Source organism: Pseudomonas monteilii (assembly GCA_001534745.1).
Taxonomy (GTDB): domain Bacteria; phylum Pseudomonadota; class Gammaproteobacteria; order Pseudomonadales; family Pseudomonadaceae; genus Aquipseudomonas; species Aquipseudomonas alabamensis.
The window spans coordinates 1,725,309-2,186,681 of sequence record CP013997.1; the positions used below are offsets into that span (position 1 = coordinate 1,725,309).

Genomic DNA, 461,373 nt, shown 5'->3' on the forward strand with positions numbered 1-461,373 from the left:
AAGGTATACAGCGAGGTCATGAAGGCGCCCACCAGGCCGGCGTACAGCAAGCCGCTGTGACCGCTGGCGAAGGCTTCCCAGAGGATCTCGTCCTTGGAATAGAAACCGGCGGTCAGGATCGGCAGGGCCGACAGGGCCGCGCCGCCCACCACGAAGCTGGCGTAGGCCAGGGGCAGTTTCTTCCACAGGCCGCCCATCTTGAAGATGTTCTGCTCGTGGTGGCAGGCGACGATCACCGCACCGGAGGCCAGGAACAGCAGCGCCTTGAAGAACGCGTGGGTCATCAGGTGGAAGATCGCGCCTTCCCAGGCACCGACGCCCAGGGCCAGGAACATGTAGCCGATCTGGCTCATGGTCGAGTAGGCGAGAATCCGCTTGATGTCGGTCTGCACCAGCGCGGCGAAGCCGGCCAGTACCAGGGTCACGCCACCGATCACGCCGACCAGGTGCAGGATGTCCGGCGCCAGGGCGAACAGGCCGTGGGTACGGGCGATCAGGTAGACACCCGCCGTCACCATGGTCGCGGCGTGGATCAGCGCAGAGACCGGGGTCGGGCCCGCCATGGCGTCGGCCAACCAGGTCTGCAGCGGCAGCTGCGCCGACTTGCCGACCGCACCGCCGAGCAGCATCAGGGTGGCCAGCACCATCCAGGTGTCGCCCGCCTGGAATTTCTGCGGCGCCAGCACCAGCAGCTGTTGCACCTCGAGGGTGCCGAGCTGGACGAACAGGATGAACAGGCCGATGGCCATGAACACGTCGCCGATGCGGGTCACGATGAAGGCCTTGAGGGCGGCGTTACCGTTGTTGCGGTTGCTGTAGTAGAAACCGATCAACAGGTACGAGCACAGGCCGACGCCTTCCCAACCGAAGTAGATGAACAGCAGGTTGTCGCCCAGGATCAGGAACAGCATGCTGGCGATGAACAGGTTGGTGTAGGAGAAGAACCGCGAGTAGCCGGTTTCGCCGCGCATGTACCAGGAGGCGAACAGGTGGATCAGGAAGCCTACACCGGTGACCACGCCCAGCATGGTGACCGACAGGCCATCCAGGTACAGGGTGAAGTTCGGTGCGAAGCCGTCCACCGACATCCACTGCCACAGCAGTTGGGTGTACGCGCCACCCGGCGGCGGCGCGACGTTGAACTGCCAGATCACGTAGGCAGCGACGGCGGCCGACAGACCGACCGAACCGACGCCGATCAGCGCCGAGAGGTTTTCCGAAAAGCGCCCGCGGGAGAACGACAGCAGCAGGAAGCCGATCAGGGGGAAGACGAAGGTCAGGAAGAGTAGGTTCATCCGCGCATCTCACTGGCAGCATCGATGTCGAGGGTGTGGAAGCGGCGATACAGCTGCAGCAGGATCGCCAGGCCGATGCTGGCCTCGGCGGCGGCCAGGCTGATCACCAGGATGAACATCACCTGGCCATCGGGCTGGACCCAGCGGCTGCCCGCGACGATGAACGCCAGGGCCGAGGCGTTCATCATCACTTCCAGACTCATCAGCACGAAGAGAATGTTGCGACGGACCATCAGGCCCACCAGGCCCAGGCAGAAGAGCACGCCGGCCACTGCCAGGCCATGCTCGAGAGGGATTGCAGGCATGAATTACTCCTTCGCCTCGTTGCGTCCGAGGTGGAATGCCGTGACCGCCGCAGCGAGCAGCAGCATCGACGCCAGTTCGACCACCAGCAGGTAAGGCCCGAACAGGCTGATGCCGACCGCCTTGGCGTCGACCGTGGTGCCACTGATGGCGGCATTGCTCGGGTTGACGAACAGCACGTAGAGCAGCTCGATCAGCAGCAGGGCGCCCAGCAGTACCGGCCCGGCCCAGATGCCCGGCGTGAGCCAGCCACGTTCCTGGGCCACCGACGCCGGCCCCAGGTTGAGCATCATCACCACGAACACGAACAGCACCATGATGGCGCCAGCATAGGCGATCACTTCCAGGGCGCCGGCGAACGGCGCCCCCAGCGAGAAGAAGATCATCGCCACGGAGATCAACGAAATGATCAGGTAGAGCAGGGCGTGCACGGGGTTGGTGCCGGTCACCACCCGAAGGGTGGAGACCACGGCGATCCCGGATGCGAAGTAGAACGCGAATTCCATCTGTCTGTCCTTATGGGAGCAAGCTCTTCACGTTGATCGGCTCGGCTTCGTCCTGCGCGGCGCCTTTCGGCTTGCCGGCGATCGCCATGCCCGCGACGCGGTAGAAGTTGTAGTCAGGGTTCTTGCCAGGGCCGGAGATCAGCAGATCTTCCTTTTCGTAGACCAGATCCTGACGCTTGAACTCGGCCATTTCGAAGTCCGGGGTGAGCTGGATCGCGGTGGTCGGGCACGCTTCCTCGCACAGGCCGCAGAAGATGCAGCGCGAGAAGTTGATGCGGAAGAACTCCGGGTACCAACGACCATCATCGGTCTCGGCCTTCTGCAACGAGATGCAGCCGACCGGGCAGGCCACCGCACAGAGGTTGCAGGCCACGCAGCGCTCTTCGCCGTCGGGGTCGCGGGTCAGCACGATGCGGCCACGGTAGCGCGGTGGCAGGTACACGGGCTCTTCGGGGTATTGCAGGGTGTCACGCTTGCGGAAACCGTGGGAGAACACCATGGCCAGGCTGCGCAGCTGGGTACCGGTGCCTTTTACGACGTCGCCGATATATTTGAACATGGTCGACTCCTTACTGGGCCGCGACGGCTGGCGCGTTGTACAGCACGAGCGCAGCGGTCACCAGCAAATTGATCAGGGTCAGCGGAAGGCAGAACTTCCAGCTGAAGTCCATCACCTGGTCATAGCGTGGACGCGGGATCGACGCTCGCAGCAGGATGAACAGCATGATGAAGAACGCGGTCTTGAGCGCGAACCACAGGAACGGCACTTGCGGCAGCAGATCGAACGGACCGTGCCAGCCGCCGAAGAACAGCGTCACCAGCAGTGCCGAAATGAGGATGATGCCGATGTACTCACCGACGAAGAACATGCCCCATTTCATGCCCGCGTATTCGATGTGATAACCGTCGGCCAGCTCTTGCTCGGCTTCGGGCTGGTCGAACGGGTGACGGTGGGTCACGGCGACGCCGGCGATGAAGAAGGTGCAGAAGCCGAAGAACTGCGGAATGATGAACCACAGGTTCTGCGCCTGGTACTCGACGATGTCGCGCATGTTGAACGAGCCCACCTGCACCACCACACCCATCAGCGCCAGGCCCAGGAACACCTCGTACGAGACGGTCTGCGCCGACGCCCGCAGGCTGCCGAGCAGCGCGTACTTGTTGTTCGACGACCAGCCGGCGAACAGTACGGCGTACACCGACAGACCGGCCATGGCGAAGAAGAACAGCAAGCCGATGTTCAGGTCGGCCACGCCCCAGGTCGGGGTAATCGGGATCACCGCGAAGGCGATCAGCAGGGCGCTCATCGCCACCACCGGGGCCAGGGTGAAGATCATCCGGTCGACGAAGGGTGGGTTCCAGTCTTCCTTGAAGAACATCTTCAGCATGTCGGCGGCGATCTGGAACATGCCGAACGGGCCGACCCGGTTCGGGCCGTAACGATCCTGCCACCAGCCCAGCAGACGGCGCTCGACGAAGCTGAGCAGCGCGCCGCAGACCACCACGGCCAGCAGGACCACGATGGCGCGTACGACGGTGAGGATCACATCGATCACTTCGGGGGTGAACCAGCTCATCGTGCTGCCTCCTGCAGGCCTTCGACGGTGGCGCCGAAGATGGCCGGTGGAATGCCCTCCAGCCCTTTCGGCAAGGCGACCAGGCCAGCGCCCAGTTGCTCGTTGATGCGCAGCGGCAGGCGCAGCGACTGGCCAGCGACCTGCAGACTGAGCAGGGCACCTTCGTTGACGCCCAGGCGCTCGGCTTCGGACGGTGCCAGGGCCACGTAAGGCGCCGGGATGCGCGTCTGCACCGGTGCTGCGCGCGAGGAGGTCTCTTCGCTGCCGAACAGGTGGAAGAACGGTACGGCGGTCCAGGTGCCACGCGCCGGGTTGAACGCGCTCGGGATGGCGTCGAACCAGCCCAGGCGATCGCCTTGCGATTCGATCAGGCGAACGCCCGGGTCGCCGGCACGCAGGTGGCCGCCGACTTCATCCTGAAACTTGTTCCAGGCCTGGGGCGAGTTCCAGCCCGGCGACCAGGCGAACGGCACCTGCTGGCGCGGTTCGGCCGAGCCCGAGTAGCCTTCCATGGAGAAGGCGAAGGCGGTGTCCTTGTCCTGCGGAATGCGCGGCTCGTGCACGCTGATGTTGGCGCGCATGGAGGTCCGCCCGGAGTAGCGCAGCGGTTCGCGCGCCAGCTTCAGGCCCTTGATGCGGAAGGCGGCGGACGGCGCGGCATCGACGATGCCGGCCAGTTGCGGGGCGGCGTCGGCGCAGGCACGGGTGACGTGGTCGAGCTGGGTCCAGTCCACCGGTTTTTCCAGCAGCGTGGCGCGCAGGGCATGCAGCCAGCGCCAGCCTTCGTGGACCAGGTTGCCACTGTCGAGGAAGCTCGGGTCGAAGACCTGGAAGAAGCGCTGGGCACGGCCTTCCTGGCTGACCAGGGTGCCATCGCCTTCGGCGAAGCTGGCAGCCGGCAGCACCAGATCGGCACGTTCGACGGTACGGGTACGCGAATGGTCGGCGACGATCACCACCTTGGCGGCGTTCAGCGCGGCGTCGACCTTGGCGGCCGGCAGACGGGCGTACAGGTCGTTCTCCAGGACCACGATGGCGTCGGCCTTGCCTTCGATCACTGCGTCCAGCGCAGCATCGACGGATTCGCCACCGAGCATGGCCAGGCCCAGGCTGTTGGCTTCCGGCACCACCAGGCTCAGGGAACCGTTCTTCTCGCGCTGCTTGAGCGCCTTGGCGATGTTGGCGGCGGCCTCGATCAGCGCGGGCTCGGCCAGCGACGTACCGGCGATCACCAGGGGGCGCTGGGCGGCGATCAGGTTCTGGGCGATGCGCTCGGCCAGGGCCTTGGCTTCGTCGTCGAGGCCGGCCACGGCCGGGGCGCTCGGGTCGATGGCATGGGCTACGGCAAAGCCCAGGCGCGCCAGGTCGGCGGGAGCGGCGTGCACGCACTCCTCGGCGACGTCGTCGAGCTTGGTCTCGGCCAGGCTGGCGATGAACAGCGGGTACAGCGCATGCTGGCCGATGTTCTTCACGGCGGCGTCGAGCCACGGCTGCACTTTCATGCCTTCGGCCATGGCCACGGCCTTGCCCTTGGTGGCCTGACGGACGGCCAGGGCGACACGGGCGGCGGTCTGGGTCAGGTCCTCACCCAGCACGAACACCGCGTCGTGCGACTCGATGTCGCGCAGGGTCGGCACCGGCAGGGGGCTGTCGTTGAGCACGCGCAGCGCCAGGCGCACGCGGGCCAGCTCGCCGGCTTCCATGCCGCTGTGGAAGTACTCGGCGCCGACCAGTTCGCGCAGGCCGTAGTTGCTTTCCAGGCTGGCGCGCGGCGAGCCGATGCCGACGATGGTGCGGCCGCGCAGCAGGGCAGCGGCCTTGTCCAGTGCCGCATCGACCGTCAGGATCGAGCCGTCGGCCAGCGCAGGCTGACGTGGGCGGTCCTTGCGGTTGACGTAGCCGTAGCCGAAGCGACCGCGGTCACACAGGAAGTACTGGTTGACCGAGCCGTTGAAGCGGTTCTCGATCCGGCGCAGTTCGCCGTAACGCTCGCCGGGGCTGATGTTGCAGCCGCTCGAGCAGCCATGGCAGATGCTCGGGGCGAACTGCATGTCCCACTTGCGGTTATAGCGCTCGGAGTGGGTCTTGTCGGTGAACACGCCGGTGGGGCAGACCTCGGTGAGGTTGCCGGAGAACTCGCTTTCCAGCACGCCGTCCTCGACGCGACCGAAGTACACGTTGTCGTGGGCGCCGTAGACGCCCAGGTCGGTGCCGCCTGCGTAGTCCTTGTAGTAGCGCACGCAGCGGTAGCAGGCGATGCAGCGGTTCATCTCGTGAGCGATGAACGGGCCGAGGTCCTGGTTCTGGTGGGTGCGTTTGGTGAAGCGGTACCGGCGCTCGTTGTGGCCGGTCATCACGGTCATGTCCTGCAGGTGGCAGTGACCGCCTTCCTCGCACACGGGGCAGTCGTGCGGGTGGTTGGTCATCAGCCATTCGACGACACTGGCGCGGAACGCCTTGGATTCGTCATCGTCGATGGAGATCCAGGTGCCATCGGTCGCGGGGGTCATGCAGGACATGACGATACGACCACGGGTGTCGTTCTCGTCGGTGTACTGCTTGACCGCGCACTGTCGGCAGGCGCCGACGCTGCCGAGCGCCGGATGCCAGCAGAAATAGGGAATGTCGAGGCCGAGCGACAGACAGGCCTGTAACAGGTTGTCTGCGCCGTTGACTTCGAGCGCTTTGCCGTCTACGTGGATAGTGGCCATGGTTCAAAGTTCTTCGTTGGCCCGCGTGAGCAGGCGTGGCTAATGGAAAACGGTGGGCCAGCGGCCGACGCCGGACGAATCGACGGGCCTGCGTGGCCGACAGGTGGCACGGACCACCTGCCAGTCATCTTGTTATGCGCCGACCACAATGGGTCGGGCCAGATTCGGGCGCAGGGCGTCGCTGCCTACGGGGGCGACGCCGGCCTCGAACTCGGAACGGAAGTACTTGATGGCACTGCCCAGCGGCTCGACCGCGCCCGGTGCGTGGGCGCAGAAGGTGCGGCCTGGGCCGAGGAAGTTCACCAGCCCGAGCAGGGTCTCGATGTCCTCCGCCTTGCCCTGGCCTTTTTCCAGGGAGCGCAGCATCTTCACGCTCCAGGGCAGGCCATCACGGCAAGGGGTACACCAGCCGCACGACTCACGGGCGAAGAACTCCTCCATGTTGCGCAGCAGCGAGACCATGTTGACGCTGTCGTCGACCGCCATGGCAAGGCCCGTCCCCATGCGCGTGCCGACCTTGGCGATACCGCCGGCGTACATCTGCGCGTCCAGGTGCTCGGGCAGCAGGAAGCCGGTCCCGGCGCCGCCTGGCTGCCAGCACTTGAGGGTGAAGCCATCGCGCATGCCGCCGGCATAGTCTTCGAACAGCTCACGGGCGGTGACGCCGAAGGGCAGTTCCCACAGGCCTGGGTTCTTGACCTTGCCGGAGAAGCCCATCAGCTTGGTGCCGTGGTCTTCGCTGCCTTCGCGAGCCAGCGACTTGTACCAGTCCACGCCATTGCCGACGATGGCCGGCACGTTGCACAGGGTCTCGACGTTGTTCACGCACGTCGGCTTGCCCCAGACGCCGACGGCGGCGGGGAAGGGCGGCTTGGAGCGCGGGTTGGCCCGGCGCCCTTCGAGCGAGTTGATCAGGGCGGTTTCTTCACCGCAGATGTAGCGGCCGGCCCCGGTGTGCACGAACAGCTCGAAGTCGAAGCCGCTGCCCAGGATGTTGCGGCCCAGCAGGCCGGCGGCCTTGGCCTCGTCGATGGCGCGGTTGAGGTTGCGCGCCGCCGTGGTGTACTCGCCGCGCAGGAAGATGTAGCCGCGGTAGGCCTTCAGCGCCCGGGCGCTGATCAGCATGCCTTCGATCAGCAGGTGCGGCTGCTGCTCCATGAGCATGCGGTCTTTCCAGGTGTTGGGCTCCATTTCGTCGGCATTGCACAGCAGGTAGCGGATGTTCAAGGACTCGTCCTTGGGCATCAGGCCCCACTTCACGCCGGTAGGGAAGCCCGCGCCACCACGGCCCTTGAGGCCGGCGTCCTTGACCGTCTGGACGATCTCGTCCTGGGACAGCTGCGCCAGCGCCTTGCGGGCGGCGGCGTAGCCGTTCTTGGCCTGGTACTCCTCGAGCCAGATCGGCTCGCCGTCGTCACGCAGGCGCCAGGTCAGCGGATGGGTCTCGGCGGCGCGCGCGATGCGGTTGGCCGGGCCGAAGGAAGTGATGGTCATGCGTAACCCTCCAGCAGCTTGGCCACGCCAGCGGGCTGCACGTCGCCAAAGGTGTCGTCGTCGATCATCAGCGCCGGCGCCTTGTCACAGTTGCCCAGGCAGCATACGGGCAGCAGGGTGAAGCGCCCGTCGGCGGTGGTCTGGCCCAGGCCGATGCCCAGCTCGCTCTGGATCTGGTCGACGACCGATTCATGGCCGCCGATGTAGCAGACCATGCTGTCGCAGACGCGAATGATGTGGCGGCCGACCGGCTGGCGGAAGATCTGGCTGTAGAACGTGGCCACGCCTTCGACGTCGCTGGCCGGGATGCCCAGCACCTCGCCAATGGCGTGGATGGCGCCGTCCGGCACCCAGCCGCGCTGCTTCTGGACGATCTTCAGGGCTTCGATGGACGCCGCGCGCGGGTCCTCGTAGTGGTGCATCTCGTGCTCGATGGCCGAGCGCTCGGTCTCGCTCAGGGCGAAACGGTCGGTTTGGATCAGCGTGCTGTTCATGCTTAGCGGTCCACGTCAGCCATAACGAAGTCGATACTGCCCAGGTACGCAATGAGGTCGGCGACCATGCTGCCCTTGATCACCGAAGGGATCTGCTGCAGGTGAGGGTAGCTCGGGGTGCGGATCCGGGTGCGGTAGCTCATCGTGCCGCCATCGCTCGTCAGGTAGTAACTGTTGATGCCCTTGGTCGCCTCGATCATCTGGAACGACTCGTTGGCCGGCATCACCGGGCCCCACGAGACTTGCAGGAAGTGGGTGATCAGGGTCTCGATGTGCTGCAGCGTGCGCTCTTTCGGCGGCGGCGTGGTCAGCGGGTGGTCCGCCTTGTACGGGCCGGCCGGCATGTTGCGCATGCACTGGTCGATGATGCGGATGCTCTGACGCATCTCCTCCACACGGACCATGCAGCGGTCGTAGGCATCGCCGTTATGCGCCAGGGGCACTTCGAACTCGAAGTTCTCGTAGCCCGAGTAGGGGCGTGCCTTGCGCAGGTCGAAGTCCAGGCCGGTGGAGCGCAGGCCGGCGCCGGTGACGCCCCATTCCAGCGCTTCCTGGGTGTTGTAGGCCGCCACGCCGATGGTACGGCCCTTGAGGATGCTGTTCTGCAGGGCCGCCTTGGTGTACTCGTCGAGGCGCTTGGGCAGCCAGTCGACGAAGTCCTTGACCAGTTTCTCCCAGCCACGCGGCAGGTCGTGGGCCACGCCACCGATCCGGTACCAGGCCGGGTGCAGGCGGAAACCGGTGATCGCTTCGATCACGGTGTAGGCCCGCTGACGGTCGGTGAAGGTGAAGAACACCGGGGTCATGGCGCCCACGTCCTGGATGTAGGTGCCCAGGAACAGCAGGTGGCTGGTGATGCGGAAGAACTCGGCCATCATGATGCGGATGGTGTCGACGCGGTCCGGCACCTTGATGCCGGCGAGCTTCTCGACCGCCAGGACATACGGCAGGTTGTTCATCACCCCGCCCAGGTAGTCGATACGGTCGGTGTACGGGATGTAGCTGTGCCAGGACTGGCGCTCGGCCATCTTCTCGGCGCCACGGTGGTGGTAGCCGATGTCGGGCACGCAGTCGACGATCTCTTCGCCGTCCAGCTGCAGGACGATGCGGAAGGCACCGTGCGCGGAAGGGTGGTTGGGGCCGAGGTTGAGGAACATGTAGTCCTCGTTGGCGCCCTGACGCTTCATGCCCCAGGCTTCGGGGTTGAAGCGTGCCGACTCTTCCTCAAGCTGTTGCTTGGCCAGGTTCAGGCTGTAGGGGTCGAACTCGGTGGCGCGCGCCGGGAAGTCCTTGCGCAGCGGATGGCCTTCCCAGGTCGGCGGCATCAGGATGCGCGACAGGTGCGGATGGCCGGCGAAATCGATGCCGAACATGTCCCAGACTTCGCGCTCGTACCAGTTGGCGTTCGGCCAGATGCTGGTGATCGAGGGCAGGTTCAGATCCTGCTCGGTGAGCGCGACCTTGATCATCACGTCGCTGTTACGCTCGATCGACATCAGGTGGTAGAACACGCTGAAATCGGCCGCCGGCAAGCCACGGCGGTGGGTGCGCAGGCGTTCGTCCACGCCATGGAGGTCGTAGAGCAGGCTGTAGGGCTTGGCGACGTTGCGCAGGAAGACGAGCACGTCCTTGAGCTTGGCACGATCGACCCACAGGACCGGCATGCCGGTACGGGTCTCTTGGGCGACGAAGGCGTCGGCGCCGAAGCGCGTGTGCAATTCGACGACCACATCCTGGTCGTCAGCCTTGTAAGGCGGAATGTAAATAGCGGTGTCCGCTGTCATGGTCTCGGTCGCTTTCGGTCAACGTAGAGAATGAAGCCAGGCCGCCGGTTCGCAGGAACGGGCGGCAGGTCGCTGGATCAGACTTCGTCGGGGCTGCGCAGGTTGGTGACCTGAATGCGCTGTTCACGTCGCAGGTCTTTCTGGGCGGGCATCTCGGCACGGTAGATGCCTTGATCGCCGACGACCCAGGACAGCGGACGACGCTCCTGCCCGATCGATTCCTGCAACAGCATCAGCCCCTGCAGGAAGGCTTCGGGGCGTGGCGGGCAGCCCGGCACGTACACGTCCACCGGGAGGAACTTGTCCACCCCCTGGACGACCGAGTAGATGTCGTACATCCCGCCGGAGTTGGCGCAGGCGCCCATGGAGATCACCCACTTCGGTTCCAGCATCTGCTCGTACAGGCGCTGGATGATCGGGGCCATCTTCAGGAACGGCGTGCCGGCAATGACCATGAAGTCGGCCTGACGGGGCGATGCCCGGATGACCTCGGCGCCGAAGCGGGCGATGTCATGGGGCGCCGTGAAGGCCGTGGTCATTTCCACGTAGCAGCAGGAGAGGCCGAAGTTGTACGGCCACAGCGAGTTCTTGCGTCCCCAGTTGACCGCACCGCTGAGCACATCCTCGAGCTTGCCCATGAAGATGTTCTTGTGGACCTGATCCTCGAGCATCTGGTCGGTGACGGTGCCGCGCTCACCGACAGGGTATTGCTCGTTGGGCGCGTCCGGGTCGATTCGGGTGAGATTGTATTGCATGCCAAAGCCTCATTGTTTCAGCTTCGCTTGCCGCTTGCGACGACTCTCGGGTGCCCAATCGAGCGCCCCGACCCGCCAAAGGTAGACAAGACCTGCCAACAGAATTGCTATGAAAACGAGTGCTTCGACGAATCCGGTCCAGCCGCTTTCGCGGACGGACACAGACCAGGCAAAGAGAAAGAGGGCTTCGATGTCGAAGATCACGAACAGCATCGCGACCAGATAGAATTTGGCGGACAGGCGCAGGCGAGCGCTGCCGGTCGGCAGCATGCCGGATTCGAACGGCTCGTTCTTGGCGCGGCCCCAGGCCTTGCTGCCAAGCAGGCTGGACAGGCCCAGCATGAAGGCGCACAAACCGATGACGCCCAGAAGGAAGATGGCGAAGCCCCAGTTGTGGGCGATCAGTCCTGCCGAATCGGACATGCTGAAAATCCTTATATAGAGGCCGAGCTCTACAGTCTGAAATAAGTAGCGCAGTGACGACGTGTCGCGGAAGCAGTGACGAAATGTCGCAGCGGGATCAATGGCGGCGATTTTATGGGTAAACCCCGCGCAAGTAAAACCGCCAGGGTAAATTTATTCGTAAGGTTAAGAACAAAAACCTTTCGCACCGGGCTGCAGGCCACGGAACACGGGGATTGGTGGGTACGCCTGCAAGGCAGTTTCTTGTCGATCGCATTAATGAGCGACACGTGTAATGATAATTACTATCATTCTCACGAGTTGCAACTTTGATCGTCGGATCCGGTGATTCAAAGTTCATGCGGCCACCTCGCCATGTGCGCCAGAGACAACCAAGCGTTCTACCCGAGTTGCCAGGCGTCCATGTCGACCTGGATCAATGCTTGTACGATTGTCGGCTGACCTGACGCGTTCCATCGAAAGCATAGACCGCAATGACGAACGGTGCATCGGCGAGGTGATCTGCGGCGGGAAGGGGCAGGGTGAAAGCAGGGCCCGCGAGGCGAGCCCTGGGTGAACGCGTAGAAAGGAGCGATCAGTGGAACTGCTCTTCCTCCGTGGAGCCGGTCAGCGCCGTGACCGACGAAGCGCCGCCCTGGATCACCGTGGTCATGTCGTCGAAGTACCCGGTGCCCACCTCCTGCTGATGGGCCACGAAGGTGTAGCCCTTGCTCGCATCGGCGAACTCCTGCTCCTGCAGCTTGACGTAGGCGGTCATGTCGTTGCGCGCATAGTCGTGCGCCAGGTTGAACATACCGTGCCACATGTTGTGGATGCCGGCCAAGGTGATGAACTGGTGCTTGTAGCCCATGGCCGACAGCTCGCGCTGGAATTTGGCGATGGTGGCGTCGTCCAGGTTCTTCTTCCAGTTGAAGGATGGCGAGCAGTTGTAGGACAGCAGCTGGTCGGGGTACTCCTTCTTGATCGCTTCGGCGAAGCGGCGGGCCTCGTCCAGGTCGGGCTTGGCGGTCTCGCACCAGATCAGGTCGGCGTACGGTGCATAGGCCAGGCCGCGGGCGATGGCCTGGTCCAGGCCGGCGCGCACCTTGTAGAAGCCCTCGCGGGTACGTTCGCCGATCACGAACGGCTGGTCGTACGGATCGCAATCGCTGGTCAGCAAGTCCGCCGCGTTGGCGTCGGTGCGTGCCAGGATGATCGTCGGCACGCCGGCCACGTCGGCAGCCAGGCGTGCCGCCACCAGTTTCTGCACGGCTTCCTGGGTCGGCACCAGCACCTTGCCGCCCATGTGCCCGCATTTTTTCACCGACGCCAACTGATCCTCGAAATGCACGCCTGCCGCGCCGGCCTCGATCATGTTCTTCATCAGTTCGTAGGCGTTGAGCACGCCGCCGAACCCGGCCTCGGCATCGGCGACGATCGGAGCGAAGTAGTCGATGTAGCCGTCGTCACCAGGCTGCTTGCCGGCTTTCCACTGGATCTGATCGGCGCGGCGGAAGGCGTTGTTGATGCGCTTGACCACGGTCGGCACGGAATCGACCGGGTACAGCGACTGGTCGGGGTACATCGACTCGGCCGAGTTGTTGTCGGCCGCCACCTGCCAGCCGGACAGGTAGATGGCCTGGATGCCCGCCTTGACCTGCTGCACGGCCTGGCCGCCGGTCAGGGCGCCCATGCAGTTGACGAAGTCCTTGTCGGGACGGAAGGACGGGCGCGCGCCTTCGGTGACCAGTTTCCAGAGTTTCTCGGCGCCCAGCCGAGCGAAGGTGTGCTCCGGTTGGACGGAGCCGCGCAGGCGGACGACATCGGCGGCGGTGTAGGTACGGGTCACGCCAGTCCAGCGCCGGTTCTCGGCCCAGTCTTTCTCGAGGGCTGCAATTTGCTGTTCGCGTGTCAGTGCCATGGGATCAACCTCGTCGCATCAGTCTTGGAGTTATGTACCGAGGCTCGACGTACTGATCGGCTGACGCAGTTCGAGGGCAGTGGCAACGCAGGAAGGTGTTCTGAAGGGCAGGGCATGATCGGAGGGCGAGCGCGTCCCGGGCAGGCGAACGTGAGACGTCCTGCGGGCGGTGTGACGCGATTGCCGGTTACTGCTCGATCCGCTTTCGTTCCTTGAGACAACGTTCTCTGTGCAGCCGCAATCCGATCGAACCGCCTCGTGGGCCGTATGGGCGAGCATCCTTGCGGTGGAAGGTGCCTGCCCCAGGGCTTTTAAACCCGTGATCAGCGTGAGCAAGGCCATCATGCCCAAGGGGAAATTCGCCTGTCAACGATTTTGTAGTGGAAAATTACATGCACTACATCTTTGGTCGTAGACGACTTGGTGGTCACGTTCAGAAGCCCAAGTCGAGCCTGTTCAGGGGATCAGGTCCACTTTGACGCGAAGGGAAACGTCCCGATTACGTTGTGTGCTGTAGGTGTAGGCGGAATCGCTGGAGCGATACTGCGATTGTCCGCTGCTGCCGCCCAGATACAGCCATTCGCCCAGCGGTCCGCTCAAGGTGGTGTCGCTGCTCTGAGCATCCACTACATCCTGACGTTCACGGCTGATGTGATCATGATTGGTGCTGATCTTCAGGTGAACCGTGTTTCCCGAGACGGTAGGCGTCACGTAGAAGCCCTGGGTCACGTTGCGGTATTCGGTGTTCGTCTGCGCCCCGTAGGGTGTCGCCGTACCAGTGGTGATGGGCACGCTCTGGCCTACCTGGATCAAGGCCGTCTGACCGTCGCTGGTCTGGACCTGCTGAAAGCCGCCCTCACGGTTGCTGGTACCGTACTCGATGATCTGCGCCGACCCACGACGATCCTGGCTCTGGACGTCGTCCGTGTCGACACTGATCAGCAGGCGCCCGGCGCGGGTGTCGAGCTGGCGCAACAGGGCACGCACGTCTTCGATGCGCTCCGGGCTGGCGTTGACGATCAGCTTGTCTTCGAAGACGCTCACCGTTCCCTCGCGCCCCAAGGCGGCTTGAGCGGCCGGCAGCAGCTCGGCGCCTGCGCGATGGTGCAATGCGATGACTTCGGAGGCGGCCTGGGTGTTCAGGCTGGCAAGGGCCGACAGGCAGGCCAGAAGGAGGCGTCGTTTCATGTCCAGTACCTCGGCGGTAGAAGAGGGCACATCATGGCAAATTCATGGCCTGTTGTATCGCTCAAGAACAGGGTGAGCCGCAGGGCTGGCGATGGTAGACGGTCTCTGGGCCCGGATTTACCCTCGGCGTGAGGGGTTCGCTTCACGGGGCAGTGGTTCAGCCAAGACAAATTCCGTAACATTCGCAGTCTTGCCACAGCGCTCCGGGACGACTGGAGCGTGCGTTCTATGCCCGCGCTCGCTGTCTTCCCCAGCCGTCGACCTGTCAAAGGGTTTGCCCTGGCGTGTGGCTGACTCGGCCTGTCCGTGTCCCGACAGCGTAGATCGCTCATCACAGGAAGCCCATGAAACCCACCCGTATCCGCGCCGACGTGCTCGCCGGCCTGACCACGTCGTTCGCCCTGGTGCCCGAGTGCATCGCCTTTGCCCTGGTCGCTCACCTCAATCCGCTGATGGGCCTCTACGGCGCCGTCATCATCTGCACGCTGACCGCACTGTTCGGCGGACGTCCTGGCATGATCTCCGGCGCCGCCGGCTCGATGGCGGTCGTCATCGTCGCCCTGGTCGTCCAGCACGGCGCCCAGTACCTGTTGGCCACTGTCGTCCTGGGCGGGGTGGTCATGCTGCTATTTGGCCTGCTGCGCCTGGGCAAACTGGTCCGGCTGGTGCCTTACCCGGTCATGCTCGGCTTCGTCAACGGCCTGGCGATCGTGATCGCCATGGCCCAGCTCGAGCACTTCAAGCAAGGTGAGCACTGGCTCAGCGGCACGCCGCTGAACCTGATGATCGGGCTGGTCGCGTTGACCATGCTGGTGGTGTATGCCTTGCCCAAGCTGACCCGGGCCGTGCCGCCTGCCCTGGTGGCGATCCTCGGCGTAGGCCTGCTGGTCTACCTGCTCGACCTGCCGACGCGCACCTTGGGCGACATGGCGCACATCGCCGGCGGCCTGCCGACGCTGGCCTGGCCTGACGTGCCCTGGAACCTGGACACCCTGCGCATCATCGCCCCCTACGCCGTGCTCATGGCCATGGTCGGCCTGCTGGAAACCCTGCTCACCCTCAACCTGACCGACGAGATCACCGAAAGCCGCGGCTACCCGGACCGCGAATGCATGGCCTTGGGCGCGGCCAACATGGTCTCCGGCCTGTTCGGTGGCATGGGCGGGTGTGCGATGATCGGCCAGACCGTCATCAACCTCAGCTCCGGTGGCCGTGGACGGGTCTCGGGGGTCGTGGCCGGCGTGATGATCCTGCTGTTCATCCTGCTGCTGTCGCCGCTGATCGAACGCATCCCGCTGGCGGCCCTGGTCGGGGTGATGTTCGTGGTGGCGCAGCAGACCTTCGCCTGGGCGTCACTGCGGGTGCTGCACAAGGTGCCGGTCAACGACGTTCTGGCGATCATCGCCGTGACCGTGGTGACGGTGCTCACCGACCTGGCGACTGCGGTGCTGTTCGGTATCGTCATCGCTGCGATCAGCTTTGCCTGGCAGCATGCCCGCGAGCTGTACGCGAGCGGCCACCTCGAGGCGGATGGCAGCAAGCTGTACACGGCGCATGGCACCCTGTTCTTCGCGTCCACCACGCCGTTTCTCGATCAGTTCGATCCGGCCGGGGATCCCGAGCGGGTCACCCTGGACTGCCAGCACCTGACCTTCGTCGATTATTCCGCGATCGCTGCATTGAAGACCCTGCGCGAGCGCTACGCCAAGGCTGGCAAGCACCTGCGCGTGGTGCACCTGTCGGAGCGCTGCAAGAAGCTGCTCAAGCGCGCCGGGGAGCATTGAGCCACACGCACCTGCAGGGCGTTGGCGTCAGTCGCCGACGGCCTGCAGGTGCCAGGTGCCGGCGTCCTCGCGTGCCAGTCCGCTGGCTGGCAGCAGGGCCAGCAGGCGTTCGTGCAGGCTGGCGTCGGTGAAGCCTTTTACGGTCTCCATCTCAAGCTCGCCACGGGCATTGAGGTCGGTCTTGGTGTAGGACAGCCACGCTTTCTTTAAGGCCTGCAGCACGTCGCTGCCCGCGGTCATGGCGAAGCGCCGATGCACCGGTTGGCCTTGCATCATGAAGGTGTGCCGATAGGCGTAGCCGCTTTCATCGCCTTGCAGCTCCAAGCAGCGGTGGCAGCGGCACGGGCCTTCGCCGAAGGCATTGCGCAGGTAGGTGTTGAAGTCGACCACCGGCTTGAGGGTCAGGCGTTTGTCGGTCTCGAACAGGTCGGCGATCAGGGGTTGCTCGGCGCTCATGGGCGATCCTCAGGGTGGTGGGTGGGCTTCGGCGCGCACCCTAGCAGATCGCGCCAGGGGAGGCCATGACGGCGGCACCACAGTCCAGGCTCGCCTATCGACGCGCGCTGGCATACCCTACGCACCTTCCGGCACCGCCGTGCCGTCCACTGCACCCCATGAGGTAGATCGCTTGAGCCAGTTCCCGTACACCGCCACCGTGACCATCAGCGCAGAATCCCACGGGGGCGAGGTCGAGGCCGTCGAGAACACGGCCATGCGCATCGGGCTGGAAGCCGTGACCGAAACCCTGAAGAAAGCCCACTTCGTCGGTACGCTGGCCGCGCCGGACGGCGCGACCCACATCTGCGTCACCCTGGAGAACGGGCTGAGCTACTACGGCCCGATCGTCAACGGGCATGCCGAGCTCGAAGGCGGATGGATCGCCTTCGAGTCGGACATGCTGACCCCGCAGGAGCTGGGGCTCTAAGCGCTCTACAGGTCGGCCAGGCACTGCTCGAAGATGTCCAGGCCTTCCTCGAGCACCGCAGGCTCGATCGTCAGCGGCGCCAGCAGGCGCACGATGTGCCGGGCCTTGCCGCTGGGCATCAGCAACAGGCCTCGCTCCCGGGCCAGGGTCAGCAGTCGCGTCAGTTGCGCCGGCGCCGGCTTGCCCTCGGCATCGACGATCTCCATTCCACGCATGGCGCCCACGCCGGTCAGTCGGCCCAGTGCGGGCGTCAGGCCCGTCGCGATCCAGCGTTCATGGCGCGTGGCGATGGCCTGGGCCTGGCGCTCGCCCCAGGTCGCCAGGTGCTCGTCGCTCATCTGCGCCAGGCTCGCCAGTGCCGCGGCGCAGGCGATCGGGTTGCCCGAATAGGTGCCGCCGAGCCCACCCTTGGGCAGTGCGCCCAGCAGCGTCCGGCGGCCCAGCACCGCACCGAGGGGCATGCCGCCGGCGATGCTCTTGGCCAGTAACAGCACATCCGGTTCGATCCCCAGACGCGGGAAGTCGAAGCGCTGGCCCGTGCGCCCGAAGCCCGACTGGATTTCATCGACGATGATCAAGATCCCGTGGTCGTCGCAGAAACGCCGCAAGGCTTGGGCGAAGGCCGGCTCTAGCGCCAGGAAGCCACCTTCGCCCTGCACCGGCTCCAGGATGAACGCGGCCACGTCCTCCACCGCCAGTTCCACGCTGAACAGCCGTTCCAGCGCTGCCCAGGCCTGGGCGCAGGTCACGCCAGTGTCCACGCTGGGGTAGGGCAGGTGATAGACCGGTCCGGGCAGCTCTCCGACACGCTGCTTGTAGGGCGCGACCTTGCCGTTGAGGTTGAGCGTGGCCAGGGTGCGCCCGTGAAAGGCGCCATCGAAAGCGATGACCGCGCGCTTGCCCGTGGCGCCGCGCACGATCTTCAAGGCGTTCTCGGCAGCCTCCGCGCCGCTGTTGGTCAGCATGCCGGCGACCGGGTAAGAGACCGGCACGAATGCGGTCAGGCGTTCCATCAGCGTCAGGTACAGCTGGTGGGGTGCGGCATTGAACGCCGAATGCGTCAGGCGTGCCGCCTGGTCCTGGATGGCCGCGACCACCGCCGGGTTGCAGTGGCCGAGGTTGAGCACGCCGATGCCGCCGATGAAGTCGATGTAGCGCTTACCCGTCGTATCCCAGACTTCGGCGTTGAGTCCATGGGAGAGCGTGATGGGGTGCACGATGGCGATGGACGAGCTGATGCTTTCCGGATGCATGGGTGCCTGGGCCTGGGTCGGTTGGGACGCTCATCGAACCTTGGCCCGGCGTGTCGTGCAAACGAATAATTGGACTGCGTTCATTCCGCTGATTCGTGAAACGGTTGGCTGCTTCTTTCCTGGTCAATGTGCCTCGCGGAAATGGGTTGGATGTATTCCCAAGAGGAATCATAAGCATCCAAAAGGTCGTTTGTTGGCCTGTGTAGCGTGACGGGATACTGATCTGCATCAACGATAAGAATCCGCCAGCGATGCAGGAGTGAAAACAAGATGGTTGTTGATGCGCTTACCCGTCCGGATGGACTCGCCAGGCCCGGTGCCTCGGCCACCGTCGATCGACCTTGTGCGCCGCCTGCACGCCAGATGCGATCGTCGCGTCGCTGAGCAGCCGGTCCCGTCTTTCGTCGATCCACCGCCGCTCCGGGCGGCTGCCCACTCGAGGGTTTCCCATGGCTTCACACCCACAAAAAAAGCAACGTACCCTGCAGCACGGCCTCACCGGCCGCCAGGTGTCGATGATCTCCATCGCCGGCATCATTGGCGCGGGTCTGTTCATCGGCTCCTCCAACGCCATTGCCACCGCAGGCCCTGCCATTCTGATCTCCTATGCCATGACCGGGCTGCTGGTCCTGCTGGTGATGCGCATGCTCGGCGAAATGGCCATCGCCAATCCCAACAGCGGCTCGTTTTCCACCTACGCCAGCGAGGCCATCGGCCCGTGGGCCGGGTTCACCATCGGTTGGCTGTACTGGTGGTTCTGGGTGCTGATCATTCCGGTCGAGGCCATCGCCGGCGCCGACATCCTGCACGCCTGGTTCCCGGCCGTGCCTTCCTGGGCCTTCGCCTTTCTGATCATGTGCGTGCTGTCGGGGAGCAACCTGGTCAGCGTGAAGAACTTCGGCGAATTCGAATACTGGTTCGCGCTGGTCAAGGTGATCGCCATCGTCGCTTTCATCATCGTCTGTAGCCTCGCGGTGATGGGCTTCTGGCCGCTGGCGCCCGTGTCCGGGGTCAGCCAGCTCTGGGCCAACGGCGGGTTCATGCCCAATGGCTTCGGCACGGTGCTGGGGGGCGTGCTGATCACGATCTTCTCGTTCTTCGGCGCCGAGATCGTCACCATCGCGGCGGATGAAACCGCCAATCCCCAGGAGAAGATTCGCCGTGCCACCAACCTGGTGGTCTACCGGATCGCCATCTTCTACCTGGCTTCGATCTTTCTGGTGGTGTCGCTGGTGGCGTGGAACGATCCGGCCTTGAAGTCGGTAGGGTCGTTCCAGCGCGCGCTGGAGGTGCTGAACGTGCCAGGTGCCAAGCTGATGGTCGACCTGGTGGTGCTGGTGGCGGTGACCAGTTGCATGAACTCGGGGCTGTACACCGCCTCGCGCATGCTCTACTCGCTGAGCGCCCGGGGCGAGGCGCCGTCTGGTGTGCGGCGCATCTCGGGGAGCGGTGTGCCCACGGTGGCCGTGCTGCTGTCGACCCTGGCCGGGTTCGTCGGGTGCCTGGTCAACTACGCGTTCCCGGGCAAGGTCTTCGGTTTCTTGCTCTCGACCACCGGCGCCATCGCCTTGCTGGTGTACCTGGTGATCGCCGTCTCGCAACTGCGCATGCGCGCCCGGGCCGAGCGCGACGGCACGGTATTGACGCTGAAGATGTGGCTGTTCCCCTGGCTGACCTGGCTGGTGATCGGGCTGATCGTTCTGGTTCTGGGCTACATGCTGTTCAGCGATGCCTACCGCTATGAAACCCTGATGACGGTCGGCGTGGCGACTGCGATCCTCGGCCTCTATGCCGTGCGTCGTCGATCGGCGACAGCAGGGCCAGCGACGCAAGGGGCAGAACAGGGCAGGGCATGAGTGTCGCCTGAGTGCCAACCCCTGCGCAGCGCCTCGACAGCGCGCAGGGGTTGCTTTTGCAGCCCTGAAACGCCCATAAAGGCCGTCAAACCGACTTTCGCGCACACCGAGACTGCCGTCATGGACCCATGTCCTGCCGTCGACCTGCTGCCGGCCACCGAGGCCGACCTGCCGTTCGCCCGCGACCTCACCCACCAGGCCATGCAGCCGTACTACCAGCGCTTCGACCTGCACTGGACCGACGCGGCCTTCGACCAGGCCTGGGGCTGGCGGGAGCAGTGGCAGATCCTGCACGACGGTCAGCGGGCAGGGTATTGCAGCCTCAGCCAGGACCGTCAGGCCTTGTTCATCCGCGAGCTGCACCTGTTGCCGGAGCACCGGGGCAAAGGAGTAGGCGGGCGCGTCCTGGAACGTCTTGCCCGCTGGGCCGTCGAGCGGCGCCTGCCGGCCTTGCGCCTGATGGTGTTTCGCGGCAATCCGGCCCGTCATCTGTACCTGCGCCATGGCTTCGTCGAGGTGGGCGAGGACGCGTGTTTCCTGCGCCTGCAGCGCGACCTCGTGCCCAGGACCGTCACCCCTGACACGCCTGCGGCAAAACTGCAATTGGACGATGGGATGCGCTAGGTGAGCCATGCAAAATTTTGTTAAGGTACGCGGATCCAATCGCTCCATGCCGAGGTGTCTGCTTGATTAGGGTCCTTGTGGTCGACGATCACGATCTGGTGCGTTCCGGTATCACCCGCATGTTGGCCGACATCGAAGGCCTGGAGGTGATCGGCGAAGCGGATTCCGGCGAGGCGGCGCTCAAGGCCGTACGCGAATCCAAGCCAGACGTCGTGCTCATGGACGTGAAAATGCCAGGGATCGGCGGGCTCGAGGCGACGCGCAAACTGCTGCGCAGTCACCCGGACATCAAGGTCGTGGCGGTGACCGCCTGCGAGGAAGACCCGTTCCCGACGCGCCTGCTCCAGGCCGGTGCCGCAGGCTACCTGACCAAGGGCGCCGGGCTCGAGGAGATGGTCCAGGCCATTCGCCTGGCCTTCGCCGGGCAGCGCTACATCAGCCCGCAGATCGCCCAGCAGCTGGCGCTCAAGCCCTACCAGTCCCAGACCTCGCCCTTCGACGCGCTGTCGGAGCGCGAAATCCAGATCGCCCTGATGATCGTCGGCTGTCAGAAGGTGCAGATCATCTCCGACAAGCTGTGCCTGTCGCCCAAGACGGTCAACACGTACCGCTACCGCATTTATGAAAAACTCTCGGTCAGCAGCGATGTCGAACTCACATTGCTGGCCGTCCGCCACGGTATGGTAGACGCCAGCCTCTAACGGCGAATTGTTCAGGTACCCATGTCGCAGACTTTCGATGCCAGCGCGTTCCTGGCGACCTGTAGTGGTCGCCCGGGCGTGTATCAGATGTTCGATGCCGAGGCGCGGCTGCTCTATGTGGGCAAGGCCAAGAACCTCAAGAAACGCCTGGCCAGCTATTTCCGCAAGACCGGCCTGGCGCCCAAGACCGCCGCGCTGGTCGGCCGCATCGCCCAGATCGACACCACCATCACCGCCAACGAGACCTCGGCGCTGCTGCTCGAGCAGACGCTGATCAAGGAGTGGCGGCCGCCCTACAACATCCTGCTGCGCGACGATAAATCCTACCCTTACGTGTTCCTGTCCGACGGGCAGTTTCCACGGCTGGGCATTCATCGGGGCCCCAAGAAGGCCAAGGGCCGCTACTTCGGGCCTTACCCCAGTGCAGGTGCGATCCGTGAAAGCCTGAGCCTGTTGCAGAAGACTTTCTTCGTGCGCCAGTGCGAGGACAGCTACTACGCCAACCGCACCCGACCCTGCCTGCAATACCAGATCAAGCGCTGCAAGGCGCCGTGCGTGGGGCTGGTCAGCGATGAAGAGTACGCTGAAGACGTGCGTCACTCGGTGATGTTCCTCGAAGGCCGCAGCCAGCAGTTACACAACGAACTCAACGGCGAGATGGAGCGCGCCGCGATGGCCCTGGACTTCGAGAAGGCCGCGGCCTTGCGCGACCAGATCGGCCTGCTGCGCCGTGTCCAGGACCAGCAGCACATGGAAGGCGGCTCCGGCGACGTGGACGTGGTCGCCGCGTTCGTCAACCCAGGCGGCGCCTGCGTGCACCTGATCAGCGTGCGTGGCGGACGCGTGCTGGGCAGCAAGAACTTCTTCCCGCAAGTGGGCATCGAGGAAGACACCGCCGACGTGATGGCGGCGTTCCTGTCCCAGTACTACCTGGGCAACGCCGAGCGTGAGCTGCCGAGCGAACTGATCGTCAACGTGGTCCACGACGACTTCGCTGTCATCAGCGAAGCGGTGCAGACCTTGCGCGGCCGTGACCTGGACATCACCCACCGCGTCCGTGGAACCCGTGCCCGCTGGCAGCATCTGGCCGTGACCAACGCCGAACAGGCCCTTGGCGCACGACTGGCCAACCGGCAGCACATGGCCTCGCGCTTCGAAGCCCTGGCCCAGGTGCTGGAACTGGACGAGGTGCCCCAGCGCCTGGAGTGCTACGACATCAGCCACTCCAGCGGCGAGGCCACCGTGGCCTCCTGCGTGGTCTTCGGCCCTGAAGGCCCGATCAAGTCCGACTACCGCCGCTTCAACATCGAAGGCGTGACCGCGGGCGACGACTACGCCGCCATGCACCAGGCCCTGACCCGGCGCTTCCGTCGCATCAAGGACGGGGAGGGCAAGCTGCCAGACGTCCTGCTGGTGGACGGCGGCAAGGGTCAGTTGAACATGGCCCGCGAGATGATGCAGGAACTGGGTCTGACCGACCTGACCCTGCTCGGCGTGGCCAAGGGCGTGACCCGCAAGGCCGGCTTCGAAACCCTGTACCTCAACGACGTGGCCCACGAGTTCACCCTCAAGGGCGACTCCCCGGCACTGCACCTGATCCAACAGATCCGTGACGAAGCCCACCGCTTCGCCATTAGCGGCCACCGCGCGCGCCGTGGCAAGGCCCGGCGCACCTCGAGCCTGGAAGACGTCGCCGGCGTCGGCCCGAAGCGTCGCCGCGAACTGCTCAAGCACTTCGGCGGTCTACAAGAGCTCAATCGCGCCAGCGTCGACGAAATCGCCAAGGCGCCTGGCATCAGCAAAAAGCTCGCGGAGTCGATTTATGCCAACTTGCATAGCGAGTAGAATGCCGTACTCACCTCGTGGCCAGTCGTATCGATGAATATTCCAAACCTGCTCACCGTTCTGCGCGTACTGCTCATCCCGATCTTCATTCTGTTGTTCTACATGCCGTACCACTGGAGCTATGCCGCCGCCAGCAGCGTGTTCGCCGTCGCTGCCGCCACCGACTGGCTCGATGGCTACCTGGCCCGGAGGTTGAAGCAGAGCACGCCCTTCGGCGCCTTTCTCGACCCGGTCGCCGACAAGCTGATGGTGGCCGTGGCGCTGGTGCTGCTGGTGCAGACCCACGCCAACCTCTGGCTGACCCTGCCGGCGGCGGTGATCATCGGCCGCGAGATCGTGGTGTCGGCCTTGCGCGAGTGGATGGCCGAACTGGGCGCCCGGGCGCACGTGGCCGTGTCCAACCTGGGCAAATGGAAGACTGCCGCGCAGATGCTGGCGCTGGTGATCCTGCTGGCCAACCCGCCGGTGCTGAGCGTCTGGGTGGTCGCGGGCTACCTGCTGCTGGTGGTCTCGGCAGGGCTGACCCTGTGGTCGATGGTGCATTACCTGCATGCCGCCTGGCCGCACCTGCGCGAAGGTGCGGAACAGAAATAAAGTTTTTTTGAATCAAGGGGTTGACGTGATTGGCCAGATCGCTAGAATGGCCCCATCACGACGCGGGAATAGCTCAGTTGGTAGAGCACGACCTTGCCAAGGTCGGGGTCGCGAGTTCGAGTCTCGTTTCCCGCTCCAGTTATTAGTCTACAGCCTCTAGTGGGGTGTAGATGTTCGAAAAAAGGGCCTTCGGGCCCTTTTTTTGTGCCTGCAGAAAAGTTATGCGGCCCCAGTGGCTTGATGGGGTTCAGCTTCAGGGCAGGCGGGGGTCTCCTTCGAAAACTGTCAGCGCTAAGAGGGCCCGATCATCCGCAGGGCCGGTGATCGGGTGAGCCAGATGTACGTGTGCTAACTGAAAGAGAGTGAAGCGCCTCGGCAGACGCAAAGGGTCTCAGGTAACTCGCTGGCCAGTCTGGACTACCCTCGATAGCCTCTCACGGCAGCTTGCACTACGACCTTTTCCCCTGATCTGCACTCTGCCGCCCTTCGATCAAGGCATGCATTACCTCTGCCTGGATCGACTGACACAGCACTCATTTCAAATAAACATCATTGAATTTGAGCGCTTGTGTCGTATTGTCGCGTGTCGAAAAAAACAGTTTGATCGAAGGTGCATGTTCCACTTTACGATCCGTTTCTTGAAAGACAAGGCTCACGCTCGTCGGTACGTTACGCAAGAGTTGAAACTCACGCCAGTGCGACATCGATGTCTGGCCCATCCTCTGTTCTTTAATCGGCACCGGTGCGCCGGCTTCATCAAAAAAACGACTCTCGCTTTCGAAACGGAAGTCGCGATCTATATCCAGATTGGTCAACGTAAATGTGCAGGTGGGAAAGCGGCCAATGTTTTCACAATTCACCAACTCCACGCGTATACCGTCTACCACCTCGATACGCTTGCCTAGTAGATTGTTACCATCGTTTTCAATGATCGTCGATTGAACCTTGGCGAACTCGAACGTGGGCTTGGCGTATTCAGTACCCAGGATGAAAAAGACGAACGACAGGCCGGCGATCAATAAAGTCAGGGCAGCGCCATGCAGCAGGGGCGGGGCATTGCGTATCTGCCAACAGATGGAAAGCGCCCCCAGGACTGTGAATAGACTGACCAAGAGCACAATGTTGCGCCAGTTGATGAATCCAAAACCAAATACGCTAGGATCAGGCACCAAGTAGGTGATCATGGCCCACATGCCACCTAGCACGACGCCCAGGCCGGTCATGATCTTGGCGACCAGCGATGTGATGTGATGGCGGCGGGGGGAAGCGTGCTGTACTTGCATGTGGGTCATGTGAACTCCATTTCACGTGCACAAGGCACCTAGCCTGAGCAAAGAGCGCTATTATCTCGATGAACATGGCGCGGGTAAAGCTGGATGTCCGTTCCCCCCTCGACGCGCAGCCGCTGACGCCGACTCGAATCATGACACCCGTGCTTCGATCTTCGATGCCCTGTTGTTTATTCTTGTTCTCGTACGTTCTGCATCGAACGGGCCTTGGGTCTTGATCGTACATGTCCACGACAGGCTAGACCGGTGTCTCCCGATCTTTACCTGCTTCGCAGCTGTTCGGCTTGGCGGTTTTGACTTTCGGTTTTAGGAAGGCGGGCGGCCGCGCTAATCGCTTATACATTAAGTCCTTCCGCTCCTATCCGGTGCGCGTCGTGAACAACACAATGTACCGTCGTTGCAGTGTCGCCACGCCGGCTAAAAACCACGCGCCACCGCCACAGGGCTTCCGATATCGAACAATGATCAGGTGCAGGGCTTCACACTGGTGGGGGCGGGGTTGCTGTGGGTCGGCTGGTTCGGTTTCAACGTCGGTTCTGGCCTGGCAGCCAACCAGGGGGCAGGGGTGGTGATGCTGGCGACCATGGTCGCGGCGTGTGCCGGTATCGTCGGTTGGCTGCTGACCGAAACCCGCTACCACGGCCGGCCGACGGCACTGGGGGCGGCATCCGGCGCGCTCGCTGGCCTGATCGGCATCACTCCGGCGTGCGCTTTCGTTGGACCGCTGGGAGCGATGGCGATCGGGTTGCTGACAGGTGCCGTCTGCTTCTTCGCCGTGACCCGGCTCAAGCAGGCGCTGGGTTATGACGACAGCCTGGATGTGTTCGGGCTGCATGGCGTGGGTGGCATCGTCGGCGCACTGCTGACGGGCATCTTCGCCGCGCCTTTACTGGGCGGGTATGTCGATGGGGTGCGCCCGCTCGAGCAGTTGTTGGTGCAGTGCAAGGGGGTGGCGTTCACCTTCGTCTACTGCTTCGTGGTCAGCGGGGCGATTCTGGGCGTGATCAAGCTGACCCTCGGGTTGCGCGCCAGCCGGGAAGAGGAAGAGCAGGGGCTGGATCTGGCGGAGCATAATGAGCGGGCCTATAACCTTTGAAGCGTGAGGGTACGGCCGTGAGGCGCTGAGCGACGTTCAGGGTTGAATGAGTGCTGCGACGACAAGACGACCCAGAACCTCTGTCAGGACTTGCCGCCGCTTGAACTCGAGCGCTCAGCCTGTCAAAGGCGCTGTTGCGTGACGGTCGAAACGGGCGCGGCACGTGCGCGCCTTTTGCAGTAGATGGCCAAGGCCGCAATCATCACGGGGACGGTCAATAGGGTGAAGATATCCGTTATCGTCCACCCCCATGTCGTGATGAGTGCGCCTGAACCGGCGCCCAGCATGGCCCCCACCCGACCAATCCCGAATACCCAACTGACCCCGGTAGCCCGGATCTGCGTGGGGTAATGGGCCGCCCCCAGGGCGAAGCAGCCCGCGTTCGCGGACATCAGTACGTACCCCAGCAAGAAGACAAGTGTGCCTACGCGTGCGAACGAGTCGCTGAACAGTGCGATCAGCAGAGTGAACACGGCGCAGCCAGCGAACATCAGGCCCACGATGCGGTTCGGCTCGAAACGGTCCATTTTCAGCCCGACCGTAAAGTTGCCGAGGGCGCCTCCCACCTGCAGGATCACCCCCAATGCAACCGCCTGCGAATAGGTCATCCCGGCGGCGCTGGCGGTGAGCGGCAGCCAGTTGCTCAGGAAGTACAGGTGGAAGAAGCCCATGAACATCGCGAGCCAGATCGTGAGGGTGCCGACTCTATAAGTACGGTTCAACAGGGCGACCGGGCCCCGTACCGTTTGCGTGTCGACGCTGTGCTCACTGTTGATGAACCGGGTCTCGCCGTCGGCGCTGCCAGGCACCAGTTGGTTGGCTGCCGCCACGAGGCGTTCATGAGGATGATGACGTTGCAGCCGGAACCTGAGCGATTCCGGCAGCCAGAAGATGAGTGCCAGCACCAGGACAAGTGGCAGGACCCCGCCGGTGACGAATATCGAGCGCCAGCTGTAGAGCTGGATCAGGTGCTCGCTGACCAGGCCGCATAGCGCCCCGCCCAGACCGAAGCCACACCATGCCGAAGTGACGAGGAGCGAGCGCCGACGCAAGGGGGCGCACTCGGCGAGCAACGTGGTGATGTTGGGCATCGTCGCGCCGAGGGCCACCCCGGTGAGAAAGCGTGCAGCGGTGAGGCTATGCAGGCTGTCCATGAAGGCGCAGGTCAGGCAGAAAAGGCCCACCGCGCACACGGCGGCAATGATGATCCAGCGTCTGCCGAAACGGTCAGCCAGGGGGCCAGCGAGCAAGGAGCCGATCGAAAGACCGACGATGCCGCTCATCATCAAGGGGCCCAGGTCCCCCCGGTCGATGCCCCAGTCCTGAAGCAGGACGGGGGCGATGAAGCCCATCATCATCGTGTCGAAACCATCGAGCATCAGAATCAGAAGCCCCAGGAAGATCACGGTTTTTTGTTGCCTTCCGATGGGACGGTCGTCCAGGAAGGTATGCACGTCTAGCACGTTCTTATTCATCTTGTTGTACTCGCGCGGCGTATTGACGGGAAGTGGGGCTTGCGCCCCACTGTCAGTTGGCCATGGCCCGTAGCTCAGCAGTGGCGATCGGGTCGACTCGGCCCGAGTCAGGGTCGACGACCGCCTGATAGTGCGTGCGTGCAAAGGCCGCGGTCATCTTGTGGTTCCAGACGTCCTGCTCGATGTCCTCCAAGGGGCGAACAAGGGGATCGCCGAAGCCGCCGCCGCCGGGTTGGGTATGCGACACCACGTCGTTGCGGGCGATGGTGATGCCAACCTTGCTCGGCAGCAGGCGGGTCTCGCTGCCGTGTTGCAGTGCATTGATCGCAGGGCATGCAGGCAAGCCACCTTGCAGGCCGTAAGGGCGGAATTTCATACGGTCGGCGCGCAATTGCAGCAGGACGTCGTCAGCCAGTACGCGGTAGCTGCGCAGGATGCCCAGCCCGCCGCGATAGCGACCGGCGCCAAAACTGTCGGCCACCAGCTCGTAAGCCTCGACACGTACCGGATGTTGCGCTTCTAGCGTTTCCACTGGCGTGTTGGAGAGGTTCTGGGACGCGTTGGTGATGGCCTCGACACCATCGGCGTGGGGGCGCGCACCCCAGGCACCGCAAACCATGTCGACGATGATGTAGCTTTCCCCATTGTCCTTCTTGCCGGACAGACAGACGACGGTATTACCGCCTTCACCCGCTGCCGGAATGCGGTCTGGGACTACCTGGGACAGGGCGCCCAGCATGGTGTCGAAGACCCGGTAGCCCGTGAGTGCGCGGGCGGCCACCGCGGCAGGCTCCAGTGGGTTGAGGACGGTCCCCTCCGGCACGTGCACGTCGACGCAGCGGAACAGCCCTTCGTTGTTCGGCACGTCGCCCTTGAGTGCGCAGCGCACGCTCAGGTAAGTGCAGGACTTGGTGTAGGACAACGTCGAGTTGATCGCGGCGCGCACCTGGGGAGCGCTGCCGGTGTAGTCCACGCTGACCCGGTCCTCCTGAACCGTGACCGCCACACGCAGGGGAATCGGCTCTTCCGACAGACCATCGTCATCGATGAAGTCTTCGAAGACGAAGGTGCCTTTTGGCCATGTGCGGATCTCTTCGCGCGTGAGTCGCTCGGCGTAGTCGAGCAGCTCGGCGAAATAGCGACGGCTGTCATCGCGGCCATAGCGGTCCAGCAGGCGGGTCAGCTCGCGGCTGCCGACCTGGCAAGCGGCGTACTGGGCACGCAGGTCGCCCAGCACGCGGTCGGGTACCCGCACGTTCTGGGTGATGATGCGCTCCATGATGTCGTTGATCTTGCCTGCTTCGTAGAGCTTGACCACCGGAATGCGCAGCCCTTCCTGGTAGATCTCGGTGGAGTCACTGGCATTGGAGCCCGGCACCCGCCCGCCCACGTCGGTGTGGTGGCAGATGACCACGCTGTAGCCTTCGATTTCGCCTTTATAGAAGAAGGGCGCGAACATGAAGATGTCCGGCAGGTGCATTCCCCCTTGATAAGGATCGTTGACGATTACCGCATCGCCTGGCTGCAGGTCGTCGCCATAGCGGAGCTTGACCTGGGCCATCGCTTCCGGGATCGCTCCCAGGTGCAGGGCGATGGTTTTTGCCTGTGCGATCATCTGCCCGTGGCGGTCGCAGATGGCTGCCGAGTAATCCATGACGTCTTTGACGATCTCCGAGCGCGCAGTGCGCAGGACCGTGTAAGCCACCTCGTCCACGATAGCGTCCATGGCGTTCTTGACGACAGCGAAGGTAATGGGGTCGATGGCCTGGCTCATGCGTGGCACTCCTGAATGTCGATGGTGATGTTGCCGATGCTGTCTGCATGGGCACTACAGCCTGGCGGCACCACGATCGTGGTGTCATAGGACTCGATGATCAGGGGGCCCTGTATCGGCGTGAGGCTAATGCTCGCCCTTGGCACCACCGGCGTGGCGTGCAGTGGGACCTCGGGATCGAAGCTGACCAGGCGCTCGCCCTGGGAGCCTTCCAGCGCCGTCGCGTCGACCTTGCATTCGGCGAACTCCAGGCGATGCGCACTACGTCCGCGCGCGCTGACGCGCAGGTTGACCAGCTCCAGCGGTTCGTCGCTAGAGTAGCCAAAGGTTTGCAGGTACTGGGCGTTGAAGTCTTCGGCCAATTGCGCCAGCACCTGATGGTCCATCTGCGCGGTACTCAGGGGCACGGTCAGTTCAGAGCTTTGACCCAGGTAACGGACATCTGCCGAATAGGCGACGTGCGCCGCGTCGGCGGCATACCCTTCGCTCGCCAATACCGTGAAGCCCTGGTCGCTCAGGGCAACCGCTTCGGCCGACAGAGACTGCAGGTCGCACGTGGCCAAGGGCTGCAGAATCGCTTTCACGAAGTTGTGTTCAGCGTCGGCGGTGAGCATGCCAGCGGAGCAGAACACGCCGGCCATGATCGGCGCCACGACCCGCCGAATGCCCAGCAGTCGCGCCACGGCAACGGCATGCAGGGGGCCGCCGCCGCCAAAGGCCATCATCGACATTTCACGAGGGTCCAGGCCGCGCTCGACCGTCACGGCGCGGATGGCGCGTGCCATGTTCACGTTGGCCAGATGGCGAATGCCGTGGGCTGCCTTGAGCAGGTCCAGTTGCAGAGGCTGCCCCACGTAGTGTTCGATGGCCTGGGCGGAGCGCGCCGGGACTACCGGCAGGCTGCCGCCTGCCAATGCCGTGGGGTTGAGGTAGCCCAGTACCATGTTGGCATCGGTAACGGTGGGTTGATCATTGCCTTTGTCGTAGCAGGCAGGGCCTGGGTAGGCGCCGGCTGATTCCGGGCCTACGCAGAGCAGTCCGCCTGCATCGATCCAGGCGATCGATCCGCCACCTGCACCGACCTCGGCGATGTCGATGGCGGGCACCTTCAACACGTAGCCGCCCCCTTTGACAAAACGGCTAGGGGCGCTGATGCCATCGCGGAATTCGTACTCGTTGGTCAGCGAAGGCTGGCCGTCGACCACGAGCGCAGCCTTGGCCGTGGTGCCGCCCATGTCGAAGACGATCTGATTGTCGTCGCCGGCCAGGGCGCCGATCCGTGCGGCACCGGTGACGCCGCCCGCGGGGCCGGAAGCCACGGCAAAGACGGGCTTCTCGCTCGCCGAGGCGATGCCCATCATGCCGCCGTTGGAGGCCATCACCTGCAGCGAGGCGCGCACGCCCATCGCTTCGAGGTCCTGGCGCAGGCGCGCCAGGTAGGTGCGCATGGCGGGAAGAATGTAAGCGTTCACCACGGTCGTGCTGGTGCGTTCGTACTCTTTGATTTCCGGCAGTACCTCGAACGATGCGCTGACCAGTACCTGCGGGAAGTGCTGCTGGAGCAGCTGCTTGGCGCGGCGCTCGTGTGCCGGGTTGATGTAGCTGTTGATGAAGGCGATCGCGATGGCGGTGACCCCTTCATCGACCAGCGAGGCGGCTTCGCGCAGCAGATGAGCTTCGTCCAGCGCGGTAACCACCTCACCCGTAGCGCTCATGCGTTCTTGAATCCCGCGCCTCCAACGGCGAGTGGCCAGGGGTTCGGGCTTGCTCCAGGACAGGTCGAACATGGTGGGGGTTCGGATCCGACCGATTTCGAGCACATCCTTGAAGCCTGCCGTAGTCAGGACACCCGTTTTCGCACCGACCTTTTGCAGGATCGTATTGGAGGCGGTCGTGGTGCCGTGCACGATCTCAGTGATGTCACCTGGCTCGACGCCCGCCTGTTGGAGGAGGGCGTTCAAGCCCTGCACGATGGCTTTGCCCAGGTCTTCAGGCGTCGTCGACGTCTTGTTCACGAACAGGCGACCGTCTGGCATCGCCAGCACAACGTCTGTGAACGTGCCTCCGATGTCGCAGCCTACCCTGACGCCCCTGCTGATTGTTGTTGTTGATGCAGTGCTCATGATTGCTCCATTTGCTGGGTGATCATATGTGCTAACTAACTGGACGTTCAGTTAGTAACTGGTAAGCTAGAATCAAATACAGCCCATGTCAAATGGCTGGGCAAGGAGCGCTGTAGGGCGGCCACGCCGCTGATACACTCGCCAGGCAGGGCTAGACGGAGGATTTTCCCAGCATGAAAGACGACGCTCAGACGGCTCCCAAGCCAAAGACTCGAAACGCCGCGCTAACGAAAGAAAACATCCTGAACGTGGCCACACGGGAATTCGCCGAACGCGGGTATGAGGGCGCGAGCATCGAAGCGATCGTGCTCCGGTGCAAGATCAGCAAGAACCTGGTCTATCACTATTTTGACAGCAAGGAAGGTTTGTTCATCGAGGTGATGGAGCGGGCATACGGGGCCATGCGTGGCCGACAGAACGAGCTGTCGTTGTCGGGTGATCCGGTGCGGGACATGCGTGAGCTGGTGCGAAAAACGATACAGCACTTCATCGACCAGCCCGATTTTCATCTGCTGTTGTCCATCGAGAACCTTCACAAAGCGGCTCATATCCGCAAGTCGACCGTGATCGCACAGATGTTCAACCCGTTGCGGGCTGCGCTTTCGCAGATTCTCGAACAGGGCAAGCAGCAAGGCGTCTTTCGCCAGGACGCCGAGTGGGTAGACCTGTACGTGTCCATATCGGGGCTGGGCGCGTACGCCATCACCAATCGTTATACGCTTTCCTACGTGTTGGATGTCGATCTGGACTCACCCGAGCGCAAGGCGTCCCGGCTCAACCATGCCTGCGAAGTGGTGATGAGCTACCTCTGTGACCTAGGGCCCTCTGCCTGATCCTTCATTGATGCTTGCCTAATCCCTCGCGAACTGCGCAGCCATCACGACCTTGTCGTGATGCGCATTTCCGTGCGTCCGATAGGCCTCGACAAGGGGGTGCGGAGGTGGCCTGGCCGGAGGGGCCACCTTGCAGTGCGAAACAAATAGAAATATCTGCACTCAGAAAGGCGCTCATATTTGTGTGCGATGTTGTATGCATGCGACAATTTGTCCTTTGGTAACCTATGAAGGACTTCAACGTGGTGGAAGATGTCATTCCGAACCGCCTGGGGCGCGTCTGGCTCGCGACCCTCGGCACTATAATTTTGCTGGCAGGCCTCTACTTCATCGGCGGGGGCGGGTGGCTGGCCTGGTTGGGGGGGAGTTGGTACTTCCTGATCGCAGGCTTGCTGCTCGTGCCTGCTGGCGGGCTCATCATCCTTCGGCGGACGCTGGGCTTGCTGCTGATCGCCGTCGCCGTGGCGTACACCGTGGTGTGGGCGCTGTGGGATGTGGGTCTGCAGTTCTGGCCACTGCTGTCTCGCGTACTCGCATTCGCCATGATCGGTGCAGCCGTGGCGTTTTCCGTGCCGCTGTTCACTCGATCGCGTAAGGCGCGGGTGACGGGGGTCGCGTTGGGCGCCGTGGCGTGCGTGGGCGTCGTGATCACCGCAGTCAGCGCGTTCGAACCCAAGAACGTCATCCGTGATGCCGAGTCCGTTGCCGCCGCACAAGACGTACCTGTCGAAAAGGGCGATAAAGAGCCAGGTGACTGGAAAGCCTGGGCCGGTGACACCCATGGTTCGCGCTTTTCGCGCGTTGGCGACATCACGCCTGCGAACGTGAAGGACCTGAAGGTTGCCTGGACGGCGCATACCGGCGAAGCCGTGGTGCCGGGTGCAGGCGATGCCGAAGACCAGAATACCCCGCTGCAAGTCGGTGACAGCCTGTATGTCTGCACCACGTACAGCACCGTAATCTCCTACGACATCGATACGGGCAAGGAAAACTGGCGTTTCGCCGCAGGCAAAGGCAACTCGACCTACCAGCGCTGCCGCGGCATGGCGTACTTCGACGCGACCACAGCGAAGAAAGTCGCCGATGTTCCCGGTATCGCGGCCGATGCTGCCCTGGACGCGTCGGTCAGCCCCCAACGTCTGATCTTCCCGACCGGTGACGGTCGCCTGATGGCCATCGATGCTCACACCGGCAAGCCCGTGGCCAACTTCGGAGTCGATGGCGCAGTCGACCTCAAGGCCGGTATGGGCGAGGTCAAGCCTGGTTACTACCAGCAGTCCTCTACGCCGCTGCTGGCCGGCAACTTGGTGATCGTCGGGGGTCGTGTGATCGACAACTTCGAAACCGACGAGCCACCGGGGGTCGTGCGTGCCTTCGACGCTGTCACCGGCACACTGGTCTGGGCCTGGGATCCGGGCAATCCTGCGGTCACCCGTGAGCCGCTGTCGCCAGCCGGTTATACCCGCGGCACCCCGAACGTCTGGGTGGCCGCGTCCTACGATGCCGAGCTGGGCATGGTGTACCTGCCGACCGGCAACGCGACCCCCGATTTCTGGGCCGGCTTCCGTACCGAAGCCGACGACAAGTACGGCTCGTCGATCGTGGCGGTCAACGTGGCGACGGGGCGTCCCGTGTGGTCCTTCCAGACCGTGCACCACGACATCTGGGACTTCGACGTCACCGGGCAGCCGCTGATCTACGACATCCCCAATGACGATGGTTCAGTGTCCAAGGCCGTTTCGGTCACCTCGAAAACCGGCATGATCTACCTGCTGGACCGTACCAACGGCAAGCCGTTGGCCGACATCGAAGAGCGTCCGGTACCGCAGGGCGATTTGCCGGGCGAGCGTTATTCGCCGACCCAGCCGTATTCCGTGGGCATGCCCAACATCGGCAACGATGTCCTCAAGGAGTCGGACATGTGGGGTGCCACACCGTTCGACCAGTTGATGTGCCGCATCATCTTCAAGTCGAGCCGTTATGACGGCGTGTTCACCCCACCTGGCAAGGACTGGGCGATCCAGTATCCGGGGTCGCTCGGTGGCATGAACTGGGGCGGTGCATCGGTCGATCCGACCACCCACCTGATGTTCGTCAACGACCTGCGCCTTGGCCTTCACTACAACATGGTACCGGCGAAGGACATTCCGCCTGGCACCGGCAGCAGTGAAGGCATGGGGATCATCGTGCAGAAGGGCACGCCATTCGGCACTTGGCGCGAGCGTTTCATGTCGCCCCTGGGCGTGCCGTGCCAGGCGCCGCCGTTCGGCACCTTGTCGGCCATCAACCTGAAGACCAAGAAGCTGGTGTGGCAAGTGCCGGTCGGCACCGTACAGGACACCGGCCCGTTGAACATCCCGACCGGCCTGAAACTGCCCTTGGGCATGCCGACCCTCGGTCCGTCGCTGGCGACCAAATCGGGGCTGCTGTTCTTTGCCGGCACCCAGGACTTCTACCTGCGTGCCTTCAACAGCCGCACGGGTGAGGAAGTATGGAAATCACGCCTGCCAGCCGGCAGCCAGAGCGGTCCGATCACGTACCGTTCGCAGAAAACCGGCAAGCAGTATGTGGTGATCTTCGCAGGCGGCTCGCCGCACTCCGATACGCGCAGTGACAGCGTGATTGCCTATACGCTGCCCTGAACGATCGCTGAGTAAGCTGAAAACGGCCCGATCATGGTGAACCTTGATCCGGGCCGTTTTCGTGTTCGCTCACCGCCTTACGCTACGGCCTGAGCGCCGGTGATCTCGACCAGCGAACCACACATGAAGGCCGCTTCGTCCGACGCCAGGAAGGCCACGAGCGCGGCGACTTCCTCAGGTTTGCCGATTCTGCCGAGCGGCACCATCCGGTCGAGATCGGCGATGGTCCGCCCCGAACGCAGCACACCCGCTTCCAGCATCGGCGTATGGATCTCCCCCGGGCACACGGCGTTGACACGGATGTTGTGGGGCGCGTAATCCCGGGCAAGGTTCTGGGTGAAAGCGGCCACGGCAGCCTTGGTGACGTTGTAGGCGATATGCCCCGGCGCCGGATGCAGCCCCCACTGGGAGGCGGTATTCACGATCGCGCCCGAACCTGCCTCGATCATCGAGGGCAGCACGGCTCGGCAGAGGTGGAACATTGAATCCACGTTGACCGCGAAGCTGTTGTGCCAATCGTCCTCGCTCAGTGCGAGCAGCGCGCCTCGGCGGTTGATCCCGGCATTGTTGACCAGCACATCGATTTTTCCCAACTGCCGAATCACCTCGGCGACCAGCAGGCGACAGGCATCGCCTCGAGCGATGTCGGCTGCGAGGGCGATCGCCCGATGACCTTCGGCACACAGCGCTTGTGCCACGGCGTGCGCTGCTTCCAGATTCACGTCGCTGACCACTACCGAGGCACCTTCATGGGCGAAACGCCTGGCGATGGCTGAACCTATGCCCCCGGCGGCACCTGTAACGATGACGACTTGATGATCGAACCTTTTCATATGGACGCCTGACCTCATCGAGTGTTGTTGTGGTGACAAGGTGAAATGCAGATGTAATAGCATGCATGCAAGCCTGCATGCAATTGATCGTCGGCCCGTTCAGCGTTCGTGCACGCACGCAGCCTTCAACGGGGGCGTGAGCCAGGCCGCTTGTGAGCAAGGTGGGAATGATGAAGCGGCGCTGCGGCCTGAAACCCCGATCGGGCACGGCCGCAGTCTCTGCGCTGGGGGCGTTATGCGATGGACATGCGCGCAGTCAGGTTCTGCTGCATATAGTCGAGGAAGCGACGCTGGAACAACATGGTGTGTTCGTGGGCCGCCGCTTCGGCTGCTTCGGCATCCCGGGCAGCGATCGCGTCGATGATCTGGTCATGGTCGCGCCCCAGGCGATGGGTGCTGGCAGAACTCACGACATGGTCGAAGTGCAGGTGCAGCAAGCGCTGCCCCTCGCCGAGCAGACGCTCGTAGTAGGTGATGAAATAAGGGTTGCGGCCGGCATGGGCGATCGCCATGTGGAACGCCTTGTTGAGCTCCGACATGGCCTGGAAATCGCCCGTCGTCACCGCCCTGAGGTAAGCGGCATCCGCATCCCGAATCGCCTGCAGGTCTTCCGAGCGATGCTGGGTGGCCGCCAGGCGCGTGACGGCACGTTGGATCAGGTCCAGGGCGGAAATGTAGTTCGGGAATTCCTCGATCTCGAACGGTGTGACCAGCGTCGTACGATTGGGCAGAATGATGACCAGGCCTTCGGTGATGAGCCGCGCCAGCGCATCACGCACGGGCGATCGGGAAAGCCCGAACTGCGCGGCCAATGACACTTCATCCAGTTGTACACCCGGCTTGAGCTTGAGCGTCAGAATCTGCTTGCGAAGTTCTTCATAGATATAGCGCCCACCATGCCGACGGGGGCCGCTTTCGATATCGTTATCTTTTGCCATCATCAGGTCTCGATTGGTCTTGCCCCTATCATACAGGTCCGACCTTATTAAATTTCAGTTCTGCTGACTATATCCCCCGCGGAGCGCGAGCTGCACACGGTAGCGACGTGACAGACGTGCTCAAGTCATGGACGGTGCAGCCAGGGCGGCTGCCGGTGGGGGCGTGAATGAAGATGACACTGGCTGCAATCGGCGCCTGAACAGACACTCGTGCAAGCCTCAGGTCAAAGGCGCTGTGCCCGGTATCGTCCGAGCACAGTCGCCACGATCACCGGCTCAGACCGGCGCCCCAGGTATCGCTGAGCATGAAGCCACCGGCCAGGGGATCGTCGGGGTCTACGCCCATCTGCTGCAGGCCGTAAAGCCAGGCCCGGCCGGTGACCCTCGGCAGCACGGCAGGCTTGCCCGCGACCTCGGTATGGCCGAGCAGGGCGATCTGGAATTGCCCACCGATGGTCGAGCGCGACACCAGGCCGTCACCTGGCTGCACCAGACCGCGCGCTGCCAAGGTGGCGAGGTTGGCCGAACTGCCCGTGCCACAAGGTGAGCGATCGACCCGGCCGGGCGGCAAGGTGGTGCAGGTCTGATAGGTGCGCTCATCGAGTCTGTTGCGGAACATCACATACGCCACTTCGTTGACCGAAGGCAGCAAAGGGTGCTGGAGGTTCACCTGCCGATTGATCACCTCTTTCAAGGCCACGCCTGCATCGGCCAGCGCGCGGGCATTCTGTGGTGCGATGGACAGCCCGATCTGCTCGACGTCGATCAGGGCGTAGTACACGCCGCCGAAGGCGACATCGATGCTGAGGGTGCCGAAGGCCTCGGTCTCGATGGCCAGGTCGAGGTGTTCGACGAATGCCGGCACCATGTCCAGCGATACGCTCAGGCAACGCCCGTCCGCGCACTGGGCGCGGGCAGTCACCAGCCCTGCAGGCGTGTCGAGCACCACGGTGGTTTCCGGCTGTTGCATCGGCACCATGCCCAGTTCCAGCAGCGCAGTAACCACGCAGATGCAGTTGCTGCCGGACATCGGGTGAGCCTTGTCGGCCTGCAGCACGATGAAGCCTGCGTGAGCCTCGGGGCATGTCGGTGGCAACAACAAGTTCACCGACATTTGCAGGCAACCGCGTGGCTCCAGCGTGACCAGGCGCCGCAGGCTGTCATCGACGTCGTTGATGTAGTTCATCTTGTCCAGCATGGTGGCGCCCGGGATCCCCAGGACGCCGCCGGTGATGACCTTGCCGATCTCGCCTTCGCAGTGCACTTCAGCCAGTTGAAGCGTCTGTTTCCAACGCATGGGTGTTACCTCACTTGATGTACCAGCCCCAAGGCTGCTCGCTGTCGTAGCGGGTGATCTGCTTGGTTTCCAGGTAGTTGTTCAGGCCCCATTCACCCAGCTCGCGGCCAATGCCGCTTTGCTTGTAGCCGCCCCAGGGCGCTTCGGTGAAGGTGGGCTGCGAGCAGTTGATCCAGACGATGCCGGCGCGGAACAGCCGCGCCACGCGCTCGCAACGGGCCAGGTCCTTGGACATCACCGCAGCCCCCAGGCCGAAGCGCGAGTTATTGGCCGAAGCCACGGCCTCGTCTTCGGTATCGAACGGACGAATGCAGACCACCGGGCCGAAGATTTCTTCGTTCCAGATCCAGCTGTCTTCCGGCACGTCGGCAAACACGGTTGGCTGCAGGTAGAACCCTTTGTCCAGGTGAGCCGGGCGCTCTCCGCCACAGACCAGTCGAGCCCCTTCTTCCAGCCCGCGGGCGATGGCTTTCAGGGTGCCATCATACTGGTTGCGGTTGACCAGGGGGCCAAGCAGCACGCCTTCTTCCATGCCGTTGCCGATCTTGATCTTGCGTGTTTCCTCGGCAAGACGCGCCAGCAGCGGTTCGTAGGCCGAACGCTCGACCAGCACGCGCGAGGTCGCCGAACAGACTTCGCCCTTGTTCCAGAAGATGCCGAACATGATCCATTCGACCGCCTTTTCCAAGTCACTGTCGGCAAAGATCACGAACGGCGACTTGCCGCCCAGTTCCAGGGTCACATTCTTGATGTCCTGGGCGGCGGCTTGCATGATGCGGCTGCCGACCGGCACGCTGCCGGTGAAGGCGAGCTTGTCCACGCCGGGGTGAGCGGTCAGCGCGGCGCCCACCTTGGCGCCTGGCCCGGTGACGATGTTCAGCACGCCGGCGGGCAGGCCCGCTTCGTCGGCGATCCGCGCCAGCTCGAGCGCCGTCAGCGAGGTCTGCTCGGCGGGCTTCAGGATGATGCTGCACCCTGCCGCCAGGGCCGGGGCGATCTTCCACGAAGCCATGAGCATCGGGAAGTTCCAGGGCACGATGGCGCCGGCGACACCGATGGGCTCCTTGCGGGCAACCGACGTGAAGCGGTCGTCGGACAGCGCGACGTCCTTTTCGCGGCGCTGGTCCAGCTCTTCGGCCATGTCGGCATAGAAATCGAAGCAGCCGGCAGTGTCCCCGATGTCCCACATGGCTTCAGGGAAGGGCTTTCCGTTGTCACGTACTTCCAGCGTGGCCAGTTCCTCCTGGCGGGCACGGATACCCTCGGCGATCTTGCGCAGGTAGGCGCCCCGTTCGGCGCCACTCAGCCGCGGCCAGGGGCCGTCATCGAAGGCCGCGCGGGCCGCTTTCACCGCCACGTCGATGTCCTCGGCGCAGCCGGAGGCCACCGTGGCGATCAGGCTTTCATCGCTGGGGTCGAACGCCTCGAAGCTGCCGCCGTTGATCGGGCTGACCCATTGGCCATTGATGTAGAACTGGTCGTAGCGGTTCATGCTGTACCTCCAATAAGGGCAAAGCGCCGGGCGCTGAATGCGGACAGGTCCTGTCCGGGTGTACGGTGGGCGACCAGGTCGGCGACCAGGCGGCCGGTGGTCGCGCCCAGGGTGAGGCCGAGCTGGCCATGACCGAAGGCCATGATCACGTTGTTCAGTCGGGGCGAGCGGTCGATGACGGGCTTGGTATCGGGCAGGAAAGGCCGGTAGCCCACGCCGAACGTCATGCCTTGGGTGTTCAGGTCCGGCAGGACCGTGCGTGCCTTTTCCATGATGATGTCGGCGCGCTTGAAGTTCGGCTCCGCGCCTTCTGCGGCGAACTCGATGGTGCCGCCGATCTGCAGGCCACGGGTCATGGGCGCGAAGCAGAAGCCGCCGTCTGCGTAGATCACCGAATGGCGAATGTCGACGCCCGGCGTTGGCAGAACGGCCTGGTAGCCGGCGATGCCCGCCAGCGGAATGTTCACCCCGAGGGCGTTGAAGAAGGGGCGCGCACCGGTACCGGCGGCGATCACCACATGATCGGCTGGCACGCGCGTGCCGTCGGCCAAGGTCACGCCGGTGGCACGGTCGTTGTGCTCATCGAGTTTCGTGGCTTTCTGACGCACGCGCACACCGCCCTGGGCGATGAAGCTGTCGGTCAGCGCCGCGATGAAGCCTTCGGTATCGCTGACGGCGCGCCAGTCCGGGAACAGCAGGCCCTGCTGGAATTTACCGGCCAGGGCAGGCTCGAGGTCGCCAATGGCAGCCCCGTCGAGCTCTTCGGACGTGAAGCCCAGTTGCTTGCGCAGCGCCAGGTGAGGGCGCTCGTGAGCAAGGCCAGCCGGCGAATCGAACACTGCCAGGATGGGGCGATCGCCCAGCAGGGCTTTGTTCGGGCAGGCGTCGAGCAACGGGGCGTAATCGGGATAGACGTGGGCTGTCAGGCGGGCCATGTCCTGGGCGATCTCGTGGATCTTCGAGGGGCGCGCGCAGGCCAGGAAACGCAGGAACCAGGGCAGGATCCCGGGCAGCGCGCTCGGGCGCAGCGCCAGGGGGCCTTTCTGGTCGAGCAGCCAGCCCGGGATCTTCATCAGGATGCCGGGCTTGGACAAGGGAATGACTTCACTGACCGCCATCTGACCGCAACTCCACTTGGCGGTACTGTCGCCCGGTGCGGCAGGGTCGATGAGCGTGACCCTGTGGCCTTCGCGCTGCAGGTACAACGCGCAGCAGACACCGACGATACCGCCGCCGATGACCACGGCGTTCTGCGATGACGATTGTGGGGTGTTCATGAGTCTGTCTCGTATCAAGAGAGGGGTGCGAGGGGGCCGAGCACCGGCCCCGTGGAACATTACTGCTGAGAAGCTTCGAACACCTTGCGGAATTCGGTCTTCTCTTCATCGGTCAGTGGCAGCAGCGGGGCGCGGGCATTGCCGACCTTGAAGCCGGCCAGCTCGGCGCCGTACTTGACCTTCTGCACGAACTTGCCGCTTTCCAGGTTGGCCATGGCCGGGAACAGGCTGCGCATGACCTGCTGGGCACCGCGGATATCGCCGCGGGTGAAGGCCTTGTGGAAGGCCACGACTTTCTCCGGGAAGATGTTGGCCGGGCCGCAGATCCAGCTGTCGGCGCCCCACAGGTAGAAGTCCAGCGCCTGGTCGTCCGAACCGCAGGACAGCTGAAGGCCTTTGTATTTCTCGCCGATCTCGATGGCGCGCAACAGGTTGCCGCTGCTTTCCTTGATACCGATCACGCGCGGGTGTTCATGGAGCGCGGCGATCACGTCTAGGCCCACTTCGACGTTGGTGCGGATCGGGTAGTTGTACAGCACGACGTTGATGTCAGGGAACGTTTCGAGAATGGTAGTGTAATGGGCCAGCAGCTCTTCCTGGGAGGGCAGCGCATAGTAGGGCGGTGCGATGAGCAGGTTGGTGTAGCCGGCATCGACGGTTTGCTTGATCTGCTCCAGCACCTCGCGGGTGCACGAGCCGTTGGCGCCGGCGATCAGGGTGCCGCGGTCGCCGACGACTTCCTTCACGGTTGCCAGGACCTGGCGGCGCTCGTCATTGGCCAGCGCGTAGTATTCGCCCGTCGACCCCAGCGGTACGAAACCGCTGACGCCAGCCTTGAGCTGATGCTCCAGGATCGCAGCCAGGGTGTCATGGTCGACGTTGCCAGCGGCGTTGAACGGGGTGACCAGGGCAGGCAGGATGCCATTGAGTTTCATGATGAATCTCCGAGTGGTGAGTTGAGGTCAGTCAGACCGGTCAGGTCGGGTCAATAGGCGTAGCGGCGCAGCAGGCGCCCTTCGACCACGCCGACCAGACGGGTCAGCGGGAAGGCCACGAGGAAATAGATCACCGCGACCGCCGAGAGAAACTCGACGGGTCGGGCGGTGCTGTTGGAGATGTTCTGGCCGACGAACATCAGGTCGGCGACACCTACCGAAGAGATCAGCGCGCTTTCCTTGAACAGGCTGACCACGTTCGAGAGCAGCGGCGGCACGGCGCGCAGCAGGGCCTGGGGGAAGATCACGTACAGCACCTTGACCTTCGAGGTCAGGCCAAGCGCGGTGCAGGCGTCGTGCTGCTCGCTGGCGATCGACTTGAGCGCACCCCGGAAGGTCTCGCTGGTGATGGCGCCCATGAACAGCGTCAGCGCGATCAGCACCGACACGTAGGGCGGTATGTCCAGGCCGAACACCACCGGGAAGCAGAAGAACACCCAGAACAGCTGGATCAGCAGCGGTGTGCCACGAAAAAATTCGACATACAGCGTGAGCGGCAGCCGCAGCAGCGGCGTTTTCACCTGGCGCAGCAGGCTGACGACGAAGCCCAGCAGACTGCCCAGCAAGGCGCAGGCCCCAGTAAACGCCAAGGTCAGCAGCAGGCCTTTGAGCAGCACTGGCCAATACGCCAGAACAACCGAGAAATCGAGTGGCATGGCTATCTCCTTAGCGTTGGCCGGCCAATTCCTGGCGCCGCTCGAACCACTGCACCAGCTGCGCGATCGGCAGCGACAGGGCGAAGTAGATGAGGGCGATCAAGGTGTAGGTTTCCAGTGGGCGATAGGCCTCGGTCGCAAGGCTCTTGCCCACGTACATCAGGTCGGCGACGGCCACGATGGCCACCAGCGCACTCTGTTGCAGAGTGCCGATGCCATTGGTGATCAGCACCGGCAGCGCGCTGCGCAGGGACTGCGGCAGGATCACGTACACCGTGCGCTGCCAGTCCTTGAGACCCAGGGCGATCGAGGCGTCCAGGTGTTCGCGAGGCACCGCCTGCACGCCGGCCCGGTAGGCCTCGGCGTTGAATGCCGTGAGGTTCAGCCCCAGCGCCAGGAAGCCCATGACGATCGGGTCGATGAAGACGTCGAACAGCATCGGCACGCAGTAGAAGAACCAGACGATCTGCAGCAGGGCCGGGGTGCAGCGGAAGAACTCGATGAACAGTTGTGCCGGCCAGCGGATGAAGAACCAGCGGCTCAACGTCATCAGGCACAGCAGGAACCCACAGGTCAGGCCGATCAGGTTCGAGACCAGGGCCAGCTCAAGGGTCACTTTCAGCCCATCCAGCAATACCGGCAGGCTTCCGTTCAAAAAATGAAAGTCGAACTGATAGTTCATGGCAGGGCCCTCACTCGAAATGCACGACCTTTTCCAGGAACTCGCGGGTGCGCGCTTCCCTGGGTTGGGTGAAGATCTGTTCGGGATGACCCTGCTCGACGACTTTGCCGTTGGCGCAGAACACCACGCGGGTGGCGATGTGCCGGGCGAAGTGCATGTCGTGGGTGACGATGATCATCGCCATTTTCTGCTCGGCCAGCTGCATCATGACGTTCTGCACTTCGATGACCATTTCGGGGTCGAGGGCGGAGGTGACTTCATCGAAGAGCATCAGCCGAGGTTCGAGCATCAGCGCGCGGGCGATCGCCACCCGTTGCTTCTGGCCGCCGGACAGTTGGCTCGGATAGGCATGCAGCTTGCTTTCGAGTCCCAGGCGGGCGAGGTAGGCGCGGGCCTTTTCGGTTGCCTCGGCCTTGCTCAGGCCATGGACCTTGACCGGTGCCAGGATCAGGTTGCCGAGCACCGAAAGATGCGGAAACAGCGTGTAGTGCTGGAACACCATGCCGATCTGCTTGTGCAGCGTCACGTCCAGAGGCTTGCCGTGTTTGCGGCTGCCGTCGATATAGGGCTTGCCCTGAAACTGGATGCTCCCGCCCTGGATGCTCTCCAGGCCCATCAACACCCGCAGCAGCGAACTCTTGCCGCTGCCGGACGGGCCGATGATCACCAGGCGATCATCGGCGCGCATGTCCAGGTTCATCCCGTCCATGACCACCAGCTGTTCGGAGTAGGCCTTGCGCACGCCTTGAAGCTGGATGAACGAACCGCCCTGAGCGAAATTCGAGTTGAACGAAGCCTGTGGCTGCGAGGCCACCACATGAGGACTGGTCATCAGTGTCGTCTCCGCGAGGGTGCCCTTGGCCGGGCCCCTCGGCATGTCAGCGGGAGTTACTGGGCTTTTTTGCCCGCAAGGATCTCGGCGGAGGCTTGGTCCACCAGGGTGTCGATCTCACCCGCTTCGCGGCGCTGGGTCAGGTAGGCATCGAGTGTGGCCATGTCCTCGGGAGGCGTCTGAAGGGCCAGGGCGAAGGAGACGCCCTGCTTGGCCAGGGCTGGGACTGGAAGCACTTCACGGGTCCAGTCGTTGGCCAGGGCGAAGAGGTGGTTCGTGTCGTTGGCGTCGGCCAGTATGTCCGCGCGCCTCGACATCAAGGCCATGCGGGTTTCATCCGAGCCTGGAAGGCGCATCAGCGTGGCGTGCTTGACCGCCGAAGAGACGGCCTTGTCGGCCGCGGTGCCAGAGATCACGGCAATCGTCACGCCGGGCTTGTCGTACTCGGCCAGGCTGTTGCCGGCACCGGCGAACTTCGGGTTCTTCTCGTTGATCAGCAGCGAGATCTGGTAGTCGGTGGCCGGTACCGAAAACGCAACCGCCTTGGCACGCTCCGGGGTCTTGTTGAGGGCCATGGCCATGTCCCACTTGCCGCTCTGCAAACCAGCCACCTGGTTGTCCCAGCTGGTGTCCACGAACTGTGCCTTCACGTGGAGCACGTTTTCGGCGAAGTCGCGGCAGAGCGCCACGAAGTAACCGCTGTACTGACCTGAAGCGGGGTCGCGCATCACATAGGGTGCGGCGACCGCTGCACCGCAGCGCAGCACCCCTGCCTTGCGCACGTTCTGCCACGTGGCGTCTTCAGCGTGCGCAATGGGTTGGACCAGAAACGTGAGCGCCGTGGCGAGGCAGGCGAGGCTGCCCCCGACCGTGCGTGAAAGTGACCGTGCCATGTCGAGTCTCTCCGGTAAGTTGTTCTTGTAGGCAGAAGAGTAAGCAAGCAAATCGTCATTTTTCTGAGTACTGCGTTGTGTGCAGCAGTGCATTCAGGCTATTGCGGTTGTGCGCGGCCTGTCAACACGTGGCAATTGTTTTTTTTTGGCGCACAGCGACCCGCTCACCCTCCGGTGTGAGCGGGGCAAGGTTCGAGGGGGCGGGGCGGCTTTGTCGGTCAGGCGAGGGCGGGGGTGAGCTGCAACGTGTCGAGAAAGTGCTCGAGGATGAGGTTGGGTCTGCGCCCTTTGCGGGTCGCGATGGCGAGCTTGGAGTCGAAGTACAGCCTGCCAGGGTCGAGAGGTGCCATCAGGCCTTTCTCGACCCAGGTCGCGGCGTAGTGATCCGGGAGAAACCCGATGTAGCTGCCCGTCAGGATCAGGAAGGCGATGCCTTCCCGGTCGGTCGCCGATGCCGCAACGTTGAGCAGCTGGTGCAGGCCGATCGCTTCAGCCGTCATGCGGTAGGTGGGCACCACGGCATCGGCCAGGGACAGTGCGTCGTCGCTGACGTCGGCCGCCTGGGCGAAGAGCGGGTGCTCATGGCTGCAGTACAGCTGGGAGCGCTCCTCGTACAGCAGGCTGTAGTCAAGCCCCGACAGCGGCGAAATCAGCGGCACGACCCCCACGTGGAGGTGGCCGTCCAGCAGGCCGCGCTCGATTTCTCCCGGGGTACTCATGCTCAGGTTGATCCGCACGCCACGGCCTTCGGCGCGTACCGCTTTCAGGGCATGGGTGATGCGCATCTTGGGCTGGGTCACCAGGTTGTTCACGATCGCCAGATTGAGGTCGCCGCGCAGGTGCTGATGCATCTGGTTCACTTCACTGCGAAACCCTTCGATGGCGACCAGGACGGTTTCACTGGCGCGCAACACTTCACGCCCCTGATCGGTCAGCGCGAAGCCGGCGCGGCCGCGCTGGCAGAGCCGCATGCCCAGGCGTTTCTCCAGGTCGCCCATGTGCAGGCTGATGGCCGAACGCGTGATCCCCAAGGCGCTTTCGGCGCCCGAAAAACTGCCGCACTCTGCCACGGTCTTGAAGACCCGCAGGAGCCTCAAGTCAAAATCGCTGATCTGCTGTAGCGGTATTTTTTTTGTCATGCGTGAGCGATCCGATAACTGAGCGAAAGAGAATATAGATTTAACGCATGTGATGTTCCGGCACAAGCTAGGCCCATTCTCCACGCTCAGGATCCCGGTCATGAACCAGGCCTTGCACACCCCGTCATCGTCGGCCAGTGGTCTCCAGTTCGAATCGCACTGGATCGTCCATTCGACGCCGTGGGTGAAGCCCTGCACGGTATCGACTGATCAGCACACTTTCGCGCGACGGGCGCTTACTCACTACAACAACTAGACAGCTTGGCATCAAGCTCGAGGAAAGAAGATGGCAACGATCAAGCACTTGATCCACGGTGAGCACATCGCGGACGACGCCCGCACCACGGAGGTGTTCAATCCATCCACTGGCCAGGCTATCCACACGTTGGGCCTTGCGAATCGCGCCATGGTGCAAAAGGCCATCGACTCGGCCCAGGCTGCCTTTCCGGCCTGGCGCAACACGCCACCGGCCAAGCGTGCGCAAGTCATGTTCCGTTTCAAGCAACTGCTGGAGACGAACGAGCAGCGTATTGCCCAGTTGATCAGCGAGGAACACGGCAAAACCCTCGAAGATGCCGTGGGGGAACTCAAGCGTGGTATCGAGAACGTCGAATTCGCCAGTGCCGCCCCCGAAATCCTCAAGGGCGAGTACAGCCGCAACGTCGGTCCCAACATCGATGCCTGGAGCGACTTGCAGCCCATCGGCGTGGTGGCCGGTATCACGCCGTTCAACTTCCCGGCCATGGTGCCACTGTGGATGTACCCACTGGCCATTGCCTGCGGCAACTGCTTCATTCTCAAGCCCTCCGAGCGCGACCCCAGTTCGACGCTGCTGATCGCCGAGCTGCTGCACGAAGCTGGCCTGCCAAAAGGCGTGCTGAACGTGGTACACGGCGACAAGGAAGCAGTGGACGCGCTGATCGAAGCCCCTGAAGTGAAGGCTCTGAGCTTCGTCGGTTCGACCCCGATTGCCGAATACATCTATGCCGAAGGCACCAAGCGCGGCAAGCGTGTCCAGGCCCTGGGCGGCGCCAAGAACCACGCGGTGCTGATGCCGGACGCCGAGTTGGACAATGCCGTCAGCGCGTTGATGGGCGCCGCCTATGGTTCGTGCGGCGAGCGCTGCATGGCGATCTCTGTGGCGGTGTGCGTTGGTGACCAGGTGGCGGACGCCCTGATTGCCAAGCTTGAACCGCAGATCAAAGCGCTGAAGATCGGTGCTGGCACTTCCTGCGGCCTGGACATGGGCCCCCTGGTCACCGCCGCTGCACGTGACAAGGTCCTGGGTTATATCGATGACGGGGTTGCTGCCGGTGCCAAGGTCGTTGTAGACGGTCGTGGCTTCAAAGTGGCGGGCAACGAAGACGGCTATTTCGTGGGCGGTACGCTGTTCGACCGCGTGACGCCGGAAATGCGCATCTATAAGGAAGAGATCTTCGGCCCGGTACTGTGCGTGGTCCGCGTGAACAGCCTGGAAGAGGCCATCAAGCTGATCAATGACCACGAGTACGGCAACGGCACCTGCATCTTCACCCGCGACGGTGAATCAGCGCGTCTGTTCTGCGACGAGATCGAGGTGGGCATGGTCGGGGTCAACGTACCCCTGCCGGTCCCGGTCAGTTATCACAGCTTCGGTGGCTGGAAGCGTTCGCTGTTCGGCGACCTGCACGCATACGGCCCGGACGGCGTGCGCTTCTACACCCGCAAGAAGGCCATCACCCAGCGTTGGCCCAAGCGCACCAGCCACGAAGCGGCGCAGTTCGCGTTCCCGAGCAACAGCTAAGCGCGCATCAGTTCGGGTGGCAGCGCCATCGGCCGTTCTGACGGAGACCAGCCGATGGCGCTGCTACTCACCCCGTACCGTGACTGGGCGGGCCTTACCTTCTCACCCTTCGTCAAAAGCCTTGGCTGGAGACCTTGCCGCCACCACGCTGGCGGCTTTTCTTTGCCGGGCCGAACCCTCAAGAGGTCGCTGAGCATCATGGCAATCACCAACGCATACGTTAAAGGTCTGGATCGCGACTACGTATTTCATTCGTGGTCGACTCAAGGGGCACTCGATCCACTGGTCATCGCCGGTGGCGAAGGCTGTACCGCCTGGGACTTCGACGGCAAGCGCTACCTGGACTTTTCCAGCCAGCTGGTCAACACCAATCTGGGCCACCAGCACCCTGCGGTCGTCGTGGCGATCCAGGAGCAGGCCGCTACGCTGACCACCGTCGCCCCGGCCACGGCCAACCTGGCACGCGGTGAAGCCGCCAAGCGCATCATCGAGCAGGCGCCCGCCGGCTTCAAGAAGGTGTTCTTCACCAACGGCGGCGCCGACGCCAACGAGAACGCCATCCGCATGGCCCGGCTCTTCACCGGTCGCGACAAGGTACTGTCGGCCTACCGCTCCTATCACGGCAACACCGGCTCGGCCATCGTGGCCACCGGTGACCCGCGTCGCGTACCGAACGAATATGCCCGCGCGCATGTGCATTTCTTCACCCCGTACCTGTACCGAAGCGAGTTCAGCGCGCAGACCGAGGCCGAAGAGACCGAGCGCGCCCTGCGTCACCTGCGTCGGGTGATCGAGAGCGAAGGTGCGGCCTCGATCGCGGCCATCCTGCTCGAAAGCCTTCCGGGCACCGCTGGCATCCTGATGCCGTCCGCCGCCTACATGCAGGGGGTGCGTGAGCTGGCCACCGAGTTCGGCATCCTGCTGATCCTGGACGAGGTGATGTCAGGGTTCGGTCGCACCGGCAAGTGGTTCGCCCTGGAGCACTACGGCGTGGTACCGGACCTGATCACCTTCGCCAAAGGCGTCAACTCCGGCTATGTCCCTGTCGGCGGTGTGGTGATCTCCGAGTCGATCTCCCGTTATTTCGACACCCATTTCTTCCCCGGCGGCCTGACCTATTCCGGGCACCCGCTGGCGATGGCGTCGATCATCGCCTCGATCGATGCGATGCGCGAAGAACAGGTGGTCGAGCACGCGCTGACGATCGGCAGCCAGGTATTGGGGCCACGTCTGCGCGAGCTGCAGCAGCGTCATGCGGTCATCGGCGAAGTGCGCGGTGCCGGCGTGTTCTGGGCGATCGAGCTGGTCAGCGATCGGCAAAGCCGTGCGCCGCTGGCGGCCGACAAGATGCAGGCGATCAAGGCCATGCTGCTGGAACGCGGGTTGTTGCCGTTCGTGGTCGAGAACCGCATTCACGTCGTACCCCCGTGCGTGGTCAGCGCCGCTGAAGTCGAGGCAGGCGTTGCCATTCTGGATGAGGTGATCGGTGCGGTCATGGACTGACTGGCCATAGAGCCCGCTACCTGTCTTGGGTAGCGGGTCCCGGAGGCGCCTTTGCTCAGCGCTGTCGCTGCCAGGTTTTCCAGGACACGAAGTGGAAACGCCCCGTTCCGGCATCAGGCCGGAACGGGGCGTTTGAGGTTCTGCCTAGCGCTGAGTGTCAGCCAGGAACAGCCAGGTTTCGATCACCGAGTCCGGGTTCAGCGACACACTGTCGATACCCTGTTCCATCAGCCACTTGGCCAGGTCCGGATGATCCGAAGGCCCCTGGCCGCAGATGCCGATGTACTTGCCGGCCTTGTTGCACGCGGCGATGGCATTGGCCAGCAGCTTCTTCACCGCAGGATTTCGCTCGTCGAACAGGTGCGCAATGATACCCGAATCGCGGTCCAGGCCCAGGGTCAGCTGGGTCAGGTCGTTGGAGCCGATGGAGAAGCCGTCGAAGTACTCGAGGAACTCATCGGCCAGCAGCGCGTTGGACGGCAGCTCGCACATCATGATCACGCGCAGGCCGTTGTCACCACGGGCCAGGCCGTTCTCGGCGAGCAGGTCGACCACCTGGCTGGCCTCGCCCAGGGTGCGCACGAACGGCACCATGATCTCGACGTTGGTCAGGCCCATCTCGTTGCGCACGCGCTTGAGCGCCCGGCATTCGAGCTCGAAGCAGTCGCGGAACGCCTCGCTGATGTAGCGCGAGGCGCCGCGGAAGCCCAGCATCGGGTTTTCTTCTTCCGGCTCGTAGAGCTTGCCGCCGATTAGGTTGGCGTACTCGTTGGACTTGAAGTCCGACAGGCGCACGATGACCTTCTTCGGGTAGAAGGCCGCGGCCAGGGTGCTGATGCCCTCGACCAGTTTCTCGACGTAGAAGCCCACCGGGTCGTCGTAGCCGGCGATGCGCTTGTCGACGCTGTCCTTGAGCTCCGGCGGCAGACCGGCGTAGTTCAGCAGCGCCTTGGGGTGCACGCCGATCATGCGGTTGATGATGAACTCCAGGCGCGCCAGGCCGACTCCGGCGTTGGGCAGCTGGGCGAAGTCGAAGGCCCGGTCGGGGTTGCCGACGTTCATCATGATCTTGAACGGCAGCTCGGGCATGGCATCGACCGAGTTCTGCTTGATGTCGAAGCCCAACTCGCCTTCGAAGATGTAGCCGGTGTCGCCTTCGGCGCAGGACACGGTCACGCCCTGGCCGTCCTTGAGCAGCTGGGTGGCGTTGCCGCAGCCCACCACCGCCGGGATGCCCAGCTCGCGGGCGATGATCGCCGCGTGGCAGGTGCGCCCGCCGCGGTTGGTGACGATGGCGCTGGCGCGCTTCATCACCGGTTCCCAGTCCGGGTCGGTCATGTCCGAGACCAGCACGTCGCCTGGCTGGACCTTGTCCATCTCGGAAACGTCCTTGATCACCCGCACCTTGCCGGCGCCGATGCGCTGGCCGATGGCCCGGCCTTCGACCAGCACGGTGCCCTTCTCTTTGAGCAGGTAGCGTTCCATGACGTTGGCGCTGGAGCGGCTCTTCACCGTCTCAGGACGCGCCTGGACGATGTACAGCTGGCCGTCGTCACCGTCCTTGGCCCACTCGATGTCCATCGGCCGCTGGTAGTGCTGCTCGATGATCATCGCTTGCTTGGCCAGCTCCGCGACTTCGGCGTCGCTCAGGCAGAAGCGCGCGCGCTCGGCGCGGTCGACGTCGACGGTCTTGACCGAGCGACCGGCCTTGGCTTCGTCGCCGTAGATCATCTTGATCGCCTTGCTGCCCAGGTTGCGGCGCAGGATCGCCGGACGCCCGGCCTGCAGGGTGGCCTTGTGCACGTAGAATTCGTCCGGGTTGACCGCGCCCTGGACCACGGTTTCGCCCAGGCCGTAGGCGCCGGTGATGAACACCACGTCACGGAAGCCCGACTCGGTGTCGAGGGTGAACATCACCCCGGCGGTGCCGGTTTCCGAGCGGACCATGCGCTGCACGCCGGCGGACAGGGCCACCAGCTTGTGGTCGAAGCCCTGGTGCACGCGGTAGGCGATGGCGCGGTCGTTGAACAGCGAGGCGAAGACTTCCTTGGCGGCGCGGATCACGTTGTCCACGCCACGGATGTTGAGGAAGGTCTCCTGCTGCCCTGCGAACGAGGCGTCCGGCAGGTCTTCGGCGGTGGCCGAGGAGCGCACGGCGACGGCCATGTTGTCGTTGCCGCCGGCCATCTCGGCGAAGGCGCTGCGGATCTCGGCGTCCAGGCGAGGCGGGAACTCGGCGTCCATGACCCACTGGCGGATCTGCGCGCCGGTCTGAGTCAGCGCGGCGATGTCGTCGACGTCCAGGGCATCCAGGGCAGCGTGGATACGGTCGTTCAGGCCACTCTGCTCGAGAAAGTCGCGGTAGGCTTGAGCCGTAGTGGCGAAGCCGCCCGGCACCGAGACGCCGGCGCCGGCGAGGTTGCTGATCATCTCGCCGAGGGATGCGTTCTTGCCCCCTACGTGCTCCACATCATGGACGCCGAGCGTCTCGAGGGACACCACGTATTCCGTCCTAGTCGATTCTCCGGTACGTGTTACAGATCGCATCATCAGATCGTTCATGGTCATTCTGCTACGGGAGCCTTGTGTTGTACGCGTTCAAGGGGAAGGTGCGACGCCTTGCGGGTGTTCATCAGGCCCAGGCAGACGATCACGATGGCCAGCAGGCCCGTGGCGGTGATTTCCGAACGGTAGGCGTCGATGAAGAACATGCTGATCAAGGCGCCGCCGATGAACAGGATCACTGCCCAGGTCAGCCACGGGAACAACCACATCCGAAAGCCCAGCGCGTCTCCGGCGGCAAGCACCTTTTTGCGCAGGCGCAACTGCGAGATGGCGATCACCAGGTACACCAGCAGTGCCACGGCGCCCGATGTGGAGAGCAGGAACTTGAACACGTGTTCAGGGGCGAAGTAATTGATGAAGGTGGCCAATACCCCCAGCACGGTGGTGCAGGCCACCGCCGCAACGGGCACCTTGGCGAGGTTGACGCGCGTCAGAACGCGCGGTGCATCACCGCGCCTGGCCAGCGAGTAGAGCATTCGGGAGCCGGTATAGACCTGGGAGTTCATGCAACTGGCGACCGCCAGCAGTACTACGATGTCCATCAACAGCTTGGCATTGGGGATGTGCATGATTTCCAGGGCGCGCTGGAACGAGCCCACTTGCGGCAGGCGCGGGTCGTTCCACGGCACGATGGACAGAATCATGACGATCGACAGCAGGTAGAACACGCAGATTCGCCAGACGACCGAACGGGTGGCGCGAGTGATCTGCCGGGCCGGGTTCCTCGACTCGGCAGCGGCGATGGTGACCACTTCGGCGCCGATGAAACTGAACATCGTCGTGAGCATGGCGCCGACGATCGCACCCGCCCCATTGGGCGCGAAACCGCCATGCAGCGCCATCAGTTGCCCGAGGCCACTGACCTCGCGGTCCGGCAACACCCCCAGCAGTGCAGCCGCGCACAAGGCGATGAAGGCGAGGATGGCGACGATCTTCACTAGGCCGAACCAGAACTCGAATTCGCCATAGCGCGCCACGCTGAAGAAATTGGAGCCGGTCAACAGCAGAATCACCGCCGAGGCAATCACCCAGGTCGGTATGCCCGGTACCCAGGCGTTGATGATGTTCGCCGCGGCAATGGCTTCCAGGGGGATCGCCAGTACCCAGAACCACCAGTACAGCCAGCCGATGCTGAATCCTGCCCACGGCCCGATGGCGCGGTCGGCATAGGTGGAGAATGAGCCGGTGTCAGGAGAGGCCACCGCCATTTCGCCCAGCATGCGCATCACCAGCACCACCAGGGCGCCGGTGAAGAGGTAGGCCAGCAGTGCCGCCGGCCCTGCCTGGGCGATCGCATGACCAGAAAAGACGAATAACCCGGCGCCGATCACGCCAGCGATCGACAACATGGTGACATGGCGCTGTTTCAGGCCCGGTGCAAGTGAGTTGTTGGACATGGATAGACTCATTAATTGTTTTTGGAGCGTTCTGATCCGTACATCGCGCGGCGCCGCGGCCGAATCGCTTGCTCGGCACGCGAAGGCCTGCCGCGTAGCCTTAAAAGGGCGATTCGGTGTCGAGCGAGAGCCCCGTGGGGTCCTGGTCGAGCAGTGTGCAGAGCGCCTCGACCACGATCTGATGATCCTGTCTGTCCGGAAGGCCGGATACGGTGACCGCGCCGATGACGCCGGCACCACGTACGGTGATCGGAAACCCACCCCCTGCGCTGGTGTAGTCGACCGGTGAGAGCGCGTAGCGTTGCGTCATGTCGTCAGCATCGAGCGCCAGCTGATAGCGCAGACGATAGGAACTGCGCAGGAAACGCTGCACGGTATTGGCCTTGCGTCTGATCCACGCGTGATTGTCCGAGGTCACGCCCGGACGGGCAGCGACGAACAAGGGGCGGTCGAAACGCCGTATGTCGATCGCCAAGGGCCACGCGTGTGCGCTCGCCCGGTCGTAGAGAAGGCTGCCAAGCTGCCAGGCATGCGCTTCATCGAACGCTGGAAATTGAAGGATTTCTTCCTGGCGAATCAAGCGCGCCAACTCGTCTTTCAAGTGCATACCCATCTCCTTCTCACTGGCTCACCGCAGGCCAGTGTGCTGTCGATCACTACAGAATGGGCGCAACATTGGGTGAGTTAAATGCATATTTTCTTACGTTTATGTGCAAATCGACTTTCCCATTCAGTGGACTTTCAGCACAAAGCGTCTTGAGCCAGGAATGACAGTTGAAGAGCTTCCAATACGCGCTGAAGTCTGTTGACAGGTTCTAGCATAATTTTTATCTTGAGTGCAGCGATGCACACAAAATCGCATGCACGCAACCGTCGTACCTTCCTGCCAAGAACAATCATTTTCAGTGAGGTCCAACCATGTCTCGTCCAACGCTGTTGTCCTTCAAAGCCTTTATCGTCAGTGCCAGCCTGTGTGGCGCGCTGCTCACTCAGGCGGCTGCTCAAGCCGCTGAAACTTCTCTATGGCAGGACGTGCAGAAAGCAGGCGTGCTTCGCTGCGGCGCAGCGGTGGCTGCGCCCTATGTCATGCGTGATGTGAAAACGGGTGACTACAGCGGTTATTTCGTGGACCTCTGCCGCGACTTCGGCGAGAAGGTGCTGAAGGTCAAGGTCGCCTTCGTGGACACGAACTGGGACAACCTGGTGGCCGGGCTGCAGAGCAACAAATGGGATTTGGCAATGGCCCTCAACCAGACCCCCGAACGCGCGCTGGCCGTGGGTTTCACGGTACCGGCCACCGATTATCAGGTGTCTCTGCTGGTGAACAAGGCCAACCCCAAAGTGGCGCAAGCAACGGACGACATCGCCACACTGGACAAGCCGGACGTCACCTTTGCGGTCATGTCCGGCACCGCCCAGGACAAGGCCATCTCTTCCGTGGTGCGCAACGCAAAGATCATGCGCTTGCCTGGCATGGACGAGGCGCGTCTCGCCGTGATGTCCAAGCGCGCCGACGTGCTGGTCGATGCCAGCGACACGAATCACTTGTTCGCACTGGCCAACCCTGACTGGACCCGCGAAATCCTTCCGAAACCGGCATTGGCCAAGCAGGGCGTCTCGTTTGGCGTGCGCCGCGACATCTCGGCTGCGGATCTTGAAGTGCTCAACATCTACCTGCGCCAGCGCCGCGACACCGGGGAGATCCAGCAACTGGTCGACAAGGCGTCGACGCAGGCGAACGCCGCCAAATAAAGGTACCGAAAGCCGCTTGCCCACCCAGGCGCGAGCGGCTTCTCTTGATTTCGACAATGGAAGGTGAACGCTCATGAGTGACACGAAAGGCCCGCTCGCGGGGCAGACCGTCTTGGTGACCGGGGCATCGGGAGGCATCGGCGCTGCCATCGTCGAGCAGTTGGCAGCCGAAGGCGCTCGTCCCGTCATCCACTACAGCCGTGACGCACAAGGTGCCCAGTACCTGTTGGACCGAATCGGAGGCAATGGCTGGATCGTGCAAGGCGACCTCAGCGATGCCTACGGCCCTGAGCGCTTGTGGAGCGCTGCCCTCGAGGTGAGCGGCGGGCGGATTCACGGGCTCATCAACAACGCCGGCATCCGCACGGAGATACCGCTCGAGGCACCGTCTACCGAATGGCGTGACGCGTGGCGTCGCGAGTTCCAGGTCAATTTCTTCGCCGCGGCCGATCTCTGCCGTGAGGCGGTTGCCCACTACCGTGACCAAGGAGGCGGGCGCATCATCAATATGGCCAGTCGCGCGGCTCAACGGGGTTACACCGCTGGCGCGCTGCCCTACGGTTCGAGCAAGGCCGCGCTGATCAACCTGACCAAGTCCCTCGCGCGCAGTGTCGCCGGTGACGGTATCGTGGCGGTAGCGATTGCGCCTGGGTGGGTGCGCACGGACATGGCCGAACAGTTCATCGCCCAGCATGGGGAAGCGGCGGCCGTTGCCGATATTCCCGTAGGGCGCATGGCGAGTCCTGCCGAGATCGCTGAGTTGGTCGCATTCACGCTGCGCCCCTCCCAGGCGTCGCTGAACGGCGCCACGCTGGATGTCAATGGAGGGAGTTATATCCGTTGACTTGCATTGGGGGCGATCTTTCATGAGGGAGTAGCGTGCCTGGGGTGGGGAGGCCTCATGCACGCTTTGTCCTTTTCGGACGTGGAGGCGCCTCTTCGAATGCTTCAGGTGGAGGCGGTGCAGCCTTGACATTGAAGAGGCGGCAGATGACGTACCAACACAGGGCAACGGTGAGGTTGTAAGGGAACAGCAGGGCCCAGAAGGGCAGTTGCCAGTTCTTCTTGCCCTGCATCTCGCCCGGTTCGCCGGTCCGCCAGGGGGCGTAGTGACGCCAGGCTTCGGTAGGGGTCAGGCAGATGGCGTGGAGGGGACGGTGCCACCAGTTGGGTTCGCTGGGCGGGGGGAGTTTGTCGAGGCCGTGGTCCATGAAGTGACGTAGGTATTCCCAGACTTCGGCGACGTATTGGATGTCGGGTTCGGTGGGTTCGTTGCTGTCGATCCAGAGGCAATCACCTTCATGTAGCGTTCCATCTGCTCGACGAGCTGAAAAAGCAAGCGCATAGCTAGTATTGAAAGCGTGACCGTTGAATTCTCTTTTTTTGAGTAGGCCTCCTTCAGTGGCTGTCCAGTTGAAGCAGATGAGTGTTCGATTACATTGATATAAAATTTTCTTGGTGCTTCGGTTTAAGAAAATGTCCGAAAGTTTTGTTATGTGGAATATCCGATAGGCCAAAAAAGGTGTGAAGATAAAGGGTGTTAGTAAGAATTTTAGTAGCGAATGCGTGTCCTTAAGGGCTAAGAGTCTATAGTCGAGTTCAAATATATCGGGATAGCAGTAGAGCATTAACCCTATTGTCATGGCTGTGTAGAGCTTGGCCATGAAGACAGAATCTGCGATCCACGGGTTGTACAGGCGTAGTGTATGTTCGGAGAGGTCCGAGAGTTGCCCTTTAATGGCAGGGCTATGGCCCGAGCAAGTGGTTGTGGTGAATAGCCAGTGGGTTGTCATGTTAGTGCTTGATATTCAAATTCGGGTCAACGTTTTTCGAGCGTGCAGGCGCTTCTTCGAACGCTTCAGGCGGAGGCGGTGCTGCCTTGACATTGAAGAGGCAGCAGATGGCGTACCAGCACAGGGCGACGGTGAGGTTGTAAGGGAACAGCACGGCCCAGAAGGGCAGTTGCCAGTTCTTCTTGCCCTGCATCTCACCCGGTTCGCCGGTTCGCCAGGGGGCGTAGTGACGCCAGGCTTCGGCAGGGGTCAGGCACATGGCGTGGAGGGGACGGTGCCACCAGTTGGGTTCGCTGGGTGGGGGGAGTTTGTCGAGGCCGTGGTCCATGAAGTGTCGCAGGTATTCCCAGACTTCGGCGACGTATTGGATGTCAGGTTCGGTAGGTTCGTTGCTATCGATCCAGAGGCAGTCTTTTTGATGGAGGGTGCCGTCTGCGCGAGGTGGGGCGAAGGCAAGAGCGTAAACAGTGCTGAAAGATGAGCCGCTGTTTTCGATACGCCTGAATAGACCCCCTCTTGTGCGAGGCCATTCGAATACAAGTGTTTTGCTTATGCGTCTGTAATAGATTTTTTTAGTCGATCGATTCAAGCAAAAGCAAGACAATTTTTTGATGAAATATATGCGATACAGTAGGAGAGGGAGGAAAATGAAAGGGGCGATCAGGGTGATAATAATGAGTACGATATTAGGGTCTCGAGGGTTTTGAATTATTTCAGGTAGGAAAGCTGGGTAAATCATTACTAAGAGCGCAATGGTCATTGCGCAATAAAGTTTGGCCATGAATACAGAATCTGTTACCCAGGGGTTTCTCAGCTGCAAGGTTGTGTTGGATGCCTGTATTAGCTGTCCGTTGATAGCGGGAGTATGGCCCGATTTTGAATTAGGATAAAATGTCCAAAGAACTGCCATTTTAACGCTCAAGTTTAAATGTTGAATGATTTTCGGTTTTGCTGTCTAATTCCTGATTGGTCATGTAAGGGAGTGTCAGCCTCGCAGAGTGCTGAGCGGTCAGCGTTTTCTTATAGTGAACAATTAGGCCGGCAGCGGTTAGGTAAACGGTAGCTGGCTCAGTATGGGCTTCAGGTCCATTGCTCCTGCTGAAGGTCTCCATGTGCCCTGACCATGTACTTACGCCCAATAAGAAACCTGGTAAAAAGACCGAGAACTCGACGGTAGGTGTTTGAGTATTCTTCTGACCAGCAGGGAGCCAGTCATTCGCAGGTATCCAGTGGGGACGGTTACGCCATGACGTATCAATATTTTCTACGCCGAGTGAGCGTGCTTGTTTGGCTGACAACGGTTTGGTGGAGTAATAGATAGCATGCTGCAAGGAAGGGATGTCCTGCTGCATCGCGACGTCTGCCTCGATACAACGAAAGCTCACCATGCTTTTTGGACACAGGATCATGGCATAGCGTACGAGTAGTACAGGGATGCGTGCATTGCAGGCAGGGTTGGACGTGGCACGGCTGATGTAGGAACCACTCATACACGCTTCCTCTTTTTCGGGCGTGCAGGCGCCTCTTCGAATGCTTCAGGCGGAGGCGATGCTGCCTTGACATTGAAGAGGCGGCAGATGACGTACCAACACAGGGCAACGGTGAGGTTGTAAGGGAACAGCACGGCCCAGAAGGGCAGTTGCCAGTTCTTCTTGCCCTGCATCTCACCCGGTTCGCCAGTTCGCCATGGGGCATAGTGACGCCAAGCTTCGGCAGGGGTCAGGCAGATGACATGGAGGGGGCGGTGCCACCAGTTGGGTTCACTGGGAGGGGGGAGGTTGTCGAGGCCGTGGTCCATGAAGTGGCGTAGGTACTCCCAAACTTCGGCGACGTACTGGATGTCGGGTTCGGTGGGTTCGTTGCTGTCGATCCAGAGGCAGTCTATTTGGTGAAGAGTGCCGTCTGCGCGGCGTGGTGCGAAGGCGAGGGCGTACATAATGGTAAATGAAGATCCGCTAAATTCTGTACGGCGAAGTAAGCCGCCCCTGATATCCTTCCACTCGAAAGTCAATGCTTTTCCAAAGCGTTGGTAATAGATTCTTTTGGTTTTCCTATTAAGGTAAAATGAAGAAAGTTTTTTTATGAAAAAAATTCGATACACTAAGAAAGGTGTAAAAAGAAGAGGTGAAAGTAGAATTGTAATTGCAAGTGTGTAGTCGCCGTCGTAGTTAATGTTGTATAGAAAAGCGATGGGTGCTGTGAAAAAGGCTTGAGCTAGCATCATTGCAGTATAAATTTTCCCCATGAAAACCGAGTCGCTAACCCATGGGTTTCGCAAGCATAAATAAGTGTCTGTAATGAAAGATAATTGTCCCGATATTTTAGGTGTTGCTTCTTGTTTTATATGAGGTGTGAAAATCCAAGCGACCGACATATCAGTTTCCTAGTGTAAAGCTTGCTTTGATTGAGGGGTTTGTGATTAGTCCCTGGTTAGGTTGATATGTGATGTCAAATGTAATGCTTGTTTTTTCATTTACTGGGCGCCTAAAGTTAATAACTATGCCTGCTTCAGTAATGTAGCAAGAAACTCTAATGGCTTGTCTGTTTTCAGGAGTTTCTTTTGGGTGGGTTTCGTACGTGGCTGACCATGTACTTTGTCCTATAATAAAATATTTTAAGAGTACCGAAAGCTCTACTGAGTTTTCAAGGGTGTTTGCCTTGTGGTAAATGATGGAATTCCAGTCAGGAAGACGTCCTATATCGTTGTTGATCCAGATGCTATCAAGGTCTTTTAAGCCAAGTGTGCTTGTGTCCTTTTTTGATAGCATCATGGGTGAGTAGAAATGGGCATACCATTCTTCAATCTCCTCACGAATACTTGAGTATCTGAAAAGTTTATTATCATGGTCGAGAAGCACGCCCTCCCTTGATTCCCCATCATTTTGACGCGTGCCATAAATGCTTCTTGCGGCCCACAGCTCTCTAGGTGTGTGGATGCGTTCATATGCTTTAGCGTGAAAATAAAGACCGACGCCAATCAAAGCTGTGCCTGTCAGCAGAACTGCCGCAATTATCCAGCCCGCAAAAGGAATGATGGAAGCTAAGCCTGACATGGCCAAGCTGCTTTCCAATATAAAAATAGAACCGATGCCGATAGCTGTGCCGCCTTGCATCGTAAACTGTGAGGCGATTTCGTCGCCATTCTCCTTTTGGCGTGCTGCTTTGTTAGAGTCTGAGGACCATCCTAAGAAAATGCCTGGGTAGCTTGAAAATCTAGCAAATAAGTTGCTTCCCAAAAACCTTATAAGTCCATTTCCAAACGCCATTCCCGGTGCCGTCGATCCTAATTTAAGCATTACGAGTTTCTGCGTTGCTCTCGCGCTTATCAACGTTGCCGATGCCGCACTCAGTACGCCAAAAATCGACGCCGCAAACCCCAATTGATACTCTGCCGCATCGCTTGCCTGCAGACTGTTATACGCCCCCTGCAACGAGATCAGATTGAACACCAGCATCCCTGCGTTCAGCACGCCGCCGCCGCCCGACGTCAACATTCCCAGCAACTTGGGCTTGACGCGTAAGGTAGTCGTCAACTCAACTCGGACAGTCCGGCTCCCCGAGATACGTAGCTCATTCATCTCTTCGACGTGCGCCATCCCACTTTTCAGATACCTCTGTACCTCTTTGCTAAACGCACTCTCCTGAATCGATTGCTCGGTCACCCCATACCTTGCGGTCAATAACCCCAACGCTTTTTCGAGATTGGCGACACGCGCCGCCGCCTGCACCTGCTGATGCAACGAGCGGCTGGCATCCCAGCGCGTCTTGCCTCGCAACCGTTTGAGCGACACCGTGTGCACCGTCTGCGCAGTCAGGTCGGTGATGTTGGCCATGGCCGGGAAACGGCCGAACAGGCCTTCGATCACGTTGTCGCTGGCACCGAGCAGGCTGCCGACCGCATCGGCCTTGTCCTTGAACGGATTGAACGGCGCCAGGGCGGTGTAGAGCGGGCTCTCGTGCTGATCCAGCCACCGCTCCAGGCGCTGGAAGCGTCGGTCCTGCTCTTCGGTGCCGAGCGCAGGCTGGCCCATGGGCAGGATCATCAGCGCCAGGGCGATTTCCAACCCACGGGCCGAAGTCAGGTCATCACGGTCATAGCAGGCCAACGCCGCTGCCAGGCTGTAAGGGTCGTCCACATGCTGCGCCTCGGCCGTGGCCAGCCACGTGTCGTGGTCGTCACTCGCTTGCAGCGCCAGTTTGCGCAGCGCGTCCAGACGACGCTCCATACTATCGCGCTCGGCGAGAAAGCTCAGGTACTTGGGGGTATCCAGGCGCAACCGCAGACGCGCCCCGTCGGGCGAGTACTCTTCATGGGTGAGTGCATGAAACCGTGCGAGGGCGAGCGAGTCGCACGCATCGGGCCCTCTGCCCATCTCCCTCATTACCGCTTCCAGTGAAGGCGAATCCGCCGGATACAGGCTTTCCAGGGTCTTGTTCAGCAGCAGCGCAATGAGGTTGCGGTGATGGAAATCGCGGCTTTTGGCGCTCAGCCTTTCGACATCCAACTGATAACACCCCGGTACGCACGCCTGCTCCGAACCTTGCGCCGGCTGGGTATGTTCCAGTTGCTCGGAAGGCATGAGGTCGCGCAGCTGATGCTGATAGGCCGAGACCGACAGGCTCAGGTCCAGCGTCAGGCCTTCGGCATCGGGCAGGGCGATCACCACGGGTACTTTAGGCTGGCTCCATGGATAGGCCCGCGCCATGGCGCTGAGGTTGCCGATGGGCAGGCTTTCGGTGATCGGGTGGCTGCTCCAGGTCAGGGACATGCGTCGATGGGCCGGCTTGAAGTCCTCGACCCAATGTTGCACGGCGTCCAGGGGCAGGACGTGCGCTTGCGTGGAAGGCTGCTTGTCGCCCGCGATGAGCTCGGCCATGTCCAGGCGGCGCATATGGCGCATGCGCAGGGCGACCGACCCGGTGATGCGGGCGGTCATGGCGTTGGTCCAGAGATGGGGGCTGTAGCCGATCCACACCTCCTGGGCCGTGTCCTGGCATGTGTCGGCCCACACCCAACCCAGGCTCCGACTGGTGCGGTAGCGGTCACGCCGGTGGTAGTGGTCCAGTCCTTGGTAGCGCAATTCCTTGTAGTGGCCGTCGCCATCGTATTCGTGGATGACCAGCTTCTCGCCCAGCGTGCCCTTCATGAACACATAGACATAGCCAGGCCGCAGGGCGCGTAGGGTATAGGCCGCATGCTGCAGGGCGGGCAGGCCTTGTTCCAGCGCGAAGCCTGCCTCGGCGTAGCGAAAAGCGGGCGCGCCTTCCATGCGCGGGACCACGGCATAGCGCACGGGCAGGATCGGGATGCGTGCACTGCAGGCAGGGCTGGACGTGGCGCGGCTGACGGAGGCTTCAGTCATGGTTGCGTGCCCTCTCGGCGATCAACGCATGCAGTTCCCGGAGGCGACCCTGTGGCGACTCTATGAGGTTGGTGTAGATCGCGACTGCTGCTTCATCGTCCATCAGCCACAGGTGTTCGGCGATCAGGTGCACGAACGGCCTCACGGTGTCCTCTTCGAGGAAGTTGATGGCTTTCAGCTGTGGCAACAAGGTGTCTATCCAGGCCCGCAGATCAGCCAAGGCATGACCTGCATGAGTCGGCATGGCCGAGACCTCATGTGTCAGCGACAAGACGAAGTGCTCGTGCACACCCTGGTCCAGTCGAGCCAGCTCAGAAGCGTCCAGTGTCAGGACCGAAGCGTCACGGGAGCGCGAGGGCGTAGGGCTGCGCTCGAGCGCGTACCACTGCTGGGCAGGGCCCCAGCAGGTACACCAGGCCAGTCGCGACAGCGGCCCGAGCCACGCGGTGTGATTGTCATCGCTCAGGGCCTCGAGCCAGGCCGGAAGATGATCGGGCCTGAACTCGAAAAGACCGGTGCTCTGGTCGGGAAGCGTGATCTGCACGAGGCTGGTCAAGTGATCGGCCAAGGCCTCGAGGCCGATGTCGGCGTCGAGCGCGATGGCTGCACCGATCGGCATCCAGGTGGTGATTGCATGGGTCAGCAGCTCGGGTGCCCGGGACGCATCGACCAGAAGAGGGCCGAACTCATGGCGCTCGTCCAGCGCGCTGCGTTTCCATATCCAGGCATAGCGTGCCTGACGGCTGACCGCATTGAGCAGCTCGAGGACCGAAGGCGCATAGGGCGAGATCAATGGGCCCTGCCGCGGAATGGGCCGGTACGCCCAGTACTCCAACGTATGGGTCAGCAACAGCAGGAAGCGGCAGTCATGGCGTATGCGTTCGTCTGGCTGGTATCGGCGGTAGGCGGTCATAGGGTCGCTCCTTTGAGGCAGCGGCAATCGGGCAGGCTGCACTGACCGTTCTCCAGGCGTCCGCACGGGCGCTCGAGCGGCGTGCCGGTCGTGGGCGTACTGTCGAGAGAGAAGGGGTTCTTCACACCTCCGGCCGACTGAATCACCTGGCCGTTGAGGCGTATCGTCGGGCTGTCCAGCGTGATGCCGTTCTCGTCGATGCGAATGGCACCGCCCGGCCCCTGGATCACGACGGTTTCCGCCGTTCGCAGCAGATAGCGTTTGGTCTGTCGGCGAATCTCCATGCCTGCATCGAGTTCGGCATGGCCCTCGACCTGCTGCTGCAGGTTGCCGCCGATGCGCACGTGGTGATTGGCGGTGATCTGGTCGTGGCGATGATTGCCGATGGTTTCCAGACGGTCCTTGCCAATGGTGATGTTCTGGGTGCGCCCGATATTGAGCGTGGCATCCTGTCCGATGGTGACGCGCTCGTCGTGGCCGACCGTTTCGTCACGGTCATGGCCGATCAGGATCGACTCGTCGTTCTGGACCGTTTCCCTGCGGTCATGGCCGACTTCGGTGGTTTCATCGTGCCTGACCACGATGTTCTGATCGCGCTGGGCATGGATGAACACTTCTTCCTGCCCCAACTCATCCTCGAAGCGCAGCTCGTTGAAGCCTTCACCCTTGTGGGTCTGGCTCTTGATGGTCATGCGCGTCTTGTGCGCGGGCAGGTCGTAGGGCGGTAGCTGATTGCCGCAGTAGGTGCGACCGATGATCATCGGTTGATCCGGGTCGCCGTTGACGTAGTGAATGACCACATCCTGGCCGATCCGCGGAATGGCCATCGCGCCCCAGCTGCCGCCGGCCCAGCTCTGGGCGACACGTACCCAGCAGGAGCTGAATTCGTTGTCCTGGCTCTCGCGATCCCAAGGAAAGCTGACCTTGACCCGGCCCCACTCGTCGCAATAGATCTCCTCGCCAGGTGGGCCGACCACGGTGGCCATGTGCGGCCCGTCGATGCGTGGCTTGTCCAGGGGAGCAGGGCGCCATTCGATCCTGCCGGGCACCAGTTCGGCGGTCTGGGTATAGCGCGTACTCTGGTCGAGGTTCGCGGCTTCTTCCTGAAGACAGCTGAACTGGCTGCCTTCGTGCACGACCGTGATCGTGCGCCAGTGTGTGTTGAAGTCATCGCGCGGATGGCCTTCGAGGGTAAAGCTCAGACCAGGCTGCAAGCGGACATCGTCGCCCTCGACCTGGGCGACACGCACGTCATGGCGCAGCGCCGTGATGCGGGTCTCGGTGAACGGCTTGCCCACGGCATCGCGCTTGTAGCGGCCGGGATAGTCGAAGCGCTCGTAGTCGCTGGACTGGTGTTCGAGGTACGGACCACAGGCGCTGTGCTCCTGCCGATAGGTGGGGTGCAGGAAGGTATGATCGCGCTGCACCTGGCAGGCCGTGCGTACCTGCTCGCTGTAGCGCAAGCGCCGCAAGCACGGGGTAGCCTGGTCACCCCCGCGATTGGCGTGATACAGCACGCTGCAGGCGTCAGGCTGTTCGTCGTCGTCAACGTCGTGCTGGCTTTCATGCGCACCGTCGGTGGCTTCCTGGCTGATCGTGCCCAGCGCCAACAACCGATCTGTGATGATCAATGTGTGACCGTCGACACTGTGTGCAAAGCGATACACGAAGCCTTCTTCGGCTGCCAGGCGTTCCAGGAAGTCCAGGTCCGTCTCGCCGGCCTGCACGCAGAATTCGCGAACGCCGTGTTCTCGGCCGGACTGTATCTGAAATTGCGTGATGCCTTGCCGCTTGAGCATGAGCTCGAGGATGTGCGGCACCGTTTTCTGCTGGAAGATGCGCCAGTTCGAGCGAAGGCGCGCGCGCGCCAGTCGCGGCTCGATGAGTGCCTGGTAATAGGTACGGTGAAAGCCGCTTTCCAACTGACTGAGACGGCTGACCACGCCGTGCACATGACGCCTCGGGCGACCGCTTTCCCATATGGTGAAGAGCGCAGGCTTGTCGAGCAGGGTGCCGAAATCGATGTCGCTTTGATGACTGACCAGTTGCAGTTCCAGCGCGAACGTCTGGCTGATCGCTTCCTTCAACGAGAACGACACCACATCGAGCACGACATTGCCCACACTCGGTTGGAAGCTGTAACGAAGGTCGGATTGGCGAGGCATGGTGGGGTCCTAGTTCACTGACCGAAGCTCGGAAGTCCGGGCGCTATCGCCCGGACGGTCTTGTTTCTTCAGCCTGCCGCCGCGGGCTGAAGCGTGGCTGCACCTGCCTCTTTCGGTTTACGCCAGTCGTCCGAGCCGGAGGTATTGGCAATGAGGTGCTCCCAGGTGATGCCGCGGTAGGTCATGGACACCTTGAGGAACTGCGTGAAGTCCTTGTTGTTCTTGTCTTGGGCGTGAGGCATGACCAGATCGATATCGACGATGATGGCGTTGGTCAGGATGGTGGTGAAGAACCGTTCCTGCTTGCCCTCGATGGAGGTTCGATACCAGCTGAGCTCCACGGTCGGAAGCATTTCGCCGCTGGTTAGCGCGTTGTACAGCAGGGGTGTTGCCTTGTTGAGGGCGCAGGTGAATGTCAGGGGGCCATGCACGCGTTGTCCGGCAGGCTGACCGCTCTGGGGGTCGGTGGGTACGCTGATGTGATGGCTGATCTCTTGAACCAATATCTCGTCTTCGTGACCCTCCACGAAGATGTTGCCGACAGATTCGGCTGTGAATGCACCTTGAGTGATGTGGCCCTGAGTCTCTCCTCGGATGGAAATGTAGGCGGGTGTTGGCATGGCTTTCTCTCCTGCGCCAGGTGGATAAAACGCGCTCCCAAGAGGGGGCGTGGCCATCGCGATGGATGGCATGTCAGCGAGGCTATGCCTCGCCAGGTTCATCGAGTGTTGATCGGTCACTGCAAGAGGATGCTGCTCAGCGATGCCAACACTTCGGTGGTGATCAGGTGCAGCCGGTAGCTGTAGAACCCGTAGGCCGCGCCCAGGGCCACGCCACACAGCGCCAACGGACTCCACCAGGGCCATTGCCGATCCAGGCGCATGTTGCGCGCAGCGACGTGGGTATAGGGGTCACAGACAGCTTGCGGCGCGGGGCCCCGCAGTTCGCGAATCAGGTCGTGAAGCTGATGGATCAAGCCGTTCAGGGTTTCCTCGCCTTTGGGCGCGATGGCGTACTTGCCCTTCAGGCCCAGGCACAACGCGAAGTACATGAACTCCAGAACGTCCTGATAGCGCCGAGGCTCGCGCATCAGCCGGGAAAGCACGGTGAATACCTTCTCGCCACCCCAGGTTTCATCGTGGAAGATGCTGAGCAGAGGTGTCTGGCTCCAGCAGCTGTTCATGCCCCAGGGCCGCTCCATCACGGCTTCATCGATGTACAGGCACAGGCCGTACGAATAGGCGAGCCAATGGGCAGGCTCATAACCGTGCTGGCGCATCTCTGCTTGCACGTTGTCGATCTGGGCGCGCACCTGCCGATGGACCGCGTCGATGTGGGGGAGCGCATCCAGGGTCCGCAAGCGCATGACCAGCCCGAACAGCGGCATGGCAGCGTCCAACATCCGGTTCTCATAGGCGCCTCTGAGCTGAAAATCCGGATCGGCTGCATAGCGTTCGTGATCGAGCGCTGATGATGGGACGCGCGCGTTTGACGCGGACAAGCTGGGCTCGTGCCGGCTGTCGGCGGTGGGCCTTGCCAGTGTGGAAGGCAGTTGCGAGCCTGCTGCGCCATTGGAGGCAGAGTGCATCCTGTTCGATGGCTCCATGTCATTCACTCCTGATCGCCCAGAGCTGCAGCTCGAGTCCTGGGAACTCCCCGGCGACATGAATCCCGAAGCCATGAGCGGTGCTCATGCACGCCCATGCCGGATCGCGTCGGTCCAGTTCGAAGTAGCTGAAGCCGGCATGGAAGGGCAGGTCGCGCGGCGCCACGGGCAGCGGTAGCAGCGGGATGCCCGGCAATTGCAGAGGGACGAGGGCATTCAACGACTCCAGGGAGGTCACCTTGGCCTTCTGCACGAAGGTCTGGCGCAGGACAGGAGGTGGCAGGTCGGCGCGTACGGCCAGGATGAATTCGGCGTCTTCGATGAGGCGGCGATCGTCCAGGGTAGTGGTCAGGACGCCATAGCCCAGTGTCTCCAGGGGCAGAGAAACGGCACGTGGACGCAGGACGGTACTCAAGGCCCGGCGTAAGGTCTCCTGCAGCGGCTTGAACGAGGTGCGCAGGGCATCGTGTTGATACGCCGGATAGGCGTTCGGCAGTCGGCTGTCATCAGTGAAGGTCACCAGTTCGCCACAGACCTGGCTCATGTACAGGTACAGCTGCTCGGGATGGGTCTGACGGTGTCGGGTCATGTGCTGGAAGCAGGGCCACCACCGATTCAGGGCTTGCAGCAGATTGAAGTCGCGGATGTCGGCAATACCGGACTGGCCCGATTCACCGAGCCGGATTGCCAGGTTGCGTGCGCGCTCACGCAGGGTGTGGGTGATTTCCTCGAGAAAGCGATACAGCGCCGGCGCCGCGCGTACCGACACGCACGTGGGGTAGAAGTCCTCGTCCAATCGCAAGCTGCCATCCTGGCGACGCTCCAGAATGCGGGCCAGGGCCAGGCGGGTGCAGGCGCTGCTGTCTTCGGTCGTGCGCTTGAGTTGCAGATTGGGCACCGCCACGTCGATGGACGCCAGGTCGCCATCGGCACTGTGCGTGTCCTTGATATCCTGTGCCTGAGCGACGTAACGCACGTCTGCAGCGTCCTCGGGCCAGCTCACTTCGCGGCCACCCTCGTTGCGCAGGGGCAGGCACAGGTAGACCTCGCTGTCCTTGGCGCCGTCATCACGAATGTCCAGCGGCGGTGGTGGCGGCAGATCGCCGGGTATGTCGAAGACCGTGCCATCCGGCATGATGCCTCGTGCACGGGTGATGGCGATCTTGCCCAGACTCAGGTACTCGTCGTTCAGCTGCAGCTCGCTGAAGCCATAGAAGTCTGCATCGAGACTGCACAGGCGCTGATGCAGGGCAGCTTCACTGGCCCGAGCGGCCTGCTGAAAGTGTTGCGGCCTGACGAACAGGCCTTCGGGCCAGAGAACGGGATTGCGAGAGCTCATGGGCGCTCCGTATCGACATGAGTGAGCGGAAGGAAAGGGCGCATCCGTGTCATCGGTCTTCTTCCTTGAGCAGGAGTTGCGTGTCGTTGACCAGCACCGAGAGCACGATCTGGTGGCCGCGTGGCGGGACACGCAGCACTTGGCGCCAGGTGGCGTTCTCCTGGTTGCGGTAATCGCCGATCACCGCGATGAAGCGGGTGTCCGGCTCCAAGGGAGCAAAAGGCACGAACTTGAACTGGCCTGGCCGCAGCAGATAATCGTCACCGCGAACGTAGCTGCTGCGCAGGGTCTTGGCCGGGTCTTCATCCAGGGGCTGATACAGGCTGTTGCGCAGCAGTGAGTCATCGCGCAGCTGCAGGATCTTGATGGCCATCGGTGTCGCGACCGGCTCGCTCGCGACAGCTGCCGTATGTGGCAACGTCAAAAGCACCGCCGTGTCCGCGTAGCTGCCAAGCGCTCCTGTCGCGGACAGCGCATGGGCGGGGAGGGCAGATGGGGCGTCGTCCGATATGCCAGGCGGTAGCGCAGGGAGTTGATCCCGCTGGCAATCGAGCGATGGCTGGATGTCGGCCAAGTCGTGGGGATCGCCTGCGCTCAGGCTGACGGCATACGGATCCGACTCGACCGCATGCTCCCACGCAGGCGAAGGCTCGAGGCTGTGCGGGTTGCTGTTGAGGGTCGGGCTGGCGTTGATGCTGAACGCCACCTGGGTCGGGTGATCCCCAGGTGGGCCGATGGGCAGCGAAGGGTCCAAGGCCACTTGGCTCATCCTGCCCAGCGTGGTGCATCCTGTAATGCCCAGCGCAATGACCAGCAGGGGGATCGTCGGCAGCAAACGCATCATGCACATTCTCCCGGCAGCACCCAGTGGTGCGCAGTCTGCGACAACGGCTTCGACGGGGACGACCGTTCGAGCATGACCAGAGGGTCGTTCACGAGGTCGGCCCCGAAGGTCGAGCAGATGTCGGCCCTGATCTCAGTGGGCGCAGAGGCGGGTTGCCAGTCGCCGACCGGCGCATCGTCCAGCCAGGTATCGAACAGCGACCGTTCATGCCCCAGGACCTGCTCCAGCGATCGGGCATCGGTGTGGGAAAGCTGAACCTGCAGTCGGTAGGGTCCGATGCGAATCTGGTCACCTTCGAGCAGGCGCCTGATGCACCCTGCTCCCAGGCTGACACGTTCTTCGTTCAGGAACGTGCGGTGACAGCGGTCGACCACACAGAAGCTGCCCTCCAGCCAGCGAATTTCGCAATGGATGGGGGCGATGGTCTGCTCAGGGTCATCGAGCAGCCAGTCAGCACCTGCGCTGCCCAGCGTGCCGCCTGTGCAGTCGAACAGGCACCGGCTGACGCAGGTGCGCTGCAAGGGATCGAGATCGACGATGCTCAAGCTCAAGGTCTTCATGCGCGCCCCCGGAATCGTACGGTCGGGCCGGTTTCCGTCTGGGCCTTCTCGAGGAAGCTGGTCCAGCCCAGGTAGGCACCTTGATGGCGGTGCAGGCAAAAAGATGGCAATGCATGGCGTTTCAGGCGCAGCTCAAGGTCGTAGGCCAGGCCATCGCGCAGCAGAAAATCGATCAGCGCGCGCAACCGCCCGAACTGGGCACCGCGAGGAAGAAAATCATGCAACTGCGCATGATCGAGTTCGCTGATCACCAGCGTGAACTTGCTGCTGCGCGTGCGTGTGCGGCTGCCCACCAGGAATGTCGTGCCCAGTTCGCCGTTGCGACGGCCCAGGCTCACCCGTTGGGGGATGGCCGTGGTGACCCTGCGCGTTTCGAATTCCCGTATCCGGACATGCTTCAGGTCGAAGCAGTGCGCGATGATCCCCGCGACGCTGCCCGGGGCACGGCTTCTGCTGGCGATCACGCCTGCGAAGCTGAGCAATCGACTCCACGGCAGCGCTGTCTCATCGTGCAGCTGGGTATCGTTCAGGCCCGTCAGGGCGAAGAGATAGCGCGAGAATCCATCACCGGCACCCGGTTGAAAACGGATGTAATAGCGGTACTTGCGCCAGATGCGGTGCAGCAGGCTGAGCAGGTAGTGGTTGAAGAAATCGAAGAACGCTGGGCGCAGGCCAAGCCCGTGGGCATGCTCGTAGGCCACCTGTTCCAGGTAATAGACCGGCAAGGGCGAATCCGTACCGTGCAGCCCCATGAAGGTCGCGCAGACACGGTAACGGTCGGATTGCGCAGGCATGCGCTCGGCCTTGTAGACATCCGCGGCAGGAAAGACCAGACGCGGGTCGTTGGTGAGCCGCACACGCCGCCTCGTGGCCTCATTCGGCCAACGCGCCTCGAGATCGTCGCCATGCAGCCCGTGCAGGCGCTCGAGCAACTGGAAGAAGTTGTATCGATGCGCAGTGGCCAGCAGTGTGTCGGCTAGATCAGCGGTTGCTTGCCGGTCTGGATGGGCCATGTGTAATGCTCATTGTTGGTGATGTTGATCACTTCCAGTCGATGGAAGGAATTGATGCTGGCGTACAAGGCGAAGAAGTGGGCGAGCACGCAGCCGAACAGGTACAGATCGCCTTCGCAGAGAAACGCGGTCTGGTCCAGCTTCAGGCGCGTGCACAGGCCGCGCACGGGCTGCCCTTTGATCAGCCAGTCCAACGGTGCGGTATGCACCTCACGAATGCCGTCGAGACGCTTCTGCGTGGCCCGTGCGTGCTGGACGTCATGCAGCGCGGCGAAGTCGTAGGTGCGGATGATGGCCTTGAGGGACTCGACCGAGAGCAGCGACAGGTAGTTGAGCGACAGGTTGGAGATCAGCGCCCAGTGCGCCTGACCATCCAGTACAGGACGGTAGGGACGGGTCGGTGCACACAGGTTGGTGTAGGTGGTCAAGGGGGGCGTGGATTCGGTAAGGACGTCGATGTCGCCGATCCCCAGGGCCAAGGGCAGGTCGCGATTGGTGCATGTCAGGTCGATGGAGACTGTCTCCAGCTGGCCGATGTACGCATTGGCATCGGCACGCACGAAGGCGATGCGATGGGTCACGCCATCGCCGCGCAGGGACGCGTCGAGTGTGCAGCGGTAATAGAGCGACGTGCGCCCCTGAAGGTGTTCGATCTCGTGCGCGAACGACTCGAACGCTCGGAAGGTGCGCAACTGCTCGCCCGCCTCTGAACCCGCGCTCGTACGCGTGCTGACCACATGATCGACGCTGAAGATTTCATACGCGTGCTGCTGGGTGCCTCGAGGCCTGAGTTCGACTTCGGTGGTCTCGCCAGACAGGTCGATGGGTTCGGCGCTGTGGGAAAACAGATTGACCGCTGGGGTGCAGAACAGACTGAAGTCCGTCTTGCCGATGCGTAGCGTCTCGGGCAGAGGCCGTGTGAAATGAAAGTCGATGGTCACGCAACGGCTGGATTCGTCAGGCCAGGCGGTGTCCAGGCCGATTAAGGCGAAAAAGTGGAAGCGCTGCGCGAAGATGAAGTACTCCTGCAAGATCCGATAACCATCGAAGACGTTCTGTGGGTAGGGCAGCAACGCCTCGTCGGGGCTGAATCCGGGAAAGGCGAGGTTGGTGGCAGGCAGCCGACGGACAGTGCCATTGATCGTGATGTCGATACGGTCGAGGTAGTGGGAAAGCCACAGGTACAGGGTCCGCGCCGTGCCAGTGTCACCGCTCAGGTGAAGATCCAGGCGCTTACAGTCCAGGCTGCTCAAGGGCCGCTCGACCAGGGTGTGCAGGTCGATGCGGACCCTCGGGCTGCCGGGCGTTCGAATGGCTTCGGCAGTGTCGAGCCTGAACGGGTGAAGGTTTACCGGCATGCAGGTGCGAAACTCGCAGGGCATCCCGTCCACGGGCCTGGAAAACAGTCGTGAGCCTTTGGGGATGTGCCGTGATTGACTGAGCGATTGCTTGGAGGGCGTGAACTGAATGACCGTGGCGCTCGGAAGCGGGCGCAGATAGTTGGGCCACAGCAGTTGCAGCATGGGGTGGGTCAGCTCAGGCAGATCATCTTCCAGCTTGAGCCGCAGCTTGGCCGTCAAGAAGGCGAAGGCTTCCAGCAACCGATTCACGTCTGGGTCGCTGCCTTCCTGCCCCAGCAGGCGGGCAAGCTGAGGGTTGTCGTGCGCGAAGTCGCTCCCCAGCTCATGCAGGTAGCGCAGTTCTTCGCTGAATCGATCCTTGAGCGACATGGTTCACCTCACACGCATGTAGCGATCGTGCCCGCTGACGAGCAGCTCCAGCTGAAAGGCTTCGAGCTGGTGATTCACCCGCACGTGACAATCGAGCCTGAAATGCAAGTCCAGTGGGGCATGGGCGTCGGGCAGTGCCTTGAGCGCCTGTACATGAATGCGCGGTTCGAAACGTTGCAGCATGCGACGGATGTCGGCACCCACCTGCAAGAGCAGCTCGCCACGATTCACGTCATGCCCGTTGAAATCGCGCAGGCCCAACTCAGGGCTGCTCTGTGAGCAACCCTGGCGTGCATTGAGCACGGTCTCGAGATGGCGCTTGATGGCCATGAGCTTGCGGTCTGGATGCTCTTGCCTCGACAGCGTTCGAGGGGTGTCTGGAGCCAGGCGCAGGCGTTCGAAAAGTCCCGTCATTGCGTGTCTAGCCGCCCGACCAGAGCGATCTCGAAATGCGCGCCCATGTATTTGAAGTGCGGACGTACGGCCAGGGAGACCTGGTACCAGCCTGGATCGCCTGCCACATCGGACACCTCGATTCTGGCGGCCCGAAGGGGGCGGCGGCTGCGCACATCGGCAGAGGGGTTCTCCTGGTCCGCTACGTACTGACGGATCCACCTGTTCAGTTCCGACTCCAGATCGCGACGCTCTTTCCAGCTGCCGATCTGCTCGCGCTGCATCACCTTGATGTAATGGGCCAGCCGGTTGACGATGAACAGATAGGGGAGCTGCGTTCCCAGTTTGTAATTGACCTGCGCTTTCAGCCCTTCCGGGGTCTTCGGAAAGGTCTTGGGTTTCTGCACGGAGTTGGCAGAGAAGAAGGCGGCATTGTCACTGCCCTTGCGCATCGTCAAGGCGATAAAGCCTTGTTCGGCCAGCTCGAACTCCTTGCGATCGGAGATCAGCACCTCGGTAGGAATCTTGGCCTGCAATTGACCGAGCGCTTCGTACACATGCACCGGCAGGTCCTCGACGGCACCGCCCGATTGAGGCCCGATGATGTTCGGACACCAGCGATAGCGGGCGAAGCTGTCATTGATGCAGCTGGCCAGCAGGAATGCCGAGTTGCCCCACAGGTAGCGGTCATGGCACCCGTCGATGTCTTCTTCGTAATGGAACGACTCGATCGACTGCTCTTGAGGATGGTAGGCGGAGCGAAGCATGAAACGAGGCCCGGTGAGCGCTACGTAGCGCGCATCCTCGCTTTCGCGGAAGGCACGCCACTTGGCATGTCGAGGGCCAGCGAACAGATCGCCGATCTCCTTGAGATTGGGCAATCCCTCGAAGCTGGTGAGGTTGAAGAACTCGGGGGAGGGCGCTGCAATGAAGGGTGCATGCGACATGGCCCCTACGGACGCCACGTAGCTCAGCAGCTTGATGTCCGGGGAGGAGGGGCCGAAGGTGTAGTTGCCGACCATGGCCGCCACCGGCTCGCCACCGAATTGGCCGTAACCTGTGGTGTAGACATGCTTGTAGAGGCCACTGCAGGTGATGTCGGCTGCATTGTCGAAGTCATCCAGCAAATCGGCTTTGCTGACATGCAAGACCTCCATCTGTATGTTTTCACGAAAATCTGTACGGTCGACCAGAAGTTTCAAGCTGCGCCAGGCGGCTTCAAGTGCCTGGAACGCTGGTTGATGCAGAATGGCATCCATTTGCCGGCTGAGAAGACGGTCCAGCTCGGCGATCATTTGATCGGCGCGATGTTTATTGATCAGTTGATCTGGGTCATGACTTTTGAGCAGGTGAGTGATAAAGGCAACGACACCCTGGCGAGCGATGGAGTAGCCCTCTTGCGCAGGGGATAGTTGCGTCTGCGCCATGATCTGGTCGAGCAAGTTTGGCGTGCTCGTAACAGCGTCTCGTGTATCAATGGCAGGTGTCGTGTTCGTCGACGTTGGCATGGGACACTCCGTTGTCAGCGTGGGGCAGGCGCTTCAAGCGCCACGTCAAGTTCCAGGGCGAGTTGTTTGCGCGTGTGTTCGTCACTCAATAAATGGTGCAGTTGCTGACGAAACTTCGGTACGTTGCCCAAGGGGCCTTTCAAGGCGACCAGGGCTTCGCGCAGTTCCAGGAGCGCGTTGAGCTCCGGCACCTGCCGGGCGATCCTGTCGGGGCTGAAATCATCGATCGAGGTGAACCGAAGCTGCACCGCCAGCTCGGCCTCAGAGGGCGCGCCCAGCAGGGAGGGCACGGCCATGCACAGGTTGACACCTGCATCGTTCAACACGCTGTTGAAGGTGTGTTTGTCGATGCGCATTGCCGTGCGATCTTCGAGCGGTCGGTCATCGTCCATGCCGAAGTCACCCAGGACCAGCATCTTGTGCGGCAGCTCTATTTCAGCGTTCTCATTACCTGTCGCAGGAACGTACCTGATGTTGATGCGTTCTTTGGGCGCGACGGAACCTGTGCTTTTTGCCATGGCAGGGCCTTAGTAGTGTGTGGGAAATTTCTACTAACTTTTGCGCACTGTTTGTAGGAAGTTTCCGTGCATTAAGCGTGTGCTCTGATCGAGCGGTGTGGGGTTGGCGTGTTTCTTTAAAACCATGCCGCTGGTGTTGCGCGTTAGTCGAGCGGAAGAATGTAAGTAAATATTTATTTGTGGTCTTCGGTGTTTGTGGCTAGGCTTTCGATCGTTTTCAAAGTTGGACGAGGCCGATGCGCCAAGTGCGTGCCGTAGGTTGTGGAGAAAGTAGGAAGTTACAAGTAGGAAATTACTTACAATGGTGCCCCGATATCTTTTTGGCGCATGTTTTGCGCTGCTGCTCTACTGCTTGTCTGTCTCTGCGTATTCCAATCAGGAGTGTTCGCAAGTCGTGTCGAACCTCGAGCGCCTGGCCTGCTTCGACCGATCAGCAGGAACGCCGGCTCGGCTCGGCACCGCACAGTGGTCGGCGTCCGAGCAGCATGCACCGACCTTGCGCCGTGTATTGGTCCAGGAGGCCGATCGAGCGCCCGATGACCTGACTTTTCGCCTGGGCAAGGCAGGCGAAGGGTTGATGGCGTCCGCACCTGCAATCGCATCGGGCCCACCCCACGCTTACCTGGCCATCAGCTGCGTGCAGAACATTTCCAGGCTGCAACTGGTGACGGCGCAGCCCATCGACGCAGGGCGAGTGAGCGTGCGATTGCAAGGCGAGTCGCGTGCGACCTCCGCCACACCGTGGCAGGTGATGGAAAACGGACAGGTGATCGATGCGGGGCGAGGGTTGCCGGGCATCGAGCAGATCAAGCAACTGATCGGCGCCCACCGCATTCATGTCGAAAGCGATCACCCGGCCGTGAACGGGCTGACATTCGACGCCCATGGGCTGGATGCTTTGATCGACAAGGTCCGTACTGCATGTCGCTGGTAACGAGAACACCTGAACGCACGCTCGCCGAGCTGCTCGCACCGATCGACCCCCAGGTGCCGGCAGGCCTGTTCGACCTCGAGGATGAACTCTACCAGGCCATCGACCAGGAGATGGTCAAGCTGGGTGGGTTGCACGAGGCATCGATCGACTGGACCTACATCGAAGAGGCGTCCTGTCAGTACCTGGAGCGTCAGTGCAAGCACCTGCGGATCGTGGCTCACCTGAGCGTTGCCTGGCTGCGCAGCGGCTGCTGGGTGCGCTGGGCAACGGTCCTGGCGTTGTGGGTGGGGCTGCTCGATCGCTACTGGGAGACGGCCCACCCCAAGCCCGGACCCAAAGGCTTCCTGGGCAAGCGCAAGCTGATCAGCCTGGCGCTGGGCCGGATGGTCGACACGCTACCGCGGCTGGACCGCGCCACCTATAGCCAAGCGTGTGCCGACCAGGCACGGCATGCGCTGTCACGTCTGCACCACCTGCAGGGCACGTTGCAGCTGGACGCAGCGCTGCTGGGTGATCTGGAGCGTCTGCTGGACCGACACAGCACACTCGCCATCGCCGAAGCTGACGCCACGCCCGCGATGGCCACCGCGCCAACTGCCCCTCACCTTGCAGCAGCGCCACTGCCCGAGGTCATCGCTGCACCGCTGCCATCTCCACTGCCAGGTCATGAAAGGGAAACACGCCGAACGCTGCTGACGCTCGCTGAACGCATCAACCAGCAAGACCCCTACGACCCGACGGGTTATCAGCTCCGACGGTTCGGCCTGTGGGCTCACATTCAGGCTGCGCCTTACGCCGCGCAGGACGATCGCACGGAGTTGATGGCCATCCCGCCCGACATCGCCAATGGCCATGAAGAAGCCCTGGCGCAGACCACGATCGACGCCGCCTTGCTCCAGCGCATCGAGAAAAGCGTGACAGCGAGCCCCTACTGGATTCGCGGCAGTTTCCTGGCCGCCTCCGCGGCGACGCGGCTGGCGATGGGCGAGGTGGCCGAAGCCATCCGTGCCACCACTGCCCGCTTCATACAGCGTCTGCCTGCCTTGCAACGTCTGTGCTTCAGCGACGGCACCGTGTTCGTCGACGATCAGTGCCTGGCGTGGCTGCGTGGCATGCCAGGGTCATCCGACTCCGGTGCAGCCTCCCCTGCGTTCGCCAGTCTGCGAGAAGAGCTGGCCAGCCAGATGGAAACCGGCGGGGTGGAGCCGGTCCTGCTCAAGTTGCAGGGCATGCAGAGCGCCCTCGGCAGCCCCCGCGAACGTTGCCACACCACCGTGATCGCGGCCGACCTACTGGCGGCGCGCGGAGTTTCCTGGCTGGCGCAGGACCTGTGCGCCAGTGTCGCCAGGACCATGCAGCAGACGACCGCCAGCGCCTGGGAGCCAGAAGTCTTTCAGCGGCTGCAGCAGTACGGGGCATCCCAGGTGCCTGACAACCATGTGAAAAGGGAGTCCTGATGAATCGACTATGGACGCAGCTCGCGGCGGGGAGCAGGGCGCTGGTGAACCGTGCGAACGGCATGGTGCCCACGCTGCTCGGGCTCGGTGTCGTGCTGACATTGGTTGCAGTCTGGTGGCTGGGCCCGCAATGGACATGGCGTGGACACCAGCCCTTGGCCAGCGTCACCCAACGTGGCCTGGCAAGCCTGGTGCTCATCGTGGTGCCCTTGCTGGCATGGCTCATGGTCTTGCGCCGCCGTGTTCGTCATCTACAGACAGAACGCGCCCGGACCGCTGCCGTTGAGCAGGATCGCACGCTACCGTTCGTTGACGCGCAAGAGAAAGCGTTGAACCTGGCGCTCGGGCGGTATCTCGACCATGCCGGCGGACGGCGTGCCCTGTACCGGCTGCCCTGGTATCTGGTCGTGGGCGATGAATGCGCGGGCAAGACCAGCGTCATCGAACACAGTGACCAGCGTTTCACATTGACCCGCATCGAGCAGGTGCAATCGCGCGGCCGATCGACCCAGGCGCTTGCCTACCCGATCGGCTGGTGGATCAGTGACGACGCCGTCATCATCGATCCGCCGGGCGCATTTATCCGTCAGCCGCCCGGTGAAGCGCCGCCGGCCACGTCCGAGCCTGCCGTACCTCACGGGGGCGCAGCCGCCTTGTGGCATCACCTGTTGAAGTGGTTGCTGCGCCATCGGAGCCAGAAGTCGCTCAACGGCGTCCTGCTGGTCGTCGATCTGCCTGCGTTGCTGCATGGCACGCCTGGCCAGCGTATCGCCCTGGCACACCTGCTTCGCACGCGTCTGCACGAACTGAACAGCCAGTTGAGCACGCGCCTTCCTGTCTATGTCGTGTTCAGCAAGGTCGACCTGATAGAGGGGTTCGACGCGTTCTATGCCGACATGCCCGCCTCGTTGCGCGAGCATCTGCTGGGTTTCACGTTCAAGCTGGAGGAGCGCAGTACGATCGATGCCTGGCTGGATGAGTACAGCGAGCATTACCAGCGACTGGTGCGTCACCTGTTCGAGCAGGTCGTGGACCGAATCGAGCAGTCAGGCAGTGCCGAAACACGAGCGCGTCTGCTGTCGTTGCACGCACAACTGGCCGGGCTGCGGCCGATCATGCTGGGCTTTTTGCGCGAGACACTGGCAGGCGATCGTTTCACCACGCCTGCCCTGGTACGGGGCGTGTATTGGTCGTCCGTCACGCAACAGGGCGACGTGCTCAACGCCTTCGTGCGCGAAGCGGCGCAGCCCTACGGAACGGCGCCCCCGCTGCGCGAAGGCAAGCCCCAGGGCAAGTCACGGGTCTATTTCATTCCCCACCTGTTCAAGCGTGTCGTCTATCAGGAGTCAGGCCTTGCCGGCGACAACGTCAAGGTGGCACGTCACAAGCGTCGACTGTTATGGGCGAGTTCCGGTATCGGGCTGCTGGTCCTGTGCGGCTTCATCGCAGGCTGGCAGCGCTATTTCGAACTCAATGGCGCCAAGGCCGCCAACGTGCTTGCCAAAAGCAGAGCGTTCAGTCATCACGAGGTCGATGCGCGCCTGGATCCGACCGGACGCAACCTGCTCGAGCCGTTGGACCAGATCCGTGACGCTGTCTCGGTGTTCGGTGACTACCGTGCCGCCTGGCCAGGTGTCGCCGATCTCGGGCTGTACCAGGGGCGCGCCATCGGGCCCCGTGTCGATGAGGCCTACCTGACGTTGCTGTCCAGGCGTTTTCTGCCGGCGCTGGCCAGCGGCGTGGTCGAGGCCATGGAAGCCGCTCCTCCTGGCAGCGCACAGCAGCTGGCGGCGCTCAGGGTCTATCGAATGCTGGAGGACCGTCAGAATCGGCGGCCCGAATGGGTCGAGGCGTGGATGGCGCAGCAGTGGCAACAGGCGTTTCCCGGGCAGGGGCAGTTGCAACGAAGCCTCATGGGGCATTTGAGCTATGCCTTGGCCTATGCCGACACCGACCTGTCGCCGTATCGAGAACGCGTCGTGCAGGTGCAGCAAACACTACGCGAGGTACCGCTCGCACAACGGGTCTACGCAAGCCTCAAACAGCAGGCCCAGGCACAGGTGCAGGCCGGTTTGAACCTGCGTCATAAAGTGGGCCCCGTCTTCGACACGGTGTTTCAGTCATCGGGCAGCCACCCATCGCTCGACCAGGCGATCGTGCTGGCGCCCATCCTCACCGCCAAGGGCTTCAACGAGTATTTCGAGCCGCGCAGTCGGTACTTCACCGACATGGCCATGATCGACCAATGGGCGCTGGGCGAACGCGATCGGCTCGATTACTCGACGGCCGACCGCGAAGCGCTGACCGAACGGCTACGCTCGCTCTACAGTGCCGACTACATCGACAGCTGGCGGCAGGCCCTGCAGGCGTTCACGGTGACCGATTTCCGCGATCTGCCCCACGGCCTCACGATTCTGCAGCAGTTGACGGGACCCACGGCGCCCCTGCACCGGTTGCTGGAAACCGTAAGAGACAACACCGTCCTTTCATCGAAGGTCTCTGTCGAGCCTGCAACCGATGTGGCGATACAACCTGTCCATGACGAGGCCGAGAAGCAGCATGCCTGGGCCATCCAGAGAGCCTTTGCCGGGTTGAGCGGCTTGCTGAAATCCAGCGGTGAGCAGCCCAGCTATTACGACGAGACCTTGCAGGCCCTGACTGCCGTACATGACTACGCCAAGGCGGTCCAGGACAGCCCTGATCGAGGCAAGGCAGCGCTTCACGCAGTCCATCAACGCTTGTCGATGACCGGGCATGATCCGATCAGCGCGTTGCAACGCATGGCCACGGGCTTGCCTGCACCCCTCGATCGGCACGTCAAGAAAGTCGCCGACCAGACGGCCCAGGTCTTGAACATCGAGGCGCTACGCGAACTGGAGCGACGCTGGGATGCCGACGTCTATGGGTTCTTCCAGCAGCGTCTGGCAGGGCGCTATCCATTCTCTGCCCAGGCGCCCGACGCCTCCCTGGAGGACTTCGAAGCGTTCTTCGGTCCCAAGGGGCGTCTGCAGCGGTTTCATGACCAGTACCTGAAGGTCTTCCTGAAGGACAATCTCGAGGCCTTCCATACCGGCCAGCCGGGGCAGTCATTGATTCGCCGCGATGTGATCGAGCAACTGGAACGGGCAGAGCGCATCCGCGAGACCTTCTTCGATCAACGCGGCAACCTGAATGTGCAATTCAGCATCGAGCCGTTGGGGTTGAGCGCCAACCAACGCACCAGCTTGCTGGACCTCGATGGGCAACTGATCGCCTATACCCATGGCCCCAGCCAGATCGCCGGGGTCGTCTGGCCCAATACTCTGGGCCGACAGGTGCGCAGCAACCTGACCTTGCTCAGGCAGAACGGCAACAGCAGCAGCCTGGAGTACCGTGGGCCCTGGTCCATGTTCCGCCTGCTCAGCCGCGGCGCGCTCAATGGCCGGACCGCCACCAGCGTGGACCTGAGCTTCAAGGCCGGCGATGGTGTGATGCGTTATCGCCTCAATGCTGAAAAGGCGTTCAACCCCATCACCCAGCAGCCGTTCAAGGACTTCCAGTTGCCGCGTGGGTTGTTGCAGCTACCTGAGCACGTGGCGCGCGTGGCGTTGTGAGAGGGCAGGCCGAAAAACAGGCTGCCCGCGCCAGGGACACCTTCACGTGACGATCGATTCTGCGTTGCTCCTGCTGGGCCTCTTCGCTTTCTGCGGCGGTCTCATCGACGCCGCCGTCGGCGGAGGAGGGCTCATCCAGCTGCCAGCCCTCATGCACGCCTTGCCTGGCACCAGCCTGGCGACGGTCTTCGGCACCAACAAGCTGGCGGTCTGGATGGGCAGCGTGGCCGCACTGCCGCGTTACCTGAAACGGGTGACGTTGGTCTGGTGGCTGCTGCTGCCCATGTTCGTGGCCGCGTTCCTGTTCGCCTACCTGGGCGCGCTGTCCGTTGCACTGATTCCCAAGGCCCTCATGCAGTACGCCGTTTTCGTTCTGCTGGTGGTCATGGCGATCTACACCTTCATCAAGAAGGACCTGGGACGCCTGCACGCCCAGCCTCGCTACGGCATCGGCAGGCTATGGGCCGGTATCGGCTTTGGCGCCGCGATCGGGTTCTACGACGGTGTCTTCGGCCCAGGCAGCGGCAGCCTGCTGCTGTTCGTGTTCGTCCGCGTCTTCGGCTTCGACTTCCTCAACGCCTCGGCCTCGGCGAAGCTCATCAACCTGGGCACCTTCAGCGCCGCGCTGCTGTTCTTCGCGCCGTCCGGTCATGTGCTGTGGCTGATCGGCGGGCTGGTGGGGGTGTGCAACATGGCCGGGGCCGTGGTGGGTGCCTTCATTGCGTTACGCTATGGCAGTGGCGTGATTCGCATACTGTTTCTGGTGCTGCTGGTGGCGCTGATCGTGCGCATGGGTGTTTCGCTGTTTTGGGCGTGAAGTCATCCTTTCGTCTCGCCACGCCGATTGCGCAGTCGCTTGGCAAGAGGCGAGGCTACTCGAGTGCCGGTTCAAGCGTACCGATACGATCCGTAGAATGAGCTGACCGCAAAGCGCGGGTGCTGAATGCGAAGTGAAGACAGAGGTGGATATGAAGGTCTTTAACGCTACCCATATAAAGTGCTACGAAGAAGATGACGTCCTGATCGTTGCAGTGGGTGATGATGCAGCTGATCCCCACAACTTCATCATCATGACCCGTTTGGATGACGAAGACACCCCTTTCACCGACGGCGACGTTGGCCTTCAGACCGAGAGCACAGAGTACGAAATGGCAGGCGCCATACAAAAGATAGGGCTTTCGGAGAGCAGGCTGAAGGTGGAGATAAAATCGAACTTTCAAGAGCATTTCAATGGCGAGGCCATCGTTGCCGAATTTCAAGGAACGGCAGTCGATGGAGAAAGTATCGATCTCTTGAGAAAGTCATTGCACACCCTAGTGGAGGGAAGCGGTATCGAAATGGACTTCTAGTTTCTCGTATTCAATCCACGTCTTCGACGTCAATGCTTGCTGTTCACAGTTGCGAAGCATTACCATTCACGTTCCGGTTGTTGCCCCCTTATCCAGGACCCACCCGATGGCCTCTCGCTTTCCGTCACGCCCGACCCTGCTCGCATTCTGCTGTTCCGCCACCTTCATGACCCAAGCCGCCGAGCCCCTGGAGCTGGAAGCGACCGACGTCAACGCAGAGACCTTCAGGCGCACCCCCAGCACGCCCCTCGAAGCATTCGCGGGCGGCTAGGTGGCCCGCGGCGGTCAACTGGGCGTGCTTGGCAACCAGGACAACATGGACGTGCCGTTCTCGCTCACCAGCTACACCGCGAAGGTGATCGAGGACCAACAGGCCGAGGACATCGGTGACGTCCTGGCCAACGACCCTTCGGTGCGCGAGTCCTTCGGCTTTGGCAACCAGGCCAAGGTGTTCGTGATCCGCGGTCTGCCATTGGCAGGGGATGACATTGCGTTCAACGGGCTGTACGGCATCCTGCCGCGGCAGATCATGTCCACCGACGGCGTCGAGCGGGTCGAGGTGTTCAAGGGGCCGAACGCCTTTCTCAACGGCGTCAGCCCGACCGGCAGCGGCCTGGGTGGCAACGTCAACCTGCAGCCCAAGCGCGCCGATGATGTGCCCACGCGCCGCTACACCCAGGACATCAGCACCGATGGCCGCATCGGCGAGCACCTGGACATCGGCCAGCGCTTCGGCGAGGACAACCGCTTCGGCGCGCGCCTGAACCTCAGCCAACGCGAGGGCGAGACGGCGATCGACGACCAGGATCAACGCACCAAGCTGTTCGTCGCCGGGCTCGATTACCGGGGCGACGACGTGCGGGTGTCCACCGACTTCGGCTACCAGAAGCAGCGCATCAACCACCTGCGCAACTCGGTGCGTCCCGGCAACGCCACCCAGGTGCCGACCGCGCCGGATGCCAGCCACAACTACGGGCAGGCCTGGAGCTACAGCGAGTCGGAAGACACCTTCGGCATGCTGCGCGGCGAGTGGGACCTGAACGACAGCTGGACCGCCTACCTGGCCGGTGGCGCGCGGCATACGCGGGAGCAAGGTACTTACGGGACGCCGGTGCTGACCAGCAACAGTGGCGCGGCGACCATCGCCGCTTCCGATATCGTTCATGGTGAAGACAACACCAGTTTCAGTGCAGGCCTCAATGGGCGTCTGCAAACGGGTGCGGTAAGCCATCAGATCGCCCTCGGCGCCAGCATGCTCTGGACCCAGGCCGAAAACGCCTACGTGTTCTACGGCGCACGCCCGACCAACATTTACGACGGCCTTGCGTTCGCCAAGCCCACGACGCCGACCAGTACCGGCGGCGACATGGGGGATCCTGGCGTCACCGCCAAGACGCGCAACCGCAGCATCGCGCTGTCCGACACGGTTGGCCTGTTCGACGACCGTCTGCTGCTGACCTACGGCATTCGCCGTCAACAACTGCGTGTCGAGAACTACTACTACGACGGCACCTTCCCGGTAACGGCTTCGCGCCCTTATCGCGACGGCAGCCGCAATGGCGAACCCTACGACGAAGGCATCACCACGCCGGTCTACGGCCTGGTCTTCAAACCCACCGACAGCGTCTCCCTCTACGCCAACCGTATCGAAGGCCTGGCCCAGGGGCCGACCGCGCCTGCCAACGTCGTCAATGTCGGCGAAATGTTCCCCCCAGGCCGCACCAAGCAGCTCGAGGCGGGCATCAAGTTCGACCGGCAGACCTACGGCGCCAGCCTTGCCGTGTTCCGTATCGAGAAACCATCCGACGGCTATACCTCGGGTGACCGTTACATCCGCGACGGCGAGCAGATCAACAAAGGCCTCGAACTCAGCCTCTTCGGCGAGCCCCTCGAAGGCCTTCGCGTGATGGCCGGCGGCACCCGCATGACCTCGGAGCAGAAGAACACCGCCAACGGGACCAACGACGGCAACCATGCCATCGGCGTGCCGACCTTCCAGCTCAACGCCAGCGTCGACTGGGACGTGCCCGGCGTCCCCGGCCTGGCGCTCAATGCGCGCATGCTGCGCACCAGTGGCCAGTTCGTCGATGCCGCCAACACCCTCAGCCTGCCGACCTGGAACCGCTTCGACGCCGGGGCTCGCTACAGGATGCGCGTGGCCGAGAAGGACCTCACCTTGCGGGTGAACGTCGAAAACCTTACGAACAAGAACTACTGGGCTTCGGCCAACGGCGGCTACCTGACCCAGGGCGACCCGCGGCTGGTGAAATTCTCCGGCACGATCGACTTCTGATCGAGCGCCTTCACGCGCGCAGGACCTCAAGGTTCTACGCGTGTCGCACGGGGCATGGACGACGTGCGCGGTACTAATTAGAATCACTCTCATTTACCGCTACCCTGATCCAAGGCCCCTGACATGACCCCAGCAGAGACACTGGCGCCGCAGACGGTGCAGACGCTCTACCGCGACCACCACAGTTGGCTGGAAGGCTGGTTGCGCCGGCGCCTGGGCAATGCCTGGGATGCTGCCGACCTGAGCCAGGACACCTTCGTGAAGGTACTGTGCAGCACGCAATCGCTGGCCGACCTGCGCGAGCCGCGTGCCTATCTGGTCACGGTGGGCAAGCGCCTGCTCAGCAATTTCCATCAGCGCCGCAGCCTCGAACAGGCGTACCTGGACGCACTGGCACGGCTGCCGGAAGACAGCGTGCCGTCGCCTGAACAACGTTGGCTGCTGCTCGAAACACTGCATGCGCTCGATGCGCTGCTCGAAGGCTTGCCGTCGGCCGTGCGCCGGGCGTTTCTCTGGAGCCAGCTCGATGGCCTGGGTTATCGTGACATCGCCGAGCGCCTGGCCGTCTCCGAACGGACCGTCAAACGCTACATGGCCCAGGCCTACGAACACTGCCTGCTGGCGGACCTGTGAGCCGAGCGACCACATCGGACGCAGCGCGCGACGTCATCCGCAGCGCCGCACGCTGGCTGGCATTGCTCGAGTCCGGCCAGGCCAGCGAGCAGGATCATGAGCGTCTGCGGCAATGGCGCGAGCACGACGTTGCCCATGAGCAGGCATGGCAGAAGGCCCAGCACTTGCGTCAGCGCTTCGCCGCACTGCCCAGCGGCTTGGCCATGGCCACCCTCGACCGTCCCGGCGCGACCCGACGTCAGGTGCTCAAAGGCGCCTTGGGCGCTCTGGTACTGCTGCCCACTGCCTGGCTGGCGAACAGGCAGTGGCCGCTGGAAACCTGGGGCACCGACCTGCGCACCGCCGTCGGGGAGCAGACCCGACGGGTCCTGGCCGACGGCAGCGTGCTGCAGCTGAACACCGACAGCGCGGCGAACCTCGATCAGGCCGCTCGACAGGTCAGGCTGATCCGCGGCGAGCTGGCCCTGCGCGTACCCGCCGGTGCCACGTGGCATGTCGAAACCGACTACGGTCGCCTCGAGGTCAGTCAAGCCGACGTCTGCGTTCGACTAGCGCACGACCAGTGCCAGGTCTCGGTGGTCGCCGGCAGTGTCCAGGTATCCCCCCTGACAGGATCGGGGCTGACGCTGCGCGCCGGTCAGCAGGTCGACCTGGGTCGTGAAGGGGCAGGGCAGCTCCGTACGTTCGATGCCGCCTTGCCGGGCTGGCGCGAGGCCGTACTGAGCGTGCAGGACCAGCCCCTGGGTGAGCTGTTGCGGGAACTGTCGCGCTATCGGCCCGGGCTGTTGCGTTGGGACCCGGCCCTCGAACGCCTGCGGGTGACGGGCAGTTTCAGGCTCGACGACACCGACCGCGTCCTGGCGCTGCTGGCCGCGACCTTGCCGTTGGAAGTGCAGGCGCGCACGCGCTATTGGGTCACCCTCGTGCCCAAGGGGCAGGGCGCCGCAAAAAAGATGACGTGAGGCTGTCCCCTTTTTTCGTCTCGTCGGTCATTCCAGGCAAGAGCAAAACAACGAGAGCCCCCCGCCATGCCCGCCGTTCGTGTCCCGTCCTTGCATCCTCTGTTGCGCGCCAGCCTGCTGCTGACGCTCAGTGCCAGCCCCTTGTTGATGACCGATGCCTGGGCCGAGCCCGCGGCACGGCGCGCCTATGTCGTGCCGGCAGGCACCCTCGGCATGGCCCTGACCCGTTTCGCTGGCCAGGCCGGTGTCGACATTTCCGTCGACCCTTCGCTGGTCGAGGGGCGGCAAAGCGTCGGCCTGTCGGGCGAGTTCGCGGTCGAGGAGGGCTTCGCCCGGCTGTTGCAGGGTTCGGGATTGCAACTGGTCCCGCTCGGCGCCCAGGCCTACACGCTGGCCCCGGCACCCGAAGGCACCGGCCTGGAACTGGCGCCGATCTCGATCCTGGGCGCAGGTGCCACCACCGAAGGCCAGGCCTATGCAGGCGGCCAGGTGGCGCGCAAGAGCAGCCAAGGGTTGCTGGGGTCGCGGGACTTCATGGACACGCCGTTCAGCGTGATCACCTACACCCAGCAGGCCGTGCAGAACCAACAGGCCCGCACCCTGGGCGACCTGATCGCCAGCGATCCGTCGGTGCGCGCCACCAACCCGGCGGGCGGACGCTTCGAACAGTTCACCATCCGCGGCTTGAGCCTGTACAACAGCGACGTGTCCTACAACGGCCTGTACGGCATCCTGCCGACCTACACCATCGACATGGCGATGGCCGAGCGCGTGGACATCATCAAGGGGCCGAGCCAGCTGATCAACGGCATCTCGCCCCGTGGCAGCGTCGGCGGGGGCATCAACGTGGTGCCCAAACGTGCCACCGACACCCCGATCACCGAGTTCACCACCAGTTATGCCTCCGAAGGGCAGGTGGGTGCTGCGGTGGATGTAGGGCGGCGCTTTGGTGAAAGCGATCAGTTCGGCGTTCGCTTCAACGGCGTCAAGCAGTCGGGCGACACCGAATGGGATCACCAGAGCGTGAATCGCGAAATGGCCGTGCTCGGGCTGGACTTTCGTGGCGAGCGCCTGCGCCTGTCGACCGACATCGGCCATACGGAGCGTGACACCGACGCCCCCCAGGAGCGCGTACTGATCGGCGCCAATGCCAAAGTGCCCAAGGCCGACGATGTCCGTCACAACTACGCCCAGCCCTGGAGCAAGGCGCGCACCGAAGACACCTTCGCTACCCTGCAGGGCGAATACGACCTCAGCGATTCAGTCATGCTCTACGGCGGTGTAGGCGCCCGCAAGAGCGACCACGATTTCCTGCGCCATGCCGTGTCGGTCATCAACGATGCCGGCGATTTCAATGTCCAGCCACGGGATTTCACCCGCGACGAGCGCGTGCGTACGGCCACCTTGGGCGTGCGCAACTGGTTCCAGACCGGGTCGGTGAGCCATGAGGTGAACCTGTCGGCCACGCATTTCTACATGGACTTCACCAACGGTGGGGGCCGCTACGCCACGGCGCGCAGCAACTTATACCACCCCATCGAAACAGCTACGCCGGCCATCCCCACCCGACTCGATTCCAAGGTCTACACGGAAAACCGCTTCAGCGGCGTGGCGCTGAGCGACACCCTGGGCTTCTTCGAGGACCGCCTGCAACTGACCCTGGGCGCGCGTTGGCAGCGGGTCAAGGTCGATGACTGGGAGGACGGCATCAAAGGCGACACGGCCTATGACGAGGAGAAGGTTTCACCCTCCGGTGGCGTGCTGTACAAAGTCAGCGATCAGCTGTCGGTCTATGCCAACTACATGGAAGGCCTGAGCCAAGGCAAGATCGCGCCGTCGGTGTCGATCAACGAGGACGAGATCTTCCCACCGTTCGTGAGCCGCCAGGTCGAGGTCGGCGCCAAGTACGACCTGGGCGACATGGCCGTCACCGCCAGTGTGTTTCGCATCAAGCAGCCGGCCTACGAGACCAACGCCACCTCGCGGGTGTTCGGTCCCAATGGCAAGCGGCGCAATGACGGCGTCGAGCTGACCGTGTTCGGCGAACCGGTCAGCGGCGTGCGCGTGCTGGGCGGGGTGATGTACATCGACAGCCAGCTCACCGGGACCGTCAACGGCACCTTCGACGGCAACCGCGCACCGGCCACACCCGAATACAACGTCAACCTCAGCGCCGAGTGGGACGTACCCGGTGTCACCGGCTTAACCCTGACCGGACGCGGCATCTACACCGGCTCGCAGTACCTGGACCAGGCCAACGGCAAGGAGATCGACGCCTCGAAGCGCTTCGACCTGGGCGCCCGGTATGCCTTCAAGATCGACCACAAGGACGTCACGCTGCGTGCGAGCGTCGAGAACGTGTTGGACGATTATTACTGGAGCTCGGCAGGCGCGCCGGATGACAGCGAACCAGGGCTGACCCTGTCGACACCCCGGACGTACCTGCTGTCGGCGACGGTAGGCTTCTGATCCATCAGCGCTGCGGTCCAGCACGGACCTTCAGCGCTTTCATACAGCCTGTGTGGGAGCGGGCTTGCCCGCGATAGCATTCGGCCCGGCACCGCCTGCATCGCGGGCAAGCCCGCTCCCACAAGGGGATGCGCCGGTCTTCCAGATCAGTGATGCAGCCCAACCACCCACGACCACGCCGCGAAGAGACCGGCCGCCACGGTCTGTGTGGATGTGCTGGTCTGCCAGACAGTGATGCAGCCTAAACACCACCCACGACCACGCCGCGATGAAACCGGCCGCCACGGGCCTGTGGGAGCGGGCTTGCCCGCGATGGCGTCCGACCCGTCACCGCCTGCATCACAGGCAAGCCCCCTTATAGGCACGGCCCTGGTCTGCCAGACCTACCATGGTGTCCAAACTATACGGCCTTGCCGGGCTGCGACAGGACCAGCGGTTTTACAGGAGCGCAGGGCAGCACCCTTCACGCCTCCCGCTTGAACCTCACGCGCCACGCATGCAACAACGGCTCGGTATACCCGCTAGGCTGCTCGCGCCCCTTGAACACCAGGTCGCACGCCGCCCGAAACGCATGAGAGCGCTCGCCGTCGGCTGCCATCGGTCGATAGCTGGGGTCACCGGCATTCTGGCCATCCACCACCCGCGCCATGCGCGTCAATGTGGCGCGCACCTGTTCGGCACTGACCACGCCGTGGTGCAGCCAATTGGCGATGTGCTGCGCCGAAATGCGCAGGGTGGCGCGGTCTTCCATCAGGCCCACGTCATGGATGTCCGGCACCTTCGAGCAGCCCACGCCATGCTCGACCCAGCGCACCACATACCCCAGGATGCCTTGGCAGTTGTTGTCCAGCTCGGCCTGGATCTCCTCGGCGCTCCAGCGTGGCGAGGGGCTGACGGGCACCTTCAACAGGTCACGCCACAGGTCATCGTGCTGCGCGTCCGGCGCTTCGCGTTCCAGCGCGACCTGCACCTGGCGCACGTCCACCTGATGGTAATGCAAGGCGTGCAACGTGGCGGCCGTGGGCGAGGGCACCCAGGCGGTGGTGGCGCCTGCCTGGGGATGGGCGATCTTCTGTTCGAGCATGGCCGCCATCAGGTCCGGCATCGCCCACATGCCCTTGCCGATCTGTCCCTGTCCGCGCAGCCCGCAGCTCAGGCCTACCCGCACGTTGTTGCGCTCGTAGGCCTGGATCCACGGCGTGCCCTTCATGTCGCCCTTGCGCAGCATCGCGCCGGCTTCCATGGCCGTGTGCATCTCGTCACCGGTGCGGTCGAGAAAGCCGGTGTTGATGAACACCACGCGGTCGACGGCCTCGGCGATGCAGGCCTTGAGGTTGACGCTGGTGCGTCGCTCCTCGTCCATGATGCCCATCTTCAAGGTGTAGCGGGGCAGCCCCAGCAGGTCCTCGACCTGGCCGAACAGCTCGGCAGCGAAGGCCACCTCGGCCGGCCCATGCATCTTCGGTTTGACGATGTAGACGCTGCCAGTACGCGAGTTGCCCCGGCGTTGCAAGTCGTGCAGCGCCGCCAGGCTGGTAACCACGGTGTCGAGCAGGCCTTCCGGAATCGGCTGGCCCTGCTCGTCGACGACGGCCGACGTGGTCATCAGATGGCCGACGTTGCGCACGAACAGCAGCGAGCGTCCTGGCAAGGTGAGCGGCGTACCATCATGGCCCTGATAGTGCCGGTCGGCCGCCAGGGTACGGGTGAACGACTGTCCTCCCTTACTGATCGCCTCGGACAGGTCGCCCTTCATCAGCCCCAGCCAGTTGCGGTAGACGAGCACCTTGTCCTCGGCATCGACCGCCGCCACCGAATCCTCGCAGTCCATGATGGTGGTCAGCGCCGCTTCCAGCAGCAGGTCCTTGACGCCAGCCGGGTCGCTGGCGCCGATGGGGCTGGTACGGTCGATCTGGATCTCCACGTGCAGGTCGTGATGAACAAGCAGTACGGCGTGAGGCGCCGTGGCCTCGCCCTGATGACCGACGAACTGTGTTGGATCGCTGAGCCCGACCTGCCGACCATCGCCCAGGGTGACCTGCAAGTGTCCCTTCACGACGGTGTAGGCCGTGGCCTCGACATGGGACGCCGCCTCGAGCGGGAAGGTACGGTCGAGAAACGCGCGGGCAAACGCGATCACCCGGGCGCCGCGGGCCGGGTCGTAGCCGCGCGTGGCGTCGGCCTGCGGGTCGCGGGGGATCACATCGGTTCCGTACAGGGCATCGTACAGCGAGCCCCAGCGGGCATTGGCGGCATTGAGCGCGTAGCGGGCGTTCATCACCGGCACCACCAGCTGCGGGCCGGCCTGCACGGTGATCTCGCGGTCCACGTTGGCCGTGCGCACGCGTACCGAGTCGGGCACCGGCAACAGATAGCCGATATCCTGCAGGTGACGCCGATAGGCGTCCAGGTCTGCTACCGGGCCGGGGTGGGCACGGTGCCAGGCGTCCAGCTCGGCTTGCAGGCGGTCGCGTTCGACCAGCAGCGCACGGTTGCGCGGTGCCAGGTCATGCACCAGCGCGTCGAGGCCAAGCCAGAAGGCCGAAGAGTCGAGGCCGGTGCCAGGCAGCACTTCGGTGTCGATGAATCGCTTGAGAGGGCTGGCCACACCCAGGCGGTGGCAGGTGACGCGTTCGCTCATGGGAAATCTCCGTTCGTTCACATTCCATTCAGGTCGGTACCGCTCACAGGGCCGCGAGGGCCGCTGCCGCGACCTGGGCATCCTGTTCGGCCTTGACGCCGGACACGCCGACCGCTGCGATCACCTGACCATCCACGCGCACCGGCAACCCACCTTCCAGCGAGGTCAGCAGCGGGGCGCTGACGAACGCGGTACGGCCGCCATTGACCATGTCTTCGTAGCCTTTGGTGTCACGCCGGCCCAACGCCGCGCTGCGGGCTTTCTCGGTGGAGATGTAGGCGGCGATGGGGGCGCAGCCGTCGAGCCGTTCCAGGGCCAGCGGGTGCCCGCCATCGTCGACCACGGCGATGCTCACGGCCCAGCCGTGCCGCTGCGCCTCCTCGCGGGCGGCGGCCAGCAGGCGGGTGATGTCGGTGTACTCGAGTACGGCTTTGCGTTGCATGACAAGCTCCTAGGTGAGGGCATCTTCCACGTGTTCGATCCAGTGACGCACGGGCGTACGCCCGGCGCCGTCGAGGTGAACCTGGCAACCGATGTTGGCGGTGACAATCAGGTCGGGTTGGCCGCTTTCCAGCGCATCGAGTCGGTGGTCGCGCAGTTGCCGCGACAGCGCCGGTTGGGTCAGCGAGTAGGTCCCGGCCGAGCCGCAGCACAGGTGGCCGTCGGGCACCGGCGTGAGGCTGAAGCCGAGGCGGGTCAACAAGGCCTCGACGGCGCCGCCGAGTTTCTGGGCATGCTGCAGGGTGCACGGGCAATGCACGGCGAGTCGACCTTCGGCCCGCACCGCGAGGGTCTCCAGCGGCTCCTGGCCCAGCACTTCCACCAGGTCCCGGGTCAGGGCGCTGACCCGTGCCGCCTTGACGGCATACGCCGGGTCGTCCTTGAGCAGGTGGCCATAGTCACGCACGAAGGCGCCGCAGCCACTGGCGGTCTGCACGATGGCCTCGGCGCCGGCCTCCAACGCGGGCCACCAGGCGTCGATGTTGCGTCGGGCCCGTGCCAGCCCGGTGGCCTGGGCATTGAGGTGGTAGTCCACGGCGCCGCAGCAGCCGGCTTCGCGCACGGGCGTGACGCCGATGCCCAGGCGATCGAGCACGCGCGTCGCCGCGGCGTTGGTATTGGGTGACAGGGTCGGCTGCACGCAGCCCTCGAGCAGCAGCACCTGACGACGGTGCAGGCGCTGGGGGCGCGGCTTGGCGGCCTGGGGTGCGCGCGGCAGTTTTTCGCGCAACGGTGCCGGCAGCAGGGGGCGAAAGACCTTGGCCGTACGGGTCAGTGCCTCGAACAGCGCCGGACGCGGCACGACCTGGCGCAAGCCTTCGCGCAGCAGGCGCTCGCCGAGCGGGCGCGGCACCTGCCGCTCGACCTCGGCCCGGCCAATGTCCAGCAGGTCGTGGTAGCGCACCCCGGACGGGCAGGTGGTCTCGCAGTTGCGACAGGTCAGGCAACGGTCTAGGTGCTCCTGGGTCTTGGCGGTGACCGGTTCGCCCTCCAGCACCTGCTTGATCAGGTAGATACGCCCGCGCGGCCCGTCCAGCTCGTCGCCGAGCAGCTGGTAGGTCGGGCAGGTCGCCGTGCAGAACCCGCAGTGCACGCACGAACGCAGGATGCGCTCGGCTTCGTCCGCACGGGGCAGGCACTTGGCCTCGTCGCTCAGGTTGGTTTGCATGGTGGCCTCACCACTCGGCGTAGAGCCGGCCTGGGTTGAAGATCCCTTGGGGGTCCAGTTGCTGCTTGAGGCTGAGGTGATAGCGCCGCAGCGGCTCGGGCAGGGGATGAAACCCCGCTGGCCCCTGACGATACCGAGTGGCATGCCCGCCAAGCCGAGTCACCGCCTGACGGATGTCCTCGGCTGCGGCATCGGAGGTGAGCCAACGCTGGCCACCGCCCCAGTCGATCAACTGCTGGCCGGGGAGGTCGAGTTCACCGCTGCCGCTCGGCAAGGCCAGCCGCCAGAGGGTCGCCGGACTGGCGAAGAAACTCAGGCGTTGCTCGCGCAGGTCGGCCCAATAGCCGTCCTCGAGAGGCTCACCCCCCAGACGATCCGCCGCCGAGGCCACCGAACCTTCACCCCCTTCCAGGCGCAGGTACAGGGCCTGGCCGTCGTGACACGCGGCACTGATCGGCAAGGGCTGCTGACCCCATGCGGTCAACTGCGCAAGCGCTTCGGCTCGGCCCAAAGGCAGGCGCAAACTGCGGCAGGCGCGGGGCACGGGCAGCACCTTCAGCGAGACCTCGGTAAGCACGCCCAGGCACCCGAAGCTGCCGGTCAACAGCCGCGACAGGTCGTAGCCGGCGACGTTCTTCATCACTTCACCGCCAAAGCGCAGCAGCGTGCCGTGACCGCTGATCATCCGAGTCCCCAGGACATGATCGCGCACCGAGCCGGCCCAGGGACGGCGTGGCCCGGACAGGCCCGCGGCGACCATGCCGCCGACGGTGGCGCCTTCACCCAGATGCGGCGGCTCGAACGGCAACCGCTGGCCGGCGGCCGCCAGCACCGCTTCGACCTCTGCCAGCGGCGTACCGGCGCGCGCGGTCAGCACCAGTTCGGTCGGGTCATAGCTGACGATGCCGCGGTGCTCACGGGTGTCGAGCACCTGGCCCGGCACCGCCTCGCCCAGCATGGCCTTGCTGCCGCTGCCCTGGATGCGCAAGGGCGTGCCCTCGGCCAGGGCCTGTTCGACCTGCGCCCGCAACGCGGCGCTGGCATCGCGGTCGACGCTCATCAGAAGCGCTCCAGGTCAGGGAAGGGCAACTGCCCGTGGTGCACGTGCATCGCGCCGAACTCGGCGCAGCGGTGCAGGGTCGGGACGTTCTTGCCGGGGTTGAGCAGGCCGTGCGCGTCGAAGGCCTGCTTGACCGCATGGAACAGGGTCAGCTCGTCGCCGTTGAACTGCACGCACATCTGGTTGATCTTCTCGCGGCCCACGCCATGCTCGCCGGTGATGCTGCCCCCGACCGCCACGCACAGCTCGAGGATCCGGCTGCCCAGGGCTTCGGCGCGCGCCAGTTCACCTGGCTGGTTGGCGTCGAACAGGATCAACGGGTGCATGTTGCCGTCGCCAGCATGGAACACGTTGGCCACCCGCAGCCCGTGTTCGCGCGACAGCGCGGCGATGGCGTCGAGCACACCGGGCAAGGCGCGTCGCGGAATGGTGCCGTCCATGCAGTAGTAGTCCGGCGACAGCCGCCCGACCGCCGGGAAGGCGTTCTTGCGCCCGGCCCAGAAGCGCGCCCGCTCGGCGGCATCCCGTGCCAGCCGCACCTGCGTGGCGCCGGCCGCGCGCAGCACCGCCTCGACCCGCTGGCAATCCTCGTGCACATCGGACTCCACGCCATCGAGTTCGCACAGCAGGATCGCCGCGGCCTCGACCGGGTACCCGGCGTGGATGAAATCTTCCGCCGCGCGAATCGACAGGTTGTCCATCATTTCCAGGCCCGCCGGGATGATCCCGGCGCTGATGATGTCGGCCACGGCGCGCCCAGCCTGTTCTACGGTGTCGAAGCTGGCCAGCAGTACCCGGGCGACCTGGGGCAGCGGCAGCAGCTTGACGGTCACTTCGGTGACGATGCCCAGCAGGCCCTCGGAGCCGGTGAACAGGGCCAGCAGGTCGAAGCCCGGCGCGTCCAGCGCGTCGCTGCCGAGGGTCATGCAGTCGCCTTCGATGGTCATGACCTCCACCTTCAGCAGGTTGTGCACGGTCAGCCCGTATTTGAGGCAATGCACGCCCCCGGCGTTCTCGGCCACATTGCCGCCGATGGAGCAGGCGATCTGCGAGGACGGGTCCGGCGCGTAGTACAGACCATGGGGCGCGGCGGCCTGGGAGATGGCCAGGTTACGCACGCCGGGTTGCACACGCGCGAAGCGCCCGGCGGGGTTGACCTCCAGAATTCGGTTGAAGCGCGCCATCACCAGCAGCACCCCTTGCTCCAGCGGCAAGGCGCCACCGGACAGCCCCGTGCCGGCGCCACGGGCTACCACGGGCACACGCAACGCATGGCACACCCGGAGCAGGGCCTGGACCTGATCGAGCCGTACAGGCAGGGCCACCAGCAGCGGTACCACGCGGTAGGCGGACAGCCCGTCGCATTCGTAGGGGCGCAGGTCTTCCAGGCTGTGCAGAAGGTCGAGGTCCGGCACCGCAGCGCGCAGGCGCCGGAGCACTTCGGCCTGGTCCACATGGGTCAGGGCACCGTCGATGCACTCGTCGTAGAGAAGGTTCATGGCGCTTCCTTGTTCTTGTTATCACGACAGCCTTCTGCCGTGTGCCTGGGCGGCACAGGGCGGATCGGTTTCGATGCCCTGAGGGTGCTGGAGGCGATGGCTGCTGTCGACGCCACCGGCGACTGGTCGGACCAGTTCGTGTCGGCACAGGACCGCCATGCCCTGCGAAACCACGGTTCCTGCGCTACGCTGTGTCCGAACAGCCTGGGGTAACCTGCCACTGGTCCTACCAGTTCACGAGGGTCCGCAATGCTCATTTCGCCTCAGCCAGCACCTGCCAAGACCCAAGTCGCCGAGCAGGTCGCCGCGCGCCTCGAGAAGCTGATCGTCGACGGCGTGCTCAAGGTCGGCCAGGCGTTGCCTTCCGAGCGGCGCCTGGTGGACAAGCTCGGTTGTTCGCGCTCGGCCCTGCGCGAAGGCCTGCGCATCCTGCGTGGTCGCGGCATCGTCGAAACCGAGCATGGGCGCGGCTCTTACGTCGCCGATCTCGACCGGGCGGACCACACCACGCCCCTGATGCACCTGTTCAGCTCCCAGCCGCGGACCTTGTTCGACCTGCTCGAAGTCCGTGCCCTGCTCGAAGGCGAATCGGCGCGGCTTGCGGCCCTGCGTGCCACCGAGGTGGATCGCCTGCTGATCACGCGCCGGTTCGAAGAGATGGTCGCCGCCCATGAAGGCCCGCAGCGTCACGACGCCCGTGAGCAGGCGCGCCTGGATCACGCCTTTCACCGGGCGATCAGCGAGGCGTCGCACAACCCGGTGCTGGTGCACACCTTGCAGACCCTGAGCGACCTGACCTTGAGCACGGTGTTCGCCTGTGTGAACAACCTGTACTGCCGCCCGACCCACAAGCGTCAGATCGACCGTCAGCACACCCGGCTCTACCACGCCGTGATGGCGCAATTGCCCGACCAGGCGCTGCGCGCAGCCCGGGATCACATCCACAGCGTGCGCGACCATCTGCGCGAGATCGAACAGGAGGAACAGCGCCTGGTCCGGGCCACCATGCGCCTGGAAGGCTGGGGCTGAACCACCGGTCGGATGCCCGTGTTTTCAAGCCCGGACGGGCGCGATCCGACCGTCAGCACTTGCATAGGATCGTCTCTGCAAATACTGTATGAATATTCAGTCCAGAGAGTGCGCCAATGCAGCTGATCGCCAAGCTCGGCATCCTCGCCGACGCCGCCAAGTACGATGCCTCCTGTGCCAGCAGCGGTGCGCCCAAGCGCAGTTCGCGTGGGCGCGACGGCATCGGCTCGACCAATGGCATGGGCATCTGTCACAGCTTCACGCCTGACGGGCGCTGTGTGTCCCTGCTCAAGATCCTGCTCACCAACTTCTGCCTGTACGACTGCCAGTACTGCATCAACCGTCGCTCCAGCAATGTGCCCCGTGCCCGCTTCACGCCCGAGGAAGTGGTGCGCCTGACGCTGGACTTCTACCGCCGCAACTGCATCAGCGGGCTGTTCCTCAGCTCGGGCATCATCCGCTCGGCCGACTACACCATGGAGCAGATGGTGGAGGTGGCGCGTCTGCTGCGCGAAGAGCACAACTTCCGCGGCTACATCCACCTCAAGACCATCCCGGATGCCGATCCTTTACTGATCGAAGAGGCCGGGCGCCTGGCCGACCGCCTGAGCGTCAACATCGAGCTGCCGACCGACGAAAGCCTCACGCGGCTGGCCCCGGAAAAGCAGGCCAGCATCATCCGCCAGGCCATGGGCACCATCCAGCGCGGGCAGCTGAACGTGGCGGGCGAGGCGCGGGCACCACGCTTTGCGCCCTCGGGGCAGAGCACTCAGATGATCGTCGGCGCCGACACCACCGACGACCGGACCATCCTGCGCAACGCCGAGTCGCTGTACACCGGCTTCGGCCTCAAGCGCGTCTACTACTCGGCGTTCAGCCCGATCCCGGACAGCCCCAACAGCGTGCCCCTGGCCGCACCGCCCCTGTTGCGCGAGCACCGCCTGTACCAGGCGGACTTTCTCATGCGCGGCTACGGCTACAAGGCCGGAGAGCTGCTGGGCAAGGCCGGCAACCTGGACCTGGACATCGACCCCAAGCTGGCCTGGGCGCTGTCCAACCGCGAGGTGTTCCCGGTGGACGTGAACCGCGCCGAGCCGGCCGTGCTGGCGCGCATCCCGGGCGTGGGCATGCGCAGCGTGCAGCGTCTGCTGGCCCTGCGCCGCGAACGGCGCATTCGCTACGACGACCTCATCCAGTTGCGCTGCGTACTGGAAAAGGCCAGGCCGTTCATCGTCACCAGCGACTACCGGCCACCGGAAGCGGATGTGCGCAGCAGCCTGTTGCGCGCGCGGCTGCGGGAGCCCCAGGCCCCGGTGCAGATGGGGTTGTGGGGTTGATCGCACTCGACTGCGAGGAACGCTTCGCCTGCTGGCGCGACCAGGCGCGCACCTTGCTCAGCCACGGCATCGACCCGTCCCAGGTCAACTGGGCCCACGGGCCGATGGACGACCTGCTGGCCGTGCCGCGCCCGCTGCCCGACGGGCTCGGGCCGTTTCGCGCCCGCATTCCCAGTACCTTGCTGGGTCAGTTGGAACAGGCTTCGCGGTACTGCGGCGAGCAGCGCTGGAACCTGCTCTACGAAGTGCTCTGGCGGGTCGCCCATGGCGACCGCACCGCCATGCTGCCGGGCGATCGCCTGGGCAGCGAGCTGCACCGGCGCATCAAGCAGGTCAACCGCGAGGCTCACCACCTGCACGCGTTCTTGCGTTTCGTGCCCTTGCCCGAGGCCGTTGCCGAACGGCTGCAACTGGACCTGATCGCCTACCACGAGCCGGCGCATGACATCCTCGAAAGCGCCAGCGGGCATTTTGCCGAGCGCCTGGGCCGCCAGCGCTGGCTGATCGCGACACCCCTCGACGGTATCCGCTACGACGGCGCGGCCTTCGATTACCAACGGGTCTGCCCACCGCACTGGCAGGCCTGGGCCCGCCATGCCGAAGATCCAGGCGCCGAGCTGTGGCGCGTCTACTACCGGCATATCTTCAACCCGGCACGGCTTAATCCGGATGCCATGCGCATGCACATGCCCGGACGCTTCTGGCGTCACCTGCCCGAAGGCGACCTGATTCCTCGCTTGGTGGGGCAGGCGCGGCAGGGCAAACAGCGTGACGGGCAAGCCGTGGAGGTCGGGCAGCAGGCGGGCAAGCGAATCCCGTATGGTCCAGCAGGGCGGGAGGGGCAGGCAAAAGCGGAAGAGGGCGAGGCGGAAACGTAACCTGCAGAAAAACGTAACCTGCAGAAAAAAGAAAACCCGCCAGGGCAGCGGGTCAAGAACGTTTCGAAGCCAGGTCAGTGTGCCCAGGTAGATGTCGGAAAAACGTGAAAGGGGTGTTCAGGGTTTGTTGGAGAAGTGAGCTTGCAGCTTATAGCTCACCCGATCGCGAACGGCGCCAGCTGAAACCCCTGTTCGTCCACCTGCAACGCCCAGCCCTGGCGGTCCCAGTCGCCCAGCACGATGCGCCGTGCCGGCTCGCCGTCGACCATCAGCTTGTGGATGGCCGGGCGGTGGGTGTGCCCATGGATCAGTGTGCGCACGCCATGGGCCGCCATCACCTGAGGAATTTCCTCGGGGGTGACGTCGATGATCTCCGTCGCTTTCATTTGCGTCTGCGCCTTGCTTTCGCTGCGCAGCTTGCGGGCCAGGCGCTGCCGGTTGGCCAGCGACAGGTGACGCAGGATCCACAGGGTCAGCGGATTGCGTAACACCCGACGCAGCTTCAGGTAGCCCACATCCCGTGTGCACAGGCTGTCGCCGTGCATCAGCAAGACACGCTCGCCGCCAAGGTCCACCACGCTGGGGTCGCTGAGCAGCGTACAGCCCGCGGCTTCGCAGAACGCCTGGCCGATCAGGAAATCCCGGTTGCCGTGCATCAGGTACACGGCCGTGCCCCGGTCGCTCACCACGCGCAACGCCTGGCAGATCGACTGCTGGAACGGCGACATGCCGTCGTCACCGATCCAGGCTTCGAAGAAGTCGCCCAGGATGTACAGCGCGCTGGCGCTCCGGGCTCGGCCGTCGAGCAACGCGAGAAACGCCCGGGTGATGTCCGGGCGCTCTTCTTGCAAATGAAGATCAGAGATCAGCAGGATCACTCAATGATCTCGGCTTTCTCGATGACCACGTCGTCTTTCGGCACGTCCTGGTGGCCGGCTTTGGAGCCCGTGGCGACCTTCTCGATGGCATCGACCACCTCACGGCCTTCGATCACTTCGCCGAATACCGCGTAACCCCAACCCTGGGTGTTCTTGCCGCTGTGGTTGAGGAAGTCGTTGTCCGAGGCGTTGATGAAGAACTGCGCCGAGGCCGAGTGCGGGTCCATGGTACGGGCCATGGCGATGCTGTACTTGGTGTTCTTCAGGCCGTTGTCGGCTTCGTTCTGGATCGAGGCGCGGGTTTTCTTCTGGCTCATGCCGGCTTCGAAACCGCCACCCTGGATCATGAAGCCCTTGATCACGCGGTGGAACACGGTGCCATCGTAGTGGCCTTCCTTGACGTACTGAACGAAGTTCTCGGTGGTCTGTGGCGCTTTCTCGGCGTTCAGTTGCAGGACGATGTCGCCGTGATTGGTGCTCAGTTTGACTTTGGACATGCTGGAACTCGCTTTTTCAAGACGTTCATGAATAGGGTTCGCCAACGGGCGTACGCAAGACCTGACGCACGTTTCCAGAACCAGGGCACACTTCGCGTCATGCGAGCGGCGTCGGCCTGGCGATAAAACACGGCAGATTCTCGGCGTCCGGCTGTCGGCGACTTGACTGCTTCGGCTATGATAAGCCCTTTGTTTCAGTCGGCCTACCCGATGGCCGTTTACCCGTCTTCAAAGGATCCACATGAGCAAGCCCACTGCCGACAACGCTCCGAATGCCGCTGCCAAAGGGGCGCCTGCCGTCCCTGCGAACTTCCTGCGGCCGATCATCCAGGCCGACCTGGACGCTGGCAAGCACAGCCGCATCGTCACGCGTTTCCCGCCTGAGCCCAATGGTTACCTGCACATCGGCCACGCCAAGTCGATCTGCGTGAACTTCGGCCTGGCCAAGGAGTTCGGCGGCGCCTGTCACCTGCGATTCGACGACACCAACCCGGCCAAGGAAGACCAGGAATACATCGACGCCATTCAGCGCGACGTCACGTGGCTGGGCTTCGAGTGGGCTGGCGAAGTGCGCTACGCCTCGAACTACTTCGACCAGCTGCACGCCTGGGCGGTGGAGCTGATCAAGCGGGGCAAGGCCTACGTCTGCGACCTGACCCCGGACGAGGCCCGCGCCTACCGCGGCAGCCTGACCGAGCCTGGCAAGGACAGCCCGTACCGCGAGCGCAGCGTCGAGGAGAACCTGGACCTGTTCGCGCGCATGAAGGCCGGCGAGTTCAAGGATGGCGAGCGCGTCCTGCGCGCCAAGATCGACATGGCGTCGCCGAACATGAACCTGCGCGACCCGATCCTCTACCGGATCCGTCACGCCCATCACCACCAGACGGGCGATGCCTGGTGCATCTACCCCAACTACGACTTCACCCACGGCCAGTCCGACGCCATCGAAGGCATCACCCACTCGATCTGCACCCTCGAGTTCGAAGGCCATCGCCCGCTGTACGAATGGTTCCTGGACAACCTGCCGGTGCCGGCCCACCCGCGCCAGTACGAGTTCAGCCGACTGAACCTGAACTACACCATCACCTCCAAGCGCAAGCTCAAGCAGCTGGTGGACGAGCACCACGTCGAATCCTGGGACGATCCGCGCATGTCGACCCTGTCGGGCTTCCGTCGTCGTGGCTACACCCCGGCCTCGATCCGCAACTTCTGCGAGATGATCGGCACCAACCGTTCCGACGGCGTGGTCGACATGTCGATGCTCGAGTTCTGCATCCGTGACGACCTGGACCGCACCGCGCCACGCGCCATGTGCGTGCTGCGCCCGCTGAAGGTGGTCATCACCAACTACCCCGAAGGCCAGGTCGAGCAGCTCGAACTGCCACGTCACCCCAAGGAAGACATGGGCGTTCGCGTGCTGCCGTTCGCCCGCGAGCTGTACATCGACCGCGACGACTACATGGAAACCCCGCCCAAGGGCTACAAGCGCCTGGAGCCCAACGGTGAGGTCCGCCTGCGCGGCAGCTACGTGATCCGCGCCGACGAGGCGATCAAGGACGCCGACGGCAACGTCGTCGAGCTGCGCTGCTCCTACGATCCGGACACCCTGGGCAAGAACCCCGAAGGCCGCAAGGTCAAGGGCGTGATCCACTGGGTGCCGGCCGAAGGCAGCCTGGAATGCGAAGTGCGTCTGTACGACCGCCTGTTCCGTTCGCCGAACCCGGAGAAGACCGAGGACGGCGGCAGCTTCCTGGACAACATCAACCCCGACTCGCTGCAGGTGCTGACCGGTTGCCGCGCCGAGCCGTCGCTGGCCCAGGCCGCGCCGGAAGACCGCTTCCAGTTCGAGCGCGAAGGCTACTTCTGCGCCGACCTGAAGGACAGCCAGCCGGGTCGCCCGGTGTTCAACCGCACCGTCACCCTGCGTGACTCCTGGGGCAGCTGAGGACTTTTCGTGCTAACCATCTACAACACCCTGACCAAGGCCAAGGAAGTCTTCACCCCGCTCGATGGCAACAAGGTGCGCATGTACGTCTGCGGCATGACCGTGTACGACTACTGCCACCTGGGCCACGGGCGCAGCATGGTGGCCTTCGACCTGGCCACCCGTTGGCTGCGCAAGAGTGGGTACGACCTGACCTACGTGCGCAACATCACCGACATCGACGACAAGATCATCCACCGTGCCAATGCCAACGGCGAGCGCTTCGACGTGCTCACCGCGCGCATGATCGACGCCATGCACGAGGACGAGCGTCGCCTGAACATCCTGCCGCCGGATCAGGAGCCTCGCGCCACTGACCACATCCCGGGCATGCACGCGATGATCCAGACCCTGATCGACAAGGGCTACGCCTACGCACCGGGCAATGGCGACGTGTACTACCGTGTCGGCAAGTTCGTCGGCTACGGCAAGCTCTCGCGACGCAAGATCGAAGACCTGCGCATCGGCGCGCGCATCGAGGTCGGCGAGGCCAAGCAGGATCCGCTGGACTTCGTGCTGTGGAAGGCCGCCAAGCCGGGTGAGCCGAGCTGGGAATCGCCCTGGGGCGCTGGCCGTCCGGGCTGGCACATCGAGTGCTCGGTGATGTCCACCTGCTGCCTGGGCGAGAGCTTCGACATCCATGGCGGTGGCAGCGACCTGGAGTTCCCGCACCACGAGAACGAGATCGCCCAGAGCGAGGCGGCCACCGGCAAGCCGTACGCCAAGGCCTGGATGCACTGCGGCATGATCCGCATCAACGGCGAGAAGATGTCCAAGTCGCTGAACAACTTCTTCACGATCCGCGACGTGCTCGCCAAGTACCACCCCGAGGTGGTGCGCTACCTGCTGGTGGCCAGCCACTACCGCAGCGCCATCAACTACTCCGAGGACAGCCTGCGCGATGCCAAGGGCGCCCTGGAGCGTTTCTACCACGCCCTGCGGGGCCTGCCTCGGGTGCCGGCGGCAGGCGGTGAAGCCTTCGCCGAACGCTTCGCCGTGGCGATGAACGACGACTTCGGCACGCCCGAAGCCTGCGCGGTGCTGTTCGACCTGGTGCGCGAGATCAACCGCCTGCGCGACAGCGATCCTCAGGCGGCGGCCGGTCTGGCCGGTCGCCTGCGCGAGCTGGGTGACGTGCTCGGCGTGCTGCAGCTGGACGCCGATGATTTCCTGCGCGCCGGTGCCGAAGGCAAGGTCGATGCAGCCGAAGTCGAAGCGCTGATCCAGGCACGCCTGGCGGCGCGCGCGGAGAAGAACTGGGCCGAGTCCGATCGCGTGCGCGACCAGTTGACCGCGATGGGCGTGGTGCTGGAAGACGGGAAGGGCGGCACCACCTGGCGGTTGGCGGAGTGAGGCGGCGTCAGGGTCTACGGGGGTCCTGACAGCACGCGGGGTCGCAATGCGGCCCCGCGGAGTGGGTCTGGCGTTCTGGTAGAACCTGCGTTAACGCAGCGACTGCGGTGTGGGCCCTGCGGGCCCAATCGCGGCCGGTCCGGCGCCCCGGCAGGGGCCGCTCCTACACCCGTAGCCCCACCGCGGGGCTGTAGGCTATCGCGGTCACCTGTGGGAGCGGCCCCTGCCGGGGTGCCGGACCGGCCGCGATTGGGCCCGCTAGGGCCCACAAGCTATCGAAGACAGCTCATCACCCCAACGGGCAGCGCAACACCAACCGTGCCCCACCCAACGCGCCAGCCCCCACCTCCAGCTGGAACCCGTGCAGGTCCACGATCGCCGCGACGATCGACAATCCCAGCCCGAACCCCGCATGCCGATGGCCTTCCTCGCTTCGGTAGAAGCGTTTCAACACCGCCTGGCGTTCGCTTTCCGGAATCCCCGGCCCACTGTCCTCCACCGCGATGCTCAGCACCTTGCCATCGACCGCGGCGTCGATCCGCACCTGGCCACCCTCGGGCGTGAACTTGATGGCGTTGCCGACCAGGTTGGCCAATGCCTCGAACAGCAGCTCCCGGTCGCCATGCACGGCGGGCAGTCGGCTCGGCTGTACCAGGCTCAGGCTGATACCGCCGTCTTCGGCCAGCGGCAGGTAGAAGTCGTGCAGCTCCACCAGCAACTCGGTGGGGTCGATGTCGACGAACCCGGCACGACGCCGTCGGTCCTCCAGTTCGCTGATGCGCAGCAGGCCGCGAAAGCGCGCCATCAGGGTGTCGGTGTCGCTGATGGCCTGGTCCAGAGCCGGTGCGTCGGCCCAGTCATCGCCGTTCTGCTGGCGGATCCGGTACAGCTGCGCCCGCAAGCGCGTGAGCGGTGTGCGCAGGTCGTGGGCGATGTTGTCGCAGACCCCTTTGACCTCGTGCATGAGCCGCTCGATCCGGTCGAGCATGGCATTGACGATGGCCGCCAGCATGTCCAGCTCGTCACGGCGGCTGGAGAGCGGCAAGCGGTGGGTCAGATCACCCGCGACGATCAGCTCGGCGCTGGCCTGCACCGCGCGGATGCGCTTGAGCGGCCTGCGGCGCAGCAGGTACCAGCCGGCGAAGCCCGGAATCAGGGTCAGCGAGATGCCCCAGAGCAGGGCGTGCAGGATGATGCGCGTGACCACGAACAGCGAGCCATTGTCGCGCACCAGCACCAGCCAGCGCCCGTCCTGGACCTTGATCGCCACCGCATCGCAGCTGTCGCGCGGAACATGGGGGTCGTCGGCATCCAGGCAGCGGTCGAGTTCGTGCACGCGACCATCGAGCGGCAGCTCCTCGGGAATGGCGCGGATCCGCCCACCGACCGGTCGCAGTTGCGCATCGAACAGGCCATAGGCGTCGAAGCTGCGTTCTTCGAACGCCTGGCTGGCGATCAGCGCATCGTCCAGCTGCTTGCCGCTCATGTGGGTGAACAGGTGCTGACGCTGCAGCATGGAATGCCGGGTCAGCTTGTTCAGGTAGTCAGAGACCTCGTAGTACAGCACCCCCATGAGGATGCAGCTCCAGGTCACGAACAGAAAGCTGTACAGCGCCAGCAGTCGGCTGGTGGACGAACTCCAGCCTTTAGACGGGTTCGGCAATTGCATAGCCGGAGCCTCGTACGGTGCGGATCAGGGGCGTCTGGCCGGGGGAGTCGATCTTCTTGCGTAGGCGTCCGATGTGTACGTCGATCAGGTTGGTGCCGGGGTCGAAGTGATAGCCCCACACTTCCTCGAAGATCATCATGCGCGTGATCACCTGGCCCGCGTGGCGCATCAGGTACTCCAGCAGCTTGTATTCGGTCGGCAGCAGGTTCAGGGTCTGCTCGCCGCGGCGCGCCTCGTGGCTGATCAAGTCCAGCTCCAGGTCGGCGACCTGCAGGCGGGTCTGGGTCATCGGCACGCTGTTGCGGCGCAGCAGCACTTCGACCCGTGCGGCCATCTCGTCGGACGCGAAGGGCTTGGTCAGGTAGTCGTCGCCGCCGGCGCGCAGGCCTCGCACGCGCTCGTCGACGTCCGACAGCGCGCTGATCATCAGGATCGGGGTGGCGATCTTCAGGCCACGCAGGGTGGTGACGATAGTCAGGCCATCGACCTCGGGCAGCATGCGGTCCACGGTAATGAGGTCGTAACCACCGCCGATGGCCTTGGCCAGGCCTTCACGGCCATTGTCCGCCCAGTCCACGTCCAGACCATGGGTGGACAGTTCGGCGACGATTTCCTGCGCCGTAACGGCGTCGTCTTCGATGGTCAGTACACGAGGCATGCGAATTCCTGGGCAGCGAGGGAAAGCACGATTGTGCCAAACAATGGACAGCGCCCAGTTTAAGAAAAATTCATCTGTGTGCGCAGGCTCGATCGGGTCTCGGGTGACGACCCGACCGAGGGCAGGGCAGGTCAGGCGACCTTGACGATCCAGCCGGCAGGCGCTTCGACGTCACCGCTCTGGATGCCGGTCAGCTCGGCATACAGCTTCTGGGTGACCGGGCCGACCTTTTCCAGGTCATGGAAGACGTGCAGCGAACCGTTGTACTCGATCCCGCCGATGGGCGTGATCACGGCGGCGGTGCCGCAGGCGCCGGCTTCGATGAAGCGGCCCAGGTTGTCGATTTCCACGTCACCTTCGATCACTTTCAGGCCCAGGCGCGAGGCGGCCAGTTCCATCAGCGACAGGCGGGTGATGCCAGGCAGCACCGAGGCCGATTTGGGGGTGACGAACTCGTTGTCGGCGGTGATGCCGAAGAAGTTGGCCGAGCCGACCTCCTCGATCTTGCTGTGGGTCAGCGGGTCCAGGTAGATCGCGTCGGCGAAGCTGCGTTGCTTGGCTTCGGCACCCGGTTGCAGGCTGGCCGCGTAGTTGCCGCCGACCTTGGCCGCGCCGGTGCCTTGTGGGGCGGCACGGTCGAAGTTGGAGATCATGAAGTTGTGCGGCTTCATGCCGCCCTTGAAGTACGAACCGACCGGGATGGCGAAGATCGAGAAGATGAACTCGGGAGCGGTCCGCACACCGATGTTGTCACCCACGCCGATGACGAACGGACGCAGGTACAGCGCACCCTTGCCGTGCGGTGGAATGAACCGGTCGTTGGCCTTGACCACCTGCTTGCACGCCTCGATGAACACCTCGGTCGGCACATGCGGCATCAGCAGGCGGGCGCAGCTGCGCTGCATGCGCGCGGCGTTCTGGTCCGGGCGGAACAGGTTCACCGAGCCGTCCTTGCAGCGGTAGGCCTTCAGGCCCTCGAAGCACTGCTGGCCGTAGTGCAGGGCCGTGGAGCCTTCGCTGATGTGCAGGACGTTATCGTCGGTCAGGGTGCCTTGATCCCATTGGCCATCGCGCCAGACGGACAGGTAGCGCTTGTCGGTCTTGATGTAGTCGAAGCCCAGCTTGTCCCAATTAATGCTTTCGTTGCTCATGACACCCTCGATTGTCTTGCAGCTGCCTGAACGGTCAGGTCGCCTCGGTTTGCGCACTGGGCAACGATAATACATCCCGGGGGGATCGGAAACGCTTGGTCGTGAATTGAGAGGAGGGCGCGCACCGTTTATAGGCGGGAGGAGGGGCTGGGGAGGATGACCATGCGGCGCAGGGGCGGCGAGTGGAGGTTCACAGGGAAACTGCGACAGCGTGCATGACTTGCGCTTAACACCTGTTCAAGGGCCTTTGGTGCCCAGGCCCATGGAAGGTGGGAGCTGGCTTGCCAGCGATCGCAAGGGTGCAGGCACCCTTGCTTTCACCGTCATACCAGCCCCATCAGGCACCGTTACAGAATCGGCTTGCCCCCGGTGATGCCATAGCGGCTGCCGGTGATGTAGCTGCTCTCGTCCGACGCCAGCAGCACATAGATCGGCGCGACTTCCACCGGCTGCCCGGCACGCCCCAGCGGCGTCTGTTCGCCGAAGTGGCTGGCCTGCTCCGGCGGCATGGTGGACACGATCAGCGGCGTCCAGATCGGCCCTGGTGCCACGCTGTTCACCCGGATGCCCTTGGGCCCGAGCATTTGCGCCAGGCCTGCGGTGAAGTTGGCGATGGCACCCTTGGTCGCTGCATAGGCCAGCAAGGTCGGGGTGGGCGAGTCGGAGTTGACCGACGTGGTGTTGATGATCGAGCCGCCTTTCTGCATGTGCGGCAAGGCTGCCTTGCACAGGCGGAACATGGCCGTCATGTTGATATCGAAGGTCTTGACCCATTCCTCGTCGGAGATCTCTTCGATCGATTCATGGCTCATCTGGAACGCGGCGTTGTTGACCAGCACGTCGATGCGGCCGAACTGCGCGACGGTCTTGTCGATCAGCTCGTCGCAGGTGGCCTTCTGGGCGATGTCGCCCGGCAGCAGGATGCAGGTACGGCCCGCGTCACGCACCCACTTCGCGGTCTCTTCGGCATCCTGGTGCTCATCCAGGTACGCCACCGCGACATCCGCCCCTTCACGGGCGAAGGCGATCGCCACGGCACGGCCGATGCCGCTGTCGCCGCCGGTGATCAAGGCGACCTTGCCCTTGAGGCGATCATGACCGACGTAGGTCTTTTCGCCACAGTCGGGCAGTGGGTCCATCTGGTGTTGATGACCGGGTACTTTCTGCGGCTGTTCTGGGAAAGGGGGGCGGGGATAGTCGCGCATGGTTGCGTTCCTCGTAACGAATGAACTGGACCTAATGTGTGAATGCACCTGATGGCCGGGGTTGTATCGCAGCGGCGGTACACGCGACGAATGGCACACGCGCTCGCTGGCAGCTCGAACAAGGCACAGGTGCTCTACGTGTATGTAAATATGTCTGCCGGGAATCTGTCTGTTGGAGGTACTGTCCGATGCGGCAAGTGGGCCGCGCGTGCAGCCGAAGACGCAGTCCAACGTTCATCCATGGAGACGATGCTATGAAAGCAGTGCTACTGACCGCCTTGCTGGCCACCACCGGCCTGGCCCAGGCCGCCGAGACCGTCGAACTCAAGCTGGCCGGCCCGGAAGGCGCCGGCAAGTCGATCGGCACCATCACCATCGAGCAGAGCAAGTACGGTGCCGTATTGACGCCGAAGCTGAGCGACCTGCCGCCGGGCGTTCACGGCTTCCACCTGCACGAGAAGCCCGACTGCGGTGTCACCCAGGACAATGGCAAGGCCGTGCCGGCCGGGGCGGCGGGCGGGCATTGGGATCCGGACGCCACCGGCGCCCACAAGGGCCCCTATGATGACAGCGGTCATCGCGGCGACCTGCCTGCGCTCTACGTCGGTGCCGACGGCAAGGCGACCTATCCGGTATTGGCGCCTCGCCTGAAGGCAGACGACTTCAAAGGGCATGCCCTGATGGTGCACGTGGGAGGCGACAACCACAGCGATCATCCTGAAAAACTGGGCGGCGGCGGTGCGCGCATGGCGTGTGGCGTCGTGAAATAAAGCGCGTTCGGCAGATCACGGCACAACGCCTGATCCGTAAATCGTCAATTTAGTGACGAAAATCGCGTCGTTTACCTGGCGCGATTTGAGCAGGCAATGAATTTGTCGGTGAGTTGACGCCGGGCCCTCAGGCTTGCGTTACCCTTGAGCCACATGTCCACGACATGCCTGTCTCGAGGATGCTCACCGCCATGCAACGCACCGCCTACCGCCCCGACATCGACGGCCTGCGCGCCGTCGCCGTGATCGCCGTTCTGCTGCATCACCTCAACGCCGCCTGGATACCTGGCGGCTTCGTCGGGGTGGACATCTTCTTCGTCATTTCCGGCTACCTGATTACCGCCCACGTGTTTCAGCAGGCTCGCGCCGGGACTTTCTCGCTGCGCCAGTTCTATCAACGTCGGATCAACCGTATCGTACCTGCCCTGGTCACTGTGCTACTGGCCACCCTGGGGCTGGGCGCCGTGCTGTTGTCGCCGGTCGATCTGGAACGCTTGAGCGCCAATGCCCTGTATGCGCTGCTGGGCGTGTCCAACCTGTTCATCTGGCTCAAGTACGGCAACTATTTCGCTGCCGATGCCAGTGAAGCGCCGTTGCTGCACACCTGGTCGCTCGGGATCGAGGAGCAGTTCTACATGATCTGGCCCTTGCTCCTGCTGGCCGTCCTGCGCCTGGCTCCACGGCGCTGGCCATGGCTGCTCGGTATGGGCCTGGCGGCGGCGGTCGGGCTGTCGCAGTACGGCACTGGCCTGTTCGTCACGGCGTCCTACTACCTGTTGCCGACGCGATTCTTCGAGCTGATGCTCGGCGGTTGCCTGGGGATCTGGCATGTCCTGCGGCCGCTGCCCGTCGACCGACGCCAGGCCTGGATCAGCCGCGGGCTGGGCGTCGTGCTGATCGCCGGGTCCCTGGCGCTGATCGGGCCAGGCGTTGCGTTTCCCGGGTTGACGGCGCTGGTGCCCTGCCTGGGGGCGGCCCTGTTGATCCATGCCGGGCACGGCGGGCAACGTGCCTGGCTGTTGGGCAGTCGGCCGCTGGTGTTCGTCGGATTGATCTCCTACTCCCTGTACCTGTGGCACTGGCCGTTGATCGCCTACCTCAACTACCTGGCCGTCCCCATCGACCTGATGACAGGCCTGGGCGTGGTGCTGGTGGCCACGCTGCTGGCCTGGCTGACCTGGCGCTGGGTCGAGCAGCCCATGCGGCAAAGCGGCGCGCGGATCGGATTTGCCAGGGTATTCGCTCGGCGCTTCGCGATGCCGGTGGCAGCGTTGGCATTGCTGATGGGGCTGGTTCAGTGGCAGGGCGGGTTCCCGACGCGCTTCGGACCCACGGTCGAGACTCTCGAGGCCATGACCCTCGAGCGCCCCGCCGACAATCGACGTGGCTGCCATGTGCCGAATGCCTTGTACCGCACGGCCCCCGATGCGCAATGCCGACTGGGCGCACCCAAGGCGCAGCTCGACGGCATTCTGGTGGGGGACTCGTTCGCCAACCACTTCACCGGCATGGTCGACCTGCTGGCACGCCCCGATGGCATCAGCCTCATGGACTACACCATGGATGGCTGTGCGCCGATCCTGGGCTACAACGTCGACATGTCCAGCGTCTACGCCGAGCACTGCGCGCAACGCAATGCCAAGGTCTACGCGCTGATCGAAGCCCAACGCTACCCCTACGTGGTGCTGGCGGGCAGCTGGCCGTCGGACGAGGCGGCGGGTGAGCCGATCGCGGCCAGCCTGGAGCGGGTGGTCAAGAGCACCGGCCAGGTGATCGTGATCCTGAACAACCAGGCGATCGTGGATGCGGCGACCTGCCCGGTACGTCAGTTGATGTTCGCCACCCAGCGGACGTGCGACGCCGCCCAGGCCGCGCGGCCGCATTACTGGGCTGAGTTGCGCGCACGTTTCCCGCAGGTGCGGTTCATCGATCCGAACCAAGTCATCTGTGCCGAGGGGCGTTGCCGCTCGCTGATCGACGGCAAGCTGCTGTACCTGGACAACGCCCACTTGAACGAGATCGGCTCGCGGTACATCGGCAAGACGCTGCTGGAGCGCGGTTATTCGCTGCTGAGCGACCCACCGGCGCGGTCCTGAAGCGACAGGTGCACGGTGCGCGCTTGGCGAAGGCGAACCCCTCAATGAAAAGGGCAGCCCATAGGCTGCCCAGTCACGGTCGGAGCAAAGGGGTCAGACGCGATCCGCCCACACGGTCTGCACGTTGCAGAACTCGCGCACACCGAAGTGCGACAGCTCGCGGCCGAACCCGCTCTTCTTCACGCCACCGAAGGCCACGCGGGGGTCCGAGGCGCAGTAGCCGTTGATGAACACCGCACCGGTGTCCAGGGCCGCGGTCATGCGCTCGGCCAGGGCCAGGTCGGCGGTGTAGATCGTCGAGGCCAGGCCGAAATCGCTGTCGTTGGCCAGCTCCACGGCATGATCGGCGTCACGTGCCGCAGTGATCGCCGCCACGGGGCCGAACAGTTCCTGACGGAACGCAGTCATCGAGGGGGTGACGTCGCCCAGCACGGTCGGCGCGTAGTAATTGCCCACGCCGTCCTGCTTGTGCCCGCCCAGCAGCAAGGTCGCGCCTTCGGCGAGCGACGCCTGCACCTGCCCGTCGAGCTCGTCGCGCAGGTCGAAACGCGCCATGGGGCCGACATAGGTGTCATCCTCCAGCGGGTTGCCGACCTTCAATCGACGCGTGGCCTCGACGAACCGTTGGGTGAATTCCTCGAGCACGCTCTGCTCGACGATCATGCGCTTGGCCGCCGCGCACACCTGGCCGGTGTTCTGGTAGCGACCGATGACCGCGGCCTGCACGGCGGCGTCGAGGTCTGCGTCAGCCAGGACGATGAACGGGTCGGAACCGCCCAGCTCCAGCACGCACTTCTTCAAGGCGGCACCGGCCTGGGCACCGATGGCCATGCCGGCGCGCACGCTGCCAGTCAGAGTGACGGCGGCGATGCGTGGGTCGTTGATCGCACGGGTCACGCCGTCAGCGGTGACGTTGATCACTTCCAGCACGCCTTCCGGCAGGCCGGCCGCCTGGCAGGCATCACGCAGCAGGTAGGCGCTGCCCATCACGTTGGGCGCATGCTTGAGTACGTAGGTGTTGCCGGCCAGCACGGCCGGGACGGCACCGCGCAGCACTTGCCACAGCGGGAAGTTCCACGGCATTACCGCCAGGATCGGGCCGAGCGGACGGTATTCGATGCGGGCTTTTTCCACCTGGGTCGCTTCTGGCGCGAGCATCGCCGGGCCGTGTTCGGCGTACCACTGGCACAGGTTGACGCACTTGGCCACCTCGCCACGCGCCTGGGCGATCGGCTTGCCGATCTCGCGACTGATCATGACCGCAAACGCTTCGGCGTTGGCCTGAATCGCCGCGGACAGGCGCACGAGGTGTTCGCTTCGCTCGGCCAGCGAGGTGCGCCGCCAGGTGTCATAGCCGACCTTGGCCCGTTGCAGCGCCGCGTCCAGTGCAGCGTCGTTCTCGAAAGCGTAGTGCCCGATCTGTTCGCCCGTGTGCGGGTCGACGGAAATGGCATGGGTCTGGCTGGTGATCTGGCTCATGACAGGTGGCTCATCGTAGTGGGCGATGGGTTCAGCGTACGGGGCTATCGCGTTGATGAAAACTGAATAATAATGATTGAAACGTTCACGATTGGAGAATGGCGATGGACTTGGTGCAACTGGAGATCTTCAAGGCCGTGGCCGAGCACGGCAGCATCAGCGCAGCCGCGCAGCAGATCCACCGCGTGCCCTCCAACCTGACCACGCGGATCAAGCAGCTGGAGCAGGACCTGGGCGTCGAGCTGTTCATCCGGGAAAAGCACCGGCTGCGCCTGTCCCCGGCGGGTTGGAATTTCCTGGAGTACACACGGCGCATTCTCGACCTCGTGCATGAAGCGCGATCGACGGTCGCCGGTGAAGACCCGCAAGGCACCTTCGCGCTCGGGTCGCTGGAGAGCACGGCGGCGGTGCGTATTCCAGGCTTGCTGGCGGCCTACAACCAGCGTTACCCCAAGGTCGACCTGGACCTGTCCACCGGGCCGTCGGGCACCATGCTCGAAGGGGTGCTGGCCGGGCGCCTGGTCGCGGCGTTCGTCGATGGGCCGGTGTTGCACCCGACGCTCGAGGGCATGGCGGTGTTCGAAGAAGAGATGGTCATCATCGCACCGCTCAACCACCCCCAGGTCACCCGCGCCCAGGACGTCAATGGCCAGAGCATCTATGCGTTCCGTGCCAACTGCTCCTACCGCCATCATTTCGAACGGTGGTTCGTCTGTGACGAGGCGGTACCGGGCAAGATCCACGAGATGGAGTCCTACCATGGCATGCTCGCCTGTGTCAGCGCAGGCGCCGGGCTGGCGCTGATGCCACGAAGCATGCTCGACAGCATGCCAGGGTGCAGCACCGTCAGTGTCTGGCCCTTGTCGGAAGACTTTCGTCTGCTCAAGACCTGGCTGGTGTGGCGCCGCGGCACGGTCTCGCGCAGCCTGAGCACCTTCGTGGCCTTGCTGGAGACCTGGCGCGACGGTCAGGTGGGGTGACGAGGAGACGGGTAGGGTAGCGGGGACACAGGTGCCGGTGCGACCGTCATCGCGGGCAAGCCCGCTCCCACAGGATGCTGAGCGATCACGCTGCTGCCTGTTTGAAAAAAGTACCTGCTGAGTGATCACGTCACTGCCTGCTTGAAACAGACACCTTTGGGAGCTGGCTTGCCAGCGATGACGTCCGGTTCGTTATCGCCAGCATCGCAGGCAAGCCCGTTCCACACAGGATGCCGAGCAATCACACTACTGCCTGCTTGAAACAGATACCTGTGGGAGCTGGCTTGCCAGCGATGGCGGCTGCACCGACACCGCCCAAGGATCAGCTCACCATGGGCCTGCCCGCCTCAAGCCACATCCACCAGCACCACCTCGCTGTCTTCCAGCGCCTGCACCCGGATGACGCTTTCCTCTTCGATGGCCACGCCGTCACGGGCCTGGGCCAGCAGGTCGTTGACCCTGATCTGACCCTTGGCCGGTACCAGGTAGCCGCGACGTCCCGCCTCGAAGCGGTACTCGATCGTCTCGCCCGCGCGTACGGTAGCCGCCACCAGCCGGGCATCGGCGCGAATGCGCAGGCTGTCGACGTCCTCGGCACGGCCACTGGCCAGGGTCACGAACCCCTCGCCACGCGCGCCCTTGGGGAACGGGCGGGTCCCCCAGGAAGGCGTTTCGCCGGTCCGGTCCGGCATGATCCAGATCTGGAACAACCGCGTGTCGACCGTTTCCTGGTTAAATTCGCTGTGCACGATACCGGTCCCGGCACTCATCACCTGCACGTCGCCTGCTTCCGTGCGACCGTGGTTGCCCAGGCTGTCACGGTGGCTGATGGCGCCTTCGCGCACGTAGGTGATGATCTCCATGTCCCGGTGAGGATGGGACGGAAACCCGCTGCCCGCCGCGATCAGGTCATCGTTCCAGACCCGCAGGTTGCCCCAGTGCATGCGCTGCGGGTCGTAATACTCGGCGAAGGAGAAATGGTGACGGGCGTCCAGCCACCCATGGTCGGCATGCCCAAGACTGTCGAACGGACGAAGATGCAGCATGATGGTGCTCCAGGCAATGAAGGAATAGGTCTAGCGTGCGCGGATTCATCATCTAAAAAAAGCGTAAATAATGGCTCGTTATCATCCATTAAATCGATATGGAGAACGAAGCTTTCGGGTTGTGGTGACCCTAACCCTCTGATCTTTCGGCAAACACTGGCCATTTCACCCGCTTGCCGCCACCATGCAGCCTGATTCGTTTCTTGCTCCGGAGTGACCGTGTCCCTCGACCCTGCCCAGACCCCGCCCGATCTTCTGCCTGTGGCGCAGCTGCCCTGGTTGCGTCGTCTTGCCGCGCGGCTGTTCGGTGGAGGGCTCTCCCGGTTGCGCGCCCAGCACCTCGAGTCCTGGCATCTCGGGCACCACGCCGGGCGGCACGAGGGCCAGGCCGAAGGGCAACGACAGGGATTCGAACACGGCCATCGCGAAGGACTTGAGGCCGGTCGCCAGGTGCTAGTGATCCACGATCACCGCCACCAGGCCCCTGCACGCCCTGGCCAGGACGACCACCTGTTCGACGACTGGCGCCTGCCGATCACCAACGAGCTGAAGAAGCGCTTCAAGGCGGACGTGGCCACGCGCCTGGCAGGTCAGGCGCAGCCCAGTGCCGCCCAATGGAAGATGATCTTCAGCGACACGCCCTCCACCTGCGTGGTGGCCGGGGCAGGGGCCGGCAAATCGACCTCGCTGGTGTTGCGGATCCTGCTGCTGCAGCACTACCTGGGCTATGAGGCCGACGCGATGACCGTGGTCACCTTCACCCGTGAATCGCGCAAGGACTTCATTCAGCGCCTGCGCCAGGTGTTCGCCTGCTGGGACGTGGCGCCAACGCCGGCCCAGGCCCGTGACCTGGTGCGCACCTTTCACTCACGCATCTTGCCCCTGGTGCGCAGCCTGCCTGGGTTCGAGCGCCTGAGCGCGTTCGAGATGCTCGGTAGCCCGACATCGGACACGGAAGCGGCCGACGTCGAGAGCAACCCGTTCGATCTGCGCCTGAACGATGTCCAGCGCCAGCACCTCAATCGCTGCTATGGCCAACTGCTGCACAGCAGCCCGCGGTTCGCCGAACTGGTCGCGTCGCTGCGCCAGGAGGCACTGCAGCTCAAGCCCCTGGATCCCCAGCACCCGGACGTGCAGAAGCGCGTGCAGGTGACGCAGTTGGCAGCCGAGCGTGATGAAGAGCTGTGCGACCTGATCGAAGATTTGTGGTACGCCGCCGGTGCCTGGCCCATTCAGGGCATCGAGCCCTGCCGCGACGTGGTGCGCATCCGCGGCTGTGAGTTTCGTGTGCAGGGGCGTCTGGTCGACTCCGGCGCCTGGGTGATGCTCGGCTTCGATCCGCGCGAGTCGGCCCAGCGCCAGCGCCCCGGCGCACGCCTGTCCGCGCGCGCCGAGTGGGCCGTCAAGCGCACGCTGTTCCAGGCCTTCTGCGACCAGCCCCTGATCTGGCTGGACACCTATGACGCCGCCAAAGGCTTCGAACGCGCCCAGGCAAATGAGGCCGTGGCCGGGCCGGGCTTCGACGTCAGGGTCAAGGGCGAGCTGGCGCCTGCGCCTTTGCTGGATGCATTCGTCGCGGCGGCCGGTTTCATCGAGAACCTGGGGCTGGAAGTCAATGCGGCGGTGGCCGACATGACGTTCCCGGCCGGTGACAGCGATGCGACCTTCTTCGAAGCGTTGGCGCTGTTCTGGACGGCGTTCGAAGACCACCTGCTCGACCAGTCACCGCCGGTGATGACCTACAACCGCATGTTCGCCCTGTTCAGCGAGCGCAATGCGAGCAACCTGCGCCTGCTGCCCGACGCGCTGTTGCGCCCGTTGTCGCACCTGATGATCGACGAGTTCCAGGACGTCTCGCCGCAGATCGTCAGCTGGCTGCGCGCCTGCCTGGTCGAGATCCGCCGCCGAGGGCCGACGCTGCAGATCGGGCGCACCGCGCAGCACAGCTCATTGTTGTGCGTGGGGGACGACTGGCAGTCGATCTACGGCTGGCGTGGCAGCTCGCCGACCTATTTCATGCAGTTTGCCGAACACTTCCGCTCGCCGTCCATGACGCGGGTGATGCTGGTGGAAAACTACCGCAGCCAGCAGCAGGTGATCGACGCCGCTCAGCATCTGGTCAAGGGCGCGCCCGCCGTGCCCGGCAAGAAGGCGCGGGCCAGCGGCGCGGCGGCCGATCTGCCACAGGCACCGGTGCAGGTGCTGGACCGGGACGATGCCGCGCTGGCCGCGTGCCTGACCGAGCACTACCGGCGCGGTGAGAGCATTCTGATGCTGTGTCGAAAAGGCAGTGACAAGGCGGCACTCGAGCCCTACCTGAGCGAGGTGATCGATCAGGAGAACCGCCTGCCGGCGGCCCAGCGCCGCCTGCGCCGCTTGACCTACCACAGCGCCAAGGGCCTGCAGGCCGATGCCGTGTTTCTTCTGGGCGATTGCCAGTACCTGACGAGTTCACCGTACAAGAACCAGGTCTATCGCCTGGCGGGGCTGGGGGAAGCAGGCGATCCGCACGCGTTCGACACCGCGCAGCAGCACGAGGTGCAGCGCCTGGCCTACGTCGCGGTGACGCGGGCAGTCAGGCACTGCTACTGGTTCGTCGAACCGGCCACGGGCGAGGCGGGGCCGCTGGCACGCGCCTCGACCCGGGTCGACGGCACGCAGGCGTGTTTCCAGGACGTGCGTGCCGGGGTGGGGGTCAAGGGTTTGGATCCTGCTCGGCGGTGAGCTGCCCGATCAACGCTTCCACCGCTGCCTGACGCGCGGCGCCGATCCGCTCGACGGCCTGGCGGTAGACCTGCTCGGTGAGCGTCAGACGTCGAAGTTGCCCGGCCGCGTCGAGCGGCGAGTCAGGCAGGACGGCGCGCAACGTCTCGATCACGGGTACCTCCAGCGCGCCCACGGCTGGCACATCGGCGTCCAGGCAGCTTTCCAGGTACTCCAGGGCGGCGTACCAGCGGGCATCCACCGCCTCGAACCGAGCCGCCTCGCGCTGGCGCAGGAAACGTTGCCAGGCCGGCTGGGCGGCGATCCAGCGGCGACGCAGCCGTGCCGTGTCATCTCGGACACGTACCGCTTCTTCGACGTTGAACTGCGTGGTCAGCGATACCTGCGCGGTCTCCCGGTACAGCATGTCCTGACTCGGTTCAGGAAACTCCAGCGTTTCGGCCAGGGCCTGACGCAGCGCCAGCCGAATCTCGATATCGTCCACGCCGCCTTCGAGCAGGTGTGCATCATCGATGTCATCCAGCACATCGAGCGGCGGGAGCGCGCCATCCGCCGGTCCGCCCTCGGCACGTGCGATCAAGGCAGCCTGGCGCTCCAGGCGCGCGGCATGCAGACGGGCGGCCAGTGCGTTCACCTGGTCGCGGCGGAACAGCCGGCGGTAGAAATTGAACAGGTAAGGCCCCGGCAGTTCGCTCGTCGCACTTTCATCGTAGGCCATCACCTCGATCTGCAAGGCACTGAATGCATCGGCCCCGGCATCGCCGCAGGTGGCCGGAAAGTCGCCGGCTATTTCGTTCAGGCGTTCGCGCAGGGTGGTGTCGTCGGCAGCGCGCTGCAACACGTCCCAGACCTGGCGGCGTAGCGACCGCAGGTTGTCGCGCGCCTGTGCCGAGCGCCCGACACGTTCGATGACCTCGCGCAGGTCACGGTGGGCATCGTTCTCGAACAGGTCGTGCCACAGCTGTCGCTGCGAGACGTCGGCATCCTCCAGCCAGTTCACGTGCTCGGTGGGTTCGGCGAACGCTCCGTGCTCGAAGACCGTCACGCCCAGCGCACTCAGCCGTCGTGCCGTCTGCGGCGCCAGGTCGTTGAAGTTGAAGCGCCAGTAGTGTTCGACCGGATCGTGTCGCAGGCGCTGCAGATAAGGCGCCTGGATCAACGTGTCCAGATCCGGTACCTGGCGGATGCGGTTGCCGCTCAGCTCGACCTGTTGCAGTGCAGCATCGGGCCGCTGCATCAGGCTGGACAAGCCTGGCGGCCAGGCGCTCAGCTCGCAGTCGTGCAGCTGCAGAGAGGTCAAATGCGTCAGGGCAGTCAGGTCCGGGGCCAGTTGCAACGGGTTGACCGACAAGTCGAGCGTATGAAGGCTGACCATCTGGCCGATGCTCGCCGCCATGGCAGGCGTCAGCGTGATGCGGTTCAGGCGCAGGTCCAGTACGGTCAAGGGCAAGCGTGCCAGGACCTGCCAGTTGTGTTCGGTCAAGACCAGCAGGTTGCGCCGCAACGACAGTTCGGTCAACGAACGCATGCCGGCCAGCGCTGCCTCGGCCTGCGCCGACAGGTGAACGAGGTTGCTCTCCACCACGCTCAAGGCCCGCAACTGAGGTGCACTGCCCAGGGCCTGGAACAGCGTTTCAGGATCCAGATTGCGGTTGAACGCCACGTGCAGGCGTTCCAGTCGCGCGAAGCTCTGCAGAAAATTCGCCGGTATCGTGTGCAGGTCCAGGCTGCGCAGGCTAAGGCTGCGGATATGGTCGAAGCGCGCGGGCAGGGAAGGCAGCGTGCCGACATTCAGGTCGTCCAGCACCAGGTCGGCGCCGCCTTCTCGACGCCAGGCGCTGTTCAGGCGCTGGCTGAACAGGCGACGGGACTCGCGTGCCTCGCCTTCGGCCGCTTCGGTCCAGCGCAGCAGATCCACCGCTAGCGCATCCTGCTCGTGCTGCAGCGCGACCAACTGATCGCTGACGTTTCCCCGGGTACGCAGGTAGGCCAGTATCGCCTCGCGTTCTGTCGCCGTCAGGCTGGGATAGAGGTCTTGCAGACGGGTACGTTCGTTGCGCCGCCAGCGCATCAGGCGTGGGCGGCCGCTGAGCGGGTAGCCAAGGCGGCCATCGCTCAGGCGCAGGGGGGAGCGAAAGCCAGGCTTGATCGGCTGTTGGCCGAGGAGGCGCGCGGCCCAGGTACGGCGGCTACACGCCATGTCGAACACCTGGTCGACCGTCATACCCGGTTCGGCCTCGCGCAAGGCGGTGGCGAGCGTGTGGGTATCGGCAGTGGCCAATGTGGGTCGATGCAGGCCGAGCAGGGCACGCTCCAGCCGATGACGGGCTTGCAGCCGTCGCGCTTCCTCGGCGATGCGCAGCGGGACGCGTCCTGCCTCGAGCTGCCCCCGCTCGGCCTGACTGGCGGCGTCTGCCAGGGCACGCAGGACGTTGTTCGGCAGGCCCGTGAAGTGTCGGCCTATGGACTGGGCGATCGGGCTTGGCACAGGATGGCGCGCCTCATAGAAGCTGTCGAACAAGGCTTGCCGTTGCGCAGTCAGCGCATCGGCCAAGACCGCTTGCAGGGCCGTCACGCGGTCCGTCGCTGCGGTACCTGCTGGCAGCAGGGCGTCCAGTATCGGGTCGTCAAGCTGTTCGACCACCACCCTCGCCAGGGCGCCACTGGCCAGCTCTTCACGTGTCATCTGTATCCTTGCATCGCCCAGTTGGGGCGCTCGTCCGTACACCACCGACGCCCCCCAGCGCTCGCTGCCCTCGAACAGTTCCAGCACATGGTCCTGCGGCCAGCCGGGCAACTGTGGCAGCAGAGCGGCGGCATGGTTCTTGTGCGTCGGTAGAGGCAGGCCGGCGCGCACCCGCCTGATCAGGTCCTCGACCTCATCGTCGACGCTCAGGCACGTGACCGCGTCGATCAGCAAGGCAGGAGGCGGCTCGGAGGCTATATGGCAGCGGCGCAAATGCGCCTCGTCGGTCTCGCTGACGCGCAGGGCCGCCTGCACATCCTCCTGCGCAAGCGTCCGTACCATCGGATCCAGGCGCCGCGCCAGGGTCATCGGCTCCCAGTCCAGGGGCGTCTCGTGGGCCAGGCGCCAGCCGCGCACGCCGTCATGGACGAATGCCGGTGCGTAGGCGTCGGGATCGCTGGGGTGACGCAGGCGCCAGCGCCCCTGCTGGTCCAGGGTCTGCTCGTACCAGCCATCGTCCAGGTGGACATAGTGGCGAGTGTCGCGCACGTACTGGCCGGCTGCATTGAGCCGTGCATCAGGCGGCACCACCAGGTCGCTGCGATAGGCGCTGACGTCCGGATGCCACAGGCGCGGTTGTTCGTCGATGAACACGCTGTCCATGGCGTCGATGAACCCCGAGGCCTTGATGGCCACCGACACACCGCCTATGGCAGCCATGCCAAGGGCGTTGAGCAGCAAGGACTTCACCTGGCCCAGGGCCTCGGCACGCTGGTCAGCTTCCCACGCCTGCAGGCCGTGAAAGAGGCCATCGAGTACCTGGGCCGCGCTGACCGTCAGCATCACCTGGCCAAGGCCGGGCACCAGCATGGCCGCCACGTTGAGCACATCCAGCCCGCGCTCGAGCCAATGCTCGATCAGCGCTTGACGCGCCTGGGCATCCACCTCGGCAGTGGGCACCACCAGGGTTCTGGCGTCGGCCTTGAGCTTGCGTGTGTAGGCCTTGTACAGCGTCTGCCAGGGCGCGGCGGGCAAGTCGTGCAACTCGGCCCTGACCACCGGGGTGGGTTTCGGCATCCAGACCGTGCCACCCAAATGCTCGCGAGGCTCGAACACGGCCGTTTGCAGGTGCGCCGCCAGCGAGGGCTGTTGCGACAGCGGCGCACAGGCCAGCACGCGATGGCGATAATGCGTTCCTTGCAGATGCTGGGCCAGGTACCGGCCCAGCGCCTGGGCCGACACGAACTCGCGCAGCGGCTCGTCGGTGTTCCCCGGCATGTACAGGATGCAGGGGTTGATCTGGCCAGGCGCTGCACGGCTGAAGACCAGGACCTCGTGCAGCGCAATGCCGAACAGCTCCAGGCGGCTGCAGGTGAGCGGGTGTCCCGCATAGAGCACCGAGGGGGCCTGGTCGCACCAGTGCAACAGCGCCTGCCGCGCCGCCTGGCCGATGCGCTCGCTCAGCGCCGCGGTGTAGAGATCGAGCCGCAGCTGATCGAGGCTGGCCTGGATCCACGCCGTTTCGATCCGGGAGGCGCGTGCTCCGTCGTACACCTCGGCGAGGTGATCCTGGTAGCGCCGCCCCAGATCGAGGTGGCGGCAGACGTCGACGAAACGCCCCAGGCTCAACCCAGGCAGTGGTGTTGCCTCGTGTGGTCCGGCATGCAGCATGCTCAGCGGACCGACTGCCGCCATGCCGCTGAAGTTGTGCAGGGCAGCCTCCAGCAGGCTGCTCGAGCGCGCAGGCCCGTCAGCGGTGACCACCGAGGCGGGCGGCAGGGGAATGCTCGAGGGCGGCAAGGTGGGATCGAGCGGATCGACCACCCAGTCGCTTTCCACCTTGAAGGGCTGGAACACGTACTGCGCGGTATCGACTGGAGTCTCGATGGCAAGGGCATGCTGCAGCAGAGGGGTACAGAACGTCACAGGGTCACGCTTGTCGCCCAGTGCGTCGGCCAAGGCCCGGGCACTGGCATCACGGATGCGCAGTGCGGCGCCGATCAGCCGTCGATCATCCTCCGATGCAATGGCATACCAGCTGTAAGGGGCGCCATGCTCATCCAGGTAAGGGGGATGGGCGGCATCGATCAGGCGCGACGCATCCTGTGGATGCAACCGTCTGGACCAGTCGGGAAAGGCACGTGAGATGCGTGAGGCGTGGAACGCGGAAGGAGAGGTGGGCATGGGGTCGGCTCCGACGAGAGAAACCGGCATTCCATCCCATGGTGTATCTGGATACGTGGTGAATAATCACCACGAGCCATGCCTGCTGACGCGCAAGGCCGCAGGGCAGCTTGCGGTGGGTCGTCGCGCAATGGGCAGGCCAGGGCAGGCCTGCCCATCCCGCGTCATGCTCAAGGCTGGGTGGTGGTGGAGCCGTCGCCGGTGCGAGCGCCATCCAGGTCGCTGTTGCGCTCCGAGCCCGTGCCTTTCTGACCTGGCAAGCCGGGGTTATCGTGCTCCTGGCGAGCCGGTGGGGAATCGGGGCCGTTGCCTTGAATGCGCGAGTCCGGGTTGGTCGGCATGGTGTCCTGGGTCGGGTTCAGGGTGCTGTCCACGCCTGGGGTCGGAGCGCCTTTGTGGGGATCGTCCGGATGGGTCGGGCCGGTGCCGACGGCCATGGCCAGCGGCGAGGCGAGCAGGGCGGCCAGCAGGCAGGTACGGGTCAGGGATCGCTTCATGGTCAAGCTCCTTCGAAGACGCATCGCGTACGACGCACGAATCGATGGCCAGGGTGTCCGGCCGGTTACATGATCATTGGTCTCCAGGCACACGGCACGGGTGCCTTCGGTACGACAGGCGGTCATCGGGCACTGTGGTAGGTGGCCTGCGGAGCGGACTTGAGGGTCAGCCAGGCGTCGACCTGATCGGCCAGGGTCGCGGCAGGCTGCAGGGCATCCAGCACCAGGGTCAGGGGCTCGCCGATTGGCGGCTCGAGCGTGGCGAACTGGCTGTCGATCAGGCTCGGTGCCATGAAGTGGCCCAGCCGCAAGGTCACCCGTTCGCGCGCGGCGGCCCGGCTCAGCTCGAGAAATACGAAGCCCAAGCCTGGCATCGCCTGGCGCAACGTGTCGCGGTAACGACGCTTGAGCGCGGAGCAGGCCAGTATGGGCCGTTCGCCGTTGCGTACTGACACCTGCAGCGCCTCGCCTAGGCGTTCCAGCCAGCCGGCCCGGTCGGCATCCTCGAGCGCGATGCCGGCCTCCATCTTGGCGATGCTCTCGGGGCTGTGATACGCATCGCCTTCGATCATGTGGCCCCCGCTGCGCACCGCAATGGCGGTGCCCACGCTGCTCTTGCCGCATCCTGAAACGCCCATCACCACGATCGCCGTCAGCGAATCCATCCTGCCTCCTGTGAAGGTCGCGTGCCTGTGCGTGCGACAACGGGTGCAGGGCGCGCGTTCCTTGTCAGCGGGCCCCCGTACGCTCAGGTAACCCGTTCGGCTGCCAGCCGCTCCAGGTCTTGCTGCAGGCTGCGTACTCGCGCTTGCAGTCCCTTCAGCGCCACGATGTCCCACGGCAGGGGGCTCTGTTCGAGGGCTTCGCAGTCAGCCACCACGCCACGTGCCCGGATCATCTTGGCCCCCCTTTGATCCGATGGACCAGCGCACGCGCCGCCTCGGGGTCCGGCGTGTCGCCCAGTCCCAGCAGGGCCTCCAGGTCCTGGGCGTTGCTCTGGGCCAGTTGCTGGACCAGGCGCAATTCCAGGTGACGATCACCCTGGGTCAGGTGGCGCAACTCGTTCAGGTCAAAGCCGCTGGGCCTGGCGTCGGTGGGGGCTGAGGTGCCAGGCTCGAGGGGCGCGTCTGTCGCTGCGACCGTCGGCAGATGCAGACGCAGCGTTTGCAGACCGACAGGCTTGAACAGGCAGTCGTCCATGCCACTGTCGAGACAGCGCTGGCGCTCTTCGGCCTGGGCATTGGCGGTGATGCCCAGGATCCGGCAGGGCGCACGGCCCTGTTCACGCTCCAGCGCCCGCAGGCGTCGCGTCAAGGCATGACCATCGAGCGCCGGCATGGCGACGTCGGTCAGGACCACGTCGAACAGCTCGGACTGCCAGCGCGCCAGGCCTGCCTGGCCATTCTCGGCCACGGCCACACGGTGACCCAGGCTGGTCAGTTGCTTTTCCAGCAGCATGAGGTTGGCCGGGTAGTCATCGATCACCAGGACGTGCAGCGCCCGCGCGTCCGCAGGGCCCGGTGCCGCCTCCATCGCAGGTGCAGGCACGACCGGGGAGGCCGGTTCCAGCACCAGCCGCACGTCGATCTGGGTACCCTCGCCTGGCGCACTGCGCAAGTCCAGGCTGCCGCCCATCAGCTCGCACAAGGTACGACTGATCACCAGGCCCAGCCCGGCGCCTTGATGCGCCCCGGGCTGCTCGACCTGGGCGAACACCGCGAACAGACGTGCCTGGTCAGCCTGGCTGATGCCGATACCGGTGTCGCGCACCTGAAGATGAACCCTCAACGCCTGGCCCTCCAGCGCGTCCTGCACATCGAGGTACACCTGCACCTGGCCCTGAGGCGTGAACTTGATCGCATTGCTCAGCAGGTTGGACAGCACCTGGCGCACGCGCAGCGGGTCGACCATCACCCACGCCGCCAGCGGTGGCCGGTTGACGGTCAACTGCAGGCCTTTGGCCCGCGCACTGACGGTAAAGACCTGGGCGGTCGACTCGACCAGCTTGACCAGATCGGTCGGCACCGGGTGCAGGTCCATGTGCCCGGCCTCGATCCGTGAAATGTCGAGGATGTCGCCGATCAACCCCAACAGACCCATGGCCGAGTCGTGCGCGGTCTGCAGGGCGCGTCGATCGGTGCGGCCTTGTTCGTGCTCCTGCAATGCCATCTCCAGCAGGCCGATGACCGCGTTCATCGGCGTGCGGATCTCATGGCTCATGATCGCCAGGAAGCTGCTCTTGGCGCGATTGGCCTGTTCGGCGCTGTTCTTGGCCTGCCGCAATTGCTCGAGCAGGTCCCGGCTCAGCGACAGCTGGTTCTGCAACGCGTGTTCGGCCGCCGTGCGCTGCTGGATCAACGTGCGCAACCAGGTGTTCCACAGCAGCACGCCGATCAGCAGCAGGCCTGACAGGACCAGCACCCACAAGGCCAGCGTGCGGTAATCGTGCCAGGGGTTGGCATTGACCAGGGCCGTGCTGCGCCAGGGGCCGAACAGGGCATCGAGCTCTTCAGGGGACGTGCCAAGCAGCGTCTTGTCCAGGATCGAACGCAGGGTCGGCTGTGTCGGCCCCACGGCGAAGGCCGCAGTGGCCGGCTCGTCGCCATACAGCGAGGCGATCTGCAGGCGTCCCTTGAACAGGCGACCGATGAGGTAGCTGGCATTGACCTGCGAACTCAAGGTCGCATCTGCCTTGCCAGTGGCCACCGCCTCGAACATGCGCAACGGGTTTTCCACCTCCACGACACGGGCGCTAGGGTGACGGGCCAGCAGCGCGTCCTTGAGCGGTGAGCCACGCAGGAGCGCCACCCGTTGTCCGGCCAGTGTCGTCTCGGACAGGGCCGTGCCGGTCCGGGTGACCACCACGCGCGGGCTGACCAGGTAAGGGCGTGTGTACAGCAGGCGCGAGGCCCGATCATCGCCATAGCCCAGTGCACCGATCACCTCGGCCTCGCCGCGGGCCACCTGCTCGACCATGGTTTGCACCGAGTCGCGTGCCTCGATCTCGAAACGCAGGCCTGTACGACGACCGATGTGCGCCAGCAAGTCGACGGTCATGCCGTTCAGGCGTCGATCTTCGTCTTCCAGGGCCAGCGGCGGCAGCGTGGGGGTCATCAGGACCTTGACCGTCGGGTGCGCGGCGATCCAGCGGCGTTCCTGTTCGGTCAGCGTGGCCGCGTGCTGCTCGAGCAGGGTACGCGTGGTACCACTGGTCCAGCGTCGCAGGATGTTGAGGCGTTCGCTGTCACCGATGGCCTGCAGCGCCTGGTCGAGCAGCCGAAGCAAGGTCGCCTCGCGGCGGTCCACGGCAAAGGCGAAGGACTCGCGAGGCGTCTGCACGAAGTGGTCGATGCGCAATTGGCCCAGGTAGTTCTTGGTGATCATGAAATCGCTGCTGATGACATCGCCCAGGTAGGCATCGGCCTGCCCGAACAGCACGGCCGACAGCCCGGCAAGGGTCGAGCTGACCGGCATCAAGCTCGCCTCGGGGTAGAGCGCACGCACCCGTTCCTGGGGCAGGTAGTGGTCGACCATCGCCAGGCGCAGTCCAGCCAGCGTGTGCCCTGTGCCCAGGGGGCGAGCGGGGGTGCTGACGATCACGGGCAGGTCATCGGCATAGGCCTGGCTCAGGGCCAGATCGGCATCCGCGGCCTCGAAACCGTTGGAGCTGCCCAGCAGGTCGATCTGGCCGGCGTGCAAGGCCGCAAGCGCCTGTCGGCGGTCATCGAAGCGCCGCACCTGGATCGGGATGCCGAGCAGTTGGCTGACCAGGCCGGCGTAGTCGGCGCTGATGCCTTCGTAGTCGAGGGGGCTGACATTGATGTCGAAGGGCGGGTAATCGGGTCTTGAGCTACCCAGGATCAAGGCTTTGCGCTGCGTCAGCCACTGCCGGTCGGCTTCGCGGATCGACAGCGGTTGGCTGACGCTGAGTGAACGTGACAGCAATTGACGTGGTTCGGATGCATGGGCCCCGGTGGCGTATCCGCCCATGAGCACGCACGTGATCAACAGGATCAGGGCGTTCAAGGCTCAGGCGACCTGGTTGCGCTTGGCCAGGTCGACCATTTCCACCAGCGATTCGGTCTTGAGCTTTTCCATGATGCGCCCGCGATAGGTGCTGATGGTCTTGGCACTCAGGTTCATGCTTTCGCCGATGCTCTTGTTGTTCTCACCGCGTGACAGGCGTCGCAGGACTTCCATCTCGCGGTTCGACAGATAGCCCAGGCGCACGGTCTCGCTTTCCAGCGTGTGGCTGTTGACCGACAGTTGCGGGAAGGTCGAATAGCCCTTGACCATGGCCTTGAGCGCGAAGATCACCGAGTCGAGGTCTTCGTTCTTGTTGACGAACGCCGCGATGCCGGCATCCAGGCAGCGTCGCACGAACAGGTCGGCCGGTTGCCCGCTGAGCACCATGATGCGCGGCGGTGCGTCGAACAGTTTCAGGCGCTTGATCACCTCCATCCCATCCAGGCCTGGCATGCCGATGTCCAGGATCACCACGTCCGGGGCGAGGCGACGCGCCATCTGCACGGCGTCAGTGCCATTTTCCGCCTCGCCCACCACGATGAAGCGTTCACGTTCGAGCAACATGCGCAAGGCCAGACGTACCGTAGGATGGTCGTCCACTATCAATACAGTTGTCATCAGAAACTCCTGCTAGAAATGGGTCCGATTTCCTACAGCCGTAGGAACCGTTCTGTCAGCAAAAGCCGACAGCGGCGGCACAATACGTGGAACATCAGGGGGTTCGTAATAGGCAGTATAGGGGTGTGGAAAAAAGCAGACAGAGTTGTTGAGAATTCCTACATCGCCTTTTGAAGTGGGCGATGTGAACGGGGCATTCAGGCCATGGGCGCTTCGGACCGAAGGGTCAAGGTCTGTACAGATGCGCATGCCCGGCCCGGTACAGCGCCGACTCGGCAAACGGCGCATCCCCCAGCACATGCCCCACCAGAATCAAGGCCGTGCGCCGGAAGCCCTTGGCGTCCACCTGCGCCACGATATCTGCCAAGGTGCCGCGCACCCAGTCCTGGTCGGGCCAGGTGGCGCGGTGCACCACGGCCACCGGGCAGTCGGCCCCGTACGCCGGCAGCAGCTCGTCGACGATGCGCGGCAGGTTGCGTACGCCCAGGTGAATGGCCAGGGTGCTGCGGTGCCGGGCCAGGTCGGCCAGAGCTTCGCCTTCAGGCATGGGCGACGTATCGCCGTAGCGGGTGAGGATGACCGTCTGGGCGATGTCCGGCAGGGTCAGCTCGCAGCCCAGCAACGCCGCGCTGGCGGCGGTGGCGGTCACGCCGGGGATGATCTGGTAGTCGATGCCCAGGGCACGCAGGTGCCGGATCTGTTCGCCGATGGCACCATACAGGCTGGGGTCGCCGCTGTGCACCCGCGCCACGTCCAGGCCTCGGGCATGGGCGTCGGCGATGGCGTCGATGATCTGCGTCAGGTGCAGCTCGGCGCTGTTGATCACCTGCGTGGCCCGGTGACCGTCGAGTACGCCAGGCGGCACCAGCGAGCCGGCGTAGATGATCACCGGGCACTGGCGAATGAGGCGCTGGCCCTTGACCGTGATCAGCTCGGGGTCGCCTGGGCCGGCGCCAATGAAATACACCGTCATGCGGGATCCTTGCGAAAAACGCCGATTATCCCGCAAAGATGGGGTGGCACGCCATGGCCAAGGTCGCCTGGGCACTGCTCACGCGTGGCACGATCAACCGGGCGCTGCCGCTGTGGTGGTGGGCCAGGGCCAGGGCCGCGCTTTCGGCGACGCCCCAGCAGCCGGTCGCACGCCAGGCAGCCGGTGAGCGATGCGTGAGCTGAGGTTCGAAGGCGTGCAGCGCGTGAGGCTCGAAGCAGCGCAAGGGCAGGGCAAGCCGTTCGGCGAGGGCGCGCAGTCCCGGCTCGTCGGCCTTGAGGGTGAGGCTGGCGAGCCCTGCCAGTCGGGCGACCGGCCAGCCCCGGGCCTGCAAGGTCTGCATCAGCAGCAGGGCCAGCTCATCGACCGAACAGCCCCGTCGGCAACCCAGGCCGACGAACAGCGGCGGGGCTGTTCGGTCGTGCGTCATCCGCGCTGACGACCGCGGTACAGCCAGGCGCTGAGCAGGCCGAGGGCTGCCCAGAACAGCGCGTTGGTGGCCCAGGAGGCCAGCTTGAACTGCTGCGCCAGCGCCTCGGGTGCCAGGCTTTCATGCACGTCGGGCTGCGGAGCGCCGATGACGTGAGGCAGCACCAGCAGGGCGAGCGCGATCGGCTTGAAGAGCCAGTGCCGCGTGAATGCCAGCAGTGCCAGGCCCACGGCGGTCGCGGCGGCGGTGCCGATCCACCAGGCCTGGCGCTGGGCCAGGTCTGCGGCAGCGGTACCGGGCAGTTCGGGGGGCAGGCCCAGGGTGGGCGCCAGGCAGAACACCGCAAAGCCCGCCAGGCCCCAGGCCAGGCCGGTGCGGACCCGGGCTGGCTCGCGCAGGCTGTAGAGCCCGGCCAGCAGCAGCGCGAAGCCGACGGCGACCACCAGGTTGCCGCCAGTGGTCGACAGCACACGCTGCCAGCCATCCTCGGGCGACCAGGCTTCGTCGTCATGCGTGTGCGCCGCCACGGCGCCCTCGGCGGTATGCACGTGGGGCTCGGCGTGCTCGTAGGTTTCTGCCTCGAGGATCAAGGGCGTGACCATCAGGCTTTGCAGCGCCGTCAGCAACAGGGCGGCGAGCAGGCCGCTGAAGGCGGCGGTGCGGGCGATACGCGTGATCATGCGAAAGGCCTCAGTGGCAGGGGAAGGCCGCGCTGTGGCGCGTATCGTGGGCGGCATTGTGGACCGCGTCGATGTGCGAGAAGCCGGCGAACCAGACCAGCGCCAGGCCAAGCAGGCCGGCACCGGTGGCGATGACCAGGCGCTGGGTGAGGCTGGCTGGCCGCACGAGGCTGGAAGGGGTGAGAGTCGAAGCCATGGACGCGTTCCTCTGCTACGGATGAGGGCGAACAGGCACGCGTCATGGGCCCTTCGAGCCCGTCGGCCGGTGCGCGAGCGCCAAGCGGCGCCCGAGGTCAGGCTCGGGGCGAATCCGGGATCATGCGACAGCGCCCGCCCACCGCGGGGTGTTTTCAGGCGTGAGGCCGGTCTCCGGGCTGACGAGCGAGAGCAGGCTCTCCTGGCACGCATCGCCTTCCCAGGCCTGAAGGGCCCAGTGGCACATGACGCATGGCTCGCATACCGTTGCGGGGGCAGCACCGGCCTTGTCGTGGCCCCGTGAAGAGCCCGCGACGCACCGGTTTCCCGTTTCACCCCGAGTGGGGCACCTTACGCAGACTCGTAGGAAAGCATGCGCGATCAGGAGCGTCAATGACCGCCTGAAGTGCCGACGCATCGACGAGGGGTGTCGGCGTTCGGCACGGTGGCGGTTGACCGCTTGCCAGGCACTGCGTAGCCTTGCCGGTTCGAGGTTCCTCGACTGCCACTTCAGCGTTGGCGTGCATGCGTCGCTCCAGGCCATTGGTCGTTCGACGCTGCATCCTTCGTCCGGCCGGATCGGGGCTAAGACGGGAACGCGGTCAAAGGCCGCGGCTGCCCCCGCAACTGTAGACACCCCAAGGACGACACGGCCACTGCGCGCGACGCGGGAAGGCGTCGTCCGGCCAGCTTCGGGCTGGCAGGGTGCAAGCCAGGAGACCTGCCTCGAGACGTTTGCGACTTCAACCGGGCGGGGTGTCCCGGTGGCGAGCCAGCCTGGCCAGAGGCCCGTGCTGTCGTCCCGCATGCCCGCCATCCTGCCAAGGGCATTGACATGAAAACACTGGCCAAGCTCCCCGTCACCATCGTCACCGGCTTTCTCGGCTCGGGCAAGACCACCTTGCTGCGGCACATGCTGGACAACGCCCAGGGCCGCCGCATCGCGGTCATCGTCAACGAGTTCGGCGAACTGGGCATCGACGGCGAGATCCTCAAGCAGTGCAGCATCGGCTGCACCGAAGAGGAAGCCATGGGCCGGGTCTTCGAGCTGGCCAACGGCTGCCTGTGCTGCACGGTGCAGGAAGAGTTCTTCCCGGTGATGCGCGAACTGGTGGCCCGCCGTGGCGACCTGGACCACATCCTCATCGAAACCAGTGGCCTGGCGCTGCCCAAGCCGCTGGTGCAGGCCTTCCAATGGCCGGAAATCCGCAACGCCTGCACGGTCGACGCCGTGATCACCGTGGTCGACAGCCCCGCCGTGGCCGCCGGCACCTTCGCCGCCTACCCCGATCAGGTGGATGCCCAGCGCAAGCTCGACCCGAACCTGGACCACGAGTCGCCGCTGCACGAACTGTTCGCCGACCAACTGGCCAGCGCCGACCTGGTGGTGCTGAACAAGGCCGATCTGATCGCGGCCGACGACCTGGCCAAGGTCCGCGCCGCGGTGATGGAAGAACTGCCGCCTGCGGTGAAGGTGATCGAGGCCAGCAGCGGTCGTCTGCCGCTCGAGGTGCTGCTGGGCCTGGGCGCCGAGTCCGAGGTGCACATCGACGGGCGTCGCACCCACCACGACAGCCATCATGACGGCGAAGGCGAGGACGACCACGATCACGATGCGTTCGACTCGATTTCCATCGACCTGCCCGAAGCGGACGAGCACCGCCTGCTCGATGCACTCACCACCTTGGTGGTCGAGTTCGGCATCCTGCGCGCCAAAGGGTTCGCGGCCATCCCGGGCAAGCCGATGCGCCTGCTGATCCAGGGGGTCGGCACGCGGTTCGACAAGCACTTCGACCGCGCCTGGCGTGCCGACGAACCGCGCCTCACGCGCCTGGTGCTGATCGGCCAGGACCTCGATGCGGCGCTGCTCGAAACGCGCCTGCGCCAGGCCCTGGGCGCCTGACCCATGCACCTGCTCAGGACCCAGCCCGGCGGCTTCGTGCCGGACGACAGCATCGCCGACCTCGGGCAGACGCCGGCCGAGCTGGTGATCCTGTGCAGCGGCGATTCGCACCTGGCGCTGTTGGCCGAGACCGCCGAACAACTGCCCGACGATTTCCCGTCACTGCGCCTGGCCAACCCCATGCAGGTGCAGAACCACGCCTCGGTCGACCTGTACATCGACCAGGTCCTGCGCCATGCCAAGGTGGTGCTGGTCTCGCTGCACGGTGGGGTCGGCTACTGGCGCTACGGTGTCGAACAGCTGGTCGAGCTGTCGCGTCGCGGCCTGACGCTCATTCTGGTGCCGGGCGACGATCGTCCCGACCCTGAGCTGACCGACCTGGGCACCGTGCGCGGCGCCGAGGCCGAGCGGTTGTGGCACTACCTGCGCCAGGGCGGTCGGCAGAATGCCCTGAACCTGTTCAAGTGCCTGGCCAGCACCTGGCTCGGGCGCGAGGACGCCTGGGCCGAACCCGAGACGCTGCCCCGTACCACGGTCTATCACCCTGCCCATGGCAGCACGCGCCTGGACACCTGGTTCGCCCACTGGCAACCGGAATGGCCGGTGGCGCCGATCCTGTTCTACCGCTCGCACCTGCAGGCGGCCAACACCGCCTTCATCGACCGCTTCTGCGAGCGCCTCCAGGCCGCGGGCCTGAACCCGCTGCCGATCGCCGTGGCCAGCCTCAAGGAGCCGGCCTGCCTGACGCAGGTCGAAGCCTGGCTGGACGAGGCGGGCGCCGAGGTGGTGCTCAATACCACCGGCTTTGCGCTGTCCAGCCCGGAGCGGCCGAGCCTGCGCCCACTGCGCCGCGACGTTCCGGTGCTGCAGGCGATCTGCGCCCAGGACAACCAGCCGGCCTGGGAGGCCAGCGAGCAGGGCCTCGGCGCGCGGGACCTGGCCATGCACATCGCGCTGCCGGAACTGGACGGGCGCATCATCACCCGTCCGGTCAGCTTCAAGGACCTGGCCTGGCGCAGCGAGCGCAGCCAGTCGGACGTGGTCTGCTACCGCGCCCACCCCGAGCGCATGGACTTCGTCGCCGAGCTGGCGCGGCGCTGGGTCGAGCTGGCACGCCTGCCCAACGCACAGAAACGTGTGGCGCTGATCCTGGCCAACTACCCGACCCGTGACGGGCGCATCGGCAACGGCGTCGGCCTCGATACCCCAGGGGCGGCGCTCAACATCCTTCAGGCGCTGCAGCAGCAGGGCTACCCGGTCGAGGGCCTGCCCGACAGTGGCACGGCGCTGGTCCAGGCCTTGCTCGGCGGCGTCACCAACGACCTCGAACACCTCGATCAGCGGCCCTGTGCCCAGAGCCTGGCCCTGGACGAGTACGCCCAGGCCTTCGCCGCGCTGCCCGAGGCCAACCAGCAGGCCGTGCTGGAGCGCTGGGGGCCGCCCGAGCAGGACCCGATGTACCGCGACGGTCGGCTGATGGTCGCCGGCCTGCGCTGGGGCCTGACCTTCGTCGGCATCCAGCCGGCCCGCGGTTACCAGGTCGACCCCAGCGCGGTGTACCACGACCCGGACCTGGTGCCGCCCCACGGCTACCTGGCCTTTCATTTCTGGCTGCGTCATGCCTACGGCGCCGATGCGGTCATTCACGTCGGCAAGCACGGCAACCTGGAATGGCTGCCCGGCAAGGGCGTCGGTCTCTCGGCACAGTGCTGGCCAGATGCGCTGCTCGGCCCGTTGCCGAACATCTACCCGTTCATCGTCAACGACCCCGGCGAGGGTGCCCAGGCCAAGCGCCGCACCCAGGCGGTGATCATCGACCACCTGATGCCGCCGCTGACCCGTGCCGAGACCTACGGCCCGCTGCGCGAGCTGGAACAGCTGGCCGACGAATACTACGAGGCGCAACTGCTCGACCCGCGTCGCGCCCGCGAGCTGCAGCGCGACATCCTGGCGCTGGTCAAGGCTAACCACATCGACCGCGAATTGCAGATCGAAGGCGCGCTCGACGACGCCGGCGTGTGGCTACCGCGCCTGGACACCTACCTGTGCGACCTCAAGGAGTCGCAGATCCGCGACGGGCTGCACGTGTTCGGCCAATCGCCTGAGGGGCGTCTGCGCCTGGACACGCTGTTGTCGCTGCTGAGGGTGGCGCGCGGCGATGGCAAGGGCGGCAACGCCAGCCTGTTGCGCGCGCTGGGTACCTGCCTGGCGCCGGGCTTCGATCCGCTGGACTGCGACCTCGGCCAACCCTGGGACGGTGTGCGCGACCCTTGGCTGCAGGCGCAGAGCGACGAACCCTGGCGCACCTGCGGCGACACCCGTGAGCGGCTCGAATGCCTGGCGTCGACCTTGATCGAGCAGACCCTGGCCGGTGGGCTCGACCTGCCGGCCACGTCGAACTGGCAACCCGTGCGCGACGTGCTCGACGCGCTGGCGAACGAAATCGCCCCGCGTCTCGATGCCTGCGGCGCGGCGGAGATGCAAGGCCTGCTGGCCGCCCTGGAGGGACGCTTCGTGCCGGCCGGCCCGAGTGGCGCCCCCAGTCGCGGGCGCCTGGACGTGCTGCCGACCGGTCGCAACTTCTACACGGTGGACGTGCGCAATCTGCCGACCACCACCGCCTGGCGGCTGGGGTTCGCCTCGGCCAACCTGATCCTCGAACGGCACCTGCAGGACCACGGCGATCACTTGCGTCGCCTGGGACTGTCTGTCTGGGGCACCGCGACCATGCGCACCGGCGGTGACGACATCGCCCAGGCCATGGCGTTGATGGGGGTCCGGCCGGTCTGGGCCAATGGCAGTCAGCGCGTCGACGATTTCGAGATCCTGCCGTTGAGCCTGCTCGACCGGCCACGGGTGGACGTCACCCTGCGCGTGTCGGGGTTCTTCCGCGATGCCTTCGGCGGCCTGATTCGCCTGTTCGATGCTGCTGTGCAAGCGGTGGCGGCGCTGGACGAACCGGATGACCTCAACCCGCTGGCGGCCAAGGTCCGTGCCGAACGCCAGGCGTTGCAGGCCACTGGGCTGGACGCCGAACAGGCCACACGTCAGGCCGGCTGGCGGGTCTTCGGCGCCAAGCCCGGCGCCTACGGGGCCGGCGTGCAGAACGCGATCGACGGGCGGCTGTGGAATGACCGCGCCGACCTGGCCGAGGTCTACCTCAACCATGGCAGCTACGCCTACGGTGCCCAGGATGAGGGCACGCCTGCACGCGCTTCCTTTACCCAGCGCCTGGGCCAGTTGCAGGCCGTGGTGCAGAACCAGGACAACCACGAGCACGACCTGCTCGATTCCAACGACTATTACCAGTTCCAGGGCGGCATGCTGGCAGCAGCGCAGACCCTGGGCGAAGGCGCGGTCAGCGCCTACCACGGCGACCACAGCCAGGCCGACCGCCCACGCATACGCACGTTGAAGGAAGAGCTCAATCGGGTGATCCGTGCCCGTGCACTCAATCCCAAGTGGATCGCTGGCACCAAGCGACACGGCTACAAAGGCGCCTTCGAGATGGCGGCCACGGTCGACAACCTGTTTGCCTTCGATGCCACCACCGGGTTGATCGACGATCACCACTACCAGGGGGTGGCCGATGCCTACGTGCTCGACCCCGCGACCCGTGAGTTCCTGCGCGAACACAACCCGCAGGCGCTGCACGACATGACCGAGCGGCTGATCGAAGCCCAGCAGCGCGGCCTCTGGGCCTCGCCAGGCGCGTACCGCGAAGCGCTGGAAGAGCAGTTGATCGCCGGTGAAGAAGAGAACTGAGATGACCGAACCCGTGCAGTTTCCATTGGCGGCAGTGGTCGGCGCGCAGGCGCTGAAGCTGGCGCTGTGCCTGACCGCCATCGACCCGAAGATCGGTGGCGTGCTGATCGAGGGGCCGCGTGGCATGGCCAAGAGTACCTTGGCCCGTGGCCTGGCCGATTTGCTCGGTGACGGCCCCTTCGTGACCCTGCCGCTGGGCGCCAGCGAAGACCGGCTGGTCGGCACGCTCGACCTGGATGCGGCGCTGGGTGAGGGCAAGGTCCGTTTCTCTCCCGGTGTGCTGGCCCAGGCCGATGGCGGGGTGCTCTACGTGGACGAGGTCAACCTGCTGCCCGACGGCCTGGTCGACCTGCTGCTGGACGTCGCCGCCAGTGGCACCAATCGGGTAGAGCGCGATGGTCTGTCCCATCGCCATTCGGCGCGTTTCGTGCTGATCGGCACCATGAACCCGGAAGAGGGGGAGCTGCGCCCGCAGTTGCTCGACCGCTTCGGGCTGAACGTTGTCCTGGATGCCCAGCCGCAGCCAGAAGCGCGTCAGCAGATCATCCGTCGGCGCCTGGCCTTCGACAGCGACCCACAGGGTTTTCTTGCCGAATGGGCCGCTGCCCAGGCTGAACTGCGCGCCCGCTGCCAGGCGGCACGACTGCGGCTCGACGCCATCGCGTTGGACGACGCTGCGCTCGCCGACATTACCGAACGCTGCTTCGCGGCCGGTGTGGATGGCCTGCGTGGCGACCTGGTCTGGCTGCGTGCCGCGCGCGCGCATGCCGCCTGGCGCAACGCAGCACGTATCGAGGAGGAGGACATCGAGGCTGTGGCGGACTTCGCCTTGCGTCATCGCCGCCGGGTCGCCTCGCCACCCGCGCCCGACGCGGCCTCGTCGCCGCCTCCGCAGAACGAGGCCGGACACGATTCGCGCGAGCCGGAAAGCGAGCCTTCACCGGGGCAGGGCACCTGGGGCGCATTGCCGCCTCGACCTGTGGCCAGCGGCCCGCGGCGCGAGGTGCCGACCTGGGCAAAAAAGCCCTGAGCGTCCGCGTCCGGACTGATCGGCCGGACGCGCACCAGGGCGCAGGCACGCTACAGGGCGCACCCCGTGGGCGGGCGCGGCAGGCCAGCGAAGGGCAGGTGGCCTGGGCCGCGACCCTGAGCCAGGGCAGGCCGCGTGTTCGCGAAGACCTGCGCTGGCAGCAACGGCAGGCGCGACCGGTCGAACTCTGGGTGGTGATCGTCGACAGCTCGGCCTCGACGCGTCGGCATGGCGCGCTCGCCCAGGCCAAGGGGTTGCTGGCCGAGTGTTTCGACCACGCGTATCGGCAACGCGCGCGCGTGGCCTTGTTGACCGCCAGTGGTGATGCACCCCGTTGGCAATGCCACGGCCTGAAAGCCTCACACGCGCTGCAAGGCTGGCTGGACGAGCTGGGCGCAGGAGGCGGTACGCCCTTGCTGGCCGCACTGGCGCAGGCGCGGCATTGGCTGCTGGCCCGCCAGAAGCGCCTGCCTGAGGAGCGTCAGCGCTGCCTGGTGCTCACCGATGGCCGTCTACCGCAATGGGCGCCCTTGCAGCCGTTGCCCTGTGCCAGCCTGGTGGTGGACATGGAGCGCTCGCCGGTTCGTGTAGGGCGCGCTCGCCTGCTGGCCGAGCAGTTGGAAGCCGAATACCGCCCCCTGGACGCCTTCACGGCACGCTGACGCCGGCTGGGCTCCCTGGCCCGGCCACCTGGCGCAATGGCCTTACTTCGGCATCACCCACGGCTGCAACGCGTAGCCTTGCTCGCGCAACTCGCTTCTGACCTGTTCGATCAGCCCCAGCCACTGCTGGGCGTCGGTGTACACGCGCGAGGGGACCTGCTTGCTGCCGATGCGGGTGTTGGTCCGGTCGATCACGGCAAGGCTCAGTTCACCGGTCCCGTTAGGCGCATCCCAGGCAACGCACTGGAAGGGTTCGAAGGCATGGTCGGCGATCAGCAACGCATCGTTGACACGGAGCGGGGCGTTCATGGTTTGGCTCTCTATGGTCCTGAACAGCGGAAAAGGTCGACGAAAACCATGGGGTGTGTCGTCGTCGGGTTCTGGGTAGTGATGCACGCACGGCACTACCAAGTCACACCGACGGCGAAAAAATTTCAACATCACCGCGCGCTTTCAAAGTTCCTCAGGATCATGCAAGGCCGACGAACGGTATTCGTTTTTTGACGTTTCATTGCTACTTTTCATTCAGGCGCTGCAACCTACTGTTTAAGAAAGAAAAACCACTCTTTGGCGCCAAGGAAACGTCCATGTCCGACGCTGTAGCCCATCGTCATCTATTGATCATCGACCCCTGCGACGCGTGTCATGCGCTTCTGCCCAGCCTGCGCAGTGCCGGGTGGGCGGTCGATATCAGCGATTTCTCCAGCGCCAGCAGCTTCACGGCAGGCGTTGGCGTGTTACGTCTGCGTGCCGAGCACCTGCAGGAGCCAGACGCCGTCAAGGCACTGATCAAGCACAGCACAGTCGAGTGGATTGCCGTGCTCAGCGCCGAGGAGCTGCGCCTGCAGAACGTCGGTGATTTCGTGTGCGAGTGGTTCTTCGACTTTCACACGGTGCCTTTCGACCCTGCGCGTGTGCAGGCCACACTGACCCGTGCCCATGGCAGCTCACGCTCGCGCGGCAAGGGGGCGGTCAAGGCCGATGAGCCTTCGCACGAGCTGCTGGGCGACAGCCGGTCGATGCGGGAGCTGCGAAAAGGGTTGATCAAGCTGGCGCCCACAGCGTTCCCGGTGCTCATCCAGGGCGAGCCCGGCACGGGCAAGGAGCTGGTCGCACGCACACTGCATCGCCTCTCGCCACGCCGTGACCGTCCTTTCCTGACGCTGCATTGCAGCCGATTGTCGGCGCAGGCCTCCGGGTATGCACCGCCTGCCGCCTCGAGCGAGGTGGGGGAAGTGCCGCCACCGTCGTTGCCTTCGCTGATCCAGGCGGCGTCAGGCGGCACGCTGTTCTTCGACGAGGTCGCCGACCTTTCGCCTGCAGCGCAAGCCGCGCTGGTGTCAGTGATCGATGCCCAGGGTGCTCGTCAGGTCGAGGGCAAGCCCACCGCACACGCCGAGCCACGTATCCTGGCCGCCACCCGGATCGATCTGGAGGCCGCCGTGCAGGCGGGGCGCTTCAACGAAGCGCTGTACCGCCATCTCGCCGACACGCGCATCGTCACCACCGCGCTGCGCGAGCGTCATGCCGACCTGCCGATTCTGGCGGAGCATTTCGCCCGCTTCTACGGGCTGGAAACCGGCCGTACACCGCGCGCCTTCAGCGAGGCGGCCCTGTCCGCCATGGGGCGCCATGACTGGCCTGGCAACGTCCGGGAGTTGGCCAACCGCATACGGCGCGGCCTGGTGCTCGCCGCAGGCCGACAGGTGGAAGCCCGGGACCTGGGCCTTCGCACGCTGGACGGCGAGGAAGCCCCCCTCGCCACGCTGGAGGACTACAAGCACCGTGCCGAGCGCCAGGCGCTCAGCGACGTGTTGCATCGGCACGGTGACAACATGACCCTGGCTGCCAAGGTGTTGGGGGTATCGCGTCCCACGTTCTATCGCCTGTTGCACAAGCACCAGATCCGTTAGTCAGGCCCGCGCCCTTACGCAGGCGGGTGCTCCTCGTCGCTGTACGGGTCGTCGTCCCCCGGCAGGGCCGTGATCACGCTGAAGTCACTGATTTCCACCGCGCCTGTGCCATAGCCGAGCAAGTGAAAGGAAAAGGCCTTGCGCGCCGTCGGGTTGTCGAAGTCGAACTCCATGACCAACGGCTGCTCGGCGCTCACGGTCATCGCTTCAGGCAGACCCAGCGCCACGTCCTGCTCGAACTCCTTGGCCTTGAGCAGGATCTGCGCCGGTGTGTCCGAGGCCAGCGAGCGGATCTTCAGGCGCACGCGGGTGCGCGAACCTTCTGGCATTTCCAGGTATTGGGCGCCGATCAGGTTGTCGACCCAGTCATCGCGCACGCTTGGATTCAAGGACACAGGCGCCGCGCTGCCGAATTGGTAGCGCACGTTCAAGGGTGTACTCACCAACGAGCGATCCAGGGCCGTTGCCATGGCCGTGACCTGTTGCGCGCTGCTGCGATCACCCTGGCCCAGGTAGCGCGCTGCGCTGGCGATGAAGCCTTCGCTGGCATAGCGGCGACAACGCTGCTGGAAGTCGCATTCGGTCAACGTGCCATGGCCGTCGTGGTGGCGCAGTCGACCATTGGTGAACGAGAGCATGGGACGGCCGTTGGCGTAGTCGCGCAGCAACGAGCGCCCATTGAGTTCGGCCGGGACGGGCAGGGCGAAGTAGTCCAGCAGCGAGGCCGTCAGGTCGACATGACCATAGGTGCCTGACTTGAGGTGGGGCAGCGCAGCCTGGTCCGGCGCCAGCATGAGGTTGAATCCCCAGGCCGATGCCAGGCGTACGCCGTCGATACCGTGGGATTCGTCCGAGGTCACGATCACCAGCGTGTCCTTGAGCACGCCCTGGCGCTCCAAGGTCTCGAGAAAGTCGCCAAGGGCGTCATCCAGGTAGGCGACCGCTGCCTGCTTGGCGCTGGGGTAGCGCGCCAGGTAGGCCTCGGGTGCCGAGTAGGGCTGGTGCGTCCCGACCGTCAGCAGCGTCAGCATCCACGGTTCGCGTTGCTGACGCAGCTGGTCGACATAGTGCGCGGCACCCTCGAAGAAGGCCTTGTCGTCCTTGCCCCAGGGGAAGGTGAGGTAGTTGTCGTTGGCGAACCATTCCATGCCGTGCACGGCCTCGAAGCCGATGTGCGGCATGATGCGGTCCTTGGCCATGAACCGCAGGCCGGCGCCTTGCAGATAATGGGTGGTGAAGCCGTGTTGACGCAGCTGGGCCGGGAGGCAGGCCTGGTTGCGCGTCTGCTGGTTGAGCAGCTCGACGCCCTTGGGCGTGCCATTGTCGAACTTGTCGTAGTCGCCGCACAGCATCGCGTAGAGGCCGCGGATGGTCTGGTGGGTGTGCAGCACGTAGTCCGGGGTGTTCATGCCGCGCTCGGCCCAGCGGCTGAGCCGGGGCATGAGGTCCTCGTCGTACGGGCTGTCCAGGGCCTGCCGATTGGCGCGCACATAGGCCCCGGGGATGCCTTCCAGGGTGACGATCAGCAGGTTGCGTGCCTGGCCGGGGCCGTTCAGCAGGCGCTGGCCGTCGAGATCGACGCCCACCAGCCCGGTCATCGACGGTGGGGCCGCCTGTGGTTCGAGTCCGGTCCACCGTTCGACGCGCTGCTGCAACGCACCGGTGCCGGCTGCCAGCAGCTGGTGCGGCAGGTTGAACTGGCGCCAGGGGTCGGCCTCGGAGGGCGCCAGGTGTTGCCCCGCCCAATGGGCGACCAGCAACAGCGCCGGTACGCTCCAGGCGAGGCGCGGCAGGCGCACCGGTGCCTGTGGGCGGCTCAGGCGGCAGGTCAGCAGCCACAGCACGATGCCGAAGGCCAGGGCCCACGGCAGCGCTGGATGCGCCAGCCCGCCGCCCGTGGAATTCGCGACGAACTGCGTATCGAACACATAGGCCAGGTCGCTGCTGGCAGGTAGCCGCCCCACGGCACTGACCAGCTCGACAGCCGCCACGTTCAGGAGGGCCCAGATCACCAGCGCGCCCAGTGCCAGCCAAGGCCGCTGGCGCTGCAGCAACAGGATCAGCGCGCTGCCGATGGCCAGGTCCGACACGTAGCCGAAGGGATCGAACCACCCCAGCAGGCTGCGCGCCACCAGCGGGATCACGATCACCACCAGGGCAAGCGCGATCAAGCGGGCGGCAGGATGGCGCAAGGGGTCGAACCAGTGCTTCACAAAAATGTCCTTATTGTCATCAAACGGTCACGGGTATGTGATCAATGATAACAGGCCTGCCCTGTGAGCCCGGCCGACGACAAGCCTGGTAACGAATGCACGGCACGTTGGCGTCCGAACGCGCCGATGGTGCGTGCGCGGAGGCTGTGTTCACCGTTCGTGAGACGTCTGTGGTCTGTCCATGTGGCAGAGCACCCATGGCGCAACTATGTTCAGTCGTCCAGGTACGTTATCCTGCTGACAGGCTGCATGCCATGAGCCTCCGTGCCGTGTCGATCCGGATTCACTGGCTTTCGCTTTCCCCATCCATTGCGCACGAGATCGCCCATGACCCTGCAGCAACGCCACAATGTCCACCTCTTCGGGAATGGCCCGACGACGATGATCTTTTCGCACGGTTTCGGCTGCGACCAGACCATGTGGCGTTACATGGTCGAGCCGTTCATGGACCGTTTCACGGTGGTCCTGCACGACCTGATCGGGTCGGGGCGATCCGACTTGAACGCCTACGATCCGGCTCGCTACGAAACCTTGGCAGGCTATGCCGATGACCTGTCGCAGCTCATCGATGCCTATGGCAATGGGCCGGTGGTACTGGTCGGGCATTCGGTCAGCGCCATGATCGGCGTGCTGAGCGACCTGGCGGCACCGGGTCGGGTCGCGGCACACGTCATGGTCGGGCCATCGCCTTGCTACATCGATGGTGAAGGGTACGTGGGTGGGTTCTCGCAGGATGACATCCATGCCCTGCTCGATACCCTGGACAGCAACTACCTGGGCTGGGCCAGCAGCATGGCCCCGGCGATCATGGGCGCACCGGGCCAACCGGCCCTGGCCGAGGAGCTGACCCAGAGCTTCTGCAGCACCCGACCGGACATCGCCAAGCAGTTTGCCCGTGTCACCTTCCTGTCCGACAACCGTGAAGAGGTCGCGCGCCTGACCACCTCCACCTTGATCCTGCAGGCCAGTGATGACCTGATCGCGCCGATTCAGGTGGGCGAATACCTCAACCGCACCATCGTCGGGAGTACGCTGTGCGTGGTCGACAACATCGGCCATTGCCCGCACATGAGCGCACCCAGCGCCTGTGTCGCGGCGATGGAGGACTTCCTCGCCCGGCTCGGTAGTCGTGATGACGGTTGACGCCTCCCTGTTGCCCGCCCCGCGGACCCTGTTCGACCAGGCCCCCTGTGGCCTGTTGACCACCCACGAGAACGGCACGCTGCTCCAGGTCAACCGCACCTTCGCCGAATGGTTGGGCCATACCTGCGAAGCCCTCTGCGGTCAGCGCTTCCAGGACCTGCTGACCATGGGGGGACGGATTTTCTACCAGACCCACTGGGCGCCGCTGATGCACATGCAAGGTTCGGTCGGCGAGGTCAAGCTGCAGCTGCTGCACCGCGATGGCAGCGCCGTCACCATGTTGCTCAACGGGGTGCGGCAGGTGCACGAGGGCGTGGCCTATTACCAGTTGGCGGTGTTCACCACCACCGAGCGCGATCGTTACGAGCGTGAGCTGCTCCATGCCCGCAACCTGGCGGAAAACCTGCTGCGGGAAAAGACCTTGGCCCAGGCCAGCCTGCACGAAGCGCAGGCCCAGCTGAACGAGGCGTTCCAGAGCGCCCAGCGCCGCGCGACCTACGCCGAGCAGATGGTCGGCATCGTCAGCCATGACCTGAGAACGCCCCTGGCCGCGATTCAGATGGCGTCCGAAATGCTCGCCCGCGCCGAACGTTCCCCCCGCGAGGCGCGCATGCTGGCGCACATCGGCCAGTCGGCGAGCCGCGCCGAGCGCATGATCGCCGACCTGCTGGACTTCACCCTGGAACGCATCGGCCATGGCATTGCCATTTCACCGGCCCCGCTCGACCTGCACGAGGTGGTCCGCCAGAGCCTGGACGAGCTGCGCGTGGCGTTTCCGGGGGTCATGCTGCTGCATCAAGCCATCGCCCACGGGCGCGCGTCCATGGACGCGGATCGGGTACAGCAGCTGATCGGCAATCTGGTGGGCAATGCGGTCGCCTATGGCGATCCTGCCCAGCCGATCCATGTGATCTCCGATTTTTCCGAAGGACATCCTCAGGTCACCGTCCTCAACTACGGGCAGCCGATTCCCCAGGCCACGCTGGACGTGCTGTTCGAGCCCATGGTGCGCGGCAGCGAGCAGAGCGTGGGGCGCAGCGTGGGCCTGGGCCTGTTCATCGTCAAGGCCATCGCCGAGGCCCACGGCGGTAATGTCAGCGTCAGCTCCGATGCGACCGAGGGCACGCGTTTCACCGTGTGCCTGGCGCAGGTCGAGGACGGTCGGCAGACGGCCTCTCTGCCTCTGACCGACTCTCAGGCGGGCTGAACCCGACCTGCGTCCCCAAGGCTTCAAGGCATCGACCGCCTCGGCACCCGGGTCAGGAGGCCGTGGGCTCCGAGCCCGCCAGCAGACGCTCCACCGCCTCGAAGGCCGCGGCCCGTCGCTGTGCCCAGCTACCCTCGAGCACCTGCACCGACTGCCGGTGGGCCAGCAGCCATTGGCGACTCTGCTCGAAGAAGACAAGCCGTTGCGCCAGTTCAGGCTGACAGCGTTGACCGTCGCCGACCCAGTCCACGCCGCGTGGGTCGAGCAGCAGGTGCAGGTCGTAGTGGCGCGCCAGCAAGGCCTGCTCCAGCCAGGCCGGGCAGTCGTCGAACAGCGTCTGGCTCCAGAGCAGGTTGCTCAGCAGGTGCGTGTCGAGGATCAGCAGGGCAGGCGCCTGCTGACGGGCTTCGTCTTCCCAGGCCAGTTGCCCACGGGCGATGTCCGGGATGTCGGCCAGGCAGGTGTCGCGCTGGTGGTGATCGATGAAATGGCGCACGTACTCCCCGACCAGGCGGCCGCCGAAATGCGCCTGCAGTTCGCCACCCAGCCAGCTCTTGCCGCTCGATTCGGGGCCGCACAGCACCAGGACCTTCATGCGCAGGCCACGCTCGCTGCGCGCCGCCACTCGATCCAGCCGCGCACCGCCAACCAGGTGAACAAGGCGTACAGCGCCGCAGTCAGGTAGAGCCCCTTGTACAGGAACAGGCCGACGAAGACCGTATCCAGCAGCGCCCACAGCGGCCAGCATTGCAAGCGCTTCTGCGCCATCCAGACCTGCGCCACCAGGCTGAAGCCTGTCAGGGCGGCATCCAGCCAGGGTTGCGCGGCATCGGTCCAATGGGCCATCACCGAGCCAAGCGCCAGACTGATCGACACGCCCGCGGCCAAGCTCAGGCCCAGGGCAGGCATGGACAGGCGGCTGACCTGACGGGCACGTTCGACATGCCCAGGGCGGGTCCACTGCCACCAGCCGTACAGCTGCAGCACGGCGTAGACCAGCTGCAGCAGCATGTCGGAGTACAGCCGCACGTCATAGAAGATCCAGCTGTAGACCAGCACCATGACCAGGCCGATCGGCCAGCACCATGGGTTCTGCTTGACGGTCAGCCATACGGCGAGCACGCCGAGTACGGCGGCGAACAGTTCGAGGCCGGACATGGATGATCCTCGGTCAGTGAAGAGGGGCGCGATTGTACGCCAAGTCCTTCGGACACAGGGTATCGCCGTGCGTGTCAAATTCCCGGCATGCGGCAAGACCCTCTGCTAACATGCTGTTCGGATTCAGATGAAACTTTCGCCACTGCTGAACTTTTCGACTGGCTTTACTCCAATCTTCGCTGTAAAACGGCGCGCCGCTCGCGGTAGACACACCACTCAACGTACAGCGGGCCTGGCATGCACCAGCGCCCCGTGGGGGAACGATGGATTTTTGGAGCGCCTTGCAGGCAATCATTCTGGGTATCGTCGAAGGGCTCACCGAGTTCCTGCCCATTTCCAGCACCGGACACCAGATCATCGTCGCCGACCTGATCGACTTCGGCGGCGAGCGGGCCATGGCCTTCAACATCATCATCCAGCTCGGGGCGATCCTGGCCGTGGTCTGGGCGTTTCGCCGCAAGATCCTCGACATCGTCGTCGGCCTGCCGAGCCAGCCCCAGGCGCGTCGCTTCACCGGCAACCTGCTGTTGGCCTTCCTGCCGGCGGTGGTGCTCGGCGTGCTGTTCGCCGACCTGATCCACGAATACCTGTTCAACCCCATCACCGTGGCGGCTGCACTGGTGATCGGCGGGCTGATCATGCTCTGGGCCGAACGACGTGAGCATCAGGTGACGGTCGAGCACGTCGACCAGATGAGCTGGCACCAGGCGCTGAAGATCGGCCTGGTGCAATGCGTGGCGATGATTCCTGGCACCTCGCGCTCCGGCTCGACCATCATTGGCGGGCTGCTGTTCGGCTTGTCGCGCACGGCGGCCACTGAGTTCTCGTTCTTCCTGGCCATGCCGACCATGGTCGGCGCGGCGGTGTACTCGGGCTACAAGTACCGTGACCTGTTCCAGCCCGCCGACCTGCCGGTGTTCGCCCTGGGCTTCGTGGTGTCCTTCCTGTTCGCCATGATCGCGGTGCGAGGGCTGCTCAAGTTCATCGCCCACCACAGCTACGCGGTGTTCGCCTGGTACCGCATCGGTTTCGGCCTGTTGATCCTGGCGACCTGGCTGTTCGGCTGGATCGACTGGACCACGGCGCAGGGCTGACATGCGACGTGAACGCGCTGCGCCGGCGGCGCCTCGGGGGAGGGCGGTCGAGGATCGTCGGCGCGGGCCCAAGGTGGCGCTCCTGCTGGCGCTGTGCGCACTCCCCGCGCTGGGCGTGGTGCAGGCGGTCCTGGCCGGAGCAAGCCCGCTGTGGCTGGCGCTCTATCCGTTGGCCAGCCTGATCGCTTTCGGCTTGTACTGGCACGACAAGCGCCGCGCCCGGACCCAGGGCTGGCGCGTACCGGAAAAATACCTGCACCTGAGCGAACTGCTCGGTGGCTGGCCTGGCGCGCTGGTCGCCCAGCAAGTGTGCCGGCACAAGACCCGCAAGGTGCCGTTCCAGGGGGTCTTCTGGGCGATCGTGCTGCTGCACCAAATCATCTGGTGCGACCGTGTGGTCTTTGCCGGGCAGGGCCTGGCCCATCTGCTTGGCCCATGACTGAGATCGCGACTGACCGTTGGCGCTGACCTGCGCCACCGCGCTGCTCACTGTCTGAAAAACGCAACGCATCCCCGTTGACACGCGTCCTCGGCTGAGCGACCGTGCGCGCCCCGTTTCGCACAGCCATGGCTTCGACGTTCACGTCGATGGCATTCCTGTCGGCATGGCGGTGTCCTAGCCAGACAGGCTTGCCAGACGGCAGGGACTGTGTGGGTGGCAGGTCGCAGTCCGGGACCTGCCTGGATCGAACGCCCGGCCAACGACCGAGCGCCCGCACGGCCACCTTGCAAGCGTTTCCTCAGAACCCCCCAGCCTGGATGTGTGGATTGCCCAGATACAAGAAAAAGCGACTGTCGAGCTTCATCAGGAAGTGGTTCGTCTACATCACCGTGGTCAGCCTGACCGGCGGCTCCAACCGCATCGTCGAGCACCTGTCGAACGGCAAGCTCTGGCAATGGGTGAACTGGCCGGCGATCAAGCGGGTGCTGGTGCACCTCCTCAATCCCTGAGCGCGCGCACCTTGGAGAGACCGGCTGTCGCGCACCTCTGGGCGTGGGCTCGTCCGCGATAGCGTCCGGTCCATCGTCGCCTGCATCGCGGGCAAGCCCGCTCCCACAAGCTGCTTGCGCAGCCATGCCTACACCGACGGCTGCAGAGGTCTGGGTGGGAGCTGGCTTGCCAGCGATAGGGCCCTGTCAGGCGCCGCATGCGTCGCGGGTAGGCCCACACATCAGCCCATTCGGCCGGGCATGACCCAGTAGAAAAAGACAGTTGCCCCACAAGGGGATGTGTCGGTCTGCCAGATCAGTGATGCAGCCCAGACACCCATGACTACACCGCGATGAGCCCGGCCGCTACGGACCTGTGGGAGCGGGCTTGCCCGCGATAGCGTCCGGTCCGTCGCCGCCTGCATCACGGGCAAGCCCACTCCCACCAAGGAGTGAGCCCTCACGCCCCCCTCAAAGCCGGAAGCGGCGCACCAGCTCGTTGAAGGACACCGCCAGGCGCGAGAGGTCCTGCGCCGAGGCGCTGGTCTGTTGCGCGCCCGTCGCGGTCTGGGTCGACAGGTCCTGGATGTTGAGCAGGTTGCGGTCCACCTCGCGGGCCACGTTGGCCTGCTCTTCGCACGCACTGGCGATCACCAGGTTGCGGTCGTTGATCTGGCCGATGCCGACCGCGATCTGCTCCAGCGCATCGCCCGTGGCACGGGCCAGGGTCTGGGTGGTGGCCACCAAAGTCTGGCTCTTGCCCATGGCCACCACGGCCTGGTCGGAGCTGGCCTGGACCGCGTTGATCATGCTTTCGATCTCGCCAGTCGAGGCCTGGGTACGCGCCGCCAGGGCGCGTACTTCATCGGCCACCACTGCGAAGCCCCGACCTTGCTCCCCCGCACGGGCCGCTTCGATGGCGGCGTTGAGCGCCAGCAGGTTGGTCTGTTCGGCGATGCCGCGGATCACGTCCAGCACCTTGCCGATGTCACGCAATTGCGTGGCCAACTGCTCGACGATGGTGGTGGAGGTGCCGATCTCGCGGGTGGCGTCATCCACCGCCGACACCGCATGGCGCGCCTGGCCCAGGCCTTCGCCGGCTTGGGTGCTGGCACCGCGCGAGGCTTCGGAGGTGGACATGGCGTTACGGGCCACTTCCTCGACCGCCGAGGTCATCTCGGTCACTGCCGTGGCCGCCTGCTGGATCTCGTCGTTCTGGCGCAGCAAGCCGCGGCTGCTGTCCTCGGTCACCGCGTTGAGCTCTTCGGCCGCCGAAGCCAGTTGATTGGAGGCGTCGGCGATCTGCTGGATGGTGGTCTTCAGGCTCTGCTGCATGTCGCCCAGCGCGTTGAGCAACTGGCCGGTCTCATCGGCGGCCTCGCTGCGCACCTGTTGCGTCAGGTCACCGCGGGCGATGGCCTGGGCGCTGACCACGGCCTGGGCGATGGGACGGCTGATCAGGCGGCTGATGAACAGGCCGAGCAGCAGTGCAGCGATGAAGGCCAGGGCGACGCCGGTGTACAGCACGATGGTCGCCGAGCGCTCGGTGGCGCTGGCCTGCTGTGCGCCCTCGACGATCTGCCGGTTGTTCGACTCGACCATCACGGTGAGCTCATCGAGGATGGTCCGGTAGTTCTGCTGCAGGTCGGTGCTGATGATGTTTCGGGCGGCGTCGGCATCGCCTGCCTGCAGCGCCGCGAGCACGCGCTGGATCTGCGCCTGGTAGGCAGGCCAGTCACGCTCCATGCGATCACCGGCCGCACGCTCATCGTCCGCCAGGGGCGTTGCGCGGTACAGGGCGAATGCCTTTTCACTGTCGGCCCGATTGTTTTCCAGGCTCTGACGAATCTGGTCGCGGCTGGCCTGCGGCGCGTTGGACGCCGTGGCGCCGATCAGTGCATACAGATCCCTCTGCTGCGCGATGGCCTTGCTCTTGGCTTCGGCGGTCTTGGACACCGACACCAGGTTGTTGGCAAAGACCGACCGCAGGCTGTCCGACAATTGAGAAATGCCCCGACTGCCCAGCACGCCTACCCCGAGGGTGATGAGCGCGCAAAGGCCAAAGGCGGCAATCAGTTTGGTGGAGAGTTTTGCATCACGTAGCCAGTGCATGGAAGCATCCAGGAGAAGAGGACCGATCAGGAAGGGAGCACGCAACGCATGAAATGCATGGGTACTTGTCCCGTTATCGGTCGCCCACCTCGGCGCTTGAGCACCCTGAGTGACTATTTTGCTGGGATGACGAATCTTTCATCGCGCCGAGGCGACACGCCAGCCTCGACCGCTCCGTCAGCGCGTCATGCCTGCGGGCGTGAACGCTCGGCCGTCGAGCGCGAAGGCTCGACCCGGCCTGGCCACATCGCCCGCATCACCCCGTCACGCCGCACCAGTGCGTGCATCAGCGCGGCGCCCACGTGCACCAGGATCGTGGCGAACAGCAGGTAGCCGGCCCAGCCATGGGCCTGGCGCAACACGGCATACAGCCGCAGGTCGTGCGGGGCGATCGCCGGCAGCCCCAGGGGTCGTGGGTAATCGCCTGCCGACAGCATCGCCCAGCCCAGCAGCGGCATGCCCAGCATCAACCCGTACAGGGCCAGGTGCGAGGCTCCGGCTGCCCAGCGCTGCAGCGGCGGCAGGTCGCGCGGCAAGGGCGGGTGCGGCAGGCTCAGGCGCAGTACGATGCGCAGGATCACCAGCACCAGCAGTGCCAGCCCGGTGGCCTTGTGCAGCGTGACCAAGGTCGGGTGCCAGGGCGACAGGTTGCCGACCATGTTCACGCCGATGAACAGCATCGCCAGGATCAGCACCGCCATCAGCCAGTGCAGCGCTCGGCTCAGCGGATGAAAGGTGGTGGGGGTCATGGGTGTGCTCCTGTCTCGAGGCGTTCGCGGCTGCGACGGTTGAAGGATTCGGCATAGGCGGCCGAGCGGGCCGCAAGGATCGGGTCGTCGGACGGTGCGATGCCGGTCGGCAGGATCAACGGGTCGAAGTTGAGGTCGCGGCAGGCGCCTTGTTCGGCTGCCTCGACCCGGTCGATGACCACGGTGCCGGCCTCCACCGTGCGCCGCTGCGCCGGCCAGGCCTGGGCCGGGTCGTCGATGGCATCGCCGGGCTCGGCCAGGGTCAGGCGCAACGTCCAGCGCAAGGGGCCCTGCTTCACGCGGGCCTGAAGGTCATGTTGCAGGTAGTCCGGATCGGCGATGCCCGTGGGCAGGGCCTGAAACGGCGTGTGCGGCTCGAGGCGCCAGCGCACCGGCTGCACCGCGCCCTGATCGTTGATCAGGCGAAACGCATTGATGCTGTTGTAGGCGGTGCTGGCGAAACTGTCGCTGGGCCGGTACTGGGCCGCCCATTGGCGAAACGCGGCGCCTTCCGGGTGCGCCTCGGCGAAGGCCTTCTGCCGCGCTGGGTCGGGTTTGCCGGTCTTGGGGTCGGGGGTGCTCGCCAGCACCTGGTCATAGAAGCCTTCCACGCTGTTGACGGCCAGCACCGGCGGGTTGTTCATGCCGGTGCGCCAGCGCTGCCCGTCATCGGTGCTCAACTGCAGGGCCAGGCTGCGTGTCGGCACTGCGGCATCGGCGACATGCGGGTTGGCGCCACCCAGGGCGAAGCGTCCGATGACCGGCACGCGCGGCTGACTGAAGACGCGGGCGCTCGACAGCGGCGCGGCGAGCCCGGTGCTTTCGAAGTACCCGCTGACGCACAGGCCCTTGGCGTGGTTCTTGCGATACCCGGGGTGATGCCCGGCCTGGGCTTCAAAGGTGTCGATGATGCGCTGCGGGGTCAGCGCCGGGGCGCCGATCCAGCCGGCGGCATAGGCGAAGCCGGCACCGGCCGAGGCCAGTATCGCGCCGATGCCGAGCAGACGCAGGGCCTTGCGGCGCCCGTGCAGGGGAGGGGTCATGGGCAGGTTCTCGTGAGGGGACAGCAGATACGACGTGCGAGAGAAAATTCTATTCCCGAGGGAATGCTTTCGTTCGCCAGGCGTCTGTTGTCAGTCTCTTCTGTCCGAGCTTTGAACCTGAACATGCATGACCTGGATGAACGTCAATGGCGCGACTTGCTCAACAGCCTGCGTCGCTTCGCGCTGTGGCTGGCCCGCGATGCCACCAGCGCCGACGATTTGGTGCAGGCGACCCTGGAACGCGCGTTGAGCCGAGGCGCACAGCAGCGGGAGCGCGAGGGCCTGCGTCCGTGGTTGTTCACCATCCTGTATCGCCTGTTCCTGGACGGCAAACGCCGGGAGAAACGGCACGCCCGCTGGCTGGGCTGGATCGGCCTGGGCACCGCCAGCGAGGCCTCGCGCATGGATGCGACCGAGTCGAGCGTCTTCGCCCAGGCCGACCTGCAGGCCTTCGCCCGCCTGCCGGAGCAGCAGCGCGCCTTGCTGCTGCTGGTCAGCGTCGAAGGATTGAGCTACAAGGAGGTCGCCCAGGCCCTGGACATCCCGATCGGCACGGTGATGTCGCGCCTGTCCCGGGCCCGCGCGGCCCTGCGTGAACTGACCGAAGAAACGCCCGCGCCGGTGGCGTTGCGGAGACTCAAATGATTTTCTCGGCCCCGAGCGAGCACGAACTGCACGCCTATGTCGACGACCGCCTCGACCCGGCACGACGCGCGCAGATCACCACCTGGCTGGCCTCGCATCCCCAGGAACAGGCCATGGTCGACGGTTGGCGTGACGATGCCCGGCGTCTGCGCGTGGCCTTGGCCGGTGGGTACGAGGAGCGGGCCGACGCCGGGCCGTCGCTGGCGACCGTGCGACAACGGCTGGTCAGGCGGCGCCAGCGCCATGTGGCCACGGCCGCTGCACTGCTGCTGACCTTGGGCCTGGGCAGCCTGGGCGGCTGGCAGGCCCGTGAAGCCACCTGGCTGGCCGGCACGCCGCCGATGGCCGATGCCGTGCAGGCCCACCGGTTGTTCGCCGATACGGCGGCCCTGGATATCCAGGCCCATGAGCCGGCCCGTCTGCGTGCCTGGCTCGCCGGGCATTTCACCCAGGTCGGCGAGCTGCCGGACCTGGCCGGGGAGGGCCTGGTTCCGGTCGGCGCACGCTTGCTGGCCAACGAGAATGGCCCGGCGGCCTTGCTGGTGTACGAAGACGCCCAGGGCGGGCGCCTGAGCGTGTTTCTCCGCGCGCCCGGCCGGCATTTCGGCCATATGGCCAGCGGGCAGCGACGCGAGGGTGCGCTCGAAGCCCGTTACTGGTCCCATGGTGCCTACAACTTCGCCGTGGTCGGCCCGGCGCAGGACGCCCAGGGCGAGCGGTTGCAGCAGGCCCTGCGTACGGCGCTGTAGTACGGGGTAGAACGACGCCTCCAGCGCCCGTGTGGACACGACGCGCGAACGGTCGCACGCCGCGCCCGCGGGGCATCAGAAATCGATCGTCGCCGACAGCTGATACGTGCGCGGTTCACCCAGGGCCAGGCTGGCCGTCTGGGGCATGCCCCAGTAGTTCTTGTTGGCGAGGTTCGAGACCTGGGCGCGTACCACCACCGGCTTGCCACTGACGTTCATCGCATAGCGCGCGCCGGCGTCGAAGAGCGTGTAGCCGGGAATCGACTGGCTATTGTCGGCGCTGATGTACTGCTTCGACAGCGACGTGGCGTTGGCGGTCAGGGTCAGGCCTTCGACGAAGGGCGTGTCCCACTCGACGCCCAGCTTGCCTTGCAGTTTCGGCACACCGGTGGCGGTCTTGCCCTCCTGGGTGCTCGTGCTGGCCTTGGTCACTTTCGGGTCCACGTAGGCGATGCCGCCCATCAGGCGTACGTCCATCGTCGGCGAACCGAAGAAGGTCCATTCGACCCCGCGGTTACGTTGCTCGCCGCCGAAGGAGTAGATATCGGTGGCCGGGTCGGTGTAGCCGTTGGGGCGCTTGATCTCGTACAGCGCCAGGGTGTGGGTGAACGTGCCCAGGTCGAGCTTGGCGCCGATCTCGCGCTGCTTGGACTCGTAGGGCGCGAACATTTCACCGGCGTTGGCCGCGGTCAGGGGCGCCGAGCTGCCTTTGCTCAGCCCTTCGATGTAGTTGGCATACAGCGAAAGCTCATCGGTCAGCTTGAACAGGATGGCCCCTGCCGGGCTGGTGGCGTGTTCATCGTAGCCTGGCCGGTTGCGCTCGCCCGTGCCGGTATTGTAGGTGTCGGAGACCACCTCCTGACGGCGCACGCCCAGGGTCAACTGAACACGCTCGTCGAGGAACGACAAGGTGTCGGCGATGCCGTAGCTCTTCAAATCGTTCTCGTTATGGATGATGGAGGGCCATGCTTCCGGCGCCTTGGGGCCCCAGACCGGGTGGTAGAGGTTGGTGACCCAGGTGGTGTTCGGAATGCCGCGACGCCCCCAGTCACGTTCCTTGTCGCTGTACTGGGTCGCGTTGATCGACCACTGGTGGCCGACGCCGAAGGTGTCGAACTGGCCGCGCAGGCCGACTTCGGCAGAGGTCTTGTGAAATTCCTGGCGCAGTTGCCCCAGGGTCGTGGAGATGTCACCCCGGGCGTTGATCACGGTGGCCGACATGGCGCCGCTGTACTGGTAATGGGTCTTGCTGGTGCCCACGGCACCGTAGGCGGTCAGCTGGTCGCTCAAGGCGTATTCACCGCGCAGGATCACCCCCTTGTCCTGGGTGCGGACACGTCCCCAGTCCGGGTTGAGCAGGGTGTCCGCGCTGGGCGGCTTGGGCACCGACACCCCTGCCGCCAGGCCGAGGCCGCGGTTCTGCCCGACGGTGGTGTCGTCGCTGTCGAACAGGTCGAGGGACAGCCGCGCGCGCTCGCCGCGCCAGTCCAGGGCCAGGGCATTCACGCCGACCCGATGGCTCTGGTCATCGGTGGCCGCATCGCCGTCGCGGTAGACCGAGTTGAAACGCACCCCGAACTGGTTGCCCTCGCCGAAGCGGCGCCCGATGTCCACGTGGCCACCGATCTGCGAGTCCGATTCGAAGGTGCCGGTCACGCGGGTCAACGGCGTGTCGGCGGCACGCTTGGGCACCAGGTTGATGGTGCCGCCCACCGAACCGTTCGGCGGCATGCCGTTGAGCAGCACGGAGGGGCCCTTGAGCACTTCGATGCGTTCGTAGATCTCCGGCGAGGCACGGTAGAACGGCGCCATGCCGAACAGGCCTTCGACGGTCATGTCGCTGGGGCTGGTGCTGAAACCGCGGATCGAATAGCTCTCGCTGTGGGTGTTCTTCACGCCATTGGTGAAGACCGACGGGTCGGTGGCGGCGATCACGTCGGTGATGTCCCGGGCCTGCAGGTCCTGCACGTACTGCTCGGTGTAGCTGAGGGTGCTGAAGGGCGTTTCCATCACATCCTTGTTGCCCAGCAGGCCGACGCGCCCGCCCGTGGCCACCTGACCGCCCGCATAGACCGGAGGCAGGTCGCTGGCAGCGTCCTCGGCCGCCTCGACGGTGATGTCCGACAGGACCAGGGGCGTCTGCGCCGACTCGCTCGGCGTCTGGGGAACTGGCGTTTGCGCCAGGGCCGCGTGCGTCGTCGCCCCCAGGCTCAGCAGCAAGGCCAGGCGCACGGCCAGGAAGGTGCGGTCATGGGCCAGGCGCGGTGCAGGCAGGGCAGCGACAGAGGCAGGGCAGGCAAGGGTGCAGCGTGACGACATTGCGGGATTCCTTTCGATTCGACCCAGGATGGAAGTGATGCACTACCTTTCCGAACCAGACACGAAATCCCGCAATGTTAATCATTAGCAATTGATGCGAATCAGACACTCATCAACGGGCGACCTGCTGGTCCTGGGGCAGGTAGCCTTTCACCACGTCGTCGGCGATACGTTCCAGGCAGGTCACGCTGGCAGTGCACAGGTACCAGGTCTGCGCATCGACGAACACCACGCGGCCGGCGTTCCAGGCCTTGGTGCGACGCAGCAGCGGGTTGTCCAGGCTGTCGAGGTTCAGGGCAGGCCGGCGCTCCATCACGGCGGTCCGGTCGATCACGTAGAGGATGTCGGGGTCGGCCTCGCGGATGAACTCGTTGGAGATCGGCTGCCCATGCAGGCTCGCCGCCAGGTCGTTACTGGCCGGCTTGACCCCCAGGGTGTCGAACACGTAGCCGTAGCGCGACTTGACGCCGTAGGAGGTGAAGGCGCCATTGTTGTGCAGCACGATCAGGGCTTTTTCCGGGCGGCCCTCGGTCACCTGGCGGGTGCGGGCGATGGTGGCGTCCATCTGCGCGACTTTCTGCTCGGCCAGGGTCTGCTTGCCGAAGATGTGACCCAGGGTTCGCAGGTGGGCCTTGGCCGTGTCGAGGAAGTCGCTGCGCTGGTTGGTCAGGTCGACATCGTCGTAGAGGGTCGGCGCGATCTCGCTCAGTTCGGCATAGCTCTGCGCCTGCAGGGGCGAGATCAGGATCAGGTCCGGCTTGAGCGCATGCAGGCGCTCCAGGTTGGGCTGGATGGTGGTGCCGACGTCGGCGATCCCCGGGTCGTCGCGGTAGGGCAGCAGGAACGTCGACACATAGTCCTTGGCCATGCCCACCAGGGGCGCCTGCAACTGCACGACGCTGTCGACCTCGCTCATGTCGAAGGCGACCACGCGTTGCGGTGGTGCCTTGATCACGGTGGTGCCGAGCGCATGCTCGATGCGCACCGGCGCATAGTCGGCGCTGGAAGTGGTCGTAGCGTTCGGCGCGTCGGCCTTGGGCTGGTCGCAGCCGGCCAGGGACAGGGCGATGGCCAGGGTCAGCAGGGACGTGGCGAGAGGATTCATGGCAGCTCCGGCGAAAGCGATGGGTTGAAGTAATTGCAGACGAATCCGCGCCCGGCGGGCAGGATCTCGAAGTCCAGGTCGAACAGTTCGCGCAGGCGCGTCTCGTCGATCACCTCGGCGACCGGGCCGCAAAAGCGCACCGTGCCCCGCTTCATGGCCACGATGTGGTCGGAATAGTTGGCGGCGAAATTGATGTCGTGCACCACCAGGATCACCGTGCGGCCGTGCTCGTCGCACAGCCGGCGCAGCGCGCGCATGATCAGCACGGCGTGCTTCATGTCCAGGTTGTTCAGCGGTTCGTCCAGCAGCAGGTAGGGCGTCTGCTGGGCGATGGTCATGGCCAGGAACGCCATCTGCCGCTGGCCGCCACTCAGTTCGTCGACGTACTGCCCGCGCAAGGCCTCCAGCGACAGGAAGGCGATGGCCTCGTCGATGATCCGCCGGTCGTCGGCGGTCAGCGCGCCCTGGCTGTAGGGAAAACGGCCGAAGGCGACCAGTTCGTCCACGGTCAGCCTGAGGTTGAAGTCCGGCGTCTGGCGCAAAGTCGCCACGCGCTTGGCGTAGTCGCGCACGGCCCACTGACCGATCGCCTGTCCGTCGAGGCACAGCTCGCCGGCCGAGGCCTGCTGGAGCCGGGCGATGAGCATCAGCAACGTGGTCTTGCCCGCGCCATTGGGGCCGATCAGCGACGTGATCCGCCCGGTCGGAAACTGCACGGTGACGTCCGTCAGCACGGCTTTCGGGCCGTAGGCCTTGGACACATGGCTCAGCGTGATCATGCGGTTCCTCGTGTACGCGTCATCAGGGCCAGGAAATACGCCCCGCAGACCAGGTTGATCAGGATGTTGACCGACATGTTGTAGTTGAACGCCTGTTCGACCAGGTACTGCGCGACGATGAACAATGCCATCGCCACCCCGCTGGCCAGCGGCAGCGTGACCCGGTGCCGGAAGGTCCGTGCCAGCGTGTAGGTGAGGTTGGCGACGAACACGCCCATGAAGGCCGTCGGCCCGATCAGGCTGGTGGACACCGCCACCAGCACTGCGATCACGGCCATCTGCACGCTGACCGCGCGCAGGTGATCGACCCCTAGCACGATGGCCTGGTCGCGCCCCAGCGCCAGCACGTCCAGCACCGGCAGCGTGCGCCGTACCACCAGGCAGGCGAGGGCGGCCAGCACGGCGGAGTAGGCCACTTGCAGCGGCTGCGCCTTGTTGAACGAGGCGTAGTTGAAGCCTTGCAGGATCGAGAACTCCCCAGGGCTGACCTTGAGTTGGATGAACTGCGTCACGGTGCTCAGCACCAGGCTCAGCACCAGCCCCACCAGCAACAGCAGGTAGACGTTCTGCCGGCCGTCGCGCAACAGCCAGCGATGCAGCAGCCAGGAATAGCCGAGCATCAGCAGGATCGACAGCCAGACGTTGCCGTGGCGACCGAGCAGGATCAGGCTGTGGGTGCCGATCAGCAGGATCAGCAAGGCCTGGAACAGCAGGTAGACGGCCTCGTAGCCCATGATGGCCGGGGTCAGGATGCGGTTGCCGGTCAGGGTCTGGAAGATGACCGAGGAGCAGCCGATGCACACGCCGGCGACCCCGATCGCCGCCAGGCGCGTCAGGCGCCGGGGAATGACGTAGGCCATGTCCAGCCCCGACCCCAGCAGGACGAAGGCCACCGCCAGGGCGGCGACCAGCAGCCAGATGCCCAGGCGGGCGTCCAGGCGGCTCATGTGGACCTCCTCAGCAACAGGATCAGAAACAGCACGCCGCCCACGCTGCCGGCCACCAGGCCGATGGGCACCTCGAAGGGGTAGATCAACAGACGCCCGAGGATGTCGCAGGCCAGCAGCATCGAGGCGCCGCACAGGGCCACCAGCGGCAAGGTCCGCTGCAGGTTCTCGCCATAGCGCAGGGCGATCAGGTTGGGAATGACCAGGCCGACGAAGGGAATCGCACCGACGGTGATCACGGTGACCGATACCGTCAGCGCCACCAGCAGCAACCCGAGGGTCATGGTCGCCGTGTAGTTCAGGCCCAGGCTGTTAGCCATGCCTTCACCCATGCCCAGGACGGTGAAGCGCTGGGCGAACAGGTAGATGAGCACCACCACCGGCAGGATGACGAAGATGATTTCGTAATTGCCCTGCACGATGCGCGAGAAGTCGCCCATCAGCCAGCCCTGCAGGCTCTGCAGCAACTGGTGACGGTAGGCCCAGAATTCGGCGAGGGCGCTGAGCACGCTGCCGTACATCAGGCCGAGCACCGGCACCAGCACGATGCTCTTGAAGCGGATGCGGCGGATCATCGCCACGTAGGCCAGGCTGGCAGCGAAGCTGACGCCCAGCGCCATCAGCATCTTGCCGGCGGTGCCGACACCTGGAAAAGCGCTCACGGCGATCAGGATGCCGAGCTTGGCCGCGTCCAGGCCACCGCTGGTGGCCGGCTCGACGAAGCGGTTGCGCACGATCTGTTGCAGCACCACCCCGCACACCGCCAGGCCGGCACCGGACAGCATCAGGGCAGCCAGGCGCGGCAGGCGGCTGGCCGTCAGCGTCAGCCAGGCGTCTTCGGACAGGCCGGCCAGGTCGAGCCAGGTCATCCGGCCGACCCCGACCATCAGCGACACCCCACACAGCACCGCGAACAGCACCACGAGTACGGGCGGTCTCAAACGCACCCCTCGTCCACCGGCTGCCCGGCGATACGCCAACCCTTGGCCATCTGGCGCTGGGCCAGAAAGTGTGCGTACCGCCCGCCGGCCTCGCGCAGCGCTGCCGGCGTGCCGTGCTCGCAGACGCGACCCTGGTCAAGTACCACGATGCGGTCGGCCATGGCTACGGTGGACAACTGGTGGGCGATCACGATCACCGTGCGTTGGCCGCGCAGGCGCGTCAGGGTCTCGGTGATCGCGGCCTGATTGTGTGCATCCAGTGCCGCCGTGGCTTCGTCGACCAGCAGGATCGGCGCCGGCTTGATCAGCGCACGCGCGATCGACAGGCGTTGACGCTCGCCGCCCGACAGGCGGGTGCCGCCTTCGCCGACGGGCGTCGCCAGGCCCTGGGGCAAGCGCTCGAGCATCTCCATGATGCCCGCCTGGCGCGCCACCTCGAGCACCTCGTCATCGGTGGCGTCGGGTTTGCCGAGGCGGATGTTGTCGGCGATGCTGCCCTGGAACAGGTAGGCGTCCTGGAAGATCTGGCTGATCTGCCCGGCCAGCTGGGCACTGCTCATCTGCCGGACGTCCACGCCGCCGATGCGCACGCTGCCCTGGTCGGCGTCGAAGAACCGCGCGATCAGGCGCATCACCGTGCTCTTGCCCGAGCCGGAAGCCCCTACCAGCGCGGTCATGCTGCCGGCAGGAAAGGTCAGGTCGATGCCGTCGAGCACCTTGGGCTGGTCTGGGCCATAGGCGAAGCTCAGGCCGCGCAGCTCGACGCTGGCGTCGGCGGGCGCCTGGGTGCGCTCGGGCAGAGGCAGGGGGCGTGCGGCGAGTAGGTCGGCAACCACGGCCAGTTGGCTGCGCGCACCGCGCAGCACGTCACTGTAGCTGGCGACCTCGAGCAGCGGATCGATGAAGCGCGTGGTCAGCAGCAGGGCCATGACCAGGGCCACGCCCGTGCCGGCCGGTACGCCTGTGACACCCAGGTGACCCAGCGTCAGTACGGCGCCGACCAGCAGCAGGGCGAACACCGCGTGCACCGCGCCGGTGTTGAACACCACCGACATGGCCGACACCCGGATCAGGTCCTTGCCGGCGCGCTGCTGCTCGTCCAGGGCGCGTTGCAGAAAGCGCGTGCCGCCAGCGTCGCCATTGAATGCGCGCAGTACCGACTGGGCCTGGGCGAACTCGACCATGCGCTGGCTGGCACGTGCGGTCTGCGCATGGTGTCGGGCATCGGCGCGCTGGCCCAGGCGCGCGGTGACGGCGAACAGCGCCAGCAGCACCAGCAGCGCCACCAGGGCGAGCGTCCCCAGCCGGGCGTCCAGCCCGTACAGCGCCACGCCGACCGTGACCGGTGTGACGATCGCCGTCAGCAGTGGGGTGAACACATGGGCCGGCAACTGCGCCAGGGTCATCATGCCCTGGGTCGTGACATGGCTCAGGCGCGCGGTGTTGGCCGCATCGAACCAGCCGATCGGCAGCTGCGCCATGTGCTCGCCCAGACGGTGGCGTCCCCCTTGCAGGACGGCGATGCCAACGCGGATGCCCAGTTTCTCCACGACCCGGCGCAACCCCCAGCACAGCGCCACGCCGACCAGCAGCGCCACCAGCCAGGCGGCGGCGCGTCCAGGCGCGCCACTCAACAGGTGCGAGAGCACGGGCACCACGGTCACGATGGTCAGGCCACTGAGCAGGCCATAGACCAGGGTCAGCCCCAGGTAGCGGTACAGCACGCGGGCGTCCGCGCCCAGCAGTGCGATGAACGTCTTCAGCATGGCGAGGGCGCCTCCTGGCGAGTCTGCGATTCGTCCCCGAGCGTCCAGAGCCGGGCATAGCGACCCTGGCGCGCCAGCAGCTGCGCGTGGGTGCCGCGTTCTTCGATGTGGCCATCGGCAAGTACGAGGATCTGGTCGGCGTGCATGACGGTGTCCAGCCGGTGTGCGATCACCAGCACGGTACGGTCCTTGGCGAAGCGCGACAGGGCACTCTGGATCTGCACCTCGTTCTCGGCGTCGGCGGCGGCGGTCGCCTCGTCCAGCACCAGCACCGGCGGGTCGAGCAGCACGGCGCGGGCGATGCTCACCCGTTGCAGCTCACCGCCGGACAGGTGCGCGTCCTCACCGATCACCGAGTCGTAGCCACGCGGCAAGGCCAGGATGCGCTCGTGAATGTTGGCGGTACGGGCGGCCGCCTCGATCTCGTCCTGGGTGGCCGTCGGTCGACCGAGGGCGATGTTGTCGCGCAGGCTGGCATCGATCAGGCGCACGTCCTGCAACACGAAACCGATCTGGCGATAGAGCTGCGTGCTGTCCAGCGTGCGCAGGTCCGCGCCGCCCAGGGTGATGCGCCCGGCGTCCGGGTCGAAGAACCGCAACAGCAGGCGCGCCAGGGTCGACTTGCCCGCGCCGGACGGGCCGACCAGCGCGGTGACCGTGCCGGGTGCCAGGGTGAAGCTGACGTCCTCGAGCACCGGTGCGTCGCCGTAACGGTAGCTCACCTGTTCGACCCGAATCTCGTTGCCTTGCGGCGCGCTGGCCGAATCGGCCGACAGGGTCTCGAGTACCGGGGTGCGCAGCAGCGCGCCGACACGCTGCGCCGCACCCGTGGCGTTCTGCAGGTCGTGGGTGATGTAGCTCAGCAGCAGCAAGGGCGCGCACAGGCCAGGCGCCACCAGGACGAAGGGCAGCAGGTCCAGCGGTTGCATCCAGCCCAGGGTGGTGAACAGCAGGCCGGCGGTCAGGATCACGGCCAGCACCACGACCGGGGTCAGCAAGGCATGGGCATTGGCCATGGCGTTGACCAGCGGTCGCGTGAAGTCGGTGAATGCGGCAGCGAAGGCGTCCACCGCGCCATGGTAGCTGGCGTGGGCCTGGCCCTCGGCACCGAAGGCCTTGACCACCGGGAGGCCCTGGACGAACGCCACCACCGCGTTGTTGATGTGCGCCATGCCCGCCCCGAAGGCCGGCAGGTGCGCGGCGCTGGCACGGGTGGCGCGCTGGACGAAGAGGAAGAACAGCGGAAAGGGCAGCAGTGCCACCAGCGCCAGGCGCCAGTCCATGGCGAACAGGTACACCACCGCGCCCAGGACCGCGCCCGAAGCGCGTCCGAGCGTGGTGTAGAAATGCGCGGTCAGGCTGTGCAGGGTATCGATGTCGTCCTGCATGGCCTGCTTGACCTCCCCGGAGGCCTGCTGGGTGAACCAGCCCAGCGGCACCCTGGCCAGCCGCTCGGCGACGGCCTGGCGCAGGTGGCCGGTGATCTGGTTGTCCGCCAGGTGAGCGCGTGTCTCGGCCAGCGCCATCAGCGCCATGCCCGCGAACAGGCAGACCAGGCTGGCGCCGATCACCAGCCAGGTTTCGGCGAGCACGCCCGTCTGGGGCGATGCGGCGGGCTGCCCCAGCATCAGCTGGGCCAGGTGGGCGATACCGGCCAGCGGCACCAGCGTCAGCAGGCTGCCCACGGCTGCCAGTGAGCCGGCCTGGATCAGGCGGCCGCGAACCGGGCGCAGTATCTCGGACACGCCAGGGTGGGCGGGGGCAGTGGCTTCGGGGGGTTCGGTGACGCTCATCGACGCTCCTGTTCATGGCGGCCGGCGTTGACCGGCAGTGTCCTGGGTGCCCGCGCCTGTGGTGACGCTGACGGGTGTTGCGGGGTATTCCGTACGAGCGCGCAGAATCCTCAATGGCGCCGCTTCAGGCGTGCACGCTGCAGGCACGCACGCTGGCGGCGATGTACTTTTCGACCGAGGAGACCGAGACGTTCAGTTCGGCGGCGATCTGCCGGTGCGGCATGCCGGCCAGGCGGTGCAGCAGCAGGGCCTCCCGCGCCTTGGGCGGCTGGGCATGCAGCGTGCGATCGACCTGGGCCAGGCACTCCAGCGCCAGGGCACGGACCTCTTCGGACGGGGCCAGGGGCTCGCTGTGCTCGCGCAGCCCCTCCAGATGGTGGGCTTCCAGGCGTCTGCGGCGGTACAGGTCGATCACCAGGCCCTTGGCGATCTGCGACAGGTGACAGCGCGACTCGGCCGCGCTTGGCACCACACCGCGGCGAATCAGCTTGAGAAAGATGTCCTGGAGGAGATCGGCGGTGTCGATCGAATTGCCCAGCCTGCGGCGCAGCAGCGTGGTGAGCCAGTGGTGATGCTCGATGTAGAGTTGCTCGATCTGTTGCCTGAGCGCGAACGTTCCGTTGTCCACGAGACCCTCCTGGGATGGTGATGAAGCAGGGTGCAAATATGTATGATTTGCATTAAGGTTACGACGTTGGCCGAGGCGATGCAATGCATCGGTCACCTGTACCGGCCCGCCTGCGCGGGCTTCTCGCCAGACCGAGGATGGGTCTGCCGGCACGCTGGCCGTCTCTGCCGATCTTGGTCCCGTTCGACAAGGTGGATATTCCATGATGGAACGCTCTTCGGACACGTCGCCGACGTTGTCCGCCACACCCCACGAAGCCCATGTGTGGCTGCTCCAGACGCAATACCCTGAACTGACCCTCAAGCACGTCACGGCCTGGCGCCTGACCGACGCGCTCGAGCCTGTCCGGCTGGAGGCGGCGCTCGGTGCCGTGATCGACAGCCTGCCGGCGCTCAATGCGCGCTACCGGTTCGACGACGAGGGCGATCTGCTCAAGCTGGCAGGCCAGCACTGGCGCGACTGCGTGCAGGTGTGGCAGGTCTCGGAAGAGGCGCAAGCCCGTGAACGGCTGCTGGCCTTGCAGGCCCACCCCTGGGACCCGGCCAGCGAACCACCGCTCGCCGCGCGGATCGTGCACACCGGCGACAGCCTGTTGCTGGCTTTCGTGCTGCATCAGGTGCTCGACCCCGTCTGCCGCGCCGACGACCTGTACCGCATGACCCTGAACGCCTATGCCGGGCAGCCGATCGGCCAGCCCAACCTGCCTTGGCTGGAAAGGCGACTGGAAACCACGCCCTCCGACGCGCACACGCCCGCTGCGGCGCCGCAGGCCGCTTCGCACGCACAGGTCGAGGCGCTGATCCTCGACGAATTCCGCCAGGCGCTGGCCGAGCCGGGCATGACGGCCAACGACGATTTCTTCGATTTCGGCGGACACTCTCTGCTGGCCACGCGCATCGTCGGGCGGCTCGCCGGCACCCACGGCGTGCAGGTACGTTTCAACGATTTCTTCAGCGCCTCTTCGGCGGCGGCCCTGGCCGCGCGGGCGCACTGGACGCAGACGGCGCACGACGATGCGTCCCTGGACCCAGCGGGCGATGTCCCGGAAGCCCCCTTCGCGCCGGCCCAGGCCTCGCTGGGGCGTGCCTACCAGGCCTTCGACTTCGGCACGATCTTCAACCTGCCGTTCGCCATGGACTTCCTCGACCCAGTGGATGAGGCCGTGCTCGAACAGGCCTTCACCGACCTGCTGCAGCGTCATGCCAGCTTGCGCACCACTTACCATTTCGACACCCCGACGCCGTGCCAGCGGCAGGTACCGGTCGAGCGGCTGGGGCAGTACACCTGGTTCTGGTCGAGCCTGCGCAGCCAAGGCGTGACCCTGGCCAGCGAAGCCACCCACTGCTTCGACCTGTCCCGCGAGTTGCCCCTGCGCGTGCGCGTGCTGCGCAACCCGCAGACCGGCCGCCAGCAGTTGTCCTTGCTAGTGCACCACATGGCCATCGATGAGTGGTCGCTCAACGTGATGATGCAGGAGCTGGCGCAGGCGTATGCCGCCAGGGCAGCCGACCATGCACCGGTCTGGGCGGCGCCGGCGCCGGCGTTCCACACCTATGCCCAGCAGGCCAGTGCCAAAGGGATCGATCCCCGGCACCTGGCGTACTGGACCGACCTGCTGCGCGATGTCACGCCCGGCCTGCAACTGCCTCCGGTGGCCTCGCCCATCGGCGACACCGTGGCGCCGACAGAGGCGGGCGCGACCGATGCACGCTGGTTCGAGATCCAGCCTGACCAGGCCACCGTCGACGGCCTGCACACCTTCGCCCGGCAAAACGACGCGTCGCTGTTCGGCGTGCTCTACACCGGGATCGCCCTGGCCCTGCACACGGTGGGCGACCTGCGCGAGCTGGTGATCGGCACCTCGGCGTCGGGGCGTACCGACCCTGCCTACTACGACACCGTGGGCTACTTCACCACCATGGTGGCGCACCCGGTGCGTTTCGAGCCGCGCCAGCCGGTCGGCGAGCTGATCGAGGGCGTGAGCCGGTTGATCAACGATTCCATGGCCTATGCCGATGTGCCGATGGAGCAGATCCAGCAGGCGCTCGGGCGCACGCCGGAGCAGGGCCTGCTGTTCGACGTGTACATCCAGATCCACGCCAACAACGCGCTCAACGGCGCCTTGTCCACCCCGGCGGGCGAGGCGATCCGCTATCGGCAGATCGATCCGGACAAGAGCCAGTCGATGTTCGGCATCCAGTTCGAGATCCTGGAAAACGTGCTGGAGGGCAAGCGTACGCTGCGCCTGGTGGTGACCTACCTGACGGCACGCTACAGCGACGCGCAGATGGCCCGTGTGCGCCAGGCCATAGAGCGTGTGTTCGCGGCATTCACCCGCGACGAGACGGCCGCGCTGTCGGTACAGCACGTCATGGCGTGAGCAGGAAAGGGCGGCGTGCCCCTGTCGGCGTGGCTTGCCGGCAGGGGCGCTGCGTCAGGCGTCGTGCATGCCGTAGTGCTGGAACGACGAACGCCGGGGCAGTCGGTAATGCGCCCGCCCCAGCAATTTGTTGACGATGGTCGCGTTGCGAATGGCCGCGATGCCCAGGTCGGGCGAGCCAACCCCATGCTGGAAGATCTCGGCGTTCTGTACGAAGATGCGGCCCGCGCCCTCGTCACGTCGGCGGGCGGTGAAGTCCTCATCGACGATGCAATCGCCATGGGCGTCGGTGACCAGCAGCTCATCCTTGAGCCGCTCGAACCAGGCCGGCCAGGCATGGCCGTAGCCCGTGGCCGCCACGAGGGCGTCGGCGTGCAAGGTGCCGGTCTGCTCCAGTTCGCGGTGGCGGTACGCCAGGCGCAACCGGCCATCGACCTGCTCGACACGTTCGATCTCGCAGTTCGACAGCAAGGTCAGGCCCGGCTCGATGCCGCCGATGGAACGTTCGTAGATCAGGTCGTAGATGGCCGCGATCGTCGAGAAACTGATGCCTTTGTACAACAAGCCCTGGTCCGCGACGATGTCCCGCCGCCGCTCGCGCGGCAGGCTGTGGAAGTAGCGCATGTAGGCGGGCGTGAAGCATTCCTGCCCGAGCTTGGAATACTCCATCGGGTGGAAGCCGGGCGATCGCGTAATCCAGCGAATCGACGCCCCGGCGGCCACCTGCTCGGGCGTCAGTTCGCTGAACAAGGCCAGCACGCATTCGGCCGCGCTCTGGCCTGAGCCGACCACCGTGACCTGCTTGCAGTGGGCCAGCTCGGCGCGGCGCTTGCCGAACTCGGCCGAATGCATCATCGGCGCAGGGCCGCTCACGCGTGCCCACTGAGGCAGGATCGGCGCAGTGCCCACGCCAACGGCCAGGTGACGGCTGCGGTAGTGACGCTTGAAGCCGGACAGCGATTGGGTCTCGATCCGAAAGTGTTCCCTGTCGGTTTCATAATGCACATCGCTGACATGTTCGCCGAAACGGCAGGTGTGCAGTTGCTGGGAGGCCCAGCGGCAATAGTGGTCGTACTCCTGGCGTGGCACCTGGAAGTGGTCGTAGTAATAGAAGCCGTAGAGCCGGTCGTGCTGATGCAGGTAATTGAGGTAGCTCAGGCGGTGGGTCGGGTCGGCCATGGTCACCAGGTCGGCGAGGAAGGGGACCTGCAGGGTGGTACCCGACAGCAGCAGGCCTTCGTGCCAGCGAAACTCGACCTTGCGCTCGAGAAAGGTCGCGCTCAGGGTGGGCTGGTCTTCCAGCAAGGCGGCCAGGCCCAGGTTGAAAGGCCCCAGGCCAATACCGGTGATGTCTACCAGGGGTGTGTCGTTCATGCGATCCCTCTCCTTAGGTGGGGTCGGTGTGCGCACCGACCCGTCATGGTCGGTACGCCCGAGACGTCGATGTCTGATGGGTCAGGCGCGCGCGTCGGCCAGCAGCCGCTCCACGTCCCGCGCATCCCGGCAGCGCAGCAGTTGCGCCGGTGACAGGCTGACCGCGAAGCGCTGCTGCAACCCTGCGGCGATGGCCTTGAGGTGCTGGGGGCGCAGGCCCAGGCTGAGAAAGCTCGCCGACGCGTCCGTCGCCTGGCCAGGCGGCAGGGCCAGCACCTGGGCATAGACGTCCAGGACCGGGTGGCCCGGCAGGGGCCGAGGCGCGGCAGGTGGCGCGGCTTCCAGCCACTGTCGCGCGATGGCGCGATCGGGCTTGCCGTTCTGCGACAGCGGTAACGCTGCCACGGGCAGCCACCGGGTCGGCACGTGCGAGCCCGGCAAGTGCTGGCGGGCATGGCCACGCAGTTCGGTCAGGCCTGGTTCGGTGCCGTCGGCGCAGACGTACAGAGCGCCAAGGCCCACGTCGTCCGAACCCGGCGCCCGGTGATCGACCACCAGCACCTGGCGCAGCGCCGGATGGCTGGACAAGGCGGCCTCGACATCCGGCAGCGAGACACGCACGCCACGGATTTTCACGTAGCCGTTGACGCGGCTGTCGAACAGCAGGACGCCATCCTCGCGGTAACGGCCACAATCGCCCGTGCGGAAGGCCCGCACCGGTTCGCCACGCTCATCGGTCACCGTGACGAAGTCGGTCTGCAGCAACTGGCCGTCTTGCAGGTAGCCCAGCGCCAGATTGACGCCGGCCGTGTGAATCCGGCCCACCACCCCGACCGGGCAATGGTCGCCCTGGGCGTCGAGCACCAGATACCGGTTGCCCGGCACGGGCCGGCCGTAGGGGATCTGCCCCTGGTCCTGCGCGGTGATGGCGTGCCAGATGCTCCAGATCGTGGTTTCCGTCGGCCCGCCCAGGGACACCAGGCGAGCGTCCGGCAACCGGGCGTGCAGTTCGGCGATGACCGTGGGCTTGAGGTAGTCGCCACCCTGGGCGATCAGGCGCAGGCTGTGCATCGTGTGTGCGCCACGGCAGGCCAGCAGCATGTCGAGCATGGCCGGGACCGAGCACCACAGGCTGACCCGATGCCGTGCGATCAGGGCGTGCCAGCGCAGCGCGTCCTTTTCCTCGTCGGCCAGCGGCAGCACCAGCGTGGCGCCGGCCGTGAGGCTGCCGAACACGTCGAACACCGACATGTCGTGGTGCAGGGGCGTGACCGACAGCAGGACATCCTCGGCGGTCACGGCCCAGTCGGCCAGGGTATGGCCGATCACGTTGGCGGTGGCGCGGTTGTTGAGCACCACGCACTTGGGCTGGCCGGTGGTGCCGGACGTGTAGAGGTAGTAGGCCGGCGCCTCGCTGAGCGAGAGGTCGGGCAGGTCGGTGGGCAGGGGGGCGGGTTCGGCCAGCAGCCGCTCGACGTCGCTGGCCGGGTGCCCATGGGCCTCGCCGTCGGCCAGCACCACCAGCGCCGGCTGGCAGTTGTCCAGCAGGTACTGACGGCGCTGGGCCGGTGCGGCGGCATCGATCGGCACCCAGACGAGGCCGGTCAGGGCGCAGGCCAGGGTCAGGGTGGTGTGGGCCGGACTGCGGGGCAGGCAGATCGCCACGACCTGGCCCGGTTTCAGGCCACGCCCGCGCAAGGCCGCGATGGCGCGGGCCACCTGCTCGCCCAGCTGGGCGTAGCTGAGCGATTGCGCCCCGCTGATCAAGGCCGTGGCAGCGTTGTCAGGGTCGAACAGCCGGCGTGCGATCTGCTGCAGGAAAGGTGCCTCGCAGGCCTCGGTCCGTGGACTGTTGAGTCGGTAATGATGGGTATCGACCACGGTGCCGGGCGTGATCGCGAACTCGCCGCTGCCCGCGACCTGCCGCAGGGTGCGCTCCAGCGCCTGGCGCATGGCGCTGACGCAGGCAGGCGCCAGCACCTCGACGGCGTGGTCGAGGTCCAGCAGCAGATCGCCAGTGGCGTCGCGGGAGAAGCGCACGTCCAGGGCCACCTGCGGTGTCTGCGTCAGGCCCCCCAGCAGGCGCATGGGGCTGTCGGTCGGCAGCGCCGGCCAGGACAGGCCGTTGGTGATGACCACCGGCAGTACCGGGCCAGGCCCGTGTCGCTCGAACATCAGGCGCGCCAGGTCGACGCCCGAGAATGCCAGGTGCTGCAAGCCTTCGAGCACGTCGGTCTGCAGCGCGGCCGCGCGCACGGCGAAGTCGCCCGATGCCCGGGCCCAGTTGACCGCGAGAAAGCTCGAACGGTTGGCCAGGGCCGCATCGCTTGGCGGCGCCACCGGCATGGCCACGCACAGGTCACCGTCGCGCAGCCAGTGCGACAGCACCTCCAGCACCACGGCGGTCAAGGTGGCGTGGTTGAACAGTCCTTGGCGAGCGCCCAGCCGGCACAGCGCGGCGAAGTCCGCTTTGGGCAGGCGCAGGCGTTGACGCTGGTAGCGCGACTCGCTGACCTGTTCCAGGGGGCGCGTCCAGGGCAGACGAGGAACGCCCGTCACGGTCGCCAGCTTGTGCGTCCAGTAGTCCGCGTCGGCCTGGCGCTGTTCGGGCGTCGGTGACGCGTCCTGGGCGGTGGAAAGCGCAGGGGCGGCGTCGGTGGCCTGGCCGTGCAGCAGCTCCACCAGCAGCGCGGCAATGGCGCGGCCATCGACGATCAAAGCGTCCAGGCGGGCGAAGACGACCTGTTCGTTCGCCGCCAGGTGGAACACCGTGACGTTCCAGGGCGACTGGTCCAGCGCGAACTGCGCATGGGCGTAGGCCTCGCGCCTGGCGGCAATGGCGTCCAAAGCCTCGGCCGTGGGCAGGTGCGAGAGGTCGACCTCGTCGAGGTTGAGCACGACGTCCGGGTGCACGAACTGCACGCGATGGTGCGCATCGATGTGCGTGCGCAGGCTGGGATGCTGCTGCACCATGTGGGTCAGGCGTGCGCGCAGGGCCGTGATGTCCAGGGCGCCGCGGTATTCGCGAAATTCTTGCATGGCGACGCCGCCAAGCGGCACCTGGGTTCCCCGGCCCAGCAGGTAGGCCTGCTGCAGAGGGTTGAGGGGACGTTCGTGGGCGCGTGGGGGGAGGGGGCACGCCAGGGCTTCGGGCTCGGCGCACACCCTGCGCACCAGGGTCATGAAGCGGTCGAACAGCTGCGTCACCCAGGCACGCGGCAACGCATCCAGGCGCACGTCCCAGTTGACCAAGATGCCGTCGTCGGCGTGCGCCACCTGAACATCCAGCGCCACCTGCGGCCCCTGGGAGATCGTCCAGACAAGGGTGCCAAAGAGCCGCTGCACCCGTGGCGAGAACAACGATCCCTCGGGCAGGTCCAGCGCCGCGGTGAAGACCACCGGTGCCATGTGCGGCGCGCCGTGGTGGCGCGACAGTTCGCGCATCAGGTCGACCCCCGACCAGGCGCTGTGTTCGAGCCGCTCGATCAGCTGGCCGGCCAGTTGCTGGCACAGCGCCGCCGGGTGGGCGGCGGCCTCGAGGTCGACATCGACGATCAGGACGTTGGCGAACTCGCCGACGATACGCTCTACCTGCTCGACCAATGGCGCGCGCCAGAAGCTCGGCACGTTCAGGCGCAGCCGGCGATCGCCGGTGTGTGCGCCCAGTACCGTGGCGAACAGGCTCAGCATCAGCGTCGAGAGGCTGACGCGCTGGGCGCGTGCCAGGCGTTGCAGGGCCTGACGCTGCTCAGGCGACAGCCAGGCGTGCAAGCGTTCGCTGTGGGCGCGAGCCGGAGGAGGGCCGTCGAGCCGCGGCAGGCTCGGCGCCGGGGCGATCCGGTCAAGGCGCTGGCGCCACCACGTGCGGTCGCGGTCACGGGCGGCACTGAGCGCCGGGTCGTGTCGAGCCGCGTCCCACCAGTCGAAGAAACTGGGCGCGACTGGCCAGGCCACGTCGGGCGTTTCGTAGGCAAGGGCCAGGTCCTCGACCAGCACTCGAAGGCTCGAGGGATCGACGGCGATCATGTCGGCATCGATATGCAGGCGTGTACGTCGATCAGGCAGGCGGGTCAGGCCGATGCGGACGCCGGATCGCTGGCGCAGGTCCAGTTGCTGATGGGTCCAGCGGTCGCGCTTGCGCAGCAGATGCGCTTCGGCCTGCTCGGCGGGGATCGTGCGCAGGTCTTCCACTTCGAGGGCAGGGCCGGCGTCCGGCGCTGCCAGGGTCTGCGCGCCGTCGGCGGTCAGACGCATGCGCAGCATGGGGTGGCGCTGCGAGACCTGCGCCAGCGCCCGTTCCAGGCGTTCGGCCTCCAGGGCAGGGCCTTCGAACTCGACGTACAGGTGCGCCGCCACGTTCCCCAGTTCAGCGGAGGCGGACCGTCCGCTCCAGCAGGCGGCCTGCATCGACGTCAGCGTTTTCATGACTCACGAGTTCCTTGTGATTGACAAACCAAACATAATGTCGTCACGTATTAAAAACGATTCGTGTTTAGATTCAAACAATTTGTTAAGTTTTTTGCAGGGAGGCAAGTCGTTCGATGAGCACAGCCACGCTCAAGGCTCCGCAGTGGGAGCCGTCACACGCTGTTGAAAATCATGATGTTTTTTCCTTCGTCTCGGGTGAGCGCGAACTGCGCTGCACAGGCGTATTGCGCCGCATCGATACACCCGCAGGCCATGGCCCGCGGGCACGCGACGCGTTCAGCCAGGCGATCACCGAAGCATTTGCGCAGGCACGTCAGGCTGGCCAGTCCAACCCCATCGTCGTGGGTGCCCTGCCGTTCGATGCGAGCGAGCCTTCGTGCCTGTTCGTGCCCGAGCACGCCCAGTGGGCGCCTCTGGCGCCGCCCGGTGATCCTGGGCTGCACGCCTTGCCGAGCCTGCTCGAACAGCGCCCTTGCCCTGAAGCCGAAGTCTTCAAGCGGTCGGTCGAGCATGCGCTGGTCAACTTCCAGCTCAGCGACGTGCGCAAGGCAGTGCTGTCGGTGCAGCGTGAGCTGGTGTTCGCCGAGCCGGTGAGCGTCGAGGCCGTGCAGCACAACCTGCGCGTGCAGAACCCGGTCGGTTATCACTTCCGTGTACCCATGGCCGATGGGGCGACGCTGCTGGGCGTCAGCCCCGAGTTGCTGGTGCGCAAGGAGGGTACGCGTTTTATCTCCAACCCCCTGGCCGGTTCGGCGATGCGCATGGCCGACGCGGACGCCGATCGACGCAGCGCCGACGCCTTGGCGGCGTCGGACAAGGACCACCACGAGCACCGCTTCGTCACCGAAGACATCGCGGCGCGCATCGGTGAGCTGTGCACCACGCTGGACGTGCCGGCACGGCCGTCGCTGATCAGCACGCCAGCGCTCTGGCACCTGTCCACGCGCATCGAAGGCACCCTGGCCGACCCCACCGCCAGCGCGCTGCAACTGGCCTGCCGTCTGCACCCGACACCGGCGGTGTGCGGCCATCCCACCGAGCGGGCCCGGCACCTGATCCGCTTCGTCGAGTCCGGCGAACGCGGCCTGTTCACCGGCATGGTCGGCTGGTGCGATGCCCAGGGTAACGGGGAGTGGGTGGTGACCATCCGCTGCGGCACCTTCAAGGACGAGCGTGTACGGCTGTTCGCGGGCGCCGGCATCGTCGACAGCTCGCAACCCGACGTCGAATGGACCGAGGTGCAGACCAAGCTGCGCACCATGCTGCGGGCCTGTGGCCTGACCCATTGATTTCAACGTTTCTGGAAAACCGACCCATGACCCTCGAGTTCACCCCCTGGCCCGCCGAACGGGCACAACGCTACCGTGACAGCGGCTACTGGCTCGATCAGCCGCTGACCCAGATACTGGCCGACCGCTGTCAGGCGACCCCCGAAGCGCCAGCCATCCTGTGCGGCGAGCGCCGCTTCACCTACGCCGACCTGGACCGGCTGTCGTCCAACCTGGCCTCGCGCCTGGTGGAGCAGGGGCTGGGCGTGGGCGACACGGCGCTGGTCCAGTTGCCCAACCTGGCCGAGTTCTACCTCGTGCTGTTCGCCCTGCTCAAGGCAGGCATCGTCCCGCTCAATGCGCTGTACAGCCACCGCAAGCTGGAGCTGACCGCCTATGCCCGGCAGATCCGCCCGGCCGTGCTGATCGGTTCGCGCGAGCACCCCTTCTTCCAGGACGAGCGCTACCGTGAAGCCCTGGCAGCATGCGGGGCGCAGCCGCGCCTGAGCCTGTTCCTGCACGCCACCACGGCCGATGAAAGCCTGCAGGCCTGGCTCGAGCACCCCAGCGCGCACCCGGTCATCCTGACGCCGACGCCACCGGGGGAGGTCGCGCTGTTCCAGCTGTCGGGCGGCAGCACCGGCACGCCCAAGCTCATCCCGCGCACCCACAACGACTACCACTACAACGCGCGCGCCTGCGCCGAGGTCTGCGCGCTCACACCCGAAACGCGCTTTCTCTGCGCGGTCCCGGCACCGCACAACTTCCTGCTCAGCTCGCCCGGCGCCCTGGGCGTGTTCCATGCCGGTGGGTGTGTGGTGATGGCGGCGAATCCCGAGCCGGCCACGTGTTTCGACCTGGTGCAGCGTCACGCGGTCAACACCGTGGCCCTGGTGCCGAGCGCGGTCGCCCTGTGGTTGCAGGCCGCGCCCCTGCACCGGGAGCAGCTGGCCTCGCTGCGCTACCTGCAAGTGGGCGGGGCGGTCTTCGCCGACTCGCTGGCGCGTCAGGTGCCCAGCGTGCTGGGCTGCCAATTGCAGCAGGTGTTCGGCATGGCCGAAGGGCTGATCAACTTCACCCGGCTGGAGGACAGCGACGAGCAGATCTTCACCACCCAGGGCCGACCCATCAGCCCGGCGGACGAGATCAAGATCGTCGATGCCGCCGGTGCGCCGGTACCGCCCGGGCAGCCCGGCATGCTGGCCACGCGCGGCCCGTACACCTTCTGCGGCTACTACGCCAGCCCCGAGCAGAACGCCAGTGCGTTCGACCAGGACGGTTTCTATTACTCGGGCGATCTGGTGCAGCTCACCCCCAGCGGCGACCTGCGGGTGGTCGGGCGCATCAAGGACCAGGTCAACCGGGGTGGCGAGAAGATCGCCTCCGAAGAGATCGAGAACCTGATCGTGCTGCACCCGGACGTCACCCACGCCGGCCTGGTGGCCATGCCGGACGACGCATTGGGGGAAAAGAGCTGCGCCTTCGTGGTGGCCCGCGACCCGGCCCTCAAGCCGTCGGCATTGCGTCGCCATCTGCTCGAGCTGGGGATCGCCGAGTACAAGCTGCCCGACCGTATCCGCCTGATCGAGCGCATGCCGCTGACCCCGGTCGGCAAGATCGACAAGCAGCGCCTGCGTCACCTGCTGACCGTGGACAATACCCGCACCTGGCTGCAGAGCCGTCTGCGCCAGCTGATCGAGGACGGCGAGACGCTCGACCCGCAGGAAAACCTGATTTTCTACGGGCTGGATTCGTTGAGCGTGATGAAGCTGGCCGCCGAACTCAAGACCCGCGGCGTCGAGGTGAGCTTCGAGGAGCTGGCCCGTTCGCCCACCCTCGACCAGTGGTGGTCGCTGGTCGAATCACGCCAGAAGGCCGCCTGAAGCTTCAGGCCTGAGGTCGGTCGTGCTTTCGTCAGGCACGACCGGCGGGTTCATTCAAGGGAGTTGAACATGATCCTGACCCACGAGGACCAACGCCGACTGGATGCGTTCTGGCAGCATTGCCTGGAAAACCAGTACTTCAACATCGGCTACCCGGAAAACGCCGACTTCGATTATGCGCCGCTGCACCGTTTCTTCCGGTTCTCCATCAACAACTGCGGCGATTGGGGCGAGTCGAGCAACTACGTGCTCAACTCCTTCGATTTCGAGCGCGAGGTGATGGCGCAGTTCGCCGAGCTGTTCCGCATTCCGCTGGCCGACAGCTGGGGCTACGTCACCAACGGCGGCACCGAGGGCAACATGTTCGGCTGCTACCTGGCGCGCGAGCTGTTCCCGGACGGTACGCTGTACTACTCCAAGGACACCCACTACTCGGTGGCCAAGATCGTCAAGCTGCTGCGCATCCCATGCCGGGCGGTCGAGTCCTTGCCGAACGGGGAGATCAACTACCAGGACCTGTTCGACAAGGTGGTGGCCGACGGCGCGCGTCACCCGATCATCTTCGCCAACATCGGCACCACCGTGCGTGGCGCGGTGGACGACATCGCCCGGATCCAGCAGCTGATGGCGCAGGCCGGGATCGCCCGCGACGACTACTACCTGCACGCCGACGCCGCGCTCAGCGGCATGATCCTGCCTTTCGTCGAGCGGCCGCAGCCGTTCACCTTCGCCGACGGCATCGACTCGATCTGCGTGTCCGGGCACAAGATGATCGGTTCGCCGATTCCCTGCGGCATCGTGGTGGCCAAGCGCGAGAACGTCGAGCGGATCTCGGTGGAGGTCGACTACATCGCCGCGCAGGACAAGACCATCAGCGGTTCGCGCAACGGGCATACGCCAATGATCCTGTGGGCCGCGCTGCGCAGCCATTCGCCGACGCAATGGCGCCAGCGCATCCGGCGCAGCCTCGAAGCGGCCCAGTACGCAGTGAAGCGTTTGCAGGCTGGCGGCATTCCTGCCTGGCGCCACGACAACTCGATCACCGTGGTCTTCCCACGGCCTTCGGCCGCCATCGCGCGCGACTACAGCCTGGCCACCTCGGGCGACGTCGCACACCTGATCACTACGCCGCACCATGACGACCGCAGCCGGCTGGACGCGCTGATCGACGCCTTGATCGCCGAGCACCGCGCCCAGACCCGGCCGCCACGCGCGACGCTGGCCGCCCCGGTGGGTCGGCGCTCGGCCTGCGGTCGAGCGACCACGGCCCAGTTCGACGTCATCTGAGGCTTTTTCATGTCAGAGGAATTCACCATGTCCGACCGCAAGGCGCCCGACGCCTGCACCAGCCTGTCCGATATCCGGGTCGGCATCGACTTTCATGACCGGCAGATCTTCGAGGCGCTGTGCCAGCGCCTGAAGTACGTGAAGGCCGCTGCCCGGTTCAAGCCGAACGAACAAGCGATTCCGGCCCCCGAGCGGGTGGTGGCGATGCTCGAGGAACGCTTGGGCTGGGCCGCCGGGACCGAACTGGACGCCGCGTTCGTCGAGTCGCTGTACACCACCATCATTCACTGGAACATCGACCAGCAGATCGCCCACTGGCGCGCGATGCATGCCGCGCCAGAGGGTGACCGGGCGCAGTGACCCGCGCAGGTCCAGCAGGCCAGGTCAGGCCTGGATGCGGAACTGCTTGACCAGCCTGTTCAGCTCCACCGCCAGGCGCGACAGCTCGGAGGTCGCGATCGCGGTCTGGCCGGCCCCTTCCGCCGCCTGGCTGGACAGGTCACGGATACTGATCAGGCCACGGTCCACTTCACGGGCCACCTGCGCCTGCTCTTCCGACGCCGTGGCGATCAGTACGTTGCGTTCGGTGATGTTGCCGATCGACTCGGTGATCTCCACCAGGGCACTGCCAGCGCCTTGGGCGGTATCGCGGGTCTTCTGCGCCTGGGTGTTGGTGTGATCCATCGCCGAGACGGCGGCCTCGGTGCCTTTCTGGATCGAGCTGATCATCTGCTCGATCTCGCTGGTCGATTGCTGGGTGCGGTGGGCCAGGGCGCGCACCTCGTCAGCCACCACCGCAAAGCCGCGTCCCGCCTCACCGGCACGGGCAGCCTCGATCGCCGCGTTGAGCGCGAGCAAGTTGGTCTGTTCGGCGATCGCGCGGATGACGTCCAGCACACGGCTGATGTCGGTGGCCATGCCGGCCAGCCCCTGGACTTCGTGAGAAGCGTCCTGGACACGCGCGACCATCACGTTGATGGCCTGCACGGTCTCGTCGACGCGCTCGCGGCCAGCCACGGCGGCCTCGTTGGAGCGGTTGGCGGCGTCCGACGCGGCCGAGGCATTGCGGGCGACCTCTTCGACGGCCGCGCTCATTTCGGTGACCGCGGTCGCGGCCATTTCCACTTCGTGGTTCTGACGCACCATGCCTTTGCTGGCGTCCTCGGTCACCGCGTGCATCTGCTCGGACGTGGAGGCCAGCTGGTTGGACGAGTCGGAGATCGACGCCAAGGTCGTGCGCAGGCCCTGCTGCATGGCCTTCAAGGCCTGGATGAGCCGGGCCACTTCGTCATGCCCATCGGCCTCGATGACTTCGCTCAGGTCGTTGGCCGCGATGCGTTCGGCGATGGCCAGCGACTGGCTGATCGGCGTGGTGACGCTGCGGGTGTAGAGCAGGGCGAGCACGACGGCTGCCAGCGTGCCGACCAGGATGAACGCGATCACGATGAAGGTGGCCTGCTCGTAGGTACGGGTGGCGTCTTCACCGGCCTTCTTGGCCTTGTCGTTGTTCAGCTGGATCAGGTCCTTGATGTCGTCGGCCACGGTGTCGGCAACCTGCTTCATCGGACCGCTGGCCAGGGTGACGGCCGCATCCAGGCTGCCGGCGGCGATCAGGGCCAGGTACTGGTCCTGAGATTGTTCGTAGGCGGCGAAGTGCTGGGATAGCTCGGCGAACTGTTGCTTGCCGGCCGGCGTGACGATGAACCGCTCCAGCCGCGCCAGCAGTTCCACCATGTTGGCGCGGGCCTTGCGCACGTCCGCCAGCGCCTGGGCCTTGCGGCTCTCGGGTTCGACGGGGTTGCGCAGGCGCGCGTTGTCGCCACGGATGCTGACGAACTCACGGTCGAGCGAGCCCAGCAACGCGATGCTGGGCAGCACGTTGGTCTCCACGAACTTCTCGGAATCGTTCAGGCTCGAGGCCTGCTTGAGGGCGATCAACCCCAGCGCGATGATCATCACGCAGAAGAAGCCGAAGCAGAGGATGGAGCGGGGGGCGAGGTTGAGCTTGCGTAGTAACATGGCGTGAACCCTGAGCGTTTTATATACACTCGGCGCGTTCCCGGCGATCTTTAGGCGCTGCCTATCACCACAATTGATTTACTTGATCCACGTCACGGTTTTTTTGACATTCCGTTGACGTCTTCTCACGGCGCTGGCGCCTAACCTTTGCGGTACCCCAACCCGGGGGCTTGAGCGAGCAGGTGCGCCTTGGCCAGAAAAGCGATGAAACACTCTCATGTCCGACGTGACCTCAAGGCTTCATGCCTGTGGGGACCTGGTCAGGCCTTGGCTCTCCTGCTGACGTTGATTTCGATCAGCGGCTGCCAGAGCACCTCCGAGCGCCTGCTCGCCGAAGGCTATCCACCCCTGTTCGTGGAGGGATTCACCGATGGCTGCGCCAGTGGCCGTCATGCAGCTGGCGAGCTGGACGGGTTTCGCAAGAACGTCCCGGTCTACCTGCAGCAGCCCAACTATGCCCTAGGCTGGGACGACGGGTTTCGCCAATGCCAGGCGCGTGCCGACAGCGAACTCGGACAGCGCCTGGTGCGTGACAGCGAGGCCGATCGGGCCTGGCGGCACAGCAAGGACCAGTCGTGGGGCCAGGCCTTGAGGCCGTCGTCGCGTACGCCGTGACGACGTTCGAAGGGTGAGGTGTGGTGTATTCACAGCCAGCGCGCGATTGACGAAGTCGAAGTTCAGGGAAGAAGGGCGTGTGCCTGGCGTGCCTGTTCGCCATCGAGGAGAGTCCTCATGTCTTCCAGAACACAACAGACGACGCTGAGCATCCGCGGCGTCGAGAACGGCCTGGCGGGCGGCAGACCGGTGCGCAGTGCGCACTTTCTGGTCGTCTCGCCTGCCTGGCGCGACGCCGAAGCGCGCGGGCCTTCGGCGCACCCCTCAAGGGAAGATGATCCGCAGAGGACGATCAGCGACCCCCTGAAACGTTCCCTGGCGCTTGCCGGGGAGTGGCACGGCGTCTTCGCCAGTGCGCTGTTCGTCTCGATCACCGACACGGGCCATGCGCGCGTCCTGGGCCGGATGAATGCCGCCGCCTGGCGGCAATGGGCAGACCACGCAGCCAGCTGAACGGCGGGCCCAGGCAAGGCTTGCGGGCTTGCCTGCCTGGGCCCGAAGGGTGGCTCAACCTGGCGTGATGCCAGGCTGAACGTCAGGTGCCGGTCGCGACCGGGTCTTGCCGTGCCAGGCGAAGGCCAGCACCATCGCCAGGCCCAGGGCTGCCACGCCAGCGCCGGCGAGGGAGATGGCCGGGTAGCCCCAGCCTGCCTTGATCACCGCGCCGCCCAGGGCAGCGCCCACCGCATTGCCCAGGTTGAAGGCACCGATGTTGACCGCCGAAGCCAGGTTGGGAGCGTCCTTGGCCGCTTCCATCACGCGCATCTGCAACGGCGGGACCAGCGCGAAGCTGGCGATGCCCCAGACCAGGATGGCCACAGCGGCCGGCAGCGGCCAGCGCATCAGCACGGTGAAGGCCAGCAGCACCACGATCAGCACGCTCAACGAGGCGATCAACGTACGGTCGATGGAGCGGTCCGCCGCCTTGCCGCCCCACAGGTTGCCCAGGGTCAGGCCGATGCCGAACAGCACCAGCATGGCGGTGACGAACAAGGTCGAGGCCTGGGTTTCACGGGTCAGGATCGGCGCGATGTAGGTGAACACGGTGAACATGGCGCCCGAGCCGACCACGGTCAGCGCCAGCGCCGCCAGCACCGGGCCCCGGCCCAGCACGCGCAGTTCAGCCAGCACACCGTCGCTCGGGGGCAGGGCCACGTTGGGCAGGGCGAACCAGAGCGCCGCCATGGTCAGCACGCCCAGCCCGGAGATGCCCCAGAACGCCTGACGCCAGCCGAGCAGTTCACCGAACCAGGTGGCCAACGGCACACCGCCGATGGTCGCCAGGGTCAGCCCCATGAACATGGCGGCCACCGCCCCGGCGCGTTTGTCGGGCGCCACCACGCTCGCGGCCACCAGGGCACCGACGCCGAAGAAGGCGCCGTGGTTGAGCGAGGTCACCACGCGGGCGATCAGCAGGCTGGTGTAGTCGGTCGCCAGGGCCGACATCACGTTGCCCAAGGTGAAGATGGCCATCAGGCCGATCAGCAGGTAGCGACGGGGAATGCGCCCCGTGGTCAGGGTCATCAGGGGGGCGCCGATCAGCACGCCGAGCGCGTAAGCGCTGATCAGCAGACCGGCCGCCGGGATGGAGACGCCCAGGTCCGCGGCGATGCCGGGCAACATGCCCATGGGCGCGAACTCGGTGACGCCGATGCCGAAGGCACCGGTGGCCAAGGCCAGAAGAGGGGGGTTGATACGCATGTGAACAGCTCCTTATCTATGCGGCGAATGCTAAGCTACTGCCGAGAATGCCGGTAGCCGGTGATTTTGGTATGCACCTGTGCGTGGGAGGCACGAATGGATCTGGGTGGACGGTCAGGTGAGATGGTCGTGTTCGACCGCGTGGTACAGGAAGGCAGCCTGTCGGCGGCCGCGCGGGCGCTGCACGTGACGCCCTCGGCCATCAGTCGCTCCATCGCGCGCACCGAGCAGCGCCTGGGGACACGCCTGCTGTTGCGCACCACCCGGGCCATCGCCCTGACCGCCGAGGGCGAGGCCTACCTACGCGCTGCGCGGCGCATCCTGGCGGACCTGGCCGAAGTGGAAGAGGCCATCGCCGACCAGGGCGTACCGCAAGGGCGATTGAGGGTCAGCGCCGCCCTCGGCCACGGCCGCAAGACCATCGTGCCGCTGGTGGCGGCGTTCAGTGCGCGTTACCCGAACATCGTGGTGGACCTGGCCCTGGGCGACGAGGTGGTCGACATCCTGGCCGGGCAGGCTGACGTGGCGATCCGCTTCGGTCAGTTGGCCGACAGCCCGCTCACCGCGCGCTACCTTGGCGTCACCGGCCAGGTGGTGGTGGCTTCGCCTGCCTACCTAGCACTTCACGGCACCCCGCAGGTGCCAGAGGATCTGCTGCAGCACAATTGCCTGCGCTTCAATTTCCGCCGCGCTGAGCCGGACTGGCCCTTCGTGCGCGACGGTCAGGCGTATGCGTTGAAGATCTCGGGCAACATCCAGTGCAACAGCGGGGAAGCCCTGGCCCAACTGGCCCGGGAAGGCGCCGGCATCGCCCGCATCGGCGCCTTCAGCGTGGCCGACGACCTGCGCAGCGGTGTGCTCGTGCCGCTGCTGGAGGCCTGGAACCCCGGTGATCAGGAGCCTATCCATGCGGTGTTCGTCGGCGGCGCGGCGATGCCGGCACGGGTGCGGGTGTTCGTGGATTTTCTGATGGCGCATCATCGGTGGTGAGCAGAAGAGGCGAGTGTTGAGTTCCGCGTGCAGCGGCATACCACTCTACTGTGGGCCCTGCGGGCCCAATCGCGGCACTGGGGCCGCTCCCACAGGTGACCGCGATAGCCTGCGACCCCGCGGTGGGACTACGGGTGTAGGAGCGGCCCCTGTGCCGCGATTGGGCCCGCCAGGGCCCACATCAGCACTTGGCAGAAACCATAGAATCTCCAACAGGTGACCGCGATAGCCTGCAACCCCGCGATGGGGCCCGCAGGGCCCATAAACTCAGCCATATCATGTGTCAGTCAGGTAGCGTACAAGCAAGTCCCTGGCTCATTCGATGGTCACAGATGCATGACCCACCACTTGTCGCGAACCCATGCAATCCATTCAATCGCTCCAAATCTCTGGCAGTCTGTTGCTTGCAGTCAGTCATTCTGGAGACCCGTCATGACCGATACCACCCTGCGCAACGCCATCACTGCCTGGCGCCTGCTTCTGGAAGACGACAGCTACCGCCTGGACTGGCCGGACGATTACCATGCCACCCTCCTCGAACGCGCCGATGAAATGAAGACCAGCGGCCTGATCGGCGAGCAGGATTGGCAATTGCTCAAGGACGCCGCCGACACGGCCCTGCAACAGACCCGTGCCTCGCTCGAGCAACAGCAGCGCGACTGCCTGAGCATTCGCAAGCTGCGCCTGCCCAGCGTCGACTGACGGATAGCGCCTGGGTCTGCCAAACGGGCCCTTGCTGACCTGGCGCCAGGTAGCGGGTCTTCGAGGCGGCACAGGCGCTGATGCGCAGCCTGGGCTTCAAGCCGAGGTCTTCTAAGGCCGACGTAGCTGCACCGTCAGGCGTTCGACCACCTCGGCTTCCACAGCGCCTTCAGTCACCTCCACCCCAAACACGGCACAACACGCTGAAGCCGTCCCCTCACTGACGCGGTAGACGGCGATGACACTGTCCGGCCCGCACCCCGTATGCCCACAGAGCAAGCGACCATCGGCGATCACGCCCTGCATCACGCCAAGCCCATACCCCGGCGTGACCCAGGGCCGCCCCGGCAAGGGGCCGCCCAGGTGCCGCGCGTCTTGCAGCGCCTCACGCAAACGCGCCGGTAGCAGATCGCCGGCAAGCAGACGGTCCAGCAGAAGCACGGCCTGCGACAGTGGCCCAATCAGCAGACCGTGATAGACCCAGGCAGGATCGTACGACGCACGCAGGCCCAGGCAATGTGGGTGCAGGTCGTCGCGCGTCCTGGCAAAGCGTACGCCTGACACACCCAGGGGGCGTAGGACGCGCTCGCCTACTGCGTCCTCGAGGGCCAGGCCGGTCAGCTGTTCGATGACCTGGCCAACCTTCCAGTACCCGACGTTCGAGTACCGCCATTGCATACCGGGGGCGTACCTGAGGCGCGTGCCCTCCAGTCGCTGCAGCATGTCGGCGACGGGCCAGGCGGATTCGCCCTGGGCGACCGCCGTGTGATACGCGGCCAGTTCACCGTAATCGGCCAGCCCCGCCTCATGCCGCAGCAGTTGGCGCAACGTGAACGGCCATCCTGCCACCGGCGCGTCCAGCGTCGTCAGCCCATCACGCACCAGGGACAGCGCAGTCGCAGCGAGTACGGTCTTGGTGAAGCTCCACCACGGCACGACGGCGTCCGGGGTGTCGGACGGCAGCAGTCGTCCGTTGCACACGAGCGCGCTGAGCATGGTCCTCCCGCATTCGAATGGGGCGGCCGCCGACCTTCAGGTCTGCTGGCCGCCAGGGCGCATGGGCTAGAGCACGAAGTCCGATGCCGTCAGGCTGGTGATGCCCACCATCTGGATGGCGAACTCCGGTGTGCTGTCCGCATCGGTGTTGCCGTACAGCACGCCGTCCTGGAACTTCAGTTGCCCTGCGGTGGTGAACGCCGCCGTGCCCTTGATGAAGGTATGGAACGCCTCGTTGGCCGCCGTCGCGGTGTTGGCGTCCAGCGCCCCCAGGTCGATCTTGTCCTCGCCGCGCTTGAAGTCGGTGATGACATCCCACGTGGCGCGCGTCAGTCCCATGTCGTTCAGCGAGGTGAACACGAAGGCGTCCTTGCCGGTACCACCGGTCAGGGTGTCCTTGCCCAGCCCACCGATCAGCCGGTCGTTGCCAGCACCTCCGATCAGGATGTCGTTGCCGGCGCCGCCGGTGAGGACGTTGTTCGCCGCGTTGCCCGTCAGCGTGTTGGCCAGGGCGTTGCCCGTCCCGTTGATTGCGGACGTGCCCGACAGTGTCAGGTTTTCCTGATAATCGCCCAGGGTGCGGGTCACGCTGGCGATGACCGTGTCGATACCGCCGTTGGCCGAGGTCTCGATGACCTTGTCGTTGGCCGAGTCGACGTAGTAGGTATCGTTGCCCAGGCCGCCGATCATCGTGTCGGCACCCGCGCCGCCATTGAGCACGTTGTTGCCGGCGTTGCCGGTCAGCGTGTTGGCCAGGGCGTTGCCGGTGCCATTGATGTGGGCATTGCCGGACAGGGTCAGGTTCTCTTGGTACTCGCCCAGGGTACGGGTCACGCTGGCGATGACCGTATCGATCCCGCCGTTGGCCGAGGTCTCGATGACCTTGTCGTTGGCCGAGTCGACGTAGTAGGTGTCGTTGCCCAGGCCACCGATCATCGTGTCGGCACCTGCGCCGCCATTGAGCACGTTGTTGCCATCGTTGCCGGTCAGTGTGTTGGCCAGGGCGTTGCCGGTGCCGTTGAGGTGGGCCTTGCCGGACAGGATCAGGTTCTCCTGATAGTCGCCCAGGGTCCAGCTGACGCCGGAGACGACCGTATCTAGGCCGCCCTTGGCCGAGGTCTCGATGACTTTGTCGTTGGCCGAGTCGACGTAGTAGGTGTCGTTGCCCAGGCCGCCGATCATCGTGTCGGCACCCGCGCCGCCATTGAGCACGTTGTTGCCGTCGTTGCCGGTCAACGTGTTGGCCAGGGCATTGCCGGTGCCGTTGATGTGAGCCTTGCCGGACAGGGTCAGGTTCTCCTGGTAGTCGCCCAGCGTGCGGGTGACGCTGGAGATGACCGTGTCGATCCCGCCATTGGCCGAGGTTTCCAGCACGACGTCGTCGACCGAGTCGACGTAGTAGGTGTCATTGCCCATCCCGCCGATCATCGTGTCGGCACCCGCACCGCCGTCGAGGAGGTCGTTGCCATCGCCGCCGTCCAGCCGGTCCTGACCTCCCATGCCCTTGAGCACGTCATTACCCGCGCCACCTTCGACCCAGTCGTCGGCGCCGGTGCCGGTGAAGGTGTCGTTGCCCGCGGTCAGCACCTTCTTGCCAGCGCTCATCAGGATGCTGGTGTTGATGCCCAGGGCGGTCAGTTCGCTCGGGGAGTAGGTGCGGATGTTGCCTTGAAGATCCTCAACCTTGACGCTGGTAATAGTGTAGGTGCCAGGAAGGTTAGTGGAGGCGATGAACCATGTATCGGAGGATACGCCGTCTGACCAAGAGTCGCTATATCCACTGTGGACCAGGAAGTTGTATTTGCTCGTTGAGCGCTCATCGGCTAGGAATGAGTAAGTCAAATCCTTGTCAAAATAGATAACAAGTTGCTTCACGCCTGCCAGATTATCCGATGCCGCGCCGGATACAGTGAGCGCGGCCTTTCCTGAAGACAGATCAACAAAGGTAGGTATGTCCAATGACTTCAGTTGGGGCGGCGTAACATCAGGGGCTGAATTGACGAAATGGATGCTAGTGTTGACACCCAGCTTGGTAAGTTCGCTTGGGCTGTACGTACGGATATTGCCTTGCAGATCTTCAACTTTAACGCTGGTGACATCATAGGTGCCAGACGCATTGGTGGGAGCGATGAACCACGTGTCGGTCGACCTGCCATCCGACCAGGAGTCGCTATATCCGCTGTGCACCAAGAAATTGTACTTACTCGTGGAGACGTCCGTAGGCGTGAAAGAGTAAGTAATGTCTCTGTCAAAGTACGTGACGATTTGCTTCACGCCTGCCAAATCGTCTGTGGCTGAGCCAGAGAGGGTCAAGGCAGCCTTTCCTGCGGACAGGTCTACAACCTTTGGGATGTTGAGGGACTTCAACTGTGGAGGCGTTGTGTCAGGTGTTGAATTGACGAAATTGACGCTGGTGTTTATGCCCAGCTTTGCAAGCTCATTGGATTCATAGGTTCGAACGTTCCCTTGAAGGTCTTCGACCTTGACACGGGTGACGTTGTAGTTGCCGGACGCATTGGTGGGAGCGATAAACCATGTTTCCGATGACGAACCGTCAGACCAAGAATCGCTATAGCTGCTGTGGACCAAAAAATTGTACTTACTGGTCGATGCGTCACTGGATGTAAACGAATAGACGATCTCTTTGTCAAAGTAAATCACTACATTCTTGACGCCCGATTTATCATCGGACGCTTTCCCCGACACCGTCAGGCCTGCCTTCCCTGACCCAAGATCGACAACCGTCGGTATGCGCAGCGACAACAAGGTAGGGGCAAGGGTATCTGCAGTAGCGCTCATTGAACGTTATCCGTAAGCAGTCGAACATCGGGAAGGGTAGGGGACAGCGAGGCTCAGTAGCGCAGGCGCCGGATCGGCATGTTCCCGCGCGTGTATTGTTGGTAACCGGTGTAGGGCAGCAGGAAGGTATCGACGACGCCCGACACGGCCATGTCGACCACGACCGGGTAGGGCGCCCAGTGCTCGCCGGGCCTGACCGGCCCGTTCAGCGTGCAGTACTGGTACGCCACGCCGCTGTAGGCACGCGGCAGGGAGTGGCAATAGCTGTCGTATTGAGCCAGGTCGTCGACGGCCTTCGATTCATTGGACAGGGTCCGAACGGTTCCGCATCCACACAGTGCCGTCGCCAGCACACAGACAATCCATCGTTTCATCAGGCCACTCCAGTGATGGCCTAATCATAGCTCGGGTGGATCCCAACCTGCCACTGGGTGTCGAGCGCTGAATCGCGCCTCCCGACGAACGTCCGCTACCCGCTCAACGGGCCGCCGTCACGCGTCGGCAGCCGGCGAACAGGTCCAGCGCAGGGACGTAGGCCTGGGTGCTCACGTCGAGCAGGCCGAGCAGTGAATGGAACAGGTTGTCCTGGCTGAGCGCCGTCTCCCGTTTGCCTTGCAGGCACGGGGTGTCGACCTGAAACGCCTGCTGGTACCCAGGCGAGAACCACATCAGCATCGGCACGTGTTTCTGTTCGTCCGGCGCCAGCAAATAGGGCGTGCCGTGCAGGTACAGGTTGTACTCCCCGAGCGATTCGCCGTGATCGGAGAGGTACAGCACCGCGCTGTCGACCGTGCGTGCGTTGTCGCGCAGCTGGTCGATCAGGCTCGCCAGCACATGGTCGGTGTAGGCGATGGAGTTGTCGTAGGCGTTGACGATGCTCTCCCGGCTGCAGGTTTCCAGCGCGTTGCTGCGGCATACCGGGGTGAACCGCTCGAAGGCCTGCGGATAGCGCTTGAAGTATTCCGGGCCATGGCTGCCCATCTGGTGCAGGACCAGCACCGTGTCCCGGTCGAGGTGGTCGATCAGCTGCTGCAGGTCCTGAAGCAGTATCGCATCCCGGCATTCCCGGTTGGCACACAGCACCGGGTCCTGGCGCTTGCTCACGTCCTCCAGCGTGACCCGGTCGCAGGTGCCCTTGCAGCCCGACTGGTTGTCGCGCCAGACCACCGCCAGCCCGGCGCGCGCGAGCACGTCGAGCAGCCCCTCCTGGTGGGTCGCACGCACCGCGTCATAGTGCCGGCGGCCCATGTTGGAGAACATGCACGGTACGGACACGGCGGTTTCCGTGCCGCACGAGGTCACGTGATCGAAGGCCACCAGGCCGTCTTCGTGGCTCAGCTCGGGCGTGGTGTCGCGGGGGTAGCCCAGCACGCCGAAATTGGCCGCCCGGGCGCTCTCGCCGACCACCAGGACGGTCAGGGACTTGCGCGTGTGGGTCGCCCAGCGGGCATCGCGGTGCGCATCCTGGGCGATCGGCTCGAGCGGCTGCCGGGTCGCCTGGAGGTCTTCGCGGGCGTAGCTGATCGCGGCGCCGATGACATTGCTGGGCACCACCATCCAGTGCAGCTCGTGGTGGTTGCGAAACAGCGGTGCCAGGGCCTTGTAGTCCAGCAGGCTGACGCTGCCCATCAACGTCACGCAGACCACGGCCATCAGCCCCTTGCCCAACAACTCTCGTGGCCAGGGACGATAGCGAATGGGCAGCGCCCACACGAGACCGGCAGGCAGCACGCCCCACAGCAGCAGGTGGCCGAACAGGGGCAGCGACAGCAGGCCCTGGACTTCACGCGCGTCGGTCTGCGCCACGTTGCGGATCATGCCGACATCGATCAGCACGCCGTACTGGCCCATGAAGTACGTGGCCCCTGCACTGAGCAGGAACAGCAGCGCCAGGGTCGGTTTCAGGGTACGGCCCAGGGTGAACAGGGTCAGCAGCAGGGTGAACGCGCACCCGATCAACAGCATGAACGCCATCCGCATCAGCCAGCCCGACGCATCGGGCGCCGTGATGGCGACCAGATGCCGCCACAGCGTGCCGTTGAAGCCCACCAGCAGAAACACGCTGGCGAACACGATGACCCAGACCGGACGCACCGCTGCGCACTTGACCATGAAACCCCTCCACGCTCGACACCAGAAGCTTCGATGCAGGTGCGCACCGAAGAACGAAAGTGGCGCGCACGCTAGGGCAGCGAGCGTGGTGCTTTTGTGAAAAGCGTCGTCAGGCTTTGTTGGGCGTGTGCTTCACACCTGAAGATCGTGTTCCAGGCCTCGGGCGACGGATTTTTCACATGGCCACGACATTCGCGGCAGGGTGAGCGGCGCAGGCTGCGGGCGCTTGTGGTTCCGGGCCGCACATCCGGTAGCCGTCGCCGCGCAGGGTGTGCAGCAGCTTGGTCGCGAAGGGTTTGTCCACGGCTTGCCGGATCTGGTGAATATGGCTGCGAATGCTGTCGACGTTCTTGTCATGCTCGGTCGACCCCCAGAGCAGCTGCTCCAGGGTCTTGCGCTTGACCAGGGCCGGGCTGCTGCGCATCAGCACTTCGAGGATCTTCAGGTTGGCCGAGCTGAGCTTGATCGGCACGTCGCCGCGGCGCACCTGCAAGGTGTCGAGGTCGAGTTCCAGGTCCAGCAGGGTGAGGGTACGGCCGCGCTGCCCCTTGCGCCGGGACACGATGGCCTCGAGCCGCGCCAGGATCTCGGCCATGGCGAAGGGCTTGACCACGTAATCGTCGGCGCCCACGCCAAACCCCTTGAGCCGGTCCTCCAGCTCATCGCGGGCGGTCAGCATGATGATGGCCGCCGCGCTGTGGGCGCGCTGGCGCAAGAGGTGGCAGATGTCGTTGCCATCGATGCCCGGCAGCATGATGTCGAGAATGATCGCGTCGAAGCGCCCGGTCTCGGCCAGGTGCAGGCCGGTCAGGCCGTCCCGGGCGCCGGTGACGGCATGGCCGCGGAGCTCGAAAAAGTCGACGAGGTTGTCATGGATGTCACGGTTGTCTTCAACGATCAGCAGGTTCATGCAGGCGCGTTCCTAAAAGCCACGATCGAACAGGGGCGGTGGGCAGGCGCGGCGGCGCCGCGACGCATTTGAAGGCCTGGGCGGTCGCGGTTGTGTCGACAAAACGTTAACTATTCGTGAAAGCCCATGCCAGGTGAACGGCGGGTTTCACGGTTTCTGGAGTCCGGTGAATGACCTCTGAATCATGTTCCCTCCACGCGGCCTCGCGGCCCTTCGATTTTCGCCTGGCCATCGGCGTGCCCGTGCTCCTCATGCTGGCGCTGCTGGCGAGCGACGTGGCCGTCATCGACCTGCCGCTGGCACACCTGTTCTACGTGCCCGGCGAGGGGTTCATCGGCCGGCACAGCTACTGGCTGGAAACAGTGCTGCACGAGCGCGTCAAGCAGGCCGTGCTGGTGTTCACCCTGGCGCTGCTGGTCGCCCTGATCGCCAGCCTGTTCAGCGCCGCGCACCGTGCGTGGCGAAGACCCTTGGCCTACACCGTGCTGACGATCGGGCTGTGCACCGGCATCGTCACCCCACTCAAGGTGCTGACCGACGTGCAGTGCCCCTGGAGCCTGCAGGACTTCGGTGCCAGTGAGCCCTACGTCCCGTTGCTCGGGGACCGCGTGGACTCGGCCAAGCCGGGCCGCTGCTGGCCTGGCGGGCATGCCTCCACCGGCTTCGCCCTGCTGGCCTTGTACTTCGCCTTGCGCGACCGGCACCCACGGGCCGGTCGCATCGCCTGCGCCCTGGCCCTGTCGCTCGGCCTGCTGCTGTCGGTCGGACGCATGCTGCAAGGTGCGCATTTCCTGTCCCATAACGTCTGGACCTTGCTGATCGACTGGCTGATCGCGGTGCTGTGCTATCGCTGGCTGCTATATCGGCCAGGCCCGCGTGGCGACGCGCATGCGCTGACGCCAGAACGCTCTCCCGGGTGATGCACGCGTACCCAGGCGTTCAGGTTTTTTTCACATACGCTTCACCACTGCCCCATGGAGCGCTGCCTAGAGTGCCGCCATCCAAAGGTGCCCGTGCCGGGTCGCCGCGCACCTTGTCCACCTGTCGGAGCGACGCCATGCAACCCGCTGTCCTGCCATCTCCCACTGTGTCTCAGTCCTCACCGAAACCCCGGGCCTACGCCCGAGGATGGGTCAAAGGCGTGGTCGGCCTGGCGCTCGTACTGGCTGCGCTCGCGGCCTGGTACGCCTCGCAGACCCGTGTGCTGGAGGTGAGCAGCGCCGCTCAATGGCGCGACAGCGGCATCGCCGCGCAGTGGGCCCAGGGCAACGTGGTCCTGCTGATCCGCCATGCCGAGCGCTGCGACCGCTCCGAGCACACCTGCCTGGCCGACCCTGAAGGGATCACCGTGCCGGGCAGCCAGCGCGCCATCGACGTCGGCAGAGGCCTGGCCCTGTTGCCCCAGGATGGCGCCGAACGCCTGAGCAGTCCGGAGGTGCGTACACGGCAGACTGCCCAGTTCATCTTCGGCCAGCCGCTGGCCACCCAGGACTGGGTGGGCGACTGCGACAAGGACTTCGCCCAGGCGGCGCTCGACCATAAACAGGCCGGTCGCAACCTGGTCCTGGTCACCCACAGCGGGTGCATCGACCAGCTCGAGCGGCGCCTGCACGTACCGGGTGGAGAGCGCTCCAGCGCCTATGCCAGCGCGCTGTTCGTGGCCGTGCCCGAGGCGGGCAGGGCGCGTCTGCTCGGGCAAGTGAAGGCCGGCGAGTGGGCACACTTGCTCGCCGGGGGTGGCCGCTGAAGACCTCGACAGACCGCGAAGGTCTTCAGGAGGCACTGACCCTCTGTCGGTGACACGCCGAGCGTGTGATCGAAACACTCAAGTCTGGGCAGAACGTCACGATAACCCTGCAAGCTTTTTGACTTCGTGCGGGTGACCCATGCTTGCGAAACGTACTATTGCCCAGACCCTCGGCGCCGGCTTCGGGGTCGTCATCCTGATCATCTGCATCCTGATCGGCGTTGCTCGCAACGGCTTTGGCGAGATCAACGACACCACGCGCTGGAACATCCACACCTACAAGGTGCTCGATGGCGCCGCGACGCTGTTGATCAGCCTGACCAACGTCGAGACGGGGATGCGTGGTTTTGCCTTGAGCGGCCAGGACGACTTCCTGCAACCGCTGGCCTCCGGCAAGGCTGACTTCGAAAAAACCTGGAATGAACTCAAGACGCTCACGTCGGACAACCCGGTCCAGCAAAAGCGCCTGGACGAGATCAAGGCCACTCAGCAGCGCTGGATGAGCGACGACATCGACGCGACCATCGCCTTGCGTCGCAACGTCGTGGCCGGTCAGGCGACCCTGGAGGATGTCGTGCAACGCATCACCGCACGCCAGGACAAGGTCAAGATGGATGGCATGCGTGCGCTCATCGCTGAGATGCAGGCCGATGAAGCCAAGCTGCTGACGGTGCGCACGGACACGATGGAAAGGGCCAGCCACGTGGCCAACCTGAGCCTGATGGTGGGCGGCGTCGTGGCGGCCCTGTTGGCGCTGGCCATTGCCGTGGGGCTGTCTTCGTCCATCCGCAAGCGGCTCAATGCAGCCATCGCGGTCGCCGACGGCATCGCCGCGGGTCGGCTCGATGGCCACATCGATACGCGGGCGAGCGACGAAATCGGTCATCTGATGAAGGCCTTCGCCGGCATGCAGGCACGCCTGCGCTCGATGATCACCGACATCAAGGGCGGCGCTCAGCAACTGCTCGAGTCTGCCCGCGAGATCGCGCATACCTCCGAAGCGCTGACGGCCGCGGCCCATGAACAATCGCACTCGGCTTCGTCCATGGCGGCGACGGTGGAAGAACTGACCGTCAGCATCGGCCATGTGGCCACCAGCGCCAACGAGGCCCATGCGATCTCCACCGACTCCGGCAAACTGTCGACCGACGGTGGCGCGGTGATCCAGAACACCCTGCACAGCATGGGTCGCATCGCTGGCACCGTGCAGCATTCGGCGCAACAGATCGGCGAACTGGGGCGGCACATCGAACAGATCACCTCGGTCGTCAATGTGATCAGCGCGATCGCCGAGCAAACCAACCTGTTGGCCCTGAACGCGGCCATCGAAGCGGCCCGTGCCGGGGAACAGGGGCGTGGCTTCGCCGTGGTGGCGGACGAAGTGCGCCTGCTCGCCCAGCGCACCGGGGCCTCGACCTCGGAGATCGGGGAAATGATCGGCAAGATCCAGTCCAGCGCCCAGGATGCCGTCAGCCAGATGGACGTGGGAGTCGAGCAGGTCAACCAGGGGCTAGAGCTGACCCATTCGGCCAACGCCGCGATCGAGCAGATCCGTGGTGGCTCCGGTCGCATCATCGGTGTGGTGGACCAGATTTCCGTGGCCCTGAACGAACAGACGGCGGCCAGTCAGGATGTGGCGCGCAGCGTGGAGCGCATTGCCCAGATGGCGCAAGAGAGCAGCGAGCGCATTCGCGGGGCTTCGCAGAGCGCGGCCAACATCGAGCAGCTGGCGCATGCATTGGACAAGCAGGTGGCCCAGTTCACGTTGTGAGGGCTTGCAGTGTCAGACTGTGGCGTCGAGTACGTAGTACGATGCCCCATTGGCGTCCCCTCAGCGAAGGAACGAAGGCACGGCCACTGCATCGGCTGGAATACGTCTCGCGTCAACGAGCGGCGGTATTTCGGCCGCTCGAACCTTTCAGCCAACGGGGGGCTGCTAACGCTGCCTCCAGAAACCGGCGCTGAATCCACGGAACACGCTGCCGATCAACAGCGCGCCCCAGGCGGGCGTTGTCGGTAGGAACAGGCACTTTGGTCTACAGGATCAAGCAGGGAACATCAGATGAGAATGTATGAGGAGAGGCGTTTGGGCGACCGGATGCCTGACGGGCGCGAACCTTCACCGAACATGAAACCGAACGGCTCGAGCGCATGTGATAGGAGCGTCAGAGCGGGGCTGGCGAGCGTGCTGGCATCGATTGCGCTGTCGGGCTGCGTGGTGAATGGCTATGAGCAATCTTACGTACCCACCAGTCAAACCTATGACCCCCGCGTGGACCGTGTCGCGCCTGCTCCAGAGCAGCCCGAGGTCAGCCTGGTAGCCTCCAGTGACGTCAAGGCAACGAGTGAACGCTTGATGCGCAGGGGATTCGACACGCTTGGCTACTCCATCTTCAAAAGTGCCGAGAGTATGCCGGACAGTATGGCTATCAAGCAGGCCAAGCGGCTCGGCGCCGATCTTGTCATGATCGTTGCTCCCGAATACGCCGGTAGTTATCAAACGACCGACACGGTGTCGGAACCCGTTGGTAGCACGTCGTCCCGTACCACGATAACCGATCGCAAGGGCCGCCCTACGGGTGAGACGGTCACTACTGAAAGTACTATCTACGCGACTCGATATGTGTCCAGAACCGTTGACCTGACCAGTTATGCCGCCATGTACTGGGTGCGTAGAAAAACGGGTATCGGTTTCTTGCTCAAAGAACTGACGGATGAGCAGAGAAGGGCACGTCAAACGAATGCGGGCGTACAGATAACCGTGGTCTTTGATGGCAGCCCTGCCGAGCGGGCGGATTTCATGATAGACGACATCATCGAGTCGATCGACGGCAAACGCATTACCAACGTCCAGTCGCTAGGTGACATACCCTGTGTGTCCGGCAAGACGCTGAAGTTCGTCATCACGCGCGGCAACAAACAATTGGAAAAAACGCTTGTCTTGGATGAGCTGTGCCAACGCCAGCCCTACGTTGGCAGCGCAAGACTCGGGCCTTGGACGGCTTGGGGCAAGAACTTCGTAGGCGAATGGAAACCCTGGCAATAGGGCGATCGCGTCCGCTCGAAAATACATGGATACCCTTGCCCCTGAGGCTGGCGTTCGGAGGTGAGCCTGCCGGACGCTTGCCTTCGAGCTTCGAGAGCGCCATCGGGTAGGGTTACCACCAATTGAGCAGGGGATTGAGTTGGCAGAACGCTGAAAAGAGAAGGGGAGAGGGGGTAGATTGTGATAGGATTTGGCCCAAAATTGGCCCAGACCCTTCGTTAGGCCCGAATCACCCCTCTGAACGCCCCGCAGGATAAGCTCTTGATCTCTACCGCCAACATCACCATGCAATTCGGTGCCAAGCCGCTGTTCGAAAACGTCTCGGTCAAGTTCAACAACGGCAATCGTTATGGCCTGATCGGCGCCAATGGTTGCGGCAAGTCGACCTTCATGAAGATCCTGGGTGGCGATCTGGAGCCCTCCGGTGGGCAGGTGATGCTCGAGCCCAACACCCGTCTGGGTAAGCTGCGCCAGGACCAGTTCGCCTACGAAGACTTCAGCGTCATCGACACGGTGATCATGGGCCACGAGCAGCTGTGGAAGGTCAAGGCCGAGCGCGACCGCATCTACTCGCTGCCGGAAATGACCGAAGAAGACGGCATGGCCGTCGCCGAGCTGGAAACCGAGTTCGCCGAAATGGACGGCTACACCGCCGAGTCGCGTGCCGGTGAACTGCTGCTCGGCCTGGGCATCCCGCTGGAGCAGCATTTCGGCCCGATGAGCGAAGTGGCCCCAGGCTGGAAGCTGCGCGTGCTGCTGGCCCAGGCGCTGTTCTCCGACCCGGAAGTGCTGTTGCTCGACGAACCGACCAACCACCTGGACATCAACACGATCCGCTGGCTGGAAACCGTGCTGACCGCGCGCAACAGCACCATGATCATCATTTCCCACGACCGGCACTTCCTCAACAGCGTCTGCACCCACATGGCCGACCTGGACTACGGCGAGCTGCGCCTGTTCCCGGGCAACTACGACGAGTACATGACCGCCGCGACCCAGTCGCGCGAGCAGCTGCTGGCCGACAACGCCAAGAAGAAAGCCCAGATCGCCGAGCTGCAGACCTTCGTCAGCCGCTTCTCGGCCAACGCCTCCAAGGCCAAGCAGGCCACCTCGCGGGCCAAGCAGATCGACAAGATCCAGCTGGCCGAGGTCAAGCCGTCGAGCCGGGTCAGCCCGTTCATCCGCTTCGAACAAACCAAGAAGCTGCACCGCCAGGCGGTCACCGTGGAGAAGATGGCCAAGGCCTTCGACGACAAGGTGCTGTTCAAGGACTTCAGCTTCACCGTCGAGGCCGGCGAGCGCGTGGCGATCATCGGCCCCAACGGCATCGGCAAGACCACCTTGCTGCGCACCCTGGTCGGTGAGCTGACCCCGGACAAAGGCGCGGTCAAGTGGACCGACAGCGCCGAGGTCGGCTACTACGCCCAGGACCATGCCCACGACTTCGAAGACGACGTGAGCCTGTTCGACTGGATGGGGCAGTGGACCCAGGGCGAACAGACGATCCGCGGCACCCTCGGGCGGATGCTGTTCTCCAACGACGAGATCCTCAAGTCGGTGAAGGTGATCTCCGGTGGCGAGCAGGGGCGCATGCTGTTCGGCAAGCTGATCCTGCAGAAGCCCAACGTGCTGGTGATGGACGAACCGACCAACCACCTGGACATGGAATCGATCGAGGCGCTCAACCTGGCGCTGGAAAACTACCCAGGCACCTTGCTCTTCGTCAGCCACGACCGTGAGTTCGTCTCGTCCCTGGCCACGCGCATCATCGAGCTGAGCCCCGATGGCGTGGTGGACTTCAGCGGCACCTACGACGACTACCTGCGCAGCCAGGGCGTTCTGGTCTGAAGCCCGTCGCCTGGCCGACAGGCGATTCCTGACCCGGCCGGGCGAGGCTGATCCCTCCTGAGGACGCTGGCCCATGTCCCATGCCTTCACCTTGCTGCCGTCACCGGTAGGCGTATTGACCCTGGTGGCGCGTGACGGGTCCCTGGCCGCCGTGCTCTGGGAGCACGAGCGGGCCAACCGGGTGGTGTTGGGCGAGCTGCATCGCGACGATGCAGACCCCGTGTTGCGGGAAGCGAGCCGACAGTTGGGCGAGTATTTCGGGGGTGAGCGTGAGCGCTTCGATCTGCCGTTGTCCTTTGCCGGCACGACCTTTCAGCGACAGGTCTGGCAGGCCCTGCTGAGCATTCCATTCGGCGAGACCCGCAGCTATGCCCAGATCGCCGCGCAGATCGGCAACCCGACGGCGGTACGCGCGGTCGGGGCGGCCAACGGACGCAACCCGATCTCGATCATCGCGCCCTGCCATCGCGTGATCGGCGCGGCGGGCGCGTTGACCGGGTTTGCGGGTGGGCTGGAGGCCAAGCGGTATTTGCTGAACCTGGAGGCGCGGCAGGGGGCGTTGGGGTTTTAGAGGGTTAGGTTGTGGAGTTTGAGCGGTAAGTGGCAAGCTGCAAGCCAGGGTGTTGCACGATTTGCTGCGAGAGGTTGAGCGCTCATGGCTGACCTCGTGGGCCCTGCGGGCCCAATCGCGGCACTGGGGCCGCTCCTACACCCGTAGCCCCTCTGCGGGGTTACAGACTATCGCGGCCGGTCCGGCGCCCCGGCAGGGGCTGCTCCACCCGTAGCCCCACCGTGGGGTTGCAGGCTATCACGGTCACCTGTGGGAGCGGCCCCTGTGCCGCGATTGGGCCCGCAGGGCCCATAAAATCAGCCACCCCCTGGCTCAGGAACTGCACCTCCCTGACCGCACCCCCCAACGACCCCTTACCCTCAAGCCGCCAACGACGCCATGACCACCGCCTGCGCCTCCCCGGTCACGGTATCCAGCAGCACCAGACCCTCATGGGTCTCGTCCAGCGCGACCAGCAACTGCCCCTGTGCATCCCAGGCCGCCGACCGTCCCGCGGCGGTGAAGTCTTCCACCGGCCCGACGGTATTGGCCATGATCACCGGCAGGCTCAGGCGCCGCGCCACGTCGGCGTAATGCTCGAACGCCTTCGGCAGCCCTCGCGCCGCCTTGGCCACGCTCACCATGTACAGGTCGGCGCCCAGCGCCTGGGCCTGTTGCGCGTGGTTGAGAAACAGCGACTCGTGGCAGATGGCGGGGGCCACACGGTGGCCGCCGATGTCGATCAGCACGTGCTGATTACCCGGCACGAACCAGTGCAGCTCGTCCTCGTGCAGGCGACGCTTGGCGTAGCTCAGTCGCGGCTGGCCGGCGCGCAGGATCGACATGCCGATGCGCACCCCCTGGATGCCCGAATAAGGCAGGCCCACGGCCACACCGATGGACTGTGCATCACATGCTGCCTGGAGCGTGTCGAGCAACGGCGTGCCTTCAGCCATCGATGCCTGCCGGGCCATGCTCGGGAAGTACCCGGTCAGCGACAGTTCAGGGAACACCACCAGCTCAGCGCCCAGGGCCTTGGCGTGGGACACCCACCACAGGTGACGCTGGAGGTTGCCGGGGACATCGTCGTGGAGCGAGGCCATTTGTACGGCGCATATCTTCATGGTCGGTCGTCCTTGGCGAATGCCGGTGCGAGGGAAAGCGGCGAGCATACGTGGGCACGCCCTCGATCACCAGCGCAACAGGTCGGCCTGTCCGGTGATTCGTCGGTGAGTCAGCGAGGATAGGGGGCCGTAGCGTCCTCACCACACCAGGTGAACCAGCACACCCCCGGCCAGGAGCAGCAACATCGCCCCGGACGCCCGTTCCAGCCAGGGCAAGGCGTCAGTGAAACGGGCCAGCACCCGCTGGTGGCCCATCGTCAGTGCGACCACCAGGTCCCAGACCAATACCGCCGTGAACATCCAGCTGCCGTAGATCCACTTCCAGCCGAGGCTGGCCTGCTCGCCGCCGACCAGGCTCGCCAGGCTGACGTAGAACAGCGCGTTCTTGGGGTTGAGCAGGCCCGAGGCCAGGCCCATGGCGAAGGCCCGCCACCACCCGCTTCGACGACGTGTGGCCGGCGCCTGGTCTTCGAGACTCAGAGGGCTGGCGCCAGCGTGTCGGATGAACAGCACGCCGATGTAGATCAGGTAGGCGCAACCTGCCAGTTGCAGCAGCAGGAACAGGACGCTGTCGGGGTGCAGCAGCGTGACCCCGGTGAAAGCCGCGACGATGAACACCCCGTTGGCCAGCGCAATCCCCAGGCAGGCACCGCTGGCGACCTGCCAGCCGGCACTGATCGAGGTGCGGGCGACCAGGAAAAAATCAGGACCGGGCGAGAGCAGCGCCAGGAAGTGGGCCAGGGCGATCAGGAGAAACTGTTCCATGCAGGGGTCTCGGGCGGTTGAAGTCGCCGAGCAGTCTGCCGTGGGGCTAGCAGCAGGTATTGAAGATTATTGCGCCTGGCGGTACAGGCCTGGGGTCACGCCGGCATGGGCCTTGAACACGCGCTGGAAATGACTCTGGTCGGCGAACCCCAGACGGTAGGCGACCTCGGCCAGTGGTCGACCTTCCCGCAGCCACGCGCGGGCCCGGTTGATCCGGGCGTTGAGCTGGTAGGCATGGGGCGTGAAGCCCGTGGCCTGGCGAAAGGCGCGGATCAGCTGATAACGACCCATGCCGGCCAGTCGGGCCAGCTCGGCCAGCGGTAGCGCAAGCCGGTCATCGTTCATGTGGGCGAGCAGGGTGCGCAGCTTTCCGTCGTCCAGGACCGGCAGGGAGGGCGAGGAAGGCAGGGCGAGCCGAGACAGGTCGTGGTCGCCGAGAAACTCGATGACAGCGGCCTCCTTGTCGTGAGCCGCGGCCTTGGAGAACAGCAGGTCATTGAGCGCGCAGAAGCGCTGGTACACCGCTGGCGCACGCGCGATGCAGACACCGTCGGGCACAGGCGGCAGGTCGGCCCGCCATTCTTCATGCAGCGCTTCCAGCCAGACCGCGTCCAGGTGCAGCATCTGGTAGCTCCAGGCGCATCCAGGCTCCGGGTTGCAGGCGTGCAGACATTGCGCTGGCACGAAGACCAGCGTGCCGGGCGTCAGGCGCTCGCTGCGGGCACCGGCCCCTTCGAAACGACTGCTGCCCAGGTCCACCGCGCCAATCGAATAGGTCGGGTGGCTGTGGGCCTTGTAGCAGGCACGGCTGTGACAGGCGCGACGGCTCTCGATCCACGGCAGGGCCGGATCGCGCCAGAAGGTGTCGAGGGGGGAAGACATTGGCATGGCCTGGTCGAAAAGACCGATGCAGTCTAGCGACGAAGCGAAGGTCCGGCCAGACAGACGATGAACGTTGTCGGCGGCAAGGGGCAGGGCAGGAGACGCCAACCCCAGTACAGAGGCCGGCGTCAGACGCTGCTGCGGCGCACACGCTCAACGGCTCAGAATTGCCACCGCACGCCCACGTTCCCCCCACTGGCTTCCTGCTCCCGTGCATCCAGGTTGGCGCTGTAGCGCACTCCGGCATGCACGCTCAGCGCATCGCTGATCTGCCCCACCACTCCGATCTCCGCCTGTGCCGCCGTCTGCCGATAATCGGTCTTGATCCGGTCGAGCCGATCGAACACCACCGTGTCGCGTCCGCCTGCGGTATGCAGCACGTCCATTTGCAGGTAAGGCTGCACGATACGTTCACGAGTGCTGGCGAATCGCCCCTCCAGGCGCACGCCCAGCCGACCGGTCACTTCGGGCTGACTGTCGAAACCGATGTGCGAGGCACTGTCGCGGGTCGAGTGCAGGTTCGTTTTCTGCGCGATGACTTGGGCCTGAGGCTCGACTGTCCAGTGGTCGGACAGAGGCAGCGGCCGTCCGGCTTCCAGCGAGGCGGTCCAGGCGTCGCCGTCGAGGTCGATCCGCTGGCCGCGGTCGGAGCGGGCGCGACCGTCCAGGTCCGTGTACTGCAGCACGGCGTCGACATAGGCACCGCCCGGGGTCACCAGGGTCCAGTAGAGCCCTGCGCTGTCACCGTCCAGACGCAGATCGCCGACCTGCGTGTCCTGGCGGCCCAGCGCGAAGCCTTTCACGTCGCCCTCGAGACGGCCATGGCCGACGTACACGCCCACCTGCTGGCGGTAACCGCCTTCGGCCCAGGCATACAGGTCCTGACCCACCTTGAACCCGTAGAAGTCGCCGTCCAGGCTCGGCGTGACCGTACCGGACCATTGCTGGCGCAGGGTGCCACCATAGGCCTGCCCCCAGCTGGCCGGCAGTCCGCCGTCACCTTGCAGCAAACGCTGGTCCCCCTGGCGTTGGTGGAAGCTGCCCAGGGTCTGGCGCGCGATCAGGCCGGCGCCGCGTGGGGCGGCTGCATAGACGGCCACTTCCGGTCGGTACAGCGGAACGGCCTGCACGGCGGGGGTTGTGGGCAAGGGTGCTTGCCCGGGCGCTGGCGCCGCGATGGGCGCCTGGACCACCGGGGGTGGGGTAGGTTCAGGATCGGGATCGGTGCCTGGATCGACGGGCTGTTCCGGCTCGGGGGCGACAGGCGGCTCCGTCACCGCCGGCAGGGTCGAGCGCAGGTACCAGCTGTTTTCGCTGCCGGCGGTCACGCCGCCCTTGAACAACCGATAATCATAGGCACCCACCGACAGCACCTGGGTCTGGACTAAGGCGCCCGCCGTGCTGGTGGCACCGTCGCGTGCTTCGACCACCTGGATACCATTGAGCTGGGTGACGGCACCAGCGCCGTTCAGGTTGTCGACCAGCAGGGTGGTGCTGCCGCTGATACGGCCCTGACTCACCACCAGTCGGTCGGAGGGCGCTTCATCGCCTGCCAGCACGCTGTTGACTCGAAGCGTGCCACCGTTGCCCGTGTAGTCGCCCTGGATCTCGAGACGGCCTTGGGCATCGTTGCCGCCCCGCAGGTCGAGGGTCCCGGCGTTCACCACGCTGACGTTGCGACCGGTGGTGAAGGGTCGAAGACTGCCGCTGCGGGACGCCACGGTGCTGCTCGCATCGATCTCGAACGTGCCGCTGCCGGTGGCGGGGTCGCCCAGTACCAGCGCGTCATCCAGGGTCATGCGGCTGGCCTGGGTCAGGGCGACCTGCTCGAACTGCCGGTACAGCCCGCCGCCGGCCGGCTGGCTGGCCTCGAAGGTCAAGCGGTCGTTGCCCAGACCGCCGTCGATGACGGTCTGCAGTGTCTCGCCTGGCAGGCTGATCAGCCGTGCGGTGTCGTCCCCTGGGCCCAGGTCGACGCCGCCGCCGAGGATCCCGCCGTCCCAGGTGAACTGATCGTTGCCCGTGCTGAGCAGGACATCCCCACCGATGCTGCCGCCATGTATCAACACCTGGTCGTTGCCACCACTGACGCTGATGTTGCCGCCGATGCGCCCGTCGAAGACCTCGATATAATCCTCGTCGAAGCCGGTAATCAGGTTCCGCTCGATCTCTCCGCCACGCATGATGAAGCGGTTCTTGTCCAGCCGCATGTTGACGTTGCCGATCTGTCCGCCCTCCATCTCGGCATAGTCGCCGCTGTCGAAGGTGCCGACGATCCGCCCGCCGGTCATGTAGAACCGGTCAAGGCCGTCCCCCTGGTTGACGCCCCCCTCGATGAGGCCAGCGCTCATGCGGAACACGTCGATCCCGGCGCCCTGGTTGACGTTGCCGCCGATCCGCCCTGAGGCGATCTCCACGGTATCGGCGCCTGGACCGAAGGTCACGTCGCCCGTTATCTCACCCGTGCCGTCAGGGGGCAGAACGAGGCTATTGTCACCCGAGAGGGCGGTCAGCGAGGAAGCGCTGCCGCTGTCGCAGCGGTAGGCGTCGTTGCCCGCGCCGGGCGTGAGGGTACAGGCCGCTTCAGCTACGGGCGCTGCGAGCGTGACCAGGGCAAGCGATCCCAAGGTGAGCCAGGCAGGCTTGTGCATCGTGCATTCTCCGTCCGTCCTGCGGCCGTGATCACTGCCGCGCAGCCTGCCGTGAGGGCTGTGGGGATCATGCCGAGGTTGTACAGAGGGCGCTTGAGGGCTGACAACTGACAGAATTGCCTGGTGGCTTCAAGCCATTACTTCAATCGCGGTAGAAGACCTGCACCAAGTGAAAGCCGAAGCGCGTCTTGATCGGCCCGTGGACCACCCGCAGTGGTTTCTTGAAGATGACTTGGTCGATGGCGCCCACCAACTGGCCGGGGCGCACCTCACCCAGGTCGCCGCCGCGTTTGCCGGACGGACAGGTGGAGAACTTGCGCGCCAGCACGTCGAACGCCTCGCCCTTGGCGATGCGTTGCTTGAGCTGTTCGGCCTCGGCTGCTGTCTTGACCAGGATGTGACGCGCTTGTGCTTTCATGAAACGGTGCCTGAGGATCAAAGGGCGCGATTATGCCTGATGGCGCCTGCGGCGGCCTACCTTGCGTCGATTGCCGGCGATAGGAACCCGCCGTTTCATCGTCGGCCCCGGCCCTATCGCTGGCAAGCCAGCTCCCACAGGATGGGGAGTCTCACCCGAAAAATGATCATGGACGCGGGCACTGTGGGAGCTGGCTTGCCGGCGATAGGATCCCGCCGTTTCATCGTCGGCCCCGGCCCTATCGCTGGCAAGCCAGCCCCCAGGATGGGGAGTCTTACCCGAAAAATGATCATGGACGCGGGCACTGTGGGAGCTGGCTTGCCAGCGATAGGGCCCGGCCCGCCACCGCCTCTTTCACCGGCGAGCCCATGCACGCTCAGCCCACCTTCAACTCCGGCCGATCCCGAAACTGCGCCAGCGCCTCCGGGTTGGCCAGGGCGTCGGTGTTTTTCACCGGCAAGCCATGCACCACGTTGCGCACCGCCAGTTCCACCAGCTTGCCGCTGAGGGTGCGCGGGATGTCGTCCACCTGCACGATCAGCGCCGGCACGTGCCGCGGCGTGGTGAACTGGCGGATCACCTGGCGAATGCGCTGGCGCAACGCGTCGTCCAACTGCAGCCCGTCGCGCAAGCGCACGAACAGCACCACCCGCACATCATCCTGCCACTGCTGGCCGATGGCGATGCTTTCCACCACGTCCTCGACCTTGTCCACCTGCCGGTAGATCTCGGCCGTGCCGATCCGCACGCCGCCAGGGTTGAGTACCGCGTCGGAACGCCCATGGATCTGCAACCCACCTTCGGCCTGTTCCTCGGCATAGTCTCCCTGGCACCAGACCCCCGGGCACTGTTCGAAATACGCCGCCCGGTAGCGCGCGCCGTCCTGATCGCCCCAGAACCCCAGCGGCATGCTGGGAAACGGCTGGGTACACACCAGCTCGCCTTTCTCGCCCACCACCGGTTGCCCGGCCTCGTTCCACACCTCGACGGCCATGCCCAGCCCCTTGCACTGGATCTCGCCACGCCGCACCGGCAGCGTCGGGTTGCCCAGCACGAAACAGGACACGATGTCCGTGCCCCCCGACATCGACGCCAGGCACAGGTCGGCCTTCAGGCGGCCATACACATAATCGAAACTCTGCGGCGACAGCGGCGAGCCGGTGGACATCAGCGTGCGCAGGCTGCCCAGGTCGTGCGTGCGCATCGGCTCGAGGCCGTGCTGCTCCAGGCTCGCCAGGTACTTGGCGCTGGTGCCGAAGGCGGTGATGCGCTCGGCGTCGATCAGGTCCAGCAAGCGTTCCGGGCCAGGGTGGAACGGCGAGCCGTCGAACAGCACCAGCGTGGCGCCCACCGCCAGGCCGCTGACCAGCCAGTTCCACATCATCCAGCCGCAAGTGCTGTAGAAGAACAGCACGTCGTCGGCCTTCAGGTCCGCGTGCAGGCCATGTTCCTTGAGGTGTTGCAGCAGCACGCCGCCGGCGCGGTGGACGATGCACTTGGGCACGCCCGTGGTACCGCTGGAATAGAGGATGTACAGCGGATGGTCGAAGGGCAGCGGGGTGAAGGTCGGCTCGCCCCCTGGCTGGTACCAGTCGTCCCACAGGCAGGTCGGGACGCCATCAAAGGCTGCGGCCTCGATCTGGGCATAGGTGTACGGCACCACCACCAGGCGCTCGACGCTCGGCAGCTGCGCCACCACCTGGTTGATCTTCTCCACCTGGTCGATGGCCTTGCCTGCATAGTGATAGCCCGCGCAGGCGATCAGCAGCCGTGGCTCGATCTGGCTGAAGCGATCGACGATCCCGTGCACCCCGAAGTCCGGCGACGAACTGGACCAGATCGCCCCCAGGCTGGCACATGCCAGCATCGCCACCAGGGTCTCCCAGATGTTGGGCATCACCGCCGCGACACGATCCCCCGGCTCGATGCCCGCGTCGAGCAGCGCCCGCTGCACCCCAGCCACATGGGCCGCCAGTGCCTTCCAGTCGAAGGCGCGACGGGTGCCGTCCTCGCGCACGCTGATCACCGCAGGCCGGTCATCGCGTCGACGCAGCAGGTGTTCGGCGTAGTTGAGGGTGGCGCCCGGGAACCAGCGCGCCTCGCTCAGCGTCGGGCCGATCTCCAGGGCGGTGCGCGGCGCCGCACTCCAGCGCACGTCGAAAGACGTGGCGATCGCCTGCCAGAACGCGCCGGGGTGCTGGACGCTCCAGCGGTGCAGGGCAGGGTAGTCGTCGAGCGACAGGCCGTGGGCGTGGTTGATCTGCTTGCGCAAGGCGTCCATCCGGCTCTGGTTCACACGCTCGGCCGAAGGGCGCCACAGAATCTGACTCATGGTCGACTGCTCCATTGACTCGCAGGCCCAGCCTGGCGCTGGGCGAATTATTGTTGTCGTGCGCACTATGCCAGCTCTTTCACTGGGCCAGCCAGCCACCGTCGACGTTCCAGGCGGCGCCACGCACCTGGCTGCCGGCTTCGCTGCACAGGAACAGCACCAGTTCGCCCAGGTGCTCCGGGGTCACGAAGGCGCCGGAGGGCTGTTTCTCGGCCAGCAACGCCTGTTGCGCCTCAGTGACCGTCTGGCCATCGGCGGCGCGGGCATCGATCTGCTGCTGCACCAGGGGCGTGAGCACCCACCCGGGGCAGAGGGCGTTGCAGGTGACCGGGCTGTCGGCGGTCTCGAGGCCGACCACCTTGGTCAGGCCGATCACGCCATGCTTGGCGGCCACGTAGGCGGCCTTGCCGACCGAGCCGACCAGACCATGTACGGACGCGATGTTGACGATTCGCCCCCAGCCGGCGGCGCGCATACCCGGCAGGGCCAGACGGGTGCAATGAAAGACCGCTGACAGGTTCAGCGCGATGATCCGGTCCCAGGCCTCGGGCGCGAACCGCTCGACCGGCGCGACATGCTGGATGCCAGCATTGTTGACCAGGATGTCCAGACGACCGACCTGCTGCTGGACTTGCTCGAACAGCGCCTCGATCTGGGCCGGGTCGGACAGGTCCGCCAGCAGGTGCCAGACCTGAGTGCCATGGGCCGCCACGGCCTCGACGGCGGCCAGGGCATCGCCAAAGCCCGTGAGCACGACGTCAGCGCCCGCCCTGGCCAGAGCGTGGGCGATGCCCAGGCCGATACCGCTGGTCGAACCGGTGACCAGAGCCGTTTTACCGCGCAGATCCATGCCGTGCTCCTTGTGGGCAGAAGGTAGCGACAGCGTAGTCCTTATCGGCAATGGCGGGGGGCGCAGGGCGGGGAGCCGGGGAAGATTGGCGGATCAGGCCGCTGCCAGGGCAAGGCAGCCGTCGCCAAGGCGTGCGCAGGACGTGGCGGCCTGGACCTGGCGAACGCCGAAACGCACGCGGGGCAGGCTGCAATTCCCGTCACCATCCTCCTCCAGGCGAAACTGGAAGAGCGACATGACGAGGTATGCAGACTGCCCCGCGGGTGCAGCGAGGACGGATCAGTCCTGGCGGCTGGTCACTTCCAGCAGGTGGTAGCCGAACTGGGTCTTGACCGGACCTTGCACGGTGTTGACCGGAGCGCTGAAGACCACGGTGTCGAATTCCTTGACCATCTGGCCTGGGCCGAACGAGCCCAGGTCACCGCCCTGGCGGCTGGACGGGCAAGAGGAGTTGCTCTTGGCCACCTCGGCGAAATCGGCGCCTGCTTCGATCTGGGCCTTGAGTTCGTTGCACTTCTCTTCGCTGCTGACCAGGATGTGACGGGCGGTGGCGCGTGCCATGGGAAAGACTCCTTCAAGTAAAACGACAGCCTAGCGCATCTGCGGTGGCGGTGTCTCGTGGCACGTGACACCGCCTGTGCATTCAGCTGCGGCGCGCGGCGTCGAGCAGCGCCGCTTCGGTCGAGGCCCAGCCCAGGCAGCCATCGGTGATCGACACGCCGTACTTCAGCGGCCCCTTGCCCAGCGCCTGGCAGCCGTCGAACAGGTGGCTTTCGAGCATCACCCCCACCAGCGAGCGATCCCCGGCCTCGCGCTGGGCCAGTACCTCGCGCAGGACCGCCGGTTGCCGGGCTGGGTCCTTGCCACTGTTGGCGTGGCTGCAATCGACCACGATGCGTGCCGGCAAACCGGCCTTGGCCAGCCCCTGGCGCGCCTGGGCGACGCTGTCGGCGTCGTAGTTCGGGCCGCGGTGGCCGCCGCGCAGGACCAGGTGGGTGTCCGGGTTGCCGAGGGTCTCGACGATCGCCGGGAAGCCCTGGGCATCGATGCCGAAGTGCCGGTGCGGATGAGCCGCGCTGCGGATCGCGTCGCAGGCGATGGCCACGCCGCCGTCGGTGCCGTTCTTGAACCCGACCGGCAGGCCGAGGCCGCTGACCAGTTCGCGGTGGATCTGCGACTCGGTGGTGCGCGCGCCGATGGCCGCCCAGCTCAGCAGGTCGTCGAAGTAGCCGGCGGCCATCGGCTGCAGCAGCTCGGTGGCCACCGGCAGGCCGCGTTCGAGCAGACCGAGCATCAGCCCGCGCGAGACGCTCAGGCCCGTGTGCATGTCGTCGCTGCCGTCCAGGTGCGGGTCGTAGGCCAGGCCTTTCCAGCCTACCGTGGTACGCGGTTTCTCGACGTAGGCGCGCATGACCAGCAGCAGGCGGTCGCCGAGCGTTTCGCTCAAGGCGGCCAGGCGGTCGGCGTAGTCCAGTGCGGCGCGGGGGTCGTGCAGGGAGCAGGGGCCGACGATCACCAGCAGGCGCGGGTCGTGACCTTCGAGGATGGCGCGCACCGCCTGGCGGTGGCGTTCGACCTGCTGGGCCAGGGCGGTGGACAGCGGCATCTGCTGCTTGAGCAGGTGCGGGCTGGGCAGGCGATGGCTGACGACGGTGTTGGCAGCCTGGGGTTGGGTCAGGGGCAGGGCGGCGGTAGAAGCGTGCATGGCAAGGTTCCTTGGGGCGGACAGCGGGTCATGGCCCGCGCTGTCGGCCCTATCGAGGTGTTCGACAGATGGCCGGTGAGGCAATGGGTGATGAAGTGCCACCTGTGGAGGACCGAACGGAGGCGGCAGGCTGGCCCGAACGGGATTGGCTAAATCGCCAGGCAGAGCGCTGGTAACGGTCGTAGGTGTAGGTCATGTCGGTATCCTCGGTGTGAAACGGTGTGTAAGGGCCTGAAACGCAAAACCCCCGATCGGAGGGCCGACCGGGGGTTGAGTATTCTCGTGTTCGGCGGCCCCTCGAGAGTGGGCGCCGGTATGGGTATCAGCGGCGCCTGTGGCTAAACCAATACCCAAAATAGCTGCAGCCAAGCGTCTCGCGGCCGGCCACGGCCAGCACGGCACGCGCAGGGCGGGCGGTGTGATCGGCGAGGTGGCGAAGGCTGTGGGACATGAATGCGCTCCAGTGAATGAGCCCGAGCTTACGTCAGCGGTAGGGCGGGGATCAATGGCTTTTTGGCCAGAAGCGGTATTTTTCCTACAAATCTAGCGACGGGACAGACGCTATCGCGGGCAAGCCCGCTCCCACAGGCAGCGTCGCCATCGTGCTGATGCCTGCTTGGAGTGAGTACCGGTGGGAGCTGGCTTGCCAGCGATAGGGCCATCTCACTCAACTCAAGGCTGACAGGCCAGCATTCACCTTGTTGGCCATGTGTCGAATCTACTACCGCTATCGCGGGCAAGCCCGCTCCCACAGGGGCGTCGCCATCGTGCTGCTGCCTGCTCGAAAGGGGTACCTGTGGGAGCTGGCTTGCCAGCGATGGGGCCTGCGCATTCACCTCAGGGCTGCCAGGCCAGTGTCCAGCCTGGCAGCCATGTGTTGGCTTTACTACCACTACCGCGGGCAGGCCCCACCCATCAGCCCATGCGGTCGGGCATGTACCAGGTAGAAAAAAGACAGTTGCTCCTACAGGCGGCGTCGCCATCGTGCTGCTGCCTGCTCGAAAGGGGTACCTGTGGGAGCTGGCTTGCCAGCGATGGGGCCTGCGCATTCACCTCAGGGCTGCCAGGCCAGTGCCCAGCCTGGCGGCCATGTGTTGGCTTTATTACCACTATCGCGGGCAGGCCCTACCCATCAGCCCATGCGGTCGGGCATGTCCCCCTCAAGCCTTCGGCACGCCCCGCCCATCACCCCCCGCTCCCTGGCCACCCTCCGCCAACCGATGCCGCAGATGCCCCTGGTCATCCAGCAACCACGCATCCATCACCTCGCGCACCACCGGCCCGGCCACGCGTCCGCCGGCCTCGCCGTTCTCGATCATCACCGCCACCACGATCTCTGGCCGCTCGGCCGGTGCAAACCCGACGAACAAGGCGTTGTCCCGGTGCCGCTCCAGGGTCTTGTCGCGGTTGTAACGCTCCCCTTGCCGGATCGCCACCACCTGCGCGGTGCCGCTCTTGCCGGCGATCCGGTACTGCGCGCCTGCGGCGGCGGCCCGGGCAATGCCACGTGGATCGTGCATGACCATCTGCATGCCCTGGTTGACCTGATCCCAGGCATGGGCGTCGTGCAGCTTGATGTCAGGCATCGGGTTCGGATCGACCGGCGTCTGGCCGTCCACCGTCAAGGCCAGGTGCGGACGGTGCCAGACACCCTTGCTCGCCAGTAGGCTAGTGGCCTGGGCCAGCTGCAGCGGGGTCACCTGCATGTAGCCCTGGCCGATACCGAGGATCAGGGTCTCGCCCGGGTACCATGCCTGGCGCCGGGTCGCGCGTTTCCACTCGGCCGACGGCATCAGGCCGGGCGATTCCTCGAACATGTCCAGCGACACCTTCTGCCCCAGGCCGAAAGCGTTCATGTAGTCGTGCAGGCGGTCGATCCCCAGCTTGTGCGCCAGGTCGTAGAAGTAGGTGTCGTTGGAACGCATGATGGCCGTGTACATGTCCACCCAGCCATCGCCGCTGCGGTTCCAGTTGCGGTACTTGTGATCGTAGTTGGGCAGCTCGTAGTAGCCCGGGTCGAAGACCCGATTGGTCGGTGTGGTCGCGCCGCTGTCCAGGCCAGCGATGGCCACCTCCGGCTTGATGGTCGAGCCGGGGGCATACAGCCCGCGCAGCACACGGTTGAACAGCGGCCGGTCGATCGAATCGCGCAACGCCGCGTACTGCTTGAAGCTGATGCCCTTGACGAACAGGTTCGGGTCGAACCCGGGGTTGCTGACCATCGCCAGGACGTCGCCGCTGCTCGGGTCCAGCGCCACCACCGCGCCACGGCGATCGCCCAGGGCCTTCTCGGCGGCCATCTGCAAGTGCGCATCCAGGGTCAGCACCAGGTCCTTGCCGGGCGTGGGGTCCTGATGGCGCAACACTCGCATGACCCGGCCCTGGGCATTGGTCTCGACCTCTTCGTAGCCGACGTGCCCGTGCAACTCGGCCTCGTAGAAGTGCTCGATCCCGGTCTTGCCGATCGACTGGGTGCCACGGTACTCGGTGCTGTCCAGGCGCTTGGCTTCCTGTTCGTTGATCCGCCCGACGTAGCCCACCGAGTGCGCGAAGTGCTCGGCCAGCGGATACTCGCGGATGAACTGCGGCTCGACGTCCAGCCCCGGCAGGCGGAACTGGTTCACCGCGATCAGCGCGATCTGCTCCTCGCTCAAGCCCACCATCAGGGTCACCGGCTCGAACGGCTTGCGCCCCCGGCGCAGGTCCTTGTCGAAGCCTTGGCGATCGTCGGGGTCCAGCGCGAGGATCTGCGCCAGGGTGTCGAGCACCTGGGCGACCTGGGCCGTGTTGCCGGCGCGTTCGCGGGTCAGGGTCAGGTTGAAGCTGGGTTTGTTGTCGGCCAGCACCACGCCATTGCGGTCGTAGATCAGGCCGCGCTCCGGCGGGATCGGCAGCACGTGCACCCGGTTGTTCTCCGACACGGCGCTCTGCTGGTCATGCTGCACCACCTGCAGCACATAGAGGCGACCGACGAGGGTGGCGGCCAGCAGCAAGACCAGGGTGGCGCACACCAGCACACGGCGGTTGACCAAGGTCTTTTCGGTCTCGTGGTCCTTGAGCGGGATCGGTTGGGGCATCGGTGGCGATGAATCCAGGGTGAGCGCGCGAGCGGCAAGGCGGGCAGGGCGGGTGAACGGGCGGTGAATCCTACGCATCCCGCCCCGGCGGCTCAACGCCGGTACGTCCGGTGCCGGTGGCCTGGGGCGTGAGGTGCCCTGGCGGCGGGCATTTGCGCGGACATGAAGGTTTGTTCATGTGCTGCTGGAGTGGGGGGGGCGGGCGGAGCCTTGGTGAATGACTCGACCTCCGCTTCGGCCCAGACCGCGGTGAATGGCGCTGTGGGCCCTGCGGGCCCAATCGCGGCCGGTCCGGCGCCCCGGCTGGGGCCGCTCCCACAGGTGACCGCGATAGCCTGCAACCCCGCGGTGGGGCTACGGGTGTAGGAGCGGCCCCTGTGCCGCGATTGGGCCCATAGGGCCCACAAGATTCTGAAATTATTCCCTTTAAGATCGACAAGCTATTTTTTTATAGGCGCGCCCTCGCTGGGTCGCCGGCCCGGCCGCGATTGAGGCAGGGCCAGCCCTGAAGCCTCCCCCTCACACCTGCAGCAACAGCAACGCCCCCAGCAGTGCCGGCGGCATCACCACCAGCCCCAGCCGCAAAAAGCGCCAGGCGCTCACCTGTTCGCCTTCGCGGCGGATCGCCACCAACCACAGCAAGGTCGCCAGCGACCCGGTGATCGACAGGTTCGGCCCCAGGTCCACCCCGATCAGCAGCGCTGCCGTGGTCTGCCCTGGCACGTGGACCAGTTGCCCGATCGATCCGGCGATGAGCCCGCTCGGCAGGTTGTTCATCAGGTTGCTGGCGATCGCCACGGTGATCCCCGCCGTCCAGCTCGCCTGGGTCGGCGAAGTCTGGGCCAGGGCCGCCAGGGCGTACGCCAGGCGTTCGATGACCCCGGTGGCCGCGACGGCCTCGACCAGCACGAACAGGCCGGCCACCAGCGGCAGTACGCCCCACGACACGTGCCGTGCCACCGGCCAGGGGCTGCGCTTCTGGTAGAGGTGGACCAGGATGACGGTGGCCACCCCCGCGCAGAACGTCGGCAACCCCAGCGGCACGTCCAGCGCGGACGCCGTCAGCAGCACCGCCGCGGTCACCGCGATCCCCCCTGCGCAGAGGCGTGCGCCGGTCGGCAGGGGGGTGATCTCGATGTCCAGCGCCAGGGGGCGACGCAGCTGGCGGCGCTGGGTCAGGCGCAGGGCCAGGTAGGTCAGGCCGATGGCCGCCAGCGATGGCAGGCTGAACTGCCGCAGCCAGTCCAGCAGCGGCGGCATGTGGCTGCCGAACACCACCAGGTTCGCCGGGTTGGAGATCGGCAGCACGAAGCTCGCTGCGTTGGCGATGAACGCGCAGATGAACAGGTACGGCAGCGGTTCGGCCTTGGCCGCCTTGCACGCGGCGTACACCGCCGGGGTCAGCACCACCGCCGTGGCATCGTTGGAGAGGAACACCGTGACCAACGTGCCCACCCCGAACACCAGGTCGAACAGGCGCTGGCCCGACCCCTTGGCATGGCGCACCGCATACCGCGCCAGCCAGTCGAACAGCCCCTCCTGGCGCGCCAGCTCGGCCAGGACCATCATGCCGATCAGAAACAGGTAGACATCGCCCCCCATGGCCACGGCCTCGAGTGCTGCACGCGGGGTGATCAGCCCAAGCAGCGTGAGCAGCAGCGCGCCGCCCAGGGCCCAGACGTACTCGGGCACGCGCCAGGGCCGCAGAATGACGCCGGCAGTGGCCACGGCGGCCACGCCCCAGATGATCCAGGACGGAGTGATCATCGACATAGGGCCGCTCAGCTCCCTGCCACGGGACGCAAGCCCGGCTCGGTGTCCGCAGACGCGGCGCGCTGGCTGCTTTCCGGCATCGCCAGCCACAGCAGCAGGAAAGCCACCGCCGCAATGCCCGCCAAGGTCAGGAAGGCGGCGTCATACCCGGCCGACTGCACCACCAGCCCGGCGATGCCGGGGCTCAGCGCGGCGCCCAGGCCGAAGATCGCGGTCAGCGCCCCTAGGCTGACGTTGAAGCGCCCCGAGCCCTCGGTCAGGTCCTTGACCACGATCGGGAACACCGCGCCGAAGATCCCGGCGCCTATCCCGTCGAGCAGTTGCACGCCCACCAGCCAGAATGGGTTGTCCGACAGCACGTACAACGCCCCGCGCAGCGGCAGAATCAGAAAGCCCAGCAACAGCAGCGGCTTGCGCCCCCACACCTCGGCCTTGGCGCCCACCAGCAGGGCCATCGGCACCATCACCAGCTGCGCGGCGACGATGCACGCCGAGGTCAGCGGCGTCGCCAGCTTCAGATCGACCTGGGACAGCTTCTGGCCCACCAGGGGCAGCATCGCCGCGTTGGCCAGGTGAAACAGCGCGCAACAGGCCGCGAACACCAGCAGCGGCCGGTTGTGCAGCAGGAAGGCGAAACCCGCCGGATGGGCGCCGTCGTTCTGCGACAGGCCACGGGCGATCTGGTGATCGATGGCCTTGGCCGGCACGCGGCTCACGGCGACCATGCTGGCCACGGTCATCACCGCCATCAGGTAGAACACCACCACCGGCCCGAAGGCGTAGGACAGCCCGCCCGCCAACAGCGCCGAGCAGGCGTTGCCCGCATGGTTGAAGGTCTCGTTGCGGCCGATGCGTCGGGTGAAGGCCTTGGGGCCGGTGATGCCGAGGGTGATCGCCGCGATGGCCGGCGCGAACACCGACCCGGCGATCGCGCTGACCGTCTGGGTCAGGGCCACCAGCCCGAACGAGTCGATCATCGGCAGCAGCAGGCAGCTACCGGTCACCAGCAGGGCGGCGACCACCACCACGGCGCGCTTGGCCGTGATCCGGTCGATCAACGCGCCGGCCGGCGTCTGCGCCAGCAAGGCGGCGATCCCGGCCACGGTCATGACCAGGCCGATGCTCGCCGGTTGCCAATGGTGCACGGCCAGCAGGTAGATCGCCAGGTACGGGCCAAGTCCATCGCGCACGTCGGCGAGAAAGAAGTTCAGCCAGTCCAGAGGGGGATTGCGAGGGGTGGAGGGCGCGGTGTTGTCCAAGGGGGCGGTACTCGGAAAAGGGGTCAATGAACACCAGTGGTCCACCTGCGTGTGGCCGACGGGCGTCGGCAACGGGAGGCTCAGCTTCCTTGGCAATGGGCACGACGGTTCGAGTCCACACGGCCCGGCCCCCGGCATCGCGTTCGAGGCCGGGGAAATCGCTGGAAGGTGGGAGCCTCTGTGCAGAATGACCGTCGCTCGAGGCGTCCGGTTCCAACGCCGCGCAATCGGCAGGCAGGCCCCGCCATCCGTGGCCTGCACGGCCCGTGCCCGAGCCGTCGAACGACGCCGTTCAGCCCGCCTCGGAGAAGTCCGCCACGGCCACCGTACGGCGGAAGCCCGCGGTCAATACGCCCAGGTACGCCACCCCGAGCAGGAACCAGCCCACCCCGATCGCCAGGGTCAGGCCGGACAGGCTGGTCCACAACCACAGGGTCAAGGCCAGGCCCACCAGCGGTACCACACCGTGCAGGCCCCAGCGCCGCGGCTGGCCTGGTGCCGGCGCGGCCAGCAGGTGCGTGCGCAGCACGGCCAGGTTGACCGCGGAGAAGGCCACCAGCGCGCCGAAGCTGATCAGCGAGGCCAGCGTGCCCAGGTCGACGAACAGCGCCGCCAGCGAGACCACCGACACCACCAAAGTGGCGTTGAGCGGTGTGCCGAAGCGCGGCGACAGCGTACCGAACAGCCGTGTCGGCAGCAGCTGGTCGCGCCCCATGCTGTACAGGATGCGCGACACGGCGGCCTGCGACGCCAGCGCCGAGCCCAGGTTGCCGGTGACGAACGCGGCGGTGAAGAAGCTGGCCAGGAAGCCGCCGCCGGCCTTGAGCATCACCTCGTTGGCCGCTGCGTCCGGGTCAGCGAAGTGACTGCCTGGCAGCACCAGCTGGCTCAGGTAGGCCAGGGCGGTGAACAGCACGCCGGCCAGCAGCGTGGTCAGCACGATCGCACGGGGCACGTCGCGGCGTGGGTCGCGGGTTTCCTCGGCCAGCGTCGACACGGCGTCGAAGCCGAGGAACGACAGGCACAGGATCGCCGCGCCCGCCATCAGCGGCGCGAACCCCGGCTGGCTGCCATCGCCCAGCAAAGGGCCCAGGTAGTCGACCGGCGCGGCGTCCAGCGACGCCCAGGACAACGCCACGAACACGGCGATGAACACCAGCTGGGCGCCGACGATCAGGTTGCTGGTCTTGGCCACCGAGCGGATGCCGCCGATGTTGAGCAGGGTGACCACGACGATCGACGCCAGCACGAAGACCCAGGCGGGCACGGCCGGGAAGGCGATGTGCAGGAACAGGCCGATGAGCAGGTAATTGATCATCGGGATGAACAGGTAGTCCAGTAGCAATGACCAGCCGGCCAGAAAGCCGGCATTCGGGCCGAAGGCGATGTGCGTGTAGGAGTAGGCCGACCCCGCCACCGGATGACGGCGCACCATGATGCCGTAGGAAGCCGCGGTGAACAGCATGGCCAGCAACGTCACCAGGTAAGCCCCAGCTGTCCGCCCGCCGGTGATCTGGGTGACGATGCCGTAGGTGGTGAAGACCGTCAGCGGCACCATGTACACCAGGCCGAAGAAGATCAGCGCGGGCAGCCTGAGCACACGGCACAGCTGCGGGTCGGGGAGGGGGGAAGGCGAAGAGGCGCTGTGGCTCATGAGTCGTGTCCCATTCTTGCTTTTTTGTAGGGAAGTGCGCGAAGGCATGGCGTGGCGACGAAGGCATGTCGCCAGGGGCACGCTATCACCGAGTTCGGGCGGGCGTCAGGTTAAACCTGCGTGCACGGCTGCAAGCAGCGCTTGCCCGGCTGCCTGCCTGGCGCCTATTGCGCCCAGGCCGGATCGGTGGTGAACGCGATGGTCAGCCAGCGGTTGGCATCGTCGCCGCCGATGGCCTCGCCGATGCGGTCGCGCAGGGTATCCCATTGTTCGAGGGTCTGCGCGGGCCAGCCGCCGGGGACGATGAAATAGATCTCGATCTGCCGGGCCCGGCCGACCTTGGCCACGTAGGTCTGGTGGCCGATGAAGCCTTCCTCGGCCACCACGCGGGCGGCGATCGTATCGACCTGCTGCTTGAGGTCGGCAGGCGTCAGCATCAGCACGTCGGAGAACGCCCGGTGCAAGGTCTTGAGCGGCAGCGGGACCAGGCAGGCACAGATGACCGCCAGCACCGCCGGGTCGATGTAGGGCAGCAGCCAGGCCCAGGGCGTGTCCTCCAGCAGCAGACCGATGGCGAAGGCCACCAGCAAGGCCGCCGAAATGCTCCCGGACATGATCCAGGTCTTTACGTCCAGGGCGATGAAGTCCGAGCGCAGCGTCTGGTTGGCCTTGTGGGCGTACAGCGTCATGCCCGTGCAGACCGCCACCGCCACCATGGCGTAGAACACCGCGTAGTCGAAGTGCAGCGTCTGGCCACCGTCCAGCAGGCTGCCGATGGCGTTGATCAGGGCATACAGCGAGACGGCGCACAGCAGCGTGCCGTTGAGCATCAGCACCATCGGTTCGAGGTGCCAGAAGCCCATGTTGAAGCGCTCGCCCAGCTTGCGACTGGCCGCGCCAGACCCGGTATGCCGTCCGATCAGCGAGGTCACCGCCAGGGCCAGGCCGCTCATCAGTGCATCGATCAGCGAGTAGAACCCGTCGAAGACGATGGAGAACGAGCCGGACAGCAGCCCGGAAACGATCCCGAACACGGCCAGCAGCACGGTGCAGGCGATCGAGAGCTTGAGGACGGCGGATTCGGTCCACACGGTGGGGAGGTCCTTGTACGGGCGAAAGAAGAGGGGCAGTGCAACGGGGCAGTTTTGGCTGTGCGGGGGGAGGCGTCAATGTGCGTGGTCGCATAGGGTGTTTGCAGGGGTGAAGAGGGGCGATTGAGTGGGGAGGCTATTTGGCACTGCGTTTCGGTCGGAGCGTATAGGCCTGAAGCGACGGCAGGGCGGATTTTACGGGCCCTGCGGGCCCGATCGCGGCACAGGGGCCGCTCCCACACCCGTAGCCCCACCGCGGCGTTGCAGGCCATCACAGCCCCCCTGTAGGAGCGGCCCCAGTGCCGCGATCGGGCCCGCAGGGCCCGTAAAACCCGCCCCGCCGTGCTACCGGCGAACACCGCCCGCCCAGCCTAGCCCCCGCCTCACCGCGCACACTCAGGCTGCCGCGCCACTTCCTCGGTCGCCTGCTGCAACCCCTGCGCCAACGCCTGTCGATCACGCGCCGCATATACCCGCCCACCGGTCGCATCGGCCACGCAGCGCGACAACGGGTTCTCGCTCAGGCTCACCATGTTCACCCGCAACCGCGGCTGGCGCTGGGCGATCTCCCGCGCCACGGCGCAGACGTCCCGGTCGCAGTTGTCCTCGCCGTCGACGAACATCACCACCACCGCATCCTTGTCACGCCCATCGACCTGGCTGGCGGCGCGTTCCAGGCTCGCCGCCAGGGGCGTGGCCTGGTAGGCCGGCAGGCCGTCGACCAGGCGCAGCAGGTCCGTGCGCTGATCGGCCCGGAACAGGCCGTGATCCCGAATGACCTGACAGCCATCGAACGTCAGCACCCGCGTGGCGATGTCCGGGTGCAGCTGCGCCAGCGTCTCGTCGAAGGCCTGCTTGGCCAGGGTCAGGCGCGTGGGCTCAGCCAGGATCCGCAGGCGCCTGGGGTTGTCGGCAGGCAGGCGATCGCCCACCTGGCCGAACCACTCCTCGTCCTGCGCGGTGGCCGACTGGCTGAGGTTCATCGACCCCGAGGTGTCGAGGATCATCACGAAGTCCGGCGCGACCGCGCCCGGCGTGCAGGCGTAGTTGCCCAGGGGTGCCGGAGTCGGCGTCGGCCACCACAGCGCACGCCACCACCACAATGCCCACAGCAGCAACGCCAGCAAGGCCAGCAGCCCGAGCAGCCACCACCCCCAGCGACGCCGAGGCACGATGGGTACCGGCGGCCGCGATGGGGGCGGGCTGACGGGCGGCGCGGGGGTGGTGCCACGGGCCGCGGCGCCAGCGCGCCCCAGCGGATCATCACCGGCTCGTCATTGAGGCTGTACAGGTGCTCCAGCGCCACGGACCCGGTCAGGCCTTCCAGGGCCTGCGCCGTTTGCGTGTCCCCGCGCGCGCCCAGGCGCTCGGCCAGCTGGGCGATGGCCTGCTGGCGTTGCGCGACCCGGGCCAGCAGATCGGCCTGGGCCTTGACGTTCAGTTCCGCGTAGGGCGTGGGCTGGCCTTCGAGCGGGGTCCACCACTGCACACCGTCGCCGTCCCGCCGTGGCTGGCTGAACAGGTGGACGATGCTGGGCGGAAAGTGACGCTCGAGCTGCGTCAGCGTTTCGCCGAGCGTGTCGAGCTGAGCCGCGGTGTAGGGCCCCGCGTCATGGGTGATGCGCTGCATGAAAAGACATCCGGTGGATACCGGGGTCGTGCGACCCCGGTCGAGCGAGTGTTAGTAGCCGAGGCTCATCTGCAAGAGCGAGACCTTCTTCTGCAACGCCTTGAGCTCTTCCTGGCGCGCCTGGACCTGCGCCGGGTTGGCCGCCGGGACGGGCTGCTTGGCCGCGCTGAGCTGGCGTTGCAGGTCGTCGATCTGGCGCTGTACGCCGGCCTTGGTGCCATGCCGGGCCTTGAGCTGGCCCAGCAGACTGTCCATGGAGGCGTTCAACGCCTGTTGCTGACGCTGCTGTTCGGCCAGGGTCTTGCCGGTGGCCTGCTGCTGCGCGACCAGGTCATCGTGCACGCGCCGGAAGGCGGCGTTTTCGGCGCGCGCCGCCTCCAGCGACTGCTGCTGCTGATCGACCTGCTGCTGATAGCCACCGCCCAGGTCGCAGTGCATCTTGGTGAACAGGCTCGGGTCCTGCACGGTGCTGTCGCATTCCTGGGCGGTGCTGGCGCAACCGGCCAGAATCGCGGCGCCGAGCAGTGGCAAAAGGTGTCGGATGTTCATCGTGGCTTATCCCAGGGTGATGGCCGAGCGCTGGCTGTAGAGCCCGTCGACTTCGCGTTGCAGGTTGGCGACCTTGGTGTTCATCTTGGCGATCTCCGCCTCGACGGCCGCCACGTCCTTGCCGGCGCCGTTCTGCCGCTCGAGCTGAGCGGTCTTCTCGTACTGCGTGACCTTGTTGCGCATGTTGCCCACGTCGGCACGCATCTGCTGAAGGTTGGCGTCGATCTCGGCCACCTGCTGGCGCGCGGCCGCCTGGTTCACGGTCTTGCTGCGAATGGACGTGCGCAGGGCGGCGATGCGTTGCTTGTCGTCGTTGATCACCTGCTGCAGCGTGGCGCTGCGCAAGGCCACCTTCTCGGTGTCGGCCTTGACCTCGTCGTTCATCTTCTGCAGGCGCTGGGTGGTGTTGGCGTACTGGCTGCGGCGGTAGTCGTAGTAATAGTTGGCGCCCAGCGCCACGCCGCAGGCACCGATGCCGGCGATGACCATGCAGCCGACCTTGTTGTCGGCCGCCACCGCGCAGGCCAGCATGCCCACCCCGGCCGCGGCGGCGCAGGCGGTCAGGCCGGAACTGGAGAAGAACTTCGCGTCCTGGCCCTGGGTCAGGCGCGGGTCGGTCTTGGCCTGTGAGGTGCCGAACAGGCTGCCGGCGCCCTGGCCGCCCGTCGATTGGGCGCACCCGCCAAGCACCAGGCTCACGGCGAGCACCGCGCACCACCACCGGTTGGGGAAAAGCCTTTTCATGTGTTGCTCCTGCATCGATGTGCGTCAGTCAGTGTCGAAGGGGCGGTCACGGCGTCTTCACGCCCTTGCAGCGGCCCAGCCAGCCCTCGGTGTCGATCTTCTGGGTCTTGAGGTAGCCCTTGAGGTTGCCCCAGTGCGTGCCCAGGAAGGGTTTGAGGTCCTGCAGCTGCGGGTTGCGCGTGAGGATCTCTTCCTGCACCGGCACCTGCTTGGCGAGCAGCGGCTGGGTGTACAGCGTGGCGGCGTCGACCAGGGTGCTGGCGTAGTAGTTGCTCAACTTGTGCAGGCGGTCCTTCTGCTCGTCCAGCTTGCCCTGGCGCATCGGGCAGGTGCTGTCGTCGCTGCCGGCGGCGCAGGTGAGCGCGTAGTTCTTTTGCAGAAAGTCCAGGTAGCGGCCGTCGTCGAGCAGCTTGGTGCACAGGAACGCGCCCAGGTTCAGGCTGGCGCGGATGGCCTGGTCACGGCTTTCCTCCTGCTGCTGGTTGCTGGCACGCAGCTGGTTCTCCAGGGTCTTGAGCTGGTCCTTGAGCGCCTGGTCCTGCACGCCCGAGGCCAACTGGCCGAGCGCCTGCACCGTGGAGCCGTCCGCCTTGCCGGCGCCCTCGGCCTGGCCCAGGGTCTGCCACTGCTGCTCGATCGCCTTGATACGTTCGCGCGAGGTCAGGGCCGGTGCCACCAGTGCCAGGCGCAGGCCGGTGCCCTTGTTGCTGGCGGCATGGTCGCCATCGTAATAGTCGCGCTCCTGGCGCAGGGCGGTGCGCAGGTCGCCCTGGGCCGTGCGGAAGTCCCCGCCACGGACCACGAAGCCACCGGCCTGGCCATGCTGGCGGTCGAGCTTGTTCAGGCGGAAGGGCTCGAACATCATTTCCGCTACGTTGCCGAGCATGTCGTGCAGGCCCAGCGGGTTGGGCTTGAGCAGGCCGGTCAGCTGCGCCTGGCCGTTGGCCGACTGGCTGCCGGCAAACCATTCGTAGGCGCCGATACCGTCGGGCATCGGGTAGCGGCCATCGCGGAACTCTGCGGCGTTGACCTGCAGACCACCGCGCGCGGCGAACTCCCACTCCACCTCGGTGGGCAGACGCAGAAAGCCGGCCACGCCGTCCTCCTTGGGCAATTTGTCCTTGGCGTGCTGGCGCAGCCACAGGTTGTAGCGGTCGCTGACCTGCATCGCCTGCAACCAGCTGACCCCGGTGGCCGGCAGGCGCGTCTTGGTGGCCGGCGTCGGGCATGCTTCGTCGGTCAGCGCCCGGTACTGCAGGTCGCTCATCTCGTACTTGGCCAGCAGGTAGTAGCGCGACTTGGCCGCCTTGCCGTCGGTGAAGCTGCCGGCGACGAAGGCCGGACGGGTCTGCTCCACGTAGCCCCATTCGGCGCTATCCTGGCCGAGCTTGACCGGGTAGTCGTCCAATGGGCCACCCAGGGGCACGAAGACCTTGCGGAACACCATGGCGCCGTCACAGGGCATCGGCAGCACCACGTCGCCCTCGGCCGGCTTGGGGTTGTAGTACTTCTCGTCCCAGCCGGCCTGGGCCTGCAGGCTCACCGCCAGCAGGGGCATCAGGCACAGGACACGTAGCGAGTTACAGTTCACGCAGGCTCTCCGCAGGTTCGATATGGATGGCGCGGGTCGCGCCGATGAGCGCGACCAGGGCCGCCACCAGCAGCGCCAGCAGCAGCGCGGCCAGGGCATGCCAGGGGGTGATGTGGCAGACGAAGGCGCCGGTGGCCCGGGCCCCGCCGAGCAGGTGGTCGAACAGGGCGCTGCCGGCCAGGTAGCTGGCCAGCCCGCCGACATAACCGGTCACGGCCAGGGCCACGGCCTGCAGGACGATGAAGCCGGCCGCCGCGCCGCGAGGGAAACCCATCAGGCGCAGCAGCGCCAGGCTGCGACGCTTGCGTTCGATGTTGGCCAGGAAGGCCCCGGCCAAGGACGCCAGGCAGCCCAGCAGCGCCGCACCGGCGATCACCGCGAAGATCACGCCCAGTACATGGTTGATGGCCTTGACGTTGTCGATGTCGGCCAGGCGGCTGCTGGTCTCGATGTGCTGCGCCTCCAGCCAGCGTGCCAGCCCAGCCACCTCGTCGATGTCGCGGGCATACAGCCGCGCCTTGGCATAGCGCGGCGCCAGGCCGTCCTGAGCGGCGCCGTCGAGGCCACCGAACAGCGGCACCTGATAGCCATCGCGGAAGCGCTCGAGCTGTTGCAGCAGGGTCGGCGTGACGAACACGGCCGGGCGGGCGAAGCGTTCGGCCGGCAGCACGGCGCTCACCTGCAGGCGCAGCTCGCCCCGCTGCTCATGGCCGTCCAGGCGCCGCTGCACGCGCAGGCGAATCCACTGTCCGGCACTGGCCTCCAGGCGCCGCGCCGCCGCCGCGCTCAGCACCGTGGTCGTGGTCGAGGCGGGCACCGGGGCATCGACCAGCAGCGGATCGCCAGGCCCGGTCGGCACCACTTCGGCGTTCTCCACGAAGCGCCCGTGCTCGCCTAGCAGGTCCGCCTGGGTATTGAGCGAGCGCGTCAGGCCGACGACAAAACCGGTCTCCTGCCGTGCGCGCAGGGTCTGCAACCAGGTCTCGTCGAAGCTGCCACTGCCCAGCAGCTTGATCTCCAGGTTGCGTGGGTCGCTCAGCAGCTGCGCCTGCAACTGGCTGACCACCCCATGCTTGAGGCCGAACAACAGCAGCAGCGGCGCGATCACCGCGACCAGCGCCGCCGCCACGCACAGCGACACCTTGCGGTCGTGCCACAGGTCGGCGAGTGCCAGCTGCGTCAGCAGGCGCAGACGTTCAGGCCAGCGTGGCAAAGTGCGTCTCCCCAGGGGTGCTGTGGGCGCGCAGGCTCGGCAGGCCGAAAGCCTCGACCAGGGCCCAGTCGTGGGACACCAGCAGCACCGCCAGGTGCAGCTCGCGGGCCAGCTCCAGCAACAGGCCGAACAGGCGTTTGGCGTTATGCGGGTCGAGGGCGGCGGTCGGCTCGTCGGCCAGCAGCAGGCGTGGCTGGTGGGCGATGGCCCGGGCGCAGGCCACGCGCTGGCGCTCGCCGATCGACAGGGCCTGGGGCAGCTTGTTCAGCAACGGCGCCAGGTTGAGCACCTCGATGGCCCGCTCGGCGCCGGCGCCGAGGCCAGGCAGACCCAGCAGCTGGCGCGGCAGGCGAATGTTCGCCGCCACGTCCAGAAACGGCAGCAGGCCGCCGTTCTGCAGGATGAAGCCCAGGCGCTGCGCGCGCAGCTCGGCCAGGCGCGCCTGCTCACCCTGGGCCAGCAGCGCCGCCACATCGACCTCGTCGAGGCGATAGCGTCCCACCTGGCTGGGCGACAGCAACAGGCCCAGGGCCTCGAGCAGCGTACTCTTGCCACAGCCGCTCTCGCCGGTGATCGCCAGCACCTGGCCAGGGGCCAGGCGCAGCGACGGCAGGTGCACCGCATGGCCGTGGCCAGGCACGCCGCGCTGCACGCTCAGGGCATCGACCTCGAGCATGTCAGGGCATCATTTCCAGCGGCACCGGGTACACGTAGTCACGTGCATCGCTGCCTTCGGCCAGGGACACCCAACGGTCCACGTCGGCGTTGTAGCGCTGGTAGTGGCGCAGCTTGGTGGCCAGGGTGCGGATGAATTTCTCCTGGGCCAGGCCGTCCCAGCTCTTCCAGGTCTCCTCGTCGAGGTTCAGGACTTCGCTGTGGTAGGGCAGGTCGTCGAGGTATTCGCCGAGCACGCCCAGGTCGGCCACCTTGGCGTTGCCGTTGGCCTTGAGCTGGTTGGGATCGGTGCCCATGGTCGCGGCCACGTTGCGCAAACGCTCGAACATGTCGCTGGGCGAGATCAGCCCTTCGTTGGCGGCGTCGAGGATCTGCTTGAGCACCTCGGACAGGTCGCTCAGTTGCGCCTTGGTCAGCAGCACGCGCACGTCGGTGGTTGGCACGTTCTGCTTGATCGGGTCGCGGTCGGCGATCCAGGCCTGGAACACCGGCGGCGCCTGGGTGCCTTGCTGCTCGCCCAGGTAGGCCAGGCGCATGGCGTGACCGATCAGCGCGGCGTCATCGACCAGCTTCTGCTCCTCGGGCGTGGCCTTGGCGTTGAGCGCGCTGCCGATGGCTTCGTCGCCCATGTAGGCGGCCTTGACCTGACCGGTAATGGCGCTGGCCAGGGCATCCACCTTGCGCCCGTAGGCCTCCACGTCGCCGGCATCCACCGGGTAATACAGCGACGTCTGGGTGCCGGCGTAGGTCGACAGCGCCTGGTACTGCGCCTCGGCCCGGGCGTGGTCCTTGGCCCCGGCCGGAGTCTTGAGGTGCAGGGTGTACAGCGCCACGCCCGGGTTGGCCGCCTCGATGCGCACCTGCTCGGCGCTCAGCCCGGTGGACGAGAGCTTGTCGTCGCCGTCCAGCGCCCCGGCGTCGGTGATCAGCACCACGTAGCGGGCACCGAAGGGTTTCCAGTCGATCGTGTCGATGGCCTGCATCACCCCAGCGTAGGCGTCTTCGTCGAAGGCCTTGCTCGACACCTTGGCCTGCTTGAGGTCGGCGACCTTGGCCAGGAAGTCGTCGCCGTCCTTGACCGTGTTGGGGTCGGCGTACAGCTTGGTCAGGTATTCCAGGCCTGGCACCGCCTGGGTGCTGGAGCGGAAGGCGACCAGGCCGAACTTGACCTGGCGGCCCAGGTTCTCCTTGGCGATCTGCGCATAGACCTTACGGATCGCTTCGCGGGTCCGCTCGATGTAGGGGTCCATGGAGATGGTCGAGTCGATCACGAACACCACTGCCGCGCTGAACTCCTTGAGCTGGCTGGCGCTGCTGGCCGCGCCCGCTGCGCCCTGGGCGGCGGCGTTGGCCGGGGCGTTTGCCGCCTGGGCATCGGCCTTGCTGACCGAGGCCACGTCGAGGATGCGCGTGCGAAAGCCCGCTTCGGTCATGACTTCTTCGCCGCTGAGCACCGGCAGCAGGTAGAACTGCTTCTGCAGGTCGATGAAGTACTCCGGCTCCTGGGCCAGCACGCCCGGTGCGGCCTGGCCCTGCTTGAGCTTGGCGCGCAGGGGCGCGATGTGGCTGACCGGGTCGGGTGCGTCGAGGATGCCTTCGAGGGTCTTGCGCTCCTTGAAGAACAGCAGGCGGTCGCGGTTGGCCGGGTTGGTGAAGGCCAGGGTGAGCTGCATGCGCCACTCCACCGTGCAGGCCGCCGGCAGCCAGCCGAGGGTCTTGCCGAAGCTGTCCGGGCCGACCTTGAGCCATTCGGCGTTGCCGGCCTGGCTGCGTTCGTACACGTAGAACCGGCTGAAGGCCGGCTGTTCGGCCCCGGCCGGGGCGCCCGCCGTCGGGCTCAGGTGGCAGCCCGGCGTGGTCAGCACGCGCTGGAACAGGGTCTTCTTGCCGGCTTGCAGCAGCGGTTTGTCGGCGGCCAGTACGGCGCCGTTGGCCAGCACGAGGCCGGCGACGAGGGCGATCAGGCGCAGCTTCACTTCTTCAGGTCCTTGAGGCGCTCGGCGGCCTCGGCATTGTCCGGGTCGAAGCCCTGGATGGTTTCGTACCAGTACACCGCGGTGGCGTCGTCGGGCGCCTTGAAGCAGTCGCTGGGCTGCAGGAACTTGGGGTCGTACTCGTGGGCATAGGCGCTGGCGATGGCCAGGTCGCCGGCCTGGGCGCGGTTGGCGTACAGCCGCTGCGCGACGCCGCACTGCTTGGCCGCCTTGGCCTGGGCGATGGTCTCGAGCAGGGCCTGGCTGCCGGGTGCCTGCTGGATGCAGGCCTGGACGAACTGCAGCTCCGTGTCGCTGGCCAGGGCTTCGCGGCTGCACGGGGCGGCCGTGGCTGCAGCGGGTGCGGGTGCGGGCGCTGGTGCAGCCGATTCGGCGCCCGGCTTGAGCAGCCACCAGGCCAGGGCGGCCAGGGCCAGCAACGCCAGCACCAGGGCGATCCACAGGCCGGTCTTGCTGCCTTTGGCAGGGGGTGCGGGCGGCGGCGCGACAGGTGGGACGACCGGTTCAGGGGCCGGCTCAGGTGCGAGCACAGGCTCGGGCTCGACCACCGGGGCAGGCGCCGGGGCCGGTTCGGGCGCCGGTTCAGGCGTCAGCACCGCGCTGCGTTCGGCCCCTGCCGGGCCGGTGGCCGCCGCAGCGCTGGAGGGCAGCAGGCCATCGGCCAGGCGCAGGACGTTCTCGTCCTCGCCGTCCGGGCCGCGCAGGCGCAGGTTGTAGAGGTTGTTTGGCTGGCTCAGCAGCGGGTCGACGATCTGCGCGCCCAGGGGGCAGGTCATGTGCTCGCCGCTGGCGTCTTCCTCGAACACCTGCTCGAACCAGCAGGGCGTGTTGCTCCAGCGCTGGTCGGCCTGCAGGTAGTGCTCGTCCTGGTTGCGCTGGATGGCGAAGGACAGCGCGCCGCTGTCGTATTCCCAGCCGCGCACGTGCAGCAGGGCACGGCCGGGCGTCGACGGGAGCAAAGGCTGCAGTTTGGGGGTGATGGCCATCGTTTATCTCGCTGTGAGCCGGTTCAGGGCCATGCCCAGTCGTTCGTTCTGTTCGGGGCTGATCGCCAGGCCCTTGCGGTGCCCGGCGTTGTTCTGGGTATGGATCGCCACGCCCGAGATCCAGCTGTCGGCGAAGGTCACTGCCTGGTCCTCGGCCTGCGCCGCCAGCTCCGGGAAGCGCCCCGGCATCGGCCGCTGGTAGAAGGCGAACAGCGGCTCGCGGCTGCCCAGCAGGCTGTTGGGGCGCTGGGCCTGGGGCTCGCCCAGGTGGCCGAACCAGGCACTGAAGTCGTTGAGCACCAGTTGCGCGGTGAGCACCTGGCGCTGCACCAGCGACTCGCGCCGCACGCCGCTCTGGGCCCGACGCAGCAGAGCTTCACTGAGCTGGCGCGGCAGTTCCAGGCGCTCGGCGCAGACCACCAGTTCGTTGACCAGGGCGGCGACCGTCTCGGCCGGCAGGTCGAGCATCTGCAGCACGTAGTCGCGGCGGCTCAGGGTCCGCAGGTGCGCCGCCCAGAGGTCGAAGGCGGCACGGGCGAACCGGTGCTCGTGACTCTGGTATTCGGCGACCACCGGGGCGGGCGCGGCATCGTCGGGCGCCTCGAAGATGTCGAAGTCGTCCACCGGCGCGCTGGCCTGCTCGTTCGCGGCCTGGGCGCTGTCGGCGCTGTCGAAGTCGCCCGACAGGTACAGGTCGCGCAGGGCGCTTTCCGGGACGGCCATGTAGGCCAGCAGCTCACCGAGCAGGTGCTTGCGCTGCGCCTGGCGCACGAAAGGCGCGGCGATGCGGTTGGCCAGCTCCTTCTTCTGCTGGCGCTCGTCTTCGCCACCGGCCTGGTAGTACTGGGCCAGGCGCGGCAGCAGCTGCGCGAGCAGGTCCTCGTACTGCTGGGCGATGCGCTCGAGCTTGCGTGACAGCGGCGTGGCGCGGGCGAACGCGGCGCTGAAGCGGGCCAGGCCGCCGTCGTTGAGGGCAAGCATGGCGTCCCAGGCGGCGTCGGCGTCGGCCACGTGGCGGCGGCTGAGTTCGCTGCCGACGAAGCTGGCCTTGAGCTGCGCCAGGTCGGACTGCTTGTCGGCCTTCAGGCTCAGCTCCTGACGGGTGCCGTCGGCCGTCTTGGCGCTCAGGTCGATGAAGGTGTTTTCCAGGCGCGGCTTGCGCACCAGGTAGGTGTTGTTGAACGGCTGGCTGCCCCATTCACGCATCCACGGCTCGTTGCCGAAGCGCTCGATCAGGGTGAGCTTGAGCATGTTCTCGCAGGCTTCGGGATACTGCGCCGCGGACTTTTCCAGGGCACCGGTGATGAAGCCGTCGCTCATGGTCAACGCCCAGACCAGGCCCGCGTCCTTGCCATCGCGCTGCTGCGGGCTGGCGCCCTGGGTGCGGTCGATCCAGTCCTGCAGGACCTTGCCGACGCTGACCACCTCGCTCTGCTTGAAGGTGCTGGTGCACATCACCAGCGCGTTCATTTCCTGTTCCTGGGTGTAGCGCTCGAACAGGTAGGCGACCTTGCCGCGCAGCAGCAGCTTGGCCACCGGGTTGCCGGCCTGCTCGGGCAGCCTGAGCAGCTTTTCGCGGCTGCGGTAGCCGGGGAAGTCCAGCACGTCCACGCGGTTGACGATGTCGTTGGCCGGCGCGTTGAGCAGGCCGAAGATCAGCTCGCTGGTCAGTGCCGCCAATTGCGCGGTCTGCACCCCGGCCGGCGCGCCCAGCTCGCCGCCGGCCTGCACCGGGCGGACCTGCAACAGGCCGTCGTCGGCCGCGCCCAGCTGGCTGAGGATATCGACGTTCATGATGCTGTTGCTCTGCACCAACTGGCCGTCGCGTTCGCTGACCAATGCGGTGAGCGGCGCCATCACGGTCTGCGCCAGGCCCAGCCGGTGCAGCGCGCCGGCCAGTTGCTCGTAGGTGTCGGTCATCGGCCCCAGGTTGCCCCACAGGGGCGCCAGCAGGCGGGCGCGATCACGCACCGACAGCTGCGGCGCGATCTCCAGCACCCGTGGCCAGTAGCGGGCCGCCAGCGGCTGCACCGGGTGGCGGTAGTGGTGCTCCAGGTAGTCCCACAGCAGCACCAGGTCGTCACGGTCGACCCCCGGCACGGCCGGCCCGGCGACCACATCGGCGAACGGCGCCAGGGCCGCGTCGATGCGTGCCTCGGTGAAGGCTGAATCGAGCTGCTGGTGGTCGAAGTCCTCGAACCAGGCGTTGGCCAGGATGATCGCGATCTCGATCTCGCGGAACAGCCGCAGCTCCACCGGGAAGGCAGGGTCGGGGCTGGATTGGGCATGCCGGGTGAAGCGCGTGACCAGGCCGGTGGCTTCCTTGCCGCCGCCGACCGGATTGACGTGCTCGATGAAGTCCAGCGTGCGCGGGCCGAAGCGGGTTTCCAGGCGGCCTTGCGTGTCGGCGGCCAGGGCCGAGATCAGGTAGCTCTTGCCGGCCTGGGACAGGCCGAAGAAGCCGGCGGTCATGGGCGTGGCGCTGACCCGCTGGAGGCTGCGCGCCAGGTTGCGGGCGCGGTGCAGGTCGCGGTTCAGGCTCGGCGCGCGCTGGGCGATGTCCTCGACCGCCGGGGCGACCTCGGCGATCCAGTCCAGGGCCAGGCCCGCGCCGCTGTAGACGTTGGCCCAGGCCTGGGCGAGCGCGGTGGGTTCAGCAGTCAGCTTGCTCATTTCGGACTCACGCTCCCGCTGTCGAGCCAATAGTTGGAGGCGCCGCCTTCGGCGCTCAGCATGGTGTACAACTGCAAGCGCACGTCCTTGCGGGTGAAGGACTCGCCTTCCACGTTGCTCTCGATGTTCTCGTCGATCAGCAGCTTCTCGGCGACGATCTCCGCCTCGGCGCGATCGCTGTCGGCGGCCTCGACCCGCAGGCGCAGCAGCAGGCACGGCTCACGGCCGTCGCTGGTGCGCTTGTTGGCCAGCTTGCGGGTGCCGCTGTCGGTCAGCTCGATCAGGTACAGCGGCGCGGCCACCCAGCGCTGGGCGGCCAGCTGGCGGTAGCCCAGGCGGGTCTTGCCGAGCACGCGCAGCACCGGCGCTTCCACGTCGGGCGCATGCAGGCGCAGGCTTTCGTTGCCCTGGGCGTCGGTGTGGATCACGTCGCGGTAGAGCAGGTCGTGGTCGATGATCAGGTTGTTCTCGTCGAGCTTGCCGATGTGGCGCACGGTCGAGTACGGCTTCAGGCGCGCGACGCTGAAGTAGAAGTTGGAGATCTTGCGCTGCTCGCTCAGCAGGCACAGCATCGCGCCGACGGCGGCGGTAGTCTTCGGATCGTCGATGCGGCCGTTGCGGTGGAACGGGTACCAGCCGCCGACGCGGTAGCCGTCCATGGGCACGATGCGCCCGGGCGGCAACGGCACCTTGCGCCGCAGGTAGGCCAGCACGCCCGGCAGCCGCGAGGGGCGGCCCGTGATCAGCAGGGCATCGCACGGGTAGTGGAAGACCACCTCGGTCAGGGCGTCGAGTACCTTGCACAGGTTGATCTGGCCCTTGAGGAACGCCTGGTGGATGGCCACCAGGTCCACGCGCAGGCGCACCTGGCCCAGGTCGAACTGGGCGCTGCCGCCATCGGCGCGGCGCACGTTGCTGGCCACGTATTCGCGCACGCGCTCGCCGATTTCGCCGTGGGTGAGCGCCAGCACCTCGGCGTAGCTCGGCTCGTGCACGGTGCACGGCACCTCGGGGTCGAACCGTTCGTACAGCGCCAGCAGGTGCAGGCCCAGTGGTGTGAACACCTGCAGGTTCAACTGCTGGCGCAGCACCGCGTCCTGGGCGCTGGTGCTCTCGTCGCCGCACAGGCGCGAGAGCAGGGCGCGTGGCGCCTGGACCCCGGCCTCGGCGAAGGCCTGCTCCAGCCCCGGCAGGACGAAGCGCTGGATCACGTCGAGCAGGATGTCGTCCCCGGCGATCTTGAAGCTGTCGCGAAAACGCTGCGCCGGCAGGATGGTCACGTTGCTGCCGCCGGAATGCTCGCTGGCCCGCTCCAGGCGGTAGTCGGTGATCACCAGGTCGCTGGTGCCGCCACCGATGTCGATGCTGGCCAGGGTCACCGCCTCACGGTCGGTCTTGTCCGGGCGGGCGAGGGTGTCGAAGAACTCCTGCGGGTGGCCGGCGAAGTTCTCGCGGATCTCGGTGTACAGGTACACCAGCTGGCCACAGGAGGCTTCGTCCCACTCGACCTTGACCTTGGGCAATGGAATGCGCGGCGCCGGGATGTCGTTGCTGGCGCGGGCCTTGGCCGGGTCCAGGTCGCCGTCGTGCCAGCCCATGCACTTCCACACCAGGGCGATGGCCTGCAGCAGGCGGTCGTTGAGCAGGCTGCGCTCGACCTGGGGCATGCCCGGCGGCACGGTCAGGGTCACGCTGGACAGCTGCCGCGGGCGCTGGGTGTGGCCCATGCGCGTGCGTTGCGCCGGGCTGTTGATCTGCACCAGGGCCTGGGTCAGCACCTCGGCGAGCATAAAGGTCATCAGCGAGCTGCGCGAGTACTGCGGGGTGAACGCCGGCAGCCGGTCGTCCTCGTGCTTGAGCTTGTAGAAGGCCTGCCCGAGCTTGGTGACGCGGTGCGAGAACGGCGCCGCCGTGGCCTTCGGTTCGCTGTCGCTGCGCACGTAGGCGCTGTTGAAGCGCCAGCCGTGCAGGTAGGCGTTCTCGTCCCACAGGTAGCGCTTGGGGCTGGACAGTCCGGTCGAGCCTTCGGTGCCCTTGCGCCGCCCCGACAGGCGTCCGGCCTCGGCGCCGACCCGGGCGATGGTGGGCCACTGGAAGGCATCGTGGCGGCCGCTCTGCACCGAGAAGTTCTCTTTGCCGAAGCTGGCCTGGGCGAACTCCACGCGGCTCTCGAACGGCTGGCTGTAGACCTGCTCGGGGCAGGTGAGGTCGCGGATCTGCAGCACGTAGTTGTGCTTGAGGCCGTCGCCGGACTGCCCGTGGTTCTCGATCAGGATGCCGCAGGTGCGCGAGTTGCCCACGTCCAGCACCAGGTCCACCGGGATCGGCGGCTCCAGCGAGGCGACGCCGTTGGCGGCCAGCTTGATGTCCGGCACCGGGAGGCGCGCCGGCGCCTGGGTGTACTGCTCGGGCACCGGGCGCGCCATCAGGCTCAGCAGGTTGAGGTAGTGGCCCAGGTGGCGCTGCTCGTCGATTTCCTCGTCGACATCCTCGCTGGGGCGGGCCTTCTGGCTGTCGCGGTAGACCTCCTCGAGCCACAGGCGCACCCATTGCTGATCGAGGAACCAGCGGCTCTGGCGGGCCTGGCAGGCCAGGCGGAAGCTGGCGCCGGCGTTGATGTCGTCCTGGGTCGGCGCCAGGTACTGCATGCCCTGGCTGCTGGCCATGGCACGGGTGTCGAAGGCCAGCGTCAGGCGATGGGTGTTGCCGTCCACGTCCGGCTGCGCCAGGCGCACCAGGCGCATGCGCGCCCAGTTGGTCGGGCCTTCGTCGAAGCGTTCGGGGGGCAGGAAGCGGAAGAACGGTGCCGGCAGCCACAGGCCATCGAGCAGGGCCAGGCTGCTCTGCAGGCTCAGGGTCAGGTCTTCTTCGTCGACCACGCTGACCAGCCGCTCGTGCTGGCCGGCCTGGCCATTGTCGTTCACCGGGCCGAGGTGGAAGTACTCGCGGGTCTCGTGGTTGAGCAGCAGCCGTGCGATCAGCGTGTTGCCCATGCGCGCGAAGCGTCCGGCGGGCTCCTTGGCAGGGTCGAGCCGGACGGCGAAATCGAGGAACTGCAGGCCGCTGTCGTTGACCAGGTGAACGGTATCTTCGAAGGGGGTGAGCTCGGGCAGCATGAGAGGAGGCCTTTATTCGCGGCGCATGGAAATGGGGAACTGGCTAGAGCCGTAGTGGCCCTGGCAGTCGGCGATGCGTTGCGCGCCAGGGGCGCAGCTCACCGTGGGCATGTCGTAGCGACCACCATCGGTGCAGGTGGCCTGGTCCTGGCTTTCGATGCCCAGCTGGCCACCGCGCATGGCGGCATTGACCGCACCGGTGCAGCTCACGCCATCCGGACGGCGGATGGTGACGTTGCCCTGACCGTTCTCGAAGGCGTATTCCAGGCGCAGCGGCTTGGCGGTACTGGCGTCGAGGATGCCGGCACCGGCGCGGTAGTTGCCGTTGAGAAAGTCCGCCGGGCCTTCGCCCGCATCTGCCGGGATGGTCAGGGGCGGCGCGTTACCGGTCGTGGGCGAAGAGGGCGCGCCCGGTGCGGCCGTGGCCTGGGCATCGGAGGGCGTTGGCGCTGGCGTCGCTGCCGCTTCGGCTGGTGTGTCGGTCGTCTCCGCGGCCGGCACCTGTGGGGGCACGGGTGCCGCTTCATCAGCGACGGGCGATCCGGCTGCATCAGGGGCCGCAGCGCCTGTGTCGGGCAAGGCAGCGCCCGCCGAGGCGCCGGGTACGCCTGCGTTCGCGCCGACGCCGGTGCCGGACGTCAGCGCCGGGGCGCCGAGGGTCGGGGCGCCTGGGCCGGTCACGGCGGGCACCTGCGCGGTGGGGCGATCCACGTGCGGGGTATCGACCGCCAGCGTCGGCAGGCCGAGCTGGGGTGCGCAGCCGCGCAGCAGGCCGAACAGCAGGGCCAGCAGCAACAGCGCCAGCAGCAGCCACAGCCACCACCAGCGGCGCCACCAGGGGCGCGCCCGTTCGACGGGCACGCTCAGCGGCGGTGGGGTGAGCACCGGGGCAGGGGTAGGTTCAGGGGCGAGCGGCGCGGCCACGGGCGGCGGTGTCGGGGCGGGACGCGGCGTCAGGAAGTACAGCGGCTCGCGCTGGCGATCCTGCTCGTGGGCCACGAACCCCCAGAAGGTCAGCACCGGCTGCACGCCCTGGTCGGTCTGCACCAGGTAGACGTGGTCGTCGCTGGGGCAGAAGGGCACCAGGCCCAGCAGCTTGCCAAAGATCACCTGATCACCCTGGCCACGCTTGCCGGCCGACTCGACCAGGCTCGAGGCACTGGTCAGCACCGCCTGGCGAAAGGACTGCAGGCGCTCGCGGGCAGCGTCGCGCTCGGACTCGGTGGCCGCGCGCCAGGCGATCACGTCGCCGGGCACCGGGCTGTACCAGTCGAGCACGTTGCCGTGTTCGTTGCTTTTCGGAATGGCCAGAAAGCGCGACAACTCGGGGTTGCGGCGCTCCAGGGCGGCGATCAGTTGCAAGGCGGCCTTGAACACCGGCTGGCCGGTTTCGCCCATGGCAATGAATTGGTCACTTTTGCCGGTGCGAAGCAGTGCGCCCTGCATGGGTTCGGTCCTTGAAAGAAAGTCAGTGCCATCGATTGGCGAGGGGTGCAGACCTTACTGAAAAGAGGGCCATGGCGTCAATTTGCCAGCGCTGTTTTTTTGCGCGTCAGGCGCCATTTGGCGCGCCCTGCACGCACCGGATCGTCTGCTGTCGATGCCAGCACGGGCTGAGCCATGTATCCTCGCTCGCATTACCGAAACGCCTCCTTTCTGTCAGGACCGCAGGCGTGCCGTTCAAGGAGACGTTGCATGAGTATCAAGATCGAGGCCGTGGTCGCACACAAGATTGGCTTTGCCTCGCACCAGAACGCCGTGCCGCTGTTGCGCGAGCTGGCACTGACCCACGACGGCGAGACCCCGTACCACGACCTGACGCTGACCCTGGACACCGACCCGGCCTGCGTCGAGCCGCGCCGCTGGGTCGTCGATCGGCTGTTGCCGGGCGATCATCTGGTGATCGGCGAGCGCGACCTGCGGCTCAATGCCCAATACCTGGCCGGCCTCAACGAAAGCCTGAGCGCCGAAGTGCTGCTGCGGGTCTGGCAAGGCGAGACGCTGCTGGCCGAACGACGCGTGCCCACGGCGCTGCTGGCGCGCATGGAGTGGGGCGGCCTGAACGCCATGCCGGAGCTGTTGCCGGCGTTCTGCCTGCCCAACGACCCGGCCGTGGACCGGGTGCTGAAAGGCGCCTGCGAGGTGTTGCGCCGCGCCGGCAAGCCCGAGGCCATCCAGGGCTACGAGGGTCATTCGCGCACCCGTACCTGGGAACTGGCCTCGGCCCTGTGGTCGGCGGTGTGCGACCTTCAGCTCAGCTATGCGCTGCCCCCGGCCAGCTTCGAGGCCCATGGGCAGAAGGTCCGTTCGCCCAGCCAGGTCCTCGACAGCGGTCTGGCCACCTGCCTGGACAGCGCCTTGCTGTTCGCCGCCGCACTGGAGCAGGCCGGGCTCAACCCGTTGCTGGTGATGACCCAGGGCCACGCCTTCACCGGCGTCTGGCTGCAGCCCCAGGAATTCGCCCAGGTGCTGACCGACGACGCCTCGGCGCTGCGCAAGCGGGTCGATCTCAAGGAACTGGTGGTCTTCGAGACCACCCTGGCCACCCAGGCGCCGTTCCCCGGTTTCAGCCAGGCGGTGAACGAGGCGCAGCGGCAGTTGGACGACGACCGTTTCATCATGGCCATCGACGTGCGCCGTGCGCGCATGCAGAAGATCCGCCCCCTGGCCGCCGCCACGGGGCCCGAGCCGACGGCGCTGACGCCTGACCCGTCGCCGCGTCCGCACAACGCGCTGGAAGAGGCGCCGGTGCTGCCGGGCTTCGATGTCGACGTCCCGACGACGGCCGAAGGGCCGGCCGACCGGCTGATGCTGTGGCAGCGCAAGCTGCTCGACCTGACCACCCGCAACCGTTTGCTGCACCTGCCCGACAGTGCCAAGGGCGTACGGCTGGTGTGCCCCGACCCGGCGGCCCTGGAAGACCTGCTGGCCAGTGGCAAGCGCATCCGCGTGCTGCCGGTGCCCAGCCTCGACAGTGGCGGCCGCGATCCGGCGCTGTACGAGCAGCAGCACCGCGAGCGTCTGCTCGACGAGGTCGCCCGGCAGGCCTTCGCGCGTGGCGAGGTGCTGGCCAGCCTGGAGAAGAGCAAGCTCGAAGCCACGCTGATCGACCTCTACCGCAAGGCCCGCACCGACCTGGAAGAGGGCGGCGCGAACACGCTGTTCCTGGCCGTCGGCTTCTTGAACTGGAAGAAAAGCCCGGACGACCCCAAGACCTACTCCGCGCCGCTGGTGCTGCTGCCGGTCAAGCTCGAGCGCAAGAGCGCGCTGTCGGGGGTGACGCTGAGCCTGCTCGATGAAGAGCCGCGCTTCAACCTGACCCTGCTCGAGCTGCTGCGCCATGACTTCGAGCTGGTGGTGCCGGGCCTGGACGGCGACCTGCCCGCCGACGAGAACGGCGTCGACGTGACCGGCGTGTGGGACACGGTGCGCCGCGCGGTACGCGATGCGCCGGGCTTCGAAGTGGTCACCGACGTGGTGCTGGGGACCTTCTCGTTCGCCAAGTACCTGATGTGGAAGGACCTCGCCGCCCACGCCGAACAGCTGACCCAGAGCCCCCTGGTCAAGCACCTGCTCGAGCGCACCCCCGGCAGCCCTGGCTTGCCCCGAGGCGACGACTTCCCGCGCCCCGAGCGCCTGGACGAGGTGGTCACCCCGGCGCAGCTGTTCACGCCGCTACCGGCGGACTCTTCGCAGCTGGCAGCGGTGATCGCCTCGGCCGGCAGCCACAGCTTCGTGCTCGATGGCCCGCCCGGCACCGGCAAGTCGCAGACCATCGCCAACATGATCGCGCACAACCTGGCGCTGGGCCGCCGCGTGCTGTTCGTCGCCGAAAAGCGCGCGGCCTTGGAAGTGGTCTACCGGCGTCTGGCAGAGAAGGGCCTGGGCGAGTTCTGTCTCGAGCTGCATTCGAGCAAGGCTTCCAAGGTCGAAGTGCTCAAGCAGCTCGAGCGGGCCTGGGACGTGCGCGACACCCTCACGACCGAGGAATGGTCTCGCGAGGCCGAGCGCTTGCAGGCCCTGCGCGGCCGGCTCAACCAGCTGGTCGAAGTGCTGCACCGCCGGCACCCCAATGGCTGGTCGTTGCACGAGGCGATCGGCCGTACGGTGCGCGACCATCAGCCCAGCACGCCACGTCTGGCATGGCCCGAGGCGACCGTGCACGACCGGCCCGCCTACGAGGCGCTACATGATCTGGCCCGCCGCCTGGGCCTCAACGGCCAGGCCGCCCATGCACTGGCGCCGGTGTTCGCCGGCCTGGCGCAGACCGACTGGTCCAACGCCTGGCAGTCCCAGCTGGTGGCCTGCGCCCGCGAGGTGCCCGCTGCCCTGGACGCGCTGGTTGCGGCCTGCGAGCGGTTGCAGGCCCTGACCGGGCTGGCCGTGCCGGGGGACGAGGCCGCCCAGTACACCCGCCTGGTCGCGCTGGCCACGCTGTTGCTGCGCTGCCACGGCCTGGACCTGGGCTTCGCCTTCGCCCTCGATGCGAGCACGCGCATCGAGCACGCCCGACGCGCCGCCGAGCGCATCGCTCGCTACCAGGCCCTCGGCCAGGACCTGTCGGTGGACTATGCCGACGAAGCCTGTCGTCGCGTGCCGGTGGCCGAGCTGCGCGAGGCGTGGCAGGCGGCCAGTGGCAAGTTCTGGTTCTTCGCCACCTGGGCCAAGAAGAAGGTCGCCCAACGCCTGGCGACCCTGGGCGGTGCCAGCGGGCTGCCGGACGTTCCGGCGGACCTGGCGCTGCTCGAGCAGCAGCAGGCCCTGCTGCAGGAGCTCGACACCCTCGGCGCGACCGTGCAGTCAGTACCGGGCTGGCAAGGCAGCCACAGCGCGAGCGAAACCCTCACCCAGGCCGCCACCCTGGCCGACCAACTGCGCAAGGCGATCAGCGCTCTGGCCGATTCGCCCGAAGCGCTGATTGCCCTGCGCGCCGGGGTACAGCGCGTGGTGGTCGAGGCCAACGACATGCTCGCGCCGGGCGGGCAGATCGCCGCCGCCATCGATACCGTGCAGCAGGCCCAGGCACGCTTCGAGGCGTGTTCGGCGCAGTTCGATCAACTGACCGCCCGCCTCGACGACGCCACGCCCGTCACGCTCGCCGAGCGACGTGGGCTGGCCGACCGGATCGTCGCTCAGGAAGGCCAGCTCAAGGCCTGGTGCGACTGGTGTCGGGTACGCGACCAGGCCCGCCATGCCGGCTTGCAGCCCCTGGCCCAGGCCCTGGAGCAGGGCAGCCTGGCGGCGGACGCCGTCGTCGCCACCTTCGAGACGGCTTACGCCTATGACTTCGCTCGCCAGGGCATCGACCGCGAGCCGGTGCTGCGCACCTTCGTCGCCGCCGAACACATGAGCGACATCGCCACCTTCGGCCGCCTCGACGATGCGCTGGCCGCGCTGTCGGTGCGTTACATCCGCGCCACCCTATGCGGGCACATTCCGGCGAAGAACGACGTGCCCAAGAGCAGCGGCTTCGGCGTGCTCAAGCACGAGTTGCAGAAGTCCCGGCGGCACAAGCCGGTGCGCCAACTGGCGATCGAGATGGGCGAGTCGCTGAACCGCCTGGCCCCGTGCATGCTCATGAGCCCGCTGTCGATCGCCCAGTACCTGCCGGCCGAGCTGCCACCGTTCGACCTGGTGATCTTCGACGAAGCCTCGCAGATCGCGCCCTGGGACGCGATCGGCTCCATTGCCCGCGGTCACCAGGTGGTGATCGCTGGCGACCCGCGGCAGATGCCCCCGACCAACTTCTTCAACCGCGGCGCCAGCGCCACCGACGACGACACCGCCGAGGACATGGAAAGCATCCTCGACGAATGCCTGGGCGCCGGGGTGCCCAGCCACAGCCTGAGCTGGCACTACCGCAGCCGCCACGAAAGCCTGATCGCGTTCTCCAACCACCAGTACTACGACAGCAATCTGATCACCTTCCCGGCTGCGCAGACCCGCGACAGCGCGGTGGAGTGGCGGCGCGTCGAGGGTGTCTACGCCAAGGGCAAGGGGCGCCACAACCAGGTCGAGGCCAAGGCCATCGTCGCCGAGACCGTCAAGCGCCTGACCGACCCGGCCTTCATCGCGGCAGGCCACACCCTGGGCATCATCACCCTCAACAGCGATCAGCAGCAGCTGATCAACGACCTGCTCGACGTCGCCCGTACCCAGTACCCGCAGATCGAACCGTTCTTCCAGGAAAGCCACCCTGAACCGGTGGTGGTGAAGAACCTGGAGACCGTGCAGGGCGACGAGCGCGACCTGATCATCCTCGGCATCGGCTACGGCCCCACCGAGCCGGGTGCGCCGAGCATGTCGATGAACTTCGGCCCGCTCAACAAGGAAGGCGGCTGGCGCCGGCTGAACGTGGCGATCACCCGCTCGCGTCGCGAGATGCTGGTGTTCACCTCGTTCGATCCGTTCATGATCGACCTCAACCGCACCAATGCCCGCGCCGTGCGCGACCTGAAGCACTTCATCGAATTCGCCCAGCAGGGCCCGAAGGCCCTGGCCGCTGCCGTGCGGGGCTCGGTGGGCGGCTACGACTCGCCGTTCGAGGAGGCCGTGGCCGACGGATTGCGCGGCCTGGGGTGGCAGGTGGTGCCGCAGATCGGCGTGTCGCGCTTCCGCATCGACCTGGGGATCGTCCATCCGGACCGCCCCGGCGATTACCTGGCCGGGGTCGAGTGCGACGGTGCCACCTACCACAGCGCCGCTACCGCCCGTGACCGCGACAAGGTGCGTGGGGCCATCCTGCGCGGGCTGGGCTGGAACCTGGTGCGCCTGTGGTCCACCGAATGGTGGGTGGACAAGACCGGCGCGCTGCAACGCCTCGACGCGGCGCTCACCGAGCTGCTGGAAGCTTCACGGGCGGCGCAGGCGGCCGTGGTGGAGGCCGAACCTGCACCTGAGGTGGCGCTGACGTTCCCGGTGCAAACGGAGGAAGAAGACGACCGCGCGCTTGAACCCGCGTCCGCCTGGGTGGCTGACGAGGCTGTCGTCCCTGAGCCGGAGGCGCTGCCCGTGCAGGCCCTGGCGCCTGTCACCGAAGCCAGCACGCCCCCTGGCGTCTACCGCGTCGCCGACCTGAGTGCGCTGGCGGCCGAGATCGACGCCGAGCGTTTCTACCAGGCCGAGTACGACGCGGTGCTGCAACGGGTGATCGCTCAGATCGTGGAGCAGGAAGCACCGATCCGTGACACCGTGCTGGTGCAGCGGGTCGCGCGCGCCCATGGCTTCCAGCGCGCCGGGCGGTTGATCCGTGATCGGGTGCTGGGTCAGGCCGAGCGGGCGCACCATGTTCAGGCGACGGCAGCGGAGGACGTCTTCGTCTGGCGGTCGATGGTAGACATGGAGACATGGGCGACCTACCGCGTGCCAGCCAGCGAGGCCGACGTGCGCGCCCTCGAAGACATCGCGCCGCAGGAGGTGCAGGCAGCGGCGCTGGCGGTCGGCGAGGGGGACACCGTTGCGGAGGTGGCCAAGCTGTTCGGGGTCAAGCGCCTGACCGCAGCGGCGCGGGCGCGACTGGCGCAAAACGGGGGGCGCGCTTAGCAACGGCCCAGCGCGCAGTTTGATCTGCGCTGCCCCTTGCGTACCGACTCGCCTGCGATTGGGGTCGGTACTTTTGGCGTCGGCATCACAGGCACACCTGTCCCCATACCGTGGAGCAACGTCTTTTGCCACGCAATCATACCTTGCTGCATCGACGGTTCGTGAACCCGGAGGACCCAGGTTTTCGTCAAGACGCAGCAGTACGAATCGATAGCCTCGCAGAGGCGAAAAAAGTTCATTATGAGGTCATTCAGATGATCGTCGAACTCCACGACAGAATGCAGGCGGGTCACCTCAGTTGTGTCATGACGGTCAGGATTTCCAAGCCGCTGACTCGAGCCCAGGGAGATGCCCTCAATGCTTAGCGCACCAGTCTCATACAGATTGCATCCAGTGCCTCGGGTAGTGCTGCTGGCACGGTAGGATCGCTTGGCGGGCCATACGTGAGTTCATTAAGCGCTTATGCGGTTGGCAAGAGCATAGGCAGGCACATGGGCAATGTGCTTCCCACGTTTCATGCAGGTGATGTCATTGTGACTTTGGACGCGCAGGTGCAAGGCGGTATAGGTCCTCAGCGTTCTACCCTTTCATTGGTCGTCAAGTCCTGAGAGACCTCCATGCCTGAACTTATCCAAAATCTCATTCTTGTAACGTTCGGTTTCGTGCTCTTGTGGCTTCTCAAACCCTACCCGTTACGCAAGTGGTCAGGGGTTGGTTTGCTGATGGCTGGTGTGGCGGGTCTGTTTACGGCTGGACAAGAACATTGGCTGGGCTTCGAACAGGAGTCGTTGGCCTTATTGGCGCTGTCGGTGGGTCTCGCGCTGCTGTTGACGCGCCGACGCTATGCAGCGGTAGATTGAGATGAGCGGGGATGAGCGCGACCCTAGCCAATACAATCATCCACATGGACCGTGATGCCTGCACGACTGCGGCAGGCGTGAGCGGCACTGAATCGTTCAGCGATAAAACCGAAGATCCTGCCACCTATCGCCATGTTCTCTGCGCGGCACCCCGGCACCAAAGCGGCGGACGGATTTCCACCGTCCCATTGGCCTATGCACAGTCATGTCATGTGCCGCGTCATCGGCTGATACACCAACCCACCGTGTTCGCTCACGTCTCCGGCAAGCACGAAGCCATAACGCTGATAGACGGCCACCGACGGCAGGGAAGCGCTGACGGTGATTTCGCCTGCCTCGGCATGCGCCAGGGCAACCTCCATCAGACGGGCACCCACGCCCCGGCGCTGCCAACCGGGCGCGACGAACAGCAGGGCGACATGCCGGTGCTGCTTGAGCTCCACCATCCCCCTGACGGCACCGTCCACCACCGCGACCCACATCCGGTTGTCGCCGGCCAGGCGCTCGCCGAACGCGGCCGGCGTCACCACGTCAGCGAAGTGTGCCACGCCCTGGGCGGACAGCGACGAAGCGATCGCCTCGCTGAAGGCGTCGAGGCAGAGGGCGGAGACAGCGAAGGCATCGTCGTGCGTCATGTCGCGTACGTGCATGGGGTCGTCCTTGAGTGCAGGTCATGGGGATCGACCTGTGCGGTGGTCAACTTTTTCCGGACACCTTGATCGGTGATTTTCAGGCGGCCTTCAGCTCGTATTGATTCGGAGCCAGGTAGCCTAGTGTCGAGTGCAACCGTGTCCTGTTGTAGAAGCGCATGATGTAGTCCGTGATGTCCTTGATCGCCTCGCCATGATTGGCGTAATCCTTGCGCCAGACGCGCTCCATCTTCAGGTTCAGGAAGAAGCGCTCCATCACGGCGTTGTCCCAACAGTTCCCCTTGCGACTCATGCTGCAGTGCATGCCGTGCCGCGCCAGCAGACTCTGATAGGCAACGCCGGCGTACTGGCTGCCGCGGTCAGAGTGGGCAATCAGGCCCGGTGGCGGCTGCCGTTGCGCAATCGCCAGTTGCAGGGCATTGCATACCAGGTCGGCACGCATGTGCGGCGCCATCGCCCAACCCACGATCTTGCGCGAGAACAAGTCCATGACCACGGCCAGGTACAGCCAGCCGCTGCGGGTACGGATGTACGTGATGTCAGCTACCCAAGACTGATTGACCCCTGCTGGCGTGAACTGGCGGTTGAGCAGGTTTGGGGCGACCGGGTAACTGTGCTTGCTGTTGGTAGTATGAACAAACTTGCGTTTCCAGACTGGGCGTAAGCCCTGTTGTTTCATGAGGCTGCGGACCTTGAAGCGACCGATGACCATGCCCTCATTGCGCAGTGCGCCGAGCAGGCGGCGGCTTCCGTAGCAGCGCTCCGTGGATTCGAAGGTGGCCTTGAGCCGGGCAGTGATCGGACAGGCCGGACGCGGTCTGGCTTGTTGCTGACGGGCTTCGTAGAACCTCGAGCGACTGATCCGCAGTACCCGGCAGACACGTGCCACCGGGTAGGCCTTGCGTTGCAATTGGTGAACCAGCTGGTGGATCACTTCAATTCGCGGGCAAAGAAGGCCGTAGCTTTTTTTAAGATGTCGTTGTCCATCTTCAACTCGCGAACCTGCTGCTCCAGCTGGCGAATCCGCTGCTGCTCACTGGTAAGCGGCTTGCCGATGCCCGGACCACCCAGCTGCTCGGCCTTGTACTGCTGAACCCAGCGGCGCACGGCCGTGTCGCTCAGGCTCAGATCCATGCACACCGAGTTCACACTCTGGCCCTGGTCGACGATCAGCCGGCAAACCTCCAGCTTGAACGCAGCATCGAATTGTCTGTATTTCTTGGTCATGAAAACTCCTCAGTAGGGGTATTTTCACCTATTGAGGTGTCCGGGGCCATTAGACCAGCTCACTGTATAGCAGCCTAATAGCTCAGGCGGGAAGCAAAGGCGATAGGGGGCCTTTGTGGGAGCGGGCTTGCCCGCGATAGCGGTAGTAGATTCGACACATGGCCAACAAGGTGAATGCTGGCCTGCCAGCCTTGAGATGAATCCCGGGCGGTGGGGCTACGGGTGTAGGAGCGGCCCCTGTGCCGCGATGGGCCGCAAAGCGGCCCTAAAATCGATGAGCAGTAAAGCCGCGGACCCTGCTAACTACCGCCGTGTTCTCTGCGCGACAGCGCGGCGCCAAGGCGGCGGGTGGACTCCCACCGGTACTCACTCCAAGCAGGCGTCGGCACGATGGCGACGCCGCCTGTGGGAGCGGGCTTGCCAGCGATGCAGGCGGTGAAGGAGGGGAGGCTGTCGCGGGCTGCGACAATCGGTTTCACTGCGGTATGACAATGAGTGAAAAGCCCTTGCCGGGGCATTGGACTCGAATCGAGCCTGACAGACGGAGTACACAAAAGACGAGCCTGCAACCAGGCCAACCTGCACGGCAAGCGCCGCGCAGGCCGTGGCTGGCTTACAGCACGCTGGCGAGGAACTCGCGCAGGCGGGGATGTTGCGGGTTGTCGAGCAAGGCGCGTGCATCGCCGCTCTCGACCACCTGGCCTTGGTCCATGAATACGATATGGTCCGCCACTTCACGGGCGAAGCCGATCTCGTGGGTGACCACCACCATGGTGATGCCCGAGTGCGCCAACTGCTTCATCACCTGCAGCACTTCGCCCACCAGCTCCGGGTCCAGGGCCGAGGTCGGCTCGTCGAACAGCATCACGTCCGGTTGCATCGCCAGGGCCCGGGCGATGGCCACGCGTTGCTGCTGCCCACCGGACAGCTCGCGCGGCCAGGCGTCGGCGCGGTGGGCCAGGCCCACTTGTTCGAGCAGACCCATGGCCCGTGCCTGCACGTCACGGCGTGTGTGCCCGAGGATGCGCAGGGGCGCATCGACGATGTTCTGCAGCACGGTGCGGTGCGGGAACAGGTTGAACTGCTGGAACACCATGCCGATGCGCTGCCGTTGCTCGGCCACGCGCGTTTCCGGCAACTCGTGCAAGGTCTGGCCCTTGCGCTGGTAGCCGATCAGCGTGTCGCCGACGTGAACGGTGCCGCCATCGAGCTTTTCCAGGTGGTTGATGCAGCGCAGCAAGGTCGACTTGCCCGAACCCGAGGGCCCGAGAATCACCGTCACCGAGCCGGCCGCGATGTCCAGGTCGATGCCCTTGAGCACGGTGTTGCCGGAGAACTGCTTGCGCACACCGCGCAGGCGGATGGATTCACTCATGCTTCGGACTCCTGCCGGGCCACCGGACGGCCCAGCCAGTTGCGCCGCCCTGGGGTGTTGCCGCGGCTGAAGCGCACTTCGACCAGGTGCTGCAGCACCGACAGCACCGAGGTCATCACTAGGTACCAGGCGGTGGCCACCAGCAGTAGCGGGATCACCTCGTAGGTGCGCTGGTAGATGATCTGCGCTGAATACAGCACGTCCTGCAGGGCGATCACCGACACCACTGCCGTGGTCTTGAGCTGGCCGATCACCTCGTTGCCGGCTGGCGGCAGGATGGTGCGCATGGCCTGAGGCAGCACGGTCTGGCGGAAGATCTGCCCAGGCCGGTAGCCCAGCGCCTTGGCCGCTTCCAGCTGCCCGGCGCCGACGCTCTGGATGCCGGCGCGGATGATCTCGGCGGCATAGGCGGACTGGTGGATCACCAGCGCCAGCACCGCCGCGCTGAACGGGCTGATGACGTCGTTGGTGGGGGCGCTCCAGAGTTCGCCGACCCAGGGCAGGCTCAGGGCCAGGCGCGGGTACAGCGCGGCGATGTTGTACCAGAGGAACAGCTGCACCAGCATCGGCACGGCGCGGAAGAACCAGGTGTAGGCCCAGCTGACGCTGACCAGCACCGGGTTCGACGACAGCCGCATCAGGGCCAGCAGCGTGCCGCCGGCAAAGCCGAACACCACCGAGATCAGGGTGAGCTTGATGGTCATCAGCACACCGTCGAGGATCGAGGCCTCGGTGAGGTTGGCGGCCACCACGTCCCACTCGAAGCGCGGGTTGTCGAGCATCGAGTGCAGCACCAGGCCCAGCACCGCAATCACCACGGCGGCGCTGGCCCAGCGCCCCCAGTGACGGTTGGCGACGATGCGCAAGTTGGCGCTCTCGGCGTCGAACGCTGGCTTCATCGCAGGTTGTCTTCGTTGAGGCCGGCCGACTTGACCGCACCGAAGCCGATCTCCCACTTGTCGAGGATCTGCTGGTAGGTGCCGTCGGCGATCAGCGAATTGAGCGCGGCCTGGATCGGTTTGCCCAACGGTGACTGCTTGGGCAATGCGATGGAGACGATGGTGTCCTCGATGGTGATCTCACCGGCCAGGGTCATCCCCTTGAGACGGTTGGCCTGGTAGCGCAGACCCTCGTAAGGACCGAAGAACATCGGCACACGGCTGCTCATCACCGCCTGCACGCCGGCAGGGCGGTCTGGGAAGATCGGCACGGTGATCGGCTTTTTGCCAGCGGCCACGCAGGCCTCGCTGGCCTGTTGCAGACGGGTCACCTGGGAGGTGCCGGCACCGGCGCCGACGGTCTGGCCGCACAAGGCGTCGAGGCTGTCGAAGGTGCCGAGCTTGGCATCGGAGCGCGCGACCAGCGCCAGCTTGGAAGCGTTGTAGTAACCGACGAAGTCGACCTGTTCCAGACGCTTGGCGTTGGCATCGATATTCGCCAGGGCGGCGTCGTAGCGGCCTGACTTGAGCCCCGGGATGATGTTGTCGAACCCACCGGTGTCCTTGAGCTGCAACTGCACGCCCAGGCGGTCGGCCACGGCGCTGATGATGTCGATCTCGCGCCCGGCCAGGGTCTTGTTGTCGGCCTTGTAGAAGGTCGTCGGTGGGGTGTTGGGGTTGGTCCCGGCGATGATGTAGCCACGCTTCTGGATGGCCTCGGGCAGGGTCGCGTGCAGGGCGGCGTCCGCGGCCGGCGTGGCGGTGGCGTCGAACGGCACGCTGCCTGGGGCAGGCGCGGCGAAGGCGCCGGGAACGGCCAGCAGCGCGGCGATGGCGCTGATCAGTGCAGGTTTAGTCATGGCTCATTCCTCGTGGGCGGCCGCCGGAGCGACGGCGGCGAAGTTGTCGGTGACGCTGGGCAGGCCCAGGTTTTCACGCAGGGTGGCGTGCGCGTATTCGGTGCGGAACAGGCCGCGGCGCTGCAGCTCCGGGATGACCAGCTCGACGAACAGTTGCAGCTGCTCGGGCAGCACCGCCGGCATGATGTTGAAGCCGTCGGCGCCACCCTGTTCGAGCCAGGTCTGGAAATCGTCGGCGATGTCTTCGGCGGTGCCGACGATCACCCGGTGACCGCGGGAACCGGCAGCCACGGCAGCCAGCTGGCGCAGGGTGAGGTTTTCCCGCGCGGCCAGTTCGGTGAGCAGCTTGACCCGGCTCTGGCTGCCTTCGGTGGGGGCGACCGGCGGCACCGGACCGTCCAGCGGGTAGACGCTCATGTCGGTGCCGAAGCGTGCCGACAGCTGCTCGATGCCGTTGTCGATGTCCACCAGCTCGTTGAGCTGGTCCCACACAGCCTGGGCCTGCTCGCGGGTGCGCCCGACGATGGGCATCACGCCCGGCAGGATCAGCAGGTGGTCGGGGTTGCGCCCGGCGTCGCGGACGAACTGCTTCTGGCTGCGGTAGAAGGCCTGGCCTTCCTCCAGCGATGCGGCGGCGGTGAACACCACTTCGGCGGTCTGTGCGGCCAGCTGCTGGCCGGCCGGGGACGAACCGGCCTCGATGATCACCGGGCGGCCCTGGGGCGAACGGGCGATGTTGAGCGGGCCCTGGACCTGGAAGTGCTTGCCCTTGTGGTTGGCCGGGTGGATCTTGCTTTCGTCGCTGTAGCGACCGCTCGCCTTGTCGCGCACGAGGGCGCCGTCTTCCCAGCCGTCCCACAGCTTGAACGCCACCTCGAGGAACTCGCGCGCCACCTCGTAGCGGTCGGCGTGGGAGGGCAGGTCTTCGCGGCTGAAGTTGCGTGCAGCATCGGCCGAGAACGAGGTGACCACGTTCCAGGCGGCACGGCCGTGGCTGATGTGATCCACCGAGCACAGGGCACGGGCCAAGTGGAAGGGCTCATCGAAGGTGGTCGAGGCGGTGGCCGCCAGGCCGATGTGACGGGTCTGCACGGCCAGGGCCGAAAGCAGGGTCAGCGGCTCCAGGCGCGACATGGTCGACGGCAGGCGGTGCACGCTGGTGGCCAGCGCGTCGCCGACGAAGAACATGTCGAACTTGCCCTGTTCGGCAGTCTTGGCGATCCAGCTGAACCACTCGATATCGGTGGGCGAACCTTGCGCACCGTCGGCGCGCCAGCCACCGACGTGGTGGCCCAGGGCTTGAACGAACAGGCCCAGGCGCAGTTGACGGGAAGGCGTCTGTTGCAGGGACATGGGGGAATCCTTAATGACAGCGAACGAGGGCGACCAGACGGTGCAACGCGGCATCGTCGGTCAGATGAAGGTAGGCGCAGAGTGCGTCGAGGCGCTCGACAGGCCAGGCCTGCAGGTTGTCGCGCAGCTTGGCCAGCACATCGGTAGGCGCGGCGGCGGTCTGCTGGCGGGTCACGCACTGACTCAACGAACGGCCGTCCGCCAGGTGCAGGGTGACCCGGTGGAAGCGCAGGTCCGGGTCCAGCTCGTCGGGCGGTGCCGTGAGGTCGGGCACTCGCTGCACCTTGGCGGCCAAGGCGGCGATGTCCGGGCGCACCGGGTCTTCGCCGTAGCGTTCCAGCGCGATGGCGCCGTTGAGCAGCGCATCGGCGATCACGTATTCCAGGCTGAACCGGCCTTGCACGCCAGTCTGCGGGGCGCGGATCGACGGCGCGGTGTCGGCGCCAGGCGGGAAGCTGACGTCGATGGACTGCACCTGCGCCAGCGAGAACCCCTCGCGCTCGCGCAGGGCGAACGCCGCCTCGATAGCGCTGTGGGTACCGCCGCAGGTGGGGTAGCGCTTGAACTCCAGGCCCGGCGCGCTGATCCGCCAGGGCGCGCCCCAGTCGGCCAGCAGGTCGTCAGGCCGGGCCTGGCCCAGGCCAAGGATGTCCAGAAATGCTTCCAGCACGCCATCGGCCTGCGCCGCGAACCCGGCCTGCGCCAGCTGCACGGCATTCACCGCCTGCCGCGCCGCAAAGCCTGCGTGCAGGGCCTTGCCCGCGCTGCCGAACTGCGCGCGCAGGCCGGCGGCTTGCGTCGCCGCCAGGCCGAGGGCGATCTGGGTCTGGCTTCGGTCCAGTCGTAACAGGCGACAGGCCGCGCCCGTGGCGGCGATCACCCCAAGGGTCGCGGTGCTGTGCAGGCCTGCCGCGTAATGCCGCGTGCCGATGGCCTTGCCCAGGCGTCCGGACAGCTCCACGCCGATGACGTAGGCATCCAGAAACGCCTCATGGCTCAGGGTGTCCAGGGACTGCGACAAGGCCAGCAAGGTCGACAGCACCACCGTGCTCGGGTGGCCGCGGAAGGTGGCGTGGTAGTCATCGAAGTCCAGCGCGTGGCTCATGTAGCCCAGCTGCAGGGCCTGGTTGTCCGCGCCGATGGCGGCAGGGAATGCCTGACGCACGGGTGCCAGACCGCTGTCGTGCAGCAACCCGAGCTGGATCGGCAGCAGGCAGGCGACGTAGTCGATGACGCCCTCGCGTGCCCGCTGGCGGTGTTCATCCCGGGGTCGGGTCTGGAGGAGCGCGTCGGCCAACGATCCGCTCAAGGAGATACTCACGAAGCACACCTCTGGATGCAAGGCTTTGACAGGCATCAAAAAAATGGATGAAGGTGAGATTTTCCGGTTCTATAAAGACTTTTACCAATAACCAAAGGTTATGGGTTATTCCAAGGGGTTCTATGTGTGGTGCTTATGGAATAACGCGGTCGGCTGCTGCGGGTCACGTATGACGGCCCTGTCACTCCGTTAAACTAAGAGCGTAGGGAAGGCTGTGCGGTTCCGCTGGGTCCCCAGACTAGGGCTTGCGGACGAACGAGGTGCCTGGGCGGGCGTATGGCGTTGAAGCATACCTGGCAAGGATCAGCCTGACGCGCCAGGCTGCGCTGAACGACCGAGGACAAAGGAGACGTGACATGTTCAGACAATGGATGGGGGTGACAGCCGTGGCGTTGGCGATCCTCTTGGCGCCGTACTCGTCCCTTATCCTGAAACTGGGAGAAGACGGGTATCTGACCTTGCTGTTCTGCTTTGTCGTGGTAGACGCAAGGTTAGGGCTGTATGCCTGGCGTAAGTCGAAGGGCAGAAAAGATCCGTTGGACAAGGCCCGTTGGGATGACGTGTTTTAGCGATGACCGCCGATTCTATAGCCGAATGCGAGCGGCCGGCTGGGCAGGAGTGAGAGGCCTTCCGATGGTCAGGTTTAGGCTCGATACCCTTATGGTGATGGCAGGCTATTTCAACTGCAAAGTGCTTTTCGACAGCAAAGGACATGTTGATCAGGCGGCCTAGAAGGCCGCGCTTTGAGTATCGACTGGCCGGGAGATCTCGGTTTAATGCGCAGACGTGTCCGCTCCGGTGACAAACGGGATCAATGAGAATGTAAAACAGCCTGGGCAATGATATTCTAGCCAATCCTTGGCGCGCTGGCTTACGAAATACCCTGTGTGTTCATGACCATGAAAGAAGTCGATAGACGGGTCAGCTTGTATTATCTGTAGGCGGTTAGAGGGGTCTTTGCTTTGTGCGGTTCTGTCTATCTGCACGGATAGCGTTGCGTCGACAGAAACAAGCCAATATTCGGGCATGCGCTTTGCCAGCCATTCATCATGAGGCAATGAAGTAATAATGTCGCTGGGTTCACCATCGAGTTCAAGATGGTGGGTGATGTCCTTGGTGGTATCCCATGTTTTCCAATCAATGTCGACGATGTGGGTTTTTTCCAAGTGAACAAGGCTGCCTGTTCCCTTTAGTCCACTGTTCTCAAAAAGCTCTTTGATGGGCTGAGTAAGAATCAAAGCATCCCAGCATAAATAAGCAACTGGCGTATACGGCCCGCTACGCTCGATACTTCTGGCGTCGGTTTCTTCATCCCAATCAACAAGCCCATACTCGAGAACATCGCTCCAATCGCCCCAGGGCGTTTTGGCGCAGTCAAGTAAAAAAATACTCATGTCAGCCTCCGCAGTTCTTGCTATTTTTGCCGTAACGGCGTATATGGTTTCTCGTTGCTTTAGACGCATTACATTTTTTGCATCACCACTCGTATTGTTTCTGTCAATTTCGTTGGGTAAATTTTGGATTCTCGCCACGCCATGCTTTCCATTCTGGACTCCATCCGGCTTTATGGATGTCGCCATGTGTAGCATTAGGTATATAAGAAATTGGATTATCCATATAGCGCTTCGGATCAGCGATACCAGCGGCCTTCATCTGATGCTCTCGCATGGACGCCGGCCCATGGAGCGAGTGCCACTCAGGGAAACTCGATTCATGCCGTTTTTAGTTTTGCCCGTCAAGGTTCGCCACCCCAGCGGATCAATCCAACTCTCCGGATTCGGCGCATACCCATACAGCTGATGCCCGCCCGACAACTCGATCGGATCCGGCTGCATGAACCGTCCCACATCCGGATCATAAAACCTGAACGTGTTGTAATGCAGCCCCGTCTCACGGTCCAGGTATTGTCCCTGAAACCGCAGATTCTGCTCCTGTAGACACCCTGGCTCCCGCGCCTCCACGAGCGTCGACCCCCATCCCAGGTAACGGGCCTGCCACACCACACGCCCTTGCTCGTTGGTCAGCAGCTCCGGTGGCCCGCTCAAGTCATTGTGAAAGTGCAGCACGTGCTGGGCTGCGCCATGTCCGTTGACACGGACCAAGGGCTCATGGCCTTAACCTTCGTACACGTAAAAGCTCACCTGCCCATGACGCTGCTCCTGCAACAGGCGTAGCCCGTTCCTGGCAAAACGGATCTGCCCCAGCAAGTGTCCGTTATTGTCGTATTCGCTTTTTTCGACACGCCGACCTAGAGGGTCGTAGCGCATGCGCAAGCGGCGTTCCCGGCCGGCCTGACGTGTGCGTACTTCGATCAGCCTGTGCTTGGCATCGTAACTGAACGCTTGCATTCCACGTCGGCTGCTGCATTTTTCCACCAGGCGACCGAATGCATCGTAGCGGTAGCGCTTGTTCTGGTACGTGCGCATTCGGTCATGCAGGACCGGCGCAGTGGCCATTGCATCGAGCAAATTGCCCGCTATGTTTTATCAGTAGGTGTCATGGTTGCCGGTGGTGTCCTCGAACTGGAGATTGGTTAGGTTGTCAAGCCTGTTGTAACCATAGATCGTGACGTCGTTAGGCCGGATTTTGTCAATTAGGCGGCCGAGAAGGCCACGCTTGGCTGGCCGGTATAGCTCTGTCATTGACAGTAGAGGGGCGCTTAATCAGCAAACGGGATCAGTGAGAATGTAAAACACCCTGGGCAGTGCCGTTCCAACCAGGTCTTGGCTCTCTCGCTTACAAAGTAACCTCCATGAATGTCGCCTTTGAAAAAATCCATATCATTGTCCGCCTTGATTACTTTTAAGTAGTTACCAATGCTCAGTGATTCATTATCAGGAAGCATGGATAGCGACAATTTTTTACTCACAAAAGCCTGCCAGTAGTCAGGCATTTGTTTTGAGAGTTCGGCATCATGTTTATGGTTTTCGATGATGGTGCTAGGACCACCCGCTAAATCCAAATAGTCAGTGATTGGCTTTTTTGCGTCCCAATGCTGCCACTCGAGGCGTACAATCCGAGTTTTTTTCAAGAATTCATAACGATCAATGCCATTTAAGTTACTGCTTTTCAGTGCTTCTTTGGCGGGATGGGTAAATATTAACGATCCGTATGAAATATAGGCTGCTGGTGTAAAGGGGCCCACGCGCTCAATGCTTCTTTCTCCCGTCTTTTCATTTCGAGCGAGTGTTCCGTGGATCAAAGATTCACCCCAGTCTCCCCACGGGGTGGGTGTATTTCCGCAGTAGTATATAGCCATGTTAACCTCCATATCCTTTTCCATTTTTCCCGTAACGACGTACACTTGATGATGATCAAATATTGAAGAAAGTTTTATTCCTTGGACATGGGTACTTGGAAAAAATTAAAGCATCCCGGACAATGTTTTTCTAGCCAAGCTTTGGCTCGCTCACTTACAAAATAACCTCCATAGAGATCGCCTGTGAAAAAGTCTATGTGTTCCTCTGCTTTAACAACTCGTAAGTAAGCGGTCACGTCCCTTGGATTTTTGCTAGCGTCTGTGCTGAGTATGAGCTCGCTATCTATAAAGCTACGCCAGTAATCAGGCATCTGTCGAGCTAATTCTAGATCATGTTTTAGAGAGCTAATAATGGACGATGGGCCGCCTGCTAAGTCTATATAATCTGTAATGCATCTATTTGGGTCCCATCCTTGCCAGTCGATACGGACAATGTGCGTTTTTTCTAGGCGCTCATAGCGTGCGATGCCTTTCAAGCCGCTGCTTTCCAGTAATTCCTTGATTGGATGGGTCAGTATGAGTTCGCCAGAGCATATGTAGGCTGGTGGAGTAAATGGACCTACACGTTTTATGCTTCTTTTGCCACTGTTTTCATCCCGTGCAACTCTGCCTCGAATAAGAGCTGCCCCCCAGTCACCCCACGGGGTAGGCGCGTCGTCACAGTAGTAGATTTTCATGTCATCCTCCGCATCTTTTTCCATTTTTACCATAACGGCGTATAAGGTTTCTGGTTGCTTTAGGTATATTGTATTTTTGCATCATCAATTTAATCTGTTTTTGCAGGTCTTTAGTTGTAAATTTCTTATTGTAACGAAACCACGTCTTCCAATCATCGTTCCAGCCTTTCTTATGTATATCAGCGTGAAATGCATGAGGAATACGAGCGATCTGCTTGTCAATGTAGCGCTTAGGCTTGGAAATGCCAGCAGCCTGTATGCGATCAAAAAAGCCAGGTTCATCAAGCATTTCCTGCGGATTCATATGGTGATCCCGCATCGCAGCCGGTCCATACCGCTTACGCCACGCACCAGTGGTTCGCTTGATACCGCTCTTGTTGTGGCCAGCGATCCACCCCAGCGGATCAATCCAACTCTCCGGATTCGGCGCATACCCATACAGCTGATGCCCGCCCGACAACTCGATCGGATCCGGCTGCGTGAACCGTCCCACATCCGGATCATAAAACCTGAACGTGTTGTAATGCAGCCCCGTCTCACGGTCCAGGTATTGTCCCTGAAACCGCAGATTCTGCTCCTGTAGACACCCTGGCCCCCGCGCCTCCACGAGCGTCGACCCCCATCCCAGGTAACGGGCCTGCCACACCACACACCCTTGCTCGTTGGTCAGCAGCTCCGGTAGCCCGCTCAAGTCATTGTGAAAATGCAGCACGTGCTGCAACTGCGTTTTATCAGTAGGTGTCATGGTTGCCGGTGGCGTCCTCGAACTGGATATCGGTCAGGTTGTCGAGCCCGTCATAACCATAGATCATGATGTCCTTAGTGCTGAATTTGTCAGTCAGGCGGCCAAGATGGCCGCGCTTCAAGTATTTGACTAATCGCTGCACTCTACCGTTGCGAGCAGATTTTCTGTTTAATTAGCAAACGGAATTAGCGAGAATGTAAAACAGCCTGGGCAGTGATGCTCAAGCCAATCTTTGGCGCGCTGGCTTACGAAGTACCCCGTGTATTCGTCACCCTGGAAAAAATCGATAGCTGGGTCAGCCTTTATAATCTGTAAGTACTCAGAGGGTTCTTTATCCAGATTGTTTCGGCTGACACTGACTGAAAGCGCGGTCTCTATAGATGCCAACCAGTATTCAGGCATACTGTTGGCCAAGGACTCATTATGCGGTCGCGAAGTGATAAGGTCTTCAGGTTCTCCATCTAACTCAATGTGATAAGCTATATCCTTGGTCAAGTCCCATTTCTTCCAATCAAGCTCGACAATGTGCGTCTTTTCTAAATAATCAAAAGAGCCTATGCCTTTGAGATTGCTAACCTCAAATTTTTCTTTGATCGGCTGGGTAAAGATAAGAAAATCCCAGCATAGATAGGCGGGAGGTGTATAGGGGCCACTCCGCTCAATGCTTTTGGCGTCTGTTTTTTCATTGCGTCCAATAAGGCCATATTCAAGAGCTTCACTCCAGTCGCCCCAAAGGGTTCTTACGCTGTCTAACAAAAAAATATTCATACTAACCTCCGCAGCTTTTGCTGTTTTTTCCGTAGCGACGCACGTGATTCCGCGTTGCTCTAGGTATGTTGTATTTATGCATCATTGTTTTTATTTGAATCTGCAGGTCTCGTTGAGTGAATTTAGGATTTGCTTTAAACCATTTTTTTCACGCTGGATTCCAGTCTACTTTATGGATGTCAGCATGCGTGACATTAGGTATATATGCGATCTGCTTGTCAATATAGCGTCTAGGATTATTGATGCCGGCGGCTTTCATTTGATTTTCAAAAGCATTATTTTTCAACATTTCCTGAGGAATCATATGATGCTCTCGCATGGACGCCGGCCCATGGAGCGATCGCCACTCAGGAGAAACTCGATTCATGCCGTTTTTAGTTTCGCCCGTCAAGGTTCGCCGCTCCAGCGGATCAATTCAATTCTCCAGATTCGGCGCATACCCATACAGCTGATGCCCTCCCGACAACCCGATCGGATCCGGCTGCGTAAACCGTCCCACGTCCGGATCATAAAACCTGAACGTGTTGTAATGCAGCACCGTCTCCCGGTCCAGGTATTGTCCCTGGAATCGCAGATTCTGATCTTGTAGACACCCTGGCTCCCGCGCCTCCACGAGCGTCGATCCCCAGCCCAGATAACGGGCCTGCCATACCATGCGCCTTCGCTCGTTAGTCAGCAGCTCTGGTAGCCCGCTCAAGTCATTATGAAAGTGCAGCACGTGCTGGGTCGGTCCCTGTCCGTCGACACACGCCAACGGCTCATGGCTCTCACCTTCGTACACATAAAGGCTTACCTGCCCACGACGCTGCCCCTGCAACAGGCGTAACCCGTCCCAGATAAGGCGGGTCTGCTCCAGTGCATATCCCATGTCTTTGGTATAGATTTAATCTGGTACCTCAGTTATGGTCTACTGCGTCAAATATAATGACGGCCAAGCTGTATTAATAGCCTGCTAGATCATATGGGGAGTTGCTAGTGGCAAGATGCAACCGTGCACCTTGCGCGGCTAGTTGTTATGCGATCGTAGGAATCAGAGTGAAATCAAAGCATGTCGGGCAGTGTTGATCGAGCCAGGCTTTTGCTCGCTCACTTACAAAGTAGCCTCCATATATATCGCCTTTGAAGAAGTCGGCTTTTTTGTCAATTTGCACGACCTGAAGGTACTTGCCAAGTTCGGAGGGGTTGTTCTGTGGGTTTTTGTACAAATTAATCTTACCTGTGATGAAGGCTTGCCAGAACTCAGGCATTTCATTCGCCAGTTCGGCGTCGTGAGCGCGTGAGTAAATGATGGAGGAGGGCCCGCCCTCTAAGTCAAGGTAATAGGTAATATCGTTGTCAGTGTTCCACTGCGACCAATCTATTTTAACAATATGAGTTTTTTCTAAATGCTCATAGCGGCTGATACCTTTTAATTCGCTATCTGCAAGCTTCTTTTTAATGGGATCGGTGAGTACCAGTACACCTGAGCGGATATAAGCGGGTGGTGTATAGGGTCCTACTCGCGCGATACTATCTACATCAGTGTCTTCGTCCCAGTCAATGGTGCCGTGGACTAAGATGTCTCCCCAGTCTCCCCAAGGAGTGGGCGTATTGTCAAAGTGGTAGATGCTCATGTTAGTCTCCGCAGTTTTTGCCGTTCTTACCCTAGCGGCGTACGTCGTTTCTCGTCGATCGAGGCACATTGTACTTGCGCATCATGTTACGTATCTGCCTTTGCACATCTCGCTGGGTGAAATTCGTGTTGTCCTTGAACCAATTTTTCCATTCATCACTCCGGCCGCCTTCATGAATGTCGACATGGAATGCATGTGGTAGATGCGATATCTGCTTGTCTATATAGCATTTCGGGCTTTTTATTCCTGCTGCCCTCATTTGAGTACGGAAGTTACGGTCTTCCCTTACCATTTCTTGGGGTATTAAGTGGTATTCTCGCATTGAAGCAAGGCCGTATCGGTTTCGCCAAGAGGCGGAGACTCGATTAATTCCACCTTTTGTACGGCCTGTAACAGTAACCTATCCCAGTGGATCAATCCAACTCTCCGGATTAGGCGCATACCCATACAGCTGATGCCGGCCCGAAAACTCGATCGGATCTGGCTGTGTAAACCGTCCCACGCCCGAATCGTAAAACCTGAACGTGTTGTAATACAGTACCCGTTTCCCGGTCCAGGTATTGTCCTTGGAACACAGGTTCTGCTCCTGTAGGCATTCTGGCTCCAGCGTCTCCACGCGTGTCACAGCCCCCAATAACGGACCTGCCTCGCTACACGCTCTTGCTCGTCGGTCAGCAGTTCCGCATGTTTAAATGACACGCTACCCTTTAAGCGTTTGGAATCGGCGGCATTTGAATTATTGTTCTACTTTGCAAGATGGATGGGGAGAAAGTTAAAGCATCCCGGGCAGTGTCGATTAAGCCAGGTTTTAGCTTTTTCGCTGACAAAATAGCCGCCATGGACATCGGCTTTAAAGAAATCGGCATGGTCAGCTTTCAGTAATTGAAGGTAGCTGCTGAGGCCGCTGGCTTCTTGTTCAGGAACTGTGCGAAGAGTGAGTCTGCCTGTCACGAGTGCTCGCCAGTAATCGGGCATCTGGCGTGCAAGACTGGGATCATGCTCGAAACCTTCAATGATAGAAGAGGGCCCTCCATCCAAATCGATATAGTCAGTAATTGGTTTGTTTGCATCCCAGTCCTGCCAATCAATACGAACAATATGGGTCTTTTCTAAGTGCTCATATCGGATGCCTTTTAGCTCGCTGGCTTCCAACGCTTCTTTAATCGGGTGAGTGAAGATTAGCGATCCCCAGCAAATGTAAGCGGAGGGTGTAAAGGGGCCCGCGCGTTCGATGCTGTCTACATCAGTGGTTTCGTCCCACCCTATTAGCCCATGGATGAGCGCTGAGCCCCAGTCTCCCCAAGGAGTTGGTGCATTTTGACAGAAGTAAATAGTCATTCTAGTCTCCGCATCTATCAGTGTTTTTCCCAGGGTGACGTATAGGGTTTCTTGTAGCTTTCAGTACGTTGTATTAATGTATCATTTTCTTTGTTTGCACCTGTAGGTCTCTAGTTGTAATGTTCTGTTTTTATCAAGCCAATTTATCCAGGCCTCATTCCATTTTGCTTCATGGATATCCTGGTAAACTGCATGGAGAATACGTGAGATTTGCGTGTCAATGTATCGTTTAGGGTTGGCGATACCGGCCAATTTCATTTGATTTCGAAAGTCTGAAATTTTCAGCATCTTCCTGCGGAATCATAGGGTGATCCCGCATCGCAGCCGGTCCATGCCGCTTACGCCACGTACCAGTGGTTCGCTTGATACCGCTCTTGGTGTGGCCAGCAATCCACCCCAGCGGATCAATCCAACTCTCCGGATTCGGCGCATATCCATACAGCTGATGCTCGCCCGACAACCCGATCGGATCCAGCTGTGTGACCGTCCCACGTCCGGATCATAAAACCTAAACGTGTTGTAATGAAGCCCCGTTTCGCGGTCCAGGTATTGGCCCTGAAACCGCAGGTTCTGCTCCTGCAGGCATTCTGGCTCCCGCACCTCCACGAGCATCGCTCCTCACCCCAGATAACGGGCCTGCCACACCACGCGCCCTTGCTCGTTGGTCAGCAGCTCCGGTGGCCCCTCAAGTCGTTGTGAAAGTGCAGCACGTGCTGGACCGGTCCTTGTCCATCGACACGCGCCAACGGCTTATAGCTCTCACTCTCGTACGCATAAAGGCTCACCTGCCCATGACGCTGCTCCTGCAACAGGCGTAACCCGTCCCAGGCAAAGCGGGTTTGACCCAGCAAGTGACTGTGGCCGTCGTATTCGCTTTTTTCGACACGCCGATCCAGAGGGTCGTTGCGCATGCCCAAGCGGCGTTCCCGGCCGGCCTGACGTATGCGTACCTCGATCAGCCTATGCTCGATGTCATAGCTGAACGATTGCGCTCCAAGTTGACTAATACCTTAGGTAACGAGACGAAAAATGCATGAGCTGGAGATGTTCTTAGAGTGCGTCAGATACTGGCGGGGTGTACATAGACAGCCCCGCGCAGTGGTTTTTATTTGGCTGTAGGGATTATAAGAAAGTTAAAGCATTCTGGGCAGAATCGCTCGAGCCAGATTTTTGCTTTTTCACTTACAAAGTAGCCGCCATAGAGATCGCCTTTAAAGAAGTCAGTGTTTTCGTCAGCCTGCAGGACTCGGAGGTACGCGCTCACGTCCCGAGGGTCTTTATCAGAGTTAATGCTTAGTTTAAGCCTGCCTGCAATGAAGCCTCTCCAATATTCAGGCAGTTGTCTGGCAAGCTTGGTATCATGTTGAAGGGAGTCGATAATTGACGAAGGACCTCCGTCGAGGTCTAGATACTGAGTGATTGGTTTGCTATCGTCCCAGTGCTGCCAATCAATGCGTACAATGTGTGTTTTTTCTAAGTGTTGATAACGGCTAATTCCAGTAAGGTCGCTACTTTCGAGCGCTTCTTTAATGGGGTGTGTAAGTATGAATGCACCTGAGCAGATATAGGCCAGCGGAGTAAATGGGCCGACGCGCTCAATGCTCCTGATGTCAGTATCCTCATCCCATGCGAGCGAGCCTCGAACAAGAGCAACGCCCCAGTCTCCCCACGGTGTCGGTGCGTCATCGCAGTAATAGATTTTCAATTAGCCTCCGTATCTCTTCGCATTTTTTCCATAGTGGCATATGGGGTTTCTAGTTGCTTTGGGTTATTATACGGGCGCATCATGAATGTCGGCATGAAAAAACGTTCGGAATTCGCGAATAGAGGGTCGCTTAATCAGCAAATGGAATCAATGAGAATGTAAAACATCCTGGGCAGTGATGTGCTAGCCACTCCTTGGCGCGTTGACTTACGAAGTGTCCGGTGTATTCATCGCCTTGGAAAAAGTCGATAGTGGGGTCCGCGTGTAAGATCGTGAGAAAGTCAGAGGGGTCTGTGCTTGAATGACTTCGGTCGACGTAAACGGAAAGTACAGGTTCTATAGAGGCTAGCCAATATTCAGGCATATGTTGTGCCAGAGACTCATCGTGAGGAAGCGAGGTGATGAGGTCTTCAGGCTCTCCATCCAGCTCAGTGTGATAAGTAATATCTCTAGTGGTATCCCATGCTTTCCAGTCAAGGTTGACGATATGAGTTTTTTTCAAGTGTGTGAAAGCGCTGATACCGGTTAGCTCGCTTTTTTCAAGGGCGTTTTTGATGAATTGAGTGAATATTAGTGCATCCCAGTATAAATAAGCGGGTGGTGTGTATGGGCCGCTTCGTACAATGCTTCTGGTGTCTGTCTCTTCGTCCCAGTCAACGAACCCATATTCAAGAGCGTCACTCCAGTCACCCCAAATCGTTCTAGGGCTGTCTAGCGAAAATATACGCATTCTAACCTCTACGGCTGTTGTCATGTTGTCAATGCTTCAATAATGGAGTTGCCTACGGTAGGGCGCCCCTACGGGCTATCGTCTTTGCTAGGGTCACCACTCAAACAGGCCCGTAAAATTTTTTGTATCTTCCATTTCTATGCTGCAGGACGAACTCTTAGCATAATCAGACAGGCTTAGGCCGGCGGCGGTCCAACGGAGCGCGCGCGAAATCTTCACGCAGTCACCACGGGAGCTAGGATCAGATTCAACATGTGTCACCAAGACAATCGGTATACCATTGAAATACTCAATTCTTGCTTTGCCTGCCCGGTCTTGGCTAAATCGACAGGGTGCTGGCATGGCGAGTGGGAATTCTTGAAAGCCATCTTTGAGGATGCACTGGCCAGCGTGTTCTTCTAGCTTCAATACCTTATCACCCAGCGTGACATCAGGCAGGGAGTCGGCGGAATACGTAACCAACATTGCGATGGCAACAACTGTTGGAAGCCGTCGTGTCAAACTGAACGAACTGTTCGGTAACACGTATTTGGTCGAGTCATGCCTTTGACTCATTTTAGGGGCATTATACCATTTCATAAGCCTGCACCGCCTCATGTGTGAACAGTAGTCATTCACTTTGATACCGTCGCGAATGACGTTGGATTAAAGCGTGAGTGTCTCGGGTTCAATGATTCCTGTAGAGGACTTAAAGGCGGTGACTGCATGACCGCTTTCTCCGCCTCAAGACCTTGCTGCCTTCAGGTATAGGGCGCCTGACGATCAGATGAATGACCCTTCAGTGTTCGAATCACGCTGATTGCATTACGGACGCCCCCCCAAATGAAGACCAATGCAAACAGGCTTGCGAACACAGGTTCCGCCCATAACGCACCTCGATCCTTGATGACTGCGCTACTGGAAGGCGCCTCGGCACGGTAAAGCACTGTCACCGTATCGCCAACGGCATATCCGTTGATAAGTCCATTCTCTGGGTAGCTGTAAGCCTTGCCTGTGGCATCGACAAAGTCAATTTGCGGATGACGGCTTCCTGCATTCAGCGAGCTGACGCAACCCTCTACCGATTGCGCATGTGCCAGGAAGTCAAGTCGCGCGTCCACCAACCAAAAAGTCATAAGCAGACAACACAGGCCAATAGGAAAGAAAATAAGCGCGCGAAGCAGTTCGCTTGAACAATCGTATGTCGGCGTAGCCATGACGAATCCTTATGTCACTCATGAAGGTGCGAGCGAGGCAGACAGCTAGCTGTGTGGGAACCGACCAACAGGGGATTTCTTTGACGTCCCACAGATCGATCATGCCTTCTTATCCTTGACGCCAGCCTATCGCGAATGCTTTCAACTACGCTGCTATTCTTGATCACATCGCGCTCTAATGGGATAGCCCAGACATTAGGATTCAGCTGCATGAAGGCTTGTCTTGTCATGGGCTAGCAAAAGGCAACAGGAAAAGGCCAGAAAAGGTGTCGTGAGCTTCATAGGCGTTCCTTGAGGTATCTGTGTCAATGCTGCGCTGGCAACGATCCGTGTTTCAAACTGCGTTCAAGCTCGGGGTGCCGCACGCCATCGGAGTCATAGATCTCAAGCGTGGTGAGTGTTCGAGGCGGTGCGGGTTGCTTGGCCAGGCGTGCCTGATGCTCGGCGCTTCTGCGTTCTGCCATGGTGGTGTAGGGCAGTCCAAACAGGACAGCCGTGCCCTTCAGGAGGATGACAGGGGCTGCCACCATTGCCAGGATGCCCGGCAGGCTGAGCAATGATGTCATGCGTATCGGGCGTTTCATGTGATGTCCTTTCTAAGTGCTGCTGCAACGATTTTCCTGCGGGTGCTCATCGAAGCCGATGGGTTTTGTGCAGAGGCGTGCGTCATGCGTCGGGCGACTGTTCGTCGGCCCGGGCTCAGATCATCCAGATCAGTCCCACCAGCATGATTACCAACTGAAGCCCGAGCATGGCCAGAAGTCCTGTGGGCGTTCTGCGTATGAACCAGTAGAACGCGTTCAACAGCATCGAAACGAGGTTGGTGATCCACAGTACGACCAGCACGGGGAAGGTCCTGCCGATAGGCCAGGTCGATGGCATCTGGAGCACATAAATGACAAAACCCAGGCCGATCATGAGGGTGGCGACGGACATGAGCGCCACCGCACGGGTCAATCGCAGTGCTTCATCGGGCATCATGGCAAGGCTCCCATCAGTTGGACTGTGTGGCTGTTCTGATCGCCACCGCAAACCTATATGGGAGCGGCTTGCCCGCGATGCAGGCAGTGACGGACCGGACGCCATCGCGGGCAAGCCCGCTCCCACAGGGTGCTTGCGCAGGCATGCTTCCACCGACAGACTGCAGAAATCTGGGTGGGAGCTGGCTTGCCAGCGATGAGGCCCTGTCCCATAAGGTGCTTGCTCAGGCATGCCTGCACCAACAGGCTGCAAAGATCTGGGTGGGAGCTGGCTTGCCAGCGATAGGGCCCTGTCAGGCGCCGTCTGCATCTGGACAAGCCTGCTTCTTAACTGATCGCCGCTACAACCTCAGGCCAACTCACGTCCTGTCCTTGGTACCCAGCACATCACGAATGCTGTCTACCACGTTGCTGTCCTTGATCACATCGTTCAGCCAACCTTCCAGCGGCATGTTGCCCCACTTGATGGCGCGCTCGATCAGGTACGGCACCGGGCTTTGCGGTTCGCTCTGCTTGAAAAACTGGGCGACCCCGGACAGCATCGTGAAGGCTTCGTCGCGGGTAAGCGGTGTGGTGCGCAGGGCGGCCGGGGCGCTGGGCTGGGCGGCCACGGAGGTGGGCGCGCTGGCGACGTCGGCGGGTGCATCGGCCACGTCGGCCTCAGGTGTGGCGGCCACGGGGTTGAGCTCGACGCCGCGGTCCTTGAGCAGCTTTTCGGTCAGCTGATTGGCGCGCGAGAGCATGTCGACCAGCGTGGCGAAGCTCGGCGCGTCGTGGCCGAACAGGCGGTCGGCGGTGGCTTGCAGGCGCTGGCAGGCCTGCAGGCTGCCGGCCACTTCCACGGCCTTGGTGCACAGGTGCTCGGTCTCGCTGAGCGCCACCGAGCGCTGGAAGATCTCGGCGTTGATCTTGCCCTCGTCCAGGGCGATCTGCATGGCCTTGGGGTTCTGCAAGGCCAGGTTCTCGACATGGCGCGACTCGTCGTAGCGCAGCACGCCGAAGCCTTGCCCCTGGGTGATGGGTAGGCCGCCGACGATGTCGGTCAGGGTGTTCTTGAGCCAGGACAGGCGCGCGGCACGCTCGTCCAGGCCGTCTTCGAATGAGGGGTGAAGCGTCTCCCAGAAGGTGTCCAGGATGCGCTCGGCCAGTTCCAGGCCAAAGCTGATCCCGTTGAAATGCTCACGCTGCGCCAGGCCTTCGGTGAGCCAGGCCACCAGCATCAGGTCCTTGCTCTGCCGGGCCAGGCCATGGGCGGCCAGGGTGACGACCTGTTCCCAGTCGGCGGTCTTCAGATCGGTCTGCCAGTCGCCTTGCGTCAGGTAGTCAGGGTCGGCGCGGCGGGCCTCCTTGATCTGGTCGAACAGGGCGGAGAAGCTCAAGTCTTCGCCACTGCCACCGTCGATCGGGGCGGCCAGCTCGGCCAACGAAAGGTCATTGAGGGTTTCAGGCATGGGACACTCGGTTCAAGGGGAGGGGCGCGACGCGCCGGACGAGCCGGCGGCCGCAGGACACGGGCCGCGGCTGCGGCCCGTGAACGGAGCAGTGTTTAGGCAAACACTTTGTTGGCGGTACGGTCCCAGCCGCCGACGATGTTGCCGCCGGCCTGGCCATCGGAACGCTTCTGCTGGGTGTAGGTGGTCTTGATGCGAGCGAAGTTGAAGCTGATTTCTTCGATCGGCAGGTCGCTGACCGACTTGTCTTCACCGGACTGGTTGCCACCGGCGACGAACTTGACCGACGACACCACGACTTCTTCCATGTCGATGGTCAGGTAGGTGACCTTGTCACCACCGGCGCGGTTGACGTTCAGCTTCAGCTTGGCGATGTGCTTGCCGGTGCAGCAGTGCTCGAACAGCTTGGCCGAAGCCTTGTCGACCGCCTTGCGGATCTTGAAGTCGCTCAGGGCGACACGCTCGGAGGACGCACCGCCCGAGGAGCTGGCGGTCGCCGAGGTGGCCTGGGTGGCGCCGTACTCGTAGCCCAGCACTTCGATCCAGTCTTTGTGCTTGTCGTCCAGTACTTCGCCTGGGATGCCGTCGATTTGGATATACGCGTCAAATGCCATGGTTAAAGCTCTCCATTTACAACTGATTAAGGGTGCTTGCGCAGCCCTTGGTTTCGACCTCGCCACGTGCATCGGCTGAGGCAACTGTCCGTCCGCCAGGCTTCATCCAGTAAAGCCCGGCGGACCGGTTCCGTGTACGTCGGCTCAGTTGAGCCCACGCACTTCGATTTCGACCCGTCGGTTGGGCTCCAGGCACTTGATCAGCTGTGCCCGGGGTTGCTGCATGTCGCATTTCACCAGCGGCTTGTTGCTGCCTTCGCCCTGCGCCTCGACCAGTTCGGCCGGCACGCCCTTGCCGACCAGGTAAGTGCGGATGGTCTGCGCACGCTGCTTGGACACCTGCAGGTTGCCCTGGCGGTCGCCCAACTGGTCGGCGTGGCCAGAAATCACGATCTTGCCGATGTTCGGCGTGTTCAGCAGCTTGGCGGCGATCGCGCTCAGCTGGTTCTGGCCCTCGCTCTTGAGGCTCTGGAAATCGGCGCGGCCGAAGGCGAACAGCGTGTCGGACTCCAGCGTGATGGTCTCGATCGAGCGCAGCGACTGGGCGCGCAGGCTGTCGATGTAGTTGCGCGAGCTGGAGGTCAGGAACGCGTTGTCGAGGATGCGTGGTACGTCCGGCTCGCGCAGCTGCTCGCTGTAGAAGGTGATCTGGCGGCTGGCGTAGGTGTAGTCATGCTGGCCCTCGGCGTCGCTGTTGGCCTGGTCCAGGCGCTTGCCGGTCTGGCGGGCGATGGCCGGGTACCAGTAGTCCGGGATGCGTGCGTTCAGCAGCGCCGGGTCGGTCTTCTCGCGGGGCGTGGACGACAGCATCACGTAGGTGTCCAGGGTCGCCTTGCCGAAGTCGGCAATCGACTGGGCCCGGTTGTCGCGGGGCAGGGCCTCGGCCTGGACGCTGTCGACGCCGGTCACCGGTTGCAGTTCGCGGGCGTTGCGCTGGTAGACCTTGAGCGTAGTGAGCAGGTACAGCGTGCGCGTCAGGTTGTCCGCGGTCGGCTTGAGCATCACGTTCTGCAAGGTGGCGAAATAGCGCTCGCGCAGCACCGGCTCGACCGCGTGACCGGTGTACAGCCCCAGGCGCATGCCCAGCGGCACGCCCTGGTCGTGGTGCTGCTGGTAGTAGTGCGAGGTCCAGAAGCGCAGGCGGTCCAGGCTGCGCCAGGCGGTGTACTGGCCCTCGCTGGCGACATCCTCGGTCCTGGCCTGGGCCAGTTCTTCACCGATGCGCGTCAGCGTGCTGCGGTTGTTGACGTAGGACCAGCCCCACAGGCCGCACAGGAGCAACCCGGCCAGGCTCGCTGCGCCGACCCAGGCGGCCTTGCGCCGACGTTCGCGGTGGTTGCTGGTGTACAGCGCCACCAGGTGCTGGTCGGGGATGATCACCTTGCGGAACAGGCTGTTGATGAACAACGGCGCCGCCTGGCTGCCCAGGCTGGCCTCGCCGGTGCCTTGCTCCAGGGCGAAGCGTTCGCTCACCTGCTGGCCATGGCTGCCCCACTGGGCGTCGTCGGCTTGCAGCGCGGCGGTGAAGTAGAAGCCGCGCAGCAGCTCGGCGGACTGGTACGGGTTGGCGCGCAGCAGGCTGTCGACGAAGGCCTGCAGGCGCGGCTTGAGCGCCGCCAGCTCCAGCGGGAAGCGGTACACCGCGTCGTTCTGACGGGTGACCTGGATGTCCTGCTGGACCAGCTGCTGGCTCGCCACGTGCTGCCAGTACTGGGTCAGCTCGTCCATGGCCACGCCGAAACGCTGGCCCCAGTCGGCCCGCTCGTAGTCGGTGTGCGGGAAGGTCTTGCCGACCACTTCGCCCCGCGCCGCATCGTCCAGCTGGCGGTAGAACGCGGTGAAGCCGGGGATCAGGTCGCACTTGGTGAACACCAGGTAGATCGGCAGGCGCACTTCCAGCAGGGCGCCGCTTTCCTGGATGCGCTCGCGCAGGCGCTTGGCCACCCGCTCCTGGTCTTCCAGCGAACCGTGCAGCAGGTCGGCGATGCTGACGCTGACGATCAGGCCATTGAGCGGGCGACGCTGGCGGTGCTGGCGCAGCAGTTGCAGAAAACCGCGCCACTTGCCGGCTTCTTCGGGGCTGTTGACGTAGCGCCCGGCCGTGTCCAGCAGCACCGCCTCGGAGCTGAAGAACCAGTCGCAGTTGCGCGTGCCGCCCAACCCGGCCACGCGCACGCCTTCGCGTTCGGCGTAGGGGAAGTTCAGGCCCGACTGCACGATCATGGTGCTCTTGCCTGCCGCCGGTTGGCCGATCACCAGGTACCAGGGCAGGGCGTAGAGGGCATCCTTTGCCGGGGTGCCACGGGGCGAGGTGCTGTGCAGACGCTCGATGCCCTGCAGCAGGCGCTCGCGCAGTAGGCTGATCTCTTCACGGTCGGCGGGCGTGGCGTTGAGCACGGCCTGGTCCGCGTCGTCGCGCAACAGGCCTTCGAGGTCGTGGTGCTGCCCGGCGCCGCGGTACAGCAGCAGTACGTAGCCGGCCGACAGCAGCAGGAACACACCGATCCCGGCCAGCAGGCTGTGCAGCGAGGCGAAGCCCAACGCACGACCCAGGGCCCAGACCAGGAAGATCGCCAGGAAGAACGCGATGCCCAACAGATAAGGCTGGTATCGCAGGCAGTAGTACTTGAGCTTGTTCATACAGGCGTCGTATCCAACGCATCGACGAACCGGTCGATGACATGTTCAAGAGGTCGGTCGTTATCGTGCACGCGCGGTGCCGATGCCAGTGGGCTGAGCAGTTCCAGGTGTTCGCAGGCCGGGGCCTGGCCGCTGAGCAGGCGGTAGGCGTTGTGGGCATGCCGTGAAGGGAAGCAGTACAGCCGCGGCAGCATGAAGTCGTCGGCCAGCAGGCTGACCGCCGGCACGCCCAGGGCCGGGTTCATCCGCGTCAGCCAGGTCAGCCAGAGGTCGGCGGTCGGGTTCTTCAAACCGCGCTCGGCCGGCAGCGGCAGCTCGATGCCACCGGCGAAGTCGCCGTGCAGCGACGGCCCGGCCTGCCGCAGGCGGGTGAGCGCGGTGGCGCTGTCGAAGGCCGGCCACGAGCCGTGCAGCGCCCGGGCGACGTCGGCGAAGCTGAAGTCGCGCAGGAACTTGGCGTGCACGCGGCGGAACAGGTCCAGGTCCTGGGCCTTGAGCGGGCGCAAGGCCTTGATCCGCTCGAACAGCGGACCGCGCTCGGCGCCTTGCACCGCCTGGTGCAGCAAGGGCTTGATCTGGGCGCTGAACAGCTCGCCCAAGGTGAACGGGTTGATCAGTGGCGCCGCCTGCTCGCCCTTGATCAGCTGGAAGATGAAGAACGGGTAGCGTCGCTGGCTGGCGTCGCGGGAGCTGAGCAAGCCGCCCACCAGCCAGTTGCCCGTGCGCGCACGGTAGCTGAAGAAGCACATCGGCAGCGGGTCGAACGACGCCTGCCAGTGCTCGACGTGGCGCAGGGCCGCGAGCGAGGACTGCAGCCAGGCGTCGAACTCGCAGACTTCCTCCGCCGCGCCATGCAGGCTGACGAAGTCCGCGCTCGACGGGAGCTTGCCGAAACACCCGATCATCGTGCGCCCCGACCACTGCCATTGAGCGCGCTCAAGGCCTTGACCTGATTCAGGTCGGTGAGCTTCACGCCGCCGAAGTTGCGCACCACCAGGCTCACGCGGCCATTGGGTGTATTCCAGCTGAAGCGCTGCTGCACGCCGTCGAGGTCGTCGACACGGGCGCTGTCGTTCATCCGCAGCAGGCCCCAGCGGCCCGGGAAGTCGAACACCGTGAAGCGGGCGCCGCTCAGGGTGACCACGTCCAGGCGTGCGCCCGGGGCGTTGCTGGTGCCTGGCCAGGCGAAGCGGTTCCAGCTGCTGCGCCCGTTGCGGTAGTGCTGCTCCTGACCGTCGAGGGTGAAGACGATGTCGGTGAAGTTGGCCGACGGCTCGAGCATGATCTCGAACCCGTTCTCACGGTCCGACAGGCTGGCGATGACCTGGCCCACGGAGCTGGCCTTGTCGATGCTGTTGAGCATGCCGGGGTTGACCAGCGACGGCGCCTTGCCATTGCCCATGCCCAGCCCTTCGCCATCGGACAGGTTGCCGATCTCGTTGCGCTTGAAGGTCGGCAGCAGGCCGGTGTCGGGGTCGACGAAGCGCTGCAGGTCTTTCACCGAAGCCTCGTTGCGGCTGGTGCCGGCGATGGGGTAGCGGTGCGCCATGACCTGCTCCCACGGCTTGGCGATCTGCTGCGCCCAGGCCTTGGCGATCTGCTGGCCGGCCGGGTCGCGCAAGGTGTCCCAGGCGTACTGGATCGGCAGCACGAACAGGCCCTGCAGCGAACGCGACAGGCCGTCCTGGCTGGTGTCGATGCTGCTTTCCACGTAGTTGCGCACGGTGGTGACTTCGCTCGGCCGACCTTCCAGGGTCTCGCTGATCAGCTGCTTGCTGCCCTTGCCGACGTCCTGGGAGCGCTGGATGTTGTTCATGCGCACCTTGAGGTTGCGCAGGGCTGCCAGGTAGCGGTCCATCAGCGTGCTGTCCGCGCCTTCGGCGTTGTTCTGCGCGAACATCCGCGCCACCGGCTCGAAACGCTTGGCCAGGCTGCCGTCGTCCACCGCCGGCAGCGACGGAGCGACGCTGGCCGACACCGCGTCCTTGCTGTCGAACAGCCCGCTCACCTTGCTCCAGAAGCCATCGTCGCGCACCGCGCCCGGGGTGGGCAGGTCACGCTTGAGCGGCACGTCCCACTGGGTGTTGTCGTTGACCGCCGCCAGCAGGTTCTTGACCGGCGAGTTCTGCACGTCGCTGAGCAGGCCCAGCTGGGTGGTGGCCGTGTTCAGGTCGGCGAAGTGACGCACGCCCACGCTGCTGACCATCTTGTACCAGGCCTGGGTGTAGTCGCGCTTGTAGCGGGTCATGAACTCGCGGATGAAGTTGGCCTTCTGCACGATGGCGTCGCCGCCATTGCCGTCGAGCACCCAGTCCGATTCGTTGCGCAGGTTGCCCGAGACCAGCTTGATCAGCTCCGGCTTGACGAAGGTGTCCCAGCCCTGGCGGGTGTAGATCGCCGGTACGCCGGCCGAACCGTACAGCAGGGCACGGCCCGGCTGCGGCACCAGGTCATTGAGGCTCAGCATCGGGAACTGGCGGCTGGATTCGAGCTGCAGGCGCAGGTATTCGCGGTCGACCAGCGAGCTGGAGAGCATGAACGACTTCAGGTGCTGGCGGGTCTCGCCGACCAGCTGTTCATTGACCGGTAGGCCAGGGGCCTCGCCCTGTTCCAGCAGCTTGACGTACAGCGGCACGTTTTCCTTGATCACGTTGGCGTCGGCGGGGGTGCCTTCGCCGGCCGCGTTGGCCCAGGCCTGGGGCAGGCTGGCGGCGACGAACGCAGCGTCCGGGTGCGCCTGGGGTTCGGTCAGCATCAGGTACAGCTTGAGGGTGTTGTAGGCCTCGATGATCGACGCGACCTGCTGCTCGTCCAGGCGCCCCAGCATGTCCTCGGACAGCGACAGGCCGCCGGTGGCGGCAGACACGTCGGCGCCGTCGTTGGCGGTGGCCAGGTTGACCTTGCGGGTCAGGTTGCCCAGGCGCGAATTGTCCAGCGCCTGCTTGGCCTTGGCGGCGGCAGCGGCCTTCAGGGCCTTGCCGTTGCGGGCCTTGGGCGTGGCGGCCGGGGTGAAGTCCAGGGACTGGTTGACGTCGGCGGCGAAGGTGTTGAAGGCGCGCATCTGCACCTGCAACTGCCGCGCGATCGGCTCCAGGGCCTGGCTGCGCAGTTGCGCCAGGTAGGCGGCGCTGGCCACGTCGTGGATCGCCTCGCCATGGTACAGGCCGGCGCTCAGGCGCAGCGGCACGCCGTGCAGGCGATGATCCTCGACCGTCGCCATCTGCTCGCGCAGCACTTCCAGGCCCTTGCCCGAGGCCAGCTGCGCATCGCGGTCGTCGGCCTGGTCGATCTGCGCCAGCTCGCCGCGCAGGCTCTCCAGCCACTGACGGTTGTTGGCGAACGACAGCGCCTGCCAGCCGATGAACAGCAGGCCGGCGATGGCGGCCAGGGTCAGCAGCGCCGGGTTGACGGCGGACTGCCGGCCCAGGCGGGACTGGTACAGGGTCAGGTCGCGGTCGGGGAAAATCACCCGGCGGAAGGTGTCGGTGATGAAGAAGCTGCGGTTGCCGGCCGGGCGGGCAGGCGCGGTGCCTTCAGCGGCGGCGTCGAGGGCGAACTCGTCGGCGATCATGTCTTCGTAGACGCGCTCGAGCTGCTGCTCGGTCTGCAGGGCGCTGGTGAAGTACACCCCACGCAGCAGCAAGGCACCGCCGCGCTGACCGCGGATGAAGGGGTCGAGGAACTGCTCGAGCACATCGCCCAGGGCCGAGAAGTACTGCGGGAAGGTCAGCAAGGTGCTGTCGGCTTCGGCACCCAGGGCGATCATCTGCGCGTCGACGTGCTGGCGTACATGGCGCTGCAGGTTGGCCAGGCGCGCCTGCAGCACGTCACGCAGCCCTTGGGTGCGGATCTCCGAGAGGCCGAAGGTCATGCCCAGCGGCTGCTGGCGCTCGTGCAGGTCGAGGCCCTCGAAGGCCTGGTCGAAGCCCGGCAACTGGTCGACCTTGCTCAGCATCAGGTAGATCGGCGGGTTGGCGCCCAGGCACTCGGCGTATTCCTCGACCCGTGCCACCAGCTGCGCGGCCATGGCGCTACGATCCTCGATGGTGGCCGCCAGCAGCTCGGGCAGGCTCACCACCAGCACCAGGCCGTTGATCGCCGCCTTGCCACGCTGCTTGCGCAGCATCTTCAGGAAGGCCGCGAACTCGCTGGCGGACTGGTCGTCGCGCAGGTAGCGGCCGGCGGTGTCGATCATCACCGCGTCGGGGCTGAAGTACCAGTCGCAATGCTGGGTGCCGCTTTCGGTGTCGTTGGCCGTGGCGATGCTGGCCGACAGGCCCGAGTGGGTCAGCAGCGAGGTCTTGCCCGCCGCCGACATGCCCATCACCAGGTACCACGGCAGGTCGGACAACGCCGCCTTGCCGCCACCGCCGGCGGAACGGTCGGTGCGCAGCATGGCGATGGCGTGCTTGAGGCGCTCGCGTAGCACCTGCTGGTCACGGAACTCGCCGGTGGCGCTCCAGGAGCGGTCCACTTCGATCTGCAGCAGGTTCTCCAGGTTCTGCTCGGCGCGGATGCGCTGGTACTGGCGCAGCACGATTGCCAGCAGGAAGCAGGCGGTGATGATCGCCAGGGCCTCGGGCACGTGCAGGCGCAGCCCCGGCACCAGCGGCGCGACCAGCCAGCAGACCAACAGGCTCAACAGCCACAGCAGTGGCAGGAGAATCCAGAAACTTTTCAACGAACGCAGTAATGTCTTCATGTCTTCCTGACTCGGCTACCTGAGGGCTCAGGCACTGAACAGCTGGCGGATTTGGTCGGAGAGGGCAGCGACGTCCTTGTCCAGCAACCAGTCGAGCGTCAGGTACACCACGACGCTGACCAGCGCGATCAATGCCAGGTAGACCCACAGCGGCACCTCGTGGCGCAGCATCTGCGAGACCTGGTCGGGCAGGGCCCAGTCGGGCGCCAGCGCCTTGGGCGGCTTGCGGTAGCGGGCGATGTCCTGGCCCAGGGTATTGGCCAGGTAGCGCAGCTGGTCCTTCTGACCCAGGCCGAACTTGCCTTCGAAGCCCAGCGCCAGGCACAGGTGGTAGACCTCCAGCACGTCGATGTTCTGGCGCACGTCGGCGCGCAGGGCATCGATCTTTTCGAAGAAGCCTTCACCGGCCAGGTGCACGCCGAAGTAGCGGAACTGCAACGGTTGCAGCTCGAAGTGCTGGCGCAAGTCGTTGTCGCCCGAGCGCAGCACGCTTTCGTCGAGGAAGGCGCACAGCGCGTACTGGGTGTCCTTGACCTGCTCGACGCTGTAGTTGGCCGCCCGGGCATCACGCTCCAGGTTGCCGAAGAAGCGCTCGACGCTGGCATCGAAGGCCGGGACCGAGATGACCTGGCGGCCACGGCGCAGCATCAGCGCCATGCTGATGAAGTCCTTGACCAGGTCTTTGAGCGTCGGTCGTTCGCTGGCAGCCGCCACGGCGCCCTGTTGCAGTACGGCTTCGGTCATTTGAGCACCGCCATCAGTTCAAGCTTGAGGTTGGGAAGGGCACTGGGTGCGTAGAAGCAGATGGTCTGCGACTCCATCATGCGGTCGTACACGTGCCCGTGGGGTTCGATGGCGAAGTACTGGTTGTCCAGACGCACCGGGATCGCGTTGGGCAGGCGCGAGGCGTGCACCAGGGTCACGCCGGGCATGGCGCTGTTGACCACCACTTCGATGTCTTCCGGCGAGCCGATCTTGATCGCCCGTGGCGCCATGTCGAGCAGGGTCGCGCCGGCCATGTCGGCGTGCACCGCGATGTAGAAGTCGGCCTCGGTCAGACGCTGGTCGTGCAACTGGCCCTGCCAGTAGGACGGCTTGGTCTGGGTCAGCTGGATGACCACGCACTGGTTGGGCACGACGTTGTCGAGCATCACGCGGATCATCTCGTCGAGCCGCACCAGCGACGCCGCTGGGTCGTGGTGGTCGTACTCGGGAATGTCGCTGAGCTGGGTGTCGAGGGTGAAGGTCAGCAACCCGCCGGCCAGGTCGGCAAGGAACAGGTACAGCCGCTCCGGGTGCAGGCGCGGGTGGGTCAGCAGGTGCGCCAGTTGCGGGTGGGCGCGGTTGACGGTGTTGAGCAGCCAGAACAGCGTCACGTCGCTGGAGCCGAACTCGGCGATCTGGTCGGCCCGCTCGCGGCGGCGACCGGAGAGCGACTTGCTCTTGGCCTGCAGCGCGCCGAGCAGCCGCTTGCCGATACCGGCCAGGGTCTCGTGGCTGCCCAGGTGCAAGGTCGGGTGCACGAAGTGCGGGTCGAGGTTGAAGCCGCCCATGCTGTTGCGGGTCAGCTTGGCCAGCGCGCAATGGCTGAAGCCGTCGAGGCTGTCGCCGTCGACCAGCAGCACCACGTTCAGGCGCAGGCTGGTGATCTCGTTCTCCAGCTCGCCTTCGTTGAGGTCGGGCAGGGTGTCGAACTGCTTGCGAAAGCGCCGAGCGGCCTGGTGCACCTGGCCGTCCTCGACGTAGTTCAGGCCGAACGGCTCGGGCAGCTTGAGCGCGGCGTAGACCTTGAGGTCGTTGGCCTTGAGCAGGTCCTTCAGGTCGCGCGCGGCCGGCAGCGGGTCGTGCTGCGGGGCGTCGTACAGGCTGCCGTCGGGGAACACCAGCTTGAGGCGCTTGAGTTGCAGGGAGCCATTGGACAGCGCGTCCTCGTCCACTTCCAGCAGCTGCACGCCCCAGTGGAACGGGGTGCTGCGCAGGGTGGCTTCGGCCAGCTGGTGCTGGTGGAACTCATCCTGATACTGGAAGTGCTGGGGCAGCAGGAACATGCCTTCCGACCACATCACTCGGCTCTGCTTGCTCATTTGACGCTATCCACTAGAGAGTTGAAGGAGGTGTCCGCTGCGTTGCGGGCCGAGGTGCCTGCCGCGTCGGTCGCCTTGTCGATGGCCGCGTCCTGCACCTTGTCGGTCAGGGGCTTGGGCACCCAGGCCGGTTCGCCGGGCACCGCCAGGCGGTCTTCGGCCGGTGGCTTGTTCAGCACGTCCACGCCGCGCATGGCCTCGATGCGCGTCTGGTCCACCAGCACGCGCAGGCCGTCGGAGGAGAACCAGATGCCTTCCTTGCGCAACGAATTGGCATCGAAGGCGACTTTCCAGCGTGCGTCCTGGTCCTGGCGGAAGAACGCCGCCACGCCGACGTACCGGGCGTTCTTGGCCAGCGGCCACTGGTCGATCTGGCCCATGCCGGGCAGCAGGGTGATCTCGCGGGCTTCCACCAGGGTGTTGCCCAGGGCTTTTTCCGGCACGTTCCACAGGGTGTCGGCGTCCGCCGAGGCGAAACGCTCCAGGTCGGTCAACTGGTACACGCGCATGACCACCGACAGCGGGTGGCCCTCGGCGTCCGGGTTGAGCTGGTTGCCACCGTCGGAGGTCAGGATCAGGTTTTCATGGTCGGCCAGCATGTCGGCCGCCCAGCTCTCGTCCATGCGCTTGCCGATGCGGTCGGTGACCCCGCAGCCGACCAGCGCCAGCAACAGCGCGGCGGTGGTCAGGTGCTTGAGGGCGGTGTAGGTGTGTGACGTCAAGGCTCGCTCTCCGGGTGCGTTCAGGCCAGGCGATAGGCGAAATCGCCATCGCTGTCCAGCTCGATCGTGATGCGCTCGATCGGCGCGTCCTGGGCCATGCGCTCGAGCACGCGCTGGGCGAGCTCGGGCATCAGGGTCTGGGACAGGATGTTGTCGATGTTGCGGGCGCCGCTGTCGACCTCGGTGCAGCGCGCGGCGATGGCCTTGACCAGCGCCTCGTCGTAGGCGAGTTCGGCATGGTGGTTGCGGGCGAAACGCTTGGCGATGCGCGCCAGCTTCAGGCCGACGATGCGCTCGAGGATCTCGTCCTGCACCGGGTAGAACGGCACGATGCTCAGGCGCCCGAGGAAGGCCGGCTTGAACACGCGGTTGAGCTCGTCGCGCAGGTCTTCGACCAGGGCCGCCGGGGTCGGCAGCTCGACGGCGTTCAGGCAGGTCTGCATGATGTGCTCGGTGCCGGTGTTGGAGGTCAGGATGATCACCGTGTTGCGGAAGTTGATCTCGCGACCTTCGCCATCGTCCAGCACGCCCTTGTCGAACACCTGGAAGAACAGTTCGAGCACGTCGGGGTGGGCCTTCTCGACTTCATCGAGCAGCACCACGCTGTAGGGCTTGCGCCGTACCGCCTCGGTCAGCACGCCGCCTTCGCCGTAGCCGACGTAGCCGGGCGGCGAGCCCTTGAGGCTGGAGACGGTGTGCGCCTCCTGGTACTCGGACATGTTGATGGTGATCAGGTTGCGCTCGCCGCCGTACAGGGTGTCGGCCAGGGCCAGGGCGGTCTCGGTCTTGCCCACGCCGCTCGGGCCGAGCAGCAGGAACACCCCGATCGGCTTGTTCGGGTCTTCCATGCGCGCCCGGGAGATCTTGATGCGCTTGCCGATCTCGTGCAGGGCATGGTCCTGGCCGAGCACGCGTTCGCCCAGCAACGCCGGCAGGCGTTGCACGGTGTCGATCTCGTCGCGCAGCATCTTGCCCAGCGGGATACCGGTCCAGCCACTGATGACCTGAGCGATGGCGCCGCCGTCGACCAGGGCGTGAACCAGCGGCTGATCGCCCTGCACGCGGGTCAGTTCGGCGCGCAGGGTATTGAGCTGCTCGGCGTCGGTGTCTTCGGTGGCGTCGAGCGCCTTGAGCTGCTCGACCAGCGCCAGCTCCTGCTGCCACTGGGCGTTCAGCTGCTGCTCATGGGCCTGGGCGTCCTCGAGGACCGTCCGCAACTCGTCGAGGCGACGCGTGTGGTCGTGGCCCTTGCCGGCCTCGTGATCGAGCACGGCGATTTCCGCTTTCAGGTTGTCGATCTGCCGACGGCTGTCTTCCAGGGCGCCAGGTTGCGAGGACTGGGCCAGGGCGATGCGCGCGCAGGCCGTGTCGAGCACACTGACGGCCTTGTCGGGCAGCTGGCGCCCGGTGATGTAGCGGCTGGACAGGCGCACGGCCTGCACCAGGGCTTCGTCCATCACCGCCACCTTGTGGTGCTCGCGCATCTTGCCCAGCAGGCCACGCAGCATGTGGATGGCCTTGTCTTCGTCCGGCTCCTCGACCTTGACCACCTGGAAGCGGCGGGCGAGGGCGGCATCCTTCTCGAAGTACTTCTTGTACTCGGCCCAGGTGGTGGCGGCGATGGTGCGCAGCTCACCGCGCGCCAGTGCCGGCTTGAGCAGGTTGGCGGCATCGTTCTGCCCGGCCTGGCCGCCGGAGCCGATCAGCGTGTGCGCCTCGTCGATGAACAGGATGATCGGGTGCAGGCTGCGCTTGACCTCCTCGATCACCGCCTTGAGGCGGTTCTCGAACTCGCCCTTGACCCCGGCGCCGGCTTGCAGCAGGCCGAGGTCCAGGGTGTGCAGGGCCACGTCCTTGAGCACCGCCGGCACGTCGCCCTGGGCGATGCGCAGCGCCAGGCCTTCCACCACGGCGGTCTTGCCGACCCCGGCTTCGCCGGTGAGGATCGGGTTGTTCTGGCGACGACGGGTGAGGATGTCGACCATCTGCCGCACTTCGAACTCGCGGCCCAGCACCGGGTCGATGCGGCCTTCGCGGGCGCTCTGGGTCAGGTTGACGGTGTACTGGTCCAGCGCCGGGGTCTTGCCGCCGGCCTTGCCGGTACTGGCCACGGGGGTGGCCGGGCTGGCGAGCGGGCTGGCCAGTTTCGATTCGGGGCTGCTCTCGACCAGGGCGGCCAGGTTCAGACGCAGGTCGTCGGCATTGATCTTCTCCAGCTCCGGGGCCGAACCGATCACCACGCGGCGCAGTTCGGCATCGTCGAGCAGCGCTTGCAGCAGGTGGCCGCTGCGCACCTGGCCGACGCCGTACTCGATCGACGCCAGCAGCCAGGCCTGCTCGATCATGCGGGTGATGTGCGGGGAGAGCGCCGGGGTGCGGGTATTGCCCTTCTTGAAGGTGCCCAGCGCGGTCACCAGCTGCGCCTGCAGGCGCTCGCTCACCACGTCGTAGTGACGCAGGATCGGCGCCAGGTCGCTCTCGCCATTGTCGAGCAGTTGCAGCAGCAGGTGCTCGACCTCGACGTCGTAGTGGTGCTCGGACAGGCACAGGGCCGCTGCGCTTTCGGTGGCCGCGCGGCTGGTTTCATTGAGCTTGGCGAACAGAGACTTCAGGTTCACAGGGCGACCCCATCGTAAGGAATGTGGAAGACGGCGCAACGCGAAGGCTCCGCGTCGCGGCCGGGACGTTTGAGCCAACCCAGCCAACCCAGGGCGACGTTGCCCTGGCGGCCCAATTGTGCGCGCGGTACCGCTTCGCGCTTGATGCGCGGGGCGATGTCGAAATCGAGTTCGGCGCCGACGTAGAAACGCACCAGCTCCACCAGCTTGCGGTAGCACGGGCTGCCGGGCTGGAAGCGGCGGTAGTCGGCCAGGTCCAGCGGGCCCAGCTCGATGCGGATGCTCGACTGGTAGTCCCAGACCCGGTTACCGGCCACCGCGCTGTGGCCGAGCTGGGCGTTTCTGCGCCCCAGTTGCGTGCACTGCTCGGGCTGCAGGCGCAACCAGCGCCCGGCGAACTGCTTGACCTGGATCGGCAGACCGAAATAGAAGCCGAGCATGACTTCCAGGTTGAGCGCGTTGCGCGGCTTCTGGGTGAACAGCCCGGCGAAATAGCTGAACAGGTCGCGGCGCAGCGGCGAGGGCTGCTCTTCGAACTTCAGCGCACGGGCGCGCGGGCCCAGGCCGATCAGGCTCAACAGGTAGCCCTCGAACGCCGAGCTGTCCTTGCGCTCGTGCTCGATGTGGAATTTGTACTTCTGCCACGCCTCGTAGAACAGCGTGGTCATGCGGTGCGAGAAGATGTCCAAGAACGCATGGGCGGCATCGTCGCGGTACTGCACGTGGCGTTCGAGCAGCAGCTCGGTGTACGGGCGCGGCAGGACCCCCGACGGACCGACTAGCCCCATGAAGGTCACCTGGACTTCCGACAGCGGCAAGCCGGCCGGCGACACCTTGCCTTCGCGTTCGAAGTGCAGGTCACTGACCTCGCTGGCGGGGAAGGCCAGCGACAGCTGCGTGCGAAAACGCAACGGGTCTTCGTGCGGCCGGGTCGCCAGGTCCATGCGCCCGGAACGGCTGTAGTGCAGGCGGAGCAGACGCACCAACTGGAAGAACTCGAAGCGGTGCGGTTCGGCTCGGGCCTGATCGATCAGACCAGGGGCTGATCGCCAGTGCGGGCTGGCCATTGAACGACTCTCTTCTCTCGTTGTTGGGTGCGTAGGGTCAATTGGGTGAAGCTGTTCATCGAGCAGTACTGGCCGAAGAAATGGTCCAGCACCTTGCCAAACAGGAACACGCCGCTGCCGATGAACTGGTTCTCGTCGAGGGTCAGGGTGATGCCCACGCCGCGCACGAAGTTCGGCCGCGGGTGACCGATGCGCGCCACTACTGGCTCGCTCTCGATGGCTTTGATGCCATTGATCTGTTTACGGATGGCCGAGACGTTGCGGTAGTTGTACAGCGACAGCAGCTCGAGCAGCACCTCGCGGCCCTGGCTGACCAGCGACAGGTGGTTGAGCGACAGGTGGGCGATCAGCCGCCAGATCAGGCCCTTGCCCAGGGGCACGCGCATGCTGGGAGTAGGCTTGCGCAGGCAGCGGATGTCGTTGATCACCGAGTTGGCCGGGATGCTGAAGTCGCCCTGGTCGCCCCCGAACGGCAGCATCAGCGGCACGTCGCGGTTGCTGCACGTCAGGCTGATGCTGAGGGTGTCGCTGCCGCCGTTGATCAGCTCCAGATCGCGGTCGACCACACGGATGCTCATGGCCGTGGCGTCGGCCTGGTTACGGCGTCGGGCGATCCAGAAGCTGGCGTGCGGGTCGTGCTCGCCACGGGGCTCGAAGAAGGGCTGGCAGGTGGCGACCTGGTCGATGCCACCGAGCTTGCGCACCCGCCGCACGCGGTCGATCGACACCACTTCGGCGGCATTGTGCAGGCGCGTGTCGGGGGTGACCGGGTACTCGTGCTGGGTGTGGGTCAGCTTGATCGGCTCGGCCTGCTGGCGGAACAGGTTGATGATCGGCGTGCAGTTGAGCTTGAAGTTGTTGCGCCCGATGGTCTGGGTCAGACGCGCCAGGCGGTCGTTGAGGTGGTAGTCGGCGAAGTAGAAGTTCAGCTCGACCTGTGCCAGGGCCTTGTCGCGCAGCGGGCGCGCCAGGCCGGTGAGGTCGAAGAACATGAACTTGTCGGGGAAGGTGAAGTACTCGTGCAGCAGGCGATAGCCCAGGAACGAGCGTTCGGAGTAGTCCACCAGCCCTTCGTCGCGGCCATAGCCGACGCTTTTCAGGGCATCGGCGGGCAGGGCGATCTCGCGGCGCCGGCCTTCGTCGTCGAAGCTGAGGGTGACCTTGGCCAGGTTGTTGAACAGCAGCTCGTACAGCTGCAGCATCAAGGTCGCCTCGCCGTCGAGGAAGAAGCGCAGCTGGTCCAGCGCCATCTGGCCGAACAACGCCTCGCCGCTGGCCTGCAGGCCGATGCGCAGGCGCGCCACCAGGTCGGCGCTGTGGCCGTTGAAGGCCGAGCGTTCGAGCTCCACGAAGGAGGCCTGTTGCACGGTGATGGGCCAGAGCGACACCGGGTAGCAGGTACGGAACCGGCACACCACGCCGTCCACGGGATTGGCGTGTAGTTCGGTGTGGCGGGGCACCTCGTAGGCTTCGGTGACCTTCTCCTGCTTGCCCAGGCTCAGCTCGACGATCGACATCGACGGGGTCGGGCGCAGGTAGTGCGGGTACAGCACCTCGAGGAACGACTCGACGATCTCCGGAAACTCGTCGTCGAGCTTCTTGTGCACGCGGGCCGAAAGGAACGAGAACGCTTCGATCAGCCGCTCGGTGTGCGGGTCTTCGCAGTTGTCACCCTCGATCAGCAGGCGCGAGGCGATTTTCGGGTACTGCGCGGCGAACTCCTGGCCGAGGAAGCGCAGGTGCGACAGTTCCTTTTCGTAGTAGGGCAGCAGTTCGTCGAGCATCAGTTGAGGTTCTGCACTGTGTATTCCTGGGTATTGACCTGCAGCACGGCGTCGAAGGACACCTGGCGGCTGATGTCCTGCAGACGCAGCACGGCGTCCACGCGGAAGGTCAACATGCGGTGGCCGTCTTGCTGGGCCAGCAGCTGGACACGGACGCGATGAAAGCGCCGGTCCCCGGTGGTGATCGCCCGCTCCAGCTGCTGCTGGATCAGCCGGCGATCGTGTGGGTCGAGCACGCTGCGGCTGGTGAAGTCCGGCATGCCGTACTCGAGGATGGACCCCGCCAGGTGCGGGAAGCCATCGAGTTCCTCGGCGACCAAGGATTGACGCGTGTTCACCAGCACCTCCAGGTCGCGCACGATGCTGGCCTTGTACTCGGCCAAGGAGAACGTGCGCAGGCCGCTCGGCTCGGTCGACTGGTGCGGACGGTCGTCCAGCAGTCGATCGAGCAGCGAGGGCAGCAGGCGGGGCGGGTTACTCATGTGTCGTCCTTGTACACACCGTTCGGTCAGCTACGCGCGCCTTGGGGCAACTCGGCCACCAGGCGCAGCGACGCGGTCAGTTCGTCCAGCTGGTAGTGCGGACGCAGGTAGGTCACGGCCTTGTACACGCCCGGTTTGCCCGGCACCTCGAAGACCTCGGCGCGCGCCTCGCGCAGCGGGTACTTGGCCTTGGCTTCCTGGCTGGCGGTGTCGTCCAGCAGCACGTAGCTGGCCAGCCACTGGTTGAGGAAGTTCTCCACGTCCATGCGCGAGGCGAAGCTGCCGATCTTGTCGCGCATGATCGCCTTCATGTAGTGGGCGATGCGCGAGGTGGCGAAGATGTACTGCAGCTGCGCCGACAGGCGTGCGTTGGCGTTGGCGATGTCGGTGTTGTACTGCTTCTGCTTCTGCGCCGACTGGGTGCCGAAGAACGCGGCGTAGTCGGTGCCCTTGCAGTGCACCAGCGGGATGAAGCCCAGGTCCGACAACTCTTTCTCGCGGCGGTCGGTGATGGCGATCTCGGTCGGGCACTTGAGGGCGATTTCGCCGTCGTCGGTCTTGAAGGTGTGGGTCGGCAGGCCTTCGACCAGGCCACCGCCTTCGACGCCGCGAATGGCCACGCACCAGCCGTAGCGCGAGAACGCGTCGGTGACGCGGGTGCCCAGGGCGTAGGCGGCGTTCATCCACAGGTACTTGCTGTGGTCACGGCCATCGACGCTCTCGACGAAGTTGAATTCCTCCACCGGCGTGGTATCCGGGCCGTAGGGCAGGCGACCGAGCACGTGCGGCAAGGTCAGGCCGACGTAGCGGGAGTCTTCCGAGGCGCGGAACGACTTCCACTTGGCGTATTCGACGGTGTCGAAGATCTTCGCCAGGTCACGCGGGCCGGACATCTCGGTGAACGAGTCCCAGCCGAACAGCTCGGACGAGGCCGCCGAGATGAACGGTGCGTGGGCCGCGGCGGCCACGTGGGAGATCTCCTCGAGCAGGTACATGTCCTCGGGGCTGCGCTTGAACTCGTAGTCGCCGATCAGCATGCCGAAGGGCGCGCCACCGAAGGTGCCGTACTCTTCTTCGTAGACCTTCTTGAACAGCGCGCTCTGGTCGAATTCGCTGGCGGACTTGAGGTCGCGCACCAGGTCTTTCTTCGAGGCGTTGAGCAGCTGGATCTTCAGGTTGGTGCTGGTCTCGGTCTGGTCGACCTGATACTTCAGGCCGCGCCAGGAGGCTTCCAGCTGCTGGAACTCGCTGGCGTGCATGATCTCGTTCATCTGTTCGGAGAGCATCGAGTCGATCTCGGCGATGCGCGCGTCGAGTACGGCGATCAGGTCCTTGCTCGGCGTCACTTCGCCTTCGAGGACCTGGTTGACCAGTTCGCCGATCAGGTCGCGGGTGCGATCACGCTCGGTGTCGGAGCGGGCCACGCGGCTCTGCGAGATGATGCTGTCGAGCAGCGACGGCTGCGGGGCGAAGTGTTCGACTTCGACCACGTCGCTGGCCGGTTGGGATTCGGTGTGCTTGTCGGTCATGGTCAGGCTCCTCAGGCGCGATCGTCGCTGGACGGGTCTTTCACTTCGGCTTCACGGCCGAATTCCTTGCCCAAGGTCTTGAGCTTCTCGGTGTTCTGCAGCACGTCCATCAGCAGCTCTTCGAGCTTGTCGTTGCCGCCCATCTTGTTGCGCAGGTCGGCCAGCTTGTTGCGCACTTCCAGCAGCTTGCGCAGCGGCTCGACCTGCTTGACCACGTTCTGCGGCTCGAAGTCTTCCAGGCTGTTGAAGTTCAGCTCCACGCCCAGCTGCGTGCCGTTCTTGGCCAGGGTGTTGTCCACGCGGTAGGTCAGGCGCGGCTTGATGCCCTTGAGCACACCGTTGAAGTTGTCGCGGTCGATGAAGATGAACTTGCGGTCCTTGAGCTTGGGCAGCGGCTCGAGGGGGTTGCCGGAGAAATCGCCCAGCACGCCGACGACGAAGGGCAGTTCCTTCTTCTCGATGGCATCGCCGATGTCCACGTCGTAGGTGATATGGACCCGAGGCGCGCGAACGCGGTCGAGTTTGTGCTGGGTGCTTTCCTTCTTCGCCATCGTGTTCTCCAATGCGAGCGTTTCGCTACGAATCATGGCGCCGCCCCTGAACGGGGTCGCGCATTACAATCCTTCGATCGTCAGCAACAGGCGCTGACGGATGTCGTCGTTCATGTCCAGAATGTTGTCGCGCCCGACCAGCTCCTCGAAGCTGGTGTTGCCGGCGATCTGCGTGCTGCTGCGGATGACCGCGTCGTCCGGCAGGGTCGAGCGCACCGGCGAGCTGAGGATGCAGAAGGGCAGGTCGCCCAAACCCTTGAGACGCTCGAAGCTCAGCGAGAAGCGCAGGCCCTCGAACAGACGGCCCAGACCGGGGGATTTGCTCAGGCAGTAGAACAGCACCAGGTAGTGCACTACGAAGCGGTACAGCTCGGCGCTGCTGCGGTTGGGGTCCTTGACGACGTCCCGGAACTTGGCCAGCTCGAAGGCGCTGAAGCCCACCACCCAGCGCGTCGGGCTGGTGATGCGAATGACCTGACCGCTCGGTTCGAGGACCTTGTCGTATTCCAGGGGGAAGAGTTCGGGGGTGGTGCTGATCAGGTTGAGCGGCACGTCCAGCTCGCTGACCAATTGGAAAGGCGCGGCCGAACCGACACGCTCGTAGAGTTCGATAAGCGACTGGAAATGCCCCTGGGTCTCGCGACCGCTGCCGCGCTGAGCACCTTGCAGGTACTCGCCGAACAGGGTCTGCGGACGAATCAGCGGCGCCACGGTCGCAAGGTAGTCCGCCGCCTGCGCCTTGAGCGCATCGGAGATCGCGCGCGTCTGGCTACGCAGCTTGATCAGGGCTTCGACATCAAACGTCTGTGTCATTCGTACATCGTCCATGAGCCTGCATGAGCGTCCTGAAACGCCGGTGGCGTGGACCCGAAAACGCACCACTCGGCCCGGTGCGTCTGGTGCTGGCACATGAATATCGTGTTGCCAGCAATGCCGAGTAGGGCACCCCGCTGTGGAAGAAGTTCCTGCGAGGGGGGCGATTTTTTCCCTGTTCGAGGGGGTTGCGCAATGGTGGCGTGGTGCTATCTATGGGCGGTTTGTGGTCCTGAAATTGGGGGTTTGGGCCTAAAGACCTTGGGCGATGCGGGGGAAAGAGGCGGTTTTGAGCGGTTGCAGAGGATTTTTTCAAAATGTGAACTGTGTCTCAAATGTGAGACGCGTCATGGAGTTGTCACTGGGGCGGTTGGAGGGTGGAATGATGGCATTACAGTGACGGGATTGAGTCGCCATGTCGTGGCACGGCTTGGGGGCGGCATGCTCAGTTCCGACCACCCACTTGAGTGCACACCTTGCTTGCCATGAGCCGGAGAGGGATAGCTCATAGACACATGTCATGACCGTGTTGAGTCTTGCAGGGTCTGCCATCTTCTGTAAAACGGTCAGGCGTGAAGCAGAAATCAGGGCTCGATACCCAAAATGTTTGCCAGCTTGAGCCGGATTTTCTGAGCGCTGGGCAGCTTTCGTAATGTTGCAGCTTCAGTGCCGCCGTCGTCGATAATGCGGCCAAAGGGGTTAAGGCAATCAAGGCGCACGCCGTTATCCATAACATGGAATATTCGAACCTTCCAAGCCAGGATTTGGATTTGGGTGCGAACCGTTTGCCTGTCAAGGCTGCATAGAAACCTCCTGTTATGCCGTACAGCAGTATGGAAGGCGCGCCGATGAGTCCAAACGCCATGTATTGAACTTCTACCATATGGGTGTGATGCCAAAGGTTTTTGTAGATGGGTAGTATAAGGGTGGCGATCCAATAGACTGAAGTGGGGCCCATCACCGAGCAGGTCAGTGCTAAAAGAGCACCGCTGATTCTATAGTGTGTTGACTGTGAAGGAGGATTGTCTAAAAACATCGGTCGCTCAAATATCTAGGAATTGAACCGAAGAGGGCGTGGGTTATCGAATGCTCACTGCCGAAGGAATCGGTATGGCGTGTAGCGGTTTTTGGGAAGGTTTCGATGTTCGCTGAAGGGGCGAGCAGTCGCTTTTATTGTGGGTCCGTGCTAATTCAAACGCAAGCACATCCGTTTTCCATTGAGGTGTTTGCAAGGCCAGTTGTCCTTAGTGAAGCTGTCAGGCTTGAAGCAGAAGGCTGGATGCGACACCCAGAATGTCTGCCAGGCTGAGCCTGATTTTCTAAGCTGTGGGCAGCTTGTGTAGTCATGTTTGTTGAGTGCGATGGTTGTAATGATCGAGGCCAGGGGGGTAATGACACCTAGGCCTATAAGGGAGAGGTACAGCGTCATAGTTTGAAAATAATGTAGAAACGTTTTAGGGCGAGGCGCAAAGCGTTTGCCTGTGATGAAGGCTGATAGGCTGGCAACTGAGAAAAACAGCATGGCAGGTGGAACTGAAAATAAGCCAAACGCTAGGAACTGTACTTCTATGATTATGGCGTTTTCCGAAAGGCGGCCGTAGATAGGTAGTACATGGGCTGTAATCCAATAGACTGCAAATAAACACATGATTGTAGAGGTGAAAAAAATGCTAGCGCATAAATTTTAAATTTTAATGGTTGTTTTTCAAGATCAAAAGGTGACATTTTCAGTAACTCAAGGCTTAAGGGTTCTCTGCTGAGTGGTTCAGGCAGTTTGGAAAGGGCGGGGCAAGTGAAGTCTGAGGTTGTAGGTATACAATACGTTGGGCATGGGCTCTGTCTAGGCGGATGCTTTTTCTTAGCGCTTTCGATCACGGTGCCCGTAAACTTAACAGCTAATCTAGACTCAAGCATATCTTTTTTCCGTTCATGTGTTTGCAAGGCCAGTTGTCCTCAGTGAAGCTATCAGGCTTGAAGCAGAAGGCTGGATGCGACACCCAGAATGTCTGCCAGGCTGAGCCTGATTTTCTGAGTTGTGGGCAGCTTGTGTAGTCATGTTTGTTGAGTGCGATGGTTGTAATGATCGAGGCCAGGGGTGTAATGATAGCTAGGCCTATAAGGAAGAGGTACAGCATCGTAGTTTGAAAATAATGTAGAAACGTTCTAGGGCGAGGTGAAAAGCGTTTGCCTGTTATGAAAGCGGATAGGCTGCCAATCAAGCAAACCAGCATGACAGGGGGGACCGAAAATAAGCCAAACGCTGGGTATTGCACCTCTATAACGATGGCGTTCTCCGAGAGGCGACCGTACAGGGGTAATACATGGGTTGCAATCCAGTAGACTGCAAACCCACCTATGAGTATTGAGCTAAAAAACAATGCTATTGCATTCAGTTTGAATTTAAGTGGCTGCTTTTCGAGATCGAAAGACGACATTTTCAACAACTCTAGGCTTATGAAGGATTGGTGCGGACAGTTCGAATGGGTAGGTTAAATGAAGTCCGCTATTACATAGGTCAAGTGAGCTGGGCTTTTCTTTGGCCAAGCAGGCACTTCTTCCTTGGAGGTTTCAATGGCTGCGGCAGTAAATGCATACGCTAATCTAGGCTCAAGCACATCTGTTTTCCTTTGATATGTTTGCAAGGCCAGCTTTTTTCAGTAAAACTGTCAGGCTTGAAGCAGAAGCCTGGGTGCGATACCCAAAATGTCTGCCAGGCTGAGCCTGATTTTCTGAGCTGTGGGCAGCTTGTGTAATCATTTTTCTTGAGTGCTAGGGTTGTGAGGATCGAGGCTAGCGGGGTCACGATAATTAAGCCTGTAATGGAGAGGTACAGCATCGTGCTTTGAAAGTAATGTGGGAAAGTCTTAGGGCGAGGTGAAAAGCGTTTGCCTGTTCTAAAAGCGGATAGACTGCCCACCAGACAAAGCAACATGACAGGTGGGGCTGCAAACAGGCCAAACGCTACGTACTGCACTTCTATGGCTATTGCATGTTCCGAGAGGCGGCCGTAAATGGGTAATACGTGAGTTGCAATCCAGTAGACTGCAAATCCACCCATGACGATAGAGGTAAAACATGCCGCTACTGCATTCAGTTTAAATTTAAGTGGTTGGTTTTCGAGGTCAAAAGAAGACATGTTGAGTCACTCAAGGCTTAGGGGTTGATGGCGAGTGGCTCAGGCAGTCTGGCGATAGGCCATGTGAAGTCCGAGATCGTCGGTATAGAGCCACACGTGGTGCAGCAGGGCGCCAGTCGATTGGTTCGCTCAGCTCCGTCCATCCACTTGGATACACATATCCTTCCCATCGACCCGTTTGCAGGGCCAATGATCCTCGATGTAGAAGTCCGGCTTGAAGCACAGCCGATCGTCGTTGACCCAGAACAGCTGCCAGGCCGAGCCTGAGATCAGCAGTTTCGAGCAGGGCGAATAATCACGTGCCAGCAGTATCGCCGTGGTCAGCACCGCCAGCGCCGGCGACACGTACAGCATGGACTTGAGCGTGGCCTGCAACGACTGGACCTGGAAGCGGAACAGCCGCGACCCTCTGGGCGGGTCGAACTTCTCGCCGCGCCAGAGCGCGCTCGCGCAGGCGACGACGATGAGCGGTGTGATAGCCAGGGGCGCCAGCAGGAAGAACCCCAGGTAAGGCGTCTCCACAATGGGCGCATGACGGTAGATTCGCCCGAACAGCGGCAGCACATCCATCACCAGCCAGTAGGCCGAGGCCGCGCCCACGGCGAGCATGCCCAGGCCCAACGCGCCTGCGATCAGGCGTAGGCCCAGCGGGGATGGCTGCGAGGAGGGCGACGAGAAACGCGCGGGCATAGGATCAGAACCCGGGCAGGTTGAACGTGGGCAGCTTCGGCAATTTCGGCAGGCTGGGCATGTTGGGCAGCTCGGGCCGTGGCCATCCAGGCAGGTTCAGATCGCCCGGCTGAAGCTTGCGCAGCACCCACGACTTCGCTTCGTCGTACAACTGCTCGGCGATACCGTTGGCGATCTCGGCCACGCTCTGCTCGGCGTACTTGCGCAGGTCGTCCACCTTGATCTCGGCCAACTGCTCCTGCAGCGCTTGAATGTGGTCGACGGCATAGCGCAGGCCGGCCTTGACCGAGTTCTTGATGCCGTAGTGGTTATCGAGCGCGTTCAACCCCCAACCAATGGCCAGGACCACGGCAGCCCCGGCAATGGCGGGCGCGGCCGCAAGGGTGAAGACACTGCCGACCGCCAGCGCGGCCGCATAGCCGATGGCCGAAGCGATGCCCGCCTTGACCAGCTCGACACCCACTCCGGCAAACAGGTCGGACCAAACGCTCTCATCGTTGAAGAACCACTCGACCGCCTCGATGCCGACCGAGACGTAGCACGACAAGCGAAACCCCGACAGCGCAGAGCCACGGATACCGTAGCGACCGATGCCCATTTCGACGATTTCTGCGTTCCTTATGCTGTAGCGCGTGCCGTTCAAGGCGCGGCGCAGGCCAGGGTAGCCCGACAGGATCACGTACTGTTTGCCATTGCGCACGGAGATACGTGCCTTGGTGCCGATTCCGCCAAGATCGCGGGCCATCTTGACGATGTTCTTGAGGTCCAGGGTGGACATCGCCAGGGGCACGCCCGCATTGGTGTTGACGAACTCGTGCACGGTCGCGTCGTAGACCGATTTCACCGGATCGTAGACGCCGCTGAGTATGTCGGCCTGGCGACGCGAACAGACCTGAGGTGATTGCGTGCCAATACCGGCGGCCTGCAGCCCGACGCCGGGCATCATGAGATCTGCCACCGCAAAGATCAGCACTTCACGGTGGTTCTTGTCCATGTCGCATTCGACGCGGCTGAGTTGTTCTTCGCTCAGGCTCATGGCGATTCTCCCTATGATCGCGAACGTCGAGCCTTGCGCTCGACGGCGGGAGCCTACACCGGGCCAAGGGCTCAGGGCAAACCGACCTGCTCCACGGCAGGCGTGGCCTGGACGCTGCCGTGCTAGAGCCTGTCAGCCCTGAAGGGGAGGTGAAAAGAAGGCGTCTCGGGCGGCTTTATGGCTTAGTGCTATCATTTGACAGCGGGACGCGTTGGCGTTTTCATTGGATGCTTTTCCGACCGCTGCAGGATGCTTGGAATGATTATGGATGCTGTCACGTCGATGCTTAGCCAGAACAAACGGCTATTCACCTTCGACTCGCCGCTGCCACCCGAGCAGGAGCTGCAACTCCTGAGTTTTTCCGGCCGCGAAGCCATCTCCGAGCTGTTCAGCTTCCAGGCGCACCTGATCTCCCAGGACGCGCGCATCGAACTCAAGAAGCTGATCGGCAAGAAGGTCACCTTGGGCATTGCGCTGGCCGATGGCAGCACACGCTACATCAGCGCGCACGTCTCCGACTTCGTGCACACCGGGGCCGACGGCGGCATCGCCAACTACACCGCCCAGCTGGTGCCGTGGATCTGGATCCTCAGTCGACGCCGCGACTCGCGCATCTTCCAGGACAAGACCACCGAACAGATCATCAAGGAAGTCTTCGAGTACTACCTGACCCTTGCCGAGCACGAGTTCCGCCTGAGCAAGCCGCTCAAGCCCATCAGCTACTGCACCCAGTACCAGGAATCGGACCTCAACTTCGTGCTGCGCCTGCTGGAGCAGGAGGGGCTGTTCTTCACCTTCGAGCACAGCCAGAAAGGCCACCGGATGATCATCAGCGACGACAGCAGCGAGCTGCCGCCGCTGGAGCGCCAGCCGGTGATCCGCTACCACAGCGCGTCGGTCACCGAGACCGCCGACTCGATCACGGCGTGGTCGTCCAGCCGCCGCCTGCAGCCGACCCGACTGACGCTCAAGTCCTTCGACTACAAGCAGCCGCGCAACCCGCACCTGGTTCAGCTCGACTCGATCAACCAGCAAGGCGAGATCGGCCAGTACGAGATGTTCGAGTACGAGGGGCTGTACGGCTATTCCGACCTCGACGAAGGGACGCGCAAGGCCCGTCATCGCCTCGAGGCGATGGAAGTGCACGGCAAGACCTTCAGCGGCGAGAGCAACTGCCGCGCCATGGAGCCGGGCCGTCATTTCCAGCTCACCCAGCATTACGACCATGACAACGATGCCCCGGAAGATCGGGCGTTTCTGCTGCTGTCGGTCAACCACTGGGGCCGCAATAACTACTCCAACGAAGGTGAGGCCGGTTACCGCAACGCCTTCACCTGCATCCGCCGCAAGATCACCTTCCGGCCTGTCCAGCAGACCCCACGCGGTGTCATCAGCGGCCCACAGACGGCCATCGTCGTCGGCCCGCCGGGTGAAGAGATCTACACCGACGCGCTGGGTCGGGTGAAGTTGCAGTTCCACTGGGACCGCAATGGCGAGTTCAACGACCAGAGTTCATGCTGGGTGCGGGTGGCGCAGTCTGGTGCCAGTGGCGGGTTCGGCAGCATCCTGATTCCGCGCGTGGGCGACGAGGTCGTGGTGGTGTTCCTCGACGGCAATCCGGATCGGCCGTTGATCATGGGCAGCCTGTACAACAGCAACAACACGCCACCGTGGTCGTTGCCGGCGAACAAGACCCAGAGCGGGTTCCTGACGCGATCGATGAAGGGGGATGGTGCGACAGCCAACTTCTTCCGCTTCGAGGACAAGGCGGGCGCCGAGCAGATCATCATGCATGCCGAGCGCAACATGGACACGGAGATCGAGCTGGATGAAACCCACGACGTGGGCAACAACCGGACCATCACCGTCGGCGGCACGCACACCGAACAGATCAAGAAAGACACCGTCGTCCAGGTAACCGAGGGTTCCTACACCTTGCAGGTCGACAACCAGTTTGTTCAGGTGTCGGCCAATGAGCACATCATCCTGAAAGTGGGCGACAGCAGCATCACACTGACCCCGCAAGGCATCGAGATCAAGGGCAAGGTCATCGTCACCACGAGTACCGACACCACGCAGATCACCGGCGGCGCCGTGCGGATCAACGACTGAGGCCAGGCGCATGTACAAGCCTTCGATCTACGACCGTATCTCTGCCAAGCGCGCCGCTCAGGAAGAGGCCGCACGTCTGGCCAAGCTGGCAGAGGCCGCCAGCGAGCAGGAAGCGGCTGTCGAAGCCGCCGTGCCCGTACCCGTGGCGGCGCTCGATGTGGCTAGCAGTTTCACTTTCGCCGGTTTCAACCTTCAGTTTCCACAGCGCTTCCGTTTTCGCGATGTGCAGACGACGCTCGAACATGAGGGCGAGCTAATCGCCTTGAGTATCCGTCGGCGTGACGTGCGTGCTGCACAGACGCTGGAGCAGCTGTTCGAGGCAGCGATTCACGCCTTGCGCGAACGGCATCCGCAAGTGCGCGTGATTCGGCAACGCGACGGCCATCTAGCAGGGAACCCGGCCAAGGTGCTGGACTTTCATTTTCAAGCCGGCAGTGAGCCCCGCCATGGCCGTCTGGTCGGCGCGCTGGTGCCGGTCGAAGGCGCGCAAATGCCTCAGTGGCTGGATGTGTCCACCGTGATCGACCCGACCCGCCCCGGTTTGAGCCAGTGGCTGGCCGAGTTCGATCAGGTGCTGGACGGCCTCGCGCTGCGCTGACTTCTTTTTCGTTATCAGGAAATCCCATCGCATGGATTACGAGTTGCAGGAAGGCAGCATCGCGCTGCCAGCAGGGTTCGACGATCGTACCGTCAACATGTTCGTGCTGGGGTCCAGCATCCCGGCACCACTGAGCATTACCGTCTCGCGCGATACGCTGCTGCCGGATGAAACCTTGCAAGCCTACGTCGATCGCCAGATCAAGATGCTCACGTCCAAACTGCGCGGCTACACACGCATCGGCAACACGGCGGTTGCACTGTCGAGCACCGCGCCCATCCCCGGCATCCAGATCGACGCGTACTACATGAACCAGGGCCGCCCGCTGTACCAGCGCCAGGCAGCCTTCATCACCAGCCCTGGGCGTGCCTTGATCTTCTCCACCACGGCCCAGGCCGATTTCAGCGCCGAGCAGACCCAGGACTGGAACAACCTGCTGGCCAGTTTCACCCCCCGCGCCGCGGTCACGACCGGCACCGAGCCAGGCGAGCAGGAGTAACGCCCCATGTTCGAAGCGGCCCGGTTCGGCGACGAGATTTCGCACACTGGCGCGCTGGGAGGTTTCCTGATCGGAGCCGCCCTGGGTATCGCGCTGGTGGCCACGGTGGCGATCGCCACGTTCACCTGCGGGTTCGGCGTGGCTTTGCTGGCCGGCCTTGCAGCTGGCGTCGGAGGCAGCTTGCTGACCGCCGCCGGAGAGGCGCTAGGCAGTTTGTTGACGTCCCCCTCAGGGACGATCACCACTGCCTCACCGAACGTCTTCATCAACAGCCGCAAGGCCGCGCGCGTCGAGAAAAGCATCGGGGCCTGCGACAAGCACCCAGGGCCGGTACAGATTGCCGAAGGCTCGACCAACGTCTTCATCAACAGCGTCGCCGCAGCCCGCAAGGGCGACAAGCTCACCTGTGGCGCCACCATCACCAGTGGCTCGGGCAACGTGATCATCGGCGGTGGCACCTACCGCTATCTGCCCGTGGACGACGAAGTGCCCGAGTGGCTGCGCACCACGGTGGACGTCCTGATGGCCGTCGCAGGCGCGGCGGGTGGTATCGCCCAGTTGATCAAGGCAGGTACGCAGGCCGGCATGAAGGCCATCATGCCCTGCGCATTGAAGTTCACCGCAGGCTTCGTGGCCGGTGAAGTCGCCAGTCGCTACGTGGTCGAGCCGGTGGCACAACGCGCCATCGGCGGCCTGGTCGGCAACCCCGTGGACCTCACCACGGGCCGCAAGGTCATCCCTGACGAGCTCGATTTCAGTCTGCCCGGGCTGATGCCGATCGAGTGGACCCGTTTCTACGCCAGCGACCTGACCGTCGACAGCGTGCTGGGCCGCGGCTGGGTCTTGCCGTGGGAACAGAGCCTGCGTCGCCAGGACAGGTTCATCTACCTCACCGACAACCAGGGTCGTGAAGTGCCGTTCGTGGCCCTGCAGCCAGGCGAGCGCATCTACAACCCGCATGAGCAGGTGTACCTGGTCTGCACCGAGGGCGGTCATTACATCCTGCAGACGCTGGATAATCTGTTCTTCTACTTCGGTGAAGTACCGGACACCAATACCAATGTTCCTCTCGAGCGTATCGAAAATGCGCTGGGTCACTTCCTGCACTTCACTCGCGACAAAACCGGCAGGCTGACCGACATCAGCGCCACGGGCGGCATTCGCGTGCACCTGCACTACGACCACCCCCTGGGACGCCTGACCGACGTCAAGCGCGTGGTGAACAACCAGGCGGTCGAGACGCTCACCCAGTACCGCTACGACGAACACGGCCAGCTCAACGCCGTGGTCAACCGCAACGGCGATACCGTGCGCACCTTCAGCTACAGCGACGGGCTGATGGTCAGCCACAGCAACGCACTGGGCCTGACCTGTCATTACCGCTGGGACACCCTGGCAGGCAAACCCCGCGTGGTCGACCACTGGACCAGCGACGGCGAACACTACCGCTTCCGTTACGATGTCGAGGCGCGCACCAGTTGGGCCACCGATGTGCTCGGTCGCGAGCTGCAAGTGCACTACAACGCTGACCATCGCGTCATCGCCAGTCGTGATTACGGCGGTGAGCGCTACGCCGTCGAGCTGGATGAGCAAGGCAACATGGTCGGCCTGGACCTGCCCGACGGCAAACGCCTGACCTTCGTCTACGACGAGTACGCCCGTCTGCTTGAAGAGGTCGATCCGCTGGGGCGCAAGATCACCTATGAATATCACCACCTGACCACGCTGGTGACCCAGGTCAGCTATCCCGACGGCAGCACCTGGAAGGCGCGCTACGACGACAAGGGCAACCTGCTCGCCGAGTTCGATGCCCTGGGGCAGATGACCGAATACCTCAATGGCGAAGACGGCCTGCCGCACACCATCATCGATGCGACGTATAAGTCCAAGTACCTGTGGTGGAACACCCGCGCCCAGGTGGAGCGTTTTCAGGACTGTTCGGGCAAAAGCACTTGGTATCGCTATGACGAACGCCAGCACTTGGTGGCGGTGACCGATGCGCTGAACCAGACCACGACGCTGGAGCGTAAGCCCGATGGCGAAGTGACTCGGATCATTCACCCGGACGGTACGACGGAGCGCTTTACCTACAACGTCCATGGCCAGGTCCTGAGCCATACCGATGGCAAGGGTCAGACCGTCCAGCTGATGCGCACAGGGCGTGGCTTGCCGAGTAGTCGGCAGGATGCCAAGGGTCAACGAGTTCGCTACGAGTACGACAAGGCCATTCGCCTGACGGCGTTGGTTAACGAGAACAATGCCACCTATAGCTTTGCCTACGATGCCTCGGACCGCCTGACTGAAGAAGTGCGGGTCGATAACCTGACTCGGCGCTTCAGCTACGACATCGCCGGTCATCTCACCCGCCTGGATGAGATTGGCTACGGTGAACGAGGGGAGCGCCCTGAGCGCCAGACACTGTTCGAGCGCGACAAGATCGGTCGGTTGATCGCCAAGCTCAACGGCGACGCCAAACAGACATACGCCTACGATGATGTCGATCGGTTGTTGAGTATTGAGCGGCACCCGACCGATACAGGCAAGCGGCTAGGGATCACCGCAGAGAAGCTCGAGTACGCCTACGACGTGCTGGGCCGACTGACGCAAGAAGCCACAGCCGACGGCACGCTGAGTTATGACTACGATCCGCTGAGCAACCTGACCACGCTGACCTTACCTGATGGCCGCAAGATCAATCACCTGTATTACGGCAGCGGTCACCTGCACCAGTTGAACGTGGACGGCCAGGTCATCAGCGACATGGAGCGAGATGACCTGCACCGCGAGGTATATCGCACACAGGGCAAGCTCACCAGCTGCTTTGGCTACGACGCCATGGGCCGCAAGGCTTGGCAGTATGCCTCGACACTGCCTGCTGACAAGCTTTCGCAGGTTCATAATGCGGGGATTCAGACGGCGCTGTATGTGGAGCATGCGTACAACCCGATCCATCGGCGTTACGAGTACGATCCAGCCGGTGAGCTGGTGCGCACGCTGGACAAGCTGCGCGGTGAGATCACGTACGAGTACGAAGCCAATGGCCAGTTGCGTAGTCGCAATACCGGTTCGATCACCACCAGTGAGAGCTTCCGCTACGACCCGGCAGCCAACCAGCTGGACTTCAATGCGCGGCAGTTCGACAAGGTCAAGGACAACCGGATCCGGCAATGGCGGGACCAGGAGTATCGATACGATCCATGGGGCAACCTGATCGAGAAGCGCTCGGGGCCGAGCAAGGTGCAGTACTTCAGCTATGACTGCGAGAATCGGCTGGTGCGGGCGGAGACGTTCCAGAGTGGGCGGTTGGAGAGCAAGGGTGAGTACCGTTACGACAGCCTTGGACGGCGGGTGGCCAAGCGGGCTGAAATTGAGGGTGTGGTCGAGCAGAAGCGCTTCCTTTGGCAAGGGTTGCGGATGCTGCGCGAAGAAACGCCTGGGCAGAACATCGTGTACCTGTACGAGCCGGGCAGCTATGCGCCGTTAGCGCGGATCGATCAGGTAGAAGGGGAAGGGCAGGAGATCTATTACTTCCATACGGATCTGATTGGGACGCCTCTGGAGTTAACGGATTGTCGAGGAGAAATACTTTGGCAGGCGACATATAATTCGTGGGGTGGAATTGAGCTCGTTCACGTAAATAAGATTCAGCAAAACTTGCGGTTCCAAGGTCAGTATAGCGATAGTGAAACCGCATTGCACTACAATACCTTCAGGTACTATGATTTTGAGGGGGGGCGATTTGTCACTCAGGACCCAATCGGATTAGAAGGTGGCTTTAATCTCTATCAGTACGCCGCCAACCCATTGGGTTGGTTGGATCCGACCGGCCTAGCAACTTATAATACTATGCCTGGTATTTCGGGTTTCCAAAAGCATCATATTATTCCGCAACAGCTACGTAATCATCCGGTTTTGAGAGCCGCGGGCATGAATATTCATGAATCGAGAAATATAATTTATCTGCCCAAGTATGCTGAAAATCATCCAGTGAGAACCGTGCATAGAGGATCCCATCCAGAATACAATGCAATGGTCCGGGAAGGTTTAGATGAAATTGAGTTAAAAGGCATAGAGAGTGGATGGGGAAAAGAGCAATATCGTAATGCGGTTAATAAGCTTGTAAGTCAGAATCGTCAAGGGTTGAGGCGAGGAAGAGTAGTTTTAAACAAAAATTCGATAAGGAGCACCTGTTAAATGAAGCTAAAAGTTCCCGATGATAAGTACCCCGAAAAATACTGGCTTAAATATAATCATGAAGTCAATCCGCGACATGTTGAGTTTTTACTAGGGAAAAAAATTGATACAAAAGACAAGACTATTTTATTTTCTCTTAAAAATAAAGTCAGTGTAGCAGCTATTAGTAAATACGATTTTCTTTATAGTGATGGCGCTGATGTGGTCAGTGAAAAGATCGTTAGGGTACTCAATGAGATTTGTCCTAATGACATTCAGTTGTTGCCCGCTATAGTGAATGTAAGTGGCGTGATTCTTTCAAATTATTACGCTTTAAACGTGCTAAAGTCAGAGCATGCCCTCGATTTAGAAAAATGTGTCTATTTTCCTCTGGGGGAAGATGATGATGCTCCAAAGAGATTTGAAAAAATAGCTCTTTTAGACAGGGAGCCTTCGTCCGATATTTTTAGAGCTTTGGAAAAAAGGTCTAGCATTATTTTATCGGATCGACTTGCACAAGCGCTTGAGGAAACCTCGGTAAAAGGTATAAGGTTCGTATCGAAAATTTAAGTGTTTTAGGATGTGATTGCAACTCAGGCTTAATGCCAAGAGAGGTGGGGTTCTCTATATTTGAAAGAAAATCCGAAAGGAAATTTGGTTGCTAATCTGCAGGCCGCTAGGGCTATATAAATTTTAGAAACCTAATCCGGCTTCCTGATGAGCTAAGGTTTTGTAGAGTTTTCGGCCGTCTGCAGCAATGGATTCTGTGTGATGGTAAAGCGTTATGAACTCTCAGACAAAGCCTGGGCCATGGTGGCTGACGTGTTCGTTAAAAAGCGCAATCGAAGCCGGCCATGCTTGAGCGACTCGGTGTCTGGTCCACGGTGTATCAACGGTATCGGACGTGGCGAAATCGAGGCACTTTCGACCAGATACAGACGATTGCATTTGAAACTCAAGGATCACGGCCTCATAGACTTACAGGTCTGGATGATCGATTTGACCGGTGTACGTGCTACCCGAGCCTCTTCAAAGGCCAGGAAAAAAGGGGCCTGAAGAGCCCGCCGGTCACGCTCTAGGCCGCAGTCGTAGCGGACTGACCACCAAGATCCATATGCTGCGTGATGCCCAAAGCGTACCGTTAGGCTTCCTGCTCTTCGGTGGTCAGGCCAGCGACATCGTTTATGCTCAGCCGCTCTTGGACGACGTTAGTGTCTCTTCGAGATAAGACACATTGATCCTAGCGATAATCGAGGTGCAGGGTCTAGCATAGTCAACATATTGTTTGATTTGTCAAACGGTACCAAGATCAAAGTGGAGGTGTATTAATGGTTGTCTCGAGTCAAAAATTTGATTTGCTCATATCTCATAGCCAAATTCAGGTGCGCTCTCGCCCCTATGACGAGTCGGCTAGTCAGTGGGGGCAAAAAAATCTTGAGCAAGGTGCAGTTTTACATAGCGACTACGTAGTATTTGATCCGCTCCCGGATGATGCGTTTGGCGCTAATGTGAAACTGTATCTTCTCGAAAGCTTTTCACTGGATGAGTTGTCCCAGCGCTGTATTGTTGTCCCTTTCAAGATAACAAATTTAGAACATGTTGAACTCGCCTCAGCTACCGAAAAAGCCAAAATTACCTTGAGTTTGGAACAGCGACAGTATTCCTTGTACTTCGAGGTCTGTGAGGGGGATGAGGTTTTTTATAAATTAACTTTTGTCCCTTCAGTGACTGAGGTCGATGCGGAGTTTTTGATTGACGATCCGTGGGGCGGCGTAAAGAGTCGGCGGCTGGTGCAAGGCGTCGTTTGAGCGTGGACTTTGTGTTCATTCTAATAACAAGCCTTTGCGGGGACTACCGAAAAAGTGACTGTAGAATCTCTGTAGCCACGGCGCCTGCGCCAACCGCTCTTTTACAATCTGCTAGGTAGATGACTGACACCAAACCTCAGTCATCTCTCTTCAAGTTTCTCTAGTAGCCGAGGCTGCGATCGCTACTAGATCGAACTGGATACGAATGGCAACATGACAGGACCCATCCTGCCTAATGCTAACGCTAATGTAGGCATCTTCGTCTATTGATCAGTACTCGCGACTGATCAATAGGCCGAGCCTCTAAAGTGCACAATCCTCTATTAGCATTACCATCTCGCCTCACTGGTCAAAAATAGGGTCAGTATCCTAACGGCAGCGTCTGGAAAGCCCACTATGACGAGAAGGATAATCGAATCGCTGAAACAGATGCCCTCGCCCACAAGACCGAATACCTCAACGGCGAGGACGGCCTGCCGCATACCATCATCGATGCGACGTACAAGTCCAAGTACCTGTGGTGGAACACACGCGCTCAGGTCGAGCGTTTTCAGGACTGTTCGGGCAAGAGCACCTGGTATCGCTATGACGAACGCCAGCATCTGGTGGCGGTGACCGATGCGCTGAACCAGACCACGACGCTGGAGCGTAAGCCCGATGGTGAGGTCGTGCGCATCACCCACCCGGACGGTACGACGGAGCGCTTTACCTACAACGTCCATGGCCAGGTCCTGAGCCATACCGATGGCAAGGGTCAGACCGTCCAGCTGATGCGCACAGGGCGTGGCTTGCCGAGTAGTCGGCAGGATGCCAAGGGTCAACGAGTTCGCTACGAGTACGACAAGGCCATTCGCCTGACGGCGTTGGTTAACGAGAACAATGCCACCTATAGCTTTGCCTACGATGCCTCGGACCGCCTGACTGAAGAAGTGCGGGTCGATAACCTGACTCGGCGCTTCAGCTACGACATCGCCGGTCATCTCACCCGCCTGGATGAGATTGGCTACGGTGAACGAGGGGAGCGCCCTGAGCGCCAGATACTGTTCGAGCGCGACAAGATCGGTCGGTTGATCGCCAAGCTCAACGGCGACGCCAAACAGACATACGCCTACGATGATGTCGATCGGTTGTTGAGTATTGAGCGGCACCCGACCGATACAGGCAAGCGGCTAGGGATCACCGCAGAGAAGCTCGAGTACGCCTACGACGTGCTGGGCCGACTGACGCAAGAAATCACGCCCGATGGCACGCTGGGTTATGAGTACGACCCGCTTAGCAACTTGAGCACGCTGACCTTGCCCGATGGCCGCAAGATCAATCACCTGTATTACGGCAGTGGCCACCTGCACCAGTTGAACGTGGACGGCCAAGTCATCAGCGACATGGAACGTGATGACCTGCACCGCGAGGTGTATCGCACCCAAGGCAAGCTCACCAGCTGCTTTGGTTACGACGCCATGAGCCGCAAGGCGTGGCAGTACGCTTCGACTCTGCCTGCCGACAAGCTGTCACAGGTGCATAACGCCGGGATCCAGACGGCGCTGTATGTAGAGCATGCGTATAACCCAATTCACCGCCGTTACCAGTATGACCCGGCGGGTGAACTGGTGCGCACGCTGGACAAGCTGCGCGGTGAGATCACGTACGAGTACGAAGCCAATGGCCAGTTGCGTAGTCGCAATACCAGTTCAATCACCACCAGTGAGAGCTTCCGCTACGACCCGGCAGCCAACCAGCAGGACTTCAATGCGCGGCAGTTCGACAAGGTCAAGGACAACCGGATCCGGCAATGGCGGGACCAGGAGTATCGGTACGATCCATGGGGCAATCTGATCGAAAAGCGTTCGGGGCCCAGCAAGGTGCAGTACTTCAGTTACGACTGCGAGAACCGGCTGGTGCGGGCGGAGACGTTCCAGAGTGGGCGGTTGGAGAGCAAGGGTGAGTACCGTTACGACAGCCTTGGACGGCGGGTGGCCAAGCGGGCTGAAATCGAGGGTGTGGTCGAGCAGAAGCGCTTCCTTTGGCAAGGGCTGAGAATGCTGCGTGAGGAGACCCCTGGGCAGAACATCGTGTACGTGTACGAGCCAGGGAGCTATGCGCCGTTAGCGCGGATCGATCAGGTAGAAGGGGAAGAGCAGGAGGTCTATTACTTCCATACGGATCAGATTGGGACGCCGCTAGAATTGACTGATAGTAGTGGCAAAACAGTCTGGCAGGCGATCTATCGCTCTTGGGGCTCTATAGAGAATCTAATAGCTGATGAGGTTGAGCAAAGCCTGAGGTTCCAGGGTCAATACTTCGATGAAGAAACAAAGCTGCACTACAATACTTTTAGATTCTACGATCCAGAAGTTGGGAGATATTCAACACAAGACCCGATAGGGTTGGCTGGCGGAATAAATATCTATTTCTATGGCTCGAACCCTGTTCAAAACATAGATCCCTTAGGGTGGTGCTCAACAAAGCTGGGAATAAATATGGGTCATAGGCCCGGGGATGGGATGGCTAACCATCACCTGATTCCTGAGAAGCTAATGAAAGATCCTGTATATGGGGCAATGTTCAAGCGCCTTAAAAGTTTCGGCTTTAATGGGGACGGCCCTTCAAACGGAATATTTCTTCCCGATAAAGATAATGTCAGTTACATCAATTTGCCTGGGCACTGGACGAACCACGATGTATATACTAATAGAGTTGATGGGAAATTAATGGCACTCAATAATATGGCAAATGACTTGACTGACACTCAGTTGATTCTGGGTATCAAGAACATACAGGATTGGGCAAGATCTGGTCTCGAGAAAGGGCTGTTTGAAGTAGATTCAATATCTGGGAGGTTGCTGTAATGGCGTTGAAGGAATATTATGTAGTTAGCTACGAAAATGTCGCGGGCATTCCGCGTTTTTTTGAGGCGGAGTGGTATCCAAAGCTTCCTGAGCTTAACCAAACCAGGGAGAACCCTGAGAAAAGTTCCTTTGAATCTTCTTATGCGCTTGAGTTAAATCTGGAAAAATTTGAAATTGATGCTGTATTGGAGAAGTATATTGTTTCATCAAAGTTTGTAAGTTTATGCTCCAGGCTCGAATGTGAATATATTGACGTGCCGTTAGAAGTAGAATTAAGCTCCGGGGAAAAACTTGAAAATTTCAGATTTTTTTACGTTCTAAGCAGAGGTTCGTTGTTGGATGTTGAGAAGTCAAAGTTCGTGTTGACGGATAAAAGGCTTTTACGACCTGACTCGGAAAGATTGAGCGTGCTGCCCGTCTACGATAAGATTGATAGATTCGTTGTTAAGGAAGATATTCACAAGGATTTGCTCTTCTGCGAGGAGCTTAAGCAAGTAGTATGTTCTTCAGATTTCAAAGAAAACTATTTTGCTGAAAAGCTAGTCGGACTAAAATTCGAAAAAATTGACGAAAAATTTGTTTTTGATCCGTGGGGGGATTGGTAGCTGGCTAATTTTAACTGGTCAAAAATCTGAGGCACGCTTGGTCTAGGTTTGCGCGGCATGGCACGTAATGGGATTGTCGGCTGCATCTGGTAACAGCCGCAGTACTGACTGCAGATATTCGGCATTGTATCCTTTGTCAGCCAGCAACCATCGGCTACGCTCACGCATTAGTCCAGCTTGCCAGCAATTCTTAAAGCATCCAGCAGCGGCTGGGCGAGAGAGATATCACAGGTTTAACCTGGTGAAAGCCTGAAATACGGTAGCACGCCATTGGCATCACACACACGCCCGATAGCACGCTGAGTTATGAGTACCACCCTCTGAGCAACTTGACCACGCCGCCCCTGCCCGATGGACGCTAGATCAATCACTTGTACTACGGCAGCGGTCACCTGCATCAGCTGAACGTGGACGGCCAGGTCATCAGTGACATGAAGCGGGATGATCTGCACCGCGAGGTCTATTAGAACCCAGGGCAAGCTCACCAGTTGCTTCGGCTATGACGCCATGGGCCGCAAGGCCTGGCAGTACGCTTCGACGCTGCCTGCCGACAAGCTCTCGCAGGTGCACAACGCGGGGATCCAGACGGCGCTGTATGTGGAGCATGCGTACAACCCAATCCATCGGCGTTACGAGTACGATCCGGAAGGTGAGCTGGTGCGCACACTAGACAAGCTGCGTGGTGAGATCACGTACGAGTACGAAGCCAACGACCAGTTGAGTAGCCGCAATACCGGCTCGATCACCACCAGCGAGAGCTTCCGCTACGACCCGGCAGCCAACCAGTTGGACTTCAATGCGCGGCAGCTCGACAAGGTCAAGGACAACCGGATTCGGCAGTGGCGAGACCAGGAGTATCGGTACGACCCCTGGGGCAACCTGATCGAAAAGCGCTCGGGGCCGAGCAAGGTGCAGTACTTCAGCTATGACTGCGAAAACCGGCTGGTGCGGGCGGAGACGTTCCAGAGTGGTCGGTTGGAGAGCAAGGGTGAGTACCGCTACGACAGCCTTGGACGGCGGGTGGCCAAGCGGGCTGAAATCGAGGGTGTTGTCGAGCAGAAGCGCTTCCTTTGGCAAGGGTTGCGGATGCTGCGCGAGGGGACGCCTGGACAGAACATCGTGTACCTGTACGAGCCAGGGAGCTATGCGCCGTTAGCCCGGATCGATCAGGAGGAAGGAGAAGGATAGGAGGTCTATTACTTCCATACGGACCAGATTGGGACGCCGCTGGAGTTAACGGATAGTAAAGGGGAAGTTGTTTGGCAGGTTACGTACTGTTCGTGGGGTATAGTTGAGCACGTCCACATCGAAAAAATTCAGCAAAGCTTGCGGTTCCAAGGTCAGTACAGTGATAGTGAAACCGCATTACACTATAATACATTTAGATACTATGATGCTGAGAGCGGGCGATTTGTCACTCAGGATCCAATCGGATTAGGGGGTGGTTTTAATCTCTATCAGTATGCTGCTAACCCGTTGGGTTGGTTGGATCCAACCGGTCTGGCAACTTATAATACTATACCTGGCATTTCAGGTTTCCAGAAGCATCGTATCATTCCACAACAGCTGCATGATCATCCGGTTTTAAAAGCCGCAGGCATGAATATTCATGAGTCGAAAAACATAATTTATTTACCTAAATATGCTGAAAATCACCCGGTGAGAACTGTCCACAGAGGTTCTCACCCTGCATATAATGAGCAGGTTGTAGAAAGATTAAGGGAAATTGAACTAAGAGGATTGGAGCACGGGTGGACGAAAGATCAGTATCGTTCAGCAGTAAATGATCTCATCGCCGAAAATCGTCAAGGGTTACGTCGCGGCCAAATAAAGCTAAATAAAAATTCAGTGAGAGGAACTTGTTAAATGAAAATTATGATCCCCAATGATGAGTACCCTGAAAAATATTGGCTTAAGTATGATCATGAAAAAAATCCGAGTCATCTGGAATTTTTTTTAGCAAAAAAATTGGAGGCCTTTGATAGGCCAATAGTCTTTAGTGTAAAAAGCAAGGTTAGTTTAGCTAATTTTAAAAAATTCGATTTTCTTTACAGTGATGGCCCTATCTTGGTAAGTGAGAGGGTCTCTAAGATTCTTCGCGACAATTGTCCTGACGAAATTCAGCTTTTCCCCGTTATAGTCAATGTTAACGACGAAAGCCTTACGGACTATGCTATTTTGAATATATTGAAGTCGGAAGAAGCGTTTGATTTAGATAGCTGTGTATATGTCCCTCTAATTAAATCTATGCCGGACGGGCCCAAAAGGTTTAAAAAAATAGCTCTGCAAGACAAGCTATCGAGCGCGCATATTTTCAGGGCTTCCGAAAATAGAGGAAGTGTCATTTTTTCAGAAAAGCTTGCTCAGATTTTTACAGGCGCTTCTGTAAAGGGTGTTGAATTTGTTTCGGGGCTTGAAGGGATTTAATATTCCAAATCTTGCTGCGAGCAGTCATTTCCTTGACTGCGGCGAGTACTTACGTGTGTTCGAACAGTTCGTATATTTGATAACGTTAAAGACAACCGCATCCAGAAGTACCGGTACGATCCGTGAGGCAACATGATCGAGAAGCGCTCGGAGCCTAGCAAGGTGCAATACTTCAGCTACAACTGCGACAACCGGCTAGTGCAAGCGGAGATGTCCCAAAGTGGTCGGTTGGAGAGCAAGGGGTGAGTACCGCTACGACAGTCCTGGACGGCGGGTGGCTACGACGCCATGGGCCGCAAGGCCTGGCAGTACGCCCCGACACTGCCTGCCGACAAGCCGTCGCAGATGCACAACGCGGGGATCCAGACGGCGCTGTATGTGGAGCATGCCTACAACCCGATCCATCGACGTTACGAGTACGATCCGGCGGGTGAGCTGGTGCGCACACTAGACAAGCTGCGCGGTGAGATCACGTACGAGTACGAAGCCAACGGCCAGTTGCGTAGCCGCAACACCGGTTCAATCACCACCAGTGAGAGCTTCCGCTACGACCCGGCAGCCAACCAGCTGGACTTCAATGCGCGGCAGTTCGACAAGGTCAAGGACAACCGGATTCGGCAGTGGCGGGATCAGGAGTATCGGTACGATCCGTGGGGCAACCTGATCGAGAAGCGCTCGGGGCCGAGCAAGGTGCAGTACTTCAGCTATGACTGCGAGAACCGGCTGGTGCGGGCGGAGACGTTCCGCAGTGGTCGGTTGGAGAGCAAGGGTGAGTACCGCTACGACAGCCTTGGACGGCGGGTGGCCAAGCGCGCTGAAATTGAGGGTGTGGTCGAACAGAAGCGCTTCCTGTGGCAAGGGTTGCGGATGCTGCGCGAGGAAACGCCTGGGTAGAACATCGTGTATCTGTACGAGCCGGGCAGCTATGCGCCGTTAACGCGGATCGATCAAGTAGAAGGGGAAGGGCAGGAGGTCTATTACTTCCATACGGATCAGATCGGAACTCCGCTGGAGTTGACGGATAGTCAAGGGGAAATTATTTGGCAAGTGTCGTACTGTTCATGGGGAATATAGAGACATCAATCAAGGATGGTGTTGAGCAGAATTTACGCCTACCAGGGTAGTACGCTGATTTATAAATAAGCCTGAACTACAATACGTTCAGGGCTTACGATCCTGAGGTCGGAAGGTTCATATCCCAAGATCCGATTAGACTGCTCGGGGGTATAAGTTTTTGCCAATACGCCACTAACCCAATCGGATGGTTAGATTCATTAGGTTGGACTGGCAATCCAGCTAATGCTACACATAGTGCATATGAGGGCGTCAAAGAAGGTAAGCCTTAAATAGGCTATGCAAGCAAGCCAGGTTTGGATCATCCTGCCCAAGATGTGTTGGATTATAGATACTCGAATACCAGAATGTTTAATGTGCCACCTGAACCATTTTTTGTTGAAGATGGCCAGGCAGGGAAAGATATTGCAAGAGGGCTTGAGTAAAGAGTGTTTGAAGATAGAGATGGTTTAAAAAGGACCTCTAACAGGCAAAACCCTGCTGGCGTTGAAACCTCAAACAGAGATCGCTATCGTGTAGCTGCTGATAAGCATAGGGCTGAAACTGGAATGAAGAAATCTGGGGCGAAGGTTAAAGGGAGTGTGTCATGTTAAAGTCGTTAAAATGGCAAGAGGGATTGATTCTTAGCTTTGAAATTGAGAAAGGAATCTACGCAATTTCTCAAATGCGGGAAAATTATCTGTTGGAGGTATTTAACATATTTGCAGAAGGAGATGAGTGGGAGGGAATAGATCTCAATGGCGTTGAATTGTTATTTACGATATTTGTATCGATTAAAAATACTAAAAAGATTTTTTCGAGATTGATTGATGATGGGTCTGTTAAGCCTAATAGAAGGCCGGTTGAAAAATATATGTTGTCTGCTGTATTTGGTATTCCAGGGAATACAGGTGCTAGACTGATATGTTTATCGAAGAATCATTCAAATATCGGTGCGGAAATAATAAATGATTCCCTCTCGCCAGATGATGATTTGGAGACAATTTATCGATATGATCTTTGCGGCATGGTAGGAGATCCTGACAAAATAATTTCAAGGATCAATACGTATAGGAAGACTGGCGTTAATTGGGACTCTTCCAAAGAGTTTTTGTTTCCTGGCATTAAAAGGCCTGGTTAGTAAAGGGTTGAGCCATTATATATAATAGAAATAATTATTACTCAAGGAGGTAGTGTTGTAGATGTAAGGCACTGGCGTCCTGAGCCGCTGTGGTGAGTTCTTCTGCCTGCCTTATAAGAAAATCCTTTCGATGCTCTTCCGCAAAGCTGGCAAGTACTAAGCCAGCGGTTACTATAAGGCGATTTAAAGCAGCAGGCTTGACCGAAGAAAGCTGGTTGCGCTAACTTGAGGCGCACTATAATAACCCAGAGCTAGTAAATTATCGAGGGGATCTGAAAATTACCGAGAATGGTATGCCTGGTAAAATAATTGCATCAAATGTCTCGCCCTCGCAAGGGTGGGAGTTAACTAAGCAATGGGCAAGATCAAAAGGGGCAGCGATGCCTGGGTGTAGCTAATGAAATCAAGTAAAGTGTGCTATGTAACTGTCAATGACTCAAGGTTGCTAACTAGCGGTGCAATTAATATTGCTGGATTGAATATACCGATGTCGAGTTTTAACTTTGCGGAATTCAAGAGCTTGCAAAGAAAAACGCTTGTCAGCTGTAGTGTGATGGAGGAAGGGCCACTATATGGCTCAGCGATAGGTAGCCGAAAAATATCAGAACAAGAAATGAGGCTCAATATTTCAGAGGCTGGGCCTGTAGAAATAGAATTTGCAAAAGAAAAGTTTTTGGTGAGCGCTGGTGATTTGTCGTGCGGCACTTACTTGTTAAGTGTTGAGGTGTACTTGGAGGTACCGCTAAAAGCGCAAGGTGGTGTGCCTGAGCACATCAAACCAATTCTACACTACTCAGAGGTACTTCGAGTTATATTCAGGATAGGACGTACTGACAATACTGTTATGCAGCGGGCGGCTAAAAGACATCCGATATATGAAACTTATGGTGAGCTTGGTTTTTTTATAGCAGATCTGAAGAGGATGAATGAGTATGTGGTGTCTAGACTTGGCGAAGGTAATATAAATCTGAAAGATGCCTTCTGTGAAACAGAAATTGCGAATGAGCTATTTGATAGGGGATTGCTAATTTTAGTTTGGGGGGTGACGCCCTGGACATACTACTTTTACGACTTGGACTCAAGTGGTCATATTATGAAAGCTCCGAGTTTGAGTCGACCGCAATTTACTGGAGTTTACAAGTTTATATCTGAAATCGAAAATCCGAGCCTTGTGCCTGGTGATTTTTTAGAAACTTGGCCGGACTGCTTAGATCTGGATTTCCCTAGGATCTCTTTGCCCGGAAATGTTGACTCAGTGCAAGTCGATATACATGCAACAGGATTTTATATTCCAGGGGTTGGCATAGGGCCAAACTTGGCAGTGGTGACTGCGTATCGCAATGATGATTTTGTTGTGGGTCAGCCTTTGCTAACAGCTGATCTTGAAAGCGTTGAGTCAAAATTGTGCTTTCGAAACCCGCTTGGTAGGTAAATTTATTTTATATTAAATGTAGGGCCTTAAGTTTTTTGATAAATTCGGACCAGCCGGTGAACTAGTAAGCTCGTTAGACAAGCTGCATGGTGAGATCACGTACGAGTACAAAGCCAATGACCAGTTGCGTAGTCGCAATACCGGCTTGATCACCACCAGCGAGAGCTTACGCTACGACCCGGCAGCCAACCAGCTGGACTTTAATACGCGGCAGTTCGACAAGGTCAAGGACAGCCGGATTCGGCAGCGACGGGATCAGGAGTATCGGTACGATCCGTAGAGCAACCTGATCAAGAAACGTTCGGGGCCGATAAAGTGCAGTACTTCAGCTACGACTGCGAGAACCGGCTGGTGCGGGCGGAGACGTTCCAGAAGGGTCGGCTGAAGAGCAAGGGTGAGTACCGCTACGACAGCCTTGGGCGGCGGGTGGCCAAGCGCGCTGAAATCGAGGGTGTGGTCGAGCAGAAGCGCTTTCTCTGGCAAGGGTTGCGGATGCTGCGATAGGAAACGCCTGGGCAGAGCATCGTGTATTTGTAGGAGCAGGGAGCTATGCGCCGTTAGCGCGGATCAATCAGGTGGAAGGGGAAGAGCAGGAGGTTTTTACTTCCATACGGATCAGATCGGGACGCCGATGGAGTTGACTGATAGCAAAGGTGAAATTGTTTGGCAAGCAATGTACAGGGTATAGGGCAAAGTAGAGCGGTTGTTAGCGAATAAATTTGAGCAAAATCTTCGCTTTCAGGGCTAGTATTTCGATAAAGACACAGAGTTGCATTATAATACGTTCCGGTATTACGATCTGGAAGTGGCTCGATTTATTACGCAAACTCCTATAAGCATCTTCGGCGGATATAATCTTAATAGATATACGCCTAACCCGTTCGTATGGTCCGATCCGATTGGTCTAACACCGTGCGGGGTTAAATACGGTGAGCTAGAAGGCTTAGGTTGACCTATAGGCAGAGCAGAAGGCTCAGGTGGCTTGCTTGAAAACTAAACAGTGCTCAATCCTTCAGGGATGTAGATATGGCATTTAAAGAATTGCTTTCAATAATGGCTCCACCCCAGAAGCCAATAGACTCAGATGCAGGAAAGGCATGGCCAGAAATAAAATCTGGACTACCATTTCCTTCGGATTACATGGGGTTTATTAATGCTTACGGTTCTGGGAGGATCGCCGACTTCATTGTTGTATTTAATCCGTTTAGCAATGAGCAAGACGTAAATTTCTTCGAGCAATTTAAACTAATTTTGGGTGATCTCGATGAGCTGAATCAGTCAGATCCAGATTATTATACGTATCCAGTTTTTTCTAGGTCGGGTGGCTTGATCCCTATAGGTGTCACGGATAACGGTGATTATATGTTTTGGGCTGCAAAGTCAGGAGAAGATAGTGATTTCTGGAGAGTTGCTATAGTTGCGGCTAGATCTCCTGAGGTGGAGTATCTTAAGACGGGCTTAGTTTCTGCGCTTGCAGGCCTTTTAGCTGGAACAATCAAACCTACCAGCTTCCCTAGTTCTTTTGCTAAAGGTGTGACTAGGTTTGACCCTATTTGAGGCGGGTTAAATTTTTTGATCGTCTGTGTTGCGGCAGTGGTCACCTGCGCCAGCTGAACGTGGATGGCCAGGTCATCAGCGACATGGAGCGCGATGATCTGCACCGCGAGGTGTATCGCACCCAAGGCAAGCTCACCAGCTGCTTCGGTTACGATGCTATGGGCCGCAAAGCCTGGCAGTACGCTTCGACGCTACCTGCCGACAAGCTGTCGCAGGTGCATAACGTGGGGATTCAGCCGGCGCTGTATGCGGAGCATGCGTATAACTCGATCCACCGCCGTTACGAGTACGATCCGGCGGGTAAACTGGTGCGTACGCTGGACAAGCTGCGCGGTGAGATCATGTACGAATACGAAGCCAATGGCCAGTCGCGTAGCCGCAACACCGGCTCGATCACAACCCGCGAGAGCTTCCGCTATGACCCGGCAGCCAACCAGCTGGACTTCAATGCGCGGCAGTTTGACAAGGTCAAGGACAGCGGATTCGGCAGTGACGGGATCAGGAGTATCGGTACGATCCGTGGGGCAACCTGATCGAAAAGCGTTCAGGGCCGAGTAATGTGCAGTATTTCAGCTACGACTGCGAGAACCGGCTGGTGCGGGCGGAGGCGTTCCAGAGTGCTAGGTTGGAAAGCAAGGGTGAGTACCGCTACGACAGCCTTGGGCGGCGGGTGGCCAAGCGCGCTGAAATCGGAGGTGTGGAGGAGCAAAAACGCTTCCTTTGGCAAGGGTTGCGAATGCTGCGCGAGGAAACGCCTGGGGGGAACATCGTGTACCTATACGAGCCAGGAAACTATGCGCCGTTAGCGCGGATCGATCAGATGGAAGGGGAAGGGCATGAGGGCTATTACTTCCATACGGGTCAGATTGGGACGCCGCTGGAGTTGACGGAGTGCCGGAAGATTTATATCTCAGAATCCTGTAGGTCTAGAGGATGGGTATAATTTATATTAGTAGTATCTAACCCGCTTACATGGATTGATCCACTTGGATGGTGTAAAAGCGCTGCAAGTGGCAGGAAGGGAAATAATGAAGCTGAGTACGATCTTGAGCAAAATGGCTACACTGTTGTCGCTGAAGAACTGACTATGAAGGTAAATGGAAGTCGGATATGAGCAGACTTTGTAGCATGTGACAAGCAAGGGGGCTACATGTGTTTGAAATTGAGCATCGTACAGGAGCACTTACTAAAAACCAAAAGGCTGCTGGTGTTTTCGATATGAGCAATCCGGCAAACACAACGGAACATTTGGGTAGGGGTACAATAAAGCCATCGCCCGCGAGTAGCGCCAAGCTTAAGGCGGATACGAGTAGTATCCTGGACAAAGAGCTAAGCGGCAAAGGCACTGTACAAGAAGCTACCTTTCATGTACTTAAATATAGGTGGCGTATGACTGCTGACAATAGGCTGCATTTTGAAATTGAGTTGCTTAAAGAATTGAAGCTTATTTCATCGAGGCTTAATGGCGTAGTTGCGACGAAAAATAAGCTAAAATTCAAGTATAAACAAAAATATGTGGCCGAGCTTTATTTTACTCACATTCAGCGCTCCGATGCATACATACTAGGAGGGCGAGTGTATGGAGGCGATCTCTATGAATGCATGCTTAACTACACTCCTCCATACAAGAGCAATCTTTTTCAGGACGCTTGTTTTTCTTTCATAACCTCGGGCGAGCAAGGTAGGATTTTTAGCGGAAACATGATGGGTGCTATAGAGACACCGTCGCCCGAAAAAGCAGGGGGCGTATGCGAACATATAAAGTCAGTGTTAGAAAAAATTTACATCCCAAAGATTTTTTCATGCATTACGCCTACGGAGCAAACAGTTGAGGAGGTACTATTATCTCCCGATAACTATGCATACCCCGCAGTATTCATAAGCTGCGCGGCAAGCTTGGGCGGCTCTTACGACTATAGTAAGCAAATTAAAAAATCCATCAACTCTAAAAGAATAATTAAAAATAAATCCTATGATATTCCTTTGCTTTCTGATTTTATAAAGGCGGCAGAAATATCGAGTGCTGCATCTGAATAACCCGATGCGGTAAGCCAGTGCCTTGTCATGAATTCAGTGTTGAAAAGCGTATCTACTTCAAGTTGGCCAGCTCCAGTGACTGGGCTCTGTAAGAAAAGAGATGGATATCCTGATGCGTCTCAGGCGCGGCCGGTGGTACCGCCCAATTGATCAAGGCAGGTATGCAGGCCGTCATGCCCTGCGCACTGGAATTCACCGCAGGCTTCGTGGCGCGGTGAGGTCGCCAGCCGCTATGTGGTCGAACCGGTGGCACAACGCGCTATCGGCAACCCCGTGGACCTCACCACGGGCCGCAAGGTCATCCCCGACGAGCTCGACTTCAGCCTGCCCAAGCTGATGCCGATCGAGTGGACCCGCTTCTACGCCAGCGACCTCACCGTCGACAGCGTGCTGGGTCGTGGCTGGGTCTTGCCCTGGGAACAGAGCCTGCGTCGCCAGGACAGGTTCATCTACCTCACCGACAACCAGGGCCGTGAAGTGCCGTTCGCGGCCCTGCAGCCAGGCGAGCGCATCTACAACCCGCATGAGCAGGTGTATCTGGTCTGTACCGAGGGCGGTCATTACATCCTGCAGACGCTGGACAACCTGTTCTTCTACTTCGGTGAAGTGCCGGACACCAACACCAATGTCCCTCTCGAGCGTATCGAAAATGCGCTGGGGAACTTCCTGCACTTCACCCGCACGGTCCGATGGCACGTTGACCAAAATCAGCGCCACGGGCGGTATTCACGTGCACCTGCACTACGATCATCCTCTGAGGCGCCTGACCGACATCAAGCGCGTGGTGAACAATCAGTCGGTCGAAACGCTCACCCATTACCGCTACGACGAACACAGCTAGCTCAGCGCCGTGGTCAACCGCAACGGCGATAGCATGCATGCATCGAGTCCTATAACGTGGGTTGACCCTTTTGGACTGTCTGCCTGTCCCATGAGGGAGGTCAATGGCACAGAGGTATTTGGATGGGGTAGAAGGCTGGCGCACCTCGGCACGACCAGTTTGCTGAAGTCATTGCTAATAAATTGGCAATGAGTGGAAAATTCATGTAGATAGTTCCTAAGCTTTGCTAAGGCAAAGGTGTAACTGCTTGCTGTCTTAATATTATGCCCGTTGATAAGTCTGGAAGGGTTTATGCAATTGCGCCTGCCTCTACAATTATAGGGGAAAGCTGGGATTGTTATCGAATAGGAACGATGCTGCTGTGAGTGACGTGCCCAGTTCTAAGCAAGGATAAGTCATTGTGATGCATCATCCTTATAATGCTTTCCAGACAAAATTGTGCTGGACGATTTGATCGAGAGTATATGGGCAGAGGTGGAGGATTATGGATAACACAAGTGGAATGGCGATATACGGAATTGAAAGAAATAATCCTGAGTATATTTTCGAAGTAGGCGTCTTGTTTTTTGAAATAATAGGCGTGAGTATAACGGCGTCAGGGTATTATAAGTATCGAGAAGACAGGTCTGAGGAGGATCTTGATTTCATAGAGGTTTCTTTAGATGATTTAAGAGCTGCGATTAGAAGCGGTGATGCAACATCATTTAGGATCTTTCATGAAAATAAAAATGGTTATTTGTGGGGTGCGTCTTTCGGGTACTCGGCAAAAGATTTCGGAGGCTTTTATCATATTGATGCGCAAGGATATTCATCATGCTTAACCCAGGAGAAATTCATAGATTATATTGACCAGTTTTGTACGTCCGGTTCAATGGATTATGCGACATTTTACTATACTGGCGATGTGTCTGAGGCTATGGATTATGCAGCCGGTCAAAACCTAGTAAAACTATATAACTTTGAGAGTCCAAGTCTTTTTAATAGAGAGACAGGAGGTCGATTCCAAGGGTTAGAGCGATATCGAAACGAAAAGCTTAGAATGGTATACCCTGTTAATATTATAAATGACGCTCATTTAGAACTAAAGGTAGGCGAACTTTTTTTAAGAGAATGGATTCTGAGTGAAGCGTCACACGGTTCGCTGGAGAGAATGACAGAAAATTTATGGGTTTGGATTGTAAGCGGAAAAAATTTAGAGTTCGTCAATAATGAGCTGGGTCTTGAAGGGGTTTTGGTATCTTGGAAACCTCCCAGGCCGAATAAATTATCCAAAAAAATACCATGAGGTTGGTGTTCTACGATTGCTGATCGATTATCGTGATTCTTTAAGTTAGATTGTAGGGTTTAAGAGGGGCTTGTATTCCTCTATGTGGTGGTTAGTAAAAATCCCGGTGTGTAGATGATGGGTTTTCAAAAAATAAATCTCTAGGTTTAGTGGTTGAGTTGCTCTGGTACTTTTAATGGTTGTAATTACAGCTAGCGCGATGTTTTAGGCGCGGCAGCGGCAAAAGCTGAGTGTCACACCCGGCCAATCCGGTACGGTGTATGCCCATGTTCGACCAGGAGCTCTGCATCGAAGGGCGCGCCATAATCCAGATCGGCCCGTTGCAGGGGCTGAGCCAGAAGGCCATTGCCAGAGTGCTCGACCGAAGTCTGTCGAACGTCAGCAGCGAGTTGCGCCGTAACGCCAACGCACTTGACCGGTACTCGGCCAATCAAGCTCAGCAGCAAATGCCGCCAACCTTGCCGACCTCAACGTGAGCTATTGCCGGGTAACGAGCAGCTTGCCTGGTGGTTCATCTGCTGCGAAAACGCTTTTCTCCGCCGCAGATTGCCGGCGAGCTCTGCGCTAAGGAACGCCTAGATCTTGAGACACTGCTACTCTTACATTAGGTCTGCCGAAGCTCAGCTAAGGCGGCTTTAAAATGAGAAAAATCTTTGTATAGGTCCCTATGAAAATTCTAAATATTGAGAGTGGTGATGAAAGATTTGTCTGACGTAAACGAAAGTTTGTATGATGAGATTGTTTTGAATGTCGAGTCGGGAAACAGGCTGTCTAGCTCCAAATTATATGAATCTGCTCTGAAAGTGTACGCCACCGCTTTGGAGATGCTTCCAGAGCCCAAGAACAAATGGGAGCTGTATCACTGGATAGCTAAATGCAACTGCCATGCCCACCTTGGGTTAAAAGATTATATTAGTGCTAAAGAGTGGGCGCATAAGGCTGCAGAGACAAAGCCTCCACGAGATACATATAGTTTAATACTTCTCGGTGTTTGCTTGATCGAAACCAATGAAAAAGAGCTCGCCTACGAATCGCTGAAGAAAGCTTTTGATATGGGCGGAAATAGAGCTTTTCAGGCGGTTGAAAGAAAATATCTAGATTTTGTGAACTGTTATGATAAATAAAAATGGGTGGTTTGCCTGAGGATCTTTATAACGCAGATCGGGGTTTGCGCGGCATGGCACGCAATGGGATACCAGCTGCATCTGGTAACGGTTGCAGTACTGACGCAGGTGTTCGGCATCGTATCCCTTGCCATCCAACAACCACCGACTACGTTAACCCGCCGTCCTGGCTTGCCAGCAATTCTTACAGCATCCAGTAGGGGCTGAGCGTGGTAAATATCACTGGATTGTCCTGGTGAAAGCCTGAAGTGCAGTGGCACACCATTAGCATCGCACACCATGTAAATCTTGGTGAGAAGACCGCCTCGACTGCGTCCCAAGGTAGGGTCCGACGGTTCTTTAAAACCTTTTTTCCGGCGCTTGAAAAGGCTCGGGTTGCTCGTACTGTGGTGGAGGCGATCATTCAGGTGTCCAAGTCGATCAGTCTTTACCGGTTCAGCCGGATGTGCAGACGCTCCAGTACTCGCTCGCATGCGCCGCCGTCGCGCCAGTGAACGTCTGAGCATAGGATCCACAGGATTCCGTGCAGAACCTGACGGTCCTCACTGCCCTGACGGTCCTCACTGCGAGGACGGCTGCTCTAGAGAACCAAATCCGTTATCAGTTCCCATGATGCATCAGAGAGTGCGTAACGCCTTACCATGCGGGCCTCCAACCGTCATGGCAGTATTTTTAGGCGCAACGAATTTTCATACAAGGCCTAGAGAGCTTCCACTCGAAGCATGATAGAGTGCTGCACATGTATTCGAATTAATGGGATAAAAGCTGGGTTGGAAGTGATGGAGTGAAAAGGTTTACAACGGTACTCCGCCAAGTATGAATCGCGGACTGTCCAAAACCTGGAAAAAATGCGGGAAACACGTGCGTTAGATTTTTAGGAGCGAAAAATGAGTTACATAGATATCTTGGCGGCTGAAATTGATGCAAGTAGTGACGAGCCCGCTTGGGCAGGTGGGACTGACGATAGTGTAATAAGCGGTTTTGAGAAATATTTAGATGTAGTCTTTCCTGAATCATATAAACTTTTTCTGAGGAAGTATGGGGCTCTGTCGTTCGGCGGGGATACTTACTACGGTATAACTAAAGGTGGGTTGGATGCAACAGCTGTGCCGAGCGTAGCTTTCGTCACGAAAGGCGCCCGCGCACGTGGTGATGCTGACAGTTCAATGATCGTAGTAAAGTCGTCTGGCTATGGGCCAATTTATTCGATAGACACATCGATTATTGGTAGCACAGGTGAGCCTGCTGTAGTAGAGACTGAGCTTTCTTTTAAACGAACCGGCGAGAAAAATGTAATTTATCAAAATTTCGAAGAGTTTTTTGTAAGTATGATCAGAGAGGCTATTGCAGAACTCTGAGTTTCGTGCAAAGAAATTTTGCAAGTTGAGAAATTTGATAAGAGTTTAAGATTTGTTCAGCGATCGGTTTGCGCCAAACTGGCAATGAGTGAAAAGTTCCAATTCTGGAAGGGTTCATGCGATTGAAGGTGCCTCTAAGACTGATACGGGCAAAAAGGCCTCATTTTACGATCTCGTAATTGAGAGGGGATGTAAAACCCGCCCGCGTAAGACAGGGGCGTTATAGTAGTTCTGCAACATCCCTCCAATGCCTCAACAATAAACAAGAAGGTTGAACGGTTTGATTAGCGACATATAATTACAGGTGGATTAGTATGAGTGATGTAAATGCTTTGGCCATTTATGGGATAGAAGAAAATACCCCGATGCAGATCTATGAGCTGGGGTTGATATTCTTTAAGGTCTTGGGATTAAGTATCACGGCTGCTAGCTATTACAAGTATCGAGAAGATAGATCGTAAGAAGATATTGATCTTATAGAGGTTTCTTTAAGTGATTTGAAGCTTGCAATTGATGCTGGTAATGCAACCTCTTTCAGGCTTTATCATGAAAATAGTGACGGGATTTTATGGGGTGCTGGGTTTGGGTATTCAACAAAAGACTTTGGAGGATTTTATCACATTGATGCTCAAGGGTGGCCCTCATGTCTCAGTCAAGACAAATTTTTAGAATTCGCAAGTGAGTTTCTCAAATCGGGTTCAATGGATTACGCAATATTTTACCCTGCTGATAATGTTGCTGATGCGTTCGATTATGCAGCCGGTGAAAACTTTGTAAGCTTGTATGGCTGCGAAAGTTCAAAGCTTTTCTGTAAGGAAACAAGTTTATTTGATGGGCTGGAGCGTTACAAGAAAGAGAAACTCAGGATGGTATATTCTGCGAATGTTATCAATGATGCGCATTTGGAGCAGCAGGTTAGTGGGTGTAGTTTGCGAGAGTGGATCTTAAGTGACGCATCACATGGCTCTCTCAGGCAGAAGGCTAATAGTTTATGGTTTTGGACTGTGAATGATCAGAATTTGGAAGAGATTAATAATGAGCTGGGCGCCCAAGGTATTCTGATATCTTGGAAGCTTCCGAAGCCATCTGGAAAATTCAGGAAAATACCATGAGTAATCCTGTTGTTGTGATCTCGTAAAGCCATGAGTGCGTAGAGGAAATATTTGCGATGTTGGGCGGCTGGGATGTGTACAGGACATAGCTCACCCAGTAGGCAGCATGACGCCAAGTTTCAGCGGATCCGTTACTCATTGCACTTAACATGCATCCCTGGCGGCACGCTGACCGACATCAAGCGCGTGGTGAACAACCAAGCAGTCGAAATGCTCACCCAGTACCGCTACGACGAGCACGGCCAGCTCAACGCCGTGGTTAACCGCAACGGCGAAACCGTGCGCACCTTCAGCTACAGCGACGGGCTGATGGTCAGCCACAGCAACGCACTGGGCCTGACCTGCCACTACCGCTGGGACATCCTGGCGTGCAAATCCTGCGTGGTCGATCACTGGACCAGCGATGGCGAACACTACCGCTTCCGTTACGACATTGATGCGCGCATCAGTTGGGCCACCGACGTGCTCGGTCACGAGTTGCAGGTGCACTACAACGCTGACCATCGTGTTATTCGGCAGCCGTGAGTATGGCGGTGAGCGCTATGCTCTCGAACTGGACGGGCAAGGCAACGTGGTCGGCCTGGACCTGCCCGATGGCAACCTTCTGACCTTCGTCTACGACGAGTACGCCCGTCTGCTCGAAGAAGTCGATTCGCTGGACTGCAAAATCACCTATGAATGCCATCACCTGACCACGCTGGTGACCCAGGTCAGCTACCCCAGTGGCAGCACTTGGAAGGCGCGCTACGACGACAAGGTCAACCTGCTCGCCGAATTCGACGCACTGGGGCTCAAGCAGTGGTGTGATCAGGAATATGCCTATGACCCCTGTGATAGCTTGATTGAGAGACGTACGGGCCTGCGCAAGATATAGTCATCATTCAGAGAGATACCACTAAATTAAACAGAAAGCTGAGCTTGGAAGATGTAAAAAAGCTGAAGGCAAAAGATTGAGATGAATGGCCTGTGGTAATGTCTAAAGAAGTCGGTTAGGTTGCCAGTATAAGACACGTCGATCTTAGCGATAATCGAGGTGCAGGGTCTAACATAGACAACATATTGTCTGGTTTGTCAATCGCTCCCAAGATCAAAGTGGAGGTATACTAATGGTTGTCTCGATTCAAAAAGTTGATTTGCTCATATCACATAGCCAAATTCAGGTGCGCTCCCGCCCCTATGACGAGTCCGCGAGTCAGTGGGGGCAAAAAAATCTTGAGCAAGGCGCAGTTCTACATAGTGACTACGTAGTATTTGATCCACTTCCAGATGATGCGTTTGGGGCCAATGTGAAACTGTATCTTCGCGAAAGCTTTTCACTGGATGGGCTGTCCCAACGTTGTATTGTCGTCCCTTTCAAAGTAACAAATTTGGAGCATGTTGAGCTCGCTTCAGCTACCGAAAAAGCCAAAATTACCCTGAGTTTGGAACAGCGACAGTATGCCTTGTACTACGAGGTCTGTGAGGGTGATGAGATTTTTTATAAACTAACGTTTGTCCCGTCAGCAACAAAGGTCGACGCGGAGTTTTTGATTGACGATCCGTGGGGCGGCGTAAAGAGTCAGCGGCTGGTGCAAGGCGTCGCTTGAACGTGGACTTTGTGTCCATCCCAATAACGAGCCTCTTTTGGGGGGGTACCAAAAAAGTGGCTGTAGAATCTCTGTAGCCACGGCGCCTGCGCCAACCACTCTCTTACGATCTGCTAGGTAGATGACTGACATTAAACCTCAGTCATCTCTCTTCAAGGTTCTCTGGTAGCCGAGGTTGCGATCGCTATTAGATCGAGCTGGATGTAAACGGCAACATGATAGGGCTGATCCTGCCTAACGCTGACGGTGGTGTAGGCATCTCCGTCTATTGATCAGTACTCGCGATTGATCAATAGACCGATCCCCCTAAGGTGCACAATCGTCTATTGGCATCACCCTCTCGCCTGACTGGTCAAAAAACAGGGTCAGTATCCAGAGGGCAGCGTCTGGAAAGCCCGCTACGACGAGCGCCAGCACCTGGTCGCCGCCAGGACGCCAAAGGCCAGCGTATATGCTCCGAATACGACAAGGCCCTACGCCTCACCGCGCCGGTCAACGAAAACAACGCCACCTACCGCTTTGCTTACGACGCCTAGGACCGCGTGACCAAGGAACAGCGCATCGACAACCCGAGACGCCGTTTCCGCTACAACCCGGGCGAGCATCTCACGCATGTCGAAGAAACCGGCTACGGCGAAAGAGATGAACGACCACAGCGGACCACCGAGTTCGAGCGCGACCCAATTGGCCGTTTGCTGGCCAAGGCCTATGGCGATGCTCGTCAGGATTATGAATACGACGATGCCGATCGTCTGCGCAGCATTCACCGCCTGCCTACCAGCCAAGGCAAGCAACTCGGTGTGCATGAAGAAAGGCTGGATTTTGCCTACGACCTGCTGGGCTGGCTAATCCAGGGGACCACGCCGCAAGGCGCCTTGGCCTACGGGTTCAATTCGCTTAGCAATCTGACCACGTTGACCCTTCCGACCGGCCAGCACCTGAACCACCGGTACTACGGCAGCGGCCACCTGCACCCGCTTAACCTCGACGCCCAGTTGATCAGCGACTTCGAGCGCGACGACCTGCATCGCGAGGTCTATCGCACGCAGGGCAAGCTCACCAGCTGCTTTGGCTACGATGCCATGGGTCGCAAAGCTTGGTAGTTCGCCTCGACGCTGCCAGCCGACAAGCTCTCGGCAGTGCGGGGCAGCGAAAGTCCGAAACTGCTGGTCGAACACGCTTACAACCTGATCCATTCCGCTACAACTACGACCCGGCAGTCAACCAGCTGGACTTCAATGCGCGGTAGTTCGATAAGGTCAAGGACAACCGGATCCGGCAGTGGCGGGACCAGGAGTACCGATACGACCCGTGGGGCAACCTGATCGAAAAGCGCTCGGGGCCGAGTAAGGTGCAGTACTTCAGCTACGACTGCGAGAGTCGCCTGGTGCGGGCGGAGACGTTCCAGAATGGTCGGTTGGAGAGCGAGGGTGAGTACCGCTACGACAGCCTTGGGCAGCGAGTGGCCAAGCGGGCTGAAATCGTGGGTGCGGTGGAACAGAAGCGCTTCCTTTGGCAAGGGCTGAGGATGCTGCGCGAGGAGACGTCTGGGCAGAACACTGTGTATCTGTTCGACCCGGGGAGCTATGCGTCGTCAGAGCGAATCGATCAGGTGGAAGGGGAAGGAGATCTGCTACCTCCATACGGACCATATTGGAACACCGCTGGGGCTCACGGATAGTCGAGGAGAAATCGTTTGGCAGGCGACTCGAATCTATGATCTCGAAAATGGACGATTTATGACGCAAGATTCGTTTGGGTTGGATGGACCCTTTAATGTTTACTAATATGCACCAAATCCTAGAAGCTGGATAGATCCTTGGGAGTGGGAGTGCTGAAATGATGGAAGAAAAGACATGGGGGCTGAAGCTGGTTTGCCTAGGAGGAAGTATTCTTCTATTAAGGGAGCATGAGGCTTTCGATAGCTTTATATTTGTTGGTAATGATTTGGTCGGAAACGGAGACAGGGTTGGGATATGGTAGTCGTAGAGGATGTGAAGGCCTGGGTAAACAGCGTGGAGTATGAAAATTTACTACGAAGTGTCTGCGAAAAATTACAGGTCGACGTCAACCGTGAGTCGCAGCCCGATGTAATTTGGCAGCTGGATATTAAAAAATTGAATTTGGCAGAGCTGGATATCGATGATATATCAGCCGTGGCTGAAAACCATGAGTTGGTGGCCGGGTATGTCAAGGAAAAGCTTGGGTCTTCCGAGATAAATTCCGATGAGCAAGAGGGTGGGGATTCTGAAGATGATGATGATGAAGTTGAGGTCCACGCTTTTTATAAGAATTTTTTAAACTTGTATTTAATCGAGCTTCATATCCTTGAATTCGACCCGGTGGGTCTTGAGAGGTATTTGAAGTTGATTCGTATACCGTTTGCGAAAAAGTATGCCGCGCAAATCAGTAAGATTTATCGAGAGCTCACCTAGTCGAGATGATATATAACCCGCATGAAATCATTAATCAACGATTATTATGCCACCTAGGGCTTGAGCCAGGATTTTTACGAAAGTTATCGCAACTAAAATGGCTGTCATGCTGGTTGGAGGCCTGGATGACAAGGCGTTACGCACTCTCCGATGCATCATCGGAGCTGATCAAGGATTTGGTTTCTCCAGAGCAGAATGTGGGCTGTCCTCGCAGTGATGAACGTCAGGTTCTCCACGCAATCCTGTGGATCCTATGCTCAGGCGCTCCCTGGTGCGACCTGCCTAAACATTTTGTGCCTCGGTCGGCGGTGTATCAGCGTTTGTGATTGGCGCTACGATGGCACATTCGAGCGAGTACTCGAGCCTCTACACATCTCGCTGAACCGGAAGGGACTGATTGCTTTGGACACTTGGATGATCGGCTACGCCACAGTACGAGCAACTCGAGACTCTTCAGGCGCCGCGAAAAAGGGGGGCCAAGGACCGTTGGACTAGGCCTTGGGACGAAGTCGAGGCGGGCTGACCACCAAGATTCATATGGTGTGCGATGTCAATGGCGTGCCACCGCATTTCAGGCTTTCAGCGGGACAAACCAGTGATAGCTCTCCTGCCCGGCCGCTGATGTATGCTTTAAGAATGGTTGGCAAGCCGGGATGACCGTGTAACCGTAGCCGGTGGTTGTTGGCTGATAAGGGATACGATGCCGAACGTCTGCATCAGTATCGCGACCGTTACCGGATGCAGGCGGTAATCCCCTTGCGTGCCATGGCACGCAAACTCCGACCTGATTTGCCTCGGCTGTTTGACCAGTCAAAGGACCGCTAACGGAACATTATTGAGCGGATAGCTGGCTGGCTGAAGAAAATCGCGGGATCAGCACTCGCTATGACAAGCTGACAAAAAGCTTTGCAGACATGTTCACCTTGGCCTGCAGCCTACGCTGCAGGCGGCAGTATTTTTGTACAAGGCCTAGAGCATCGTTCACATAATAGATCTACTGGTGTAGGATTGGAATAACGTTGCAGGCTGCCAGATAGAATGAGTGGCTAAAATAAAAACTCGAGTACTAGGCTGTCATATGGAAGATCTATCTAAAATTGATGTGATTCAATATAACTTTATTGTTGAAACGGTAGAGGCAGGAAATAGACTTGAAGCCGACAAGAAGTACGACGCCGCCTTGGCAAAGTATTTTTCTTCTTTGGAGGTGTTGCCAGAGCCAAAAATTAGATGGGATATTTATAACTGGATAGTTTGTTATATTTGTGGAGTCTATTTAGAACAAGGCGAATATGAGAGCGCTAAAGAATGGGGTGTCAAAGGCGTTGAGTCAAAGCCGCTCAGAGACACCTCTAGTTATATTGAGCTTGGCGCTTGCTATTTGGGGTTGGGTGAGAAGGGGTATGCTTATGATTATTTCAAAAAAGCGTTTGATCTTGGGGCAAGAAGAGCTTTTCAAGGGTTTAATAAAAAATATCTAGACTTTTTCATGAGTTTTAAAGAGGTGTAATGTGGACGAGTTGCCAGACGAGATATACGATGAGGTCTTGGAATGTAGCGAAAAAGGCAATGTGCTGATGGAGCAAAAGGAATACCAGCGCGCGATAGATACCTTCGAGGCTGCATTCAAAAAGTTGCCAGCACCTGTCGAAAAATGGGACGCTTTCTTGTGGTTGAAAGCCAGCATCGGAGATGCTCGGTTTTTTATGAAGGATTATGAAGAAGCTGCCGAAATTTTCTTTGACGCCATGAACGGTCCTGACGGAGCGCACAATCCATTTATTCTTCTTCGCTTAGGCCAATGTCTTTACGAGCAAGGCTCAGAGCGTGCAATAGACTATATGTGCAAAGCATATTTTCTAGAAGGTGAAGAGATTTTTAGTGATGAGGACGAAAAATATTTTAATGCCGTGAAGGGGGCTTTGAGTGTGCGCTGATATAAGTCTGATTTTTTCGGTCATGTATGTTTTACGGGGTACTGTGTGGGTTGATCTTTAAAATGCCTGCTGACAAGCTGCCGCAGATGCACAACGCCGGGAGCCGGCCGGCACTGTATGTGGAGCTTGCGTACACCCGCACTCACCGACGTTACCAGTACGATCCTGCCGGTGAACTGGCACGTACATTGGGCAAACTGCGTGGTGAGATCAGGTAAGACCATGAGGCCAACGGCCAGCTACGCAGCCGTGACACCGGTTTGATCACGACCAGCGAGAGCTTCCGCTACGACCCGGCGGCGAACCAGCTGGATTTCAGGGCTCTGCAGTCGACAAGGTCAACTGGATCCGATAGTGGGGGGACCAGGAGTATCGGTACGATCCGTAGGGCAGCCTGATCGAGAAGCACTCGGGACCGAGCAAGGTGCAGTACTTCAGCTACCACTGCGAAAACCGGCTGGTGCGGGCAGAGGCATTCCGGGGCAGTCCGTTGAAGAGCAAGGGTGAGTATCGTTACGACAGCCTTGGACGGCGAGTGGCCAAGCGGGCCGAAACCGAGGGTGTGGTCGAGCAGAAGCGTTTCCTTTGGCCAGGGCTGAGGATGCTACGTGAGGAGACGCCTGGCTAGAACATCGTGTATCTATACGTGTTGAAGATTTATGCACTGTTAGCGTGGATCGGTCAGATAGAAAGAGAAGGACTGAAGGTCTATTACTTCCACACGGATCAGGTCGAGACGCAATTGCGTTGACAGATAGTCCAGGAGAAATTGTATGGTAAACGTCATATCGTTTATTGGGTCACGTACTTATACCCCGACACAGTTCAGCCACGCGACGAAAATCCTCATTGGAGACTCGCTCGGCATTGGCGGCAGTGGGACGGTACAGGACAGCGTTGGCAGTGAGGTAAAGAGCATTGCCATGGGCCTGTATGAGGAACTCGAGTGATGCTTGGCGTCAGCGAATTTGGCGCCTTCATGGCTCGCTACTTTGCAGTCTTCTTGCTTGGGTTCTTCGCAGTGGTCGTGTCCAGCACTTTGACATTGGCGCTCTTTTTCAATACCCACTGGAAGGGATGTCCGCATTATGCTGAGTTTTCCATGGTGGTGGTGTTCGTCGTTGGCGCGCTGATAACAGTAGGGCACGTCGCGATCGTTCGTGGGTGGCGCTGGGGGAGCTGGTTCCTACTGGCGGTGCTGGCCTCTCACATTCTGATGGCGCTGAGCCTGGCGTATGGGGACTGGTCAATAACGTGGTTGGGTGCTGTGCTCATGCTGCAAATGACCGCGCTGTTGGTGTTCAACAGCCAGCGCTACCGTGAGATGCAGTCCAGGTTGATTGAGTTGCGCGTAGAGCGCGCCGGTGGCCAGAAGGTTACGCCTCGGCTGGCGACATTGAAGAAACGTAGACGGCGTTAGAGGTTTATACAGCGGATCGATGGCAAACGCATCAATGCGGGAGTCTGGTGATCAGTCATGTGAGCGTTCCTCGCAATGGTGGCAGTTTGAACCAGACGCTCGTGCTACAAGTGAGCGCGGCAGGTACTAGGCTATGTACGAAATTTCAGGAAATCTAATCCGGCCCCCTGATGACCTAAGGTTTTGTAGAATTTTCGGCCATCTGCAGCAGTGGATTCTGTGTGATGGCAAAGCGTTATGAACTCTCAGACGAAGCCTGGACCATGGTGTCTGACCTGTTCGTGTAAAAGCGCAATCGAGGCCGGCCACGCTTGAGCGATCGCCCGATGCTAGATGGTGTTCTTTGGGTCCTGCGCTCAGGTGCCGCCTGGCGAGACATGCCTGAGCGATTCGGCCCCTGGTCCACGGTGTACCGGCGATTCCGGACGTGGCGTAATCTAGGCTTTGTACGAAAAGTGCCTACGCGACGATCATGCTGCGTTGAAAACAGGCTCGGAATGCTCATTTGCAACCAGCAAACTCCGCTTCCTCGCCTGTTTTCGCCTTGCCTGATCGCCGCTCGGCGACTTTTCGTACAAGCCCTAGGCACGTTCGACCAGATGCTCAGATGCTTGCATCTGAAGCGCAATGATCAAGGCCTCATAGACTTGCAGGTCTGGATGATCGATTCGACCGCTGTACGCGCTACCCGAGCCTCCTCAAGCGCCGGGAAAAAGGGGGCTGAAGAACCTGCCGATCATGCTGTAGGCCGCAGTCGCGGCGGGCTGACTACCAAGATCCATAGGCTGTGTGATGCCCAAGGTGTGCCGCTACGCTTCGTGCTTTCCGGCGGTCAGGCCAGCGACATTGCTTAGGCTCAGCCGCTTTTGGACGACGTCAGTATCCCTTCGAGCGGTTAAGGTCGTCCGCGCAAGCGATGCAAGTGGCTGCTTGCCGACAAAGGCTACGACTGCGAAGCGCTGCGCTGCTGCTGTGACGATTATCGGATGAAATTGGTCATTTCACTGCGCTCGATGAAGCGCAAACCCAGATCTGGCTTGCCCCGGTTGATTGACCGACCCAAGTACCGTAAACGCGACACCATCGAGCGTATGTTTGGCTGGCTGAAAGAGAACCGCCGGATCGTCACGCGCTTCGACAAGCTCGCAAAAATCTACGCCGCCATCAAAAAAATTTGGTCGCGACATTACTAAGGCTGGAGGGTGTTAGAGATGAAAGTTTTTAAAATAGTTAATATGCCTACGAGAGGGGGTATTATTTTTGGAGGTGATGAGGCCTATGTGGACAGCTGGCCTAGAAATCCCGAAGGTCAAGACCTTACGCTTATGTTTACTTTGGAGTGCACGGTCCTCAAGGAAAAATTGCAAAGGAACGATTTGCCATCACACGGGGTTTTACATGTCTTCTCGACGTATGATCCTGAAGAGTATTTTCTTGATCTAATCACTTATGATCAAGTGAGCCAAAAAAAGGATTCGCCTTCTTACACATTCGCTGTGCACTCGAATTCACAGAAAACTTGCAAGTCACCGTGTGCATCAATACCTCTGCAGTATGCGGATCTTGTTGAAGAAACGATCGACGATGAAGAAATAAGTGTAGCCTCTCTATTTGCTGACTATGCACCCATTGGCGCAATGGTGCCCAAAAATATAGAGCGCCACTATAATTTTTTGTGCCAGATATATTCTTCAGATTTTCCAAGCCCATACGAAAATGCTTTTTATCTGACAGGCGGTGTCGGATACCTTTTGATAAATAAAAATCTTGGGGATGAAAAGGCTGATGGTTGCTTTTTCGTACAGGTTGCTTAGCAAGGATGATAAGCAAAAGCTGATGAGGTTTTAGTATGCTCCTGTTGGGTGCAAGCTTTATGATGATCATCAAAAAATGTAATGGCTGGGTACAAAGCGTAAACCTTTATAGTGTGGCGCTGATAAGGGATCATCTCATAGGTAGTGCTTGTCGAAATCGAATAGCAGCCCAACAGTGTTGTAAATCGTCGTCAGGAGACAACCATGATCCCAGATAAATTTACTTGTCTGTTAAGTAAGGTGAAATGCAAGTTTACAGTAGATACTGATGATTTGAAAAGTTTTAGAAATCTTAAGGCATGTGCTGTGAGGTGGTCTGCAGGCCCGAGCATTGCAATCATGCCGTACGGCCTAGAGCTTGCAGGATTATCTCCATCGCCACTAACTATCCAGGAGCCAAAAAACAAAAAAAACTGTTTCAAATACTACTATGATCATGAGATTTTAGTTGGCGTTGACGTGTATGGGGCGGGCGGGGACCAAATAGAGTGGGAGGTTTTTCAGTTGGATGGAAATGAAAGCTTCTGCTTGCGCCTTGATGACGATGATGAGGTAATTCGCGTTTCTGGCGTTGTGTACAGCAATGGTCGCCCAGAAATAGCGTGCCGCTTTGAGGAAGATGGAGAGTATTGGTGTTATGAGTATGAGTACGAAAGAGATCAAGCTGTTTCTATGCGTGTGTATGCAACCAATAGCGCTCCAGGCACAAGAATATATATTGATAAGAAAGCTGAAGAGCTGGTGGGTCTTTACTTCTATAATGGATCATCAAAGGTTTATGTGTATAGGCGTAATTAGCTTTGGGCTTGGGTGATCTAAGGTTCGTATGAGCGGTCAGCCTCTTGATGCAAGTCAGTGCAACCGTGGTCTCGAAGCTGTTCGCGAGTGGGATATTTCAACAGTACCAGTCTGACGACTCCAGTCATTGAGGCAAGCGACGGACGAGTCGTGAAAGGGGGTTATCTCCTGCAAGCGTGATGCGTATTGAAATGCGCTAAGCACCAAGCGGGACTTGAAAAAGACTGTTAGCATGAGAAGTTGATCAGAGAGGCTCCGTTGGTGTTGATATGAAATTATGTTATGCCACTGGAAGGACTAGGGCCTGCCTCTATTACGTGCGGTGTATACTGCGAAAGCTAGAATCTTGGAGGTTTTTGTGATAGTTAAAATGGATTGTGAATATGATAAAAGTGATGCTGAAAGTACTTTGATAGCATTCATGCGTAATATGAACGCTTGGGAAGTTTATTTTTATACAGTTAAGATGGAAAACTTAAGAAAAGGTGTGCACAGTTTGGATATCTATTCGGATCATGTAAATTGGCTGGAGGATATATTAAGGGAGTTTTCTGCAGAAAGTAAAATGAATTGGGGGCGGCTGAGCGACATGGGGTGCATACGGCCTGCCACTTATAACGTGGATCGAGATGATATATTACTGTCATCAAGAGATGAGAGAAAATCAATGTTAGGTGGCAAACATTTTGCAGAAGAAGGTGGATAATGAAGCGAAGTGCGCTGTTGGAGCTATTTGCACCGGGCATTGTATTGTTTGACCCTGTGCAGCTTGCGGGGTTTGTGAAAAGCAAAGGACTCGCTGACACCAATATATTTAATGCTTTTTTGGCAGAGGAAACACTCGGGCAGCAGGCGATTGAACAGGGAGTGGTTGTTCCTATATGTCAAATTACAGAACAAGACTATTTTGTTTTTGCAGAGTCTCAAAGTAGAGAAATGGCTTGCTTGCCGGAGCCGGCGTTTACGTATTCGGGAATCCCTTTGTCAATAGTATCTGGTGTATTGGTCGTGTCAGATCTGAATGCGCTGCTTGATTGGGATGAGGGTTTTTTCCTGAATTACAAAGCCACGTATGAGTGTAGGTTGCCGAATAATGATTATATTGAGGTCGAGCCTGGGATTTACAGCTTGTCCATCAGAGGCTACACAGGGCTCCAACAGTGTAGTTCTGGGCAAGGGTATGGGCTCGAATTTTTCGCTGTTCCACGTCTGCCTGTGATTGCGGACGGTGCTGATGTGAGCGATCTGGATTTTGAACTGACGAGTCTTTGAATGCTACAGTCCTGACGCTTATTAGCACCACTGGGCATAGCTATATGGATAAGGACATGACACGGAACGCCTTACGTCCACTGATTACGCTTCCTGAAAATCCTGTTGAAGCAGGCGCAAGACAGGTCTGGCCTAAGATCAAACCTGGTCTGCCGTTTCCTGCTAACCATGAGGAGTTTGATTATTATGTGAAAGTTCAAGGCTTGAGTTATAGGGTTTCGGGCCAGCCATGTGTCGAGGTGGTGAGGTCAGCGCTGAAGCAGAAGCCCGAAGCTACCCTTACAGAATACACTGCGGCGTTGAATTATTACGCAGATCACGATACCGTCATGGGCGAGGGCTTTTAAGTTTCATCATCTAGGCGAGGTCGACAAAATGGATGCTTATGACATCGAGCGGTATCAGAAGATTCATGTGTGGGTAGGAAGCAATTTCTCTCCAGAAGAAGAGTATCTGAAATATTTCGAACTGGACTATACAGCCGATCTAGGCGATCCGGATTATAAAGTTTGTGGCTTTTGCAGGGACATCGGAACCGATTGGTATGATGAAGACTTTATCGGTATTATCCCTCGCAGAGAGCAGGAGATGAGTTTGGACGAAATTCTCTCAGAGTCATCTGTCGATCCTAGTGAGAAAAGCGCTTTGAAAACCGCCTGCCTGACGTTAGGCATAAACAAAGCCAACGCCATATTTTGGTATTCAGATGGCGGCACAGTGATTGCTGAGCCGATCCGGTCAGAGTATAACGGGTTACGCTATGTTGGGCTGTTTGAAGGGAATTGAATAGGGAGAAGCGTACGGTTGTGTGACTTGAAATGCTTGGTGTTAGTTGCTCTTCAAGGTGTGTCGGTGTGTGCTTCAACGAGAGGAAGATGTTTAAGGCAATCTGGTGGAATGCCTGCGTCAGCATACCAAGGCGTGTATCAAATATACATCGGGAGGTAAAAATGGAGCCGGACACACTGGAACAGTATGACAAGGTGCACGTATGGGTGGGTACGAATTTTTTGCCTGAAGGAGAATACCTGAGTTATTTCGAACTGGATTACTCAGTTGATATCGATGATCCTGCCTACCAAGTGTGCGGGTTTTGCAAAGACCTTGGCGTTTCTTGGTATGACGAGGACTTCATGGGGATCATGCAACGCAAGCCAGTGGAGGTCAGCCTCGATGAACTGCTGGTCGATTCAGCTGTTGACCGCGACCGTTTGCCCGATCTCAAAGCCCAATGCATGCATCTGGGTATTTTCAAGGCCAATACCATTCTATGGTACTCCGATGGGAGCGTGGAGGTCTCTGATACACCAGGCAAGCTCTATAATGGCTTGCAGTACATAGGCTTGTATGATGGAGAATCGTAGCGTGTGCTGAAAGACCATACGTTGACCTGCTGATTCACGGCTGCATCTAGGCTATGAACACGGCGCTCACGTACGCTTTTCGCCTGTCAGACTGTCCGTTGTGCGCCTGCAGTGCGGTTCCTCTCTTGAAGAAGGTTCAGGGCAGAGGGGGTGGGCTGGAGAAATATCTTGAAAGGAATGACCATGCATGGCAAAAAAGTTCAGTACATAACCACTAATGATTCAAGAGTGATTGCGAACGCTGTTCTCAAAGTGTCGGGAGTCGACATTGCCATGGCAGATTTCGATGCTGCAGAATTTGGCAGTGTGCAGAGAAAAGCACTGCTCAGTTGGAGCAGGGAAGAACAAGGTACCTACTATGGCGCCGCTGTGCGCAGCTCGAAGATCTCAGAGCGGGCACTGGATATCGAAGTGCGGGTGCCAGGGGACGTCAGTATAGACCTTGGCCCAGAAGAACTGGTCCTGGACAGTGGCCTGATTGTTCAAGGTCGCTATGTGCTGTCAGTCGAAATCTACTTGGACATCCCATTGAAACATTTCGGCGAAGTCCCGGATCATATCAAGCCTCTATTGAAGTACTCCCAGATTTTCCACGTTATCATCAGGCTTAGACGAGCGAGTGACCTGCCGTTGTGCATAAGCAAGGGACGAAATCCGGTGTACAACAGTTATGGCCAGCTGGGATTTTTCATAGCTGATCTTGAAAAAATGAACGCCTACATCATTTCCAGAGTGGGCGAAGGCGAAATCAATTTAAAAGACGCTTTTTGTGAGACTGAACTCGCTAACGAGTTATTCGAAGAGGGGCTTTTGATACTGGTGTGGGGCATGACGCCTACGGCATATTACGTATATGGGCTGGACAGTGCCGACGACAGAAATTTGGTACCAAGCATAGAACAGCCTCAGTTTACCGGCACGTACAAATTCAGGTCCGACGTACAGCATCCAAGCGTGGTGCCTGGAGAATATCTGCTTAACTGGCCTGCCTGCCTGAGTTCCGATTTTCCGAAAATGACGCTCGCTGGCAAGTGCGAATGGGTCCGCGTCGACGTGCACGTCATGGGCTATTATTACATGGGTATTGGCACGGGGCCGAATTTCCCTGTCATCACGGCTTATCGGAGTGAGGGCATCGACACCGGGCAGCCGTTGCTCATGGTCGATATGGCATATGCTACGCCACAGTTGTGCTTCTGACCAAGCTGATTTCAGGGGTGCATGGTAAGCGATTACGGTCACTGCGATCTGTGCACAAACGTGAATGTGTTTATTGATCGAAGGCATGAGGAAGCGAAAAGTTCAGCGGTCAAGGACAATAGGGCGACGCGTGCCGCTCAGAGGTGAGTCGATACGGTTCTTCAGTGAACCTGGTGGTACTCGTAGACTAACACATGATAAAGTGCATCACAGGTTTGCGCTGAGACGTTAATGCACACAGAGAGATTGACAATGGATTGGGATGGTCTCAAGGAACACATTGCAGACGCTGTAATACAATCATTGCCTGAGTTGCTGGCCGCGCATTCAGGCGAGCACGTCTATGCGATTGCCTTGTACACGGACTCCAGTGCCATGACGGTAGCATTGGCAGCAAATTCCTGGGAGGCACTGGAGATCAAACTAAGGGCAGAAGATGAACTGGATCGCCAAGATCTGGAAGCTGCCTATACGTGGGCGACTTCTGAGTGGGTCTATGAAGGGTGGGGCGGACAACACTTCGAACCTGTCTGTGAGCGTTTAAGGGAATCAGAGGCGCGTAGTGATTTCGACACCTTCAAGCAAACAGTGATCTCCTGCATGGTAGAAGCTCTTGAATGTGTCAGTAGAAAAGGGATTTTCGAGTCGATCTGTCATGTCAGGCCGATTCTATTCGTCAGTATGACTGACGATAACGCTGCCGAGGGCATTGAGAATTCATCGGCAAGAATGCTGAACTCGAATGAAGTGCTACACAAATTTCTGGCCCGGTATCAGGTGTGATGGACCACGCTCAAGATTTTTTGATGTTGGCTAACGCTTTCTGACTGATCTCGAGCTTTTCTACAGCTTAAAACGTGAGCTACCCTATGAGCTTCTTTTGTCTTGTAGCTCACGGGCAGTGCTAGAGAAAGACTCGGTCATGGATATATTCAGGCTGCCGTATACTCCAGAGGTGACCCCTTCGCCTTTGGAGGCGACAGAACCCTTAAGGATGAAAAATGAGCTATCTTGACACATTGGCTTTTGAAATACAGGCGAGTGGTGAAGAACCTGCTTATTCGGGCGGCGCTGCAGACGGCATGATTGCGCAGTTTGAAGAAGCATTGGGCGTAGCATTTCCCGACGCTTACAAATACTTTCTCAAGACATACGGTGCTTTGTCATTTGCTGGCGATACGTATTATGGGATCACGGGAAGCGGCCTGACGGCCAGGGAGGTGCCCTGTGTGGCGTTCGCCACTCAAACCGCTCGCAGGGAAGGCGATGCCGATAGTTCCATGATCGTGATCATGACGTCCGGTTATGGTCCGATCTATTCCATTGATACTTCGATCATAGGGGGGACGGGTGAGCCCGTCATAATCGAGACACCGCTTTCATTCAAACGCACTGGCGAGAAGATCATTATTTACCAAAGTTTCGAAGCGTTTTTCACGGATATGATTCGAAGCGCTATCCGGGAGCTTTGAGGTCTTGGATACGCTTGCCGTTTCAAGCAAAAAGCGCTGGCTTTCGGTCAGGGCCGTTCGCGTCCATAACTCAATCGTCGACATAGATACATGCCTCTCTTGCCTTCTAATGCCAGAGAGGAAGCGGCAATGAGCACTTCAGATAAAGGGGAAATTATGCAGACTTTCAATGGTTTCGAGGCATTGCTACGTCATGTCGATCGACTGCCTGAGACAGGCTGGATCTTTGTTGAGGGCAATGGGGATTTTGAATCTCCCAGTTCGATCATGGCGGCCACCTACTATTTGGCAGACACCGAAGTTGAAGAAATCACTCTGGAAAAGAGTAAAAGAACATTTGTGGAAGCCCCTACTCTACAGGATATCGTGTCCACTCTAGACCTGAGGCCGACTACTCAGCAGGTGAGTGACTATATAGAGGCGGTAATCTATTATCGTGTCAATGACGATTTTCTCGACTGATAGAGAGCATCCAGCGCCAGCGCCATGCTTCGAACGGTACCCCTTCGACTGGACGGCGCGTGCTTTCGGCTCGCTGTTGAGATGTATTCAACATTGGAAGCAACAAAGGACCGTGATGAAACAATACACGAGGGTTGACGTAGAGCGCAGGATACACACCGAGGGTTTCTTTGAGGCTGTCATTGCGAGCGTGGAGGACTGGAATGCGCTGCTCGCTCAGCGCGACGACGAACGTTTCGATACCGAATGGTGTTCTTCGTACCAGGCCCTGCTAAACATTCCATACCGGTCCCTCGAAGATGAGGAGGCGGCTGCAAGGTTTCGGGAGCATGTGTTCAAAAAGGTATTTGCCCTAACAGGAAGCTCAGAGGTGTCTGGGTATATCTCCGATGATTTCGGTTTGATCATGGACGCTGTTCTGAAGGCGTCCGATAACGCCTGGGCAAGCCTGATGTTCAGTAATTATATCGAAGGGGTGTTCCCTCATTGATCGTGTGTCTCGCCCATGGAAAGCCATGTCATCCCGCGTCACGTATTGCGCCCTTCAGGCCCCTGTGGCAACGTGTTCATCCCGACAGTTTCGGTATACCCATGATCACGCTGTCACGCTCCGATCCAGCGATTCACTCCTCCGATATCGCAGCGCTCGAAACACAGATTGCTGCTCGCTTGCCTGCTTCATTCAAACAGTTGTTCCTGTCATACAACGGCGGCGTTCCTAACAAAGATTGCTGGGAAGGTGATGACGACCATGACGTGATGCGAGTGAAAAAATTCAAGGCCCTATCGCCATCTGGCGCACAGGATGCGTCGGAAACCAGGTACCTTGGCGGATGCTACGCCAGGATGACGGAACGGCAGGTCGTGCCGATGACACTGCTGCCTTTTGCGATCGATGAAGGCGGTAATTTCTTCTGTCTCGACGTGGTTGACGGGAGCGTCTGCTTCTATGCGACTGATTCGTTCGATCCTGATTCGACGGTTGCCGACAATCAACGGCACGCCTATCGTCGGCTGGCTGAGACCTTTGACAGCTTCTTGTCTGGATTGAAGGATGAGTCGGAGATCGATGTGTGGGAGTAACGTCCAGATTTCAGCATCGTATGCGGGACAGCGCCCACCTGCACCGAGGCGAAAGGCCATGCAGGCTTAATTTTTATGATGTCAGTTTCAAAAAATGGGTTTCGGGATTCTGTATCTTGAGCGAGCTTTTGAAATGAGAAAAGAAAAATTATTCTTATCCATGGGTGATAACCCTGTCGAATTGTCAGATATCAGAAAAGTCGAAAGCGTCTTGGCATTTACTTTCCCTGATGAATTCAAGTCATTATATCTGGATTGTAATGGAGGTGCTCCAAGTCGACAGTGCTGGAATGAGGATGTTGATTATGAGCCTATCTTGGTCGAGTCCTTCAAGCCAATTGAAGCTGGTAGTCGTATGCTCGATGGTGATACTTCGCACCTTGTTGGTTTCGTTCTGAGTATGCAGGAAAAAAAGGTGGTGCCTTCACATATTTTGCCTTTTGCTGTGGATGAGGCTAATAACTTCATCTGCTTCGAAAAAAACTCAGGTAAGGTGCTGTATTTTGCAGTCGATGTGTTTCGTCCTGATGTTGAAATGGCTGTCAATCATTTGGCCGCACAGAAAATCTTGTCGGAATCATTCAAGGAATTTTCTGAATCTCTGTGTCTTGGTGAAGAAGAGGGCGACGAAGAAGATTGATAGGTCACCATAGCAACGCGCTGGGCATTGACCGCATTTGCTGCAAGTACGCCCTAGTGGGCGAGCTTCGCATGATTGATCGCTGGATCAGCGGTGGCGAAACTCTTTGTTCCGTTACGATATCGATGCGCACACCAGTAAGGCCGTCGATGAGCATGTTCACAGGTTACAGGTCTACTCCAACACCGACCACCGTTTCATCACCTCTATCGATGTGATCTTGGAATAAAAAATCGACCTATCAAGGATTTGGCGCGCCTTTCGTTGATGCTTTCGATGTCCATAAACGTGTATCGGAATTTTTTTCTCTTCTCTAATATCTTCAATTGCTTGTAGGCTAAAATATTATACCGGTGATAAAACACCAGGAACGCCGAAATTGCAATAAAAAAGCAAACCAATCCCGATGGGGTTGCATCGTGGTCTTTCAAAATCGGATAACACATCCCTCCTATCACCGCCGCAAACCCTCCATGCCATCCTTTGGTTTGCAATGGGCGTTCCACAGACTCGACGCGCTTCCCTTCGAAGCGCAGTGAGGAATTTTTACCAGCGCTTCCTAAGGTGTAGATTGCAAGGTACAAAAGTACAACCAGGCCCACAGGCAGCGACGCAAAAAATAAGGACGTGCTTGGGCTCAATTTCGAGATTTTGTAAGCGATAGCAAGTATGAGTAACGACGCGAATAAGGGCGCAAACGCTAGGTTAAATAAGAGCTGATGGCCTGCGTACGTGATGAAATGTTGTGTTCTATAAGCACAGTGGACGCTCCATGATGTCATCGCCACGACAACGGCCGTTGCCGGATACACCATGCCTGATGGACCTGATCCAACCATGAGGAGGGATATCATCACGATCAGAAACCATCCGGCTACTATATTTGCAAAAAAACGCTCTGTCGTGAACATAGGTTCGACGTTCTCCAGTCCGCTACCGCTTCCCAGCCAATTGTATCATTGCCTATAACACACTAAGTTGCACGACCTGCTGAGTTACAAATGTCACCACTGGATGACAGGGGTCGATGCTACAAGCATTGAAACGGAATTAAAACCTGAAGAGGCCCTGCCTGACAGTTGTCACGGTCCATCGCGATGAAAAGCAAGCGACAAAGCAATTCTTGCTGCAACGTCATATTGAGAGCGTCGATGCTGCGTTCTGCTACTGATCACCTGCTCTACAGGCCGCACGTCAGACCTTTCGGTTACTGCCCCGCCCTTGACGCGAACGATAATATGATCAAACTGGCAACGCCCGATTCCAGCGTCCAATGCCCGTGAAGGGAGATGAAGTGTTCCCATGGCCGACAAGAACATTATGCTCAACGCATTTCTCACCAGAATCGAACACCTTGAAGGCGATGACGAATGCCTCGAGCCCATCAAGCCTACCCTCACGGCATTGTCCAATGACGTCTTGAGCCACACCGACACGCCTGACAACGCCTTCCTGCTCTCACGCTTCGAGCACTGCATGCATGAAATCAACGCCTTCGAAGACTCGATCGAAACCGTTGAAAGGGAGTCGATCCTCGAGTTCCTGTACGCATTAGGGGACGCCGTGGGTCTCCCGAGCGACGACGACTACCTGGAAGCCTGGCGCGGCGATTGGTAGGCGCCATAGATCCGGCATGCCCTCGATCCCTCGATACGATCACCTCGCAGGCCTCGCATTCCACGACACAGGCGCATGCTACCGCCTCGCAAACCCAGTCCAACCCGACAAAACCTACCCAACTCCCCGTGACCCTCGAATTCCACCTGCACACCGACACAGCCACCCTGGCCATCTTCGACACACAAGCGGTACGCTACCGCCTGGACGACACCTGCGATTGGTGGAGCCTCCCGCACGACGAGCTACTGGAAATCAACGCGGGCGCCATCGCCTTCCTGAATCTGCCGAGCGACGGCACGTACCCGATCAGGGTCCAGGCGTCGCTGACGAACGAGGAGGCAGCGTGTACCTGCGCGTGCCCTCGGGTCAGGTCTTCATCGGATCAGGCGAGGACACCACCGGAGGCGGTCTGGAGCCCGACAGTTCCGACGTGAACCAGGGACAGTTCATCACCCTCGACAAGGGCACCTATTGCATGCGCTACAAAGGAGAGGCGGGCATCATTCACCTGGCCTTTTCACCGGCCATGACCTGCTGCAACCACCTTACCGACGCCATCAGATTGCCAATGCCGCATTGACGACCTGCGACAGCGCCCTCTGGCGCTCGTCCTCACACACTGTCCGGATCCCCGAAGAACACCTGAATCCGCGACCGCAACCACCGCTCCGCCGGGTCATTGTCCTGCGCCCCACGCCAGGCCATGTGCAACTCGAACGCCCCCACCTCGATCGGCGGCTCCTCCGCCCGCAGTCCACCCGCTGCCGTCAGCACCTCCGCCGTATAGTCCGGCACCGTCGCCAGGATGTCCGTCCCCGCGAGCAGGCTCCCCAGCCCGTTGAACTGTGGCACCGCCAGCACCACGTGACGCTTGCGCCCGATCGTGTCCAGCGCCTCGTCGATGAACCCCGACAGGTCCCCGGCGAACGACACCAGCGCATGGGGCCGGGCACAGAAGTCGTCCAGGGTGATCGCCCCGGGCACGCTGTCGGCACGCAACAACTTGGCCCGGCTGCGCCGCAGCACCTTGCGCTTGGCGTTGGCCGGCAGGTCGGCGGTGTAGCTCACGCCCACCGAGATCTCGCCCGAGGCGAGCAGGGCGGGCATCAACAGGTAGTTGACGCGGCGCACCACCAGCACGATGCCGGGGGCTTCGGCGCGGATGCGCTTGAGCAGCAGCGGCAGCAGGGCGAACTCGACGTCGTCCGACAGGCCGATGCGAAACACCGCGGTGCTGGTGGCCGGGTCGAACTCGGCGGCGCGGCTGACGGCGGTGGAGATCGAGTCCAGGGCCGGGGAGAGCAAGGCGAAGATCTCCTGGGCGCGGGCCGAAGGTTCCATGGTGCGGCCGGTGCGCACGAACAGCGGGTCGTCGAACAGGTTGCGCAGGCGCGACAGGGCCGCACTGATCGCCGGCTGGCCGAGGAACAGCTTTTCCGCAGCGCGGGTCACGCTGCGCTCGTGCATCAGGGTCTCGAACACAATCAGCAGGTTGAGGTCTACACGACGCAGGTCGTTACGGTTCATCGATCGTTGGGCCTGTATGCCGGGGGTGGGGCAGGGGTGAATACTAAAGCCAAAGGCTGTTACCCTGCACCGCTTTCCCGCACACCGGGTGCCGAGGCGCCTGGCCGATCGATGTCAGGCATGTCGACTATCGATGACCGCCCATGGCTTGGCGGGCGATGTCCCGATACAGTGCAGGGTAATACGAGGTTCATACAGGCGAGGTAGGCCATGTCGCGCATCATCCGTTTCCACAAGTTCGGCGCCGCCGAGGTGCTGCGCTGCGAGCAGCAGGCCGAGCCGACGCCGACGGCGGGCGAGGTGCAGGTGCGTGTCGAGGCGATCGGCATCAGCTGGTACGACGTGCTCTGGCGACAGAACCTGGCACCGTCCAAGGCGCGCCTGCCGGCCGGCATCGGCCAGGAGATGGCCGGGGTGGTCACGGCCGTGGGCGACGGGGTCGAGGACATCGCCGTCGGCGATCGCGTGGCCAGCTTTCCGGCGGCCAGTGCCAACGACCATCCCGTGTACGGCGACGTGGTGGTGCTGCCACGCACGGCCATCACCCGCTACCCGGACCTGCTGTCGCCGATCGAGGCGAGCGTGCACTACACCCCGCTGTTGATCGCCTACTTCGCCTACGTCGAGCTGGCCAAGGCCAAACCGGGGCAGACCGCCCTGGTGACCGATGCCAGCCACTGCGCCGGGCCGGCCTTCGTGCAACTGGGCAAGGCCCTGGGGTTGAAGGTGTTCGCGGTCACCAAGCAGGCCGAGCAGCGTGCGCCGCTGCTGGCGCTGGGGGCCGACAAGGTGATCGTCACCGAGGAACAGGACCTGCTGCTGCAGGTGGCCAAATACACCGACAGCCGCGGCGTGGACATGGTCCTCGACGGGCTGGGTGGCCCGCAGATGTCGCTGCTGGGCGATGTGCTGGCGCCACGCGGCAGCCTGGTGCTGTACGGCCTGCAAGGCGGCAACCAGACCCCGTTCCCGGCGTGCGCGGCGTTCCAGAAGAACATCCAGTTCCACGTGCACTGCATCGGCAACTTCACCGGCAAGCCTGAGCTGGGCATCGCCCAGGACCAGGCTGCCATGGCGCGGGCGCTGGACGCCATCAACCGCTTCACGGCCGATCGTCTGCTGACGCCGCAGATCGTCAAGGTCTACCCGTTCAGCCAGGTGGTCGAGGCGCATCGCTACATGGACGACTGCCCATGTGGTGGGCGTGTGGTGCTGGACATGGCGCTCGACTGAGCCCTCTGCGCGCGCATCGGCCAGCGGCAGGCATTGCCCCTGGTCGAGCAGTGTGCTCGTTTCCTTTCATAGAACGCGTGATGCGTGTCTTATCTCTTCCCTGAGAAATTTCCTACAGCACAATAAGTAATTGCCGATAGGCTAAGTGGCAAACTTTAAGTGCGCTTTTTGTTATTGTCGGCCCATTGAAAAAGTCTGAATGAAAGTTGGCCGATAATACCCGTCTGAATGGTTTTTTTACCGTGATCTGTATCTGTTATTCCTGCCTCGAGAATCGATAATGGCCCCGTGATAGCCGTCGGCCAGGCCGCGAAAGGCGCGGGCTGGGTCGAATGAAGGCCGCAAGTCGATTACCGCTGTCTCGGCCACGATGCGCCTGAGATGGCTCGTTTTCGAAGAGCGCTTTCATTCAATGACGTGTCGCGTGAAGAGCGAGCCCAGCTGCCAAGGAGGTGCATGACATGGCAAGTACGATTCATGACCAGGCTATGCGATACATATACAAGCAAGTCCTCGAGCGCGTGTTGGACGACATGAGCCGACCCCAGCGCGCTGCATTGCAGTTGTTGGTCCAGCGCCTGGTGGTTGCAGCCGGCGGGCCCGACGAGATCGCACGCTTTCGGGTGTTCTTCCCGTACAGCGGTGACGACCGCGGCAGCCATGCCCTGGCGTGCCTGCGGGCGGCGCAGCTGAGCCTTGCCAGCCGCGGGTCGGCGACCTTCGCGCTGCGGGTGCTGCTGTTGCCCCGGGGTGGGCGCCAGATGCCATTGGGCGAGCGGCTGGAGCGCTGTTTCAGCCGACTGTTCCTGGAGGACGACCCACGCGTCGAGCTGTTGATGGTCGACGGGGGCCAGATCGTGCCGTTCTGCGCGCGGCGCCTGCTCGACCCGCAGCTCGATGCCGTGGGGCGCGAGCGGTTGCTGACCCTCGGGCACCTCTGCCACGGCCAGCCCGAACGGGTGCTCGAGGGCTGGCACGTGCTGGCCCAGGCCAGGGCATGCCGGGCCGCGCTGGACCACGAGGGGCCCGTGGATGTGCTGGCCACCGAACTATCCCTGGCCCAGCAACGCCGGTTGCTGGCCTGGAGCCAACGCTGCCGGCGGGCGATGGGCCTGCCGGATGACCGCTGGGTGCGCTACTGCGCGCGCAGCCTGCTGGACAACCTGACCCAGGTCTACGAACACCTGCCGGCCCATTGCCTGGGTACCGAGCCTGCGCTGGCACACGTGGACGAGCCGGTGTCGAACGAGCCGCGCTTGCAGGTGGTCGATCTGGCCGACCTGCTGCCCGACGACCCCACCCAGGCTACGGTGAGCGACTCAGGGCCATGTCACGGGTTTCGGGAGCCGTCCCTGCCGTGCACGGTCACCCGGACGGGCGACCCTTGGCGCGAAGAGGCCTACCGCGTGTTCCTGCGCGCCCATGCGCTGTCGCCCCAGCAGCTCGACTGCCTGCTCAGCGCGCCGTTCGTAGGCCGTGGCGCGGGGCTGGAGGCCTTCGTCAGGCGCTGCTACCCCGAGATGCGCGTGGCACTGCCCTTGTTGCATCAGACCTTGCAGGGCCGACCTTGCCCGGAAGCGGCCGGCCGTTGGCTGACCACGGCCACCGGGCTGCCGGTCGATACCCTGCAAGCGTTGTACGCCGACCCGGGGCGGCCACAGGGGTGGCGGCACCTGTTCGCGCACCTGGCCTGGCGCCAGGGCGAGCTGCCCGACTGGGCCCGCGGCGGCCTGACGGTCAACGCGAGTCCGACCTCGCAGGTGGCGGCCCGATGAGCAAGTCGAGCCGGGGCGAATTCGCCTACCAAGCCGTGTACCGTTATCTGTTGACGCTGACCCGGCACAACACGGTGTGCAACGAGCCCAAGCTGCCTTCGCTGCGCGATCTGGCCAAGCGCCTGAAAGTCTCGCTCTCGACCGTGCAGCACGCCTACAACCAGCTGGAGCATGAAGGCTACGTGCGGTCGGTGCCCAAGTCCGGTTATTACATCAACCGTTCCATTGACGGTGCGCAGCGTGCACGTCCTCCCGCGCCGGCGATCTCGGCCGGCCACCACAGCCTGCACTTGCTCGAGCCGCCGCTGCCTGCCATGCCGGCGCTGGACCATGCACTGCTCACCGAGGAGCGGCGTCTGGCGCGTCAGGGCAGCCGCAGCGTGCACGAGCGGCGCCTGGCCGGGGAGCTGATGCTGCGCAGCGCCCTGGCCACGCGCTACACGCAGTCGTCGGTGCATTGCTGGAGCGCCGAGGACGTCTACCTGGCGACCGACCTGCAGACCTTGCTGGAAACCGTGTTCGCGGCCCTGCACCTGGAGAACGAAGCCATCCTGGTGCCATCGCCCGTCTGCGCCCGCCTGCTGTGGCTGCTGAACCAGACCGGTCGCCGCGTCGTCGAGCTGCCGCTCGACGCCCGGGGTTGTCCGGATCTGTGCGCGCTGGCGCACTTGTTGCGGCACGAGCGGATCGGGCTGGCGATGTTGCCGTCCTGCCTGGCCAGCCCGCTGGGGCGCGTGATGTCGATGACGGCGCAGCGGGCCATGGCGGCGTTGCTCGATCAGCACCGGGTCTGGGTACTGGAAAACGACCTGGACAGCGAGCATTGCTTCGATGGCCCACCGGTTGCGCGGTTGCGCGATGCGCTCGACCCGGAGCGCCTGCTGGTGCTTGGCTCGTTGCAGGCCTGCGTCGGCGCCGAGGCGCCCTACGTCTACGTGCTGAGCGACCACGAGCCGGTACGTCAGGCCTTCATCTGGCGCGACTTCCGCCTGCCGCCCCTGCGCCAGCACGCCCTGGCACGGTTGCTGGTCAAGGGCCAGGTCGATGCCCACCTGCAGGTGGTGCGTCGCGAGCTGGCTTCGCGGATGGACGCATTGTGCGCGGAGATCGCCCGGCAGGTGCCGGGGCAACTGGCCTTCGAACGTCCCTCGGGCGGGCGCGGGCTGTGGGGGCGGGTCTACCAGGAGACCGATGTGCAGCGTGTGCTGCGCGAGTTCTCGGCCAAGGGCCTGCATGCCGCGCCAGGGCCGATGTTCAGCGCGCGGGGCTGGCACCGGCAGTACATCCTGCTGGCCTGGGAGGGCGGCCGCCTGAACGACCTGCGCCAGGCCGTGGGCCTGCTGCGGCAACGGCTGGCACGGCATCGACAGCCTGACCGCTGATCCAGCCGATTTGCCTGGCGCCGCCGTCTGTATGTATAACCAGTGCGTCAATCCCTTTGCCGCCTGTCTACCGTGATCGCCCATTCCGTCGAAGAACCCTTCTACTACCTGTACAACTTCCAACAGGTACTCGACTGGGTCGAGCTGCGCTACGCCGACCTGCTCGACGAGCAGGAGCGCGCGTTCATCCGCACGTTCGCCGAGTTACCACGCCCTGCGCGTGCCTTGCTGGTGCGCATGGTCATGCGCAAGGGCGAACTGTTTCGTACCGACAAGCTCCAGTACGCCGAGATCGGCTGCACGCACGCGGCCCTGGCCCCCTTGCTCGACACCGGTTGGGTGGCCGAGCAGATCGAACTGGGCGTCGAGCAGCTGTTTGGTCTGCTGCGCAAGGATGAGCTGGCGCGGTGCTTCGCCGGGCAGTTGAGCCGGCCCAAGGCGCTCAAGCACGAGCTGCTGGCCGAACTGCTGGCCCTGGAACTGGCGCCGCGCACCCTGGCGTCGTGGTTCCCGACCTTTCCTGAGCGTGTGGTGCAGTGGCGTCTGCAAGCGTTGTGCGATCGGCTGCGGCTGCTGTTCTTCGGCAACCTGTACCAGGACTGGTCGGAGTTCGTGCTGGCCGACCTGGGCTTCGCCCGCTACGAGCAGGTGGCCTTCAGCGCTGATTCGCGGGCCTTGCGCAGCCGTGAAGACGTGACCGCGGCCATGGCGCTGCATGCCTGCACCGAACAACTGGAGCAGGGTGCCACGCCGCAGCAGGTGTTCGCCGCATTACCCGCGCTTGCCGCCGACAACCCCTGGCTGGCTCGGCGCCGGGCGCGTCTGCTGTTCGGCCTCGGCCAGCAGTGCGAACGCCTGGGCGACTGGGAGCAGGCCACGGCCATCTACGCCGAGTGCCAGCACCCGCAGGCGCGCATCCGTCAGGTGCGTGTGCTCGAGCGCAGCGAGCAGTGGGACGCCGCCCATGCCTTCGCCACCCAGGTGGCCGAAGCCCCGGCCAATGCCCTGGAAGTGCAGGCCCTCGAACGCATGCTGCCACGCCTGGCGCGCAAGCTGGGCGGCGCGCCGCGTTCACGTCGCAAGGCGCCGGCGGCCAACCTGATCCATCTGGTGTTGCCGGCCGAGCACGCCAGCCTCGGGGTCGAGCGCGCGGTCGGCCAGTACCTGCACCAGGAGCATGGCGGGCAGGTGCACTACGTGGAGAACACCCTTTTCAACGGGCTGTTCGGGCTGCTGTGCTGGGAGGTGATCTTCTCGCCTGTGCCGGGTGCGTTCTTCCACCCGTTCCAGAGCGCGCCGCAGGACCTGCACGAAGCCGACTTCCAGCTGCGCCGCGCCGAAGCCTTCGAGGCGTGTTTCGCCCGGCTCGACGCCGGTACCCATGCCGAGGTCATCCGCCAGGTTCACCAGGCCAAGCAAGGCTTGCAGTCGCCCTTCGTCTGCTGGCCGGCGCTGTCGCCCGAGTTGCTCGACCAGGCCCTGGGCTGCCTGCCGCCGGCGCACCTGAAGGCGTGCTTCATCCGGCTGTTGCAGGACATCCGCAACAACCGCACCGGCATGCCGGACCTGATCCAGTTCTGGCCCGACGAAGGCCGTTACCGAATGATCGAGGTCAAGGGGCCGGGCGATCGCCTGCAGGACAACCAGCTGCGCTGGCTGGAGTTCTGCCGCGAGCATGGCTTGCCGGTGGACGTCTGCCACGTGCGCTGGGACAACGCCGCTTCATGAGCTACACCGTCGCCGTGCGTGCCCTGTGCGAGTTCAGTGCCAAGGTGGGTGACCTGGACCTGCGCTTCACCCCATCGCCCACCGCCCAGGAGGGCATCGACGGCCATCGCCGCGTGGTGGCGCGTCGGGGCGCCGGCTATGAGGCCGAGGTCGCGCTGGAAGGGCAGTACCAGAGCCTAAGGGTACGGGGGCGGGCCGACGGCTACGACCCGGCGCTCAACCGCCTGGAAGAAATCAAGACCCACCGCGGCGACCTCTCGCGCCAGCCGGACAATCACCGGCAACTGCACTGGGCGCAGGCCAAGGTCTATGGCTGGCTGCTGTGCCAGGCGCGGCAGCTCGAGCGCATCGAGGTGGCCCTGGTCTACCTGGACGTCGACAGCGACCGGCAGACGGTGATCAACGAGTCCTGGCAGGCAACCGACCTGGAGCGCTTCTTCGACAAGGTCTGCGGGTATTTTCTTGGCTGGGCCCAGGCCCAGGAGCAGCGGCTGCTGGCGCGCAACGAGGGCTTGCAGGCGTTGCAGTTCCCGTACGCCGCGTTCCGCCAGGGCCAGCGACAACTGGCCGAGACCCTGTACAAGGCGGTCAGCACCGGGCGTTGCCTGATGGCCCAGGCCAGCACCGGCATCGGCAAGACCCTCGGCACGCTGTTTCCGCTGCTCAAGGCCACCACGCCGCAGCGGCTCGACAAGATCTTCTTCCTGACCGCCAAGACCCCCGGCCGCGCCCTGGCCCTGCACGCGCTGCGCCAGTTGACCGAGGCCTCGCCACAACCGGCGTTGCGAACCCTCGAGCTGATCGCCCGCGACAAGGCCTGCGAGCACCCGGACAAGGCCTGTCACGGCGAGTCCTGCCCGCTGGCCCAGGGCTTCTACGATCGCTTGCCCGCGGCACGCGAGGCAGCCAACCAACGGCCTCTGCTGGATCAGGCCGGCGTGCGCGAGGTGGCGCTGGCGCACCAGGTCTGCCCCTACTACCTGGCCCAGGAGATGGCGCGCTGGGCCGATCTGGTGGTGGCGGACTACAACTACTACTTCGATGCCCACGCCTTGCTCTTCGGCCTGGCACAGGCCAACCAGTGGCGCACGGCGGTGCTGGTGGACGAGGCGCACAACCTGGTCGAGCGCGGGCGGCAGATGTACAGCGCCAGCCTTGACCAGGGCCAGCTGGCCACCTTGCGCAAGCGCAAGCCGGCGGGGCTGACCGGCGTGCTGGACGGGCTCAATCGCGCCTGGAACGCCCTGTACAAGGAACAGCGCGCGCCCTATCAGGCCAGTGCGGCGGTGCCCGAACCTCTGCTGCGCGCCTTGCAGCGTTTCGTCGGGGTGGTGCAGGAGCAGATGAACCAGGCCCCGGTCGGCATCGAGCCGGACCTGCTGGCGTTCTACTTCCATGCCTTGCAGTTCACCCGCGTGGCCGAACTGTTCGACGAGCATTTCCTGTTCGACATCAGCGTACGCGAAGGGCCGGGCAAGCGGCGGCTGGCCACCTTGTGCCTGCGTAACGTGGTTCCGGCCCGGTTGCTGGCGCCGCGCATGAGCGCCGCCCGCAGCGTCACGCTGTTCTCCGCCACGCTCGGGCCGCGGCAGTTCTACACCGACTTGCTGGGCATGCCCGCCGACACGGCCTGGCTGGAGGTGGCCGCACCATTCCGGGCCGAGCAGCTGCAGGTGCGCATCGCCAGCCATGTGTCGACGCGCTACCGCGAGCGGCAGGCGTCGCTGGCGCCGATCGTCGAGCTGATCGCCGAGCAGTACGCACGGCAACCGGGCAACTACCTGGCGTTCTTCAGCAGCTTCGAGTACCTGGAACAGGTCTCGCGGTTGCTGGCCGAGCTTCACCCCTCGATCCCGCGCTGGGAGCAGGCGCCGGGCATGGACGAGGCGCGACGCGAGGCCTTCCTGGCGCGCTTCTTGCCGGACGGGCAGGGGGTCGGTTTCGCGGTGCTGGGCGGGGCGTTCGGGGAGGGGGTCGATTTGCCCGGTACGCGGCTGATCGGCGCCTTCGTCGCCACCCTCGGGCTGCCCCAGGTCAACCCGATCAACGAGCAGTTCAAGCAGCGCCTGGGCCGCCAGTTCGGTGCGGGCTTCGACTACGCCTACCTCTACCCCGGGGTGCGCAAGGTGATCCAGGCCGCGGGCCGGGTGATCCGGGGTGACCACGACCAGGGCACGCTGGTGCTGATCGACGAACGCTTCGCCGAAGCGCGGGTGCGGCAGATGTTTCCGTCGTGGTGGCAGTGTCCTGAGGGGTAGGGGCGTGTACAGGGGAATGGGTACCTTCATCCCTTGAGGAAAGCATTTTTTGCGCTATCCATGCGCCATTTACCTTGCGTGTTTTGGTGGGCCCTGCGGGCCCAATCGCGGCACTGGGGCCGCTCCTACACCCGTAGCCCCACCGCGGGGTTGCAGACTATCGCGGTCCCCTGTGTGGGCCCCAGCGCCGCGATTGGGCCCGCAGGGCCCATAAAATCATGCGGTGGTCAACTTTTTCCGGACACCTTGATCGGTGATTTTCAGGCGGCCTTCAGCTCGTATTGATTCGGAGCCAGGTAGCCTAGTGTCGAGTGCAACCGTGTCCTGTTGTAGAAGCGCATGATGTAGTCCGTGATGTCCTTGATCGCCTCGCCATGATTGGCGCAATCCTTGCGCCAGACGCGCTCCATCTTCAGGTTCAGGAAGAAGCGCTCCATCACGGCGTTGTCCCAACAGTTCCCCTTGCGACTCATGCTGCAGTGCATGCCGTGCCGCGCCAGCAGACTCTGATAGGCAACGCCGGCGTACTGGCTGCCGCGGTCAGAGTGGGCAATCAGGCCCGGTGGCGGCTGCCGTTGCGCAATCGCCAGTTGCAGGGCATTGCATACCAGGTCGGCACGCATGTGCGGCGCCATCGCCCAACCCACGATCTTGCGCGAGAACAAGTCCATGACCACGGCCAGGTACAGCCAGCCGCTGCGGGTACGGATGTACGTGATGTCAGCTACCCAAGACTGATTGACCCCTGCTGGCGTGAACTGGCGGTTGAGCAGGTTTGGGGCGACCGGGTAACTGTGCTTGCTGTTGGTAGTATGAACAAACTTGCGTTTCCAGACTGGGCGTAAGCCCTGTTGTTTCATGAGGCTGCGGACCTTGAAGCGACCGATGACCATGCCCTCATTGCGCAGTGCGCCGAGCAGGCGGCGGCTTCCGTAGCAGCGCTCCGTGGATTCGAAGGTGGCCTTGAGCCGGGCAGTGATCGGACAGGCCGGACGCGGTCTGGCTTGTTGCTGACGGGCTTCGTAGAACCTCGAGCGACTGATCCGCAGTACCCGGCAGACACGTGCCACCGGGTAGGCCTTGCGTTGCAATTGGTGAACCAGCTGGTGGATCACTTCAATTCGCGGGCAAAGAAGGCCGTAGCTTTTTTTAAGATGTCGTTGTCCATCTTCAACTCGCGAACCTGCTGCTCCAGCTGGCGAATCCGCTGCTGCTCACTGGTAAGCGGCTTGCCGATGCCCGGACCACCCAGCTGCTCGGCCTTGTACTGCTGAACCCAGCGGCGCACGGCCGTGTCGCTCAGGCTCAGATCCATGCACACCGAGTTCACACTCTGGCCCTGGTCGACGATCAGCCGGCAAACCTCCAGCTTGAACGCAGCATCGAATTGTCTGTATTTCTTGGTCATGAAAACTCCTCAGTAGGGGTATTTTCACCTATTGAGGTGTCCGGGGCCATTAGACCAGCTCATCAGCCAATCCTAACGATCCCCCTGATTCCCTTCCCAAAGCACCACCCATCTCCCGCAGGGGACCACGATCGCCTGTATCACGGCGGTATGACTACGGGTGTAGGAGCGGCCCCAGTGCCGCGATTGGGCCCGCAGGGCCCACAAAATCAGCCAAGCCCGACTATCCCCCTGACGCCCTTCCCAAAGCACCACCCATCTCGCTCGTCCCCCCCAAACAGATCCAACGCATCGCCCACCGCACAAACGCCCAGCCCCTTGCCCCACATCACCTCGCCGCGCCCGAGAACTCTCAGTACACTGCGTGTTCCAACCCCCCACACTCCAGAACACGAGGTTTTCATGACGCTCAGTCCCTTGGCAGGCAAGCCAGCACCTTCCAGTGTGCTGGTAGACATTCCCCGCCTGTTGACCGCCTATTACACCCACCGCCCTGACGCCAGCGTGGCCACTCAGCGCGTGGCGTTCGGCACCTCGGGTCACCGCGGCACCTCGTTGGAATCGAGCTTCAACGAAGACCACGTGCTGGCGATCACCCAGGCCATCTGCCTGTACCGCCAGGCCCAGGGCATCGACGGCCCGGTGTTCATCGGTGCCGACACCCATGCCCTGTCCGCACCTGCTGCCGCCAGCGCGCTGGAAGTGCTCGCCGCCAATGGCGTGCAGGTCAGGCTGTCCAAGGACGACGAGTACACCCCGACCCCGGCGGTGTCCCATGCGATCCTCTGCTACAACCGCGACCGCCAGCAGGGCCTGGCCGACGGCATCGTCATCACCCCGTCGCACAACCCGCCGCAGAGTGGCGGCTTCAAGTACAACCCGCCCAATGGCGGCCCGGCCGACAGCGACGTGACCAAGTGGATCGAGGCCAAGGCCAACGAACTGCTGGCCGCCGGCCTGGATGGCGTCAAGCGCATGGATTACGCCCAGGCCCTGGTCGCACCGACCACCCAGCGCCATGACTACATCGCCCATTACGTCGAAGACCTGCAGCACGTCATCGACTTCGACGTCATTCGCCAGGCCAACCTGCGCCTGGGCGTGGACCCCCTGGGCGGCGCTGGCGTCCACTACTGGCAGGCCATCGCCGACCGTTATCAGTTGAACCTCGAAGTGGTCAACACCGAGGTCGACCCGACCTTCCGCTTCATGACCGTCGACTGGGACGGCCAGATCCGCATGGACCCGTCCTCGCCGCACGCCATGCAGGGCCTGATCGGCCTGCGCGAGCGTTTCGACGTGGCCTTCGCCTGCGACCCGGACCACGACCGCCACGGCATCGTCACCGCCGACGGCCTGCTGGCCCCGAACAACTACCTGGCCGTGGCCATTGACTACCTGTTCCGTCACCGCCCGCAGTGGCGCGCCGATGCGGCGGTGGGCAAGACCGTAGTCAGCAGTGGCCTGATCGACCGCGTCACCGCGCGGCTGGGGCGTCGTCTGCACGAAGTGCCGGTCGGCTTCAAGTACTTCGCCCAAGGGTTGTTCGACGGCTCCCTGGGCTTCGGTGGGGAAGAGAGCGCGGGCGCGTCGTTTCTGCGGATGGACGGCGGGGTGTGGGCTACCGACAAGGATGGTCTGATCCCGGCGCTGCTGGCGGCCGAAATGACCGCCCGCACCGGACGCACGCCGAGCCAGGCCTACGCTGACCTGACCGAGGCGCTGGGCCGTCCGTACGCCACCCGCGTCGAAGCCAAGGCCGATCCCCGTCAGAAATCCCTGCTGAGCAAGCTGGCGCCCGAGCAGGTCACCTCGACCGAACTGGCCGGCGAAGCCATCGAGCAGATCCTCAGCCATGCGCCCGGCAACGACCAGGCCATCGGTGGCCTCAAGGTGATGACCGCCAATGGCTGGTTCGCCGCACGGCCGTCGGGCACCGAAGACATCTACAAGATCTACGCCGAAAGCTTCATCGACGAGGCGCACCTGCAGCGCCTGGTGGCAGAAGCCCAGGTGCTGGTGGACGCTGCCATCGCCTGATGGGGCAGATGGGCCCCCCCGGTCGAAGGGGCCCGCATCATCGACCGGTCGTCGCCCTGGCGGCCGGACATCACGACTGCGCCGCCTTGATCGTCACCACGCCCTTGCCGGCCAGGGCGATCTCGATCACCGTTTCATGCTCGGCGCCACGGGGGCCGACCGACGCCGTTATGCCTCCCTCCGAGATGTTCTCCAGACGCGCGTGAATCGGTTGCCCGACAGGATCAATCAACGCGTCGTAGGCCAGCAGCTCGACCTGTTCGATCAGTTGTCGGCTACGTTCATCCGTCGCACAGAAGAACAGCACACCGCTCAGGTGCGGATCGTCGTCCGGGTTGTGCAGGTCGTGATCGACCAGTGCGCGCAGGGCGGTGCGCAGGGGGTGAAGGGCGGGGTCGCGGGTGGGCATGAGGGCGGATTCTCACAGACGGTAGGCCCGGGCCGGGCCAGCGCTTGATCATGGGTAGGGGGCGCAGGCCTGACAATGTTGTGGATTCCCAAGAGGTTGTAGGAAAAGGTTTAAGTTGTGAGTGGCAAGTGGCAAGTGGCAAGTGGCAAGCGGCAAGCGGGTAGGGCTGTGCGTCATGGTCAAGGGTAGAAACGGTGTGGCTGATTCTACGGGCCCGTTGGGCCCGATCGCGGCACAGGGGCCGCTCCCACACCCGTAGCCCCACCGCAGGGTTGCAGGTCGTCGCGGTCAACTGTGGGAGCAGCGAGCAGCGAATTGCAAGCTGCAAGCGGGTAGGGCTGTACGTCATGGCCAAGGGTAGAGACGGTGTGGCTGATTCTACGGGCCCGTTGGGCCCGATCGCGGCACAGGGGCCGCTCCTACAGGGTCCGCGATGACCTGCATCGCCGCGGTGTAACTATGGGTTGAGCGGCCCCTATGCCACGCCACGGTGTAACTACGGGTGTAGGAGCGGCCCCTGTGCCGCGATTGGGCCCAACGGGCCCACAAAACCAGCCAAATCCGGTTGGCTCCTTACACCGTTCTCAACGCACCACCCTTCCCAGCTTGCAGCTTGCAGCTTGCAGCTTGCACCCCCCACCCCCCACCCGACACAATTTTCACATCCCCTTGCTAGCATGCCCCCACCATCGACACACGAGGAAAGGTGAGTGGGCGTTCGTACGCGGCGTATCAAAGGCGTCATGCTGGTGTCAGCCGGTGTGGTGGTCAGTGCCTTGGGCTTCTTTGCCTGGCAGAGTTTCTACCCGGTCCAGGCTGCCAAGGGCTGGGCCGTGGAGGTGGTGCACGGATCGGTCGACAAGGCCGCCTCCCTGGTGCCCCTGGCCGACGGCAGCCTGCTGGTCAGCCGCGAGCTCAAGGACGGGCAGGGCAGTATCCTGCGCATCACCCGCGAGGGCGAGCGGGAGGTGATGGTCAAGGGCCTGTCCAAGCCCGACGGCATGATCGCTGCCCAAGGCGGCTGGGTGTTCAGCCAGGAGGGCGGCAAGGCGCCGGTCAGCCTGTCGCGCGATGGCCAGGTCACCCACCTGTTCGAGGGCGAGAACGTCCAGGGGTTGTGGAGCGATGCCCAGCACCTGTACGCGATCGAGGACCGCAAGGCCGATGGCCGTCTGATGCGCTACGACTGGCGCACGGGTGCACTCGACGTGTTGCGCTCGGGGCTGACCGAGGGCGAAGGCCTGACGCGCTGTGGCGAGGGTCGTCTGCTCTACACCGAAAAGGCCGCTGGCCAGGTACGGGCCCTGACCCCGGACAAGCGCGACCCAGTGGTGGTCGCCGGGTTGCGCAACCCGACCTTCCTGATGTGCGACCAGCGTGGGTTGTGGATCAGCGAGGACTCCACCCACCGCGCCCGGTTGCTGCGCATCGACCCCCAGGGGCATCAGCACACGGTGTTGACCTTCCTCAAGGCGCCCCAGGCGATCGTGCCGGACGGAGAGGGCGGCTACCTGCTGGCCGAAGGGGGACGTGACCGGATCCTGCACCTGACGCCACAGGCCGGGCAGCCCGACGCGGAAACGGTGGCCGAGAGCAAGCCGGGGGCCTGAGGTGGAGTGGGCCTGGAAGGCAGGGCACAGCTTGAACGGGCGGTGAGGCCACTGGCGTCATCGCGGGCAAGCCCGCTCCCACAGGTGACTGAGCTTCGCGGCCAGTCTTTCACTACTCGGCACATGCCCAACCGCATGCGGCACCTAGCAGGGCCTTATCGCTGGCAAGCCAGCTCCCACCCAGATCCCTGCAGCCGTCAATGTAGGCAGGGCTGCGCAAGCAGCTTGTGGGAGCGGGCTTGCCCGCGATGAGGGCGGTGCAGGCGATGCCAAGCCTGCCGCTTGAGCCTCGACACGCCGCCCGCACCACCGCCTGCCTTACACCCTGAACTGATCCATCAACCCCTGCTGCTGATTGGCCAGCCCATTGAGCGACTGGCTGACCCGCGCCGCTTCGCCGGCCTGTTCGGACAGCGACTCGGTCACGTCGCGGATGGTGGCGATGTTGTGGTTGATCTCTTCGGCCACCGCGCTCTGCTCCTCGGCCGCGCTGGCGATCTGCAGGTTCATGTCGCTGATCACGCTGACCGCCTCGCCGATGCGCTGTAGGGCGCTCACGGCATGGTTCACCTGCTCGACGCTGTCCTGCGCCTGGCGGTGGCTGCCTTCCATGGCCGAAACCACGTCGTGGGTGCCGGCCTGCAAGGCTTCGATGACCTGCCGGGTCTCTTCCACCGACTCCTGGGTACGCCGCGCCAGGTTGCGCACCTCGTCGGCGACCACGGCGAACCCGCGACCGGCTTCACCGGCACGGGCGGCCTCGATCGCCGCGTTGAGGGCCAGCAGGTTGGTCTGCTCGGCGATCGAGCGGATCACTTCCAGTACGCTGCCGATCTGTTCGCTGTTGCGGGCCAGGCCGCCGACCTGGTCCATGGCGCTGTTCATCTCGTGGGCCAAAGCATCGATGCCGGTGGTGGTGCGGTCGATCACCGCCAGGCCTTCGCGGGTCGCCTGATCGGCTTCGCGTGCGGCTTGTGCGGCCTGGGCCGCACTGCGGGCCACGTCCTGGGCGGTGGCGCTCATCTCCTGCGAAGCGGTAGCAGCCTGGTCGACCTGGCGGAACTGCTGTTCCATGCCGGCGCTGGTCTGGCTGGCGATGGCTGCCGACTGCTCGGCGTTGCCACGGGCAGCGGTCACCGACTGCTTCACCTCGGCCACGATCGGCTGCAACTTGTCCAGGAAGCGGTTGAACCAGCCGGCCAGCTGGCCCAGCTCGTCCTGCTTGGCGTATTGCAGACGGCGGGTGAGGTCGCCTTCGCCGCTGGCGATGTCCTTGAGCATCGCTGCCACGCCGAGGATCGGCCGGGTCACGCCGCGCGCCAGCAGCCAGACCAGCAGCAGGCCCAGCAAGGCCGCACCGATGCCCAGGGCCAGTTCCAGCCAGGTGCCCTGGGTGTTCAACTGGTCGAGTTCCTGCTCCAGCGCATCGGCCGGTTCGGTCAGGACTTGCTTGGGCGCATCCAGCATCACGCCCCAACGCTTGCCACCCGGGATCGGCGCGAAGGTCGCCAGTACCTTGAGGTGATCGGCATCCTGCACCAGGCTCATCGGCTTGCCTTCGCCCAGCAGGCGCGTCAGCTCGGCGCCCTGGGCGGTGTCCACCTGGTCGAAGCGCGTGGCCAGCTTGCTGGCATCGCCACTGTAGCCAGCCAGCAACCCGCCCGGGCTGAGGATGCCCACGCGGGTACGGCCTTCGTACAGGCCGCGGCTGGCTTCTTCGCTGAGCGCCTGCAGGCTGTTCAGGTTGATGTCCACCGACAGGGTCCCCATCACCCGATCGGCGACCATCAGCGGGAACACGATGCTGGTCATCAGCACCTGCTGGCCTTCCACTTCATAGAAATAGGGTTCGCTCACGCACACCTGGCGCGTGCGATTCGGGCAGGCCCACCAGGTGTTGGCCGGCTCGCCGCTGGGGCCGACGCGGGTGTCGGTCATGTCGCTTTCCGGCAGGGTGGTGGCGGTCAGTTGCCCGGCCCGCGGTTGTGACCAGTACAGCGCGAAACGCCCCTGAGGGTTGCTGCCCAGGGCGGCCTGGTCAGCGAACCGTGCATCCTGGTTGTCCAGTCCGTCCGGCTGGAACACCAGCGACAGGCCCAGCAACTCGGGTTTGCCACGCAGCGCGTTCTGCACGAGCGCGGCCAGTTCCTGACGCAGCTCGCGGGCGTCGATGCCGCGCTTGCTGGCCTGCTCGCGCAGGAACAGCACCTGCCGCACATAGCCTGCACCGTAATGGTACGCCTCGGTGAACTGACGGCGGATGTTCTGGGCCTGCACCGTGCCCTCGGCCTCGATGCGCGCCTGGGCCGCCTGGGTCAGCATCTGCGTGCTGCTGGCCTTGACCAGGTCGCTGGTGTGGTCCATGCGGTAGAGAGACAGGCCGACCAGCAGCGTGACGATGGCTGCCAGGCATAGCCCGGCCAGCAGGGTGATCTTCCATTGGATGGACAGTTGACGCAGTGGCATGAAGCGAGCCCCTTGGTGAGTTTCAAATCGGCATGACGGCGTATCGGCCGTGTACGGGCAATCTTGATGACCGTCATGACTTTGACATCCAGGGTGCCCTGCTTCAGAGTGTGCGCCCTTCGTGAAACCCGTTCCTGGGCCTTGGCGTGGCAGCCCAAGGCTGCACCCGCGCCTGGCCGGGCCGTTCGCACCCTGTCGGCGCTTTCCTGGTCGCTGGGCGGTGTCACGGTCCCTTGGCGCTAACGTTCAGCCGTCCGCGAACGTCCAGGTACAGGCAACCCGTCGCTTTTCATTCGTCGCAAGAGGTAGATCCGTTCATGAATGCAGTCATTGCCGCGGTCAGCGTCATGCTGGTGCTGAGCCTGTCCCGCGTGCACGTCGTCATCGCGCTGATCGTCGGTGCGCTGACCGGGGGCCTGGTCGGTGGGCTGGGCATCGAGGGCACGCTGGCGGCCTTCAACGGTGGTCTCGGGGGCGGGGCCACGGTGGCCTTGTCCTACGCGCTGCTCGGCGCCTTCGCCGTGGCCATCGCCAAGTCCGGACTGGCCCACGCCCTGGCCGACCGCGCCCTGCGCATGATCGACCTGCAAGGGCATGCCGAAGGGGGCAAGGTCAAATGGCTGCTCATCGGCCTGCTGCTGATGGTCGCGATCGCCTCGCAGAACGTGCTGCCGATCCACATCGCCTTCATTCCGCTGCTGGTGCCGCCGCTGCTGTACGTGCTCACCCGACTGAAGATCGACCGACGCCTGATCGCGTGCGTGATGACCTTCGGCCTGATCACGCCGTACATCTTCCTGCCGGTGGGCTTCGGCAACATCTTCCTCAACCAGATCCTGCTGGCCAACGTCAGCCGCGCCGGCGTCGACATCAGCGGCATCAACGTGACCCACGCCATGGCCCTTCCGGCCACCGGCATGCTGGTTGGGCTGCTGGTGGCGGTGTTCATCAGCTACCGGCGCAAGCGCGAGTACGACCTGTCGCGCATCGAGCAGGTCGAGCAGGTCGCCGTTCGCTACAACCCCATGACCCTGCTGGTGGCGGGCATCGCCATCGTCTTGGCGTTCGTCGTGCAGCTCTGGCTGGATTCGATGATCATCGGCGCCATGGCAGGCTTTCTGATCTTCTCGCTGTCGGGCATCGTGCGCTGGAAGGACACCGATGACCTGTTCACCGAAGGCATGAAGATGATGGCCATGATCGGCTTCATCCTGATCACCGCCTCGGGCTTCGCCGAGGTCATGAAGGCCACCGGCGACGTCCAGGCCCTGGTCACCAGCGCTGCAGAATGGATCAACCACAGCAAGGGTCTTGGCGCCTTGCTCATGCTGCTGGTGGGGTTGCTGGTGACCATGGGCATCGGCTCGTCGTTCTCCACCGTGCCAATCCTGGCCGCGATCTTCGTGCCGCTGTGCGTGCAGTTGGGCTTCGACCCGCTGGCCACCGTGTGCATCGTCGGCACCGCCGGCGCCCTGGGCGATGCCGGCTCGCCAGCGTCCGACTCGACCCTCGGTCCGACCTCGGGGCTCAACGTCGACGGGCAGCATCACCACATCTGGGACACCGTGGTGCCGACCTTCATCCACTACAACGTGCCCCTGCTGGCCTTCGGCTGGATGGCGGCGATGGTGCTCTGAACCCGCCGTCAGCCGCGTGAGGGGGCAGGGGAGATGCGGTTGAGGACGGTGCTGCCGTCCTGGCTGCGGGTCAGGTAGACCGGCAGCACCTTGGGCAGGGTGCGCACCAGGCCTTCGACATCATGGGTGCTGTAGGTGCCACTGATGCGGATCTGCCCCACGCTGCGGTCGGCCAGGCGCAGCGGCTTGGCCAGGTAGCGGTTGATCGACGGCAGGGCCTCGGCCAGGGTCAGGTCGTCGAGCACCAGACGCCCGTTGCGCCAGGCCAGGCTGTTGCCGTGGTCCTGGGTCTGGCTCAGCTGCGGTTCGAAGTCACCGGCCTGGTAGTGCGCCTGCATGCCGGGGTCCAGGCGATAGCCACCGGTCTCACCATCGCTGCTGACCTGTACCGAGCCCTCGACCAGGGTCACCTTGACCTGGTCCTTGTACTTCCACACGTTGAAGCGCGTCCCGGTCACGCGTGTCTGGCCGCTGCCGGCGCGCACGATGAACGGGTGGGCGCTGTCGTGGCTGACCTCGAAGAACGCCTCGCCCTTGATCAGCGCCACCCGGCGCTGGTCCTTGAAATTGAAGAAGCGCAGCTCGGTGTCCAGGTTCAGTTCCACCTGGCTGCCATCGCTCAGGCGCACGCTGCGGACCTGGTCGGTGCTTTCCAGGTGCTGGTAGGCATTGGGCACCCAGCCATGTTCCCAACCGATCCAGGCGGCCAGCGGCAGCCCCAGCAGGCCGATGACGGCCGCGGTCGCCAGGCGACGCAGTGGGGTCGCACGCGGGCGACGAGGCGATTCGACCGGATCGGGTTCCAGCACGAACGGGGTGCGCGGCAGCAGGTCGGTGGTGTGCCAGATCTGCTCCATGGCGCGGTACTCGACGGCGTGCCGCGGGTCTTCATCGAGCCAGCGGGCGAACGCCTGACGCTCGAGCCGGCTGCAGTCGGGCGCATGCAGGCGCATGCACCAGTACGCGGCGGCGTCGGTGATGGCGTCTTGTTCGCTGCAGGTCGGGCGGTCGGGGATCATCGCAACTCCAGTTTTTGCGCATTCTACCCATGGGGGTTGCCAGCGAGAACCGAGAACGCCGTGAATTGCTCTCATTTAAATTTTTTTTAAGGGCAGAGGCCTACAGACAGCTCGCTCAGTTCGCCGTCCATCGTTAGATAGATAGCGAGCTAATAACCTGTTTGACATTCACTGCCTAAGCAGTAATATTTGCACACATATTCCTGCGTGTTTTCGGGCAGGTGCAGGGCATGGAGCCGATTGACCTTATGTCCACGTTCGTCTAGGCGCGATGCGTATTCATCGATCGTCGCCGCTGTGCAGGTGCCCTTTGTCCCATTTCACGTCAGAAAACTTCTCGCACTGTGCCATCGGCCTGTTGCTGGGGCGTGCCGCGCTGCTCAAGGACCGTGTCCTGGACGGCCACCTCGAACCCTTCGGCGTCACGGCGGCGCAGTTCAAGGTGCTGATCATCGTGACCCAGTACCAGGTCGACACGCCCGCCGAGGTGTGCCGCTACCTGGGCCTGGACAGCGGTTCGATGACGCGCATGCTCGATCGTCTGGAGCACAAGGGCCTGGTGCGACGGCAGCGCTGCCCGACCGATCGGCGCGTGGTACGCCTGGAGCTGACCGAAGACGGTCAGGCCCTGGCCGACCGCCTGCCGGAGATCGGCGCGGCGGCGATGAACGACCTGGTCGGGGTACTCGAGATCGACGAGCTGCAGACGCTCGAACGTCTGCTGGCCAAGGTGCTGTGCAACGCCGGTGACCCATTGACCCTGCGCCGCTTCGGCGACCGCTGACCTTTTCCTGATTCGACTTCTTCCCAAGGTATCGCCATGGCCACTCCTGCGGACACTTCTTCTACTCCCCCGGCGCCCCAGTCCTCGCGCAAGCGCAAGGTGCTGCTGCTGGGCCTGCTGCTGCTCGTGATCCTCGGTGCAGCCGGTTTCTGGGCCTGGTATTCGCTCGTCGGACGCTGGTACGAAAGCACCGACGATGCCTACGTCAGCGGCAACGTGGTCGAGATCACCCCCCTGGTGACCGGCACCGTGACCCGCATCGGCGCCGATGATGGCGACCTGGTGCAGGCTGGCCAGGTATTGCTCACCTTCGACCCGAGCGACAGCGAAGTGGCCTTGCAGTCGGCCGAGGCCAATCTGGCCCGTACCGTGCGCCAGGTGCGGGGGCTGTACAGCAACGTCGACGCGCTCAAGGCCCAGGTGCAAAGCCGCCAGGCCCAGCTGAAGACGGCCCGCGACAATTACAACCGACGCAAGGAGCTGGCTTCCAGCGGTGCGATCGCCGCCGAGGAGCTGTCGCACGCTCAGGATGACCTGACCAGCGCGCAAAGCGGCCTGGACAACGCCCGTCAGCAGCTGGCCACCAGCACGGCCCTGGTCGACGACACCGTGGTGGCCTCCCATCCCGACGTGATGGCCGCCGCCGCCGACCTGCGTCAGGCCTATCTCGCCCATGCTCGTACCACCCTGGTGGCGCCGGTGACCGGCCATGTCGCCAAGCGCACCGTGCAGCTGGGCCAGCGCCTGCAGCCGGGCGCAGCGACCATGGCGGTGATTCCGCTGGACGAGGTGTGGATCGACGCCAACTTCAAAGAGACTCAGCTGCGCGACATGCGCATCGGCCAGCCGGTGGATGTCACCGCCGACCTGTATGGCGACGACATCGTCTACAAGGGCACGGTCGAAAGCCTGGGTGCCGGGACCGGCAGCGCCTTCGCCCTGCTGCCGGCGCAGAACGCCACCGGCAACTGGATCAAGATCGTCCAGCGTGTACCGGTGCGCATCCATCTGGACCGCGAGCAGTTGCAGCAGCACCCGCTGCGCATCGGCCTGTCCACCGTGGCCGAAGTCGACCTGCATGACCAGAGCGGCCCGACCCTGGCCCAGCAACCGCCGCGCCAGGCGCCGTTCGCCACCCAGGTGTATGACCAGCAGCTGGCCGAGGCCGACCAGCTGATCAGCCGCCTGATCCGCGAGAACAGCGCCGCCAGCGGCAAGTCGGCGTCCCGATGAGCCAGAGCGCGCCGGCCCAGTTCACCCCGCCGAGCCTGCTGCTGACCACCATCGGTCTGTCGCTGGCGACCTTCATGCAGGTGCTCGACACGACGATCGCCAACGTCGCCTTGCCGACCATCTCCGGCAACCTGGGGGTCAGCTACGAGCAGGGCACCTGGGTGATCACCTCGTTCGCCGTCAGCAACGCCATCGCCTTGCCGCTGACCGGTTGGCTGAGCCGACGCTTCGGCGAGGTCAAGCTGTTCATCTGGGCCACCTTGCTCTTCGTGCTGGCCTCGTTCCTCTGCGGCATCGCCCAGTCGATGCCCGAGCTGGTGGGCTTTCGCGTGCTGCAAGGGGTGGTCGCCGGGCCGTTGTACCCGATGACCCAGACCTTGCTGATCGCCGTCTATCCCCCGGCCAAGCGCGGCATGGCCCTGGCGCTGCTGGCCATGGTCACGGTGGTGGCGCCGATTGCCGGGCCGATTCTCGGGGGCTGGATCACCGACAGCTACAGCTGGCCGTGGATCTTCTTCATCAACGTGCCGATCGGTCTGTTCGCCGCCGCCGTGGTGCGCCAGCAGATGCGCGACCGGCCAGTGGTCACCAGCCGCCAGCCGATGGACTACATCGGCCTGTTGACCCTGATCGTCGGGGTCGGCGCCTTGCAGGTGGTGCTCGACAAGGGTAACGACCTGGACTGGTTCGAGTCGCCGTTCATCATCGTCGGCAGCCTGATCTCGCTGGTGTTCCTGATCGGCTTCGTGATCTGGGAACTGACCGACCGCCACCCGATCGTCAACCTGCGCCTGTTCACCCACCGCAACTTCCGCGTCGGCACCATTGTGCTGGTGGGCGGCTATGCCGGGTTCTTCGGCATCAACCTGATCCTGCCGCAGTGGTTGCAGACGCAGATGGGCTACACCGCCACCTGGGCAGGCCTGGCCGTGGCACCGATCGGCCTGCTGCCTGTGATCATGTCGCCCTTCGTCGGCAAGTACGCCCACCGCTTCGACCTGCGCGTGCTGGCGGCGCTGGCGTTCCTCGCCATCGGCGGCAGCTGCTACATGCGCGCCGGGTTCACCGATCAGGTGGACTTCACGCACATCGCCTTGGTGCAGATGTTCATGGGGATCGGCGTGGCGCTGTTCTTCATGCCGACCCTGAGCATCCTGCTCTCGGACCTGCCGCCCCAGCAGATCGCCGACGGTTCGGGCCTGGCGACGTTCCTGCGTACGCTGGGTGGCAGCTTCGCCGCCTCGTTGACCACCTGGATCTGGATCCGCCGGGCCGATCAGCACCATGCGTACCTGAGCGAGCACATCAGCACCTACGACCCGGCGACCCGGCATGCCCTGGAGACCCTCGGGGGCGCCAATGGGCAGAGTTACGCCCAGCTGGAACAGATCCTCAATGGGCAGGCGTACATGATGTCGACGGTGGATTACTTCATGATGATGACCTGGGTGTTCGCCGGGTTGATCCTGTTGGTGTGGTTCGCCAAACCCCCATTCAGCGCCAAGCCGGCGCCGGGGTCGGGGGGGCATTGAGGCGGTTGAGGGAAAGGGCGTCGTGGGGTGTTGGCCAGGGTAGTTTGAGAGAGAAGGGCGGCTTGGGTGCGTGATGCCTGACAGATGGAGGGGCTGATTTTACGGCCCCTGCGGGCCCGATCGCGGCACTGGGGCCGCTCCCACAGGTGACCGCGATAGCCTGCAACCCCGCGGTGGCGCTACGGGTGTGGGAGCGGCCCCAGTGCCGCGATCGGGCCCGCAGGGGCCGCAAGTCAGCCACCCCGAGCCATCAGCTTAACCAGATCTTCGCACCCCGCCTCACACCATCGCCAACCGCTGCTTGCGCGTCGGTGCCGGAAACGCCCGATCGATCGCCGCCAGATCCTCCCACGATAGAGACAATCACGCAGTCTGATTCACCCCGATGCCACTACGGGTGTGGGAGCGGCCCCAGTGCCGCGATCGGGCCCGCAGGGGCCGCAAGTCAGCCACCCTGAGCCATCAGCTTACCCAGATCTTACCGCGCTACTCCCTCACACGACCGCCAACCGCTGCTTACGCGTCGGCGCCGGAAACGCCTGATCGATCGCCGCCAGATCCTGCGCATCGAGCACCAGCTCACCCGCAGCTGCATTCAATCGCACATGCACCGGGTCCACGGCCTTCGGTATGGCGATCACCCCGTCCTCCCGCGTCACCCACGCCAGGCTTACCTGCGCAGCCGTCACGCCATGCCGCTCGGCGATCTGTGCCAGCACTGGATGCCCCAGCAACTGACCCGCCTGGGCCAACGGGCAATAGGCCATGGTCGGCAGGTGTCGCGCACGGCTCCACGGCAGCAGGTCGAACTCGATCCCGCGCTCCACCGGGTTGTACAGCACCTGGTTGGTCGCACAGTCCGGGTTGTCCAGTTCCTCCAGATCTTCGACATCGAAGTTCGACACGCCCCAGCGCTCGATCTTGCCCTGTTCGCGCAGCCGCTCGAAGGCCTCGACGGTTTCCTCCAGCGGGTAGCGACCGCGCCAGTGCAGCAGGTAGAGGTCGATGCACTCGGTGCCCAGCCGCCGCAGGCTGCGTTCGCAGGCTGCCGCCACGCCCTGGCGGCTGGCGTTGTGCGGGTAGACCTTGCTGACCAGGGTCACCTGGTCGCGACGTCCGGCGATGGCCTGGCCGACCACCGTCTCGGCGCCGCCTTCGGCATACATCTCCGCCGTGTCGATCAGGGTCATGCCGTGCTCGATCCCCTGTTGCAAGGCCGCCACCTCGGCCGCCCGACGGGTCGAGTCCTCGCCCATGTACCAGGTACCCTGGCCGATCACCGGCACCGCACGGCCGGCAAGCTTCACGTGACGCATGTCCACCTCCTGCAATCCTCTATTGGCGTGGCAGTGGACAGCACGCTGCGGGCAATGCTCCCTTCAGCGGCCGCGACGGCGCGACACGCGGGCCTCGATGTTCTTGCGGCCGATCAGCAGGGGCGGAGTCTCCACCACCGGGTCATCGGCCAGCCACTTGTACATCACCAGGCCATCGACCAGCCCCAACTGGGCATGACGGAACACCCGTGGCAGGCGCCCGACGGTGTCGAAGCCAAGCTTGGTCCACAGCGCCACCGCCACCTCGTTGGTAGCCACCACGCAGTTGAACTGCAAGGCCAGTAAACCCTCCTGGCGAGCCAGTTTCTGCGAGTGCTCGCACATCGCCCGGGCCACCCCACGGCCGCGCCCCGATTCGCAGACCATGTAGCCGCAGTTGCCGACATGGGCACCGGGGCCGGCGGCGTTGCGCTTGAGGTAATAGCTGCCCAGCAGCTGGCCGTCCGCTTCGGCGACCAGCGTGCGCAGGGGCAGCTCGAGCCACAGGTGCCGAGCCTGCTCGAAGGTCATCGCCGGGTCCAGGGCATAGGTATCGCCAGCGGCGACGATGGTCTGGAAGGTGGGCCAGAAGAGGACGAAATCGTCCTCGGTCATGGGGCGGATGTGGATCATGGGGGCTCCGGAGGGTAAGGCGTCAGTGAGGGCAAGGCACCCAGGGCCATGCCAAGGTGCGGCGCAGGGAAGAGCCAGGCTCAATCGCCCGAAACGGCGCGGCCTTCGGAGAAGGCCACCAGCCCATCGCCTTCCAGCCGGTAGCGAATCCACTCGTCCTGGGCCCTGGCGCCCACGGCTTCGTAGAAGCCGATCGCCGGGGTGTTCCAGTCCAGCACGCTCCATTCCAGGCGGCCGCAACCGTTGGCCACGGCTTCACGGGCGATGTGCTGCAGCAGCGTGCGCCCGGCGCCGCCCCCGCGCTGCTCGGGCGTCACGTACAGGTCTTCCAGGTAGATGCCGTGGCGGCCCAGCCAGGTGGAGTAGCTGTAGAAGTACACGGCAAAACCGATCGCCTGGCCGTCGCGTTCGCAGATCAGGCTGCGGGTCGTGGCGCCGTCGTCGAACAGTGTGCGCTCGATGTCGGCTACAGTCGCGATCACCTCATGGCGAGCGCGCTCGTACTCGGCCAGCTCGGTGATGAAGGAGAGGATCTGCGCGGCGTCGGCGCGGTGGGCGGGGCGGATGGACAGGCTCATGGTCAACTTCCTGGTTGGACAGCCTGCCATGGTAGCGACCCGCACCGCGCTTGCCGAGACCGAACGCGCACATTGGCCGCACGCGCCACCGCGGGATAGATACAGTGAAGTGTACGGCTGCGTTAGTAGGCAACTGTATGGGTCTGGCGCGCGTGCCGTCCTTTACCGTGGAACGACTCCAACAAAACGCTCTGGAACACGCCGCCATGCTCGATTCCTTCGACCTGCTCAGCGCCTTCGTGCTGTTCGCTTTCGTCTCCTCGATCACCCCTGGGCCCAACAACACCATGCTGCTGGCCTCGGGCGTCAACTTCGGCGTGCGTCGCTCGATCCCCCATGCCCTGGGGATCAGCCTGGGCTTCATGGTGCTGGTGCTGGCGGTGGGGTTCGGCCTGGGCGAAGTGTTCAAGGCCTGGCCGCCGGCCTACACCGCCTTGCGCTTCGCCGGCGCGGCCTACCTGCTCTACCTGGCCTGGAAGATCGCCACCTCCGGGCCGATGGCCAACGACGCGCCAGGTGCCCGCAAACCCCTGAGCTTCCTCGGCGCGGCGGCCTTCCAGTGGGTCAACCCCAAGGCCTGGGTCATGGCGATCGGTGCGATCACCACCTACACGCCGGCCCAGGGCTACGTGACCAACGTCATCGTCATCGCCGCACTGTTCGCCCTGGTCAACCTGCCGAGCGTGGGGATCTGGGTGATGTTCGGCAGCGCGCTGCGCAACCTGTTGCGCAACCCACGCTGGTTGACGCTGTTCAACCTGTTGATGGCGGCGCTGCTGGTGATCTCGCTGTACCCCTTGCTGTTCATGGACGCGGGTTTCTCCTGAGCCTTCAGCAGTGGGGCGCCATGGTTGGCCGGGCGGGGGAGTGGGGTATGATGCGCTCCCTTTCCTTCGAACGAGGCCCTGGCCATGTCCTTGAGCGCTGAACAGATCCGTGAGTACCGCGTTTTCGCCGAACGCCTGGCCGAGGCGGCCGCAGCGGCGATCCAGCCGTACTTTCGTGCCGACCTGGCGGTCGAGGACAAGGGCGGGCGCCTGTACGATCCGGTCACTGTCGCCGACCAGGCCGCCGAGGCCGCCCTGCGCGCCTTGATCCAGGCCGAGTATCCCGAGCACGGCATCCTCGGCGAGGAGCAGGGCGCGGTCATCGGCAGCAGTCCACTGACCTGGGTGCTCGACCCCATCGACGGCACCCGCGCGTTCATCACCGGCCTACCCCTGTGGGGCACCCTGATCGCCCTCAACGACGGCACCCGCCCAGTGCTCGGGGTGATGAACCAGCCGTTCACCGGCGAGCGCTTCATCGGCACCCCCGAGGGCGCCTGGCGAGGCGACACCGTGCTCAAGACCCGGCGCTGCACGGACCTGGCCTCGGCCACCCTGATGTGCACCACGCCCGACATGTTCGACACCCCGGCCCGCCGTCAGGCGTTCGACACGGTAGCCGGGCAGGCGCGGCTGATGCGCTATGGCGGGGATTGCTACGCCTACTGCATGCTGGCGTCGGGGTTCGTCGACGTCATCGTCGAAGCCAGCTTGCAGCCCTACGACGTCCAGGCGCTGATGCCCATCGTCGAAGGCGCAGGCGGCGTGATGACCGCCTGGGACGGCGGGACCGCGCAGCACGGTGGGTGCGTGGTGGCCTGTGGCGATCCGGCGCTGCACGAGCAGGTGGTAGCGCTGTTGCGCGGGGCGCTGTGATTCGGTAAGCAGGCAAGGGGTGGATGGCTTCGTGCTTACGCCTTTGTGGGAGGCTTGCCTGCGATGCAGGCGGTAACGGATTGGACGCCATCGCGGGCAAGCCCGCTCCCACAAGCTGCTTGCGCAGCTATGCTTAAACCGACGGCTGCCGAGATCTGGGTGGGAGCTGGCTTGCCAGCGATAGGGCCTTGTCAGGCGCCGCCTGCGTCGCGGGTAGAATCGGAGCCATCGCGGGCAAGCCTGCTCCCTCAAGGCCCGCGACAACCGACCAGAGGATCGCCTTATCGACGATCTGCCTCCATCCGCTCGATCACCGCCCACAACCGCGCGTCCTCGAAATCCTCTATCACCAGGTCTGCCCCTGCCTCGTGCAGGTCCTCGGCCCGCTGCGTGGTGCACAGCGCCACGGTGAACACACCCGCTGCCTTGCCGGCCTTCACGCCCGGCAGCGAGTCCTCGAACACCAGCGCCTGTCCAGGCTCGGCGCCGAGTCGTGCCAGGCCGGTCTGGTAGGGCAGGGGATCAGGCTTGGGGCGGGCGATGTCTTCGGCCGCCAGGACGTGTTCGAAGCGTGCACGCAGCCCCATGGCCTCGAGCATGTGCTCGGCGTTCAGGCGCGGCGCATTGGTCACCACGCACAGGCCGATGCCCTGCGCCTTGGCCTCGTCCAGCAGGCGCACCAGGCCTGGCATCGGCTCGAGCGTGGGCGACAGCTCGCGGAACAGCGCTTCCTTGTGCGCCGCCAAGGCCTGCTGACGCTCGCTATCGAGTTCGGGGAACAGACGGGCGAACAACGGACCGTTGCCCTGGCCACTGATCTGCGCCTTGAACTGGGTTTCGCTGAGTTCACGGCCGTCGTACTCATGGAGCAGGCGTCGGAAGGCCTGCAGGTGCAGGGTGTCGGTATCGGTCATGGTGCCGTCGAGATCGAACAGCAGGGCGCTCAGCATCAGCTCTCCAGACAACGTCAGGGATGGAAGGCCGACCATCATAGCGAAACCGGCTCGCGAAGGGGCTGGTCAGTTCGCCGCGAACAGGGTACAACCGTGCGCCATGGACACCTTGACCCCCAAACGCCAGGCGATTCTCGCCTTCATCCGCGAACGTATCGTCGACCACGGCCAGTCACCGAGCCTGGCCGACATTGCCGAGCGCTTCGGTTTCGCCTCGCGCAGCGTGGCGCGCAAGCACGTCACCGCGCTGTGCCAGGCCGGCTTCATCCACGTCACGCCGAACCAGGCCCGCGGCATCCGCCTGGCCGAACCCCTGCGCCGCCCAGAAATGCTCGAACTGCCCGTGCTCGGACGGGTCGCGGCGGGCGCGCCGATCGGTCCGGACGTGGACCTGCATGAACAGCTCCACATCGACCCCAGCCTGTTCCGGCGTACCCCGGACTACCTGCTCAAGGTGCGCGGCGATTCGATGATCGGCGACGGCATCTGCGACGGCGACCTGGTCGGCATTCGTCAGCAGGGCGAGGCGCACGAGGGGCAGATCGTCGTCGCACGCCTGGACGGCGAGGTGACCATCAAGCGCCTGCACCGTGGCCCGGAGGGTTATCGCCTGCTGGCGCGCAACCCCGACTACCCGCCCATCGAGATCGGCCCGGAGCGCGAATTCGTCATCGAGGGCATCTACTGCGGCCTGCTGCGACGCGACTGACGGGCTCGCCAGTGGGCCGTTTCAGGCCTTGTCCAGCAGCGAGCGGATGATCTGCCCGAGGGTCGCCATGGCCTGTTCCTCGACCGCCGTCCACGGCATGCCGTAGTTCAGCCGGATGCAGTGGGCGAAGCCTCGGGTGGGCGAGAAGATCGGTCCCGGCGCCAGGCTGATGCCCTGGGCCAGGGCGATGCGGAACAGCGCGAGCGAATCCACCTGCTCGGGCAGCTCCAGCCACAGGAAATAGCCGCCGCTGGGCTGGCTGACCCGCGTCTGTGGCGGAAAATACCGCGCTACCGCCGCGCGCATGCTGGCCTGCTGGCTTTCCAGGGCATGGCGCAGACGGCGCAGGTGGCGGTCGTAGCCCCCGTGCTGAAGGTAATCGGCGATGGCCGCCTGGGCCGGCATCGAGGCGCACAGCGAGGTCATCAGTTTGAGCCGCTCGACCTGGGGCGCAAACCGCCCGGCCGCGACCCAGCCGATGCGATAGCCCGGTGCCAGGCTCTTGGCGAAGGAGCCGCAGTGCAGCACCAGCCCTTCGGTGTCGAACGCCTTGGCCGGCTTGGGGGCCTGCGCCGCGTAGTACAGCTCGGCGTAGACATCGTCCTCGATCAGCGGCACCTGATGCTCGCGCAGCAACGCCACCAGCGCCTGCTTGCGGGCCTCGGGCATGCTGGCGCCCATCGGGTTCTGGAAATTGGTCATGCTCCAGACTGCCTTGATCGGGTGGGTCTGCAAGGCCTGGGACAACGCGTCGAGGTCCATGCCTTCGCGCGGGTGCACCGGGATCTCGATGGCCTTGAGCTTCAGGCGTTCGAGGATCTGCAGGCAGGCATAGAAGGCCGGCGCTTCGATCGCCACCAGATCGCCCGGCACGGTGACAGCCTGCAGACACAGGTTCAGCGCTTCCAGCGCACCGTTGGTGATCAGCAGCTCTTCGATGGGCAGCACCAGCCCGCCGACCATGTAGCGCAGGGCGATCTGCCGGCGCAGGTGCGGGTTGCCCGGCGACAGGTCGGTGACCACCACGCGCGGGTCCATGGCCCGGCTGGCGCTGGCCAGTGAACGCGCCAGGCGCTGCAAGGGGAACAGTGTCGGGCTGGGGAAGGCCGAACCGAAGGGCACGGTGGCCGGGTCCTTCATCGAATCGAGGATGGAAAACACCAAGCCGCTGACGTCCACCTCGGTGGACTGGCGGGTGAGGGTCGGTTGCGAGGGTTCGTGAAACGGCTGCGCCAGGTGCGCGTTGACGTAGTAGCCCGAACGCGGCCGGGCGCGGATCAGGCCACGGCGCTCGAGCAGGTAGTAGGCCTGGAACACCGTCGAAGGGCTGACCCCATGGGCCTGGCTGGCATAGCGCACCGACGGTACCCGTTGGCCAGGGCCGAGCACGCCGGAGCGGATCAGTTCGGCGATGTCGTCGGCGAAGCGTTCGTAGCGTTTCATGGGCAGGCTCTGGGGCAGCGGGGCAAAGGAGGGGTGACCGCACTATGCCCCGTCGCTGCCGCGCAGTACAGATGCAGCTGGCGACGTTGAAAGCGGATCAGATCCAGGCTCCCCCTGGCCATGGCCCGTAGCGCCACCCCGTTGGCGTCCATACCAGCTGGTGCGTCAGCGCCAGGGCCTGAAGGAAGTCGGCGTCGTGGGCGCTCACGATCAACGCGCCCCTGAACTGCCTGAGCAACTGCTCGACGGCCTCCAGGGCGGCAAGATCGAGGTGGTTGTTGACCTCGTCGAGCAACAGCAGCTGGGTGTTCTCAGGGCCCCCGGCCAACCAGGCGAGCGCTGCACGCAGGCGTTCGCCGCCGCTGAGCTGGCCGAAGGGCGTGGCCATCTGCCGGGCGTCGAGCCCTGCATTGGCGAAGACCTGTCGCAGACGGCCTTCCTCGGCCATGCCCAGCGCCTGACGAAGCACCTGCTTGATGCACAGGTCGGCGGCGAAGGTCTGCGCGTGCTGATCGATCAGGTGCGTCCGCGCGATGTGCCGCGCGTCGCCCCAGGTCGGCGCCAGTACGCCGGCCATGACCTTGAGCAAGGTCGATTTGCCGCAGCCATTGGGCCCGATCACGCCCACCCGCACCGGGCCCTGCAGGCTGAGATCGAGGCATCGGCTGGCGGCAGGGCCGTAGGGCAGCTCGCACTGCGCCAACGTGACCACCTGGGCCCCATTGGCGACCTGGCCGGTCGGGGTGGTCAGCTGGCTCGGACGCATCGGTTCGACGTTCGCGCGGGCCTGCTCGACCCGCTCATGAGCGGCCTGGCTGAGGCGTGCCTGCTGGATGCGCTGATGGCCGCTGTGCTGCTCGGCGCGCTCGGCCTGGGCGTTGGCGACGATGGCTGGGGTGCCGGTGGCACGCGCTACCTTGCGCCCATGGCTGGCGCGTTGGGCCTCGCGCTGACGCGCGCTGGCAATCTGCTGCTCGACGCTTTCACGGGCGGTGCGCGCCTTGATCAGGGCTGCCTGAGCGGTGCGCTGCTCGGCCTGGCGCTGCTCGCGGTAGCGGCTGTAGCCGCCGCTGTAGGTCACCAGGGCGTCGCTGCGCAGTTCCAGGATACGGTCGGCCTGCTCCAGCAAGGCCCGGTCATGGGAGATGACGATACGGGTCTCATTGCCCTGTGCCAGTTCCTCATTCAGTTGCTGGCGCGCAGCACGGTCCAGGTGGTTGGTCGGCTCGTCCAGAATCAGGATGCGGGCTCCGCCAAGGCGCAGCCCTGCCAGCATCAAGCGCACGGTTTCACCGCCGCTCAGGGCACTGCTGGGCCGGTCGAGCGGCAGATGGGCCAGGCCAAGCCGGGCCAGGCAGGCCTGCACGTCCCCCGGCAGGTTCCAGCGATCGTCGAGCAGGTCGAACAGCGCCGGGTCGCAGGCGCCGGCTTCGATCCGCGCCAGGGCTTCCAGGGCCGTGCGCACACCGAGCAGGTCGGCGACGGTGCCATCGAACGGTGTCAGCCATTGCGGCAGGTAGCCTATGCTGCCGGTGCACTGCACGCTGCCCTCGCTGGGATTCAGGCGTCCTGCCATGAGCGCCGCCAGCATCGACTTGCCGCTGCCGTTGGGGCCGACGATGCCGGTGAACTGGCGGCAGAAGGTCGCGTTCAGGCCCGAGAACAATGCGCTGCCGTCAGGCAGGCGCAGGGTGAGGTCCTTGACGATCAAGGTGGCGGTGTCGTGGCTCATGGAGACTCCCGATCCGATGGGTTTTGACGCCGCCTCATGCTGAGTTCGTTACAGAAAAGAGGCAACGGACGGCCAGCACGTCGCTGGCCGAGTGGTCATGCCTGACCGAGGATTCGGGACCGATGCTAGGACAGAAGTGCTGTCGAGGGAAGTGAGTCGTGGGGATCTGCGGCTTCGGCGTGGCGGACTTTAGGGTCCCTGGCGGAGCCGATCGCGGTCGGTCCGGTGCCCCGGCAGGGCTCCACAAAAGGCTGCATCCTCACGGTGCTGTCTGCTTGAACCAAGTGCCTATGGGAATTGGCTTGCCAGCGATAGGGCCTACCCATTCGCCACCTGCATCGCGGGCAAGCCCACCCCCACAAAAGGCTGAACCCTCACGCTGCTGTCTGCTTGAAACAGGTGCCTGTGGGAGCTGGCTTGCCAGCGATAGGGCCAGCCCAGTCGCCGCCTGCATCTCACGCAAACTGCCCATACCGCCCATTGGAATACAGCAATGGTGCATGCGCCGAGTGCCAGCAATGCTGCACCTCGGCAATGATCACCAGGTGCGAACCGACCTGGGACAGCTCCCGCACCTCGCAGTCGAACCCCGCGCTGCTCGCTTCCAAAGCCGGATTGCCGCTGGGCAGGCGGTGCCAGGCATGCTCGCCGAAACGCTGTTCAGGCGGCAGACGCCCGGCAAAGTCGCTGGCCAGTTCCTGGGCGTCGGCGCGGAGCACGTTGACGCAGAAGCGTCGCTGCACCAGCAGCTGGGCGTGCAGGCTGGCCGACTGGTTGATGGCGATCAGCACGGTCGGTGGGTCGGCGGTGATCGAGGTGAAGGCCGTGGCGGTCATGCCGTAGTCGCCATCTTCACCCGCGCAGGTAATCACGTTCACCGAGGCGGCGGTATTGCGCATGGCCTGCTTGAAGGCGGTAGGGTCGAGCAGCGGAGCGGTCGGGCGTTCGAGGGCATGGACGGTCATGGGTAGGCTCGTGATCTGGAGTGAAGGGCTGCGCACGAGGCGGTGCCCAGGACAAGGTAGGCACCTTAGGATGATTCGAAACACTTTGTAAAATACCTGTCGGGCCTATGCTGATAACCATCGCGTGCATAGAAAGGTGGGAAGACTATGCGTCGTGCAGGGCGTGCGAACCACTGCCGGCTTCCCAGGTTCCAATGGATGGCATCTCACAGAAAAGGAAAATCCCATGAATCCCGAAACAGCTGGTACCGAAGAGCAAGGCCCGAGTGGCGTTCCCTTCATCAACGATCCCGAGAAGCCGGCCTCGCGCCGGCAGGTCAACGAGAATGAGCCAGAGGACGAGGACATGCAGGATGAGATGCCGTCCTGAGGCGGATCTGGCCAGGGTAAGTAGATAAGCAGGTCACTGCGGCATGATTGACATAGGCGGTGCTTGCGCCGCCGCTATCGCTGGCAAGCCAGCTCCCACAGGGGGCTGGGCGACCGAGGGTATCAGGCGGTCAGGGGCGGTGCCTGCACCGCCGCCATCGCTGGCAAGCCAGCTTCTATAGAACAAAAGAGCCTGCTGATTTCAAAGGAAATAATTTTAGAATCTTGTGGGCCCTGCGGGCCCAATCGCGGCACTGGGGCCGCTCCCACAGGTGACCGCGATAGCCTGCAACCCTGCGGTGGGGCTACGGGTGTAGGAGCGGCCCCAGTGCCGCGATGGGCCGCAAAGCGGCCCTAAATCGATGAGCAGTAAAGCCCCGGACCCTGCTAACTATCGACATGTTCTCTGCGCGACAGCGCGGCGCCAAGGCGGCGGGCGGACTCCCACAGGTAGCCTAGGCAACCGAAGGTATAAGGTGGCCAGGGGCGGTGCCTGCACTGCTGTCATCGTTGGCAAGCGTGCTCTCGCAAAAGCCCACAGGTGACCGCGATAGCCTGCAACCCCGCGGTGGGGCTACGGGTGTGAGCGGCCCAGTGCCGCGATCGGCCTATATCAGCACTAGACAGAAACCATAGAATCTCCCACAGATGACCGCTATAGGCTGCAACCCCGCGGTGGGGCTACGGGTGTAGGAGCGGCCCCAGCCGGGGCGCCGGACCGGCCGCGATGGGCCGCAAAGCGGCCCTAAAATCGGTTAGCAAGGAAGCTCAGAATCCTGCCAGCTATCGACATGTTTTCTGCGCGACAGCGCGGCGCCAAGGCGGCGGGCGGACTCCCACAGATAGCATGGGCAACCGAAGGTATCGGATGGTCAGGGGCGGTGCCTGCACTGCTGTCATCATTGGCAAGCGTGCTCTGGCAAGCCTTGGGCGATTGCGGATCGGCAGGTGAGTAGAGATGACCCCGGCAACCAGGTCAGTGTGGGAGTCGGCTTGCCGACGATGAGTGCCAAGTCTTCGCCGCTGTCATTGCAAGGAGGGCGGAGGCTGTCAAAAGATGATAGCGAGAGCGGCGACAGGAATAAGCGCCATGGCCCTACAGGCAGCATGGCGCACGGGCATCAGCGGTTGAGCTTGCGCTCCACCTCGGCCGTCTTTTCGTTGATAGCCTCGGTGCTCTGCTCCATCACCTTGGTGCCCACGGGCGGCACCACTTCACCGGCGGTCCTGACCGCGCCATGGTCTTCGCGCATCACGCGTTCGGCCACGTTGACCTCATTGCCCTCGACATCGGTCGGGACGGCGTCATTCGGGCGTTGTGAGGTGTCTTTGTCATCGCTCATGCTGGCTCTCCAGTGTTCGGTTAGGCGTTAGAGACGCGCACGCCCGGCAGAGTTCAAGCGTGGAGCCTGCCAGGCACGGACTTCAATGCGCACCGCCATGCACCCAGGCCAGGTAGTCGTCGCACAGCGCTTGCGGCAGCTTGGGCAGCAACCGCTCGGCTGCACGCAAACCATCGGCGGTGCGGGTCCATTCGGCCACCCACGCGTAGAGACGCATCTGCGAAACCGGGCAGGGCGCCAGCTGCTGTTCCAACTGTTCAGCCAGGCGGGCGATACGGGCCAGGTTGTCATCCAGTGCGCTTATCGGGTCCATGGCAGCGTTACCCTTGTGTGAGTGAAGAGAGCGGTGACCGCGTTGGCGAAGGCCTCAGGCGCTTCTTGTGGAACGTTGTGGCCAATGCCCGGCAGTACTTGCCGTTGCAGCACCTGGCGAAAACCGCGCCGCGCATCGGCGTCACGCTGGGGCGGGGCGACGCCATCGTCGGCACCGGCCAGCAGGATGCTGGGTACCTCGATCGTCGGTTGCAGCGCCAGGTGCGCCTCGATGGACGAATAGGCAGGGTCGCCCGCCACCAGACCGAACCGGTGGCGATAGGAATGGACTACCACCTCGACGAAGTCCGGGTGTTCGAAGGCCTTGGCCGTTGCAAGGTAGGTGGCCTCGTCGAAGGCCCAGGACGGCGACCACTGGCGCCAGAGCAGTTGGCAGAAGGCACGGCGATGGGCGTGCAGGCCTGCCTTGCCGCGTTCGCCGTGCAGGTAGTACTGGTACCACAAGCGGTGTTCGGCTTCAGGCTCCGTCGGACGACTCGCCGTCGCGATGTTCTGGATGTTGTAACCGGGCTCGGCACTGACCAGACCCACCACTCGCTCGGGCCACAGGGCCGCGACCACGCAGGCGGCCCGACCGCCCCAGTCATAGCCGGCCAGCACCGCACGCTCGATCGCTAGCGCGTCGAGCAGCGCCAGCAGATCGGCCCCCAGCGCCGCCTGCTCACCGGAGCGCAGGGTGCCAGGGTCCAGGAACCGCGTGCCGCCATACCCGCGCAGGAACGGCACCACACAGCGCACGCCCTGCGCGGTCAGGCGCGGCACGACCTCATCGTAGGCATGGACATCGTAGGGGAAGCCGTGGAGCAACACCGCCACGGGTGCATCCCGCGGACCTTCGTCACGGTAGGCAACGCTCAGCACGCCGGCCTGGATCCGCTGCAGGTTTCGCTCGGTCATCACGCCTTGCCTCGGAACCGATCCAGACCTTCCACCACCGGCAGCCTGACCGGCTGACCGGTGCGGGCGCTTTCGTAGATGGCTTCCATCAGTTTATGGTCCTGCACCCCTTCTTCACCCGGCGTATGCGGCTCGCGGTCGTGCAGCACGCAGTCGGCCATGTGATCGAGCTCTTGGGTGAACTGGTTTTTCGGCTGCAGGGTGATCTCGCCATTGCGCGTGGCGTCGTCCGCGCGCTCGATGACCGACAGGCGCTGGCCTTGATAGGCGAAGGCATTGGGCATGTCGAGCACGGCGGTTTCCAGGTTCAGGCGCTGGTACTTGTCGTCGCGACCGCCATAACTGGTCAGGCAGTTGGCCACCGTGTGCGACGGGAAGCGCAAGGTGAACTGGACCGTTTCCTCGACTTCGGCGAAACGCGGATCGCCTGCGGGGGAATACAGGCTGGCATAGACCTCGATCGGCTCTTCGCCGGTGATGAAGCGTGCCGTATTGAGGCAGTACAGGCCGATGTCCACCAGCGAACCACCGCCGGCCATGTCTTTCTTGTGGCGCCACTGGCGTTCGCCATCCTGGGCCACGGTCTGCGTGTTGACGCCGTGGTAGGCCACCAGCCGGCCATGGGTCTTGTCGCGCACGAGCTGCTTGACGTGCAGGTTGTAGGGCTCGTACTGGATGCGGTAGGCGACCATCAGCTTGACCTTGGCCTGGCGACACGCCTCGACCATCGCCTGCCCTTGCTGGGAACTGATCGCCATCGGCTTTTCGGTCAGCACATGCTTGCCGGCCTTGGCCGCCCGTTCGCAGAACTCCAGGTGCATGGCATTGGGCAGGACGATGTACACCACCTGCACGTCGGGGTTGTCGCGGATGCGGTCGAAGTCCTGATAGCTGTAGCAGGCTTCGGGCTTGATGCCGTACTGCTTGGCCACGGCCTGCAGCTTGTCCGGGGTGCCGGAGACCAAGGCCACCGGCTTGGCATAGAGCGACTGGGCAAACGCCGGAAGAATTTCTTCGAGCGACAACCGACCCAGCCCGACGATGGCGAACCCGACACGCTGCTCGGGAGGCAGCGGCGCCGGCGGCGGCGAGGAGGGCGAGTCGGCAGGCCCGCGCCAGGCTGGAAATTTCACCTGTCCTCCTTCCACCGTGCCGACGTCCACCGGTGTCGGTGGCGTGTAGGCCTGGGCCATGACCTGCGGCGCCAGGGCCGCGGTGGAGGCACCGACGGCCATCCATTTGCACAGGCTGCGACGGTTGAGTTCTGGGGGCTTGCAGGTCATCTGAGCGTCCTCGCGGGTGTATTCCGTGGCCACGGCGCGGCCTGGGCTGGGGGGCGTGCTTATGCATGCCGACCGGTGGGCGAGAGGACAGGTTTCACCGAATGTAGGCAGGGGCGATCAATGGCGAGGGAGGGGGCTTTCGGAGGACGAGCGCCATCGATCAGGCATGAACGTCCTGCGTGTCGGTGTGGTGAGTGCAATGGCCCCTGGCGAACGCCGGGCCTGACCGTGGACCGGCGCTGCGTTCAGCACCGGTCCACCCTAGGCTTTGTACGTAAAGTGCCTGCGCGACGATCAGGCTGCGTTGAAAACAGGCTCGGGATGCTCATTTACCCACGTAAACTCCGCTCCCTCGCCTGTTTTCGCCTTGCCTGCTCGCCGCTCGGCGACTTTCCATACAAACCCTGGGACTCAGGTCGCGACTTGGTAGCACGGCACATAGGCCGCGCCACCCGGCAACTTCATGCGGTGCTGCTCGACGAAGGCCTGCAGCAGCCGGCCCAGCGGATCGAGCACGGCGCTGTCACCGCGGATCTGGTAAGGCCCGTGCTCCTCGATCAGGCGAATGCCCTTGTCCTTCACGTTCCCCGCGACGATCCCGGAGAACGCCCGGCGCAGGTTGGCGGCCAGCTCGTGGGGCGGCAGGTCGCGGCGCAGGGCCAGGTTGGCCATGTTTTCGTGGGTCGGGTCGAACGGACGCTGGAAGCTCTCTTCGATCTTGAGCAGCCAGTTGAAGTGGAAGGCGTCGTTGCGCTCGCGGCGGAACTGCTTGACCGTCTTGAGCCCTTCGACCATCTGCCGAGCCACCTGGGCCGGGTCGTCGATGACCATGGTGTAATGCCGCTGCGCGGCCTCGCCCAGGGTCGCACCGATGAAGTCGTGCAGCTGGCGCAGGAAGGGTTCGGCGCTGCGCGGGCCGGTGAGGATCACCGGGAACGGCAGGTCGTGGTTCTCCGGGTGCATCAGGATGCCGAGCAGGTACAGGAATTCCTCGGCCGTGCCGGCGCCCCCCGGGAAGATGATGATGCCATGGCCGACCCGCACGAAGGCTTCCAGGCGCTTTTCGATGTCCGGCAGGATCACCAGCTCGTTGACGATCGGGTTGGGCGCCTCGGCGGCGATGATGCCCGGTTCGGTCAGGCCCAGGTAACGGCTGCCGTGCATGCGTTGCTTGGCGTGGGCGATGGTCGCCCCCTTCATCGGGCCTTTCATCACCCCTGGGCCGCAACCGGTGCAGATGTCCAGCTTGCGCAGACCCAGTTCGTGGCCGACCTTCTTGGTGTACTGGTATTCCTCGCTGCTGATCGAGTGACCACCCCAGCACACCACCAGCTTGGGCTCCACGCCCGCGCGCAGGGTGCGGGCGTTGCGCAACAGGTGGAAGACGTAGTCGGTGATGCCTTGCGAACTCTCCAGGTCGATCCGCTGGCTGGCCAGTTCGCTTTCGGTGTAGACGATGTCACGCAGGGCGCAGAACAGCATTTCCCGGGTACTGGCGATCATTTCGCCGTCGACGAAGGCGGCGGCCGGAGCATTGAGCAGCTCCAGGCGCACGCCACGGTCCTGCTGGTGGATGCGCACCTCGAAGTCCTGGTAGGCCTCCAGGATGGTCTTGGCGTTGTCGACGTGGGCGCCGGTGTTGAGGATGGCCAGCACGCATTGACGGAACAGCGTGTACAGACTGCCACTGCCGAATTGACTCAGTTGCTGGACTTCACGTTGTGACAAGGTTTCCAGACTGCCCTTGGGGCTGATGGAGGCATTGATGACGTTGCGTTGGAGCATGCTGGGTTTCCTGTGCGGATGAACATCCTTTCTTTCCATGCCTTCACCATACCGCTAAATCCGTGCGACAACGAGGGGGCAGGCGAAAAGCGCGTCCGCGCCACTCGCCAAGTCGTCAGAACGTTTGCCCGGCCTTGCCGTCTAGAGTCTTGGACACGGTCATTCGCAGACACCGGAGGGGTTAGATGACGGCACCGGACAAGGCATACGTGGAGTGGCTCGAAGGCCAGTCCATGCTCAAGGCGGCCCAGGACAGGGCCCGGACGTACTCGGGGCAGTCCCGGTTGTGGATGAACCCCTACGCCGAAGCCCGGCCACGGCGCGCCATCGAGATCGCTTCGGTGTGGTTGACGGTCTATCCCGACTCGATCATCGCCGCCGAGGGCGACAGCGTGCTGCAGGCCCTGGGTCACACCGAGCTGTGGAAACGCTTGTCCGAGATCGGCGTGCAGGGCATCCACACCGGCCCGATCAAGCGCGCCGGCGGCATTCGTGGGCGTACGTTCACGCCCAGCGTGGACGGCAACTTCGACCGCATCAGCTTCGACATCGACCCGTTGTACGGCACCGAGCAGGAGCTCATCCAGATGAGCCGCATCGCCGCCGCACACAACGCGGTGACCATCGACGACTCGATCCCCTCGCACACCGGCAAGGGCGCCGACTTCCGCCTGGCCGAGCTGAGCCACGGCGCGTACCCCGGCATCTACCACATGGTCGAGGTCCGCGAAGAGGACTGGGGCCTGCTGCCCGAGGTGCCGGAAGGCCGCGATGCCGTCAACCTGCCGCCGGCCGTGTGCGACGAGCTCAAGGCCCGGCACTACATCGTCGGCCAGTTGCAACGGGTGATCTTCTTCGAGCCGGGCGTCAAGGAGACCGACTGGAGCGCCACGCCAGTGGTCGTCGGGGTCGACGGCAAGCCGCGGCGCTGGGTCTACCTGCACTACTTCAAAGAAGGCCAGCCTTCACTGAACTGGCTCGACCCGAGCTTCACCGCGCAGCAACTGATCATCGGTGATGCGCTGCATTCGATCGACTGCCTCGGCTCGCGCGGCCTGCGCCTGGACGCCAACGGCTTCCTCGGCGTGGAGATCCGCGCCAACGACACCGCCTGGTCGGAGAGTCACCCCCTGTCGCTCACGGGCAACCAGATCCTGGGCGGGATGATCCGCAAGGCAGGCGGCTTCAGCTTCCAGGAACTGAACCTGACGCTGGACGACATCGCGCAGATGTCCAAGGGCGGCGCCGACCTGTCCTACGACTTCGTCACGCGCCCGGCCTACCAGCATGCCTTGCTGACCGGCAACACCGAGTTCCTGCGCCTGATGCTGCACGAGATGCACCGCTACGAGATCGACCCGGCGTCGCTGATCCATGCGTTGCAGAACCATGACGAGCTGACCATCGAGCTGGTGCACTTCTGGACCTTGCATGCCCACGACATGTACCTCTACAAGGGCCAGACCTTCCCCGGCAGCATCCTGCGCGAGCACATCCGCGAAGAGATGTACGAGCTGCTCTCCGGCGAGCATGCGCCGTACAACCTGCGCTTCGTCACCAACGGCGTGTCCTGCACGACGGTCAGCATCATCACCGCCGCGCTGGGCATGCGCGACCTCAATGCCATCGGGCCGCAGGACCTGAAGCTGATCCAGAAGATCCACCTGCTGCTGGTGATGTACAACGCCATGCAGCCGGGCGTGTTCGCGCTGTCCGGCTGGGACCTGGTCGGCGCCTTGCCGCTGGAGCCCGATCAGGTGGCCGAACGCATGACCGATGGCGACACCCGCTGGATCCATCGCGGTGGTTACGACCTGGCAGGGGCGGCGCCCCAGGCCGAGGCCTCGGTGATGGGCATCCCCCGGGCACGGGCCCTGTACGGCAGCCTGGAGGCGCAGCTGGCCGAAGGCGACTCGTTCGCCTGCATGGTCAAGAAGGTGCTGGCCGTGCGCCAGGCGTACGGCATCGCCAGCAGTCGGCAGATCCTGGTACCGGACGTGACCAGCCCTGGTTTGCTGGTGATGGTGCATGAACTGCCTGCCGGTCGCGGCATCCAGATCACGGCGCTGAACTTCAGCAACGAGAACATCAGCGAGCCGCTGACCTTGACCGGCTTCACGCCGGGGCCGGTGGTGGACATGATCAACGAAACCGTGGAAGGCGATTTGAGCGAGGATGGGGTGGTGCAGATCAACCTGGATCCGTACGAGGCGTTGTCATTGCGGATCGTGAGCAGTACCGGGCATTTGTGAAGAGGGAAGAGGAGCTGAACCTGAGGTGGTCTGACTGATAGGTTGAGAGCGCTGGTTTGTGGGCCCTGGCGGGCCCAATCGCGGCACTGGGGCCGCTCCCACACCCGTAGCCACACCGCGGTGTTGCAGTTGTCGCGGTCACCTGTGGGAGCGGCCCCTGTGCCGCGATTGGGCCCGCAGGGCCCATAATACAGCCCATCAATGGCTCAGATCTCTACACCTGCCTCAGCCCCTCACCCAAACCACCCCGGCCAGGAACTGCGCTGTCGCCCCTCCACCTCCACGCAGGGAATCAACCGGTCGGTCAGCACCGCTGTCTGCCCGGTCGACACCGCGATCCGGTACTTCACCCCATGTACGCACTCTCGGTCGCCGAACTCGCAGCGGTTGAGCTGCGTTCCGCCACACGGGCCGTTGGCCAATCCCTTCGGGCAGGTTTCCGGGCACACGTACAAGGTGTCATGCAGCCGACAACTGCCACAGGTGTCGCAGCCTACCACCGGCCGCTTCAGGCCTCGCTCGAGCCGGTGCAGCCATTGTGCGCCCGTGGCGGTCTTCCAGACCGGACGACCCACCGCCCAGCCTGCCATCCTGCCCACCAGCCGCTCGGGCAGGAACACCTGATCGTGCAGCCCGGACAGCAACCGGTAGCGCCACCGTTCGCCCGAGGAGGCGCTCACGCGGCGCTCGCCCAGTCGCCAGTGGGCGCCCGGCGGATGAAAGGTGACAGCCGGCAGGTCCGGCATGCGCCAGCTGGCCTGCCAGGCCTCGGCCCATTGTTCGCGGGTGGTCAGCGCCTCGAGGGCCAGGGTCAGTTGCCGGTCCAGTGCGGCCAGCTGTGGCGCGTCGTGGATGCCGGACAGGTGGATGCCGGCGTAGCCCATCAACTTGAGCCCCACGATCTGGATCGCCAGCCGCTCCACGCTGCGCGTCTGGGCGTAGGCCTTGGACACCGCGTCCTCGGCTTCGAGCACCGCCCGCATCGACGGGGTGAGGACCACGCCAGCCACGTGCTCGAGCATCTTCGCCCGACCCAGGGTCAGGCCCATCACGCAGGCCAGTAGCGGTTTGGGCGATGGCTGGCGCGCCATCCAGGTCTGCGCTTCGAGGTGCTTGTCCGCATCGAAGCCCAGTTGCAGGGTCAGAAAGTCCGCGCCCGCCGCGAGCTTCTTGTGCGCCTTGAAGTACTGCGCGCCGCCTTCTTCCTCGTGGTACTTGAACGGGTTGAGCGCCGCGCCCAGCAGCCAGTCGGGGCGGGCCTGGCGCACCAGCTGCAGGGCCGCCACCGACTCCAGGTAGCGCACCGGGTGGCTGCCGGGTTCGTGGCCCGGCAGGCGGTCGCCGGTCAGCACCAGCAGTTGCCTGAGGCCGGCGGCGTCCATGCGTGCCAGCTGCGCCAGCAGGTCATGGGGCTCACGGTCCTTGCCGGAGAAGTGCACCAGGGACGGAATCGGCGGGTCGAAGGAGGCCACCGTGTCGAGGGGCGACAGGTCCAGGCGCCCCCCGACCCGGTCGGCCACGGCCGCCAGCATGGGCCAGCCGCACAGGCGGTTGCCGGCCATCAATCGCTGGAAGGTGTCGAAGCGCGCCGCCGAGGGCTTGGGGACGAATTCCATGATGCACGCGAAGGTGCCGTCATGCAGGGCTTGTTGCAGTACGCTCATCGGTCCGCTTCCTGGCCAGGTTGCCATAGGGGAGGGGACGGACGCCTTCGGTGGGCGGCCGTCCCGACCGTGCGCATTGTCGCGCATCGGCCGGGAGGTGCCCATGTCAGATTACGTACTCCAGCCGTTCGAAACGGACATGCAGGGGTGCTGCACGTCAGTCCTTCTGGGTACGGCCTGGCAGCACGCTGCTCAGTACCTGCTTGGCGGTCTGTTTGATCACGCCTGCCTCGTTGGGGTCGCCCTTGAGCAGGAACGAGGTGAACTTCTTGGCGTTTTCCAGGGTGATGTGCGGCGGCAGCGGCGCCACGTCCGGGTCGGTGCGGAACTCGATCACCACCGGTACGTCGCTGGCCAAGGCCTGTTTCCAGGCGCCGGCGACGTCCTCGGGCTTGTCGACGTAGATGCCCTTGAGGCCAATGGAGATCGCGAACAGGTGATAGGGGACGTCGGGCAGGTCCTGGGAGGCGGAGAACTTCGGATCGCCTTCCATCACCCGCTGTTCCCAGGTCACCTGGTTGAGGTCCTGGTTGTTGAACACCGCGCAGATCCAGCGGCCGTTGGCCCATTGCTTCCAGTACTTGGCCACGGTGATCAGTTCGGCCAGGTTGTTCATCTGCATGGCGCCGTCACCCACCAGTGCCACGACCTGGCGCTCGGGGTGGGCGAACTTGGCCGCGATGGCGTAGGGCACGGCCGCGCCCATCGACGCCAGACCGCCGGACAGCGAGCACATCATGCCCTCGCGGATCTTCAGGTCACGGGCGAACCAGTTGGCGCAGGAGCCGGAGTCGCTGGTGATGATGGTGTTGTCCGGCAACAGCGGCGACATTTCATGCACCACCCGCTGCGGATTGATCGGGTTGGCGCTGGTGAGGGCGCGCTTGGCGATCTTGCGGTCCCAGTTCTCGCGCCAGGCTTCGATCTTGTGCCGCCAGCTGCGCGAGGTCTTCTGCTCGATCAGCGGAAGCAGCGCCTCCAGCGTGTCGGCCGCGTCACCCACCAGGTTGACCTCCATGGGGTAGCGCAGGCTCAGCATGTCGGGCGCCAGGTCGATCTGCACGCCCCGGGCCTGGCCTTCCTTGGGCAGGAACTCGGCGTAGGGGAAGCCCGAGCCGATCATCAGCAAGGTGTCGCATTCGTCCATCATGTTCGAGCTAGCCTCGGTGCCCAGCAGGCCGATGGTGCCGGTGACCCAGGTCAGGTCATCGGGCAGCACGGCCTTGCCGAGCAGGGCCTTGGCCACGCCCGCGCCGAGTTTTTCGGTGATCGCCTTGACCTGTTCGCCCGCCTTCAGCGCACCGGCGCCGACCAGGATGGCGACCTTCTTGCCGCTGTTGAGCACGTCGGCCGCGCGTTGCAGGTCCTCGTCGTAGGGCACCACTTTCGGGCGGCTGTAGCCGACACCCGAATGCAGCGTACCGTGGGCACGGGCGGGCTCCTCGTAGGGCAGCTCCTGCAGATCATTGGGCAGGATCAGGGCGGTGACCTTGCGCTCGCCGACCGCCGTGCGCACGGCCCGGTCGACCAGATGGCGCACCTGGGACGGCTCGGCGGCCTGCTGCACATAGGCACCGGCCACGTCCTTGAACATCGACACCAGGTCCAGCTCCTGCTGGTAATGCCCACCGAGCGCGGTACGCGCCTGCTGGCCTGTGATGGCCAGGACCGGCACATGGTCCATGCGCGCGTCGTACAGGCCGGTCAGCAGGTGCGAGGCGCCAGGGCCTGAAGTCGAGATGCAGACACCCAGCTCACCGGTGAACTTGGCATGGGCGCTGGCCATGAACGCGGCCATCTCCTCGTGTCGGCACTGGATGAACTCGATCTTGCCGGAGCGGCGCAAGGCGCCGAACACGCCGTTGATCCCGTCGCCTGGGTAGCCATAGATACGGGTGACGCCCCATTGACTCAGTCGCTCGACCAGGAAGTCGCCTACGGTGATTGCCATGTGTCTTACCTCGTTCTGCACGGGTGGCTGATGAAGGTACGACTGGAGGGGGGAGTGGGCGTTCAGATGGATTGGGGAGGAGGGGGAGAGGGGAGTTACAAGCTACAAGCTACAAGCTACAAGCTACAAGCGGACAGTAGTGCCCTCACGTCAGTTGTTGACAGGACGTTTAGGCGATACTGACCCTCTGGCTTGCAGCTTGCAGCTTGCAGCTTGCAGCTTGCAGCTTGCAGCTTGCAGCTTGCAGCTTGCAGCTTACTGCAGATCGCCCTTCAGACGCTGCCCTGCATACGCCTGCGCTTCCTCGGCTTTCTTCACCACCGCCGCCGTACCGAAGAACTCGTGCGTCACGCCCGAGTACAGTTTGCGTTCGACACTCACGCCTGCGCTGCGCAGCGCCTGCTCCAGCTGGGCACCGTCGTCGCGCAGTGGGTCGATCTCGGCGTTGACGATGGTCACCGGCGGCAGCCCTTGCAGGTGGGCGTGCACCAGGTCGATGCGCGGGTCCTTCACGTCAGCCGGGGTCTTGCTCACCTTGTCGATGAACCACAGCATCATCGGCTTGTTCAGCGGCATGGCGTCGGCGTACTTCTGGTAGGACTCGGTGTCCGTGCTCGACTGAGCCACCGGGTAGACTGCCAGCACGTGTTTCGGTGCGGTCACGCCGGCCTTCTGCGCGGCGATGGCAGTGGCCACGGCGAGGTTGCCCCCGGCGCTTTCGCCGGCCAGGGCCAGGCGAGTCGGGTCGCCCTTGAGCGAGGCGGCATTGCGGCTGACCCAGCGGTAGGCGGCCAGGGCGTCATCGTGGGCAGCCGGGAACTTGGCCTCCGGCGCGCGGCGGTAGTCGACCGAGACCACCACGGCATTGGCCTGCTTGGCCAGGCCGCGGGCGCCGGCGTCGTAGACCTTGCGGTCGGCGAAGACCCAGCCACCGCCATGGAAGTAGACGATCACCGGGAACGGCCCGGTGCCTTCCGGGGTGTACACCGTCGCCGGCAGCGCGCCTGCGGCGCCTGGCACGGTGGTGTCGCGAGCAGTGACGCCCGGGACCAGCGCTTCGGGGCTGCTGTCGCGCTTCTCGTCGGCCAGCACGCCCTTGACCGCATCGGCGATGGTCGGCTGCTGACGGGCTTCGGCGGGAGTGATCTTCTCGACGGCCTTGGCGTCGAAGCTGGCGTACTTGTTGAGCACGGTCTGCATGTCCGAATCGGTACGCAGCATGCTCTTGGTGCTGCTGACCGCTAGTTCCGACACCGAGCGCTTCTCGGGGTCCCGGGCACAGCCGGCCAGTGCGGTGGTCACGCCTACGACGGCGAGGGCGATCAGTGTCATGCGATTGGGTTTGATCATCGGTCGTCTCCTGATGATGACGTTTGTGATGCGGCATACAGGGAAACCGACATTGGCATGCCCCGGCTGGGTGGACGAAAGTCACCCTACCTGCATGAGGCGTCCGGGGATGTGAAATCGTTCCAACGGGATGGTGACGGCGCGGACGCCATCGCGGGCAAGCCCGCTCCCACACCCGTAGCCCCATCACAAGGGCACAGGCAATCGCCGCTTATTCGAAGCGACACTGCCAGGGCGTCGAACCGCCCTCTGTGGGAGCGGGCTTGCCCGCGATGGCAGGCGACGCATGACCCGACCTCATCGCCGGCAAGCCGGCTCCCACACCCGTAGCCCCATCACAAGGGCACAGGCAATCGTCGCTCTTCGAAGCGACACTGCCAGGGCGTCGAACCGCCCTCTGTGGGAGCGGGCTTGCCCGCGATGGCGGGCGACGCATGACTCGACCTCATCGCCGGCAAGCCGGTTTCCACACCTGTCACCACGGCGCGCAGCAATGCCCGACCAGCAGCCCTGAAACGAAAAGAGGCGCCCCTCGGGGCGCCTCTCGATACAGCATCAACGCGACGTGATCACGCCTCGGCGTCCCACGGACGGTCGCCGTGCTCATCCTTGACGCGGGTCGGCAGGCCCATCACGTCCAGCGCCTTGAGGAACGGCTCGGCCGGCAACTCTTCGACGTTGACCATGCGCTGCACGTCCCACTGGCCACGGGCGACCAGCAGGGCCGCCGCCACGGGCGGTACGCCAGCGGTGTACGAGATGCCCTGGCTATCGGTCTCGGCGTAAGCCTCTTCGTGGTCGGCCACGTTGTAGATGAAGACCTCACGCGGCTGTCCGTCCTTGGTGCCCTTGACCAGGTCACCGATGCAGGTCTTGCCGGTGTAGCCCGGCGCCAGCGAGGAGGGGTCGGGCAGCACGGCCTTGACCACCTTCAGCGGGACCACTTCGAGGCCTTCGGCGGTGCGCACCGGCTGCTCGGAGAGCAGGCCCAGGTTCTTCAGCACGGTGAAGACGTTGATGTAGTGCTCGCCAAAGCTCATCCAGAAGCGCACGTTCGGCACGTCGAGGTTCTTCGACAGCGAGTGCACTTCGTCATGGCCGGTCAGGTACAGGTTCTGCTCGCCCACGACCGGCAGGTCGTCCGTGCGCTTGACCTCGAACATGGTGTTGCTGGTCCACTGGCTGTCCTGCCAGCTCCAGACTTGACCGGTGAACTCGCGGAAGTTGATTTCCGGGTCGAAGTTGGTCGCGAAATACTTGCCATGGGAACCGGCATTGACGTCGAGAATGTCGATCGAGTCGATGCGGTCGAAATACTGCTGCTGCGCCAGCTTGGCGTAGCTGTTGACCACACCCGGGTCGAAACCGACACCCAGAATGGCCGTGATGTTCTTCGCCTGGCACTCTTCGAGGTGTTTCCACTCGTAGTTGCCATACCAGGGCGGGGTCTCGCAGATCTTGCCCGGCTCTTCGTGGATCGCAGTGTCCAGATAGGCTGCGCCGGTATCGATGCAGGCACGCAGCACCGACATGTTCAGGAAGGCGGAACCGACGTTGATCACGATCTGCGATTCGGTCTCGCGGATCAGCGCCTTGGTCGCCTCGACATCGAGGGCATTGAGCGAGAAGGCCTGGATGTCGGCGGGAACCTTGAGGCTACCCTTGGCCTTGACGCTGTCGATGATGGCCTGGCATTTGGAGATGTTCCGTGACGCGATGGCGATACGACCGAGTTCGTCGTTATGCTGCGCGCACTTGTGGGCCACCACCTTGGCGACACCTCCTGCACCAATGATAAGAACGTTCTTTCTCAATTTATCCCTTGCTCCTCGTTGAAGCCTGTCGTCAGGACAGGCTGGACACGTAGTCGTCGAAACCGAACTCGCGCACCACCTCGACGTTGCCGTCGAGCTGCTTGACCGCGATGGCCGGCATCTTCACCCCGTTGAACCAGTTTTTCTTGACCATGGTGTAGCCCGCCGCGTCGATGAACGACAGCCGATCGCCGATGGCCAGCGGACGGTCGAAGCGATATTCGCCGAAGATGTCCCCGGCCAGGCACGATTTGCCGCAGACCATGTAGCTGTGCTCGCCGTCGCAAGGCGCCATCTTGGCGTCCAGGCGGTAGATCAGCAGGTCGAGCATGTGCGCCTCGATGGAGCTGTCGACCACGGCCAGGTGCTTGCCGTTGTACAGCGTGTCGAGCACGGTCACTTCCAGCGAGGCGCTCTGGGTGATCGCCGCTTCGCCGGGCTCGAGGTACACCTGCACGCCGTAGGTGTCGGAGAAGCGCTTGAGCCGCTCGCAGAACGCGTCCAGCGCGTAGCCTTCGCCGGTGAAGTGGATACCGCCGCCCAGGCTGACCCACTGCACCTTGTGCAGCAGGTGGCCGAAGCGTTCCTCGATGTGCGTGAGCATCTGGTCGAACAGGCCGAAGTCGCCGTTCTCGCAGTTGTTGTGGAACATGAAGCCGGAAATCTGATCGATCACGGTCTCGATCTTGGCCGGGTCCCATTCGCCCAGGCGGCTGAAGGGGCGCGCCGGGTCGGCCAGCAGGTAGTCCGAGCTGCTCACCTGAGGGTTCACGCGCAGGCCGCGGGTCTTGCCCTCGGACGCGTCGGCGTAGCGCTGCAGCTGGCCGATGGAGTTGAAGATGATCTTGTCGCAGTGCTCGAGCATCTCGTCGATTTCATCGTCGGCCCAGGCCACGCTGTAGGCGTGGGTCTCGCCCGCGAACTTCTGCCGGCCCAGTTTGAGCTCGTACAGCGACGACGAGGTGGTGCCGTCCATGTACTGCTCCATCAGGTCGAACACCGACCAGGTCGCGAAGCACTTGAGTGCCAGCAGGGCCTTGGCCCCGGACTGCTCGCGCACGTAGGCGATCTTCTTCAGGTTGACCAGCAGCTTCTGCTTGTCGATGAGGTAGTACGGCGTCTTGATCATCACAGGCCTCCCGGCCAGGCCGGCCAAAAAAAGATGCGCATTGTGCCTGCCCTCGGCCTAGATCGAAAGGGCGAAGCGCGCATTTCGTCCGCGCGGTCGTCGAGTGACCCGCAGGGGGCGACCCGTCATGAACCGGGCATCGTCCGCCCAGCGCTTTCCACCCTCGACCCGAGGGAATCTTCCCCCCGTCACCGGACTCAGTTGAACAGAGCCACATGACCGTTGTGTGGTGCCACTGACCGCTCCATCGTCGGAGCCAGGGAGAGAGCGATGAGTTCGAAATACAAGGTGGGCGATGCCGTGCGCTGGAATTCCGAAGCCGGCGTCATCCACGGCAAGGTGACCAAGGTGCACACCCGTGACGTGGAGTTCGCCGGGCGCACGCGCCACTGTTCGAGCGATGAGCCGCAGTACGAGGTCAAGAGCGACAAGACCGGCCACCTGGCCATGCACCGCGAAGACGCCCTCGACCGCGACTGAACCCCGGTAGCGTTCTGCCAGTCCTACAGATCACCTTCACACACAAAGGATGTTTCCCGATGAAAGCACTGACTCGACTGTTCACTGGTCTGGCCCTGGTGGGCTCCTTGGGCGCCACCGCTGCCTGGGCCGATCAGCCCGGCGCCGACTGGAAGGTCGACATCGACCAGGCCCTGCAAGCCGCCAAAGGCGCTGGCTACAGCCACATCACCGAAATCAAGATCGATGACGGTCATTGGGAAGGCAAGGGCACCAAGGCCGACGGCATGAAGTACGAATTCCAGATCGATCCGCGCTCGGGCGCGATCGTCAAGGAACACATGGATCACTGATTCTTGGACCCCTGTCCAGGGCCGGGCCTGTCCACGCGACACGCCCGGCTTTTTCATGTCCGCTCGTTCGCCTGGCTCAGCGACGCTGCCCAAGGCGTGAAGCCCTGCGATAGACTGTGCGGCCCACGCGCCGACCGTGGCGCCCATTCCCTTGCGCAGGATGCCCATGTCCGATTCTCCCTCGATCGCCTCGCCCATCACCGTCTTTCCCGCCGCCGCTTCCTTGAGCACGGCCCACGAGCAGGTTGCCCAGGCCGAACGGCAGTTGCAGCGCCGCCAGGGCCAGGTCATGCGGATCTTCATGGGCGTGCAGACAGCCTATTGCGCCTACCTGCTGCTCAAGTGGGTCTGGCAAGGCCACTACATCGGTGGGCCGATCTACGCGGTGCTGATCTGGTGCCTGCTGTGGCTGCTGGCCGTGCCGTTGTCGCTGCTCTGGCGTCCGCAGGTGCGGGCCCTGGATCGGGCCCAGGCGGCGCTGGGTTCGGCACGGCTGGAGGCCGACAAGGCGTTTTTGGCCAGCCAGTCGCTGGGCGCCTACCGCTGGGTCTGCCGCAGCGGGCGTATGCTCGGCGTGTTTCCAGAGCGCCAGGTGCTCTACGTTTCCGGCGGTGACCTGGGCGATCGGCAGGTATTGATCGACGCACCGCTGGCGGTCAAGCAGGTCCACGTCGACGAAAAGACCTTCAGCCAGAGCACGTCCCATACCACGACCACCCACGGGCGGCGTCACGTTTTCGCGTTCAGCAAGCACATGGGCATGGTCGGCAAGGGCACGTCGCGCTCGACCACCACCACGACCGACCGCACCTCGCGCAGTTTCACGCTGAACGTGCAGGTACAGGCCGCCGGGCAAGACCCGTGGTGGGTGCAGCTGCCGTTCGGGGCGGACTGGCAGGAGGCGCTGAACTGGAAGCTGCTGGTCGAGCAGGCCGCAGGACGGCAGTAAGCCTGAATGGCAGGGCGGCGTGCTAACGCGCCGTCAGCCTGCCTTGCGCAGGGTCAGGTTGATGCGCCGTTCACCCAGGCGAGGGTGATGCCCGGGCTTGATCGGCAACACGCCATGGAAGCGCAACCGGTCCTCGCCTCCCCAGACCAGGACATCGCCATGGCTCAGCGGTACCTGCGCGACCCGATCGGCGCGTTGCGACCCGCCCAGTACAAAGACCGCCGGCAGCCCGAGCGACAGCGAGACGATCGGCTGCGTGAAGTCGTGCTCGTCGCGGTCCTGATGCAGGCTCAGTCGCGTGCCGGGCAGGTAGTGGTTGATCAGGCAGGCATCCGGCACGAAACCGTCGAAGCCGGCCAGGGCGGCGGCACGTGAGGCCAGCGCCACCAGCAAGGGTGGCAGGGCCGGCCAGGGCTGGCCGCTGAGCGGATCGAGGGGCGTGTAGCGGTAGCCCTGGGCATCACTGACCCAGCCCAGCGCGCCACAGTTGCTGGTACCCACGGCCATGCGCCGCCCTCCAGGGGTGTACAGATGCCGAAAGGGCGCCGCACGCAGCACCGGGCGCAGGGCGTCGAGCAAGGGTTCGACGCTGTCCAGGGCAAAACCCGGCAGCAGGACCGTACAGGGCGCCAGGCGCTGTGGCGCCGGGCCGAACAGGTTCAGGTCCGACTGGATCAGAGGGGCAGCCTCGGGAATGGAAGGAGAGGGCAGTGTAGGTAGGGTAAGGGTGAGCGACAAGCCGTCAGCTACGAGCGGCACGCTGTAGCGTTTGCCGAAGGCTGCGAGGGGGCGGCTCTTGCGTCGTCTGCACCGGCTCAGGGCGACGTCATGGCCCTGACGTGGTGGAGCAATCGATGCCTGTCATGCACACGCCCAGGCACCACACTGCTTGCGGCTCACCGCTTCCCCACCAGCCCCGCCAGCACGCGCTCGAAAGCAGCGTCCCAGTTCAGTGCCGAAGGAGGTGCCTGCAGCACGGCCAGGCCCTGCGCGGTGAAGGTGCCGGGCGTGGCGATCGCCTCGCCCAATGCCTGGAGCGAACGTTCGGGCTGGGCGCGGACGCTGGTGAGACAGTCGTCCAGGTTGCCCAGCACCAGCGCCCGGGCCTGTTCGGCGGGCAGGCCCTGGTCGAGGAACCAGCGCTGCAGGTCGTTCAGCAGGAAATAGAACCAGCCATTCATGCATGCCGCCACGGTGGCCAGCTCGAAGGCCGGCTCGTCGTTCAGCGCCACCAATGTCCCCAGCGGTTCGAGCACGGCTTGCACCTGGTCGTCCGGCGGGCAGAGTGCGACGGTGGTGGCGGTGTGCTGCGCCGCATAGGACAGCATCCCCCGCAGGCAGCGCCCGCTCGGGAAGGCTTGTTGCAGGCGCGCCAGGTTCACACCTGCCAGCAGCGACACCAGCGGCTGGCCTTCACGCAGTCGTACCTGCGCAGCCACCGTGTCCAGCGCATCGGGCCGTACGCCGAGGATCACCAGGTCGGCCGCGTCGACCACGGCCTGGTTGCTGTCCAGGACCTGGCAGCCTTCCTGCTCGGCCAGCGTGGCCGCACGTTCGGCGTTGCGCGGGGACAGCAGGAGGGTGCCGGTGTAGCCACTGCGGCGAAGACCGCGCACCACCGTCTCGGTCAGTTCGCCGACGCCCAGGATGCCCAGCGTGTCCATGTCATCTCCTTCGTGAGGGCGGCCTGCTCGATGCAGGCCGCCCGGGAACATGAGCGAAGGCTCAGTGGCCGCCGCAAGGCCGTTCACTATACGCAGGGCAGGTCTTCAGCGGCCAGCCCGAGCGCGCGCCAGGCGCTGTCGTGCAGAGAACATAACGATGACCAGCAAGCCCAGAGGCTGTGTCGCTGATCGAGTCGAACGCTGGTCTGTCAGCCCTGAAGTGGATGGACAGGCCCTATCGCTGGCAAGCCAGCTCCTATAGAACAAAAAATAGCTTGTTGATTTCAAAGAAAATAATTTTAGAATTTTGTGGGCCCTGCGGGCCCAATCGCGGCACTGGGGCCGCTCCCACAGGTGACCGCGATGACCTGCAACCCCGCGGTGGGGCTACGGGTGTAGGAGCGGCCCCAGTGCCGCGATGGGCCGCAAAGCGGCCCTAAATCGATCAGCAATAAAGCCCCGGACCCTGCCAGCCATCGTCATGTTCTATGCGCGACAGCGCGGCGCCAAGGCGGCGGGCGGACTCTCACAGGTACCCATTTCAAGCAGGCAGCCCCATGCCGGCAAAGCCGCCTGTGGGAGATTCTATGGTTTCTGCCAGTGCCAATGTGGGCCCTGGCAGGCCCAATCGCGGCGCTGGGGCCGCTCCTACACCCGTAGCACCACCGCGGCATGGCAGGCCATTGCGGTCCCTGTGTGCGGGCTTGCCCGCGATGGCGGTGGTAAAGCGCTGACCCGCGGTGACAGTTCGAATGCAGGCCTGTCAGCCCTGAAGTGGATGAACAGGCCCTATCGCTGGCAAGCCAGCTCCCACAGGTACCCATTTCAAGCAGGCACTTGCACGATCGCAGAGCCGCCTGTGGGAGCGGGCTTGCCCGCGATTAGCGGCGGTAAAGCGCTGACCCATGGCGATAGGTCGAATGCAGGCCTGTCAGCCCTGAGTGGATAACAGGACCCCGGATCCTGCCAGCTCTCGTCTGCCGGACCGACTGCGATCGAACTTGCAGAATCTACACAGAGGGCCATTCCAGAGCACTCACCACGATGGCTGCCCACCCTGCGGTGACGTGCGACCAGGAAACCAGACCCCCCGAGCGCTTGTCAAAGGCTGCGGCCGAGCCGATAGTGGGCCGTTTTCAATAAAAATGCAGATGTCCTGACCGGGCAGAGGTTCTGATGACACACGATATGACGACCGAGCCAGGGCTTCCCTGCCCGCCGGTCAAGGACATCCTGAGCGCGCCAGGCGAATGGGTCGAACCGCCGAACGTGCGCCGAGGGGGTGAAAGCGGTGTCTTGCGCGTCGCCCTCGGTGGCCTGACCTTCTACAAGAAGCAGCAGGTAGGCCACATCTACCGAAGCCTGCTGCACCCTTTCGGCTATCCGACGGTCGCCCGTGAGGTCAAGGCCATCCGTGCCGCCGGCGCCCTGGGCGTGACGACGCCGTCGCTGGTGTACAGCGACGTGCACAAGCAGGCGGGAGAATGGCAGGCGGTGATGGTGACCGGTGCCCTGGAAGGCTACATGTCGCTGGAAGACTTCTACGCGCAAGGGCTGGACAGGACAGTGGGGCACGCGCTTCACCACGAGATCCTGGAAGCCTACGGGCGCACGCTGGCGAAGCTGAACCTGGGGCGCTGGCAGCATGGCTGCCTGTACACCAAGCACGTGTTCATCGATGCGCGCCAGCCCGGCATCAAGGTCGCCTTGCTGGACTTCGAAAAGGCCCGCAAGCGCATGACGGCCAAGAAGGCCAGTCGGCATGACCTGAGGCAGGTCAAGCGTCGCTCGGGGTGGCAGGAGGCCGAGTGGCAGGCCTTCTGCAACGGCTATCGCTACGTGTTCGGCGCGGCGGCGGCCTGAGGGTCTCCGGCTTCGCCAGTAACGACACCACGCCCGTCTGACCTGATCCAGCGCGGCCTTGGGCGCCTTCGGCGTCGCAAGGCCGCGTCTGCGTTCAGGCGCGGCCCGGGCCTGCCTTCAGGGCACGGGCCGCCCTTTCATCCATCCCGTCTTCTCGTCGCTGCCGCCCACCTCATCGTGCAGCGAGATTCGCGACGTCTCCGGTAGCCCAAGACCGCCGGCCATCGCCACCAATGCAATCACGACCAGATAGAACGCCGGTGCCAGGCTGCTGCCCGTCGCGCTGATCAGCCAGGTCGCCACCAGCGGCGCGGTACCGCCGAACAGGGTATAGGCCACGTTGTAGGTGATCGCCGAAGCGGTATAGCGGGTGCGCGTCGGGAAGGTTTCCGAGAGCAGGGCGGCGGTGACCACGCCACTGAGCAGCGCACCGATGGCCAGCAGGATCACACCGACGATCGCCGCCGCCACCGACCCGGAACTGGCCAGCCAGTAGGCCGGGAACACGCAGAGCATCACCCACAGGCAGGTGAAGCCGATGGTTTTGCGTCGGCCCACGCGGTCGGAGAATGCCCCAGCCAGGGGGCAGGCCAGTGCGGCGAACAGCAGCGCCACGGTCGAGACCAGCAGCGATTGCGCGCGGGTCAGGTTGCCGACCAGCTGCAGGTAGGTCGAGAAGTAGGTGGTGAACATGTAGAACGACAGCGCCGTGAGCGAGATGAACGCACCCAGGTTGCGCATGGCACGGCCATGGTGGCGCAGCGTGTCCTTGAGCGGTGAATGCTCGCTCACCTTGCCTTCGCTCATGGCTTCGCGGAACGCCGGGGTCTCCTCCATGCGCCAGCGCAGGTACAGGCCCACGATGCCCAGGGGCGCGGCGATCAGGAAGGGAATGCGCCAGCCCCAGCTGGCCATTGCCTCGCTCGACAGGCTCGCTTCCAGGCCATAGGCCAACACCGCGGCACAGGCGAAGGCCGAGAAGGTCGATACCGGGACGAAGCTGCCATAGAACGCACGACGGTCGCGCGGTGCGTGCTCCATCAGGTAGGCGCAGGCCCCGGCATACTCACCGCCGGCGGAGAAGCCCTGGATGCAGCGCGCCAGGGTCAGCAGGATCGGCGCCAGGATACCGATGCTCGCGTAGGTCGGCAGCAGGCCGATCAAGGTGGTCGAGCCGGCCATCATCAGGATGGTCAGCGACAGGATGCGCTTGCGGCCCAGTCGATCGCCCAGCGCGCCGAAGACGATGCCGCCCAGGGGGCGCAGGGCGAAGGCCACGGCGAAGACCGCGAAGGTCTTGAGCAGGGCCACGCTGGCGTCGCCGCTGGCGAAGAACTGGCTGGCGATCAACGTGGCGAGAAAGCCGTAGACGGCGAAGTCGAACCATTCGACGAAATTGCCGACGGCGGCCGCGGCGATGACCCGGCGCAAGGTGGCCGGTGGTACGTCATGGAGGGTGGACATGTGTGTGCTCTCCCGATTCTTGTGCATGCCATGGGCCGGCGAGGGCCTGGGGCGTGTTGTTGTGATGAGACGGATCAGTGAGGCAGTGGTAAGGAAGGAGGGGTGTGCTTGTTATTGGAAACGCGCCGGCCAGGGCAGGATCACCGGGCCAGCGGGCGCGAACCATCATAGGAGCAGGGTCCGGAACAGGTCCATGCCTGACAGCGACCGGCGGTGTCGCATGCGCGCCCAGCGTGCGCCAACCCGAGGTCGGCGCCAGCGGCCATCAGGGGCGACCGACGCTCCAGGGCGCATAGTCCAGCTGTACCGTACCGGCGATTCGGCCGTCGTCATCGCGCGCCAGGTCCGGCACCTGGCTCAGGTCCAGCCCCGTGCACCGACGCGCCAGGCGTGCCTGCAGGTCGGCGTCGGGTCGAAACGCGTCGGGCCGGGCGGCCAGGGGCGTCAGGTTGACGACGCACGCCTCGACCGTGCCCCGGGAATCGGTGCGGTACAGCAGGCTCGCCTGGCCGATGCTGTCGACCCGCTCGCCCACCAGCACCCGCTGGCGCACGAAGGTGTGCAGCGCACCGCGCGTGCGAGCGCTGGCGTTGTCTGCCGCGGTCCAGTTGGCCGGCAGCATCACCAGCGGTGCCACGATCTCGACCGTACCGTCTGCCTCGCGCAGGGCGGGCGGCACGAGCGGATACACACTCTTCCAGCATTGATCGAGCACCACACGCCTGAGCGCGGCGGAACTGGCCGACTTGCCGGTCCGGTTGGCGGCCAGCAGCAGCGACGCATCGCGCACGCGTTCGACGGGCTGCAGGTCACACCCCGTGGTGCTGTTGTCGGCGGCCAGACGGATCTTCAGGCGCACCACGCCTGGCAGGTTGCGGACGTTGGCGTGGGCCGTGTCGCGCATCAGGATCGTCTGGGTATGGCGCGTGAACAGGTCGGCCGCGGCCAGGTCGGCGGCGGAGGGGGGCGGGTTGGGTCGAGACTGACAGCCGCCGACCAGCAGGGCCGTCGTGCATAGGAGGGTGGCGAAACAGGCGAGGCGAGGGGTCGGGCAACGTGGCAACGCGGGCATGTAGCTTCCTTGACATGAGAGGCGTTTACGGGCGGATGAAGAATCGCATGCGCAGCCTAAATCATCAGGGCGCGAACGAAAAATCAGCCTCGTAACGGTTCTTTTCCTGGTGGTGACGCCGAAGGCGGGCCAGGCGCGGGGTGAGAATTTCTGAACTCGCCCGGCCTGCATTTGCCCACATCCCTAGAGCCTTACATCCTATGACGAAGGAGCAGCACATGCCTAATTCAGATGGCAAGATCCGTTATGCGGTCGTTGGCGGTGGATCGATCTCCCAGGGGGCCTTCATGCCAGGCGTGGGCCAGACCGACAACTCCGTGATGACGGCCCTGGTGACCGGCGACCCTGAAAAGGCCGACAAGCTGGCCGGGCTGTATGGCCTGAAAAGCTACACCTACGAGCAGTTCCCCGACCTGTTGCAGTCCGGTGAGATCGATGCGGTCTATGTTGCCACGCCGAACTTCCGCCATACCGAGTTCGTGGTGCCGGCCCTCGAGGCCGGTATCCACGTGCTGCTGGAAAAGCCCATGGCTGCCACCTTGGAAGACTGCGAGCAGATGAACGCCGCGGCCAAGCGTTCGGGGGCCAAGCTGATGATCGCCTACCGGTTGCATGCCGAACCCGGCACGCTGGACATGATCGAGCGCGTCAACAAGGGCGACTTCGGCGATGCCCGGCTGTTCACCTCCACCTTCACCCAGACCGTGCGCCCGAGCAACCACCGCGCCCAGTGCGGCTTCGCCGCCGGCCCGGTGCCGGACATGGGGCCGTACCCCTTGAACATGGTGCGCCAGCTGTTCAACGCAGAGCCGATCGAAGTAAGCGCGGTGGGCGTGCGCTCTCCCGGCAGCGAGATCAACACCTGGGACACGGTGACGGTGTCGCTGCGCTTCCCGGACGAACGCCTGGCCCAGTTCACCGTCAGTTACACCTTGCCCAGCTCCGAGCGTTTCCAGCTACTGGGCACCCAGGGCGAAATCGAGGCGTCGCCGTGCTTCGGCTATGGCGAAGGGGTCGGCATCGCTTACCGCGCCACCTTCGACGACGACACCAAGGTGCACACCTTCCCGGTGGTGGACCAGTTCGCGGGCGAGACGGCCTATTTCTCCGACTGCATCCTGCAAAACCTGCCGGTCGAACCGTGCGGTGAGGAAGGCTGGCGCGACGTGCGCGTGATCGAGGCCATCGAGCGCGCCCTGGAGACGGGCACGCCACAACATCTCGAACCGCTGGCGTCCAAGCCCCATGCCCGGCGTGACCAGCAGCGCAAGTTCCCGTTGGCCAAGGTGCCGGAGTATGTGGACACCGAGGACCCTACGGAGTGAGGGGGTAGCTTTGAGTTTCAAGCTTCAAGCTTCAAGTTGAACGGTGTCGACTTGTAGCTTGTAGCTTGTAGCCTCCCAAGCGATGTCAGTGCTGTCGCGCACCCACCAGGTCGGCAGCCACATCGACGTCGCGCACGATGCCTGTATCTTCCACTTGCACATGCAGGCAAGCCTGCCGATGCTCGGCAATCACGGCCTTGCCGCCCTGGTCTCCGTGCAAGGTGGCCAGGGCAGGCCAGAACTGCCGGCCGAAGATGACCGGCTGCCCACGCTCACCGGCATGCCAGGGCAGCACGATGCGCGAGGAGCCGGCCTGAGCACTTAACGTGCGCAGCGTCGTCTCGGCGATCCACGGCATGTCACCCAGCAGGATCGCGGCGCTGTCTGCACTCGACACCTCCAGCAAATGTTCGATGCCCGCAGCCAGGCTGGCGCCCATGCCACGATCGGCGTGAGGGCTGCGGATGACCAAGACGCCCTCGGGAATCCCAAGTACCTGGGCATCGTCGTCTTCGCGCAGCACGACCCAAAGAGCCTCGAAGACTGCTCCAGCACGCACCAAGGTCGCTGCCAGCAACGTCTGCGTGTCGCTCAGGCGGGCGCGGCGCTTGTCGGTGCCGAAACGCCGTCCGAACCCGGCGGCCAGTACCAACCCGGCGCAACCGCCGGTCTTCGGGATGATTTGCTCTGAACACATGGCCAAACGCTCCGGTCGTATCTGGAAGATGCAGCTGACTGCACATTCGCCTATCCACCGTGAGACTGTTTCCCATGAGCGAGTTCAATCCGGCGTCGCACGCCGCTTCACCGGGCCAGGCGATCAGCCTGACCATCAATGGCCAGGCCCACCATGTGCAGGTGCAGCCCTGGATCACCTTACTGGACCTGCTGCGCGACCAGCTCGACCTGGTCGGCAGCAAGAAGGGCTGCGACCACGGCCAGTGTGGCGCATGCACCGTGCTGCGCAACGGCAAGCGGGTCAACGCCTGCCTGACCCTGGCGGTCATGTGCGACGGCGACCAGCTGACCACCATCGAAGGGCTGGCCGAGGGCGACCAACTACACCCGCTGCAGGAGGCGTTCATTCGCCACGATGCCTTCCAGTGTGGCTACTGCACGCCCGGCCAGATCTGCTCGGCCCTGGGGCTGGCCCACGAAGGCAAGGCCCGTACCCGTGCCGAGATCCAGGAGCACATGAGCGGCAACCTGTGCCGCTGCGGGGCCTACAGCAACATCATCGAGGCCGTGACCGAAGCCTTGCCGCTGATCCACGGGGGACGCGCCTCATGATCCCGTTCGCCTATGAAAAGCCCGGCAGCATCGAGCAAGCGGTTCGACTGGCGGACGCCAACAGCCGCTACATCGCCGGCGGGACCAACCTGGTCGACCTGATGAAGGAGAACGTCGAGCGGCCCGAACGGCTGGTCGACATCAATGGCCTGGACGCGCTGCGCGGCGTGCGCGAGACCGAACAGGGCGGCGTCTGGATCGGGGCGCTGGAAAGCAATGCCGACCTGGCCTGGCACCCCGTGATCGAGCAGCGCTACCCGCTGCTGTCCCAGGCGATCCTGGCCGGTGCCTCGCCCCAGCTGCGCAACATGGCCAGCACCGGCGGCAACCTGCTGCAGCGCACCCGCTGCTACTACTTCTACGACACCGCCGTGCCGTGCAACAAGCGTGAGCCCGGCAGTGGCTGCCCGGCCCGCGACGGCCTGAACCGTGCCCATGCCATCCTGGGCGCCAGCGACGCCTGTGTCGCCGTGCACCCGTCGGACATGTGCGTGGCCCTGGCCGCCCTGGAGGCCATCGTGCATGTGCACGGCCCCCACGGTGAGCGGCAGATCGCCTTTGCCGACTTCCACCGTTTGCCAGGTGACACACCGCAATACGACAACCACTTGAAGACGGGCGAATTGATCACCGGGATCGAGCTGCCTGCGGTGACGTTCGACCGGCATGTCAGCTACGTCAAGGTGCGTGACCGCGCCTCCTATGCCTTCGCCCTGATTTCCGTGGCGGCGGCCCTCGACGTGAAGGACGGGAGTATCCACGACGTGCGTGTCGCCCTGGGCGGCGTGGCGCACAAACCCTGGCGTCAGGCCGCGGCGGAAGAGGCCGTGCGTGGCCAGCCTGCCAACGCGCAGACCTACGCGGCCTTGGCGTCGCACCTGCTGGCAGGGGCACAGCCGCTGTCGCAGAACGCATTCAAGATCGAGCTGGCGCACCGGGCCATCGTCCGGGCGCTGACCACTGCCGCTGAAGGGGGCGCTCAATGAAACCTGTCGAACTGGCCTGTGGCCGCCCACTGGATCGCGTCGACGGCCCGGCGAAAGTCACCGGCAAGGCCCGCTATGCCGCCGAGTTCCCCCAGGACGGTCTGCTCTACGGCAGTGTCGTGTCCAGCCACGTGGCCCGTGGCCGTGTACGGCACATCGACTGCGAAGCAGCGCTGAAGGTGCCGGGCGTGATCGACGTGCTGCACCACCGCAACCGGCCACGGCTGGCAGGCGAGGACGAGCAGTACAGCGATGACGATGCCGCCGACGGCTCCCCGTTCCGCCCTTTGTACAACAGCCGGGTGCTCTACAGCGGCCAGCCGCTGGCACTGGTGGTGGCCGAGAGCCTCGAGCTGGCGCGCTACGCGGGCTCGCTGATCCGCATCGAAATCGATGCCGAGCCCCACGAAACGGACCTGCTGTCGTCGCTCGAGCGTGCCCATGACGCGCCCGCCGAGCTGCCCAAGGCACGGGGTCATTTCGAGCAAGCGTTCGCCAGCGCCCCGTTCAAGGTCGATGCGACCTATACCACCCCAATCGAACACCACAACCCGATGGAGCCCCATGCCTCCACGGTGATCTACAAGCCCGACGGCAGCCTGGAGGTGCACGACAAGACCCAGGGCACACAGAACTGCCGCACTTATCTGCACACGGTGTTCGGTATCCCCGAAGACAAGCTGCGGGTGCTGGCCGCCTACGTCGGCGGTGCCTTCGGCTCCGGTCTGCGTCCGCAATACCAGCTTCCCCTGGCGGTCATGGCGGCGCTGCAGCTCAAGCGTTCGGTGCGTGTCGTGCTGACCCGTCAGCAGATGTTCACCTTCGGCTATCGCCCACGCACCCAGCAGCGTCTGCGCCTGGCCGCCGACGCCCAGGGGCACTTGCAGGCCATCTCCCACGATGCCACCGGGCAGACGTCACGCTTCGAGGACTTTTCCGAGCACGTGGTGGAGTGGAGCGGCATGCTCTACCGCTGCGACAACGTGCGTTTCGGCTACAAGCTGGCACCGTTGGACGTCTACACCCCGCTGGACATGCGTGCCCCCGGCGCGGCCCTGGGGCTGATCGGCCTGGAATGCGCCATGGACGAACTGGCCACGGCGGTCGGTATCGATCCGGTCGAGCTGCGCACCGTCAACTTCACCGACACCAATGCCAACGAGGGCAAGCCGTACACGAGCAAGGCCCTGCTGGAGTGCTATCGCCAGGGCGCCGAAGTCTTTGGCTGGGCCAAGCGTGATCCGAAGCCGGCCAGCCGCCTCGAAAACCGCCAGCGTATCGGCTGGGGCATGGCCGGTGGCGTGTGGGAAGCCATGCAGATGAAGGCCAGTGCCAAGGCCTGTCTGGACCTCGACGGTCACTTGACGGTCAGCAGCGCCACCACCGACATCGGCACCGGTACCTACACCGTGATGACCCAGATCGCTGCGGATGCCATGGGCGTGGTGCCTGAGCAGGTTACGTTCAAACTGGGCGACTCCTCGCTGCCGACCGCGCCGTTGCAGGGTGGCTCGTTCACCGTGTCCTCGGTCGGTTCGGCCGTGCGCCAGGTGTGCGAGGTGCTGCGCACCAAGCTCATTCAGGCCGTGCGCGACCAGCACCCGGAACTTGGCGAATTCGGGGCCGAGTCCTTCGCCATCGGTGGCCAGCAGGTGTGGGTCGGCGAGCAGAGCCTGGCGCTGGGCGACGTGCTGCGGCAGATGCCGGCGGAGGCCCGCGAGGCGTTGATCGACAGCGAGCCCAGTGCCCGCCGCGAAGGCTTCTCCACGGCGAGCCATTCGGCGGTCTTCGTGGAAGTGCAGATCGACGAGGACCTGGGCACGATCCGCGTCACGCGGGTGGTCAGCGCCATCGCCGCCGGGCGGGTGATCAACCCCAAGACCGCACGCAGCCAGATCCTGGGCGGTGTGGTGTGGGGGCTGGGCATGGCCTTGCAGGAGGAGACGCATACCGACCATGCGCTGGGTCGATACATGAACCACAACCTGGCCGAGTACCACATCCCGGTGAATGCCGACATCGGCGACATCGAGGTGATCTTCGTCGATGAGCCGGACGAGATCGTCAACGCGCTGGGGTCCAAGGGCGTGGGCGAGATCGGCATCGTCGGGGTCGCTGCGGCGGTGGCCAATGCCATCTGCCATGCGACCGGCAAGCGGCTGCGCGACTTCCCGCTGACCTTGGACAAGGTGCTGGAAGGGTAGTGGCCTCGGGCGCAGGGGCAGACGCATGCCCCTGCGCTTCTCTCTTCAGAACTGGTAGGTCACGCCCGCGCCGGCGTACCAGGAACGGCCGGGCGCCGCCTCGTAGTAACGGCCGTTGCCATCCCCCACGATCACCGAACCGACGTACTGGCGGTCCAGCAGGTTGTCCAGGCGCACGGTCTGGTGGAAGGCCCAGGGGCCGACCTGCTGATCCAGCCTCACCCGCCCGTTGAATACCGTGTAGCCAGGTGCTGCGCGCTCGCTGTTGCTGTCCTCGACGAACACCCGGCTGCGGTACTGGCCTTCCATGCCCAGGCTCACGCCTGATCGCGGCTTCCAGACCAGTTCGCCGAACAGGCTGCTGCGCGGCACCCCGGGCAGGCGGTTGCCACGCTCGATCCGGTTGCTGCCGGTGAGCACGTCATCCTGGTACGTGGCCTGCAGCAGGGTATAGGCCAGTCGGGCCTGCCATTGCGCCGTCAGATCGCTCTGCACACTGAGCTCCAGGCCCCGGCGCAAGGTCTTGCCGGCGTTCTGGTAGCTGGTGCGCCCGTCCTGGGCGCTGTCGACCACCACCTCGTCCCGGGTCCTGATCTCGAACAGCGCCGCGTTGATCCGGGTGGCCTCACCCAGGCGGGCCTTGAGGCCGGCTTCGTATTGCAGGCTGGTGGCAGGCTGCAGGTCGAAGTTGAAGCCCTCGACCTGGCCCGGCGCGTAGGCCATCTCTGCCTGGGTGGGCGTTTCGAAGGCCGAACCGACGCTCAGGTAACCGTGCAGGTCGGGGGTGAAGGCGTACAGCACCGACAACGACGGCGTCGCCCGTCGGTAGCGCCGGGAGCCGCTGGCATCGCCGTTGGCCAGGTAGTGGTCGGCCACGTCCATGTCCAGGGTGCTGTAGCGGACACCGGTTTCGAGCGTCCAGCGCTGCCATTCCCAGTGGGCTTGCAGGTAGGGGTCGAGGCGGGTGGCGGTGTCCACTTCGTCACGGCGCAGTTCACCCTTGATGCCCAGGGTGGGACCGACGAAGTTCTGGTAGCCCCGTCGATCGTCATGGCTGCGGTCGTAGTCCAGGCCCGCCGTGACGGTCAAGGCGCCGGGCGCCGCCGCGATCGGCTGGATCCAGCGCAGCGTGCCGCCGTGGTAGGCCCGGTCGAAGTCCACGACGCCACCGCCGCGTTGGTTGGCTGCCGCCTTGGGCGGGATCGACAGGTACTGGACCACCTGGCGTCGGCCGCTGTACAGGTTGACCTGCAGGGTGGCGTCACCGATGTAGCGCTCATAGTTGAGGCCCAGCTGTTGCTGGTCGATGCTCTTTCGCGTGTCGTAGAGGCGCGCATTGGAGGCGACCGAGCGCGGATCCTGGCGGTAGCCGGCCCAGGTCTGGCCCAGGGGATCCTGGGTGTCGTGCTGTTCGAGGCTGCTGAAGATCACCGCCACACGGCTGTCGGCGTCCGGCTTGAAATGCCCCTTGGCGAACGTCTGGTCGCGGCGTGCGGCGCTGTGGTCGCGGTAGCCGTCGGTGTCCATGCGCGAGGCATCGAGCAGGAACCCGGCCTGCTCGCTGCCACCTTCGGCCTGCACGTGCTGCTTGGCGAACCCGTCGCTGCCCACCAAGGTCTCGGCGCCGAGGGTGCCGGGGCCTGTACCGTCGCGGGAAAACATCTGGATCACACCGCCCGCGTTGCTGCCGTACAGGGTCGAGGCTGGGCCGCGCAGGACCTCGATGCGCTCGGCCACGTCGAGGTTGAGCGACGAGGCTTGCCCCTGGCCATCCGGGGTGCTGGCCGGGATGCCATCGCTGATCAGCTTTAGTCCGCGAATGCCGAAGGCCGAACGCGCGCCATAGCCGCGCGAGGAGATCTGCAGGTCCTGGGCGTAGTTCTGCCGGTTCTGCACCACCAGCCCCGGTACGCGCGACAGGGCCTCGGACAGGTTGACACCCAATTGCCCGTCGGCGAACTGGGCACGCTCCACGGTATCGATCGAGAACGGCAGGTCGAAACTGCCCGCTGGCGCGGCGCTGCCGGTCACCACCAGCGGTTCCAATTCACTGACCGGTGCCGCCTGGGCCTGGAGACAGGTTGCCAGGCTGCACAGCAGCACAGAGGGCAGGGGCAAGTACTTGAACGAAGACGCTTTGGTATGACGTACTGCAAACACCGGTGTCTTCAACCTTTGGCCGCCATCGCCGTGACTTCGACGCGCATACCCGGCACGGCCAGCGCGGCGACACCGACGGCGGCCCGGACCGGCCACGGTTTCTTGAAGAACCGCTGGTACACCTCGTTGAAGGCGGCGCGGTCGGCCATGTCGGTGAGGTAGATGGTCAGGTGCAGCACGCGGCCCAGCGAGCTGCCGGCCCCTTCCAGGGCCTCCTTCAACGCTTGCAGGGTGCACTCGCTCTGCGCGGTGATGCTGCCCAGCTCCAGGCTGCCATCGACGCGGGTCGGGATCTGGGTGGTCACCAGCAGGTCGCCGAAACCGGCCACATCGGAGGAAATGGATTCAGGGTCGGCATCGGGCTTGAATGTGAGGTTGGCCATGGGCATTCCTTGTGCGTGGGTCGTCGAAAGACAGCGCAGCCTACGCGAGCGCGCCGACCGGGTCGAGCGCTGGCGCGTGCTGGTGAGCCCGATCGGCAAAAGAAGGCGGCGAGCGTTGTGAACGGCAGCAGTGCAGGGCACATGACGATGATCGACAGGGCGCAGGGGCTTCATTGCTGATCGATCTCCAAGATCGCTCGGCCACGCCCATGCTCATGCTCAGTGAGGCCGGCTGTCGTGGACCTTGTGGAAGCAACTGTCTTTTCTACTCCGTACATGCTCGATCGCATGCGGCGCCTGGCTGGGCCCTATCGCTGGCAAGCCAGCTCCCACCCAGACCTCTGCAGCCGTCAATGCAGGCATGGCTGCGCAAGCAGCTTGTGGGAGCGGGCTTGCCCGCGATAGCGTCAGGTCCGTCACCGCCTGCATCGCGGGCAAGCCCGCTCCCACATGGGAGTGCGTCGGCCTGACAGATCAACAATGCAGTTCAACCATGGATCGGCCGTGATCAGGTCCATTGAGCTCTCATGAATCCTGATCGCGTTGGTGGACGCGCAGACCGGGGAGCAAAGAAAGCGGTTTGCTCAAAAAGAAGCGGCCCAGACGCTCACCCCGACCCTCACTGCCCATACGTCCCCACCAGACTCTGCGCGCCCAGTGCATGCCCTTTCAATGCCTTCATCAGACCTTCCCGATCCAGCCCGGAGGACAGTTCACCCGGCTTCAGATCAGTGGCGATCAGCGTCAGCACGTAGTGATGGGGATTGTCATCCTGCGGCGGGCATGGGCCACGGTAGGTTTCGGCGCCGGTGGAGTTGCGCCCGACGGTCAGCGAGGTGGAGTTGAACCGCGCCGCGCCGGCATCCAGCTTGCGCATGCGTGGATGAATGTTGTAGGCCACCCAGTGCACCACCCCCAGGCCCTTGTTGCCGTCAGGGTCGACCATCACCAGCGCGACCGAGCGGGTGCCCTCGGGCAGGTCGTACCAGCGCACCGCAGGCGACCAGTCCTTGCCACCGCCGCACGACGGCCCCTTGCCCACCAGCTCGAGGGGCAGTTCATCACCACTGTCGAACGACGCTGACTCGATCCTCAGCGAATCGGCATGGACGACGGTGCTGGCAGCGAAGGTCAAGGCGATCACGCAGGAAGGCAAGATGGATTTCATGAGGGCGACATCTCCGATGATGATCGTAGGGCGGACAGGCTGCACGTGCCTGCCCCCGTTTCTCATACGGTAGACAGTTTTCGTGCCGTCCGCCGTCCGCCCTTCGATATTCATCACCCCCTGAGCAACCCAGCGCTCTGGGACAGCCCTCGGGTCAACCGACGAGGTCGGCGCTCTCCCGGCGTGTCTCGCGCTCGGTTTCCTGCGCCGGCGCAGGGGCTGCCGGTTCGTCGGCACCGGCAGGCTCGCTGTGCTCCATGGCCGCGTGCATCAGGTCTTCGGTCACGCGCAGCTCGGCACCGGTGAACGAGGAGGTCGTCGCCGGGGTGAACGGCGACGATGCCAAGGGCGCAGGCCGCTCGGTCCGGCGCCAGAGGAAGAACGCCACCATGGCCGCATTGATGCCCGCGAAGGCCCAGAACAGCCCGGCCTCGCCGAAGCGGTTCATGACCGAGGAGATTGCCAGCGGGCTCATTGCCGAGCCCAGGGAGTTGATCAGCAGCAGGCCCTGGATCATCGGCACCAGCTCTTCGGCCGGAGCACGGTCGGCGGCATGGCTCACGGCGACCGGATAGATCGCGAAGATGCCACCACCGAGCAGGAACAGTGCGCCCATCAGCAGGTAAGGCGAGGGTGGCATGACCAGGATCGCCAGCGACAGGACCACGCACAGACTGCCCAGGGCGATCAGCACGGTCTGCCGGTCGCGACGGTCTGACCAGCGTCCGACCGGGTATTGCAGCACCATGGCGCCCAGAATGGCGCAGGCCATCATGTGCCCGACCTCGGTGATGTCCATGCCGATGCGTTGCAGGTACAGCGGCAGCAGGGTATAGACCGCCGCGATGGCCACGCCTGAGCCGAAGCAGCCGATCAGGCCGGTCGGGGTCACGCCCAGCAGCTGGCGCGGCTTGAGCGGTTCGACCTTCTCCAGCAGCGGCGAGGCGCGGGGCAGGATCACGATCGGCACCACCGAAAGCGACGCCAGCATGGCCGCGACCATGAACGGGGCGGTGTCGCCCCAGCCGGCCAGCGCGCCCAGCTTGAGCTGGCCCAGCATGCCCGAGCCGTAGAGCGCGATCATGTACAGCGCCAGCAGGCGCCCGCGCACCTTCGGGGCCGCCGCCAGCAGCAGCCAGCTTTCGATCACCAGGAACACCCCGACCGTGGCCCAGCCGCCGATCAGGCGCAGCACGGCCCAGGCCCAGGGATCGTAGAACAGGCTTTGCAGCAGGATGGTCACGGCGATCAGCGAGGCGAAGCTGCTGTAGGCGCGGATGTGGCCGATGCGCAGGATCAGCCGATCGTTGAACAGCGCGCCCAAGGTCAGGCCGATGAAATAGGCCGACGAGACGATACCGATCATGGTGGCCGATTCACCCGCGGCATCCAGGCGCAAGGTGGTGAGGGACGACAGGAAGCCATAGCCGAGACCGACGATGAACAACCCGAGCAGCGGTGCCAGCGCCATCGCCAGCAGATGCGGAGACATACAGACCTCAAATGAAATAGGCAGACAGACGCCTGTCCAGAAGCACCCGGTGTCTTCAGGACGAAGACCGAGAAGGGGCAGTCGAAGCTGTGGATAGCTGCTGGAAAGGTCCGCGAATTCTAGGCCAAATCGCGCCTGCAAAGGGATGGGGTGAACGGTGTTTTTCGCCTGACTGCGGTGCGACCGGATGCCGCAGATAGCGCCTTGCCATGCCTTGGCTGCGAATCGGTTGCCGTGGCAGGCGGTCACGTCCTAGGATGAGCGGTTTCCAGGAAGAGACTTTGTCATGCTGGCTTCGCTGATCGCCATCCTCTCGCCCGTGTTCATCGTCGCCGGGCTCGGGTTCGCCTGGATCCGCAGCGGGGCCGATTACCCCACCGCATTCGTCGCCCGGTTGGTGATGAACATCGGCACGCCCTGCCTGGTGCTGTCCACCCTCAGCCGCACCCACCTCGACCCCCAGGCCTTCACCAGCATGGCCCTGGCCTGCACCGCCGGGCTGGCGGTCATGGGCGTGCTGGGGTGGGCGATCAGTCGCCTGACAGGCAGGCACTGGCGGGTGCTGGTACCGGCGTTCATGTTCCCCAACACCGGCAACATGGGCCTGCCGATCAGCCTGTATGCCTTCGGCGATTCGGGCTTGGCCCTGGCCGTGGCGTTCTTCCTCACCTTGTCGACGTTCCAGTTCACCTTGGGCATCGTGCTGTCGGGCGGCGCTGCCTCGTTCAGGTCGCTGGTGCGCAACCCCATCGTGATCAGCCTGGTGCTGGCGCTGCCGGTGATCTTCTTCGACCTGCACCTGCCGCGCTGGCTGGCCAATACCGTCGATCTGCTCGGCGGCATGACCATTCCGTTGATGCTGCTGACCTTGGGGGTGTCGCTGGCCAGCCTGCGCCTGCGCCAGGTCGGCAGCGGGCTGTTGCTGGGCGGGCTGCGCATCGTCCTGGGCGCGGCGGTGGGCTGGGGCATCGGGCAGGCACTGGCGCTGCAACCACTCGAGCAGGCCGTACTGATCATGCAGTCGGCCATGCCGGTGGCCGTGTTCAATTACTTGCTGGCGATCCGTGCCAACCAATCCCCGGAGCAGGTGGCCAATCTGGTGATGTGTTCCACCGCCTTGTCGTTCATCCTGCTGCCGGTAATCCTGGCGTGGTTGCTGTAGCGGAGCGCTACCAGCAGCCGCCGTGTCGTGCCCAGGGCCGACTCTCCGGCGAGAACCCTTCGAAGAAATGCTGAGCGCGCTGTGCGGGCAGGTCGGCCAGGGTCGGCGGGTTCCAGCGCGGCGCACGGTCCTTGTCCACCAGCAACGCGCGCACGCCTTCGAGCGCATCGCCCTGCTCGAACCATTGCTCAATCAGGTGCAGCTCCAGGGCGAAGCAGGTTTCCAGCGATAGTTCGCGGCCGTACCGGATCAGCTCGAGGGCGACCGCCATGGCGGTCGGGGAATGCGTGTCCAGCAGCCGGGCGGTCTTCAGGGCCCAGTCGTGGCTGTCGCCGATGCTCACCGCGCGCAATTGCTCGAGCATGCTCGGTACGTCAGGAAGCCCGAAATAATGGTCGATCACCGGGCGCAGCCCTTTGAGGGGCGCATCGGGCAGGATCTGGGTGCCAAAGCGGGCCAGCACGCCTTGCAGGTCTTTCAGGGGCACCGTGCCAAACGCCAGGCGGTCCAGACGGTCGTCCAGCGCAGCCAGCTTGCGGCTGTCCAGGTACCAGTCGGCCAGCCCGCAGAACAGGGCATCGGCTGCGCCGATCGTGTGGCCACTGACGGCCAGGTAGGTCCCCAGTTCGCCGGGCAGGCGCGAGAGGAAGTAGCTCGAGCCGGCATCCGGAAAGCCGCCGAGGGTCACCTCCGGCATGCCGATCCGACTGCGCTCGGTGACGATGCGCAGGTCCGCCGTCTGGGCCAGGGCCATGCCCGCGCCCAGCGTGTAGCCGTCCATGAGCACCACCACCGGCTTGCGATAGCGGTGAATGGCCAGGTCCAGGGCGTATTCTTCACGGAAGAAGTCGCGGTGCACGCTGTCACCGGCGGTGTAGCTGTCACAGAGCATGCGCAGGTCACCCCCGGCGCAGAAGCCCTTGCTGCCGGCCCCGCGCAGCATCACGGCCACGATGTCGGGGTCGTCCGCCCAGGTGTCGAGCTGGCGTCGCAGGGTGCGTACCATGCTCAGGGTCAGTGCATTGAGGCCTTGGGGGCGGTTGAGGGTGAGATGGCCGATGCCATTGCGGACATCGATCGATACATTGCCTGCATGCAGCGCAGAAACGGCAGCGCTCATTATTATCTCCCTGTCGTCTGATCACGTTCCTTCGGTGAGACGGCCTGGCGCATGGCGCGCGTGGTCGTTCAAAAAATGAGACAACAGCAGACAAACGATTGCTTAGTCAATTGCTGCATCGATGTCGGACGCAAGATGCACAGCAAGCTTGGCCCCTGTGCAGGCTTGCCTGCGAGGCAGGCGGTGACTGAGCGGACGCTATCGCGGGCAAGCCCACAGTAGGGTGAGCAGAACTTATTTCCCACCGTCGGGTTAGGTAGCCCTCTCTGTTGGCCTCCCACCGTCGGGTAGGCAACCCCTCTGCCCACAGGCTGCATTGGCCCCTGTGGGAGCTGGCTTGCCAGCGATAGCGTTTGTTCAGCCACCGCTTGCACTGACGGCCAGCCTGAAAACCATCCCCACAGTCGAGTAAGCAGACCGCATCCCTCTCAGTAGAGTGGGTAGACCTCATTTCCACCGTCGGGTTAGGTAGCCCTCTCTGTTGGCCTCCCACCATCGGGTAGGCAACCTTTCTGCTCACAGGCTGCCTTGGCCTCTGTGGGAGCTGGCTTGCCAGCGATAGCCTTTGCTCAGTCGCCGCTTGCACTGACGGCTAGCCCGCAGGCCCTTTCAGCGTGCCATGCGTCCACTGACGAAATGCGCCACGTCATTGAAGCCCGGCGTCGAAGCATGCCCGGGCGTGACCAGCGAATCGATGAACGCCTCGTCCTCGGCCGTGAGGGTGACCTCGAGCGCGCCAGCATAGGTATCCCACTGCGCCTCGGTTCGCGGGCCCACGATGGCTGAGCTGACCAGGCGATTGTTCAGCACCCAGGCGATGGCGAACTCGACGATCCCCACACCCTTGGCCTCGACATGGGCCTGGATGCGCTGGGCGATGGACAGCGACTCCTGACGCCATTCGACCTCCAGGATGCGTTTGTCCTGGCGACCGGCGCGGCTGCCGGCGTCGGGCGTGCTGCCAGGGGCGTATTTGCCGCTCAACACGCCGCGCGCCAGCGGGCTGAACGGAACGATGCCCAGTCCATGGAAGGCGGCAGCGGTGAACTGCTCCGGCTCGGCCTGGCGGTTGACGATGTTGTACAGCGGCTGGCTGACCACCGGCTTGTCCACGCCCAGCCGCTCGGCCACGTGGCACAGCTCGGCGATGCGCCAGCCACGGAAGTTGGACACGCCCCAGTAGCGGATCTTGCCCTGGCGCAGCAGGTCGCCCATGGCGCGCACGGTCTCCTCCAGAGGCACCTGGTGGTCTTCACGGTGCAGGTAGTAGAGGTCCAGGTAGTCGGTACCCATGCGCGACAGGGTCGCGTCGATGGCATTGAACACATGCTTGCGTGACAGGCCGCTGGCATTGGGTCGGTCCGCGGCGCCGTAGCCGACCTTCGACGCCACCACCCAGTCGTCGCGCCGACGGGCCACCGCCTGACCGACGATCGTCTCGGAGCGACCGCCATTGTAGACGTCGGCGGTGTCGATGCTGTTGACGCCCTGGTCCCAGGCCTTGTCGATGATGCGCAGGGCTTCCTCGTCCGAGGTCTGCTCGCCGAACATCATGCTGCCCAGGGTGAGTGCGGAAACCTGCAGGCCGCTTTGGCCCAGTGCGCGGTAGATCATGTCGAAGGTCCTTTTTCAATGGGTTGAGTGTCGAGTGGCACGCGACAAACGGCCGATCGTGCTGTGAGCAAGGTGTTGACGGAACGCTGACGTGGCGTCGACGCTCTCTAGGTAGCAGCTTACAGCTTACCCCGCCACCCGAGGATAGACCGTGGATTCATTGACACAAGCCGTACTCGGCGCCGCGCTCCAGGGCACGGTGCTGGGGCGGATACAGGGCAGGCGTTCGCTGGCCTATGGCGCCGCATTGGGCACCCTCCCGGACCTGGACGTGGTGATCCGCTACGCCGACCCGGTCTCGAGCATGACCTATCACCGGGGCTTCTCCCACTCGATCTTCGTGCTCACGGCCCTGGCCCTGGTGCTCGCCTGGCTGGTGGCCTGGCTCGGGCGACGTCATTGGCCGGACACGTCCTGCCCCTGGCCCCGGCTGTTCCTGGCCTTCTGGCTGGTGCTGATCACCCACCCGGTGCTCGATGCCTTCACCGTGTATGGCACGCAGCTGCTGTGGCCGTTCGCCGTCACGCCCCAGAGCTGGTCGGCGGTGTTCATCGTCGATCCGGTCTACACCCTGCCCATGCTGGGCGCCGTCCTCTACGCCGCCTGCAAGGGCATGACGGCCCGGAGCACGGCGTGGCTGCTGGGCACCGTGCTGTTCGGGGCCGCCTACCTCGGCGCAGGCACGGCGGCGCGGGTCGTGGCCGAGCATCGCTTCGAGGCTTCACTGCAGCGCCAGGGCATCGAGGTCACCGAGGTCAAGGCCATGCCGCTGGCGTTCAACTCGCTGGTCTGGCGCATCCTGGCCAAGACCGCCGACGGGCATTACTACGAAGGGGTGAGCAGTGTCTTCGATCGCGAGCCGCCCGAGCAGCTGCGCCAATCCCGTCACCTTGAGCAGGCTGCGGTGCTGCAGGGCACGCCCTTGCATGAGCGACTGCGCTGGTTCACCGGCGATTGGCTGCGCTATGACGAGATCGGTGATCAGCTGGTGGTGACCGACCTGCGCATGGGCATGCCAGGCAACTACACCTTCCGCTTCGTCATGGCCCGGCGCGACGCCCAGGGCGTGTGGCAACCGATCGTGCCGACCCGGGCGCCCGGCGGTGGCGCGCGTTCGCTGCTGCGTTCGAACGTGCTGGAGCAGGTCGGGCGACGCATCTTCGAGCAGCGTCCGCCCTTGCCATTGGCGCGCTGGGCTTCGCAGGATCAGGCGGAGCAGGGCGGTTGAACCCTCGCGTCGCGGGGCTGGACCTGGTGAAGTGGGTGGCCGTGCTGACCATGCTGGGCGACCACCTGCGCTACCTCTGGCCCGGCCTGCACGGGCTGGCCCTGACGGGTCGCCTGGCCTTCCCGCTGTTCTGCCTGGCCATCGCCTGGCACGTGGGACGTACGGCGTCAGACGCGTTCCGTACGGCGCGGCACGGGCGTTATTTGGCCTGGATGATGACCTTCAGTCTTCTCTCCGAGCCCGCTTATCGCTGGTTGGACACCGGTTCGACCACGCTCAACGTGATGCCGACGCTGACCCTGGGCCTGCTGGTGGCCTACGGTGTTCAGGTCCAGGATTCTCTGGCACGGATCGGTGCAGGCGTGGCCCTGCTGATCGCGCTGCTGGCCAGTCCTGTGTTGATGTATGGCCTACCGGGCGTGCTGTTGCCCGCGGGTTGGTTGTTGGCGTTGCGGTTCGGTGGCGTGAGTGTGGCGGTGCCCGCTGCCCTGGCGGTCGCTGGCAATCTGACCAACGACTGGTTGCTGGCCCATGCGCTGACACCTCAAGGAATGATGGTGCTGACGGCCGCTGCCTGTTCCGTTCCGGTAGGGCTGGGGTTGTTGCGCCAGCCAGGGATCAGGGTCTGGCCCGTGGGGCGCTGGGCCTATGGGTTCTACCCGGCGCATCTGGTGGCCATTCGGTTGTTGCAGGGGATCGTCTGAGGCGGGCGCAAGCGCTGCAGGGCGGGGGCTGTCCAGAGGAGGTGTGGTAGGCAGCCAGGGGCAGACCGCCCCTGACCACGCGTGCTCAGCTTGAGCGTTTCATTCCTTCGGGGCTTCCACGATCGCCAATGCGTCCGGCTCCGGCCCGGCCGGCCAGCGCTTGGCCACCGTCCAGTTGGACGTGTCGATCACCGCGATCTCGTCCCCGCCGCTGATGGCCACATAGGCATGCTTGCCATCGGTCGAGACCGTCGCCCCGATCGGCAGGGCTTCGGCCCCCAGTTGGGTGCGGCGGTACTGCGCACCTTCCTTGGCCAGACCGATGCGCTTGATCTCGCGCTGGGCCGCCACATCCATCACTGCCAGCTCTGCCGATTTGGCACAGGTCACCAGGGCGTACTTGCCGTCCGGAGTCATCGTAATCCGGATGGGGAACACGCCCGTGCGAATCCGTTGGGTGACTTCCAGGCGCTTGGCATCGACGATGGCCACGTCGTTGCCGTCGCGGTTGCTGACCCAGATCTGCGTGCCAGCGGGGTTGATGGCGATCCCTTCGGTGCCAGTGCCGGTAGGCACGGTGGCGATCTTGCGTTTGGCCTGAAGGTCCACCACCGACAGCGTACCGTTCTCGACGTGGGTCACGTAGGCCCGCTGGCCATCCGGGGATAGCACCACCATGTGCGGTTTGCCACCGCCGACGTCGATCTTGTCGAGGATCTTGCCCTGCATGACGTCTACTACCAGCAGGCGTTGGCTGTCTTCGGTGGTCACCACCACGCGCTGGCCATCGGGCAGGAAACGGATGCCGTGGGGCCGTGCGTTGTCGCCCAGGTCGATGGTGCGCGCCACCTTGCGCCCTGGCCAGTCGAGCACGCTCAGGCTGTTGTTGGGCTGATTCGGCGCGCCGTAGTTGCCGACCACGGCCAGTTGCCGGTTGCCTGACACGGCCACCTCGTGAGGGCCGGTCCCGACCGGGAAGGTCAGCACCGGGTGACCGTCGTCGGTGTTCAGCGCCGATACCGTGGCGCCGGCCTTGTTGCCGACCAGCAGGACGTCGTCGGCCTGAGCCAGTGGGACGCAGGCGAGCAGCAGGCCAGCGAGCGCCAGGGGGCGCGCATGCAGGCGAAGCAGGGGGAACGAGAAGCGCATGTCCAGTCTCCTTGTAAGGCACGGGTGTCCAGTGCAGAGGCACTGAGCGTGTGACCGGGCAACGGATTTTGGAGTTCGACTGGATCGAGGCAGGCGGTAGCGGGAGGGGGACAAGCTGACGACAAAGTTTTACGGCCGATTGAGGGGCATCACTGGACGTGCAGGCCCCTCGGAACGGTTGTCACGCCCCGGCGTGGACTCGCCGAGGTGTGCACGTGGGTCGGTTCAGCTGCCAGCGCCGCTGGAGCCGCTGCCCATGCCGGAGCCGCTACCACCGCTGCCAGTACCGACACCGTCACCGGTCGGGTTGCCGATGCCTTTGCCGCCATCGGTCTTGCCACCGACACCCGAGTTCTGGCCTGGCATGGTGCCAGCGCCACCCGAGGTACCGGAGTCCATGCCCGCGCCACCACCGGTGGAACCTTCAGTGCCGTTATTGCCGGTGTCGTGGCTGATACCGCTGCCGCTCGAGCCGGTGCCGCCGTTCATGCTGCCGGAGCTGGAGTTGTCGACGCCGCCGCCATTACCGGCACCGGCTGCAGACCCGTTGGTGCCTGGTGCGGTGGCGGGGCTGCCAGGCGTCTGGGCACCGGTAGTGGCCGCCATGGCCATGGGGGCTGCGATGCCAAGGCAGAGTGCAAGAGCGATATGTTGTGGACGAATTCGCTTCATGGTGAGTCTCCTGGATGGGATTGACCTACTGAAGATGGGGCAACGTGCAGGCACAGGCGTGCCCTCTAACGGACGGACGGTCATGGGCGTGAGCACGGACGTACGTAGTGGCGTGCTTAAGCAAGAAAGGTCATTGAGGAGAGAAATAGCGGGGAGGAGGAGAAGGCAAGGCGCAGAGACGACGGCGTGAGTATCGACCTGCCAGCACTAGAGGCTGACAGGCCGACGGGCAAGGTCTCAGCGACTGGCGACGCTTTCGTCGTGAGCCAGGATCGCCTTGGCCAGGTCAGCGTCGCTGGCTTGCAGGCCAGGATTGGACTGACGCACCTGTTGCAGGGCCGACTCGACATAGGCACCACGGATCGCGCCATCGCTGGCCACGAACGCGGACAGTTCGTCCTGGGCCGGGATGATGCGTTTGTCGTCCTTGAAGGTCGAATACAGGGAAGCCGAGATACCGGCCGACGTCGCCACGTGACGGACGGTGTTGTCGGCCAGTGCCGTGCCGACCGGCAGGCACAGCAGCAGCGAAGGAACCAGCAATAGATGGCGCATGACGTATTCTCCGAGAGCCTGGAGCCAATGGGGTACCACTGTCGCTTGAGATCGAAAAGACGAGGGAGTAGTTCAATCCTGGCCCTTTTCGGCATGCCGGGGGGTCGTGTGATCAAACTTTCTCGCCGCTGCGGCCTCTGCTTTAGCACACGCGACGCTCCCGTCGCCGTCATCACCGCTCAAGGAGGACACCATGCCCATCTCAAGACCCTCTAACCGGACCCTCATCGCCAGCCTGGGGCTGCTGTGCCTGGCGCTGCAAGGCTGCGCGGGTCGCGACACCGCGTCGCCCGTGGACGTGCCTGGCGCGCCCAAGCAGGCCGATACCCGCGCACTGGAGCTGGGCGCCGAGACCCTGCAAAGCCAGGCGCCCATCGACCAGCTCAACACCTACCTGGATGGCTTCCACTTCTATAACGGCCACCCGAACGTGCAGATGGAGGCGCATCACTACTGCGCCATCCTCAACGAAGAACTCATCCAGTGCGTGATCTATGACGGCAACCAACGCGATGCGCGCCTGATGGGGGTGGAGTACATCATCAGCAAGCGCCTGTTCGCGCAGTTGCCAGCCAAGGAGAAGGCGCTGTGGCACAGCCATGCCCACGAAGTCACCTCTGGCCAGCTGATCGCCCCGGGCGTGCCGCTGGCCGCCGAGACGCGTCTGATGGCCAAGCTGGCCGACACCTATGGCAAGACCTGGCACACCTGGCACACCGACCAGGACAAGGCGCTGCCCTTGGGCGTGCCGCAGTTGATGATGGGCTTTACCGCTGATGGCCAGGCCGATGCCGAAATGGTGCGTCAGCGGGACCTGCGCATGCAGGTCGATACCCAGGAACACCGCCGCGCGCGGGCCAAGATCCGGCCGGCACCGGTTGAGCGGGGCGCCGATGCCTGGCAGAGCGGGAACGTGGTGCAGATCCCCGACCCGACCGGTCATGACCATGTGAAGCCACGGCCGGCGACGCCGCAGGATGAGAATGCGCGGTCGGATGGTGCGCGCTAGGGAGGTGGTAAGGCAGCGCCAGGGCTGACACGATCAGAATGTCTGTCGTCGCTGCCAGTGCAATGTGTGCCGGAAAGAGCGAGTGAGAGATCTTGTGGGCCCTGCGGTCCCAATCGCGGCCGGTCCGGCGCCCCGGCAGGGGCCGCTCCCACAGATGACCGTGATACTCTGCCTCACCGCGGTGGAACTACGGGTGTAGGAGCGGCCCCTGCCGGGGCGCCGGACCGGCCGCGATTGGGCCCGCAGGGCCCACACCATCAGCCCCGCCAATGACCCGAGCCAATACCGCCGGTTCAGCGACAATTCCAAAAATCCCAAGTATCCACGCCTGTTCATGGATCAGGGATCACCTCGCGACTCAGCAGAAAAAACCCACCAAATCAACGACCTCGACACCCTTCACAAAACGTTTTAGCTACCTGTCAAGCCACCAACTATGACAAGATGTTAGCTAGCTATGAACCATCTTGCGCGCAAACAGTCGACTGCCTGACCCCAGGGATGTGTGGCAGATCGCCGCAGTGTTCATCGGCACCAGCTGACCGACAGAAGTCAGCGTATCCCGGTCCCTAGTGATCAGCCATAGGTGAATCCACAATGTTGTCGAAGCAAACCTCGCGAAGGAAGTTTCTGCTTTCTTCGCTCATCGCACTGCCTGCCATCGGGGTGACGATCCAGGGCCTGAGCGCCGCCGATGCCGCCGATATGATCGCGCCGCAACTCGACGCCTACCAGCCGACCTTTTTCAGCGCCACCGAATGGGCGTTCATCATGGCGGCCTGTGACCGTCTGATTCCGGCGGGCGGGCGCGGTCCGGGTGGCCTGGAAGCCAACGTCCCGGTCTTCCTCGACCAGCAGCTGGCCGGCGACCTGGGCAGCGAACTGTACCTGGAAGGGCCGTTCGACGTGAACGCGCCGCCCACCCTGGGTTACCAGCTGCCCTATACCCCCCAGGACATCTACCGCAAGGGCATCGCCTGCACCGAAGCCTGGTGCCAGTCCGCCCATGGCCGCGGCTTCACCGCGCTCGACGCGGCGACCCAGACCGCCGTGCTCAAGCAGTTGCAGGGTGGCCAGGTGGACTTCACCGCCGCAGGCGAAACCGCGCTCAAGTCCAAGCTGTTCTTCACCGAACTGCTGACCAACACCAAGCAGGGCTATCTGGCCGACCCGATCTATGGCGGCAACCGCGGCATGAAGGCGTGGATCGCTATCGGCTTCCCCGGTGCCCGCGCCAGCTACCTGGAATGGGTCGCCCAGCACAACGTCCCGTACCCCCTCGGACCGGTCAGCCTCAGCGGCGCGCGCGGTTGAACCCTGGACAAGCGGTAGCATTGAAGGATTGCAGAGATGGCACAGATTACCAATGACGAAGTCGACGTCGTCGTCGTCGGCCTCGGCTGGACCGGCTCGCTGATGAGCATCGAGCTGGCCCAGGCCGGCTTGAAAGTCCGCGCCCTGGAGCGCGGCGAAGACCGTACCAACGCCGAGTTCGCCTACCCCAAGCCGGCGGACCAGTATGCCTACGGGCTGCGCAACAAGATCATGGTCACGCCCAAGGCGGCGGCCCTGACCGTGCGTCACAACATGAGCACCGTGGCCTTGCCCACCCGCCAGTGGGGCGCCTTCGTGCCCGGCACCGGCGTGGGTGGCTCCGGCCTGCACTGGACCGGCGTGCTGATCCGTCCCACGCCCACCGACCTCAAGCTCAAGACCTACGCCGACCAGGCCTACAAACCCGGCCAGCTGCCCGAGAACATGGAAATCGGCGACTTCCCCTTCACCTGGGAAGAGATGGAGCCGTACATGGACAAGTTCGACAAGATCTGCGGCTTGTCGGCCAACACCGGTAACCTCCAGGGCCGCATCATCGAAGGCGGCGACCCGTTCGAAGGGCCGCGCTCCAACCCGGCCCCGCTGCCGCCGTTGCAAGACACGCTGAACAACACGATGTTCGCCCAGGCCGCCCGCAATCTTGGCTACCACCCGTTCCCCAACCCCTCGGCCAACGTGTCGCGGGCCTGGAAGAACCCCTACGGCAACCAGATCGCCCCGTGCAACTACTGCGGCTTCTGCAGCAAGTACCCGTGCCTGAACTACTCCAAAGCCTCGCCCCAGACGGCGGTGATGGATTCGCTCAAGCGCATGGAGAACTTCTCCTACCGCACCGGCGCCAACGTGCTGCGGGTCGACCTGCACCCGGACGGCAAGACCGCCCGCGGCGTGACCTATGCCGACAACGATGGCAACGAAGTCTTCCAGCCGGCCAAGATCGTCGTGCTGGCCGGGTTCCAGTTCGTCAACGTGCGCCTGATGCTGCTGTCGGGCATCGGCAAGCCCTATGACCCGATGACCAACGAAGGCGTGATCGGGCGCAACTACGCCTACCTCAGCGTCGGCGGCAGCACGCTGTTCTTCAAGGACAAGCGCTTCAACCCGTTCGCCACCGCCGGCGCCACCGGCCAGATGTTCAACGACATCTCGCCAGGCAACTTCGACGGCCCGGCACTGGGCGTGATCGGCGGCGCGAAGATCCACAGCTCCCAGGCGTCTGGCGCGCCCATCGGTGCTGCCTTGCCGCCGGGCACTCCGGACTGGGGCGATGGCTGGAAGGAAGGCCTGCAGGACTGGTACGGCCACTCCATGAAGGTCAGCATCTCCACCGGCTGCATGTCCTACCGCGAGCACTTCCTCGACCTCGATCCGAACTACAAGGATCCGTGGGGCCAGCCGCTGCTGCGCATCACCTTCGACTGGAAGCCCAACGAGCTGAAGCTGCAGCAGTACCTGCGCGGCATCGTCGGCGACATCACCAAGGAGCTGAACCCGGACAGCTTCAGCGAAAGCTACCTGACGATGGAATCGCACTGGGACATCACCCAGTACGTCTCCACCCACAACGTCGGCGGCGCGATCATGGGTGAATCGCCCAAGACCAGCGCGCTGAACCGCTACCTGCAGAGCTGGGACGTGCACAACGTCTTCGTGCCCGGCGGCAATGCCTTCCCGCAGAACTTCCAGGCCAACCCCACCGCGCTGATCGGCGCCCTGACCCTGTTCGCCGCTCAGGCGATCAAGGATCAGTACCTGAAGAACCCTGGGCCACTGGTGCAGGCATGAGGCGCGCGACGATGAAGACTCGATTCCGCTCCATCCTGCTGGTCCTGGTGATCCTCGGCCTGCTGGCGGTATTGCTGGGCTGGGCGGTGAGCCTGCTGCTCAACCGCTCTGGCGATGCCAGCGCGCAGATGAGCCAACCGGTGACCCCAGAGCTGATCGACAAGGGCGCCTACCTGGCCCGTGCCGGCGACTGCGTGGCCTGCCACACCAGCCACGACGGCGGCAAGCCGTTCGCCGGTGGCCTGGGCATCGCCTCGCCGATCGGCACCATCTACTCCACCAACATCACCCCGGACAAGGCCACCGGCATCGGTGACTGGACCTACGGCGAGTTCGAACGCGCCCTGCGTCGCGGCATCGGCCACGACGGCAGCGCCCTGTACCCGGCCATGCCGTTCCCGTCCTACGCCAAGGTCGACGACCAGGACCTCGAAGCCCTGTACGCCTATTTCATGCACGGCGTCGCGCCCGTGGCCCAGGAGAACGTCGCCAACGACATCCCCTGGCCCCTGTCGATCCGCTGGCCGCTGGCCTACTGGCGCGCGCTGTTCTCGCCAAGCGTCGAAGAGGCCTCCAAGCCCTCGCCGGGCGTGGCCGACGATGCCCAGCTGGCGCGTGGCGCCTACCTGGTGCAAGGCCTCGGCCACTGCGGCTCGTGCCACACCCCGCGTGCCCTGACCATGCAGGAGAAGGGCCTGGACGACAGCGCCAGCGACTACCTCGCCGGCGCCGAGCTCAACGGCTGGGCCGTTCCGGCGCTGCGCGGCATGAAGCACTGGACCGACGAAGAGATCGTCGACTACCTGGGCACCGGCCGCAACGCCAAGGCCTCGGTAGCGGGCGAGATGACCGACGTGGTCGCCAACAGCACCTCGCACATGACCGACGACGACCTGCAGGCCATCGCGGCCTACCTCAAGTCGATCGACGGCGAAGGCCATCGCTACCGTCACGAGCCAGCGCGCAGCGAGGCCACCACCGCCAAGCTGACCGTCGCCAAGGACCTGACCCTGGGCCAGCGCCTGTACCTGGACAACTGCAACGCCTGCCACTTCGTCTCGGGTGAGGGCGCGTCCCAGGTGTTCCCACGCCTGGACGGCGCCACCATCATCAACGCCGAGAACGCCACCGCGCTGATCCACGTGATCCTGGCCGGTGCGCAGACGCCATCGACCGAGCGCGCGCCTTCGGTGCTGCCGATGCCGGGCTTCGCCCAGCGGTTGAGCGATCAGGAGGTGGCGGAGCTGGCCAGCTTCCTGCGTCAGGGCTGGTCGAACGAAGCGTCGGTGGTCAGTGCCGAGGCGGTGGCCAAGGTGCGGGCGACACTGGATACCCATGGGGACAAGGTGCTCAAGCCGAGTGACAAGGAGTGAGCCGCTAGGGGTTAGCTGCATGGTGCAAGTGGTCAGCGGCGTTGGGTGAGCCGGGGGCTGCGAAGGGGAGGGGCGTATCGTGTGAGCGATGCGCCCCTTTTTTGTGTGCGGACGGGGGACTCATTTACTTGAGCAGTTAGCCAGGCTTGGGAGCAGAGCATGTTATCGGTAACGCCAAGAACGCTATCAGGGTCGGTATGCGCTCTTGCAGGGAAACCTATCGTTGAAAGGTGAATGGAAGTGAATTTGGATATTCCTCTATATGGAGTGACAACAATAAAGCAATGAACAGTGTGTTTATCCTTTTTTGATGCGGTCACGTTTGGATTCACACTTTGTGTAGAACAAAGACGTGTGTTTGATTTTTTGTAAAACTTGGTCCACTGATGTAATTGGACACAATTTTTAGTTCCTCCTCCGCAAGCCAGATTGGATAAGGGGTTTCCACCGGATCGAGATTGAACGGTCGTCTGTGGATGGGATCCAACCTGTTGACACGTGTGTTTCGGCACGCTTTCATAGGATGATTTTCCACTTGATGCAGGATGCAGTGATATGTTGATGGACGCGCTGGAGTCGATGCTTTCCCAGCACAAACGGCTGTTCACCTTCGATTCGCCGCTGCCACCCGAGCAGGAGCTGCAACTCCTGAGTTTCTCCGGCCGCGAAGCCATCTCCGAGCTGTTCAGCTTCCAGGCGCACCTGATCTCCCAGGACGCGCGCATCGAACTCAAGAAGCTGATCGGCAAGAAGGTCACCTTGGGCATTGCGCTGGCCGATGGCAGCACACGCTACATCAGCGCGCACGTCTCCGACTTCGTGCACACCGGGGCCGACGGCGGCATCGCCAACTACACCGCCCAGCTGGTGCCGTGGATCTGGATCCTCAGCCGACGCCGCGACTCGCGCATCTTCCAGGACAAGACCACCGAACAGATCATCAAGGAAGTCTTCGAGTACTACCTGACCCTTGCCGAGCACGAGTTCCGCCTGAGCAAGCCGCTCAAGCCCATCAGCTACTGCACCCAGTACCAGGAATCGGACCTCAACTTCGTGCTGCGCCTGCTGGAGCAGGAGGGGCTGTTCTTCACCTTCGAGCACAGCCAGGAAGGCCACCGGATGATCATCAGTGACGACAGCAGCGAGCTGCCGCCGCTGGAGCGCCAGCCGGTGATCCGCTACCACAGCGCCTCGGTCACCGAGACCGCCGACTCGATCACGGCGTGGTCGTCCAGCCGCCGCCTGCAGCCGACCCGACTGACCCTCAAGTCCTTCGACTACAAGCAGCCGCGCAACCCGCACCTGGTGCAGCTCGACTCGATCAACCAGCAAGGCGAGATCGGCCAGTACGAGATGTTCGAGTACGAAGGGCTGTACGGCTATTCCGACCTCGACGAAGGGACGCGCAAGGCCCGTCATCGCCTCGAGGCGATGGAAGTGCACGGCAAGACCTTCAGCGGCGAGAGCAACTGCCGCGCCATGGAGCCAGGCCGTCATTTCCAGCTCACCCAGCATTACGACCATGACAACGATACCCCGGAAGATCGGGCGTTTCTGCTGCTGTCGGTCAACCACTGGGGGCGCAACAATTACTCCAATGAGGGTGAGGCCGGCTATCGCAATGCCTTCACCTGCATCCGCCGCAAGATCACCTTCCGGCCTGTCCAGCAGACCCCACGCGGTGTCATCAGCGGCCCACAGACGGCCATCGTCGTCGGCCCGCCGGGTGAAGAGATCTACACCGACGCGCTGGGCCGGGTGAAGTTGCAGTTCCACTGGGACCGCAATGGCGAGTTCAACGACCAGAGTTCATGCTGGGTGCGGGTGGCGCAGTCTGGCGCCAGTGGCGGGTTCGGCAGCATCCTGATTCCGCGCGTGGGCGACGAGGTCGTGGTGGTGTTCCTCGACGGCAATCCGGACCGGCCGTTGATCATGGGCAGCCTGTACAACAGCAACAACACCCCACCGTGGTCGTTGCCGGCGAACAAGACCCAGAGCGGGTTCCTGACGCGGTCGATGAAGGGGGATGGCGCGACGGCCAACTTCTTCCGCTTCGAGGACAAGGCGGGCGCCGAGCAGATCATCATGCATGCCGAGCGCAACATGGATACGGAGATCGAGCTGGATGAGCGCCATGAGGTGGGTAATAACCGCACGATCAAAGTGAGCGGTCAGCACAAAGAGCAGATCCAGGGCGACACCTTGGTGAATGTCACCAAAGGCAGCTACACGCTGAAAGTCGACGAGAACCTCATTTACGTCAGCGCCCAACAGAGTATCGAGCTGGTCGTGGGTACCAGCACGATCAAGTTGACGCCAACGGAAATCACGCTTCAGGCAGACAACGTCAACGTCATCGGCAACAACCATACGTTGGTCAAGGGTGGTCGCGTTGATATCAACGAAGATTGAGGCGCTTTTCTGATGACCAGACCCAACATCTACGACAGGTTGCACCAAAAGCGACAGGCTGCCGAAGCGCTGGCGCGGCAGCAGGCCGAACAAGCGCGGCTTGACGCGGAAGCGGAAGCCGCACGCGTGGCGCCTCCTCCAGTACTGACGCCTGACGTCCGTATCAATGCGCTGTGCATTGCTGGGCTGACGCTACGCCTGCCCGGTGACATGACCTTTCAGAAAATGGAAGCCACGCTCGAGCGGGGTCACCGTCCTGTTTCATTTTCAGCGTGTATCACGAGTGTGCTGAAAGTCGCTGAACTCGCCGAGGCCACGGACCAGCTCAAGCAGCGCTTGCATGAGCGCCATCCAGGCCTGGACATGGTGCGGCAAGCGGACTACGTACTGGCTGGCCACCCCGCGATCAGCCTGGACTATGCCTTCGTCGTCGGACAACAGCGCCGCTATGGTCGCACGGTCGGCGCACTCTTGATGACGGCCGAGGATACGGGTCGCCAATGGCTCGAGGTGTCCACGCTCATCGACCCCAATGAATCGGCACTGGCCGACTGGCTGCCCGAATTCGACGCCATGTTGGCGAACATGACGACGTACCAGCACCCATGACCTTTGATGTTTTCAAGGACGTATCGCCCATGGATTATCAGATGCACGAAGGCTCCATCACGTTGCCGACCGGCTTTCAGGACCGCACGGTCAATCTGTTCATTCAAGACAACACTATCCCTGCGGCGCTGAGCATCAGTGTTTCACGCGATACGATGCTGCCGGGGGAAGACCTCGACACCTACGTGGCACGCCAGGTCCAACTCATTGGCGCTCAACTGCGCGGCTATACGGTCATCGATCAGTCGCCCGTGGCCCTTTCTCCCACGCAGTCCTTGATCGGGATACAGATCACGGCGCACTACCTGAAGGACGACAAACCCATTCATCAGCGTCAAGCGGCTGTCGAAGTCGGTCCAGATCGAGTTCTGGTGCTCTCGACGACAAGTCAAAACGCCTTTACTGCCGAGCAAGACGAGAATTGGCAGGCGCTCTTGAGCAGCTTCGTGCCTCGGCAGACAGATATTCCAGAGCATTCGACCCAGGGCTGATCCAATGTTCGAAGCAGCGCGTTTGCATGATGAAATCGAGCACACCAGTGCCTTGTCAGGGTTTCTTCTTGGGGCAGCCATCGGCATCGGGCTGGCACTGGTCGGCTCGTTCATGGTGTGTACGGGGGGGCTGGGCGGATTCCTGCTGGGCACCATCATAGGCTTGACGGCCAGCGTGCCGTCGCAACTGCTCGAGTCGTGGGGGGCCTCGCAAGGATCACCTGCAGGACAGATCGACAGGCCCGGCTGTTCGCCGAACGTGTTCATCAACAACCGCAACGCAGCCGTCGCCGTCGATAGCACGGCCAAGTGCGAGAAACACCCAGCCACGGTGAGGGTTGCCGAAGGCTCCACCAACGTCTTCATCAATGGAAAGCCCGCCGCGCGCAAAGGTGACAAGCTGACCTGCGGCGGACGGATTTCTTCCGGCTCGAACAATGTATTCATCGGGGGCGGCACTGAACGCTATCTGCCGGTGGATGAAGAAGTCACCGACAAGATGCGGATAGGCGCCGATCTTCTGATTTTTGCTGCGTCAATGGGGCGTCCGCTTGCCGCCGTGGGGAGGCTAGGACTACAAGCCGGCCTCAAGGCAGCGATGCCTTGCGCCTTGAGGACGGGGCTTTCCATGATCACTGGCTACATCGCCGGCATGTACGTCATCGGCCCTGCGATCGACCGGGCCCTGGGTGGGTTCATTGGCAACCCGGTGGACTTGTCCATTGGCCGAAAGGTGCTGACCGACGAAATCGACTTTTCTCTTCCAGGCTTGATGCCTCTGGAGTGGACCCGCTTCTATGCCAGCGACCTGACCGTCGATAGCGTACTGGGCAAAGGCTGGGTTCTGCCTTGGGAGCAGAGCCTGAGCCGCTGCGGCGGGTTCGTCTACCTCACCGACAACCAGGGTCGGCTCGTTCCGTTCGTTGATCTTGAGCCTGGGCAAAGCATCTACAACCCCCACGAAAGCATTCATCTGGTGCGCACCCAGGGTGGGCACTACTTGCTGCAGACACTGGACAATCTGTTGTTCTACTTCGGCGAAGTGCCGAACGACGACACGCCTGTGCCCTTGCAGCGCATGGAAAACGTCTTTGGCCATTACCTGCACTTCATGCGCAGTGCCGATGGCCGCCTGACCGACATCGTCGCGCCCGGGCCGCACCGTGTGCACTTGCACTACGATCATCCCTTGGGCCGCCTGACCGACGTGAAGCGTGTGGTCGACAACGTGGCTGTCGAGACCTTGGTGCGTTACCGCTATGACGATCACGGTCAACTGAACGCCGTGATCAACCGCAATGGCGACACGGTGCGCCGCTTCAGCTACACCGACGGGCTCATGACCCAGCACACCAATGCCTTGGACCTGACCTGCGACTACCGCTGGGAAGTCCTGGACGGCAAATCCCGCGTCGTCGAGCACTGGACCGGGGATGGCGAGCACTATCAGTTTCGCTACGACTTTGCCACGCGTACACGCTGGGCGACCGACGTGCTGGGGCGTGAGCTGGAGGTCCAGTACAACAAGGATAATCGTGTCATCGCCAGCCGCGACTTTGGCGGCGAACGCTATGCCATGGATTTCGATGAGTTTGGCAACCTGATCGGCATCACCCTGCCTGACGATAATCGATTGGCCTTCAAGTACGACGAGTACTCCCGGCTGATCGAAGAAACCGACCCACTGGGGCGCAGCATCCGCTACAAGCATCACCTGGGAACGCCTCTGGTCACCGAAACCCGCTTCCCCGATGGCAGCGTATGGAAAGCGCAGTACGACGACGAAGGCACGCTGCTGTCCGAGACCGATCCACTTGGGCAGGTCACCGAGTACCTGAACAGTCCGGACGGTCTGCCGCATACCATCATCGACCCCACCCACAAGTCCAAATACCTGTGGTGGAACAGCTACGCCCAGGTCGAACGCTTCCAGGACTGCTCGGGCAAGAGCACCTGGTACCGCTACGACGAGCGCCAGCATCTGGTCGAAGTCATCGATGCCTTGCAGAACGTCACCCGCCTCGAGCGCAAGCCCGATGGTGAGGTACTGCGCATCGCACACCCTGATGGCAGCAAGGAAACCTTCACCTACAACGCATTGGGCCAGGTCCTCACCCACACCGACGGCAAGGGCCAGACTACCTGCCTTCAGCGCACCGCCCGAGGCCTGCCCAGCGCGCGCCAGGATGCCAATGGCGAATGGGTGCGCTATGAGTACGACAAGGCCATCCGCCTAACGGCGCTGGTCAACGAAAATAATGCCAGCTACCGCTTCGCCTACGACGCTTCGGATCGTTTGAGCGAAGAGGTGCGGGTAGATAACCTGACGCGGCGTTTTGCCTATAACGTGAGCGGTCACCTCATCCGGCTGGATGAGATCGGTTATGGCGAAAATGGCGAGCGCCCGGAGCGGCACACCGAATTCGAGCGCGACACAGTTGGCCGGCTGATCAGCAGAACCAACACGGACGGCCAGCACTTCTACACCTACGATGACAGCGACCGCCTGCTGAGTATCGAACGTCAGCCTACAGGCCGTGCCAAGCGCACGATGGGCATCCTGCCGGAGAAGCTCGAGTACGCGTACGACATCCTGGGGCGACTGACCCAGGAGATCACGCCCGACGGCACCCTGGGCTATGAATACGATCCGCTGGACAACCTGACCACGCTGACCTTGCCCGATGGACGCAGGGTCAATCACCTGTATTACGGCAGTGGTCATCTGCACCAGATCAACCTGGATGGACAGGTCATCAGCGACATCGAACGTGACGACCTGCACCGCGAGGTGTATCGCACCCAAGGCAAGCTCACCAGCTGCTTTGGCTATGACGCCATGGGCCGCAAGGCCTGGCAGTACGCCTCGACGCTGCCGGCCGACAAGCTGTCGCAGGTGCATAACGCGGGAGTCCAGACGGCGCTGTATGTGGAGCATCGCTACAACCCGATCCATCGCCGTTACGAGTACGACCCAGCGGGGGAGTTGGTGCGCACGCTGGACAAGCTGCGCGGTGAGACGCGGTACAGCTATCAGGCCAACGGGCAGTTGCGCAGCCGTGATACGGGCTCGATTCTTAGCAGCGAAGAGTTCCGTTATGACGCGGCAGGCAACCGGCTGGATTTCAATGCGCGGCAGTTTGCCAAGGTCACGGATAACCGGATCGCTAAGTGGCGCAACTGCGAGTATCGGTACGATGCGTGGGGTAACCTGATCGAGAAGTTCTCGGGGCCTGCTACGGAGCAGCGATTTGAGTATGACTGCGAAAATCGACTAGTCCGAGCGGAAACGTGGACTAATGGAAAGCTTAAGCGTATCGCTGAATACTGGTATGACAGCTTGGGTCGCAGGATAGCGAAAACAGCCGGAGCGCAAGGAGCGCAAGAACAGAAGCGATTCATGTGGCAGGGCTTACGCTTATTGAGTGAGCATTCGCCTGAGCGCGAGACGCTATATTTGTATGAATCGTACAGCTACTCGCCTCTGGCGCGCGTAGATCAAGTGGAGGGTGTTGGACAGAAAATCTATTACTTTCACAATGATCAGGTTGGAACTCCGCTAGAGCTGACGGATAGTGAAGGTGAAATTGTCTGGCAAGTAACGTACCGTTCTTGGGGGATTATTGAAAGTACGACGGTAAACGAAATTAATCAGCCGCTCAGGTTTCCTGGTCAGTTTTTTGACGATGAAACAGGGCTGCACTACAATACGTTCCGTTACTATGACCCCGAGGTAGCGCGATTCACCACACAGGATCCGATAGGGCTACTGGGCGGAACTAATTTGTATGGCTATGCACCTAACTCTACAGGATGGCTTGATCCGTTAGGTTGGTGTGTAGAGACGAATGTGATACGTGGGCCGCAAGGACAGCCTCTTAGAGCTACCGCTACGATAACCGAGGAAAGCATAAGAAAGGGTGGGACTTCGACAAACGCCAGCTCACGGGCATGGGCGCGTATGATGGGAAGACCTAATGATGACGCCGGTCATATAATCGGTAAGCTTCTTGGGGGATCTGGCGGTAAAGATTGGGTATTCCCACAGCTATCCAAGATCAACCGTGGTTTATTTAGGGATTTCGAGAAAATTATCGCTAAAAGAGTAAGAGAGGAGGGGGCGATTGATGTAGAATTGATTTTTAAATATGGCGAAAATAAAACCAGGCCCACGCAGATAATTTATAATTTATTTAGGAATGGAGAGCACTTAGATGGAAGGAAATTTAATAACTAGCGCTGATGATTTTGCTAGTACTTTAAAAGGCTTTATGCAAAAGATGTTCGATTGGGAAATGAATTATTATGAAAAATGGATGAATGTATCTTGCGATGCCACTAGCTCAGAACTGGAGAGTAGGATGAGAGAGGATTTGCTCAAAATTTTCGATAAATATGTTGTGAGAGGTAGCAGAAACTACGATCGATTAGAGAATTTGGTTTGTGGGAAAATACCGGAGTATGATCATGTTCACGATAAAGTGGAAGTCATAAGCGTAGATGCCAATAAGATTTTAGTTGTGATCGAAAAACTTAGAGGCTTGAAGCCTACATATAGATTGACCTTTTCTAAAAGGAACGGGGTATTCATGCTTTTGAAGCGTGATTTTAAGGATGAGGGGGAATGGTGTAGGACCTATGTCTGAAAAATTTAATTAGGTAATAATTTTCAAGTCTGATGCAACTAGAAATAAGTCTTCGATAGTTGGGCCCGCAGGGTGACGATGATTGCAGGAATTGGTTGGTCCGAACGGAACCTAGACTAGCGGTAAGCTTGAGGATGCCGCTGAATATCGATTAGGAGTTTTTGTGACAGATAAAGATTTTGTCAATGCAATTTATTCCGAGCTTTTCAAAGATAATTTTGCTTATTACAAAGAGCATCTTGCGCTACCTCCGAACGACAATGATGATCCATACAATTTAGCGAGAAAAGCAATGGTTTCTCTAAGCGAATCTCAAAAAATGGATATCATAAACTTTTTGAAGGTAGTGATTGCTGATAGTGTTTCCGTGGTTTTCGGAACCATAGATGGAGTCCATTTTCCTGGTGAGTTCGACGGTGATTTCGTTTTAAGTGTAGAGGGTGAAGAAATTCAAGGAGACTTGCAGGATATATTTATCGGTAAGGCGCAAGATGATGCGGCTCGAGAGTGAGCCTCTATTGCCTCGAGCGCTATTTACTTGCTCAGGCGTAAGAAAGTCCGCCTGCTAGGATCATTCACGGGGGTTGTATAAATTTATTTTCGTGGGGTAGATGGTGCTTAAAAACTACATCCTCACCATTTCAGAAGATTATCCAGAAAGTTATTGGCTGAAAATTAAAATACTTTCTGCAGAAGATCTTATTATCTTTAGTGGTGGTGCGCCTATAGAAAAATGTGTGAAGGTGAGGTTTGAGGCGGCAAAAAAAGTTAGCACGAAGAGATTGTTAACTTATGATTTTTTCTATGCTGACGGAGGTAAATTAATCTCCCCTAGGCTCTGCGAGCTTATGATGCGAGAAGACATCTCAGGTGTGCAATTTATAGATGCGGAATTGGTTGTAGGTGGTGAGGTACAGCTCGGCTACAAGCTACTCCATATTACGAAAATCGCACCAGCGTTCGATTTGGAGAAGTCTTTCAGTAGGCCATTGCTTAGCTATCTCCCAGAAGGGCCAAAATGGTTTGAAGTAATAGTGTTGAAAGAAAATTGCGAGCTGCCTAGTGATGTTGTAAGGGCTGAAGAGCAAGCAACGACTATTGTTGTTAATTCTCGAGTAAAATCTATTTTTGAAATTAACAACGTTCGAGGCGTAAGCTTTAGAGCTTGATGGCTTTGAATTGAAAGAGGCATGGTTGCCTGAACCTTTTCAAGAAAGGGAACACGATGGATTCAGTCAGTTTCATAAACGCAATTGATCTGACAGTCGTCAACGCTGCGGTGGAAGATGTAATTTCAGTATTGGAGTCACCGCCTGGAAGAAAGCCAGAGGATGGCTTGGCAAAGATGTCAGCGTTTTACAGAAGGCTAAACCCAGAAGAAAAAGCATTGGTAGAAAACCTCGTAAGATTCTCTGTGGAAGAGTCGATATTCGGGTTTCTTTGTGTATTGGACGGCGTAAGAGCCATCGAGAATGAGCCTGACAAAGGAGAGCTGGTCCTTACCTATAAAGCTGGCACAAGCACGCGGATCAATGGCAGCATGGACCTGCACGATATATTCAATGCCCGATGCTCCAACGGATGAACCAACAATAGATGCACATGACCGATACTTTGCGAGAGAGACAGAGGCAGGCAGTATTTCATCAAAAATAGTTGCGAGGAGTGACCCATGATTAAAGTAGAGGAGGTTAGCAACTGGGTGAACAGCAAGGAGTACAGGTGCCTGCTAAACTGCCTTGTTGAAAAATTAAGTCTGCAGATTAATGATGACGCCGTACCTGACATTCTTTTGCAATTCGATGCGGATAGCTTGAGTCTGTCAAGACTAGAGTTGGCTCAAATTTCCAACATCGCTGGAAAGACCGAGCTGGTATGCAATTATGTACGTGAGAAGCTAAAGTCTTTGGAGGGGACAGAGGATGAGCAGGAAGGGATGCACCCTGAAGACGAAAAAAGCGTGGTCATAGAAGAGCTTCCTTTTTATAAAAATTTTCTCAACGCCTATCTGATAGAGTTGCATTTTTTAATTTTTCATCCACATGGGCTAGAGCCTTATTTGAAATCAACTCGGATACCTAAAGCCAAAAAATACGCCAAGCTACTCAGCGATGCGTTTAGTGCTGCTAGCACGGATTGCGCTGATCAATGAAACGAACGTGATTTTAGGCTAGGCAGTACATTTACTTGGTACAACAATGATGGCGGAGATAGCGTCGTTAGAAGGTCTAAGATATTCAATAAAGCTCCATCCTAAAGACAATTTGCAGCGATAAATCGGCAATAATGCCTATAGCACAGACAATCTAGATACGTTGGTACCTTGGAAAACTGAAGCGTTCAACGCGTTCAGGTATACAGGCAGGATCCTAGCCAAGGTTCTTGAAGGGGGAAAAATGGCATCTGTGGAAGCTATCAGGCAGTGGATCAACAGCGAAATCTATGTGAATCTGCTGGAGCAATCGCGTAAACATCTAACCATCCACGTGGTCGAAGAGGATATTCCCGACGTAGTGTTGCAGTTTGATGCCGATAACTTAAAGTTGGCCAATTTAAGTATTTCCGCTATCGAAAATCTCGCTAAAAATCCCAGGCTGGTTTGTAACTACATCGCCAAAAAACTAAAGCTGCTTAGTGGGTCAGGTCATGAAGAGGAAGGCAAGCATCCTGAGGATGAAGAATCTGTTCTTATAGAGGAAATAGGATTTTACAGAAGTTTTATAAATTTATATCTGATCGAGCTGTATTTTTTGCAGTTTGACCAGGACGGTCTGGAAGCTTATTTGAAAGCTACCCGGGTGCCCGGAGCAAAAAAATATGGAGCTCAACTCAAGCTTATCTACTCCACTCTTATGTGAGAGAAGAATTTATCGAGTTGATTGAAAAAAATACAACGCAATGAAGGTGCTGAAGGTGAAGCAGACCACGATATTGATGTTCTGTGCAATAGCGTTGCAGATCCTCAGGCAGCTAATTATATCTTCCAGGAAGACCTAAGCGCTGAGGAAGTATCGGATAGGATATTGGATTATAGGACCATCCAACTATAACCAGTAGCCAAGATTGATCTTATTGTTTTCTGGATTTTGATCGTCAGCTATTGACCTGAGCCAGCAAATGCCGAGTGGGGATAATATTAAGAAATATAATCTATATGTCGAGCCTGTATTTCGCAAGCATATGATTGAGAAATTCGCTAGGCTTGAGGTAGAACTGTATACGCACATCAATAAAATAATTCAAAATTATTAGGGTTGGTTAGAGTGAAATGGTCTGAAGAAATGAAACGGGCTACGATGAGAAAGCTGAAGGAATATGATATATATTTCTCAGCGGATGAGGTCCCTCCGAATATTGTATTTCCCGACCAGTGGCGCAATTTTGGCCCGGCAAAAATTGGCGAATCCTCTGTTCCCGCTGAATGGGGTAATTATAGAAAGTGTCTGCCCTGGGTCTCTTGGTGGGTCGATAGCTGTGTGCTAGGTACGGTCTTGGCGATCAGTGATAGACCCTATTTGATGTATGTATACAGCAAGGATGGGAAATTTTATTACTATATGGGCGGAGAGCCCCTGCGTGCAGGTGATGTCAGGCTTGATAAGTATATTGGTTTTCCTGAAAGTTTGAAGAGGTTTTACTGTGAGCTGCACAATGGCTTTGGTTTTTATATAGGCTGCACCATGGGGCTGTCACAGGTTGAAGACTTTATTCCAATTAAAGATTTGTGTGATGACGAGTATCCAGACCTGCCTGACATGATGGCGATTTTTTCAAATGGTGCTGGGGATTATATGGCTTTAGGTGAAGGAGACGCCAGTGGCGAGGTATTTATATGGTGGCATGAAGAGCCAGATCAGCCCGAGCGGAATCTCAATTTATGGGAGTATATGGATTATTGGATGGCGATTGTTTTAGAAAATTCGGATGTCAATGATATTGTTGGTGAATGATTTTTGGCTTTTGAGATTTTTCAAAGGCTGTGAAATTATTTCGGTGGCGGGCCGCGGCGCTGAGTCTCTGTGTCCGGTCAGGACATCACTCCCTCGGACAAATTTCTGCCTAGCACGTGAACACGCTCAATCGCAATCACTTGCCGGTCGTTTTTTAACTGCATATGAGCAAGGAGGCAAGGTGAATCATGTTCGATGAAGCGGACATACGGCAGTCCTATTCAGATGTAGAGACGCACGCGGGTCACTACTTTTTTCAGCTGCATTTGGCTAAAACTTTTTATGAGTATTGTTTGAAGAGCACCGCAGACGTGGATTTGCTGGTGATCTCCGAAGCGATCGTCGACAGAGCGTTCGCCATGGACTTGATCCGCCAGGCCTCGGGCGACTTCAGTCAGGACAGGGTGTCGAGGTTCGACCTGAAGGCAAACCCCTATGGGTTCACACAGGCGTTGGTGTTGCCCAACACCTATCACGGCGCCTTCAAAGGTCGGTTCGACGCCAAGCGCGAACGCCTGTACCTCTGCGTGCCCATCCACCGCTGTGAATTCTCGGGTGATGAATCAGCGGATGAGTTCAAGGCCATGCTTGAGCGCACGGTATACCCGTTTCGCTGGAACAGGCCGGTGTCCCCCAAGATCAGGGTGTACTTCGACAATCCGATAACGGGCGCAGGCACGGATGAAGAAGGCGTACTGATGACGTACTCCACCATGCTGTCGGAGATCGGCAACCTGAACGGGGTCGTCAACGGCTTTATCGAGATCACGAACTACGCAGGCGAGGTCATCGAAGTGCTGTTCCCTGGGCAGAACCAGTTCACCCTGATCCGCCATCGTAGCGATGAGACAGCAGTAGCAGTGTCACTACCACAGTTGATGGACGCCTTGAACCGCTTCGTTTTCGATGGGCGGGCGAGGGCGCAGATGCGCTGGCGCGGATCTGTCGTTTGAGACGTGTCGATGATGGCGCACTGACGCAATGCATGAGCGCCTGCGTGTACCTATAAAGCAGGCTAAGGTACATGAGCCTACGCCGCAGGGCGTACCCTGGTAAGGAATACAGCATGACGTGGACTGAGTCGCAGAAGTCGGAGATGCTCGACAAATTGCAAGGATACGAGGTTTATTTCACGCCTGCCGATCTGACTTCCGGGTTTGAACTGCCTTTGGAGTGGCGTAACTTTGGTCCTGCAGATGGCGAGAAATCCTGCGTCCCTGCCGAGTGGGTCAAGTATGCTGACCTGCTGCCCTGGGTATGTGCCTGGATCGAACAGTGCGTGCTAGGGACCGTGATTGCGGTAAAGGACAAGCCCTACCTCATGTACGTTTATAGGGACCACGGGTTGGTGAGTTTCTATATGGGTGGGGTGCCTTTGGGGGCAAGTGACCTACAGCTCAATGAATATGCACACCTCCCAGAAAAATTGAAAGAATTTTACCGTGATCTACATGATGGCTTCGGGTTTTATATAGGGTGTACCATGGGGCCTTCCCAAGTTGAAGATTTTACCCCCATAAAAGATCTGTGTGATGAAGACTATTCGGATTTTCCTGATATGGTAAGCTTCTTCTCAAGCGGCGCTGGAGACTACCTAGCGTTAGGTAGGAAAGCGTGGGAGGGTGATTTCTTTATATGGTGGCACGAAAAGCCCGATGCTCCTGTTCGAAAAGACGACCTATGGGGAATCATGGATACATGGATGTCGATCTTTCTGGAAGATTCCGAGATGAATGGCTGTTAAGTGGGAGCTTTCAAAATCCATAAAAGCTTGTACGGACGACCATTGCCTGAAAACACGCCAGAGAGAAACTTGCTGGTGATCTTCGAAGACATCGTCGATAGAGCATAGGAAGTGATTTTTGCGGATAAAGGTATAGCTTACAATGGATACTATTAGCGACGTATTGAAAGGACTGAGCGCTGTACACGCCAAACATAAAATTTCTGGACGTTTTTTAGCGTCAGATGACGCATCGACTCGCTGGCCTCCAGCGCTTCCCTGTTCCGTTGAGCTTGAGGCTTTTTACAATCAAAGCGAGCCACATGGGGTTCAGATCGAAACCGGCCTTACGCCCTTGAAACTATTTGACGTCACAGCGCTTGAAAAGGCGCAGACTGGCTACCGATGGATTAACAACACAGGCGGGCTGGTCTTGAACGATGAGTGGCCAGCTCAAGACGTAGTCATAATGGATGATAGAGGTGGTGGCAAGCCAATCATAGCGGTTACTAATGTTAAAAACACCCCCGTGCTGGCGAGCTTCGATTGCGTGGAGCCATTCAAGATTGCTGACTCACTGGCCGACTTTATTTCGGCGCTGACCAAGTTAATCGATATTGTCTATGACGAATTTGATATTTTCGACATTTCGAATGACGACGGCATCAGCACTACGTTCATGGCCAGAGTGAATAGCGAAATCACTCCAATCTTGGGTGATGACAATAGAAGGCGGTTCGTGGATTATTTTTACGGTTAGCTTGGGCTGATTGGATCTTTGAATTGCAAATCATAGGGTGCTGAGGTGATCATGAAGACCTATCGCATAAGGGAAGTTCTCGAAAATCCTGACAAGGTACCCGAGGCTTGGTTCTTTCTGCCCAGTTCGAGCTGGACGCTGGACACACAAGGCGCTTTTTCTTTAGACAGTCGTGATTTTGAACCAGGCTCTACGGACTATCTTCCTCCTCAAGTAGCAAGTGAAGGGTGGATTGAAACCTTGGAGACTTCTATGATACAAGACGTGATTGAATATACAAATCAGCAACTCCCTGACGCTACCATCGACGACTATTTTATAGCCTTCAAATACTTCATTGAAAACGACGCATTTCTAGAGTTTTAAAATCTGTTGTCCAATAGAAAAGCAAATGTCCTCAGTGTAGGCGATTTATGACTTTAACAATAGGCTGCATTTTGAATGCCGAATTAGACAAGGCGTTAAAGCTTACGTCCTCAGCGTTCGAAAGGACCGTCATAACGAAAAAAGCTGCCATTCAAATACAAAAAAGCTCGTGTGGCTGATCCTTGCTCAAAGAGTAGAGCTAAATGGCAGATTGAATGCTGCAGGAAAGCGCAAGCGTCTTGAATAGCGCTGGGTGCTTAGACCTACTATAAGGTATGGGAGGTCACAGTCTTAGCTGGAGTAGAGCTATCTTTCTGGGCACATTGGTCGAGATGAAAAGGGTAGGGTTATGAGAGATAATGCCAGGTTTTGTCAAGGGGACTATTTCGCAATTCCTATGAAGGATGGGCGATTTGCTGTAGCCCAGATACTTTGGTTGGGCACTGATAGCATAGGTAACAAGTTTAGAAAAATTTTTGCTTTTGCTGTGAAATCAGTAAGCAATGATTTTAGAGTTTATGAAGACAAAGAATATTTGAGATTCAAAGATTGGAACGGTGAGGTTTCAGTTATATTTACTTCTGTAGAAAGCTTGGTGTCAGGGGGTTGGCCACGACTACAGGGTGGGGCTATTTCAGATGAAAAATATAAAGCATTAGAGTTCAATATGGCCGGGACCCTTTATCGAAAAGGGTTTCCGGTGCGGATTTTAGACATAAACGATTATAAAGATCATCTGCTGATGGGGGTGTCTGGTTATGCTTTGGTTGAGAATTACTTACAGCAATACTGATCTATACAGTGCTAGCATTCAACTTGTTGGCAATGTAATGGTTGAGTACGACAATAGTTATCGTGGAATCAATGGGCTTTAATCATTGGTGAAGTATATGGTAATGCCGGATTGCATATTTGCTAATAGGTAAATTTGCGCGCTATATCAAAGGGCTGAGTCGCGTTTATCCAGGCTTACTTAGGTGCCGCATTAAGCACTTGATCGAAATGAACAAATCCCTGTGTCCAGAAATGTGAAGCTAGGAGCCTGGCCGCGATGAGTAAAGATGAGCAGTTTATAAACGCAATCTCTTCTGAGTTGTTTGGGGAGCATTTTCGCCAGTACAAAGACTGGCTCACCAAGCCTGCCGATAATGACATAGACCCCTACGGCCTGGCGCGCAATGCGATGGCTTCGCTGAGCGATGCCCAGAAGATGGATATCATCAATTTTATGAAGGTCGTCATGGCAGACACCGCCTCTTCAATTTTTGGAGCTTTTGATGGCGTTCACTTTCCTAATGACCTCGACGGGGATTTCGTTTTGTTCCTAGATGGCGAGGAAATTCAGGGCGATCTACAAAGCTTATTTATCGATAAAGCCCAGCAAGAGGGGGCGTATGGATAATCCTTCATTGAAGGGTAGACAATGAACCTGATGTGCACGATTCATCACACAGAATCCGATAGGGCTAAACGACGGTTTACCCTTTATCAATATGCGCCGAGCAGTAATTCCTTGCATAGGGCAGGGGGCCTAAAAATAGAAAGGGCTGATATGTAAGCCTTTGCAAGATGTAGGAAGAATGTTTGCGGAGTATCAACTAGGAGCATATGTCATTCAATGATGCAAAAGGGTGGCTTGGAATTGTCTTCTAACTATATTTTTGTTAGCCGGTGTTTTTAAATGGAAGAAAATTTGATAGCCGCTTTGAAAGAGTCAATCTCCAATAGTCAGAGGATTAAGAGTCTCATCCTGCATAACATTGAGGCTACTGATAAAAAGGTTATTAGGTTAAACCTCGTTTATCTCACGTTCGATTTTTCATCCAAAACCATTTTGTTAGAATATTTTGTTGAAGATGATGAGTATCCGAATATTGAAATGAGCTTCTCTGATTTGGCGGCATTGCTGAAAAGCAAATAATTGACTGAGGCCGCAAGCGATCTTTATCGCTTTATTCGCGGGGTGAGAGCGATTGTTGTGTGCTCTAAATGTGATGTTCTTGCACTATCTTGATGTCGTGGGTAAAACACTAGGCACAGCTTTGCTCGATTAAAGCTTCCAGCGACAAATGCGAATATTGCTTAAGGGGTTCGGCGGCGATATCATCCATTCGACCAAAATATCCACAGACACGCTTTCGAGCAGACTGTGGGCACGCTTGAACGCAATCGTCCACCGGTCGATTTATCCAGCAACCGATCAGCAGGGAGGCAAGGTGAACCATGCTCCATGAAGCTGACATACGGCAGTCTTATTCAGATGTAGAGACGCACGCGGGTCATTACTTCTTTCAATTACGATTGGCCGAAACATTCGATGACCATTTGCCTGAAAAGCACGCCAGAGAGAGACTTGCTGGTGATCTCTGAAGCGATCGTCGACAGAGCGTTCGCCATGGACGTTATCCGCCAGGCCTCGGGCGATTTCAGCCAGGACAGGGTGTCGAGGTTTGACCTGACGGCAAACCCCTATGGGTTCACGCAGGCATTGGTGCTGCCCAATACCTATCACGGCGTCTTCAAAGGTCGGTTCGATGCCAAACGCGAACGCCTGTACCTCTGCGTGCCCATCCACCGCTGTGAATTCTCGGGTGACGAATCAGCGCATGAGTTCAAGGCCATGCTTGAGCGCACGGTATACCCGTTTCGCTGGAACAGGCCGGTGTCCCCCAAGATCAGGGTGTATTTCGACAATCCGGTAACGGGCGCAGGCACGGATGAACAAGGCGTACTGATGACGTACTCCACCCTGCTGTCGGAGATCGGCAACCTGAACGGGGTCGTCAGCGGCTTTATCGAGATCACGAACTACGCGGGCGAGGTCATCGAAGTGCTGTCCCCTGGACAGGACCAGTTCACTCTGATCCGCCATCGCAGCGATGAGACAGCAGTGTCACTACCACAGTTGATGGACGCCGTGAACCGCTTCGTTTTCGATGGGCAGGCGAGGGCACAGATGCATTGGCATGGATCTGTCGTTTGAAGCGTGTAGAGGACGCGATGCACGGTTGCCTGCGTGTAGCCATTCAGCAGGCCACTGTGCATGAGCCCAGGCCCGCCGAGCATACCCTTGCAAGGATTACAGCATGACATGGACTGAATCACAGAAGCTGGAGATCCTCGATGAATTGAAGGAGTACGAGGTCTACTTCACGCCTGCCGACCTGCCTTATGGACTTGAGCTGCCTGAACAGTGGCGCGGTTTTGGCCCCGCGGATGGCGAGAAATCCTGTGTACCCACCGAGTGGGCCAACTATGCCGAACAGCTGCCCTGGGTATGTGGCTGGATCGAGCAATGCGTGCTAGGGACCGTGGTTGCGGTAAAAGACCAGCCTTACCTCATGTACGTTTACAGCAAGGAAGACGAGCTGTATTTTTACAGAGGTGGTGTGCCATTAGGAGCAGGTAATACGAAGCTCAATAAATGCGCCCATCTTCCACAGCAGTTGAAGGATTTTTACCGAGATCTGCACGATGGCTTTGGATTTTACATAGGCTGCACGATGGGGCCTTCTCACGTCGAGGATTTTGTCCCTATAAAAGACCTGTGTGATGAGGACTATCCGGGTTTTCCAGATATGGTGAGTTTCTTCTCGAGCGGCGCGGGGGATTACTTGGCACTGGGCGAAGGGGCTTGGGCGGGCGTGTTCTTCATGTGGTTTCACGAAGAACCCGATACACCAACGCGAAACGAGGATGTGTGGGGGGTAATGGATGCATGGATGTCGATTTTTCTGGAAGACTCCGAGATGAATGCGCTGTCCAGGCAGTAATCATGAATCTCACGAAAGCGTGTATCGACAGGCGCTGCCGAATTTTCGCCGCTGCTGTAAGGACTCGCCTCTTCACTGAACTATGCCGCTCACGACGAACAGCGTAAACCGTTCATGATCTCTCGAAACGCATTGCTCAAGACTTACGACAGTGTCGAGGTATTGGCTGGAAACGTATATTTTTCCAGGATGAAATGCAGCCGCATACGTATAATTATTGGTTGTGTGCTTTCGGGGAAAAGGATTTGATTGTCGTCTCCCAGGACCACGTGATCACCTCGCTGGCTCTGGATGTCATTGCCTCGGCTTCCGCAGGGTGTGTGGCGTCTTCGACACCGACGATTGTCGACCTCAAAACATCGGCAAGTACCTTCACGCACCTCATGATTGTGCCCTCTCACTACCACGGTTACCTCAAGGGCGTTGACGGTGTCGACAGACGCGCGCTTTACTGGTGTGTGCCAATCCATCGGTGCGAATTTTCAGGGTCTGAATCCGAGGATGATTTCAGGGAAATACGCTTTCATTATGTGCCAGTATTGGATTGGAAGAGAAAAGCGCATCCTAAGTTGCTTGTCTACTTTGACAACCCTGAAACGGATGGGGGCACAGATGAGGCGGGTGCGTTTCACCAGTGGTCAGAGCTTTTGCAGGAGATCAGTGAGCTCAATGGTGTGACGAATGGGTTCATTGAGATTACAAACTATCAGGGCCAGGTAATGGAAGTCCTTTCTCCCGCGCAGGATGTCTTTTTACTGATGCGGAATGGAAAAGATGAGGAATATCTTGAATTCCCTTTACTTGTCGAGGCACTGACCCGATTCGCATTCGGTGAATGAGACAATTCGTGGGCACGGGTAATGGGCCGCGAGAGCATCCAGACCTTCCTGGGCCCAGTGAGGACCCAAACCGTCGGCTGCATGCGCATGCGCATGCGCTGTGGCGCAAACGCTGCGCGAAAGCTGTCTGAATGAGCAAGGAGGCACGCATGAAATGGTCTGAAGCAATGAAGCAAGCCATCGTCGAAGAGCTTAAGGAATACGAGGTCTACTTCTCCTTGGAAGAGGTGCCTGAAACCCTATCCTTTCCTAAACAATGGCTGAACTTTGGTCCTGCCGAGTCGGGCAAACGCTGCACGCCTGACGCATGGCGTCATTACGCTGAATGGCTGCCCTGGGTATCGACGTGGGTCGATAATTGCGTACTGGGGACGGTATTGGCGGTACGCGACAAGCCCTTTCTCATGTATGTGTTCAGCGGCGAGGGCAATCTGTATTTCTACATGGGTGGAGCGCCTTTGGGGGAAGGAAGCACTGCGCTCGAGGGGCGAGAGGGGTTTCCCGATAGCCTGAAAAAATTCTATGGCGAGCTGCACAACGGGTTCGGGTTCTATATCGGCTGCACGATGGGGCCGTCCCAGGTCGAACAGTTCGTTTCGATCAAGGATTTGTGCGACGAGGACTATCCAGATCTGCCTGACATGACGGCGATCTTTTCGAGTGGCGCTGGAGACTACCTGGCGCTGGGTGAAGGCGCTGCGAGCGGTGAGGTCTTCATCTGGTGGCATGAAAAGCCCGACGAGCCTGCACGCGATCTCGATTTGTGGGCTTACATGGATTCGTGGATGTCGATTTTCCTAGAGGACTCAGACGTATGTGTTACTGGGCAAGAAGGCGGTTCAAGAACCGAACCCCGAATCCATTCAGGAGGATAAATGGCACTAGTGGATAAGGTACTTCAACGCGTCGGCGAGGCTTTTCCGGGGCGAAGCGTTTTTTTCGACCCATCGGATGTGCCTGCGGACATTGAAGTCCCAGCGGCCTGGAGTGGCTTTGGGCTTTGTCATTCAGGTACGCCCAATTACCCGAAAGCATGGAACCAGTTTGTCGATGAGTTTCCTTCTGTAGTCGAGATTCACACCGAATGCCTTCTGGGGACGGCACTGCTGGTCGGTGAAGAACTGGAATTGCTGTATGTTTTTCATAATGCCAGTGGCCTTTACTATTATCTGGGTGGTGCACCCGTTGAGCCAAGTCTGTGTGAAACAGATCACTTCAGGAATCTTCCGGAAAAACTTCAAGCCTTTTACACGCACTTGCATGACGGGTATACGTTTTTCCCCGCTCGATCAATGGGCCCTCGGAAGCTGAGCGACATGATTTACGTGTCCGAACTCGTCGACGAAGAGGATGTCTCGTTTGCTGAACACTGGCTCACGGTGTTCTCCAGCGGAGGCGGAGACTTCGTTGCGCTGGATACCAAGTGCCCGAAAGGCTCTGAAGGGTTGGTGTGGTGGCATGAAGACCCCGAAGCGCCCGAGTTGGAGATCGATGTGTTTGAGGTCATGGACGCCTGGATGGCAATCTTTCTGGAAGAGACGGTGCTGCGAGACGAAGCCCTGGTGAAGCTGTCTTGACACCCTATGCACGTTTGAGCGCCGTGCCCCGCAGCGCTCATGCATGACGTGCCGCCCTGGTGCGTCAGCTCATGCCCTTTGAGTGGCATTTTTTGCAAGGAATACATCGTGACATGGACTGAATCACAGAAGCTGGAAATCCTCGAAGAATTGAAGGAGTACGAGGTCTATTTCACGCCTGCCGACCTGCCTTCTGGACTTAAGCTGCCTGAACAGTGGCGCGGTTTTGGCCCTGCGGATGGCGAGAAGTCCTGTGTACCCACCGAGTGGGCCAACTATGCCGAACAGTTGCCCTGGGTGTGTGGCTGGATCGATCAGTGTGTCTCAGGAACTGTGCTTGCAGTAAAAGACAGGCCTTATCTGATGTACGTCTACAGGGAAGCGGGGCAGCTGAATTTCTACATGGGGGGAGCACCACTGGGGGCTGACAGCGCCAGAATCGACGGATTTGCCCATGTTCCGGAAAAGCTGAAATGTTTTTACCGTGATCTGCACGATGGCTTCGGATTTTATATCGGGTGCACCATGGGGCCTTCACATGTCGAAGATTTTGTTCCTATAAAGGATCTGTGTGATGAAGATTATCCTGGTCTTCCCGACATGATGAGTATCTTCTCGAGCGGCGCTGGCGATTATCTGGCGCTGGGCGAGGAGGCTTGGGAGGGGCAGGTCTTTATCTGGTGGCACGAAAAACCGGATGAGCCCTCTCCGGAAAAGAACGTGTGGGACATCATGGATGCGTGGATGTCGATCTTCCTGGAGTGTTCTGATGGGAATGGGTTGTTCGAGGATTGACTTCATTCCTAGTTAGGTAAGGGTATCTCGAGACGGTATGGGTCCTGCTACGCCCGTGCCTCTTCTATTGCTCAGCGCCTACAGCCATCGGCATTCCGTGACGACCCAGGCGTTGCTGGAATTAATGCAGGTGAGGTTGGACTAAGTTAGTCAACGTCTCGATGAATCTGGGGCCTGCCTGAACGGGTTAGAATTGAAGCGCGCCCAGCGCTCGACACGCAGCCTCCTGATAAACGCACTTATCGACACGCACGACGACAAGGAACCTCACATGCCATGGACTGACGCCCAGAAGGCTCGCATCGCCGCCAAACTGAACGCGCACGACCTCTATTTTTTACCCGCCGAGGTGCCACTCACGGTTAATGTTCCGGAGGCGTGGCGTCATTTCGGCCCAATGGACGCCGACAGGACATGCATTCCGTTAGCCTGGCGCCACTTCACCCAGCGCCTGCCCTGGGTAGGTGAATGGGTGCACGACTGTGTGCTGGGAACGCTCCTGGCAGTCGGTGATCGGCCTTATCTCGTCTACGTCTATGACAGTAACGACGACCTCTACCTGTACCTGGGCGGCGCCCCACTGGGTCCTGACAGCCAGGCCTTCGAAAAACATCCTGAAATTCCAGGCCACGTCATCGAGTTCTACACAAGGTTGCACGATGGATTCGGGTTCTACATTGGCGGCGACATGGGGCCGTCTCCGGTCGAGGCGTTCGTTTCGATCAAGGACATGTGCGACGACGACTACCCAGGCCTCCCTGACATGACAGCGATCTTCTCGAGCGGCGCGGGGGATTATCTGGCGGTAGGGCAGGGTGCCTGGAAAGGTGAAGCCTTCATCTGGTGGCATGAAGAGCCCGATACACCGACATGCGACATCGATCTCTGGGTCTACATGGACGCATGGATGTCGATCTTTTTGGAGGATTCGACGTTGAACGCATTCGCCCAGCGCTGATGTCCTGGAGAGCCGACGCTGATTGGCGCTTGTCACTCTCATACGTCGCACAGCGCCCTTACTAACCCTGCTAGCGCGACACCCCCGGCACCGCCGAATCCACCGCCTCCAACCCCAACCACCCCGCCATCCGCTCCAGTTCGGCCCGCAGCGCCTCCACGACCGGTTCACCCGCACCCGGCTCCAGACTGGCCTGACGCACCACCAGCCGACCCTCCTGACGCATCGCCTTCAAATCCACCCTCGCCACCAACGCCCCGTCCAGCATGAACGGCAGAACGTAATAGCCATGCTCCCGCTGGTGCGCAGGCGTGTAGATCTCGAGCCGGTAGCGAAAGTCGAACAGGCGCTCCGTACGCTCGCGCTGCCAGATCAGCGGGTCGAACGGCGAGAGCAGTGCCGTGCCGCCCAGTCGTCGACCCAGGCGGGCGTCGCGGTGCAGATAGGCCTGCTGGCGCCAGCCCTGGACGCGGACCGGGATCAGCGTCCCGTCTTCGACCAGTTGCGCAAGAGGAGTGGGCATGTCGGCGGCGGGCAGGCGGAAGTAGTCGCGCATATCGCCTGCGGTGGCTACCCCGAGGGCCTGGGCAGCGCGTGCCAGCAGGGCGCGGTGGGCCGCTTCGGCAGAGGGTGTGGGCGTTTCGAGGATCGCTCGGGGCAGCACGCGCTCGGGGAGGTCGTAGACCCGCTCGAAGTTGCCGCGGCGATGGGAGGCGGCCACCAGGCCGGCCCAGAACAGCCACTCCAGGGCATGCTTGGTGGCGCTCCACGCCCACATGCCCGTGGAGCGTGCGGTGGCACTGGCCAGGGCCGAAGCGGCGAGCGGCCCGTGGGTCGCGATGTGGGCGAGCAGGGCCTCGGCCTCGCTGCGTCGCTCGGCGGCAAAGGGCTGGAGCGGCCGCCAGATGCCTTGGCCTGCCCGTGCACGCGCCATTCGCCAGCGCAGCAGCGGGTGGCACTCGACCGGCAGGAGCGAGGCCTCGTGCCCCCAGTACTCGAAGAAGCGCTTGGGCCGCTCGACCATGAAGCGGTCCAGGTCGGTGCGTGCGTAGGCGCCCAGGCGCGAGTACAACGGCAGGTAGTGCGCACGGGCCAGGACGTTGACGCTGTCGATCTGCAGCAGCCCCAGCTGACGGATGACACGCCGCAGCCGCGCCGGGTCGGGCACACGGTCGCGGTCACCGGCCTTGTTGAAGCCTTGGGCCGTCAGCGCGAGGCGCCGTGCGTCGGCCTGGGACAGCGTGATCAGGCGCGGCCTCCCGCCAGCGAGGCGATGAATGCACGCAGGTCGGCCAGCATGAGCGCCGGCTGCTCCAGGGCGGCGAAGTGGCCGCCCTTGGGCGGCGTGCTGTAGTGGACGACGTTGTAGGTCTGTTCGGCGAGCGAGCGTGGCGTGGGCAGGAACACGGGGTCGGGGAACGCCGCGATACCCACTGGCGTGTTCACCCGCGTACCGGCGGCGAACTGCGTCGATCCTTCTTCCTGCTGGCCCTGATAGATCCACTGGGCGGTCACCACTGCGGGCGTGGCCAGGTAGAGCATGATGTTGGTCAGCAGCGTGTCTTCGTCGAACTGCGCCCACAGGTCCGGGCTGCCGTCGTCCCGTGTGGGCAGGTCCGCCCATTGGCCGAACTTCTCCAGGATCCAGGCCGCCGCCCCGATCGGGCTGTCGGCCAGGGCGACGCCCAGGGTCTGCGGGCGTGTGCGCTGCTCGTGGCTGTAGCCGGACTCCCGGTCCAGCAGCGCCTCGCGACGGGCCAGCAGGTCTTGCGCTTCGGGCGTGGTGGGGGTGGTGCCCTGCGCCAGGATGTTCACCATGTTCAGGTGTATGCCGAGCAGGGCATCCGGGCGGTCGTGGGCCATCCAGCTGGCGATGTGCGCGCCCCAGTCACCGCCCTGGACGACGTAGCGGGTGCTGCCGAACAGCTGCTGCATCAACGCATGCAGCCGTTCGCCGGCCTGGCGCGGGCCGACCAGGTCGGCGATGGGCGTGGAGAAGGCGAACCCTGGCAGCGACGGCACGACCACATCGTGGCCGTCCGCCGCGAGCGGCGCGATCAGCGCTTCGAATTCGATGAACGAACCCGGCCAGCCATGCAGCAGCAACACCGGTGGTTTGCGCCCATCGCCCCGAGCGTGGATGAAGTGGAGCGGTTCGCCGGCCACCTCGGTGATGAAGTGGGGCAGGGCGTTGAGTCGCCGCTCCACGGCGCGCCAGTCGAAGCGCGTCAGCCAGTGCTCCACCAGACGGCGCAGATCGGCCTTGCCGACGCCCGATCGCCAGCCACCCGTGTCGGGCAGCCGATCCCAGTCGAACTGGGCCACTTTCTGCTGGAGGGCGGTCAACCGCGCGTCCGGTACCGAGATCGTGAAAGGCTTCATCCTGTGCGCTCCTGTGGCCAGAACCGTTTGGAACGTCACCACGGTCACAAAATTCCAGAGAGCGCCGCTCGACGCGCCCTGCCAACGCTAGAACGTGCCGGTCAGGGGGAACTCCACGGCCAGGCGGATCTGGTCGGCGTCCAGCTCGGCCTGGGCAGCGTTGCCGCGGTGGACGTTGTGGCGTACCGAGAAGGTCGTGCCCTTGGCCTTGCCGCTCTGGATGACGTACTTGGCTTCCAGGTCGCGTTCCCAGTGCTTGCCGCCCTGGCCATAGCCCAGGTACGCATAGCCCCCACGAGGATCGGCCTGGCGGCCATCGATGTCGAAACCGCGCACGTAGGCGGCCGAGAGGCTGAGGCCCGGTACGCCGTAGGTCGCCAGGTTCAGGTCGTAGCGGGCCTGCCAGGACTTCTCGTGGGGGGCATTGAAGTCCGACAGCTGCACTGCGTTGCTCAGGAAGATCGCGCCTCGGGTCACGTAGTCGAACGGCGTGTCGCCATCGACCTGCTGCCAGCCCAGGCTAACGGTGTGCGGCCCCTGGCTGTAGCGCGAGATCAGGCTCCAGGTGGTGTTGTCGATGCGCCCGGACAAGGCGCGGCCGGTATCGGTGGTGCGGTACAGGTTCAGGTCCAGGCTGAGGCTGCGCTGGTCATCGAACGCGTGGGCGAAGGTGCTGCCCAGGTAGTGCTGGTTCCAGGTGTCTTCGTAGCGTGAGGTGTACAGGCTGCCGGTGAACGCGCTCGAGGGGGCCCAGACCAGCCCCATCACGTCGACGCTGTCGCCCTGGCGGCCATTGGAGTAGTTCACCACGAAGCCCCGGTCATGGCTGCTGGCGTTGCGGTCGGTGCTTTCGGTGAAGTGGCCGGCGACCAGCGTCAGCGTGTCGATGTCCTTGCTGGTGAGGAACCAGCCGGTGGCGGTTTCCGGCAGCAGGCGGCTGTCGGAGGAGCTGAACACCGGCGTCTTGACCCGCTGTTCGCCGTACGCCAGCACCGTGTCGGCCATGCGCAGCTTGAGCGCCGCGCCGCCGCGGCCGTAGCTCGATTTCGGGTGGCCTTCGTTGTCCAGGCCCAGTAGGCGAGCCTTGCCGGCACGACCGCCACCGCTGTCCAGGCGCACGCCCAGGTAGGCATGGGCGTCCACACCGACACCGATCAGGCCGGGGGTGAAGCCGGACTGGAAGGTGCCCATCAGCCCGTAGGCCCATTCCTCGGCCTTGCCGTTGCGTGCGGCACGCGGCTTGTAGGCATTGCGCGCCGCGCCGTTGCGCCCGCCGTGGCGGTAGTCGCGCTGGTCGAAGACGGAGCGGTTGAGCACGCCCCAGCGGCTGTCTTCGAGAAAGCCGTTGGCGTTCGATTGCGCGGAGTCGGCGCTGGCCAGGGGGCTGGCCAGCATGACCAGCCCGAAGGAGCAGGTCGTCAGAGAAGTCTTCACGGAGCGTGGCCTATACGTTGAGCGGAGCGGGCGAAGGACGGGGTGAGGCGGCAGCGCTGGCGCAGGCAGGCGTGGGGGCCTGTACGCCCAGGCGAATGCGCTGGTCCGAGACGGCTTCGATCAGGGCTTCGTCGTGGCTGACCAGCAGCACGGCGGTGCCCTGTTCCCGTGCGGTCTCGACCAGCAGCGTCAGCATCTCCTGCTGGGTGATCAGGTCCAGGCGCGAACTGGGTTCGTCAGCGAAGATGAACACCGGATCGAGCAGCAGCACCCGCAGCAGCGAGAAGCGTTGCAGCTCGCCGCCCGAGACGTTGCCCGGCAGACGGTTCAGCAGCGCAGGCTCCAGGCGCAGTCGCGTCAGAAGCGGGCCGATGCGGTTCGCGTCGAGCCGGTGCAGCTTGACCAGATCGTTCAGGTTGCGCGCCAGCGTCACCGTCGGCGGAAAGGCCGCGACCGGGTCCTGGAACAGCTTCTGATAGGCCACGCGCGGTGTGCCGGGCTGTCGCTCGATACGGCCTTGCTGGGCCTCCATCAGCCCGAGGATGACGTCGCCCAGGGTGGACTTGCCGCACCCGGACGGCCCGGTGACGCCGACGATCTCGCCCGCCCGCACCTTGAAATCGAGGTGGCTGAACAGCGTCTGCCCGCCACGGCTGACCGACAGGTCGCGAACACGCACCACCGGTTCGCCGCCAAGGGGCCGAGGCGCCGGGGCCGGCCAGCGCGCGGGGTCGGCATTCAGCAGGCGCTGGGTGTAAGGGTGCTGGGGATGGTCGAGGACCTCCTCGGCCAGGCCGCTTTCGACGATCCTGCCCTTGAGCATGATCATCACCTTGCCGCCCAGGCGGCGGGCGACGTCCATGTCGTGGGTGATGATCAGCAGCGCACCGCCGTCCTCGAGGCCGGCCTTGAGCAGGCTGATGACCTCGCCGATGCGGGCGCTGTCCAGGCCCTTGGTCGGCTCGTCCGCCACCATCACCTTGGCGCCGCCGGCATGGGTGGCCGCGAACGCCAGGCGCTGGGCCATGCCGCCGGAGAGCTGGAAGGGGTAGCGGTCCTGGGTGTGGGCCAGGCCCAGGCGATCGAGGTCCCGGGTCGCCTGGGCGCGGGCCTGGTCGGGCGGTGTCCCGACGACGTATTGGTAGGTTTCCGAGACCTGGGCCTGGGCGCGCATGGTCGGGTCCAGGCTCAGCCAGGGTTCCTGGGGCAGCACGGCGATTTCCCGGCCCCACAGGGCCTGGCGACCCGTGTCCTGGCCGTCTTCGGCGAACCCGCTGCCGAACGCGACCTGGCCCCGGGCATGCAGGCCGGCCGGCAGGTTGCCGACCACGCCCTGGGCGAACAGGCTTTTGCCAGAACCGGTTTCGCCGATGATGCTCAGCACCTCTCCGGGGAACAGTTCGATCGACAGGGGCTCCACCAGTTGGGCGTGGGCGGTGCGGATTTCCAGTGCATGGGTATTCAGGAGCGGTTTCACGCTTTACGCCCTCCAGCGATCAACATGAGCGACAGCACGATGAGGAAGATGACCAGGATCGGCAGGGCGATGATGGACGGGGCCTCGGCGAAGTAGGGCAGCAGTTCGGTGATCATCAGGCCTAGCTCCGCGGTGGGCGGGCGCACGCCGACGCTGATGAACCCCAGCGCGGCGATGGCCATGATCGCCGACGCTGCGCCGAAGGCTGCGAGGGTCAGGATCACCGGGGCCAGTTCCGGCCACAGGTGACGGCGGATGATGTACGCCGGCCCGAAGCCCAGCAGCCGCGTGGCGGTCACCGCCGGCGAGGCCAGCACGGTGCGCGACAGGGCCCGGGTCATGCGGAAGTACTCGATCCACAGCACTAGGGCGACCGCGCCGTACAGCGCGATGAACGAGCCTGGCAGGATGGCCACCACCAGCAGCACCAGCAGCAGCCCCGGCAGCGCCAGGAACATCTCGGCCACCAGGCCGAGGCACTTGTCGGTCAGGCCGCCTTTCCAGGCGGCGAGGATGCCCAGCAGCACGCCTGGCACGGCGGCGGTGAGCACGCTGACCACGGCCAGCCCCAGGGACAGACGCACGGCCGAGGCCAGGCGGGCGAGCATGTCGCGCCCCAGGTGATCGGTGCCCAGCGGGTGGGCGGCCGATGGCAGCGAGAGGATGGCGTTGTAGTCCTGCCGGCCGATGTCCAGGCCCCGGAGCAGTGGCACCAGCACGGCCAGGGTCACCAGCAGGGCCAGCAGGGCGTAGCCGAGCAGGCGCGGCAGGTGGCGCGGCGCTGGCGCCGCGTCGGCGATGGCGAGTTCGAGGTTCATGCGTCTTTCCTGCGCGGGTCGATGAAGTGGTTGGCCAGGTCGACCGCGGTGTTGAGCAACACGAACATCAGGCCCATCGCCAGGGCCGTGCCCTGGACCATGGGCAGGTCGCGCTGGACGATGGCATGCACCAGCCCATGGCCGATGCCTGGCCAGGCGAACAGCGTCTCGACCACCACCACGCCTTCGATCAGGTACACCAGTTGCACGCCGAGGTAGGTGACCACCGGCACGCCGATGTTGCGCAGCCCGTGACGCTGGAACACTCGCGCCCCGCTCAGGCCCTTGAGCCGGCCGAAGGCATAGAACGGCGAGGCCGCGACCTTGAGCGTGGCGTCCCGCGCCACCCGCGACGACACCGCCGCCAGGCCCAGGGCCAGGGTCAGGGTCGGCAGCACGCTGTGCGCCCAGGTACCGTGACCGGCCGACGGCAGCAGGGCCAGCGACACGGCGAAGACCAGCACCAGCACCACGCCCAGGACGAAGTGCGGAACGGCGCGGGTGGCCGTGCTCAGCAGCAACAGCCCCTTGTCGAGCCAACCCCCGGGACGCAGGCCGGCCAGCACGCCCAGCGGCGGGCCGATCAGCAAGGACAGCAGCACCGCGCCCAGCGCCAGGCGTACCGAGCTGCCCAGTTCGTGGCGAACCACCTCGGCCACCGGGGTGCCGGAGACCAGCGAGGTGTCCAGGTCGAAAATCAGCACGTCGCCCATCCAGCCAACGAAGCGCCACAGCACCGGCTGATCGAGCTGGAGCTCGGCGCGCACGGCCTCTGCCGCCGCCCCGTTGACCATGTCGTAGCCGTAGCGGCCGGCGGCGATGCGGTAGGCGGCATCGCCCGGCAGCAGGCTCATCAGCAGGAAGGTGAGGGCGCCGACCAGCAGCGCCACCATCAGGGCCTGGAAGAGACGAAACCCCAGCAATCGGATCATTGGGCCCACCGCATCGTGCTCAGGCCGAAGGTGCGCTCGAACGGGTCGATGGCCGCGCCTTCCACGTCCTTGGACACGGCGATGGACTGGCGGTACCAGGCCACCGGAATGAGCGGCAGCTCGCTTTGCACCTGCGCCAGCATCTGGTGACGCAAGGCCTGCTGCTCGGCGGGCGTCTTGCTGTTCAGCAGCGCGGTCATGGCCTGGTCGAAGGCGGGGTTCTTCCAGCCCAACGGGCCCCATTCGGCGCCGCCATGGCCGAAGTCGCCGTACAGGGTCACCAGCGGGTCCGGCACCAGGGCGTAATTGCGCGAGAACAGCGCCAGTTGCAGGCTGCCGTCGTGATAGGCCGCCGGAATGGCGCTGAGGTTCTCCACCGCCACCTCGACCTCCACGCCCACCTCCTTGAGCTGGGCCTGCAAGGCGGTGGCGATCAGCGCCAGTTCAGGGCGATCGCCGAAGGTCAGCAGCTTGAGGTGCAGACGCTCGCCGTTCTTTTCCAGGATGCCGTCGGAGCCGGGAGTCCAACCTTGGGTCTTGAGCAAGGCCTTGGCCGCCTCGGGGTCATGGTGCAACGGGGGCAGGCTGGGGTCGTGCCAGGCCGTGACGTTGGCGGCGAACATCTGCGTGGCGGCGGTGCCCGGGGCGCGCAACACGGCTGCTGCGATGCCCTCGCGCTGCATCGCCAGGCTCAGGGCGCGACGCACCTCGACGGAGCCCGTGGCACCTGCGCCTGCGTTGACCGCCAGCATCACCACCCGGGGCACCGGGCCGGTCAGCACCTGCACGTTCTGCGCACGGGACAGCCGGGCGATGCTGGGTGGATCGAGCTGGAAGACCAGCTCGGCGCCACCGCTTTCAGCCATCAGCGTACGCGTCTCGCCACGGCCCGCGCCCAGGTAGGTGGCCTTCTCGATCACCGGCCGGGCACCCCAGTACTGCTCGAAGCGCTCGGTCTTCAGGCGTTGCGGCGGCTCGATCAGGGTGGCGCGGTAGGGGCCGGTGGCGATGATCGCTTTCACCGCGTCCTGGGCATCGTAGGCGGCCGGCGCCAGGATGCTGGTGGAGGAGTGGGCCAACAGCGACAGCAGGGGCGCAAAGGGCTGGTCGAGCTGGATGACCACGTCAGCACCCTCGGCGGTGATGGCACTGATCGCCGCATTGCGCAGGATGCCGGGCTTGCTGCGCGCCACGTTCAGGGCATGGGCGGCGGCAGCGGCGGTCAGGGCGCTGCCGTCATGGAAGGTGACGCCCTGACGCAGCGTCAGGTGCCAGGTCTTGCCATCCTCGGACACCCGCCAGCGCTCGGCCAAAGCCGGGATCGGCTGCCCGTCGGCATCGGCTTCGAGCAGGGTTTCGGTGACTTGCATGCGCTGGAAGATGAAACCGGACACCGAGGGGTCCAGGCCGACGATCTCGAACGGCGCCACGACGTCGAAGACGCGGTCTTCGGCGACCACGGAGGCGGACGAGACGGCGGCCCAGGCGGCGAACGAGGCCGCGAGCAGGTTCAGGCGGAGCTTGGTGACCACGGGGAGGCATTCCTTCTGGTTGACGACCGAGGGCAAGGTCGGCGTCGCCCGCGAAGCGCGCGGTAGGGCCGTCCCTGCCACCGAGGATGAACAATCGTTCATCGAATGAAGAGGTTGGCCATGATATGTAATGTGATTATATAACGTCTATATCTGAAACACATTGTTACATCCGTCCGAAACGCGCCCCAAAACGGATCGCGGCCAGCCCGATGAGGCGTGACAAGGGGTGACAGGTGAACAACCCCGGGGAAACACTGGCCAGCCGCCACTGTCCATCTTCAGACAAGCCACCTTGACCTGAGAGACCCCTAGATGAAGATTGCTTGCCTTGGCTGGGGCTCCCTGCTGTGGAAATCCGGCCCCCTGCGCGTGCGTGGCGACTGGCGTGCCGACGGCCCGGAGGTGTCGGTAGAGTTCTGCCGCGTGGCCGATGGTGGCGAGCTGTCCACCGCTTTGTGCCTGAATGCACCCGTACTCCCGGTCTTCTGGAGCCTGCTGGACACCGATGACCTCGACGATGCCTGCCGCATGCTGCGTGCACGCGAGCAGATCCCCGAACAGCGCACCGACGGCATCGGTACCCTGCTGGTCAAGCAGGGCCATGGGGGTCACCTGATCCCATGGGCGGCAGCACGCGGCCTGGATGCGGTCATCTGGACAGGCTTGCCGCCGCGTTTCGCCGGGGTAGAGAACCGCCTCCCGTCCCAGGAGGACGCGGTCCGCTACCTTGACGGGTTGCAGGGCGAGATGGGCGAGCATGCACGCCACTACATCCAGCAGGTCCCCCGGCAGTTGGACACACCGTACCGCGCGGCGATTCGTCGTGAACTGGGCTGGCAGTGAGCCGGAGACGTTCGAGGGCCTGCGCGCTGCTGGCGTGCTGGCCGATGCGCGCACCTTGCGCGGTACCGGGCATCGGCAGCTGGTCACGTTGCTGGGGCAGGGCGGGTATGCCCGTTACGACGAATCCACGGCCCGGCGCCTGCATGCGCTTGCCCTGCGACTCGAGCAGGCGCACGCGGGCGAGGTCGATCGGTTGCTCCACGACCCGGCACCGCTGATGCCCAAGCTGCTGGCCTTCGAAGGCATAGGCCCCAAGACGGCAGCCATCTTCATCGAAGGGCTGGGCTTGAACGACAGGCCATAGCGGTACTGACTGCACGATCAACCCTCGTTGACGAGCCAGCGCCCACACAGACCTCTGCAGACCGTCGGTGTAGGCAGGGCTGCGCAAGCAGGTTGTGGGAGCGGGCTTGCCCGCGATGCAGGCGGCGACGGCCCGGACGCTATCGCGGGCAAGCCCGCTCCCACAGAAAATAAATATCCTATTGATTTTAAAGGGAATAATTTCAGAATTTTGTGGGCCCTGCGGGCCTAATTGCGGCCGGTCCGGCGCCCCGGCAGGGGCCGCTTGTATGGTAGGACTTGAAGGGAGGAGGAGGGACTAGATCCGCTTCTGACTGTTCGCGCAGTACAGACCGTGGGAGATTTCGCCCCTCCTCCCTTCACCCAAGCGCCGATAAGGAATGCTTCCGGTTTTGACCGACGAAAGTACAAGCCTGCGCCTCTGGGTGGCCCTTCAAGCCCTTAGACCTTACCTGCGGAGACGCGCTCATGGCAATGCCATCATCCGAACACAGCACGATCATAGGCGTCGACGTTGCTAAGGCTGAGCTCGTCATTTACGAAGACAGCTCCGGACAGTTGAGCACTATTGCCAACAACAAGACGGCTATTAAACAATGGATCAAGGCATTGCACGGCAAGGTCTCGATTGCAATCGAGGCCACCAATGTCTATCACCTGCTGTTTACCGATATGGTCCATGAAGCAGGACATACCCTTTACTTGATGGATGGTTATGCCCTGAGTCACTACCGAAAAGGTATTGGCTCACGCGCCAAGACCGACCCGATCGATGCAAGGGTACTGGCCCGGTACCTCAAGAACGAAGGCGCTAATCTTACCCCCTGGATCCCCCCTTCGACACTCTATCGCGACCTTGTCAGCCTGTTTCGCAGGCGCGCGATGCTCGTCCAGACGCGTACAGCGCTGAGACTGAGCTGGGAGGGTGAGCCGCTGCTCAAGAACCTTTTGAAGTCCCAGCTCACCTCGATGAAGCGCCTTGAAGACCTCATTGAAAACATGATCAAGAAGCTGCTCGACCAGGCAGGACTGATGCCGTTAGTAAAGCAGTGTATGAAAGTTGAAGGTATTGGTTTTCTTACCGCTGCGCGTTTGGTCGCCACCTACCAGCGAGGCGAGTTCAAGAGTGCCGATGCCTTCATCGCCTTTTTAGGAATGGACCTGCGAGTGGCTCAGTCGGGCAAGAAAAAAGAACGCTCGACGTTGACCAAACGAGGCGATCCAGAGGTCCGTCGTTTGCTGCACAACGCGGCGATGTCAGCAGGCAGGACAGCTGCTTGGAAAACGTTTTACGAAGACAAGCAGAGCCGCGGTTTTAAAAAGACTCAAGTCCTGGTCATGCTGGCCCGCAAGCTGGCTCGAGTGGTCTTTGCCCTGATCAGAAGCGGAGAGGAATATCGCCCCAAAGCCGCTTAAGCGCTTGGCAATTACCATAGAATCTCCCACAGGTGACCGCGATAGCCTGCAACACCGCGGTGGGGCTACGGGTGTAGGAGCGGCCCCTGTGCCGCGATGGGCCGCAAAGCGGCCCCAGAAACCGATCAGAAATAAAGCCTCTGCACCAGGGAAGCTATCGCCATGTTCTCTGCGCGACAGCGCGGCGCCAAGGCGGCGGGCGGACTCCCACAGGTGACCGCGATAGCCTGCAACGCTGCGGTGGGGCTACGGGTGTAGGAGCGGCCCCTGTGCCGCGATGGGCCGCAAAGCGGCCCTAAATCGATCAGCAATAAAGCCCGGATCCTGCTAGCCACCGTCATGTTCTCTGCGCGACATCGCGACGCCAAGGCGGCGGGCTGAACTCCCACAGGATCCCGCGACAGCCTGCCACGCCACGGTGCGGCCACGTATGTGAGGCCCCCCGCCAGGGCCCACAGAACAGCAACAGCATCGTCTCGAAAAAGCGAAGGCCTAGCGCCCGGCTAATCGCACCAGCCCCCGCTCAACCGCCCCGGCATCTCGCCTCAGACCCCCACCATCCACCGCGTCAACCCACGCCGCCCACTCACCCCCAGCTTGGCCGTCGCGCGCTTGAGGTAGGTTTCCACCGAACTGCCCTTGACCTTCAACCGCTCGGCCAGCTCCGGCACGGTGACGCCGGTCAGCAGCCCCAGGCACACTTCCTGTTCCCGCGCCGACAGGGTCACCGCCTGGTGTGCCAGGCGCCCGGCGAAGGCCGAGCGCAGCGATCCCGGATCGACCGCAGCCGTCTCCGCGCCGTCCGTGCGCGCAGGCAGCGGGGTCAGCTGAGCATGCTGCTCCACCAGCGGCAGCAGGGTGTCGGACAGCACCTTGAGCAGCGACAGCTCGCTCAAGCTGAACCCCCGCAGTTGCGCCGAGCGGTGAAAGCCGATTACCCAGCGCAGTGGGCCTCGGCACGACACCACCGAGCAGGCATGCCCGATGCGAGCCGAGCGTGGCAGGTCCTGGGCCGCCCGGTACTGCACCAGCAGCGGCGCTTCCATGTCCAGCACGCTGTCGAGCATCGACGCGGCCAGCGCCTCGGGCGGCCGAGGCGGATGCTCGGGGGTCGCCTGGCCCAGGGCGCGCGAGACCTGTACCCGACGAGGGTCGGCCTGTACCGACCACTCCTGCAGGTCCAGGCCCTGGATCGGGACCTGGGCGCCGACGAAGGCGAACAGCTGCTCGGCGAAGGACGGCTCGCCCGCGCTGGCGATCAACTCGCCTAGACGCAGGTACAGCGCTGGATCGGGGTCATGGGTGCTGCAGTGGCTGAGTTTCATGCCGTCATCATCCTGGATTGGTTCGTCTAGGGCATCCGTGCCGTGCGTGACCGGACGGTCGGTCGGCAGTCAAGACGCCGATTCAAGCCCGAACGCCGCCCTGTGTCTGTACCGAAAAAAGGGGACAGTTAACCATCAGGCCCCACTGACAGACCAATGGTAGGGCAGTGGTGGCATGTTGACACCTTGACCTGGGACAGTGCCATCCGGTGTCCGGGTTTGGGGGGACATACAGGCCCAGACCGCGGTGCTTGAATCCCCGGCTCATTCGCCAGGAAGGACCTTGCCGCCATGTCTGTTACCGAAGTTTTGCCGTTGACCGCGGCTCAGCGTGACATCTGGCTGGATCAGATCGGACACGGCGATTCGCCGCTCTACACCATCGGCGGTTACGTCGATCTTCAGGGCCCCTTGCGGCCTGAACTGCTGGAGCGCGCGCTGGTCGACCTGCTGCGCGCCCACGAGGCCCTGCGCACGGTGCTGGTGCCCCCTGCACCCGGCAGCGACGCGCGCCTGCCCGGCCAGCGCTTCGTCGCCGACCTGTCGGTGGACCTGCCGCTGCATGACCTGAGCGAGGCCTGCGACCCGGTCGCCGCCGCACAGGCACAGGTGCGCACCGCCCTGCAGCACCACCACGCCCTGGACGGCGGCCCGCTGCTGCACTTCAGCCTGGTGCGTCTGGGCGCCGACCGGCACTGGCTGATCACCCACGCCCATCACCTGATCCTCGACGGCTGGGGCTTCGGCCAGATGCTCAAGGCCCTGGGCGAGCACTACACTGCGCTGAGCCAGCACCAGCCATTGCCCGGCACTGCCTCGTCGTATGCCGCGTTCGTCGCGGACGACCAGCGCTACCAGGCCTCCGAGCGCTACCAGCGCGACAAGGCCTATTGGCTGGACAAGTATCGCCACCTGCCCGCGCCGCTGCTCACGCCACGCCGTCAGCTGCGCCGCGCCAGCGACCCTTCACCGGCCGGCAACTGGACCCAGGCCTTCCCGGCCGAACTGCACACGCGCATGCAGCGCTTCGCCGATGCCCAGGGCGCCTCGGCGTTCCATGTCCTACTGGCGGCGCTGCACCTCTACGTCTGCCGCGTCTGGCAGCGCCAGGAGTGGGTGGTCGGGGTGCCGATGCTCAACCGCAGCGGGCGCTTCAAGGCCACCCTCGGGCACTTCGCCCAGGTCAGTGCCGTGCACCTGGCCACCCCCGACGACCTGACCTTCGAGGCGCTGGTCAGGCACGTGCGCGACACCCTGCGTCGCGACCTGCGCCACCAGCGTTTCCCCTTGAGCGACCTCAACCGCCACCTGGGCCTGGCCCGCGAGGAACGCGCGCAGCTGTTCGAGGTGTCGCTGTCCTACGAGCAGGACAACCACCGCTACGCCTATGGCCAGGCCCAGGCCGACACGGTCAAGGTCTGCAATGGCCATGAAGCCACGCCCCTGGCGATCCACGTGCGCAGCAACCGGCAGACCGACGGCGCCTGGCTGCACCTGGTGCACCACCGCGGCTGGCTCGACGACGACGAAGCCCAGGCCCTGGCCGCGCGCCTGCTGCAGGTCCTCGACCAAGGCCTGGCTGCCCCCGAGACACGCCTGTCGCAGTTCGAGCTGCTCACGCCGGCCGAACAGCGTCAGCTGGCGCAATGGAACCGCACTGAGCTGCCCGCCGCCGGCAGCCGGCAGGTCCATCGGCGCATCGAGCGCCAGGCCCAGGTGCGCCCGCAGCAGGTGGCTGCCGTGCACGAAGGCGCGCAACTGACCTACGCCGAACTCGACCAGCGCGCCAGCGACCTGGCTCACCGGCTGCGCGCCCACGGCGCCGGCCCCGAGCAGCGAGTGGCCGTGCTGCTCGAGCGTGGCCTGGACCTGATGGTCGGGCTGCTGGCCATCTTCAAGGCCGGGGCCGCCTACGTGCCGATCGATCCGGCCTTGCCCGCCGAACGCATCGCCTACCTGCTCGAAGACAGCACCCCCTGCCTGCTGCTGAGTCGCTCGGGCCTGCGTGCTCGCCGTCCCGACGGCACGCTGCCGGTGATCGAACTGGACGCACGGCCGCCGACCGGTGTCCAGGCGGGCACGCACGCGCCGGCCGCCACTGACGATGCCGATCTGGCCTACGTGATCTACACCTCCGGCTCCACCGGACTGCCCAAGGGCGTGATGATCGAGCAGCGCATGCTCGCCAACCTGGTCGACTGGCACCTGCAGGCCTTCGACCTGGGGCCGGGCAGCCACACCTCCTGCCTGGCCGGGCTGAGCTTCGATGCCATGGCCTGGGAGGTCTGGCCCGCGTTGTGCGCCGGCGCCACCCTGCACCTGGCCCCGGCCCAGCCCCAGGGCGAGAACATCGACGCACTGCTGCGCTGGTGGCGTGCGCAACCGTTGGACGTAAGCTTCCTGCCGACCCCGGTCGCCGAGTACGCCTTCGGCCTGGCCGAAGACCATCCGACCTTGCGCGTGCTGCTGATCGGCGGCGACCGTCTGCGCCAGCCGCCGAGCCCACGGCGTTACCGGGTGATCAACAACTACGGGCCGACCGAAACCACGGTGGTGGCCAGCTCCGGCCAGGTCGGCGCCGGCCGTGCCCTGCACATCGGCGCACCGGTGGCCAATACCCAGCTGCACGTGCTCGATGCCCAAGGGCGCCCGCTGCCGATCGGTGCGGTGGGTGAGCTGTACATCGGCGGCGTCGGGGTGGCGCGCGGCTACCTGGGTCGTCCCGACCTGACCGCCGAACGCTTCGTCGCCGACCCGTTCAGCGACCGTCCCGAGGCGCGCCTGTACCGCAGTGGCGACCTGGTGCGCTGGTTACCCGACGGCACCCTGGAGTACCTGGGGCGCAACGACGACCAGGTCAAGGTGCGCGGCATGCGCATCGAGCTGGGTGAAATCGAAGCGGCGCTCAGCGCCCAGCCCGGCCTGCAGGATGCCGTGGTGCTGGTGCGCGATGGCCGCCTGCTGGCCTGGTACACCGCCACCGCCGAAGACACCTCGCCCGACCCGCAGACGCTGCGCCAGGCCCTGCGTCAACGGCTGCCGGCGCACATGGTCCCGATGGCCTTCACCGCCCTGGCGAACTGGCCGCTCACCGCCAATGGCAAGCTCGATCGTCGCGCCTTGCCGGCCCCGGATCCGGCGCAGATGAGCGGCCAGGCCCACGAGCCCCCGCAAGGCCCGCTGGAAATCGCCATGGCCGCGCTGTGGTGCGAGGTGCTGCAGGTGACGAAGGTCGGTCGACACGACAACTTCTTCGAACTGGGCGGACACTCGCTGCTGGCGGTCACGTTGATCGACCGACTGCGCCAGGCCGGCCTGCCTGGCAGCGTGCACCAGTTGCTCAGCCACCCGACCCTCGCCGAGCTGGCGGCCCTCGACCCACAAGCCGCGTCCGTCGTCGAGGTGCCGGCCAACCGGGTGCCGCCGGGGGCCGAGCGCATCACGCCGGCCATGCTCAGCCTGGCCTCGCTCGAGCAGACGGCCATCGACCGCATCGTCGCCACGGTACCCGGTGGCGCCGCCAACGTGCAGGAGATCTACCCGTTGGCGCCCGTGCAGGCGGGGATCGTCTACCACCACCTGCGCGCCACCCAGGGCGACCCCTACCTGCTGCGCTGGCGCCTGGCCTTCGACAGCCTGGCGCGACTGACCCGTTGGGCCGCGGCATTGCAGCAGGTCATCGACCGCCACGACATCCTGCGCAGCGCCATCTGCCACGAAGGCCTGGCGCAGCCGCACCAGGTGGTGTGGCGGCAGGCGCCGTTGACGGTGGAAGCCGTCGAGCTGCCGGGCGCAACCGCCGGTGATACCCCCCTGGCGCAGTTGCACGCCCATGTGCAGGCCCACAGTGCCCGCCTGCCTCTGCACCAGGCCCCCCTGATGCGCCTGTATCGTGCCCAGGATCGGCACACCGGCGAGACCGTGGCGATCCTGCTGTTCCACCACCTGATCCTCGACAATCAGGCCATGGTCCGGGTCGCCCAGGAACTGACGAGCCTGCTCGCGCAGCCTGGCGTCGCCTTGCCCGAAACGGTGCCTTACCGCCAGTACATCGCACAGGTCGAACGCGCCGATCAGGCGGCGCAGACGGCGTTCTTCGAGGCCATGCTCGGCGACGTCGATGAGCCGACCTTGCCGTGCGGCCTGACCGTGCTCGAGGACGAGACCCCGCTGGAAGAATGCCGCCGGACCCTGTCCCCCGCGTTGAACCAGGCCCTGCGCGAGCAGGCCCGGTGCCAGGGCGTCAGCGTGGCCAGCCTGGTGCACCTGGCCTGGGCGCGGGTGGTCGGGGTGCTCGCCGGGCGTGACGACGTGGTATTCGGCACGGTGCTGCTCGGGCGCATGCAAGGGGGCGATGCCCGCCAGGCCCTGGGCGTGTTCATCAACACGCTGCCGCTGCGCATCGACACCGCCCAGCCGGCGCGTCAGGCCCTGCGCGACGTGCACGGTCGGCTCAACGCGCTGCTGGCCCACGAGGACGCACCCTTGGCCCTGGCCCAACGCTGCGCCGACCTACCCAAGGGCGCCACGCTGTTCAGCGCGCTGCTCAATTACCGGCACAGCGCCGAGGCCCGGCCGCAGGACGGCGAGGGCGCCTGGGCCGGAGTGCGCGTGCTCGACGGCGAAGTGCGCAGCCATTACCCGCTGACCTTGAGCGTCGATGACCTGGAGACCCACTTCGACGTCCAGGTCCTGGCCGTGCCGACCCTGGGCGCTGCCCGCGTGACCGACTGGGTCGAGACGACCCTGGCGCGCCTGCTCGAGCGCCTGGCCCAGCCTGCGCCTGGGCGTGTCGATCAGTTGTCGATCCTGGACGACGCGGCCCAGGCGAGCCTGATGGACCTTGGCCGCCTGCCGCGTGCCTATCCGCGTGGACAGACCGTGCACGCCCTGGTCGAAGCCCAGGCGGCGCGCCAACCGTCGGCGCCCGCGCTGCGCCAGGGCGAGGTTTGCCTGAGCTACGCCCAGCTCAACCAGCAGGCCAATCGCCTGGCGCACACGCTGCTGGCCCACGGCGTGCGTCCCGAAGACCGGGTCGCGGTCTGCCTGGGCAACACGCCGAACCGTGTGGTGGCCTTGCTCGCCGTCCTCAAGGCCGGTGCCGGCTACGTGCCGGTCGATCCCGGCTACCCCGCCGAACGCCTGGCCTACCTGCTCGGCGATGCCGCGCCGCGGCTGGTGCTGACCGAGGACGGCACCCAGGCCCGGGTCGGTGGCTGTGCGCAGTTGAACCTCGACCGTTTCGACGGCCACGGGCAGTCGACGCAGAACCCGCGTCTGCCGGGCCTGGACGACCGACACCTGGCCTACGTGATCTACACCTCCGGCTCCACCGGCCAGCCCAAGGGGGTGATGGTCGAGCACGCCAGCCTGGTCAACCTGGTGCACTGGCACGCCGAGGCCTTCGACCTGGGAGCGGGCAGCCAGACCGCCAGCGTTGCCGGTTTCAGCTTCGACGCCGCGGCCTGGGAAACCTGGCCGGCCCTGTGCCAGGGCGCGGTGCTGCACCTACCGCCGCGCGAGGTGGCCAGCGAGGCGCTGGACGACCTGCTGGCCTGGTGGCAGCGCACGCCGATCGAGGTGGGCTTCCTGCCCACTCCGGTGGCCGAACACTGGTTGCGCGGCGCTCCACGTCACCCCACCTTGCGCACTTTGCTCATCGGCGGCGACCGCCTGCGCCAGTTCGACCGCGACCCCGGCTTTGCCGTGATCAACAACTACGGTCCGACCGAGACCACGGTGGTGGCGACCTCGGGGCAGATGCAGCCAGGCGGCGCCCTGCACATCGGTGGGCCGATCGCCAACGCCTGTCTCTACGTGCTCGATGCCGGTCGCCAGCCGGTGCCAGTGGGCGTGGTCGGTGAGCTGTACATCGGTGGCGAAGGCGTGGCGCGCGGCTACCTGGGGCAATCCGCGCTGAGCGCCGAGCGCTTCCTGGACGATCCCTTCGCCGCCGGACCGGGCGCACGGATGTACCGCAGCGGCGACCGCGTGCGTTGGCGCGAAGACGGCACCCTGGACTACCTGGGGCGGGTCGATGCCCAGGTCAAGCTACGCGGCATGCGCATCGAGCCGGGCGAGATCGAAGCGGCGTTGCTGGCCCAGCCAGGTGTCGAGAGCGCCGTGGTGCTGGTCCGCGACGGGCGTCTGTTGGCCTGGTTCACCGGCGCCGTGGACGTCACGCCCGCTGCGCTGCGCGACGCCCTGCAACAGCGCCTGCCGGGTCACATGGTGCCGTCGGCATTCACCGCCCTGGCTGCGCTGCCGTTGACCCGCAACGGCAAGCTCGACCCGGCGGCCTTGCCTGAGCCGACGCCGGACAGCCTCATTGGGCAAGACTTCGAGGCGCCGCAAGGCACCCTGGAAACCGCCATTGCCGCGGTTTGGGCCGAGGTCCTGGGCCTGGCCCAGGTCGGGCGGCACGACGACTTCTTCGAGTTGGGCGGCCATTCGCTGCTGGCCGTGAGCCTGGTCGAGCGGCTGCGCGAGCGCGGCCTGGGCATCGACGTGCGGGTGCTGCTGGCACGGCCCACCGTGGCCGCCCTGGCCAGCGGCATGAGGGCGCACGCCACCCACGCCACGCCGCCCAACCGTGTACCGGACGGCTGCACGCACATCACCCCGGCACTGCTGGCGCTGGCCGAACTGGACCAGGCGAGCATCGACCACATCGTTGCCCAGGTGCCGGGCGGCGCGGCCAACGTGCAGGAAATCTACCCGCTGGCGCCTTTGCAGCAGGGCATTCTCTACCACCACTTCAGCACGCCCGAGCGTGACCCCTACCTGCTGCACCTGCCGCTGCGCTTCGACAGCCTGGCGCGTCTGCAACAGGTGGCTGCGGTCTTGCAGCGCAGCATCACGCGCCACGACAGCCTGCGCACGGCGATCGTCTGGGAAGGCCTGGAAACCGCGCACCAGGTGGTCCTGCGCGAAGCCCCGCTGCGGGTCGAGCAGGTGCCGGTCGCGCAGTTGGGCGACGCCCACGCCGCTCGTCCCCTGGCCCTCGACCAGGCCCCGCTGATCGAGCTGTGGCACGCAGCGCCGAAGGCCGAGGGCGCGGTGCAGGCGATCCTGCGCTTCCACCACGTGGTGCTCGATGCCCTGGCCCTGGAAGTGCTGCGCGAGGAGTGGCTCGACGATCTGGCCGGGCAGGGGATACCCCGCGCCCCGGCGGTACCGTACCGCAACTACGTGGCCCAGGCCTGCCAAGGCGCGGCACAGGCCGAGCACGAGGCGTTCTTCCGCGAGCAACTGGGCGACATCGACACCCCGACCCTGGCCTTCGACACGCCGGGCGTCGCCGCCGGGCCGGCCGAGCAGGCCCGACGCGCGTTGCCCGAGGCCTTGGTCGTGCGGCTGCGGCGCCAGGCCCAGGCCGCCGGCGTCAGCCTGGCCAGCCTGTTCCACCTGGCCTGGGCGCGGGTACTGGGCGTGGCCTGCGACAACGAGCGCGTGGTGTTCGGCACCGTGCTGCTCGGCCGTCTGCAAGGCGGGCAGGGCGCCGACCGTGGCATCGGCATGTTCATCAATACCCTGCCGCTGCGGGTCGAGCTGGGCGATCGCAGCGTGCACCAGGCACTGCGCGACACCCATGCCCGGCTGCTGGCCTTGCTCGCCCACGAGCAGGCACCGCTGGCCCTGGCGCAACGCTGGAGCGGCGTGCCCGCGCCCCTGCCGCTGTTCAACGCCATGCTCAACTACCGTCATGCGGCCGGTCAGGCCCGCCAGGACGCGCGCCAGGCCGCCTGGGAGGGCATCGACTTCGAACCGATCCAGGGGCCGGGCACCTACGCCCTGACGCTGGACGTGGACGACTTCGGCAGCGCCGTGCAGGTGGGAATCAGCGCCCCCGACACCGTAGGCGCCGCACGCCTGGCCGGGCTGGTCGAGCAGACGCTGGTGAGCCTGGCCGAGGCGCTGGACGATGCCCCGAGCGGCCGCTGCAGCAGGTCGTGGTGCTGGACGCCGAGGCCCAGCGACGTTTGCTGGCGACGGCCAACGACACCGCGCAGGATCACGACCTGACCCAGACCCTCCCGGCGCTGTTCGCCGAGCAGGTCCGGCGTCATCCAGAAGCCATCGCGCTGTACGCCGACGGTGTCGCGCTGCGTTACCGTGACCTCGACGCCCAGGCCAACGCGCTGGCGCATCACCTGCTGGCCCACGGCCTGGACCGCGATGACCGCGTGGCCCTGTGCGTCGAGCGCGGCCCGGCGATGGTGGTGGGCCTGCTGGCCATCCTCAAGGCCGGGGGTGCCTACGTGCCGCTCGACCCCGGCTACCCGGCCGAACGCCTGCGCACGTTGCTCGACGGCAGCACCCCGCGCGCGGTGCTGGTGCACGGCGCTACCCGCGATCGTCTGGCGCTGGCCGGGCAGGTGGTGATCGACCTGGATGCCCTCGAGCACCTGACCACGCGCACCGACGCGCCTCCCGTGTGCCGCCCGAGCGCCCAGGACCTGGCCTACGTGATCCACACCTCCGGTTCCACCGGCGTGCCCAAGGGCGTGATGGTCGAGCACCGCCAGGTGGCCAACCTGGTGCACTGGGCCCGGCGCATCTGGCCCCAGACGCCCGGGCGCGTGGTCCTGCACAAGACCCCGATCAGCTTCGACGCCTCGGTCTGGGAACTGCTCTGGCCCTTGTGCAGCGGCATCCCGCTGGTGCTGGCGCGCCCCGACGGGCAGCGCGACCCGGCCTACCTGACCGCGCTGGTCCGCCAGCACCGGGTCAGCGTGGCGCAGTTCGTGCCGGCCTTGTTGGCGCAGTTCCTCGACGACGACGGCTGCCTGGCCTGCACCAGCCTGGTGGACATCGTCTGCGGCGGCGGCGAGTTGACCGCAGCGCTGGCTGCCCAGGTCCGCCGCCGCATGCCGTGGGCGCGGCTGCACAACGTCTATGGGCCGACCGAGACCACCGTCGATTGCAGCCTGTTCACCCTGCACCCCGAGCAACCGGTGCCGGCCACGGCACTGCCGATCGGCCAGCCGATCGACAATACCCGGCTCTACGTGCTCGACGCCCAGCTGCAACCGGTCCCCGAGGGCGTGCCGGGCCAGCTGTACATCGGCGGCGCCGGGGTGACCCGCGGGTACCTCAATCGCTCCGAGGAGCAGGCCGAGCGCTTCATCGACAGCCCCTTCACCCCGGGTGAGCGGCTGTACGTCAGCGGCGACCGGGTCCAGCGACGCCTCGACGGCCAGCTGATGTTCCTCGGGCGCAACGACGACCAGCTCAAGCTCAACGGCCTGCGGGTCGAACCCGGCGACATCGAGCACAGCCTGCTGCGCGTGCCAGGCATCGCGCAGGCGGTGGTGCTGGCACGGCCCGACGCCCTCGGCGCCCAGCGCCTGGTGGCCTGGTACAGCGGCACGGCCTACACCACGGCCGAGCTGCGCGCCGCCTTGCGCGAGCAGTTGCCGGACTACCTGGTGCCGGCGCTGTTCATGCACCTGACGCACTGGCCCCTGAGCCCCAACGGCAAGCTCGACCGGCGCGGCTTGCCCACGCCGGAGGGCCAGGCACTGCCAGGCCGTACCTTCGAGGCGCCGGACGGCGAGGTCGAGGTCCTGCTGGCGCAGGTCTGGGCCGAACTGCTGGGCGTCGAGCGGGTAGGCCGACACGACAATTTCTTCGAACTGGGCGGCCATTCGCTGCTGGCGGTGAACCTCATCGCCCGGCTTCGCCAGGAAGGCCTGGAAGCCGACGTCCGCGCCCTGTTCGAGCACCCCACGCTGGCGGGTTATGCCGCCATCACAGAGAGCATGGAGATCATCCTGTGAGCATCGACCAACTACTGGCCACCCTGACGGCCAATGCCATCCACCTCAGCGTCAAGGACGGCCAACTGGCGGTCAAAGGCAACCGCCAGGCCTTGCAGGAACACGGGCTGGTCGAGCAGCTGCGCCAGCACAAGCCGGCGCTGATCGCCCTGCTCGAGGCCGGCCAGCTGGGCAGCGCCACGCCGTCGCAGACGCCGGTCAACGGCATCCCTGCCGGTTGCACACGCATCACACCGGCCATGCTCGACCTGCTCGCGCTGACGCCCGGCGGCCAGGTCCCGGACCAGGCCGCCCTCGACCACCTGCTGCGCGACGTCCCGGGCGGGCACGCCAATGTCCAGGACATCTACCCCCTGGCGCCGCTGCAGGCCGGCATCCTCTACCACCACGCCAGCGCAGGCGAGACCGATCCGTACCTGATGCAGGTGCGTTTCGCCTTCGCCGATGCCGCCCGCCTGGACGCCTTCATCGCCGCCTTGCGCCAGGTCGTCGCCCGGCATGACATCCTGCGCACCTCGGTGCACTGGCACGGTTTGCAGACCCCTGTGCAGGTGGTCTGGCGCGCGGCCGAGCTGAGCGTCGTGCGCGACACCACGGCCTTGCCGACCCGGCTGAGTCTCGACCAGGCGCCGCTGCTGCGGCTGGTCTGCCATCCCGAGGGCGCCGACGGGGCGGTGCAGGCCACGCTGCTGTTCCACCACATCGCCATGGACCACAGCGCACTGGAGGTGATCCGCCAGGAAATCCAGGCCTGCCTGAGCGGGCAGGCCGAGCGGCTCGGGCCGCCGGTGCCGTTTCGCAGCTACGTGGCCCAGGCCGTGCTCGGGCTGGGCGAGGCGGCCCACGAAGCGTTCTTCCGCGACATGCTCGGGGAGGTGGAGCAACCGACCCTGGCCTACGCACGCCAGCGTCTGGAGGACGACGAGGCGATCGTCGAGCACAGCCAGCCGCTGGACGCCGCGCTGGCGCAGGGCTTGCGGGCCCAGGCGCGGCAGCTGGGCATCAGCGTCGCCAGCCTGTTCCACCTGGGCTGGGCACGGGTGCTGTCACGCCTGGCCGGTGGCGAGCAGGTGGTGTTCGGCACCGTGCTGATGGGCCGACTGCTGGGCGCCGAGGCGACCGAGCGGGCCCTGGGCATCTTCATCAACACCTTGCCGCTGCGCTTGGACATCGACCAGCGGCCGGTGCTCGAAGCGGTGCGGGCCACCCAGGCGCGCCTGGCGGCGCTGATGCGCCACGAGCATGCGCCGCTGGCCCTGGCCCAGCGCTGCAGCGGCGTGGCACCGCCCATGCCGCTGTTCAACAGCCTGCTCAACTACCGCCACAGCGCGCCGCCGATCGAAGGCGCCAGCACCTGGGAGGGCATCGAGGTACTGCTGGCCGAAGAGCGCAGCAACTACCCGCTGGTGATGAGCGTGGACGACCTGGGCGAAGGCTTCGCCTTGACCGCGCAGGCGGCGCCGGGCATCGAGGCCGCGCGCCTGTGCGGGTACCTGGCCCAGGCCATGGCGCAGCTGCTCGAGGCCTTGGCCCAGGCCCCCCAGACCCCGGTCGACCAGCTCGACGTGCTGCCGGCCCACGAGCGTGACCAGTTGCTGGGCGCGCTGGCCGGCCCGTCTCCACGGCCGGCGCCTGCGCGCCTGCTGCACGCGCGC

At 63.0% G+C, this 461,373-nt stretch carries 347 protein-coding genes, 1 tRNA gene, 14 pseudogenes and 2 other annotated features (2 of these 364 running past the window's edge); of the genes and pseudogenes, 157 read left to right on the forward strand and 205 right to left on the reverse strand.

Annotated features, from left to right (window positions below; all coding sequences use genetic code 11):
• The 13 genes from APT63_07700 to APT63_07760 all read right to left on the reverse strand — a co-directional run.
• Nucleotides 1-1,295, reverse strand: the 5' portion of a protein-coding gene (locus APT63_07700) for an NADH-quinone oxidoreductase subunit L (GenBank protein ID AMA45523.1). Its footprint begins 556 nt before the window's first position; only the first 1,295 of its 1,851 coding nucleotides appear in the window; its start codon is at nucleotides 1,293-1,295; its stop codon lies beyond the left edge, outside the window.
• Nucleotides 1,292-1,600, reverse strand: a complete 309-nt coding sequence (locus APT63_07705) for an NADH-quinone oxidoreductase subunit K (GenBank protein AMA45524.1) — start codon at nucleotides 1,598-1,600, stop codon at nucleotides 1,292-1,294. The genes APT63_07700 and APT63_07705 overlap by 4 nt, the downstream gene beginning before the upstream one ends.
• Before the next feature lie 3 nt (nucleotides 1,601-1,603).
• A complete protein-coding gene (locus APT63_07710) occupies nucleotides 1,604-2,104 on the reverse strand; it encodes an NADH dehydrogenase (protein ID AMA45525.1) in 501 nt (166 codons plus the stop codon).
• 10 nt (nucleotides 2,105-2,114) lie between these two features.
• Nucleotides 2,115-2,663 carry an NADH dehydrogenase gene (locus tag APT63_07715; protein ID AMA45526.1) on the reverse strand — a complete coding sequence of 183 codons (549 nt, stop codon included), beginning with the start codon at nucleotides 2,661-2,663 and terminating at the stop codon, nucleotides 2,115-2,117.
• Between the two features lie 10 nt (nucleotides 2,664-2,673).
• Nucleotides 2,674-3,681, reverse strand: a complete 1,008-nt coding sequence (locus tag APT63_07720; GenBank protein AMA45527.1) for an NADH:ubiquinone oxidoreductase — start codon at nucleotides 3,679-3,681, stop codon at nucleotides 2,674-2,676.
• Nucleotides 3,678-6,392: an NADH-quinone oxidoreductase subunit G gene (locus APT63_07725; GenBank protein ID AMA45528.1), complete on the reverse strand. Its 2,715-nt coding sequence runs from the start codon at nucleotides 6,390-6,392 to the stop codon at nucleotides 3,678-3,680. The genes APT63_07720 and APT63_07725 overlap by 4 nt, the downstream gene beginning before the upstream one ends.
• A gap of 132 nt (nucleotides 6,393-6,524) precedes the next feature.
• The gene (locus APT63_07730) at nucleotides 6,525-7,886 is read right to left on the reverse strand and encodes an NADH dehydrogenase (protein AMA45529.1); all 1,362 of its coding nucleotides are present in this window, start codon (nucleotides 7,884-7,886) and stop codon (nucleotides 6,525-6,527) included.
• Entirely contained in the window at nucleotides 7,883-8,380 is a 498-nt protein-coding gene (locus APT63_07735; GenBank protein ID AMA45530.1) for an NADH dehydrogenase, read from the reverse strand. Before APT63_07735 ends, APT63_07730 begins: the two co-directional genes overlap by 4 nt.
• Before the next feature lie 2 nt (nucleotides 8,381-8,382).
• Nucleotides 8,383-10,164, reverse strand: coding sequence for an NADH:ubiquinone oxidoreductase (locus tag APT63_07740; GenBank protein ID AMA45531.1), 1,782 nt, complete (start codon nucleotides 10,162-10,164; stop codon nucleotides 8,383-8,385).
• Nucleotides 10,165-10,241: 77 nt separating this feature from the next.
• Nucleotides 10,242-10,919: an NADH dehydrogenase gene (locus APT63_07745; protein ID AMA45532.1), complete on the reverse strand. Its 678-nt coding sequence runs from the start codon at nucleotides 10,917-10,919 to the stop codon at nucleotides 10,242-10,244.
• A 9-nt stretch (nucleotides 10,920-10,928) separates the two neighbouring features.
• Nucleotides 10,929-11,342: an NADH-quinone oxidoreductase subunit A gene (locus APT63_07750; GenBank protein ID AMA45533.1), complete on the reverse strand. Its 414-nt coding sequence runs from the start codon at nucleotides 11,340-11,342 to the stop codon at nucleotides 10,929-10,931.
• Between the two features lie 574 nt (nucleotides 11,343-11,916).
• Nucleotides 11,917-13,242: an isocitrate lyase gene (locus tag APT63_07755; GenBank protein AMA45534.1), complete on the reverse strand. Its 1,326-nt coding sequence runs from the start codon at nucleotides 13,240-13,242 to the stop codon at nucleotides 11,917-11,919.
• Nucleotides 13,243-13,698: 456 nt separating this feature from the next.
• The gene (locus APT63_07760) at nucleotides 13,699-14,430 is read right to left on the reverse strand and encodes a secretin (GenBank protein AMA45535.1); all 732 of its coding nucleotides are present in this window, start codon (nucleotides 14,428-14,430) and stop codon (nucleotides 13,699-13,701) included.
• A gap of 344 nt (nucleotides 14,431-14,774) precedes the next feature.
• Here APT63_07760 and APT63_07765 point away from each other — a divergent pair, with 344 nt between their 5' ends.
• The gene (locus APT63_07765; GenBank protein ID AMA45536.1) at nucleotides 14,775-16,214 is read left to right on the forward strand and encodes a sulfate transporter; all 1,440 of its coding nucleotides are present in this window, start codon (nucleotides 14,775-14,777) and stop codon (nucleotides 16,212-16,214) included.
• A 27-nt stretch (nucleotides 16,215-16,241) separates the two neighbouring features.
• On the opposite strand, the gene APT63_07770 is transcribed toward APT63_07765, so the two are convergent.
• The gene (locus APT63_07770; GenBank protein ID AMA45537.1) at nucleotides 16,242-16,670 is read right to left on the reverse strand and encodes a hypothetical protein; all 429 of its coding nucleotides are present in this window, start codon (nucleotides 16,668-16,670) and stop codon (nucleotides 16,242-16,244) included.
• Nucleotides 16,671-16,842: 172 nt separating this feature from the next.
• Between APT63_07770 and APT63_07775 the strand changes: the two genes are divergently transcribed.
• The gene (locus APT63_07775) at nucleotides 16,843-17,139 is read left to right on the forward strand and encodes a hypothetical protein (GenBank protein AMA45538.1); all 297 of its coding nucleotides are present in this window, start codon (nucleotides 16,843-16,845) and stop codon (nucleotides 17,137-17,139) included.
• A 5-nt stretch (nucleotides 17,140-17,144) separates the two neighbouring features.
• On the opposite strand, the gene APT63_07780 is transcribed toward APT63_07775, so the two are convergent.
• Nucleotides 17,145-18,392: a 4-aminobutyrate aminotransferase gene (locus APT63_07780; GenBank protein AMA45539.1), complete on the reverse strand. Its 1,248-nt coding sequence runs from the start codon at nucleotides 18,390-18,392 to the stop codon at nucleotides 17,145-17,147.
• 449 nt (nucleotides 18,393-18,841) lie between these two features.
• On the opposite strand from APT63_07780, the gene APT63_07785 reads away from it, so the two are divergent.
• The 6 genes and pseudogenes from APT63_07785 (at nucleotide 18,842) to APT63_07810 (ending at nucleotide 24,150) form a co-directional block, all read left to right on the forward strand.
• Entirely contained in the window at nucleotides 18,842-20,248 is a 1,407-nt protein-coding gene (locus APT63_07785; GenBank protein AMA45540.1) for a GABA permease, read from the forward strand.
• Between the two features lie 120 nt (nucleotides 20,249-20,368).
• Nucleotides 20,369-20,806 (forward strand): annotated as a pseudogene (locus APT63_07790) (hypothetical protein).
• Between the two features lie 128 nt (nucleotides 20,807-20,934).
• Nucleotides 20,935-21,573: a two-component system response regulator gene (locus tag APT63_07795; GenBank protein ID AMA45541.1), complete on the forward strand. Its 639-nt coding sequence runs from the start codon at nucleotides 20,935-20,937 to the stop codon at nucleotides 21,571-21,573.
• Between the two features lie 21 nt (nucleotides 21,574-21,594).
• A complete protein-coding gene (gene uvrC, locus APT63_07800; GenBank protein ID AMA45542.1) occupies nucleotides 21,595-23,418 on the forward strand; it encodes an excinuclease ABC subunit C in 1,824 nt (607 codons plus the stop codon).
• A gap of 33 nt (nucleotides 23,419-23,451) precedes the next feature.
• A complete protein-coding gene (locus tag APT63_07805; GenBank protein ID AMA45543.1) occupies nucleotides 23,452-24,012 on the forward strand; it encodes a CDP-diacylglycerol--glycerol-3-phosphate 3-phosphatidyltransferase in 561 nt (186 codons plus the stop codon).
• A 62-nt stretch (nucleotides 24,013-24,074) separates the two neighbouring features.
• A tRNA-Gly gene (locus APT63_07810) sits at nucleotides 24,075-24,150 on the forward strand.
• A gap of 395 nt (nucleotides 24,151-24,545) precedes the next feature.
• Here the strand turns inward: APT63_07810 and APT63_07815 are convergent.
• Complete coding sequence (locus APT63_07815; protein ID AMA47819.1) at nucleotides 24,546-25,295, reverse strand: hypothetical protein; 750 nt, start codon at nucleotides 25,293-25,295, stop codon at nucleotides 24,546-24,548.
• Nucleotides 25,296-25,776: 481 nt separating this feature from the next.
• Between APT63_07815 and APT63_07820 the strand changes: the two are divergent.
• Nucleotides 25,777-26,397, forward strand: a pseudogene (locus APT63_07820) (ammonia channel protein).
• A 122-nt stretch (nucleotides 26,398-26,519) separates the two neighbouring features.
• Here APT63_07820 and APT63_07825 read toward each other — a convergent pair.
• Genes APT63_07825 through APT63_07835 form a run of 3 tightly spaced genes read right to left on the reverse strand, consistent with a single transcriptional unit; the run spans nucleotide 26,520 to nucleotide 31,769 of the window.
• Nucleotides 26,520-27,872, reverse strand: a complete 1,353-nt coding sequence (locus tag APT63_07825) for a hypothetical protein (protein ID AMA45544.1) — start codon at nucleotides 27,870-27,872, stop codon at nucleotides 26,520-26,522.
• A 52-nt stretch (nucleotides 27,873-27,924) separates the two neighbouring features.
• Nucleotides 27,925-29,646 carry a 5-oxoprolinase gene (locus APT63_07830; protein ID AMA45545.1) on the reverse strand — a complete coding sequence of 574 codons (1,722 nt, stop codon included), beginning with the start codon at nucleotides 29,644-29,646 and terminating at the stop codon, nucleotides 27,925-27,927.
• On the reverse strand, nucleotides 29,643-31,769 hold the full coding sequence (locus tag APT63_07835; protein AMA45546.1) for a 5-oxoprolinase: 2,127 nt from the start codon (nucleotides 31,767-31,769) through the stop codon (nucleotides 29,643-29,645). The genes APT63_07830 and APT63_07835 overlap by 4 nt, the downstream gene beginning before the upstream one ends.
• 173 nt (nucleotides 31,770-31,942) lie before the next feature.
• On the opposite strand from APT63_07835, the gene APT63_07840 reads away from it, so the two are divergent.
• Together APT63_07840 and APT63_07845 are read left to right on the forward strand one after the other, a co-directional pair.
• The gene (locus APT63_07840; GenBank protein ID AMA45547.1) at nucleotides 31,943-32,602 is read left to right on the forward strand and encodes a TetR family transcriptional regulator; all 660 of its coding nucleotides are present in this window, start codon (nucleotides 31,943-31,945) and stop codon (nucleotides 32,600-32,602) included.
• Nucleotides 32,603-32,829: 227 nt separating this feature from the next.
• Nucleotides 32,830-35,244, forward strand: coding sequence for a glucose dehydrogenase (locus APT63_07845; GenBank protein ID AMA45548.1), 2,415 nt, complete (start codon nucleotides 32,830-32,832; stop codon nucleotides 35,242-35,244).
• Nucleotides 35,245-35,321: 77 nt separating this feature from the next.
• Here the strand turns inward: APT63_07845 and APT63_07850 are convergent, their stop codons facing one another.
• The 11 genes from APT63_07850 to APT63_07900 form a co-directional block, all read right to left on the reverse strand.
• Nucleotides 35,322-36,077: a short-chain dehydrogenase gene (locus APT63_07850; protein ID AMA45549.1), complete on the reverse strand. Its 756-nt coding sequence runs from the start codon at nucleotides 36,075-36,077 to the stop codon at nucleotides 35,322-35,324.
• A gap of 233 nt (nucleotides 36,078-36,310) precedes the next feature.
• Nucleotides 36,311-37,018 (reverse strand): GntR family transcriptional regulator, encoded by a 708-nt coding sequence (locus APT63_07855; protein AMA45550.1) that lies wholly within the window; start codon nucleotides 37,016-37,018, stop codon nucleotides 36,311-36,313.
• Nucleotides 37,019-37,283: 265 nt separating this feature from the next.
• Nucleotides 37,284-38,312: a proline racemase gene (locus APT63_07860; protein ID AMA45551.1), complete on the reverse strand. Its 1,029-nt coding sequence runs from the start codon at nucleotides 38,310-38,312 to the stop codon at nucleotides 37,284-37,286.
• 10 nt (nucleotides 38,313-38,322) lie between these two features.
• Entirely contained in the window at nucleotides 38,323-39,804 is a 1,482-nt protein-coding gene (locus APT63_07865; GenBank protein AMA45552.1) for an aldehyde dehydrogenase, read from the reverse strand.
• On the reverse strand, nucleotides 39,801-41,081 hold the full coding sequence (locus APT63_07870; GenBank protein ID AMA45553.1) for an amino acid dehydrogenase: 1,281 nt from the start codon (nucleotides 41,079-41,081) through the stop codon (nucleotides 39,801-39,803). Before APT63_07870 ends, APT63_07865 begins: the two co-directional genes overlap by 4 nt.
• Nucleotides 41,082-41,140: 59 nt before the next feature.
• Nucleotides 41,141-42,016, reverse strand: coding sequence for a dihydrodipicolinate synthase family protein (locus APT63_07875; GenBank protein ID AMA45554.1), 876 nt, complete (start codon nucleotides 42,014-42,016; stop codon nucleotides 41,141-41,143).
• 50 nt (nucleotides 42,017-42,066) lie between these two features.
• Nucleotides 42,067-42,732, reverse strand: a complete 666-nt coding sequence (locus APT63_07880) for an amino acid ABC transporter permease (GenBank protein AMA45555.1) — start codon at nucleotides 42,730-42,732, stop codon at nucleotides 42,067-42,069.
• A 10-nt stretch (nucleotides 42,733-42,742) separates the two neighbouring features.
• Nucleotides 42,743-43,414 (reverse strand): amino acid ABC transporter permease, encoded by a 672-nt coding sequence (locus APT63_07885; protein AMA45556.1) that lies wholly within the window; start codon nucleotides 43,412-43,414, stop codon nucleotides 42,743-42,745.
• 10 nt (nucleotides 43,415-43,424) lie between these two features.
• Nucleotides 43,425-44,246, reverse strand: coding sequence for a glutamine ABC transporter ATP-binding protein (locus APT63_07890; protein AMA45557.1), 822 nt, complete (start codon nucleotides 44,244-44,246; stop codon nucleotides 43,425-43,427).
• A 56-nt stretch (nucleotides 44,247-44,302) separates the two neighbouring features.
• Complete coding sequence (locus tag APT63_07895; GenBank protein ID AMA45558.1) at nucleotides 44,303-45,139, reverse strand: amino acid ABC transporter substrate-binding protein; 837 nt, start codon at nucleotides 45,137-45,139, stop codon at nucleotides 44,303-44,305.
• A 218-nt stretch (nucleotides 45,140-45,357) separates the two neighbouring features.
• A complete protein-coding gene (locus APT63_07900; protein AMA45559.1) occupies nucleotides 45,358-46,278 on the reverse strand; it encodes a LuxR family transcriptional regulator in 921 nt (306 codons plus the stop codon).
• A gap of 286 nt (nucleotides 46,279-46,564) precedes the next feature.
• Here APT63_07900 and APT63_07905 point away from each other — a divergent pair, with 286 nt between their 5' ends.
• Together APT63_07905 and APT63_07910 are read left to right on the forward strand one after the other, a co-directional pair.
• Nucleotides 46,565-48,061 carry a methylmalonate-semialdehyde dehydrogenase gene (locus APT63_07905; GenBank protein ID AMA45560.1) on the forward strand — a complete coding sequence of 499 codons (1,497 nt, stop codon included), beginning with the start codon at nucleotides 46,565-46,567 and terminating at the stop codon, nucleotides 48,059-48,061.
• 198 nt (nucleotides 48,062-48,259) lie between these two features.
• Nucleotides 48,260-49,564 carry a hypothetical protein gene (locus tag APT63_07910; GenBank protein ID AMA45561.1) on the forward strand — a complete coding sequence of 435 codons (1,305 nt, stop codon included), beginning with the start codon at nucleotides 48,260-48,262 and terminating at the stop codon, nucleotides 49,562-49,564.
• Nucleotides 49,565-49,708: 144 nt separating this feature from the next.
• On the opposite strand, the gene APT63_07915 is transcribed toward APT63_07910, so the two are convergent.
• The 3 genes from APT63_07915 to APT63_07925 all read right to left on the reverse strand — a co-directional run bounded on the left by APT63_07915 (nucleotide 49,709) and on the right by APT63_07925 (nucleotide 54,133).
• Complete coding sequence (locus APT63_07915) at nucleotides 49,709-52,114, reverse strand: phosphoenolpyruvate synthase (GenBank protein AMA47820.1); 2,406 nt, start codon at nucleotides 52,112-52,114, stop codon at nucleotides 49,709-49,711.
• Nucleotides 52,115-52,128: 14 nt separating this feature from the next.
• Complete coding sequence (locus APT63_07920) at nucleotides 52,129-53,526, reverse strand: GABA permease (protein AMA45562.1); 1,398 nt, start codon at nucleotides 53,524-53,526, stop codon at nucleotides 52,129-52,131.
• 100 nt (nucleotides 53,527-53,626) lie between these two features.
• Nucleotides 53,627-54,133 (reverse strand): hypothetical protein, encoded by a 507-nt coding sequence (locus APT63_07925; protein ID AMA45563.1) that lies wholly within the window; start codon nucleotides 54,131-54,133, stop codon nucleotides 53,627-53,629.
• 311 nt (nucleotides 54,134-54,444) lie between these two features.
• Between APT63_07925 and APT63_07930 the strand changes: the two genes are divergently transcribed.
• A complete protein-coding gene (locus tag APT63_07930) occupies nucleotides 54,445-55,278 on the forward strand; it encodes an amino acid ABC transporter substrate-binding protein (protein ID AMA45564.1) in 834 nt (277 codons plus the stop codon).
• A 73-nt stretch (nucleotides 55,279-55,351) separates the two neighbouring features.
• Nucleotides 55,352-56,122, forward strand: coding sequence for an epimerase (locus APT63_07935; GenBank protein AMA45565.1), 771 nt, complete (start codon nucleotides 55,352-55,354; stop codon nucleotides 56,120-56,122).
• A 55-nt stretch (nucleotides 56,123-56,177) separates the two neighbouring features.
• Here APT63_07935 and APT63_07940 read toward each other — a convergent pair whose 3' ends face one another.
• From APT63_07940 to APT63_08015, 16 genes are all read right to left on the reverse strand, one after another.
• Nucleotides 56,178-56,489: a hypothetical protein gene (locus APT63_07940; protein AMA45566.1), complete on the reverse strand. Its 312-nt coding sequence runs from the start codon at nucleotides 56,487-56,489 to the stop codon at nucleotides 56,178-56,180.
• 583 nt (nucleotides 56,490-57,072) lie between these two features.
• Nucleotides 57,073-57,399, reverse strand: coding sequence for a hypothetical protein (locus tag APT63_07945; protein AMA45567.1), 327 nt, complete (start codon nucleotides 57,397-57,399; stop codon nucleotides 57,073-57,075).
• Nucleotides 57,400-58,557: 1,158 nt separating this feature from the next.
• Complete coding sequence (locus tag APT63_07950) at nucleotides 58,558-59,445, reverse strand: hypothetical protein (protein AMA45568.1); 888 nt, start codon at nucleotides 59,443-59,445, stop codon at nucleotides 58,558-58,560.
• A gap of 1 nt (nucleotide 59,446) precedes the next feature.
• Nucleotides 59,447-62,434, reverse strand: a complete 2,988-nt coding sequence (locus APT63_07955; protein ID AMA45569.1) for a hypothetical protein — start codon at nucleotides 62,432-62,434, stop codon at nucleotides 59,447-59,449.
• Nucleotides 62,427-63,347, reverse strand: a complete 921-nt coding sequence (locus APT63_07960; GenBank protein ID AMA45570.1) for a hypothetical protein — start codon at nucleotides 63,345-63,347, stop codon at nucleotides 62,427-62,429. The genes APT63_07955 and APT63_07960 overlap by 8 nt, the downstream gene beginning before the upstream one ends.
• Complete coding sequence (locus APT63_07965; GenBank protein ID AMA45571.1) at nucleotides 63,344-65,512, reverse strand: type VI secretion protein VgrG; 2,169 nt, start codon at nucleotides 65,510-65,512, stop codon at nucleotides 63,344-63,346. Before APT63_07965 ends, APT63_07960 begins: the two co-directional genes overlap by 4 nt.
• A 68-nt stretch (nucleotides 65,513-65,580) precedes the next feature.
• Nucleotides 65,581-66,132 (reverse strand): hypothetical protein, encoded by a 552-nt coding sequence (locus APT63_07970; GenBank protein ID AMA45572.1) that lies wholly within the window; start codon nucleotides 66,130-66,132, stop codon nucleotides 65,581-65,583.
• A 116-nt stretch (nucleotides 66,133-66,248) separates the two neighbouring features.
• The gene (locus APT63_07975) at nucleotides 66,249-67,118 is read right to left on the reverse strand and encodes a type VI secretion system protein (GenBank protein ID AMA45573.1); all 870 of its coding nucleotides are present in this window, start codon (nucleotides 67,116-67,118) and stop codon (nucleotides 66,249-66,251) included.
• A gap of 1 nt (nucleotide 67,119) precedes the next feature.
• Nucleotides 67,120-68,457, reverse strand: a complete 1,338-nt coding sequence (locus tag APT63_07980; GenBank protein ID AMA45574.1) for a type VI secretion protein — start codon at nucleotides 68,455-68,457, stop codon at nucleotides 67,120-67,122.
• A gap of 49 nt (nucleotides 68,458-68,506) precedes the next feature.
• Nucleotides 68,507-69,301 (reverse strand): hypothetical protein, encoded by a 795-nt coding sequence (locus tag APT63_07985; protein AMA45575.1) that lies wholly within the window; start codon nucleotides 69,299-69,301, stop codon nucleotides 68,507-68,509.
• A complete protein-coding gene (locus tag APT63_07990; GenBank protein AMA45576.1) occupies nucleotides 69,298-69,861 on the reverse strand; it encodes a hypothetical protein in 564 nt (187 codons plus the stop codon). The genes APT63_07985 and APT63_07990 overlap by 4 nt, the downstream gene beginning before the upstream one ends.
• Complete coding sequence (locus APT63_07995) at nucleotides 69,858-70,874, reverse strand: type VI secretion protein (protein ID AMA45577.1); 1,017 nt, start codon at nucleotides 70,872-70,874, stop codon at nucleotides 69,858-69,860. The genes APT63_07990 and APT63_07995 overlap by 4 nt, the downstream gene beginning before the upstream one ends.
• Nucleotides 70,838-72,604, reverse strand: a complete 1,767-nt coding sequence (locus tag APT63_08000) for a type VI secretion protein (GenBank protein AMA45578.1) — start codon at nucleotides 72,602-72,604, stop codon at nucleotides 70,838-70,840. Before APT63_08000 ends, APT63_07995 begins: the two co-directional genes overlap by 37 nt.
• Before the next feature lie 3 nt (nucleotides 72,605-72,607).
• Nucleotides 72,608-73,018 carry a hypothetical protein gene (locus APT63_08005; protein ID AMA45579.1) on the reverse strand — a complete coding sequence of 137 codons (411 nt, stop codon included), beginning with the start codon at nucleotides 73,016-73,018 and terminating at the stop codon, nucleotides 72,608-72,610.
• Nucleotides 73,015-74,475, reverse strand: a complete 1,461-nt coding sequence (locus APT63_08010; GenBank protein AMA47821.1) for a type VI secretion protein — start codon at nucleotides 74,473-74,475, stop codon at nucleotides 73,015-73,017. The genes APT63_08005 and APT63_08010 overlap by 4 nt, the downstream gene beginning before the upstream one ends.
• 44 nt (nucleotides 74,476-74,519) lie before the next feature.
• Nucleotides 74,520-75,023: a type VI secretion protein gene (locus APT63_08015; GenBank protein AMA45580.1), complete on the reverse strand. Its 504-nt coding sequence runs from the start codon at nucleotides 75,021-75,023 to the stop codon at nucleotides 74,520-74,522.
• 394 nt (nucleotides 75,024-75,417) lie between these two features.
• Here APT63_08015 and APT63_08020 point away from each other — a divergent pair, with 394 nt between their 5' ends.
• The 9 genes and pseudogenes from APT63_08020 (at nucleotide 75,418) to APT63_08060 (ending at nucleotide 88,713) form a co-directional block, all read left to right on the forward strand.
• On the forward strand, nucleotides 75,418-75,957 hold the full coding sequence (locus APT63_08020) for a hypothetical protein (protein AMA45581.1): 540 nt from the start codon (nucleotides 75,418-75,420) through the stop codon (nucleotides 75,955-75,957).
• A complete protein-coding gene (locus APT63_08025; GenBank protein AMA45582.1) occupies nucleotides 75,945-77,414 on the forward strand; it encodes a hypothetical protein in 1,470 nt (489 codons plus the stop codon). Before APT63_08020 ends, APT63_08025 begins: the two co-directional genes overlap by 13 nt.
• Nucleotides 77,414-81,007: a type VI secretion protein VasK gene (locus APT63_08030; GenBank protein ID AMA45583.1), complete on the forward strand. Its 3,594-nt coding sequence runs from the start codon at nucleotides 77,414-77,416 to the stop codon at nucleotides 81,005-81,007. The genes APT63_08025 and APT63_08030 overlap by 1 nt, the downstream gene beginning before the upstream one ends.
• A gap of 46 nt (nucleotides 81,008-81,053) precedes the next feature.
• Complete coding sequence (locus APT63_08035; GenBank protein AMA45584.1) at nucleotides 81,054-81,824, forward strand: hypothetical protein; 771 nt, start codon at nucleotides 81,054-81,056, stop codon at nucleotides 81,822-81,824.
• Between the two features lie 133 nt (nucleotides 81,825-81,957).
• The gene (locus tag APT63_08040) at nucleotides 81,958-82,356 is read left to right on the forward strand and encodes a hypothetical protein (GenBank protein ID AMA45585.1); all 399 of its coding nucleotides are present in this window, start codon (nucleotides 81,958-81,960) and stop codon (nucleotides 82,354-82,356) included.
• Between the two features lie 106 nt (nucleotides 82,357-82,462).
• Nucleotides 82,463-84,649 (forward strand): annotated as a pseudogene (locus APT63_08045) (TonB-dependent receptor).
• Nucleotides 84,650-84,772: 123 nt separating this feature from the next.
• A complete protein-coding gene (locus APT63_08050; GenBank protein AMA45586.1) occupies nucleotides 84,773-85,282 on the forward strand; it encodes an RNA polymerase subunit sigma in 510 nt (169 codons plus the stop codon).
• Nucleotides 85,279-86,244, forward strand: a complete 966-nt coding sequence (locus APT63_08055) for a sugar ABC transporter substrate-binding protein (GenBank protein AMA45587.1) — start codon at nucleotides 85,279-85,281, stop codon at nucleotides 86,242-86,244. Before APT63_08050 ends, APT63_08055 begins: the two co-directional genes overlap by 4 nt.
• Before the next feature lie 66 nt (nucleotides 86,245-86,310).
• Nucleotides 86,311-88,713, forward strand: coding sequence for a TonB-dependent receptor (locus tag APT63_08060; GenBank protein AMA45588.1), 2,403 nt, complete (start codon nucleotides 86,311-86,313; stop codon nucleotides 88,711-88,713).
• A 463-nt stretch (nucleotides 88,714-89,176) separates the two neighbouring features.
• Here the strand turns inward: APT63_08060 and APT63_08065 are convergent, their stop codons facing one another.
• From APT63_08065 to APT63_08085, 5 genes are read right to left on the reverse strand one after another with little or no spacing between them, the layout of a single operon-like run.
• Nucleotides 89,177-91,354: a malate synthase G gene (locus tag APT63_08065; protein AMA45589.1), complete on the reverse strand. Its 2,178-nt coding sequence runs from the start codon at nucleotides 91,352-91,354 to the stop codon at nucleotides 89,177-89,179.
• A gap of 43 nt (nucleotides 91,355-91,397) precedes the next feature.
• Nucleotides 91,398-91,796, reverse strand: a complete 399-nt coding sequence (locus tag APT63_08070; GenBank protein ID AMA45590.1) for a hypothetical protein — start codon at nucleotides 91,794-91,796, stop codon at nucleotides 91,398-91,400.
• Between the two features lie 9 nt (nucleotides 91,797-91,805).
• On the reverse strand, nucleotides 91,806-93,023 hold the full coding sequence (glcF, locus tag APT63_08075; protein ID AMA45591.1) for a glycolate oxidase iron-sulfur subunit: 1,218 nt from the start codon (nucleotides 93,021-93,023) through the stop codon (nucleotides 91,806-91,808).
• Nucleotides 93,024-93,030: 7 nt separating this feature from the next.
• Nucleotides 93,031-94,083 carry a glycolate oxidase gene (gene glcE / locus APT63_08080; protein ID AMA45592.1) on the reverse strand — a complete coding sequence of 351 codons (1,053 nt, stop codon included), beginning with the start codon at nucleotides 94,081-94,083 and terminating at the stop codon, nucleotides 93,031-93,033.
• Nucleotides 94,083-95,582 (reverse strand): glycolate oxidase subunit GlcD, encoded by a 1,500-nt coding sequence (locus tag APT63_08085; protein ID AMA45593.1) that lies wholly within the window; start codon nucleotides 95,580-95,582, stop codon nucleotides 94,083-94,085. Before APT63_08085 ends, glcE begins: the two co-directional genes overlap by 1 nt.
• A gap of 249 nt (nucleotides 95,583-95,831) precedes the next feature.
• On the opposite strand from APT63_08085, the gene APT63_08090 reads away from it, so the two are divergent.
• The 3 genes from APT63_08090 to APT63_08100 all read left to right on the forward strand — a co-directional run bounded on the left by APT63_08090 (nucleotide 95,832) and on the right by APT63_08100 (nucleotide 98,826).
• Nucleotides 95,832-96,611 carry a transcriptional regulator gene (locus tag APT63_08090; GenBank protein ID AMA45594.1) on the forward strand — a complete coding sequence of 260 codons (780 nt, stop codon included), beginning with the start codon at nucleotides 95,832-95,834 and terminating at the stop codon, nucleotides 96,609-96,611.
• 116 nt (nucleotides 96,612-96,727) lie between these two features.
• Nucleotides 96,728-97,948: a biotin synthase gene (locus APT63_08095; protein AMA45595.1), complete on the forward strand. Its 1,221-nt coding sequence runs from the start codon at nucleotides 96,728-96,730 to the stop codon at nucleotides 97,946-97,948.
• On the forward strand, nucleotides 97,939-98,826 hold the full coding sequence (locus APT63_08100) for a hypothetical protein (GenBank protein ID AMA45596.1): 888 nt from the start codon (nucleotides 97,939-97,941) through the stop codon (nucleotides 98,824-98,826). The genes APT63_08095 and APT63_08100 overlap by 10 nt, the downstream gene beginning before the upstream one ends.
• A 155-nt stretch (nucleotides 98,827-98,981) precedes the next feature.
• Here the strand turns inward: APT63_08100 and APT63_08105 are convergent, their stop codons facing one another.
• Together APT63_08105 and APT63_08110 are read right to left on the reverse strand one after the other, a co-directional pair.
• On the reverse strand, nucleotides 98,982-99,704 hold the full coding sequence (locus APT63_08105) for a UDP-2,3-diacylglucosamine hydrolase (protein ID AMA45597.1): 723 nt from the start codon (nucleotides 99,702-99,704) through the stop codon (nucleotides 98,982-98,984).
• Nucleotides 99,701-100,201, reverse strand: a complete 501-nt coding sequence (locus APT63_08110) for a cyclophilin (protein ID AMA45598.1) — start codon at nucleotides 100,199-100,201, stop codon at nucleotides 99,701-99,703. The genes APT63_08105 and APT63_08110 overlap by 4 nt, the downstream gene beginning before the upstream one ends.
• A 241-nt stretch (nucleotides 100,202-100,442) precedes the next feature.
• On the opposite strand from APT63_08110, the gene APT63_08115 reads away from it, so the two are divergent.
• Both APT63_08115 and APT63_08120 read left to right on the forward strand, forming a co-directional pair.
• Nucleotides 100,443-102,146, forward strand: a complete 1,704-nt coding sequence (locus tag APT63_08115; protein ID AMA45599.1) for a glutamine--tRNA ligase — start codon at nucleotides 100,443-100,445, stop codon at nucleotides 102,144-102,146.
• Nucleotides 102,147-102,155: 9 nt separating this feature from the next.
• Complete coding sequence (locus tag APT63_08120) at nucleotides 102,156-103,538, forward strand: cysteine--tRNA ligase (GenBank protein AMA45600.1); 1,383 nt, start codon at nucleotides 102,156-102,158, stop codon at nucleotides 103,536-103,538.
• 289 nt (nucleotides 103,539-103,827) lie between these two features.
• Here the strand turns inward: APT63_08120 and APT63_08125 are convergent, their stop codons facing one another.
• The 4 genes from APT63_08125 to APT63_08140 form a co-directional block, all read right to left on the reverse strand.
• A complete protein-coding gene (locus APT63_08125; GenBank protein AMA45601.1) occupies nucleotides 103,828-105,207 on the reverse strand; it encodes a histidine kinase in 1,380 nt (459 codons plus the stop codon).
• Nucleotides 105,185-105,865 carry a two-component system response regulator gene (locus APT63_08130; protein AMA45602.1) on the reverse strand — a complete coding sequence of 227 codons (681 nt, stop codon included), beginning with the start codon at nucleotides 105,863-105,865 and terminating at the stop codon, nucleotides 105,185-105,187. The genes APT63_08125 and APT63_08130 overlap by 23 nt, the downstream gene beginning before the upstream one ends.
• A 131-nt stretch (nucleotides 105,866-105,996) precedes the next feature.
• A complete protein-coding gene (locus APT63_08135) occupies nucleotides 105,997-107,016 on the reverse strand; it encodes a branched chain amino acid aminotransferase (GenBank protein AMA45603.1) in 1,020 nt (339 codons plus the stop codon).
• A 347-nt stretch (nucleotides 107,017-107,363) separates the two neighbouring features.
• Entirely contained in the window at nucleotides 107,364-108,221 is an 858-nt protein-coding gene (locus APT63_08140; protein AMA45604.1) for an NAD(P)-dependent oxidoreductase, read from the reverse strand.
• Nucleotides 108,222-108,475: 254 nt separating this feature from the next.
• Here APT63_08140 and APT63_08145 point away from each other — a divergent pair, with 254 nt between their 5' ends.
• Nucleotides 108,476-108,991 carry a superoxide dismutase gene (locus APT63_08145; protein ID AMA45605.1) on the forward strand — a complete coding sequence of 172 codons (516 nt, stop codon included), beginning with the start codon at nucleotides 108,476-108,478 and terminating at the stop codon, nucleotides 108,989-108,991.
• A 191-nt stretch (nucleotides 108,992-109,182) separates the two neighbouring features.
• Entirely contained in the window at nucleotides 109,183-111,087 is a 1,905-nt protein-coding gene (locus APT63_08150) for an acyltransferase (protein ID AMA47822.1), read from the forward strand.
• A 93-nt stretch (nucleotides 111,088-111,180) separates the two neighbouring features.
• Here the strand turns inward: APT63_08150 and APT63_08155 are convergent, their stop codons facing one another.
• Nucleotides 111,181-112,566, reverse strand: coding sequence for a succinate dehydrogenase (locus APT63_08155; protein ID AMA45606.1), 1,386 nt, complete (start codon nucleotides 112,564-112,566; stop codon nucleotides 111,181-111,183).
• 104 nt (nucleotides 112,567-112,670) lie between these two features.
• On the opposite strand from APT63_08155, the gene APT63_08160 reads away from it, so the two are divergent.
• Entirely contained in the window at nucleotides 112,671-113,546 is an 876-nt protein-coding gene (locus tag APT63_08160) for a LysR family transcriptional regulator (protein AMA45607.1), read from the forward strand.
• Nucleotides 113,547-113,893: 347 nt separating this feature from the next.
• Here the strand turns inward: APT63_08160 and APT63_08165 are convergent, their stop codons facing one another.
• Nucleotides 113,894-114,592 carry a pirin gene (locus APT63_08165; GenBank protein AMA45608.1) on the reverse strand — a complete coding sequence of 233 codons (699 nt, stop codon included), beginning with the start codon at nucleotides 114,590-114,592 and terminating at the stop codon, nucleotides 113,894-113,896.
• A 219-nt stretch (nucleotides 114,593-114,811) separates the two neighbouring features.
• Here APT63_08165 and APT63_08170 point away from each other — a divergent pair, with 219 nt between their 5' ends.
• The gene (locus APT63_08170) at nucleotides 114,812-117,316 is read left to right on the forward strand and encodes a DNA helicase UvrD (GenBank protein AMA45609.1); all 2,505 of its coding nucleotides are present in this window, start codon (nucleotides 114,812-114,814) and stop codon (nucleotides 117,314-117,316) included.
• Here the strand turns inward: APT63_08170 and APT63_08175 are convergent.
• From APT63_08175 to APT63_08215, 9 genes and pseudogenes are all read right to left on the reverse strand, one after another.
• A complete protein-coding gene (locus APT63_08175; GenBank protein ID AMA45610.1) occupies nucleotides 117,288-122,117 on the reverse strand; it encodes a hypothetical protein in 4,830 nt (1,609 codons plus the stop codon). The genes APT63_08170 and APT63_08175 overlap by 29 nt on opposite strands.
• A gap of 239 nt (nucleotides 122,118-122,356) precedes the next feature.
• Nucleotides 122,357-122,683, reverse strand: a complete 327-nt coding sequence (locus tag APT63_08180) for a hypothetical protein (GenBank protein AMA45611.1) — start codon at nucleotides 122,681-122,683, stop codon at nucleotides 122,357-122,359.
• A gap of 122 nt (nucleotides 122,684-122,805) precedes the next feature.
• Nucleotides 122,806-123,348 (reverse strand): gluconokinase, encoded by a 543-nt coding sequence (locus tag APT63_08185; protein ID AMA45612.1) that lies wholly within the window; start codon nucleotides 123,346-123,348, stop codon nucleotides 122,806-122,808.
• 83 nt (nucleotides 123,349-123,431) lie between these two features.
• Nucleotides 123,432-126,673: pseudogene (locus APT63_08190) on the reverse strand (histidine kinase).
• Nucleotides 126,674-126,712: 39 nt separating this feature from the next.
• On the reverse strand, nucleotides 126,713-127,327 hold the full coding sequence (locus APT63_08195) for a LuxR family transcriptional regulator (GenBank protein ID AMA45613.1): 615 nt from the start codon (nucleotides 127,325-127,327) through the stop codon (nucleotides 126,713-126,715).
• 226 nt (nucleotides 127,328-127,553) lie between these two features.
• Nucleotides 127,554-128,300 carry a precorrin-4 C(11)-methyltransferase gene (locus tag APT63_08200; GenBank protein AMA45614.1) on the reverse strand — a complete coding sequence of 249 codons (747 nt, stop codon included), beginning with the start codon at nucleotides 128,298-128,300 and terminating at the stop codon, nucleotides 127,554-127,556.
• A gap of 25 nt (nucleotides 128,301-128,325) precedes the next feature.
• Entirely contained in the window at nucleotides 128,326-128,748 is a 423-nt protein-coding gene (locus APT63_08205) for a cobalamin biosynthesis protein CobE (GenBank protein AMA45615.1), read from the reverse strand.
• Nucleotides 128,745-129,428, reverse strand: coding sequence for a cobalt transporter (locus APT63_08210; protein AMA45616.1), 684 nt, complete (start codon nucleotides 129,426-129,428; stop codon nucleotides 128,745-128,747). Before APT63_08210 ends, APT63_08205 begins: the two co-directional genes overlap by 4 nt.
• Nucleotides 129,429-129,438: 10 nt before the next feature.
• Nucleotides 129,439-129,624 (reverse strand): cobalt transporter, encoded by a 186-nt coding sequence (locus APT63_08215; GenBank protein AMA45617.1) that lies wholly within the window; start codon nucleotides 129,622-129,624, stop codon nucleotides 129,439-129,441.
• Between the two features lie 146 nt (nucleotides 129,625-129,770).
• Nucleotides 129,771-129,992: a binding site (cobalamin riboswitch), on the reverse strand.
• 171 nt (nucleotides 129,993-130,163) lie between these two features.
• Nucleotides 130,164-130,367, forward strand: a binding site (cobalamin riboswitch).
• A 91-nt stretch (nucleotides 130,368-130,458) separates the two neighbouring features.
• Between APT63_08215 and APT63_08220 the strand changes: the two genes are divergently transcribed.
• From APT63_08220 to APT63_08235, 4 genes are all read left to right on the forward strand, one after another.
• Nucleotides 130,459-131,526 carry a cobalamin biosynthesis protein CobW gene (locus APT63_08220; GenBank protein AMA45618.1) on the forward strand — a complete coding sequence of 356 codons (1,068 nt, stop codon included), beginning with the start codon at nucleotides 130,459-130,461 and terminating at the stop codon, nucleotides 131,524-131,526.
• A 3-nt stretch (nucleotides 131,527-131,529) separates the two neighbouring features.
• A complete protein-coding gene (locus APT63_08225; protein AMA45619.1) occupies nucleotides 131,530-135,291 on the forward strand; it encodes a cobalamin biosynthesis protein CobN in 3,762 nt (1,253 codons plus the stop codon).
• Nucleotide 135,292: 1 nt separating this feature from the next.
• Nucleotides 135,293-136,321: a magnesium chelatase gene (locus APT63_08230; protein ID AMA45620.1), complete on the forward strand. Its 1,029-nt coding sequence runs from the start codon at nucleotides 135,293-135,295 to the stop codon at nucleotides 136,319-136,321.
• A 98-nt stretch (nucleotides 136,322-136,419) separates the two neighbouring features.
• Nucleotides 136,420-136,983: a magnesium chelatase gene (locus APT63_08235; GenBank protein AMA45621.1), complete on the forward strand. Its 564-nt coding sequence runs from the start codon at nucleotides 136,420-136,422 to the stop codon at nucleotides 136,981-136,983.
• Between the two features lie 42 nt (nucleotides 136,984-137,025).
• Here APT63_08235 and APT63_08240 read toward each other — a convergent pair whose 3' ends face one another.
• The gene (locus APT63_08240) at nucleotides 137,026-137,292 is read right to left on the reverse strand and encodes a hypothetical protein (protein ID AMA45622.1); all 267 of its coding nucleotides are present in this window, start codon (nucleotides 137,290-137,292) and stop codon (nucleotides 137,026-137,028) included.
• Between the two features lie 278 nt (nucleotides 137,293-137,570).
• Here APT63_08240 and APT63_08245 point away from each other — a divergent pair, with 278 nt between their 5' ends.
• Nucleotides 137,571-138,896, forward strand: coding sequence for a Fis family transcriptional regulator (locus APT63_08245; GenBank protein AMA45623.1), 1,326 nt, complete (start codon nucleotides 137,571-137,573; stop codon nucleotides 138,894-138,896).
• A gap of 14 nt (nucleotides 138,897-138,910) precedes the next feature.
• Here APT63_08245 and APT63_08250 read toward each other — a convergent pair whose 3' ends face one another.
• Complete coding sequence (locus APT63_08250) at nucleotides 138,911-141,109, reverse strand: sulfatase (protein AMA45624.1); 2,199 nt, start codon at nucleotides 141,107-141,109, stop codon at nucleotides 138,911-138,913.
• A gap of 327 nt (nucleotides 141,110-141,436) precedes the next feature.
• Here APT63_08250 and APT63_08255 point away from each other — a divergent pair, with 327 nt between their 5' ends.
• Both APT63_08255 and APT63_08260 read left to right on the forward strand, forming a co-directional pair.
• The gene (locus tag APT63_08255; protein ID AMA45625.1) at nucleotides 141,437-142,252 is read left to right on the forward strand and encodes a sigma factor sigB regulation protein rsbQ; all 816 of its coding nucleotides are present in this window, start codon (nucleotides 141,437-141,439) and stop codon (nucleotides 142,250-142,252) included.
• A pseudogene (locus APT63_08260) lies at nucleotides 142,242-143,390 on the forward strand (PAS domain-containing sensor histidine kinase). Before APT63_08255 ends, APT63_08260 begins: the two are co-directional and overlap by 11 nt.
• A gap of 121 nt (nucleotides 143,391-143,511) precedes the next feature.
• On the opposite strand, the gene APT63_08265 reads toward APT63_08260, so the two are convergent.
• Together APT63_08265 and APT63_08270 are read right to left on the reverse strand one after the other, a co-directional pair.
• On the reverse strand, nucleotides 143,512-144,054 hold the full coding sequence (locus tag APT63_08265) for an N-acetylglucosamine-6-sulfatase (GenBank protein AMA47823.1): 543 nt from the start codon (nucleotides 144,052-144,054) through the stop codon (nucleotides 143,512-143,514).
• Nucleotides 144,051-144,617 (reverse strand): aminotransferase, encoded by a 567-nt coding sequence (locus APT63_08270; protein ID AMA45626.1) that lies wholly within the window; start codon nucleotides 144,615-144,617, stop codon nucleotides 144,051-144,053. Before APT63_08270 ends, APT63_08265 begins: the two co-directional genes overlap by 4 nt.
• Nucleotides 144,618-144,880: 263 nt before the next feature.
• On the opposite strand from APT63_08270, the gene APT63_08275 reads away from it, so the two are divergent.
• From APT63_08275 to APT63_08285, 3 genes are all read left to right on the forward strand, one after another.
• Complete coding sequence (locus APT63_08275) at nucleotides 144,881-145,711, forward strand: undecaprenyl-diphosphatase (GenBank protein ID AMA45627.1); 831 nt, start codon at nucleotides 144,881-144,883, stop codon at nucleotides 145,709-145,711.
• 73 nt (nucleotides 145,712-145,784) lie between these two features.
• Nucleotides 145,785-146,150 carry a hypothetical protein gene (locus APT63_08280; protein AMA45628.1) on the forward strand — a complete coding sequence of 122 codons (366 nt, stop codon included), beginning with the start codon at nucleotides 145,785-145,787 and terminating at the stop codon, nucleotides 146,148-146,150.
• A gap of 329 nt (nucleotides 146,151-146,479) precedes the next feature.
• On the forward strand, nucleotides 146,480-146,662 hold the full coding sequence (locus APT63_08285) for a hypothetical protein (protein AMA45629.1): 183 nt from the start codon (nucleotides 146,480-146,482) through the stop codon (nucleotides 146,660-146,662).
• A 450-nt stretch (nucleotides 146,663-147,112) separates the two neighbouring features.
• On the opposite strand, the gene APT63_08290 is transcribed toward APT63_08285, so the two are convergent.
• The 3 genes from APT63_08290 to APT63_08300 form a co-directional block, all read right to left on the reverse strand.
• Nucleotides 147,113-148,753 (reverse strand): chemotaxis protein, encoded by a 1,641-nt coding sequence (locus tag APT63_08290; protein AMA45630.1) that lies wholly within the window; start codon nucleotides 148,751-148,753, stop codon nucleotides 147,113-147,115.
• A 185-nt stretch (nucleotides 148,754-148,938) separates the two neighbouring features.
• Entirely contained in the window at nucleotides 148,939-149,502 is a 564-nt protein-coding gene (locus tag APT63_08295; protein AMA45631.1) for a cytochrome B, read from the reverse strand.
• Nucleotides 149,499-150,551 (reverse strand): catalase, encoded by a 1,053-nt coding sequence (locus APT63_08300; GenBank protein ID AMA45632.1) that lies wholly within the window; start codon nucleotides 150,549-150,551, stop codon nucleotides 149,499-149,501. Before APT63_08300 ends, APT63_08295 begins: the two co-directional genes overlap by 4 nt.
• 117 nt (nucleotides 150,552-150,668) lie before the next feature.
• Here APT63_08300 and APT63_08305 point away from each other — a divergent pair, with 117 nt between their 5' ends.
• Together APT63_08305 and APT63_08310 are read left to right on the forward strand one after the other, a co-directional pair.
• Nucleotides 150,669-151,190: an RNA polymerase subunit sigma-24 gene (locus tag APT63_08305; GenBank protein AMA47824.1), complete on the forward strand. Its 522-nt coding sequence runs from the start codon at nucleotides 150,669-150,671 to the stop codon at nucleotides 151,188-151,190.
• Nucleotides 151,187-151,939 (forward strand): anti-sigma factor, encoded by a 753-nt coding sequence (locus APT63_08310; GenBank protein ID AMA45633.1) that lies wholly within the window; start codon nucleotides 151,187-151,189, stop codon nucleotides 151,937-151,939. Before APT63_08305 ends, APT63_08310 begins: the two co-directional genes overlap by 4 nt.
• Before the next feature lie 75 nt (nucleotides 151,940-152,014).
• Here the strand turns inward: APT63_08310 and APT63_08315 are convergent, their stop codons facing one another.
• From APT63_08315 to APT63_08350, 8 genes are all read right to left on the reverse strand, one after another.
• Nucleotides 152,015-154,258, reverse strand: a complete 2,244-nt coding sequence (locus APT63_08315; GenBank protein AMA45634.1) for a ferric anguibactin receptor — start codon at nucleotides 154,256-154,258, stop codon at nucleotides 152,015-152,017.
• A gap of 112 nt (nucleotides 154,259-154,370) precedes the next feature.
• On the reverse strand, nucleotides 154,371-155,363 hold the full coding sequence (locus APT63_08320) for a ferric anguibactin-binding protein (GenBank protein AMA45635.1): 993 nt from the start codon (nucleotides 155,361-155,363) through the stop codon (nucleotides 154,371-154,373).
• The gene (locus APT63_08325; protein ID AMA45636.1) at nucleotides 155,360-156,142 is read right to left on the reverse strand and encodes an iron ABC transporter ATP-binding protein; all 783 of its coding nucleotides are present in this window, start codon (nucleotides 156,140-156,142) and stop codon (nucleotides 155,360-155,362) included. The genes APT63_08320 and APT63_08325 overlap by 4 nt, the downstream gene beginning before the upstream one ends.
• Entirely contained in the window at nucleotides 156,139-157,089 is a 951-nt protein-coding gene (locus tag APT63_08330; protein ID AMA45637.1) for an iron ABC transporter permease, read from the reverse strand. Before APT63_08330 ends, APT63_08325 begins: the two co-directional genes overlap by 4 nt.
• Nucleotides 157,086-157,976 carry an iron ABC transporter permease gene (locus APT63_08335; protein AMA47825.1) on the reverse strand — a complete coding sequence of 297 codons (891 nt, stop codon included), beginning with the start codon at nucleotides 157,974-157,976 and terminating at the stop codon, nucleotides 157,086-157,088. Before APT63_08335 ends, APT63_08330 begins: the two co-directional genes overlap by 4 nt.
• Nucleotides 157,977-158,026: 50 nt before the next feature.
• Nucleotides 158,027-159,796: an ABC transporter ATP-binding protein gene (locus APT63_08340; protein AMA45638.1), complete on the reverse strand. Its 1,770-nt coding sequence runs from the start codon at nucleotides 159,794-159,796 to the stop codon at nucleotides 158,027-158,029.
• Nucleotides 159,790-161,589, reverse strand: coding sequence for an ABC transporter ATP-binding protein (locus APT63_08345; protein ID AMA45639.1), 1,800 nt, complete (start codon nucleotides 161,587-161,589; stop codon nucleotides 159,790-159,792). The genes APT63_08340 and APT63_08345 overlap by 7 nt, the downstream gene beginning before the upstream one ends.
• A gap of 124 nt (nucleotides 161,590-161,713) precedes the next feature.
• Nucleotides 161,714-162,217, reverse strand: coding sequence for an RNA polymerase subunit sigma (locus tag APT63_08350; GenBank protein ID AMA45640.1), 504 nt, complete (start codon nucleotides 162,215-162,217; stop codon nucleotides 161,714-161,716).
• A gap of 202 nt (nucleotides 162,218-162,419) precedes the next feature.
• On the opposite strand from APT63_08350, the gene APT63_08355 reads away from it, so the two are divergent.
• The gene (locus APT63_08355) at nucleotides 162,420-164,597 is read left to right on the forward strand and encodes a non ribosomal peptide synthetase BasB (GenBank protein ID AMA45641.1); all 2,178 of its coding nucleotides are present in this window, start codon (nucleotides 162,420-162,422) and stop codon (nucleotides 164,595-164,597) included.
• Nucleotides 164,598-164,651: 54 nt separating this feature from the next.
• Here the strand turns inward: APT63_08355 and APT63_08360 are convergent, their stop codons facing one another.
• Nucleotides 164,652-165,971: a Rhizobactin siderophore biosynthesis protein RhbE gene (locus APT63_08360; GenBank protein AMA45642.1), complete on the reverse strand. Its 1,320-nt coding sequence runs from the start codon at nucleotides 165,969-165,971 to the stop codon at nucleotides 164,652-164,654.
• Between the two features lie 81 nt (nucleotides 165,972-166,052).
• Nucleotides 166,053-170,396: a peptide synthetase gene (locus tag APT63_08365; GenBank protein ID AMA45643.1), complete on the reverse strand. Its 4,344-nt coding sequence runs from the start codon at nucleotides 170,394-170,396 to the stop codon at nucleotides 166,053-166,055.
• A gap of 116 nt (nucleotides 170,397-170,512) precedes the next feature.
• Between APT63_08365 and APT63_08370 the strand changes: the two genes are divergently transcribed.
• The 4 genes and pseudogenes from APT63_08370 to APT63_08385 all read left to right on the forward strand — a co-directional run bounded on the left by APT63_08370 (nucleotide 170,513) and on the right by APT63_08385 (nucleotide 175,197).
• Nucleotides 170,513-171,688 carry an isochorismate synthase gene (locus APT63_08370; GenBank protein AMA45644.1) on the forward strand — a complete coding sequence of 392 codons (1,176 nt, stop codon included), beginning with the start codon at nucleotides 170,513-170,515 and terminating at the stop codon, nucleotides 171,686-171,688.
• Nucleotides 171,689-171,714: 26 nt separating this feature from the next.
• Nucleotides 171,715-173,550: a 2,3-dihydroxybenzoate-AMP ligase gene (gene entE / locus APT63_08375; GenBank protein ID AMA45645.1), complete on the forward strand. Its 1,836-nt coding sequence runs from the start codon at nucleotides 171,715-171,717 to the stop codon at nucleotides 173,548-173,550.
• A 69-nt stretch (nucleotides 173,551-173,619) separates the two neighbouring features.
• A pseudogene (locus APT63_08380) lies at nucleotides 173,620-174,753 on the forward strand (histidine decarboxylase).
• A 111-nt stretch (nucleotides 174,754-174,864) separates the two neighbouring features.
• Entirely contained in the window at nucleotides 174,865-175,197 is a 333-nt protein-coding gene (locus tag APT63_08385; GenBank protein AMA45646.1) for an isochorismate-pyruvate lyase, read from the forward strand.
• A gap of 24 nt (nucleotides 175,198-175,221) precedes the next feature.
• On the opposite strand, the gene APT63_08390 is transcribed toward APT63_08385, so the two are convergent.
• Nucleotides 175,222-176,856: a chemotaxis protein gene (locus APT63_08390; protein AMA45647.1), complete on the reverse strand. Its 1,635-nt coding sequence runs from the start codon at nucleotides 176,854-176,856 to the stop codon at nucleotides 175,222-175,224.
• Between the two features lie 246 nt (nucleotides 176,857-177,102).
• Between APT63_08390 and APT63_08395 the strand changes: the two genes are divergently transcribed.
• Nucleotides 177,103-177,471, forward strand: a complete 369-nt coding sequence (locus APT63_08395; protein AMA47826.1) for a hypothetical protein — start codon at nucleotides 177,103-177,105, stop codon at nucleotides 177,469-177,471.
• 117 nt (nucleotides 177,472-177,588) lie between these two features.
• Nucleotides 177,589-177,924: a hypothetical protein gene (locus APT63_08400; GenBank protein AMA45648.1), complete on the forward strand. Its 336-nt coding sequence runs from the start codon at nucleotides 177,589-177,591 to the stop codon at nucleotides 177,922-177,924.
• Nucleotides 177,925-177,978: 54 nt separating this feature from the next.
• On the opposite strand, the gene APT63_08405 is transcribed toward APT63_08400, so the two are convergent.
• Entirely contained in the window at nucleotides 177,979-179,172 is a 1,194-nt protein-coding gene (locus tag APT63_08405) for an MFS transporter (protein AMA45649.1), read from the reverse strand.
• Nucleotides 179,173-179,268: 96 nt separating this feature from the next.
• Here APT63_08405 and APT63_08410 point away from each other — a divergent pair, with 96 nt between their 5' ends.
• Nucleotides 179,269-180,162 carry a LysR family transcriptional regulator gene (locus APT63_08410; protein AMA45650.1) on the forward strand — a complete coding sequence of 298 codons (894 nt, stop codon included), beginning with the start codon at nucleotides 179,269-179,271 and terminating at the stop codon, nucleotides 180,160-180,162.
• Between the two features lie 432 nt (nucleotides 180,163-180,594).
• The gene (locus tag APT63_08415) at nucleotides 180,595-180,864 is read left to right on the forward strand and encodes a hypothetical protein (GenBank protein AMA45651.1); all 270 of its coding nucleotides are present in this window, start codon (nucleotides 180,595-180,597) and stop codon (nucleotides 180,862-180,864) included.
• A 111-nt stretch (nucleotides 180,865-180,975) separates the two neighbouring features.
• Here APT63_08415 and APT63_08420 read toward each other — a convergent pair whose 3' ends face one another.
• From APT63_08420 to APT63_08440, 5 genes are all read right to left on the reverse strand, one after another.
• On the reverse strand, nucleotides 180,976-181,860 hold the full coding sequence (locus tag APT63_08420) for a serine hydrolase (protein ID AMA45652.1): 885 nt from the start codon (nucleotides 181,858-181,860) through the stop codon (nucleotides 180,976-180,978).
• 66 nt (nucleotides 181,861-181,926) lie between these two features.
• Nucleotides 181,927-184,449, reverse strand: a complete 2,523-nt coding sequence (locus tag APT63_08425) for a calcium-binding protein (GenBank protein AMA45653.1) — start codon at nucleotides 184,447-184,449, stop codon at nucleotides 181,927-181,929.
• Nucleotides 184,450-184,712: 263 nt separating this feature from the next.
• Nucleotides 184,713-185,033, reverse strand: a complete 321-nt coding sequence (locus APT63_08430; GenBank protein AMA45654.1) for a hypothetical protein — start codon at nucleotides 185,031-185,033, stop codon at nucleotides 184,713-184,715.
• 103 nt (nucleotides 185,034-185,136) lie between these two features.
• Complete coding sequence (locus APT63_08435; GenBank protein AMA45655.1) at nucleotides 185,137-186,771, reverse strand: hypothetical protein; 1,635 nt, start codon at nucleotides 186,769-186,771, stop codon at nucleotides 185,137-185,139.
• Between the two features lie 175 nt (nucleotides 186,772-186,946).
• Entirely contained in the window at nucleotides 186,947-187,681 is a 735-nt protein-coding gene (locus APT63_08440) for an XRE family transcriptional regulator (protein ID AMA45656.1), read from the reverse strand.
• A gap of 170 nt (nucleotides 187,682-187,851) precedes the next feature.
• Between APT63_08440 and APT63_08445 the strand changes: the two genes are divergently transcribed.
• From APT63_08445 to APT63_08470, 6 genes are all read left to right on the forward strand, one after another.
• A complete protein-coding gene (locus tag APT63_08445) occupies nucleotides 187,852-188,601 on the forward strand; it encodes a phosphoesterase (protein ID AMA45657.1) in 750 nt (249 codons plus the stop codon).
• Between the two features lie 137 nt (nucleotides 188,602-188,738).
• On the forward strand, nucleotides 188,739-189,428 hold the full coding sequence (locus tag APT63_08450) for a hypothetical protein (GenBank protein ID AMA45658.1): 690 nt from the start codon (nucleotides 188,739-188,741) through the stop codon (nucleotides 189,426-189,428).
• A 139-nt stretch (nucleotides 189,429-189,567) separates the two neighbouring features.
• Nucleotides 189,568-191,199 (forward strand): chemotaxis protein, encoded by a 1,632-nt coding sequence (locus tag APT63_08455; protein AMA45659.1) that lies wholly within the window; start codon nucleotides 189,568-189,570, stop codon nucleotides 191,197-191,199.
• A 291-nt stretch (nucleotides 191,200-191,490) separates the two neighbouring features.
• Nucleotides 191,491-192,474: a hypothetical protein gene (locus APT63_08460; protein AMA45660.1), complete on the forward strand. Its 984-nt coding sequence runs from the start codon at nucleotides 191,491-191,493 to the stop codon at nucleotides 192,472-192,474.
• A 261-nt stretch (nucleotides 192,475-192,735) separates the two neighbouring features.
• Nucleotides 192,736-194,322 carry an ABC transporter ATP-binding protein gene (locus APT63_08465; protein ID AMA45661.1) on the forward strand — a complete coding sequence of 529 codons (1,587 nt, stop codon included), beginning with the start codon at nucleotides 192,736-192,738 and terminating at the stop codon, nucleotides 194,320-194,322.
• A 73-nt stretch (nucleotides 194,323-194,395) separates the two neighbouring features.
• A complete protein-coding gene (locus APT63_08470; GenBank protein AMA45662.1) occupies nucleotides 194,396-194,893 on the forward strand; it encodes a cysteine methyltransferase in 498 nt (165 codons plus the stop codon).
• A 160-nt stretch (nucleotides 194,894-195,053) separates the two neighbouring features.
• Here the strand turns inward: APT63_08470 and APT63_08475 are convergent, their stop codons facing one another.
• The 26 genes and pseudogenes from APT63_08475 to APT63_08600 all read right to left on the reverse strand — a co-directional run bounded on the left by APT63_08475 (nucleotide 195,054) and on the right by APT63_08600 (nucleotide 231,070).
• On the reverse strand, nucleotides 195,054-195,239 hold the full coding sequence (locus APT63_08475) for a hypothetical protein (protein AMA45663.1): 186 nt from the start codon (nucleotides 195,237-195,239) through the stop codon (nucleotides 195,054-195,056).
• 13 nt (nucleotides 195,240-195,252) lie between these two features.
• Entirely contained in the window at nucleotides 195,253-195,996 is a 744-nt protein-coding gene (locus tag APT63_08480; protein AMA45664.1) for an acyltransferase, read from the reverse strand.
• Between the two features lie 138 nt (nucleotides 195,997-196,134).
• Nucleotides 196,135-196,761: a lysine transporter LysE gene (locus tag APT63_08485; protein ID AMA45665.1), complete on the reverse strand. Its 627-nt coding sequence runs from the start codon at nucleotides 196,759-196,761 to the stop codon at nucleotides 196,135-196,137.
• A gap of 66 nt (nucleotides 196,762-196,827) precedes the next feature.
• On the reverse strand, nucleotides 196,828-197,643 hold the full coding sequence (locus tag APT63_08490) for an AraC family transcriptional regulator (protein AMA45666.1): 816 nt from the start codon (nucleotides 197,641-197,643) through the stop codon (nucleotides 196,828-196,830).
• Nucleotides 197,644-197,804: 161 nt separating this feature from the next.
• Complete coding sequence (locus tag APT63_08495) at nucleotides 197,805-200,294, reverse strand: autotransporter outer membrane beta-barrel domain-containing protein (GenBank protein AMA45667.1); 2,490 nt, start codon at nucleotides 200,292-200,294, stop codon at nucleotides 197,805-197,807.
• Between the two features lie 142 nt (nucleotides 200,295-200,436).
• Entirely contained in the window at nucleotides 200,437-200,712 is a 276-nt protein-coding gene (locus APT63_08500; protein ID AMA45668.1) for a peptidylprolyl isomerase, read from the reverse strand.
• Between the two features lie 376 nt (nucleotides 200,713-201,088).
• Nucleotides 201,089-203,044, reverse strand: a complete 1,956-nt coding sequence (locus APT63_08505) for an acetoacetyl-CoA synthetase (GenBank protein ID AMA45669.1) — start codon at nucleotides 203,042-203,044, stop codon at nucleotides 201,089-201,091.
• A 79-nt stretch (nucleotides 203,045-203,123) separates the two neighbouring features.
• Entirely contained in the window at nucleotides 203,124-203,894 is a 771-nt protein-coding gene (locus tag APT63_08510) for a 3-hydroxybutyrate dehydrogenase (GenBank protein ID AMA45670.1), read from the reverse strand.
• A 279-nt stretch (nucleotides 203,895-204,173) separates the two neighbouring features.
• Nucleotides 204,174-204,455, reverse strand: coding sequence for a peptidylprolyl isomerase (locus tag APT63_08515; GenBank protein AMA45671.1), 282 nt, complete (start codon nucleotides 204,453-204,455; stop codon nucleotides 204,174-204,176).
• An 82-nt stretch (nucleotides 204,456-204,537) separates the two neighbouring features.
• Entirely contained in the window at nucleotides 204,538-205,599 is a 1,062-nt protein-coding gene (locus APT63_08520) for a phospho-2-dehydro-3-deoxyheptonate aldolase (GenBank protein ID AMA45672.1), read from the reverse strand.
• A 1,160-nt stretch (nucleotides 205,600-206,759) separates the two neighbouring features.
• On the reverse strand, nucleotides 206,760-208,676 hold the full coding sequence (locus APT63_08525) for a penicillin-binding protein 2 (GenBank protein ID AMA45673.1): 1,917 nt from the start codon (nucleotides 208,674-208,676) through the stop codon (nucleotides 206,760-206,762).
• 519 nt (nucleotides 208,677-209,195) lie between these two features.
• Entirely contained in the window at nucleotides 209,196-210,449 is a 1,254-nt protein-coding gene (locus APT63_08530) for an arsenic transporter (GenBank protein ID AMA45674.1), read from the reverse strand.
• 8 nt (nucleotides 210,450-210,457) lie between these two features.
• Nucleotides 210,458-211,708 carry an MFS transporter gene (locus tag APT63_08535; GenBank protein ID AMA45675.1) on the reverse strand — a complete coding sequence of 417 codons (1,251 nt, stop codon included), beginning with the start codon at nucleotides 211,706-211,708 and terminating at the stop codon, nucleotides 210,458-210,460.
• Between the two features lie 292 nt (nucleotides 211,709-212,000).
• The gene (locus tag APT63_08540) at nucleotides 212,001-213,362 is read right to left on the reverse strand and encodes a Putrescine importer PuuP (GenBank protein AMA45676.1); all 1,362 of its coding nucleotides are present in this window, start codon (nucleotides 213,360-213,362) and stop codon (nucleotides 212,001-212,003) included.
• 164 nt (nucleotides 213,363-213,526) lie between these two features.
• Nucleotides 213,527-214,453, reverse strand: a complete 927-nt coding sequence (locus tag APT63_08545) for a cation diffusion facilitator family transporter (GenBank protein ID AMA45677.1) — start codon at nucleotides 214,451-214,453, stop codon at nucleotides 213,527-213,529.
• A 383-nt stretch (nucleotides 214,454-214,836) separates the two neighbouring features.
• Nucleotides 214,837-216,083 (reverse strand): annotated as a pseudogene (locus APT63_08550) (hypothetical protein).
• Nucleotides 216,084-216,134: 51 nt separating this feature from the next.
• A complete protein-coding gene (locus APT63_08555; protein AMA45678.1) occupies nucleotides 216,135-216,632 on the reverse strand; it encodes a hypothetical protein in 498 nt (165 codons plus the stop codon).
• A 6-nt stretch (nucleotides 216,633-216,638) separates the two neighbouring features.
• Nucleotides 216,639-217,376, reverse strand: a complete 738-nt coding sequence (locus APT63_08560) for a hypothetical protein (protein ID AMA45679.1) — start codon at nucleotides 217,374-217,376, stop codon at nucleotides 216,639-216,641.
• Between the two features lie 46 nt (nucleotides 217,377-217,422).
• Nucleotides 217,423-218,934 (reverse strand): hypothetical protein, encoded by a 1,512-nt coding sequence (locus APT63_08565; GenBank protein AMA45680.1) that lies wholly within the window; start codon nucleotides 218,932-218,934, stop codon nucleotides 217,423-217,425.
• A gap of 22 nt (nucleotides 218,935-218,956) precedes the next feature.
• Nucleotides 218,957-220,180, reverse strand: coding sequence for an ABC transporter permease (locus APT63_08570; protein ID AMA45681.1), 1,224 nt, complete (start codon nucleotides 220,178-220,180; stop codon nucleotides 218,957-218,959).
• Nucleotides 220,164-220,856: an ABC transporter ATP-binding protein gene (locus APT63_08575; GenBank protein ID AMA45682.1), complete on the reverse strand. Its 693-nt coding sequence runs from the start codon at nucleotides 220,854-220,856 to the stop codon at nucleotides 220,164-220,166. Before APT63_08575 ends, APT63_08570 begins: the two co-directional genes overlap by 17 nt.
• A gap of 1 nt (nucleotide 220,857) precedes the next feature.
• A complete protein-coding gene (locus APT63_08580; GenBank protein ID AMA47827.1) occupies nucleotides 220,858-222,819 on the reverse strand; it encodes a serine/threonine protein kinase in 1,962 nt (653 codons plus the stop codon).
• Nucleotides 222,820-222,827: 8 nt separating this feature from the next.
• Nucleotides 222,828-223,835, reverse strand: coding sequence for a hypothetical protein (locus APT63_08585; GenBank protein AMA45683.1), 1,008 nt, complete (start codon nucleotides 223,833-223,835; stop codon nucleotides 222,828-222,830).
• 3 nt (nucleotides 223,836-223,838) lie between these two features.
• Nucleotides 223,839-226,508, reverse strand: a complete 2,670-nt coding sequence (locus APT63_08590) for a HopL1 protein (discontinued T3SE) (GenBank protein ID AMA45684.1) — start codon at nucleotides 226,506-226,508, stop codon at nucleotides 223,839-223,841.
• The gene (locus APT63_08595; protein AMA45685.1) at nucleotides 226,505-229,624 is read right to left on the reverse strand and encodes a virulence factor SrfB; all 3,120 of its coding nucleotides are present in this window, start codon (nucleotides 229,622-229,624) and stop codon (nucleotides 226,505-226,507) included. Before APT63_08595 ends, APT63_08590 begins: the two co-directional genes overlap by 4 nt.
• Nucleotides 229,625-229,636: 12 nt before the next feature.
• A complete protein-coding gene (locus APT63_08600) occupies nucleotides 229,637-231,070 on the reverse strand; it encodes a hypothetical protein (protein ID AMA45686.1) in 1,434 nt (477 codons plus the stop codon).
• 249 nt (nucleotides 231,071-231,319) lie between these two features.
• Here APT63_08600 and APT63_08605 point away from each other — a divergent pair, with 249 nt between their 5' ends.
• Nucleotides 231,320-237,166 (forward strand): DNA helicase, encoded by a 5,847-nt coding sequence (locus APT63_08605; GenBank protein AMA45687.1) that lies wholly within the window; start codon nucleotides 231,320-231,322, stop codon nucleotides 237,164-237,166.
• Here APT63_08605 and APT63_08610 read toward each other — a convergent pair.
• Nucleotides 237,163-237,459 carry a hypothetical protein gene (locus APT63_08610; protein AMA45688.1) on the reverse strand — a complete coding sequence of 99 codons (297 nt, stop codon included), beginning with the start codon at nucleotides 237,457-237,459 and terminating at the stop codon, nucleotides 237,163-237,165. The genes APT63_08605 and APT63_08610 overlap by 4 nt on opposite strands.
• 324 nt (nucleotides 237,460-237,783) lie before the next feature.
• Between APT63_08610 and APT63_08615 the strand changes: the two genes are divergently transcribed.
• The gene (locus APT63_08615; GenBank protein ID AMA45689.1) at nucleotides 237,784-238,026 is read left to right on the forward strand and encodes a hypothetical protein; all 243 of its coding nucleotides are present in this window, start codon (nucleotides 237,784-237,786) and stop codon (nucleotides 238,024-238,026) included.
• Between the two features lie 203 nt (nucleotides 238,027-238,229).
• Here the strand turns inward: APT63_08615 and APT63_08620 are convergent, their stop codons facing one another.
• From APT63_08620 to APT63_08655, 8 genes are all read right to left on the reverse strand, one after another.
• Nucleotides 238,230-238,676 carry an acetyltransferase gene (locus APT63_08620; GenBank protein AMA45690.1) on the reverse strand — a complete coding sequence of 149 codons (447 nt, stop codon included), beginning with the start codon at nucleotides 238,674-238,676 and terminating at the stop codon, nucleotides 238,230-238,232.
• 79 nt (nucleotides 238,677-238,755) lie between these two features.
• On the reverse strand, nucleotides 238,756-239,610 hold the full coding sequence (locus APT63_08625) for an integrase (protein ID AMA45691.1): 855 nt from the start codon (nucleotides 239,608-239,610) through the stop codon (nucleotides 238,756-238,758).
• The gene (locus tag APT63_08630; GenBank protein AMA45692.1) at nucleotides 239,607-239,903 is read right to left on the reverse strand and encodes a transposase; all 297 of its coding nucleotides are present in this window, start codon (nucleotides 239,901-239,903) and stop codon (nucleotides 239,607-239,609) included. Before APT63_08630 ends, APT63_08625 begins: the two co-directional genes overlap by 4 nt.
• Nucleotides 239,904-240,516: 613 nt before the next feature.
• On the reverse strand, nucleotides 240,517-241,278 hold the full coding sequence (locus tag APT63_08635) for an ectoine/hydroxyectoine ABC transporter ATP-binding protein EhuA (GenBank protein AMA45693.1): 762 nt from the start codon (nucleotides 241,276-241,278) through the stop codon (nucleotides 240,517-240,519).
• Nucleotides 241,275-242,177, reverse strand: a complete 903-nt coding sequence (locus APT63_08640; GenBank protein AMA45694.1) for an amino acid ABC transporter permease — start codon at nucleotides 242,175-242,177, stop codon at nucleotides 241,275-241,277. Before APT63_08640 ends, APT63_08635 begins: the two co-directional genes overlap by 4 nt.
• Complete coding sequence (locus tag APT63_08645; GenBank protein AMA45695.1) at nucleotides 242,174-243,076, reverse strand: ABC transporter substrate-binding protein; 903 nt, start codon at nucleotides 243,074-243,076, stop codon at nucleotides 242,174-242,176. The genes APT63_08640 and APT63_08645 overlap by 4 nt, the downstream gene beginning before the upstream one ends.
• A gap of 3 nt (nucleotides 243,077-243,079) precedes the next feature.
• On the reverse strand, nucleotides 243,080-244,429 hold the full coding sequence (locus tag APT63_08650; protein ID AMA45696.1) for a nitrilotriacetate monooxygenase: 1,350 nt from the start codon (nucleotides 244,427-244,429) through the stop codon (nucleotides 243,080-243,082).
• A 10-nt stretch (nucleotides 244,430-244,439) separates the two neighbouring features.
• Nucleotides 244,440-245,750 carry an immunity protein gene (locus APT63_08655; protein ID AMA47828.1) on the reverse strand — a complete coding sequence of 437 codons (1,311 nt, stop codon included), beginning with the start codon at nucleotides 245,748-245,750 and terminating at the stop codon, nucleotides 244,440-244,442.
• Nucleotides 245,751-246,106: 356 nt separating this feature from the next.
• Here APT63_08655 and APT63_08660 point away from each other — a divergent pair, with 356 nt between their 5' ends.
• Nucleotides 246,107-246,319, forward strand: a complete 213-nt coding sequence (locus APT63_08660) for a hypothetical protein (GenBank protein AMA45697.1) — start codon at nucleotides 246,107-246,109, stop codon at nucleotides 246,317-246,319.
• Between the two features lie 204 nt (nucleotides 246,320-246,523).
• On the opposite strand, the gene APT63_08665 is transcribed toward APT63_08660, so the two are convergent.
• The 7 genes from APT63_08665 to APT63_08695 form a co-directional block, all read right to left on the reverse strand.
• Nucleotides 246,524-247,039, reverse strand: a complete 516-nt coding sequence (locus APT63_08665; GenBank protein AMA47829.1) for a hypothetical protein — start codon at nucleotides 247,037-247,039, stop codon at nucleotides 246,524-246,526.
• 360 nt (nucleotides 247,040-247,399) lie between these two features.
• Entirely contained in the window at nucleotides 247,400-247,852 is a 453-nt protein-coding gene (locus APT63_08670; protein ID AMA45698.1) for a hypothetical protein, read from the reverse strand.
• Between the two features lie 12 nt (nucleotides 247,853-247,864).
• Nucleotides 247,865-248,176 carry a hypothetical protein gene (locus APT63_08675; GenBank protein AMA45699.1) on the reverse strand — a complete coding sequence of 104 codons (312 nt, stop codon included), beginning with the start codon at nucleotides 248,174-248,176 and terminating at the stop codon, nucleotides 247,865-247,867.
• A 1,511-nt stretch (nucleotides 248,177-249,687) separates the two neighbouring features.
• Nucleotides 249,688-250,431, reverse strand: a complete 744-nt coding sequence (locus tag APT63_08680) for a hypothetical protein (protein ID AMA45700.1) — start codon at nucleotides 250,429-250,431, stop codon at nucleotides 249,688-249,690.
• A gap of 168 nt (nucleotides 250,432-250,599) precedes the next feature.
• Entirely contained in the window at nucleotides 250,600-251,199 is a 600-nt protein-coding gene (locus APT63_08685) for a hypothetical protein (GenBank protein AMA45701.1), read from the reverse strand.
• A 415-nt stretch (nucleotides 251,200-251,614) separates the two neighbouring features.
• Nucleotides 251,615-252,067, reverse strand: coding sequence for a hypothetical protein (locus tag APT63_08690; protein ID AMA45702.1), 453 nt, complete (start codon nucleotides 252,065-252,067; stop codon nucleotides 251,615-251,617).
• 145 nt (nucleotides 252,068-252,212) lie between these two features.
• The gene (locus APT63_08695; protein ID AMA47830.1) at nucleotides 252,213-252,740 is read right to left on the reverse strand and encodes a hypothetical protein; all 528 of its coding nucleotides are present in this window, start codon (nucleotides 252,738-252,740) and stop codon (nucleotides 252,213-252,215) included.
• A 2,249-nt stretch (nucleotides 252,741-254,989) separates the two neighbouring features.
• Here APT63_08695 and APT63_08700 point away from each other — a divergent pair.
• Together APT63_08700 and APT63_08705 are read left to right on the forward strand one after the other, a co-directional pair.
• Nucleotides 254,990-255,187, forward strand: a complete 198-nt coding sequence (locus APT63_08700; GenBank protein AMA45703.1) for a hypothetical protein — start codon at nucleotides 254,990-254,992, stop codon at nucleotides 255,185-255,187.
• A 38-nt stretch (nucleotides 255,188-255,225) separates the two neighbouring features.
• A complete protein-coding gene (locus APT63_08705) occupies nucleotides 255,226-255,447 on the forward strand; it encodes a hypothetical protein (GenBank protein AMA45704.1) in 222 nt (73 codons plus the stop codon).
• 2,639 nt (nucleotides 255,448-258,086) lie between these two features.
• Here APT63_08705 and APT63_08710 read toward each other — a convergent pair.
• The 19 genes from APT63_08710 to APT63_08800 all read right to left on the reverse strand — a co-directional run bounded on the left by APT63_08710 (nucleotide 258,087) and on the right by APT63_08800 (nucleotide 284,680).
• A complete protein-coding gene (locus APT63_08710; GenBank protein AMA45705.1) occupies nucleotides 258,087-258,365 on the reverse strand; it encodes a hypothetical protein in 279 nt (92 codons plus the stop codon).
• Nucleotides 258,366-258,480: 115 nt separating this feature from the next.
• Nucleotides 258,481-258,762, reverse strand: a complete 282-nt coding sequence (locus APT63_08715; protein AMA45706.1) for a hypothetical protein — start codon at nucleotides 258,760-258,762, stop codon at nucleotides 258,481-258,483.
• A gap of 358 nt (nucleotides 258,763-259,120) precedes the next feature.
• Nucleotides 259,121-260,212 carry an ImpA-like protein gene (locus APT63_08720; protein ID AMA45707.1) on the reverse strand — a complete coding sequence of 364 codons (1,092 nt, stop codon included), beginning with the start codon at nucleotides 260,210-260,212 and terminating at the stop codon, nucleotides 259,121-259,123.
• A 95-nt stretch (nucleotides 260,213-260,307) separates the two neighbouring features.
• Entirely contained in the window at nucleotides 260,308-260,826 is a 519-nt protein-coding gene (locus APT63_08725) for a fimbrial protein (GenBank protein ID AMA45708.1), read from the reverse strand.
• Nucleotides 260,827-260,970: 144 nt separating this feature from the next.
• Nucleotides 260,971-263,466 carry a hypothetical protein gene (locus APT63_08730; GenBank protein AMA45709.1) on the reverse strand — a complete coding sequence of 832 codons (2,496 nt, stop codon included), beginning with the start codon at nucleotides 263,464-263,466 and terminating at the stop codon, nucleotides 260,971-260,973.
• Nucleotides 263,463-264,371, reverse strand: coding sequence for a type VI secretion system protein ImpM (locus APT63_08735; GenBank protein ID AMA45710.1), 909 nt, complete (start codon nucleotides 264,369-264,371; stop codon nucleotides 263,463-263,465). The genes APT63_08730 and APT63_08735 overlap by 4 nt, the downstream gene beginning before the upstream one ends.
• Complete coding sequence (locus tag APT63_08740; GenBank protein AMA45711.1) at nucleotides 264,368-268,168, reverse strand: ImcF-like family protein; 3,801 nt, start codon at nucleotides 268,166-268,168, stop codon at nucleotides 264,368-264,370. Before APT63_08740 ends, APT63_08735 begins: the two co-directional genes overlap by 4 nt.
• Nucleotides 268,169-268,195: 27 nt before the next feature.
• Nucleotides 268,196-268,912, reverse strand: coding sequence for a type VI secretion system protein ImpK (locus tag APT63_08745; GenBank protein ID AMA45712.1), 717 nt, complete (start codon nucleotides 268,910-268,912; stop codon nucleotides 268,196-268,198).
• Nucleotides 268,909-270,252: a type VI secretion protein gene (locus tag APT63_08750; protein AMA45713.1), complete on the reverse strand. Its 1,344-nt coding sequence runs from the start codon at nucleotides 270,250-270,252 to the stop codon at nucleotides 268,909-268,911. Before APT63_08750 ends, APT63_08745 begins: the two co-directional genes overlap by 4 nt.
• Nucleotides 270,249-270,926, reverse strand: a complete 678-nt coding sequence (locus APT63_08755; GenBank protein AMA47831.1) for a hypothetical protein — start codon at nucleotides 270,924-270,926, stop codon at nucleotides 270,249-270,251. The genes APT63_08750 and APT63_08755 overlap by 4 nt, the downstream gene beginning before the upstream one ends.
• 68 nt (nucleotides 270,927-270,994) lie before the next feature.
• Entirely contained in the window at nucleotides 270,995-273,592 is a 2,598-nt protein-coding gene (locus tag APT63_08760; GenBank protein ID AMA45714.1) for a ClpV1 family T6SS ATPase, read from the reverse strand.
• A complete protein-coding gene (locus APT63_08765; GenBank protein AMA45715.1) occupies nucleotides 273,589-274,659 on the reverse strand; it encodes a type VI secretion system protein in 1,071 nt (356 codons plus the stop codon). Before APT63_08765 ends, APT63_08760 begins: the two co-directional genes overlap by 4 nt.
• Complete coding sequence (locus APT63_08770; protein ID AMA45716.1) at nucleotides 274,623-276,443, reverse strand: type VI secretion system protein; 1,821 nt, start codon at nucleotides 276,441-276,443, stop codon at nucleotides 274,623-274,625. Before APT63_08770 ends, APT63_08765 begins: the two co-directional genes overlap by 37 nt.
• Nucleotides 276,443-276,925, reverse strand: a complete 483-nt coding sequence (locus APT63_08775; protein AMA45717.1) for a type VI secretion protein — start codon at nucleotides 276,923-276,925, stop codon at nucleotides 276,443-276,445. The genes APT63_08770 and APT63_08775 overlap by 1 nt, the downstream gene beginning before the upstream one ends.
• 26 nt (nucleotides 276,926-276,951) lie before the next feature.
• A complete protein-coding gene (locus tag APT63_08780) occupies nucleotides 276,952-278,454 on the reverse strand; it encodes an EvpB family type VI secretion protein (protein ID AMA45718.1) in 1,503 nt (500 codons plus the stop codon).
• 11 nt (nucleotides 278,455-278,465) lie between these two features.
• A complete protein-coding gene (locus tag APT63_08785) occupies nucleotides 278,466-279,005 on the reverse strand; it encodes a type VI secretion protein (GenBank protein AMA47832.1) in 540 nt (179 codons plus the stop codon).
• Nucleotides 279,006-279,068: 63 nt separating this feature from the next.
• Nucleotides 279,069-279,818: a hypothetical protein gene (locus APT63_08790; protein ID AMA45719.1), complete on the reverse strand. Its 750-nt coding sequence runs from the start codon at nucleotides 279,816-279,818 to the stop codon at nucleotides 279,069-279,071.
• A gap of 3,265 nt (nucleotides 279,819-283,083) precedes the next feature.
• Nucleotides 283,084-283,644, reverse strand: a complete 561-nt coding sequence (locus tag APT63_08795; protein ID AMA45720.1) for a hypothetical protein — start codon at nucleotides 283,642-283,644, stop codon at nucleotides 283,084-283,086.
• Nucleotides 283,645-283,648: 4 nt separating this feature from the next.
• Complete coding sequence (locus APT63_08800; protein AMA45721.1) at nucleotides 283,649-284,680, reverse strand: hypothetical protein; 1,032 nt, start codon at nucleotides 284,678-284,680, stop codon at nucleotides 283,649-283,651.
• Nucleotides 284,681-284,938: 258 nt separating this feature from the next.
• Between APT63_08800 and APT63_08805 the strand changes: the two genes are divergently transcribed.
• The 12 genes and pseudogenes from APT63_08805 (at nucleotide 284,939) to APT63_08860 (ending at nucleotide 305,874) form a co-directional block, all read left to right on the forward strand.
• Nucleotides 284,939-286,792: a type IV secretion protein Rhs gene (locus tag APT63_08805; GenBank protein AMA45722.1), complete on the forward strand. Its 1,854-nt coding sequence runs from the start codon at nucleotides 284,939-284,941 to the stop codon at nucleotides 286,790-286,792.
• A gap of 10 nt (nucleotides 286,793-286,802) precedes the next feature.
• The gene (locus APT63_08810) at nucleotides 286,803-287,390 is read left to right on the forward strand and encodes a hypothetical protein (protein ID AMA45723.1); all 588 of its coding nucleotides are present in this window, start codon (nucleotides 286,803-286,805) and stop codon (nucleotides 287,388-287,390) included.
• A 31-nt stretch (nucleotides 287,391-287,421) separates the two neighbouring features.
• Nucleotides 287,422-287,889 carry a hypothetical protein gene (locus tag APT63_08815; protein AMA45724.1) on the forward strand — a complete coding sequence of 156 codons (468 nt, stop codon included), beginning with the start codon at nucleotides 287,422-287,424 and terminating at the stop codon, nucleotides 287,887-287,889.
• A gap of 6 nt (nucleotides 287,890-287,895) precedes the next feature.
• Nucleotides 287,896-291,723, forward strand: a pseudogene (locus APT63_08820) (type IV secretion protein Rhs).
• A 1,667-nt stretch (nucleotides 291,724-293,390) separates the two neighbouring features.
• Entirely contained in the window at nucleotides 293,391-293,870 is a 480-nt protein-coding gene (locus tag APT63_08825; protein ID AMA45725.1) for a hypothetical protein, read from the forward strand.
• A 268-nt stretch (nucleotides 293,871-294,138) separates the two neighbouring features.
• Nucleotides 294,139-296,494: pseudogene (locus APT63_08830) on the forward strand (type IV secretion protein Rhs).
• A gap of 227 nt (nucleotides 296,495-296,721) precedes the next feature.
• Nucleotides 296,722-297,321 carry a hypothetical protein gene (locus tag APT63_08835; protein ID AMA47833.1) on the forward strand — a complete coding sequence of 200 codons (600 nt, stop codon included), beginning with the start codon at nucleotides 296,722-296,724 and terminating at the stop codon, nucleotides 297,319-297,321.
• Between the two features lie 507 nt (nucleotides 297,322-297,828).
• A complete protein-coding gene (locus APT63_08840) occupies nucleotides 297,829-298,509 on the forward strand; it encodes a hypothetical protein (GenBank protein AMA45726.1) in 681 nt (226 codons plus the stop codon).
• Between the two features lie 1,527 nt (nucleotides 298,510-300,036).
• A complete protein-coding gene (locus APT63_08845; GenBank protein AMA45727.1) occupies nucleotides 300,037-300,642 on the forward strand; it encodes a hypothetical protein in 606 nt (201 codons plus the stop codon).
• 3,047 nt (nucleotides 300,643-303,689) lie between these two features.
• Nucleotides 303,690-303,878, forward strand: a complete 189-nt coding sequence (locus tag APT63_08850; protein AMA45728.1) for a hypothetical protein — start codon at nucleotides 303,690-303,692, stop codon at nucleotides 303,876-303,878.
• A 1,112-nt stretch (nucleotides 303,879-304,990) separates the two neighbouring features.
• Nucleotides 304,991-305,464 carry a hypothetical protein gene (locus APT63_08855; protein AMA45729.1) on the forward strand — a complete coding sequence of 158 codons (474 nt, stop codon included), beginning with the start codon at nucleotides 304,991-304,993 and terminating at the stop codon, nucleotides 305,462-305,464.
• Nucleotides 305,465-305,490: 26 nt separating this feature from the next.
• Nucleotides 305,491-305,874, forward strand: coding sequence for a hypothetical protein (locus APT63_08860; GenBank protein AMA45730.1), 384 nt, complete (start codon nucleotides 305,491-305,493; stop codon nucleotides 305,872-305,874).
• A gap of 1,286 nt (nucleotides 305,875-307,160) precedes the next feature.
• Here the strand turns inward: APT63_08860 and APT63_08865 are convergent.
• The gene (locus APT63_08865) at nucleotides 307,161-307,685 is read right to left on the reverse strand and encodes a hypothetical protein (protein AMA45731.1); all 525 of its coding nucleotides are present in this window, start codon (nucleotides 307,683-307,685) and stop codon (nucleotides 307,161-307,163) included.
• A gap of 1,675 nt (nucleotides 307,686-309,360) precedes the next feature.
• On the opposite strand from APT63_08865, the gene APT63_08870 reads away from it, so the two are divergent.
• From APT63_08870 to APT63_08920, 11 genes and pseudogenes are all read left to right on the forward strand, one after another.
• Nucleotides 309,361-309,570, forward strand: a complete 210-nt coding sequence (locus APT63_08870; protein AMA45732.1) for a hypothetical protein — start codon at nucleotides 309,361-309,363, stop codon at nucleotides 309,568-309,570.
• A gap of 2,320 nt (nucleotides 309,571-311,890) precedes the next feature.
• A pseudogene (locus tag APT63_08875) lies at nucleotides 311,891-312,688 on the forward strand (hypothetical protein).
• A 138-nt stretch (nucleotides 312,689-312,826) separates the two neighbouring features.
• Nucleotides 312,827-313,478: pseudogene (locus tag APT63_08880) on the forward strand (hypothetical protein).
• Nucleotides 313,479-313,794: 316 nt separating this feature from the next.
• Nucleotides 313,795-314,274, forward strand: coding sequence for a hypothetical protein (locus APT63_08885; GenBank protein AMA45733.1), 480 nt, complete (start codon nucleotides 313,795-313,797; stop codon nucleotides 314,272-314,274).
• Nucleotides 314,275-314,816: 542 nt separating this feature from the next.
• Nucleotides 314,817-315,377: a hypothetical protein gene (locus APT63_08890; protein ID AMA45734.1), complete on the forward strand. Its 561-nt coding sequence runs from the start codon at nucleotides 314,817-314,819 to the stop codon at nucleotides 315,375-315,377.
• 248 nt (nucleotides 315,378-315,625) lie between these two features.
• Nucleotides 315,626-315,955: a hypothetical protein gene (locus tag APT63_08895; protein AMA45735.1), complete on the forward strand. Its 330-nt coding sequence runs from the start codon at nucleotides 315,626-315,628 to the stop codon at nucleotides 315,953-315,955.
• Nucleotides 315,956-316,250: 295 nt separating this feature from the next.
• Nucleotides 316,251-316,709, forward strand: a complete 459-nt coding sequence (locus APT63_08900) for a hypothetical protein (GenBank protein AMA45736.1) — start codon at nucleotides 316,251-316,253, stop codon at nucleotides 316,707-316,709.
• A gap of 1,078 nt (nucleotides 316,710-317,787) precedes the next feature.
• On the forward strand, nucleotides 317,788-318,219 hold the full coding sequence (locus APT63_08905; protein AMA45737.1) for a hypothetical protein: 432 nt from the start codon (nucleotides 317,788-317,790) through the stop codon (nucleotides 318,217-318,219).
• A gap of 1 nt (nucleotide 318,220) precedes the next feature.
• Complete coding sequence (locus APT63_08910) at nucleotides 318,221-318,646, forward strand: hypothetical protein (protein ID AMA45738.1); 426 nt, start codon at nucleotides 318,221-318,223, stop codon at nucleotides 318,644-318,646.
• Between the two features lie 949 nt (nucleotides 318,647-319,595).
• On the forward strand, nucleotides 319,596-320,066 hold the full coding sequence (locus tag APT63_08915) for a hypothetical protein (protein ID AMA45739.1): 471 nt from the start codon (nucleotides 319,596-319,598) through the stop codon (nucleotides 320,064-320,066).
• A gap of 1,013 nt (nucleotides 320,067-321,079) precedes the next feature.
• Nucleotides 321,080-321,259 carry a hypothetical protein gene (locus APT63_08920; GenBank protein ID AMA47834.1) on the forward strand — a complete coding sequence of 60 codons (180 nt, stop codon included), beginning with the start codon at nucleotides 321,080-321,082 and terminating at the stop codon, nucleotides 321,257-321,259.
• Nucleotides 321,260-322,324: 1,065 nt separating this feature from the next.
• Here the strand turns inward: APT63_08920 and APT63_08925 are convergent.
• Nucleotides 322,325-322,543 carry a hypothetical protein gene (locus APT63_08925; GenBank protein ID AMA45740.1) on the reverse strand — a complete coding sequence of 73 codons (219 nt, stop codon included), beginning with the start codon at nucleotides 322,541-322,543 and terminating at the stop codon, nucleotides 322,325-322,327.
• A gap of 840 nt (nucleotides 322,544-323,383) precedes the next feature.
• Here APT63_08925 and APT63_08930 point away from each other — a divergent pair.
• The 12 genes from APT63_08930 (at nucleotide 323,384) to APT63_08985 (ending at nucleotide 332,371) form a co-directional block, all read left to right on the forward strand.
• Nucleotides 323,384-323,950: a hypothetical protein gene (locus APT63_08930; GenBank protein ID AMA45741.1), complete on the forward strand. Its 567-nt coding sequence runs from the start codon at nucleotides 323,384-323,386 to the stop codon at nucleotides 323,948-323,950.
• Nucleotides 323,951-324,325: 375 nt separating this feature from the next.
• Nucleotides 324,326-324,736, forward strand: coding sequence for a hypothetical protein (locus APT63_08935; GenBank protein AMA45742.1), 411 nt, complete (start codon nucleotides 324,326-324,328; stop codon nucleotides 324,734-324,736).
• Nucleotides 324,737-324,900: 164 nt separating this feature from the next.
• Nucleotides 324,901-325,314: a hypothetical protein gene (locus APT63_08940; GenBank protein ID AMA45743.1), complete on the forward strand. Its 414-nt coding sequence runs from the start codon at nucleotides 324,901-324,903 to the stop codon at nucleotides 325,312-325,314.
• A gap of 183 nt (nucleotides 325,315-325,497) precedes the next feature.
• Complete coding sequence (locus APT63_08945) at nucleotides 325,498-326,514, forward strand: hypothetical protein (protein ID AMA45744.1); 1,017 nt, start codon at nucleotides 325,498-325,500, stop codon at nucleotides 326,512-326,514.
• A 231-nt stretch (nucleotides 326,515-326,745) separates the two neighbouring features.
• A complete protein-coding gene (locus tag APT63_08950) occupies nucleotides 326,746-327,297 on the forward strand; it encodes a hypothetical protein (protein ID AMA45745.1) in 552 nt (183 codons plus the stop codon).
• 218 nt (nucleotides 327,298-327,515) lie between these two features.
• Nucleotides 327,516-327,986 (forward strand): cell wall assembly/cell proliferation coordinating protein, encoded by a 471-nt coding sequence (locus APT63_08955; GenBank protein AMA45746.1) that lies wholly within the window; start codon nucleotides 327,516-327,518, stop codon nucleotides 327,984-327,986.
• A 129-nt stretch (nucleotides 327,987-328,115) separates the two neighbouring features.
• Complete coding sequence (locus APT63_08960; GenBank protein AMA45747.1) at nucleotides 328,116-328,448, forward strand: hypothetical protein; 333 nt, start codon at nucleotides 328,116-328,118, stop codon at nucleotides 328,446-328,448.
• Between the two features lie 115 nt (nucleotides 328,449-328,563).
• Nucleotides 328,564-328,938 (forward strand): hypothetical protein, encoded by a 375-nt coding sequence (locus APT63_08965; GenBank protein AMA45748.1) that lies wholly within the window; start codon nucleotides 328,564-328,566, stop codon nucleotides 328,936-328,938.
• A 95-nt stretch (nucleotides 328,939-329,033) separates the two neighbouring features.
• Nucleotides 329,034-329,531, forward strand: a complete 498-nt coding sequence (locus tag APT63_08970; GenBank protein AMA47835.1) for a glucan biosynthesis protein — start codon at nucleotides 329,034-329,036, stop codon at nucleotides 329,529-329,531.
• Nucleotides 329,532-329,886: 355 nt separating this feature from the next.
• Nucleotides 329,887-330,171: a hypothetical protein gene (locus tag APT63_08975; protein AMA45749.1), complete on the forward strand. Its 285-nt coding sequence runs from the start codon at nucleotides 329,887-329,889 to the stop codon at nucleotides 330,169-330,171.
• 1,302 nt (nucleotides 330,172-331,473) lie between these two features.
• Entirely contained in the window at nucleotides 331,474-331,788 is a 315-nt protein-coding gene (locus tag APT63_08980; GenBank protein ID AMA45750.1) for a hypothetical protein, read from the forward strand.
• 346 nt (nucleotides 331,789-332,134) lie between these two features.
• Nucleotides 332,135-332,371 carry a hypothetical protein gene (locus APT63_08985; GenBank protein AMA45751.1) on the forward strand — a complete coding sequence of 79 codons (237 nt, stop codon included), beginning with the start codon at nucleotides 332,135-332,137 and terminating at the stop codon, nucleotides 332,369-332,371.
• 32 nt (nucleotides 332,372-332,403) lie between these two features.
• On the opposite strand, the gene APT63_08990 is transcribed toward APT63_08985, so the two are convergent.
• Complete coding sequence (locus APT63_08990) at nucleotides 332,404-333,318, reverse strand: LysR family transcriptional regulator (GenBank protein ID AMA45752.1); 915 nt, start codon at nucleotides 333,316-333,318, stop codon at nucleotides 332,404-332,406.
• Between the two features lie 210 nt (nucleotides 333,319-333,528).
• On the opposite strand from APT63_08990, the gene APT63_08995 reads away from it, so the two are divergent.
• From APT63_08995 to APT63_09015, 5 genes are all read left to right on the forward strand, one after another.
• Complete coding sequence (locus APT63_08995; protein AMA45753.1) at nucleotides 333,529-334,551, forward strand: alcohol dehydrogenase; 1,023 nt, start codon at nucleotides 333,529-333,531, stop codon at nucleotides 334,549-334,551.
• 488 nt (nucleotides 334,552-335,039) lie between these two features.
• The gene (locus APT63_09000) at nucleotides 335,040-336,326 is read left to right on the forward strand and encodes a hypothetical protein (GenBank protein ID AMA45754.1); all 1,287 of its coding nucleotides are present in this window, start codon (nucleotides 335,040-335,042) and stop codon (nucleotides 336,324-336,326) included.
• Complete coding sequence (locus APT63_09005; GenBank protein ID AMA45755.1) at nucleotides 336,323-337,708, forward strand: hypothetical protein; 1,386 nt, start codon at nucleotides 336,323-336,325, stop codon at nucleotides 337,706-337,708. Before APT63_09000 ends, APT63_09005 begins: the two co-directional genes overlap by 4 nt.
• Before the next feature lie 72 nt (nucleotides 337,709-337,780).
• On the forward strand, nucleotides 337,781-339,436 hold the full coding sequence (locus APT63_09010; GenBank protein AMA45756.1) for a nuclease: 1,656 nt from the start codon (nucleotides 337,781-337,783) through the stop codon (nucleotides 339,434-339,436).
• A complete protein-coding gene (locus APT63_09015) occupies nucleotides 339,433-341,694 on the forward strand; it encodes an ATP-dependent DNA helicase (protein AMA45757.1) in 2,262 nt (753 codons plus the stop codon). Before APT63_09010 ends, APT63_09015 begins: the two co-directional genes overlap by 4 nt.
• A 260-nt stretch (nucleotides 341,695-341,954) precedes the next feature.
• On the opposite strand, the gene APT63_09020 is transcribed toward APT63_09015, so the two are convergent.
• Together APT63_09020 and APT63_09025 are read right to left on the reverse strand one after the other, a co-directional pair.
• Nucleotides 341,955-342,809, reverse strand: a complete 855-nt coding sequence (locus APT63_09020) for an integrase (GenBank protein AMA45758.1) — start codon at nucleotides 342,807-342,809, stop codon at nucleotides 341,955-341,957.
• On the reverse strand, nucleotides 342,806-343,102 hold the full coding sequence (locus tag APT63_09025) for a transposase (protein ID AMA45759.1): 297 nt from the start codon (nucleotides 343,100-343,102) through the stop codon (nucleotides 342,806-342,808). The genes APT63_09020 and APT63_09025 overlap by 4 nt, the downstream gene beginning before the upstream one ends.
• Nucleotides 343,103-343,504: 402 nt before the next feature.
• Here APT63_09025 and APT63_09030 point away from each other — a divergent pair, with 402 nt between their 5' ends.
• The gene (locus APT63_09030) at nucleotides 343,505-345,142 is read left to right on the forward strand and encodes a phosphoglucomutase (GenBank protein AMA45760.1); all 1,638 of its coding nucleotides are present in this window, start codon (nucleotides 343,505-343,507) and stop codon (nucleotides 345,140-345,142) included.
• 70 nt (nucleotides 345,143-345,212) lie between these two features.
• On the opposite strand, the gene APT63_09035 is transcribed toward APT63_09030, so the two are convergent.
• Nucleotides 345,213-345,551, reverse strand: a complete 339-nt coding sequence (locus tag APT63_09035) for a hypothetical protein (GenBank protein ID AMA45761.1) — start codon at nucleotides 345,549-345,551, stop codon at nucleotides 345,213-345,215.
• A 743-nt stretch (nucleotides 345,552-346,294) separates the two neighbouring features.
• Here APT63_09035 and APT63_09040 point away from each other — a divergent pair.
• Nucleotides 346,295-347,161 (forward strand): hypothetical protein, encoded by an 867-nt coding sequence (locus tag APT63_09040; protein ID AMA47836.1) that lies wholly within the window; start codon nucleotides 346,295-346,297, stop codon nucleotides 347,159-347,161.
• Between the two features lie 318 nt (nucleotides 347,162-347,479).
• Here APT63_09040 and APT63_09045 read toward each other — a convergent pair whose 3' ends face one another.
• The gene (locus APT63_09045) at nucleotides 347,480-349,627 is read right to left on the reverse strand and encodes a chemotaxis protein (protein ID AMA45762.1); all 2,148 of its coding nucleotides are present in this window, start codon (nucleotides 349,625-349,627) and stop codon (nucleotides 347,480-347,482) included.
• A gap of 317 nt (nucleotides 349,628-349,944) precedes the next feature.
• Here APT63_09045 and APT63_09050 point away from each other — a divergent pair, with 317 nt between their 5' ends.
• Nucleotides 349,945-351,264 carry a sodium:proton antiporter gene (locus APT63_09050; GenBank protein AMA45763.1) on the forward strand — a complete coding sequence of 440 codons (1,320 nt, stop codon included), beginning with the start codon at nucleotides 349,945-349,947 and terminating at the stop codon, nucleotides 351,262-351,264.
• Nucleotides 351,265-351,272: 8 nt separating this feature from the next.
• Here APT63_09050 and APT63_09055 read toward each other — a convergent pair whose 3' ends face one another.
• A complete protein-coding gene (locus tag APT63_09055) occupies nucleotides 351,273-352,283 on the reverse strand; it encodes a peptide ABC transporter substrate-binding protein (GenBank protein ID AMA45764.1) in 1,011 nt (336 codons plus the stop codon).
• 310 nt (nucleotides 352,284-352,593) lie between these two features.
• Here APT63_09055 and APT63_09060 point away from each other — a divergent pair, with 310 nt between their 5' ends.
• The 3 genes from APT63_09060 to emrB are packed head-to-tail and all read left to right on the forward strand — an operon-like array spanning nucleotide 352,594 to nucleotide 355,832.
• The gene (locus tag APT63_09060) at nucleotides 352,594-353,067 is read left to right on the forward strand and encodes a MarR family transcriptional regulator (GenBank protein AMA45765.1); all 474 of its coding nucleotides are present in this window, start codon (nucleotides 352,594-352,596) and stop codon (nucleotides 353,065-353,067) included.
• 36 nt (nucleotides 353,068-353,103) lie between these two features.
• Nucleotides 353,104-354,300 (forward strand): hemolysin D, encoded by a 1,197-nt coding sequence (locus APT63_09065; GenBank protein ID AMA45766.1) that lies wholly within the window; start codon nucleotides 353,104-353,106, stop codon nucleotides 354,298-354,300.
• Nucleotides 354,297-355,832, forward strand: coding sequence for a multidrug resistance protein B (gene emrB / locus APT63_09070; GenBank protein ID AMA45767.1), 1,536 nt, complete (start codon nucleotides 354,297-354,299; stop codon nucleotides 355,830-355,832). The genes APT63_09065 and emrB overlap by 4 nt, the downstream gene beginning before the upstream one ends.
• A gap of 494 nt (nucleotides 355,833-356,326) precedes the next feature.
• On the opposite strand, the gene APT63_09075 is transcribed toward emrB, so the two are convergent.
• The 3 genes from APT63_09075 to APT63_09085 all read right to left on the reverse strand — a co-directional run bounded on the left by APT63_09075 (nucleotide 356,327) and on the right by APT63_09085 (nucleotide 358,359).
• A complete protein-coding gene (locus tag APT63_09075; GenBank protein ID AMA45768.1) occupies nucleotides 356,327-357,148 on the reverse strand; it encodes an oxidoreductase in 822 nt (273 codons plus the stop codon).
• 63 nt (nucleotides 357,149-357,211) lie between these two features.
• Complete coding sequence (locus APT63_09080; GenBank protein ID AMA45769.1) at nucleotides 357,212-357,781, reverse strand: acetyltransferase; 570 nt, start codon at nucleotides 357,779-357,781, stop codon at nucleotides 357,212-357,214.
• 80 nt (nucleotides 357,782-357,861) lie between these two features.
• Complete coding sequence (locus tag APT63_09085) at nucleotides 357,862-358,359, reverse strand: GNAT family acetyltransferase (protein AMA45770.1); 498 nt, start codon at nucleotides 358,357-358,359, stop codon at nucleotides 357,862-357,864.
• Between the two features lie 206 nt (nucleotides 358,360-358,565).
• On the opposite strand from APT63_09085, the gene APT63_09090 reads away from it, so the two are divergent.
• Together APT63_09090 and APT63_09095 are read left to right on the forward strand one after the other, a co-directional pair.
• Complete coding sequence (locus APT63_09090) at nucleotides 358,566-359,186, forward strand: lysine transporter LysE (GenBank protein AMA45771.1); 621 nt, start codon at nucleotides 358,566-358,568, stop codon at nucleotides 359,184-359,186.
• Between the two features lie 84 nt (nucleotides 359,187-359,270).
• Nucleotides 359,271-360,062 (forward strand): inositol monophosphatase, encoded by a 792-nt coding sequence (locus tag APT63_09095; GenBank protein ID AMA45772.1) that lies wholly within the window; start codon nucleotides 359,271-359,273, stop codon nucleotides 360,060-360,062.
• A 281-nt stretch (nucleotides 360,063-360,343) separates the two neighbouring features.
• Here the strand turns inward: APT63_09095 and APT63_09100 are convergent, their stop codons facing one another.
• Complete coding sequence (locus APT63_09100; GenBank protein AMA45773.1) at nucleotides 360,344-361,012, reverse strand: haloacid dehalogenase; 669 nt, start codon at nucleotides 361,010-361,012, stop codon at nucleotides 360,344-360,346.
• A gap of 103 nt (nucleotides 361,013-361,115) precedes the next feature.
• On the opposite strand from APT63_09100, the gene APT63_09105 reads away from it, so the two are divergent.
• Nucleotides 361,116-361,724, forward strand: a complete 609-nt coding sequence (locus APT63_09105) for a LexA family transcriptional regulator (GenBank protein AMA45774.1) — start codon at nucleotides 361,116-361,118, stop codon at nucleotides 361,722-361,724.
• Nucleotides 361,725-361,745: 21 nt separating this feature from the next.
• Here the strand turns inward: APT63_09105 and APT63_09110 are convergent, their stop codons facing one another.
• The 8 genes from APT63_09110 to APT63_09145 all read right to left on the reverse strand — a co-directional run bounded on the left by APT63_09110 (nucleotide 361,746) and on the right by APT63_09145 (nucleotide 371,874).
• Nucleotides 361,746-363,167 carry a GntR family transcriptional regulator gene (locus APT63_09110; GenBank protein AMA45775.1) on the reverse strand — a complete coding sequence of 474 codons (1,422 nt, stop codon included), beginning with the start codon at nucleotides 363,165-363,167 and terminating at the stop codon, nucleotides 361,746-361,748.
• A gap of 97 nt (nucleotides 363,168-363,264) precedes the next feature.
• The gene (locus APT63_09115; protein ID AMA45776.1) at nucleotides 363,265-364,899 is read right to left on the reverse strand and encodes an ABC transporter; all 1,635 of its coding nucleotides are present in this window, start codon (nucleotides 364,897-364,899) and stop codon (nucleotides 363,265-363,267) included.
• Between the two features lie 455 nt (nucleotides 364,900-365,354).
• Nucleotides 365,355-365,864 carry a hypothetical protein gene (locus APT63_09120; protein ID AMA45777.1) on the reverse strand — a complete coding sequence of 170 codons (510 nt, stop codon included), beginning with the start codon at nucleotides 365,862-365,864 and terminating at the stop codon, nucleotides 365,355-365,357.
• Between the two features lie 1,490 nt (nucleotides 365,865-367,354).
• Nucleotides 367,355-367,576, reverse strand: a complete 222-nt coding sequence (locus APT63_09125; GenBank protein ID AMA45778.1) for a hypothetical protein — start codon at nucleotides 367,574-367,576, stop codon at nucleotides 367,355-367,357.
• Between the two features lie 82 nt (nucleotides 367,577-367,658).
• Nucleotides 367,659-367,889, reverse strand: coding sequence for a hypothetical protein (locus APT63_09130; GenBank protein ID AMA45779.1), 231 nt, complete (start codon nucleotides 367,887-367,889; stop codon nucleotides 367,659-367,661).
• Complete coding sequence (locus tag APT63_09135; GenBank protein ID AMA47837.1) at nucleotides 367,877-368,791, reverse strand: alpha/beta hydrolase; 915 nt, start codon at nucleotides 368,789-368,791, stop codon at nucleotides 367,877-367,879. The genes APT63_09130 and APT63_09135 overlap by 13 nt, the downstream gene beginning before the upstream one ends.
• Before the next feature lie 14 nt (nucleotides 368,792-368,805).
• Complete coding sequence (locus APT63_09140; protein AMA45780.1) at nucleotides 368,806-370,089, reverse strand: oxidoreductase; 1,284 nt, start codon at nucleotides 370,087-370,089, stop codon at nucleotides 368,806-368,808.
• Nucleotides 370,090-370,500: 411 nt separating this feature from the next.
• Nucleotides 370,501-371,874, reverse strand: a complete 1,374-nt coding sequence (locus APT63_09145) for an LOG family protein (GenBank protein ID AMA45781.1) — start codon at nucleotides 371,872-371,874, stop codon at nucleotides 370,501-370,503.
• 185 nt (nucleotides 371,875-372,059) lie between these two features.
• Here APT63_09145 and APT63_09150 point away from each other — a divergent pair, with 185 nt between their 5' ends.
• Nucleotides 372,060-374,126: a trehalose synthase gene (locus APT63_09150; GenBank protein ID AMA45782.1), complete on the forward strand. Its 2,067-nt coding sequence runs from the start codon at nucleotides 372,060-372,062 to the stop codon at nucleotides 374,124-374,126.
• A gap of 233 nt (nucleotides 374,127-374,359) precedes the next feature.
• Here APT63_09150 and APT63_09155 read toward each other — a convergent pair whose 3' ends face one another.
• The 5 genes from APT63_09155 to APT63_09175 all read right to left on the reverse strand — a co-directional run bounded on the left by APT63_09155 (nucleotide 374,360) and on the right by APT63_09175 (nucleotide 382,034).
• Nucleotides 374,360-375,790 (reverse strand): methylenetetrahydrofolate reductase, encoded by a 1,431-nt coding sequence (locus APT63_09155; protein ID AMA45783.1) that lies wholly within the window; start codon nucleotides 375,788-375,790, stop codon nucleotides 374,360-374,362.
• A gap of 157 nt (nucleotides 375,791-375,947) precedes the next feature.
• Nucleotides 375,948-377,741: a thiamine pyrophosphate-binding protein gene (locus APT63_09160; GenBank protein ID AMA45784.1), complete on the reverse strand. Its 1,794-nt coding sequence runs from the start codon at nucleotides 377,739-377,741 to the stop codon at nucleotides 375,948-375,950.
• Nucleotides 377,742-377,996: 255 nt separating this feature from the next.
• Nucleotides 377,997-378,962 carry a lipase gene (locus APT63_09165; GenBank protein AMA47838.1) on the reverse strand — a complete coding sequence of 322 codons (966 nt, stop codon included), beginning with the start codon at nucleotides 378,960-378,962 and terminating at the stop codon, nucleotides 377,997-377,999.
• Between the two features lie 698 nt (nucleotides 378,963-379,660).
• Nucleotides 379,661-380,905, reverse strand: a complete 1,245-nt coding sequence (locus tag APT63_09170) for a saccharopine dehydrogenase (protein AMA45785.1) — start codon at nucleotides 380,903-380,905, stop codon at nucleotides 379,661-379,663.
• Between the two features lie 31 nt (nucleotides 380,906-380,936).
• Nucleotides 380,937-382,034, reverse strand: a complete 1,098-nt coding sequence (locus APT63_09175) for a carboxynorspermidine decarboxylase (protein ID AMA45786.1) — start codon at nucleotides 382,032-382,034, stop codon at nucleotides 380,937-380,939.
• A gap of 270 nt (nucleotides 382,035-382,304) precedes the next feature.
• On the opposite strand from APT63_09175, the gene APT63_09180 reads away from it, so the two are divergent.
• The 3 genes from APT63_09180 (at nucleotide 382,305) to APT63_09190 (ending at nucleotide 383,795) form a co-directional block, all read left to right on the forward strand.
• Complete coding sequence (locus tag APT63_09180; GenBank protein ID AMA45787.1) at nucleotides 382,305-382,514, forward strand: hypothetical protein; 210 nt, start codon at nucleotides 382,305-382,307, stop codon at nucleotides 382,512-382,514.
• A 59-nt stretch (nucleotides 382,515-382,573) separates the two neighbouring features.
• Nucleotides 382,574-382,846, forward strand: a complete 273-nt coding sequence (locus APT63_09185) for a peptidase (GenBank protein AMA45788.1) — start codon at nucleotides 382,574-382,576, stop codon at nucleotides 382,844-382,846.
• Between the two features lie 166 nt (nucleotides 382,847-383,012).
• On the forward strand, nucleotides 383,013-383,795 hold the full coding sequence (locus APT63_09190) for a hypothetical protein (GenBank protein AMA45789.1): 783 nt from the start codon (nucleotides 383,013-383,015) through the stop codon (nucleotides 383,793-383,795).
• A 33-nt stretch (nucleotides 383,796-383,828) separates the two neighbouring features.
• On the opposite strand, the gene APT63_09195 is transcribed toward APT63_09190, so the two are convergent.
• Nucleotides 383,829-384,473 carry an alpha-ketoglutarate-dependent dioxygenase AlkB gene (locus APT63_09195; GenBank protein ID AMA47839.1) on the reverse strand — a complete coding sequence of 215 codons (645 nt, stop codon included), beginning with the start codon at nucleotides 384,471-384,473 and terminating at the stop codon, nucleotides 383,829-383,831.
• A 218-nt stretch (nucleotides 384,474-384,691) separates the two neighbouring features.
• Nucleotides 384,692-385,459, reverse strand: coding sequence for a pyrroline-5-carboxylate reductase (locus tag APT63_09200; protein AMA45790.1), 768 nt, complete (start codon nucleotides 385,457-385,459; stop codon nucleotides 384,692-384,694).
• A 1,188-nt stretch (nucleotides 385,460-386,647) separates the two neighbouring features.
• Here APT63_09200 and APT63_09205 point away from each other — a divergent pair.
• Nucleotides 386,648-387,322, forward strand: a complete 675-nt coding sequence (locus APT63_09205; protein ID AMA45791.1) for an InaA protein — start codon at nucleotides 386,648-386,650, stop codon at nucleotides 387,320-387,322.
• A 117-nt stretch (nucleotides 387,323-387,439) separates the two neighbouring features.
• Here the strand turns inward: APT63_09205 and APT63_09210 are convergent, their stop codons facing one another.
• Nucleotides 387,440-388,786, reverse strand: a complete 1,347-nt coding sequence (locus APT63_09210; protein AMA45792.1) for an MFS transporter — start codon at nucleotides 388,784-388,786, stop codon at nucleotides 387,440-387,442.
• A gap of 265 nt (nucleotides 388,787-389,051) precedes the next feature.
• On the reverse strand, nucleotides 389,052-389,858 hold the full coding sequence (locus tag APT63_09215) for a hypothetical protein (GenBank protein ID AMA45793.1): 807 nt from the start codon (nucleotides 389,856-389,858) through the stop codon (nucleotides 389,052-389,054).
• A gap of 218 nt (nucleotides 389,859-390,076) precedes the next feature.
• Here APT63_09215 and APT63_09220 point away from each other — a divergent pair, with 218 nt between their 5' ends.
• Nucleotides 390,077-391,183 (forward strand): glucose-fructose oxidoreductase, encoded by a 1,107-nt coding sequence (locus APT63_09220; GenBank protein AMA45794.1) that lies wholly within the window; start codon nucleotides 390,077-390,079, stop codon nucleotides 391,181-391,183.
• Between the two features lie 85 nt (nucleotides 391,184-391,268).
• Here APT63_09220 and APT63_09225 read toward each other — a convergent pair whose 3' ends face one another.
• A complete protein-coding gene (locus APT63_09225) occupies nucleotides 391,269-391,880 on the reverse strand; it encodes a hypothetical protein (GenBank protein ID AMA45795.1) in 612 nt (203 codons plus the stop codon).
• A 74-nt stretch (nucleotides 391,881-391,954) separates the two neighbouring features.
• Here APT63_09225 and APT63_09230 point away from each other — a divergent pair, with 74 nt between their 5' ends.
• The 3 genes from APT63_09230 to APT63_09240 are packed head-to-tail and all read left to right on the forward strand — an operon-like array spanning nucleotide 391,955 to nucleotide 395,663.
• Nucleotides 391,955-392,473 carry a (2Fe-2S)-binding protein gene (locus APT63_09230; GenBank protein AMA45796.1) on the forward strand — a complete coding sequence of 173 codons (519 nt, stop codon included), beginning with the start codon at nucleotides 391,955-391,957 and terminating at the stop codon, nucleotides 392,471-392,473.
• Nucleotides 392,470-393,459, forward strand: coding sequence for an FAD-binding molybdopterin dehydrogenase (locus APT63_09235; protein AMA45797.1), 990 nt, complete (start codon nucleotides 392,470-392,472; stop codon nucleotides 393,457-393,459). Before APT63_09230 ends, APT63_09235 begins: the two co-directional genes overlap by 4 nt.
• Complete coding sequence (locus tag APT63_09240; protein AMA45798.1) at nucleotides 393,456-395,663, forward strand: aldehyde oxidase; 2,208 nt, start codon at nucleotides 393,456-393,458, stop codon at nucleotides 395,661-395,663. The genes APT63_09235 and APT63_09240 overlap by 4 nt, the downstream gene beginning before the upstream one ends.
• 45 nt (nucleotides 395,664-395,708) lie before the next feature.
• On the opposite strand, the gene APT63_09245 is transcribed toward APT63_09240, so the two are convergent.
• The 4 genes from APT63_09245 to APT63_09260 all read right to left on the reverse strand — a co-directional run bounded on the left by APT63_09245 (nucleotide 395,709) and on the right by APT63_09260 (nucleotide 400,866).
• Nucleotides 395,709-397,781, reverse strand: coding sequence for a TonB-dependent receptor (locus APT63_09245; protein AMA47840.1), 2,073 nt, complete (start codon nucleotides 397,779-397,781; stop codon nucleotides 395,709-395,711).
• Nucleotides 397,782-397,831: 50 nt separating this feature from the next.
• Nucleotides 397,832-398,206, reverse strand: a complete 375-nt coding sequence (locus APT63_09250; GenBank protein AMA45799.1) for a reactive intermediate/imine deaminase — start codon at nucleotides 398,204-398,206, stop codon at nucleotides 397,832-397,834.
• Between the two features lie 619 nt (nucleotides 398,207-398,825).
• Nucleotides 398,826-399,374, reverse strand: a complete 549-nt coding sequence (locus APT63_09255; GenBank protein ID AMA45800.1) for a phosphatidylethanolamine-binding protein — start codon at nucleotides 399,372-399,374, stop codon at nucleotides 398,826-398,828.
• 154 nt (nucleotides 399,375-399,528) lie between these two features.
• A complete protein-coding gene (locus tag APT63_09260; GenBank protein ID AMA45801.1) occupies nucleotides 399,529-400,866 on the reverse strand; it encodes an MFS transporter in 1,338 nt (445 codons plus the stop codon).
• A 286-nt stretch (nucleotides 400,867-401,152) separates the two neighbouring features.
• Between APT63_09260 and APT63_09265 the strand changes: the two genes are divergently transcribed.
• A complete protein-coding gene (locus APT63_09265) occupies nucleotides 401,153-402,028 on the forward strand; it encodes a transporter (GenBank protein ID AMA45802.1) in 876 nt (291 codons plus the stop codon).
• Nucleotides 402,029-402,035: 7 nt separating this feature from the next.
• Here APT63_09265 and APT63_09270 read toward each other — a convergent pair whose 3' ends face one another.
• Entirely contained in the window at nucleotides 402,036-403,148 is a 1,113-nt protein-coding gene (locus APT63_09270; protein AMA45803.1) for a crotonase, read from the reverse strand.
• 609 nt (nucleotides 403,149-403,757) lie between these two features.
• Nucleotides 403,758-404,762 (reverse strand): NADP-dependent oxidoreductase, encoded by a 1,005-nt coding sequence (locus APT63_09275; GenBank protein ID AMA45804.1) that lies wholly within the window; start codon nucleotides 404,760-404,762, stop codon nucleotides 403,758-403,760.
• 151 nt (nucleotides 404,763-404,913) lie between these two features.
• On the opposite strand from APT63_09275, the gene APT63_09280 reads away from it, so the two are divergent.
• Nucleotides 404,914-405,990: a hydrolase gene (locus tag APT63_09280; protein AMA45805.1), complete on the forward strand. Its 1,077-nt coding sequence runs from the start codon at nucleotides 404,914-404,916 to the stop codon at nucleotides 405,988-405,990.
• 50 nt (nucleotides 405,991-406,040) lie between these two features.
• Nucleotides 406,041-406,694 carry a conjugal transfer protein TraX gene (locus tag APT63_09285; GenBank protein AMA47841.1) on the forward strand — a complete coding sequence of 218 codons (654 nt, stop codon included), beginning with the start codon at nucleotides 406,041-406,043 and terminating at the stop codon, nucleotides 406,692-406,694.
• Nucleotides 406,695-406,793: 99 nt separating this feature from the next.
• Here APT63_09285 and APT63_09290 read toward each other — a convergent pair whose 3' ends face one another.
• From APT63_09290 to APT63_09300, 3 genes are all read right to left on the reverse strand, one after another.
• Nucleotides 406,794-407,843, reverse strand: coding sequence for a hypothetical protein (locus tag APT63_09290; protein ID AMA45806.1), 1,050 nt, complete (start codon nucleotides 407,841-407,843; stop codon nucleotides 406,794-406,796).
• Nucleotides 407,844-408,068: 225 nt separating this feature from the next.
• Entirely contained in the window at nucleotides 408,069-408,455 is a 387-nt protein-coding gene (locus APT63_09295; protein ID AMA45807.1) for a hypothetical protein, read from the reverse strand.
• Between the two features lie 297 nt (nucleotides 408,456-408,752).
• Nucleotides 408,753-409,070, reverse strand: a complete 318-nt coding sequence (locus APT63_09300; protein AMA45808.1) for a hypothetical protein — start codon at nucleotides 409,068-409,070, stop codon at nucleotides 408,753-408,755.
• A gap of 193 nt (nucleotides 409,071-409,263) precedes the next feature.
• On the opposite strand from APT63_09300, the gene APT63_09305 reads away from it, so the two are divergent.
• From APT63_09305 to APT63_09350, 10 genes are all read left to right on the forward strand, one after another.
• Entirely contained in the window at nucleotides 409,264-410,079 is an 816-nt protein-coding gene (locus APT63_09305; GenBank protein AMA45809.1) for a hypothetical protein, read from the forward strand.
• Nucleotides 410,080-410,676: 597 nt separating this feature from the next.
• Nucleotides 410,677-411,393 carry a gluconate 2-dehydrogenase gene (locus APT63_09310; protein AMA45810.1) on the forward strand — a complete coding sequence of 239 codons (717 nt, stop codon included), beginning with the start codon at nucleotides 410,677-410,679 and terminating at the stop codon, nucleotides 411,391-411,393.
• Between the two features lie 36 nt (nucleotides 411,394-411,429).
• Nucleotides 411,430-413,199, forward strand: coding sequence for a GMC family oxidoreductase (locus APT63_09315; GenBank protein ID AMA45811.1), 1,770 nt, complete (start codon nucleotides 411,430-411,432; stop codon nucleotides 413,197-413,199).
• An 11-nt stretch (nucleotides 413,200-413,210) separates the two neighbouring features.
• Entirely contained in the window at nucleotides 413,211-414,572 is a 1,362-nt protein-coding gene (locus tag APT63_09320; GenBank protein ID AMA45812.1) for an alcohol dehydrogenase, read from the forward strand.
• A gap of 555 nt (nucleotides 414,573-415,127) precedes the next feature.
• Nucleotides 415,128-416,984: a type IV secretion protein Rhs gene (locus tag APT63_09325; protein AMA45813.1), complete on the forward strand. Its 1,857-nt coding sequence runs from the start codon at nucleotides 415,128-415,130 to the stop codon at nucleotides 416,982-416,984.
• 12 nt (nucleotides 416,985-416,996) lie between these two features.
• Nucleotides 416,997-417,593, forward strand: coding sequence for a hypothetical protein (locus APT63_09330; protein AMA45814.1), 597 nt, complete (start codon nucleotides 416,997-416,999; stop codon nucleotides 417,591-417,593).
• Nucleotides 417,594-417,622: 29 nt separating this feature from the next.
• Nucleotides 417,623-418,084 (forward strand): hypothetical protein, encoded by a 462-nt coding sequence (locus APT63_09335; protein ID AMA47842.1) that lies wholly within the window; start codon nucleotides 417,623-417,625, stop codon nucleotides 418,082-418,084.
• A 4-nt stretch (nucleotides 418,085-418,088) separates the two neighbouring features.
• Nucleotides 418,089-422,321: a type IV secretion protein Rhs gene (locus APT63_09340; protein AMA45815.1), complete on the forward strand. Its 4,233-nt coding sequence runs from the start codon at nucleotides 418,089-418,091 to the stop codon at nucleotides 422,319-422,321.
• Nucleotides 422,322-422,445: 124 nt separating this feature from the next.
• Nucleotides 422,446-422,730 (forward strand): hypothetical protein, encoded by a 285-nt coding sequence (locus APT63_09345; protein ID AMA45816.1) that lies wholly within the window; start codon nucleotides 422,446-422,448, stop codon nucleotides 422,728-422,730.
• Nucleotides 422,731-422,893: 163 nt separating this feature from the next.
• Entirely contained in the window at nucleotides 422,894-423,241 is a 348-nt protein-coding gene (locus APT63_09350; GenBank protein AMA45817.1) for a hypothetical protein, read from the forward strand.
• Between the two features lie 855 nt (nucleotides 423,242-424,096).
• Here the strand turns inward: APT63_09350 and APT63_09355 are convergent.
• Nucleotides 424,097-424,282 (reverse strand): hypothetical protein, encoded by a 186-nt coding sequence (locus APT63_09355; protein AMA45818.1) that lies wholly within the window; start codon nucleotides 424,280-424,282, stop codon nucleotides 424,097-424,099.
• Nucleotides 424,283-424,402: 120 nt separating this feature from the next.
• Between APT63_09355 and APT63_09360 the strand changes: the two genes are divergently transcribed.
• From APT63_09360 to APT63_09420, 13 genes and pseudogenes are all read left to right on the forward strand, one after another.
• Complete coding sequence (locus APT63_09360; protein AMA45819.1) at nucleotides 424,403-424,882, forward strand: hypothetical protein; 480 nt, start codon at nucleotides 424,403-424,405, stop codon at nucleotides 424,880-424,882.
• Between the two features lie 244 nt (nucleotides 424,883-425,126).
• Entirely contained in the window at nucleotides 425,127-425,588 is a 462-nt protein-coding gene (locus APT63_09365; protein ID AMA45820.1) for a hypothetical protein, read from the forward strand.
• 660 nt (nucleotides 425,589-426,248) lie between these two features.
• Nucleotides 426,249-426,680: a hypothetical protein gene (locus APT63_09370; protein ID AMA45821.1), complete on the forward strand. Its 432-nt coding sequence runs from the start codon at nucleotides 426,249-426,251 to the stop codon at nucleotides 426,678-426,680.
• A 188-nt stretch (nucleotides 426,681-426,868) separates the two neighbouring features.
• The gene (locus APT63_09375) at nucleotides 426,869-427,633 is read left to right on the forward strand and encodes a hypothetical protein (GenBank protein AMA45822.1); all 765 of its coding nucleotides are present in this window, start codon (nucleotides 426,869-426,871) and stop codon (nucleotides 427,631-427,633) included.
• A gap of 113 nt (nucleotides 427,634-427,746) precedes the next feature.
• On the forward strand, nucleotides 427,747-428,424 hold the full coding sequence (locus tag APT63_09380; protein ID AMA45823.1) for a hypothetical protein: 678 nt from the start codon (nucleotides 427,747-427,749) through the stop codon (nucleotides 428,422-428,424).
• Nucleotides 428,425-428,737: 313 nt separating this feature from the next.
• On the forward strand, nucleotides 428,738-429,163 hold the full coding sequence (locus APT63_09385) for a hypothetical protein (GenBank protein ID AMA47843.1): 426 nt from the start codon (nucleotides 428,738-428,740) through the stop codon (nucleotides 429,161-429,163).
• A 51-nt stretch (nucleotides 429,164-429,214) separates the two neighbouring features.
• Nucleotides 429,215-429,529, forward strand: a complete 315-nt coding sequence (locus tag APT63_09390; protein ID AMA45824.1) for a hypothetical protein — start codon at nucleotides 429,215-429,217, stop codon at nucleotides 429,527-429,529.
• Between the two features lie 1,051 nt (nucleotides 429,530-430,580).
• Nucleotides 430,581-430,931: a hypothetical protein gene (locus tag APT63_09395; GenBank protein ID AMA45825.1), complete on the forward strand. Its 351-nt coding sequence runs from the start codon at nucleotides 430,581-430,583 to the stop codon at nucleotides 430,929-430,931.
• Nucleotides 430,932-431,210: 279 nt separating this feature from the next.
• Nucleotides 431,211-431,450 (forward strand): hypothetical protein, encoded by a 240-nt coding sequence (locus APT63_09400; protein AMA45826.1) that lies wholly within the window; start codon nucleotides 431,211-431,213, stop codon nucleotides 431,448-431,450.
• Between the two features lie 396 nt (nucleotides 431,451-431,846).
• Nucleotides 431,847-432,512 (forward strand): hypothetical protein, encoded by a 666-nt coding sequence (locus tag APT63_09405; GenBank protein AMA45827.1) that lies wholly within the window; start codon nucleotides 431,847-431,849, stop codon nucleotides 432,510-432,512.
• A gap of 103 nt (nucleotides 432,513-432,615) precedes the next feature.
• The gene (locus tag APT63_09410; protein AMA45828.1) at nucleotides 432,616-433,302 is read left to right on the forward strand and encodes a hypothetical protein; all 687 of its coding nucleotides are present in this window, start codon (nucleotides 432,616-432,618) and stop codon (nucleotides 433,300-433,302) included.
• A 114-nt stretch (nucleotides 433,303-433,416) separates the two neighbouring features.
• Nucleotides 433,417-434,141, forward strand: a pseudogene (locus APT63_09415) (hypothetical protein).
• A gap of 149 nt (nucleotides 434,142-434,290) precedes the next feature.
• Nucleotides 434,291-435,016, forward strand: a complete 726-nt coding sequence (locus APT63_09420) for a hypothetical protein (GenBank protein AMA45829.1) — start codon at nucleotides 434,291-434,293, stop codon at nucleotides 435,014-435,016.
• 132 nt (nucleotides 435,017-435,148) lie between these two features.
• Here the strand turns inward: APT63_09420 and APT63_09425 are convergent, their stop codons facing one another.
• Entirely contained in the window at nucleotides 435,149-435,403 is a 255-nt protein-coding gene (locus APT63_09425; protein ID AMA45830.1) for a hypothetical protein, read from the reverse strand.
• 30 nt (nucleotides 435,404-435,433) lie between these two features.
• Here APT63_09425 and APT63_09430 point away from each other — a divergent pair, with 30 nt between their 5' ends.
• From APT63_09430 to APT63_09440, 3 genes are all read left to right on the forward strand, one after another.
• Complete coding sequence (locus APT63_09430; protein ID AMA45831.1) at nucleotides 435,434-435,718, forward strand: hypothetical protein; 285 nt, start codon at nucleotides 435,434-435,436, stop codon at nucleotides 435,716-435,718.
• A 108-nt stretch (nucleotides 435,719-435,826) separates the two neighbouring features.
• Nucleotides 435,827-436,513 carry a hypothetical protein gene (locus APT63_09435; protein AMA45832.1) on the forward strand — a complete coding sequence of 229 codons (687 nt, stop codon included), beginning with the start codon at nucleotides 435,827-435,829 and terminating at the stop codon, nucleotides 436,511-436,513.
• A gap of 271 nt (nucleotides 436,514-436,784) precedes the next feature.
• On the forward strand, nucleotides 436,785-437,471 hold the full coding sequence (locus APT63_09440; protein AMA45833.1) for a hypothetical protein: 687 nt from the start codon (nucleotides 436,785-436,787) through the stop codon (nucleotides 437,469-437,471).
• Between the two features lie 70 nt (nucleotides 437,472-437,541).
• On the opposite strand, the gene APT63_09445 is transcribed toward APT63_09440, so the two are convergent.
• The 7 genes and pseudogenes from APT63_09445 to APT63_09475 form a co-directional block, all read right to left on the reverse strand.
• Complete coding sequence (locus APT63_09445; protein AMA47844.1) at nucleotides 437,542-438,720, reverse strand: cytoplasmic protein; 1,179 nt, start codon at nucleotides 438,718-438,720, stop codon at nucleotides 437,542-437,544.
• On the reverse strand, nucleotides 438,717-439,853 hold the full coding sequence (locus APT63_09450; GenBank protein AMA45834.1) for an epoxide hydrolase: 1,137 nt from the start codon (nucleotides 439,851-439,853) through the stop codon (nucleotides 438,717-438,719). The genes APT63_09445 and APT63_09450 overlap by 4 nt, the downstream gene beginning before the upstream one ends.
• 87 nt (nucleotides 439,854-439,940) lie before the next feature.
• Nucleotides 439,941-441,248: a porin gene (locus APT63_09455; protein ID AMA45835.1), complete on the reverse strand. Its 1,308-nt coding sequence runs from the start codon at nucleotides 441,246-441,248 to the stop codon at nucleotides 439,941-439,943.
• A gap of 124 nt (nucleotides 441,249-441,372) precedes the next feature.
• Nucleotides 441,373-442,764, reverse strand: a pseudogene (locus tag APT63_09460) (ABC transporter ATP-binding protein).
• Nucleotides 442,761-443,582, reverse strand: a complete 822-nt coding sequence (locus APT63_09465) for an ABC transporter permease (GenBank protein ID AMA45836.1) — start codon at nucleotides 443,580-443,582, stop codon at nucleotides 442,761-442,763. The pseudogene APT63_09460 and the gene APT63_09465 overlap by 4 nt, the downstream one beginning before the upstream one ends.
• A complete protein-coding gene (locus tag APT63_09470) occupies nucleotides 443,579-444,514 on the reverse strand; it encodes an ABC transporter permease (GenBank protein AMA45837.1) in 936 nt (311 codons plus the stop codon). Before APT63_09470 ends, APT63_09465 begins: the two co-directional genes overlap by 4 nt.
• Complete coding sequence (locus APT63_09475; protein ID AMA47845.1) at nucleotides 444,511-446,028, reverse strand: ABC transporter substrate-binding protein; 1,518 nt, start codon at nucleotides 446,026-446,028, stop codon at nucleotides 444,511-444,513. Before APT63_09475 ends, APT63_09470 begins: the two co-directional genes overlap by 4 nt.
• Nucleotides 446,029-446,361: 333 nt before the next feature.
• Here APT63_09475 and APT63_09480 point away from each other — a divergent pair, with 333 nt between their 5' ends.
• The 3 genes from APT63_09480 (at nucleotide 446,362) to APT63_09490 (ending at nucleotide 448,611) form a co-directional block, all read left to right on the forward strand.
• Nucleotides 446,362-446,892 carry a hypothetical protein gene (locus APT63_09480; GenBank protein ID AMA45838.1) on the forward strand — a complete coding sequence of 177 codons (531 nt, stop codon included), beginning with the start codon at nucleotides 446,362-446,364 and terminating at the stop codon, nucleotides 446,890-446,892.
• Nucleotides 446,873-447,196: a hypothetical protein gene (locus APT63_09485; GenBank protein AMA45839.1), complete on the forward strand. Its 324-nt coding sequence runs from the start codon at nucleotides 446,873-446,875 to the stop codon at nucleotides 447,194-447,196. The genes APT63_09480 and APT63_09485 overlap by 20 nt, the downstream gene beginning before the upstream one ends.
• A 467-nt stretch (nucleotides 447,197-447,663) precedes the next feature.
• Nucleotides 447,664-448,611: a transposase gene (locus APT63_09490; protein ID AMA45840.1), complete on the forward strand. Its 948-nt coding sequence runs from the start codon at nucleotides 447,664-447,666 to the stop codon at nucleotides 448,609-448,611.
• Between the two features lie 545 nt (nucleotides 448,612-449,156).
• Here the strand turns inward: APT63_09490 and APT63_09495 are convergent.
• Nucleotides 449,157-449,936: a hypothetical protein gene (locus tag APT63_09495; protein AMA45841.1), complete on the reverse strand. Its 780-nt coding sequence runs from the start codon at nucleotides 449,934-449,936 to the stop codon at nucleotides 449,157-449,159.
• Nucleotides 449,937-450,227: 291 nt separating this feature from the next.
• Between APT63_09495 and APT63_09500 the strand changes: the two are divergent.
• Together APT63_09500 and APT63_09505 are read left to right on the forward strand one after the other, a co-directional pair.
• Nucleotides 450,228-459,718 (forward strand): annotated as a pseudogene (locus APT63_09500) (non-ribosomal peptide synthetase).
• Nucleotides 459,715-461,373, forward strand: partial view of a non-ribosomal peptide synthetase gene (locus APT63_09505; GenBank protein ID AMA45842.1) — the beginning only. Its footprint extends 16,113 nt past the window's final position; only the first 1,659 of its 17,772 coding nucleotides appear in the window; it begins with the start codon at nucleotides 459,715-459,717; its stop codon lies beyond the right edge, outside the window. The pseudogene APT63_09500 and the gene APT63_09505 overlap by 4 nt, the downstream one beginning before the upstream one ends.

Coding starts and splice junctions, on each gene's coding strand:
- APT63_07705 (AMA45524.1), bottom strand. CDS start 1,600: ATGCCTGCAATCCCTCTCGAGCATGGCCTGGCAGTGGCCGGCGTGCTC.
- APT63_07710 (AMA45525.1), bottom strand. CDS start 2,104: ATGGAATTCGCGTTCTACTTCGCATCCGGGATCGCCGTGGTCTCCACC.
- APT63_07715 (AMA45526.1), bottom strand. CDS start 2,663: ATGTTCAAATATATCGGCGACGTCGTAAAAGGCACCGGTACCCAGCTG.
- APT63_07720 (AMA45527.1), bottom strand. CDS start 3,681: ATGAGCTGGTTCACCCCCGAAGTGATCGATGTGATCCTCACCGTCGTA.
- APT63_07725 (AMA45528.1), bottom strand. CDS start 6,392: ATGGCCACTATCCACGTAGACGGCAAAGCGCTCGAAGTCAACGGCGCA.
- APT63_07730 (AMA45529.1), bottom strand. CDS start 7,886: ATGACCATCACTTCCTTCGGCCCGGCCAACCGCATCGCGCGCGCCGCC.
- APT63_07735 (AMA45530.1), bottom strand. CDS start 8,380: ATGAACAGCACGCTGATCCAAACCGACCGTTTCGCCCTGAGCGAGACC.
- APT63_07740 (AMA45531.1), bottom strand. CDS start 10,164: ATGACAGCGGACACCGCTATTTACATTCCGCCTTACAAGGCTGACGAC.
- APT63_07745 (AMA45532.1), bottom strand. CDS start 10,919: ATGCAATACAATCTCACCCGAATCGACCCGGACGCGCCCAACGAGCAA.
- APT63_07750 (AMA45533.1), bottom strand. CDS start 11,342: ATGTCCGATTCGGCAGGACTGATCGCCCACAACTGGGGCTTCGCCATC.
- APT63_07755 (AMA45534.1), bottom strand. CDS start 13,242: ATGGCACTGACACGCGAACAGCAAATTGCAGCCCTCGAGAAAGACTGG.
- APT63_07760 (AMA45535.1), bottom strand. CDS start 14,430: ATGAAACGACGCCTCCTTCTGGCCTGCCTGTCGGCCCTTGCCAGCCTG.
- APT63_07765 (AMA45536.1), top strand. CDS start 14,775: ATGAAACCCACCCGTATCCGCGCCGACGTGCTCGCCGGCCTGACCACG.
- APT63_07770 (AMA45537.1), bottom strand. CDS start 16,670: ATGAGCGCCGAGCAACCCCTGATCGCCGACCTGTTCGAGACCGACAAA.
- APT63_07780 (AMA45539.1), bottom strand. CDS start 18,392: ATGCATCCGGAAAGCATCAGCTCGTCCATCGCCATCGTGCACCCCATC.
- APT63_07785 (AMA45540.1), top strand. CDS start 18,842: ATGGCTTCACACCCACAAAAAAAGCAACGTACCCTGCAGCACGGCCTC.
- uvrC (AMA45542.1), top strand. CDS start 21,595: ATGTCGCAGACTTTCGATGCCAGCGCGTTCCTGGCGACCTGTAGTGGT.
- APT63_07805 (AMA45543.1), top strand. CDS start 23,452: ATGAATATTCCAAACCTGCTCACCGTTCTGCGCGTACTGCTCATCCCG.
- APT63_07815 (AMA47819.1), bottom strand. CDS start 25,295: ATGCAAGTACAGCACGCTTCCCCCCGCCGCCATCACATCACATCGCTG.
- APT63_07825 (AMA45544.1), bottom strand. CDS start 27,872: ATGAATAAGAACGTGCTAGACGTGCATACCTTCCTGGACGACCGTCCC.
- APT63_07830 (AMA45545.1), bottom strand. CDS start 29,646: ATGAGCCAGGCCATCGACCCCATTACCTTCGCTGTCGTCAAGAACGCC.
- APT63_07835 (AMA45546.1), bottom strand. CDS start 31,769: ATGAGCACTGCATCAACAACAACAATCAGCAGGGGCGTCAGGGTAGGC.
- APT63_07840 (AMA45547.1), top strand. CDS start 31,943: ATGAAAGACGACGCTCAGACGGCTCCCAAGCCAAAGACTCGAAACGCC.
- APT63_07845 (AMA45548.1), top strand. CDS start 32,830: ATGAAGGACTTCAACGTGGTGGAAGATGTCATTCCGAACCGCCTGGGG.
- APT63_07850 (AMA45549.1), bottom strand. CDS start 36,077: ATGAAAAGGTTCGATCATCAAGTCGTCATCGTTACAGGTGCCGCCGGG.
- APT63_07855 (AMA45550.1), bottom strand. CDS start 37,018: ATGATGGCAAAAGATAACGATATCGAAAGCGGCCCCCGTCGGCATGGT.
- APT63_07860 (AMA45551.1), bottom strand. CDS start 38,312: ATGCGTTGGAAACAGACGCTTCAACTGGCTGAAGTGCACTGCGAAGGC.
- APT63_07865 (AMA45552.1), bottom strand. CDS start 39,804: ATGAACCGCTACGACCAGTTCTACATCAATGGCCAATGGGTCAGCCCG.
- APT63_07870 (AMA45553.1), bottom strand. CDS start 41,081: ATGAACACCCCACAATCGTCATCGCAGAACGCCGTGGTCATCGGCGGC.
- APT63_07875 (AMA45554.1), bottom strand. CDS start 42,016: ATGAAACTCAATGGCATCCTGCCTGCCCTGGTCACCCCGTTCAACGCC.
- APT63_07880 (AMA45555.1), bottom strand. CDS start 42,732: ATGCCACTCGATTTCTCGGTTGTTCTGGCGTATTGGCCAGTGCTGCTC.
- APT63_07885 (AMA45556.1), bottom strand. CDS start 43,414: ATGAACTATCAGTTCGACTTTCATTTTTTGAACGGAAGCCTGCCGGTA.
- APT63_07890 (AMA45557.1), bottom strand. CDS start 44,246: ATGACCAGTCCTCATGTGGTGGCCTCGCAGCCACAGGCTTCGTTCAAC.
- APT63_07895 (AMA45558.1), bottom strand. CDS start 45,139: ATGGCACGGTCACTTTCACGCACGGTCGGGGGCAGCCTCGCCTGCCTC.
- APT63_07900 (AMA45559.1), bottom strand. CDS start 46,278: ATGACAAAAAAAATACCGCTACAGCAGATCAGCGATTTTGACTTGAGG.
- APT63_07905 (AMA45560.1), top strand. CDS start 46,565: ATGGCAACGATCAAGCACTTGATCCACGGTGAGCACATCGCGGACGAC.
- APT63_07910 (AMA45561.1), top strand. CDS start 48,260: ATGGCAATCACCAACGCATACGTTAAAGGTCTGGATCGCGACTACGTA.
- APT63_07915 (AMA47820.1), bottom strand. CDS start 52,114: ATGATGCGATCTGTAACACGTACCGGAGAATCGACTAGGACGGAATAC.
- APT63_07920 (AMA45562.1), bottom strand. CDS start 53,526: ATGTCCAACAACTCACTTGCACCGGGCCTGAAACAGCGCCATGTCACC.
- APT63_07925 (AMA45563.1), bottom strand. CDS start 54,133: ATGCACTTGAAAGACGAGTTGGCGCGCTTGATTCGCCAGGAAGAAATC.
- APT63_07930 (AMA45564.1), top strand. CDS start 54,445: ATGTCTCGTCCAACGCTGTTGTCCTTCAAAGCCTTTATCGTCAGTGCC.
- APT63_07935 (AMA45565.1), top strand. CDS start 55,352: ATGAGTGACACGAAAGGCCCGCTCGCGGGGCAGACCGTCTTGGTGACC.
- APT63_07940 (AMA45566.1), bottom strand. CDS start 56,489: ATGGACCACGGCCTCGACAAACTCCCCCCGCCCAGCGAACCCAACTGG.
- APT63_07945 (AMA45567.1), bottom strand. CDS start 57,399: ATGGACCACGGCCTCGACAAACTCCCCCCACCCAGCGAACCCAACTGG.
- APT63_07950 (AMA45568.1), bottom strand. CDS start 59,445: ATGTCGGTCGCTTGGATTTTCACACCTCATATAAAACAAGAAGCAACA.
- APT63_07955 (AMA45569.1), bottom strand. CDS start 62,434: ATGACTGAAGCCTCCGTCAGCCGCGCCACGTCCAGCCCTGCCTGCAGT.
- APT63_07960 (AMA45570.1), bottom strand. CDS start 63,347: ATGACCGCCTACCGCCGATACCAGCCAGACGAACGCATACGCCATGAC.
- APT63_07965 (AMA45571.1), bottom strand. CDS start 65,512: ATGCCTCGCCAATCCGACCTTCGTTACAGCTTCCAACCGAGTGTGGGC.
- APT63_07970 (AMA45572.1), bottom strand. CDS start 66,132: ATGCCAACACCCGCCTACATTTCCATCCGAGGAGAGACTCAGGGCCAC.
- APT63_07975 (AMA45573.1), bottom strand. CDS start 67,118: ATGGAGCCATCGAACAGGATGCACTCTGCCTCCAATGGCGCAGCAGGC.
- APT63_07980 (AMA45574.1), bottom strand. CDS start 68,457: ATGAGCTCTCGCAATCCCGTTCTCTGGCCCGAAGGCCTGTTCGTCAGG.
- APT63_07985 (AMA45575.1), bottom strand. CDS start 69,301: ATGATGCGTTTGCTGCCGACGATCCCCCTGCTGGTCATTGCGCTGGGC.
- APT63_07990 (AMA45576.1), bottom strand. CDS start 69,861: ATGAAGACCTTGAGCTTGAGCATCGTCGATCTCGATCCCTTGCAGCGC.
- APT63_07995 (AMA45577.1), bottom strand. CDS start 70,874: ATGGCCCATCCAGACCGGCAAGCAACCGCTGATCTAGCCGACACACTG.
- APT63_08000 (AMA45578.1), bottom strand. CDS start 72,604: ATGTCGCTCAAGGATCGATTCAGCGAAGAACTGCGCTACCTGCATGAG.
- APT63_08005 (AMA45579.1), bottom strand. CDS start 73,018: ATGACGGGACTTTTCGAACGCCTGCGCCTGGCTCCAGACACCCCTCGA.
- APT63_08015 (AMA45580.1), bottom strand. CDS start 75,023: ATGGCAAAAAGCACAGGTTCCGTCGCGCCCAAAGAACGCATCAACATC.
- APT63_08025 (AMA45582.1), top strand. CDS start 75,945: ATGTCGCTGGTAACGAGAACACCTGAACGCACGCTCGCCGAGCTGCTC.
- APT63_08030 (AMA45583.1), top strand. CDS start 77,414: ATGAATCGACTATGGACGCAGCTCGCGGCGGGGAGCAGGGCGCTGGTG.
- APT63_08050 (AMA45586.1), top strand. CDS start 84,773: ATGACCCCAGCAGAGACACTGGCGCCGCAGACGGTGCAGACGCTCTAC.
- APT63_08060 (AMA45588.1), top strand. CDS start 86,311: ATGCCCGCCGTTCGTGTCCCGTCCTTGCATCCTCTGTTGCGCGCCAGC.
- APT63_08065 (AMA45589.1), bottom strand. CDS start 91,354: ATGAGCGAACGCGTCACCTGCCACCGCCTGGGTGTGGCCAGCCCTCTC.
- APT63_08070 (AMA45590.1), bottom strand. CDS start 91,796: ATGCAACGCAAAGCCGTACTCGAGTACACCGACATCACCCGCCTGCTG.
- glcF (AMA45591.1), bottom strand. CDS start 93,023: ATGCAAACCAACCTGAGCGACGAGGCCAAGTGCCTGCCCCGTGCGGAC.
- glcE (AMA45592.1), bottom strand. CDS start 94,083: ATGAGCGTCGACCGCGATGCCAGCGCCGCGTTGCGGGCGCAGGTCGAA.
- APT63_08085 (AMA45593.1), bottom strand. CDS start 95,582: ATGAACCTTCTCTACGACGAGTGCATCGACGGTGCCCTGACCCATGTG.
- APT63_08090 (AMA45594.1), top strand. CDS start 95,832: ATGCTCATTTCGCCTCAGCCAGCACCTGCCAAGACCCAAGTCGCCGAG.
- APT63_08095 (AMA45595.1), top strand. CDS start 96,728: ATGCAGCTGATCGCCAAGCTCGGCATCCTCGCCGACGCCGCCAAGTAC.
- APT63_08110 (AMA45598.1), bottom strand. CDS start 100,201: ATGTCCAAAGTCAAACTGAGCACCAATCACGGCGACATCGTCCTGCAA.
- APT63_08115 (AMA45599.1), top strand. CDS start 100,443: ATGAGCAAGCCCACTGCCGACAACGCTCCGAATGCCGCTGCCAAAGGG.
- APT63_08125 (AMA45601.1), bottom strand. CDS start 105,207: ATGCAATTGCCGAACCCGTCTAAAGGCTGGAGTTCGTCCACCAGCCGA.
- APT63_08130 (AMA45602.1), bottom strand. CDS start 105,865: ATGCCTCGTGTACTGACCATCGAAGACGACGCCGTTACGGCGCAGGAA.
- APT63_08135 (AMA45603.1), bottom strand. CDS start 107,016: ATGAGCAACGAAAGCATTAATTGGGACAAGCTGGGCTTCGACTACATC.
- APT63_08140 (AMA45604.1), bottom strand. CDS start 108,221: ATGCGCGACTATCCCCGCCCCCCTTTCCCAGAACAGCCGCAGAAAGTA.
- APT63_08145 (AMA45605.1), top strand. CDS start 108,476: ATGAAAGCAGTGCTACTGACCGCCTTGCTGGCCACCACCGGCCTGGCC.
- APT63_08150 (AMA47822.1), top strand. CDS start 109,183: ATGCAACGCACCGCCTACCGCCCCGACATCGACGGCCTGCGCGCCGTC.
- APT63_08155 (AMA45606.1), bottom strand. CDS start 112,566: ATGAGCCAGATCACCAGCCAGACCCATGCCATTTCCGTCGACCCGCAC.
- APT63_08160 (AMA45607.1), top strand. CDS start 112,671: ATGGACTTGGTGCAACTGGAGATCTTCAAGGCCGTGGCCGAGCACGGC.
- APT63_08165 (AMA45608.1), bottom strand. CDS start 114,592: ATGCTGCATCTTCGTCCGTTCGACAGTCTTGGGCATGCCGACCATGGG.
- APT63_08180 (AMA45611.1), bottom strand. CDS start 122,683: ATGAAGCGATCCCTGACCCGTACCTGCCTGCTGGCCGCCCTGCTCGCC.
- APT63_08185 (AMA45612.1), bottom strand. CDS start 123,348: ATGGATTCGCTGACGGCGATCGTGGTGATGGGCGTTTCAGGATGCGGC.
- APT63_08195 (AMA45613.1), bottom strand. CDS start 127,327: ATGACAACTGTATTGATAGTGGACGACCATCCTACGGTACGTCTGGCC.
- APT63_08200 (AMA45614.1), bottom strand. CDS start 128,300: ATGACGGTGTATTTCATTGGCGCCGGCCCAGGCGACCCCGAGCTGATC.
- APT63_08205 (AMA45615.1), bottom strand. CDS start 128,748: ATGACGCACGACCGAACAGCCCCGCCGCTGTTCGTCGGCCTGGGTTGC.
- APT63_08210 (AMA45616.1), bottom strand. CDS start 129,428: ATGATCACGCGTATCGCCCGCACCGCCGCCTTCAGCGGCCTGCTCGCC.
- APT63_08215 (AMA45617.1), bottom strand. CDS start 129,624: ATGGCTTCGACTCTCACCCCTTCCAGCCTCGTGCGGCCAGCCAGCCTC.
- APT63_08220 (AMA45618.1), top strand. CDS start 130,459: ATGAAAACACTGGCCAAGCTCCCCGTCACCATCGTCACCGGCTTTCTC.
- APT63_08225 (AMA45619.1), top strand. CDS start 131,530: ATGCACCTGCTCAGGACCCAGCCCGGCGGCTTCGTGCCGGACGACAGC.
- APT63_08230 (AMA45620.1), top strand. CDS start 135,293: ATGACCGAACCCGTGCAGTTTCCATTGGCGGCAGTGGTCGGCGCGCAG.
- APT63_08240 (AMA45622.1), bottom strand. CDS start 137,292: ATGAACGCCCCGCTCCGTGTCAACGATGCGTTGCTGATCGCCGACCAT.
- APT63_08245 (AMA45623.1), top strand. CDS start 137,571: ATGTCCGACGCTGTAGCCCATCGTCATCTATTGATCATCGACCCCTGC.
- APT63_08255 (AMA45625.1), top strand. CDS start 141,437: ATGACCCTGCAGCAACGCCACAATGTCCACCTCTTCGGGAATGGCCCG.
- APT63_08265 (AMA47823.1), bottom strand. CDS start 144,054: ATGAAGGTCCTGGTGCTGTGCGGCCCCGAATCGAGCGGCAAGAGCTGG.
- APT63_08270 (AMA45626.1), bottom strand. CDS start 144,617: ATGTCCGGCCTCGAACTGTTCGCCGCCGTACTCGGCGTGCTCGCCGTA.
- APT63_08275 (AMA45627.1), top strand. CDS start 144,881: ATGGATTTTTGGAGCGCCTTGCAGGCAATCATTCTGGGTATCGTCGAA.
- APT63_08290 (AMA45630.1), bottom strand. CDS start 148,753: ATGCACTGGCTACGTGATGCAAAACTCTCCACCAAACTGATTGCCGCC.
- APT63_08295 (AMA45631.1), bottom strand. CDS start 149,502: ATGACCCCCACCACCTTTCATCCGCTGAGCCGAGCGCTGCACTGGCTG.
- APT63_08305 (AMA47824.1), top strand. CDS start 150,669: ATGCATGACCTGGATGAACGTCAATGGCGCGACTTGCTCAACAGCCTG.
- APT63_08310 (AMA45633.1), top strand. CDS start 151,187: ATGATTTTCTCGGCCCCGAGCGAGCACGAACTGCACGCCTATGTCGAC.
- APT63_08315 (AMA45634.1), bottom strand. CDS start 154,258: ATGTCGTCACGCTGCACCCTTGCCTGCCCTGCCTCTGTCGCTGCCCTG.
- APT63_08320 (AMA45635.1), bottom strand. CDS start 155,363: ATGAATCCTCTCGCCACGTCCCTGCTGACCCTGGCCATCGCCCTGTCC.
- APT63_08325 (AMA45636.1), bottom strand. CDS start 156,142: ATGATCACGCTGAGCCATGTGTCCAAGGCCTACGGCCCGAAAGCCGTG.
- APT63_08330 (AMA45637.1), bottom strand. CDS start 157,089: ATGAGCCGCCTGGACGCCCGCCTGGGCATCTGGCTGCTGGTCGCCGCC.
- APT63_08335 (AMA47825.1), bottom strand. CDS start 157,976: ATGGTCGGGGTCGGCCGGATGACCTGGCTCGACCTGGCCGGCCTGTCC.
- APT63_08340 (AMA45638.1), bottom strand. CDS start 159,796: ATGCTGAAGACGTTCATCGCACTGCTGGGCGCGGACGCCCGCGTGCTG.
- APT63_08345 (AMA45639.1), bottom strand. CDS start 161,589: ATGAGCGTCACCGAACCCCCCGAAGCCACTGCCCCCGCCCACCCTGGC.
- APT63_08355 (AMA45641.1), top strand. CDS start 162,420: ATGATGGAACGCTCTTCGGACACGTCGCCGACGTTGTCCGCCACACCC.
- APT63_08360 (AMA45642.1), bottom strand. CDS start 165,971: ATGAACGACACACCCCTGGTAGACATCACCGGTATTGGCCTGGGGCCT.
- APT63_08365 (AMA45643.1), bottom strand. CDS start 170,396: ATGAAAACGCTGACGTCGATGCAGGCCGCCTGCTGGAGCGGACGGTCC.
- APT63_08370 (AMA45644.1), top strand. CDS start 170,513: ATGAGCACAGCCACGCTCAAGGCTCCGCAGTGGGAGCCGTCACACGCT.
- entE (AMA45645.1), top strand. CDS start 171,715: ATGACCCTCGAGTTCACCCCCTGGCCCGCCGAACGGGCACAACGCTAC.
- APT63_08385 (AMA45646.1), top strand. CDS start 174,865: ATGTCCGACCGCAAGGCGCCCGACGCCTGCACCAGCCTGTCCGATATC.
- APT63_08390 (AMA45647.1), bottom strand. CDS start 176,856: ATGTTACTACGCAAGCTCAACCTCGCCCCCCGCTCCATCCTCTGCTTC.
- APT63_08400 (AMA45648.1), top strand. CDS start 177,589: ATGTCTTCCAGAACACAACAGACGACGCTGAGCATCCGCGGCGTCGAG.
- APT63_08405 (AMA45649.1), bottom strand. CDS start 179,172: ATGCGTATCAACCCCCCTCTTCTGGCCTTGGCCACCGGTGCCTTCGGC.
- APT63_08410 (AMA45650.1), top strand. CDS start 179,269: ATGGATCTGGGTGGACGGTCAGGTGAGATGGTCGTGTTCGACCGCGTG.
- APT63_08415 (AMA45651.1), top strand. CDS start 180,595: ATGACCGATACCACCCTGCGCAACGCCATCACTGCCTGGCGCCTGCTT.
- APT63_08420 (AMA45652.1), bottom strand. CDS start 181,860: ATGCTCAGCGCGCTCGTGTGCAACGGACGACTGCTGCCGTCCGACACC.
- APT63_08430 (AMA45654.1), bottom strand. CDS start 185,033: ATGAAACGATGGATTGTCTGTGTGCTGGCGACGGCACTGTGTGGATGC.
- APT63_08435 (AMA45655.1), bottom strand. CDS start 186,771: ATGGTCAAGTGCGCAGCGGTGCGTCCGGTCTGGGTCATCGTGTTCGCC.
- APT63_08440 (AMA45656.1), bottom strand. CDS start 187,681: ATGAACCTGCTGATCGTTGAAGACAACCGTGACATCCATGACAACCTC.
- APT63_08445 (AMA45657.1), top strand. CDS start 187,852: ATGACCTCTGAATCATGTTCCCTCCACGCGGCCTCGCGGCCCTTCGAT.
- APT63_08450 (AMA45658.1), top strand. CDS start 188,739: ATGCAACCCGCTGTCCTGCCATCTCCCACTGTGTCTCAGTCCTCACCG.
- APT63_08455 (AMA45659.1), top strand. CDS start 189,568: ATGCTTGCGAAACGTACTATTGCCCAGACCCTCGGCGCCGGCTTCGGG.
- APT63_08460 (AMA45660.1), top strand. CDS start 191,491: ATGAGAATGTATGAGGAGAGGCGTTTGGGCGACCGGATGCCTGACGGG.
- APT63_08470 (AMA45662.1), top strand. CDS start 194,396: ATGTCCCATGCCTTCACCTTGCTGCCGTCACCGGTAGGCGTATTGACC.
- APT63_08480 (AMA45664.1), bottom strand. CDS start 195,996: ATGAAGATATGCGCCGTACAAATGGCCTCGCTCCACGACGATGTCCCC.
- APT63_08485 (AMA45665.1), bottom strand. CDS start 196,761: ATGGAACAGTTTCTCCTGATCGCCCTGGCCCACTTCCTGGCGCTGCTC.
- APT63_08490 (AMA45666.1), bottom strand. CDS start 197,643: ATGTCTTCCCCCCTCGACACCTTCTGGCGCGATCCGGCCCTGCCGTGG.
- APT63_08495 (AMA45667.1), bottom strand. CDS start 200,294: ATGCACAAGCCTGCCTGGCTCACCTTGGGATCGCTTGCCCTGGTCACG.
- APT63_08500 (AMA45668.1), bottom strand. CDS start 200,712: ATGAAAGCACAAGCGCGTCACATCCTGGTCAAGACAGCAGCCGAGGCC.
- APT63_08505 (AMA45669.1), bottom strand. CDS start 203,044: ATGAGTCAGATTCTGTGGCGCCCTTCGGCCGAGCGTGTGAACCAGAGC.
- APT63_08510 (AMA45670.1), bottom strand. CDS start 203,894: ATGGATCTGCGCGGTAAAACGGCTCTGGTCACCGGTTCGACCAGCGGT.
- APT63_08515 (AMA45671.1), bottom strand. CDS start 204,455: ATGGCACGCGCCACCGCCCGTCACATCCTGGTCAGCAGCGAAGAGAAG.
- APT63_08520 (AMA45672.1), bottom strand. CDS start 205,599: ATGCACGCTTCTACCGCCGCCCTGCCCCTGACCCAACCCCAGGCTGCC.
- APT63_08525 (AMA45673.1), bottom strand. CDS start 208,676: ATGCCCCAACCGATCCCGCTCAAGGACCACGAGACCGAAAAGACCTTG.
- APT63_08530 (AMA45674.1), bottom strand. CDS start 210,449: ATGTCGATGATCACTCCGTCCTGGATCATCTGGGGCGTGGCCGCCGTG.
- APT63_08540 (AMA45676.1), bottom strand. CDS start 213,362: ATGAGCCACAGCGCCTCTTCGCCTTCCCCCCTCCCCGACCCGCAGCTG.
- APT63_08555 (AMA45678.1), bottom strand. CDS start 216,632: ATGAACATCCGACACCTTTTGCCACTGCTCGGCGCCGCGATTCTGGCC.
- APT63_08560 (AMA45679.1), bottom strand. CDS start 217,376: ATGAAAAGGCTTTTCCCCAACCGGTGGTGGTGCGCGGTGCTCGCCGTG.
- APT63_08565 (AMA45680.1), bottom strand. CDS start 218,934: ATGCCCCTGCTGGCGGTGAGCCTGCAGGCCCAGGCCGGCTGGGACGAG.
- APT63_08575 (AMA45682.1), bottom strand. CDS start 220,856: ATGCTCGAGGTCGATGCCCTGAGCGTGCAGCGCGGCGTGCCTGGCCAC.
- APT63_08585 (AMA45683.1), bottom strand. CDS start 223,835: ATGGCCATCACCCCCAAACTGCAGCCTTTGCTCCCGTCGACGCCCGGC.
- APT63_08590 (AMA45684.1), bottom strand. CDS start 226,508: ATGAGCAAGCTGACTGCTGAACCCACCGCGCTCGCCCAGGCCTGGGCC.
- APT63_08595 (AMA45685.1), bottom strand. CDS start 229,624: ATGCTGCCCGAGCTCACCCCCTTCGAAGATACCGTTCACCTGGTCAAC.
- APT63_08600 (AMA45686.1), bottom strand. CDS start 231,070: ATGCAGGGCGCACTGCTTCGCACCGGCAAAAGTGACCAATTCATTGCC.
- APT63_08605 (AMA45687.1), top strand. CDS start 231,320: ATGAGTATCAAGATCGAGGCCGTGGTCGCACACAAGATTGGCTTTGCC.
- APT63_08615 (AMA45689.1), top strand. CDS start 237,784: ATGCCTGAACTTATCCAAAATCTCATTCTTGTAACGTTCGGTTTCGTG.
- APT63_08620 (AMA45690.1), bottom strand. CDS start 238,676: ATGCACGTACGCGACATGACGCACGACGATGCCTTCGCTGTCTCCGCC.
- APT63_08630 (AMA45692.1), bottom strand. CDS start 239,903: ATGACCAAGAAATACAGACAATTCGATGCTGCGTTCAAGCTGGAGGTT.
- APT63_08635 (AMA45693.1), bottom strand. CDS start 241,278: ATGAGTGAATCCATCCGCCTGCGCGGTGTGCGCAAGCAGTTCTCCGGC.
- APT63_08640 (AMA45694.1), bottom strand. CDS start 242,177: ATGAAGCCAGCGTTCGACGCCGAGAGCGCCAACTTGCGCATCGTCGCC.
- APT63_08645 (AMA45695.1), bottom strand. CDS start 243,076: ATGACTAAACCTGCACTGATCAGCGCCATCGCCGCGCTGCTGGCCGTT.
- APT63_08650 (AMA45696.1), bottom strand. CDS start 244,429: ATGTCCCTGCAACAGACGCCTTCCCGTCAACTGCGCCTGGGCCTGTTC.
- APT63_08660 (AMA45697.1), top strand. CDS start 246,107: ATGTTCAGACAATGGATGGGGGTGACAGCCGTGGCGTTGGCGATCCTC.
- APT63_08675 (AMA45699.1), bottom strand. CDS start 248,176: ATGCGCACGTACCAGAACAAGCGCTACCGCTACGATGCATTCGGTCGC.
- APT63_08680 (AMA45700.1), bottom strand. CDS start 250,431: ATGACACCTACTGATAAAACGCAGTTGCAGCACGTGCTGCATTTTCAC.
- APT63_08685 (AMA45701.1), bottom strand. CDS start 251,199: ATGAATATTTTTTTGTTAGACAGCGTAAGAACCCTTTGGGGCGACTGG.
- APT63_08690 (AMA45702.1), bottom strand. CDS start 252,067: ATGGGATATGCACTGGAGCAGACCCGCCTTATCTGGGACGGGTTACGC.
- APT63_08710 (AMA45705.1), bottom strand. CDS start 258,365: ATGAAACGCCCGATACGCATGACATCATTGCTCAGCCTGCCGGGCATC.
- APT63_08715 (AMA45706.1), bottom strand. CDS start 258,762: ATGATGCCCGATGAAGCACTGCGATTGACCCGTGCGGTGGCGCTCATG.
- APT63_08720 (AMA45707.1), bottom strand. CDS start 260,212: ATGCCTGAAACCCTCAATGACCTTTCGTTGGCCGAGCTGGCCGCCCCG.
- APT63_08725 (AMA45708.1), bottom strand. CDS start 260,826: ATGGCATTTGACGCGTATATCCAAATCGACGGCATCCCAGGCGAAGTA.
- APT63_08730 (AMA45709.1), bottom strand. CDS start 263,466: ATGAACAAGCTCAAGTACTACTGCCTGCGATACCAGCCTTATCTGTTG.
- APT63_08735 (AMA45710.1), bottom strand. CDS start 264,371: ATGATCGGGTGTTTCGGCAAGCTCCCGTCGAGCGCGGACTTCGTCAGC.
- APT63_08740 (AMA45711.1), bottom strand. CDS start 268,168: ATGAAGACATTACTGCGTTCGTTGAAAAGTTTCTGGATTCTCCTGCCA.
- APT63_08745 (AMA45712.1), bottom strand. CDS start 268,912: ATGACCGAAGCCGTACTGCAACAGGGCGCCGTGGCGGCTGCCAGCGAA.
- APT63_08750 (AMA45713.1), bottom strand. CDS start 270,252: ATGAGCAAGCAGAGCCGAGTGATGTGGTCGGAAGGCATGTTCCTGCTG.
- APT63_08765 (AMA45715.1), bottom strand. CDS start 274,659: ATGGCCAGCCCGCACTGGCGATCAGCCCCTGGTCTGATCGATCAGGCC.
- APT63_08770 (AMA45716.1), bottom strand. CDS start 276,443: ATGCTCGACGAACTGCTGCCCTACTACGAAAAGGAACTGTCGCACCTG.
- APT63_08775 (AMA45717.1), bottom strand. CDS start 276,925: ATGAGTAACCCGCCCCGCCTGCTGCCCTCGCTGCTCGATCGACTGCTG.
- APT63_08780 (AMA45718.1), bottom strand. CDS start 278,454: ATGACCGACAAGCACACCGAATCCCAACCGGCCAGCGACGTGGTCGAA.
- APT63_08785 (AMA47832.1), bottom strand. CDS start 279,005: ATGGCGAAGAAGGAAAGCACCCAGCACAAACTCGACCGCGTTCGCGCG.
- APT63_08790 (AMA45719.1), bottom strand. CDS start 279,818: ATGACACAGACGTTTGATGTCGAAGCCCTGATCAAGCTGCGTAGCCAG.
- APT63_08795 (AMA45720.1), bottom strand. CDS start 283,644: ATGCCCGCGCGTTTCTCGTCGCCCTCCTCGCAGCCATCCCCGCTGGGC.
- APT63_08800 (AMA45721.1), bottom strand. CDS start 284,680: ATGAGCCTGAGCGAAGAACAACTCAGCCGCGTCGAATGCGACATGGAC.
- APT63_08805 (AMA45722.1), top strand. CDS start 284,939: ATGATTATGGATGCTGTCACGTCGATGCTTAGCCAGAACAAACGGCTA.
- APT63_08810 (AMA45723.1), top strand. CDS start 286,803: ATGTACAAGCCTTCGATCTACGACCGTATCTCTGCCAAGCGCGCCGCT.
- APT63_08815 (AMA45724.1), top strand. CDS start 287,422: ATGGATTACGAGTTGCAGGAAGGCAGCATCGCGCTGCCAGCAGGGTTC.
- APT63_08825 (AMA45725.1), top strand. CDS start 293,391: ATGGTTGTCTCGAGTCAAAAATTTGATTTGCTCATATCTCATAGCCAA.
- APT63_08840 (AMA45726.1), top strand. CDS start 297,829: ATGGGCCGCAAGGCCTGGCAGTACGCTTCGACGCTGCCTGCCGACAAG.
- APT63_08845 (AMA45727.1), top strand. CDS start 300,037: ATGGGCCGCAAGGCCTGGCAGTACGCCCCGACACTGCCTGCCGACAAG.
- APT63_08870 (AMA45732.1), top strand. CDS start 309,361: ATGTTCGACCAGGAGCTCTGCATCGAAGGGCGCGCCATAATCCAGATC.
- APT63_08885 (AMA45733.1), top strand. CDS start 313,795: ATGGTTGTCTCGATTCAAAAAGTTGATTTGCTCATATCACATAGCCAA.
- APT63_08900 (AMA45736.1), top strand. CDS start 316,251: ATGGTAGTCGTAGAGGATGTGAAGGCCTGGGTAAACAGCGTGGAGTAT.
- APT63_08905 (AMA45737.1), top strand. CDS start 317,788: ATGGAAGATCTATCTAAAATTGATGTGATTCAATATAACTTTATTGTT.
- APT63_08915 (AMA45739.1), top strand. CDS start 319,596: ATGCTTGGCGTCAGCGAATTTGGCGCCTTCATGGCTCGCTACTTTGCA.
- APT63_08920 (AMA47834.1), top strand. CDS start 321,080: ATGAAGCGCAAACCCAGATCTGGCTTGCCCCGGTTGATTGACCGACCC.
- APT63_08930 (AMA45741.1), top strand. CDS start 323,384: ATGAAGCGAAGTGCGCTGTTGGAGCTATTTGCACCGGGCATTGTATTG.
- APT63_08935 (AMA45742.1), top strand. CDS start 324,326: ATGGATGCTTATGACATCGAGCGGTATCAGAAGATTCATGTGTGGGTA.
- APT63_08940 (AMA45743.1), top strand. CDS start 324,901: ATGGAGCCGGACACACTGGAACAGTATGACAAGGTGCACGTATGGGTG.
- APT63_08945 (AMA45744.1), top strand. CDS start 325,498: ATGCATGGCAAAAAAGTTCAGTACATAACCACTAATGATTCAAGAGTG.
- APT63_08950 (AMA45745.1), top strand. CDS start 326,746: ATGCACACAGAGAGATTGACAATGGATTGGGATGGTCTCAAGGAACAC.
- APT63_08955 (AMA45746.1), top strand. CDS start 327,516: ATGAGCTATCTTGACACATTGGCTTTTGAAATACAGGCGAGTGGTGAA.
- APT63_08960 (AMA45747.1), top strand. CDS start 328,116: ATGAGCACTTCAGATAAAGGGGAAATTATGCAGACTTTCAATGGTTTC.
- APT63_08965 (AMA45748.1), top strand. CDS start 328,564: ATGAAACAATACACGAGGGTTGACGTAGAGCGCAGGATACACACCGAG.
- APT63_08975 (AMA45749.1), top strand. CDS start 329,887: ATGCTCGATGGTGATACTTCGCACCTTGTTGGTTTCGTTCTGAGTATG.
- APT63_08980 (AMA45750.1), top strand. CDS start 331,474: ATGGCCGACAAGAACATTATGCTCAACGCATTTCTCACCAGAATCGAA.
- APT63_08990 (AMA45752.1), bottom strand. CDS start 333,318: ATGAACCGTAACGACCTGCGTCGTGTAGACCTCAACCTGCTGATTGTG.
- APT63_08995 (AMA45753.1), top strand. CDS start 333,529: ATGTCGCGCATCATCCGTTTCCACAAGTTCGGCGCCGCCGAGGTGCTG.
- APT63_09000 (AMA45754.1), top strand. CDS start 335,040: ATGCGATACATATACAAGCAAGTCCTCGAGCGCGTGTTGGACGACATG.
- APT63_09005 (AMA45755.1), top strand. CDS start 336,323: ATGAGCAAGTCGAGCCGGGGCGAATTCGCCTACCAAGCCGTGTACCGT.
- APT63_09015 (AMA45757.1), top strand. CDS start 339,433: ATGAGCTACACCGTCGCCGTGCGTGCCCTGTGCGAGTTCAGTGCCAAG.
- APT63_09025 (AMA45759.1), bottom strand. CDS start 343,102: ATGACCAAGAAATACAGACAATTCGATGCTGCGTTCAAGCTGGAGGTT.
- APT63_09030 (AMA45760.1), top strand. CDS start 343,505: ATGACGCTCAGTCCCTTGGCAGGCAAGCCAGCACCTTCCAGTGTGCTG.
- APT63_09035 (AMA45761.1), bottom strand. CDS start 345,551: ATGCCCACCCGCGACCCCGCCCTTCACCCCCTGCGCACCGCCCTGCGC.
- APT63_09040 (AMA47836.1), top strand. CDS start 346,295: ATGCTGGTGTCAGCCGGTGTGGTGGTCAGTGCCTTGGGCTTCTTTGCC.
- APT63_09045 (AMA45762.1), bottom strand. CDS start 349,627: ATGCCACTGCGTCAACTGTCCATCCAATGGAAGATCACCCTGCTGGCC.
- APT63_09050 (AMA45763.1), top strand. CDS start 349,945: ATGAATGCAGTCATTGCCGCGGTCAGCGTCATGCTGGTGCTGAGCCTG.
- APT63_09055 (AMA45764.1), bottom strand. CDS start 352,283: ATGATCCCCGACCGCCCGACCTGCAGCGAACAAGACGCCATCACCGAC.
- APT63_09065 (AMA45766.1), top strand. CDS start 353,104: ATGGCCACTCCTGCGGACACTTCTTCTACTCCCCCGGCGCCCCAGTCC.
- emrB (AMA45767.1), top strand. CDS start 354,297: ATGAGCCAGAGCGCGCCGGCCCAGTTCACCCCGCCGAGCCTGCTGCTG.
- APT63_09075 (AMA45768.1), bottom strand. CDS start 357,148: ATGCGTCACGTGAAGCTTGCCGGCCGTGCGGTGCCGGTGATCGGCCAG.
- APT63_09080 (AMA45769.1), bottom strand. CDS start 357,781: ATGATCCACATCCGCCCCATGACCGAGGACGATTTCGTCCTCTTCTGG.
- APT63_09085 (AMA45770.1), bottom strand. CDS start 358,359: ATGAGCCTGTCCATCCGCCCCGCCCACCGCGCCGACGCCGCGCAGATC.
- APT63_09090 (AMA45771.1), top strand. CDS start 358,566: ATGCTCGATTCCTTCGACCTGCTCAGCGCCTTCGTGCTGTTCGCTTTC.
- APT63_09095 (AMA45772.1), top strand. CDS start 359,271: ATGTCCTTGAGCGCTGAACAGATCCGTGAGTACCGCGTTTTCGCCGAA.
- APT63_09100 (AMA45773.1), bottom strand. CDS start 361,012: ATGCTGAGCGCCCTGCTGTTCGATCTCGACGGCACCATGACCGATACC.
- APT63_09105 (AMA45774.1), top strand. CDS start 361,116: ATGGACACCTTGACCCCCAAACGCCAGGCGATTCTCGCCTTCATCCGC.
- APT63_09110 (AMA45775.1), bottom strand. CDS start 363,167: ATGAAACGCTACGAACGCTTCGCCGACGACATCGCCGAACTGATCCGC.
- APT63_09115 (AMA45776.1), bottom strand. CDS start 364,899: ATGAGCCACGACACCGCCACCTTGATCGTCAAGGACCTCACCCTGCGC.
- APT63_09120 (AMA45777.1), bottom strand. CDS start 365,864: ATGACCGTCCATGCCCTCGAACGCCCGACCGCTCCGCTGCTCGACCCT.
- APT63_09125 (AMA45778.1), bottom strand. CDS start 367,576: ATGAGCGATGACAAAGACACCTCACAACGCCCGAATGACGCCGTCCCG.
- APT63_09130 (AMA45779.1), bottom strand. CDS start 367,889: ATGGACCCGATAAGCGCACTGGATGACAACCTGGCCCGTATCGCCCGC.
- APT63_09140 (AMA45780.1), bottom strand. CDS start 370,089: ATGACCTGCAAGCCCCCAGAACTCAACCGTCGCAGCCTGTGCAAATGG.
- APT63_09145 (AMA45781.1), bottom strand. CDS start 371,874: ATGCTCCAACGCAACGTCATCAATGCCTCCATCAGCCCCAAGGGCAGT.
- APT63_09150 (AMA45782.1), top strand. CDS start 372,060: ATGACGGCACCGGACAAGGCATACGTGGAGTGGCTCGAAGGCCAGTCC.
- APT63_09155 (AMA45783.1), bottom strand. CDS start 375,790: ATGAGCGTACTGCAACAAGCCCTGCATGACGGCACCTTCGCGTGCATC.
- APT63_09160 (AMA45784.1), bottom strand. CDS start 377,741: ATGGCAATCACCGTAGGCGACTTCCTGGTCGAGCGACTGAGTCAATGG.
- APT63_09165 (AMA47838.1), bottom strand. CDS start 378,962: ATGCTGCGTACCGATTCGGACATGCAGACCGTGCTCAACAAGTACGCC.
- APT63_09175 (AMA45786.1), bottom strand. CDS start 382,034: ATGATCAAGACGCCGTACTACCTCATCGACAAGCAGAAGCTGCTGGTC.
- APT63_09180 (AMA45787.1), top strand. CDS start 382,305: ATGAGTTCGAAATACAAGGTGGGCGATGCCGTGCGCTGGAATTCCGAA.
- APT63_09185 (AMA45788.1), top strand. CDS start 382,574: ATGAAAGCACTGACTCGACTGTTCACTGGTCTGGCCCTGGTGGGCTCC.
- APT63_09190 (AMA45789.1), top strand. CDS start 383,013: ATGTCCGATTCTCCCTCGATCGCCTCGCCCATCACCGTCTTTCCCGCC.
- APT63_09200 (AMA45790.1), bottom strand. CDS start 385,459: ATGGACACGCTGGGCATCCTGGGCGTCGGCGAACTGACCGAGACGGTG.
- APT63_09205 (AMA45791.1), top strand. CDS start 386,648: ATGACGACCGAGCCAGGGCTTCCCTGCCCGCCGGTCAAGGACATCCTG.
- APT63_09210 (AMA45792.1), bottom strand. CDS start 388,786: ATGTCCACCCTCCATGACGTACCACCGGCCACCTTGCGCCGGGTCATC.
- APT63_09215 (AMA45793.1), bottom strand. CDS start 389,858: ATGCCCGCGTTGCCACGTTGCCCGACCCCTCGCCTCGCCTGTTTCGCC.
- APT63_09220 (AMA45794.1), top strand. CDS start 390,077: ATGCCTAATTCAGATGGCAAGATCCGTTATGCGGTCGTTGGCGGTGGA.
- APT63_09225 (AMA45795.1), bottom strand. CDS start 391,880: ATGTGTTCAGAGCAAATCATCCCGAAGACCGGCGGTTGCGCCGGGTTG.
- APT63_09230 (AMA45796.1), top strand. CDS start 391,955: ATGAGCGAGTTCAATCCGGCGTCGCACGCCGCTTCACCGGGCCAGGCG.
- APT63_09235 (AMA45797.1), top strand. CDS start 392,470: ATGATCCCGTTCGCCTATGAAAAGCCCGGCAGCATCGAGCAAGCGGTT.
- APT63_09240 (AMA45798.1), top strand. CDS start 393,456: ATGAAACCTGTCGAACTGGCCTGTGGCCGCCCACTGGATCGCGTCGAC.
- APT63_09250 (AMA45799.1), bottom strand. CDS start 398,206: ATGGCCAACCTCACATTCAAGCCCGATGCCGACCCTGAATCCATTTCC.
- APT63_09255 (AMA45800.1), bottom strand. CDS start 399,374: ATGAAATCCATCTTGCCTTCCTGCGTGATCGCCTTGACCTTCGCTGCC.
- APT63_09260 (AMA45801.1), bottom strand. CDS start 400,866: ATGTCTCCGCATCTGCTGGCGATGGCGCTGGCACCGCTGCTCGGGTTG.
- APT63_09265 (AMA45802.1), top strand. CDS start 401,153: ATGCTGGCTTCGCTGATCGCCATCCTCTCGCCCGTGTTCATCGTCGCC.
- APT63_09270 (AMA45803.1), bottom strand. CDS start 403,148: ATGAGCGCTGCCGTTTCTGCGCTGCATGCAGGCAATGTATCGATCGAT.
- APT63_09275 (AMA45804.1), bottom strand. CDS start 404,762: ATGATCTACCGCGCACTGGGCCAAAGCGGCCTGCAGGTTTCCGCACTC.
- APT63_09285 (AMA47841.1), top strand. CDS start 406,041: ATGCTGGGCGACCACCTGCGCTACCTCTGGCCCGGCCTGCACGGGCTG.
- APT63_09290 (AMA45806.1), bottom strand. CDS start 407,843: ATGCGCTTCTCGTTCCCCCTGCTTCGCCTGCATGCGCGCCCCCTGGCG.
- APT63_09295 (AMA45807.1), bottom strand. CDS start 408,455: ATGGCCATGGCGGCCACTACCGGTGCCCAGACGCCTGGCAGCCCCGCC.
- APT63_09300 (AMA45808.1), bottom strand. CDS start 409,070: ATGCGCCATCTATTGCTGGTTCCTTCGCTGCTGCTGTGCCTGCCGGTC.
- APT63_09305 (AMA45809.1), top strand. CDS start 409,264: ATGCCCATCTCAAGACCCTCTAACCGGACCCTCATCGCCAGCCTGGGG.
- APT63_09310 (AMA45810.1), top strand. CDS start 410,677: ATGTTGTCGAAGCAAACCTCGCGAAGGAAGTTTCTGCTTTCTTCGCTC.
- APT63_09315 (AMA45811.1), top strand. CDS start 411,430: ATGGCACAGATTACCAATGACGAAGTCGACGTCGTCGTCGTCGGCCTC.
- APT63_09320 (AMA45812.1), top strand. CDS start 413,211: ATGAAGACTCGATTCCGCTCCATCCTGCTGGTCCTGGTGATCCTCGGC.
- APT63_09325 (AMA45813.1), top strand. CDS start 415,128: ATGTTGATGGACGCGCTGGAGTCGATGCTTTCCCAGCACAAACGGCTG.
- APT63_09330 (AMA45814.1), top strand. CDS start 416,997: ATGACCAGACCCAACATCTACGACAGGTTGCACCAAAAGCGACAGGCT.
- APT63_09335 (AMA47842.1), top strand. CDS start 417,623: ATGGATTATCAGATGCACGAAGGCTCCATCACGTTGCCGACCGGCTTT.
- APT63_09340 (AMA45815.1), top strand. CDS start 418,089: ATGTTCGAAGCAGCGCGTTTGCATGATGAAATCGAGCACACCAGTGCC.
- APT63_09345 (AMA45816.1), top strand. CDS start 422,446: ATGAGAGAGGATTTGCTCAAAATTTTCGATAAATATGTTGTGAGAGGT.
- APT63_09360 (AMA45819.1), top strand. CDS start 424,403: ATGATTAAAGTAGAGGAGGTTAGCAACTGGGTGAACAGCAAGGAGTAC.
- APT63_09365 (AMA45820.1), top strand. CDS start 425,127: ATGGCATCTGTGGAAGCTATCAGGCAGTGGATCAACAGCGAAATCTAT.
- APT63_09370 (AMA45821.1), top strand. CDS start 426,249: ATGTATGTATACAGCAAGGATGGGAAATTTTATTACTATATGGGCGGA.
- APT63_09375 (AMA45822.1), top strand. CDS start 426,869: ATGTTCGATGAAGCGGACATACGGCAGTCCTATTCAGATGTAGAGACG.
- APT63_09380 (AMA45823.1), top strand. CDS start 427,747: ATGACGTGGACTGAGTCGCAGAAGTCGGAGATGCTCGACAAATTGCAA.
- APT63_09390 (AMA45824.1), top strand. CDS start 429,215: ATGAAGACCTATCGCATAAGGGAAGTTCTCGAAAATCCTGACAAGGTA.
- APT63_09395 (AMA45825.1), top strand. CDS start 430,581: ATGAGTAAAGATGAGCAGTTTATAAACGCAATCTCTTCTGAGTTGTTT.
- APT63_09400 (AMA45826.1), top strand. CDS start 431,211: ATGGAAGAAAATTTGATAGCCGCTTTGAAAGAGTCAATCTCCAATAGT.
- APT63_09405 (AMA45827.1), top strand. CDS start 431,847: ATGACCATTTGCCTGAAAAGCACGCCAGAGAGAGACTTGCTGGTGATC.
- APT63_09410 (AMA45828.1), top strand. CDS start 432,616: ATGACATGGACTGAATCACAGAAGCTGGAGATCCTCGATGAATTGAAG.
- APT63_09420 (AMA45829.1), top strand. CDS start 434,291: ATGAAATGGTCTGAAGCAATGAAGCAAGCCATCGTCGAAGAGCTTAAG.
- APT63_09425 (AMA45830.1), bottom strand. CDS start 435,403: ATGCAAGTGCGTGTAAAAGGCTTGAAGTTTTTCCGGAAGATTCCTGAA.
- APT63_09430 (AMA45831.1), top strand. CDS start 435,434: ATGGGCCCTCGGAAGCTGAGCGACATGATTTACGTGTCCGAACTCGTC.
- APT63_09440 (AMA45833.1), top strand. CDS start 436,785: ATGCCATGGACTGACGCCCAGAAGGCTCGCATCGCCGCCAAACTGAAC.
- APT63_09450 (AMA45834.1), bottom strand. CDS start 439,853: ATGAAGCCTTTCACGATCTCGGTACCGGACGCGCGGTTGACCGCCCTC.
- APT63_09455 (AMA45835.1), bottom strand. CDS start 441,248: ATGCTGGCCAGCCCCCTGGCCAGCGCCGACTCCGCGCAATCGAACGCC.
- APT63_09465 (AMA45836.1), bottom strand. CDS start 443,582: ATGAACCTCGAACTCGCCATCGCCGACGCGGCGCCAGCGCCGCGCCAC.
- APT63_09470 (AMA45837.1), bottom strand. CDS start 444,514: ATGATCCGATTGCTGGGGTTTCGTCTCTTCCAGGCCCTGATGGTGGCG.
- APT63_09480 (AMA45838.1), top strand. CDS start 446,362: ATGAAGATTGCTTGCCTTGGCTGGGGCTCCCTGCTGTGGAAATCCGGC.
- APT63_09490 (AMA45840.1), top strand. CDS start 447,664: ATGGCAATGCCATCATCCGAACACAGCACGATCATAGGCGTCGACGTT.
- APT63_09495 (AMA45841.1), bottom strand. CDS start 449,936: ATGAAACTCAGCCACTGCAGCACCCATGACCCCGATCCAGCGCTGTAC.